425 protein-coding genes, 5 tRNA genes, 2 other RNA genes, 7 pseudogenes and 1 riboswitch (1 of these 440 cut by a window edge) are annotated in these 461,373 nt (G+C 59.2%); of the genes and pseudogenes, 188 read left to right on the plus strand and 251 right to left on the minus strand.

Features of this window, described 5'->3' with window-relative positions; genetic code table 11:
• The first annotated feature begins 591 nt into the window (after nt 1–591).
• From P2T68_RS27035 to P2T68_RS27050, 4 genes are all read left to right on the plus strand, one after another.
• Entirely contained in the window at nt 592–1,611 is a 1,020-nt protein-coding gene (locus P2T68_RS27035; protein WP_277378525.1) for an IS30 family transposase, read from the plus strand.
• A 940-nt stretch (nt 1,612–2,551) separates the two neighbouring features.
• The gene (locus P2T68_RS27040) at nt 2,552–3,988 is read left to right on the plus strand and encodes a site-specific integrase (protein WP_277378526.1); all 1,437 of its coding nucleotides are present in this window, start codon (nt 2,552–2,554) and stop codon (nt 3,986–3,988) included.
• Nucleotides 3,985–5,931, plus strand: a complete 1,947-nt coding sequence (locus P2T68_RS27045; protein ID WP_277378527.1) for a hypothetical protein — start codon at nt 3,985–3,987, stop codon at nt 5,929–5,931. Before P2T68_RS27040 ends, P2T68_RS27045 begins: the two co-directional genes overlap by 4 nt.
• Nucleotides 5,928–7,628, plus strand: coding sequence for a hypothetical protein (locus P2T68_RS27050; RefSeq protein WP_277378528.1), 1,701 nt, complete (start codon nt 5,928–5,930; stop codon nt 7,626–7,628). Before P2T68_RS27045 ends, P2T68_RS27050 begins: the two co-directional genes overlap by 4 nt.
• 11 nt (nt 7,629–7,639) lie before the next feature.
• Here the strand turns inward: P2T68_RS27050 and P2T68_RS27055 are convergent, their stop codons facing one another.
• The gene (locus tag P2T68_RS27055) at nt 7,640–8,668 is read right to left on the minus strand and encodes an IS30 family transposase (protein WP_019818564.1); all 1,029 of its coding nucleotides are present in this window, start codon (nt 8,666–8,668) and stop codon (nt 7,640–7,642) included.
• Nucleotides 8,669–8,696: 28 nt separating this feature from the next.
• Between P2T68_RS27055 and P2T68_RS27060 the strand changes: the two genes are divergently transcribed.
• Both P2T68_RS27060 and P2T68_RS27065 read left to right on the plus strand, forming a co-directional pair.
• Complete coding sequence (locus tag P2T68_RS27060; protein WP_277378529.1) at nt 8,697–9,038, plus strand: hypothetical protein; 342 nt, start codon at nt 8,697–8,699, stop codon at nt 9,036–9,038.
• Nucleotides 9,031–9,399, plus strand: a complete 369-nt coding sequence (locus P2T68_RS27065) for a hypothetical protein (protein ID WP_277378530.1) — start codon at nt 9,031–9,033, stop codon at nt 9,397–9,399. The genes P2T68_RS27060 and P2T68_RS27065 overlap by 8 nt, the downstream gene beginning before the upstream one ends.
• 417 nt (nt 9,400–9,816) lie before the next feature.
• Here P2T68_RS27065 and P2T68_RS27070 read toward each other — a convergent pair whose 3' ends face one another.
• The 7 genes from P2T68_RS27070 to P2T68_RS27100 form a co-directional block, all read right to left on the minus strand.
• Nucleotides 9,817–10,398 carry a hypothetical protein gene (locus tag P2T68_RS27070; RefSeq protein ID WP_277378531.1) on the minus strand — a complete coding sequence of 194 codons (582 nt, stop codon included), beginning with the start codon at nt 10,396–10,398 and terminating at the stop codon, nt 9,817–9,819.
• A 792-nt stretch (nt 10,399–11,190) separates the two neighbouring features.
• Entirely contained in the window at nt 11,191–11,652 is a 462-nt protein-coding gene (locus tag P2T68_RS27075; RefSeq protein ID WP_277378532.1) for an NUDIX domain-containing protein, read from the minus strand.
• Between the two features lie 21 nt (nt 11,653–11,673).
• Nucleotides 11,674–12,324 carry a hypothetical protein gene (locus P2T68_RS27080; protein WP_277378533.1) on the minus strand — a complete coding sequence of 217 codons (651 nt, stop codon included), beginning with the start codon at nt 12,322–12,324 and terminating at the stop codon, nt 11,674–11,676.
• Nucleotides 12,325–12,327: 3 nt separating this feature from the next.
• Nucleotides 12,328–14,007: an adenylosuccinate synthetase gene (locus P2T68_RS27085; protein WP_277378534.1), complete on the minus strand. Its 1,680-nt coding sequence runs from the start codon at nt 14,005–14,007 to the stop codon at nt 12,328–12,330.
• 3 nt (nt 14,008–14,010) lie between these two features.
• Entirely contained in the window at nt 14,011–14,550 is a 540-nt protein-coding gene (locus tag P2T68_RS27090) for an AAA family ATPase (RefSeq protein ID WP_277378535.1), read from the minus strand.
• 221 nt (nt 14,551–14,771) lie between these two features.
• Entirely contained in the window at nt 14,772–15,350 is a 579-nt protein-coding gene (locus P2T68_RS27095; RefSeq protein WP_277378536.1) for a hypothetical protein, read from the minus strand.
• Nucleotides 15,351–15,474: 124 nt separating this feature from the next.
• Nucleotides 15,475–16,974, minus strand: coding sequence for a hypothetical protein (locus P2T68_RS27100; RefSeq protein ID WP_277378537.1), 1,500 nt, complete (start codon nt 16,972–16,974; stop codon nt 15,475–15,477).
• A gap of 389 nt (nt 16,975–17,363) precedes the next feature.
• On the opposite strand from P2T68_RS27100, the gene P2T68_RS27105 reads away from it, so the two are divergent.
• The 6 genes from P2T68_RS27105 (at nt 17,364) to P2T68_RS27130 (ending at nt 24,977) form a co-directional block, all read left to right on the plus strand.
• Nucleotides 17,364–17,555 carry an MbcA/ParS/Xre antitoxin family protein gene (locus tag P2T68_RS27105; protein ID WP_277378538.1) on the plus strand — a complete coding sequence of 64 codons (192 nt, stop codon included), beginning with the start codon at nt 17,364–17,366 and terminating at the stop codon, nt 17,553–17,555.
• Between the two features lie 466 nt (nt 17,556–18,021).
• On the plus strand, nt 18,022–19,575 hold the full coding sequence (locus tag P2T68_RS27110; protein WP_277378539.1) for a tetratricopeptide repeat protein: 1,554 nt from the start codon (nt 18,022–18,024) through the stop codon (nt 19,573–19,575).
• Complete coding sequence (locus P2T68_RS27115; protein WP_277378540.1) at nt 19,572–19,841, plus strand: hypothetical protein; 270 nt, start codon at nt 19,572–19,574, stop codon at nt 19,839–19,841. The genes P2T68_RS27110 and P2T68_RS27115 overlap by 4 nt, the downstream gene beginning before the upstream one ends.
• A gap of 483 nt (nt 19,842–20,324) precedes the next feature.
• Nucleotides 20,325–22,979 carry a TrlF family AAA-like ATPase gene (locus P2T68_RS27120; protein ID WP_277378541.1) on the plus strand — a complete coding sequence of 885 codons (2,655 nt, stop codon included), beginning with the start codon at nt 20,325–20,327 and terminating at the stop codon, nt 22,977–22,979.
• Nucleotides 22,980–23,133: 154 nt separating this feature from the next.
• Nucleotides 23,134–23,778 (plus strand): hypothetical protein, encoded by a 645-nt coding sequence (locus P2T68_RS27125; RefSeq protein WP_277378542.1) that lies wholly within the window; start codon nt 23,134–23,136, stop codon nt 23,776–23,778.
• Nucleotides 23,775–24,977: an XRE family transcriptional regulator gene (locus P2T68_RS27130; protein ID WP_277378543.1), complete on the plus strand. Its 1,203-nt coding sequence runs from the start codon at nt 23,775–23,777 to the stop codon at nt 24,975–24,977. The genes P2T68_RS27125 and P2T68_RS27130 overlap by 4 nt, the downstream gene beginning before the upstream one ends.
• A gap of 612 nt (nt 24,978–25,589) precedes the next feature.
• Here the strand turns inward: P2T68_RS27130 and P2T68_RS27135 are convergent.
• From P2T68_RS27135 to P2T68_RS27150, 4 genes and pseudogenes are all read right to left on the minus strand, one after another.
• Complete coding sequence (locus P2T68_RS27135) at nt 25,590–26,183, minus strand: hypothetical protein (protein ID WP_277378544.1); 594 nt, start codon at nt 26,181–26,183, stop codon at nt 25,590–25,592.
• Nucleotides 26,147–26,489 (minus strand): annotated as a pseudogene (locus P2T68_RS27140) (histone-like nucleoid-structuring protein, MvaT/MvaU family). Before P2T68_RS27140 ends, P2T68_RS27135 begins: the two are co-directional and overlap by 37 nt.
• A gap of 208 nt (nt 26,490–26,697) precedes the next feature.
• Nucleotides 26,698–27,660, minus strand: a complete 963-nt coding sequence (locus tag P2T68_RS27145; protein WP_277378545.1) for a hypothetical protein — start codon at nt 27,658–27,660, stop codon at nt 26,698–26,700.
• Entirely contained in the window at nt 27,657–29,900 is a 2,244-nt protein-coding gene (locus tag P2T68_RS27150; RefSeq protein WP_277378546.1) for an AAA family ATPase, read from the minus strand. Before P2T68_RS27150 ends, P2T68_RS27145 begins: the two co-directional genes overlap by 4 nt.
• 1,158 nt (nt 29,901–31,058) lie before the next feature.
• Here P2T68_RS27150 and P2T68_RS27155 point away from each other — a divergent pair.
• Nucleotides 31,059–32,246, plus strand: coding sequence for a hypothetical protein (locus tag P2T68_RS27155; protein ID WP_277378547.1), 1,188 nt, complete (start codon nt 31,059–31,061; stop codon nt 32,244–32,246).
• Nucleotides 32,247–32,680: 434 nt separating this feature from the next.
• Here the strand turns inward: P2T68_RS27155 and P2T68_RS27160 are convergent, their stop codons facing one another.
• The 3 genes from P2T68_RS27160 to P2T68_RS27170 all read right to left on the minus strand — a co-directional run bounded on the left by P2T68_RS27160 (nt 32,681) and on the right by P2T68_RS27170 (nt 36,138).
• Entirely contained in the window at nt 32,681–34,003 is a 1,323-nt protein-coding gene (locus P2T68_RS27160) for a HipA domain-containing protein (RefSeq protein ID WP_277378548.1), read from the minus strand.
• Nucleotides 34,004–34,180: 177 nt separating this feature from the next.
• Nucleotides 34,181–34,627, minus strand: coding sequence for a hypothetical protein (locus tag P2T68_RS27165; RefSeq protein ID WP_277378549.1), 447 nt, complete (start codon nt 34,625–34,627; stop codon nt 34,181–34,183).
• 782 nt (nt 34,628–35,409) lie between these two features.
• On the minus strand, nt 35,410–36,138 hold the full coding sequence (locus P2T68_RS27170) for a metallophosphoesterase family protein (protein WP_277378550.1): 729 nt from the start codon (nt 36,136–36,138) through the stop codon (nt 35,410–35,412).
• Between the two features lie 354 nt (nt 36,139–36,492).
• Here P2T68_RS27170 and P2T68_RS27175 point away from each other — a divergent pair, with 354 nt between their 5' ends.
• Both P2T68_RS27175 and P2T68_RS27180 read left to right on the plus strand, forming a co-directional pair.
• Nucleotides 36,493–36,942, plus strand: a complete 450-nt coding sequence (locus P2T68_RS27175; protein WP_277378551.1) for a helix-turn-helix domain-containing protein — start codon at nt 36,493–36,495, stop codon at nt 36,940–36,942.
• Nucleotides 36,943–37,463: 521 nt separating this feature from the next.
• A pseudogene (locus P2T68_RS27180) lies at nt 37,464–38,198 on the plus strand (mechanosensitive ion channel family protein); the annotation flags it as partial.
• 301 nt (nt 38,199–38,499) lie between these two features.
• Here the strand turns inward: P2T68_RS27180 and P2T68_RS27185 are convergent.
• From P2T68_RS27185 to P2T68_RS27195, 3 genes are all read right to left on the minus strand, one after another.
• Entirely contained in the window at nt 38,500–39,366 is an 867-nt protein-coding gene (locus P2T68_RS27185) for a carboxylate/amino acid/amine transporter (RefSeq protein ID WP_277378552.1), read from the minus strand.
• Between the two features lie 202 nt (nt 39,367–39,568).
• A complete protein-coding gene (locus P2T68_RS27190) occupies nt 39,569–40,168 on the minus strand; it encodes an FMN-dependent NADH-azoreductase (protein ID WP_168232625.1) in 600 nt (199 codons plus the stop codon).
• A gap of 151 nt (nt 40,169–40,319) precedes the next feature.
• Entirely contained in the window at nt 40,320–40,634 is a 315-nt protein-coding gene (locus P2T68_RS27195) for a 3-phosphoglycerate kinase (RefSeq protein ID WP_024076806.1), read from the minus strand.
• A gap of 49 nt (nt 40,635–40,683) precedes the next feature.
• Between P2T68_RS27195 and P2T68_RS27200 the strand changes: the two genes are divergently transcribed.
• From P2T68_RS27200 to aqpZ, 5 genes are all read left to right on the plus strand, one after another.
• On the plus strand, nt 40,684–41,607 hold the full coding sequence (locus tag P2T68_RS27200) for a LysR family transcriptional regulator (RefSeq protein ID WP_024076807.1): 924 nt from the start codon (nt 40,684–40,686) through the stop codon (nt 41,605–41,607).
• Nucleotides 41,608–41,621: 14 nt separating this feature from the next.
• Nucleotides 41,622–42,425: an alpha/beta hydrolase gene (locus P2T68_RS27205; protein ID WP_069076804.1), complete on the plus strand. Its 804-nt coding sequence runs from the start codon at nt 41,622–41,624 to the stop codon at nt 42,423–42,425.
• A gap of 3 nt (nt 42,426–42,428) precedes the next feature.
• Entirely contained in the window at nt 42,429–42,992 is a 564-nt protein-coding gene (locus P2T68_RS27210; RefSeq protein ID WP_003210708.1) for a peptidylprolyl isomerase A, read from the plus strand.
• 83 nt (nt 42,993–43,075) lie between these two features.
• A complete protein-coding gene (locus tag P2T68_RS27215) occupies nt 43,076–44,908 on the plus strand; it encodes an ABC transporter ATP-binding protein (protein ID WP_024076809.1) in 1,833 nt (610 codons plus the stop codon).
• Nucleotides 44,909–45,096: 188 nt separating this feature from the next.
• A complete protein-coding gene (gene aqpZ, locus P2T68_RS27220) occupies nt 45,097–45,798 on the plus strand; it encodes an aquaporin Z (protein WP_024076810.1) in 702 nt (233 codons plus the stop codon).
• A 12-nt stretch (nt 45,799–45,810) separates the two neighbouring features.
• On the opposite strand, the gene P2T68_RS27225 is transcribed toward aqpZ, so the two are convergent.
• Nucleotides 45,811–46,935, minus strand: a complete 1,125-nt coding sequence (locus tag P2T68_RS27225) for a GNAT family N-acetyltransferase (protein WP_024076811.1) — start codon at nt 46,933–46,935, stop codon at nt 45,811–45,813.
• A gap of 283 nt (nt 46,936–47,218) precedes the next feature.
• On the opposite strand from P2T68_RS27225, the gene P2T68_RS27230 reads away from it, so the two are divergent.
• A complete protein-coding gene (locus P2T68_RS27230) occupies nt 47,219–48,541 on the plus strand; it encodes a putative porin (protein WP_024076812.1) in 1,323 nt (440 codons plus the stop codon).
• 120 nt (nt 48,542–48,661) lie between these two features.
• On the opposite strand, the gene P2T68_RS27235 is transcribed toward P2T68_RS27230, so the two are convergent.
• The 5 genes from P2T68_RS27235 to aceK form a co-directional block, all read right to left on the minus strand.
• On the minus strand, nt 48,662–48,898 hold the full coding sequence (locus P2T68_RS27235) for a zf-HC2 domain-containing protein (protein ID WP_024076813.1): 237 nt from the start codon (nt 48,896–48,898) through the stop codon (nt 48,662–48,664).
• Nucleotides 48,892–49,506 (minus strand): RNA polymerase sigma factor, encoded by a 615-nt coding sequence (locus P2T68_RS27240; RefSeq protein ID WP_069076803.1) that lies wholly within the window; start codon nt 49,504–49,506, stop codon nt 48,892–48,894. The genes P2T68_RS27235 and P2T68_RS27240 overlap by 7 nt, the downstream gene beginning before the upstream one ends.
• A gap of 127 nt (nt 49,507–49,633) precedes the next feature.
• Entirely contained in the window at nt 49,634–50,755 is a 1,122-nt protein-coding gene (locus tag P2T68_RS27245; RefSeq protein ID WP_024076815.1) for a beta-ketoacyl-ACP synthase III, read from the minus strand.
• A 351-nt stretch (nt 50,756–51,106) separates the two neighbouring features.
• Nucleotides 51,107–55,018, minus strand: coding sequence for an ATP-dependent RNA helicase HrpA (gene hrpA / locus P2T68_RS27250; protein ID WP_193689644.1), 3,912 nt, complete (start codon nt 55,016–55,018; stop codon nt 51,107–51,109).
• 70 nt (nt 55,019–55,088) lie between these two features.
• A complete protein-coding gene (aceK, locus tag P2T68_RS27255; protein WP_024076817.1) occupies nt 55,089–56,810 on the minus strand; it encodes a bifunctional isocitrate dehydrogenase kinase/phosphatase in 1,722 nt (573 codons plus the stop codon).
• Nucleotides 56,811–57,212: 402 nt separating this feature from the next.
• On the opposite strand from aceK, the gene P2T68_RS27260 reads away from it, so the two are divergent.
• The 3 genes from P2T68_RS27260 to P2T68_RS27270 all read left to right on the plus strand — a co-directional run bounded on the left by P2T68_RS27260 (nt 57,213) and on the right by P2T68_RS27270 (nt 60,694).
• On the plus strand, nt 57,213–58,838 hold the full coding sequence (locus P2T68_RS27260; protein WP_168232623.1) for a methyl-accepting chemotaxis protein: 1,626 nt from the start codon (nt 57,213–57,215) through the stop codon (nt 58,836–58,838).
• A gap of 52 nt (nt 58,839–58,890) precedes the next feature.
• A complete protein-coding gene (locus P2T68_RS27265) occupies nt 58,891–59,775 on the plus strand; it encodes a DMT family transporter (RefSeq protein ID WP_277378553.1) in 885 nt (294 codons plus the stop codon).
• Nucleotides 59,776–59,947: 172 nt separating this feature from the next.
• Nucleotides 59,948–60,694 (plus strand): methyltransferase domain-containing protein, encoded by a 747-nt coding sequence (locus P2T68_RS27270; protein WP_069076799.1) that lies wholly within the window; start codon nt 59,948–59,950, stop codon nt 60,692–60,694.
• Between the two features lie 162 nt (nt 60,695–60,856).
• On the opposite strand, the gene P2T68_RS27275 is transcribed toward P2T68_RS27270, so the two are convergent.
• The 4 genes and pseudogenes from P2T68_RS27275 to P2T68_RS27290 form a co-directional block, all read right to left on the minus strand.
• Nucleotides 60,857–61,045 carry a DUF6429 family protein gene (locus P2T68_RS27275; protein WP_069077445.1) on the minus strand — a complete coding sequence of 63 codons (189 nt, stop codon included), beginning with the start codon at nt 61,043–61,045 and terminating at the stop codon, nt 60,857–60,859.
• Nucleotides 61,046–61,155: 110 nt separating this feature from the next.
• Nucleotides 61,156–62,358, minus strand: a pseudogene (locus tag P2T68_RS27280) (IS66 family transposase).
• A 244-nt stretch (nt 62,359–62,602) separates the two neighbouring features.
• Nucleotides 62,603–63,775 (minus strand): hypothetical protein, encoded by a 1,173-nt coding sequence (locus P2T68_RS27285; protein WP_193689646.1) that lies wholly within the window; start codon nt 63,773–63,775, stop codon nt 62,603–62,605.
• 9 nt (nt 63,776–63,784) lie between these two features.
• Nucleotides 63,785–65,221, minus strand: coding sequence for an MBOAT family protein (locus P2T68_RS27290; protein ID WP_069076795.1), 1,437 nt, complete (start codon nt 65,219–65,221; stop codon nt 63,785–63,787).
• A 460-nt stretch (nt 65,222–65,681) separates the two neighbouring features.
• On the opposite strand from P2T68_RS27290, the gene P2T68_RS27295 reads away from it, so the two are divergent.
• The 4 genes from P2T68_RS27295 (at nt 65,682) to P2T68_RS27310 (ending at nt 69,205) form a co-directional block, all read left to right on the plus strand.
• Nucleotides 65,682–66,434: a hypothetical protein gene (locus P2T68_RS27295; protein WP_069077444.1), complete on the plus strand. Its 753-nt coding sequence runs from the start codon at nt 65,682–65,684 to the stop codon at nt 66,432–66,434.
• 17 nt (nt 66,435–66,451) lie between these two features.
• Complete coding sequence (locus P2T68_RS27300) at nt 66,452–67,222, plus strand: PIG-L family deacetylase (protein ID WP_081329235.1); 771 nt, start codon at nt 66,452–66,454, stop codon at nt 67,220–67,222.
• A 649-nt stretch (nt 67,223–67,871) separates the two neighbouring features.
• Nucleotides 67,872–68,870 (plus strand): glycosyltransferase family 2 protein, encoded by a 999-nt coding sequence (locus P2T68_RS27305; protein WP_069076794.1) that lies wholly within the window; start codon nt 67,872–67,874, stop codon nt 68,868–68,870.
• Nucleotides 68,867–69,205, plus strand: coding sequence for an EamA family transporter (locus P2T68_RS27310; RefSeq protein WP_069076793.1), 339 nt, complete (start codon nt 68,867–68,869; stop codon nt 69,203–69,205). Before P2T68_RS27305 ends, P2T68_RS27310 begins: the two co-directional genes overlap by 4 nt.
• Nucleotides 69,206–69,222: 17 nt before the next feature.
• Here the strand turns inward: P2T68_RS27310 and cysC are convergent, their stop codons facing one another.
• From cysC to P2T68_RS27350, 8 genes are all read right to left on the minus strand, one after another.
• Entirely contained in the window at nt 69,223–69,816 is a 594-nt protein-coding gene (gene cysC, locus P2T68_RS27315) for an adenylyl-sulfate kinase (protein ID WP_069076792.1), read from the minus strand.
• Between the two features lie 35 nt (nt 69,817–69,851).
• Nucleotides 69,852–71,216, minus strand: a complete 1,365-nt coding sequence (locus P2T68_RS27320) for an ABC transporter ATP-binding protein (protein WP_069076791.1) — start codon at nt 71,214–71,216, stop codon at nt 69,852–69,854.
• Nucleotides 71,206–72,045 (minus strand): ABC transporter permease, encoded by an 840-nt coding sequence (locus tag P2T68_RS27325; protein ID WP_069076790.1) that lies wholly within the window; start codon nt 72,043–72,045, stop codon nt 71,206–71,208. Before P2T68_RS27325 ends, P2T68_RS27320 begins: the two co-directional genes overlap by 11 nt.
• Before the next feature lie 237 nt (nt 72,046–72,282).
• Nucleotides 72,283–73,782: a hypothetical protein gene (locus P2T68_RS27330; RefSeq protein ID WP_193689647.1), complete on the minus strand. Its 1,500-nt coding sequence runs from the start codon at nt 73,780–73,782 to the stop codon at nt 72,283–72,285.
• 28 nt (nt 73,783–73,810) lie between these two features.
• Nucleotides 73,811–75,079 (minus strand): glycosyl transferase, encoded by a 1,269-nt coding sequence (locus tag P2T68_RS27335; protein WP_069076788.1) that lies wholly within the window; start codon nt 75,077–75,079, stop codon nt 73,811–73,813.
• Complete coding sequence (locus P2T68_RS27340; protein WP_277378554.1) at nt 75,076–76,725, minus strand: glycosyltransferase; 1,650 nt, start codon at nt 76,723–76,725, stop codon at nt 75,076–75,078. Before P2T68_RS27340 ends, P2T68_RS27335 begins: the two co-directional genes overlap by 4 nt.
• 64 nt (nt 76,726–76,789) lie before the next feature.
• Nucleotides 76,790–78,421, minus strand: a complete 1,632-nt coding sequence (locus P2T68_RS27345) for a hypothetical protein (protein ID WP_069076787.1) — start codon at nt 78,419–78,421, stop codon at nt 76,790–76,792.
• Between the two features lie 213 nt (nt 78,422–78,634).
• Nucleotides 78,635–79,576 (minus strand): glycosyltransferase family 2 protein, encoded by a 942-nt coding sequence (locus tag P2T68_RS27350; RefSeq protein ID WP_257785229.1) that lies wholly within the window; start codon nt 79,574–79,576, stop codon nt 78,635–78,637.
• A gap of 143 nt (nt 79,577–79,719) precedes the next feature.
• On the opposite strand from P2T68_RS27350, the gene P2T68_RS27355 reads away from it, so the two are divergent.
• Together P2T68_RS27355 and P2T68_RS27360 are read left to right on the plus strand one after the other, a co-directional pair.
• Nucleotides 79,720–80,748 carry an IS30 family transposase gene (locus P2T68_RS27355; protein WP_019818564.1) on the plus strand — a complete coding sequence of 343 codons (1,029 nt, stop codon included), beginning with the start codon at nt 79,720–79,722 and terminating at the stop codon, nt 80,746–80,748.
• A 598-nt stretch (nt 80,749–81,346) separates the two neighbouring features.
• Nucleotides 81,347–82,753 carry an FAD/NAD(P)-binding protein gene (locus tag P2T68_RS27360; RefSeq protein WP_277378555.1) on the plus strand — a complete coding sequence of 469 codons (1,407 nt, stop codon included), beginning with the start codon at nt 81,347–81,349 and terminating at the stop codon, nt 82,751–82,753.
• A 58-nt stretch (nt 82,754–82,811) separates the two neighbouring features.
• Here the strand turns inward: P2T68_RS27360 and P2T68_RS27365 are convergent, their stop codons facing one another.
• Entirely contained in the window at nt 82,812–83,672 is an 861-nt protein-coding gene (locus P2T68_RS27365) for a DMT family transporter (RefSeq protein WP_024076820.1), read from the minus strand.
• Between the two features lie 419 nt (nt 83,673–84,091).
• On the opposite strand from P2T68_RS27365, the gene P2T68_RS27370 reads away from it, so the two are divergent.
• Together P2T68_RS27370 and P2T68_RS27375 are read left to right on the plus strand one after the other, a co-directional pair.
• The gene (locus tag P2T68_RS27370; RefSeq protein WP_069076784.1) at nt 84,092–84,883 is read left to right on the plus strand and encodes a CPBP family intramembrane glutamic endopeptidase; all 792 of its coding nucleotides are present in this window, start codon (nt 84,092–84,094) and stop codon (nt 84,881–84,883) included.
• Nucleotides 84,884–84,986: 103 nt separating this feature from the next.
• A complete protein-coding gene (locus P2T68_RS27375; RefSeq protein ID WP_024076822.1) occupies nt 84,987–86,552 on the plus strand; it encodes a PAS domain-containing methyl-accepting chemotaxis protein in 1,566 nt (521 codons plus the stop codon).
• 93 nt (nt 86,553–86,645) lie between these two features.
• On the opposite strand, the gene P2T68_RS27380 is transcribed toward P2T68_RS27375, so the two are convergent.
• Nucleotides 86,646–87,338: an alpha/beta family hydrolase gene (locus P2T68_RS27380; protein ID WP_069076782.1), complete on the minus strand. Its 693-nt coding sequence runs from the start codon at nt 87,336–87,338 to the stop codon at nt 86,646–86,648.
• Between the two features lie 79 nt (nt 87,339–87,417).
• Here P2T68_RS27380 and ccoN (P2T68_RS27385) point away from each other — a divergent pair, with 79 nt between their 5' ends.
• The 14 genes from ccoN (P2T68_RS27385) (at nt 87,418) to hemN (ending at nt 101,619) form a co-directional block, all read left to right on the plus strand.
• Complete coding sequence (gene ccoN / locus P2T68_RS27385) at nt 87,418–88,842, plus strand: cytochrome-c oxidase, cbb3-type subunit I (RefSeq protein WP_024076824.1); 1,425 nt, start codon at nt 87,418–87,420, stop codon at nt 88,840–88,842.
• 10 nt (nt 88,843–88,852) lie between these two features.
• Complete coding sequence (ccoO, locus tag P2T68_RS27390; protein WP_017735321.1) at nt 88,853–89,461, plus strand: cytochrome-c oxidase, cbb3-type subunit II; 609 nt, start codon at nt 88,853–88,855, stop codon at nt 89,459–89,461.
• Between the two features lie 3 nt (nt 89,462–89,464).
• Complete coding sequence (locus tag P2T68_RS27395; protein WP_024076825.1) at nt 89,465–89,665, plus strand: cbb3-type cytochrome c oxidase subunit 3; 201 nt, start codon at nt 89,465–89,467, stop codon at nt 89,663–89,665.
• Entirely contained in the window at nt 89,662–90,609 is a 948-nt protein-coding gene (gene ccoP, locus P2T68_RS27400) for a cytochrome-c oxidase, cbb3-type subunit III (RefSeq protein ID WP_024076826.1), read from the plus strand. Before P2T68_RS27395 ends, ccoP (P2T68_RS27400) begins: the two co-directional genes overlap by 4 nt.
• 472 nt (nt 90,610–91,081) lie before the next feature.
• Entirely contained in the window at nt 91,082–92,524 is a 1,443-nt protein-coding gene (gene ccoN / locus P2T68_RS27405; protein WP_024076827.1) for a cytochrome-c oxidase, cbb3-type subunit I, read from the plus strand.
• Nucleotides 92,524–93,132, plus strand: coding sequence for a cytochrome-c oxidase, cbb3-type subunit II (gene ccoO, locus P2T68_RS27410; protein WP_003193167.1), 609 nt, complete (start codon nt 92,524–92,526; stop codon nt 93,130–93,132). Before ccoN (P2T68_RS27405) ends, ccoO (P2T68_RS27410) begins: the two co-directional genes overlap by 1 nt.
• 6 nt (nt 93,133–93,138) lie before the next feature.
• Nucleotides 93,139–93,324 (plus strand): CcoQ/FixQ family Cbb3-type cytochrome c oxidase assembly chaperone, encoded by a 186-nt coding sequence (locus P2T68_RS27415; RefSeq protein WP_003193169.1) that lies wholly within the window; start codon nt 93,139–93,141, stop codon nt 93,322–93,324.
• Nucleotides 93,321–94,298: a cytochrome-c oxidase, cbb3-type subunit III gene (gene ccoP / locus P2T68_RS27420; protein ID WP_024076828.1), complete on the plus strand. Its 978-nt coding sequence runs from the start codon at nt 93,321–93,323 to the stop codon at nt 94,296–94,298. The genes P2T68_RS27415 and ccoP (P2T68_RS27420) overlap by 4 nt, the downstream gene beginning before the upstream one ends.
• A 365-nt stretch (nt 94,299–94,663) precedes the next feature.
• On the plus strand, nt 94,664–96,079 hold the full coding sequence (gene ccoG / locus P2T68_RS27425) for a cytochrome c oxidase accessory protein CcoG (protein WP_024076829.1): 1,416 nt from the start codon (nt 94,664–94,666) through the stop codon (nt 96,077–96,079).
• A 32-nt stretch (nt 96,080–96,111) separates the two neighbouring features.
• Nucleotides 96,112–96,651 carry a FixH family protein gene (locus P2T68_RS27430; protein WP_024076830.1) on the plus strand — a complete coding sequence of 180 codons (540 nt, stop codon included), beginning with the start codon at nt 96,112–96,114 and terminating at the stop codon, nt 96,649–96,651.
• Between the two features lie 114 nt (nt 96,652–96,765).
• Entirely contained in the window at nt 96,766–99,216 is a 2,451-nt protein-coding gene (locus P2T68_RS27435; protein ID WP_277378556.1) for a heavy metal translocating P-type ATPase, read from the plus strand.
• 22 nt (nt 99,217–99,238) lie between these two features.
• Nucleotides 99,239–99,457 carry a cbb3-type cytochrome oxidase assembly protein CcoS gene (gene ccoS, locus P2T68_RS27440; RefSeq protein WP_024076832.1) on the plus strand — a complete coding sequence of 73 codons (219 nt, stop codon included), beginning with the start codon at nt 99,239–99,241 and terminating at the stop codon, nt 99,455–99,457.
• Nucleotides 99,450–100,133, plus strand: a complete 684-nt coding sequence (locus P2T68_RS27445) for a sulfite exporter TauE/SafE family protein (RefSeq protein WP_277378557.1) — start codon at nt 99,450–99,452, stop codon at nt 100,131–100,133. The genes ccoS and P2T68_RS27445 overlap by 8 nt, the downstream gene beginning before the upstream one ends.
• A 103-nt stretch (nt 100,134–100,236) precedes the next feature.
• Nucleotides 100,237–101,619 carry an oxygen-independent coproporphyrinogen III oxidase gene (gene hemN / locus P2T68_RS27450; RefSeq protein WP_069076780.1) on the plus strand — a complete coding sequence of 461 codons (1,383 nt, stop codon included), beginning with the start codon at nt 100,237–100,239 and terminating at the stop codon, nt 101,617–101,619.
• Between the two features lie 7 nt (nt 101,620–101,626).
• On the opposite strand, the gene P2T68_RS27455 is transcribed toward hemN, so the two are convergent.
• The gene (locus P2T68_RS27455) at nt 101,627–102,124 is read right to left on the minus strand and encodes a hypothetical protein (protein ID WP_024076835.1); all 498 of its coding nucleotides are present in this window, start codon (nt 102,122–102,124) and stop codon (nt 101,627–101,629) included.
• 155 nt (nt 102,125–102,279) lie between these two features.
• On the opposite strand from P2T68_RS27455, the gene fnr reads away from it, so the two are divergent.
• The gene (fnr, locus tag P2T68_RS27460; protein WP_016979302.1) at nt 102,280–103,014 is read left to right on the plus strand and encodes a fumarate/nitrate reduction transcriptional regulator Fnr; all 735 of its coding nucleotides are present in this window, start codon (nt 102,280–102,282) and stop codon (nt 103,012–103,014) included.
• Nucleotides 103,015–103,109: 95 nt separating this feature from the next.
• Nucleotides 103,110–103,658 carry an adenine phosphoribosyltransferase gene (locus P2T68_RS27465; RefSeq protein WP_024076836.1) on the plus strand — a complete coding sequence of 183 codons (549 nt, stop codon included), beginning with the start codon at nt 103,110–103,112 and terminating at the stop codon, nt 103,656–103,658.
• 43 nt (nt 103,659–103,701) lie between these two features.
• Here the strand turns inward: P2T68_RS27465 and P2T68_RS27470 are convergent, their stop codons facing one another.
• The 5 genes from P2T68_RS27470 to dnaX all read right to left on the minus strand — a co-directional run bounded on the left by P2T68_RS27470 (nt 103,702) and on the right by dnaX (nt 109,304).
• On the minus strand, nt 103,702–104,850 hold the full coding sequence (locus tag P2T68_RS27470) for an acyl-CoA dehydrogenase family protein (protein ID WP_277378558.1): 1,149 nt from the start codon (nt 104,848–104,850) through the stop codon (nt 103,702–103,704).
• Nucleotides 104,851–105,031: 181 nt separating this feature from the next.
• Nucleotides 105,032–105,634, minus strand: a complete 603-nt coding sequence (recR, locus tag P2T68_RS27475; RefSeq protein ID WP_017845247.1) for a recombination mediator RecR — start codon at nt 105,632–105,634, stop codon at nt 105,032–105,034.
• 66 nt (nt 105,635–105,700) lie between these two features.
• Entirely contained in the window at nt 105,701–106,735 is a 1,035-nt protein-coding gene (locus tag P2T68_RS27480) for an NADP-dependent oxidoreductase (protein WP_024076838.1), read from the minus strand.
• A gap of 132 nt (nt 106,736–106,867) precedes the next feature.
• Nucleotides 106,868–107,206 carry a YbaB/EbfC family nucleoid-associated protein gene (locus tag P2T68_RS27485; protein ID WP_017527493.1) on the minus strand — a complete coding sequence of 113 codons (339 nt, stop codon included), beginning with the start codon at nt 107,204–107,206 and terminating at the stop codon, nt 106,868–106,870.
• Between the two features lie 43 nt (nt 107,207–107,249).
• Nucleotides 107,250–109,304 carry a DNA polymerase III subunit gamma/tau gene (dnaX, locus tag P2T68_RS27490; RefSeq protein WP_024076839.1) on the minus strand — a complete coding sequence of 685 codons (2,055 nt, stop codon included), beginning with the start codon at nt 109,302–109,304 and terminating at the stop codon, nt 107,250–107,252.
• A 255-nt stretch (nt 109,305–109,559) separates the two neighbouring features.
• Here dnaX and P2T68_RS27495 point away from each other — a divergent pair, with 255 nt between their 5' ends.
• Complete coding sequence (locus P2T68_RS27495) at nt 109,560–109,931, plus strand: VOC family protein (protein ID WP_024076840.1); 372 nt, start codon at nt 109,560–109,562, stop codon at nt 109,929–109,931.
• On the opposite strand, the gene P2T68_RS27500 is transcribed toward P2T68_RS27495, so the two are convergent.
• On the minus strand, nt 109,845–110,804 hold the full coding sequence (locus tag P2T68_RS27500) for a DMT family transporter (protein WP_277378559.1): 960 nt from the start codon (nt 110,802–110,804) through the stop codon (nt 109,845–109,847). The two genes, P2T68_RS27495 and P2T68_RS27500, sit on opposite strands and share 87 nt — an antisense overlap.
• A 102-nt stretch (nt 110,805–110,906) precedes the next feature.
• On the opposite strand from P2T68_RS27500, the gene P2T68_RS27505 reads away from it, so the two are divergent.
• Nucleotides 110,907–111,770: a LysR substrate-binding domain-containing protein gene (locus P2T68_RS27505; protein WP_102623529.1), complete on the plus strand. Its 864-nt coding sequence runs from the start codon at nt 110,907–110,909 to the stop codon at nt 111,768–111,770.
• A gap of 61 nt (nt 111,771–111,831) precedes the next feature.
• Complete coding sequence (locus P2T68_RS27510) at nt 111,832–112,734, plus strand: DUF2167 domain-containing protein (RefSeq protein ID WP_168232617.1); 903 nt, start codon at nt 111,832–111,834, stop codon at nt 112,732–112,734.
• A 58-nt stretch (nt 112,735–112,792) separates the two neighbouring features.
• Here P2T68_RS27510 and P2T68_RS27515 read toward each other — a convergent pair whose 3' ends face one another.
• Both P2T68_RS27515 and P2T68_RS27520 read right to left on the minus strand, forming a co-directional pair.
• Entirely contained in the window at nt 112,793–113,380 is a 588-nt protein-coding gene (locus P2T68_RS27515) for a hypothetical protein (protein ID WP_024076844.1), read from the minus strand.
• 1 nt (nt 113,381) lies between these two features.
• Entirely contained in the window at nt 113,382–114,428 is a 1,047-nt protein-coding gene (locus P2T68_RS27520) for an N-acetylmuramidase family protein (protein WP_024076845.1), read from the minus strand.
• Nucleotides 114,429–114,686: 258 nt separating this feature from the next.
• Here P2T68_RS27520 and P2T68_RS27525 point away from each other — a divergent pair, with 258 nt between their 5' ends.
• Nucleotides 114,687–115,253 carry a hypothetical protein gene (locus tag P2T68_RS27525; protein WP_024076846.1) on the plus strand — a complete coding sequence of 189 codons (567 nt, stop codon included), beginning with the start codon at nt 114,687–114,689 and terminating at the stop codon, nt 115,251–115,253.
• Between the two features lie 105 nt (nt 115,254–115,358).
• On the opposite strand, the gene ffs (P2T68_RS27530) is transcribed toward P2T68_RS27525, so the two are convergent.
• The 11 genes from ffs (P2T68_RS27530) to P2T68_RS27580 all read right to left on the minus strand — a co-directional run bounded on the left by ffs (P2T68_RS27530) (nt 115,359) and on the right by P2T68_RS27580 (nt 129,803).
• Nucleotides 115,359–115,455, minus strand: an RNA gene (gene ffs / locus P2T68_RS27530) — signal recognition particle sRNA small type.
• A gap of 203 nt (nt 115,456–115,658) precedes the next feature.
• A complete protein-coding gene (locus tag P2T68_RS27535) occupies nt 115,659–116,189 on the minus strand; it encodes a UDP-N-acetylglucosamine acyltransferase (protein WP_277378560.1) in 531 nt (176 codons plus the stop codon).
• 537 nt (nt 116,190–116,726) lie between these two features.
• The gene (locus tag P2T68_RS27540) at nt 116,727–118,688 is read right to left on the minus strand and encodes a hypothetical protein (RefSeq protein WP_277378561.1); all 1,962 of its coding nucleotides are present in this window, start codon (nt 118,686–118,688) and stop codon (nt 116,727–116,729) included.
• A 40-nt stretch (nt 118,689–118,728) separates the two neighbouring features.
• On the minus strand, nt 118,729–119,109 hold the full coding sequence (locus P2T68_RS27545; protein WP_277378562.1) for a hypothetical protein: 381 nt from the start codon (nt 119,107–119,109) through the stop codon (nt 118,729–118,731).
• Nucleotides 119,110–120,135: 1,026 nt separating this feature from the next.
• Nucleotides 120,136–120,336: a DUF6538 domain-containing protein gene (locus P2T68_RS27550; protein ID WP_277378564.1), complete on the minus strand. Its 201-nt coding sequence runs from the start codon at nt 120,334–120,336 to the stop codon at nt 120,136–120,138.
• 80 nt (nt 120,337–120,416) lie between these two features.
• Nucleotides 120,417–120,513: signal recognition particle sRNA small type (ffs, locus tag P2T68_RS27555), an RNA gene on the minus strand.
• 236 nt (nt 120,514–120,749) lie between these two features.
• Nucleotides 120,750–121,916 carry a putative zinc-binding metallopeptidase gene (locus P2T68_RS27560; RefSeq protein ID WP_277378565.1) on the minus strand — a complete coding sequence of 389 codons (1,167 nt, stop codon included), beginning with the start codon at nt 121,914–121,916 and terminating at the stop codon, nt 120,750–120,752.
• A gap of 160 nt (nt 121,917–122,076) precedes the next feature.
• On the minus strand, nt 122,077–124,443 hold the full coding sequence (gene ligA / locus P2T68_RS27565; RefSeq protein WP_277378566.1) for an NAD-dependent DNA ligase LigA: 2,367 nt from the start codon (nt 124,441–124,443) through the stop codon (nt 122,077–122,079).
• 86 nt (nt 124,444–124,529) lie between these two features.
• A complete protein-coding gene (gene zipA / locus P2T68_RS27570; protein ID WP_024076849.1) occupies nt 124,530–125,393 on the minus strand; it encodes a cell division protein ZipA in 864 nt (287 codons plus the stop codon).
• Nucleotides 125,394–125,652: 259 nt separating this feature from the next.
• Nucleotides 125,653–129,141 (minus strand): chromosome segregation protein SMC, encoded by a 3,489-nt coding sequence (gene smc / locus P2T68_RS27575; protein WP_277378567.1) that lies wholly within the window; start codon nt 129,139–129,141, stop codon nt 125,653–125,655.
• Nucleotides 129,142–129,143: 2 nt separating this feature from the next.
• Nucleotides 129,144–129,803, minus strand: a complete 660-nt coding sequence (locus P2T68_RS27580; RefSeq protein ID WP_024076851.1) for a GntR family transcriptional regulator — start codon at nt 129,801–129,803, stop codon at nt 129,144–129,146.
• Between the two features lie 281 nt (nt 129,804–130,084).
• Here P2T68_RS27580 and xdhA point away from each other — a divergent pair, with 281 nt between their 5' ends.
• From xdhA to guaD, 4 genes are all read left to right on the plus strand, one after another.
• Nucleotides 130,085–131,533, plus strand: coding sequence for a xanthine dehydrogenase small subunit (gene xdhA / locus P2T68_RS27585; protein WP_277378568.1), 1,449 nt, complete (start codon nt 130,085–130,087; stop codon nt 131,531–131,533).
• Nucleotides 131,526–133,925, plus strand: coding sequence for a xanthine dehydrogenase molybdopterin binding subunit (gene xdhB / locus P2T68_RS27590; protein ID WP_024076853.1), 2,400 nt, complete (start codon nt 131,526–131,528; stop codon nt 133,923–133,925). The genes xdhA and xdhB overlap by 8 nt, the downstream gene beginning before the upstream one ends.
• A gap of 117 nt (nt 133,926–134,042) precedes the next feature.
• Nucleotides 134,043–134,885, plus strand: a complete 843-nt coding sequence (gene xdhC, locus P2T68_RS27595) for a xanthine dehydrogenase accessory protein XdhC (RefSeq protein ID WP_024076854.1) — start codon at nt 134,043–134,045, stop codon at nt 134,883–134,885.
• A 7-nt stretch (nt 134,886–134,892) separates the two neighbouring features.
• A complete protein-coding gene (gene guaD, locus P2T68_RS27600) occupies nt 134,893–136,197 on the plus strand; it encodes a guanine deaminase (RefSeq protein WP_102623535.1) in 1,305 nt (434 codons plus the stop codon).
• A gap of 80 nt (nt 136,198–136,277) precedes the next feature.
• On the opposite strand, the gene P2T68_RS27605 is transcribed toward guaD, so the two are convergent.
• Nucleotides 136,278–137,042, minus strand: coding sequence for a GntR family transcriptional regulator (locus tag P2T68_RS27605; RefSeq protein ID WP_024076856.1), 765 nt, complete (start codon nt 137,040–137,042; stop codon nt 136,278–136,280).
• A gap of 360 nt (nt 137,043–137,402) precedes the next feature.
• Between P2T68_RS27605 and P2T68_RS27610 the strand changes: the two genes are divergently transcribed.
• Nucleotides 137,403–138,593, plus strand: coding sequence for a benzoate/H(+) symporter BenE family transporter (locus P2T68_RS27610; protein WP_277378569.1), 1,191 nt, complete (start codon nt 137,403–137,405; stop codon nt 138,591–138,593).
• Between the two features lie 36 nt (nt 138,594–138,629).
• On the opposite strand, the gene P2T68_RS27615 is transcribed toward P2T68_RS27610, so the two are convergent.
• Nucleotides 138,630–138,974 (minus strand): YggL family protein, encoded by a 345-nt coding sequence (locus P2T68_RS27615; RefSeq protein ID WP_003193255.1) that lies wholly within the window; start codon nt 138,972–138,974, stop codon nt 138,630–138,632.
• Nucleotides 138,975–139,210: 236 nt separating this feature from the next.
• Between P2T68_RS27615 and dacB the strand changes: the two genes are divergently transcribed.
• Complete coding sequence (gene dacB, locus P2T68_RS27620; protein WP_277378570.1) at nt 139,211–140,671, plus strand: D-alanyl-D-alanine carboxypeptidase/D-alanyl-D-alanine-endopeptidase; 1,461 nt, start codon at nt 139,211–139,213, stop codon at nt 140,669–140,671.
• Between the two features lie 64 nt (nt 140,672–140,735).
• On the opposite strand, the gene P2T68_RS27625 is transcribed toward dacB, so the two are convergent.
• Both P2T68_RS27625 and rlmKL read right to left on the minus strand, forming a co-directional pair.
• The gene (locus P2T68_RS27625) at nt 140,736–143,120 is read right to left on the minus strand and encodes a diguanylate cyclase (protein ID WP_069076767.1); all 2,385 of its coding nucleotides are present in this window, start codon (nt 143,118–143,120) and stop codon (nt 140,736–140,738) included.
• Nucleotides 143,121–143,261: 141 nt separating this feature from the next.
• Nucleotides 143,262–145,532, minus strand: a complete 2,271-nt coding sequence (gene rlmKL, locus P2T68_RS27630; protein ID WP_277378571.1) for a bifunctional 23S rRNA (guanine(2069)-N(7))-methyltransferase RlmK/23S rRNA (guanine(2445)-N(2))-methyltransferase RlmL — start codon at nt 145,530–145,532, stop codon at nt 143,262–143,264.
• A 531-nt stretch (nt 145,533–146,063) separates the two neighbouring features.
• On the opposite strand from rlmKL, the gene P2T68_RS27635 reads away from it, so the two are divergent.
• Entirely contained in the window at nt 146,064–146,279 is a 216-nt protein-coding gene (locus P2T68_RS27635; RefSeq protein WP_002553055.1) for a ribosome modulation factor, read from the plus strand.
• 122 nt (nt 146,280–146,401) lie between these two features.
• Here the strand turns inward: P2T68_RS27635 and P2T68_RS27640 are convergent, their stop codons facing one another.
• From P2T68_RS27640 to sctC, 4 genes are all read right to left on the minus strand, one after another.
• On the minus strand, nt 146,402–147,427 hold the full coding sequence (locus tag P2T68_RS27640) for a quinone-dependent dihydroorotate dehydrogenase (RefSeq protein WP_069076766.1): 1,026 nt from the start codon (nt 147,425–147,427) through the stop codon (nt 146,402–146,404).
• 86 nt (nt 147,428–147,513) lie between these two features.
• Nucleotides 147,514–147,975, minus strand: a complete 462-nt coding sequence (locus P2T68_RS27645) for a transglycosylase SLT domain-containing protein (RefSeq protein ID WP_102623538.1) — start codon at nt 147,973–147,975, stop codon at nt 147,514–147,516.
• A complete protein-coding gene (locus P2T68_RS27650; RefSeq protein ID WP_024076863.1) occupies nt 147,968–148,372 on the minus strand; it encodes a winged helix-turn-helix domain-containing protein in 405 nt (134 codons plus the stop codon). Before P2T68_RS27650 ends, P2T68_RS27645 begins: the two co-directional genes overlap by 8 nt.
• Before the next feature lie 167 nt (nt 148,373–148,539).
• Nucleotides 148,540–150,030, minus strand: coding sequence for a type III secretion system outer membrane ring subunit SctC (gene sctC / locus P2T68_RS27655; protein WP_069076765.1), 1,491 nt, complete (start codon nt 150,028–150,030; stop codon nt 148,540–148,542).
• 317 nt (nt 150,031–150,347) lie between these two features.
• On the opposite strand from sctC, the gene P2T68_RS27660 reads away from it, so the two are divergent.
• From P2T68_RS27660 to cobA, 8 genes are all read left to right on the plus strand, one after another.
• Nucleotides 150,348–151,574: a CmpA/NrtA family ABC transporter substrate-binding protein gene (locus tag P2T68_RS27660; RefSeq protein ID WP_024076865.1), complete on the plus strand. Its 1,227-nt coding sequence runs from the start codon at nt 150,348–150,350 to the stop codon at nt 151,572–151,574.
• 13 nt (nt 151,575–151,587) lie between these two features.
• Nucleotides 151,588–152,163, plus strand: coding sequence for an ANTAR domain-containing protein (locus tag P2T68_RS27665; RefSeq protein WP_024076866.1), 576 nt, complete (start codon nt 151,588–151,590; stop codon nt 152,161–152,163).
• A 210-nt stretch (nt 152,164–152,373) separates the two neighbouring features.
• Nucleotides 152,374–153,585, plus strand: a complete 1,212-nt coding sequence (locus tag P2T68_RS27670) for a nitrate/nitrite transporter (RefSeq protein ID WP_041160996.1) — start codon at nt 152,374–152,376, stop codon at nt 153,583–153,585.
• On the plus strand, nt 153,585–155,252 hold the full coding sequence (locus P2T68_RS27675; RefSeq protein WP_024076868.1) for a bifunctional protein-serine/threonine kinase/phosphatase: 1,668 nt from the start codon (nt 153,585–153,587) through the stop codon (nt 155,250–155,252). Before P2T68_RS27670 ends, P2T68_RS27675 begins: the two co-directional genes overlap by 1 nt.
• Before the next feature lie 298 nt (nt 155,253–155,550).
• Entirely contained in the window at nt 155,551–158,004 is a 2,454-nt protein-coding gene (gene nirB / locus P2T68_RS27680) for a nitrite reductase large subunit NirB (protein ID WP_168232611.1), read from the plus strand.
• The gene (gene nirD / locus P2T68_RS27685; protein ID WP_024076870.1) at nt 158,001–158,318 is read left to right on the plus strand and encodes a nitrite reductase small subunit NirD; all 318 of its coding nucleotides are present in this window, start codon (nt 158,001–158,003) and stop codon (nt 158,316–158,318) included. Before nirB ends, nirD begins: the two co-directional genes overlap by 4 nt.
• The gene (locus tag P2T68_RS27690; protein WP_277378572.1) at nt 158,318–161,026 is read left to right on the plus strand and encodes a nitrate reductase; all 2,709 of its coding nucleotides are present in this window, start codon (nt 158,318–158,320) and stop codon (nt 161,024–161,026) included. Before nirD ends, P2T68_RS27690 begins: the two co-directional genes overlap by 1 nt.
• Nucleotides 161,027–161,036: 10 nt before the next feature.
• Entirely contained in the window at nt 161,037–161,780 is a 744-nt protein-coding gene (cobA, locus tag P2T68_RS27695) for a uroporphyrinogen-III C-methyltransferase (RefSeq protein WP_024076872.1), read from the plus strand.
• Between the two features lie 279 nt (nt 161,781–162,059).
• Here the strand turns inward: cobA and P2T68_RS27700 are convergent, their stop codons facing one another.
• From P2T68_RS27700 to ppsA, 9 genes are all read right to left on the minus strand, one after another.
• Nucleotides 162,060–163,085 (minus strand): IS110 family transposase, encoded by a 1,026-nt coding sequence (locus P2T68_RS27700; protein WP_024074122.1) that lies wholly within the window; start codon nt 163,083–163,085, stop codon nt 162,060–162,062.
• 116 nt (nt 163,086–163,201) lie between these two features.
• A complete protein-coding gene (locus P2T68_RS27705; protein WP_024076873.1) occupies nt 163,202–164,182 on the minus strand; it encodes an OmpA family protein in 981 nt (326 codons plus the stop codon).
• A 107-nt stretch (nt 164,183–164,289) separates the two neighbouring features.
• Nucleotides 164,290–164,880 carry an RNA polymerase sigma factor SigX gene (sigX, locus tag P2T68_RS27710; protein WP_017845210.1) on the minus strand — a complete coding sequence of 197 codons (591 nt, stop codon included), beginning with the start codon at nt 164,878–164,880 and terminating at the stop codon, nt 164,290–164,292.
• 87 nt (nt 164,881–164,967) lie between these two features.
• On the minus strand, nt 164,968–165,792 hold the full coding sequence (locus P2T68_RS27715) for a mechanosensitive ion channel domain-containing protein (RefSeq protein ID WP_003175519.1): 825 nt from the start codon (nt 165,790–165,792) through the stop codon (nt 164,968–164,970).
• Between the two features lie 2 nt (nt 165,793–165,794).
• Complete coding sequence (locus P2T68_RS27720) at nt 165,795–166,040, minus strand: hypothetical protein (RefSeq protein WP_005790375.1); 246 nt, start codon at nt 166,038–166,040, stop codon at nt 165,795–165,797.
• Nucleotides 166,041–166,126: 86 nt separating this feature from the next.
• A complete protein-coding gene (locus P2T68_RS27725; protein WP_024076874.1) occupies nt 166,127–167,122 on the minus strand; it encodes a zinc transporter ZntB in 996 nt (331 codons plus the stop codon).
• 24 nt (nt 167,123–167,146) lie between these two features.
• A complete protein-coding gene (gene rraA / locus P2T68_RS27730) occupies nt 167,147–167,638 on the minus strand; it encodes a ribonuclease E activity regulator RraA (RefSeq protein ID WP_024076875.1) in 492 nt (163 codons plus the stop codon).
• A gap of 189 nt (nt 167,639–167,827) precedes the next feature.
• Nucleotides 167,828–168,817, minus strand: coding sequence for an alpha/beta fold hydrolase (locus P2T68_RS27735; RefSeq protein ID WP_024076876.1), 990 nt, complete (start codon nt 168,815–168,817; stop codon nt 167,828–167,830).
• A gap of 105 nt (nt 168,818–168,922) precedes the next feature.
• The gene (ppsA, locus tag P2T68_RS27740) at nt 168,923–171,298 is read right to left on the minus strand and encodes a phosphoenolpyruvate synthase (RefSeq protein ID WP_024076877.1); all 2,376 of its coding nucleotides are present in this window, start codon (nt 171,296–171,298) and stop codon (nt 168,923–168,925) included.
• A 178-nt stretch (nt 171,299–171,476) separates the two neighbouring features.
• Here ppsA and P2T68_RS27745 point away from each other — a divergent pair, with 178 nt between their 5' ends.
• Nucleotides 171,477–172,295: a pyruvate, water dikinase regulatory protein gene (locus tag P2T68_RS27745; RefSeq protein ID WP_024076878.1), complete on the plus strand. Its 819-nt coding sequence runs from the start codon at nt 171,477–171,479 to the stop codon at nt 172,293–172,295.
• Nucleotides 172,296–172,538: 243 nt separating this feature from the next.
• Here P2T68_RS27745 and P2T68_RS27750 read toward each other — a convergent pair whose 3' ends face one another.
• Nucleotides 172,539–173,963 (minus strand): PLP-dependent aminotransferase family protein, encoded by a 1,425-nt coding sequence (locus P2T68_RS27750; protein ID WP_024076879.1) that lies wholly within the window; start codon nt 173,961–173,963, stop codon nt 172,539–172,541.
• Between the two features lie 160 nt (nt 173,964–174,123).
• On the opposite strand from P2T68_RS27750, the gene P2T68_RS27755 reads away from it, so the two are divergent.
• From P2T68_RS27755 to P2T68_RS27785, 7 genes and pseudogenes are all read left to right on the plus strand, one after another.
• Nucleotides 174,124–175,017 (plus strand): EamA family transporter, encoded by an 894-nt coding sequence (locus P2T68_RS27755; RefSeq protein ID WP_162163613.1) that lies wholly within the window; start codon nt 174,124–174,126, stop codon nt 175,015–175,017.
• Nucleotides 175,018–175,052: 35 nt separating this feature from the next.
• The gene (gene moeB, locus P2T68_RS27760) at nt 175,053–176,915 is read left to right on the plus strand and encodes a molybdopterin-synthase adenylyltransferase MoeB (RefSeq protein ID WP_277378573.1); all 1,863 of its coding nucleotides are present in this window, start codon (nt 175,053–175,055) and stop codon (nt 176,913–176,915) included.
• A 24-nt stretch (nt 176,916–176,939) separates the two neighbouring features.
• Complete coding sequence (locus P2T68_RS27765) at nt 176,940–177,854, plus strand: PLP-dependent cysteine synthase family protein (protein WP_024076882.1); 915 nt, start codon at nt 176,940–176,942, stop codon at nt 177,852–177,854.
• A 37-nt stretch (nt 177,855–177,891) separates the two neighbouring features.
• Nucleotides 177,892–178,883, plus strand: a pseudogene (locus tag P2T68_RS27770) (serine O-acetyltransferase).
• A gap of 2 nt (nt 178,884–178,885) precedes the next feature.
• Nucleotides 178,886–179,614 (plus strand): alanyl-tRNA editing protein, encoded by a 729-nt coding sequence (locus P2T68_RS27775; RefSeq protein WP_069076762.1) that lies wholly within the window; start codon nt 178,886–178,888, stop codon nt 179,612–179,614.
• A gap of 226 nt (nt 179,615–179,840) precedes the next feature.
• Entirely contained in the window at nt 179,841–181,586 is a 1,746-nt protein-coding gene (locus tag P2T68_RS27780; protein WP_150056265.1) for an ABC transporter permease subunit, read from the plus strand.
• A gap of 14 nt (nt 181,587–181,600) precedes the next feature.
• Complete coding sequence (locus tag P2T68_RS27785; RefSeq protein WP_041161281.1) at nt 181,601–182,923, plus strand: nitrate/sulfonate/bicarbonate ABC transporter ATP-binding protein; 1,323 nt, start codon at nt 181,601–181,603, stop codon at nt 182,921–182,923.
• A gap of 198 nt (nt 182,924–183,121) precedes the next feature.
• Here the strand turns inward: P2T68_RS27785 and prpD are convergent, their stop codons facing one another.
• The 6 genes from prpD to P2T68_RS27815 all read right to left on the minus strand — a co-directional run bounded on the left by prpD (nt 183,122) and on the right by P2T68_RS27815 (nt 191,634).
• Nucleotides 183,122–184,606, minus strand: a complete 1,485-nt coding sequence (prpD, locus tag P2T68_RS27790) for a 2-methylcitrate dehydratase (protein WP_024076887.1) — start codon at nt 184,604–184,606, stop codon at nt 183,122–183,124.
• Nucleotides 184,607–184,875: 269 nt separating this feature from the next.
• A complete protein-coding gene (gene prpF, locus P2T68_RS27795; RefSeq protein ID WP_102625421.1) occupies nt 184,876–186,066 on the minus strand; it encodes a 2-methylaconitate cis-trans isomerase PrpF in 1,191 nt (396 codons plus the stop codon).
• Between the two features lie 11 nt (nt 186,067–186,077).
• Nucleotides 186,078–188,672, minus strand: a complete 2,595-nt coding sequence (gene acnD, locus P2T68_RS27800; protein ID WP_102625420.1) for a Fe/S-dependent 2-methylisocitrate dehydratase AcnD — start codon at nt 188,670–188,672, stop codon at nt 186,078–186,080.
• Nucleotides 188,673–188,841: 169 nt separating this feature from the next.
• Entirely contained in the window at nt 188,842–189,969 is a 1,128-nt protein-coding gene (gene prpC / locus P2T68_RS27805) for a 2-methylcitrate synthase (protein WP_024076890.1), read from the minus strand.
• Nucleotides 189,970–190,021: 52 nt separating this feature from the next.
• The gene (prpB, locus tag P2T68_RS27810; RefSeq protein ID WP_024076891.1) at nt 190,022–190,915 is read right to left on the minus strand and encodes a methylisocitrate lyase; all 894 of its coding nucleotides are present in this window, start codon (nt 190,913–190,915) and stop codon (nt 190,022–190,024) included.
• Nucleotides 190,912–191,634 carry a GntR family transcriptional regulator gene (locus tag P2T68_RS27815; protein WP_024076892.1) on the minus strand — a complete coding sequence of 241 codons (723 nt, stop codon included), beginning with the start codon at nt 191,632–191,634 and terminating at the stop codon, nt 190,912–190,914. Before P2T68_RS27815 ends, prpB begins: the two co-directional genes overlap by 4 nt.
• Before the next feature lie 272 nt (nt 191,635–191,906).
• Between P2T68_RS27815 and P2T68_RS27820 the strand changes: the two genes are divergently transcribed.
• From P2T68_RS27820 to P2T68_RS27845, 6 genes are all read left to right on the plus strand, one after another.
• Nucleotides 191,907–192,452, plus strand: coding sequence for an ATP-dependent zinc protease (locus tag P2T68_RS27820; protein ID WP_024076893.1), 546 nt, complete (start codon nt 191,907–191,909; stop codon nt 192,450–192,452).
• 5 nt (nt 192,453–192,457) lie between these two features.
• Complete coding sequence (locus P2T68_RS27825; RefSeq protein ID WP_024076894.1) at nt 192,458–193,990, plus strand: inactive transglutaminase family protein; 1,533 nt, start codon at nt 192,458–192,460, stop codon at nt 193,988–193,990.
• Nucleotides 193,990–194,976, plus strand: a complete 987-nt coding sequence (locus tag P2T68_RS27830; protein WP_024076895.1) for an alpha-L-glutamate ligase-like protein — start codon at nt 193,990–193,992, stop codon at nt 194,974–194,976. The genes P2T68_RS27825 and P2T68_RS27830 overlap by 1 nt, the downstream gene beginning before the upstream one ends.
• Nucleotides 194,977–195,076: 100 nt before the next feature.
• Nucleotides 195,077–196,420: an aminodeoxychorismate synthase component I gene (gene pabB / locus P2T68_RS27835; protein WP_024076896.1), complete on the plus strand. Its 1,344-nt coding sequence runs from the start codon at nt 195,077–195,079 to the stop codon at nt 196,418–196,420.
• Between the two features lie 229 nt (nt 196,421–196,649).
• On the plus strand, nt 196,650–196,952 hold the full coding sequence (locus P2T68_RS27840) for a type II toxin-antitoxin system HigB family toxin (protein WP_024076897.1): 303 nt from the start codon (nt 196,650–196,652) through the stop codon (nt 196,950–196,952).
• Nucleotides 196,952–197,308: a transcriptional regulator gene (locus P2T68_RS27845; protein WP_069077441.1), complete on the plus strand. Its 357-nt coding sequence runs from the start codon at nt 196,952–196,954 to the stop codon at nt 197,306–197,308. The genes P2T68_RS27840 and P2T68_RS27845 overlap by 1 nt, the downstream gene beginning before the upstream one ends.
• Before the next feature lie 50 nt (nt 197,309–197,358).
• Here P2T68_RS27845 and thrH read toward each other — a convergent pair whose 3' ends face one another.
• The gene (gene thrH, locus P2T68_RS27850) at nt 197,359–197,976 is read right to left on the minus strand and encodes a bifunctional phosphoserine phosphatase/homoserine phosphotransferase ThrH (protein ID WP_024076899.1); all 618 of its coding nucleotides are present in this window, start codon (nt 197,974–197,976) and stop codon (nt 197,359–197,361) included.
• Between the two features lie 152 nt (nt 197,977–198,128).
• Between thrH and P2T68_RS27855 the strand changes: the two genes are divergently transcribed.
• From P2T68_RS27855 to P2T68_RS27865, 3 genes are all read left to right on the plus strand, one after another.
• Complete coding sequence (locus tag P2T68_RS27855) at nt 198,129–198,863, plus strand: phosphoadenylyl-sulfate reductase (protein ID WP_024076900.1); 735 nt, start codon at nt 198,129–198,131, stop codon at nt 198,861–198,863.
• A 483-nt stretch (nt 198,864–199,346) separates the two neighbouring features.
• Complete coding sequence (locus P2T68_RS27860; RefSeq protein ID WP_024076901.1) at nt 199,347–200,876, plus strand: NCS1 family nucleobase:cation symporter-1; 1,530 nt, start codon at nt 199,347–199,349, stop codon at nt 200,874–200,876.
• Nucleotides 200,877–200,889: 13 nt separating this feature from the next.
• The gene (locus P2T68_RS27865; RefSeq protein WP_024076902.1) at nt 200,890–201,618 is read left to right on the plus strand and encodes an aspartate/glutamate racemase family protein; all 729 of its coding nucleotides are present in this window, start codon (nt 200,890–200,892) and stop codon (nt 201,616–201,618) included.
• Between the two features lie 31 nt (nt 201,619–201,649).
• Here the strand turns inward: P2T68_RS27865 and P2T68_RS27870 are convergent, their stop codons facing one another.
• Complete coding sequence (locus tag P2T68_RS27870; RefSeq protein WP_024076903.1) at nt 201,650–202,573, minus strand: LysR family transcriptional regulator; 924 nt, start codon at nt 202,571–202,573, stop codon at nt 201,650–201,652.
• 125 nt (nt 202,574–202,698) lie between these two features.
• On the opposite strand from P2T68_RS27870, the gene P2T68_RS27875 reads away from it, so the two are divergent.
• Complete coding sequence (locus P2T68_RS27875) at nt 202,699–203,445, plus strand: 3-oxoacyl-ACP reductase family protein (protein WP_024076904.1); 747 nt, start codon at nt 202,699–202,701, stop codon at nt 203,443–203,445.
• A 365-nt stretch (nt 203,446–203,810) separates the two neighbouring features.
• On the opposite strand, the gene P2T68_RS27880 is transcribed toward P2T68_RS27875, so the two are convergent.
• Nucleotides 203,811–204,497: an HAD-IA family hydrolase gene (locus P2T68_RS27880; RefSeq protein WP_024076905.1), complete on the minus strand. Its 687-nt coding sequence runs from the start codon at nt 204,495–204,497 to the stop codon at nt 203,811–203,813.
• 109 nt (nt 204,498–204,606) lie between these two features.
• Here P2T68_RS27880 and P2T68_RS27885 point away from each other — a divergent pair, with 109 nt between their 5' ends.
• Nucleotides 204,607–204,963 carry a DUF2784 domain-containing protein gene (locus P2T68_RS27885; protein ID WP_024076906.1) on the plus strand — a complete coding sequence of 119 codons (357 nt, stop codon included), beginning with the start codon at nt 204,607–204,609 and terminating at the stop codon, nt 204,961–204,963.
• Here the strand turns inward: P2T68_RS27885 and P2T68_RS27890 are convergent.
• Nucleotides 204,923–205,918 carry an NAD-dependent epimerase/dehydratase family protein gene (locus tag P2T68_RS27890; RefSeq protein ID WP_069076757.1) on the minus strand — a complete coding sequence of 332 codons (996 nt, stop codon included), beginning with the start codon at nt 205,916–205,918 and terminating at the stop codon, nt 204,923–204,925. The two genes, P2T68_RS27885 and P2T68_RS27890, sit on opposite strands and share 41 nt — an antisense overlap.
• Nucleotides 205,919–206,011: 93 nt before the next feature.
• On the opposite strand from P2T68_RS27890, the gene P2T68_RS27895 reads away from it, so the two are divergent.
• From P2T68_RS27895 to P2T68_RS27950, 12 genes are all read left to right on the plus strand, one after another.
• Nucleotides 206,012–206,896 carry a LysR family transcriptional regulator gene (locus P2T68_RS27895; protein WP_277378574.1) on the plus strand — a complete coding sequence of 295 codons (885 nt, stop codon included), beginning with the start codon at nt 206,012–206,014 and terminating at the stop codon, nt 206,894–206,896.
• 54 nt (nt 206,897–206,950) lie between these two features.
• Nucleotides 206,951–207,529 carry a DUF4337 domain-containing protein gene (locus P2T68_RS27900; protein ID WP_024076909.1) on the plus strand — a complete coding sequence of 193 codons (579 nt, stop codon included), beginning with the start codon at nt 206,951–206,953 and terminating at the stop codon, nt 207,527–207,529.
• 419 nt (nt 207,530–207,948) lie between these two features.
• Nucleotides 207,949–208,608 (plus strand): M24 family metallopeptidase, encoded by a 660-nt coding sequence (locus tag P2T68_RS27905; RefSeq protein WP_069076755.1) that lies wholly within the window; start codon nt 207,949–207,951, stop codon nt 208,606–208,608.
• Nucleotides 208,609–208,625: 17 nt separating this feature from the next.
• On the plus strand, nt 208,626–208,979 hold the full coding sequence (locus P2T68_RS27910; RefSeq protein WP_024076911.1) for a gamma-glutamylcyclotransferase family protein: 354 nt from the start codon (nt 208,626–208,628) through the stop codon (nt 208,977–208,979).
• A gap of 91 nt (nt 208,980–209,070) precedes the next feature.
• On the plus strand, nt 209,071–209,406 hold the full coding sequence (locus P2T68_RS27915; protein ID WP_024076912.1) for a hypothetical protein: 336 nt from the start codon (nt 209,071–209,073) through the stop codon (nt 209,404–209,406).
• A 77-nt stretch (nt 209,407–209,483) separates the two neighbouring features.
• Entirely contained in the window at nt 209,484–210,524 is a 1,041-nt protein-coding gene (locus P2T68_RS27920; RefSeq protein ID WP_277378576.1) for a DMT family transporter, read from the plus strand.
• Nucleotides 210,525–211,250: 726 nt separating this feature from the next.
• A complete protein-coding gene (locus P2T68_RS27925) occupies nt 211,251–211,466 on the plus strand; it encodes a hypothetical protein (RefSeq protein ID WP_277378577.1) in 216 nt (71 codons plus the stop codon).
• Nucleotides 211,467–211,984: 518 nt separating this feature from the next.
• On the plus strand, nt 211,985–212,968 hold the full coding sequence (locus P2T68_RS27930; RefSeq protein WP_277378578.1) for a HipA domain-containing protein: 984 nt from the start codon (nt 211,985–211,987) through the stop codon (nt 212,966–212,968).
• Nucleotides 212,961–213,713: a hypothetical protein gene (locus tag P2T68_RS27935; protein ID WP_277378579.1), complete on the plus strand. Its 753-nt coding sequence runs from the start codon at nt 212,961–212,963 to the stop codon at nt 213,711–213,713. Before P2T68_RS27930 ends, P2T68_RS27935 begins: the two co-directional genes overlap by 8 nt.
• 157 nt (nt 213,714–213,870) lie before the next feature.
• The gene (locus P2T68_RS27940; protein WP_277378580.1) at nt 213,871–214,854 is read left to right on the plus strand and encodes a hypothetical protein; all 984 of its coding nucleotides are present in this window, start codon (nt 213,871–213,873) and stop codon (nt 214,852–214,854) included.
• Nucleotides 214,855–214,878: 24 nt separating this feature from the next.
• Nucleotides 214,879–215,907, plus strand: a complete 1,029-nt coding sequence (locus P2T68_RS27945; protein WP_019818564.1) for an IS30 family transposase — start codon at nt 214,879–214,881, stop codon at nt 215,905–215,907.
• A 216-nt stretch (nt 215,908–216,123) separates the two neighbouring features.
• Nucleotides 216,124–216,396 carry a hypothetical protein gene (locus P2T68_RS27950; RefSeq protein ID WP_277378581.1) on the plus strand — a complete coding sequence of 91 codons (273 nt, stop codon included), beginning with the start codon at nt 216,124–216,126 and terminating at the stop codon, nt 216,394–216,396.
• A 133-nt stretch (nt 216,397–216,529) separates the two neighbouring features.
• Here P2T68_RS27950 and P2T68_RS27955 read toward each other — a convergent pair whose 3' ends face one another.
• The 24 genes from P2T68_RS27955 to P2T68_RS28070 all read right to left on the minus strand — a co-directional run bounded on the left by P2T68_RS27955 (nt 216,530) and on the right by P2T68_RS28070 (nt 233,750).
• Nucleotides 216,530–217,501, minus strand: coding sequence for a hypothetical protein (locus tag P2T68_RS27955; protein ID WP_277378582.1), 972 nt, complete (start codon nt 217,499–217,501; stop codon nt 216,530–216,532).
• Complete coding sequence (locus tag P2T68_RS27960; RefSeq protein WP_277378583.1) at nt 217,474–218,178, minus strand: hypothetical protein; 705 nt, start codon at nt 218,176–218,178, stop codon at nt 217,474–217,476. The genes P2T68_RS27955 and P2T68_RS27960 overlap by 28 nt, the downstream gene beginning before the upstream one ends.
• Nucleotides 218,175–218,717 (minus strand): DNA-binding protein, encoded by a 543-nt coding sequence (locus P2T68_RS27965; RefSeq protein ID WP_277378584.1) that lies wholly within the window; start codon nt 218,715–218,717, stop codon nt 218,175–218,177. The genes P2T68_RS27960 and P2T68_RS27965 overlap by 4 nt, the downstream gene beginning before the upstream one ends.
• A complete protein-coding gene (locus P2T68_RS27970; protein WP_277378585.1) occupies nt 218,714–219,637 on the minus strand; it encodes a hypothetical protein in 924 nt (307 codons plus the stop codon). The genes P2T68_RS27965 and P2T68_RS27970 overlap by 4 nt, the downstream gene beginning before the upstream one ends.
• Nucleotides 219,634–220,053 (minus strand): phage tail assembly chaperone, encoded by a 420-nt coding sequence (locus P2T68_RS27975; RefSeq protein WP_277378586.1) that lies wholly within the window; start codon nt 220,051–220,053, stop codon nt 219,634–219,636. Before P2T68_RS27975 ends, P2T68_RS27970 begins: the two co-directional genes overlap by 4 nt.
• A gap of 12 nt (nt 220,054–220,065) precedes the next feature.
• Nucleotides 220,066–221,850, minus strand: coding sequence for a phage tail protein (locus P2T68_RS27980; RefSeq protein ID WP_277378587.1), 1,785 nt, complete (start codon nt 221,848–221,850; stop codon nt 220,066–220,068).
• A gap of 8 nt (nt 221,851–221,858) precedes the next feature.
• Nucleotides 221,859–222,383 (minus strand): phage tail protein, encoded by a 525-nt coding sequence (locus P2T68_RS27985; protein WP_277378588.1) that lies wholly within the window; start codon nt 222,381–222,383, stop codon nt 221,859–221,861.
• A complete protein-coding gene (locus tag P2T68_RS27990) occupies nt 222,376–223,551 on the minus strand; it encodes a baseplate J/gp47 family protein (protein WP_277378589.1) in 1,176 nt (391 codons plus the stop codon). The genes P2T68_RS27985 and P2T68_RS27990 overlap by 8 nt, the downstream gene beginning before the upstream one ends.
• Nucleotides 223,548–223,865 carry a DUF2590 family protein gene (locus tag P2T68_RS27995; RefSeq protein WP_021491335.1) on the minus strand — a complete coding sequence of 106 codons (318 nt, stop codon included), beginning with the start codon at nt 223,863–223,865 and terminating at the stop codon, nt 223,548–223,550. Before P2T68_RS27995 ends, P2T68_RS27990 begins: the two co-directional genes overlap by 4 nt.
• On the minus strand, nt 223,862–225,844 hold the full coding sequence (locus tag P2T68_RS28000; protein ID WP_277378590.1) for a phage tail tape measure protein: 1,983 nt from the start codon (nt 225,842–225,844) through the stop codon (nt 223,862–223,864). Before P2T68_RS28000 ends, P2T68_RS27995 begins: the two co-directional genes overlap by 4 nt.
• Before the next feature lie 7 nt (nt 225,845–225,851).
• Complete coding sequence (locus tag P2T68_RS28005; protein ID WP_177060941.1) at nt 225,852–226,004, minus strand: hypothetical protein; 153 nt, start codon at nt 226,002–226,004, stop codon at nt 225,852–225,854.
• Nucleotides 226,005–226,015: 11 nt separating this feature from the next.
• Nucleotides 226,016–226,303 (minus strand): putative phage tail assembly chaperone, encoded by a 288-nt coding sequence (locus P2T68_RS28010; RefSeq protein WP_177060958.1) that lies wholly within the window; start codon nt 226,301–226,303, stop codon nt 226,016–226,018.
• Nucleotides 226,304–226,343: 40 nt separating this feature from the next.
• A complete protein-coding gene (locus P2T68_RS28015; protein WP_277378592.1) occupies nt 226,344–226,796 on the minus strand; it encodes a lysis system i-spanin subunit Rz in 453 nt (150 codons plus the stop codon).
• Nucleotides 226,796–227,329 carry a lysozyme gene (locus P2T68_RS28020; protein WP_277378593.1) on the minus strand — a complete coding sequence of 178 codons (534 nt, stop codon included), beginning with the start codon at nt 227,327–227,329 and terminating at the stop codon, nt 226,796–226,798. Before P2T68_RS28020 ends, P2T68_RS28015 begins: the two co-directional genes overlap by 1 nt.
• Nucleotides 227,326–227,622 (minus strand): hypothetical protein, encoded by a 297-nt coding sequence (locus P2T68_RS28025; protein WP_021491342.1) that lies wholly within the window; start codon nt 227,620–227,622, stop codon nt 227,326–227,328. Before P2T68_RS28025 ends, P2T68_RS28020 begins: the two co-directional genes overlap by 4 nt.
• Entirely contained in the window at nt 227,619–227,831 is a 213-nt protein-coding gene (locus tag P2T68_RS28030) for a TraR/DksA C4-type zinc finger protein (RefSeq protein ID WP_277378594.1), read from the minus strand. Before P2T68_RS28030 ends, P2T68_RS28025 begins: the two co-directional genes overlap by 4 nt.
• A complete protein-coding gene (locus tag P2T68_RS28035) occupies nt 227,831–228,280 on the minus strand; it encodes a DUF2597 family protein (protein WP_021491344.1) in 450 nt (149 codons plus the stop codon). Before P2T68_RS28035 ends, P2T68_RS28030 begins: the two co-directional genes overlap by 1 nt.
• Nucleotides 228,281–228,286: 6 nt before the next feature.
• Nucleotides 228,287–229,402 carry a DUF2586 domain-containing protein gene (locus P2T68_RS28040; protein WP_277378595.1) on the minus strand — a complete coding sequence of 372 codons (1,116 nt, stop codon included), beginning with the start codon at nt 229,400–229,402 and terminating at the stop codon, nt 228,287–228,289.
• 11 nt (nt 229,403–229,413) lie between these two features.
• A complete protein-coding gene (locus P2T68_RS28045) occupies nt 229,414–230,094 on the minus strand; it encodes a phage virion morphogenesis protein (protein WP_277378596.1) in 681 nt (226 codons plus the stop codon).
• Nucleotides 230,084–230,530: a phage tail protein gene (locus P2T68_RS28050; RefSeq protein WP_277378597.1), complete on the minus strand. Its 447-nt coding sequence runs from the start codon at nt 230,528–230,530 to the stop codon at nt 230,084–230,086. The genes P2T68_RS28045 and P2T68_RS28050 overlap by 11 nt, the downstream gene beginning before the upstream one ends.
• Nucleotides 230,527–230,988, minus strand: a complete 462-nt coding sequence (locus P2T68_RS28055; protein ID WP_277378598.1) for a head completion/stabilization protein — start codon at nt 230,986–230,988, stop codon at nt 230,527–230,529. Before P2T68_RS28055 ends, P2T68_RS28050 begins: the two co-directional genes overlap by 4 nt.
• A gap of 98 nt (nt 230,989–231,086) precedes the next feature.
• Nucleotides 231,087–231,812: a phage terminase small subunit gene (gene gpM / locus P2T68_RS28060; RefSeq protein WP_277378599.1), complete on the minus strand. Its 726-nt coding sequence runs from the start codon at nt 231,810–231,812 to the stop codon at nt 231,087–231,089.
• Nucleotides 231,809–232,828: a phage major capsid protein, P2 family gene (locus tag P2T68_RS28065; protein WP_277378600.1), complete on the minus strand. Its 1,020-nt coding sequence runs from the start codon at nt 232,826–232,828 to the stop codon at nt 231,809–231,811. Before P2T68_RS28065 ends, gpM begins: the two co-directional genes overlap by 4 nt.
• A 1-nt stretch (nt 232,829) precedes the next feature.
• Entirely contained in the window at nt 232,830–233,750 is a 921-nt protein-coding gene (locus P2T68_RS28070; RefSeq protein WP_277378601.1) for a GPO family capsid scaffolding protein, read from the minus strand.
• A gap of 161 nt (nt 233,751–233,911) precedes the next feature.
• Here P2T68_RS28070 and P2T68_RS28075 point away from each other — a divergent pair, with 161 nt between their 5' ends.
• The 3 genes from P2T68_RS28075 to P2T68_RS28085 all read left to right on the plus strand — a co-directional run bounded on the left by P2T68_RS28075 (nt 233,912) and on the right by P2T68_RS28085 (nt 237,082).
• Nucleotides 233,912–235,969: a terminase family protein gene (locus tag P2T68_RS28075; protein ID WP_277378602.1), complete on the plus strand. Its 2,058-nt coding sequence runs from the start codon at nt 233,912–233,914 to the stop codon at nt 235,967–235,969.
• A complete protein-coding gene (locus tag P2T68_RS28080) occupies nt 235,881–236,750 on the plus strand; it encodes a phage portal protein (RefSeq protein ID WP_277379775.1) in 870 nt (289 codons plus the stop codon). The genes P2T68_RS28075 and P2T68_RS28080 overlap by 89 nt, the downstream gene beginning before the upstream one ends.
• A gap of 74 nt (nt 236,751–236,824) precedes the next feature.
• Complete coding sequence (locus tag P2T68_RS28085) at nt 236,825–237,082, plus strand: ogr/Delta-like zinc finger family protein (protein ID WP_083221499.1); 258 nt, start codon at nt 236,825–236,827, stop codon at nt 237,080–237,082.
• Between the two features lie 38 nt (nt 237,083–237,120).
• On the opposite strand, the gene P2T68_RS28090 is transcribed toward P2T68_RS28085, so the two are convergent.
• Nucleotides 237,121–237,306 carry a hypothetical protein gene (locus tag P2T68_RS28090; protein WP_065909405.1) on the minus strand — a complete coding sequence of 62 codons (186 nt, stop codon included), beginning with the start codon at nt 237,304–237,306 and terminating at the stop codon, nt 237,121–237,123.
• A 75-nt stretch (nt 237,307–237,381) separates the two neighbouring features.
• Complete coding sequence (locus tag P2T68_RS28095) at nt 237,382–237,732, minus strand: helix-turn-helix transcriptional regulator (RefSeq protein ID WP_277378603.1); 351 nt, start codon at nt 237,730–237,732, stop codon at nt 237,382–237,384.
• Nucleotides 237,733–237,816: 84 nt separating this feature from the next.
• On the opposite strand from P2T68_RS28095, the gene P2T68_RS28100 reads away from it, so the two are divergent.
• From P2T68_RS28100 to P2T68_RS28135, 8 genes are all read left to right on the plus strand, one after another.
• Nucleotides 237,817–238,029 carry a hypothetical protein gene (locus P2T68_RS28100; protein ID WP_068932236.1) on the plus strand — a complete coding sequence of 71 codons (213 nt, stop codon included), beginning with the start codon at nt 237,817–237,819 and terminating at the stop codon, nt 238,027–238,029.
• 29 nt (nt 238,030–238,058) lie between these two features.
• Nucleotides 238,059–238,538 (plus strand): YmfL family putative regulatory protein, encoded by a 480-nt coding sequence (locus P2T68_RS28105; RefSeq protein ID WP_277379776.1) that lies wholly within the window; start codon nt 238,059–238,061, stop codon nt 238,536–238,538.
• Nucleotides 238,535–238,900: a hypothetical protein gene (locus tag P2T68_RS28110; RefSeq protein WP_277378604.1), complete on the plus strand. Its 366-nt coding sequence runs from the start codon at nt 238,535–238,537 to the stop codon at nt 238,898–238,900. The genes P2T68_RS28105 and P2T68_RS28110 overlap by 4 nt, the downstream gene beginning before the upstream one ends.
• A gap of 73 nt (nt 238,901–238,973) precedes the next feature.
• On the plus strand, nt 238,974–239,207 hold the full coding sequence (locus tag P2T68_RS28115; protein ID WP_065909399.1) for a hypothetical protein: 234 nt from the start codon (nt 238,974–238,976) through the stop codon (nt 239,205–239,207).
• 3 nt (nt 239,208–239,210) lie between these two features.
• Nucleotides 239,211–242,009: a toprim domain-containing protein gene (locus tag P2T68_RS28120; protein ID WP_277378605.1), complete on the plus strand. Its 2,799-nt coding sequence runs from the start codon at nt 239,211–239,213 to the stop codon at nt 242,007–242,009.
• Nucleotides 242,010–242,024: 15 nt separating this feature from the next.
• The gene (locus tag P2T68_RS28125) at nt 242,025–242,318 is read left to right on the plus strand and encodes a hypothetical protein (RefSeq protein ID WP_277378606.1); all 294 of its coding nucleotides are present in this window, start codon (nt 242,025–242,027) and stop codon (nt 242,316–242,318) included.
• 66 nt (nt 242,319–242,384) lie between these two features.
• A complete protein-coding gene (locus P2T68_RS28130; protein ID WP_277378607.1) occupies nt 242,385–242,633 on the plus strand; it encodes a hypothetical protein in 249 nt (82 codons plus the stop codon).
• Nucleotides 242,634–242,902: 269 nt separating this feature from the next.
• Nucleotides 242,903–244,087 (plus strand): DUF3596 domain-containing protein, encoded by a 1,185-nt coding sequence (locus P2T68_RS28135; RefSeq protein WP_277378608.1) that lies wholly within the window; start codon nt 242,903–242,905, stop codon nt 244,085–244,087.
• Here P2T68_RS28135 and P2T68_RS28140 read toward each other — a convergent pair.
• The 5 genes from P2T68_RS28140 to P2T68_RS28160 all read right to left on the minus strand — a co-directional run bounded on the left by P2T68_RS28140 (nt 244,071) and on the right by P2T68_RS28160 (nt 246,079).
• Entirely contained in the window at nt 244,071–244,322 is a 252-nt protein-coding gene (locus tag P2T68_RS28140; protein ID WP_277378609.1) for a hypothetical protein, read from the minus strand. The two genes, P2T68_RS28135 and P2T68_RS28140, sit on opposite strands and share 17 nt — an antisense overlap.
• Entirely contained in the window at nt 244,319–244,531 is a 213-nt protein-coding gene (locus P2T68_RS28145) for a hypothetical protein (protein ID WP_277378610.1), read from the minus strand. The genes P2T68_RS28140 and P2T68_RS28145 overlap by 4 nt, the downstream gene beginning before the upstream one ends.
• Before the next feature lie 239 nt (nt 244,532–244,770).
• Entirely contained in the window at nt 244,771–244,962 is a 192-nt protein-coding gene (locus P2T68_RS28150; protein WP_277378611.1) for a hypothetical protein, read from the minus strand.
• 101 nt (nt 244,963–245,063) lie between these two features.
• A complete protein-coding gene (locus P2T68_RS28155) occupies nt 245,064–245,258 on the minus strand; it encodes a hypothetical protein (RefSeq protein ID WP_277378612.1) in 195 nt (64 codons plus the stop codon).
• 731 nt (nt 245,259–245,989) lie between these two features.
• A tRNA-Ser gene (locus P2T68_RS28160) sits at nt 245,990–246,079 on the minus strand.
• Nucleotides 246,080–246,398: 319 nt separating this feature from the next.
• Here P2T68_RS28160 and P2T68_RS28165 point away from each other — a divergent pair.
• The 3 genes from P2T68_RS28165 to P2T68_RS28175 all read left to right on the plus strand — a co-directional run bounded on the left by P2T68_RS28165 (nt 246,399) and on the right by P2T68_RS28175 (nt 249,065).
• Nucleotides 246,399–247,091, plus strand: coding sequence for a crotonase/enoyl-CoA hydratase family protein (locus P2T68_RS28165; RefSeq protein WP_024076915.1), 693 nt, complete (start codon nt 246,399–246,401; stop codon nt 247,089–247,091).
• A 213-nt stretch (nt 247,092–247,304) separates the two neighbouring features.
• The gene (locus P2T68_RS28170; RefSeq protein ID WP_168232596.1) at nt 247,305–248,051 is read left to right on the plus strand and encodes a 1-acylglycerol-3-phosphate O-acyltransferase; all 747 of its coding nucleotides are present in this window, start codon (nt 247,305–247,307) and stop codon (nt 248,049–248,051) included.
• 42 nt (nt 248,052–248,093) lie between these two features.
• Nucleotides 248,094–249,065 (plus strand): magnesium and cobalt transport protein CorA, encoded by a 972-nt coding sequence (locus P2T68_RS28175; protein ID WP_041161284.1) that lies wholly within the window; start codon nt 248,094–248,096, stop codon nt 249,063–249,065.
• Here the strand turns inward: P2T68_RS28175 and P2T68_RS28180 are convergent.
• The 3 genes from P2T68_RS28180 to P2T68_RS28190 all read right to left on the minus strand — a co-directional run bounded on the left by P2T68_RS28180 (nt 249,043) and on the right by P2T68_RS28190 (nt 253,343).
• The gene (locus tag P2T68_RS28180) at nt 249,043–249,786 is read right to left on the minus strand and encodes an amidotransferase (protein WP_277378613.1); all 744 of its coding nucleotides are present in this window, start codon (nt 249,784–249,786) and stop codon (nt 249,043–249,045) included. The two genes, P2T68_RS28175 and P2T68_RS28180, sit on opposite strands and share 23 nt — an antisense overlap.
• Nucleotides 249,787–249,974: 188 nt before the next feature.
• Nucleotides 249,975–252,122 carry a 3-hydroxyacyl-CoA dehydrogenase NAD-binding domain-containing protein gene (locus P2T68_RS28185; protein WP_277378614.1) on the minus strand — a complete coding sequence of 716 codons (2,148 nt, stop codon included), beginning with the start codon at nt 252,120–252,122 and terminating at the stop codon, nt 249,975–249,977.
• Between the two features lie 15 nt (nt 252,123–252,137).
• Nucleotides 252,138–253,343 (minus strand): acetyl-CoA C-acetyltransferase, encoded by a 1,206-nt coding sequence (locus tag P2T68_RS28190; RefSeq protein WP_024076920.1) that lies wholly within the window; start codon nt 253,341–253,343, stop codon nt 252,138–252,140.
• Between the two features lie 638 nt (nt 253,344–253,981).
• Here P2T68_RS28190 and P2T68_RS28195 point away from each other — a divergent pair.
• Nucleotides 253,982–254,788, plus strand: a complete 807-nt coding sequence (locus P2T68_RS28195) for a cytochrome c (protein WP_102625468.1) — start codon at nt 253,982–253,984, stop codon at nt 254,786–254,788.
• 280 nt (nt 254,789–255,068) lie between these two features.
• On the opposite strand, the gene P2T68_RS28200 is transcribed toward P2T68_RS28195, so the two are convergent.
• The 15 genes from P2T68_RS28200 to P2T68_RS28270 all read right to left on the minus strand — a co-directional run bounded on the left by P2T68_RS28200 (nt 255,069) and on the right by P2T68_RS28270 (nt 266,797).
• Nucleotides 255,069–255,872, minus strand: a complete 804-nt coding sequence (locus P2T68_RS28200) for a transglutaminase family protein (protein ID WP_024076923.1) — start codon at nt 255,870–255,872, stop codon at nt 255,069–255,071.
• Entirely contained in the window at nt 255,869–256,819 is a 951-nt protein-coding gene (locus tag P2T68_RS28205; protein ID WP_010563770.1) for an alpha-E domain-containing protein, read from the minus strand. Before P2T68_RS28205 ends, P2T68_RS28200 begins: the two co-directional genes overlap by 4 nt.
• 4 nt (nt 256,820–256,823) lie before the next feature.
• On the minus strand, nt 256,824–258,233 hold the full coding sequence (locus tag P2T68_RS28210) for a circularly permuted type 2 ATP-grasp protein (RefSeq protein WP_024076924.1): 1,410 nt from the start codon (nt 258,231–258,233) through the stop codon (nt 256,824–256,826).
• 70 nt (nt 258,234–258,303) lie between these two features.
• Nucleotides 258,304–258,639: a hypothetical protein gene (locus P2T68_RS28215; protein WP_144113513.1), complete on the minus strand. Its 336-nt coding sequence runs from the start codon at nt 258,637–258,639 to the stop codon at nt 258,304–258,306.
• A gap of 24 nt (nt 258,640–258,663) precedes the next feature.
• Nucleotides 258,664–259,005: a ribonuclease E inhibitor RraB gene (locus tag P2T68_RS28220; protein WP_015885395.1), complete on the minus strand. Its 342-nt coding sequence runs from the start codon at nt 259,003–259,005 to the stop codon at nt 258,664–258,666.
• 230 nt (nt 259,006–259,235) lie between these two features.
• Nucleotides 259,236–259,472, minus strand: a complete 237-nt coding sequence (locus P2T68_RS28225) for a hypothetical protein (protein ID WP_041161285.1) — start codon at nt 259,470–259,472, stop codon at nt 259,236–259,238.
• A gap of 103 nt (nt 259,473–259,575) precedes the next feature.
• A complete protein-coding gene (locus P2T68_RS28230) occupies nt 259,576–260,181 on the minus strand; it encodes an START domain-containing protein (protein WP_024076926.1) in 606 nt (201 codons plus the stop codon).
• Nucleotides 260,182–260,222: 41 nt separating this feature from the next.
• Complete coding sequence (locus P2T68_RS28235) at nt 260,223–260,477, minus strand: YkgJ family cysteine cluster protein (RefSeq protein WP_024076927.1); 255 nt, start codon at nt 260,475–260,477, stop codon at nt 260,223–260,225.
• A gap of 161 nt (nt 260,478–260,638) precedes the next feature.
• Nucleotides 260,639–261,130 (minus strand): translation initiation factor 2, encoded by a 492-nt coding sequence (locus tag P2T68_RS28240; protein ID WP_277378615.1) that lies wholly within the window; start codon nt 261,128–261,130, stop codon nt 260,639–260,641.
• 103 nt (nt 261,131–261,233) lie between these two features.
• Nucleotides 261,234–262,673: a PLP-dependent aminotransferase family protein gene (locus P2T68_RS28245; protein ID WP_024076929.1), complete on the minus strand. Its 1,440-nt coding sequence runs from the start codon at nt 262,671–262,673 to the stop codon at nt 261,234–261,236.
• A gap of 251 nt (nt 262,674–262,924) precedes the next feature.
• Nucleotides 262,925–263,740, minus strand: coding sequence for an OmpA family protein (locus P2T68_RS28250; protein WP_024076930.1), 816 nt, complete (start codon nt 263,738–263,740; stop codon nt 262,925–262,927).
• Nucleotides 263,737–264,099, minus strand: coding sequence for a DUF4398 domain-containing protein (locus tag P2T68_RS28255; protein ID WP_024076931.1), 363 nt, complete (start codon nt 264,097–264,099; stop codon nt 263,737–263,739). Before P2T68_RS28255 ends, P2T68_RS28250 begins: the two co-directional genes overlap by 4 nt.
• A gap of 9 nt (nt 264,100–264,108) precedes the next feature.
• Nucleotides 264,109–264,924: a transporter substrate-binding domain-containing protein gene (locus tag P2T68_RS28260; protein WP_277378617.1), complete on the minus strand. Its 816-nt coding sequence runs from the start codon at nt 264,922–264,924 to the stop codon at nt 264,109–264,111.
• Between the two features lie 191 nt (nt 264,925–265,115).
• On the minus strand, nt 265,116–266,045 hold the full coding sequence (locus P2T68_RS28265; RefSeq protein ID WP_024076933.1) for an FAD-binding protein: 930 nt from the start codon (nt 266,043–266,045) through the stop codon (nt 265,116–265,118).
• 2 nt (nt 266,046–266,047) lie between these two features.
• The gene (locus P2T68_RS28270) at nt 266,048–266,797 is read right to left on the minus strand and encodes an electron transfer flavoprotein subunit beta/FixA family protein (protein WP_024076934.1); all 750 of its coding nucleotides are present in this window, start codon (nt 266,795–266,797) and stop codon (nt 266,048–266,050) included.
• A gap of 533 nt (nt 266,798–267,330) precedes the next feature.
• Between P2T68_RS28270 and P2T68_RS28275 the strand changes: the two genes are divergently transcribed.
• Entirely contained in the window at nt 267,331–268,995 is a 1,665-nt protein-coding gene (locus tag P2T68_RS28275; protein WP_024076935.1) for an electron transfer flavoprotein-ubiquinone oxidoreductase, read from the plus strand.
• 107 nt (nt 268,996–269,102) lie between these two features.
• On the opposite strand, the gene P2T68_RS28280 is transcribed toward P2T68_RS28275, so the two are convergent.
• A complete protein-coding gene (locus P2T68_RS28280) occupies nt 269,103–269,996 on the minus strand; it encodes an AraC family transcriptional regulator (protein ID WP_102625743.1) in 894 nt (297 codons plus the stop codon).
• A gap of 182 nt (nt 269,997–270,178) precedes the next feature.
• Between P2T68_RS28280 and P2T68_RS28285 the strand changes: the two genes are divergently transcribed.
• Nucleotides 270,179–271,231 (plus strand): NAD(P)-dependent alcohol dehydrogenase, encoded by a 1,053-nt coding sequence (locus tag P2T68_RS28285; RefSeq protein WP_024076937.1) that lies wholly within the window; start codon nt 270,179–270,181, stop codon nt 271,229–271,231.
• Here P2T68_RS28285 and P2T68_RS28290 read toward each other — a convergent pair whose 3' ends face one another.
• From P2T68_RS28290 to P2T68_RS28315, 6 genes are all read right to left on the minus strand, one after another.
• A complete protein-coding gene (locus tag P2T68_RS28290) occupies nt 271,232–272,035 on the minus strand; it encodes an IclR family transcriptional regulator (protein ID WP_024076938.1) in 804 nt (267 codons plus the stop codon).
• 289 nt (nt 272,036–272,324) lie between these two features.
• A complete protein-coding gene (gene araH, locus P2T68_RS28295) occupies nt 272,325–273,290 on the minus strand; it encodes an L-arabinose ABC transporter permease AraH (RefSeq protein ID WP_024076939.1) in 966 nt (321 codons plus the stop codon).
• A gap of 19 nt (nt 273,291–273,309) precedes the next feature.
• Nucleotides 273,310–274,809, minus strand: coding sequence for an L-arabinose ABC transporter ATP-binding protein AraG (gene araG, locus P2T68_RS28300; protein ID WP_024076940.1), 1,500 nt, complete (start codon nt 274,807–274,809; stop codon nt 273,310–273,312).
• Nucleotides 274,806–275,792 carry a substrate-binding domain-containing protein gene (locus P2T68_RS28305; RefSeq protein ID WP_024076941.1) on the minus strand — a complete coding sequence of 329 codons (987 nt, stop codon included), beginning with the start codon at nt 275,790–275,792 and terminating at the stop codon, nt 274,806–274,808. The genes araG and P2T68_RS28305 overlap by 4 nt, the downstream gene beginning before the upstream one ends.
• A 36-nt stretch (nt 275,793–275,828) precedes the next feature.
• Nucleotides 275,829–276,650 (minus strand): SDR family oxidoreductase, encoded by an 822-nt coding sequence (locus P2T68_RS28310; RefSeq protein WP_024076942.1) that lies wholly within the window; start codon nt 276,648–276,650, stop codon nt 275,829–275,831.
• A gap of 148 nt (nt 276,651–276,798) precedes the next feature.
• Nucleotides 276,799–277,278 carry a GNAT family N-acetyltransferase gene (locus P2T68_RS28315; RefSeq protein WP_041161286.1) on the minus strand — a complete coding sequence of 160 codons (480 nt, stop codon included), beginning with the start codon at nt 277,276–277,278 and terminating at the stop codon, nt 276,799–276,801.
• A gap of 112 nt (nt 277,279–277,390) precedes the next feature.
• On the opposite strand from P2T68_RS28315, the gene P2T68_RS28320 reads away from it, so the two are divergent.
• The 4 genes from P2T68_RS28320 (at nt 277,391) to P2T68_RS28335 (ending at nt 280,091) form a co-directional block, all read left to right on the plus strand.
• Nucleotides 277,391–278,035: an HD domain-containing protein gene (locus P2T68_RS28320; protein WP_024076944.1), complete on the plus strand. Its 645-nt coding sequence runs from the start codon at nt 277,391–277,393 to the stop codon at nt 278,033–278,035.
• Nucleotides 278,036–278,146: 111 nt separating this feature from the next.
• Nucleotides 278,147–279,343 carry an MFS transporter gene (locus tag P2T68_RS28325; protein ID WP_277378618.1) on the plus strand — a complete coding sequence of 399 codons (1,197 nt, stop codon included), beginning with the start codon at nt 278,147–278,149 and terminating at the stop codon, nt 279,341–279,343.
• Between the two features lie 85 nt (nt 279,344–279,428).
• Nucleotides 279,429–279,773 (plus strand): hypothetical protein, encoded by a 345-nt coding sequence (locus tag P2T68_RS28330; RefSeq protein ID WP_069076842.1) that lies wholly within the window; start codon nt 279,429–279,431, stop codon nt 279,771–279,773.
• 51 nt (nt 279,774–279,824) lie between these two features.
• Nucleotides 279,825–280,091 carry a hypothetical protein gene (locus P2T68_RS28335; RefSeq protein ID WP_024076947.1) on the plus strand — a complete coding sequence of 89 codons (267 nt, stop codon included), beginning with the start codon at nt 279,825–279,827 and terminating at the stop codon, nt 280,089–280,091.
• 426 nt (nt 280,092–280,517) lie between these two features.
• Here P2T68_RS28335 and P2T68_RS28340 read toward each other — a convergent pair whose 3' ends face one another.
• The 20 genes from P2T68_RS28340 to P2T68_RS28435 form a co-directional block, all read right to left on the minus strand.
• Nucleotides 280,518–281,435, minus strand: coding sequence for a PfkB family carbohydrate kinase (locus tag P2T68_RS28340; protein WP_069076843.1), 918 nt, complete (start codon nt 281,433–281,435; stop codon nt 280,518–280,520).
• Nucleotides 281,428–282,894 (minus strand): cytosine permease, encoded by a 1,467-nt coding sequence (locus tag P2T68_RS28345; protein WP_024076949.1) that lies wholly within the window; start codon nt 282,892–282,894, stop codon nt 281,428–281,430. The genes P2T68_RS28340 and P2T68_RS28345 overlap by 8 nt, the downstream gene beginning before the upstream one ends.
• Before the next feature lie 175 nt (nt 282,895–283,069).
• Nucleotides 283,070–284,071, minus strand: a complete 1,002-nt coding sequence (locus P2T68_RS28350) for an ADP-ribosylglycohydrolase family protein (protein WP_024076950.1) — start codon at nt 284,069–284,071, stop codon at nt 283,070–283,072.
• Nucleotides 284,068–284,781, minus strand: coding sequence for a GntR family transcriptional regulator (locus P2T68_RS28355; protein ID WP_277378619.1), 714 nt, complete (start codon nt 284,779–284,781; stop codon nt 284,068–284,070). The genes P2T68_RS28350 and P2T68_RS28355 overlap by 4 nt, the downstream gene beginning before the upstream one ends.
• Nucleotides 284,782–284,851: 70 nt before the next feature.
• Entirely contained in the window at nt 284,852–285,412 is a 561-nt protein-coding gene (locus tag P2T68_RS28360) for a DUF1285 domain-containing protein (protein WP_024076952.1), read from the minus strand.
• Between the two features lie 28 nt (nt 285,413–285,440).
• Complete coding sequence (locus P2T68_RS28365) at nt 285,441–286,046, minus strand: DUF4823 domain-containing protein (protein ID WP_024076953.1); 606 nt, start codon at nt 286,044–286,046, stop codon at nt 285,441–285,443.
• 118 nt (nt 286,047–286,164) lie between these two features.
• A complete protein-coding gene (locus tag P2T68_RS28370; protein WP_024076954.1) occupies nt 286,165–287,133 on the minus strand; it encodes a radical SAM protein in 969 nt (322 codons plus the stop codon).
• 115 nt (nt 287,134–287,248) lie between these two features.
• Nucleotides 287,249–287,908, minus strand: a complete 660-nt coding sequence (locus P2T68_RS28375) for a TetR/AcrR family transcriptional regulator (RefSeq protein WP_024076955.1) — start codon at nt 287,906–287,908, stop codon at nt 287,249–287,251.
• A 451-nt stretch (nt 287,909–288,359) separates the two neighbouring features.
• On the minus strand, nt 288,360–289,145 hold the full coding sequence (locus tag P2T68_RS28380; protein WP_069076845.1) for a TatD family hydrolase: 786 nt from the start codon (nt 289,143–289,145) through the stop codon (nt 288,360–288,362).
• Between the two features lie 63 nt (nt 289,146–289,208).
• Complete coding sequence (locus tag P2T68_RS28385) at nt 289,209–290,198, minus strand: DNA polymerase III subunit delta' (protein ID WP_150296035.1); 990 nt, start codon at nt 290,196–290,198, stop codon at nt 289,209–289,211.
• Nucleotides 290,191–290,823 carry a dTMP kinase gene (tmk, locus tag P2T68_RS28390; protein ID WP_024076958.1) on the minus strand — a complete coding sequence of 211 codons (633 nt, stop codon included), beginning with the start codon at nt 290,821–290,823 and terminating at the stop codon, nt 290,191–290,193. Before tmk ends, P2T68_RS28385 begins: the two co-directional genes overlap by 8 nt.
• A gap of 19 nt (nt 290,824–290,842) precedes the next feature.
• Entirely contained in the window at nt 290,843–291,976 is a 1,134-nt protein-coding gene (gene mltG / locus P2T68_RS28395; protein WP_024076959.1) for an endolytic transglycosylase MltG, read from the minus strand.
• A gap of 1 nt (nt 291,977) precedes the next feature.
• Nucleotides 291,978–292,793, minus strand: coding sequence for an aminodeoxychorismate lyase (gene pabC, locus P2T68_RS28400; RefSeq protein WP_102624085.1), 816 nt, complete (start codon nt 292,791–292,793; stop codon nt 291,978–291,980).
• Nucleotides 292,793–294,037 carry a beta-ketoacyl-ACP synthase II gene (gene fabF, locus P2T68_RS28405; protein WP_024076961.1) on the minus strand — a complete coding sequence of 415 codons (1,245 nt, stop codon included), beginning with the start codon at nt 294,035–294,037 and terminating at the stop codon, nt 292,793–292,795. Before fabF ends, pabC begins: the two co-directional genes overlap by 1 nt.
• Nucleotides 294,038–294,164: 127 nt before the next feature.
• Nucleotides 294,165–294,401, minus strand: a complete 237-nt coding sequence (gene acpP / locus P2T68_RS28410) for an acyl carrier protein (protein WP_024076962.1) — start codon at nt 294,399–294,401, stop codon at nt 294,165–294,167.
• A 191-nt stretch (nt 294,402–294,592) separates the two neighbouring features.
• Nucleotides 294,593–295,336: a 3-oxoacyl-ACP reductase FabG gene (fabG, locus tag P2T68_RS28415; protein WP_015885432.1), complete on the minus strand. Its 744-nt coding sequence runs from the start codon at nt 295,334–295,336 to the stop codon at nt 294,593–294,595.
• Between the two features lie 31 nt (nt 295,337–295,367).
• Nucleotides 295,368–296,306: an ACP S-malonyltransferase gene (gene fabD / locus P2T68_RS28420; RefSeq protein ID WP_024076963.1), complete on the minus strand. Its 939-nt coding sequence runs from the start codon at nt 296,304–296,306 to the stop codon at nt 295,368–295,370.
• A gap of 140 nt (nt 296,307–296,446) precedes the next feature.
• Entirely contained in the window at nt 296,447–297,457 is a 1,011-nt protein-coding gene (gene plsX / locus P2T68_RS28425; protein ID WP_024076964.1) for a phosphate acyltransferase PlsX, read from the minus strand.
• A gap of 4 nt (nt 297,458–297,461) precedes the next feature.
• Nucleotides 297,462–297,644, minus strand: coding sequence for a 50S ribosomal protein L32 (gene rpmF / locus P2T68_RS28430; protein WP_003179396.1), 183 nt, complete (start codon nt 297,642–297,644; stop codon nt 297,462–297,464).
• Nucleotides 297,645–297,657: 13 nt separating this feature from the next.
• The gene (locus tag P2T68_RS28435) at nt 297,658–298,188 is read right to left on the minus strand and encodes a YceD family protein (protein WP_010566563.1); all 531 of its coding nucleotides are present in this window, start codon (nt 298,186–298,188) and stop codon (nt 297,658–297,660) included.
• Nucleotides 298,189–298,293: 105 nt separating this feature from the next.
• On the opposite strand from P2T68_RS28435, the gene P2T68_RS28440 reads away from it, so the two are divergent.
• Complete coding sequence (locus tag P2T68_RS28440; protein ID WP_024076965.1) at nt 298,294–298,872, plus strand: nucleoside triphosphate pyrophosphatase; 579 nt, start codon at nt 298,294–298,296, stop codon at nt 298,870–298,872.
• Nucleotides 298,873–299,006: 134 nt separating this feature from the next.
• On the opposite strand, the gene P2T68_RS28445 is transcribed toward P2T68_RS28440, so the two are convergent.
• Genes P2T68_RS28445 through rluC form a run of 3 tightly spaced genes read right to left on the minus strand, consistent with a single transcriptional unit; the run spans nt 299,007 to nt 301,626 of the window.
• Entirely contained in the window at nt 299,007–299,996 is a 990-nt protein-coding gene (locus P2T68_RS28445; RefSeq protein WP_168232590.1) for a S49 family peptidase, read from the minus strand.
• A gap of 21 nt (nt 299,997–300,017) precedes the next feature.
• Nucleotides 300,018–300,680, minus strand: a complete 663-nt coding sequence (locus tag P2T68_RS28450) for an HAD-IA family hydrolase (protein ID WP_024076967.1) — start codon at nt 300,678–300,680, stop codon at nt 300,018–300,020.
• The gene (gene rluC, locus P2T68_RS28455) at nt 300,667–301,626 is read right to left on the minus strand and encodes a 23S rRNA pseudouridine(955/2504/2580) synthase RluC (protein ID WP_024076968.1); all 960 of its coding nucleotides are present in this window, start codon (nt 301,624–301,626) and stop codon (nt 300,667–300,669) included. The genes P2T68_RS28450 and rluC overlap by 14 nt, the downstream gene beginning before the upstream one ends.
• A gap of 768 nt (nt 301,627–302,394) precedes the next feature.
• Between rluC and rne the strand changes: the two genes are divergently transcribed.
• On the plus strand, nt 302,395–305,625 hold the full coding sequence (gene rne, locus P2T68_RS28460) for a ribonuclease E (protein WP_277378622.1): 3,231 nt from the start codon (nt 302,395–302,397) through the stop codon (nt 305,623–305,625).
• A 99-nt stretch (nt 305,626–305,724) separates the two neighbouring features.
• Here the strand turns inward: rne and P2T68_RS28465 are convergent, their stop codons facing one another.
• From P2T68_RS28465 to P2T68_RS28485, 5 genes are all read right to left on the minus strand, one after another.
• Nucleotides 305,725–306,309: a nucleotidyltransferase family protein gene (locus tag P2T68_RS28465; protein ID WP_277378623.1), complete on the minus strand. Its 585-nt coding sequence runs from the start codon at nt 306,307–306,309 to the stop codon at nt 305,725–305,727.
• The gene (locus P2T68_RS28470; RefSeq protein ID WP_069076850.1) at nt 306,306–307,292 is read right to left on the minus strand and encodes an XdhC family protein; all 987 of its coding nucleotides are present in this window, start codon (nt 307,290–307,292) and stop codon (nt 306,306–306,308) included. Before P2T68_RS28470 ends, P2T68_RS28465 begins: the two co-directional genes overlap by 4 nt.
• Entirely contained in the window at nt 307,292–309,613 is a 2,322-nt protein-coding gene (locus P2T68_RS28475; RefSeq protein WP_277378624.1) for a xanthine dehydrogenase family protein molybdopterin-binding subunit, read from the minus strand. Before P2T68_RS28475 ends, P2T68_RS28470 begins: the two co-directional genes overlap by 1 nt.
• Complete coding sequence (locus P2T68_RS28480) at nt 309,610–310,080, minus strand: (2Fe-2S)-binding protein (protein ID WP_024076973.1); 471 nt, start codon at nt 310,078–310,080, stop codon at nt 309,610–309,612. The genes P2T68_RS28475 and P2T68_RS28480 overlap by 4 nt, the downstream gene beginning before the upstream one ends.
• A gap of 296 nt (nt 310,081–310,376) precedes the next feature.
• On the minus strand, nt 310,377–311,708 hold the full coding sequence (locus P2T68_RS28485) for a dicarboxylate/amino acid:cation symporter (protein WP_024076974.1): 1,332 nt from the start codon (nt 311,706–311,708) through the stop codon (nt 310,377–310,379).
• A 339-nt stretch (nt 311,709–312,047) separates the two neighbouring features.
• On the opposite strand from P2T68_RS28485, the gene P2T68_RS28490 reads away from it, so the two are divergent.
• Nucleotides 312,048–313,046, plus strand: coding sequence for an AraC family transcriptional regulator (locus P2T68_RS28490; RefSeq protein ID WP_277378625.1), 999 nt, complete (start codon nt 312,048–312,050; stop codon nt 313,044–313,046).
• Nucleotides 313,047–313,341: 295 nt separating this feature from the next.
• On the opposite strand, the gene P2T68_RS28495 is transcribed toward P2T68_RS28490, so the two are convergent.
• From P2T68_RS28495 to P2T68_RS28505, 3 genes are read right to left on the minus strand one after another with little or no spacing between them, the layout of a single operon-like run.
• Nucleotides 313,342–314,688 carry an ATP-binding protein gene (locus tag P2T68_RS28495; RefSeq protein ID WP_024076976.1) on the minus strand — a complete coding sequence of 449 codons (1,347 nt, stop codon included), beginning with the start codon at nt 314,686–314,688 and terminating at the stop codon, nt 313,342–313,344.
• Nucleotides 314,685–315,362, minus strand: coding sequence for a response regulator (locus P2T68_RS28500; RefSeq protein WP_024076977.1), 678 nt, complete (start codon nt 315,360–315,362; stop codon nt 314,685–314,687). Before P2T68_RS28500 ends, P2T68_RS28495 begins: the two co-directional genes overlap by 4 nt.
• A gap of 18 nt (nt 315,363–315,380) precedes the next feature.
• On the minus strand, nt 315,381–315,689 hold the full coding sequence (locus tag P2T68_RS28505; RefSeq protein ID WP_102624088.1) for a hypothetical protein: 309 nt from the start codon (nt 315,687–315,689) through the stop codon (nt 315,381–315,383).
• Between the two features lie 137 nt (nt 315,690–315,826).
• Between P2T68_RS28505 and P2T68_RS28510 the strand changes: the two genes are divergently transcribed.
• Entirely contained in the window at nt 315,827–316,543 is a 717-nt protein-coding gene (locus tag P2T68_RS28510; protein WP_069077447.1) for a 4'-phosphopantetheinyl transferase superfamily protein, read from the plus strand.
• Nucleotides 316,544–316,639: 96 nt separating this feature from the next.
• Here P2T68_RS28510 and P2T68_RS28515 read toward each other — a convergent pair whose 3' ends face one another.
• Nucleotides 316,640–318,250 (minus strand): ATP-binding protein, encoded by a 1,611-nt coding sequence (locus tag P2T68_RS28515; protein ID WP_069076854.1) that lies wholly within the window; start codon nt 318,248–318,250, stop codon nt 316,640–316,642.
• Complete coding sequence (locus tag P2T68_RS28520; protein WP_024076981.1) at nt 318,247–318,972, minus strand: response regulator; 726 nt, start codon at nt 318,970–318,972, stop codon at nt 318,247–318,249. The genes P2T68_RS28515 and P2T68_RS28520 overlap by 4 nt, the downstream gene beginning before the upstream one ends.
• Nucleotides 318,973–319,753: 781 nt before the next feature.
• Here P2T68_RS28520 and P2T68_RS28525 point away from each other — a divergent pair.
• Nucleotides 319,754–322,651 (plus strand): ribonucleoside-diphosphate reductase subunit alpha, encoded by a 2,898-nt coding sequence (locus tag P2T68_RS28525; protein ID WP_024076982.1) that lies wholly within the window; start codon nt 319,754–319,756, stop codon nt 322,649–322,651.
• A gap of 304 nt (nt 322,652–322,955) precedes the next feature.
• On the opposite strand, the gene flgE is transcribed toward P2T68_RS28525, so the two are convergent.
• From flgE to P2T68_RS28555, 6 genes are all read right to left on the minus strand, one after another.
• Nucleotides 322,956–324,272, minus strand: coding sequence for a flagellar hook protein FlgE (gene flgE / locus P2T68_RS28530; protein ID WP_069076855.1), 1,317 nt, complete (start codon nt 324,270–324,272; stop codon nt 322,956–322,958).
• Nucleotides 324,273–324,303: 31 nt separating this feature from the next.
• Nucleotides 324,304–325,029: a flagellar hook assembly protein FlgD gene (gene flgD, locus P2T68_RS28535; protein ID WP_024076984.1), complete on the minus strand. Its 726-nt coding sequence runs from the start codon at nt 325,027–325,029 to the stop codon at nt 324,304–324,306.
• A gap of 16 nt (nt 325,030–325,045) precedes the next feature.
• Entirely contained in the window at nt 325,046–325,489 is a 444-nt protein-coding gene (gene flgC / locus P2T68_RS28540) for a flagellar basal body rod protein FlgC (RefSeq protein ID WP_024076985.1), read from the minus strand.
• Nucleotides 325,490–325,492: 3 nt separating this feature from the next.
• Complete coding sequence (flgB, locus tag P2T68_RS28545) at nt 325,493–325,900, minus strand: flagellar basal body rod protein FlgB (protein ID WP_003175633.1); 408 nt, start codon at nt 325,898–325,900, stop codon at nt 325,493–325,495.
• A gap of 297 nt (nt 325,901–326,197) precedes the next feature.
• On the minus strand, nt 326,198–327,025 hold the full coding sequence (gene cheR / locus P2T68_RS28550) for a protein-glutamate O-methyltransferase CheR (protein ID WP_102624090.1): 828 nt from the start codon (nt 327,023–327,025) through the stop codon (nt 326,198–326,200).
• Nucleotides 327,026–327,068: 43 nt separating this feature from the next.
• A complete protein-coding gene (locus tag P2T68_RS28555) occupies nt 327,069–328,001 on the minus strand; it encodes a chemotaxis protein CheV (RefSeq protein ID WP_024076987.1) in 933 nt (310 codons plus the stop codon).
• An 81-nt stretch (nt 328,002–328,082) separates the two neighbouring features.
• On the opposite strand from P2T68_RS28555, the gene flgA reads away from it, so the two are divergent.
• The 4 genes from flgA (at nt 328,083) to P2T68_RS28575 (ending at nt 330,678) form a co-directional block, all read left to right on the plus strand.
• Nucleotides 328,083–328,847, plus strand: a complete 765-nt coding sequence (flgA, locus tag P2T68_RS28560) for a flagellar basal body P-ring formation chaperone FlgA (RefSeq protein ID WP_024076988.1) — start codon at nt 328,083–328,085, stop codon at nt 328,845–328,847.
• 143 nt (nt 328,848–328,990) lie between these two features.
• Nucleotides 328,991–329,314 (plus strand): flagellar biosynthesis anti-sigma factor FlgM, encoded by a 324-nt coding sequence (flgM, locus tag P2T68_RS28565; protein WP_024076989.1) that lies wholly within the window; start codon nt 328,991–328,993, stop codon nt 329,312–329,314.
• A 47-nt stretch (nt 329,315–329,361) separates the two neighbouring features.
• Nucleotides 329,362–329,832, plus strand: coding sequence for a flagellar protein FlgN (locus tag P2T68_RS28570; protein WP_024076990.1), 471 nt, complete (start codon nt 329,362–329,364; stop codon nt 329,830–329,832).
• Nucleotides 329,833–329,928: 96 nt separating this feature from the next.
• Complete coding sequence (locus P2T68_RS28575; protein WP_024076991.1) at nt 329,929–330,678, plus strand: flagellar brake protein; 750 nt, start codon at nt 329,929–329,931, stop codon at nt 330,676–330,678.
• 59 nt (nt 330,679–330,737) lie between these two features.
• On the opposite strand, the gene P2T68_RS28580 is transcribed toward P2T68_RS28575, so the two are convergent.
• Nucleotides 330,738–332,129: an MFS transporter gene (locus tag P2T68_RS28580; RefSeq protein WP_277378627.1), complete on the minus strand. Its 1,392-nt coding sequence runs from the start codon at nt 332,127–332,129 to the stop codon at nt 330,738–330,740.
• Between the two features lie 286 nt (nt 332,130–332,415).
• Nucleotides 332,416–332,492, minus strand: a tRNA-Arg gene (locus P2T68_RS28585).
• 328 nt (nt 332,493–332,820) lie between these two features.
• Between P2T68_RS28585 and P2T68_RS28590 the strand changes: the two genes are divergently transcribed.
• On the plus strand, nt 332,821–333,051 hold the full coding sequence (locus P2T68_RS28590; RefSeq protein ID WP_024076994.1) for a hypothetical protein: 231 nt from the start codon (nt 332,821–332,823) through the stop codon (nt 333,049–333,051).
• A gap of 10 nt (nt 333,052–333,061) precedes the next feature.
• Nucleotides 333,062–333,241, plus strand: a complete 180-nt coding sequence (locus tag P2T68_RS28595) for a PA3371 family protein (RefSeq protein WP_069076859.1) — start codon at nt 333,062–333,064, stop codon at nt 333,239–333,241.
• Between the two features lie 99 nt (nt 333,242–333,340).
• Here P2T68_RS28595 and P2T68_RS28600 read toward each other — a convergent pair whose 3' ends face one another.
• Nucleotides 333,341–333,526 (minus strand): hypothetical protein, encoded by a 186-nt coding sequence (locus P2T68_RS28600; protein WP_081329241.1) that lies wholly within the window; start codon nt 333,524–333,526, stop codon nt 333,341–333,343.
• A gap of 109 nt (nt 333,527–333,635) precedes the next feature.
• Here P2T68_RS28600 and P2T68_RS28605 point away from each other — a divergent pair, with 109 nt between their 5' ends.
• A complete protein-coding gene (locus P2T68_RS28605) occupies nt 333,636–333,962 on the plus strand; it encodes an Arc family DNA-binding protein (protein ID WP_024076996.1) in 327 nt (108 codons plus the stop codon).
• Between the two features lie 143 nt (nt 333,963–334,105).
• Here P2T68_RS28605 and mgtE read toward each other — a convergent pair whose 3' ends face one another.
• From mgtE to ltaE, 8 genes are all read right to left on the minus strand, one after another.
• The gene (gene mgtE / locus P2T68_RS28610; protein ID WP_069076860.1) at nt 334,106–335,548 is read right to left on the minus strand and encodes a magnesium transporter; all 1,443 of its coding nucleotides are present in this window, start codon (nt 335,546–335,548) and stop codon (nt 334,106–334,108) included.
• A 339-nt stretch (nt 335,549–335,887) separates the two neighbouring features.
• Nucleotides 335,888–335,964 (minus strand) — tRNA-Arg (locus tag P2T68_RS28615).
• Nucleotides 335,965–336,036: 72 nt separating this feature from the next.
• Nucleotides 336,037–336,113, minus strand: a tRNA-Arg gene (locus P2T68_RS28620).
• Between the two features lie 108 nt (nt 336,114–336,221).
• Nucleotides 336,222–336,312: transfer RNA gene (locus tag P2T68_RS28625), tRNA-Ser, on the minus strand.
• Between the two features lie 62 nt (nt 336,313–336,374).
• Nucleotides 336,375–336,563, minus strand: coding sequence for a carbon storage regulator CsrA (gene csrA, locus P2T68_RS28630; protein WP_003175645.1), 189 nt, complete (start codon nt 336,561–336,563; stop codon nt 336,375–336,377).
• Nucleotides 336,564–336,738: 175 nt separating this feature from the next.
• The gene (locus P2T68_RS28635; RefSeq protein WP_024076998.1) at nt 336,739–337,980 is read right to left on the minus strand and encodes an aspartate kinase; all 1,242 of its coding nucleotides are present in this window, start codon (nt 337,978–337,980) and stop codon (nt 336,739–336,741) included.
• Nucleotides 337,981–338,077: 97 nt separating this feature from the next.
• A complete protein-coding gene (alaS, locus tag P2T68_RS28640) occupies nt 338,078–340,696 on the minus strand; it encodes an alanine--tRNA ligase (RefSeq protein WP_277378628.1) in 2,619 nt (872 codons plus the stop codon).
• A gap of 146 nt (nt 340,697–340,842) precedes the next feature.
• Nucleotides 340,843–341,847 (minus strand): low-specificity L-threonine aldolase, encoded by a 1,005-nt coding sequence (gene ltaE / locus P2T68_RS28645; RefSeq protein WP_277378629.1) that lies wholly within the window; start codon nt 341,845–341,847, stop codon nt 340,843–340,845.
• 190 nt (nt 341,848–342,037) lie between these two features.
• Nucleotides 342,038–342,207, plus strand: a riboswitch (FMN riboswitch).
• Between the two features lie 113 nt (nt 342,208–342,320).
• Here ltaE and P2T68_RS28650 point away from each other — a divergent pair.
• The gene (locus tag P2T68_RS28650; RefSeq protein WP_024077001.1) at nt 342,321–342,830 is read left to right on the plus strand and encodes a 6,7-dimethyl-8-ribityllumazine synthase; all 510 of its coding nucleotides are present in this window, start codon (nt 342,321–342,323) and stop codon (nt 342,828–342,830) included.
• A 61-nt stretch (nt 342,831–342,891) separates the two neighbouring features.
• On the opposite strand, the gene astE is transcribed toward P2T68_RS28650, so the two are convergent.
• The 7 genes from astE to P2T68_RS28685 all read right to left on the minus strand — a co-directional run bounded on the left by astE (nt 342,892) and on the right by P2T68_RS28685 (nt 350,718).
• Nucleotides 342,892–343,896 (minus strand): succinylglutamate desuccinylase, encoded by a 1,005-nt coding sequence (astE, locus tag P2T68_RS28655; protein ID WP_102624091.1) that lies wholly within the window; start codon nt 343,894–343,896, stop codon nt 342,892–342,894.
• An 11-nt stretch (nt 343,897–343,907) separates the two neighbouring features.
• Complete coding sequence (locus P2T68_RS28660; RefSeq protein ID WP_024077003.1) at nt 343,908–344,198, minus strand: hypothetical protein; 291 nt, start codon at nt 344,196–344,198, stop codon at nt 343,908–343,910.
• A gap of 23 nt (nt 344,199–344,221) precedes the next feature.
• Nucleotides 344,222–345,568, minus strand: coding sequence for an N-succinylarginine dihydrolase (gene astB / locus P2T68_RS28665; protein ID WP_024077004.1), 1,347 nt, complete (start codon nt 345,566–345,568; stop codon nt 344,222–344,224).
• A 156-nt stretch (nt 345,569–345,724) separates the two neighbouring features.
• Nucleotides 345,725–347,194 (minus strand): succinylglutamate-semialdehyde dehydrogenase, encoded by a 1,470-nt coding sequence (astD, locus tag P2T68_RS28670; protein WP_277379777.1) that lies wholly within the window; start codon nt 347,192–347,194, stop codon nt 345,725–345,727.
• Complete coding sequence (astA, locus tag P2T68_RS28675) at nt 347,191–348,216, minus strand: arginine N-succinyltransferase (RefSeq protein WP_024077006.1); 1,026 nt, start codon at nt 348,214–348,216, stop codon at nt 347,191–347,193. Before astA ends, astD begins: the two co-directional genes overlap by 4 nt.
• A gap of 47 nt (nt 348,217–348,263) precedes the next feature.
• Nucleotides 348,264–349,283, minus strand: coding sequence for an arginine/ornithine succinyltransferase subunit alpha (gene aruF, locus P2T68_RS28680; protein WP_024077007.1), 1,020 nt, complete (start codon nt 349,281–349,283; stop codon nt 348,264–348,266).
• Between the two features lie 214 nt (nt 349,284–349,497).
• A complete protein-coding gene (locus tag P2T68_RS28685) occupies nt 349,498–350,718 on the minus strand; it encodes an aspartate aminotransferase family protein (RefSeq protein WP_150055114.1) in 1,221 nt (406 codons plus the stop codon).
• A gap of 312 nt (nt 350,719–351,030) precedes the next feature.
• Between P2T68_RS28685 and P2T68_RS28690 the strand changes: the two genes are divergently transcribed.
• Nucleotides 351,031–356,949 carry a DUF6543 domain-containing protein gene (locus P2T68_RS28690; RefSeq protein WP_277378630.1) on the plus strand — a complete coding sequence of 1,973 codons (5,919 nt, stop codon included), beginning with the start codon at nt 351,031–351,033 and terminating at the stop codon, nt 356,947–356,949.
• Between the two features lie 11 nt (nt 356,950–356,960).
• On the opposite strand, the gene P2T68_RS28695 is transcribed toward P2T68_RS28690, so the two are convergent.
• From P2T68_RS28695 to acs, 8 genes and pseudogenes are all read right to left on the minus strand, one after another.
• A complete protein-coding gene (locus tag P2T68_RS28695) occupies nt 356,961–357,941 on the minus strand; it encodes a GlxA family transcriptional regulator (RefSeq protein ID WP_024077010.1) in 981 nt (326 codons plus the stop codon).
• A 97-nt stretch (nt 357,942–358,038) separates the two neighbouring features.
• Nucleotides 358,039–358,149: pseudogene (locus P2T68_RS28700) on the minus strand (outer membrane lipoprotein carrier protein LolA); the annotation flags it as partial.
• A gap of 9 nt (nt 358,150–358,158) precedes the next feature.
• Complete coding sequence (locus P2T68_RS28705; protein WP_003214336.1) at nt 358,159–358,923, minus strand: ATP-binding cassette domain-containing protein; 765 nt, start codon at nt 358,921–358,923, stop codon at nt 358,159–358,161.
• 27 nt (nt 358,924–358,950) lie between these two features.
• Nucleotides 358,951–360,063 (minus strand): succinylglutamate desuccinylase/aspartoacylase family protein, encoded by a 1,113-nt coding sequence (locus tag P2T68_RS28710; protein WP_102624095.1) that lies wholly within the window; start codon nt 360,061–360,063, stop codon nt 358,951–358,953.
• A 1-nt stretch (nt 360,064) separates the two neighbouring features.
• The gene (locus tag P2T68_RS28715) at nt 360,065–360,763 is read right to left on the minus strand and encodes an ABC transporter permease (protein ID WP_024077012.1); all 699 of its coding nucleotides are present in this window, start codon (nt 360,761–360,763) and stop codon (nt 360,065–360,067) included.
• A complete protein-coding gene (locus P2T68_RS28720; protein ID WP_024077013.1) occupies nt 360,760–361,449 on the minus strand; it encodes an ABC transporter permease in 690 nt (229 codons plus the stop codon). The genes P2T68_RS28715 and P2T68_RS28720 overlap by 4 nt, the downstream gene beginning before the upstream one ends.
• Before the next feature lie 91 nt (nt 361,450–361,540).
• Complete coding sequence (locus P2T68_RS28725) at nt 361,541–362,326, minus strand: ABC transporter substrate-binding protein (protein ID WP_024077014.1); 786 nt, start codon at nt 362,324–362,326, stop codon at nt 361,541–361,543.
• A gap of 649 nt (nt 362,327–362,975) precedes the next feature.
• A complete protein-coding gene (gene acs, locus P2T68_RS28730) occupies nt 362,976–364,931 on the minus strand; it encodes an acetate--CoA ligase (RefSeq protein WP_024077015.1) in 1,956 nt (651 codons plus the stop codon).
• 395 nt (nt 364,932–365,326) lie between these two features.
• Between acs and P2T68_RS28735 the strand changes: the two genes are divergently transcribed.
• The 4 genes and pseudogenes from P2T68_RS28735 to P2T68_RS28750 all read left to right on the plus strand — a co-directional run bounded on the left by P2T68_RS28735 (nt 365,327) and on the right by P2T68_RS28750 (nt 368,501).
• Entirely contained in the window at nt 365,327–365,596 is a 270-nt protein-coding gene (locus tag P2T68_RS28735) for a DUF2790 domain-containing protein (protein WP_069076866.1), read from the plus strand.
• 583 nt (nt 365,597–366,179) lie between these two features.
• Entirely contained in the window at nt 366,180–367,430 is a 1,251-nt protein-coding gene (locus P2T68_RS28740) for a ribonucleotide-diphosphate reductase subunit beta (RefSeq protein WP_024077017.1), read from the plus strand.
• A 95-nt stretch (nt 367,431–367,525) separates the two neighbouring features.
• A pseudogene (locus P2T68_RS28745) lies at nt 367,526–367,780 on the plus strand (HNH endonuclease signature motif containing protein); the annotation flags it as partial.
• A gap of 73 nt (nt 367,781–367,853) precedes the next feature.
• The gene (locus P2T68_RS28750) at nt 367,854–368,501 is read left to right on the plus strand and encodes an HAD-IB family hydrolase (RefSeq protein WP_069076867.1); all 648 of its coding nucleotides are present in this window, start codon (nt 367,854–367,856) and stop codon (nt 368,499–368,501) included.
• A gap of 116 nt (nt 368,502–368,617) precedes the next feature.
• Here the strand turns inward: P2T68_RS28750 and P2T68_RS28755 are convergent, their stop codons facing one another.
• A complete protein-coding gene (locus tag P2T68_RS28755; RefSeq protein ID WP_069076868.1) occupies nt 368,618–369,577 on the minus strand; it encodes a LysR family transcriptional regulator in 960 nt (319 codons plus the stop codon).
• A 193-nt stretch (nt 369,578–369,770) separates the two neighbouring features.
• Between P2T68_RS28755 and argH the strand changes: the two genes are divergently transcribed.
• The gene (gene argH / locus P2T68_RS28760; RefSeq protein WP_069076869.1) at nt 369,771–371,198 is read left to right on the plus strand and encodes an argininosuccinate lyase; all 1,428 of its coding nucleotides are present in this window, start codon (nt 369,771–369,773) and stop codon (nt 371,196–371,198) included.
• A 12-nt stretch (nt 371,199–371,210) separates the two neighbouring features.
• Here the strand turns inward: argH and P2T68_RS28765 are convergent.
• Nucleotides 371,211–371,297: pseudogene (locus tag P2T68_RS28765) on the minus strand (outer membrane lipoprotein carrier protein LolA); the annotation flags it as partial.
• Between the two features lie 47 nt (nt 371,298–371,344).
• Here P2T68_RS28765 and P2T68_RS28770 point away from each other — a divergent pair.
• The 6 genes from P2T68_RS28770 to P2T68_RS28800 all read left to right on the plus strand — a co-directional run bounded on the left by P2T68_RS28770 (nt 371,345) and on the right by P2T68_RS28800 (nt 376,680).
• Nucleotides 371,345–372,223, plus strand: coding sequence for an amino acid ABC transporter permease (locus P2T68_RS28770; RefSeq protein WP_024077022.1), 879 nt, complete (start codon nt 371,345–371,347; stop codon nt 372,221–372,223).
• Nucleotides 372,224–372,247: 24 nt separating this feature from the next.
• Nucleotides 372,248–373,012: an amino acid ABC transporter ATP-binding protein gene (locus tag P2T68_RS28775; RefSeq protein ID WP_024077023.1), complete on the plus strand. Its 765-nt coding sequence runs from the start codon at nt 372,248–372,250 to the stop codon at nt 373,010–373,012.
• A 25-nt stretch (nt 373,013–373,037) separates the two neighbouring features.
• On the plus strand, nt 373,038–373,859 hold the full coding sequence (locus P2T68_RS28780; protein WP_024077024.1) for an ABC transporter substrate-binding protein: 822 nt from the start codon (nt 373,038–373,040) through the stop codon (nt 373,857–373,859).
• A 148-nt stretch (nt 373,860–374,007) separates the two neighbouring features.
• On the plus strand, nt 374,008–375,198 hold the full coding sequence (locus tag P2T68_RS28790) for an MFS transporter (RefSeq protein ID WP_069076871.1): 1,191 nt from the start codon (nt 374,008–374,010) through the stop codon (nt 375,196–375,198).
• Between the two features lie 60 nt (nt 375,199–375,258).
• A complete protein-coding gene (locus P2T68_RS28795) occupies nt 375,259–376,206 on the plus strand; it encodes a hypothetical protein (RefSeq protein ID WP_193689740.1) in 948 nt (315 codons plus the stop codon).
• Nucleotides 376,207–376,299: 93 nt separating this feature from the next.
• The gene (locus P2T68_RS28800; protein WP_024077027.1) at nt 376,300–376,680 is read left to right on the plus strand and encodes a helix-turn-helix transcriptional regulator; all 381 of its coding nucleotides are present in this window, start codon (nt 376,300–376,302) and stop codon (nt 376,678–376,680) included.
• A 175-nt stretch (nt 376,681–376,855) separates the two neighbouring features.
• On the opposite strand, the gene P2T68_RS28805 is transcribed toward P2T68_RS28800, so the two are convergent.
• From P2T68_RS28805 to P2T68_RS28815, 3 genes are all read right to left on the minus strand, one after another.
• Complete coding sequence (locus P2T68_RS28805) at nt 376,856–378,244, minus strand: amidase family protein (RefSeq protein ID WP_277378631.1); 1,389 nt, start codon at nt 378,242–378,244, stop codon at nt 376,856–376,858.
• A 260-nt stretch (nt 378,245–378,504) separates the two neighbouring features.
• A complete protein-coding gene (locus P2T68_RS28810) occupies nt 378,505–379,047 on the minus strand; it encodes a hypothetical protein (RefSeq protein WP_236645993.1) in 543 nt (180 codons plus the stop codon).
• A 322-nt stretch (nt 379,048–379,369) separates the two neighbouring features.
• The gene (locus tag P2T68_RS28815) at nt 379,370–380,428 is read right to left on the minus strand and encodes an MBL fold metallo-hydrolase (protein ID WP_024077030.1); all 1,059 of its coding nucleotides are present in this window, start codon (nt 380,426–380,428) and stop codon (nt 379,370–379,372) included.
• Nucleotides 380,429–380,551: 123 nt separating this feature from the next.
• Here P2T68_RS28815 and P2T68_RS28820 point away from each other — a divergent pair, with 123 nt between their 5' ends.
• The 4 genes from P2T68_RS28820 (at nt 380,552) to P2T68_RS28835 (ending at nt 384,622) form a co-directional block, all read left to right on the plus strand.
• On the plus strand, nt 380,552–381,172 hold the full coding sequence (locus P2T68_RS28820) for a TetR/AcrR family transcriptional regulator (RefSeq protein ID WP_024077031.1): 621 nt from the start codon (nt 380,552–380,554) through the stop codon (nt 381,170–381,172).
• A 206-nt stretch (nt 381,173–381,378) separates the two neighbouring features.
• Nucleotides 381,379–382,437, plus strand: a complete 1,059-nt coding sequence (locus P2T68_RS28825) for a diguanylate cyclase (protein ID WP_277378632.1) — start codon at nt 381,379–381,381, stop codon at nt 382,435–382,437.
• A gap of 262 nt (nt 382,438–382,699) precedes the next feature.
• A complete protein-coding gene (locus P2T68_RS28830; RefSeq protein WP_277378633.1) occupies nt 382,700–384,019 on the plus strand; it encodes a PAS domain-containing methyl-accepting chemotaxis protein in 1,320 nt (439 codons plus the stop codon).
• An 84-nt stretch (nt 384,020–384,103) separates the two neighbouring features.
• Nucleotides 384,104–384,622: a DUF1003 domain-containing protein gene (locus P2T68_RS28835; RefSeq protein WP_024077034.1), complete on the plus strand. Its 519-nt coding sequence runs from the start codon at nt 384,104–384,106 to the stop codon at nt 384,620–384,622.
• On the opposite strand, the gene P2T68_RS28840 is transcribed toward P2T68_RS28835, so the two are convergent.
• Nucleotides 384,619–385,503, minus strand: coding sequence for a LysR family transcriptional regulator (locus P2T68_RS28840; RefSeq protein ID WP_277378634.1), 885 nt, complete (start codon nt 385,501–385,503; stop codon nt 384,619–384,621). The genes P2T68_RS28835 and P2T68_RS28840 overlap by 4 nt on opposite strands.
• Nucleotides 385,504–385,583: 80 nt before the next feature.
• On the opposite strand from P2T68_RS28840, the gene P2T68_RS28845 reads away from it, so the two are divergent.
• Both P2T68_RS28845 and P2T68_RS28850 read left to right on the plus strand, forming a co-directional pair.
• Nucleotides 385,584–386,291, plus strand: coding sequence for a CTP synthase (locus P2T68_RS28845; protein WP_041161004.1), 708 nt, complete (start codon nt 385,584–385,586; stop codon nt 386,289–386,291).
• Nucleotides 386,288–386,611 carry an antibiotic biosynthesis monooxygenase gene (locus P2T68_RS28850; RefSeq protein ID WP_277378635.1) on the plus strand — a complete coding sequence of 108 codons (324 nt, stop codon included), beginning with the start codon at nt 386,288–386,290 and terminating at the stop codon, nt 386,609–386,611. The genes P2T68_RS28845 and P2T68_RS28850 overlap by 4 nt, the downstream gene beginning before the upstream one ends.
• Before the next feature lie 123 nt (nt 386,612–386,734).
• On the opposite strand, the gene P2T68_RS28855 is transcribed toward P2T68_RS28850, so the two are convergent.
• Nucleotides 386,735–387,058, minus strand: a complete 324-nt coding sequence (locus P2T68_RS28855; protein ID WP_024077038.1) for a DUF2025 family protein — start codon at nt 387,056–387,058, stop codon at nt 386,735–386,737.
• A gap of 232 nt (nt 387,059–387,290) precedes the next feature.
• Here P2T68_RS28855 and P2T68_RS28860 point away from each other — a divergent pair, with 232 nt between their 5' ends.
• Both P2T68_RS28860 and P2T68_RS28865 read left to right on the plus strand, forming a co-directional pair.
• Nucleotides 387,291–388,439, plus strand: coding sequence for a glycerophosphodiester phosphodiesterase family protein (locus P2T68_RS28860; protein WP_150056157.1), 1,149 nt, complete (start codon nt 387,291–387,293; stop codon nt 388,437–388,439).
• Nucleotides 388,440–388,526: 87 nt separating this feature from the next.
• Complete coding sequence (locus tag P2T68_RS28865; RefSeq protein WP_024077040.1) at nt 388,527–388,835, plus strand: PepSY domain-containing protein; 309 nt, start codon at nt 388,527–388,529, stop codon at nt 388,833–388,835.
• 153 nt (nt 388,836–388,988) lie between these two features.
• Here P2T68_RS28865 and P2T68_RS28870 read toward each other — a convergent pair whose 3' ends face one another.
• The gene (locus P2T68_RS28870; RefSeq protein WP_277378636.1) at nt 388,989–390,617 is read right to left on the minus strand and encodes a methyl-accepting chemotaxis protein; all 1,629 of its coding nucleotides are present in this window, start codon (nt 390,615–390,617) and stop codon (nt 388,989–388,991) included.
• A gap of 263 nt (nt 390,618–390,880) precedes the next feature.
• Between P2T68_RS28870 and P2T68_RS28875 the strand changes: the two genes are divergently transcribed.
• Nucleotides 390,881–391,900: a transporter gene (locus tag P2T68_RS28875; RefSeq protein ID WP_024077042.1), complete on the plus strand. Its 1,020-nt coding sequence runs from the start codon at nt 390,881–390,883 to the stop codon at nt 391,898–391,900.
• Between the two features lie 519 nt (nt 391,901–392,419).
• Nucleotides 392,420–394,036: an inorganic phosphate transporter gene (locus P2T68_RS28880; protein ID WP_024077043.1), complete on the plus strand. Its 1,617-nt coding sequence runs from the start codon at nt 392,420–392,422 to the stop codon at nt 394,034–394,036.
• A 78-nt stretch (nt 394,037–394,114) separates the two neighbouring features.
• Here P2T68_RS28880 and P2T68_RS28885 read toward each other — a convergent pair whose 3' ends face one another.
• The 3 genes from P2T68_RS28885 to P2T68_RS28895 all read right to left on the minus strand — a co-directional run bounded on the left by P2T68_RS28885 (nt 394,115) and on the right by P2T68_RS28895 (nt 397,180).
• Entirely contained in the window at nt 394,115–395,089 is a 975-nt protein-coding gene (locus P2T68_RS28885; protein ID WP_277378637.1) for a biotin-dependent carboxyltransferase family protein, read from the minus strand.
• Nucleotides 395,086–395,964 (minus strand): allophanate hydrolase subunit 1, encoded by an 879-nt coding sequence (locus P2T68_RS28890; protein WP_024077045.1) that lies wholly within the window; start codon nt 395,962–395,964, stop codon nt 395,086–395,088. The genes P2T68_RS28885 and P2T68_RS28890 overlap by 4 nt, the downstream gene beginning before the upstream one ends.
• A gap of 433 nt (nt 395,965–396,397) precedes the next feature.
• Nucleotides 396,398–397,180, minus strand: coding sequence for a 5-oxoprolinase subunit PxpA (locus tag P2T68_RS28895; RefSeq protein WP_277378638.1), 783 nt, complete (start codon nt 397,178–397,180; stop codon nt 396,398–396,400).
• A 104-nt stretch (nt 397,181–397,284) separates the two neighbouring features.
• On the opposite strand from P2T68_RS28895, the gene P2T68_RS28900 reads away from it, so the two are divergent.
• Nucleotides 397,285–398,202, plus strand: coding sequence for a LysR family transcriptional regulator (locus tag P2T68_RS28900; protein ID WP_024077047.1), 918 nt, complete (start codon nt 397,285–397,287; stop codon nt 398,200–398,202).
• Here P2T68_RS28900 and P2T68_RS28905 read toward each other — a convergent pair.
• Nucleotides 398,199–399,095 carry a LysR family transcriptional regulator gene (locus P2T68_RS28905; protein WP_277378639.1) on the minus strand — a complete coding sequence of 299 codons (897 nt, stop codon included), beginning with the start codon at nt 399,093–399,095 and terminating at the stop codon, nt 398,199–398,201. The two genes, P2T68_RS28900 and P2T68_RS28905, sit on opposite strands and share 4 nt — an antisense overlap.
• A gap of 106 nt (nt 399,096–399,201) precedes the next feature.
• On the opposite strand from P2T68_RS28905, the gene P2T68_RS28910 reads away from it, so the two are divergent.
• Nucleotides 399,202–399,960, plus strand: a complete 759-nt coding sequence (locus tag P2T68_RS28910) for an SDR family oxidoreductase (protein ID WP_024077049.1) — start codon at nt 399,202–399,204, stop codon at nt 399,958–399,960.
• Here the strand turns inward: P2T68_RS28910 and P2T68_RS28915 are convergent.
• Nucleotides 399,859–400,371 carry a multidrug/biocide efflux PACE transporter gene (locus P2T68_RS28915; RefSeq protein WP_277378640.1) on the minus strand — a complete coding sequence of 171 codons (513 nt, stop codon included), beginning with the start codon at nt 400,369–400,371 and terminating at the stop codon, nt 399,859–399,861. The two genes, P2T68_RS28910 and P2T68_RS28915, sit on opposite strands and share 102 nt — an antisense overlap.
• Before the next feature lie 88 nt (nt 400,372–400,459).
• Here P2T68_RS28915 and P2T68_RS28920 point away from each other — a divergent pair, with 88 nt between their 5' ends.
• On the plus strand, nt 400,460–401,314 hold the full coding sequence (locus P2T68_RS28920) for a LysR family transcriptional regulator (RefSeq protein WP_024077051.1): 855 nt from the start codon (nt 400,460–400,462) through the stop codon (nt 401,312–401,314).
• A gap of 124 nt (nt 401,315–401,438) precedes the next feature.
• Here P2T68_RS28920 and P2T68_RS28925 read toward each other — a convergent pair whose 3' ends face one another.
• The 4 genes from P2T68_RS28925 to P2T68_RS28940 are packed head-to-tail and all read right to left on the minus strand — an operon-like array spanning nt 401,439 to nt 403,977.
• On the minus strand, nt 401,439–402,662 hold the full coding sequence (locus P2T68_RS28925; protein WP_277378642.1) for an RNA polymerase sigma factor: 1,224 nt from the start codon (nt 402,660–402,662) through the stop codon (nt 401,439–401,441).
• A complete protein-coding gene (locus P2T68_RS28930; protein ID WP_102625297.1) occupies nt 402,659–403,135 on the minus strand; it encodes an SRPBCC family protein in 477 nt (158 codons plus the stop codon). The genes P2T68_RS28925 and P2T68_RS28930 overlap by 4 nt, the downstream gene beginning before the upstream one ends.
• Before the next feature lie 34 nt (nt 403,136–403,169).
• Nucleotides 403,170–403,514: a YciI family protein gene (locus P2T68_RS28935; protein ID WP_024077054.1), complete on the minus strand. Its 345-nt coding sequence runs from the start codon at nt 403,512–403,514 to the stop codon at nt 403,170–403,172.
• 43 nt (nt 403,515–403,557) lie between these two features.
• Nucleotides 403,558–403,977 carry a nuclear transport factor 2 family protein gene (locus P2T68_RS28940; RefSeq protein WP_024077055.1) on the minus strand — a complete coding sequence of 140 codons (420 nt, stop codon included), beginning with the start codon at nt 403,975–403,977 and terminating at the stop codon, nt 403,558–403,560.
• Nucleotides 403,978–404,122: 145 nt separating this feature from the next.
• Here P2T68_RS28940 and P2T68_RS28945 point away from each other — a divergent pair, with 145 nt between their 5' ends.
• Nucleotides 404,123–404,632, plus strand: coding sequence for a GNAT family N-acetyltransferase (locus P2T68_RS28945; RefSeq protein ID WP_277378643.1), 510 nt, complete (start codon nt 404,123–404,125; stop codon nt 404,630–404,632).
• Between the two features lie 255 nt (nt 404,633–404,887).
• On the opposite strand, the gene P2T68_RS28950 is transcribed toward P2T68_RS28945, so the two are convergent.
• The gene (locus P2T68_RS28950) at nt 404,888–405,367 is read right to left on the minus strand and encodes a GyrI-like domain-containing protein (protein ID WP_193689752.1); all 480 of its coding nucleotides are present in this window, start codon (nt 405,365–405,367) and stop codon (nt 404,888–404,890) included.
• Nucleotides 405,368–405,562: 195 nt separating this feature from the next.
• On the opposite strand from P2T68_RS28950, the gene alaC reads away from it, so the two are divergent.
• Nucleotides 405,563–406,780, plus strand: a complete 1,218-nt coding sequence (gene alaC / locus P2T68_RS28955) for an alanine transaminase (RefSeq protein ID WP_102625299.1) — start codon at nt 405,563–405,565, stop codon at nt 406,778–406,780.
• A gap of 138 nt (nt 406,781–406,918) precedes the next feature.
• On the opposite strand, the gene P2T68_RS28960 is transcribed toward alaC, so the two are convergent.
• Together P2T68_RS28960 and P2T68_RS28965 are read right to left on the minus strand one after the other, a co-directional pair.
• Complete coding sequence (locus P2T68_RS28960) at nt 406,919–408,271, minus strand: GntP family permease (RefSeq protein WP_024077059.1); 1,353 nt, start codon at nt 408,269–408,271, stop codon at nt 406,919–406,921.
• 84 nt (nt 408,272–408,355) lie between these two features.
• Nucleotides 408,356–408,889, minus strand: coding sequence for a gluconokinase (locus tag P2T68_RS28965; protein WP_024077060.1), 534 nt, complete (start codon nt 408,887–408,889; stop codon nt 408,356–408,358).
• A 212-nt stretch (nt 408,890–409,101) separates the two neighbouring features.
• Between P2T68_RS28965 and P2T68_RS28970 the strand changes: the two genes are divergently transcribed.
• The 6 genes from P2T68_RS28970 to P2T68_RS28995 all read left to right on the plus strand — a co-directional run bounded on the left by P2T68_RS28970 (nt 409,102) and on the right by P2T68_RS28995 (nt 414,435).
• Entirely contained in the window at nt 409,102–410,133 is a 1,032-nt protein-coding gene (locus tag P2T68_RS28970) for a LacI family DNA-binding transcriptional regulator (protein WP_277379778.1), read from the plus strand.
• A gap of 310 nt (nt 410,134–410,443) precedes the next feature.
• The gene (locus P2T68_RS28975) at nt 410,444–410,677 is read left to right on the plus strand and encodes a DUF6124 family protein (RefSeq protein ID WP_024077062.1); all 234 of its coding nucleotides are present in this window, start codon (nt 410,444–410,446) and stop codon (nt 410,675–410,677) included.
• Between the two features lie 170 nt (nt 410,678–410,847).
• Nucleotides 410,848–411,480: a glutathione S-transferase gene (locus tag P2T68_RS28980; RefSeq protein ID WP_277378644.1), complete on the plus strand. Its 633-nt coding sequence runs from the start codon at nt 410,848–410,850 to the stop codon at nt 411,478–411,480.
• A gap of 16 nt (nt 411,481–411,496) precedes the next feature.
• Nucleotides 411,497–412,234, plus strand: a complete 738-nt coding sequence (locus tag P2T68_RS28985) for an NAD(P)-dependent oxidoreductase (protein WP_277378645.1) — start codon at nt 411,497–411,499, stop codon at nt 412,232–412,234.
• A gap of 139 nt (nt 412,235–412,373) precedes the next feature.
• Entirely contained in the window at nt 412,374–413,789 is a 1,416-nt protein-coding gene (locus P2T68_RS28990) for an MFS transporter (RefSeq protein WP_277378646.1), read from the plus strand.
• Between the two features lie 133 nt (nt 413,790–413,922).
• Entirely contained in the window at nt 413,923–414,435 is a 513-nt protein-coding gene (locus P2T68_RS28995; RefSeq protein WP_024077066.1) for a hypothetical protein, read from the plus strand.
• 149 nt (nt 414,436–414,584) lie between these two features.
• On the opposite strand, the gene P2T68_RS29000 is transcribed toward P2T68_RS28995, so the two are convergent.
• A complete protein-coding gene (locus P2T68_RS29000) occupies nt 414,585–415,457 on the minus strand; it encodes a LysR family transcriptional regulator (RefSeq protein WP_277378647.1) in 873 nt (290 codons plus the stop codon).
• A 96-nt stretch (nt 415,458–415,553) separates the two neighbouring features.
• Between P2T68_RS29000 and gstA the strand changes: the two genes are divergently transcribed.
• From gstA to P2T68_RS29015, 3 genes are all read left to right on the plus strand, one after another.
• A complete protein-coding gene (gstA, locus tag P2T68_RS29005; protein WP_024077068.1) occupies nt 415,554–416,156 on the plus strand; it encodes a glutathione transferase GstA in 603 nt (200 codons plus the stop codon).
• A gap of 399 nt (nt 416,157–416,555) precedes the next feature.
• Nucleotides 416,556–416,993, plus strand: coding sequence for a GNAT family N-acetyltransferase (locus tag P2T68_RS29010; protein WP_277378648.1), 438 nt, complete (start codon nt 416,556–416,558; stop codon nt 416,991–416,993).
• Nucleotides 416,994–417,052: 59 nt separating this feature from the next.
• Nucleotides 417,053–417,871, plus strand: a complete 819-nt coding sequence (locus P2T68_RS29015; RefSeq protein ID WP_150056020.1) for a class I SAM-dependent methyltransferase — start codon at nt 417,053–417,055, stop codon at nt 417,869–417,871.
• Between the two features lie 74 nt (nt 417,872–417,945).
• On the opposite strand, the gene def is transcribed toward P2T68_RS29015, so the two are convergent.
• The 3 genes from def to P2T68_RS29030 all read right to left on the minus strand — a co-directional run bounded on the left by def (nt 417,946) and on the right by P2T68_RS29030 (nt 419,806).
• The gene (gene def / locus P2T68_RS29020; RefSeq protein WP_024077072.1) at nt 417,946–418,485 is read right to left on the minus strand and encodes a peptide deformylase; all 540 of its coding nucleotides are present in this window, start codon (nt 418,483–418,485) and stop codon (nt 417,946–417,948) included.
• Nucleotides 418,486–418,488: 3 nt separating this feature from the next.
• The gene (locus P2T68_RS29025; RefSeq protein ID WP_024077073.1) at nt 418,489–419,439 is read right to left on the minus strand and encodes a YihY/virulence factor BrkB family protein; all 951 of its coding nucleotides are present in this window, start codon (nt 419,437–419,439) and stop codon (nt 418,489–418,491) included.
• 181 nt (nt 419,440–419,620) lie between these two features.
• Nucleotides 419,621–419,806, minus strand: coding sequence for a CsbD family protein (locus tag P2T68_RS29030; protein ID WP_150056018.1), 186 nt, complete (start codon nt 419,804–419,806; stop codon nt 419,621–419,623).
• 200 nt (nt 419,807–420,006) lie between these two features.
• Between P2T68_RS29030 and P2T68_RS29035 the strand changes: the two genes are divergently transcribed.
• On the plus strand, nt 420,007–420,384 hold the full coding sequence (locus P2T68_RS29035) for a hypothetical protein (protein WP_024077075.1): 378 nt from the start codon (nt 420,007–420,009) through the stop codon (nt 420,382–420,384).
• Nucleotides 420,385–420,503: 119 nt separating this feature from the next.
• Here the strand turns inward: P2T68_RS29035 and fadD1 are convergent, their stop codons facing one another.
• Both fadD1 and fadD2 read right to left on the minus strand, forming a co-directional pair.
• Nucleotides 420,504–422,195 (minus strand): long-chain-fatty-acid--CoA ligase FadD1, encoded by a 1,692-nt coding sequence (gene fadD1, locus P2T68_RS29040; RefSeq protein WP_024077076.1) that lies wholly within the window; start codon nt 422,193–422,195, stop codon nt 420,504–420,506.
• Between the two features lie 383 nt (nt 422,196–422,578).
• Nucleotides 422,579–424,267, minus strand: coding sequence for a long-chain-fatty-acid--CoA ligase FadD2 (gene fadD2 / locus P2T68_RS29045; RefSeq protein ID WP_277378649.1), 1,689 nt, complete (start codon nt 424,265–424,267; stop codon nt 422,579–422,581).
• Between the two features lie 221 nt (nt 424,268–424,488).
• Between fadD2 and P2T68_RS29050 the strand changes: the two genes are divergently transcribed.
• Nucleotides 424,489–425,433, plus strand: coding sequence for an alpha/beta hydrolase (locus tag P2T68_RS29050; RefSeq protein WP_102625434.1), 945 nt, complete (start codon nt 424,489–424,491; stop codon nt 425,431–425,433).
• Nucleotides 425,434–425,490: 57 nt separating this feature from the next.
• Complete coding sequence (locus tag P2T68_RS29055) at nt 425,491–425,961, plus strand: MaoC family dehydratase (RefSeq protein ID WP_024077080.1); 471 nt, start codon at nt 425,491–425,493, stop codon at nt 425,959–425,961.
• Between the two features lie 136 nt (nt 425,962–426,097).
• Here P2T68_RS29055 and P2T68_RS29060 read toward each other — a convergent pair whose 3' ends face one another.
• A complete protein-coding gene (locus tag P2T68_RS29060) occupies nt 426,098–426,565 on the minus strand; it encodes a PA2169 family four-helix-bundle protein (RefSeq protein ID WP_024077081.1) in 468 nt (155 codons plus the stop codon).
• Nucleotides 426,566–426,772: 207 nt separating this feature from the next.
• Here P2T68_RS29060 and P2T68_RS29065 point away from each other — a divergent pair, with 207 nt between their 5' ends.
• Nucleotides 426,773–427,009: a DUF3820 family protein gene (locus tag P2T68_RS29065; protein ID WP_003213031.1), complete on the plus strand. Its 237-nt coding sequence runs from the start codon at nt 426,773–426,775 to the stop codon at nt 427,007–427,009.
• Between the two features lie 11 nt (nt 427,010–427,020).
• Nucleotides 427,021–428,196 (plus strand): aminotransferase class V-fold PLP-dependent enzyme, encoded by a 1,176-nt coding sequence (locus P2T68_RS29070; protein ID WP_277378650.1) that lies wholly within the window; start codon nt 427,021–427,023, stop codon nt 428,194–428,196.
• Between the two features lie 106 nt (nt 428,197–428,302).
• On the opposite strand, the gene P2T68_RS29075 is transcribed toward P2T68_RS29070, so the two are convergent.
• Genes P2T68_RS29075 through zwf form a run of 3 tightly spaced genes read right to left on the minus strand, consistent with a single transcriptional unit; the run spans nt 428,303 to nt 431,152 of the window.
• A complete protein-coding gene (locus P2T68_RS29075; RefSeq protein WP_025858441.1) occupies nt 428,303–428,968 on the minus strand; it encodes a bifunctional 4-hydroxy-2-oxoglutarate aldolase/2-dehydro-3-deoxy-phosphogluconate aldolase in 666 nt (221 codons plus the stop codon).
• A gap of 17 nt (nt 428,969–428,985) precedes the next feature.
• The gene (pgl, locus tag P2T68_RS29080; RefSeq protein ID WP_069076883.1) at nt 428,986–429,699 is read right to left on the minus strand and encodes a 6-phosphogluconolactonase; all 714 of its coding nucleotides are present in this window, start codon (nt 429,697–429,699) and stop codon (nt 428,986–428,988) included.
• On the minus strand, nt 429,686–431,152 hold the full coding sequence (gene zwf, locus P2T68_RS29085) for a glucose-6-phosphate dehydrogenase (protein WP_024077084.1): 1,467 nt from the start codon (nt 431,150–431,152) through the stop codon (nt 429,686–429,688). The genes pgl and zwf overlap by 14 nt, the downstream gene beginning before the upstream one ends.
• Nucleotides 431,153–431,371: 219 nt before the next feature.
• On the opposite strand from zwf, the gene P2T68_RS29090 reads away from it, so the two are divergent.
• The gene (locus P2T68_RS29090) at nt 431,372–432,232 is read left to right on the plus strand and encodes a MurR/RpiR family transcriptional regulator (protein ID WP_172831385.1); all 861 of its coding nucleotides are present in this window, start codon (nt 431,372–431,374) and stop codon (nt 432,230–432,232) included.
• 131 nt (nt 432,233–432,363) lie between these two features.
• Here the strand turns inward: P2T68_RS29090 and P2T68_RS29095 are convergent, their stop codons facing one another.
• From P2T68_RS29095 to P2T68_RS29140, 10 genes are all read right to left on the minus strand, one after another.
• Nucleotides 432,364–433,209, minus strand: a complete 846-nt coding sequence (locus P2T68_RS29095; protein ID WP_024077086.1) for a D-hexose-6-phosphate mutarotase — start codon at nt 433,207–433,209, stop codon at nt 432,364–432,366.
• Nucleotides 433,210–433,312: 103 nt separating this feature from the next.
• Entirely contained in the window at nt 433,313–434,659 is a 1,347-nt protein-coding gene (locus P2T68_RS29100; RefSeq protein ID WP_024077087.1) for a carbohydrate porin, read from the minus strand.
• 86 nt (nt 434,660–434,745) lie between these two features.
• The gene (gene ugpC, locus P2T68_RS29105; protein WP_277378651.1) at nt 434,746–435,906 is read right to left on the minus strand and encodes a sn-glycerol-3-phosphate ABC transporter ATP-binding protein UgpC; all 1,161 of its coding nucleotides are present in this window, start codon (nt 435,904–435,906) and stop codon (nt 434,746–434,748) included.
• A gap of 2 nt (nt 435,907–435,908) precedes the next feature.
• The gene (locus P2T68_RS29110) at nt 435,909–436,754 is read right to left on the minus strand and encodes a carbohydrate ABC transporter permease (RefSeq protein WP_024077089.1); all 846 of its coding nucleotides are present in this window, start codon (nt 436,752–436,754) and stop codon (nt 435,909–435,911) included.
• Nucleotides 436,747–437,655 carry a sugar ABC transporter permease gene (locus tag P2T68_RS29115; protein ID WP_024077090.1) on the minus strand — a complete coding sequence of 303 codons (909 nt, stop codon included), beginning with the start codon at nt 437,653–437,655 and terminating at the stop codon, nt 436,747–436,749. Before P2T68_RS29115 ends, P2T68_RS29110 begins: the two co-directional genes overlap by 8 nt.
• Before the next feature lie 80 nt (nt 437,656–437,735).
• The gene (locus P2T68_RS29120; protein ID WP_024077091.1) at nt 437,736–439,022 is read right to left on the minus strand and encodes an ABC transporter substrate-binding protein; all 1,287 of its coding nucleotides are present in this window, start codon (nt 439,020–439,022) and stop codon (nt 437,736–437,738) included.
• A gap of 105 nt (nt 439,023–439,127) precedes the next feature.
• On the minus strand, nt 439,128–440,387 hold the full coding sequence (locus P2T68_RS29125; protein ID WP_168233481.1) for an AGE family epimerase/isomerase: 1,260 nt from the start codon (nt 440,385–440,387) through the stop codon (nt 439,128–439,130).
• Between the two features lie 421 nt (nt 440,388–440,808).
• Nucleotides 440,809–441,654 (minus strand): ATPase, encoded by an 846-nt coding sequence (locus P2T68_RS29130; protein ID WP_069076946.1) that lies wholly within the window; start codon nt 441,652–441,654, stop codon nt 440,809–440,811.
• A 127-nt stretch (nt 441,655–441,781) separates the two neighbouring features.
• Nucleotides 441,782–442,780, minus strand: coding sequence for an NAD(P)-dependent oxidoreductase (locus P2T68_RS29135; protein WP_069076945.1), 999 nt, complete (start codon nt 442,778–442,780; stop codon nt 441,782–441,784).
• Between the two features lie 52 nt (nt 442,781–442,832).
• Nucleotides 442,833–443,726: a LysR family transcriptional regulator ArgP gene (locus P2T68_RS29140; RefSeq protein ID WP_277378652.1), complete on the minus strand. Its 894-nt coding sequence runs from the start codon at nt 443,724–443,726 to the stop codon at nt 442,833–442,835.
• Nucleotides 443,727–443,824: 98 nt separating this feature from the next.
• Here P2T68_RS29140 and P2T68_RS29145 point away from each other — a divergent pair, with 98 nt between their 5' ends.
• The 8 genes from P2T68_RS29145 to P2T68_RS29180 all read left to right on the plus strand — a co-directional run bounded on the left by P2T68_RS29145 (nt 443,825) and on the right by P2T68_RS29180 (nt 452,747).
• Nucleotides 443,825–444,226, plus strand: coding sequence for an ACT domain-containing protein (locus P2T68_RS29145; RefSeq protein WP_024077096.1), 402 nt, complete (start codon nt 443,825–443,827; stop codon nt 444,224–444,226).
• 5 nt (nt 444,227–444,231) lie between these two features.
• Nucleotides 444,232–444,831, plus strand: a complete 600-nt coding sequence (locus P2T68_RS29150; protein ID WP_069076944.1) for a LysE/ArgO family amino acid transporter — start codon at nt 444,232–444,234, stop codon at nt 444,829–444,831.
• Nucleotides 444,832–445,009: 178 nt separating this feature from the next.
• Nucleotides 445,010–445,606: a superoxide dismutase [Fe] gene (sodB, locus tag P2T68_RS29155; protein ID WP_024077098.1), complete on the plus strand. Its 597-nt coding sequence runs from the start codon at nt 445,010–445,012 to the stop codon at nt 445,604–445,606.
• A gap of 113 nt (nt 445,607–445,719) precedes the next feature.
• Nucleotides 445,720–446,745, plus strand: a complete 1,026-nt coding sequence (locus tag P2T68_RS29160) for an IS110 family transposase (protein ID WP_024074122.1) — start codon at nt 445,720–445,722, stop codon at nt 446,743–446,745.
• A gap of 366 nt (nt 446,746–447,111) precedes the next feature.
• Nucleotides 447,112–447,285: a hypothetical protein gene (locus P2T68_RS29165; protein ID WP_158244156.1), complete on the plus strand. Its 174-nt coding sequence runs from the start codon at nt 447,112–447,114 to the stop codon at nt 447,283–447,285.
• A 238-nt stretch (nt 447,286–447,523) separates the two neighbouring features.
• Nucleotides 447,524–449,575 carry a bifunctional diguanylate cyclase/phosphodiesterase gene (locus tag P2T68_RS29170; RefSeq protein ID WP_024077100.1) on the plus strand — a complete coding sequence of 684 codons (2,052 nt, stop codon included), beginning with the start codon at nt 447,524–447,526 and terminating at the stop codon, nt 449,573–449,575.
• 126 nt (nt 449,576–449,701) lie between these two features.
• The gene (locus P2T68_RS29175; RefSeq protein ID WP_024077101.1) at nt 449,702–451,045 is read left to right on the plus strand and encodes an imelysin family protein; all 1,344 of its coding nucleotides are present in this window, start codon (nt 449,702–449,704) and stop codon (nt 451,043–451,045) included.
• 247 nt (nt 451,046–451,292) lie between these two features.
• Entirely contained in the window at nt 451,293–452,747 is a 1,455-nt protein-coding gene (locus P2T68_RS29180) for a TrkH family potassium uptake protein (protein WP_024077102.1), read from the plus strand.
• Here P2T68_RS29180 and P2T68_RS29185 read toward each other — a convergent pair.
• Entirely contained in the window at nt 452,704–453,762 is a 1,059-nt protein-coding gene (locus P2T68_RS29185; RefSeq protein ID WP_024077103.1) for an AraC family transcriptional regulator, read from the minus strand. The genes P2T68_RS29180 and P2T68_RS29185 overlap by 44 nt on opposite strands.
• 160 nt (nt 453,763–453,922) lie before the next feature.
• On the opposite strand from P2T68_RS29185, the gene P2T68_RS29190 reads away from it, so the two are divergent.
• From P2T68_RS29190 to P2T68_RS29200, 3 genes are all read left to right on the plus strand, one after another.
• Nucleotides 453,923–454,234 carry a DUF962 domain-containing protein gene (locus tag P2T68_RS29190; RefSeq protein WP_024077104.1) on the plus strand — a complete coding sequence of 104 codons (312 nt, stop codon included), beginning with the start codon at nt 453,923–453,925 and terminating at the stop codon, nt 454,232–454,234.
• Nucleotides 454,235–454,597: 363 nt separating this feature from the next.
• The gene (locus tag P2T68_RS29195) at nt 454,598–454,780 is read left to right on the plus strand and encodes a hypothetical protein (RefSeq protein WP_024077106.1); all 183 of its coding nucleotides are present in this window, start codon (nt 454,598–454,600) and stop codon (nt 454,778–454,780) included.
• A gap of 104 nt (nt 454,781–454,884) precedes the next feature.
• Nucleotides 454,885–456,081: an MFS transporter gene (locus P2T68_RS29200; protein ID WP_024077107.1), complete on the plus strand. Its 1,197-nt coding sequence runs from the start codon at nt 454,885–454,887 to the stop codon at nt 456,079–456,081.
• Here the strand turns inward: P2T68_RS29200 and arfB are convergent.
• Nucleotides 456,078–456,491, minus strand: a complete 414-nt coding sequence (arfB, locus tag P2T68_RS29205; protein ID WP_024077108.1) for an alternative ribosome rescue aminoacyl-tRNA hydrolase ArfB — start codon at nt 456,489–456,491, stop codon at nt 456,078–456,080. The genes P2T68_RS29200 and arfB overlap by 4 nt on opposite strands.
• Nucleotides 456,492–456,560: 69 nt before the next feature.
• Between arfB and P2T68_RS29210 the strand changes: the two genes are divergently transcribed.
• Entirely contained in the window at nt 456,561–456,935 is a 375-nt protein-coding gene (locus P2T68_RS29210; protein WP_024077109.1) for a cytochrome c, read from the plus strand.
• Nucleotides 456,936–457,019: 84 nt separating this feature from the next.
• On the opposite strand, the gene P2T68_RS29215 is transcribed toward P2T68_RS29210, so the two are convergent.
• Nucleotides 457,020–458,441 carry an amino acid permease gene (locus P2T68_RS29215; protein ID WP_102623785.1) on the minus strand — a complete coding sequence of 474 codons (1,422 nt, stop codon included), beginning with the start codon at nt 458,439–458,441 and terminating at the stop codon, nt 457,020–457,022.
• A gap of 646 nt (nt 458,442–459,087) precedes the next feature.
• Here P2T68_RS29215 and P2T68_RS29220 point away from each other — a divergent pair.
• On the plus strand, nt 459,088–459,225 hold the full coding sequence (locus P2T68_RS29220; protein ID WP_003237751.1) for a hypothetical protein: 138 nt from the start codon (nt 459,088–459,090) through the stop codon (nt 459,223–459,225).
• A 73-nt stretch (nt 459,226–459,298) separates the two neighbouring features.
• Nucleotides 459,299–460,258 carry a leucyl aminopeptidase gene (locus P2T68_RS29225; RefSeq protein ID WP_277378653.1) on the plus strand — a complete coding sequence of 320 codons (960 nt, stop codon included), beginning with the start codon at nt 459,299–459,301 and terminating at the stop codon, nt 460,256–460,258.
• 191 nt (nt 460,259–460,449) lie between these two features.
• Here the strand turns inward: P2T68_RS29225 and rluB are convergent, their stop codons facing one another.
• Nucleotides 460,450–461,373: the 3' portion of a 23S rRNA pseudouridine(2605) synthase RluB gene (gene rluB, locus P2T68_RS29230; RefSeq protein WP_024077112.1), read on the minus strand. The gene runs 321 nt beyond the window's last position; only the last 924 of its 1,245 coding nucleotides appear in the window; its start codon lies off the right edge, out of view; the stop codon is at nt 460,450–460,452.

The raw sequence follows: 461,373 nt of genomic DNA on the forward strand, positions 1-461,373 counted from the left end.
CCCCTAGTCGCCTAATCTCGTTAGGGCTGGCATCCCCATTGATGACGAGTATGAGAGCGACCTCGAACCGCGTGTCTGCCTTGATCCATATGAGAAGCTGGAGGAAACACCTGGAACGAGTTCAAGAATCACCTCATTTTGGTGGCCAAAGTTTCGGACTACGTCGTAAATGACAACGTTCTTCGCAACCGTATTCACCCCCTCCATGATGGTGGCGATGCACAGTAGAAAACGAAGGTCGTCGGCATTGATGTACTGCTGGAGCGCCCATGGGAGGCCGCCGAAATGCGGGCCGATTCCATTCCTGAGGGCATAGGTGTAGTCCCATTCAGGGTCGAGCTCCTCGGCTACCCAGCCAATATGCTGACACTGGAACGGTTGGCCGTACCCAAGCCGTACGAGCTCACAGGCAACCTTACCGGCCACGCCAGACGACTTGCAGTAGATGATTGTGGCTCCTTCGCACTTGGGTACGATGGTTGCCAACATAAAGGCAGGGACTTAGGCGGGTTAAGGTATCGAAGGAGTTGGGGCTTCCCAGGACTAGGCGGTCTCAAGGAGCAAGCGCAACACCTGATGTAAGGTGTTGCCATGTCTACCCAATACAACCACCTGAGTACCGAGGAGCGCGTCACCATTATGGTGATGCTCTTTCAACGACAGACGCTGCGAGCTATTGCTACTTTACTAGGCCGGCATCCCAGCACCATTAGTCGTGAGATCAGACGCAACTCCCAGCAGCCCAACTACAACGCAATCCAAGCCACAAGCAGAGCTCAACGCCTTCGGCATGTGCCTCGCCGTCAGAAACGTTTATTTCCAGACGCAGAGCTGTTTCAGGTGGTCGTCGAAATGCTCCGCATTGGCTGGTCACCGCAACAAATTGCCAGCAGACTACGCAGCATCTGGCCCGGCCAACCTGAGCGACATGTGAGTCACGAAACTATCTACCTCGCTATCTATGCCTACCCACGCGGAGAGCTAAAGCGTCAGCTGATCAGTTATTTGCGTCAGGCTGACGGCAAACGTCGGAAGCGAACCCAGAGCAATGTGCGTCGGGAACGCTACCCTGCGCAGTTGAGTATTCACCTACGCCCCCCGGAAGTTGCAGACCGTCTGGTCCCAGGGCATTGGGAGAGTGATCTGATCATGGGCGCCAATAATCGCTCTGCGGTTGCCACAATGGTCGAGCGCACTAGTCGTTATGTGATTCTCGCCAAACTCGAAGCGCCCACCGCTGAGGCGGCGGCGCAAGCCATTGTGCGGGAGATGTCGCGGATGGCGCCCTCGCTGCTAAAAACCATGACGCATGATCAAGGCAGCGAAATGGCCCGTCATGGCGAAATCACTGCGCATACTGGAATGAAGATTTATTTCGCCGATCCACACTCGCCTTGGCAGCGTGGTAGCAATGAAAACACGAACGGGTTGTTACGCCAGTATCTCCCCAAGGGCACTGATCTCTCGCTGGTGACGCAGGCGCGACTGGATGAAATAGCCGATTTGCTCAACACCCGCCCCCGCCAGACATTGGGCTGGAAATTTCCAGTCGAGGTGCTGGTGGATTATCTTCAGCTCTGCGCGACCAACAAGCTCGAAACCATTAACTGACCGTTAAGAGAAAGGCCCACCTGAACGCCGACCAGCTACCTGGTGGAGGCGTCTAATGGGTGTTTCTATCGTGTCATTCCAAGCCGCCAAGTCAGCGATGGAGGGGGGTTGTGTATAGCCATTGTTTAAGCGATGGAGGGGGGGTTCTGTATAGCCACTGTTTCAGCGACCGAAAAGCTTGGTCATGACGTAAGCCCTCGGCGTTGGAAATCGTGTTTTGTCAGGCAGGCTAGGCTCGTTCAGGCGCCCATGGATACGATATTTCGAAGACGGGATTGCGTTCAGTTTCGTGATTAGCAAGCTCAAATCATTAACTGACTGTTGCACTTGCTCCTTGAGACCGCCCTACCGTTCAGCGGCATTGGAACTAAATCTGCCCTCGGATCGAGCCTCAAGGGCTTCGGTAATTAAAATTGTACGGTCAGCTTGATGAGCTGGGGCTGGATCAAACTGACTCTTCACCCCGAGACGGGTGACCAGCATAGAACCCTTTGCAACGCCTTCCGAGGCAATAGTAGAGCAGTCCTCCACAGGCGGCAGCGTATGACTCTCTATTGCAGAATGACGTCATACGATCACATACAGCCACCCCCAAGTTTCTTGGGAGTGGATACTCCAGTGCCTAGTAGTTTTTTCAAGTCGAGCGGCACGCTTTTGTAATAAATTGAAGTTGATTATCCGAAATTTAGCTCAAAGATAAATCCTTACAAAAACAAAAATTTAGCGCGACAAGCTTGGATAACCAGAATAAATATTCCACCCCATTAAAACAATATATAGCCAAATACACCAATAAAACAAAAGCAGAAATAAATCATAAACTAAAAAACGCTTTTCACATATATTGCAATCTCGCCTTATGCACATATTGAAATTGTAAAAAAGTTCTCGACGCACTCAATAAAATACGATAGGCTCCAAAAAAATCTTTGATTAAAGTTTGAACATTTTGGAAAATACAGCCACTACCACTCCCAACAAACACACAAAAGCCAAAGTTATAAAAATTGAAAAATTTCAAATACTAAAGCCAACTTACCAAGCACTTACCAGCACTGAACATCAGCTTATAAATCCGGAAATAGAGCTGCACGCAACCAGTGACGATATCTACTATAACTACCCAGTAATCCTTGATAAGGACGGCGAACCGTGGGACATCGCCAACCTATACCTAATTAACAAGTTAAACCATAATCTTACTTACAACCATAGAACTTATGCATCTACCGCCGACCACCTCCTACACTACCGCCGCTTCTTAGACAAAGAAGGCATAGACTATCTTCACTTCCCAAAACTGAAACAATCAAAAGCAACATATCGATACAAAAAACACATTGAAGATGAAATCGACAGCGGCCGAATGACTTTGCAGACAGGTAAAAAAAGAGTTAATGCCGTCTCTAGATTTTACAAGGACGTTATAAATTTCAACCTTATAAACCCTTCACTTCTTACTGAGTCCCCTTACGAAGAGGTTGTGAAATATATAGAAACGACAACAGACTTTGGCATAAAGAAATTCATCAAAGTTTCGTCGACCGATCTGGCCATCAAAGGCTCGAAGCCATTGCCGGATCCTGACTATATCTATGATGACGGGCAAACCAAGCCGCTTACCACCGAAGATCAAATAGCACTGCTGGAGGTACTGAAAGGATACGACAGAGTCTATCAGCTACTGTTCTATTTCGCCCTATTCACTGGCGTCCGTCTGCTAACTGTAGCCACCATTAGAATCAAGGATCTCGACAGGCCACTCGACCACGAGGGAAATATTCGACTTCCCATTGGCGCAGGAACAACCATCGATAACAAAAACAAATCAAGAATGACAATCGTAATCCCCGCTTGGCTTGTTCAAGATCTGAAGGTTTATATAAATTGCGCCGTAGCGACAGCTCGACGAGAACACTCTTTTTATGGGAACAGTGACTACAACTATATTTTCCTATCAAGCAAGGGAACTCCATTCTATACGAGCAAGCTTGAAATGCGTGAACGGCTCACGACTGACCGTAGGAACCAAAACTATGGACTGCCTTACGCGCACGCTGAGGGACAAGCGGTTCGAGAATTCATAAAAACCCTAACTAAAAAGATACGGTGCAAGTATCCAGAATATGAAAATTTTAAATTTCACGACTTGAGGGCAACTTTCGGCATGAACCTGCTTGAAGAGGAACTTGATAAACCGAGCCGTAAAAGCATCACAGCCATATTGGAATATGTTCAGCAACGCATGGGACATCGAAACAAAGAAACCACCTTGCAATATTTGAACTATAGATCAAGGATTGAGTGGAAAAACCATGTGCAAGATAAATTCGAATCCAAGCTGTTTTCCCACGTAGTGCGGAGTCTGGGTGCATGAGTCGTCAGTGCGACACTAATCTAGTGCTGAGAAAATTGACGTTAATTGATCTTTCCGATGTCACCACTACGATCCTAAACCCAGACACTTTAGTATTTCGACATGAGAATAAATCCACGCTCCAACTTAACACTCTGGACGTCTCATCTTTTTGCTACAAAAAAAGGGCTCACAGCCCAAGAGGAAAGATCGGTGACTTGGTAGACCCTGCAAGTCTAGATATTCGTCGATTAAAAATTGCCACGTTTGTCATAGAACACATTCGCGGCCAGAACTTTGAGACAGCCAGGCTCCACAAGCAACGCTTTTCATTGTTCCTTGACTGGGTAGACTCTAACCATAGCGACATTAAGCTTGACGACAAAAGCGACATGAAGCTGGCTTACGTAGGCTATACGGCCTACTTATTGCAAAGGCAAAACTCAGCACCTGCTAATAACGATCGGCTTTCAGCATCCGTTGCAACCAACTATCAGAAAGGAGCCTGCAAACTAATATCACTTGCTACAGGAGAAGATCAACGGGTAATAAAGCAGTGGGCAACCAAGCTGAGAAAAAGCAAGCCTGGCATTGTCAGGGCTGGAATGCGCTCATCGTCAGAGCAGGATATCTGCTTCGCCGCCCATATTAATTTTTTGGATGAAGTTCATCGCGTCATCGTCAACAACGAAAACTTTCCGCTTGTTCTAACGCCACAATTGGGTAACACCTACTATCTTTATGACGAGATTGGGTTTCGAAAACCACACAACCTACGGCTTATGTACACAGCACTCAGGAAACATCCTACGCTCCCGCCTGTAGACATCCTGATTGAGGGCAACGAAGAGCTCAACAGCCTCACAGGTAAACAAAAAAGTGCCACATACGCAATTCTAGAAGGCAAAATCCTTGATTCCAACTCAAACAACCGCAACGCCTATCGAGTAAGAAAACTGGTGGTCATGGCGATTACCGCAGGCTTGATGAGTTTCATTGCGGCTACTAGTGGAAATCTTTCAGTCGTAGCAGGTATAAAACCCGATGATTTCAAACCAATTCCTGGATCAAAGGGAAAACGACTGATAGGCCTAAAAGGTAGAGCCAACGGCAAGTTGATCTCCCCAGAGTTTGGCGCGCAATATAGCAGTACTTACAACAAGATCCTCGCGCTGCGACAATGGCTTTTGGGCACGGAAGACAGCCCTCTACTTTTCCCATTTCTTCGGAGAAGCGGACAGTATGGGCAAGTAAACGCTACTCATATTCAGTCCTATAAAAAACTTTTAAACAAGCTTATGCCCGCCGTGGCTTGGATCAAACCTACGGATTATAGAAAGAACGTAAGCTATCAGTACTTAAAAATGAGTGGTGGTGATACCTTACTCACCGCTCAAAAACTAGGCAATACTGTAGGCACTATTGAAAGTCATTATGGGCGCCCGTCGCTAGAAGATTTCGCTGAAGAGTTCTCGAAATTTTTCGATTCAATGCAAAATGCTGCCATCAAACGAGGTCGCACTCAAGATCGTATCCCAGTGAGAATTCTTGAGGATGACTCCCAGTCAGTCAAGATCCCAGGGGGATCATGTACATCTGCCTTAGCAGTGCCCACCCCCGCTACAGGCTTCACTAGCCTATCCCCTGCACCAGCATGCCGAGAACCAGAATACTGCGTATTCTGTAAATACTACGCCATCCATGCCGACGAAACGGATCTAAAACGCCTGCTGTCAATCAAACTTCTAATAGGGGTTAGCCAATCACATTACGACCCTGACAGATGGACTGAGCAACTCTATCCGCTTCAATATCGAATAGATGAGGTCATCGCAGCGGTGACTGAAAAGATATCGGACATATCACTCGTGAGTAAAATCCAAGATGAAGTTGAGAGTGGTGACCTCGACCCGTTCTGGGCCTCTCATCTCGATACACTTGTATACATGGGTTATGCATCGTGAACATTGAAGAAAAACTTATCCTTACTGCCGCTCAAAAAACGTACGCCCCACAGAACTATGTTCCGGCCGGGTCAAAACTCAGCATCCCGGGAGACTTCATAATCTCTCGCGACATAAATGGCGAACCGCTAAGCTTATACGATCACGATGTCTGGAGAATGGGAGCATACTCTTCAGCCAATATCTCATTTAACTTCTGCTCATGGCACAAAGGGAAACCAACGCCGCTATATGAAGCTATTGCAAGCGAGATGAAAAAAACTCAATTCTCGCGCCTTTATCTTTTCCCCAAGCCTAGAAAAGTTCAGAGCGTTAGGATGCATGCACTACGCTCACTAGCAGTATTAGCACTCACTAACGGGATCACCTTAAAAGAACTACTGTCAAACCCAAAATCTGAAGCAAAAATTCTGAGGGCCATTTCTTCGCTATCCAAAAAAAACACCGCTGATGAGATTGTCAGACTGCTTGTAGACATCCACACAATCAGTAAAATTTCGCCGCATTCAGATCTTACGATTTGGGATGGTCTTCCTATGCGAGCGAATAGCATCGTTACAGCCACCTTTGGTGAGGGTGACCGTAGAGAGCAGACATGGTTGATCCCTTCTCGAATCTACGCTGCGATGATCACTGAGCTCGCCAAAAACCTTGATGATTTTAATTCAATAAGCAAATCAATCACTGAGTTTTACCGCCGGCGTAAAAACGAGCCCGATTATGGATACGCTCTTAGCAATACGCCAAAAGATAAAAGCGCTCCTGATTGGGAAACTGCAATTGTCAGCTTGGGAATTCATGCACCTCTCTCGAACATGGGAATCACCAGCGTGAAACAATTGAACGCTTACCTTAACGAGGTGATGGCTGTCGCCAAATATTGGATTCACATATTTTCAGGAATGCGAGATGGCGAAGTCAACAAATTGCCATCCAATGCGTTGCAATCAATACGAATTAACGGCAAAGAAATCCCGGTTATTATTGGGTTTACCTACAAAGGCTCTAGCGAGAGTTTCACCCCCACGACTTGGATTACGTCGAGCGCAGCCGAGAAAGCTTTCAGTGCCGCAATCGCTGTAGGAAACATTGCTCGAATTAAAAATGATTACCCCCAACTGGATAGCTCTGAATATCCACTGTTTCCGATGGTGTCGCACACTAAAACCGAAACGCGACCGTTCCACTTCAAAGTACCTTTGAGAACTTCATTCAAGATACCAACCGTACTGAATAAAAATCCTTTGTTCAGAATCACAGAAGAAGATATTCGAGAGCTTGAAATTTTTGATGGATTTACTGATTGGAGGAGCGTCCCAAGCCTTAGCATTGGCACGTCATGGCCACTGAAAACTCATCAATGCCGCAGGTCTCTGGCGGTGTATGGAGCACGCTCGGGGGAGATCTCATTGGGCTCCATGTCCCTTCAGTACAAGCACCTTACAGAGAACATGGGCTCCTACTACCGACATGGGAGTATCTTCGCTGTCAACTTCATAAACGATACTGATCAGATGCTGTTTATTGATGACTTCGAAACAAACATAAAGCTAAGTCAGTACGAGCTTTACGAGGCCAACGTGATTAACTCCACCTCCAGTTTGTGGGGAGGAGAGGGCAGCCGTATCAAGGCCGCAGCGGACAGGGGCGCGCCATTGATCATTACAACCGATAGAGAGGGCGGTTGCAGAAGCTGAGTGCAACACGGTTATTGATTTGAAGCTGGAGCATGATGCCGCATAGCCATGGCTTCCTGCATCACCTCGCCCATGACTTCGATCGGGCACTTGAAATCGAAGCGTTTACGGGGGCGCATATTCAGCTCCAAGGCGATGGCATTCAATTGCTCTTGACTGTGTACCGACAAGTCAGTCCCCTTGGGCAGGTACTGGCGGATCAGGCCGTTGATGTTTTCGTTGCTACCGCGCTGCCAGGGGCTGTGCGGGTCGCAGAAGTAAATAGCGACCCCTGTCTGCTGGGTGATTTCAGCATGCCGCGCCATCTCCCGGCCCTGGTCGTAGGTCATGCTCTTGCGCATCGCCAGCGGCATGCTGTTGAGCGCTGCACTGAAGCCCTCCATCGCCGAGGTCGCCGTTGCGTCGTTCATCTTCATCAGCATCAGGTAGCCACTGGTGCGCTCCACCAACGTGCCTACCGACGAGGCGTTGGCCTTACCCTTGATCAGGTCGCCCTCCCAATGCCCCGGCATCAGCCGGTCTTCGATCTCTGGCGGGCGAACATGAATGCTGACCATCTCAGGGATCTGGCCGCGCCGATCCACGCCACCAGAGCGCGGCCGGCGCGTCGTCTTGCCTTGGCGCAGGCAGACGATCAGCTCCTTGCGCAACTCGCCGACCGGCAAGGCATAGATCGCGTTATAGATCGTCTCACGACAGACGTAGGCATCTCTGAGGTTGGGTATGGTCATGCTGCGCAGCTTGCCGGCAATCTGCTCGGGAGACAAACGCTTACGCAGCATGTGGGCCACCAGTTCGAAGCGCTCGCTGCCCGGCACAAGCTTGCGCTTGGGGCGACAAACCTGGCGCCGAATGTTCATCTGTTGCTGGGCGCAGCGGGCCGAGTAAGCACCACTACTGCCTCGATTGCGCTTCAGCTCTCGGCTGATGGTCGAGGGCGACCTGTCAATCAGGCGAGCAATGCCGCGCAGGCTGAAGCCTTGAGCTTGACTGAGTTGAATGATGGCGCGCTCTTCGACGCTGAGTTCGGAATAGGACATAGGGGCAGCACCGTACCGGAAAGGTCAGGTGTTGCACTCAGTTTTCGCGGCCGCCGAGCTAACTAAAAATATGTTCGAAAATGGCGAGATGGTTTATAAGCAAGGGCCATTGGGTGGATGCACTAACCTAAATAAATGCGAACTTATCAAGTTTACCAACCTGATCCCATGCACTGGCTGTAGCTATTCCATCCTGGACGCTGAAACCATGCCCAAGGTAAACAAAGCCATCAAGAACCTTAAGCAATCCATAGCGTTCCTCCCTGAAAACAGCCCATACCGCCTACAAGTGCTAATGGAGACTCAAAGCATCATCACCGCTGTTAATAAAGCGGGATACGCCGACCTGCTGGAGATAAAAATTGAGTAACAACAGCCATTACATCGAAGCAATTGATCAGCTGGTGCTTGAACGAGCTGAGATCAATCTCGACACAGTAGCACTTCGGGCTGGGAGGAAACGCGGCTCAATCAAACGGGGCAGACTAAGCCAAGCTTCATTGGTTAAGTTGATCGATGATACTGCTGCGCAACAACGCCAATCCCCGGCAGCACCATTGGTCAAACCCAAGAAGCAGGCCGCCAAAACCAAATCAAAAAAATCCGATGACTCAATCGTAGCGAAAAGCGAAATCTATCAGAAAGCACTTCAGAAGATGGTTTCCATTCAGTTCGAAAATCACCGTTTGAGAATGATGGTGGCTAAATTAGAAACCCAAACAACAGACTAGGGGACATGCACCGGGGCAGAATTTGGTTTTCTGCCCAGTGCTTCAGACCAGTCAACTTCGATGACTTAATCGATACGCCGATATCTAATTATCAAGATGGCTGGTGGTATCCGATAAGCACTTGGACGAGTTTTCACTCGTCCATGACCATGTTCTGGAACGTCCATTCCTAAGGATGTGTATGATGATTCAATTACAACGATCCAGGCGCGGGCCAAGGACAACAAGGATGCTCAGCATTGACTCTCCCCGATTGCTGCTTCCCCAGTCCCCCACCACAGCAACAGGTTAAAACAAACGCGCACTCACATACATCACGAGAGCCCAAAATGAATTACGTTGAGCTGATCCAACGCCAAGCCGAGCTCGTATTTGGCAACAAAACCAAAGCAAAAGCCAACAATCTACTAATGCCGCTCACTCAACAACTTCATACTTAATGCCACCGATGGTATCTACTTCTTTTTTCAATGCACGCGCATTGTGCATCCAGAGCATATCTAGCTCTGTTGCTACCTCCTCAAATGCCTCCGCCGCCTCAATTGAAGAATGCGAGAGAATCGTTTTGTTACTTTCCGGAACTGGTAACAGCCTTTCAAAATAACCCTCGTCTACCACATGCTCCTTCGAAACCCTCTGGGGCTTAGCATGGGCCAACGCGTTACGGAAGGTTTTCATCTTATTCAGGGTCTGCCAAGGCTCCTTGGAAAAGTCTACGGTGAGGCCCAGAAACTCAGAGATCATTGTGATTTTACCGATAAAGGTAGTCGATTCGAAATGATCCCAATGCGGGAAAAGCTGCCGGCCGTAAATATTACATAGAGCCTCAATTCTGAAGACCGAAAAAGCCATCGAGGGAACGATCCATCTGAATCGATGACCATCTTGCTCCCTCTTTGCCTGCGCAAGTTGATTCAGCGCAATTGATCCGAGGTAGCCGTGCTCAAAAATCTCTCGGGTGACTTTGACTTTTATTTTCTTCTTCTCTGGATCGGCCATACCAATGAATCTCCCTCGTCGCGGTAGAGTTATGCTCGCTTTTACGCAGGATGTCATGATAGCAAAAAGCAATCATCACTTCACAACCCATGCACAGAACCACTCTCAACTCATCGCATCAAGCGCCCCCATCACATCGGCTCGAAGTAATTGAGCACCGCGTTACGCTAGCGATTGCAGGTCATAGAAGAAATACCAAGGACGGGGGGGGCGAATGGCTCCCCCCTTAAAAGCTCGTTCAACCACCCCCTCAACCCAGCGCAAGAATGGGGAGTAAAGCTCTGAAGCCACTAAACCGCTGGCGAAATCGTATTCACTACATACAATTAGGCGTAATCCAAGGACTGGAGGAATGCCATAAATCTCTATGCACACAAACTCTGGCCAGCATTCAGAGAACAGCTCACCCTCGATGATGGGAGATGTGTAGAGTGCGTGCGATCAAGGGACGATGATGTTGTCCTGCAGGTTCACCATAAACGCTACATCAACACCCGCAACCCAGGGAATACGAAACGTTCGATTACGAAACGTTGTCGAGGTTGCCATGCAAGACACCATGCCTAAATACGACCGGATACAGGCTAGGAGTACGTCGGCGAAGAAGACCTAGGCGACCTGACTGTCAACTGCGAACTTTGCGACAACGCCATTCGCTACGTGCACTACATACAACATGAGCACTTGGAGCAGATGGGGGGTGGAATGCATTGCTACGACAACCTCACAGCGCCTTACGAGCGCCGGCCGGTGACCTGAGGCAAATCGACTGATCGAGGTGATTCACTGGGTTCACCCACTGCCGGTGAGCAATGCCTCGGCGAACAGACTCGTCAGATCCGGCGGGTAAATATCCTCGTCACACCTCGACAGTTCGGTTTGCGACCACCACCTCACTTCACACACGACGCTGCGCTCCTGATCACTCCATGCGGCAGAAGAGCACTTCTCGGCGCCGGCATACACCACGAAGTAGTTCTCGATCGCGAGCACAGGCTCCCCATCGGGCATTTGCCATAGGAACTCTCTGCGTGCGATGCATGGGCCAACGGATTGGACATCAACACCGGTCTCTTCCTGGAGCTCGCGCACTGCCGCCTCCTCAAAAGACTCATCCCGTCTGAGTTGTCCGCCAGGTGTCGCCCAGTAGCTCATCCCCGCCAAAGCACCGGTCTTGTAATTGATCTTGAAAAGCAGCAGTCGATGATCCGGGCTGATCAACAATATGCGAGAGGCTAAACGGCGTCGCGGCATGAGTCCCCCGATTGATGAGCACTAACCAATGACCTCCAAGACCTCACTACCCCGCATTCGCCGAACTTCCACCACATACTCAGCAATGTTGGGGACGGAGTAATCAACAACCAACTCGACCACCGTTTTGATCGGTTTGCCTGAACGCCTCACAGGATAATCCGGAATTCTACGGAAGATCTCTGTATCGCGACGATGCGGCATAGGCCAGGTATTGCCCGAGTTCATATGGCACAGCCAAATGGCTTCGGCATATGCCGGAATGAAAGTCGCCGAATCCAGCGTCAGAACATCGTGTTCGAGCCTGCGGTAATCGCGAGCGCCGAGCAGACGATGCAGCCTTTGTTCCTCGGCCCAAAAGAAGACCTTGTGGTTGATCAACTCATACCACTGTCGTGGTGTTGTGCCATGCGTGAGGGCCTGTATCAATCTGCCCTCAGGCATGGGCTTCTGATCACGAAGCACAATGTTGGAAGGGTGCCCTGCCCTCACATCCATTTTCTGATTGCGGTGCTCGCTCTCGAACCGGGCGCGGTCGCCCCCTTCGATGGCGAGATGATCAAGGACTGCCGTTGCGCTCATCAGCCCATGGGTACGAATACTATCCCAAGCTCCGTGCTCAGCCATATGGTAAACCCGAGGGTAAAGCTCGATCAGCTTGTTCAGATCCATCTGTTATCTCCTGCCAGAGCGTGCCGTCCAGTTGCGCCGATCGATCAGCGAACGTAAATCGCTGGGATCCGGGTCTCTGGTAAAGCGAGTGTTAATCAGCGAGACAGGCGCTTGAGACACCCGCTCAAGTTCCTCCACGAATTTGATCGTGTCAGAATCAAGCTGTTCGAACCGACGAGCATTACGATTCGTCGACTGGAGGTAATCTGCAAAAGTCAGGACGATGTCGGTCGGGGCATTCAGCGCGCAGGCCTTGCGAAACTGATCCCATTCAAACCAGCCAACTTTACGGTCACGGTGAGTGGTGGAGGTTTTCTCGGCAGCGTTCAAAGCGTCCGCTTCGAGATCTGCAAACTTTGCAATCTCGTCGAAAGTCGTCGGATGCTTGAGCAGCCCGGAAGTGTGTCCCTGATCCCCATCCGGATCGCCAACGCGGATAGGCATAGGTCGAATTACCATAAGGATCTTGCGGATCCTGCTGGGTGATATCCCCGCTTCAGCGAGGCATCCTGCAACATTCGTGTCCCTGGACGTCACATGGGGATAGTCACCGTGGAAAATACTCAGCCCGCTCCCCTGGGTTCCTTCCAGCAGAATGGAGTTACCGTTGCGGTAGGCCTCCTCCAGTCTGTCTGATGTGCATCCGTGATATTTTCCTGGAATCCCCACGTAAGGGCGAAGCTCATCAACATCCCGCGCGAGCCTTATCGCTTTACCTCTACTCATAATACGCCGCGCAGCCGCTGCCCCACTTCCGCTTCCAGTAGAGGCGATGGTTGACACCAGATGCCCCTCCTTCTCCGTCTCGATGTCTTCATCTTCAATAATGGTTGCTTGAGGATCGATGAACAACCGGTCTGCGCCGATACCGCAAGCTTCAATCTCCTTAAAAAGCCCCGGCAACCTGATAGTCATGCCAGGGCCAAGAAGTAGCCGTGCAGTAACTTCACGCGACCCTGAGGGAAGATGATGATAGGTAAACGTACCGACGGCACTCGCCACGGTGTGTCCAGCGTTGGGGCCGCCGACGCGAACCATGACATCGTACTCGCGGGCCAGGTAAGCGACGATATTGCCTTTGCCCTCGCTTCCGTACTGTCCGCCAATGAGAACATCCACACATCGAATTTCAGGCGGTGTGAAGAGGTGCAAGCGAGCGGCGACCCGCACCAATGTGTCCTCGGAATCTGAGCGTTCGGTGTAGATGCGAACGTCTGCATCCTGCTTGAGCGCTTCGATCTCACCCGGATCCTTGAGCTGATTTACGTCCTCATAGGCTGGAGGGCTGGTTTGCCCTTCAACACGCTTCGCGTAACGCCCCTGAAGCGTGGGATCGCTAGCGTAGAGGTGCACATGTACCAGGTTGGCACCGAAAGCCTGTCGAAACTGCAGCACCTCGGCCAGCGTATCCAGGTGATCGACGACTAATGGTCGGTCATCGTTCTCACTTGCGCACATCGCCTGGGTTTCCAGAAGCATCCACTGCTCATGCGCTGCCGTATCCAAATCACGTCGCCGATCAAGAATGTCCGGCTGATCCACTCGAAGGCGCCACTCGGCATCTTCAATGGCTCGACGATCACAAACCACGGCGAAGCCAAACTGCTTTTCCAACAGACTGGCTAATCCACTCTTGCCGCTACAGGTCTTGCCACTGATCACTACAATCTGCCGAGTTTCCATGCGCTACTTCTCCCAGATGCCCATTATCTGATCTGCAATTTCCCATGAGGTGTGCTGTTGAGTGTCTAGAACTTTGTCCGCAAAACCTGCAAGCGACCGAGCGCTCTGCTCGTTAGGGTGCTGTACGCTCACTTGATACTCATCAAGAAGACTTGCGCCACGTGCAGCGTATCTCTGCTCCAGAACAGACTCTGGCGCGACGATGTGCACGTGCCTCACCACATCCCCGAAACGGAGCTTGAACAACTCCACTTGCCGTGGTTTTCGGACTGCATCCAGGAGCCAGTTATCAACATTTGGTCGGGCTTCGATGGCCGGACTTGCGACAGACTCTATGAGCCAGGAAAAGTCAGTTGCCCTGTCGAGGGAGTCACCGAGTTCTTGGAGGCTATGACGATCAAGTGGCTCATTCCGGGAAGCCAACTGAACCCGCAGAAAGGAGCCACTACTGATCGGAACAAACCCATGGCGTTCTTGCAGCGAGGCTGAAACTGACGTCTTGCCACTGGCCATCGGGCCGCTCAAAAGAAGTAGTCGCTTCATGTGATGACAATCCCTGTCTTGCGAATTCAATTTCACGCTAAAGCGTAGCTGGCCCGGCTACGTTGATATGCTTTTTTTCCACACAGACCAGGTCATAGCCCATCCGGTGAATTCACGCATCTGGAAAACAATCCTTTGTCACCCCAGGCTCAGCTTTTTCATCGCTAACAATGGGGTTATATCTCAGTAATTGCTCCTGCATCACTTCAACTTCAGAATCGCTATAGTTGCTGGAGCCGGGATGTAGCGGGCAAGAGCACACGACTCCCCAAGTCCATAGGTATCTCGGTGATGCCCAGACGAATGCGATTTTGGGTGTAGTTATGATTTAGAAACTTTGCCTTCAACCAATTCTGTTGCGCCGGCTTGCTCTTCTTACGCTTCGAAGGAAAGGCTGCCTCGATTGAGGGCACCACGAGCTCAAAAATGTCTCCTCTAACCAACTCCTGCTTGGTTAAAAAACCGGATGCAGTGTAAAGGAGTTGCTCAATCTGTTGCTTGCCGAGCGATCGCGTTAGGAATTTGCACTGAAGGTATCGAGTGGCGGTCTCGCGAGTAGCGATCAGGTCGATACCTTGATCAGACCAGCCAAGCGAAAGCCCCCTATAGTCGATTTCCCAACCCTCGCGCTCCAGCTCCAGACCAACCCAACGCTCGTAGACGATGCCCCAGTCGGACGCGGCGATCGTCTCAGGTGCGATTTGATCGATTACGGCACCAATCTCATCGGTGATTGCAACTCCTGTCGCGAAGCTGACAGACAAACGTCCAGCCCTCAGTCTTTTGGTCAGTCCCTGCATCGACTACCCTCATCTACGATTACGATTCAGCTCAAACTCAATCCCTGCATATCCCCTAGGAGAGTGAGCGGTTCCAAGAAACCTGTGGCCGCAATACGGAACCTAGAAGCTAACGGTGTGCACACTATTCAAGTTCAATTTGGGGGCCATAAGTCATAATGTCCGCTAGCCGAAGCGCCTTCCTTGCTGCGGTTTTTGCGGCAGCCAAATCGCCGTTTCGCAGGATATCGATTAGCATCTGCCGGTCTTCGATCTCTGTGGAGGCTTCAGCGAGGCGTTTAGACCAGTATAAGCGGGCAACGCCTGAACCAATTTCAAGCACAGCTCCAAATGCCTGACCAGGATTGACTTCACGCTCCCATACCCGCATCAAAGCCGTAATTGCCTGCTCCTCAGGTTCCCGCTCAGTTCCCTCAGAACGTTCTATTGCCGCAGGGAGATCATTGCGAGCTTGATCAGCCTGCCGGAATTGGGCGATTGTGAAAATCGTCAATTCAGCGTCAGGGCGTAACGGGCGCTCGCGCCTCCTTGCCTCAAGAGCATCGATTGCAGCCAAGGTTTTCTGCTTGAAGTGTTCTTGGGTTGACACCCGAGCGGCTTGGCGCAATTGTCCAATCAGACGGCCGATATCGTCGACCAAAGAAACGAGGAACCAGTAAGGGCGCTCAGTTCCCTGTTGAATCAAAGCTGTAGCTACGAAAGGCCATACCTCCTGTACGGTGAGATTTGGTCGTCCCAGAATATGAGGTATTTGTTCGGGGCCAAGAAGGCACAAATCAAGGAGAAAGGATTCCGGGGGTAGATCCAATCTACCTTCATTTAACCGACCATTTGCAATTCCAACATCTGCCGCGAATTGGTCTGGAATGTCGGCGAAGGCTCGACGCAAATGTTGTGGGGCAATTGCTAGAGCGTTGGGATCATTCGGCCGCACCACAACATTAAGACCCTGGCCTCCGGGATTGATGCGTTGAAATCTAATGGGAGCGGCATTTTGCAGCGTCCCTAGTAGCAACGCGATGTCTGCGGGTGTCGGCGAGACAACCGATCGGTCAAATGCATCAAGCCATTCTGGTGCTTCAGGGGGAACCTCGGGAAGTACCAGAAAAAGAGACCTCAAAGCAGTCACACGCTCTGCGGGGGCCTGAGCGTGTTGGAATTTTTGTATGAGATCGTCTACGAGTACATTCTGATCAATTACATCTTCCAATGGTGTGGGGAGACGATCCAGATAAGGTCGAACGCGTGTAGAACTCGCAAGAAGCACCAGGAAATCGTGAACCCTGAGCGCTTGCAGCAGTGTTACGGCTCGGGATACTCCCAACCCGGCATGAAGCCCTGCTGCCCTTTGTGTGAATAGGAGTGAAAATCCCTGGGTTGCTTCATTTACCAGTCCTCTATGCGCCACTGCGTCTTGGACGCCAGCTGTTACGAACGAGGCTGCAGGCACAGGGGCTCGAAGAAGGTCTCGCACATCAGCCAGAATTTGCCGTGCACTTTTGAACTGAGTCGGGGAAAGCATCATCGCTTGTTCCCCCCGAACTTGAACAATAATTGCGGCCAAAGCCTGTTCCGCTGCAGCTCCAACAAGACCAATAGCTGGCGAATATCGGGCGCTTTCCACTCGAAGCTCTCCGCGACTGGGTGTACCGAGGCACACTAGGGCCAAGGCGAGTGATTCCTGACTCGCTTCTAGTAGGCGCACCGCGTTGTTACTTAGCAGTCTGGGCATCGCTTTATCCTGGCAGCCATCAGTCCTGAAGAGCAGTGTCGACCGGCCTAAGCATTGCAGCAAGTTGCCAATGAATTTTTACCACAAGCTTTGGGTTATTCAGACTTTTTACTGAATCAGTCCAACGACTTTTCAAGAGCATGCTAAACGGACAGTAAGCAGATCGGACACGGCACTCAATCAACTGCCGCAGGCAATGTTGAAATAGTAAAAAACCACTGGCCACCTCACCTCTGACTAGCTTTAATGCCACCAACGCCTGAACCTTGCGAGAGCCAGCGATGAATTATGTAGAGCTGATCCGACGCCAAGCCGAACAGGCTTTTGGCAGCAAAGTAAAAGCCGACAACTGGCTGACCCAACCGAAAACCGCTTTCGGAGGTAGCACACCATTGGAACTCGCCAACGCTGAAGCGGGATACGAACTCGTAAAAGCTGAACTCGAAAGACTCTACCAAGGATTCGCCTGCTGACGTCCTCTCCTCTAAAGCCCCAGACTCAACATGATTTTTTTGATCTCAACAGAAACGATGCCGAAGCCTTGTTCAGGCCGAGAAGAACTTGACGTCGTGTCCGAGATTAGTTGACCACTACACAGAGCCCCTCTCAAGGGCCCGCATACCCATAACAGTCAAACGTGAATGTGTTATTGGGTTCAGGCTCATCGACCCACGATGACTTCAAGCCAAACCTCTTCCATTGCTCAGAGCAGCGCAGCCGGCAAAAATACACAGCTCGCTCCCGCTTGATTCAACTCCCCAGTCTCCGTTAACCTACGCTCACAGGCTATGCAGCTCGAAGAGCTTATAGGTGAGCCTGGGTACCCCCTTACCGAATCTCCTTACCCGCTCCAGCATTTTGTGGGTCTCTGCGCCCATGCCTGCTTAGGCTTTACTCGATATTAATGAAGGGGGGAATGGTTAATATCAGAGGACAGCCATGTTAGACCAACATCAATTCAACCCCCTCGTCCGCGCGATTCAGCTGTACCTGAAGCGCGAGTACCCGTATATCGAAGTGAAGCTCAGCAAAGTCCGAGAGATTCTCGCGCGAGCTATGTCCGGCCTGCCCAGCGATCGGTTTGTCGAAATACTTGAGCACATGCCCCTACCTGTTGATAGCGTAACGTTTCAATCCATCGCTCCAGCAATCAAGTCCGCTTTTGGCGTCGAACTACCCACGGAGTTTTGGCGTTGGCCGCTGCCAGATTCGTTCAGGCTGGAACCGTCAGAGCGCACCTATATCTGGCAGCTCGTGTTTAAAGACGCACTCAGCAAGCACGACATTGACGGTATGTGGCGCGACTCGTTTTTCGACTTAGAGCCTTTTATAAAACCTCTCGGCGACGGATGCTGGGGGGTTTGCCATCGCTCCCCCGTACCTTTCGCGGTATGTCGGGATGTGTTTGGGCCAGAGTGGGTGACGAAGCGACACGCTGACAACTCGATTGCAGACCACGTCACTGGACGAAAATCAGAAGATCGCTTGTTCCATCTCGGCCTGACAGCCATCTGGAAAAAGGACTATCCGATGGCGTTTGACAGTTTCGAGGAAGCGCGTCGGCTGGGTCATCCGATGGCAACCTTCAATCTTGCTTGGATGCTAAGTGAAGGACTGGGTCGTGATCAGGACTTCCCTCGGGCTTCAAGCATCTACCAGGATGCAGCTAATTTTGGCGTAAAGCTTTCCCACCACAACCTCGGTCGCATGTACCTGGAAGGCGCTAATAACTTCCCCAAAAGCGTTCCTGATGCCATTCGACATTTTGAGCTCGCGGTGAAAGCCGGCGTCGCTGCATCATTCGGCTGCCTTGGGTTGATCTACAGCCGTGGCAATGGCGTTCCGGCTGACCGTGAACGGGCGATCGATTTGCTCATGCGCGCTTTTGAACTCGGTGACATCCATAGCATGACCGAGCTCGCAGTCATCATGGACGCGGATAATGATGGGGTGTCGACATCCCACACCTTTGAAATGTATCGACTGGCTGCGAAGTCTGCGCGTGAACTGGATTTTCCTAATCCAATCTTCCACTTGGCCACCTGCTTCCTGCACGGCAATGGCGTAGAGAAGAACCTGGTGAAAGCCCGTCGCCTGTTCCGGATTGCAGCGAAAGCAGGGGAATCCAGTGCGGCGATGAACCTCGGGCTGATGTATCTGAATGGGGAAGGCACCGCTGCAGATCCACATGAGGCTAGACGCTGGTTTGAGTTGGCTGCTGCTGACGAAAACGCAGATGCAATTAACGCCTTGGGCTCAATTGAGTATAGAGGTCTCTGCGGCTTACCCAATCACCGATTGGCATGGTTTCTCTTTTCGGAGGCTGCCGAGCTTGGCTGCCCCTTAGGGTTAGCTAACCAGGCTCGTTGTTTGGCCTCCGGCTTAGGAACGGAACAAGATATGCAGCTTGCCTGTAAGCTTCTTGAGCATGCCGAAGCGCTAGGCCATCCAACTGCTCGGGAAATGCGCATTCAGTGGGAGGCTCAGTTATGAACTACTTCACTCAAAACACCGACCTCAATAGTTCCGAGGAATCGGGTGAAGACCTCACCTGCATTGAGTGCGGCTGCTATTTCTCAGTAACTGGCTTCGAATTCGTTGACGCCGAGCTCGATGAAGTCGAATGCCGCTGTCCACATTGCCAGCTCAGCCATGACGTGCTCGGGCATCCGTGCGATTACTGCGAAGAGCCCGCTGTCCATTCAGTGGGATCGACCTTCTACTGCGAAGAGCATTTTGAAGATCTGGTGGGCGACTGACCGTTGAGGGATCGCCCAGCCAGCCCGGGACACTTGCTCAGTCCACGCGCGGGGTTAGGTAGCCTTCTGGTAAAGCGCGTCCAATGGCCTCAAGCAATAGACTAGGCACTCCCATCGAGTGCCTATCCTTCCAAGGCCAGACCACATGGTTGGCCGGGACAAACAGTAACCTCAGCCATTCCTCATCGCTGATCCACATTGCTAGTTTCCATGATCGACTCGGCGTGATCGTATCTCTCGCTGCTACCGCTTCAGGCTTCGGGAATGAAAGCCTCGAATTACCTCATTGCCTACCCCTGACCAGAAGCAATACGTAGCCGACGTAAGTCATCTAAAGTCTCGATATTCAGAGATTAAAAAAAATAAAAATGGCTCCTCGGCTAGTGCCATGCGCAGCTGCAGCATTGGTGTACAGTCAGCGGCAGTGGCAATGCCTCTCGGGGCCTGTGCCCACTCACCATGCTCTCTAATGAAGGTACCATCATGGACGATCACTTCACCTACGCTCGGTTCTGGCGCTGCGCCCTGCAGGTCAACCCGTTTTCGTACCATGGTGCATACCGAGGTGCCGATCACCAGTTGGACGAATCCGCCTACAACCAAGCACTGCTTCAGAAATGCTTGGAACTCGATATTAGGGTACTCGGGGTCGCCGACCATGGAAGCGTCGCGGCGGTAGATGCTTTGCGCCAGGCCCTGACCCCTCATGGGATAGTGGTGTTTCCGGGCTTTGAGATTGCGGCGAGTGACAAGACCCATTTCGTCTGCCTGTTCCCCGAAGACACCTCGGTGCAGTCTCTTGAGCGTTACCTGGGAAACCTTGAGCTGCTGGATCCTCAAGAGCGCATTCTTCCCTCTCAGTTGAGCTCCATCAAGCTGATCGACAAGATCGAGCAACTGGGTGGTTTTATCTATGCCGCCCACTGCACGCACGACAGCGGGCTTCTGAAAAATCGACTGAGCCACGTCTGGAAGCACCCTAAGCTCAGGGCAGCCCAGATCCCCTACTCCATCGAGGATCTAGCTGGTGAAGAAAGCGATTTCTACCGTCGCGCGCTCCTGGGCAGGGATGAAGCGTATCGGCGGGAAAAACCCATCGCGGTCATCAACGCAAAAGATGTCGCGAAGCCTGAAGACCTTGAGAAGCCCAATGCAACGTGCCTGATCAAGATGACGCGCCCGACCTTTGCGGCTTTCAAGGTGGCATTTCTCGATCCCGAGTCACGCATACGCCTGAACTCGACTGAGACCAAAAGCCCAATTGGCCGACTGATCAGCATGAGTGTGGCCGGTGGTTACCTTGACGGAGTGCATGTCAATTTTTCTGACCATCTGAACACCGTCATTGGAGGCCGGGGTACTGGCAAGTCGACTCTCCTCGAATGTGTGCGCTTTGCTCTCGATTGCAAGCCAAAAGGAAAACAGGCGCAAAAGCTACACACCGAGATCATCAAGGAAAACATTGGGCTCGAAGGCGGGCGCGTAGAGTTGACCTTAGTTTCGTCGTCACAAAATGGCCGGCGGTACACCATCAGTCGCCGCTTTGGCGAACCGCCAATGGTTAGAGACGAAAACGGCGCAGTTTCCACCATGACGCCTGGCGACGTAATGCCTGGGATCGATATCTATGGTCAAAACGAGATCTATGAGCTCGCTCAGGACGAATCCAGCCGCATACAACTACTCGAACGATTTCTGCCCGAAGAAGGTGATTACAACCACAAGCGAGCTGACGCCCAACGCCGGTTGAAAGCAAACCAGCAAAGCATTTCTGAATCGCTGGGAGACATCGATGATCTAGCGACACAAGTCAATCGCCTCCCCAACTTGGAAGAACAGTTACGCGGATTCGACGATTTGGGCGTAAAGGAAAAGCTGGCCAAGACTTCTTTACTTGTCCGCGAGCGTGAGATAGCCAGGAGCTCCAAAGAAGCGATAAGCAACGTCGAGACAGCAGTACCGACTTTCGGCGAGCACTTTTCAGACCTCTCATTCGTCAGTGACGAAGCGCTTCAGGACGTCCCCGACATCGATGCTCTTGTCGCCATGCGGGGTACGTTGGAAAAACTCACAGCGGACTGTGCCGTCCATCTCCAGGCGATGCAGACACTCGTGGACGCGGCAGTGCAGACGTTCAATGCCCAGCATTACGCCTGGGAGCAACAGGTCAAACAGCACGACGCCGAGCTTGAGAAAGAGCTTCGCGCCCTCCCCAACGCCGCCGGAAAAACAGGTCAGGCGATCGGTGCGGCGTACCAACGAGTTCAAGAAGAGATTGAGCGTATCAAGCCACTGAATACCAAGCTTCCCACCCACCAAGCGCAACTTGAGGAGCTAGAACAGGAGCGCCGAAACGTCTTAGCTGAGCTATCGGATCTGCGGGCCGAGCGTATTGGCGCACTGGTTAAAGCTGCGAAGAAAATGAGCAAGCGGCTCCAAGGCAAGCTCAAGATTGAGATCATTCCGGATGCGGATAGATCCCCTATCGTCCAATTCCTCCTGGCGTGCAAGCTCGACAACATCGGTGAAAAGCGCCTCGGCTGGATTGGCTCCGCTGAATCAATCACACCCATGGCTTTGGTCAAATCCATAAGACAAGGCTCTGCCGTTATCTACCTCGACTGGGCCACACCCCAGATGGTCGCCGATGCGCTTTCCAAACTGCAGCCCTCTCAAATCATGGAGCTTGAGGCTCTGGAGCTGGCACACAGAGTCGACATTTCTTTGAACGTCGCTCATGGTGATGCCGAGCCGGTTTTCAGGCCGTTAAGCAAGCTCTCGACGGGACAGCAATGCACTGCGATCCTTCACATGCTGCTGCTCGACAACCCCGACCCACTTCTCATGGATCAACCTGAAGACAACCTGGACAACGCGTTCATTGCTGAAAGGATCGTGGCCGAATTGAGGGATGCGAAGACCTCTAGGCAGTTCTTATTCGCCACCCATAACGCAAACATCCCGGTTTTCGGTGATGCTGAATGGATTGGGGTCTTCACTGCTGAGGATAAGCGCGGATCGCTGACCTTAGAAGCTCAAGGGTCGATTGATGTGCCAGCGATCCGAGACCAGGTGGCGAAGATCTTGGAAGGTGGCCGGGCCGCCTTCATTCAGCGTAAAGAAAAATACGAGTTCTAGGTAACACTCACCCATCGCAGCAGCGCTGACCAGACGGGAAATCTGAATATCTATGAAAGAAACCTGTCCACGGTTAACAGTTACCAACAATTCAATAGCCACACGAAATATTTTGAGACTATAATCTCGCAATCCGAAACCAGAGCTATCCTCTATGCAAAATACCCGCCCCCCTTCCATTCCAGAATTGCTGATCCAACATGTCCCTCGAAACATCGTGATGGGTGCCGAGGACGCCAGCGAAGCAGGCGCACTCCGGGCTCACCTAGTGACCAAGGATATGGACGACAAACATCGGAAGAATGCGTTGGGCACGATGCGGGCTTTTCATATGAACGAAGCGTTCGACGAAATGCTGCGCGCTGCGGATGCCGTCCACACCCCGCTGAAAGGGAACGGTGTGGTGGTAGGCCAGGCGGGCATCTTCAAGTTCAGTCGTGTGAACATGTCCTCGGCCATGTGGAACAACTGCCGGCGTAGCGCTATCCGCCGCCAGTTGGCCGAAGCAAACCAGTCAATGACTCAATTGATCCAGCCATCGCTGTTTGCTCCGGAACCTATCAACACAGGCACGTTCTTCTTTGTGGCGTGCTTCAGTGGTTCCTTGACGAACCAGCCTGAACGGCCATTGGAAATTCATATCGCTGTGCCGGATTCGCAAATGAAGGGTTGGCTCTTTCGCGAGCCTGTCCAGCGCTTCCTGGCTCGTTACGATGAGGCACCACAGCAACAGATTGACTTGGCGAAGCCGAAGCTCAAAACAGGTCTAATCGAAACAGGACAAAACACAGCACCATGAGTCGCGGAATCACAGGGTTTGAGCCGGGTCGGCTTATCCAAGCACTCGCAGCGCGCGGCCTTTCTCAGGTCGCCCTGGCTAGTATGGTGGGCGTATCGCCCGCCACCATCAGTAAGTGGAAAAGCGGCCAGCAGTCTCCGGAGGCCGAGGCCCTGGTCAGCCTTGCCCAAGTCATAAACGTGACGCCGGAGTGGTTTACTCGCCCCTTGCCCGAGAAATGTTCACTGCCTCTTTTCCGAAGCAACGCATCGGCGCATGCCAATGCCCGGACAATGCTCGAAGCACGCCTCGAATGGTCACAGGACATCGCTCTAGCGCTGAGTGAGTTCGTTGATTTTCCAGACGTGAACTTGCCCAAACGCGCGTTCACAGATCCAGAACAGATCACGAACGCAGACATCGAGGAGGCAGCCGACGAGTGCCGCGAACTCTGGGGGCTTGGCCGGCGTGCCATCCCTGACCTAGCAATGGCGGTCGAAGGCGCTGGTGTGATCTTGGTGCGAGAAGAAACAGGTGTAGCGACAATCGAAGGTCTGTCGGCATGGAGCCAGGTCTTGAATCGACCGCTAGTCCTACTCTCATCGGATAAGCAAAACGGCTTTCGCAGCCGTTTCGACTTGGCCCATGAGCTTGGTCATTTAATCTTGCACAAGGGCATCAATCGATCGACGGATCCCGTCCGGCACAAAATCATGGAAGACCAAGCACACCGGTTCGCAGGTGCTTTTCTGCTTCCGGCAGAGACATTCGCGGCAGAGGTAAAAAGCCCAGTCACGCTGGATAGCCTCTTGCTCATGAAACAACGCTGGGGCGTCTCCGTTGCGGCCATGGTTATGCGCTTGTGGGCTTTGGAAGTTATCGATGATGATACCAAGGGCTTGCTTTTCAAACGTCGCTCAGCCCGATGGGGTGTCAAGGCGGAACCGGGCGATGACGGACGTGCACCAGAGCAAACACGGCTTCTCAAGCGTACCGTCGAACTGTTGGCATCCTCTGGGATCATGCCCGTCGAGGCGGTTTCTGCCTACATCGGCTTGGCTGCAAATGACATTGAGATGCTGACGGGACTGCCTGAAAACTATCTCTCGGGGAAAGCGGCGGTGCTTCATTTAGCCAAGCTTAAAACCATGTTGAGCAGTCCTCCGGCGATCAAGACTAACGATACTGCCGTGGTGTTACCCTTCAAGCGCGGTACCTGATTCTTGCTAGATCCTTTTGACGGACGTCGTCGCTACGACAATGGACTCACCGTCCGAGATTCTGATCTGGTGTCCAATGCGAGGTTGGTCAGGGAGGCGCCAGACTGGGCGCTGGTGAAGACAATGAGGTTTTCCTGAAGCTGATCGCGTACGCCGCTTTCAGCCCTCCCCACCTCTGGCAGCCCGGAATATAGCAAATCTAAAAGCCCCCGCGCTTGCTCTAGCGTTGATACCGCGAGACCATTGCGCACTCCTCAGGTGTATTGATCCCGGAAGCGAATCCTCACCTTTTGCCCGCTGCCCACTCAGACAGGGTTTTATGATGACTACCAACTCTCGTCCCCTACTGACCTCCCAACATCAAGATCTCTGGCGCAAGCTTGTACCAGCCTTTGACTCTCTAGTGACGCAAGACGATATCCTTCAGCACGAGAGTTTTGTTAAAGCTACCTGCTTACCACGCTCGATGCTGGCCCAGAACCTTCGACTTTGAACGACTGACCAAGGCCATGGAAAACTGCGCACAAACAACCGAACAATCTGCGCGCCCAGAAACATAGACGTTCTGGGAATACATCCTCCGAAGCCCTCCCTTCCCCCACCATCGCTCTACTAGAGATCGGCGATGTCGTCTAAAACGTCATCCGGTAATGGCAACACATCTTTAAATCCACCATCAGTGAACTCATCGTGACGTGCCAATGCACCCAGCAAAGTTGGGCGCCAGTGATTGCGATAGAATTGGCGCCTTTCGTAGCGAGCCTGCAATTCCAGAAAGGATATGACGAAATCTCGCCCACCGACGTTGTGCTGGAGGTGAAGTGCGACGGCATGGCTGGAGATGTAGCTGTTTACTTCCCGCACGTACCGATCATTTAGTTTTAACGAGGTGATCTGTAGACTCAGGCGATTGGCATAGCCTTCAGGCAGCTTTGCATCAACTGAAATGTTGAACGTTACGATCAGCGCGCCGTGTTGAATATCAACGTCAGCCTCAAGAAATTGCTCGTCCGGAATGATGTCGAAATACGCATGAAGAAACCGTGCTGCTTCGTCATCTTGATCTCCAAATCCCGCCAACTTCGTATGATTACAGGCATGGCAAAGAGGGACAAGGTTGCGAGGATATATTGCAAGCGGCTTGAATTTCGAGCGTGGTAAGAAATGGTCTAACTCAACGGGGGGCGTGATACCGCAGATTTCCACTCTTCCAAGGTCTTGTGGTTGCCGCCTTTAGTTTCGACGACTTCACCTGTTTTCGGTTTTTTGTAGATTTTCACCTGATGTGGCTTACGGCTGCTGGACTTGGATTCGGCTGCTGGAGCGCGACGACCAGACTGAGGATCAAGCAGCGCTATCACGTTCGGTAGGCTGTACCCGTACTCAGCGAGCAGAACGCGCAATTTGGTCTCAAATTCGATTTCTTGCTTCAGTCCAGCATCCCCCCTTCAAAGCCTCAAGAGCTTGAAGCTGCTCGGCCAAGTGTTTTTCGAGCTGGCGAAATTTTCGCAAGTTTAGAAATAGATTGCTCCATGTAAAAATTCATACGGGTCAATTTTCTAAGAAAAATCTAATGGAATGTAGCAACTAATTTAAAAAATCATAGAAAATTGACGTAGAAATAAATTCTTCCTTATATTTTTTCGACACCATCGAAACCAATATACCGAAACGCATATCCGATCTCGCTCATCCGATCACAATAGGAAAAAGCCAATTTTCATATACTCAGCAACTGCTGCAAGTCGATACGAGCACGGACTACATCATCCAGTTCTCCTGACTCCAACTGCCTTCGCAGACAATCACGCACCATCCCCAAATAGGGCGCGTCACGTTTGAACATCATGCCTATGCTAAGTATCAGGATACGCAGTTGATTCTGCTTTTCAGAAATATCATCCGCGTTTTTTTTGTTTACCGCTCTTGCCATTTCAACGGACAACAAACTTAGCAACTGTAACTTTAGAGTCAAATCATTAAGTACACGCTTTCGATCTTTAACTAATCCACCTCGCTGTAATGCGTATACCACAATTGACGTTTCAGCTCTCGCATCACCCTGGACTCTAGGAAATATTAGAGCTTCTTCGTCATAGGTGAAATGGATTTCTGGTTGGTCGATACAAGGGTTTAAAAGAAGCCGATAAGGTTCCTCATCGAGAATGTTTCGACCGTGATGACGGACGCGCTCGCGCTCGTCCTGGAGAGGAAACTGAGTATGTTTACCACGTTTGAGGAGCTCTGATTGACCAGGCAATTGATGCTCACGACCTCGATTACAATCCGGACATGAAACCAAAAGATTATGCCAATCACCTGCCAACCAGTAGTACCCAGGCTGTAACTTATCTAAAGTTGGTGTATCGACTTCCGACTTAGGACGAAAATGTTCTATATCCTTTGGAGTGACGTGCCCAAAGTAGCTATCACAATACGCGCACTTGTTCCCAAAGACATCGTGAAGAGCGCCCTTTAGCGCCTTATCCTTATAGACATTGAAGCCAAATGATGACCTGCACAGCTTTTCATTATTTAAATAATTTTCTGGATCTGTAAAGTGTTTAATAGCATCTTCAAGCTCCCGAGCGGCTCTGGTTTTTTTTGCTTCTTTTGGGCCTACGGTCGCTTTATTGTAAACCGCAATAGAGGGCAAAGCCGCATCTCGATTTATATGGATCATTTTTGACCCCTTATATCTGCAATGGCTTCTTCCCAAATTTTACTAATTTCGGAAGTTACCTCCCCTTTTAACTCTGGAATGCGTACCCTTCCCTCTTCCCGGCTTCGAGCAATTACCCTATCAACTGCCTCAAACATCAATTGCTCACGTGCGGTATCTCCAACATACCGGCGCGCCTGCAACTCGCTCTTTAAGGCCTTCAGACGAACATCTTGCTCCTTTGTTCGCTGCGTTAACGCTAACAGGGCATAGTATTCATCGAAAAGCAGCTCAACCTCTGGGTCAACAGTGCTACTAAGTCCAAAAAACTCAGATGTCAAAAGTTGATCAATTCGAAAATCTGATGGCGAAGGTAGACCTGTTACGGGATAGATATGATTAGATTCATCACGCCTCATCACTACTACTTCACCTTTATCCAGTCCACGTAAACAAAGAGGCTCATGGGTAGTAGCAATAAATTGCATGCCTGGGAAGGCTCTACGTAGACTCGCTACAATCTTCATCTTCCATGTAGGGTGAAGGTGCGTGCCAAGTTCGTCGATCAGCACAATACCCTCTGCGTGTTCTGCACGTCCCCACAATCTAGTAGCCACCTCAAGCATATCAACACTCATGGCAACAACGGATTGAAAACCTTCACTCAGGCGTTTGATTGGAACCTTCTCCCCGTGCACTTTTACTACAACTTCACCTCTTTCTCTACCTAGAACTGCCTCATCTTCCAGTGCCAGCAAATCCTTCATCGTGAGTGCAACGGCATCGAACAAAGGTTTCTTAACTTCTTTAAGCCATGTATTGGCATCAAATAGTGGAAGAAAAGGATCAAACAAATTATCGATTCGAGCAAAGCGTTGGCCGTAGTTAATGTCGCTTGAACGTGGGAGCAATCGTGTCGCGCCATAGGCGAGTAGGACAGTTGAGGGCTCCTTACCTGCTTGGTCGCCTACGACTGCACCACCGTCATCAGCCAGAACATCCGTTTCATCATTATGACGATGGAACGTCACCTTTTTGTCAGTAACCGTCATTTTGTGTGGCTGTTGGAATCCCGACAGTTTAATCTCGACGACCGACTTTTTAGCTCTAAAATAAATTAACTCAGAAAGTTGTAACTTTTTCTCCTTCAGAAGGGTAGCCGTATAATTCGCCCCAGCCAGACACAATGTAATTGCTTGAAGGACGGAGCTTTTCCCCGTGCTATTCTCCCCGAGAAGCATCAGCCATCCTGCGTTGGCTCCCTCAGCATCTAAGTCGATAAAAAGCTCTCGTACACCTTTGAAATTCCGAATATAAATTGACTGAATATGTCTTCGCTGAAACTTTGATTTAAATTGACCCTCTTCACTACTTAGAACATATATTGATTGCTGCTCCTCAAAATCCTTAAACTCCTTTTTAACTCTTGCCTTATAAGCCTCACTAAATTTTTCTCCTTGAAAAAACCACTTCCTCATCTCTACTGTAAGTCTTCCATCAAATATCCGATCTAGCTCATTTGCAAGTAACTGACGAACCATGCCGGCATACGCTGAATCTCCATCAGCAAGCCTCCTTATATTTCTGAGCACTTGCTCTGTACTACTTTTTATTGCCTGAGAACCGAGACCTGCCTTTAGAAGTTCAGAAAGATATTCTGTTAAATTTTTTAATTCGCGAGCCGTATTTGCTCGCGCACTTACAAGCTCCATTCTATTAAGCGAGAGAATTGCTATAGTCGCTTGACCTCTATCTGTTCGACTTGCAACCGTTCCCGCCCAATCAAATATCAGGTGTTTATCTGGATCATCATCACAAGGATTAAGAAGCAAAGGACGCTCGCACAATTCTTCACCTGGTGCAAACCCCCGACTCTCCTCATCAATTAATGGAAAGCGATTACTCTTTCCACTAAAATTTGCGCATCTGTCGCAGGCTAATAAGAAATTCTCCCAGTTAGTTGTTAACCACCAATAACCAGGATGATTCGGATTCTCCTTTACTGCACCTTTTGGCCTGTACATTTCAACCTGTGGATGCCCGACAACCCCGAGAGGCGACTCACAATATGCGCACTTGTTTGCAAACAACCTTCCAAGCGCTTCTCGCATCTCAGAATGCCTGTAAACTTTGAACAGGAAACGTTTCTGACTACGCCCACCATCAGCGATGAAGCTTTGAGCCTGCTCTTTTTCTTGGAGTGCAGCTCGCGAGTCTAATATTTTTGGACGCTGCACACTTGAGCGATCTACGTGTATCACTATCAATCACCTTAAATAAATTTTCGAGAAAGATAACGTTTATTTTTGCAGGCGTGCTCAATTCATTCTTTAGCATGCAACTGCGTCGAGATTGATTACCCTGATACACGGCTTTCGACACCCGTTCGCGGAAAGTTTTGCCAAACGGCTCAGAGCTGGTGTAGCGGTAACACCACTACAATCAGCCTCCGATTCACCTCGCCAAGGAACCATCAACCGAGCGCTACAAGATAACCTGACAAAAACGCGAAATCTGCAAACGCATCAAATAGGTCGACAAGATTGCCACAAGGCCTTTTTGCGTGTATCGGTGCGCGATCTGAAGGTACTGATCAGCGATCCCTACAACCCCAAATCGCGGCTCAACTGATCATCTTTCATTTCACCAGTCGCAAGCCCCCGCCTCATAATGTGCAGTTGCAAGTGGTTAAGCAAATGCATGCTCAGACGAGATCTGAGCTCGGCATAACCTGCAGATGGGCCTGCATAGATATCATGACGATTCATCACGTCACGTAGCACCTAACGCCCTCCACGCCAATCACTGATGCCTGCAACCGCACGGTAGGATCGAACCAAGGATATCTTTTGAAACTGACAACCGCCTCTTCAAGCAGTCGCACAAACTCCACCGTGGTACACGTCCGCTGCACCAAGCGCCAAACCTTCAATTCAAGTTCCTTCTTCCATATGCTCATCCATTTCCCATGCGGGCCTCACCAAAATTTAGTTTGTCCGACAAGGGTATTTTTCAAAAAATGACTCGTTGTTTTGAAATCAAACTGGAAAGCAGCGGCTTACGCCGCACTGAGGGCGATTTTGCTATGCCTGTAGGGCTGTCACACATGAGCGTCAGCAGGATACATTGCAAGAAAAGGCCAGAAGCATGAGCACTGCAAAAGCAAAAATCACATCGTTTTGCCAGAAGAATCGGTGAAAGGTGGAGCGCCGACATCGCTGCTTTTCTGTTGCTCTCAAATAATAAAGATCCGTCGCTGAAAAAATTTTTCAAGGGGGGCGAGACGAAATATATTTTCTTCAAGCAAAACCAATCGAAGACGATAAAGCACCTATCAGACTTGCACGCCCGCTGCTTTAGACTTCGAGAATGAAAGCCTCGAACTACCTCATCGCCTACCCCCCGCAAGGAAGCAATACGTGATCAACGTAAACCATCCAACCTTTCGACAGTCAGCAATTAAAGAATTAAAACGGCTCCTGCGCTATTCGCCTAAAATCGCTGCATTTTTGAGTATCGTTGGCGCGGTTTTCACTGTCCTGGGTAAAATTTTGCTGATTTATACAATCCAGGCTTACACAGATGCCATCGGCCGATCTGACCTGATGTCGGAAGCGCTTGTAGCGTCATCGGATCAATTTACGTGGCTGGTCACGCTGGCGGTCGTGGCTGGCGCATATTTCTTTATCCTCATGACAACCAGTATTTTGTTTGGGCTGTCTGTGTCGCTTCTCAAAGACAGCCCAACGACCCAGCCTTACATGGTAAAGCTGTTGTTCTGGCCGGTTTTGCTCGGTATAGCGGCGTTGATGATCGTGATTTTTCAAGGGCCCCGGCTGAGCGACTTTGAAAAACTGGGATGCGTGATGCTCTACATCGCTGTCACAATTTGGGTGCTGCGCAGAAACTCCAAGTTCAGGCTGGCCGTGGACTTATGCGCTACAGCAGCGACGCCTGGAAAAGCAAAAAGCAAGGCAACGCGAGCATTCCTTTTGCTAATGCTGGTGTTCGTTTTGGTATCCAGCGTTGTGTCGGCGGTATATCCCGTGAGCCTCATCCTCAAAGCTTACACAGGTGAAGATTCACCAGAGGCTGTAATCAAGCTAATGATCATATCGATCTTTTCTGCGGGTATGACGCTGATTCCTGTGGTCGTTCTATACGCGAGCAAGGCCGATACGTTCAAAAGGATAATGCAATGCGCATCGGCGGCGGTGGTGACACTGGTAATCGTCATTGGAGTTTCACCCGGAGGCTCATTAACCATCGTCAATGCAGCCGCATCCATTATGAAAGTCCGCGACCCATCCGAAGCAAAGTTTCGGCTGACTGAAAATTACACAAAGGAAATCTTCAATGCCGAAATGTGGGGCCCGATAGAGCTCTTACACGATGAACCAATCATCTCAGCATTTCCGCTTTTTTCTTTTGGGGATGTGCTGCTGCTTTGTCCGATCAAGCTCATAAAAACGGAGCTTAAGGACTGGCCTGAAAAGTCGGCATACTGTGTTGTTACCAAAAAAAGCACGGCGATTCGCATGCCGCGAAAACCTGAAGTGGCAGCGCAACAGTCGAATGAGATCGAGCAGCAAAAACCTAGCGCTTAAGGAGGGCAACACGAGATACCCTCGTAAATGAGCCCAACCCACCGTGCAAGCCGACAGGCATAACTGTCTTTTCACTTGCAGACCGTCTTTCCTGTCGTCTGGCGAGCCGAAACGAAATTCGCTTTTGGGTCGATTGCTGTCCATCGCAAGCACCTATCGGCCAGAAGCGGATGATCATCTCAGGCCATTATTCAGTTGTGTATAGCTCCGTAGCTACCCGGCTATGGCACCGTGTGCCAAACAGCAGAAGAACCTTCGGTATGCTTCAAAGGAAGAGGCAGCCAACTTACGCGTGGAGTGGCGGAAAGTGACCCCAATTGAGTGACTGGTCTGCCGGAAGCAAAATCCGATACAAATGGCTGATCAAGTCTAGTGCAAACGAGTGAGCCAATCTTTGCAACTCCCAGCTGCTAGCGTACCTGGAAGTAGATCAATCACATCAACTTCCAACGACGAAACGTATCTTCCAGACGACTCAACGGAATCATTGGCGAGCGCAAAGCTACCTGGGGGATCCCTAGATCCAGTAGCAAATCCGGCAACGCCAGCAGCAACCGAGCATCCGTCTGTAAGCGATCGAACAACCATTGCGGATCTGCCCTATGCGCGAAGCGAGCACACACAGCCTCCCAATCGACCGAACCTAATCGTTCTATCTGTGCTGACCACCGGGTGATCCGCACTATGCCTTCAACATCCAGCAACATGGGTGCAAGATCGTAAACCGGTGCAAAGCTCACTCGCTCCTTGCCCCGAAGGATCGAGAGATTTCCGCCGTGATTGTCGGTGTTCCCGACGATCTGATTGATCAAATCCCGACGCAAGTATTCGCTAAGCATGTCCGGTATTTCAGACTCTTGGCCGGCAGCAATCCATGTTTCCGCTAGCCGATCCACGACGTCGAAATGATTCAAAAAACCACCTCGATTGCTGACGCCACATAATGAGTACATCGACTCCACTGCGATGCGCTCCACCCCGTCCGGAGTGACTGTACGATCGAATCTTTGCATCCAAATGCTCGGCATCTTCGCTGCTTCGTGGGACAGGCCATCGGCGGCGATCGTGTCGATCCCCAGCTCGCCCAGCGCGCGGTAAAAGCAGTATTCGCTATGCAGGATGTCGCGATCTAATTGAGTTGTGTTGTTACGCGGGAACTTAACAAACCAATGCCGACACACATCAGCGTCGCGTAGCGCCCCGTCAGGATAAAGCTGCCCCCAAGCATCTTCGACCATCAGCATTTTTGAAGCTTCGCCGCCGACGCCAAGGGCACCGCTTATCACCATTCCCGATTCCATGGCCTGGTCGAGAATGCCCATACCTTCCTGAATAACCTCGTCTCGGTTAAACCCACCAGTCAATTTCTGAGCGGAACACAGCGTTCCAGCGGCACTTTTTATACGCATATGACCAATGGGAGCAGTAGCGCATTGCTGCAGTAGAAAGAGATCAATCGACATCCCAGGTGGTACTACCACTCTCGACAACAAGTGCCGACGTCCGGCACCGGCCGGAATGATATCGTGCAGAAAAGCGGGAGCAGGCTCACGCCGAATGTCCCATTCCAGGGGTAAGTTCGCACTGACGGCAGGCGCTTTGACCGTACCCAATTGAAAGAACTGATCCACAAGGTATTCGGGCACATAGTTGATGTTGCACCGACTTCGCAGGCTATCTCTAGGTGAATCGAAGCTGACCACCAATGCATCGCGCCAGCAGCCATTCGAGTGAATTTGAAGAGTGATGGATTCCATACGTCTCGGCGAATTACCGAAGCCTCACTGTGCATTGATCAATCTGATTCCGAAGAGCTTCTGGGCTGTTGTCCGAGCAGCTGGACAGCGGGGAATAATTTCTCGATCAGCGTCGCTGAATCACTCCAACCGAGCAAAGCACTCCGCCCAACCATGAAGCTTTTCCCAATCTCGCAACTACCTGACGAGCCGTGACAAACTTTTATGCAACGCTGCGACAGCAGGCACACTCACGTGCTTTCTTGCACCACGGCCAGCCAGGATGTACAGCTTGTCTTTGCTTTCAAAAAAGCATCCGTGGAAGTCTTTCTGATAGCCAGTGACGAAACCATCGCTAGCGGGGACGCTGGCATCACTGTCGTACACAGCATGGCTGATGAAAAGTACAGTGGGCTGAAGTCCCTGCTTCCTCACTTCACGCTCCTGGGCCTCGGCGAGCATGACGTCGAGTAGCATCCAATTCCGGACAATGCAAAATGGCTGCCCCTCGAACTCCTCACGCGCCAGTTGAATGAGCTCACCGTCTTCAAGCTGAGAGCCACCGAGCATCTGGGTGGGGCCATACAGCACATCTTCAATCAAATCTGCTTGCACACTGTTGCCTTGTTTTCTAAAGACTTTCAAAGCGACACAGTTCCTGACATCTAGAAGCCGTGCATCGTGGGAGTTGGGTAGCCTTGGATGCCGATTGAAAAGCCTATAATTCGCTAGTGGATCATATTGATCTCGGGCATAGCGCCGTTCTCATGCCACCAGTGACAAACAACGTATCGGCTTCCGTTGTGAGTTTCACAAAGCTGATATCCCATAAGTTCGAACACCTTTACGAGCCTCGAAGTACGGATCGTTTTTCCATCCTCAAACCGCCCGCGTGTTTCAGAAAAAACCACTCCGATCATGCAGGGAGGCTGGAATTCGGCGCAGCACAGGTAGCCTGTCACTTGGCCGCCGAAATCAATTCTCTTGGCGTCCAAAACGCATGCTGGTAGAGCCATTTCTTTCTTTTCCTAAGCCTCTTTTATCGACCACGAGAAACCCACAAAGCACCTCAATGAACTCGATCGAAACGATCTAAAGCACCGTTCTGAAAAAGCCAGTGGGCAACGACAAAAATCCCACCATCGATTGTCGTAAAAACGTCGTAGCCTGCACGCTGGCTTCGATCTACAACGGGTAGTGCATGTATGGGTAAACCTTCCGGGTACCTTTGCGCTGGGTCACAGAACAGAAGACCTGTAATTTTTGGAGGGCGCTCCAGAGCGCACAAAAGGTACCCAACAACGTCTGGATCCGCGATTGCAAGCCGTGCTCTCTCAATGACCGTTGGATACCTGTGAAACCTGAAGTCGGACAATTTTGCTCCGTACGTTTTGATCCAGTACATCCTGCCCCTCCTCCATCACCGATCAGATTTCTATCGTGAAACCCGAGATGAAGCCTGTTTCTTCTTGGGGATAACCACGCGGATTTGAGATGAGCCGGCATCCGCCTAACTCCGTATCCACGGCACGATGTGTATGTCCAAAAATCCAAACGTCCACCATCGGCAAAAGTGCATTCCACCGGTTTGTATAGGCCGCACTCAAATGGCCGTCATGCTTATCACCTGCGACTTCTGGAACCGGACAATGGTGCGTCACCACGACGGTTTTCCCTTCAAACGGTTCGGCGAGCTCGGCGACCAAAAAATCAAAAGCTTCATGGTTTCGCTCAATCACATCTGCGGGGCGTAGGCGGCAAAAACTCTCTTCCGCTCTGATCACCTGGAAGTCATTCATCCACAGGGCGCAGGTCACCATGGCTTCCACGGCGTCTCCGGTGGAGGAGAAATCCGTCCAGGACGTTGTGACCAAAAACCGCGTTTGGTTGCAAATCCAAACCTGATTTTCCAAAACGTGCACGTGCGGTGCAGCTGACTCTCGCATTTTGCGAAGCGTGTGGTCGAAGTGGCCTTTATAGAACTCGTGATTCCCGCATACGTAAATCACGGGGCAGTTGAAGGTTTCGTTGGCCCATTTCACGCCGCGCGCTTGGACGTCGATGTCACCTGCCAATACGACAATGTCGGCATCTGTGTCAGGCGGCTCGAACAGGGCGAACTCGTTGTGCAGGTCTGAGTAAATCTGGATTTTCATGATCAATCGCCGATTTGAATTGGCTGATACAGGGCGCCTCCCCAACCTTTTTAGAGCTGTAAATCGCACGGTAATCGCGACTATATGGATCAGCCATTAATCGAGAGGAAACGCCATGCCGCCAGCCTGAGCCGAAATCTGCAAACACCAGAAACCGAGTGAGTTTTCGATTTGGCCCTATATTGAATTCAGCATCCTATAGGTCAGGAACTACATTGGTTGGGCGCATAACGGTTGAACACCCCCGACTGAAGCAAGGATGCAAAAGCGATTAAATCCCGCATGAATGAGTATATACATTTGTACGGGACTAGGCAATCGCGGCATATCGTTCTGTTTGAAGGGACTTTCGGCATGACGCTTCGCCAAGCCTTTGCAGTTGCCTTAAAGTTCGTACGCGGGCGCCAAGGCCTATCGCAGCAAAAAATCTCTGGCTCGATGACTGCCTCATACGTCAGCCGATTGGAAGCCGCGCAGTGTTCAGTGACCATTGAGGCGAGCGATGAGCTCGCGAAGGGCTTGAAGTTGCATCCCCTTTCGCTCATAGCTCTAGTCTATGCGGCCGAACAAAATTCGACGGCAGATGAGGTGCTTCTGCGCGTAAGGAGCGAGCTGAAAAGTTTGCAAATGCTCGATGCGCACGTAATCAGTGATGAGATCGCTCATCCGCTTACGGCAAAAGGGAGTGAGACTACGCGCGATGTCCTTGAACTGAAGCAGCAAGGATTGAACCAGAGAGAGGTTGCTAGGAAGCTCGGGATATCCACTTCAACTGTTGGCAGGCACTGGAATAGATCTACGTGATAGAAAAGTATCTACTCCTTAACAGCCTAAAAACTGTTTGAAACGCTCTCATCGAGGAAACATTGAGTGCGCTTTCTAGGTGTCTGTGATCAAGGCCCAAGGTATGACCTGCTTAGAGATGTCCATTTTAGGTTCTAGCTCACACGTCAGAACAATGACAATGCGCTCTGCGTCCCCCCATAGCGTCGCAGTGAGACTGCTGATTGGCACGGTGATGTGCTGGGTTCCTTCTTCACTATGGGCTTCAGGGCGGGACGGGCCTTACTGAGCTCTGCATGAATTTTTCAGCTCACCCACTATGTACCTGGCCGCTAGGCCGTCTCCTAGTCAGCACCGACATCTACGAGCATGGCGTGTATGCGCCCTACTCCCCCGCTGGACTTATATGCTCACCGACGCAAGAAGTCGCACTGTCCATATAAGCCCCCTGTCCATATGGACACCCTCCCATTTTGGCAATCCCTAGCAAAACCAAGCATATCCGCGTTGTCCATACTCCCTCTACTTTGGATTCTCAAGGCACCCTGCTGTCGTTCGTCGCCAGCGTGCAGCTCACCAGCAACGACATGCTGCGGGTGGGCGACTGGATCGAAATGCCGCAGGTCGGTGCCGACGGCGATGTGGTCGATATCACCCTGCACACCGTCAAGGTGCAGAACTTCGACAAAACCATCGTCTCCATCCCCACCTGGCGCCTGATGTCCGAGTCGTTCAAGAACTGGCGCGGCATGCAGGCGTCGGGTGGGCGACGCATCAAGCGCAGCCTGTACATCGATGCCAGCGGTGTGCGGTTCCTGCGCGATGATGAAGAAACGCGCATGACCCAGGTGCATCTGCTCACCGACTACATCAGCCGCAAGCAGGCCGAACTCAAGGCCTGGAACGAAGCCCAGGGCCACAGCGCGCAACTGTCGGCCAACCGTCGCCGCATGACCAACCTCGGCACCTTCCGCGCATATGCCCTGGCCTACCTGAAAAGCCACCCGGACATCCAACCGAACATGACCTGCATGGTGCGCCAGATGCAAACCACCGCCCAGGGTGTGCCGTTGGAAATCTACTGCTTCACCCGCACCACCGCGTGGGCGGATTACGAGCGGATCCAGGGGGATATCTTCGATTACTTGCTGGCGGTGTTGCCGGAATTTGGATTGAGTCTCTATCAACAACCCAGCGGGAATGACTTGCGTGCCGGGGTGTTGCCGGCGGTGTTGGGGGCCAGTCATCTACCCGCCATCGAACAGCATTCGGGTTAACACCGTATCCTCCGCGGGAGTTTCTGACTTAGCGCTGCCGCGCAGCAAACTGCCCCACCACCCCCTGTGGCGAGCGGGCTTGTCCCGCGTTGGGCTGCGCAGCAGCCCCAATAAGAACGCTGCAGTGTGCCAGGCAGCTCCCCAGGGCTGTGTTTTGGGGCTGCTGCGCAGCCCAACGCGGGGCAAGCCCGCTCGCCACAACAAGCCCGCTCACCACAACAAGCCTGTTCGCCACAGTTACAGTTCTTCCTTAACTGACTGGCATTGCGGCTCTCCACAACAGCCCGCTCCCCTGAGGGGGTCAGCGTAGCGCTGGCACCTTGCGCGCCCCCAACCGACTGATCCACACCGCCCCCAGAATCACCAGGCCACCCAACGCCAACCGCCCCAGCGGCTCGTGCTGGTTCCAGATCAGCAGGTTCAGCAGCAGCCCCACCGGCACATGCAAATTGTTCATCACCGCCAAGGTGCCCCCGTTGACCAGGCAGGCCCCCTTGTTCCACCAATACATGCCCAAGGCGGTACTGACCAATCCGAGGAACACCAGCACGCCCCATTGCAATGGCGCTTCCGGCAGGAAGTTGGCTTTGCCGAACAACAGGAACGCCGGCAGCACCACCAACAACGCGCCCAGGTAGAAGTAACCGAAGCGTCGATAGTGCGGCAGGTCGCTGGGGTAGCGCGCCACCAGGTGCTTGTACATGACCTGCCCGGCGGCGTAGGTGAAGTTGGCCAGTTGCAGCAACAGGAAGCCCATGAGGAAGTGCGGGGTGATCTGGTCGAAACGGATCACCGCCGCTCCCGTCACCGCCACCAAGGCGGCGATCAGCGCCCAGGGATTGAAGCGGCGGTTGAGCGCGTCTTCGATCAGGGTAACATGCAACGGGGTGAGGATGGTGAATAGCAGCACCTCCGGCACCGTGAGCACACGAAAGCTCAGGTACAGGCACACGTAGGTCACGCCAAACTGCAGCGCGCCAATCACCAGCATGCCGCGCATGAAGGCCGGTTCTACCGCGCGCCAGCGGGTCAACGGGATAAAGACCAGCCCGGCCAGCAGCACACGCACCAGCACCGCGAAGTAGCTGTCGACGTGACCGGCGAGGTATTCGCCGATCAAGCTGAAGGAAAATGCCTGAATCAGGGTGACAACCAGTAGATAGCCCATGCGCGCCTCATTTCGAATGGGCGGGACATTAAAGGTTTTCGGCGTTTGACGAAACTCGGGGCAAAAAAAACCCGACCTCGCTATAGCGTCAGTCGGGCAGGAGCACTCAGGAGCAACAAGTGCAAAGGGAGGTTCTTACGCGTACTTGAAGGGTTTGCGTGGAGCGATATAAACACCGCGCGATTATCTGGCGATTAAAGGATCAAGCCACCTGCGCCAGCAGCGCCTTGGCGTGGTTGATGCCCTTTTCCTGGAAGTCACTGCTCAGGTTCACGCCTTCGGCATGAATGAAGGTGACGTCATGGATCCCGATAAAAGCCATGACCTGGCGCAGGTAGGGTTCCTGGTGATCGGAGCTGGCGCCGGCATGGATACCGCCGCGCGCGGTCAACACGATGGCGCGTTTACCGGTGAGCAGGCCTTGGGGCCCCGTGGCGGTGTACTTGAAGGTCACACCCGCACGCAACACGTGGTCCAGCCAGGCTTTGAGGGTGCTGGGGATGGCAAAGTTGTACATCGGTGCCGCCATCACCAGCACGTCGGCGGCAAGCAGTTCATCGGTCAATTCGTTGGAACGGTCGAGGGAGGCCTGTTCGCTGGGGTTGCGCTGGTCGGCAGGTTTCATCCAACCGCCGAGCAGGTTGGCGTCCAGGTGCGGCACCGGGTCAAGGGCGACGTCACGCACCGTGATCTGATCTGCCGGATGGGTGGCCTGCCATTGGCTGATGAACTGTTGGGTCAGTTGCCGGGAAATCGAATCCTGTTGGCGGGCGCTGCTTTCGATGATCAGAACATTGGACATGGCTTCGTAGGCTCCATCTGCATTTGCTGTAAGGCGATGGAGTGAAGAGTAGACAGAGCCAATTCGATAAAAAAGCGCAAAAAACTGCTATAAACCATCTAGAAATTTGTTTATAAGCGGAGTATTCCTGTCGGGACGCTCCGCTGCTGCTTTATTTCGGGGCGCAGGCCAGGGCGATCCGCATTTTGATGATCGCGCGGTTGAACTTGACGGTGGTGTTGGTGCTTTTACCCGCTGGTACCGTGACCGTGCGTCGACGGGGTGATTCCGGACCGTTGGTAAAGGTGACCGAACACACGGCGTCCTTCGTGCCGTAGTTATTCAATTGAATCGAGCTGATGTCGCCGTCCACATCGGAGGCGGTGTAATCGATGCTCACGCCGTCGATTTTTTTAGTCACGTCGATGGGGTAGGCAAAGGCACTCATCGGCAACAGCGCCAGCAACACACAACAGAATTTTCTCATTCGGCAGTCTCCAATAAGGACCGCCAGCTTAGGACAAGAGGAGCTCATCTTGAAAGCGCCCCGCGTTACCCTTGATCAATGGCGCACGCTGCAAGCCGTGGTCGACCATGGCGGCTTCGCCCAGGCGGCTGAAGCGCTGCACCGTTCGCAGTCCTCGGTGAGCTACACCGTGGCCCGCATGCAAGACCAACTCGGCGTTCCGATGTTGCGCATCGACGGGCGCAAGGCGGTGCTGACCGAGGCCGGTGAAGTGCTGTTGCGCCGCTCCCGGCAACTGGTGAAAAACGCCAGTCAACTGGAAGACCTGGCCCACCATATGGAACAGGGCTGGGAGGCCGAAGTGCGCCTGGTGGTCGATGCCGCCTACCCGAATGCGCGCCTGGTGCGTGCCTTGACGGCCTTTATGCCGCAAAGCCGCGGTTGTCGCGTGCGCTTGCGTGAGGAGGTGCTGTCGGGTGTCGAAGAGCTGTTGATGGAAGGCGTGGCCGACCTGGCGATCAGCAGTTTCAGCATTCCCGGCTACCTGGGCACGGAAATGAGCGATGTGGAGTTCATCGCCGTGGCCCATCCCGAGCATGCCTTGCACCGCATGAACCGCGAGTTGAGCTTCCAGGACCTGGAAAGCCAGATGCAGGTGGTGATCCGCGATTCAGGTCGCCAGCAGCCGCGCGATGTGGGCTGGCTTGGCGCCGAGCAGCGCTGGACCGTCGGCAGCCTGGCCACCGCCGCCGCCTTTGTCGGCAGCGGCCTGGGCTTTGCCTGGCTGCCCCGGCACATGATCGAACGCGAACTCGCCGAAGGCGTGCTCAAGCAGCTACCCTTGGAACAGGGCGGCAGCCGCCATCCGACGTTCTACCTGTATTCAAACAAGGACAAACCCTTGGGCCCAGCCACGCAGATCCTGGTGGAGCTGCTGCGCACGTTCGACACGGCCCCCTTGGACGCCCCTTTCGCCGCCCCGCAGCAAGCCTGAAACGGAGTTCAAGCATGGCCTGGTTCGACCACGAAGGCTGCAACCTGCATTACGAGGAATACGGTCACGGCACGCCGCTGATCCTGATCCATGGCCTGGGCTCCAGCAGCCAGGATTGGGAGCTGCAGATCCCGGTGCTGGCCAGGCATTACCGCTTGATCGTGGTGGATGTACGCGGCCATGGGCGCTCCGACAAACCTCGAGAGCGCTACAGTATCCAGGGCTTTACCTTCGACCTGCTCGCCCTGATCGAACACCTGGACCTGCCGCCCGCCCATGTGGTGGGCTTGTCCATGGGGGGGATGATCGCCTTCCAGCTGGCGGTGGACGAGCCCGGCCTGGTCAAGAGCCTGTGCATCGTCAACAGCGCGCCCGAGGTCAAGGTTCGCAGTGCCGATGATTACTGGCAGTGGGCCAAGCGCTGGACCCTCGCGCGCGTGCTCAGCCTGGCCACGATCGGCAAAGCTCTCGGCGACCGACTGTTCCCCAAACCGCACCAGGCCGACCTGCGCCGCAAGATGGCCGAACGCTGGGCAAAAAACGACAAACGTGCTTATCTCGCCAGCTTCGACGCGATTGTGGGCTGGGGCGTACAGGAACGACTTTCGAGGATTACCTGTCCAACCCTGGTCATCAGCGCCGACCACGACTACACCCCCGTGGCGCAGAAAGAAATCTATGTAAAACTGCTGCCCGATGCGCGGCTGGTGGTGATCGAGGATTCCCGCCATGCCACGCCCTTGGACCAACCCGAAGTCTTTAACGCTACGTTGCTCGATTTTCTAAAGACAGTCGAAACCACTACCCAGGATCACTGACCCATGCTGAAAAAAATCGCCTTCTTCGCCGGTTCCGTATTGTTCGCTGCCAACCTGATGGCGGCCGAGCCTGCCAAGGCGCCGCACGTACTGATCACCACCACCAATGGCGACATTGAAATCGAACTGGACCCGGTCAAGGCGCCGATCAGTACCAAAAACTTCCTGGCCTACGTCGACAAGGGCTTCTACACCAACACGATTTTCCACCGCGTGATCCCGGGCTTCATGGTCCAGGGCGGCGGGTTCACCCAGCAGATGTCGCAAAAACCGACCGAAGCGCCGATCAAGAACGAAGCCAGCAATGGCTTGCACAACGTACGTGGCACCTTGTCCATGGCGCGCACCAACGATCCGAACTCGGCCACCAGCCAATTCTTCATCAACGTCGCCGACAATGCCTTCCTCGATCCAGGTCGCGACGCCGGTTATGCCGTGTTCGCCAAGGTAGTCAAGGGCATGGACGTGGTCGACATCATCGTCAACTCGCAGACCACCACCAAGCAAGGCATGCAGAACGTGCCTATCGATCCTGTCCTGATCAAGTCGGCCAAGCGCATCGACTGAGGTCTGCAGGTAGTTCCGTGCGGCGCCCACCAGGCACCGCACGCATTTGAACAGGAGAGCCCGCCAGGCGGGCGTCAACCCTAATGCTCTATCGTCGTTTTGAACAACTGATCGACATCTTCCGCGAAGCCCCCAGCGCGGCCCCTCCCGATAAAGTCCTGCCCTTCTATCTCTATTACCTGCGCCAGGTGTGGCCGAGTTTTGCCGCGCTGCTGGTGGTGGGCCTGATCGGTGCGCTGATCGAGGTCGCGCTGTTCAGCTACCTGAGCCGCATTATCGACCTGGCCCAGGGGACGCCCCCGGCGAACTTCTTCCAGTTGCACAGCACCGAACTGATCTGGATGGCCGTGGTGGCCCTGCTGCTGCGCCCGATCTTCGGTGCCCTGCATGACCTGCTGGTGCACCAGACCATCAGCCCCGGCATGACCAGCCTGATCCGCTGGCAGAACCACAGCTACGTGCTCAAGCAGAGCCTGAATTTCTTCCAGAACGACTTCGCCGGGCGTATTGCCCAGCGCATCATGCAGACCGGCAACTCCCTGCGCGACTCCGCTGTCGCGGCGGTGGATGCGATCTGGCACGTGGCGATCTATGCGATCAGCTCGCTGGTGTTGTTTGCCGAAGCCGACTGGCGCCTGATGATCCCGCTGGTGACCTGGATCGTCTGCTACAGCCTGGCGCTGCGCTACTTCGTGCCCAGGGTGAAAGAGCGCTCGGTGATTTCCTCCGAGGCGCGCTCCAAATTGATGGGCCGGATTGTCGACGGCTACACCAACATCACCACCTTGAAGCTGTTTGCTCACACCCATTACGAGCAGCAATACGCCAAGGAAGCGCTCATCGAGCAGACCGAAAAAACCCAACTGGCCAGCCGCGTGGTGACCAGCATGGACGTGGTGATCACCACCATGAATGGCCTGCTGATCGTCACCACCACTGGCCTGGCCCTGTGGTTGTGGACCCACTCGCTGATTTCCGTAGGCGCGATTGCGCTGGCGACCGGTCTGGTGATTCGTATCGTCAACATGTCCGGCTGGATCATGTGGGTGGTCAACGGCATCTTCGAAAACATCGGCATGGTGCAGGACGGCTTGAAAACCATCGCCCAGCCACTGGCGGTAATCGACCGCGAAAACGCCCCGCGCCTGAGCGTCCCCCATGGGGAAGTGCGCTTCGAGCAGGTGGATTTTCACTATGGCAAGAAGAGCGGGATCATTGGCGGCCTGAACCTGACCATCAAGGCCGGGGAAAAAATCGGCCTGATCGGCCCGTCCGGCGCGGGCAAATCGACCCTGGTCAACCTGCTGCTGCGCCTCTACGACCTGCAGGGCGGGCGCATCCTGATCGACGGCCAGGACATCGCCGAGGTTGCCCAGGAATCCCTGCGCGAACAGATCGGCATGATCACCCAGGACACCTCGCTGCTGCACCGCTCGATCCGCGACAACCTGCTGTATGGCAAACCGGATGCGACCGATGAAGAACTCTGGGCCGCCGTGCACAAGGCGCGCGCCGATGAGTTCATCCCGCTGCTGTCGGATGCCGAAGGACGTACCGGGCTGGATGCACACGTGGGTGAGCGCGGGGTCAAACTCTCCGGCGGCCAACGGCAACGGATTGCCATCGCCCGCGTACTGCTCAAGGACGCGCCGATCCTGATCATGGACGAAGCCACGTCGGCGCTGGACTCGGAAGTGGAAGCCGCCATCCAGGAAAGCCTGGAGACCCTGATGCAAGGCAAGACGGTGATTGCGATTGCGCACCGATTGTCGACCATCGCACGCATGGATCGCCTGGTGGTGCTGGAGAAGGGCCAGATCGCCGAGAGCGGCAGCCATGCCGAGCTGCTGGCCCATGGCGGGCTGTATGCGCGGTTGTGGCAACACCAGACTGGCGGGTTTGTCGGTATCGATTGAAAACTGCCGGGCCTACGCAACTCAAAATGTGAGAGGGAGGGAGCTTGCTCCCTCCCCCATGAGTACCCTGGATTTGTGCCGGAACCGTGCTGTACTCAGTGCAGTGCCCAGGCGGGCGCTGAAGTAAATCCGCAGGGAGCATCACTGATTTACTGATTCGGTAGAGCGATCTATCAAGGACGGGTTGCATGTCTTTGTTCAAGCGTTCAGTCACAGAAGGGTTGGGCACGTTTTGGCTGGTGTTGGGCGGTTGCGGGAGTGCGGTGTTGGCCGCGGCGTTTCCCGCCGTCGGCATCGGGTTGTTGGGTGTAGCCCTGGCGTTCGGGCTCACGGTGCTGACCATGGCCGTCGCCATCGGACACATCAGCGGTTGTCACCTGAACCCGGCGGTATCGGTGGGGCTGGTGGTGGGCGGGCGGTTTCCGGCCAGGGAGTTACCGGCCTATATCGTGGCCCAGGTAATTGGCGGCACGGTCGCTGCAGCGCTGCTGTACTTCATCGCCAGCGGCAAGCCAGGGTTTGAACTGGCGTCGGGCCTGGCCTCCAACGGCTATGCCGAACATTCGCCGGGGGGCTACTCATTGGCTGCGGGGTTTGTCTGTGAGTTAGTGATGACGACGATGTTCGTGCTGATCATCCTTGGCGCCACCGACCCTCGTGCCCCGAAGGGCCTCGCGCCGATCGCCATCGGCCTGGCCCTGACCTTGATCCACCTGATCTCCATCCCCGTGACCAACACCTCGGTCAACCCGGCCCGCAGTACGGGCCCGGCGCTGATCGTGGGCGGGTGGGCGATCCAGCAGTTGTGGATGTTCTGGCTCGCGCCGATTCTCGGCGCGGTGGTCGGCGGTTTTACCTATCGATGGCTGGGCAAAGAGGAGCCGGCCTGAGGCCGCGCGGGTTCAGCCCTGCCGGTAAGGCAGGGCTGCCCTCGCCTCTTCGGCATACGCCAGGATCCCCACCCGCTCGCGCGCCAGGAAATCCTCAACGGCTTTTTTCAACCCCGGATGACGCAAGTAATGCCATGACCGGGTAATCACCGGCTCAAACCCGCGAATCAACTTGTGCTCGCCCTGGGCGCCGGCGTCGAAACGTTGCAGGCCGTGGGCGATGGCGTAGTCCATGCCCTGGTAGAAACAGGTTTCGAAATGCAGGCGGTCAAACTCCGCCAGGCAGCCCCAGTAGCGGCCGTAGAAACTGTCGCCACCGACCAGGCTGAACGCCATGGCCACCGGGCGGGCGCCTTGCTTGGCCAGCACCACGCGGATAGCTTCGGGCATGCGCTCGGCGAGCAGGCTGAAAAACGCGCGGGTCAGGTACGGCGATTGGCGTCTGACGGCGTAGGTGTTGGCGTAGCAGGCATAGACAAAATCCCATTGCGCTTCGCTCAGTTCATGGCCTTGTAGCCACTCAAATTCAATGCCCTGCCCCGCCACCTGTTCGCGCTCCTTGCGCATCTGTTTGCGCTTGCGTGAACTCAGGGCATCGAGAAAGTCCTGAAAGTCGCGATAGCCACGGTTCTGCCAGTGAAACTGACAACCCAGGCGCTGCATCCAGCCCGGCTGCTGGGCCAGGGCGTCATCGGCCAACGCATCGGTGAAATTGATATGGGCGCCGGAGAGCCCCTCGATTTCCAGGTAGCCCGGCAGGCTTTGGAGCAGTTCAAAAGCGTCGGCGGCATTGGCCGCCAACACGCGCGGTCCGCTGACCGGACTGAACGGTACGGCCGTCAGCAGCTTGGGGTAATAGTCGATACCGGCACGCTCACAGGCATCCGCCCAGCCGTGATCGAACACGTACTCGCCGTAGGAGTGCCATTTGCGATAGCCGGGTAACGCCGCGACCAGCCGATCGCCCTCCCAGTGCAACAGATGCTCCGGTTGCCAGCCGGAATGGGGGCCGACGCTACCGCTGTCCTCCAGCGCACTCAGGAACGCATGACGCACGAACGGTTGGGCGTGCGGCACCAGGGCATCCCAGGTCTGAGGGGCGGTTTCGGACAGGCTTGGCAGGCGTTGCAACGGCATCGGCATCCTCACTACTTCAGGGCGTGAAAGCCTGGCGAGTATCGCTTATCGCCGGACCCAGTACACCCTCAAATCGCCGGACAAGGCTGCATGCCAATAGTTCCTTCTTAAATAATTTGTCATGTAGATGACATTACTTCGCCACTGCGCCGTCATAAACCATCGCGATACTGACGCCTGTTTTTAGAGCGCCTGGTTCTACCGGGCGGCTATTTTTTCCGTCCGTCCTCGGTCGGTTGTGTCCTGGATGGTTTGCCATCCCTCCTCACTTTCGGAGATTGATATGCGTCTTGCTTCCACTAAAACTGCGGCGGTCCTGTGCGGTGGCCTGTTACTGGCCCTGAGCGTTCCTGCCAGCGCCGCAGTCGACGCTAAATTGCTCGACATGCTCAAGGCCAACGGCCAGATCACCGCAGCGCAGTACACCGAACTGCAAGCTGAACTGGCCAAGGATCAGAAAGAAAAGCAGATCGCTCAGCAAGCTCAACAAGAGACCAACGAACAGATCGCGGCCACCGCGAAAAAAACCAACGACCTCAGCGTCTTCGATCAGAAGCTGGCATGGGCCGCGAAGACGCAGTTCAAGGGTGACGTACGTTTCCGCCAGGAGACCGTGAAGATCCAGGGCGAATCCAACAACGGTGGCCGTGACAAGGACCGTCAGCGCATTCGTGCCCGCCTGGGCGCCTACACCGAGATCAACTCCCAGGTCGACACCGGCATCCGTATCGCCACGGGCAGCAGCGACGACGCGCGGTCCACCAACCAGGACCAGGATAACTACTTCGACAAGAAGTCGATCTGGCTGGACCTTGGCTACATCGACTACCACCCCGAGCAGATCAAGAACCTGCACGTGATCGGCGGCAAAATGCTCCAGCCTTGGGTGAACATGGGCGACGTGATCTGGGATAGCGATATCAACCCGGAAGGCCTGGCATTGACCTACAAATACCCACTGGGTAGCAGCGCCGAGCTGTTCGGCAGCATCGGTAACTACAACCTCAAGGACAACGTCGACGGCGACGGCGTGCAATTTCGCCACGACCTGCGCCTGACTTCCGGCCAGTTGGGCACACGCTTCTCGGTGACCGACAACCTGAAAATGACCCTGGGCGGCAGCATCTACGCCTACCAGAACGACGAAAACAGTGCCTGTACCACCACCAGCACACCTTGCGCACTGGCGGTCAACGGCAACTCGCCAAACGAACAATTCCGCCTGTACGAAGGGTTTGCCCAGGCAGACATCGGCGGCCTGGCCGTGCCACTGGCGTTCTACGGCCAGTACGTGAAGAACAACGACGCCTCCAACGACCAGGACACTGCCTGGTTGCTGGGTGCCAAGTCCAAGGTGTTCGGCTTCAACCTGGACTACAACTACCGCGATACGCAACGTAACGCTGTTGTAGGCGCCTTCACCGATTCGGACTTCGGCAACGGCACCACCGGTTCGCGCGGCCACAAGATGAAGGTCAGCTACGACATCGACAAAAACTTCGCCGTCGGCGCCACGTACTTCCTGACCAAGGCTGACTACGCCAGCCGCACTCAGCGCGACGCCAACACCAACACCCTGCAGTTGGATGCTGAAGCCAAGTTCTGAATACCCGTGTGACAAGCCTTGGGCCAGGACGGCCCGAGGTGGCTGTAACAGCCTTGCGTGGGTGAATCGGTCCCCATCATCCGTTCGACTCACCCACGCGAGCCTGCTTTTGCTTCCCCGCTACTCCTGATCCTTGAGCCGCTCGGCAGCCAGCCGCTGTGCCAAGGCATCCGCATCGTCGACCGGCGGCTGCGGCAAGATCCGCAACGTCGCCTGCATCAGGCGCATCTGGCGGATAAACCGCCGACAGTTCGGGCAAAACATCAAGTGATGACGCACCAGCAGGCGCTCGCGAAAGGTCAATTGCCCATCGAGATAGTCACTGGAACGTGCCACTTGCTCTTTACAGGTCAACATTCGCCCGTTTCCTCAAAATGCTCCACCGTGGCGAAGACTTTAAGCCGCGCTCGATGCAGCAGCACACGAACGTTGGAGAGCGACAGCGTCAGAAGATTACAGATCTCTTCCAGTTCCAGGCCCTGGCGTTCGCGCAACACCAACACGCTGCCTTGCAACTCAGACAGACTCAGCAACGTATGCTCCAGGCACTTGCGCAGCTCTTCCTCGGTCAGCAGGGCTTCCGGCGTGTCCTGGTGCCAGGCATAGGGGGCGACGGCCCAGTGGCCATCTTCGGGCGAGAAACGCTCATCACCGATCGTCCCATGGGGCGAGGGCAAATCGTCGAGCAGCACTTCCCGGCGATTCTGTTTGTAACGGCTCTTGGCGGCGTTGGCAGTGATGGTCAGCAGCCAGGTCTTGAGACTGGAGCGTCCTTCGAACTTGGGCAGGTTGCGCACGACCGCCAGCCAGGCGTCCTGCACGATTTCATCGGCATGGCGCTGACCGACGATGGCATAGGCCACCGCGCGCATGGCGCTCTGGTATTGGGTGACCAATTCCTTGTAGGCCCGCTGCTCGCCCTTGAGCAAGCGTTCAAGCAGGTGCGCATCGTCCGCTGCCGCCATCGTCTACCTCGATTCCACCGTGGAAAACCCGATTCCCGTGTGAGCTGGCTTGCCTGCGATGCTGGCACCGCAGTGATGCAATCGCAGGCAAGCCAGCTCCCACATTGGATCGTGACCGACCGGTAGATCAGCGTTTGCGCAGGATCACGCTACCAATGGAGTACCCGGCGCCGAACGAGCTGAGCACCGCCACGGCGCCCTTGGGCAAGTCGTCCTGGTAGGTGTGGAACGCAATCACCGAACCTGCCGAACTGGTATTGGCGTAAGTGTCGAGGATCACCGGTGCTTCTTCCACCGTGGCTTCGCGGCCCAGCAGTTTCTTCACGATCAGGTGGTTCATGCTCAGGTTGGCCTGGTGCAGCCAGAAGCGCTTCACATCGGCCACATTCAGCTGGTTCTCTTCCAGGTGCACACCGATCAGCTCGGCGACCATCGGGCAGACATCGCGGAAGACTTTGCGGCCTTCCTGCACGAACAGCTTGTCGGGCGCTCCGATGCCCTCTTCCGCCGCACGGTTGAGGAAGCCGAAGTTGTTGCGGATGTTATTGGAGAACTTGGTCAACAGCTTGGTGCTCACCACCTCGAACTGGTGCTCGGAAGTTGCCAGGTCGGCGCGCTCCAGGATCACGGCCGTGGCGGCGTCACCGAAGATGAAATGGCTGTCGCGGTCACGGAAGTTCAAGTGGCCGGTGCAAACTTCGGGGTTGACCATCAGGATCGCCCGGGCCTGGCCCAGCTGGATGCTGTTGGCGGCATTCTGGATGCCGAAGGTGGCCGAGGAACACGCCACGTTCATATCGAAACCAAACCCCTCGATGCCCAGGGCTTCCTGGACTTCAATGGCGATGGCGGGGTACGCACGCTGCAGGTTGGAACAGGCAACGATCACGCCGTCGATATCGGCGGCGGTCTTGCCGGCGCGCTGCAGGGCTTGCTCGGCGGCACCAATAGCCATCTGGCACAGGACCGACCATTCATCGTTGCTGCGCTCGGGCAGGCGCGGGGCCATGCGTTGCGGGTCGAGAATGCCGTCCTTGTCCATGACAAAGCGGCTTTTGATACCGGAGGCCTTCTCGATAAAGGCTGCGCTGGACTCGGTCAGCGCCTGCACCTCGCCGCGCTCGATGGCAGCGGCGTTGTCGCTGTTGAACTGCTGCACGTAGGTATTGAAAGACTGCACCAGCTCTTCGTTGGAGATGCTGTTGGCCGGGGTGTACAAGCCAGTGCCGCTGATGACGACGTTATGCACGGTCGTTCCTCTAAATCTGTCAGGCAGAAGATATTGGTACCGTCGTACCAAACTGTAAGTAGTCCGATTCCCCACCGCGGGCACCAAACTGGCAACGCTTTATTCCATCGCGCCGCGGCTGCGCACCAGCCCATCACGACGATCCCGGCATTTATAACCGCGAAGTTTGCCACAAACCCAGGGATTTGGCGCCATATGCCACTGTTCAAAGCGCACCGATTTCTAATGTGGGAGGGGGCTACACCCCGATAGCGGTGTATCAGTCACAGAATCTTTGCCTGACACACCGCTATCGGGGGCAAGCCCCCTCCCACATTTGGACCTGCCCAGTCCTGGAGGCAGGGAGAGGCTTCAGGGTTCTACCTGGCTCCACTGCTTGCTCAGGCGCTTGTCGGAAATCGGTACCTTGGTGCCCAACTGCTGGGCAAACAACGACACGCGATACTCCTCCAACCACCAGCGATAGAGTTCCAACTGAGGGTCGCGCTTGCCTTCCTGGGCATGTTTGTTCAGGCGGTTCTGGTACTGCGCCCAAAGGCCGCCCAGCTCGGTGCTCCACACCCGGTCCTTTTGCACCTGGCTCGGCAGCTTCTCCAGGCGCAGCTCGATGGCCTTGAGGAAACGCGGCAGCTCCTTGAACCATTGCGCCGGGGTTTCCCGCACAAAACCGGGATAGACCAGATTGCTCAACTGTTGCTTGATATCGTTCAAGGCCACCGCCTGGGCCAGGTCGATCTTGCCTTTGAAGCGCTTTTGCAGGCCGTGCCAGAGCTTCAGCACCTCCAGGGTCAAGCGCGCCAGGCGTTCGGCGTGCTCGGTCCAGCTGCCACGCTTACGTTCGGCCAAGGCCGCCAGGCCGGCACCGTCGCGCGGCAGGCTGGCTTCGCCGTCCAGCACGCAACTGTCGAGGCTGGCCAGCAGGATGTCTTCCACCAAGGCATCGATACGCCCCAGTTCGCGGTACATCAGGCCCAATTCGGTCAGGCCGGGCAACTTGCCGCGCAGGAATTTCGCCGGTTCAGCCAGTTGCTGCATCAGCAAGCGTTGCAACGCGCGGCGGTGCTGGAATTCAGCCTCCGCGGCCGTTGAGAAACGCCCCTCCTTGACCGTGCCACCCTCCTCCACCAGCGCCGGGTACACCGTCATCGACAGCCCGGCGATCTTCTGCTGGGTCTTCTCGGCCACCGCCGCGAACGCCTTGGCTTGCACCGGTTGCTGGCTTTTCGCGGTCTGCGGCACGGCCAATGCGGCCTGGCTGGCTTCGGCAAAGCGCGCGGTCAGCTCGGCCAGGTCGCGGCCTTCGCCGAGGAACTTGCCCTGGCCGTCGACCACTTCCAGGTTCATCCTCAAGTGGCTGTCGACTTGCTGCGCGGCCTCGGCCCAGGCTTCATCACTGACCCGCGCGCCGGTCATGCGCAGCAGTTCGCGGCCCAATGCCTGGGGCAGCGAGCCCTGGCCAAATTCGATGCGTTGCAGCGCGGCCTTGACGAAATCCGGCACCGGCACGAAGTTTTTGCGCAGTGCCTTGGGCAGGTTACGCACCAGCGCGATGCACTTGGCTTCGATCACCCCCGGCACCAGCCATTCGAGACGCTCCGGCGGCAAGGCCGGCAGCAGCGGCGCCGGTACCCGCAGGGTCACGCCGTCGCGCGGATGGTTGGGCTCGAAGTGGTAACTCAGGGCCAGTTCCAGGTCGCCCAGGTGCAGGGTGTCGGGGTAATGTGCGGCAGTGACTTCGCTGGCTTCGCGGGCCAGCACGTCTTCTTCGCGCATGATCAGCAATTGCGGGTCTTTCTGGCTGTTGACCTTGTACCAGCTGTCGAAGGTGGCGGTCTGGTGGATCTCCGCCGGCAAGCGCGCATCGTAGAAGGCGTAGAGGGTTTCTTCGTCCGCCAGGATGTCGCGACGGCGCGCCTTGGCTTCCAGTTCGTCGAGCTGCTCCAGCAGTTGCTGGTTGGCCGCCAGGCACTTGGCGCGGGACTGAATCTCGCCGCGCACCAGGCCCTCGCGGATAAACAGCTCGCGGGACACCACCGGGTCGATGGGCCCGTAATGCACCGGCCGCCGACCGACCACAATCAGCCCGAACAAGGTGATCTGCTCGAACGCCACGACTTGGCCGCGCTTCTTCTCCCAATGGGGCTCGAAGTGGTTTTTCTTGATCAGGTGCCCGGCCAATGGCTCGATCCAGTCGGCATCGATCTTGGCCACCATGCGCGCATACAGCTTGGTGGTTTCCACCAGTTCGGCGGTCATCAACCATTGCGGGCGCTTCTTGCCGATGCCCGACGACGGATGAATCCAGAAGCGCCGCTGACGCGCGCCGAGGTAATCGCCGTCTTCGGTCTTCTGGCCGATCTGGCTGAGCAGGCCAGACAGCACCGCCTTGTGCAGTTTGGGGAAGTCCGCCGGTTCCTTATTGACCGTCAACTGCATGTCGCGACAGATCAAGCTCAACTGACGATGGGAGTCTCGCCACTCGCGCAGGCGCAAATAGTTGAGGAAGTTCTTGCGGCACCAGTTGCGCAGCGGGCTGGCGGTCAGTTCCTGGCGTTGTTCTTCAAAGCCGCGCCAGAGGTTGACCAACCCGGCGAAGTCCGAATCCGGGTCCTTCCATTGTGCGTGGGCCTGGTCGGCGGCCTGCTGGCGTTCCGGTGGGCGCTCGCGTGGGTCCTGGATCGACATGGCGCTGGCCACGATGAGTACTTCCTGCAAGCTGCCGAGCTTGGCGGCTTCCAGCAGCATGCGGCCCATGCGCGGGTCCACCGGCAGGCGCGCCAATTGGCGCCCCAGCGGCGTCAGCTGACTGTTGCGGTCGACGGCCGAGAGCTCCTGCAACAGGTTGAAACCGTCGCTGATCGCCTTGCCATCCGGCGGCTCGATAAACGGGAAGTCGGTGATTTCACCCAGGCGCAGGTGCAGCATCTGCAGGATCACGGCAGCCAGGTTGGTGCGCAGGATTTCCGGGTCGGTAAATTCCGGGCGCCCGATAAAGTCTTCTTCGCTGTACAAGCGAATGCAGATCCCCGGTTCAACCCGCCCGCAACGGCCTTTACGCTGGTTGGCGCTGGCCTGGGAAATCGCCTCGATCGGCAGGCGCTGCACCTTGGCGCGGTAGCTGTAGCGGCTGATGCGTGCGGTGCCGCTGTCGATCACATAGCGGATGCCCGGCACGGTCAGCGAGGTTTCGGCAACGTTGGTCGCCAGCACCACACGTCGTCCGGGATGGGACTGGAAGATACGCTGCTGTTCGGCCGGCGACAGGCGCGCGTACAGCGGCAGAATTTCAGTGTGCTTGAGCTGCGCCTTGCGCAGCATGTCGGCGGCGTCACGAATCTCGCGCTCGCCGGGCAAAAACACCAGCACATCGCCGGGGCTGCGCCGCTCGCTGCGCTCATAGGCGGCGATTTCATCGAGGGTGGCGAGGATGGCCTGGTCGACGGTCAAGTCATCTTCGACACGATTGCCCTCTTCGTCCTGTTCCAGGGTCAGTGGACGGTACCAAGTGTCCACCGGAAAGGTGCGGCCCGAAACCTCGACAATCGGCGCATCGTCGAAGTGCTTGGAGAAACGCTCCAGGTCGATGGTTGCCGAGGTGATGATCACCTTCAGGTCCGGACGACGCGGCAGCAGGGTCTTCAGGTAGCCGAGCAGGAAGTCGATGTTCAGGCTGCGTTCGTGGGCTTCGTCGACGATGATCGTGTCGTAGCGTTCGAGGTAGCGATCGTTCTGGGTTTCGGCCAGCAGGATGCCATCGGTCATCAGCTTGATCAGGGTGTTGGAGTCGCTTTGGTCTTCAAAGCGCACCTGATAGCCGACCAGCGCGCCCAGCGGCGTGGCCAACTCTTCGGCGACGCGACTGGCGACGCTGCGCGCGGCAATCCGGCGCGGCTGGGTATGACCGATCAGGCCGTGTTGGCCGCGGCCGATTTCCAGGCAGATTTTCGGCAGTTGGGTGGTTTTACCCGAGCCAGTTTCGCCCGCAATGATCAGCACCTGATGCTTGAGCAATGCTTCCTTGATCTCATCGCGCTTGGCGGCAATCGGCAGGCTGTCGTCGTAGCGAATCACCGGCAGGCTGGCACGCCGCGCCGTGACCTGGGCACAGGACGCCTGCATGCGCGTGACCCACTGCGCCAGCTTCTCCTCATCGGGCTTCTTGCGCAGCTCGAGCAACTGCCGCCGCAAGCGGTGGCGGTCGGCGAGCATGGCGTGGTCGAGGTTTTTCAGCAGTTGGTCGATAGCAGGCGCTTGGTCAGTCATCAGGTGCGTTTGGGTCGTCTATTTATGCAGGGGGCGGATTGTCGCAGAAAACCGCCGCCGCGCGCGCCCCTCATTCGTTATCGCGGTCCTTGCGCCGGTAAGGGAACACATCGATGACCTTGCCGGCCCGAATCGCGTCTTGCAGGCTTTTCCAGTAATCGGCGTTATACAGCTCGCCGTGCAGTTCATTGAACAGCTTGCGCTGGCCAGCGTCGGCAAACAGGAACGGCGGGAATTCTTCGGGGAACACATCCAGCGGGCCGATGGAGTACCAGGGCTCGGAGGCCATTTCATCCTCGGGGGTGCGGGGTGCGGGGATGTGGCGGAAATTGGCCTCGGTCAGGAAGCAGATTTCGTCATAGTCGTAGAACACCACACGGCCGTGGCGGGTGACGCCGAAGTTCTTCAGCAACATGTCACCGGGAAAGATATTCGCCGCCGCCAATTGCTTGATGGCCAGGCCGTAGTCTTCCAGGGCTTCGCGCACTTGAGCGTCGTTGGCGTTGTCGAGGTAGAGGTTGAGCGGGGTCATGCGCCGTTCGGTCCAGCAGTGGCGGATCAGCACGGTGTCGCCCTCCACTTCGACGGTGCCGGCGGCCACATCGAGCAATTCGGCCAGGCACTCGGGCTCGAACTTGCTCAAGGGGAAGCGAAAGTCGGCGAACTCCTGGGTATCGGCCATGCGCCCGACGCGGTCGACGCTTTTGACCAGGCGGTATTTCTCGATCACCGTGGCGCGGTTGACGTTTTTCGACGGCGAGAAGCGGTCCTTGATGATCTTGAACACGGTGTTGAAGCCCGGCAGCGTGAACACGCTCATGACCATGCCGCGCACGCCGGGGGCCATGATGAACTGGTCATCGGTGGTCGCCAGGTGGTTGATCAGCGCGCGGTAGAACTCCGACTTGCCGTGCTTGTAGAACCCGATGGAGGTGTACAGCTCGGCGATGTGCTTGCCCGGCAGGATGCGCTTGAGAAAGCCGATGAATTCCGCCGGTACCGGCACGTCGACCATGAAGTAAGAACGGGTGAACGAGAAGATGATCGACACATCGGCTTCATCGGTGATCAGCGCGTCGATCTGGATGCCGCGCCCTTCGCGGTGCAGCAGCGGGATGACCAGGGGCCACTGTTCTTCATGGGTGTAGATGCGTCCTACGAGGTAGGCGCCCTTGTTGCGGTAGAGCACCGAGGAAAACAGCTCGACCTTGAGCTCCGGGTCCTTGCAGACCCAATCCGGCAGGTTCTCGCGCAGTTGTGCTTCTAGGCGGCGCAGGTCGGCCGGCAAATCGGCATAGGGTTCGCTGAAGCGGTAGTCGGCGAAGATCTGCGCGAGCATATCGGTGATTTTGCCGGCCGGCGTGTAGATGCGGGTCTGCGCCGCTCGCGCCCGACGCAGGCTCGGCCGGGTCGTGTGGATGAACATGCAGCCGTCGCTGATCAGGTCATGGCTGAACAGGCCGCAGAAAATCGAGTTGTACCAAGTCTCGGACAGCTCATCGTCAAAGCGCAGGTCAATCAGGCCTATATAGGCGCTTTTCACCAGCGGCCAAACGTCGATATCCAGCAGCGTGGCCTCGTCGAAGGCAGCCCGCAGGCGCTCGGTCACTTCACTGACCTTCTCTTCATACAGGTTGATACGCGCCGCCGAGGCTGCCTGCCCCAGTTGCCACTGGGCTTTTTCGAAACGTTCGCGGGCGCCGTCGGTGATCTGGCGAAAGTGCTCGCGGTAATCGTCGAAGCCTTCAAGGATCATCCGCGCAATAGCGAGGGCGGGCGTGGATTGCGACATGCGGGAAACCTCGAACGGGCATCTGGAAGCCCTGAGCTTAGCCAGTGAAGAGTGACAGGAGAAGGATGATTTTTTCCGACGGGTTGTACAACTTCGCGCAGATCGTACATTTATTTTCAGTTTTTTTAATTCGACCATACGGTCAATAAACACCCCCTAAAGTCGCGTTTCGTACGTTAAACGTTTCATCTGAAAGCCTGTAACCACGTGGCCTGGCCGCAGCAGCCGAGGCAAACCCGCACGGCGACTGGTTTTCAGCATGTGTAAGCATTTCGATACAGCCTAAGGGAAACCCTGATTACCGCAGTGATGGCACTTTGATATATACCGCGCCCTCTCCCACCCTAACAAGGTCAGAAGACCGATCCGGGAACTGGTTTTAATCGCCCGAGGAGCACTGAGATGTCATTGAGGAACATGAGGATCGGGCTGCGCGCCAGTCTGAGTTTTGGGGTGTTGGCCAGCCTGCTGGTGATTGTCGGCCTGTTTGGTCTGGGTCAGATGGCCAAGCTGCGTGAAAGCGCCCTGGTGATCGAGGGGTCGTGGATGCCGAGCATCGAGAATATTCATGACAGCGCGGCCTACGTGGCCAGCATCCGTCTGGAAGCGTTGCGCCTGGCAACCACCGACGAGTCGCGCGTGCGTGACAACAGCAAAGGCCTGATCAGCCGCCAACGTACAGAATTGCAAACCCTGCTGGACCATCACGAAACCCTGCTCAGCAGCGACCAGGAGCGCGAACTGCTCAAGCAGGTCAAAGCCAACGTGAACACTTACCTCACCATCGTCGGGCAGATGATCGCCCTGGTGGATAAGGACCAGCAGCAGGACGCTATCGACCTGCTCAACAACCGCCTGGCGCCACAGGGTGGAATCCTCACCAAGAGCCTGGAGGACATGATCACCTTCAACCAGAACGGCGTGGAAGCCGCAACCGATGCAGCGGCACAGGTGTATACGCGCGCGCAGTGGATTGTCGGCCTGATCATCAGCGTTGCGCTGGTCGCCACCTTGCTGCTGGCCTGGCTGTTGACCCGCAGCATCACCGCGCCACTGGGCCAGGCCCTGAGCGTTGCGCGCACGATTGCCGCCGGAGACTTGAGCCAGCCCGTCGTGGTGCAGGGCCATGACGAACCGGCACAACTGCTGACAGCACTGGCAACCATGCAGGCGCAACTGCAAACCACCATCCGTGGCATCAGCGAATCGGCGCAGCAACTGGCATCGGCGGCTGAAGAAATGAGTTCGGTGATGGAACAGAGCACACGTGGCCTGCAAGCGCAGAACGACGAGATCGAACAGGCCGCGACCGCCGTGACCGAGATGAGCGCGGCGGTGGATGAAGTGGCGGGCAATGCGGTATCCAGCGCCGAAGCGTCCCAGGCGTCCGACGAAGACAGCAAGCACGGCCACTACCAGATCAGCGAAACCATCAGCTCGATCCAGAACCTGGTGGACGAAGTGCTCGGCGCTTCGAACAAAGCCGAGGGCCTGGCGATGCAGGCCCAGGACATCAGCAAGGTGCTGGAAGTGATCCGCGGCATTGCCGGGCAAACCAACCTGCTGGCGCTCAACGCCGCCATTGAAGCCGCCCGCGCGGGTGAGGCCGGGCGTGGCTTTGCGGTGGTCGCCGATGAAGTGCGCTCACTGGCCCAGCGTACCCAGGATTCCACCGAAGAAATCGAGCAGATGATCGCCGGCATTCAGCAAGGCACCCAGGACACCGTCAGTGCCTTGAACAGCAGCGCCGAGCACGCCGGCCAAACCTTGCAACGGGCCAACAACGCCGGCAGCGCCCTGGAAAAAATCACCGCTGCCATCTCGCAGATCAGCCAGCGCAACCTGGTGATCGCCAGCGCCGCCGAGCAACAAGCGTTGGTGGCCCGCGAAGTGGACCGCAGCCTGGTGAATATCCGGGACCTGTCGACCCAGACCGCCGCTGGCGCCACCCAGACCTCGGCCGCCAGCCAGGAACTGTCGCGCCTGGCGGTGGACCTGAATGGGCTGGTGACGCGGTTTGTTCTGTAATCCATAGAAAGGTCATGTAACACTCGCCGGCTTATTGAGGTAGGAGCGTTACGTGAGACCTGTCGACACCTTGTACTTGCTGGGGCTCGCCGCCATCTGGGGCGCGAGTTTCCTGTTCATGCGCATCATCGCGCCAGAGATTGGCACGGTGCCGACCGCGTTTTTCCGCGTGTCGATTGCCGCCGCAGGGTTGTTGGTGATCCTGGCGATGATGCGCGTGCGCTGGGACTTCCAGGGCAAGTTCAAGACCGTCCTGCTGCTGGGGGTGATCAACTCCGGGATTCCCGCGACGATGTATTCGGTGGCCGCCCAGGTGCTGCCAGCGGGTTACTCGGCGATCTTCAATGCCACCACGCCGTTGATGGGGGTGTTGATCGGCGGGCTGTTCTTCAGCGAGCGGCTGACCCCGTCGAAAATCGCCGGGGTGTGCCTGGGGCTTTTCGGTGTAGGCGTACTGACCCGCGCGGGCCCGGTGGCGTTTGACCTGGAATTATTGATGGGCGCGCTGGCCTGTTTGCTGGCGACTACGTGTTATGGCTTTGCCGGGTTCCTGGCGCGCCGCTGGCTGGACCAGCAGGGAGGATTGGACAGTCGTCTTTCCGCCCTGGGCAGCATGCTCGGCGCCACGTTGTTCCTGCTGCCGTTGTTTATCTACAGCGCCATCAGCCATCCGCCCGCGAGTTGGGGTGGGTGGCAGGTGTGGTTGTCGCTGCTGGGCCTGGGGCTGGTGTGTACGGCGTTTGCCTATGTGTTGTACTTCCGCTTGCTCACTGCGATTGGCCCCGTGAGATCGATGACCACCACTTTCCTGATCCCGCCGTTCGGCGTGCTGTGGGGGGCGTTGCTGCTCGACGAGCCGTTATCAATGGCGCATCTGTATGGCGGGGTGTTGATTGCGGGGGCGTTGTGGTTGGTGTTGCGGCCAAAAAAACTATAAATAAGCCAGCCTGGATGCTTTTATCCATAATTGTAAAAAACAGCAGCGACGGAAACCTGCAAGGAAAGGGATAAATCTTACCGCAGTCTTCCGCTAGGAGGCACGTCGTGTATTATCCTGAGCGTATTCGACTCAATGTCGAGTCGCGCCAAGTTGCGTAGAGGGGAACCACATGGGCTTTTTTGATAATTTCCCAAGATTTTATAAAACCAGCCAAACCAGCCCGTTTCCAGACCGCCTGAATTCGCGGTTTTGCGCAATAATGGAGCGGAATATCGAGTTAATAAAAGGCAAGCGCGTTCTTGATATAGCAAGTCACGACGGGCGTTGGTCATTTGCTGCCCTACAAGCAGGTGCGGCCCATGTTACGGGTATCGAACCCCGGCAAGAGTTGATTAACAACGCCATTGATACGTTTAACGAGTATGGTATCGAACCCTCACGTTTTAATTTTTTGTGCGGCGATGTATTCGACCACCTCAGCAACAAAGAATTTGATATCGTTTTTTGCCTCGGGTTTTATTACCACACTATTCGACATGCTGAATTATTTGACTTGATCGAACGTACCGGCGCAAAACTTGTGGTAATCGACACCGAAGTGACACCGGTAGTCGATGAGTTACCGGACATTGAAAACAGCGATCCTCGCGTTGTATTTGCCAACCCTCATGGCGTCCAGCTCCTGCTTGACCCAGTGGAAGACCAGCAAATGGCTTACTCCGACTCACTGACGCGAAACGGAAAAACCCTCGTCGGACGCCCGTCAAGAAGCGCCATACGCTTTATTGCTAAACACTTTGGATATGCGACAGAGACGTTCGACTGGAACACATTCATTTTAGAGAACCCTGAAATTGAAAGTGCAATGGTGGACTACAGCGAAGGCTGGAGAGATACGTTTTACTGTTCAAAATAAGAGTCAGTATGAATAATGTCTGAGCACAGGTAGTAAGTTAAAAACATTCAATCCATACCCCCCCTCTACCGTATGGCTCCGGTATTAAATCATATATCCGAATCGGATATATGCTCCACTTGAGTTTTTTACCCCAAACAAGCGGTTGGCTATCTGCCGACCTCACTCTAGCCCTTCAGCCGTGAACCGGATTGATTTGTTCTTGTTCACAGGACTACTGATGAAACCGTATTCATGCAATCGGCTCACGGTCTCGAAGTCGAGCTTTTTCCACGCATTGCCGTTATCAAAACTGAAGGTTACCAACAGGGGCAACACGGCTTCCTCAATCCGTTTATCATCGTATTCCATGATCGTTGCTCCGCCTGTATTCTTTAACCTCATCGTAAACCCCACCAGCCATGAAGATGGATAGAATATTAACTATACGATACTGGTGAGCATTTCCAGGACAGTAAAGCTTAAAGAGCCGCCGGCAGGCACTCAAGGGTGTGGTGTAACCACGTATAGGGCCCCACTGTAAAGTTGGGCACTAGCCGTCGTACCTTTGGGCGTGTCACTGAACAACCAGTTCTTTCTTAGGATCCCAAAGGGCCTGATAGCTCTTTCGTCAGGTTGTTGTCGATTGGCAGATGTACTCCTCGATGTACTGCTCAAGTTTGTTCCAGTTGCTCGCCAGGTAGTTGATGGCTTTGCCTGTTGATCAGGTCCTGTGTGATGTCGGCCGGCCCCCCTCGCCTTTGGGTTGCACTTTTTGCGCTTCGACAAATTTTCGCCGTGCATGCCCCCAGCAACCTAAACGCTCAACCCCTGCCTGCGTGCCCAGCGCTTTGTAACCAGCGTAATCGTCGGCCATCACGTAGCAGCGATAGCCATCAAGCAGGCGCGTCGGCACTTCCTGCGCCCCACTGATGGGGTAGTAGAAAAGGATCACTGGTTTGTAGAGCGGGCCGCCGGTTTGCGCACACTACTTGTCTCTCGATCAGGCTCTTTCAACACCTGTACCCGAGTTTCATCGCAATGGATGATGCGGCTTTCCAGCAACTGGTCGCGCATTAAATTCAGCGCTGGCTGTAAGTGTTCGCCGCACTGGATAACCCAGCGGGCCAAGGTCTGACTCGGGATATCGATTCCATGGTAGCCCCGTAGCATTTCGAAACGGGGAAGCGGCAAACCGTCCACGTATTTGATGGTCTGCAGCATCGCTAGCACGCTTGGGCAGGCCATGCTTTTCTGAATCAGTTGAGCCGGCTTGTCCGCCGTGGCCGGTGCCGTTTCACAGGCACGGCAATGTAGACCTTACGAAAATGTTTGATCACTCGGATCTACATCGGCAGGGTTTCAAGCTGCTCGCTGACCTGCTCGCCGATAGCGTGTTTGCGGCAGCCGCACGCATAGGTCAGTTCATTCCCGGACAGTTCATGGATGACTTGATGCAAGGGAGATCGGCCGGCAGCAGTTTGCGCTTACCAATCCGCAGTGGTCGGCGCAACAGCTCCCTCTTCGGCGGCTTAATCGATGAGTTCTACGACGCTTTCCGCTTCATTGAACAAGGCTAGCTGCAGCGTTTCCGGGTCAGCCACTTGCTCAGACCTGCGTCCGAACAGGCGCTGACGCAACAGCGAATTTTCTCCTTTGATATCCACTTCGACCAGGCCATCAATGGATTTCGAAAGTCGACGAGCTTAGCGTAGAGATAGACTTTTTTACTTTTTACGTCGGGTCGCATCATGGCGGACCGGCTCATGAGGGAATCGGAAGCACAGCATCGGGGATTAGGTGGCCACTTTGAATGTCGAATGTCGGGTTAATGGAGCGCTTAGAAATCTGCAAGACACATTGGCTTGGCCCCCGTAATATGTCCTGCCTGCGCCAAACCAATGTGCGAAATTGCTGTGACAGATGTTGTCAATGGTCTTCTAAAGTGGGCATGACACTCATAGTGTGCCGGGTTCCCGTTTCAATAATGACAATTGCAACAGCGTCTGGTTTGAACTTCTCAATGAGGTCAGTACGAAAGAAACCGTCCTGCACATGCGCCATGACAATCGTATCAAAGTGCTCTTTCAGAAGTGGCAGCAACTCAGTTGAGAATGAGTCCCTCAGAAGGAGTAGCGTCTTTCCGGTTTTAGCGTCGGTATGAAGAACCTGCGGCCCAACCCAGCTATGGTTGTCACTCAGGAAGGTCGTTTTTTCAGGAGGATGGGTCACCATCCCCGCAAACGAGACCCGATCATGCGGGACGAAATCCGCTATCCCAAGCATCAATGACAAATCTCTGGGAATCCCTGCCTTTGAGAGCCCAACCGGTGTAAACGCAGTCAACGGCAACGGCTGCATGCCGGCAAAGTCTTTAGACAATCTGGTCATTAACTGTTTGTAAGCAATATAAGCGCCCAATCCCGTCCAATGCGTGTCGTACTCATCATAGAGCTTTTGATTGTGTCGCTCTTGGAAAATGGCTTCACGAGGATCTACGATTTGATCGAACCCTGCTTTTTTTGAAGCACTGATGATTTCATCAACTTCAGTATTAACTCTATGCCCAGGCATCCAACTAGGTCGATTTTCGGGATAGATATCCTCCTTCACAGGAGCTACCATGAAATAAAATTTCGCGCCTCTTTTGTTCAGGTAATCCACGCGTTGACGAAACCCACTTACCCAAGCATCAATATTTGGTTTATCCAGAATTAAATCACCTGACATAAGTACCAAGTGACTACCATCATCATAAAATAGCCAGCCGTTCTGGCCGACAATAATCCTTTTCGAACCCGAATATCCGAGTTTGTAACGAATAAAATTCAACGCCGCAATCATATGTGCACGCAGTGGAAACTGGTCGATTGCGAAGGCGTCCAACTTTGCCGGCAATATCGCCCAGTCAGCGAGACTTTTCGGAACCCCGGGTGCACTTGCGAGTACCCGGTTCTCAGACATACCTGGCTCAGCAACATTGAACAAAGGAAACAAGTGGATGACGAAAACGACCACCAGTACTCCAACAACCAAAGACCACCAATGATAAGTACGTCGGGTCTTTATAGACAGCTCACTACTTTCGGATGCATGGCTCATTTATGCGCCTCAGAATCGGAAATATAGAAATGGGTTAAGAGAGCTGCTTGCAAGTAGCACCACACAACAAACCAGCCCACCCACCAACAAAAAAACAGGCAGAGCATGAACATCCGCGGCATCTCGACCATGCATGCCGGGTTCCGTAGACCCATTGATTCTCGTTAGATTTAGCTGTGCGCAGACCCACGGAATAATAGGGAATGACAGAGCAATTCCTGCGGCCAGCGCAACTATTGTTTCAGGCGTCATCCAGACCATCATGGGTTGCCATTCATGCTGGGGACTGTCGAAACCCGCTAGCGCCTTGATAATGACCCATGCGTCATCAAAACTATCGGCCCTGAAATACACCCAGCCAACCATGACCACCAGTAACGTGTAGAAGCGCGCCAAAATAACAGGGACGGCCTCGAGTACTCTTTTCAAAAATACTCTCTCCAATACAACGAACACACCATGAAACATCCCCCAAAAAATAAATGTCCATGCTGCACCGTGCCAGAGCCCCGTCACAAAAAATACAATCAGCAGGTTTCGAATTGTCGAAACCTCTCCCCCCCGACTGCCACCCAGTGGTATATAAACATAATCTCTGAACCAAAAAGAAAGAGACATATGCCAACGCCGCCAAAACTCTGTGATCGACGTTGAGGAGTATGGATAGTCGAAATTTTTAGGAAATCTGAACCCCAACATAAAGGCGAGACCGATCGCCATATTAGAGTAGCCACAAAAATCAAAATATATCTGTATTGTATAGGCAACTGTACCAATCCAGGCAACTGTAGACGTCACTCCCGATGGATCAAGACTAAACAAATGATCAGCTGCCGGCGCGACCGAATTTGCGATCATTACCTTTTGACATAGCCCCACAATGAAATACTGAACACCCAGGCCGAACTTTTCTACACCCACTGTTCGATGATGCAATTCAGTCTCAATGTCGGTATATCGAACAATCGGGCCCGCGACTAAATGCGGAAACATCATCACATAAGTAGACAGCCGCACGATACTATTTTCAGGGCGGATCGTTCGTCTATATACCTCGACAAGGTAGGACACTAACTGAAAAATAAAAAATGAAATACCAAGTGGCAGATGCATGCCAAGGTGGGGAGACTCAACACCTAAAACCCCGAAGATGATATCAACCAAAAATTGGCTATACTTAAAAACGCCTAACACTAAAAGATTGACAATAACAAACACACCCAGCGCCCACCTACGAAGTGGTCCGACTGCTGAATCTATTATCTTTCCCGCACTAAAATTAATTATCAACATAGCCATCAACAGCAATAAATACAGCCCTTCCCCCCAAACATAAAATACTGCGCTGGCAGTAAGTAAAAATGCGTTTCTGACCCCCGTCAAATAGTAAAACAAAAGAAAAACAGGTAAGAAGTAAAAAATAAACACGACCGAGCTGAAAACCATTTCTTATTCGTCCATAGTAAATTTTTTGCGGAAATCTACCACAAAACTGCGACAACTCAACAAAATACGACAACCCAGCCCTAGATTTCTCGCCCCATCGTCAAGATAGTGACCATCCTCTGCCCAAGCGCGCTTCCCCCCTCTCAGCCAGGCCCTAAAATGACGGACACCGAGGACGAATTTTCCCGTGGAGCGCTGCCTGCTCTTCGCCAAGAGGGTAGAATTAAAACGGTTGGTAGGTTTAGCAGAATGCAAATAGCCCACCGATCAACTCTGAGCATTGGGAAAGAAGAAAACTGAATTTGATCAAACTATTTGTAGGTTTCTGCCCAACCATTTACAATTTCCCGGCCGACCACCCGCCTAATTGGCCAGGATGCTGACGCGCAAAAAAAAGCTTCTAGCTTGATCAGGTATGCGCAATAAAATCTACAGCTTTCACAGGGAGCGAAACTTAATAATGAGCAACTTATTGGATGATGGCATTCATATAGCCAAGCGCAGCGACTATAGCAGTGAATTCATCGAACAATGGACTCGTTTATTCCGAAGATGTTTCGGGAGCTCCGAGAAAAACGCGACTCTCGTGTTTCAAAAATACCTGCTGAATGAATCAAGAATCTGTTGCTCTATTAAAAATGGCACTATGGTGGCCGCGTACTGTGGCTTAAAATTAAGCCATGGAGACTCCGCAGTTTTCCTTTCTACGGACACCATGTCCGACGGGACTCAAAAGGGTTCTTCGATTATTCTTGGAAAGCGTTTGTATAAATCATTTGCCGAAGACGATATAGCTGTCGTGTGCGGCTACCCCAATAAAAACATAAGGAAAATACGCGAAAAAGGTTTGGGGTGGACACTGAAAGGAAATCTTCACCTGTATATAGGTGTGCCGTTTTTTTGGCGTTTCTTTAGAGACGAAATCAAAGACGATGGTTTATGGAAAGCGATAAGACCAACAGGTGGATGGTTCACAAGAAAAAAGCCATTATTTTTCAACCTTCTCGGCACAGATGGATTGTACTCGTCTAATTTGGGGCTGGTAATAACGTTATCGGCTTATCGACCCGGTTATTTTTTTATTAAGATACCCGGCTTCTTTTTCGAGCCGAGAAGTTTTGGTTACAAATATCTTACCGAAGATGTAGAAAAGAACGATGCTTTTTTGAAAAAAATCACACGACTCAATCTCGACACCATTGATATACCTTAATTTCGAGAGCCCCCCGCATGAAGTTAGCTTCTATATTTTTTATGCCTCATCAAGATGACGAGTTCGGCTTATTCCACCAGATTGAGCAAGCGTTAGCGGCTGGCCGATGGGTTCGCTGTATTTACGTAACCGATGGCTCCGCCACTGCTGACCCTGATCGTCGAGACCATGAGTCACGAACCGTTCTACAGAAGTTGGGAGTTGCCACGGACGATATTGTTTTTATCGGCCGACAATTGTCAATTATAGACGGTCAGCTGCATCGCCATATTGACGTATTTGTAGACTGGCTTGATTGCTTCCTTAATGACCATCCAACTCTTCATGCCTGTTTTGTGCCAGCCTGGGAAGGCGGTCACCCTGACCACGATCTGCTCCACGCCATTGTAGTTGAGTTATTAGCAGTCCGAACACATTCAGCGACCGTCTGGCAATACCCGCTCTACAACGCTCGGAATTGTTCAGGTCCGCTTTTCCGTGTGCTATCACCACTTCCAGAAAATGGCCCCATTGAGCAGCAGTCGATCACCTGGCGAGCTCGTTTTTTCTACATAAGACTTTGTCTTTCTTATCCATCACAATGGCGTAGCTGGTTAGGTTTATTCCCATTTGTAGGTGGCCATTATTTTTATTATGGCGTCCAATCGCTGCAAGGTGTGAATCGGCATCGACTAACACAGCCTCCACATCAACAACCTCTTTATTACGAAAAACGCGGCTTTCTCGATTGGCCAACAATGTGTAGTGCTATAGAGCAGTTACATAAAAAATTATCACGCCTGGGTTAGTCTCACTCACAAAAACCGTGCTCCCTCCCAAGAAAAAAACTCTTCTAGAGAGAGCAGGACCTTGAGCTTTCCATCTTTCAAAAATTCTGTTTATTTAGACTGTTGATACATCAACCTTGAATCAACAGTCCAAATAAAGGCCCGAAAACTGCGCAACTGCTTATTCACTAATTTAGAATTAATATCGTCGCAAACCATCAGTTTTTTGCTTATTTAATCCAATGATTTCACTGCGATCCTCAATGACAAAGACGATGGTGATCAACTACCAAATAATGGCAATGCCCCAAAAAACCTGCAAGGCTCACCCCGGACTCACCATCCCGTCAGTACACGACAGCCAATCCGCCCCCTAACAAAGGCCACGCCCCTCCAGCGCCTAGACTAAGACCTCTACTGATCAGTCGTCCAAAAATCTACCACCATCAACCACAGGAAACTCTGGCAAGAAGCATCATTTCCAGGTGATCAAGCTCACAAGCCAAGAATATCTACACGCCGTCAATTTAAAACGAACCAATATTATCCTCTTCGGTCGAAAGGCATTATCGACGAGGCGCTAATGAATTAATGCCACTCAACTGTTCTTCATTACAAATGAATATGCTAGTCTCACTCAAATTTTTTGCATGAGAGATGGAGCACTCACGTGTCTGATCAAGCGACGAAAATAGCGGTTCTGATCCCCTGCTATAAGGTGAGGAACCACATATTAGAAGTTATTCGGCAGATCGGGCCGGAAGTTTTTAAAATCTACGTCGTTGACGACTGCTGCCCAGAGGGCTCAGCTGACTTCGTCGTTGAACATTGCGTCGACGAACGCGTAATCGTGTTGCGCAATCCGGTCAATCTGGGCGTTGGCGGAGCGGTAATGACGGGGTACAGGGCCGCCATCGCGGATGGAATGGATATCATCGTCAAAATTGATGGCGATGGGCAGATGGACCCGAGCCTCATCAGCGACTTTGTATCGCCCATCATCGCAGGGAATGCTGATTACACTAAAGGTAATCGCTTTTTCAATTTAGAAAAAATATCCGAAATGCCAAAAATTCGGCTTTTCGGAAACGCTGTACTTTCGTTCATGACAAAGCTTTCTTCTGGATACTGGGAGTTGTTCGATCCAACCAATGGTTATACAGCCATACACAGTGAAATAGCCAAGCACCTTCCTCTTAACAAAATAAGCCAACGCTATTTCTTTGAAACCGACATGCTTTTTCGTCTTAACACATTGAATGCTGTTGTGATTGATATCCCTATGGATGCCAAGTATGAAGACGAAGTCAGCAACCTTAAAGTGTCCAAGGTAATTGGCGAATTTTTAATTAAACACATCCGAAACTTTGGAAAACGCATCTTCTATAATTACTATCTTCGAGGCATGTCTTTAGCGTCGATAGAGCTACCGCTCGGGCTAATATTATTGACGGCAGGATCAACTTTTGGGATTAGCCACTGGATTGACTCTCTGCATGCAAATATGCCAACCCCAGCAGGCACTGTCATGCTGTCAGCACTACCGGTCATTATCGGCATCCAACTTTTACTGGCATTTCTTGGCCATGATATTGCTTCTTCACCGCGTCAAGCTTTCCATGTATTACGCAAGAAACACATACTGACTAAAAAGGCCCCCCGCTCATGACCTATCTGATAGCGTTTGCTTGTGTTCTTGGTATTGCCACCGGGCAAATTCTATTTAAGCTGAGCGCTGTTTCTTTGCATGAAAGTGACAGTTGGTTTGATACCAAAACACTGATCACTTTATTTTCAGCTTTTGCATTATACGGAATCACTACGATAGCCTGGATATGGGTACTGCAAAAAATCGAGCTAGGTAAAGCATACCCATTGATGGCCCTTGCCTTTGTACTGGTCCCCTTAGGAAGTCACTTTGTCTTTGGAGAGCGCTTTCAACCACAATACTTCATTGGCGTTGCCATTATCATGCTTGGTATTATGGTTACCGTGAAGGCCTGAAGCGGTTATCGTAATACCTATACCAACGTGCGCTCGTCCAGATAGTCCATAACGTTCGAAACCACTGTCAATACATCGTCCTCCAATGTATTGAGATGAATATCTGGTGCCTGCGGGGCTTCGTAGATGGAGTCTATACCCGTAAATTTTTTGATCAATCCCTTACGAGCTTTGACATACAACCCCTTAGGATCTCGGCGCTCGCATTCAGAAAGCGGCGCATCAATAAAGACCTCTATGAATGTCTCAGCGCCGATGACGTCGCGAGCAAGCGCTCGGTCTCGCTCGAATGGCGAGATAAACGAGGTGATCACAATAAGACCTGCATCAACGAACAAACGCGACACTTCTGCAACGCGCCTAATATTTTCCTCACGATCAGCGTCACTGAAACCCAAGTCTCGACACAAGCCCATGCGAACATTGTCGCCGTCAATCAGGTAGGTGTGTCGACCTCGCTCAACCAGAGCAACTTCAATCGCATTAGCAACAGTGGTTTTCCCCGCGCCGCTAAGCCCGGTCAACCACAACACAAATGGTTTTTGCCCTTTCATAGAGGCCCTGGCGTTAGCACTTACGCTAGAAATTTGAAATACCAGATTATTATTCATTACACAGAGTCCATTGAAGGTTGGTTATTCGAGTGTTAAATGTTTTCACCGCTGAATATTAAAACATCGGGCACACACTTAAAATCTACAACTCCTGTTGCCAACTGTTCAGTCATCGGTAGTACGCGGAATAAGCATGCATCCAATAGCCGATGAAGGTATGTTTCTTCCTCGCCAACTGCCCCCAGTACTCCTGCATTCAAAAAGTATGTACCTGGATTTAGATTGCACTCAAAGGCAAACTCAACCTGAATTATAGTGCCGGGGGCCACATAACTGATCGTATCTAAAGGGCTCATGGCGGTAGCGGCCCCGCCCAATTCGACGCCAGTCAGAGTTTTAATCATCATACCAAAGCGGACACTCATGGCAGCAAGCGTGAAGTTGACTTTATAGGTGTAACGGTATGTCCGCCCGCGTATCAAACAATTAACAGATTCGCCGGCAAGATTGACAATCTGGGGGAATTGAATGGTTGCGCCTTGGGGTTCATAGGATAGTTCACTTTGGGTTTTCAAATGTGGATCGTAGAACTCGAAAATTTCATCAATAGCATTCTTCGAGGAAGTATGCTGAACCGACTCTACAATTGAATTCAGTGTCGACAAAGTTACATCACCCTCCGCACTAACCGCTGCGCGGATATCCTTAGCCTTCTCGGCAGGAGCATAAAGTAATTTTTGATATTTTCCGATGACATTTTTGGGGGCGCCTTCCGTGAGCTTATCGCCACCGTCCAAAAGAATGGCACGATCACACAGCTCTACAATTGCGCTCCCTGAGTGAGATACAAAAAGAATTGTTGCACCATTGGCTTTAATCGCTTCAATGCGTGCAAAACACTTACGCTGGAATAGCTCATCCCCCACCGACAACGCTTCGTCGATAATAAGAATTTGCGGATCCACATGAATCGCTACAGCAAAAGCCAGACGTACCATCATACCGCTGGAATAATTTTTGACGGGTTGATCAATAAAGCTACCTATTTCTGCGAACGCCTCGATATCGGAAAACCGGGAATCTGTTTCTTCTCGAGACAGTCCAAGTACCGCTGCATTCATATATACGTTTTCACGCCCACTGAAATCCGGATTAAACCCTGATCCCAACTCAAGCAGTGCGGCCACCCGTCCAGACGTATAAACATCTCCCGAGGAGGGCGTTAGCGTCCCGCAAATAATCTGCAACAAAGTAGATTTTCCACTGCCATTGCGCCCGACAATACCAACGGTCTCGCCTTTCCTTACAGCAAAAGATATTTCGCGTAGTGCCCAAAATTCTCTGAAATATTGTTTACGCCGACCATTAAACATCTGAAAGAAGCGATCGCGCGGCGTGTCGTAAACATGGAAACATTTACTGACGGCGCTTACCCTTATTGCAAAATCAGAGCACATCGGAAAACCCTTTTCGCATCTTCTGGAACCAGAAAAACCCTCCCCAAAATACGACCAATGCAATAAGAGAATAATAAAACAATCCGACAAAATCGGGCATTACACCCCAAATCAATATATCGCGAGCTTGTTCGATTATAAACGTCAAAGGATTAGCCATGATAAGTGGTTGAAACTCTAGCGGCAAATTTTTAACGGGAAAAAAGACCGGTGCTAAAAACATCATCATGGTGGTGATAATAGTCACGGTTTGCCCTACATCTCGCAGAAAAACACCTAGGGATGCGAGAAACCACGCCAACCCCAGCGCAAGGAGTAATAACGGAAAAAGCACCAAAGGAAGAAACAACACATGCCAATGAGGAACACCGATGAGCAGGGTGTATGCCAATAGCCAAACGGTCAGGCTGACCAGCGCGTGAAATAGCGCCGCACCTGCAGCCACGACAGGCAAAATTTCGAGAGGGAAAACTACTTTTTTTACATAGTTGACGTTCCCTACAATCAGGCTGGGAGCTCGATTAAGAATCTCCGCAAACAGGCCATATACGATCATACCGATGAATAGCACAACGGCGAACATGGCCTTACTTTCTTCTACCCCGTTCTCAGCTATTCCCCAGCGAGAACGGAATACTACAGAAAAAACAAAGGTATATACCGCAAGCATCAGTAACGGGTTGAGAAAGGACCAACCCAGACCAAGAAACGATCCCTTATAGCGACCAACTACTTCGCGCCTCGTCATTCGACCAATCAACTGGCGATTCAACCACAAACTACGTAACAGAGCCCACATGGATATCGGTTGAGGGGCATGCGGATTCATCGCCTGCCCTCTGTATTTTCCAGCGTACCCAGTTGAATATAAATATTGATATCCGTTCTCCTCAAGTCCGACCTATACCGCTTCCAAATATAAAATAGATAAGCAGTCGAGGCATCACCATCTCTAAATTCACCAAAAGCCCTCTAAAACACCCAGTGGCGCCACCGAAAAGAAGGAACCACTAGGAGAACTGCCATGATGTAATGTGATCCTTAGAAACCCGGCTTACTCTTCATCTTATGCTGATTCAGCAGCACAGACGGGTGAAACCTGCCACTCTTTTTCACCACACTCCGTGTCACTCTTCTTTTCGACACCGAACAGAAGAATCAAGCCCAACACCATCACTAATGGTATCGTTGCAAATAAATATCGAAAATCCGAAGCGATGCTGGTCGGTAGGAAAGAGCCATACATCAGGAGTGTCGCCAGAGCAATAACTCCACCTATGGTTTTAACAGGCCCTGGGGAGATTCTGCGTGCACCGATGGCAACAATCACTATAAGCGCCGCCATCCAAAAAACATGACGGTAAATTGGCCAACTGAAAAAAGACACGGCCATATCATATATTCTTTGAGCCCTTGGGGTAGTTCCCTGCCTGACTCCCGATGCAGCCAGATACTCTGGATTACCTTCCACACCAACAAAGACGGGCAGCGTGCCATTAAGCCCTCGCAGCCCCAGCAATGTCGCATAGGTTGTAAAACGGTGCTCCATATAAGCACTCGGGTTCTGCTTCACCATCTCCCACCACTCATGCCGAAGCGTTTCGCTTGGTATGGCGGCGAACCAAGCACGAACAACTGGGTTCAGATCAAGAAAGTCAATTCTACTTGGATCGTAAACAGACTTGATGGCAGCAAGCTGCTCTTGAGTCACAGGGTTAGCAAGTTGGTTAGGGGGTAACTTTGAATTGCTGATGATACCCGCAAGGTCAAACTGAATGATGCTGCGAAACCCCACAGAACTGGCGCGATCCCCAGCTCCCGTCACGGTCGAGTTGGCCTGATGCTGAATTCCCAAGACAGCACTTGCGAACAAAACAATGATCAGCGAAGCACCTAGGATTTTTTTAGTCGATTTGAAGGAATAAAGAGCAACAATCAGCGATAGCAACAGGACGGGCGCCATGAACACCCCTTGCTGGCGAGTCTGATATCCGGCGCTTAGAAAAATTATCGACAAGCCAATACACCAATACCGACGCAAAGGTGAGCCCACCGTTGCGGCAATAGCGCATGCGCTAGAAGCTGTTAATAACGATGCGAAGAGTACGTCTTTCCATACAATGCCTGAATAAATGAAAACGATGGGATTCATTATCAGGAGGAACGCAGCGAGCACTCGCCACGTTGGAACATCACGAAGTCCCTGAGCGGCGCGCATCTGCAACATCGTTAATACAACAACTGCAAAGGCTCCATACAAAAGTATTGAATTGATCATTACGAACATCGCAGCAGATAGCTCTCCCCCACCTAGCCACCTGAGCAGCGCCGACATGAAGGGGGGGCCCCAACTCACAGATCGGCCTATATGGGCCTCGTAGAGCTGTATGCTCGTGTCCATCGACATCTGCCCAGGCGCATGCATCGCAATCGCTGCACATGCAAGTACGAAGGTGAGCAAAATAATGAGCCGGCTGACACTGCTCGAATTAATAGCAAGCAACGCATGCAAAGTCTTGCTTTGAAGTATACCCGGTCGCTGTTGTTTAACATCCATTACTGACATTTCAACAAGTCCTGTTCAGCGATAAAAATCATCGGGAGATGCGCTTCATAACACCGGGAACACCTTCCGTACGAAGAACTTCCCATGCGCGCTTGGCCAACAATACACCGTGACGTGGGTCGTCCAGTACCTGTCCCAAATGTGCGCGAACACGGCTAGAACTGAAGACCATCGGAACGCCACCCGCCTGATAACCTGGCGTCAAAGCAGACGTCACCCGAAGTATTTCCGCTGCCGAAGATTCAGAATCAAAAAGGGCCGGAAACTCCACGCGCCCCTGGGATTCCCACCAGGCCAGGTAACCACCACCTTCAGTTGCAAAAGGATCAGGAAAGGCTTGTTGCAGATCCAATCGCTCGCGATAAATGAGTCGTGCGGCCTTGGGAATGACAGTGCCGTCGGCAAAACGTGAAAATGCCCAAGGTACTTGGCTTAAAGGGTCCTTGCCCAAATCAGCAATCGTATCCGCGTACCATTTGATCAGCGCGTGTGCAGTCGGTTGGTTCGCAGCGTTTTTCCAAGCCATGGTCCGATGCGCACCGCTGTCAAAACCAGTGAAGTGATAGAAGCCAAGAGGCTGGCCGTCCACCATCACGCTATCTGGCAACTCACCAGTAATCTGCCGAGTAGTAATGTTCCATGGAGCTACGTTTAGACGCGACGTTCGAAGGATGCACACGCCCTCGAAAAATGCTGGTACCAGATCGATCCAACGTTGATCGGTGAACAATCCATTGTGAATTTCAGCGCGACAGAAATAATAGAGACGGTCCGACCACCACTGAGCAAACTGCTTGCCTGTTTCCGTAGGCGCAACGGCGAGGAAACCCAGGTTGTAAATGCCGTGCTTCAGGCTGGAGATCTCGTTATCCATGATGGCGGCTAATGTCGGCTCTGGGGTGACCTGGTGAGGCGTCAGCGCAATATTTGAATGCTGGAGGGCCTCCAGTACATCATTCAAAGGTGAAAACAATACGGTGTCCGGGTCAAGGTAGATGACACCGGAGCAATCTTTACGATCAAGCAGACGAGCGAGGAGGAACGGCTTGATGGCCGTCGATAACTCAACGATGGTGTGACAAAACGCCCAGCCGTTCACATCCGGTATGTCGAGGCTGCTGATAGGATGAATTTCATCAAACGGCTCTGCAGAAAGGTCCAGACCGGCGGGTACTTCATCCGACAACGCCAAGTGCACGACCCAGTCAGGATGGTATTTTTTAATCGATTCGACCAAAGCCCGGACTTTTGGAATGTAATTACAGGCCGCGCTGGTATAGACATGTATTTTTTTCAAGAAATAACCTTAAGACTTAAAGGGTGAAGAAAGCGATCAAAAGCCAGGATATCTTCAAGCAAACCCGGGCCATCCTGTCGCTTTGCGATGTAACCGGTATCCAGACTCCGCACTAAATCAGCTTGAGCGCCCAAGTCCAGACAGATCAATGGCAACTTCATCGATAGGATTTCGTGGGCGACAAAGGAAAATGTTTCAGGGCAAATTGATGGCAAAAACGCAATACTGATCCCATATTTTTCAACAATTTTGGGTAAATCATCCTGTGCGTAAGGCCCCGTTTCCTTCACCACCGGCGCAGGACAAGGTGCATCCAGATTTCCAATAACCACGATTCGAACTGGCGCGTCCGTCTGACAAATTGCCTCAGCCAGACTTTCCAGGACGCCCGCTCCTTTATGATGGGAAATGGAACCTATCACCCCAATCGTCAGATATTTTTGCGGCTTTTTCGGAAGGCTGACTTCGCGAAGCGGCTTCACATAGTGAGGACACAGTTTAGCCCTGGCTCCCATGCCGGGATAAGCCCGCTCAAGCAGGGCAAGAGACGACGTTGAAAAGCAACGAACTTCATCCGCGCACCTCAGCAACTCCCCCCACATTTCGCGCCAACGTACAATTGACCGCTCACCAGCGAGGGACACAAATCCATCGGGATGGTTATTCAAACAAGAATGACAGCGTGTTATCGAAGGTATGCCGCAGTACTGCCCCTTATCGTCCAGTAGGAAGTGCGACGGGCAGACAAGAAAATACTCATGTATCGCCACGACCAGGCTAGCCTTGGTTCGCTGCTTCAAGACCAGCATAAACTCTCTAAGATTTTGCGGCTGGGGGAAAGAAACCGCACAGTTGAAAAAGACCTCTCTTAGATCTGCACGCACCAACAGTTCAACCAAGCTGTTCAAGTTCGACAGCTTGCACGAATAGGACCCGTTGTGGTCGCGTACTTCGACAAACGTCTGCATGGACGACACGCGGAAGCTAAGCAATATCACGGTATCGTCGGCTGCACTCCAGGCAGACGCCACACGCTCGCGAAAGAGATTGGCCCCTCCACCCATTGAATGATCAATCAACAAGCGGCAAGGCCGATTCTTCAGACGTGCTGCGAGAGCGACTTCGTCCTGGCTCATTAACGTTGGATTTCGCCCACGATACCGGAGGAACTTTTTGATCAGTGTCCTGATGTTTCCCCGGCGTAAGTAAGCCCAGGCGCGCTTGGCGAGATATATGCTCTCTGCCACTTCTGCTCCGAATGCTGTGTCGAGCGCAGACAGAGCGAGTTCGTGGCGACCTGTCACTGCATCCTGCATCTCGAAAACCAACTCGACTTTTTCCGGAGGCTCACCTCCCCAGCCAGCGATAACCATGAAGCCCGAATTTCCCGCTTGGTCATTATCCGGAAACGCCGACGCAACATCTTCGCGCACCCTGCCCAGCGACACGGCAACACGCTCGACCCGCCCATCAGCGAAGAGCATATTCAGGTGCGACTGAACGATCTTATGTTCATGATCCAGCGCCCATCCGAAGCCGAACAGACCATGGGGATGACGAACGAAATGATCGATTTGGCAGATCAAGGTCGTTGACCGTACTTCTGCTTGATTGAGACGCGGCACGTCAGAACCCACTACATCCATGTGTATCTGTTCCAATATCGAGTTACCATCACAAAAATTCTTTGACATTCGCCAAAGTCACCGGTTAGACCTTCAAATCCAGCTTTGGCGCATCTTGCAGAGACTCCGAGGCAGGCACTGGGGCCTCATCAGAACTTGACGCCTGAAAATTTGCGTGCGCTAACGCTTCCTGCTGTTCCATCACGATCTTTTCGGCATAAGCCAAAGCGTCGCTGGTCAGAAGGAGCTGAGCATCAAGCTTTTGCATCTGTGCCAGGCGCTCAATTGCAAGCAACTGAGTTTCCTCAAAAAGTGCCAGCAGCTCATCCTTTCGTTTGAATGCATCCTGTTGCTCACTCACGACCCGCTCGGCGAGCGCGAGCGCGGCACTCGTCTCAATTAGTTGAGCATCCAATTTTTGCATGTGTTCCAGACGCTCAATCGCTAACAACTCAATCTCACGAAATCGAGCCAACTCAGTTTCCCGGAATCGAGCGTACTCCTCGTTTTGAGACATGAGAACGCCCTGCTGCTCCAATACGATTTGCTCAGCGTGCGCGAGCTCAGCACTCATCTGACTCAATTGGCCATCAAGCTTTTGCACTTGCTTCAAACGCTCAACTGCCAGGGACTCGAATTCGTTAGGACGAGAACGCGCATCCCCCCTAAGCTTTAGCTCTTCCTGCTGACGCAGCACAATTTGCTCGGCGCGAGCCAGAGCATCGCTGGTCTCTATAAGTTGAGTGTCGAGTTTTTGCATCTCCTCCAGACGATCGAGTGCCAATTTCTCGGCAGACGCCAACCCCTTGCTCAACGCGCTGATACGCAACTCCATGACCGAAAGTTGGCGATCATTCTGGAAAAATCTTTGAACTGAAGTCAGTGTCGGAATGATATCACGCCGATATTCGCTGATTATGCCCTGCCACTCGAAACTCTCGCGTAAAGCGCGCGGCGTGAGTCCTCTCTCGATCGCACTCCGTACGCTTTCATAGGCTTGCAACACAAGCGACGGAAGAGCCGCTTGCCTGGTGCCCGCACCATGCGAGAGTGCTGGAGCGATGAAGTCCCGCGCGAAGTGAGCAATCGTTTCGGACGCAGGTTTTAAATTCAGCCAACCCGCAACATCGGATAAAAATGTGGCTGGCTGGCTAAGCATATGGTCAAACGCGAAAAATCTGATGTCATCGGCAACATCAAGATATTCCATAGCTCCGAGAAGATGCGTCATCCATAGCCACGCTGCACGATCCGAGGAAATACCATCGCGCCGGGCCAGCGAATGCACAACCTCAGCTGGATCACGCACCACTATCATCAACCGTGGCTTGATACCCAATTGTGAGAAAACCTGCCCCCAAAAAGGTGCCAGCTGGCACATTCTCGGATCCTTGAATCCCCACGCAGGTACTTCGTCAAACAGGACTCGAACCAAACTCATCGCTTCGTCAATACAGGCGTCCCACCGATGATCGCGCTCAAGCAGTGGAGGCAACGGCGAGTCCCATCGGCAGTCGTACAAGGCAAGCAATCTATCGTTGAATTGGACAATCTCGCGCTCTTCGAAATAGCCCTTGGGATTCCATTCGTCGCCTTTAAATAAGGAACTCCCCATCACCAGCCCCAACTGCTCAAGGCCTGCGGCAATGGCGCTGGTGCCACTACGATGCATACCCAGCACGATTACCACATTTTCATTCGCGTCAACTGGATACATTATCAAAAACTCTATTTTGTTGATATTTTGACAAAAGTCAGACCAAAAGGCCCTTTTACTGACTTAAATGAGCTGCTGTAGATCCTGAATATTCATAATTATGCCTGAGGGACGCACTGTGCCCGCGAAGCGAAATGCGGTGGTGCGCTGGTGAAGGTATGAATGATCCCCTCCGCGCCCCAACAAACCCAATGCCCCTGAACACACACAGATTCAGATCTTTTTCATGACGGTAGCAAGCACGAGACCTAAATTCCCCAGCAGAGTTTGCCGGTACAGCCCTGCCAGCCAGATTCCCGAAATCCTGCGAAGAACTTTTTGCTCGCGCGCCCACTTGAAGTGAGTAAGCGTCACCTGGCTATCGGGGGACAGCCGATGATGCATGGCATCCAGCGCCTGTATATTTTGTTCATTCCATTCGTGAAAACGTCCCTGAAACACCATCCGCAAGCGAATCAGCCTGGCAAGCCAGCCGGAATTACTGCCAACCACGTTCTCCGCATGTTGCCGATATTTCATTTTGGGTTCGGGATCGTAGTGAATAACCCCCCCCACACCGGAGATCAGTTGATATAACCACCAGTCGTGAGCAGGTACCTGCAGCTCAGGGCCGGCTTCGCACAGCAGCGTGCGGGCAGCCCGGTTGAAGACCATCGTATTGCCCCCTGCGATGCTTTGAACCAACGCATTACTAAAACCTGGCGAGAGTCTAAAATGAGGCGAGTACCCAAGATGAACGCCAGTTTCACCAATTAATTGGGTGCGACCACAATAAAGCGCAGGCCTATGAGCGGGTACTGTCTGCAGCCAAGCCAGAGCCACTTCTAACTTGTCATCATTCCAAATATCGTCCTGGTCCGACCATGCAAAAAAGTCGGCATCAATATCTGCTCGAGACGTCAGCGAGAGAAAATTGGCGGCGAACCCTTTTTTTGGTCCCTCCAGCATCAGCAGTCGGTCCTGCTCCCAACGATTACGATACCCCTCCAAAACCGCAAGAGTGCCGTCCATGGACCCATCATCAGACACCACCAGGGACCAATTGGAATGAGTCTGCCGCTCAAACGAGTCGAGCTGCTCAGCCAGAAATGACTCGCCGTTGTAGGTGCACATCAACACCACAACTCTTGCTCCGCGAGGATCACGCGATTGCAGGCGAGAAGGACTACACACTGTAAGAATAGACACTAATATCCCATCGCGAAGAACTGAACACCCTGTAGGGAACAGGGGATATACGCCCGGCGGCCGCGAAAACTGAGTGCAACACCTGACCTTTCCGGTACGGTGCTGCCCCTATGTCCTATTCCGAACTCAGCGTCGAAGAGCGCGCCATCATTCAACTCAGTCAAGCTCAAGGCTTCAGCCTGCGCGGCATTGCTCGCCTGATTGACAGGTCGCCCTCGACCATCAGCCGAGAGCTGAAGCGCAATCGAGGCAGTAGTGGTGCTTACTCGGCCCGCTGCGCCCAGCAACAGATGAACATTCGGCGCCAGGTTTGTCGCCCCAAGCGCAAGCTTGTGCCGGGCAGCGAGCGCTTCGAACTGGTGGCCCACATGCTGCGTAAGCGTTTGTCTCCCGAGCAGATTGCCGGCAAGCTGCGCAGCATGACCATACCCAACCTCAGAGATGCCTACGTCTGTCGTGAGACGATCTATAACGCGATCTATGCCTTGCCGGTCGGCGAGTTGCGCAAGGAGCTGATCGTCTGCCTGCGCCAAGGCAAGACGACGCGCCGGCCGCGCTCTGGTGGCGTGGATCGGCGCGGCCAGATCCCTGAGATGGTCAGCATTCATGTTCGCCCGCCAGAGATCGAAGACCGGCTGATGCCGGGGCATTGGGAGGGCGACCTGATCAAGGGTAAGGCCAACGCCTCGTCGGTAGGCACGTTGGTGGAGCGCACCAGTGGCTACCTGATGCTGATGAAGATGAACGACGCAACGGCGACCTCGGCGATGGAGGGCTTCAGTGCAGCGCTCAACAGCATGCCGCTGGCGATGCGCAAGAGCATGACCTACGACCAGGGCCGGGAGATGGCGCGGCATGCTGAAATCACCCAGCAGACAGGGGTCGCTATTTACTTCTGCGACCCGCACAGCCCCTGGCAGCGCGGTAGCAACGAAAACATCAACGGCCTGATCCGCCAGTACCTGCCCAAGGGGACTGACTTGTCGGTACACAGTCAAGAGCAATTGAATGCCATCGCCTTGGAGCTGAATATGCGCCCCCGTAAACGCTTCGATTTCAAGTGCCCGATCGAAGTCATGGGCGAGGTGATGCAGGAAGCCATGGCTATGCGGCATCATGCTCCAGCTTCAAATCAATAACCGTGTTGCACTCAGCTTCTGCAACCGCCCCCTTATAAAGCAATAAGTATTACAGCTATTTTCCGTGGGTACAATCCAACTCAGTGACCAATGATCAGTTTCGTAACAGAGAGCGCATGCCTTGAAGCCAAGCGCGCGGCCGCACTGACGCTAAAGCCTACAAAGAAAGCTGAAATTTCCTAATAACTGCAGGGAAAAATCTTGAATCTCGGCGGCGACAAGCCACTACCAAGCGATTTTTTTGACATAGTCATGAGATTGACATAAAGCAAAGCAACAAATACTGCCCCCTCTGAATTTCGCCTTATAAGAAAGTTCATTATTTTTATAGAGGAAAACATTACTTAAACCCGTATTACTTATTCGATGCACGAATAGCAGTAATACTTAATTGCCATCAGTCCTTGGGACCAAGTGACTCACATCAACAATCCTGAAAGCACCCAATCAGGCATTGGAGTAACATCCAAATCCACTCCAATATGAGGCCCGTTTTCCGGCTTCTTGATTTGCGCCTTACTCAACGCACACGCCACCAAATTTGACTGCGACTGATTGTCAAAATGGAATGAAACGCCCTATCCAAGCAGGAGCAAGGATGAAGATCAAAACCATCGCAATCATTGGCGCAGGTTTCTGCGGCTCTACGTTAGCTGTTCATTTATTGCGCAGCTCATTGGCCGCCCCCGTTAGAATCTTGCTGATCAGCCCGCCCGGCGCCATGGCTCGTGGCGTCGCTTATGGTACGCGTACCTCATCACACGTACTGAACGTACCGGCAGGCAGGATGAATGCCCTGACCAACGATGAGAGCGACGGCTTTTATGAATTCGCCAAGCGCTATGCTCCCGAGGTCACCCCAGGGTCTTTTGTTCAGAGGCAACTCTATGGCGACTACCTTGAAACCTTATTGAACGATGCGTCGAAGAATGCAGCTCCAGGAAGCGAGCTACGCAATGTCACAGGCGAGGTCGTGGAAGTTTCATATGACACCGAACGCCATAGGGCTCACCTGCTGATGAAAAACGGTGACTCTCTTTACGCTGACCATATCGTCCTGAGCACCGGCAGTTGCGCTCGTCAACAACCATCAAGTGCAGCGGCACACAGATTATTTTACGAAGACCCTCGGTATCTGCACGATCCATGGCAACCCGACGCCTTAGCTAGTATTGACGCCAATGCTGCCGTACTGCTTATTGGCAGCGGACTGACCATGCTGGACGTAGTACTTGACCTACGCGACCGCGGGCATCAGGGGATGATTTATGTGATTTCTCGTCGTGGCCTCGCTCCTCAACCCCATCGAATATTGAACTCACACCCCCACTATGATGGGCAACTTACCCAGCAAATGCTCACGAACTGCACAACTCGTCATTATGTCAGGGCAGTTCGCAATGCGATAAAGCTGCAGACCTGCAAGGGAGATGACTGGAGAGACGTGATTGGCGGGCTACGATCAGCAACAGCACAGTTGTGGCACGCACTGCCCATTGTTGAACGTCAGCGCTTCCTTCGTCACGTTCGCCCATACTGGGACACCCATCGTCACCGCTGCGCCCCGCAGCCAGGCGCCCGCATGCTGGCTGAGATTCAACGTGGCAAGCTCAAGCTCTTCGCCGGACGCGTGACAGGCTACGAGTCCGGATCAGAAAGTGTCAGCGTTCATCTGCGGCGCCGTGGCGCAAAGAACGAGGACACTATTGAGGTTAAGGCCGTGATCAATTGCACGACTCCAGCATTCGATATTCGACAACTGGACGACCCATTGCTTGCGTCGCTGCGAACTAGGGGCCAGTTGAAACCCGATGCACTCGGAATAGGCATGGAGATCGCGCCCTCCGGAGCACTGGTGGATCACAATGGAGTGGAATCACGATGGTTGTATTATGTTGGCCCTCTCCTCCAAGCCCGTGACTGGGAGGCGACAGCCGTGCCTGAACTACGCGAATATGTGAAACGTATGGCGGACACCCTTGCAACCGCTCTCTCTCAGCAATAACCCTTTGCGCAGCCCGCCCTCCTCCGTTGGCAGCCACGAAGGAGGGCAGTGCCATCACCTAGCCTTTACGGAACACAAACACCAACCCAACGATGATCAACCCCATCCCCAGCAGGCTCAACAACGCCAGCCGATTGCCGAAGATCAGGTAATCCATCACCGCCGTCACCGCCGGCACCAGGTAGAACAGGCTGGTGACGTTGACCAGGTTGCCCCGCGCGATCAGGCGGTACAGCAGCAACGTCGCCAGCACCGACACCACCAGCCCCATCCACAATACCGGCAGGTAAAAGCCGGCATTCTGTTCGAAGTGGAACGGCTGGAACGGCACGAATACCGCGCACAACAGCAGCCCGGCCAGGTACTGCAGCGGCAGCGTGCCCAAAGGGTTGTCGGTAATGCGTTTTTGCATGATTGAGCCGAAGGTCATGCTCGCCAGGGCCAGCAGGCCGAAGAGCATCCCGGCCAGGGACATCCCCGCCAGCCCGATACCCTGGTACACCACCATGATCAACCCCGCCAACCCGAGGCCAAGGCCGAACAGGCGGCGCCCGGAACGCTGGCGCTCCGTCAGCGCCACGGTCAGGATCGGCTGCACGCCCATGAGGGTCGCCATCACGCCGGGGGTGACGTTGAGGTCCAGGGCCAGCAGATAGAAAATCTGGTAGGCCCCCAACAACACCAGGCCGGTCGCCGCTGCATACCACAGCGGTTTGCCGGGGCGCGGCAGTTGCAGCTTGAGCATCGGTACGAGGATCACCAGACCGAGCAGGGCGATGGCAAAACGGATCAATAAGAAGGCGAAGGGCGACGCATGGGCCAGGCCCAGCTTGGAGAAGATCGCCCCGCTGCTCCACAGCAGGACAAACAGGCTCGTCGAGGCCGCCGCGGCCACGGATTGTTTCGAAAGAACAGACATGGTTACCACCTGTAATCAGGCAAAAAAAGCCGACTCAGCAAAGGCTGAAGTTCTGGAGTTTTTTCAGGCGTGCAGACGGGGACAGCGAGTCGCTGATCAGCCCGAAATGCCAACACCCGGCGGTGATACGACTGCGTACACCGGCGTGCGACTGACAGGTGGGGGGTAGTGACTGATCTGCGCAGGCTGCTTGTTCCCGCACGGTACGACCACAGCGTTGACCGCTGAATCGACTACCGCTATGCGCTGGAGAGCTGGCATGGACTGATCTTGTATGGAGGGATGAAGAAGGCCTGACTATAACCAGCCGTTGATACGTTTTGCAATCACTTCACCAACGCCCTTGCGTGGCACAGTTTTCATGTGGCCCGCAGGGGACGATCGCTATAATGCCGTCCAGTTTTTTCCAAGGACTCCCCATGCTCGCATTGCCCTGGCTGTACCTGGCGCTTCTTTCCATCGGCTATGTGCTGGCCTTGGCCTATGGGCAACTGGGCGTGCTGGCGCTGGTGTCCGTCGCCCTGCTGCTGATTGCCGGTTATGCCGTGCGCCAGCAGCGCACGCCTTGGGCACGCTACATCGGCCATGGTTTGTTCATTGTGCTGGCCCTGAGCCTGGCGATGCACTGGCTACCGGGCTTCTACAACGGGCGCGCCATCGAGCCGCAACGCTTTACCCCCGACGCGGTGCCCTTCTCGATGTACCTGAACCAGGACAAACCGCTGATCGGCTTCTGGCTGTTACTGGCCTGCCCGTGGGTGGTGGCGCGACGCTCCTTGCGCCTGTCGATCTGCGTCACGGCCCTGGCCTTGGCCCTGACCGCGATTGCCGCCCTCGGCGGCGCAGCCTTGCTGGGCGTCATCAGTTGGGCGCCGAAATGGCCGGTGCAGGCGTGGTTGTGGGTATTGAATAACCTGTTGTTGGTGACCTTGGTGGAAGAGGCGTTGTTTCGCGGCTACATTCAGGGCGGCCTGCAACAGCGCTTCAAGCACCTGCCCTACGGCGAGAACCTGGCACTGCTGCTGGCCTCGCTGCTGTTCGGGCTGGTGCACCTGGGCGCGGGCTGGCAATGGGTGTTGCTGGCAAGCATTGCCGGTGTGGGTTACGGCCTGGCTTATCGCTTTGGTGGGCTGGGTGCGGCGATTGCCACGCACTTTGGGCTGAACCTGCTTCACTTCGGGTTGTTTACTTATCCGATGCTGGCTGGCTGATGTCTACCGGAGGCAAGGCGTTCCTGCGGATTGTTGCAAAAATAAGTTAAATAAGCGCCCGCTCCTGCCGATACTCCCTGAAAGCCTTGCGGATTGAACAATCATGCGTAATAACCAACCCGTTACCCAGCGCGAACGTACCTTCCCCGCTCAGCAACGGTTGATCTCCACCACAGATGCCAAGGGCGTGATCACCTACTGCAACGACGCTTTCGTCGAAATCAGTGGGTTCTCCCGCGATGAACTGGTGCGTGCCCCGCACAACCTGGTTCGTCACCCGGACGTTCCGGCGGCCGTATTCGGGCACATGTGGTCAACGCTCAAACAAGGCTTGCCATGGATGGGCATTGTCAAGAATCGCTGCAAGACCGGTGATCACTACTGGGTTAACGCCTATGTGACGCCGGTTTTCGACGGCAACCAGGTGGTCGGCTACGAGTCGGTGCGCATCAAGCCCACCGCCGAGCAGATCCGCCGGGCCGAAGCGCTCTATCAACGCATCAACCAGGGCAAGTCTGCCGTTCCCCAGCGGGACAAATGGCTGCCGGTGTTGCAGGACTGGCTGCCGTTTATCCTGATCAGCCAGTTGAGCTTCATGATCGGTGCGTCGCTGAATTCCCACTGGGGCTTTGCCCTGGCGGCGGGGCTGTCGGTGCCCTTGGGCCTGCTGGGCCTGAGTTGGCAACAGCGTGGCCTCAAGCGCCTGCTGCGCCTGGCCGAGCAGACCACCTCAGACCCGCTGATCGCGCAGATGTACACCGACAGCCGTGGCGCCCAGGCGCGACTGGAAATGTCGATCCTCAGCCAGGAAGCCCGCCTGAAAACCTGCCTCACGCGTCTGCAGGACACGGCTGAACACCTCAACGACCAGGCGGCGCAGTCCAACACCCTGGCGCATAACAGCTCCAGCGGCCTGGAACGCCAGCGCGTGGAAACCGAACAGGTGGCCACCGCGGTCAACCAGATGGCGGCGACCACCCAGGAAGTTGCCAGCCATGTGCAGCGCACGGCGGATGCGACCCAGGAAGCCAATCGCCTGACCGGTCGTGGCCGCGATATCGCCGGGGAAACCCGCGAGGCCATTCAGCGTCTGTCGCTGGCCGTGGGCGAAACCGGGGTGACCGTTACCCAACTGGCCAAGGACAGCGATGAAATCGGCGGTGTCGTCGATGTGATCAAAGGCATCGCCGATCAGACCAACTTGCTGGCGCTGAACGCGGCAATCGAAGCCGCGCGTGCCGGGGAGATGGGCCGTGGCTTCGCAGTCGTGGCCGACGAGGTCCGTCAACTGGCCCAGCGCACCGCCGAGTCGACCGGGCAGATCCATGCCTTGATCGCCAAGCTGCAACAAACCGCTGCCGCCGCCGTGCAAACCATGGACGCCGGGCATCGCCAGGCCGAAGAAGGGGTGGCGCGGGTGATGGAAGCGGATCAGGCGTTGGTCGGCATCAGCGAAGCAGTGGCCAACATCACCGACATGACCACCCAGATTGCGGCCGCCACCGAAGAGCAAAGCTCGGTAGCCGAAGAGATCAGCCGCAACATCAGCACCATTGCGCTGTTGGCGGACCAGACTTCGGAACAGGCGTTGAACTCGGCGCAGTTGAGTGAGGAATTGACGCATACCGCCAATACCCAGTACTCGCTGGTCGAGCGGTTTAACCGCTAGACCGCTATCGGGGGCAAGCCCCCTCCCACATTTACCGCGTACACCCCTTGGAACGCAGTCGAGTGTGGGAGGGGGCTTGCCCCCGATAGGGCCCTAGAGGGCTCCGAGAAACCGGGCAACCTGCACCGCCGCAGCCTCCAGATGCTGCTCATGACTGAACCCCGAAGCCTTCAACGGCTTCAAGTCATGGTCCCCCGCCACCAGCCACATTACCTCGATGCTCGGCGACAAATCATAGCCTTCTACCGCCACTCGATTACCCAAGGCATCGCGCTCGCCCTGCACGATCAACGTCGGCGTCTGCAGCCCGGCCAGATGCTCGACCCGGGGCTTCTCCGGCTTGCCCACCGCATAGAACGGATACCCCAGGCATACCAACCCATCGACGCCCAGTTCATCGGCCACCAGACTGGCCATGCGCCCGCCCATGGACTTGCCACCGATGGCCAGTGTTCCAGCGACATGGCGTCGCACCTCGGCATGCACCTCACGCCATGCCTGCAACAGTTTGGCGGCCGGGTTCGGCGGGCGTTTGCCGCCCTCTACGCGCCGCTGGGCCATATAGGGAAACTCGAAGCGCAACACGTTCACCCCATGCAGGGCAAGGCGTGCAGCCATGTCGGTCATGAACGTCGAGTCCATCGGTGCGCCGGCGCCGTGGGCCAGAATCAGGGTGACAGGCTCACGCCGATCTCCCTCTGCCGCGGCGTCCCACAACCAGCCGTGTTCCCGCACACACTGCGCCCATTGATCCCCGTCAATACTGGCCTTGTGCTCTTTGCTCATGCTTGCCTCGCTATTCAGTCTGCCTATAACTCCAGCCCAAGTGCCGCATTCGCTTGGGTTGAACCGTGGATGGGGAACCATGAACACTACATTAAGTACCGCCTATAACTACAAGGTGGTCCGCCAATTCGCCATTATGACGGTGGTGTGGGGCATCGTCGGCATGGGGCTCGGGGTTTTTCTCGCCGCCCAATTGGTATGGCCTGCGCTCAACTTCGACTTACCCTGGACCAGCTTCGGCCGCTTGCGCCCGTTGCACACCAACGCGGTGATCTTTGCCTTCGGTGGCTGCGCGTTGTTCGCCAGTTCCTTCTACTCCGTGCAGCGCACCTGCCAGACCCAGCTGTTCGCGCCGAAAATCGCCGCGTTCTGCTTCTGGGGCTGGCAACTGGTGATCCTGCTCGCCGCGATCTCCTTGCCGCTGGGCTACACCAGCTCCAAGGAATACGCTGAGCTGGAATGGCCGATCGACATCCTGATCACCATTGTCTGGGTGGCCTACGCCATTGTGTTCTTCGGCACCGTGGCCAAGCGCAACACCAAGCACATCTACGTCGGCAACTGGTTCTTCGGTGCGTTCATCATCACCGTCGCGATCCTGCATATCGTCAACAACCTGGAAATCCCGGTCAGCCTGACCAAGTCCTACTCGCTGTACGGCGGTGCGACGGATGCCATGGTGCAGTGGTGGTATGGGCATAACGCGGTAGGCTTCTTCCTGACCGCTGGCTTCCTGGGGATGATGTATTACTTCGTACCCAAGCAAGCCGAGCGTCCGGTGTATTCCTATCGCCTGTCGATCGTGCACTTCTGGGCACTGATCACCCTGTACATCTGGGCCGGTCCTCACCACCTGCACTACACCGCGCTGCCGGACTGGGCACAGTCGTTGGGCATGGTGATGTCGCTGGTCCTGCTGGCGCCAAGCTGGGGCGGCATGATCAACGGCATGATGACCCTGTCGGGCGCCTGGCATAAGCTGCGCAGCGACCCGATCCTGCGCTTCCTCGTGGTTTCGCTGGCGTTCTACGGCATGTCGACCTTCGAAGGTCCGATGATGGCGATCAAGACGGTCAACGCCCTCTCCCACTACACCGACTGGACCATTGGCCACGTACACGCCGGCGCCCTCGGCTGGGTAGCGATGATCTCCATCGGCGCGCTGTACCACATGATCCCGAAAATCTTCGGTCGCGAGCAGATGTACAGCCTCGGCCTGATCAACGCGCACTTCTGGCTGGCCACCATCGGCACCGTGCTCTACATCGCCTCGATGTGGGTCAACGGCATCGCCCAGGGCCTGATGTGGCGTGCGGTCAACGAAGACGGCACCTTGACCTACTCCTTCGTCGAAACCCTGGTGGCCAGCCACCCAGGCTTCATCGTGCGGTTGGTCGGCGGCGCCATCTTCCTCAGCGGCATGTTCCTGATGGCTTACAACACTTGGCGCACCGTGCGTTCGGCACAACCTGCCGAAGTCGCCGCTGCGGCGCAGATGGCCTGAGGAGTCGATGATGAAACACGAAACGATTGAAAAGAACGTCGGCCTGCTGATGCTGCTCATGGTACTGGCCGTGAGTATCGGCGGCCTGACCCAGATCGTCCCGCTGTTCTTCCAGGACGTCACCAACAAACCGGTGGAAGGCATGAAGCCCTATACCGCGCTGCAACTGGAAGGTCGCGACATCTACATCCGCGAAGGCTGCGTACAGTGCCACTCGCAAATGATCCGCCCATTCCGCGCCGAGACCGAACGCTACGGCCACTACTCGGTCGCCGGTGAAAGCGTGTGGGACCACCCGTTCCTGTGGGGCTCCAAGCGCACCGGGCCGGACCTGGCCCGCGTCGGCGCGCGCTACTCGGACGACTGGCACCGCGCGCATTTGTACAACCCGCGCAACGTCGTGCCCGAGTCGAAAATGCCGGCCTACCCATGGCTGGTGACCGCCGCTGTCGACAGCAGCCACACCGAGACCAAGTTGAAAGTGATGCGCACCCTCGGCGTGCCCTACACCGACGACGACATCAGTGGCGCCGTGGCCAGCCTCAAGGGCAAGACCGAGATGGATGCACTGGTTTCGTACCTGCAAGTGCTCGGCACTGCCATCAAGAGCAAGAGGTGAGCCATGGGATTTGAATTCGATGCGGGCACCATCCGCGGCCTCGGCACGCTGGTCGTCGCTATCGCGTTTATCGGCTTGTCGCTGTGGGTGTTCAACAACCGGCGCAATGAGGAATTCGAGCAGGCGCGCCTGCTGCCGTTTGCCGACGAACCCTCTCCATCCGACGCTCAAGAAGAGCCTGTAACAAGGAGCAACCGGCCATGACTACCTTTTGGAGTACATGGATCTGCGTACTGACCCTCGGCAGCCTGATCGGCCTGACCTGGCTGTTGTTCGGCACCCGCAAGGGCGAGACCAAGGGCAGTGTCGACCAGACCATGGGCCACGCCTTCGACGGCATTGAGGAATACGACAACCCGCTGCCCCAGTGGTGGTTCATGCTGTTCGCCGGCACCTTGGTGTTTGCCGTCGGCTACCTGATCCTCTACCCGGGCCTGGGCAACTGGAAAGGCGTGCTGCCAGGCTATGAAGGCGGCTGGACATCGGCCAAGGAGTGGGACAAGGAAATGGCTAAGGCCGACACCAAGTTCGGGCCGATCTTCGCCAAATTCTCGGCCATGCCGGTGGAAGCCGTCGCAAAAGATCCACAAGCGCTGAAAATGGGCGGACGCCTGTTCGCGTCCAACTGCGCGGTGTGCCACGGCTCGGATGCCAAGGGCGCGTTTGGCTTCCCGAACCTGGCGGACAACATCTGGCGCTGGGGCGGTTCGGCCGAAGCAATCAAGACCACCATCATGAACGGTCGCCATGCGGCGATGCCGGCCTGGGGTGACATGCTGGGTGACGAGGGGGTGAAAAACGTCGCCGCCTATGTACGCCATGAACTGGCCAAGCTGCCACTGCCGGCCGACAGCGCTGCCGACCTGGCCGCCGGCCAAGCCACGTTCAGCACCACCTGTGTTGCCTGCCACGGTCCGCAAGGCCAGGGCATGGAAGCCATGGGCGCGCCCAACCTGACCCTGCCAAGTGGCTATATCTACGGCACCAGCCTGGCGCAGTTGCAGCAAACTATTCGCCACGGCCGCCAAGGCCAGATGCCGGCCCAGGAAGTGCTGCAAGGTAATGACAAGGTGCACCTGCTCGCCGCCTACGTTTACAGCCTGTCCCATAACGCTGATGGCGCCAAGCCAGAAAGCCAAGCTCAATAACCGTTAACTGCCGCCCCGCCCTGGGGCGGCAGCCCTACCCCGTTACGCGACCAAGTGTCGCACCCTTCCAAAGCACAACTTTCCCCTCCTGCCATTCGGGTCTACGCTTGTCCCCACAGTGGATCGGTATTGACCGGTCGACGGCTGACTTGCACTCGTTGGGTTGAACATTTCTACAGGGCGACAGGCGCAAAGGCTGGCAGCGACCGGCTGTCGTGCCACTGACCACTCGTCAGCCGGGCAGCGTGTTCATACACACCCAGTAACAAGTCTCCACGACCTGATAAAATTCCTGTCCATTTGATCAGCTTTCCATTTCGGATTTTGTCCTTACATCAAACATGGAAAGGGCGCAGAATCTGGCGTGGAACGCATTGACACAGGTCACCCTTGCGTTGCAATGGCACCTCGGTTTCTCCATACTTGCGACCGATTTTTACCTATAAAAAAACCTAAACCGTGGAACCTTAGAATGAGCACAGCAATCAGTCCGACTGCTTATAACTATAAGGTAGTCCGCCAGTTCGCCATCATGACGGTGGTCTGGGGGATCCTTGGCATGGGGCTCGGGGTGTTCATCGCCTCGCAACTGGTCTGGCCGGAATTGAACTTCGGCTTGCCCTGGACGACCTTTGGCCGCCTGCGCCCGCTGCACACCAACCTGGTGATTTTCGCCTTCGGCGGATGTGCCCTGTTTGCCACCTCCTACTATGTCGTGCAGCGAACCTGCCAGACGCGACTGATTTCCGATGGCCTCGCCGCGTTCACCTTCTGGGGATGGCAAGCGGTGATCGTCGGGGCCGGCATCACGTTGCCGCTGGGCTACACCACCACCAAGGAGTACGCCGAGCTGGAATGGCCCATCGCCATTTTGCTCGCGATCGTGTGGGTGACCTACGCGGTGGTGTTCTTCGGCACCATCACCAAGCGCAAGACCAAGCACATCTATGTGGGTAACTGGTTCTACGGTGCCTTCATCCTGGTGACGGCGATGCTGCACATCGTCAACCACGCGTCGCTGCCGGTCAGCCTGTTCAAGTCCTACTCGGCCTACGCCGGGGCGACGGATGCGATGATCCAGTGGTGGTACGGCCACAACGCCGTGGGTTTCTTCCTCACCACCGGTTTCCTGGGGATGATGTACTACTTCGTGCCGAAACAGGCCGAACGTCCTATTTACTCGTATCGCCTGTCCATCGTGCACTTCTGGGCGCTGATCACCCTGTACATCTGGGCCGGCCCGCACCACTTGCACTACACCGCGTTGCCGGATTGGGCGCAGTCCCTGGGCATGGCGATGTCGATCATCCTGCTGGCACCGAGCTGGGGCGGCATGATCAACGGCATGATGACCCTGTCGGGCGCCTGGCATAAGCTGCGCACCGACCCGATCCTGCGCTTCCTGGTGGTATCGCTGGCGTTCTACGGCATGTCGACCTTCGAAGGGCCGATGATGGCCATCAAGACCGTCAACTCGCTCTCCCACTACACCGACTGGACCATCGGCCACGTACACGCCGGCGCCCTGGGTTGGGTGGCGATGATCTCCATCGGCGCGCTGTACCACATGATCCCGAAAATCTTCGGCCGTGCGCAGATGCACAGCGTCGGGCTGATCAACACGCACTTCTGGCTGGCCACCATCGGCACCGTGCTCTACATCGCCTCGATGTGGGTCAACGGCATCACCCAGGGCCTGATGTGGCGTGCGATCAACGATGACGGCACCCTCACCTACTCCTTCGTCGAAGCGCTGCAAGCCAGCCACCCGGGCTACATCGTCCGTGCCCTGGGCGGCGCGTTCTTTGCCACCGGCATGCTGTTCATGGCCTACAACGTCTGGCGCACCGTGCGTGCTTCCGACCCTGCAGAAGCCGAAGCCGCCGCCAAGATCGTCGTTGTGGGAGCCCACTGATGAAGCATGAAGTAGTCGAGAAGAATATCGGCCTGCTGGCCTTCTTCATGGTCATCGCCGTGAGTATCGGCGGCCTGACCCAGATCGTTCCGCTGTTTTTCCAGGACGTGACCAACAAGCCGGTCGAAGGCATGAAGCCCCGCACCGCCCTTGAACTGGAAGGCCGCGACGTCTACATCGCCAACGGTTGTGTCGGCTGCCACTCGCAGATGATCCGACCGTTCCGCGCCGAAACCGAACGCTACGGCCACTACTCGGTCGCCGGTGAAAGTGTCTGGGACCACCCGTTCCTGTGGGGTTCCAAGCGTACCGGCCCGGACCTGGCCCGTGTCGGCGGGCGTTACTCCGACGACTGGCAGCGTGCGCACTTGTACAACCCGCGCAACGTGGTGCCTGAGTCGAAAATGCCGGCGTACCCGTTCCTCGTGGAAAACAAGCTCGACGGCAAGGACACCGCGAAGAAGATGGAAGTCTTGCGCACCCTGGGCGTGCCCTACACCGACGAAGACATCGCCGGTGCAGCCGCAGCCGTGAAGGGCAAGACCGAAATGGACGCATTGGTGGCCTACCTGCAAGGCCTTGGCACCATCATCAAAAGCAAACGGTGATTCTTCATGGATATCGGGATGATTCGTGGCCTGGGCACCGTGGTGGTGATGGTGGCCTTTATCGGCCTGGCGTTGTGGGTGTTCAGCCCGCGGCGCAAGTCGGAGTTTGACGACGCGACCATGCTGCCTTTTGCGGATGATCCCGAAGCCATCAAGCACGTCGAGCAAGCTTCTAGGAGTAACAAAGAATGACTACGTTCTGGAGTCTGTACGTCACAGTCCTCAGTCTGGGTACCATCTTCGCCCTGACCTGGCTGCTGCTGTCGACCCGTAAGGGCCAGCGCGCCGAGCAAACGGACGAAACCGTTGGCCACTCGTTCGACGGCATCGAGGAGTACGACAACCCGCTGCCGAAGTGGTGGTTCATGCTGTTCGTCGGCACCATCGTCTTCGCCCTTGGCTACCTGGTGCTGTACCCCGGCCTGGGCAATTGGAAAGGCCTGCTGCCGGGCTACAACTACCTCGACAACGACAAGCAAACCCCGTTCGCCAACGGCCAGACCGGCTGGACCGGCGTTCATGAATGGGAAAAGGAAATGGCCAAGTCGGACGCCAAGTTCGGGCCGATCTTTGCCAAATTCGCCTCGATGCCGATTGAAGAAGTGGCCAAGGACCCGCAAGCCTTGAAGATGGGCGGCCGCCTGTTCGCCTCCAACTGCTCCGTGTGCCACGGTTCCGACGCCAAGGGCGCCTACGGTTTCCCCAACCTGACCGACGCCGATTGGCGCTGGGGTGGCGAACCGGCGACCATCAAGGAAACCATCATGAAAGGTCGCCATGCCGTCATGCCGGCCTGGCTGGATATCCTCAAGGAACAAGGCGTCAGCGATGTGGCCGCGTTCGTCATCACCAACCTCGACGGCCGCAAGCTGCCGGAAGGCGTGAAAGCCGACGCGGCCAACGGCGAGAAACTCTTCGCCGCCAACTGCGTGGCCTGCCACGGCCCGGCCGGTAAAGGCACCCCAGCCATGGGCGCACCCGACCTGACCCACCCGGGTGCATTCATCTACGGTTCGAGCTTCGCCCAACTGCAGCAGACCATCCGTTGGGGCCGTCAGGGCCAGATGCCTGCGCAGGAGCAACTGCAGGGCAACGACAAGGTGCACTTGCTCGCGGCGTATGTTTACAGCTTGTCCCATGGGGATAAAAAGGCTGAAGGGCAGTAAGACCGGCCGCTATTTAGAAACACAGAAAAACCAATGTGGGAGGGGGCTTGCCCCCGATAGCGGTGGATCAGTCAGACCTTTATTGACTGACACTCCGCTATCGGGGGCAAGTCGAATCGTCGCACCGCCCCTCCCACATTGGATCGTCGGTGTTTTGAAGGCCGGCCCCGCAAAAACCGTCCATACTTCCCAAGTCAATTGATCCAGGTCACGTACACCATCAATTGATTTCCCCCAACGCGACCAAAGGTCGCACCCTTGGAGTACCATCGGGGGCGTATCATTACGCCACTGCAACACCCTTCATTTGACCCCGGTTGGCACGTACTGGCCGAGGCAAATCTCCACCGCCGTGGGATGCAATGATGAGCAACCAAATACCGGTACATGACGTTACCCCGCCTGCCAAAAACTCGAATCAACCTGTCGATCTCTACGCATCGCGAGAGAAAATCTACACCCGTGCCTTCACCGGCCTGTTTCGCAACTTGCGTATGCTCGGTGGCGCCGGTTTGTTCCTCCTCTACTTCGGCACCGTGTGGCTGAATTGGGGGGGTCACCAGGCCGTGTGGTGGAACCTTCCGGAGCGTAAATTCTTCATTTTTGGTGCGACCTTCTGGCCCCAGGATTTCATCCTGCTCTCGGGCATTCTCATCGTTGCAGCGTTCGGCCTGTTCTTTATCACCGTGTACGCCGGGCGCATATGGTGCGGGTATACCTGCCCGCAAAGCGTGTGGACGTGGATCTTCATGTGGTGCGAAAAGGTCACCGAAGGCGACCGTAACCAGCGCATCAAGCTGGACAAGGCGCCGATGGGGGCCAACAAGTTCCTGCGCAAATTCAGCAAGCACACCCTGTGGCTGCTGATCGGCTTTGTCACCGGTATGACCTTCGTCGGTTACTTCTCGCCGATTCGCGAACTGGTGTTCGACTTCTTCACCGGCCAGGCCGATGGCTGGTCGTATTTCTGGGTGGGTTTCTTCACCCTCGCCACCTATGGCAACGCCGGCTGGCTGCGCGAACAGGTGTGCATCTATATGTGCCCGTACGCGCGGTTCCAGAGCGTGATGTTCGACAAAGACACCCTGATCGTCTCCTACGACCCACGCCGTGGCGAAGTGCGTGGCCCGCGTAAAAAGGGTGCCGACTACAAGGCCCAGGGCCTGGGCGATTGCATCGACTGCACGATGTGCGTGCAAGTCTGCCCCACCGGTATCGACATCCGCGATGGCCTGCAGATCGAATGCATCGGCTGTGCTGCGTGCATCGACGCCTGCGACAACATCATGGACAAGATGGACTACCCGCGCGGCCTGATCAGCTACACCACCGAGCACAACCTGTCCGGGCAGAAGACCCACAAACTGCGCCCGCGCCTGATCGGCTATGCGCTGGTGCTGCTGGCGATGATGAGCCTGTTGGCCACGGCATTCTTCATGCGTTCGCTGGTAGGTTTCGACGTCAGCAAGGACCGCGTGCTCTACCGCGAAAACGCCGAAGGCCGGATCGAAAACGTCTACAGCCTGAAGATCATGAACAAGGACCAGCGCGACCACACCTACGTGCTCGACGCCGCCGGCCTGCCGGACCTCAAGCTGCAAGGCCGACGCGAAATCAAGGTGGCCGCCGGCGATATCGTCAGCATGCCGGTCGAACTGTCGAGCGCACCGGAGCAGTTACCGTCGAGCACCAATGAGGTGACCTTCATCCTCAAGGATGCCGATGACGCCAACGTGCATATTGAAGCCAAGAGCCGGTTCATCGGCCCTCAGGTTCGTTAACCACACTATTTCGTTAACCAGAGAGCAGAACAATGCCCGCAGCTACTGCCACAAGCCCTTGGTACAAGCACCTCTGGCCCTGGATCATCATTGGGATCCTGGCCTGCTCGGTGACCTTGACCTTGTCCATGGTGACCATCGCAGTCAAGAACCCGGACAACCTGGTCAACGACAACTACTACGAGGCCGGCAAAGGCATCAACCGCTCCCTGGACCGCGAACTGCTGGCCCAGACCCTGCAACTGCGCGCCAAGGTGCACCTGGACGAACTGACCGGCGAAGTCGAGGTATATCTGACCGGCAACAGCGGCCCGTCGACCCTGGAACTGAACCTGATCTCCCCGACCCAGCCAGAGAAGGATCGCAAGATCAACCTGACCCGCAGCGCCAGCGAACCCGGACGCTATATCGGCCAGGTCACCGACAAGGTCGAAGGCCGCCGTTTCGTGGAACTGCTCGGTGTGGAAGGTGACCGGACCTGGCGCCTGTTCGAAGAAGAACAGGTCAGCCACGACAAGGACTTGCTGTTGGGTGATGAGCCGTTGCAAGGTGCTGAAGACCTGAAGAAGTAAACGCCTGCGCTTCGCGCATCGCGAGCAAGCCCGCTCACACCTCAGGAACGAGCGCCCCTGTGGGCGCGGGCCTGCCCGCGATGAGGCCCTCCCTGCCACCCAAGATCTCACGCCATGACCAGCCCCACTCCCTGCTACCACTGCGCCCTGCCCGTGCCACCCGGCAGCCGGTTCACCGCCGAGATCCTCGGCGAGCGCCGCGAGCTGTGCTGCCCGGGTTGCCAGGCGGTGGCCGAGGCAATCGTGGCCGGCGGGCTGGAAAGCTATTACCAGCACCGCAGCGAAGCCTCGGCCAACCCCGAGGCCCTGCCGGTGCAACTGGTGGACGAACTGGCACTGTACGACCGCGCCGACGTGCAAAAACCCTTCGTACGCCACGAAGGCGACCTTGCCGAAGCCACCCTGTTGATGGAAGGCATCAGTTGCGCCGCGTGTGGCTGGCTGATCGAAAAACACCTGCGCAGCCTGCCCGCCGTGGCCGAGGCGCGTCTCAACCTGTCCAACCATCGCCTGCATGTACGTTGGGCCGACGGGCAATTGCCGTTGAGCCAACTGCTCAGTGAGTTGCGCCATATCGGCTACGCCGCCCACCCTTACCAGGCGGACCGCGCCGCCGAACAACTGGCCGACGAAAACCGGCGGGCCCTGCGCCAACTGGGGGTCGCCGGACTGCTGTGGTTCCAGGCGATGATGGCAACCATGGCCACCTGGCCGGAATTCAATATCGACCTGAGCCCGGAGTTGCACGTGATCCTGCGCTGGGTCGCGATGTTTCTCACGACCCCCATCGTGTTCTACAGCTGCGCACCGTTTTTCAAGGGCGCCATGCGCGACTTGCGCACCCGCCACCTGACCATGGATGTGTCGGTGTCCCTGGCGATTGGCGGCGCGTACCTGGCCGGCATCTGGACCGCGATCACCGGGGTCGGCGAATTGTATTTCGACGCGGTGGGCATGTTCGCCCTGTTCCTGCTGGCCGGGCGTTACCTGGAGCGGCGTGCCCGGGAACGCACGGCGGCGGCGACCGCGCAATTGGTCAACCTGCTGCCCGCCTCATGCCTGCGCATGAAAAGTGATGGGCAGAGCGAACGTATCCTGCTCAGCGAACTGGCGTTGGGCGACCGCGTGTTGGTGCACCCCGGCGCGGTATTGCCGGCAGATGGGGTGATCCTCGACGGCCAGTCCAGCATCGACGAATCCCTGCTGACCGGCGAGTACCTGCCGCAGCCGCGCCAGGTCGGCGACGCTGTGACGGCGGGCACCCTCAACGTCGAAGGCGCACTGACGGTCGAGGTCCGCGCCCTGGGGCATGACACGCGCTTGTCGGCCATCGTGCGCCTGCTGGAACGGGCCCAGGCCGACAAACCGCGCCTGGCCCAGATTGCCGACCGCGCCGCACAATGGTTCCTGCTCTGCTCACTGGTCGCTGCCGTGCTGATCGGCCTGCTCTGGTGGGAGCTGGATTCGTCGCGGGCGTTCTGGATCGTATTGGCGATGCTGGTGGCGACCTGCCCGTGCGCCCTCTCGCTGGCCACGCCAACCGCCCTGACTGCCGCCACCGGCACCCTGCACAAACTCGGCTTGTTGCTCACCCGAGGCCATGTGCTGGAAGGCTTGAACCAGATCGACACGGTGATTTTCGACAAGACCGGCACCCTCACCGAAGGGCGCCTGGCGCTGCGCGCGATCCGGCCGCTGGGCGCCCTGGACAGCGACCAGTGCCTGGGCCTCGCCGCCGCCCTCGAAAATCGCTCTGAACATCCGATCGCACGGGCCTTCGGCCGTGCCCCCCTGGCCGCTGACGAAGTGCTCAGCACCCCCGGCCTGGGCCTGGAAGGTCGCGTCGGCGAACGCCTGCTGCGGATCGGCCAGCCGGGGTTCGTGTGCGCACTGAGCGGTTGCCCGATCCCCGCCTCACCGGACGAAGCCGGACAATGGCTGCTGCTGGGCGACCGCGACGGCGCCCTCGCCTGGTTCGTACTGGATGACCGCCTGCGCAGCGACGCGCCGGCCCTGCTGGCTGCGTGCAAGGCACGGGGCTGGCGCACGCTGCTGCTGTCGGGGGACAGTTCACCGATGGTCGCCAGCGTGGCCGCCGAACTGGGCATCGACGAAGCCCACGGCGGCCTGCGCCCCGACGACAAGCTGCAGGTGCTGCAACAGTTGCATCAGCAAGGCCGTAAGGTGTTGATGCTGGGTGACGGTGTCAATGATGTCCCCGTACTCGCCGCCGCCGATATCAGCGTGGCCATGGGTTCGGCCACAGACCTGGCGAAAACCAGCGCGGACGCGGTATTGCTGTCCAACCGCCTGGATGCCTTGGTGCAAGCCTTCACCTTGGCGCGACGCACTCGTCGGGTCATCATTGAAAACCTGCTTTGGGCCGGGCTGTACAATGGCCTGATGCTGCCGTTTGCCGCCCTCGGCTGGATCACGCCGATCTGGGCGGCGATCGGCATGTCCCTCAGTTCGTTGACCGTGGTGCTCAACGCCCTGCGCCTGACTCGCCTGCCGAGTGCGCAGGCCAAAAGCGCCCCCTTGGTAAATCGCCCGCTGCCGGCTTGAGCCGCGCGGGCATGGAGTGCAGATGCCAGCTCTATACGTGATGATTCCAGCGGCGCTGCTGTTAGTGGGCGTCGCCATCTACATCTTCTTCTGGGCCGTGGACAGTGGTCAGTACGACGACCTCGACGGCCCGGCCCACAGCGTGCTGTTCGACGACCAGGACCCGAACCACCTGGCCGCCGTTGACAAGGCCAACGGCCCCGAACAGCCGGCCCAACCCAAAGACCCTCCCCATGCTTGAACTCCTGCCGCTGCTGGTCTCCGCCTTGATCCTCGGGCTTTTGGGCGGCGGCCATTGCCTGGGCATGTGCGGCGGGCTGATGGGCGCGCTGACCCTGGCGATCCCCAAGGAACAACGCAGCCGCAGGTTTCGCCTGCTGCTGGCGTATAACCTCGGCCGCATCCTCAGCTATGCCACGGCGGGCCTGTTGATCGGCCTGGCCGGTTGGGCCGTGGCCAACAGCCCGGCGGCGATGTTCATGCGCGTGCTCGCCGGGTTGCTGCTGATCTGCATGGGCCTATACCTGGCCGGCTGGTGGAGCGGGCTGACCCGTATCGAAAGCCTTGGGCGCGGCCCGTGGCGCTACATCCAGCCGGTCGCGAACCGTTTGCTGCCAGTGTCCAGCCTGCCCCGCGCCCTGCTGCTGGGCGCGCTGTGGGGCTGGTTGCCGTGCGGCCTGGTCTACAGCACCCTGCTGTGGGCCGCCAGCCAGGGCAATGCGCTGGACAGTGCGCTGCTGATGCTGGCGTTCGGCCTCGGCACCTGGCCAGTGCTGCTGGCGACGGGGCTGGCCGCCGAACGCGTCACGGCGTTATTGCGCAAACGTAGCGTGCGTGTGGCGGGGGGCGTGCTGGTGATGCTGTTCGGTATCTGGACCTTGCCAGGGCCCCATCAGCACTGGCTAATGGGCCACTAAAAGGCCATGTGGCATAGCGCCGCTCCCCGTTGACGCAAATCAAGATGCCTTTTCAGCCACGCCCCTAGACTCGGCCCACTAGCCTATCCGGGGGAACGCCCGCATGCTCGACGCCATTCGTTGGGACAGCAATCTGATTCACCGCTACGACTTGGCGGGGCCGCGCTACACGTCCTACCCCACCGCCGTACAATTCGACAGTCAGGTCGGTACCTTCGACCTGCTCCACGCCCTGCGCGACAGCCGTAAGGCCGTGCGACCGTTATCGCTGTATGTGCATGTGCCATTCTGCGCGAACATTTGCTACTACTGCGCCTGTAACAAGGTGATCACCAAGGACCGGGGCCGCGCCCAGGCTTACCTGCAACGCCTGGAGCAGGAAATCCAATTGGTCGCCTGCCATCTCGACCCCAAGCAATCGGTGGAACAACTGCACTTCGGCGGCGGCACCCCAACGTTTCTCAGCCATGACGAACTGCGCCAGGTGATGGCCTGCCTGCGCAAACACTTCAATCTGCTCGACGATGATTCCGGCGACTACGGCATCGAGATCGACCCGCGTGAGGCCGATTGGGCGACCATGGGCCTGTTGCGCGAACTGGGCTTCAACCGTGTCAGCATCGGCGTGCAAGACCTCGACCCGGACGTGCAGCGGGCGGTCAATCGCCTGCAAAGCCTGGAAGAAACCCGAGCGGTGATCGACGCGGCGCGCACCCTGCAGTTTCGCTCGATCAATATCGACCTGATCTACGGCCTGCCCAAGCAAACCCCCATCAACTTCGCACGCACCGTGGAAGAAGTGATCAAGCTGCAACCGGACCGCTTGTCGGTGTTCAACTACGCACACCTGCCGGAGCGTTTCATGCCCCAGCGGCGGATCAACAGCGACGACCTGCCCGCACCGGCGCAAAAGCTACTGATGCTGCAAACCACTATTGAACAACTGACCGAGGCCGGCTACCGCTACATCGGCATGGACCACTTCGCCCTGCCGGACGACGAACTGGCCATCGCCCAGGAAGAAGGCACGCTGCAACGCAACTTCCAGGGCTATACCACCCATGGCCATTGCGACTTGATCGGGCTCGGGGTATCGGCAATCAGCCAGATTGGCGACCTGTATTGCCAGAACACCAGCGACCTCAGCGGCTATCAGAACGCACTGGCCGGCGCACAATTGGCCACCAGCCGTGGCTTGTTGTGTACCACGGACGATCGATTACGGCGGGAAGTGATTCAGCAGTTGATCTGCAATTTCAGCCTGGACTTCGAACAGATCGAACAGGCATTCAACATTGATTTTCGCGGGTACTTCGACGAAGTCTGGCCGCAACTGGAGGCGATGGCAGAAGACGGCCTGATCGAGCTCGACGCCCAGGGTATTCGGGTGCTGCCGGCCGGACGCCTGCTGGTGCGCTCGGTGTGCATGGTGTTCGATGCCTATCTGGACCACCAGAACCGGCATCGATTTTCACGGGTGATCTGAGACCGTCCTACGCCATTGCCAGGGAACCGGCCTTGAGTGCATCTGGGCCACTCAAGCCTTTCATCGACTTGGCCAGGGACGTTTGCGCGGTCACCAGGCTAGCTTGCAGGGTGCTCAGCGCCCCTTGCAGATTGCTGATCTTGATCCGCGCCTCTTCCGGGCTAAGGCTCTTGTCCGCCATCACCGCTTGCAGTTCCTGCTGTTTCTCGGCGATCTGCTCCTTGATCTTGCGGATCATCTTGAGGGCCTGCTGAATGTTATCCGGCAGGCCGCTCTCCTCGATATCACTGTTGGACTTCTTCGCGGCACTGGCAGCAAGCAAGGCGGCACCGGAAATGGTCACCTTCACGCCTTCAGGTTCCTTGGTTTGCCGCAGCGGCGTGGCCGTTGCGTCCTTGAGTGCCTTGGCGGCGGCGGCAGCCTTGGTCTCCGCCACCAGGTCTTTCGACGGCGGCGAATCCATCAAGGCCGTATTGACCGGGATATTCGCACTAATGGAGATCATGATTCGAGCCTCCGAGCTCAAGCATTCGTCCCTTTGTATCGGCCTGGACACATAAAGCTTTATGCCGATGCTGGTTTTTTGTACACGCTGGCCTCAACGCCTCCCAGTGCGGTACCCTTACGTCTTATGTGTGTTCTCCCACAAGGATTTAAGAAATGTCCGAGCCAGTCAAACTGCGCGCTCACAGCCAGGCTCACTGCAAGGATTGCAGCCTGGCGCCCCTCTGCCTGCCACTTTCGTTGAATCTGGAAGACATGGATGCGCTGGACGATATCGTTAAACGCGGTCGCCCGCTGAAAAAAGGCGAGTTTCTGTTTCGCCAGGGCGACAAGTTCGATTCCGTCTATGCAGTACGGTCGGGCGCGTTGAAGACATTCAGCCTGAGCGACAGCGGCGAAGAACAGATCACCGGCTTCCACCTGCCGAGCGAGCTGGTCGGGCTGTCGGGCATGGACACCGAGATTCACCCTGTGTCGGCCCAGGCCCTGGAGACCACATCGGTGTGCGAAATTCCTTTCGAACGCCTGGACGAATTGGCCCTGCAACTGCCGCAACTGCGCCGTCAGCTGATGCGCGTGATGAGTCGCGAAATTCGTGATGACCAGCAAATGATGCTGCTGTTGTCGAAAAAAACCGCCGACGAGCGCATTGCGACGTTCCTGGTCAACTTGTCGGCGCGGTTCCGTGCCCGTGGTTTCTCGGCCAACCAGTTCCGCCTGAGCATGTCGCGCAACGAAATTGGTAACTACCTTGGCCTGGCCGTGGAAACCGTGTCGCGGGTGTTCACCCGTTTCCAACAGAACGAGCTGATCGCCGCCGAAGGCAAGGAAGTGCATATCCTCGACCCGATCCAGCTGTGTGCATTGGCCGGCGGTTCGCTGGAAGGTTGATGCTCAAAGGTTGATCCAGACACCTGGGGCCGCGCCAACCCGCGAGGCCGCGGGTATACTTCGAGTCCGCTTCCCTGCCCCAGGACTCTTCGACGATGATCTTCGATTCGTTCGACATCAAATCCCTGATTCGCCCTGTCATCGACTTCCCCAAGCCTGGGGTGATCTTTCGCGATATCACGCCACTGTTCCAATCGCCCCGCGCCCTGCGCCTGGTGGCCGATAGCTTTGCCCACCGCTACGTCGAAGCCGACTTCACCCATATCGGCGCGATGGACGCCCGAGGCTTCCTGATCGGCTCGATCCTCGCCTACCAATTGAACAAACCGCTGATCCTGTTCCGCAAGCAAGGCAAGCTGCCGGCCGATGTGCTGACCGAGGGTTACCAGACCGAATACGGCGAAGCCTTCCTCGAAGTGCACGCCGACAGCCTGTGCGAAGGTGACTCGGTGCTGATGTTCGATGACCTGATCGCCACCGGCGGCACCCTGATCGCCGCGGCGAACCTGGTACGGCGCATGGGCGCGAGGCTTTTTGAAGCGGCGGCGATCATCGACCTGCCGGAGCTGGGTGGCTCGCAGCGCTTGGAAGACATGGGGATTCCGACCTTTTGCCTGACGCAGTTTGCCCTGACTGAACGGTAACGGTGACCTGGGCTCCCGATGAAGCCATTAAGGACAACACACCTCACAACCCCATCTGCTTGCTGATGATTTCATTCATCACTTCGCGGGTGCCCCCGCCGATGGACAGGATGCGGTTGTCGCGATAAAGCCGCTCCACCAGGCTGCCACGCATATACCCCTGGCCGCCGAGTATCTGCACGGCGTCATAAGTGACGCGGTCAGCGGTGTCGGTGGCCAGGTTTTTAGCCATGGAAATTTCCTTGATCACACTGACGCCAGCGGCCATTTTCGCGGCCTGGCGGTAGGTGAACTCCCTTGAGACTTTCACTGCGGTGGCCATTTCTGCCAGGCGATGCTTGAGCACCTGGAACTTGCCAATGGGTTTGCCGAACGCTTCACGCTGGGCGGCCCATTTGAGGCTTTCCTCCAGCGCAAGCTGTGCAGTCATATTGGCCATGAGGGCCAAGGCCAGGCGTTCGCTCTGGAAGTTGCCCATGATGCAGGCAAATCCCAGGTTCTCGGCGCCGATCAGGTTAGCGACAGGCACCCGGCAATCATCGAAGAACAATTCAGCGGTGTCGGACGCCCACCAGCCCATCTTCTTGAGTGGCTGGCCCACGGTAAAACCGGCAGTGCCCTTTTCAATCAGCAACAGGCTGATGCCGCCAAAGCCAGGCCCACCGGTACGCACCGCCACGGTGTAGAAGTCGGCACGAATACCGCTGGTGATAAAGGTCTTGCTGCCGCTGACCCGGTAATGATCGCCGTCACGAATGGCGCGGGTTTGCAGGTTGGCCACATCGGAACCGCCACCGGGCTCGGTGACGGCCAGGGCGATGATCTTCTCGCCCGACAACACCTGCGGTGCCACACGCTCGCGCAACTCGGGCCGCGCCCATTTGACCACCGGCGGCAAACCGATATCCAGCGAGCCCAAGCCCGCCACCACACCACCGGAACCACAGCGCATCAACTCCTCGCTGGCGGCGACCTTGGCGAACAGATCACCCTCATGGCTACCGCCCAGGGCTTCGGGATAACCGATGCCGAGGATCCCCGCCGCGCCTGCCTTGCGGTACAACTCCCGGGGAAAGCTTTCCGCCTCCTCCCACTGCTCAATGTCCGGCAGCATTTCGCGCTCGACGAAACGGCGCACGCTGTCACGAACCAATTGGTGGCTGGGGTCGAAGTAGTCCTGGAAGGCAGGCATCGGCAAGCTCCACGGTAAGGTGGAGCGAAATTACCAAGCGCTTGCTTGGTTATCAAGCCGTATGCACATCCTAAATGAGAGGGGGCCTGCTCCCGATATAGTGTGTCAGTCAACAGATTCATTGGCTGATCCACCGCTATCGGGGGCAAGCCCCCTCCCACATTTGAGCCTGCGGTGATCGTTAGAGCGCGATCGGTTTTCGACCGGCAAACGAATGCGCCAACGTGCCGCCGTCCACCAACTCCAACTCGCCCCCCAACGGCACGCCATGGGCGATGCGCGAAGTGACCAGGCCTTTGTTGCTCAGCAGTTGGGCGATGTAATGCGCGGTGGCTTCACCTTCCACGGTCGGGTTGGTGGCCAGGATCACTTCGGTAAACGTGCCCTGCGCTTCTATACGCGCCACCAGCTGTGGAATACCGATCGCTTCCGGCCCCAGGCCGTCCAGGGGCGACAGGTGGCCCTTGAGCACGAAGTAGCGCCCGCGATAACCGGTCTGCTCCACCGCATACACATCCATCGGCCCCTCCACCACACACAGCAGCGTGTCATCGCGGCGTGGGTCGGCGCATTGCGGGCAGAGCTCTTCTTCGGTGAGGGTGCGGCACTGCCGGCAGTGGCCAACCCCTTCCATGGCCTGGCTCAGGGCCTGGGCCAGCCGGGTGCCGCCGCTGCGATCACGCTCCAGCAGTTGCAGCGCCATACGCTGGGCGGTTTTCTGACCCACACCGGGCAAGGTGCGCAAGGCGTCGATCAGTTGGCGAATCAGGGGGCTGAAGCTCATGGGGGAATGGTCCGACAAAACAACGAGACGCGGTTTATACCCGCGCCTCGGATTAGCGTCAAATGCTCAATCCTGCGCGACACGCACCACCAACTTGCCGAAGTTGCGCCCTTCGAGCAAACCGATAAAGGCCTCGGGTGCCTGCTCCAAGCCGTCGACCACGTCTTCGCGGAACTTGATCTTGCCGTCGCGCACCCACGGCGCCATGGCGCTGAGGAACTCCGGCTGGCGATCACCGTAGTCATCAAACACGATAAAACCCTGGATACGCACGCGCTTGGTCAGCAAGGTACGTTGCAGCGCCGGCAAACGATCAGGCCCGCTGGGCGCTTCATGGGCGTTATAGCCAGCAATCAGGCCACACAGGGGAATCCGTGCCTTGGGGTTGAGCAGCGGCATGACGGCATCGAAAACCTTGCCACCGACGTTCTCAAAGTAGATATCCACGCCCTTGAAGCAGGCCTGGGCCAGCTCATCGACGAAGTGCTCGCTCTTGTGGTCGATACAGGCATCAAAGCCCAGCTCGTCCACAACGTAGCGGCACTTGTCGGGGCCGCCCGCGATACCGACCACTCGCAAGCCCTTGAGCTTGGCCACTTGCCCCACCACCGAGCCCACGGCGCCGGACGCTGCCGCCACCACCAGGGTTTCCCCGGCCTTGGGCTGGCCGATATCCATCAAGCCCATGTAGGCGGTCATCCCCGGCATGCCCAACACGCCCAGGGCCATGGATGGACTGGCCAAGCCCTTGGGCACCGGGATCAGGTTGCGACCGTCGGAAATGCTGTGGCTCTGCCAGCCGGTAGCCCCGACCACCAGCTCGCCCACTTCGAATTTCGGATGGCGCGACTGCTCGACACGGCTGACAGCGCCACCGGTCATCACTTCGTCGATTTCCACCGGCGCCGCGTAGGACGGGGCGTCGCTCATGCGCCCGCGCATGTATGGGTCGAGCGACAGGTACAGCGTCTTCAGCAGTACCTGGCCGTCCGCCAGTTCCGGCAGGGTTACCCGCTCAAGGCGGAAGTTCTCTGGCGTGGGGGCGCCGTGAGGGCGCGAAACCAGGACAATGCGCTGGTTAAGAGTCGGTTCTTGAGGCATCAGGGGGCTCCTTATCGAATCCATCGGTATAGGGTGCAGACCATGAGTGCCGGGCCAGGGTTCGATCGGATCGGCACAAACAAAAATGCCAGGCGCAATGCCTGGCATTTCAGTCTAGCCAAGGCTGGCCGATCAGAACGGCAGCTTCATACCCGGCGGCAGTTGCATGCCAGCGGTCACGCCGGACATTTTGTCCTGGCTGTTGGCTTCGATCTTGCGCACGGCGTCGTTGACGGCGGCGGCGAACAGATCTTCGAGCACTTCACGGTCGTCATCGCTGACGCCTTCGAGCAGGCTCGGGTCGATGCTCACGCGCTTGATGTCGTGACGGCCAGTCATCACCACGCTGACCATATCGCCACCGGCTTTACCGGTGACTTCGGCGTTGGCCAGTTCTTCCTGCATCTTGGCCATCTTTTCCTGCATCTGCTGCGCCTGCTTCATCAGGCCGGCCATGCCACCTTTCATCATGGGAATCACCTCAAAAGTACGTGGATCAATAAGTAGCCCGGTGTCATGACGCCTGGGGCACCGGGGCTTCGACAGGTTCAATAGTATCGTGACGGACGACCGCACCGAACTGTTCCATCATTTGCTGGATGAGCGGATCAGCGTGGATCGACTCTTCGGCTTCGCGCTGGCGGTTCAGGCGCCGGCGAGTCGCGGCCTGGGCCGGGGTTTCCTGCTCGGGCTTGATCAACTCGATGGCAATGGTCAGCGTGCGCTCATGGTACTGGTTAAGGGCATCGTTGAGTCGGCGCTGCTGGGTCGCGTTGAACAAGGCGCTGTGGGCCGGGTCCAGGTGCAACAGCCAGTGGTCGCCCTCGATCGCGATCAGGGTGCAGTTGGCGGCGATGCTGCCGGTCATGCCGGAAATCGGCAGTTTCGGGAACAGCTCCAGCCATTGCAGGGCCAGGCCGGTAGCAGGTGCTGCGGCGGGTTCGGCCTCGGGCTCGGGGGCCGGCTCGGCCGCATGTTCGCTGGCCAGTTCGTCCAGGTAGCTGTAGGCCGAATCGATGTCCGGTTCGATGTAGTCTTCGTCCAGCGGTGGTTCGTCGTCGAGGTCGATACCTGGGACTGCGGCATCCACCTGGGCCACAGTGGGCTCAGGCACGGGCGCGCTGACCCATTCCGGCGCGTCCGGCACCACGCTGTCCGGGGTCGGCGTAGGCATCGGCGTCAGCTCGGGCTGCTCGCCAGCGGTTTCCAGCACCGGCTCCACGGCGGGCTGCAACTCGACTTCAGCGTCAGCCTCCAGCGGGTCATTCCAGGGCAGGTCAACCACTGGGGCCGGCTCGGGCTCGATCAGCGGCTCCGGCGCGACTTCCGGCGCAACAACTACAGGCTCTGGCGCCGGGGCAACCGGCGCAGGCGCAGCAACCACTGGCGCGACAACCGCCGCGCCAGCCACTGGTTTGGCGGAATCAACTGTGGCTTGGCTGATCCCCACTGGCTTTAGCGGCTGTCTCGGGGCGTCCGTGGAGTCGGCAGGCCGGAAGGCCAGCATTCGTAACAGGACCATTTCGAAACCACCGCGCGGATCCGGCGCCAACGGCAGGTCCCGACGGCCGATCAGGCCCATCTGGTAGTAGAACTGCACATCTTCGGCCGGCAACGCCTGGGCCAGGGCCAGCACGCGGTCGCGGTCGCCATGGCCATTGTCGACACCTTCAGGCAGCGCCTGGGCAATGGCGACGCGGTGCAGCACGTTGAGGATCTCCGAAAGCACGCCGTTCCAGTCCGGGCCTTGTTCCGACAAGTGGCGCACGGCTTCGAGCAACTTCTTGGCGTCGCCCTCGATCAATGCGTGCAGCACATCGAACACCTGGCCGTGATCCAGGGTGCCGAGCATGGCACGCACATCGGCGGCCATGACCTTGCCTTCACCAAAGGCAATGGCCTGGTCAGTGAGGCTCATGGCATCGCGCATCGAGCCATCGGCAGCGCGGCCGAGCAGCCACAGGGCGTCGTCTTCGAACGGTACGTTCTCGACACCCAGCACATGGGTCAAGTGCTCGACCACGCGCTCAGGGGTCATGTTTTTCAGGGAAAACTGCAGGCACCGCGACAAAATAGTTGCAGGAAGCTTCTGCGGGTCGGTGGTGGCCAGAATGAATTTGACGTAGGGCGGTGGCTCTTCCAGGGTCTTCAACAATGCGTTGAACGAGTGGCTGGACAGCATGTGTACTTCGTCGATCAGGTAGACCTTGAAGCGGCCGCGACTCGGCGCGTACTGCACGTTATCCAGCAGTTCCCGCGTGTCTTCGACCTTGGTGCGGCTGGCGGCGTCGATCTCGATCAGGTCGACAAAACGCCCTTCGTCGATCTCGCGGCACACCGAACAGGTGCCACAGGGCGTCGATGTGATCCCCGTCTCACAGTTCAGGCATTTGGCAATAATTCGGGCAATGGTGGTCTTGCCGACACCCCGGGTACCGGTAAACAGGTAGGCGTGATGCAGCCGTTGGCTGTCCAAGGCATTGATCAGAGCCTTGAGCACATGGGTCTGGCCGACCATTTCGCGGAACGAGCGCGGACGCCATTTACGTGCAAGAACCTGATAACTCATCGAAAACCGTCGCAACTGGGAAGCGGAAGCCGGTAATGCTAGCGGAGCAAGGGGGAAATTGCATCCGGCACGCTCGCCTAATCTGACCAAGCTCGCCTGACTGGCGTTTTAATGGCCTGAACCGGAGAGTGTCTGTGCGTAGTCCTGGGCGCTTTATGGATGATTGCTGCGACCAGCCTGCGCACTCCTGACAAGAACTGACAGGGCGGCCTTATAGACTGGGCTCACATAACCGCCCGTACTCAAGGAGCCTGCATGAACACCCTCGCCCATTACTTCCTGCTGTATGTCGACAGCCCGGCCACCAGCGCCAATTTCTACAGCCGCCTGCTGGACAAGCCACCGGTCGAATTGAACCCGACCTTTGCCCTGTTCATTCTCGACCATGGCGTGAAGCTCGGCCTGTGGTCACGCCATACCGTGGAACCTGCGGCCCAGGCCACGGGCGGCGGCGGTGAAGTCTGTTTTTCGCTGGCCGATACCGCCGCCGTCGATGCCCTGCATGAACAATGGCTAGAACGGGGCGCCACGATCCTTCAGTCACCGACCACGCTGGACTTTGGCTACACCTTCGTCGCCCAGGACCTCGACGGCCACCGCTTGCGTGCGTTCAGCCTGAGCGCCTGACCGCCAGCGCCCTTCCAGGCTGATGGCCGCCACACTCGCCAGCACGATCACCCCGCCGAGCACCACCTGCAAGGCCACGTGCTCGCCCAGCAGCGTGGCCGCCATCACCATGGCCACTGGCGGGATCAGGTACATCGCCACCGACGCGCGGCTGACGTCGACGTGCTTTAACACGAACCCCCACGCCAGGTAGGCCAACGCACTGGGGAAAACCCCCAGCACCAGCACTGCGAGGTTCTCCACCAACGGCGCTCGCGCCACGGCGGTGGGCAGGCCAGGCAGGTTCACGCAGAGCATCAGGGTGCCCGACCACACCATGTAGCACGCCAGGGTCAGTAGGCTGTAGCGATGCGCACAGTGCTTCTGGATGACGAAGTACACACTCCATGAGGCCGCCGCCAGCAGGATCAACAGGCCGCGCGGGTCCATCTCGCCGAGGCCCTGGTCGCCCCAGATCACCACCAGCACGCCCAGCAACCCCAACAGCACACAGCCCCACCGCCAAAGGCTGACTCGCTCCTTCAAACAGAACGCCGCGATCAGCACACTGAACAACGGCGCTGATTGCGCCAGTACGCTGGACGCCGCCGCTGTCACCCATTGCTGCCCATAATTGAGGCTGGTGTGGTGCAGGAACACCCCGAAAAAACCCAGCACGAGCAACCACGGCATGTCCCGCAGACGTGGCCGACCAATCCCGAGCACCAGCGCCACCGCGCCCATCAGTACCGAAGCGATCAGAAATCGCAGCAACGCCAGCTGGCCCGGACTGTAGCTGTGCAGGCCGATGTGCACGCCAATCGGCGAATAGGCCCAACAGAGAATCACGCTGGCGATGACTAGCGTAAGCTTTACGGGTGACGGGGCATTCATCAACGGCATCCAGAAACAGGGAAGGAATGCCGTCAGTCTTGGCCTGGGCACATCGCAGGACAATTAACCGTTTCTGACTTCTGAAATCAGTGGAACTGAGCAATGGAACTGGCCCAACTGAAGATGGTGAGAGCCGTGGCGCAAACCGGCAGCGTGGCCCAGGCCGCACTGCAATTGCATTGCGTGCCGTCGAACATCACCACGCGCATCAAGCAGCTGGAAAGCGAGCTGGGCACACCGTTATTCATCCGTGCCGGGCGTGGGCTGGCCATCAGTGCCGCCGGAGAAATTTTCCTGGACTACTGCGAGCGCATCCTCGCGCTGGTGGATGAATCCAAACGCGCCGTAGACGCCAACGCCATTCCCCGTGGCACCTTGCGCATCGGCGCGGTGGAGTCCAGCGCCAGCGGCCGCCTGCCGCCGTTGCTGGCGGAATACCATCGACGCTACCCCGACGTCAGCCTGGAGCTGGTGACCGGTGCCTGGGGGCAACTGCTGGACGATCTGCAACACCATCGCCTCGACGTGGCGCTGGTGGCCGCCGGCAACCAACGCACCAAGCTCGAACACAGCGTGGTCTACAGCGAACGGCTGGTGCTGATCGCCAGTGTGTCCAGCGCACCGATCAACAGTGCGGCCGACCTGGCCGGCCGTACCCTGCTGGTCTGGCCACCCGGCTGCCCCTACCGCGCGGCACTGGAGAACTGGGTCAAGCCCCACGACTTCAAGCCGGCTATCGCCAGCTATGCCAGTTGGGGCACGATTATCGGCTGTGTGAGTGCCGGCATTGGCGTAGCGCTGGCGCCGGAAGGCATCCTGGCGCGCTATGAGCAGGCCAATCAGCTGGCGTCGTATCGATTTGAAGAACTGGCGGCCGTGGATAACCTGCTGTTCTGGCACAAGGACACCCAACGCCACCTGGCACGGGACGCATTCGCCGGGCTGTTGCGGGAAACTTTCGGCTAACTCGCAACATGTCGTTTCGGTTATCCTCTCGCGAAATTAATTCAAAATGTAAGGGACTACCATGAATTACTTCCGCCTGTTGTTGGCGGCGGCCGCGCTGAGCCTGCCTGCCGCACCTGCCGTTGCTGATACCTCGCCTGCCCCCGTTGAAGCCAGTGCCCCCGCCGAAACAGCCGAGCACTTTCTGGCCTCACTCAAGCAAAAGACCGGCACGGTCACCCTGCCCAGCGGCATCGCCACCCTCAAGCTCACCGACGAGTTCTACTACCTCGACCCCGCCGATACCGAGCGCTTGCTGACCGATGGCTGGGGCAACCCGCCGGGCTTCAAGACCCTTGGCATGATCGTGCCCAAAGCCGTCAGCCCATTGTCGCAACGCGGCTGGGGCGTGATTGTCAGCTACAAGGCCGACGGGCACATCTCCGACGAAGATGCGGCAAAAATCGACTACGCCGACCTGCTCAAGCAAATGCAGGAAGAAGATGAAGCAGAGAACCAGGAACGCCAGAAACAAGGCTACGCGGGCCTGCACCTGCTGGGCTGGGCGGAGCCGCCGCACTACGACGACACCACCCACAAGATGTACTGGGCCCGCGAACTGAAGGCCGACGACGCCGACCAGACGACCCTCAACTACAGCATTCGCGTGCTGGGCCGTGAAGGCGTGCTGGAACTCAACGCCGTCGCCGCCATGGCCGACCTGGCCACCATCCAGCAAGAATTGCCCAAGGTGCTGGCCTTTACCAACTTCACCGACGGCAACCTCTATACCGACTTCAACCCGAACACCGACAAGCTCGCCACTTACGGCCTCGCCGCGTTGGTTGCCGGCGGGATTGCCGCCAAGGCCGGGCTCTTTGCCAAGATCGGTATCTTCCTGCTGGCCGCGAAGAAGTTCCTGGTAATCGGTGTAGTGGCGCTGCTCGCAGTGATTCGCAAGCTGTTCAACCGCAACAAAGCCTGAACCCCGGACGCAAAAACGCCGCAGTATGCCTGGCACACTGCGGCGTTTTGGGGATGTCTTAGTGAGGCGCCGCTAGACGAGTGTATTGATCCTGGCTGATCCAGCCGCTGAACGAGCGGTCGTCGGCATTGATGAACTCGACCTGGGCCCAGCCGTCCTTGAAGGCCAGCACACCGACCACATCGCGCTTGACGATATACGGACGCTTGGCGGTCTTGGCGCCTGGGGTCTTCAGCAGGTAAGCCTTGTCGGCGGATACCGTCACCAGGCCGATCCATTTTTTACTGGCGGTCTGGGTCAGGTCCAGGCCGGTGGCAATCTCCGGCATCAGCACGTTCATGCACCCAGGGTGCTGGCGGCCCTCTTCCACCGTCAGGGTCACGCCATCGGACGAAGGCGCCAGGCTGCCGGGATGAGCCTCATCGAGCCAAGTGGTGAGCGCCTCAGGTTTGCCTTGCAGGTAAAACGCGCAACTGCGGGTAACGCCCTCGCCCATTGCTTCCGAATAGAACCCTTCGACCTGATGCTCCGGCGTCACTGCCAGCATCAGCCCTTCGTACTTGCCCGAATGCAACGCAGCCGAACCGGCCAAGGCAGGGCCCACGGCGCACAACGACAACACACCTATCGCTAGAAAACGGATCATCCTATTTTTTCCCTTCAAGTTTTTCGTAGGCTTTTTGCATAAGGACGTCGTAGTTGCCGTAGTCCTCGCCGTTATAGTTACGCGCCATGCCGGTAAAATCCTTGGCTTTCATGGCCTTCATCAATGCCGGGCTCTTGCTGCAAAAACCGAGGAACGCTTTTAGTTGGTTGCCGGCATTCACCTTTAATGCTGCCGAAAACTCAAACACCGTCTTGTAACCGCACGAGGCAAAGTTGAAGCCCATGATCTGGAACATGCCCCACGAAGCCGACATGAGTGCCGCTTCCTGATCCAGGGCAAACGCGGTGGCCATGGTTTCCCAAGCCTTGGCCTGGTCCTTGTTATTGGCCTGCCACTGCGGCCCGGCTTTTTTCTTGTAGGGGTAGGACAGCAGCGGGTGCGCCTGGTCGTAGATGTGCTTGGTGTACTTGCGAAACAAGTGCCCTTCAAACGCGATCACCGGCAACTTGGCCGGGCCGAACCCCGAACGCCCACCTGATTCCACAGTGGCGAAGGCCTTGATGATATTTACCGAAATACCGCTACCCAACTGTGTGGCGGCGTTCTGGAAGTCCGTTTCGCTGAGAGTCATGCCCCCGTCGCACGTGGCCTGGAGCATCAATTGGCGGTTACGCCGCTCGGCCTCGATCGTCGCGCGCACGCGGTCCAGGTACACGTTGACCGTGGCCTGCACCGCATCGCCATTGTTGTTGCCAAACACATTGAGAAAGCTGGGGATACGCATCGTCGGGAAGGCTTTGACGGGCACCTTCACCGCCTCTTCGATCAGGCTGTTGAACGTGCGACCGGTGGGGTCGATCACGCCATCGGGGTGGGCATATTTGAGATGGCGAAACTGATACTGGCTGATGCACTGCACCAACTGGCCATCACACTTGCCATTCTCGGCCAGCGGAAAACCCATCTTGGGAATGATCAAATTGAATAAATACTGGATGCACTGCACATCGGCGGGCAAGTTTCGGGCTTTGCCGGGAGCGCCTACTGAAGCACTGATAAGACGAGGCAACCCTTGCAGGCTTTTCATGACAGACATCCTTGTTAGTTAAAGAAGTGATGGCACTTCAATATCAATTACAAACACTTGTCATACTCTGAAACAAGTGGCTGGCGGAAACTAACAAGGTGGTTTGAGGTTGTCCAGAGTGAGCATTAAAAGCTGTGAAAGAGCCCTCACGAATAAACCCTTAAAACGCTGGTGCTTCATAATCGGGGCGCTTGCCTATTCATTGCGCTACTGTCACCGGCGCATAACGCCAGTATCTGAAAACCTTCAAGGATTGAAATGAAAGCCCCTCTGCTGATCTTGTCGATCATGGCCCTGCTGTCAGGCTGTGCCTCGACGCCCGCTCCAGACCTCTCACGCCCCTCCATTGCCGAAACAAAGTCGGTGGTGTTCGCGGGTAAGACATTTGTCCTGAAATTCCAGAAAAACGGCTTGTGGGAATACTTTCCGGAAAACCAAAGCGTCGACGCCTGGACTGAAATGGTGGACTTTACGGTTGTCCCTCCCGATGACCGCTTCGAGCCGCTGGACCTGGGAAAGCGCACGGTGCAGTTGCACCAACAGGAAAACCCGGACATGCCAGCGGTCCTGGCAACAGACAACCGAACCGGGATCCTCTACCTGATGCTGTTTTATCCCTCGGCGCTGCGCAAAGACGGGCATTTCTCTGAATTCAGCTTCTTCAAGTACTACCGCGACGCCGGCACGGGCGCGATCGTCATCTTTCACTTCGCCAGGAACGTCCCGGCCAAGTCCCAGACCAGGGACGAGCGATGGGAAAGCGCCAAGACCCTGGGCGACGAAATAGTGCCGGTGATAAAGGCATTCCCCCTGTACCGCCCGTAAGCCTGTGGAGCGCACAGCAGAAATCGATTCGCAGGCAGTAATTGCCAGCAAAGCGTTTTAGAAATAAGGATTTTTGAAGATTCAGGAAGAGCGTTATGGAGGCAACCCCACCAGCCACACCCCGGCACACAATGTTCCCGCTGTGGCTGCTTCCTTCCGGATCTGACCAGGTTCACGGGTAATCGTTGCGGGGGGACCGATGGGGTCACCATCCTAGAGCTTCCAAGCGATGCTCTGTACGACTCCTCACCATCACGCGCTGACACCCTGGCCTGCCGGCGAGCTAATAGCGCGCGCGTTTATGAACTGACCATGGCTAGCGCTACAACCTAAGAAACAGAAAGGGGGATGGGCGTGGATGTCCTTCCCCACTGTCGTTTTTCTCTTACCGGCCAGCCGGTTGGCTTACAGCTTCACAGCCGACAGCGACTGAAGGAATTGGGCGATGTTCGCCTGTACCGACCTATTGAGCGATTCCTTGAGCCGAACCAGCCCGGAAAACGCGTAGCCAGGCGGAACAGTCCCCTCCGTGTAGATTTCTTTTTCAAACAGAGTTTTCCCTGTGCGGCGACTCACAATGGTATAGCGCGCACGCGCGGGCGTGACCATGGTAATGCCACCGACTGGAGGATCTAGCTCCAGCACCTTTACGAAGATGTTGACCTTGTCCGGGGCGTCGTCACTGAACACCCCAGCCTTGTCTATCGCTTCTACCAGCGACTTCTCCCACAGGATGGGGAAACTTTCGCCGTAGGTTGGAATGTCGCCCTTGACTTCGCTGGGAAGGCCATAGGAAACGGAAACGGCCTTGAGTTCTACTGCTTGCTGAGTAGTGGCCCGCTGGACGCCTGGAACTGAGAAGTTGGTCGGCGGCGCTGTGACGCAACCAGTTAGTGTCGCTCCCAGTACGGCGAGTAGTGTGATTCTCTTGAGCATGTCGAAGTCCCTTTCATAGTTGCGCGGATGATACCGATACATTTCGGGCGCGTCCTAACATCAATGGATAGGGCGCTGACGACATCGAGCGGGTTCACAAAAGCATTGCCTGGGCCTCCACGTCACCTCCTCCCTGGAGGTGCTGATTTACATGCAGCAACTCATGCGCCGTCTACACGTCTCCCGCCCTGTGCTGGAGGCGTCGGCACGAACCAGGTGTAAACATTTAGCTTTCGCGGGCAATAGATGCTTGGCAGCTCTTCCAACTATTGGCGAAGCAAGGCTGCCCCTCCCTTGCGGTTGCCTTGTCGAGGCAATTTTTTGAGGCAACCCTGGGGCAGCTATCGCGGTCATTTCCCACAGTCAGTAAGTCCTCAAAGGGTTATGGAATGACTACTAGGTTGGAAGTCTAGGGGCTTGAACTTCCGGGGTTTCATTGCCCGCACCGTCGAAGGCATCCTGAAGGGTTTCACTAACGCCATCCAACAGATTGCGAATTTGTCATGAGCAAACCGAGGAGGCCTAAGATGAATTCAATCAGTAGCCATGTGACTCACGGAATCCCTGATAATGGTGATACTGGATCCATTCCACAACGTCATAAGGAACGTAAAGCTGCTGCTTTGCCCGGGATATTGCAATGTACACGGCACAGATCCTCTGATCGAACTCATAGGCATCCTTGAACTTCACGTTGGTGAGCAACTCAGGTGTCAGCAGCACTCGGTTGAACTCCATCCCCCCCGCTTCTTCTGCCATCATCAAGATGCAGCGTTTACCAGAGCGGCCGACCATCCTGTTTAATCGGGTCAAATCAGCAACCTTAAAGCCTTTTTCCAGCTCCGCCTCCACCCATAGGAACGACTCATCGAATAGGTTGGCATCTCGCACCTGCTGCCAGTCGGGCATATCGCTGAAGTACGGGTGCGGTCCCATTTCACTATGCTCGGGATTGTAGAAATCCGGCTTGAACAATGCGATAGCAGTGCTCATGAAATGCCTGAGATCGTCTTGTGCCTTTTTGTCCGACAAACTAAACGCGCAGTTGGAGTCGTGCAAATGGATGGCCCACTTTACCGTATCCCAAGGGGACGCCGTCAGCACCACACAACCTTCAGGCGGCACGAAGCCTTCGGGATACATTTCGATACCAACATCAGCATTACGAGCGCCTTCGAAGGGAACCTTACTCTTCTGAGAATGCAGGAATATCAAAGGATTGAGCAGTCGCTCGACATTGCGTCCTGAGCGCACGGAGTAGCTGACATTACTTTGCCGAACCTCACGCTTTCTTTGAACCTGCACACCGCCTGCTTGCTGGTACTCATCCCCCAGGGTTATCAGCACCTGACGCCCACGTTCGATAATCTGCAATAGCGACTCGGGAACATCCTGACTTTCGTCAATGAGTACATGTGTATAGCGAGCAGGCACCATGCAGCCCGCGAGGCTCGCCCGTTTTATCATTAGTAATGCCTCGAACCCGGTCTGGCTGCCCCAACCTGGGTTTGCCTCAAGGTAACCCCACAGCCGGCTCGAATACTCAAGAAGCACCTTGGCATCTAGGCTGGACAAGGGTTGCTTGAAATGAGGCAGATGCTTGGCCGACAGACTATGTCCCCTGGAGCGACAAAAGTTTTCTATTACCTTGAGGCAAACATCAACGGTCGCTTGCGAATCGTGGCTATGAAAACCGAGGATATTCAGTTCCTGCGCCACCGTCTGCTTGCCGGGGATTCTGGCGGGCGTAGTTGCGGGTTGAGTCCTGGGGAAGTGCAGTAGCCTCTGCGCAAAGTTCCCGAACGTCCAACCTGCTTTCCTATCACGCGCTCCTCCCATGCGCTCACGAAGGGCTTCCAGCTTTCCAGGAGTGTGTGCCAGTAATAACGTTTTTTCTGGCCGCAGATACTCCATCAAGGCACCGAGCATGTGACTCTTGCCTATCCCCGCGTACCCCTGAACATGCAGGTCTTCGTCCAAATTTGCGCGAAAAATCCTGACCAACTTGTCTTGCGCAGCGCTCAGCCAACGCTCGCGGTGTATGGGTGTAACCACCTGCTCGCTGAATGGGTCGTTACTTCTACGATGGCGGACCTTGTACGCTACATCCCACTTACCATCTGGCAGCAGGTAATCTTCCGCCGATACTTCATCAGCTAGAAGAAAGCGCAGATTCAAGCCTTTGACGGCGTTCAGACCGAAGTACAGCTTCCGTGGATCGAACAACCGCTGCGCTTCTGATAACAACCCTGAAGCCGCTGACTGTCGGGAATCGACCGCCCACGCAATCAGTTTGGACAAAACGGTCTCAGCCGCACCAGAGTTGAGGTCTTTCTCTGCTGCCTGAGCTAGATTCTGGATGACCAACACCGCCGCCAGTTCCGGATCAGTCAAGGCGCTAAGTGCGTTTACACCCTCGATAGCCAACAAGCCAGCGCAGGTTTCCTCTGTGATGGGCAAAAACACAGGGCCAGATAAATCAAAATGTTCCGGGAGCATAAAACCTCATAGATAAGAAAGAACCGGACGCATCACAAGATCAATCCCCGTCATGCTCTTCGCTCATATCAGGGTCATCCTGTTCATCCTCCTCATCGGAATCCAGGGCCCACGGCGCAAGTCTTTCAACTACTATCCTGACATTATTCTGAATGGGCAAAGCACTACGGACGTCGTTAAGCCAGCCCAACTCAATCAACCTGGAGCGCACCAAAGAGATAGGCGCACCGAGATTGATACTTAAATCCACGAGTAACTGATGCGCAGTGGAGATGTTGCAATGCTGATGGTCGATATAGATGATTCCATGCCCGCGCCATTTGACATCGTGATGCTTAAGCAGCGGAACCAAATGGTCCGCCAAGGTTTCGGCCGCCATCCATTGCAGTTGCGTAACCTTTTCTTCGCTTGCCTCACCCATTACTGGGCCCTCCCCTAAAATCGAGCTGGAAGCAATAGCTATCCAATGCGCCCGACACGCCTACGAAGTCGATCCTATGTTCGCCCATCAACGCAGCTCCCCCATCACATCGACTTGTCTCTGAAACCCGCTGGCTGTCACTTCGAACAGTCCATGCTTGCTCCCTCAACACTATACGCCAAGTTCAAGATCATCCTGTTCGACGGGATGTTCAACCGGAAGGTGTACCTCAACGTCGTCGCTCTGCAAGCTAGTCGATGACCGCAACGGCATCTGACAGAACACACAAGCACATTTGAGCAGTGTCCAACCAAAAGTGCTTTAGAACGACTCAAGGGTCACTAACTCAATTACAGGCGCCAATACATCAGGCCCGAAGCCATTAACATAGCGACCAAACGTGATGCCCCCAGGCTGACGCCCCAGTAGCCACCGACAAGTGACTCAGCGCCCCCTTTTGTTTCGGGTGGTCAGCCAAAGTGTGACGGAAGCTATGAAAGTCCTTCTTGGCAGTGTCAGCGCGGAAACCCAACTGTCCACGCCCCCGAGTAAACCACCTCGACGGAGCGGCACTGTAACCGTGCTTTTTATGGCAAGTCAGCTCCGGGAACACACGCTCTTTCCCCGCTCCTTCACCTTCGTCATGTACTCCAGGAAACCCAACGCCAAAAGCTTGGAACGGATTGGCACAAGTCGTTCGGATGACGCCGTCTTGAGCTTCTGGTCCGGCCTCGTAGCCCGTAGGTGGATGCAGGCAATACCATCGATGGTCACCACGTCGTCAGAGAGCTGGCACAGTTCGTTGAGCCTGGCCCCCGTGTAGAGCCCCAGGAGGCCCCTTTGCTATCACGGAGGGCCGTGCAATGGAGGCCTGTACGGCGACTGAGGGTGTTTCCCGTGAGCCTTCAAGCAAAGCATGGCGACGCCAACCAACTGCTGCTGACGCAGCCACGACGCCCAACACGCGAGGCGCTTACCACCAGGCTCCCAGGCACCGCGCAGCAACTCAACAGAGGGTCTACTCTCCTAGAACGCTTGCGTGAACAGCCCCTGGACCTGGGCCAGAATGTCACGCCCATGAATCAGCGCCTCCCGCTTGCAACGAGTTTGCAGGGAGCGACGAATTTCTCTTTGGGGGAATAACGGGCGAATGACATCCGGCACCACGATTCGGAAGTAGTAGACCGAGTGGCGGGACAGCAAAAGGTAGGACGGGATGGTCGACACGGATGTATCACTCCTTGTACCACCGCGTGGCAAAGGGTGAAAAACCGTTAAGAATCAATCACTTGGATGATTGGAGGCAACCCCACCAGCCACACCCCGGCACACAATGTTCCCGCTGTGGCTGCTTCCTTCCGGATCTGACCAGGTTCACGGGTAATCGTTGCGGGGGGACCGATGGGGTCACCATAACGACGCTGGCCTCTCGGCAAGCCGCGCCATTGTACCGATCTCATCGGAAGTTACAACCGTTGGTGCCGGATTAAAATATGAAGGGGTTCAAGTACTTGCCATGGCCGTCAGCATCCCCGCCATCCCCTGTGGGAGGGGGCTTGCTCCCGATAGCGGTCTGCCAGCCAATAAATCAGTGACTGACACACTGCTTTCGGGAGCAAGCGCCCTCCCACATTAATTCATCATGGTGTCTGCAACACCTCGTCCGCCCGGCCGCCCTCTTCCTGGATGACCAGGTGAATGAAGTGCAGCTTGGCGATCACCGCCGGTGGCAGTACGAAGGGATAGAAATCCGGCTGCCCCATGGCACGGGACAGTTCGTTGAGCATGCCGGCCAGTTCGATCCAGGCGTTGACGAAAGACAGGAACGCCGCACCGCCAGGGTGCTCGGGGTCGTAGAGGGTGCTCAGGGGAAATGGCTGGTAATCCAGGTCCAGTTCCCGCGCACTCATGCCAAACCCCAGGGCGGTGTCGACCGCGTCCATCATGTGCAGGTAGTGGGCCCAGGTTTCGGCCCAGTCTTCCCACGGGTGCATGGTGGCGTAGGCACTGACGCAGGTATGTTGCCAATCCGGGCGCGGGCCATTCTGGTAGTACTGGTCGAGGGCGTCGGTGTAACTGGCGCTTTCGTCGCCGAACAGGTCGCGAAAAGGCGTCTGCCAATGGCTGTTGGCGATCAGGCGATCCCAGTAATAGTGACCGACCTCGTGGCGAAAATGCCCGAGCAGCGTGCGATAGGGTTCGCGCATCTGCACCCGGACTTTTTCGCGGTGGGTGTCGTCGGCCTCCTTGATGTCGAGGGTAACCAGGCCGTTGGCATGCCCGGTGGTCGGCGCATTGCCTTCCAGGTCGATGCCGACGAAGTCGAAGGCCAGGCCGTTGTCTTCGTCGATGCTCTTGGGCACGACGCGCAGGCCCAGACTGATCAGTTGTGCCACCAGTCGGCGCTTGGCGGTTTCCACCTTGCGCCAGCGCTCGTGGTTCTCGGTGATCGACAGGTCGGGAATGGTGCGGTTCAGGCTGCAGGCCACGCACAGCGGTGCGGTGCTGTGGGCGGGAATCAGCCAGTTGCAGGCGGCGGGCGTGTCGAGGTTGGCACAGCGGCGAAAGGCGCCTGCATCGAGGTTGTCGTCTTGCAGCCAGGTGTCCACGACAGGCCCCGGCTGCAGGGAGGACAATCGGCTTTGTTGGGGTTGATAGCCCAGCACCGCCGAGCAGGCCAGGCATTGGCTGTTGCGAAAGAACAGCGGCTGACCGCACCGGCATTGCCAGACCTTGCTGTTGCGCGAGGATTCGGCCATGAACGGTGCGGCGATGCGCGAACTGAGTTGCTCGAAATAGCGAAACATGGCGATCTCTCCCTGGGTGACAGAGACTAGATCATTTCTCGCTCGGGATCGTTCCACTTTGCTGCCCGACGCGGGGCGAGCCCTAATGCCTGTCGGTTAAGAATGGAACGAGCAAACAGTAACCTGTGGTGAGCCGGCTCGCCACCAGAAGCGCACGCTATCAGACGGTGATGTGATGCCCGGCGAGGAAGGCCACGAAAGCGTCTTCGTCCAGCACCTTCAGGCCCAGTTCGCTGGCCTTGGCCAACTTCGAACCAGCACCCGGCCCGGCCACCACGCAATGGGTTTTCGCCGACACCGAACCGGCCACCTTGGCGCCGAGGCTTTCGAGCTTGTCCTTGGCGACATCGCGGCTCATCCGCTCCAGGGAGCCGGTCAGCACCCAGGTATGCCCTGCTTCCGGCAAGCCTTCGATCACTTTCTTCTCGCTCTGCCAGTGCATGCCGAATTCCTCGAGCTGCCGCTCGATGGCCAGGGCATGGTTGGCATGGTCGGGGTTATCGAAGAACTCGCGCACAGCCTTGGCCTGCTTCTCGGGCAGCGCCTGGCGCATATCGAGCCAGTCAGCCTTGATCACGCCTTCGAGGGAGCCGAACTTGTCCGCCAGTTTCTGCGCGGCGCCGGGACCGACGCTGGGCACATTGAGTTTGTCGAGCAAACCGCCGAGGGTGGTGCTGGCGGCGAATTCGGCGGCCAGGGCGCCTTCGTCTTGCAATTGCAGGCCGCATTTGTCCGGCGCCAACAGTGCGCCGATCACGTCCTGGTTGTGGCAGTCATCAAAGAAGCTGCGGATCTCGTGCGCGACTTCCAGGCCCACGTCCGGCAGGTACGTCAGCACCTCCGGCAACGCGCGCTGCACGCGCTCCAAGGCCCCCAGGGAACGCGCCAGCACCTTGGCGGTCTCCTCGCCCACGTCGGGAATGCCTAAGGCGTAGATGAAGCGCGCCAGGGTCGGGCTCTTGCTGTTCTCGATGGCGGCGATCAGCTTCTTGCTGGAGATATCGGCGAAGCCTTCCAGGCCGATGATCTGTTCGTACTTGAGCGTGTAGAGGTCAGCCGGCGAACCAATGAGTTTTTCATCCACCAACTGCTCGATGGTCTTGTCGCCCAGGCCATCGATGTCCATCGCCCGGCGCGAGACGAAATGGATGATCGCCTGCTTGAGCTGCGCGCCACAGGCCAGGCGGCCGACACAGCGGTACACCGCGCCTTCGCTGACGGTTTCCTTGCCCTTGCTGCGCTTGACCAGTTGCGTGCGCTCGACGTGGGAGCCGCACACCGGGCAACTCTCGGGGATCTGCACGGCGCGGGCATTTTCCGGACGGCGCTCGGTGACCACCGATACCACCTGCGGGATCACGTCTCCGGCACGGCGGATGATCACGGTGTCGCCGATCATGAGGCCCAGGCGCGCCACTTCGTCCATGTTGTGCAAGGTGGCATTGGACACGGTCACACCCGCGACCTTGACCGGTTTCAGTCGTGCCACCGGCGTGACGGCACCGGTGCGGCCAACCTGGAATTCCACGTCGAGCAGCTCGGTCAGTTCTTCCATGGCCGGGAATTTGTGCGCGATCGCCCAACGCGGCTCACGGGCACGGAAACCCAGTTCGCGCTGGGAGGCAATACTGTTGACCTTGAACACCACGCCGTCGATTTCATAGGGCAGGCTGTTACGTCGCTCGCCGATATCGCGGTAGTAGTCCAGGCATGCCTGGATGCCCTTGGCCAACTTCAGCTCATGGCTGATCGGCAGGCCCCACTTCTGCAACTGCTTCAAATTGCCGATGTGGGTGTCACTGATGTCTGCGGTGACCTGGCCAATGCCGTAGCAGCAGAACTCCAGCGGGCGGCTGGCGGTGATCTTCGAGTCCAGCTGGCGCAGGCTGCCGGCGGCGGCGTTACGCGGGTTGGCGAAGGTCTTGCCGCCGACTTCCAGTTGCGAGGCGTTCAGTCGCTCGAAACCGGCCTTGGACATGAACACTTCGCCGCGCACTTCCAGGGTGGCCGGCCAGCCGGTGCCGTGCAGTTTCAACGGGATATTGCGCACGGTGCGCACATTGACGCTGATGTCTTCGCCCGTAGTGCCGTCGCCGCGGGTGGCGCCGCGCACCAGTTCGCCGTCCTGGTACAAAAGGCTGACCGCCAGGCCATCCAGCTTTGGTTCACAGCTGTACTCCACCGCGGCACCACCGCCAAACAGATCGCCCACCGGCAGGTCGAGCCCCTCGGTGACGCGGCGATCGAACTCGAGCATGGTGGTTTCATCGAACGCGTTGCCCAGGCTGAGCATCGGGATCTCATGACGCACCTGGGTAAAGGCCGACAAGGCCGCACTGCCGACCCGCTGCGTCGGCGAATCACGCGTCACCAGTTCCGGGTGCTCGGCTTCCAGGGCCTTGAGCTCATTGAACAAGCGGTCGTACTCGGCGTCCGGAATGCTCGGCTCGTCGAGCACGTGGTAACGGTAATTGTGCTGATCCAGTTCAGCGCGCAGTTCAAGGATGCGGGTGTGGGCGGCGGTCATGGGTGTTCTCTCATAAAGCAAAAGAGCAGCCGAAGCTGCTCAAATGTTGGTGCGCTTATTCTATCGACAACGCTTGAGGCCAATCCTCAGCGTTTCTGTGTCAGGGCGCGACGCTCGAATTCGACGATGCGCTGACGGTAGTGTTCGATGGTCTGGGCGGTGAGGACGCTGCGCTGATCGTCCTTCAATTCGCCATTCAGTTCCTGGGACAGCTTGCGCGCTGCCGCCACCATCACGTCGAACGCTTGTTTCGGGTGACGCGGGCCTGGCAAGCCAAGGAAGAAGCTGACGGCCGGCGTGCTGAACAGGTCAATATCGTCCAGGTCGAAGGTGCCCGGCTTGACCGCGTTGGCCATGGAGAACAGCACTTCGCCATTACCGGCCATGCTTTCGTGGCGGTGGAAGATGTCCATTTCGCCAAAACGCAGGCCGCTTTCGAGGATGTTCTGCAACAGCGCCGGGCCTTTGAAGCCCGCGGCGTCGCGGCAAATCACGCTGATCACCAGCACTTCTTCGGCGGCCGGCTGATCGCTGACCGATTGGCGCGGCGGGCTCTTGGTCGCATTCTCATCAGGGAAGTCATCATCGCGGCTGCTGAAACTCGGGCCTTCGTCGACGTCAAGGTTCAGGTCGCCCTGGTGCGGCTCGGCAACTGCAGCACTGCCGCGCTTGCCACGTTTGGAAGACGGCTCGCGGGCTTCACGCACAGGCGCACTCATGGACGGCAGGTCATGCTCATCCAGCTGCGGTTCCTTATGGGTATCCAACACACGGGGCGGCCCCAGCAGCTCGGCGCTGCCGTCGTCGTCGGGCAAGTTGGACAGGTTACGGTCCAGACGGAATTTGAGCTTGCCCTTGCCACCGCGCATGCGGCGCCAGCCATCAAAAAGAATACCGGCAATGACAATAATGCCGATGACGATCAGCCACTCGCGCAGACCGATTTCCATGTAATCCCGTGCCTCTAATAAAAAATGCTGAAAAATAAGGGGTTTAGCACCGTGCAAACCGCTTTAAAACGTGGCGCCAACTCTATGTTCTGACTGACGTTTTGCCCACGCATACGAAAAATTGACATTAAACTAGCACGACCAAAGATAACTTTACACCGTCTGTCAAAATGCCTTGAACAAATATGTCCATTTGCCACTTTCGCCAGGGCGGTAAACCGTCTTACATCGCGCTGAAAATCTTCTCTCCTGGCGTGGCTCAGGATTCCACCATCGCCATCGCTTCTTCGACATCCACCGCGACCAATCGCGAACAGCCCGGCTCGTGCATCGTCACCCCCATCAACTGATCAGCCATTTCCATGGCGATCTTGTTGTGGGTGATATAGATGAACTGCACAGTCTGGGACATCTCCTTGACCAGGCGTGCGTACCGTCCCACGTTAGCGTCATCCAGCGGTGCGTCAACTTCGTCGAGCATGCAGAACGGCGCCGGGTTCAACTTGAAGATGGCAAACACCAGGGCCAATGCGGTCAGGGCTTTTTCGCCGCCGGACAACAAATGGATGGTGCTGTTCTTCTTGCCCGGAGGCCGCGCCATGATCGTTACCCCTGTATCGAGTAGATCTTCGCCCGTCAGTTCCAAGTAAGCGCTGCCACCACCGAAAACTTTTGGGAATAACGCCTGTAAACCGCCATTAATCTGATCAAAGGTATCCTTGAAGCGGTTGCGGGTTTCCTTGTCGATCTTGCGGATCACGTTTTCCAGGGTATCCAGGGCTTCGACCAGGTCGGCGTCCTGGGCGTCCAGGTAGCGTTTGCGCTCGGACTGCTGCTGGTACTCATCGATGGCGGCCAGGTTGATTGCCCCCAGGCGCTGAATCCGCGCGGCTATGCGTTCGAGTTCTTCTTCGGCGTCTTTTTCGTTAGCCTCGGCGGTCAAGGTGTCAAGCACGCCGTGCAGGTCGTAGCCATCCTCGAGCAACTGGTCCTGGAGGGTTTTGCGGCGCACGGTCAGGGCTTGCCATTCCATGCGCTGTTGTTCGAGCTGGCCGCGGATCAGTTGGGATTGCTGCTCGGCCTGGGTCCGGCGCTTTTCTGCGTCACGCAGTTCGCGGTCGGCATCTTCGAGGGCGATTTGCGCGGTCTTGAGTTCTTCGTCGACGGTCATGCGCTTGTCGAGCAGCTCTTCAAGCTTGAGCCGCAGCTCTTCCAGGGGCGCTTCGCCCTCCTCCAGGTTGAGGCTCAGTTGCTCGCGCTTCTCGGTCAGGCGTTCGGACTGCATCTCCAGGCGCTCAAGGGCCTGGCGCGTGGAGTCGTGCTGCGCACGCAGCGAGCCGAGGCGCACCGCCAACTGGTGAGCGTGGTCTTTGTGCTGGCGAGCTTCCTGGCGCACACGGTCAAGGCGTTCACGCAGGCTGTCCCGCTGGGCCAGCAGCAGTTCGCGTTGCTCGGTGTCCTGGGCCATGCTGTCGAGGGCTTCCTGCAATTGCAGGCGTGCTTCGCCGATTTGTTCGTGCTCGAGCGCGCGTTGCTCGCCCATCTCGGCTACTTCTTCATCGAGACGGGTACGGCGCAGGGTCAGTTGCTCGACCTTGGCTTTGCTCGCGGAAAGCTGGGCTTTCAATTCGCCTTGCTGACGCGCCTCATCCTGCAACAGGCGACGCAGGTGTTCGCGGCCGGTCTCTTGCTGGCGCTGGGTGGCGCGCAGGGTTTGCAGCTCGGTTTCCAGGCTTTCCAGGGTCGCTTCGCGCTCTTCACGCTCGGCGATCAGATTGACGATTTCCTGGCCACGGGCCAAAACCCCGCTTTCTGCTTCACTGGCGCGGCGTACCCGCAGGAAGTGGCGGCCGACCCAGTAGCCATCACGGCTGATCAGGCTTTCGCCGGCAGCCAACTGACCGCGCTGGGCCAGCGCCTGCTCAAGTGATTCAACCGGTTTGACCTGGCCCAGCCACGGCGACAAGTCAATCGCCGACTCGACCTTGTCCAGCAAACTGCCCGGCACGCGGGTGCCGTCGGCGGCCGGGCTGAGCAGGCGCAAATCGCCCTGGGCAAAACCGGCCAGGTCGAAGCCCCCAAAATCGTCCACCAGTACCGCTTGCAGGTCGGCACCCAATACGGTTTCCACCGCCAACTCCCAACCGGCTTCGACTTTCAAGCCTTCGGCCAGGCGCGGACGCTCGGCCAGATGCTGGTCGCGCAGCCATTCGGCGGTACCGGTGCCAGGGTCCAGAGCGGCTTGCTGCAGGGCTTCCAGGGAGGCCAAACGACCGTTGAGCCGCTGCAGATCGCCCTGGGCCTGCTGCTGGGCCTGGGTCGCCTGTTGCAGTTGCTGGCGCAATTGCTCCAGGCGCTCGACTTGCTGTTCTTCGCTGGCCTCCAGCTCTTCGAGGGTCATCTCGCTTTCGGCCAGTTGCTCGCTGAGCTCCATGATCGCCGCGTCTTCCGGGTCGGCAGCGAGCAACACGCGTTCTTCCTGCAAGCGACGCTGGCGTTCGGCCAGACGCTCCATGCTGGTTTCCAGCTGCTGGATGCGTGACTGTTGCACTTCGGCCTGGCGCCGAGGCTCGGCGGATTTCAGGTTGAAGGTGTCCCACTGCTCCTGCCAGCCGTGCATGGTGGCTTCGGATTCTTCCAGGGCGGCAGCGGCTTCTTCGGCCGCCGCGCTGGTGATCTCCTGCTCGGGAGTGAGCAGGTCCAGCTCTTCGCCAAGGGTCAGCAGCAAGGTGCGGTCATGGCCCAGGTGAGATTCGGTCTCCAGGCGCGCGCGCTCGGCTTCCTTCAAATCCTCCTGCAACTGACGCAAGCGCTGCTGGCCGTGCTGGATGCTCTGCTCGACCCGGGCGATGTCCCCCCCCACCGAGTAGAAACGGCCCTGCACCAGATTGAAGCGCTCGGACAGGTCATGGTGACCGTCGCGCAGGCGCTCGATGCTGGCGTCGGCATTGCGTTGCTCGGCTACCAGGGCTTCGAAGCTGATTTCCTGGGTGCCGATGATCGCTTCACGCTGGCCCACCTGGTCATTCAGCGCCTGCCAGCGCAGGGCCGACAGTTGCGCCTTGAGCTGGCGCTCCTCGCCCTTGTATTCCTGGTACTTTTCGGCGGCCTGGGCCTGGCGGTGCAGGCGTTCCAATTGGCGTTCCAGCTCTTCACGCAGGTCGGTGAGGCGGGCAAGGTTTTCGTGGGTGCGGCGGATACGGTTTTCAGTTTCGCGGCGGCGCTCCTTGTACTTGGAGATGCCGGCCGCTTCTTCGATAAAGTTGCGCAGGTCTTCCGGCTTGGCTTCGATCAGCTTGGAGATCATGCCTTGCTCGATGATCGAGTAGCTGCGCGGGCCCAGGCCGGTACCGAGGAAGATATCGGTGATATCCCGGCGCCGGCACTTGGTGCCGTTGAGGAAGTAGCTGTTCTGGCTGTCGCGGGTCACTTTACGGCGGATGGAGATTTCCGCGTAGGCCGCATATTCGCCGACCAGGGTGCCGTCGGAGTTATCGAACACCAGTTCGATGCTGGCCTGGCTGACGGGTTTGCGGCTGGTGGAGCCGTTGAAGATGACGTCGGTCATCGACTCGCCGCGCAGGTTTTTTGCCGAGCTCTCGCCCATCACCCAGCGTACGGCGTCGATGATGTTCGACTTGCCGCAGCCATTGGGCCCCACCACTGCCGCCATGTTACTGGGGAAGTTCACCGTGGTCGGGTCGACGAAGGATTTGAACCCCGCCAGTTTGATGCACTTGAGCCGCACGCTTAGGCGTCCGCCAACGCAGCGATGACCAGCGAGCAACTACGCTGGCCATAGGCCGACAACACCTGGCGAATCTGCGGCAGGTCGCGGGCAAGCACGGCGGCGAGCAATTGCTCGAACAACGCCAGGTACTCGCTCATGGAGGCCTTGCGCTGATCGAGGGCCAGGTAATAGGCACGGTTCATCGCCGGCTGCAGGTTTTCGACGGTTTCCTGCAAATACGGGTTGTTGGCGAAGGGGTACGCGGCGCGCATCACGCTGAAGCATTCTTCGACAAAGGCGCGGATGTCCTGGCGCTCGAAACTGCCGACCAGGCGCTGCTGGATCTGCAGGAACGGCGCCATGTCAGCCTGGGTCTGCCAGCCCTGGGCCACCGCATTGCCGAGCAGGATATACAGCTCACTCATCAACGTGCACAGGCTCTGCACCTTGTGTGCGGTGAGCTCGGTGACGTGGGCGCCACGGCGCGGCAGGATCGCGATCAGGTGGCGACGTTCGAGGATCAATAAGGCTTCACGCACGGAACCACGGCTGACATTGAGCGCCAGCGTGACTTTCTGTTCCTGGATCCGCTCCCCAGGCTTGAGATCGCCGCGAATGATACGTTCGGCGAGGTGGTGAGCAATTTGCTCGGCGAGACTGTCCGGCGCCTTGAACGTCATGTTTTCCCTTCAAAATCTTCTATCGATACAAGCGCGGCAGTGTAGCGCAAATGCCTGGCTGATGGCGCTAGGCCCACCTTGCTGAATTTGGCACGGAATAAGCAGCGCTGAAACCCAGAAGCCCCCCAAAAACAGCGGTTCCAGAAGACTGGACCATAATTGAAAGTGTTGTGATCGCAATTTCTTGACCTCACAGTCAGAAAATCATTGACCGAAAAGTCAGACATGACTAGATTCGGCGCAAAGCGGTTAACAACAATAATGAGTCTGCGAGGCCTTCCGTGATCCAGTTTCTACTTAACCAGGAGCTCCGTAGCGAGCACGCCCTGGACCCCAACCTGACCGTGCTCAACTATTTGCGTGAGCACCTGGGCAAATCCGGTACCAAGGAAGGCTGCGCCAGCGGCGATTGCGGTGCATGCACCGTGGTGGTCGGCGAGCTGCACAGCGACGAGCCAGGCGCTGAGCGGATTCGCTACCGCAGCCTCAATGCCTGCCTGACGTTTGTCTCATCGTTGCATGGCAAACAATTGATCAGCGTCGAAGACCTGAAGCACCAGGGTCAACTGCACAGCGTGCAACAGGCCATGGTCGAATGCCACGGGTCGCAATGCGGCTTTTGCACCCCCGGTTTTGTGATGTCACTGTTTGCCCTGCAAAAGAACAGCGACGCGCCAGATAGCCAGAAAGCCCATGAAGCCCTGGCCGGCAACTTGTGCCGTTGCACCGGCTACCGCCCGATCCTGGCCGCCGCCGAGCAGGCCTGCTGTAACAAACCCCAGGACCAGTTCGACAGCCGGCAAGTCGAAACCATCGCACGCCTCAAGGCCATCGCACCGACGCAAACCGGTGAACTCAACAGCGGCGACAAACGCTGCCTGGTCCCCCTGACCGTCGCCGACCTCGCCGACCTCTACGATGCCTACCCGCAAGCCCGGCTGCTGGCTGGCGGCACTGACCTGGCGCTGGAAGTCACCCAGTTCCACCGCACGCTGCCGGTGATGATCTACGTCGGCAACATCGACGAAATGAAGCGCATTGAATCCTTCGACGATCGCCTGGAAATCGGCGCCGCCGCCCCTCTTTCCGACTGCTACACCGCGCTGCACCAGGCCTACCCGGACTTCGGTGAGCTGCTGCACCGTTTCGCGTCCCTGCAAATCCGCAACCAAGGCACCCTGGGCGGCAATATCGGCAACGCCTCGCCGATTGGCGATTCGCCACCACTGCTGATCGCCCTCGGCGCGCAGATCGTGCTGTGCAAGGGCAACACCCATCGTACGTTGGCGCTGGAAGATTACTTCATCGACTACCGCGTCACCGCACGCCAGGACAGCGAGTTCATCGAGAAAATCATCGTGCCCAAGGGCCACGCGCTATTCCGGGCGTACAAAGTGTCCAAGCGCCTGGACGACGATATTTCCGCGGTGTGCGCGGCTTTCAACCTCAAGATCGACAACGGTGTGATCAGCGATGCGCGTGTTGCCTTCGGGGGCATGGCCGCCACCCCGAAACGCGCAAAACATTGCGAGAGCGTACTGATCGGCGCCACCTGGAATGCCGCCACCGTCGAGAAAGCCTGCACTGCCCTGGCCGAGGATTTCACCCCGTTGTCGGACTTCCGCGCCAGCAAGGAATACCGCCTGCTCAGCGCGCAGAACCTGCTGCGCAAATACTTTATCGAGCTGCAAACGCCGCACATCGAGACTCGGGTGACCGCTTATGTCTAACCATCACGCCGTGGTAAAAACCCAGGCCGAACTGGCCGAGCTGTTTGCCCAGGACCTGACCTCCGGGGTCGGCCGCAGCGTCAAGCATGACAGCGCCGCCAAGCACGTCAGCGGTGAAGCGCAGTACATCGATGACCGCCTGGAATTCCCCAACCAGTTGCACCTGTATGCGCGCATGTCCGACCGCGCCCACGCGAAGATCCTCAGCATCGACACCGCGCCCTGCTACGCCTTCGACGGTGTGCGTATCGTCATCACCCATGAAGACGTGCCAGGCCTGAAAGACATCGGCCCGCTGATGCCCGGCGACCCGCTGCTGGCCATCGACACCGTGCAGTTTGTCGGCCAAGTGGTATTGGCCGTGGCTGCCCGCGATCTGGAAACCGCACGCAAGGCCGCGATGGCGGCCGTGATCGAATACGAAGACCTCGAACCCGTATTGGATGTGGTCGAGGCCTTTCGCAATAAGCATTTCGTGCTCGACAGCCACACCCACCAACGCGGTGATTCGGCCGGCGCACTGGCGACCGCAAAAAACCGCCTCCAGGGCACCCTGCATATCGGCGGCCAGGAACACTTCTACCTGGAAACCCAGATCTCGTCAGTGATGCCCACCGAAGACGGCGGCATGATCGTCTACTGCTCCACCCAGAACCCCACCGAAATACAGAAGCTGGTGGCCGAAGTACTTGACGTGTCGATGAACAAGATCGTCGTCGATATGCGTCGCATGGGCGGTGGTTTCGGCGGCAAGGAAACCCAGGCGGCCAGCCCGGCGTGCCTGTGCGCGGTGGTCGCGCGCCTGACCGGGCAGCCGACCAAGATGCGCCTGCCCCGGGTCGAAGACATGCTGATGACCGGCAAGCGCCACCCCTTCTATATCGAATACGACGTGGGCTTCGACGACAGCGGTCGCCTGCAGGGTATCAATCTGGAACTGGCGGGTAACTGCGGTTGCTCGCCGGACCTGTCGAACTCGATTGTCGACCGCGCAATGTTCCACGCCGACAACGCGTATTACCTGGGCGACGCCACGGTCAACGGCCACCGCTGCAAGACCAACACCGCGTCCAACACCGCCTACCGGGGCTTTGGCGGCCCCCAAGGCATGGTCGCCATCGAGGAAGTGATGGACGCCATCGCCCGCCACTTAGGCCAGGATCCGCTGGCCGTGCGCAAGGCCAACTACTACGGCAAGACCGAGCGCAACGTCACTCACTACTACCAGACCGTCGAGCACAACATGCTCGAGGAAATGACCGCTGAGCTTGAAGCCAGCAGCCAATACGCCGAGCGCCGTGAAGCGATCCGCCTGTACAACGCCCACAGCCCGATCCTGAAAAAAGGCCTGGCGCTGACCCCGGTGAAATTCGGTATTTCCTTTACCGCCAGTTTCCTGAACCAGGCCGGTGCGCTGATCCATATCTACACCGACGGCAGCATCCACCTGAACCACGGTGGTACCGAAATGGGCCAGGGGTTGAACACCAAGGTCGCACAGGTGGTGGCCGAAGTGTTCCAGGTGGAAATCGACCGCGTGCAGATCACCGCCACCAATACCGACAAGGTGCCCAACACCTCGCCGACCGCCGCCTCCAGCGGTGCCGACCTGAACGGCAAGGCCGCGCAGAACGCCGCCGAAACCATCAAGCAACGCCTGGTGGAATTCGCCGCGCGCAAGTACGACGTGAGTGAGGCCGACGTGGCATTCCACAACGGCCATGTGCGCGTGCGCGATCATATCCTGACCTTTGAAGCGCTGATCCAGCAGGCGTACTTCGCCCAGGTGTCGCTGTCGAGCACTGGCTTCTACAAGACCCCGAAAATCTTCTACGACCGCAGCCAGGCGCGGGGGCGGCCGTTCTACTACTACGCCTTTGGCGCGGCCTGTTGCGAGGTGATCGTCGACACCCTGACCGGCGAATACAAGATGCTGCGCACCGACATCCTCCACGACGTGGGCGCCTCGTTGAACCCGGCGATCGACATCGGCCAAGTGGAAGGCGGCTTCATCCAGGGCATGGGCTGGCTGACCATGGAAGAGCTGGTGTGGAACAACAAGGGCAAGCTGATGACCAACGGCCCGGCCAGCTACAAGATCCCGGCGGTGGCCGACATGCCGCTGGACCTGCGCGTGAAGCTGGTGGAGAACCGCAAGAACCCGGAAGACACGGTGTTTCATTCCAAGGCCGTGGGCGAGCCACCGTTCATGCTCGGCATTGCCTCGTGGTGTGCGATCAAGGATGCAGTGGCGAGCCTGGGTGACTATCGCCATCAGCCGAAGATCGATGCACCGGCGACACCGGAGCGGGTGTTGTGGGGGTGCGAGCAGATGCGCAAGTTGCAGGCGGCTGTGCCTGTTGAAACCGAAACCGAGATGGCTTCGCTCTAGACCGAGGCGCTGCCATCGGGGGCGAGCCCCCTCCCACATTTGAAGGCCTTCACAGATCAAAGTGTGGGAGGGGGCTTGCCCCCGATGACGGCCTGACAGACACCACAAGAGGTGACTATGAACAACTGGATCAGCGCCCTCGCCAACCTGCAGAACCAAGGCGAACCCTGCGTACTGGTGACCATCATCGAAGAGCTCGGCTCCACGCCGCGCAATGCCGGTTCGAAGATGGTGATCAGCGCCACGCAAACCTTCGACACCATCGGTGGCGGACACCTGGAATACAAGGCGATGCAGATCGCCCGTGACATGCTCGCGCGCGGCCAGCAGAACACCCACCTGGAGCGCTTCAGCCTCGGCGCGAGCTTGGGCCAGTGCTGCGGTGGCGTAACCGTATTGCTGTTCGAACCCATGGGCCAGGTGCAGGCGCAGATCGCGGTGTTCGGCGCCGGTCACGTCGGCCGCGCGTTGGTGCCGTTGCTGGCGAGCCTGCCGTGCCGGGTGCGCTGGATCGATTCGCGCGAGCAGGAATTCCCGGAACATATCCCCCAGGGCGTGCGTAAAATCGTCAGCGAAGAGCCGGTGGACGAAATTGCCGACCTGCCCGCGGGTAGTTATTGCATCGTCATGACCCACAATCACGCGCTGGACCTGGAACTGACCGCCGCCCTGCTCAAGCGTAATGACTTTGCCTACTTCGGCCTGATCGGCTCGAAGACCAAACGCGTCAAGTTCGAACACCGCCTGCGTGATCGCGGCTTCGACGCCGCGCAGTTGCAACGCATGCGCTGCCCCATGGGCCTCACCGAGGTAAAGGGCAAATTGCCGGTAGAGATCGCCATCTCCATCGCCGGCGAAATCATCGCCACCTATAACGCCCATTTCGGCCAGCACACCGCGAGCGCCGAACCTATTGCCAAACTGCTGCCGGTGTCACGCCGCAGCCAAGCTATCAATTGAGACGACCATGCCTTTGACTCGCAAAGCCTACCGTGCCGCCCTCCTGCACAGCATCGCCGACCCCGCTGAAGTGGGCATCGAAGCCTCCTATGAGTATTTCGAAGACGGCCTGCTGGTGATCGAAAACGGCAAGATCAGTGCCCTGGGCCACGCCAGTGACCTGCTGCCGAAGCTGCCCGCCGATATCGACATCACCCACTACCAGGATGCGCTGATTACCCCAGGCCTGATCGACACCCATATCCACCTGCCGCAAACCGGCATGGTCGGCGCCTATGGCGAGCAGTTACTGGACTGGCTCAACACTTACACCTTCCCGTGCGAACGCCAGTTCGCCGACAAGGCCCACGCCGAAGAAGTGGCCGACATTTTCATCAAGGAATTGCTGCGCAATGGCACCACAACCGCCCTGGTGTTCGGCAGCGTGCATCCGCAGTCGGTGAACGCGTTCTTTGAAGCGGCCGCAAAACTCGACCTGCGTATGATCGCCGGCAAAGTGATGATGGACCGCAACGCCCCGGATTACCTCACCGACACCGCCGAATCCGGCTACCAGGAAAGCAAGACGTTGATCGAACGCTGGCACGGCAAGGGCCGCCTGCACTATGCGGTCACGCCCCGCTTCGCCCCCACCAGCACGCCGGAACAATTGGCGTTGGCCGGTCAACTGCTGGGCGAGTACCCGGACCTGTACATGCAGACGCACATCAGTGAGAACAAGCAGGAAGTCGAGTGGGTGAAGGCGTTATTTCCAGAGCGCAACGGCTACCTGGATGTGTACGACCATTACAAACTGCTGGGTGAGCGCTCGGTGTTCGCCCACGGTGTGCACCTGTGTGATGACGAATGCGCGCGGCTGGCGGAGACGGGGTCGGCGGTGGCGTTCTGCCCGACGTCGAACCTGTTCCTCGGCAGCGGCCTGTTCAACCTGCCGATGGCCGAGAAACACAAGCTCAACGTTGGCCTGGGCACGGATGTGGGCGGCGGCACCAGCTTCTCACTGCTGCAAACCTTGAACGAAGCCTATAAGGTCATGCAACTGCAGGGCGCGCGGTTGAGCCCATTCAAGTCGTTGTACCTGGCCACCCTCGGGGGTGCGCGGGCGCTGCGCCTGGAAGACAAGATCGGCACGTTGCAGCCAGGCACCGATGCAGACTTTCTGGTGCTGGATTACAACGCCACGCCACTGCTGAGCTATCGCTTGAAGCAGGCCAACAACATAGCCGAGACGTTGTTCGTGTTGATGACGCTGGGGGATGATCGGACGGTGCTGCAGACCTATGCGGCCGGCCAACGGGTGCACCAACGCTGATCTGCGCCACAACACAAAACAAATGTGGGAGGGGCGGTGCGACGATTCGACTTGCCCCCTCCCACATTCTTTAATCGGGTTTACAACTTTACAGGCGAACGCCCCGGCTTCTTGGTCTGCAACAAATGCGAGAACACCGCATGCAAATCATCCGACGCACTTTCCTCGTCGAGGTTGAGCTTGCTGTCGATGTGATCCATGTGGTGCATCATCAAGTCAACTGCCAGCGCCGCGTCGCGGGCCTCGATCGCATCGATCAACTGGGTGTGTTCATCGTAGGAACAGTGCGAGCGATTGCCGCTTTCGTACTGCGCAATGATCAACGAGGTCTGGGACACCAGGCTGCGCTGGAAGCTGATCAGCGGCGCGTTCTTCGCCGCCTCGGCCAGCTTGAGGTGGAACTCGCCAGAGAGGCGGATACCGGCACCGCGATCGCCACGGGAGAAGCTGTCGCGCTCGTCGTTGACCATCTGGCGTAGTTCGGCCAGTTGCTCGGCGGTGGCGTGCTGCACGGCCAACTCGGTGATCGCTCGCTCTACCAGGCGCCGGGCGAGGAACACCTGGCGTGCTTCCTCGACGCTCGGGCTGGCCACCACCGCGCCGCGATTGGGCCGCAGCAACACCACGCCTTCATGGGCCAGGCGCGACAGGGCGCGGCGAATGATGGTACGGCTGACGCCGAAGATTTCGCCCAGTGCCTCTTCACTCAATTTGGTACCGGGTGCCAGGCGTTGTTCGAGGATCGCCTCGAAGATATGCGCGTAGACGATATCGTCCTGGGTTCCGCTGCGACCGGCCTTGCCGGCTCGCGGTTGTTTCTTGAGAGGTTGCAACTGTTCGTTCATGGGCACTCGGGTCGGGAGAACGGCGGCGAATTAACGGTAATACGGCGACTTTAAGGTAATACGGCAACAATGGGTCGCTGGCAAGTATCAGCTAAAAACACGGCACATTGTACACAACCCACTGCGCCAACACACTGTACGGCTGTTTGCGGCGCCGGCTGTATTGCAATGAGTAGTTACGTTTGAGTTTAGGCTTGAATCCAAGATTTCCCACGAACGACACCCCACTGTAGAAGCGAGCTTGCTCGCGAAGAATCCGAGCGCGTCGCGAACATCCAGGGCGCCCGCGTTATCGTTGACGCTTTTCGCGAGCACGCTCGTTCCTACAAGGAGGGGGTCAGGTAAAAGGAACACCTATCCATGACCGACGCCACCCAAGCGCCCTTGCGCCCGCTGGCCGACACTTCCGCGTCCGCCGTCGTCGCCGGCTTTATCGCCATGATGACCGGCTACACCAGCTCCCTGGTGCTGATGTTCCAGGCTGGACAAGCCGCCGGCCTGACCACGGCGCAGATTTCTTCATGGATCTGGGCGATCTCCATCGGCATGGCGGTGTGCAGCATCGGCCTGTCCCTGCGTTATCGCACGCCGATCACCATTGCCTGGTCGACACCGGGCGCAGCGCTATTGATCACCAGCCTGGGCGGCGTCAGTTATGGCGAAGCGATCGGTGCCTATATCACCTGTGCAGTGCTGGTGACCCTGTGCGGGCTGACCGGCAGCTTCGAAAAACTGGTCAAGCGTATTCCGGCTTCACTGGCGGCGGCCTTGCTGGCGGGCATTCTGTTCAAGATCGGCAGCGAAATATTTGTCGCCGCGCAACATCGTACCGGCCTGGTGCTGGGGATGTTTTTCACCTACCTGATCATCAAGCGCCTTTCGCCGCGCTATGCGGTGCTGGCCGCGCTGGTGATCGGTACCCTGCTGTCTGGCTTGATGGGCCTGCTGGACTTCAGCGGCTTCCACCTGGAAGTGGCGACCCCGGTGTGGACCACTCCGCACTTCTCGCTGGCAGCGACTATCAGCATTGGCATTCCGCTGTTCGTGGTGGCAATGACTTCGCAGAATATGCCCGGCGTCGCCGTGCTGCGCGCCGACGGCTATAACGTGCCGGCCTCGCCGTTGATCACCATTACCGGCCTGGCCTCGCTGGTGCTGGCGCCGTTCGGCTCCCACGGGATCAACCTGGCAGCGATCAGCGCAGCCATCTGCACCGGGCCACACGCCCACGAAGACCGCAACAAGCGCTACACAGCGGCGGTCTGGTGTGGTGTGTTCTACGCAATTGCCGGCGTATTTGGCGCCACACTGGCAGCGTTGTTCGCAGCGTTACCCAAGGAACTGGTGCTATCGATTGCAGCGCTGGCCTTGTTTGGCTCGATCATCAATGGCCTGAGCATTGCCATGAATGAGCCAAAGGAACGGGAAGCGGCGCTGATCACCTTTATGGTCACGGCGTCAGGGCTGACGTTGTTTTCCATCGGTTCAGCGTTCTGGGGGATTGTGGCGGGGGTGTTGACGCTGCTGATTCTGAACGGGCGCAAGGCATAAAAAAACGGCGACCCTCGGGTCGCCGTTTTTTCAGTATCACTTAGCCGCGTTGATCGGCTTTTCCGGATACCACACGTCCAGCAGCGGGCTGACTTCAGCCTTGGTCAGCTCGGAGCGGGTTTTCAGCCAGGCTTCAACAGCAGCACGCTGCTCTTCGGAGACCGAGCCACGCTTCTGCAGGCAAACCAGACCGTAGTCGTCGCCGCCAACATAACCCAGGCCGTTGGCTTCCATGGCTTCTTTGATGAATGCTTCGAGGAAAGCGTCGATAGCTTCTTCACTCAGGCCTTCGTTGAAGTCCAGGTTCAGTTCGAAACCCAGCTCTTGAAATTCATCAACGCACAGTTTTTTGCGCAGACGCTGGGAACGGTTAGTCGCCATTGGAACAATCCTCATAAGTAATAACGGGCGGCACTTTAGCAGTTTAAGGTGGCGATTGCCCGACTCTCTGGTACAGGCGGCCAGCCACACGCAAAAAAAACGCCGATTAGCAGCTATCGTTCAGCTACAACGGGCTCCACCTTGGGGCATAATGCCGACACTTTCATGACCAATGAGGGATTTTCTTACATACCCCTCGCCTTTTCCCCCTCGTCAGCAGCAGGGTCTTATTCCTTATGATCAACTCTTTGCGTCCATTACTGCTTGCCGGTTTTCTCCTGCCACTGAGTTTTTCCATTACCGCCGCGCCGATCAACAACACCCTGCCGCCCAGCGTCGCGCAGGCCCTTCAGAAAGCCAAGCTGCAAAACACCGCGCTGTCACTGGTGATGATTCCCCTGAACGGCCCCGGTACCCCCACTGTATTCAATGCCGACGTCTCGGTGAACCCGGCCTCGACCATGAAGCTGGTCACCACCTATGCGGCCCTGGAAATGCTCGGGCCCAACCACCAGTGGAAGACCGAGTTCTACACCGACGGCACCCTCAGTGGCGGCGTCTTGCACGGCAACCTCTACCTCAAGGGCGGCGGCGACCCCAAGCTGAACATGGAAAAGCTCTGGCTGTTGATGCGTGACCTGCGCGCCAATGGCGTGCAACAAGTCACCGGCGACCTGGTGCTGGACCGCAGCTTCTTTACCCAGCCGCAACTGCCGGAGTTCAATGACGACGGCAACGACGAAAACAAGCCCTTCCTGGTCAAGCCCGACGCTCTGCTGGTCAACCTCAAGGCCCTGCGCTTCGTGACGCGCAACGATTCGGGGCGGGTGCTCGTATCGGTCGAGCCGCCGATCGCCAGCATTCGTATCGATAACCAGGTCAAGGTCTCCAACGCCAAGCAATGCACCGGCGATGTGCGCTACAACCCGGTCACCGCCGCGGACGGCAGTGTCACCGTCACCGTCAGCGGCCAACTGGCTGAAGGTTGCAGCTCACAAACCTATTTGTCGTTGCTGGACCACGCGACCTACACCGCGGGTGCCGTTCGGGCAATCTGGCAGGAGCTGGGCGGCACGATCCAGGGCCGCGATATCCAGGCGCCGGTGCCCAAGGATGCCAAGGTGCTGGCCCGTGCGTTTTCACCAGACCTGGCGGAAATCATCCGCGACATCAACAAATACAGTAACAACACCATGGCCCAGCAGCTGTTCCTGAGCCTGGGCGCGCAGTTCCGCAACGACGCGGACGGCGACGACGCCAAGGCTGCCCAGCGAGTGGTACGCCAGTGGCTGGCAAAGAAAGGCATCACCTCGCCGCACCTGGTGATGGAGAACGGTTCCGGCCTGTCCCGTGCCGAACGGGTCAGCGCCCGTGAGATGGCTGAGATGCTGCAAGCGGCCTGGAGAAGCCCTTACGCGGCGGAATACATCAGCTCGCTGCCGATTGCCGGCACCGACGGCACCATGCGCAAACGCCTGAAGACCACGGCGATGCGTGGCGAAGCCCATGTCAAGACCGGAACCCTGAACACCGTGCGCGCGATCGCCGGGTTCAGCCGCGATAACAATGGCAATACCTGGGCCGTGGTGGCGATCCTCAACGATACGAAGCCATGGGGTGCGTCGTCGGTACTGGACCAGGTGCTGCTGGACCTGTATCGCCAGCCGAAACTGGCGGCGGCAGCGCCCGTTCTCTAGGCCACACCGCCGTCCTCCTGTGGGAGAGGCTCGTGCCCTCCCACGGGTGCTCCGGCGTCGGTCCTCAAGCCTGTACTTCCTCTGCGGCCACTCGGTCCCTGCCCGCCTGCTTGGCCACATACACCGCCGAGTCAGCACGCAACAGCAAACCGTCAACGCCTTCATCCACCCGCCAGCTCGCCACCCCGAAGCTGGCAGTCACGATGCCCACCGGTTCCATTGGCGCACTGCGCAACGACTGCCATAACTCCATCGCCAGGCGGTAGGCCTGCTCGCCATCAGTGTTGGGGCACAGCACCATGAACTCCTCGCCACCCAGGCGGCAGAACACATCCGTACGGCGCAGACGCTGGCCGATGCGTTTGCACAGCTCCTGCAACACGCCGTCGCCGACCCCGTGCCCATGCAGGTCGTTGATTCGCTTGAAGTGATCGATATCCAGCATGATCACCGACAGCGCTCCGGCCGTGCGGTTGAGGCGGAGCATCTCGGTCTTGAGGCGATCCTGGAAATACCGACGGTTATGGATGCCGGTCAGGGAGTCGGTGATGGACAACGTACGCAGCTCTTCTTCCACGCGCTTGAGGTCGGTGATATCCGACACATAACCGTGCCACAACGTACCGCCTGCCGGCAGTTCTTCCGGTGTGGCTTCGCCTCGAATCCAGCGCAGGCCTCGTTGTGGCAATTGCACACGGTACTCTTCGCGCCAATGGCTCAATTGCAGCGCCGACAAACGAATCGACGCGCGTACCCGCTCCACATCCAGGGGATGAATGCGCTCGAAGACTTTCTTCGCATCCTGCTGCAACATCCCGGTCTCGATTTCATAAATATCGCGCATGCCATCGCTGGCGTAGATAAAGCGCCAGTTATCCTGGGGCTCCAGGGTGAACTGGAAAATCCCGCCAGGCACATGGGCGCTGAGTTTTTTCAGCAAGCGATCCCGCGCCGCCAATGCCTCGTAAGCGCGCTTTTGCTCAGTCACATCCAGGTAGATCGCCAGGTATCCCACCCATAAACCGTGGTCATCCAGCAACACCGTGCCGAGCATGTTGACCGTCAGCTGGCTGCCGTTCTCGCGAACCAAGGTCCATTCACTGGCCTCATGCTGGCTGTCCGGGCTTTCCACCAGCATCGCCTGGCTCGGCGGGATCCGTTTGCCCAGCGCCACGCTCAAACTGGTGGCCCGCGCTTCCAGTTCTGCGGGCACATGCAGGCTTTCAAGCGTCGAGCGCCCCAACACCTGCTCGGCCTTGAAGCCAAGCATCTGCTCGGCGCCGGCGTTAAATGTATTGATCACCCCACGCAGATCGGTGGCAATGATCGCCACCTGGGTGGCGGCATTCAATACGCTGCGCAACTGGCCATGGGCGCCGCGCAATTCCTGTTCACGGGCGCGTAACTGCATGGTGCGTTGTTGCACCAGTTTCAACGCACGTTGGCGCTGGCTGACAAGGACGTAGAGCAAGGCGCTGAGTAACAGGCTAAGCAGCCCGCCCATGGCCAGGATCAACGCCAATGATGAGTAATTGGCCTGCTCGAACATCTCGCTGGGGCGCAAGCTAAGCGCGTAGACATGGTCGCCCAGGGTCAGGCGGCGCACGGCGCTGAGGTCGCTGTCGACCCGTGCGCTACCGGACTCGTACAACAGCCGCTGTTGCAGGTCGGATGTGTCGACAATCTGCATCGCCAGGTTATCGCGGTCGGGTCTGGGCAGGCCCTCGGCCACCAGTTGGCGCATGCTGATCACAGCCATTACAAAGCCGTGGGGCTCAGTCGCTCCATGGGCCGTGACCGGCGCCACCAACAACACCCCGGTGGCGTAGGCGGGTTCCACACCCACCAATTGCATGGGTTGCGACACCGCCAGCTTGCCGCTCTTTTGCGCACGCTCAAGGGCCGAGCGGCGCAGGGGTTGGGCCAGCAGGTCAAAGCCCAGGGGCGAGACGAGCAGGCTCAGGGTCTGGCTGTACAGCACCGGTACGTATTCATCACGCTCGGCGGCGGGTGCCAGTTCGCCGTTTGCATTCAGCTCGCGAATGTTGAAGGGCGTACCGCGCTGGCGAGACACCTGCTGCTCAAACAGCTTGCGCTGATCACGCGACACCCGTGGTGCCCACGCATAGGCGCGGGCGCGCTGCAGCAAGGGCTGGGCGAAACCCTCGAATTCTTCGCGGGACACTTCATCGGAGTTGACGAAGAAACGCCGCAGGCTTCCCAGGCGCTGCTCCTGGTCCTCGAAACGCTCTTGCAAGCGGCTGAATCGCTCGTTGACCAGCAACTGGAAACGCTGGCGCTCCTGTTGTTGGTCGAGATCGGACGCCGCCCAGGCGACGATGGTTGTCAACGTACAACCCGCCAGTAATACCACCAACGCCACCAGCCAAGCCGACGCCTGCTCACTGATAAAGCCTAGGATTTTCGGGCGAACGGCTTGCAACGACATAGGCAACACTCACAACGCCAGCGTGCGGGGGGGTGTCACTTTGGCTAGGTTTTAGTTATAGCCATCGGTCCAGGGTTTGACCAGCGCAAAAAAAGCCGCAAGCCCGGAAAAATCCAGGCTTGCGGCTCATGAGCCGGACAATCAACGCGCGGTGATTTTCCAGGCCCGGTGGATCTTGGCATTGCGAGCAAAATCCGGGTCGATGGTCTTGTCGCTGATTTCCTCCACCGCATAGCGTGCGCTGAGGTTGTCCTCCAGTTGGAACTTGCGGAAGTTGTTCGAGAAATACAGCACGCCGCCCGGTGCCAGGCGGGCCATGGCCAGGTCGAGCAACTGCACGTGGTCACGCTGCACGTCGAAGATACCTTCCATGCGCTTGGAGTTGGAGAAGGTCGGTGGGTCGATGAAGATCAGGTCGAACTCATCGCGGCTGGCTTCCAGCCACGCCATCACATCACCCTGCTCCAGGCGGTTCTTATCGGAAAAACCGTTGAGCGAAAGGTTGCGACGTGCCCAGTCCAGGTAGGTCTTGGACAGGTCGACGCTGGTGGTGCTGCGCGCACCGCCCTTGGCCGCATGCACACTCGCCGTGGCGGTGTAGCAATACAGGTTGAGGAAGCGCTTGCCGGCCGCCTCTTTCTGGATGCGCATGCGCATCGGGCGATGGTCGAGGAACAGCCCGGTGTCGAGGTAGTCGGTCAGGTTGACCAGCAACTTCACGCCGCCTTCGCTGACTTCGGTGAACTTGCCCTGGGCGCTCTGGCGTTCGTACTGCTTGGTGCCGCTCTGGCGCTCGCGACGCTTGACCCCCACGCGGCTCTTGTCGATGTTCAACGCCTGGGGAATGGCCGCCAGGGCATCGAACATGCGCGCCGAAGCTTTCTCCGGGTCGATGGACTTCGGCGCAACGTATTCCTGCACATGCACCCAATCGTGGTACAGGTCGATGGCCATGGAGTATTCCGGCATGTCGGCATCGTACACACGGTAGCAGTCCACACCTTCACGCTTGGCCCACTTGCCCAGTTGCTTGAGGTTCTTTTGCAGGCGGTTGGCAAACATCTGCCCGCCTTCGCTCAAGCGCGCCTGCTCAACCACAGGGGCCGGCGCGGGCGCAGGTTTGATCGGGTTGCCGTTCTTGTTGTACTGGCGCTCTTGCGGCTCAGTCGGGGCCTGGTCATAAGCCGCTTGCTCACGTTCGGCCTGGCGCTGTTCCGGGGTACGGCGTTCGCCGGTGACGAACTGGTCCGGGTTGACCTTGATCAGCAACAGTTTGCACGGCAAGGCGCCGTTCCAGAACGCATATTGCTTGTGGCTGCGGATACCCATGCGCTTGCCCAGGTCCGGGGCACCGGTGAACACCGCGGCTTCCCAACCCATGCACGCCTGGCGCAGGCGCTCGCCGAGGTTCTGGTAGAGGTACAACAGGCTGGCTTCGTCACCCAGGCGTTCGCCGTAGGGTGGGTTGCAGATCACCAGGCCTTTCTGGTTCTGGTCCGGGCGCGGCTCGAAGGTGCCGACTTCGCCCTGATAGATCTTGATCCAGTGGCTGAGACCGGCACGCTCGACATTGTTACGCGCGGGCTGGATCAGGCGCGGGTCCGCCTCGTAGCCACGAATCCACAGCGGTGGCTTGTTCATGCCGATGGCGGCACGTTCGCTGGCTTCGGTGTGAAGCTTTTTCCACAGCGCCGGCACGTGACCGAGCCAGGCGGTGAAGCCCCACTGCTCGCGATTCAGGTTGGGCGCCATGTCGGCAGCGATCATCGCGCCTTCCACCAGGAAGGTACCGACACCGCACATCGGGTCAGTCAGCGCGCCGCCTTCAGCCGCAATGCGCGGCCAGCCGGCGCGGATCAGGATCGCGGCCGCCAGGTTTTCCTTCAATGGTGCAGCACCCTGCTGCAGGCGGTAACCGCGCTGGTGCAGGCTGTGGCCGGAGAGGTCCAGGGACAGGATCGCTTCGCCACGGTCCAGCCGCAGGTGGATGCGCAGGTCCGGGTTGATCTTGTCGATGGACGGACGTTCGCCGGTTGGGGTGCGCAACTTGTCGACGATCGCATCCTTGACCTTCAGCGCACCGAAGTGGGTGTTATCGATGCCTGAACCATGCCCGCTGAATTCCACGGCCAGGGTGCCGTCGGCGACCATATGGTCTTGCCACTCGATATCCAGCACGCCGTGGTAGAGGTCTTCGGCGTCCTTCATCGGGAAGCGCTTGAGCACCAGCAATACACGGTTGGCCAGGCGCGACCAGAGGCACAGGCGGTAGGCGGTTTCCATGTCGGCCATGCCGCGTACGGCCGAGGTGTGCTCGCGGGCTTCCTCAAGGCCAAGCCCGACGGCTTCCTCGATCAGCAGGCCTTCGAGGCCCTTGGGGCAAGTGAGGAAGAGTTCAAAACGGTCCGACATGGGCAATCCAGGCTTTTCAGCAATAAATGAACGGGCAACGCATCGCCGGTTCGGTTTTCAATCAGGCACTTTTCTTGAAGAGTGCCCGCGTGGCACGAATGTGCCGTCCCACCCCGCCTGCCGGGCCTTTTGGCCTTGATTGACGGGGCAGATAGATCATCTGATGAAACAAAAAGAAATATTCCGACCCTTCGTCGAATAATAACCGACTGCAACAGGCGGTCTTTCTCACTAAGGGACTGAACCAATCCTCTTCGCAGGGCACATCATAGCTGGCTTTACCCCATAAATGGGGCGAAAAGCCAGCCCAGCTTATGGCTATAGCATCGTTATCGTTACGTGCTTATGACAAAACGATCATTGAATCCATGTGACCTATTGGTTAGAACTCAACACAGGTTGGCGCCGTAACGGTGTCGACACTTTGGCTCGCCACGCCGGCAGCGAGCCCACCAACGGCAGAAAAACTCTGCCCGGCCTCGGACGAGGCCGAAGGATATCTAGACAGTCAACAAGTGAGGGAAACACCCTATGAGAAGACTTAAGCGTGATCCGTTGGAAAGAGCATTTTTACGCGGATATCAATATGGCGTTCATGGCAAATCCCGTGAGCTTTGCCCATTTACTCTACCGTCGGTACGCCAAGCCTGGATCAACGGCTGGCGAGAAGGACGCGGCGACAACTGGGACGGTATGACAGGCACTGCGGGCATCCACAGACTCAACGAACTTCACGCCGTCGGCTAATCAAGGGCATTTAATTCCGACACCACCACGAATATGTAACGACTTAACCACGCACGCCTTATCCAGGCGGCGGGCTTCGGCCCAGGGGCTCCTCTTAAGGAGCCCTTTTTATTGCGCGCCTCTCAGGCCTTGGGCAAGGCTGCAATGGCATCCACCGACTGACGAATCAACGCCGGGCCCTTGTAGATAAAGCCGGAATACAACTGCACCAGGCTCGCGCCCGCGGCGATTTTTTCGGCTGCGTGCTTGCCTTCGGTGATACCGCCCACCGCGATGATCGGCAAACGCCCCGCCAGCTCGGCTGCCAGTACCTTGACGATGTGCGTGCTCTTATCCCGAACCGGCGCGCCTGACAGGCCGCCCGCCTCGTCACCATGGGCCAGGCCTTCGACACCCACGCGGCTGAGGGTGGTATTGGTGGCAATCACCGCGTCCATCCCCGACTCCACCAGGGCCTGGGCCACCAGCACGGTCTCTTCATCACTCATGTCCGGGGCGATCTTGATCGCCAGGGGCACACGCTTGCCGTGGCGTACCGCCAGGTCTTCCTGGCGCTGGCGCAAGGCTTCGAGCAATTGCTTGAGGGAGTCGCCGAACTGCAGGCTGCGCAAGCCCGGGGTGTTGGGCGAGCTGACGTTGACCGTGACATAACTGGCGTGGGCGTAGACCTTGTCCAGGCAGATCAGATAGTCATCCACAGCACGCTCGACCGGCGTGTCGAAATTCTTGCCGATATTGATCCCAAGGATGCCCTTGTACTTCGCCGCCTGAACCCGCGCCAACAGATGATCAACCCCCAGGTTGTTGAACCCCATGCGGTTGATGATCGCCTCGGCTTCCGGCAAGCGGAAAATCCGTGGCTTGGGGTTGCCCGGTTGTGGGCGTGGGGTCACCGTACCGATTTCAACAAAACCGAAACCCAACTGCGCAAAACCGTCGATTGCCGCGCCGTTCTTGTCCAGGCCGGCAGCCAGCCCCACCGGGTTGGGAAAGTCGAGCCCCATCACCGACACCGGCATTTTCGCGGGTGCCTTGCATACCAGGCCATTGAGCCCCAGGCGGCCACCCGCACCGATCAGGTCCAGGGACAGATCGTGGGAGGTTTCCGGAGAAAGTTTGAACAACAGCTGGCGGGCCAGGGTATACATGGGCGGGCTAGACTCGGATGGCGGCGAAAGGTGGCGGCGATTATAGCCGGGGTGATGGGCTGCATGCGAGGCGTGCCGCCCAATCGTCAGTTGCGCAACGCCACCAGCTCCTCATAGCGCGCCCAGATCTTTTCGGCATAGCGCATGCGCAACGCTTCCCGCTCGGGCCCCATCCCCGCCCCCACATTGTAGGAACCCACGGCCGTCCAGTTGTAGCCAAAGCGCTCGATGAACTGCGCAAGAATGGACGCACCCACCTCCACCGAAAGGCAAGGTTCACTCAACAGGCGCTCTTCGGTAATGCCTTGCTTGAGCAGGCGCGGCAAATGAATACTGTTGATCTGCATCAAACCGATATCGCGGGTGCCATTGCTGTTGCTGTAATTCATCGCATGCGCGCGGTACCCCGACTCCACCGCTGCAATGGCCTGCAGCAATTCAGCTTCGATGTCATAGCGGGCTGCCACCTCTTCCCAGCAGTAAGCCAGTGCCTCATTGCTCCACACCAGCACCGCCAGCAACAGGCCGGTGTACCAGGGTTTACCCATGACTCACCTGGCCGCAGGCCGAACATATGCGGCCCGCGCGCCCCTGCCCGGCCCGGCGCGGCTCATGCTCCTCGATACTCACGGCACAGGTGAAACGATAGCCCCTGCCATAGATCGTCTTGATGAAGCCCTTGTCCGCCCTGAGGTGCTTACGCAAGGAATAGATGCAACGGGTCAACGACTCCTCCGCAACTTCCCCATGGGGCCATGCCAGCTCCAGAAGCCGATCCTTGGTCATTAGTTCGCCGCCGGAAACCAGCAGCAGCCGCAGCACGTGCCATTCCTTGGGCGGCAATTGAATATCCACGCCGTCACCGGTCAACCGGCCATCACCGTGAAGGGTCCAACGCGCAAAAAACAGGGTTGCCGTCGTCATTCGCTCACTCAAGACGGTCATACATACCTCTGCATCCGACTACTGACATTGACGGTCCTCATTGCCAGTGCCGGCCAAACCACGAGAGACATGACTATAGAAATCTGGCGGTCGAACCACGCTAGGAAAAACCCCATACATCCGAGGCTTTGTGGGAGACCATGCGTAAGACGTTTCTTCATCACCCCTCACTGAGCATCACTGTCGAGATAAACCTCATGCCGCTCCCCTTCGATCGATCCGCCTGTGGGCTGACGATCATTGAAGGGCTTTGCGACAGGCCGAACGAACGCACGTTGCACGCGCTCGTATTGAGCCTGGGTCAGGAGGGGCGGCCCCACGGCGCCGTTGAGTGTTCTCGGCTCATGACCTACCGCCCGAGCCTGGATCACGAATAGGCGCACCTCGCCTCCACGGCTTGCCACCTTGCCCCGCGCCAAGGACTCGGCATCACGCTGAAAGCCCCCTATCCACAGGCGCCGGCCCTGAGGTACCCGAATCACCGTGCTGATGCCCACATTCCCCACCACAGGCGATTGTTTACGGTTCCGGCCCTTGCCCAGTTGCTGACCATCGACAGCGTTGATCTGCATCTCGATTTCATTGCCATGGGTGAAGCGCGGCAACACGCTGACCTGGGTGCCGTACCGAACGGGCTGCCAGTCGCCACCGTCTTCTCCAGGTCGTGGCAGGTAAAAAGTCTGGTTGTCCTGGAATACGGCGGGAACATTTTCCTGGGCCAATATCACGGGCAGTGTCACCACCCTGGCCCGCCGTCGACGCTCCAGCGCAGTGACCAACGCCATGAAGCGATTATCTTCCGAAGGCTCCAGCACTCGCGTCGCCGCGGCTGAAGGGTTGGCCTCGTCAGGCCAGCCCATCTCCATCTTCCTGAGTTCCTCGCTGTCCACGTCCACCAGCCACAACGACACCTCGATGGCCCGCTTGGGCATATCCAGTTCCGCGACGAGTCGTTCGATAAAACGCACCTGGGCAGGGGTGCCCTTGATCAACAGGCTGTTGGTATCCGGGTACGCAAATACCGAAAGGCTCTTGTCAGCCAGCATGTCATTCGCTGGTTGCGGGTTACGCCTGCGCTCGTTGGCCAACAGGGTCTCGATCATCGACGCCACCCCCGGCACATTCACGTGGTCATCGCCCATGGCGTACCGACGGTCAGCCACGTGGGTGTTGAACACCTGCACCACACCGAATGTGTGGGGGCCCACGCGCAAATCAGCCTGCGGCCGGTCCAGCGTTTGCGCGAGCCGCAACACCTGGTCCACATAGTTCGACGGCCCGGTCACATAGAACATCCGCTCCCCGCTCTGTCGCAGGGGGTGACGCGAATCATCCAGGCCCGAACGGCGCATGAGCCCAGTCAACTTTTCAACGGAAATATGCCGCAGCGCCACTGCCGAACTTTTCGCCTCGCCGGCGTCGTAGAGGTGCAGCACCTGGCCATCGCTGTGCCAGATCAGGCCGTATTGCCGGGCAACCGCCTCCAGGACCTGCCGCGCGTTGCCGAAGTCGTAGGTGCCGCTGATGCGTCGGCGGGCGGCCTCCCGGCTGACGACGATAGGCAGGCCGAAGGGCACGGACAACGCGGTAAAAAACGTGTGCAGGCTTTCATCCTGTGCCTGGTAGGTCTCCCCCCACGCAGACGCGCAGCCCAGCATCAGTACAGCGCATAGCAGCCAGCGGCAAGGCCAATGAACGGTCGTGGTTGCGGATAAGTCAGCGTACACCGTGGGATTCCTGGGCGGTCTGGCGTAAAGAGTCAGCCATACTGAAAGCCGGCCGGGTTTCAATCTTGATGAAAAGTTGACGGCGAACGGCGCCTGTCGCCCCGTGGCATGTGCCTTGCTTTGCACTCTGCATCAGAGCACGCGCCAACGACGGAGCGGGCTTACGGACAAAGGCGTCGTTACCTGCAATGGCCTACACCGCCATCTGAAGGGACGACGTTTTTTTTTGAACGAAAAGGTAGGCACTGATGAACGATTCGGTAGGCAGCAGCCCGATAAAAGACCCTCTGGCCTGGGTCAGCGGCAGTGACGCCCCGGAAAAGAGCAGCCTCGACCTGGGCTTCATGGCCTTGACCGACTGCGCCTCGCTGGTGGTTGCGGCAACCCAGGGGTTCGCCCAACCCTATGGTTTGACGCTGAACCTCAAGCGCCAGTCGTCATGGGCCAGCCTGCGCGACAAACTGGTCAGCGGCGAACTGGATGCCGCCCACGGCCTGTATGGCCTGATCTATGCCGTGCACCTGGGCATTGGCGGCACCGCCCCGACCGACATGGCGGTGCTGATGGGGCTGAACCAGAATGGCCAGAGCATCAACCTGTCCCACGGCCTGCAACAGCAAGGCGTGGTCACTCCTGAGGCGCTGGATCGCCACGTGCACCAAAGCCGAACACCGTTGACCTTCGCCCAGACCTTTCCCACCGGTACCCATGCGATGTGGCTGTATTACTGGCTGGCGAGCCAAGGCATTCACCCGTTGCAGGATGTGGAGAGCGTGGTGGTACCGCCACCGCAAATGGTCGCGCACCTGCAGGCCGGGCGTATCGACGGCTTCTGTGTCGGCGAACCCTGGAGCGCCAGCGCAGTCAAGCAAAACCAAGGCTTCACCCTGGCGACCAGCCAGGCAATCTGGCCCAATCATCCGGAAAAAGTCCTCGGCTGCACCCAAGCCTTTGTCGACCAATACCCCAATACCGCCCGCGTGCTGGTCATGGCGATCCTTGAAGCCAGTCGTTTTATCGAGCAAAGCACCGAGAACCGTCGCTCCACCGCTCAGTTGCTCAGCGCCCGCGAGTACCTCGACGCCCCGCTCGACTGCATCGAGCCGCGCCTGCTGGGTCACTATGACGATGGCCTCGGTAACCAGTGGCAAGACCCCCATGCGCTGCGGTTCTTTGCCGATGGAGCAGTGAACCTGCCGTATCTGTCCGACGGCATGTGGTTCATGACCCAATTTCGTCGCTGGGGCCTGTTGCGCGAAGACCCGGACTACCTCGGCGTGGCGCGGCAGGTGCAGCAACTGGCGCTTTATCGCCAGGCCGCCGCGGCACTTGGGTTGCCTGCCAGGGACCAGGACATGCGCAGCAGCCAATTGATCGACGGCAAGATCTGGGACGGCGCCGACCCCGTCGCCTATGCCCGCAGCTTCCGCCTGCATGCCATGGCCGACCACGCCAGCCGCCAAGCCCTGCGCTGACAGGAGGACTGATATGTTGCGAATCCTGTTGATCAACGACACCCCGCGCAAGGTCGGGCGCCTCAAGGCGGCACTGATAGAGGCCGGTTTCGAGGTGATCGACGAGTCCGGCCTGACCATCGACCTGCCCGCGCGCGTCGAAACGGTGCGTCCGGATGTGATCCTGATCGATACCGAGTCACCCGGCCGTGATGTCATGGAGCAAGTGGTGCTGGTCAGCCGCGACCAACCCCGGCCCATCGTCATGTTTACCGACGAGCACGACCCCAGTGTGATGCGCCAGGCGATCAAATCCGGCGTCAGTGCGTACATCGTTGAAGGCATCCAGGCCCAGCGCCTGCAGCCCATCCTCGACGTGGCCATGGCACGCTTCGAAAGCGACCAGGCCCTGCGCGCCCAGTTGCACGCCCGCGACCAGCAGTTGGCCGAGCGCAAGCGCATCGAACTGGCCAAGGGCCTGCTGATGAAAATGAAGGCCTGCAACGAGGAAGAGGCCTACACCCTGATGCGCCGCCAGGCCATGAGCCGCCAGCAGAAACTGATCCAGGTGGCGGAGCAGATCATCGCCATGAGCGAGCTGCTCGGCTGACCTGGCTCAGCTCTTGCTAAAGAATCTTCACAGGTAACCAACGGCGGTTGCCCCTCCACGACAAAGACGTCGCACATCCGGTTTGCCCTCGCGAACCCGGTGGCGGCGTTTTTTCGTTTTGGCCCCAGTGCATGGGGCCGGTGGGGCGGCCTTAGCCGGCTGTTCCATCACCAGGCCTTCTTACAAGACTCCCAACCGTTGAGGTGCGTGATGAAATCAAGCTTCTGGAAATCCGGGCACACCCCGACCCTGTTTGCCGCGTTCCTGTATTTCGACCTGAGCTTCATGGTCTGGTACCTGCTGGGCCCCCTGGCGGTGCAGATTGCCGCCGACCTGCACCTGACCACCCAACAGCGCGGCCTGGTAGTCGCGACGCCGATCCTGGCGGGCGCGGTGCTGCGCTTCCTGATGGGCATGCTGGCCGACAAGCTGTCGCCCAAGACCGCCGGGCTGATCGGCCAGGTGATTGTGATCGCGGCGTTGTTCATCGCCTGGAAAGTGGGAATCCACAGCTACGAACAAGCGTTGCTGCTGGGGCTGTTCCTCGGTATGGCCGGTGCGTCCTTTGCCGTCGCCCTGCCCCTGGCCTCCCAGTGGTATCCGGCCGAACACCAGGGCAAAGCGATGGGCATCGCGGGAGCCGGCAACTCCGGTACCGTGTTTGCAGCCCTGCTGGCACCGGTACTGGCCGCCGCGTTTGGCTGGAGCAATGTGTTCGGCTTCGCCCTGATCCCGTTGATCCTGACCCTGATCGTCTTCGCCTGGCTCGCGCGCAATGCGCCTGAACGCCCGAAAGCCAAGTCCATGAGTGACTACTTCAAGGCCCTGGGTGACCGCGACAGTTGGTGGTTCATGTTCTTCTACAGTGTGACCTTCGGCGGCTTTATCGGCCTGGCCAGCGCCCTGCCCGGCTACTTCAACGACCAGTACGGCCTGAGCCCGGTGACCGCCGGTTACTACACCGCTGCCTGCGTGTTTGGCGGCAGCCTGATGCGCCCGCTGGGCGGCGCGCTGGCAGACCGTTTCGGCGGGATTCGCACCCTGCTGGGCATGTACAGCGTGGCGGCAATCTGCATCGCGGCAGTGGGTTTCAACCTGCCCAGCTCCTACGCGGCACTGGCCTTGTTCGTCTGCACCATGCTCGGCCTGGGCGCCGGCAATGGCGCAGTGTTCCAACTGGTGCCCCAGCGCTTCCGGCGTGAAATTGGCGTGATGACCGGCCTGATCGGCATGGCCGGCGGTATCGGCGGCTTCGCGCTGGCGGCGGGCATGGGCGCCATCAAGCAGAGCACCGGCAGCTATCAACTGGCCTTGTGGTTGTTCGCCAGCCTGGGCGTGCTGGCCTGGTTCGGCCTGCACGGCGTCAAGCGGCGTTGGAGAACCACCTGGGGTTCGGCCGCCGTGACCGCCGCACGCGTCTGATGAGCCTGCAACTGAGCGTCGCCCAGGCCAGCGCCATCGGCCCCCGCGCCGAAAACCAGGATGCCCTGCGCGTGGTCACCCCCGTGGCGGAACTGGCCGCGAGCAAGGGCTACCTGTGCGCGCTGGCCGACGGTGTCAGCCAGTGCGCCGACGGTGGCCTGGCCGCGCGCTCGACCTTGCAGGCCCTGGCCCTGGACTACTACGCCACGCCGCAAACCTGGGGCGTGGCCCAGGCACTCGAACGTTTATTGCTCGCACAGAATCGCTGGCTGCAAGCCAATGGCGGCGGCCAGCCGCTGCTGACCACCCTCAGCGCCCTGGTGTTTCGCGGCCAGCGCTTTACGCTGGCGCATGTCGGCGATTGCCGGGTATATCGCTGGCTGGACGATGAACTGCTGCGCATCAGCGCGGACCACGTGTGGGAACAACCGGGCATGCAGCACGTGCTCAAGCGCGCCCTCGGCCTGGATCAACACCTGGTGCTGGACTTCCTCGATGGCGAACTGCGTGAGGGCGAATGTTTCCTGCTGCTCAGCGATGGCGTATGGGCCACCCTAGGCGACCACAGCATCCGTGCGATCCTGCGCGAGCAGACCGACCTCGACCTCGCGGTGACCACCCTGGTCAACGCCGCACACCTGGCGGGTAGCCAGGACAATGCCAGCGCCCTGCTGGTGCGCATCGATCAACGGGGCGCAGCCACCCTCGGCGACGCCCTGGTGCAGTTGCAGCAATGGCCACTGCCGCCGCCGCTCAAGGTTGGCCAACACTTTGAAGGCTGGCAGGTGGAATGCGTGCTGGCGCAGAGCCGTCAGTCCTTACTGTACCGGGTCCGCGATGCCCAGCAGCAACCCTGGCTGCTCAAGACCCTGCCCCTGAGCCGCGACGACGACAGCGACGCCGGCCAAGCCCTGCTCTCGGAGGAGTGGTTTCTACGCCGAGTGGCCGGGCGCGCGTTTCCTGAAGTCCACCCCGCCAGCGGGCGTCAGCATTTGTACTACGTGATGCGTGAATACCCAGGGCAAACCCTCGCCGAACTGTTCCAGCACCAAGGCCCATTACCCTTGGCGCAATGGCAGTCCATCGCTGAACGGTTGTTGCGCGCGGTGGGCCTGCTGCACCGCCGACAAATCCTGCACCGCGACATCAAGCCGGAAAACCTGCTGCTGGGCGACGACGCCGAGTTGCGTGTGCTGGATTTCGGCCTGGCCTACTGTCCGGGCCTGTCCGAAGACCGCGCCCACCTGCTGCCCGGTACCCCGAGCTTTATTGCACCCGAGGCATTTAATGGCGAACGTCCTACGGCGCAACAAGATTTGTACAGTGTTGGCGTCAGCCTGTATTACCTGCTGACCGGGCATTATCCCTACGGCGAAATCGAAGCCTTCCAACGGCCAAGGTTCAACTTGCCGGTCAGCGCCAGTCGCTATCGTCCCGATTTGCCGGACTGGCTGCCCCACAGCCTGGAACGGGCCGTGGCCGCCGATCCCACCCAGCGCTACGAAACCGCCGAAGAATGGTTGCTGGTGCTGGAACAGGCCGACCGCCACGAACTCAGCGTGCGACCACGCCCGCTGCTGGAGCGCGAACCCCTGAAGGTCTGGCGGACCCTGGCGCTGGTCTCACTGCTGATCAACCTGGTGCTGCTCTACACGCTGTACCTGTAGGAACGAGCGTGCTCGCGCCTACAGCCTGGCCATGCGCCAGATGTGGGCAGCGCGCGTTCAAATGGTGCGAAAAAACAGGGAATGAAGAGCGATTGGGCCAATAAATGCGAGGGTCATGCAACTTGGCACAACCACTGCATTAGCTTTCCCAACACCCAACATATAGCCGCACCTTCAACGTCGAAGGGTCGAGCTTCCCGAGAGAACGGGACCAGGACAAAGGCGTCCTCGCTAGGTAACTAGCGGGGACGCCTTTTTTTGTTTGCGCGTGATGGGTCGAACCCATGCGGAGAACGATATGAAAAAACTCAAATTAGTGATGATCGGCAACGGCATGGCCGGGGTCCGCACCCTGGAAGAACTGCTCAAGCTGAGCAACGAGCTGTACGACATCACCGTGTTCGGCGCCGAGCCCCACACCAACTACAACCGCATCCTGCTGTCGCCGGTGCTGGCCGGTGAGCAAACCTTCGAAGAGATCGTACTCAACGACCTCGACTGGTACCTGGACAACCACGTCAAGCTGCTGCTCAACCGCAAAGTGGTGCAAATCGACCGGGTCAAACGCAAGGTCATTGCCGAAGACGGGACCGAGGCCGAGTATGATCGCCTGCTGATCGCCACCGGTTCCACACCGTTTATCCTGCCCATTCCGGGCAACACCCTGCAGGGTGTGATCGGCTACCGCGACATCGCCGACACCCAGGCGATGATCGACACCGCCAAGACCCACAAGCACGCCGTGGTGATCGGCGGCGGCCTGCTCGGCCTGGAAGCCGCCAACGGCCTGATGCTGCGCGGCATGCACGTGACCGTGGTGCACCTCGGCGAATGGCTGCTGGAACGCCAGTTGGACAAGACCAGCGGCCAACTGCTGCAAACCGAATTGGAAAGCCGTGGCCTGGTATTTCGCCTGTGCGAACAGACCCAGGCCCTGCACGACGCCGGCAATGGCCGGGTCGGCTCGGTGCAATTCAAGAATGGCGACATCATCCCCGCCGACCTGGTGGTGATGGCCGCCGGCATCCGGCCCAATACCGAACTCGCGGAAAAATCCGGCATCCCCTGCAACCGTGGGATTCTGGTCAACGACACGATGCAAACCTACGACCCACGCATCTACGCGATCGGCGAATGCGCCAGCCATCGCGGGATTGCCTATGGCCTGGTAGCGCCACTGTTCGAGCAGGCCAAGGTGTGTGCCAACCATCTGGCCCAACTGGGCTTTGCCACCTACAAGGGCTCGGTGACTTCGACCAAGCTGAAGGTCACCGGCATCGACCTGTTCTCCGCTGGCGACTTCATGGGCGGCGAAGGCACCGAGACCATCACCCTCTCCGATCCGATTGGCGGCGTTTACAAGAAGCTGGTGATCAAGGACGACATCCTCGTCGGCGCCTGCCTGTACGGCGACACCGCCGACGGCGGTTGGTATTTCCGACAAATCCGTGAGAACCACGCAATTGGCGAGATCCGCGACCACCTGATGTTCGGCGAAAACGCCCTGGGTGACGTCGGCCATCAAGGCCAGGACAAAGCCATGAGCATGGCCGACAACGCCGAAGTCTGCGGCTGCAATGGCGTGTGCAAGGGCACCATCGTCAAGGCTATCCAGGAACACGGGCTGTTCAGCGTCGACGAGGTGAAAAAACACACCAAGGCCGCCAGCTCCTGCGGTTCCTGCGCCGGGTTGGTGGAACAGATCCTGATCAACACCGTGGGCGGTGCCGCCGATGTCAAACCCAAGAGCGAAAAAGCCATCTGCGGTTGCAGCGACCTCAACCACGGGCAAATCCGCCAGGCCATCCGCGAACAGCACTTGCTGACCATCGCCGGCACCATGGGCTACCTGAACTGGCGCACCCCGAACGGCTGCGCCACCTGCCGCCCGGCGCTGAACTACTACCTGATTTCCACCTGGCCGGGTGAAGCCAAGGACGATCCGCAATCGCGCCTGATCAACGAACGGGCCCACGCCAATATTCAGAAAGACGGCACCTACTCCGTCGTCCCACGGATGTGGGGCGGTGTGACCAATCCTTCGGAACTGCGGCGCATCGCCGACGTGGCCGACAAGTACAACGTGCCGATGGTCAAGGTCACCGGCGGCCAGCGCATCGACCTGCTGGGCATCAAGAAGCAGGACTTGCCCGGCGTGTGGAAGGACCTCGACATGCCGTCCGGCCACGCCTACGGCAAATCCATCCGCACCGTGAAGACCTGCGTCGGCAGCGAGTTCTGCCGCTTCGGCACGCAGAACTCCACACAGCTGGGAATCGAACTGGAGCATGACCTGTTCAACATGTGGTCGCCGCATAAGGTGAAGCTGGCGGTGTCCGGTTGCCCACGCAATTGCTCGGAAGCCGGTATCAAGGACGTCGGCATTATCGGTGTGGACTCCGGCTGGGAGATGTACATCGGTGGCAACGGCGGGATCAAGACCGAAGTCGCCGAGTTCTTCGTCAAGCTCAAGACCGCCGAGGAAGTGCGCGAATACAACGGCGCGTTCCTGCAGCTGTACCGCGAAGAGGCCTTTTACCTGGAACGCACCGTGCACTACCTGCAACGGGTGGGCATGGACCACATCAAGAAAGCCGTACTGGAAGACCCGGCCCGGCGCAAGGCCCTCAATGAGCGCCTGCAATTCTCCCTGTCGTTCGAACAGGACCCGTGGAAAGAACGCCTGGAACAGCCGCTGCTGAAAAAGGAGTTCGAGGTCATCCCCGTCAAACAACTGGAGGTGCCGGCATGAACTGGTTGGATATCTGTGCCCTCGACGAGATCAACACCCTGGGCTCGCGCATCATCAATGGGCCCAAAGGCGACATCGCGATTTTTCGTACCAGCGACGACGAAGTCTTTGCCCTCGACGACCGCTGCCCGCACAAGGGCGGCCCGCTGTCCCAAGGCCTGATCTACGGCAAACGCGTGGCCTGCCCGCTGCACAACTGGCAGATTGACCTGGCGTCCGGCGAAGCCCTGGCGCCGGATATCGGCTGCGCCCATCATCATCCCGCCCGTGTGGAAAACGGCCGGGTGATGCTGGCCCTGCGGGACGCCGGTTGATGAACCGCCAGACCACCGCGTCCACCTGCTGTTACTGCGGGGTGGGGTGCGGCGTGCTGATCGAGCATGACGGCGAACAGATCCTCGGCGTGCAAGGCGACCCCAACCACCCGGCCAACTTCGGCAAGCTGTGCAGTAAAGGCGCCAGCCTGCATTTGACCGGCGACCTCAGCGCCCGCGCCTTGTACCCGGAGTTGCGCCTGGGCAAGGGCCTGGCCCGCACCCGCACCAGTTGGGACACCGCCCTGGAACATGCGGCCAACGTATTCGCCGAGACCATCGCCGAACACGGGCCCGACAGCGTGGCCTTCTACATCTCCGGGCAGTTGCTGACCGAGGATTACTACAGCTTCAACAAGCTGGCCCGGGCCCTGGTCGGCACCAACAATATCGATAGCAACTCGCGGCTGTGCATGTCCTCGGCGGTGGTCGGCTACAAGCGCAGCCTGGGCGCCGATGCGCCGCCATGCAGCTATGAAGACCTCGAATGCAGCGACTGCGTGATGATCGTCGGCAGCAATATGGCCTACGCCCACCCGGTACTGTTCCGACGCCTGGAAGAGGCCAAGGCACGGCGGCCGCAGATGAAAGTCGTGGTGATCGACCCGCGCCGCACAGATACCTGTGATTTGGCTGACCTGCACCTGGCGATCCTGCCGGGCACAGACGTGGCGCTCTTCCACGGGATTTTGCACCTGCTGCTGTGGGAAGACTGGATCGACCGTGATTTTATCCAGGCCCACACCGACGGCCTGGCCGCACTCAAACGCCTGGTGCACGACTACACGCCACAGATGGTCACGCAGTTGTGCGGCATCAGCGTCGAGCAATTACGCCTGTGTGCCGAATGGGTAGGCACCTCCAGCAGCTTTTTATCGCTGTGGTGCATGGGGCTCAACCAGTCCACCGCCGGCAGTGCGAAAAACAGCGCGCTGATCAATCTGCACCTGGCGACCGGAACCCTCGGCCGCCCAGGTTGCGGGCCGTTCTCGTTGACCGGCCAGCCAAACGCCATGGGCGGCCGCGAGACGGGCAGCTTGTCCAACCTGCTGCCCGGGCATCGGGAGGCCGCCAACCCCGAGCATCGGGCTGAAGTGGCCGCGTATTGGGGCGTGGAGCAATTACCGGCTACCCCTGGCCTCACTGCCATCGAACTGTTTGAACAGGTGCAGGCGGGCAAGATCAAGGCCCTGTGGATTGCCTGTACCAACCCTGCGCAATCGCTGCCAGACCAGAACAACGTGCGCGAGGCCCTGGCAGCCTGCCCGTTTGTAGTGTTGCAGGAGGCGTTTCGTACCACCGAAACCGCCGCCTATGCCGACCTGCTGTTACCCGCCGCCAGTTGGGGCGAAAAAGAAGGCACGGTGACCAATTCCGAACGGCGTATTTCCCATGTGCGCCAGGCCATTGCCCCTCCGGGTGAAGCTCGTGCGGACTGGGCGATTACCGTGGATTTCGCACAGCGTCTGGAGCGTCGTCTGCGCCCTGGCTTGAACAGCCTGTTCGCGTTCGAGCAACCGGCGCAGCTCTTTGACGAGTACAAGCTGCTGACCCGCGACCGTGACTTGGACCTGTCGGGTATCAGCCATGCCCTGCTCGACCAGATCGGCCCGCAGCAGTGGCCATTTCCCCCGGGCGCCCAGGCTGGAACACCGCGCCTGTACACCGATGGGCTCTTCCCGACCGACAATGGCCGCGCACACTTTATCGCCGATCCTTATCGAGCAGCCAAGGAGCAGCGTGACGCACGCTTCCCCCTGACCCTGATCACCGGACGCCTGCGCGACCAATGGCATGGCATGAGCCGCACCGGCACCGCCGCGCAATTGTTCGGCCACGTCAGTGAGGCGCGGCTCAGCCTGCACCCGGACGAACTGCGCCGGCATCGTTTCAAGGACGGTGACCTGGTCAACCTGAAAAGCCGTCGTGGCCACCTGATCGTCGCGGTCAGCAGCGATGACAGTGTGCGTCCCGGCCAAGCCTTCCTGCCCATGCACTGGGGCGATCGTTTTCTCAAGGGCGGCGTCAATGGCCTCACCCAGCCAGCATTCGATCCGTTATCCAAACAGCCGGAACTCAAGCACAGCGGCGTACGCCTGGAAGCCGTGCAACTGCCGTGGCAGTTGTTTGCACTGATCGAAGGCGATGTTCAGCAACACTTCGAGGCCTTGCGCCCACTGTGCGAGGGCTTTGCCTACGTCAGCCTGAGCCTGGCCGGTCGTGAGCGGCCAGCGTTGCTGGTACGCGCGGCACATACTGAGGCACCCGACCTGCAACTGTTGACCCGTATCGACCAACTGCTGGGCCTGCATGACGGGCCGGTGATGGCCTACGACGACCCGCGTCGCTCCATCGGCAAGCGGGTAAAAATCGAGAAAGGCCGTATTACGGCGGTGCGCCTGGCGGGTGAAACCCTGGCCCGCCACTGGCTGCAAAGCCTGTGGCTGGAAGGTCGCACCGACGATCAGTTGCGGCGCTGGCTGTTGGCGCCCTTAAGCGCAGCACCCGGCGGCGCGGCGGCGAGCAGCAAGATCCTGTGCAACTGCAAGAACGTCAGCGAAAACGCGGTGTGTGCCGGCATTGCCCGGGGCCTGGCCCTGGAGGGGCTCAAACAGGAACTGGGCTGCGGCACGCAATGTGGTTCCTGTGTACCGGAAATCAAACGTCTATTGGCCAGCAACCCGCAGCCAATCGCAATCAGTGTGTGAGGGCAACAAAATGAGCGCAAAAGTCTGGCTGGTGGGCGCAGGCCCCGGTGATCCGGAGTTGCTGACCCTCAAGGCGGTACGGGCGATGCACGCCGCCGATGTGGTGCTGATCGATGACCTGGTCAACCCGGCGGTGCTGGAGCATTGCGGCGATGCGCGAGTGATTACCGTCGGCAAACGCGGCGGCTGTCGCTCGACGCCGCAGGATTTTATCCACCGCCTGATGCTGCGCTATGCGCGCCAGGGCAAATGCGTGGTGCGCCTCAAGGGCGGCGACCCCTGCATTTTCGGCCGGGGTGGCGAAGAGGCCACCTGGCTGCGCGAGCGTGGGGTTGAGGTGGAGTTGGTCAACGGAATCACAGCAGGGCTGGCAGGGGCGACGAATTGCGATATTCCCCTGACGTTGCGAGGGGTCAGTCGCGGTGTAACGCTGGTCACCGCACATACCCAGGACGACAGCCGCCTGAACTGGCGAGCCTTGGCCGAGGGCGGCACGACGCTGGTGGTTTACATGGGCGTGGCGAAGCTGGAGGAGATTCGCGAGCAATTGCTTGAAGGCGGCATGGCGGCGGATACGCCAGTGGCGATGATCGAAAATGCCTCGCTGGCGCAGCAACGCGAGTGCCGCAGCGAGCTGTGGCGCATGCACGAGGATGCGCAGGCGTTCGCCCTGAAGAGCCCGGCAATCCTGGTGATTGGCCAGGTGGCCGGCATGGCACAGGTCGCCCAGCTGACAGAAGCCGCCAGCGCCTGAGGCAAATTCCAGGCGAAAAAAATCTATGGTCCCCCCCATTTTTGCAATACTGATTAACGGGCGATGTGGTTGGCTTGCTTAAATCTATCCGGCGTCTGTTTGGGGCTTGCCCCAGCGCCACGATGAGAGTCGCGCCTGACGATCCTTAAAAGCCCGTCGGCTTCTGAAGCCGATTTTTATGTCAGGATCTTCGCCAGGCCGGTAGGCCGTTCACGTCATCCGTTGTTCAGCTATCGCAAAACCTGAAGGGTGAATTGTGGTACTGCAACAACCGCAGGGTCAGGCGTTCAAGGCGTCTGGCCCTGCTTCATATTGCGCATGGTGAGCCGCTATCGCCCAAGCGATACGCGCCAGTTTGTTGGCCAGGGCACAGGCCACCACATTCGAGTGTCGTCGGCGCAGCAGCGCTCGCACCCAGTCGGCCAAAGCCCCCTTCTGATGATCCAGCCTCTGCATGTAAACCCTGGAGCATTGCACCAGCAGTTGCCGCAGGTGCTTGTCACCCCGCTTGCTGATCCCCAACAAATTGGCTTTGCCGCCCGTGCTGTACTGTCGCGGCACCAAGCCCACTGAAGCCGCAAAATCGCGACTGCATCGGTATTGCTTGCCATCGCCCATTTCTACAGCCAGAAGGCTGGCGGTGATCGGACCGACACACGGCATGCTAAGCAAACGGCTCCCCAGATCATCGTCGGCCAGCTGGCAAGCCAGTTGTTTGTCCAGTTCCTTGATCTGTTCATCCAGGTAAACGAAGTGATCGTGCAGGCGTTGCAACAGCACTGTCAGCCGCACAGGCAGCTCATGCTCGGCCAAAACAGCTGCCAAACGCTTCATGATGGCTGAGCCTTTGGGCAGGCTGATGCCAAATTCCAGCAGGAAACCGTGCATCTGATTGGCTGTCTTGGTGCGGTCATGCACCAACGACTCGCGCATGCGATGCAGGACAGACAGGGTTTGCTGAGACTCGGTTTTAGGCGTAACGAAGCGCATGGACGGACGGGAAGCCGCCTCGCAAATGGCCTCTGCGTCGATAAAGTCATTTTTGTTGCCCTTGACGAAAGGGCGGACAAACTGCGGTGAAATCAACTTGGTCGTATGCCCCATCGCCGCAAGCTGACGGGCGATGAAGTGAGAGCCGGCACAGGCTTCCGTTACCACGACGCAGCTCGGCAAGTTGCCGAAGAACCGCATCATCTGCGCTCGCGAGAGCTTTTTGCGAAACACCTCGCGGCCCGATTTGTCTTGGCCCAGAAGGTGGAAATTATGTTTGCCGAGATCGATCCCGATCAGTGCTGACTCGCTCATGATGATGGCCTCCAAAAACAAAACACCCTGCGAAAGCGTAGCCCTCGCAGGGTGTGGGGGGGACCATCTCATTAGCCCGGCCTAAGCCGGGCTTTTTTCTACCACTCAGTAATTACTTACTTAGCGGTAGCTTCTACCGACGCTTCTACGCGACGGTTGATGGCACGACCAGCTTCAGTTGCGTTGTCAGCAACTGGGCGGGATTCGCCGTAACCTACTGCGGTGATACGGCTAGGAGCAACGCCGTCTTTAACCAGGACTTGCTTAACAGCGTCAGCACGACGCTGGGACAGCTTCTGGTTGTAAGCGTCTGGACCTACGGAGTCAGTGTGACCAGCAACTTCTACGTTGGTAGCTGGGTACTGAGCCATGAAGTCGGCCAGGTTTTTCACGTCGCCGTAGCTGTTAGGCTTAACAACGGCCTTGTCGAAGTCGAACTTGACGTCCAGCTCAACACGAACAACCTGAGCAACCGGAGCTTCTGGCTCTGGAACTGGCTCTGGAGCTGGTGCTGGGGTAGGAGCTGGAGCAGCTGCGCCAGCGTTACCGCCGAAGTTCACGCCCAGGCCAACCAGTGCGGAGTAGTCCCACTTGCCGTTGTCCAGGTTGTAGTCAGACTCAACGCCAGCACGAGCGAACAGGTTGTTGGTGAAGTAGTACTTCACACCAGCGCCAGCGATAGCCAGGGTCGACTGGTCGCGACCGCTGTGGCCGTCAGCCTGTACGTTGGTACGGCTCTGGTGACCGAAACCACCTTCTACGTATGGACGCAGGGAGTCAACACCGGCCTGACCAAAGTGGTACTGAGCAGTCACGCTGCCAGTGTCACCTTTGATCTTCTGGTTGCCAGTACCGTCGTTCGAACGGGTGTGGTTGGTGGTGTCGTAGTTCAGGTTAACCGACACGTCGTCGGTAATGAAGTAACCGATGCTAGCGCCAGGGTTATAGCCGTCTTCGATGTGCTTGACGCTATCGTTGAACTGCTTTTTGTAGAACAGCTGGCCTTCAACTGCGCCTTGGCCTTGTGCCAGCGCGCCGAAAGAAGTAGCGGCAATAAGAGTACCAATGGCCAAGCCCAAGGTGTTTTTCAGTTTCATCCGTTAAATCCCCATCTGGTGATTGTAAAGCAGTCCCACAAACCGGGGGACAACTCGGCGACAAGTCTAACAGAACTTGCCTACACGTAAGAGATATTTGCCACGCACTAAGTTTCAGTCTCGCCCGCAAATTTCTCACGTAATTTATCAAGAGCACGTTTGTAACGCATTTTTGTAGCACTCAAACCCATGTGCATGATGTCGGCGATTTCCTGAAACTCCAGCTCTGCGACAAATCGTAGCACCAGAATTTCCCGGTCAATCGGGTTCACATGCACCAACCAGCGATCAAGTCCACCCTTCTCCTCGGGTGCCGGCGTCTTTTCTTCAGACGCCTCCTCAAGGGGGTCGAGACTCAAGGCGTCCATCAAGCGACGCTTTCGCCGTTCCTTCCGATACTGCGTGATGCACTCGTTGTACGTGATGCTGTAGAGCCAGGTCTTGAACTTCGATTTGCCCTCGAAGTTCTTCAGGCCGTACAGCACCTTGAGCATCACTTCCTGACAGACATCATCCGCATCTCTATCGTTCCCTAAATACCTTGAACAAACGTTGAACAGAGTGCGTTGATATCTGCGCATCAATTCTTCGTACGCGCGAGTTACGTGAAACAGCTCCGTGTGCGCGCGCGCGACCAACTCCTCATCAGAGAGCTCACGGGGGTCATAGCGCGTGGACAGCGTTTGGGCTTTATTCAAAACAAGTCGTGCCGACAGTCAGGTCAATGTCCGCTGCAATCCGGTCACCCAGGTTCGCGGCGGCGTACATTAGCAGGGTTTGCCGCGTTAGCGGCTACTGACCTGCTGCTCCAGGAGAATCCGATTGGACAGCGACACCAGGTCGCCGTCATCGGTCAGCACCGTTGTCTTGACCGTGCCGATCTCCTCGATTTGCCCTTCGACCTCGCCCACACGCACTTGCTGCCCCACCTGATACAACTCACGCACGTAGATTCCCGCAAGAATCTGGCCGGCAATTTCCCGGCTTCCCAACCCCATGGCCAGCGCAACGGCCAGACCAACGGTAATCAAAACAATCACAATCACATGGTTGAGCAGGTCAGTCTTGACCTCCAACTGGCTGATCGCGACGGAAATACTGATGATGATCACCAGCCCCTGGGCAATTCGCCCCAGGCCTGCCGCATAGTCCAGCCCTACCCCTTCGGCAGCCCCGCGCACCAGCCCATTGGCCAGTTGCGCCAGCAAAACGCCGACAAGCAGCACCAGCGCCCCACCGAAAACCTTCGGTAAATACAGCGCAAGCATGTCGAGCGTAGCTGAAACTCGCTCAAGTCCAAGGGATTGAGCCGCGGAAACCAGAAAAATCAGCAATACGAACCAATAGACGATCTTGCCGATCAAGGTCGAAATCGGCACTTGCAGACCGGCGCGGCCGAGCAGCTTGGTCAGCCCGGTACCTGCCATCAGGCGATCAAGGCCCAGTTTCGCGAGCAATTTGGACAGCAGGGTGTCGAGCAGCTTGGCCACGACAAAGCCCAGCAGCACCAGGACCAGCGCCCCAAACAGGTTGGGAATGAAATTCGCCACCTTGGTCCACAATGCGGTCATCGCGGTGACCAGGCTCTGGGTCCAGAGATCAAGTTCCATATTCAATCAGCCTTATCAGCAGTGCGAGCAAGAGGTTTACGACGGGAAACCGGCGATACATGGGCTGAACCGTTGTTCAGGGCCATCATCAACGCCGGTAACCACCGACCGAGCAGGCCGAACAGGTCCCCCGCACCCACCTGACGGTTGGCGGTTTTCAACACGCGACCCAGGCAAGCATCGTCGTCGCGGTTGGACGGCGAGGCATTGAGCATGTCACGCAAAGACTGTTCGAACGGATCGTGCATAAAGACCTCTCGCAAGTGTTTTAAAAGACGAGGGTAAAATTCTTGAGGTCACATGGGACCCTTCCTACGTTCAGCTCATATTCAGGTCAAACCCAGCGCAATCGTCGAAATAGCCACCATTGTCCGAGCGCCACCGAGACCATCAGCAGGCAGGCAATCACAAATCCGTAGGGGCTGGAAGAGAACGGAATCCCCCCCACATTGATCCCCAGCAGGCCGGTCAGAAAGCTCATCGGCAGGAAGATCCCGGTGATGATCCCAAAGCGGTACATGGTGCGGTTCATGCGCACGCTCAAGCGCCGGTCTTCGGTCTCAAGCACAAGCCCCACGCGCTCCCGGGTCAATTCGAGCTCTTCCAGGTAGCGGGTCAGGCTGTTGTTCAATTCGTTCCAGTAGTCGGCATCGTCATCACAAAACCACGGCAATTTGATCCGCGTCAGCTGGGCAAAAATATCCCGCTGCGGGAACAGGAAACGCTTGAGCCCGGCCGCTCGCCGACGGATCTGCAAAACGCTGCCATGCTCCGGAGTATACCGTTCGTCGGCATCCAGTTTTTCTTCCTCGATATCGACGATTTCAGACAGGTCCGAGACCAGGTCCTGCACTTTATGGGTGAGGTACTGCGCCATATAAAGGATGAGTTCGGATGCGGTCTTGGGCCCGGTGCCCTCCTCCAGTTGCACCAGCAATTCATCGGTGGCACGCAGCGGGCGCAAACGCAGGGAGATCACACGGCTGGCTGCGGCAAAAATACGCACCGAGACCATGTCCTCAGGCTCCGCGCCCGGGTTGAGGTTGACCCCACGCAGGAACAGCAGCAATTCGGCGTCCGGCAGCGGCAACAGGCGCGGACGGGTGTTCTCTTCCAACAGCAGGTCACAGGCGAATTCGCTCAAGCCGCTGGAGGTGCGCAACCAGGTCTGGGTCTGGGGATGGCTGCGGTCCCAATGCAGCCACAGGCTTTCCTGGGGCTGCATGTGCAAATCGTCGAGCTCAGTCCGGGCAATCGAACGCGCACCGCCTTTACCGTCCAGCACCAGGGCATGCACCAGCCCCCATTGCGCGTTTTCTTCCTCGAACATCCTCACCCCGTTGGCTATTGCGGTTTATTCAGGCATTTTCAGCGGGCTGGGCGACACGATCACGCCATTATTGTCGGCGTAGATGTATTCACCCGGGCGAAACGTCACACCCGCAAAGGTGACCGCCACGTTCAAGTCGCCAATACCGCGCTTGTCGGTCTTCATCGGATGGCTGGCCAGGGCCTGCACCCCCAGGTCGGTCTGGGCGATCACGTCGACATCCCGGATGCAGCCGTAGATCACCAGGCCTTCCCAACCGTTTTTCGCGGCTTTTTCGGCGATCATGTCGCCCAGCAGCGCACGGCGCAGCGAACCACCACCGTCGACCACCAATACCTTGCCGGTACCTGGCTGGTCGGCCTGTTCCTTGACCAGAGAGTTATCTTCGAAGCATTTAATGGTGACAATCTCGCCGCCAAAGGAGTCTCGACCGCCGAAGTTGCTGAACATCGGCTCGACCACCTGCACCAGTTCCGGGTAGGCGTCGCACAAGTCGGGGGTCACGTAATGGTTCATTGAAAAAATTCCTTTCTGTCAAAGAAGAGTCTTTCGAAAGAAGCGCCAGCCTGGGCCGGTGCGCAACATCCCATCCGCTTCGTCGCAACGCAATAACCACTGCGCGACTGAATATGACCAGAAGCGATTAACGCGTCATATCTTAGCCGCAACCACACACGAGCGAAACGCCCTTGGCAGAGCGCTGCGTCAAACTACGACCAAAGCCTCAGGCCTGGCACCCAGCGAGGGTGTCAGCGGATCTTTCAACCATTGCTCCACCAGCGGCCACACCTCGATCTGGGCGGGTTTGCTGACCAGCATTTCCACATGCCCGAAGTCCCCGGTAAAACCTTGCTGGCGTCCCAGGCACAGGTATTGGCGGTGCTCGGAGCCGACTTGTTCGAACAGCTTGCGGCACGCCCAATCCGGGTCCTGCCGGTCGCCTGCGGCACTGACGGCCAGCAGCGGTACGTCCACATCGGCCAGGCCTTTCCACCAGTCCTGCTTGCCATCGCCAAAGCGTCCAAACAGGCCATTCCAGCGCATGGCCTCAATCATCACACCAGCCGGTTCATCCTCCGGGCCACGCTTGAGCCGAGCGCCAGAGACCTGGCCAAAACGTTTCAAGAACAAGCGGCCGGTCCACTCCACCGGTGGAATTTTCAATGGCCAGTGGGTGCGACTCACCTGGCAGCCAAACAAGGCCACCGAGGCCACTGCCGGCGCTCCCAGGTGCTTCCCCCCCAAGGCCGCTGCCAGGGTAGTGGCGCCGAGGGAATGGCCGACCCAGTGCGGAACCTGCGCACTTTGCTCGCGCACAAACGCGCCGATCGCCGGCAAATCGTAGCGGGCATAGTCGGCAACGCGGTTGCGGGCGTACTGTTGGTTGCGCCGGGACAGCCCATGCCCGCGCATTTCCGGGATCCACACGTCGAATCCCTGGCGCGCCAAATAGGCCCCCAGGCCAATGCCCTTGGGTGAATACCAAAAGCGTCGATTGGAAAAACTGCCATGCAACAAGATAACCGGAATGCCCCGGTTTTCCGGGACATCGGCCAGGCCCAACCGGGTGACGGCCAGCTCGACGGTGCCGTCGGGACTGTTACCGGGTTTGAGTCGATACACATCTTCACTCAGGTCGCCACGACGTTCAGCGCTGATCAGGGCGACGGGAAACAGGTTGCTGCTGCTTTGCATAATGCTCTTGCACAAAAAAGGGCGGCGTCCGGAAGGAGTTCCGCCCTGTACAGATAAGAATGCCGGCCAACCTGACGATTGACCGGCACTTTTGACGCGTCGACCTTAGGCGGACGCTTGGCCTTCCGCCAGGAAGAACCAGGTTTCCAGCACCGAATCGGGGTTCAGCGAGACGCTTTCGATGCCCTGTTCCATCAACCATTTGGCCAGGTCAGGGTGGTCGGAAGGGCCTTGGCCGCAGATACCGATGTACTTGCCAGCCTTGTTACAGGCCTGGATGGCGTTGGCCAGCAGCTTCTTGACCGCCGGGTTACGCTCGTCGAACAGGTGCGCGATGATCCCGGAGTCGCGGTCCAGGCCCAAGGTCAGCTGGGTCAGGTCGTTGGAGCCGATGGAGAAGCCGTCGAAGAACTCGAGGAACTCTTCGGCCAGGATGGCGTTGGACGGCAGTTCGCACATCATGATGACGCGCAGGCCGTTCTCACCACGGGACAGGCCGTTTTCGGCCAGCAAATCCACAACCTGGCTCGCTTCACCCAGGGTGCGTACGAACGGCACCATGATTTCAACGTTGGTCAGACCCATCTCGTTGCGCACGCGCTTGAGGGCGCGGCATTCAAGCTCGAAGCAATCACGGAACGCTTCGCTGATGTAACGCGAGGCACCGCGGAAGCCCAGCATCGGGTTTTCTTCTTCCGGCTCGTAGAGCTTGCCGCCGATCAGGTTGGCGTATTCGTTGGACTTGAAGTCCGAGAGGCGCACGATGACCTTTTTCGGGTAGAACGCAGCCGCCAGGGTGCTGATGCCTTCCACCAGCTTCTCGACATAGAAGCCCACCGGGTCGTTGTAGCCGGCGATGCGTTTGTCGACGCTGTCCTTGATGTCCTGTGGCAGGCCGTCGTAGTTCAGCAGGGCCTTGGGGTGCACGCCGATCATGCGGTTGATGATGAACTCCAGGCGGGCCAGACCTACTCCGGCGTTCGGCAGTTGCGCGAAGTCGAAGGCACGGTCCGGGTTACCGACGTTCATCATGATCTTGAACGGCAGGTCCGGCATGGCGTCGATGGAGTTTTGCTTGATGTCGAAGCCCAACTCGCCTTCGAAGATGAAGCCGGTGTCGCCTTCGGCGCAGGAAACGGTCACGCCCTGGCCATCTTTGAGCAACTGGGTCGCATTGCCGCAGCCCACGACCGCCGGGATCCCCAGTTCACGGGCGATGATCGCCGCGTGGCAGGTACGCCCGCCACGGTTGGTGACGATAGCGCTAGCGCGCTTCATCACCGGCTCCCAGTCCGGGTCGGTCATGTCGGATACCAGCACGTCGCCGGGCTGGACTTTGTCCATTTCGGACACGTCCTTGATGATCCGCACCTTGCCGGCGCCAATGCGCTGGCCAATGGCTCGGCCTTCCACCAGCACGGTGCCGGTTTCCTTGAGCAGGTAGCGCTCCATGACATTGGCCGAAGTGCGGCTCTTCACGGTCTCGGGACGCGCCTGCACGATATACAGCTTGCCGTCATCACCGTCCTTGGCCCACTCGATGTCCATCGGGCACTGGTAGTGCTTCTCGATGATCATCGCCTGCTTGGCCAGTTCGCTGACTTCAGCGTCGGTCAGGCAGAAACGCGCGCGCTCGGCCTTGTCCACATCAACGGTTTTCACCGAGCGACCGGCCTTGGCCTCGTCGCCGTAGATCATCTTGATGGCCTTGCTGCCCAGGTTGCGGCGCAGGATGGCCGGGCGACCCGCTTCGAGGGTGCCCTTGTGTACGTAGAATTCATCGGGGTTGACCGCACCTTGTACGACGGTTTCACCCAGGCCGTAGGCGCCGGTGATAAACACCACGTCACGGAAGCCCGACTCGGTATCGAGGGTGAACATCACGCCGGCGGTGCCGGTTTCAGAACGCACCATGCGCTGCACACCGGCAGACAGGGCCACCAGCTTGTGGTCGAAACCCTGGTGGACCCGGTAGGAAATGGCACGGTCGTTGAACAGCGAGGCAAACACTTCCTTGGCCGCGCGGATCACGTTTTCCACGCCGCGGATGTTGAGGAAGGTTTCCTGCTGGCCGGCGAAGGAGGCGTCGGGCAAGTCTTCGGCGGTGGCCGAGGAACGCACGGCGACGGCCATGTCCGGGTTGCCGGCCGACAGGGTGGCGAAGGCCGTACGGATTTCTTCGTTGAGCTTCTCGGGGAACTCGGCTTCCATGATCCATTGACGGATCTGGGCGCCGGTCTTGGCCAGGGCGTTGACGTCATCGACGTCCAGGGCATCCAGCGCGGCGTGGATCTGGGCGTTGAGACCGCTCAGTTCGAGGAAATCGCGGTAAGCCTGGGCAGTGGTGGCAAAACCACCGGGCACCGAGACACCAGCGCCTGCAAGATTACTGATCATCTCGCCGAGGGATGCGTTCTTGCCCCCTACGTGCTCTACATCATGGACGCCGAGCTTATCGAGGGAAACTACGTACTCTACCAAGGTGATCTCTCCACTTTCTGTGTTGGAAAAGCTCAGGACGCCGGCTGCTCAGTAGGAGCATTCGCCAGCGCTTGTGGCCTGGACCTGGAAAATAAGTGAGAATGCGGCCCACTGCGGGACGGCAAAATCGCGCCTATCATATCCAAGATTCGCCATCAGCTTAAGGCCCAGGGCTCAAATGAAACGATCTGCTTTCTTTATTTCCGACGGCACCGGCATTACAGCCGAAACCCTGGGTCAGAGCCTGCTCGCGCAGTTCGAAAACATTACCTTCGCCAAATTCACGCGGCCCTATATCGACAACGTGGATAAAGCGCGGGCCATGGTACAACAAATCAATCTGGCGGCAGAAAAAGACGGCTTTCGGCCGATCATTTTCGACACCATCGTCAATCAAGACATCCGTGAGATCCTCGCAACCTCCAATGGTTTCATGATCGATATTTTCTCGACCTTCCTGGCGCCGCTGGAACAGGAGTTGAGCGAACACTCCTCTTATTCGGTCGGAAAGTCCCATTCCATTGGGCATAACTCCAATTACATGGAGCGTATCGAGGCGGTGAACTTCGCCCTCGACAACGATGACGGCGCCCGTACCCACTACTACGACAAGGCCGATCTGATTCTGGTCGGCGTGTCCCGCTGCGGCAAAACGCCCACCTGTCTGTACATGGCGATGCAATTCGGTATCCGTGCGGCCAACTACCCGTTGACCGAAGACGACATGGAGCACCTGACGTTGCCGGCCGCCCTGCGCGCGCATTCACATAAGCTCTTCGGCCTGACCATCGACCCGGACCGCCTCACGGCCATTCGCAACGAGCGCAAGCCCAACAGCCGCTACTCCAGCTATGCCCAGTGCGAATTCGAAGTGCGTGAAGTGGAAAATCTGTTCCGTCGCGAGAATATTGCGCATATCAATTCCACGCATTTTTCGGTGGAGGAGATTTCGGCGAAGATTCTGGTGGAGAAAGGCGTCGAGCGACGCTTCAAATAATGCCTTGAGACGCTGCTTAACGGTGGTGAACGGGCTTGTTGTGGTGAACGGGCTTCTTTGTGGCGAGCGGGCTTGCCCCGCGTTGGGCTGCGCAGCAGCCCCAAAACCATTCACAGAGAACTGACTGACACACCGCATTCATCTTGATTGGGGCTGCTGCGCAGCCCAACGCGGGGCAAGCCCGCTCGCCACAACAAGCACGCTCGCCACAAAGAAGCCCGCTCCCCCCAACAACGCCCCTCGCTACAGGTGGAACCGCCCACCACCCTGCCCCAACGCCGTCGCCAACGCATCGAACCCGGCCCGCAACAACTGATCATCGCCGGACGTATTGCAGATACTCGCTCGAATAAACTGCGGCACAGCCGTTTGCCCGACGGCGAACGCTTCGGCGGTGGCGATCAGGTAATTGTTCTGCTTGAGCTCTGCCTCGATTTCCGACGCGCGCCAGGGCTCTGGGACTTCAATCCAGAAATGCGGGCTATTGAGATGGGTGCGGTATTCCAGCCCGGCCAACAGGTCGCGCACCAGCGCTTTGCGCCGGCTGATCTCGTTGATCTGCTGGCGCAGCAGGTATTCCGCCGTGCCGTTTTCGATCCATTGGGTGGCCAGTTCCAGGGTCACGGGGGTGGCCATCCAGCAGGTCGAGCGCAAGGCCGCCGAGATACGGCTGACCAGCGCCGGTGGCGCGTGCACGTAACCCACGCGTAAACCGGCCGATACCGCCTTGCTCAGGCTGCTGATCAAAATCGTACGCTCAGGCGCGAAATAGCTGAGAGGCGGCGGCCGATCTTCTACCAGCACGCCGTGGGCTTCATCTTCAAGAATCAGCAGGTTGTGCTCGCGGCACACTTTGACCAAAGCCTCGCGACGTGCGACCGACAAGACCGCCGTCGTAGGATTCTGGATGGTCGGCGTGCAATACAACGCCGAAACCCGGTGATTACGACAGACTTCATCCAGCGCTCCCGGCAGCACGCCCTCTTCATCCATCTCCAGGCCGATCAGACGCACACCCAGCATGCGCGCGGCGGTGATCAGGCCAGGGTAGGTCAACTGTTCGGTGACCACCGTATCGCCTGCACGCAACAGCGCCATCATCGCGCACAACAACCCATGCTGGCCGCCGTTGACGCAGATGACCTGTTCGGGAATCGGATGGAAATCGCGCTGCACCAGCCATTGCGCACCGGCTTCACGGTAACGCGGCAGGCCGGCGTCAGGGGTGTAGGCGCTGATGTCCTGGAGGAACTTGGCATTGGTCGACAGGGTTTGGAAGCTCTGGGCCAGGAATAACGTCTCCTGCCCCGGGATATGCATGTTGCGGCTCATATCAAAGTACTGCCGCGGCTCTTCGCTGAAGTTACGAAAGCCTTCATCACGCTGTCGCTCCATCCCACGCTTGCGCACGAACGTGCCGTCACCGACTCGCGCCACCACCAGGCCGAGGCGTTCGAGTTCGCCGTAGGCCCGGCTGATAGTGCCGATAGTCACGCCCAGATTGTCGGAAAGCACCCGGTGGGGCGGTAGTTTTCGTCCCGGTTCAATCAAGCCTTCGAGGATACCCCGTTCCATGACATCGGACAGGCGCTTGTACTTGACGCCCTGCCCGTTGGATAACCCCTCACGCATAATTGACACCATGTCAATATTTGTTTTGACAGTCATCTTTCGCCCTAATAGTGTGCTTTTACGGGTTCAATCAGCCAAAAAAATAACTCATTACAAGTTCAATATAGAGTTCAATTCCGGCTCAGGGAAGCAATAAACGATGCCAATGTCCGCCGTTCTCGAAAACACTGCAAAAACAAAAACTCAAAAACAGTGGTTGGCCGGCCTGGTGACCAGTGTGATGTTTCTCATCGTGTGCCTGAGTTGGGGCACTACCTGGCTGGGCATCAAGATCGCGGTGGAGAGCGTGCCGCCGCTGACCTCCGCCGGCCTGCGCTTCCTTATCGCCTTCCCGCTGTTCCTGTGTTTCGCCATGGTGCGCCGTGAGCCGATCCTGTTCCCCAGGGAAAGCCGCTGGTTCTTCGTGTTCGTGACCCTGTCCTACTTCAGCGTGCCCTATTACCTGCTCAACTACGGTGAGATGCATGTGTCGTCCGGCCTCACCGCCCTGCTGTTCAGTTGCATGCCGGTGTTCATCCTGATTTTTTCCGCACTGTTCCTGCGCGAGCGCATCTATTTTTCCCAAGTGGTCGGCATCGGTATCGGCTTCGGCAGCCTGTACATGATCATCAAGAGCCAGGGCCTGCACCTGGACCACGCCGAGTTCTTCGGGGTGCTGGCGATTCTGAGCGCCGCGATCATGCATGCCCTGTGCTACGTCATTACCAAGCAGAAAGGCAGCGCCATCAGCGTGATCACCTACAACACGCTGCCCATCGGGATTGCCGGGCTGATGCTGTTCGTCGCCGGGCTGTGGTTTGAAGCGCCGACCTTCGAAGCCATCACCCTGCGCTCCTGGAGCGCCCTGTTCTACCTGGGGCTGGTTGCCTCGGTGGGTGGGTTCATCGTGTATTTCATGCTGCTCAAGCGCCTGAGCCCGATCATCCTGTCATTCGTGTTCATCATCTTCCCGGTGTTCGCGGTGATCATCGGCGCCTGGTACGAAGGCGTGACGATTTCCCGCGACTTGATGCTGTACTCGGCCATCCTGCTGGCCGGCTTTGCGATCACCAAGTTGCCCATTGAAAAACTCATGGCCAAGAAAAATTGATCCTCCCGGCCCTCACACAGAAACGCGAGAGAAACATGGCCGTCCTTCGCCCAGAAGCCCTCGAACAGATCTACGCCCACGCCAGCCGCAGCTACCCCGAGGAATGCTGTGGGTTCGTCTTCGCCGATGGCAGCGTGTACCTGGGCAGCAATATCCAGAATGAGCTGCACCGCAAGAACCCCGAGATGTATCCGCGCAACGCGGCCAACGGCTACACGTTCTCGGTAGCCGACACCCTGCTGATGAACAAGGCGTTTCGCAGCGACAACCCGGTGGTGGTGATCTACCACTCCCACCCGGACGTCGGCGCCTACTTCAGTGACGAAGACCAGGACAAGGCGCTGTTCCTGGGCGAGCCGATCTACCCCGTCAGCTACCTGGTGGTGGATGTTCGCCGAGGCCAGGCCCTGGGATCAAAGCTGTTTGCCTGGGATGGCAAGCATTTCGCCCTTCAACCCTTCAACGACCTGCACACGGAGTTGTCCATGAACGCTGTCTCTTTCCCCGACATTCTGGTTCGCGTGGCCAAGCTGCCGGAATCGACCCTCGAGGGCGCCGGATCGACATTGCGCGAAGTCATTGAAAGCCTCTGCGACAGCCACCCCCAGCTGCGCACGCACCTGTTTCACGAAAAGAACAACCAGCTCAAGGAGCACTTCCTGTTCACCGCCGAGGAAGCGCTGATCGACGCCGATGACCGGCTGCCGGAAAAGGCCAGGATCGAAGTCCTGCTCGCCACGTCCGGCGGCATGGATGTCGACACCCTGAGTAATGAGGAAGTACAGCGCTACGTGCGCCATATCACCTTGCCCGGCGTTGGACGCGAAGGCCAGTTGAACCTGAAGAAAGCCAAGGTGCTGATCATCGGCACCGGTGGCCTGGGCTCGCCCATCAGCCTGTACCTGGCGGCGGCCGGCGTCGGCACCCTGGGCCTGGTGGATTTCGATGTGGTGGAAAGCAGCAACCTGCAACGCCAGATCGTGCATGGCAACAGCACCCTCGGCATGCCCAAGGTCGAATCTGCCAAGCAGCGCTTGCAGGACCTCAACCGCCATATCCAGATCAACGCCCACGACACCGCGCTGAATGCCGATAACGCCCTGGAACTGGTGGGTGCCTACGACCTGGTCATTGATGGCACCGACAACTTCGACACCCGCTACCTGGTCAACGATGCCTGCGTGCAACTGGGCAAACCCTTGGTATACGGGGCGATCTACCGTTTCGACGGGCAGATCAGCGTGCTCAACTATAAAGGAGGCCCGTGCTACCGCTGCCTGTTCCCCAAGGCTCCGCCGGCGGAACTGGCGCCCAACTGCAGCGCCGGCGGGGTTATCGGCGTACTGCCGGGCGTGGTTGGGATGATCCAGGCCACCGAGGCCATCAAGCTCTTGATCGGCCTGGGCGAGCCCTTGTCTGGCCGCTTGATGCGCTTCGACGCGCTGGCGATGAAATTCAGCGAAATCCGTTTCAAGCGCCGCGCCGACTGCCCGTGCTGCTCCGACCTGCGCCACAGCGAAACCCAGGCACCGACCGTGTGCGCAGATGCCGTGCCCAGCCAACCGTCCCTGGCGGAAGAGCGCTACATCAAGCCGCGCGTACTCAAGCAGGTACTCGAACACCACAGCAGCGCCGACGTGCTGCTGGATGTGCGCGATGCCAGCGAACTCGAGGTGTGCAAATTACCGGGGGTGGTGCATATCCCCCTGGCCGAGCTGGATGGCCAACTCGGGCGCCTCAGCCGGAACAACACCCATTACCTGATCTGCTACGCCGGCACCCGCGCCGAACAAGCGGCCAGCACACTGCTGGCGGCTGGCTTTGCCAACACCAAAGTCCTGCAAGGCGGCATGAAGCACTGGGTTCGCGACGTCGAACCCGACATGCCCTTGTACTGACCGTCGATTTGGGATGATGAGCTGATGTTGCATAACTCCATACTCGACGCCATCGGCCATACGCCGATCGTGCGCCTGGCGCAGTTTTCCGAAGACCTCGGCATCGAGGTCTACGCCAAGCTGGAATCGCTCAACCCCGGCGGCAGCCACAAGGCGCGCATCGCCCTGGGCATGATCCTCGACGCCGAACGCCGGGGCGTGCTGATCCGCGACTCCGGGCAAACCATCATCGAACCCAGCGGTGGCAACACCGGCATCGGCCTGGTGATGGCGGGCAACGTGCTGGGCTACAAAGTAGTGCTGGTGATCCCGGATAACTACAGCCCCGAAAAACAGAAACTGCTACGCCTCTACGGCGCCAAGGTGGTGCTGTCGGACAGTCGCCTGGGCAACAATTCCCACGGTGAAAAGTGCATGGAACTGCAGCTGGAAAACCCCAGCTACGTGATGCTCAACCAGCAACGCAACGGCGCCAACCCGCAGACCCACCGCGACACCACCGCCCCGGAAATCCTGCGTGCCTTCGCTGACCGGCGTGTCGATTATTTTGTCAGCGGCATCGGTACCGGCGGCCATATCACCGGCATCGGTGAAACCCTCAAGGCCGCCTGGCCGGCCCTGCGCGTGATGGGCGTGGAGCCGGAGGAATGCGACCTGCTGAAAAACCAGCACGCGCCGCACCATATCCAGGGCCTGTCGATCGGGTTGATCCCGAGCATCCTCAACCTGGACGTGATCGACGGCATGCTCAAGGTCTCGCGCCAGGCATGCATCGACATGATGAAACGCATCATGCGCACCGACGCCATCAGCCTGGGCCTGTCCTCAGCCGCCAATATGGTGGCCATCGCCCAACTCGCCCCCGAACTACCGCCCGAAACGGTGGTGTTGACCATGGTCTACGACAATGCCGACAGCTACCTGCCCAGTTTCGAATAACCGGTTTTCCAACCATCCAGAATGCGGGGGTGCCTCCATGAGCGGCTTTATCGACATGCAACAGCTGCACGATGAGTTACTCACCCACCTCATCAAAACCCTCACGCCCACGCAGATGAAGCAGCTGGAACCGCACCTGGCACCGCTGATCCAGAACGCCGCACAGGCGGTAGCCGAGGACCTGATCGCCTATGCCTACCGCGACCCGGCGTCGCGCGGGCGGGGCGAACTGATCCTGGAGTCCTATGCCTCGTTCAAGGCCGTGCTGTTTTATCGGCTTGCCCACCTGGTATGGAATTTCCCCGACCGGACCAACGGCGTGTTTTCGCGCATTGCCCTCAAGCTCAGCAACCAGGGCAAGATCCTTTCCGGCGCGGAGATTCACCCGGCTGCGCGCATCGGCCGGCGCTTTGTGCTGGACCACGGCTACGGCACGGTGATCGGCGAAACCTGCGAAATCGGCAACGACTGCTACATCCTCTGCGGCGTGACCCTGGGCGCCCGCGGCATCGCCAACAACCCGGACGGCAAGCGCCACCCGCGCCTGGGCAACAACGTCGAAGTCGGCTCCGGCGCCCGCGTACTGGGTTATGTGACGATCGGCGACAACGTGTTTATCAGCCCCTCGTGCGTGATTACCCAGGACGTGCCCGCCGGTACCAAGGTCAAAGTGGTGAACCAGATCCAGTTGCAAAAAAACGATGAATCGGACCACAGCAACTACCTCGGTGCCTTCGCCCTCGATGAGCGCCTGCACGTGGTCGGTGAGATCAGTACCAGCCACAAGGTCACCGTACTCGACGCCGACTTCCACCCCCTGCAAGGGCTGATGCTCGAACCCACGGTGAAGGAACGCCATCACCTGCAATTTCGCCTGCATCGCGTCGAAACGGCCGACCACCTGCCGCGCCTGCCATTGAACCTCAAAGTCTGCGGCCCGGAATTCGAAATCACTTTGCTCTCCCCCCTGGCTTGAGCGCAATGGTGCGCCACTTGCTGCAAGCCAGCCCACTGATCGTCGGAGGATGAACATGTCCGTGCACACCATGGAAACCCTGGCGCTGTTTGACAGCGCGCCCTACCAGAACGCATTCAACGCCCGGGTGATTGCCGTCAGCGAGCACGGCATCGCCCTGGAGCACACGCTGTTCTACCCAACCGGCGGCGGGCAACCGGGTGACACTGGCCACTTCACCCTGGCGGATGGCACGCGCGTCGACATCACCGGTACCGTGCGCGACGCCGAAGCGCGCTCGATCATCTGGCACCAGGTGGAACACTGCCCCGAGCCATTGGTTGCCGGGGTGCAGGTGGAGGCCAACCTCGATTGGGAACGGCGCTACCAGCACATGAAGATGCACACCTGCCTGCACCTGCTGTGCTCGCTCATCGATGCCCCTGTGACCGGGTGCAGCATCAGTGCCGACAAGGGCCGCCTGGATTTCGACCTGCCGGAGATGACGCTGGACAAGGACAGCATCACCCGCGACCTCAACGCGCTGATCGCCCAGGCCCATGAGGTCAAGACCCTCTCGATGCCCGCCACGGAGTACGCCACCCTGCTGCAGATCACCCGCACCCAGGCGGTCGCGCCGCCGGTGATCCAGGGCTCGGTACGCGTGATTGAAATTGGCGGGATCGATATCCAACCGTGCGGCGGCACCCATGTGGCCAACACCGAGGAAATCGGCCGGGTGTTCTGCGAAAAGATCGAGAAGAAGAGCAAACACAACCGCCGCGTGATCCTGCGGTTTGAATAACAGCTGAGCGGCTGGGGTGCTCGCGCCCCAGTCTCAGTTCGTACAGGAAACTGACAGCAAAATTGACGCGCTTGTAACATTCAGAAACGTACAATTCCTCCAGCATCTTCTTGATGCCCCTGACTCATGAACAGCACCCGTGCTGTTCGGTAGGTCATTCGTGCAGCGGCTACGCTCACTCCCATTACGCCCACTCTGAACCTGAACGCTGCAGGACTGACTGCCTATGAACAAAGTGTTCCGTCACTACATCCCGGCGTCCACGCTACGTCTGCTCCCCAATCGCTGGGACCTGGTCGCCCTGCCGTTGGTCATCGGCTTTTTACTGTTTTTTTCCATCACCGCCCGGGAAACCTGGGCCCCCATCGCCACCCTACAAAGCGAAGTCATTTCCCTCGACCCGGCCAACCTGCCGGAATACGCCATGCGCACCACGCTGCGCATGCTCGCGGCAATGGCGGCGGCGCTGGTGTTCACCCTGCTGTACGGCACCCTCGCGGCCAAAAGCCGACGTGCCGAAAAGCTGCTGGTGCCGGTGCTGGACATCCTGCAATCGGTGCCGGTGCTCGGCTATATCTCGTTTACGGTGACGTTCTTCCTGCTGCTGTTTCCCGGGCGCGTGCTCGGCGCGGAGTTCGCCGCGATCTTTGCGATCTTCACCAGCCAGGCCTGGAACATGACGTTCAGTTTCTATCAGTCCCTGCGCATGCTTCCTCATGACCTGGTCGAAGTGTCCACCAACCTGCGGCTGTCCGGCTGGCAGAAGTTCTGGAAACTCGACGTGCCTTTCGCCATGCCGGGGATGGTCTGGAACATGATGATGAGCATGTCAGGCGGCTGGTTCTTCGTGGTTGCCTCCGAGGCCATCACGGTCGGCGACAAGACCATCACCCTGCCAGGCGTGGGGTCGTACCTGGCCCTGGCCATCGCCCAGAAAGACCTGCACGCCGTAGGCTATGTGATCCTGGCGATGATCGCGGTAATCCTGATCTACGACCAGTTCCTGTTTCGCCCGCTGGTGGCCTGGGCCGACAAGTTCCGGATGGAAACCACCGCCTCACAAGGCGTCGCCCCGCAATCCTGGGTGTTGAACCTGATCCAGCGCACACGCGTGGTCCAACGTATCCTGCGCCCGATAACCCGTACGATCAGCCGCCTGGGCAACAAACGCTTCGCCTTGCCGCGCGGCACGCTCAAGGCCATGCCCGCGGCCAGTGCCACGAGGTCCAAGGTGATCGACTGGGTATGGGGCTCACTGATCGCCCTGCTGACGGCCTACGCGCTGTACCACATCGTGCGCTATGTCGGCACCGAGGTGACCCTCGCCGAAGTCGGGCATGTGGTGGTACTGGGGCTGATTACCCTGCTGCGTGTCGTGGGGCTGATCCTGATCGCCTCGCTCATCTGGGTACCGCTGGGGGTGATGATCGGCCTACGACCAAAGCTGGCGGAAAAAATCCAGCCACTGGCGCAGTTCCTCGCGGCGTTCCCGGCCAACCTGCTGTTTCCGGTCTTTGTCATTGTGATCCTGCACTTCCACCTCAACCCGGACATCTGGCTGAGCCCACTGATCGTGCTCGGCACCCAGTGGTACATCCTGTTCAACGTGATCGCCGGCGCCAGTGCCTTTCCCAATGACTATAAGGAAGCCGCCGCCAACTTCCGCATTCGCGGCTGGCTGTGGTGGCGCAAGGTAATGTTGCCGGGCATCTTCCCGTACTACGTCACCGGCGCCATTACCGCCTCGGGCGGGGCATGGAACGCCAGCATCGTTTCCGAGTACGTATCCTGGGGCCAGGACAACGTGGTCGCCCATGGCCTGGGCGCCTATATCGCACAGACCACCGCGGCCGGCGACTTCCCGAAGATCGCCCTGGGCGTGGTGGTGATGTCGATCTTTGTGGTGGCTTTCAACCGCGCGGTCTGGCGACCGATGTACGCCATGGCTGAAAACAAACTCCGCTTGAACTGATGGGATTCGCTGTGATGACTACCCGCCCCGAACATGCTGCCGACACCCCGGAAATCTACTCGCTGAAAAACGTGAACCGGGTGTTCGGCAAAGGTAAGGATGAACTGCAAGTCCTCAGCGGTGTGGACCTGAGCCTGCACGAAGGCGAAATCGTCGGCATGCTCGGCCGCTCCGGCTCCGGCAAATCCACGCTGCTGCGCATCATCGCCGGGCTGATCCAGCCGTCATCGGGTGAAGTGCGCTACCACGGCGTACCGCTGACCGGCCCGGCCGAAGGCGTGGCCATGGTGTTCCAGACGTTTGCGCTGTTCCCCTGGCTGACCGTGCTGGAAAACGTGGAGGCCGGCCTGCAAGCCTTGCAAGTCGAACGCAAGGAAAGCCGCAGGCGCGCGCTGGCGGCGATTGACCTGATCGGCCTGGACGGTTTTGAAAACGCCTACCCACGCGAGTTGTCCGGCGGTATGCGCCAGCGCGTGGGCTTCGCCCGTGGCCTGGTGGTCAACCCGACCTTGTTGCTGATGGACGAACCGTTCTCGGCGCTGGATGTGCTCACCGCCGAAACCCTGCGCAACGACCTGCTGGATTTGTGGAGCGGCAAACAACTGCCGATCAAGTCAATCCTGATCGTGACGCACAACATCGAAGAGGCGGTGCTGATGTGCGACCGCATCCTGGTGCTGTCGTCCAACCCCGGCCGCGTGGTCGCCGAGATCAAAGTGCCGTTCGCGCACCCGCGCAATCGGCTGGACCCCACCTTCCGCCAAATGGTCGACGACATCTACGCCCTGATGACCGACAGGCGCAGCGCCGATGCGAGCCGGGGCATACCCGAGCTGAAAATGGGTAGCCTGCTGCCGGAAGTGTCCACCAACCTGATGGCCGGCCTGATCGAAACCCTGGCCGCCGAACCCTACAACGGTCATGCCGGTTTGCCGACCGTCGCCGAACGGCGCTTGCTGGAAGTGGACGACCTGTTCCCGGTGGCGGAGATGCTTGAACATTTGGGTTTCGCCGAACTCAAGGGCGCCGACATCACGCTTACCGATGCTGGCAAGCTGTTCGCCAACTACGGCACCCAGGAACGCAAAACCCTGTTCGCCGAGCATTTGATTCAACACGTGCCGTTGGCCGCGCGCATTCACCAGGTGCTGCTGGAGCGCAGCGGGCATCGGGCGCCACGGGTGCGCTTCGAACAGGAGTTGGAAGACTCGATGACGGAAGCGTTCGTGGAGAAAACCCTGGAAAGCGTGGTGGCCTGGGGGCGGTATGCGGAGATTTTCTCCTATGACGACCATACCGAGACGTTCAGCCTGGATGATGTCGAAGGCAGTATGTAACTTTCAACTCCAGCACAATTCCAAATGTGGGAGGGGCGGTGCGACGATTCGACTTGCCCCCGATGGCGGTATGTCAGCACCCGATGTATTGGCTGACACACTGCTATCGGGGGCAAGTCGAATCGTCGCACCGCCCCTCCCACATTTGATCTCCTGTGTTAGTGGGATCTCCTGTGTGACTGGGATCTCCTGTGTTTTTTAGATCACAAACAGGTCCACGAACCGATTGACCGGCGTCGCTTCAAGCAGCGCCTGGTCTTTGCACAATGCAAAAATCTCCGCGCTGCGCTGCGCGGTAAACCGCGTGGCCAGGTTGGCCTTGAACTTGTCTTCCAGCAACGGAATGCCGTCTGCGCGGCGACGGCGATGGCCAATCGGGTACTCCACCGCCACCTGCTCGGTGTGGGTGCCATCCGTGAAGAACACCTGCACCGCATTGGCAATGGAGCGCTTGTCGGCCTCCAGGTATTCGCGGCTGTAGCGCGGGTCTTCGACGATGACCATTTTGTCGCGCAGTTCGTCGATGATCGGGTGGGCTGCGTGGAACTCATCTTCGTACTGCTCGGCCACCAGGTTGCCGAACGCCAGGGGCACCGCGGTCATGTATTGCAGGCAATGGTCGCGGTCGGCGGCGTTGGCCAGTGGGCCCACCTTGGAGATGATGCGAATCGCCGACTCATGGGTGGTGATCACGATGCGCTCGATCTGATGCAGGCGATCCTTGACCTGCGGGTGCAAGGTCACCGCCGCTTCGCAGGCGGTTTGCGCATGGAACTCGGCAGGGAAGCTGATCTTGAACAGCACGTTTTCCATCACATAAGTGCCGTAGGGCTGCGACAGGCTGAAGACGCGCTTGTCTTCGGGCTTGAGCGCCAGGTCCTTGTTGGTGTGGCTGAACAACACGTCGTAGAACCCCCACTGCGGCGCGCTCAGCACCCCGGGAATGCCCATCTCACCGCGCATGGCGATGTCGGCCAGGCGTACACCACGACTCGACGCATCTCCCGCCGCCCAGGATTTACGCGAACCGGCGTTGGGCGCATGGCGGTAAGTGCGCAAGGCCTGGCCGTCGACGAAGGCGTGGGACAGCGCTGCCAGCAGTTGTTCACGGTTGGCCCCCATCAGCTTGGCGGTGACCGCCGTGGAGGCGACTTTCACCAGCAGCACATGGTCGAGGCCGACGCGGTTGAAGGAGTTTTCCAAGGCAATCACGCCCTGGATTTCGTGGGCCATGATCATTGCGTCCAGCACCGCGCGCAGGGTCAGCGGTGCCTCACCATTGGCCACGCGCTTTTGCGAAAGATGATCGGCCACGGCGAGGATGCCGCCGAGGTTATCCGAGGGGTGCCCCCATTCGGCGGCGAGCCAGGTGTCGTTGTAGTCGAGCCAGCGCACGAGGCAACCGATGTCCCAGGCGGCCTTGACCGGATCCAGGCGGAACGACGTGCCCGGTACCCGCGCGCCGAACGGCACCACCGTGCCTTCGACGATGGGCCCCAGGTGCTTGGTGCACTCCGGGAAACGCAAGGCCAGCAGACCGCAGCCGAGGGTGTCCATCAGGCAATTGCGCGCGGTGTCCAGGGCGGCCGGGGAGTCGATGCGGTAGTTGAGGACGTAGTCGGCAATGTCCTGCAAAACCTGGTCGTAATCGGGGCGGTTGTTCTGGTCGACGTTGGTGCTCATGGCAGTACTCCGAAAATGGGTTGGGGTCAGTCCTCGGGCTTAAGGTTATTGAAAGCAGGTCTTGGATGCCTGCCTTTTGGAATAGAGATCCTCTGTGGGAAGGGCTTACCCTAATGCCAGTTCACATCGCCTCTTGTAGGAGCGAGCTTGCTCGCGAAAAACGTCAACGATAACGCGTGCTTCCTGAATGAACGCGGCGCCTGTGAGTTTTTCGCGAGCAAGCTCGCTCCTACAAAAAGCCTCCTCCCACATTGGATCTGTGCAGGGTTTTAGAAGGCGTCGCCGGGTACGCGGACGAAACCTTCCATCAACACCCGCGCACTGCGGCTCATGATGGCTTTCTTCACCACCCACTCACCGTCCACCTGGGTGGCTTCAGCCCCCACGCGCAACGTGCCGGACGGATGCCCGAAGCGCACGGCATTACGCTCGATGCCGCCCGCGGCGAGGTTGACCAAGGTCCCGGAAATCGCCGCAGCCGTGCCAATCGCCACCGCTGCGGTGCCCATCATGGCGTGGTGCAGCTTGCCCATGGACAGGGCGCGCACCAACAGGTCCACATCGCCGGCCTTGATCGCCTTGCCGCTGGACGCCACGTAATCGGCAGGCTTAGCCACAAACGCCACCTTCGGCGTGTGCTGGCGCTGGGCGGCTTCGTCCAGGTGCTTGATCAGGCCCATGCGCAACGCGCCGTAGGCGCGCACCGTCTCGAACATCGCCAGGGCCTTGGGGTCGCTGTTGATCGCGCCCTGCAGCTCGGTGCCGGTGTAGCCAAGGTCTTCGGCGTTGATGAAAATCGTCGGGATGCCCGCGTTGATCAGCGTCGCCTTGAAGGTGCCGACACCCGGTACCTCCAGTTCGTCGACCAGGTTGCCGGTGGGAAACATCGAACCGCCACCGCCCTCTTCTTCCGCCGCCGGGTCCATGAACTCCAGCTGCACTTCGGCGGCCGGGAAGGTCACGCCATCGAGCTCGAAATCACCGGTCTCCTGCACCGCGCCGTCGGTGATCGGCACATGGGCAATGATGGTCTTGCCGATATTGGCCTGCCACACCCGCACCACGGCAATGCCGTTGTGCGGTATGCGCGCCGGGTCGACCAGCCCGGCGCTGATAGCGAACGAGCCCACCGCCGCCGACAGGTTGCCGCAGTTGCCGCTCCAGTCGACAAAGGGCTTGTCGATGGAGACCTGGCCAAACAGGTAGTCCACGTCGTGATCGGCACGGGTGCTCTTGGCGAGAATCACGGTCTTGCTGGTGCTCGACGTGGCACCGCCCATGCCATCGATCTGCTTGTCATAGGGGTCGGGGCTGCCGATCACCCGCAACAGCAAGGCATCGCGGGCGGCACCCGGCACCTGCGCCGATTCGGGCAGGTCCTGGAGCCTGAAAAACACGCCCTTGCTGGTACCGCCACGCATATAGGTGGCGGGGATCTTGATTTGCGCTACGTGTGCCATGGTTATCCTCTTCAGACGGTCGCCGCCGATTCCAGGAAGTCTTGGGCAAAACGTTGCAACACGCCGCCCGCCTCGTAGATCGACACTTCTTCGGCGGTGTCCAGGCGGCAGGTCACCGGCACTTCGACACGTTCGCCATTCTTGCGATTGATCACCAGGGTCAACTGCGCGCGCGGGGTGCGCTCGCCGACCACGTCATAGGTTTCGCTGCCGTCGATGTGCAGGGTGTGGCGGTCGGTGCCCGGCAGGAACTCCAGCGGCAACACGCCCATGCCCACCAGGTTGGTGCGGTGGATGCGCTCGAAGCCTTCAGCGGCAATCGCTTCCACGCCAGCCAGGCGTACGCCCTTGGCCGCCCAGTCGCGGGACGAGCCCTGGCCGTAGTCGGCGCCGGCAATGATGATCAGTGGCTGCTTGCGCTCCATGTAGGTTTCGATGGCTTCCCACATGCGCGTGACCTTGCCTTCCGGCTCGATGCGCGCCAGGGAACCCTGTTTGACCTTGCCGTTCTCGACGACCATCTCGTTGAACAGTTTCGGGTTGGCAAACGTGGCGCGCTGCGCGGTCAGGTGGTCGCCACGGTGGGTCGCGTAGGAGTTGAAGTCGACCTCCGGCAGGCCCATTTTCGCCAGGTATTCGCCCGCGGCGCTGTCGAGCATGATCGCGTTGGACGGCGACAGGTGGTCCGTGGTGATGTTGTCCGGCAGCACGGCCAGCGGGCGCATGCCCTTGAGTGGCCGCGCCCCGGCCAGTGCGCCTTCCCAGTACGGCGGACGGCGGATATAGGTGCTTTGCGGGCGCCAGTCATACAGCGGCGCGACTTTCGGGCCGGTGTCTTCGTGGATCGCGAACATCGGGATGTACACCGCGCGGAACTGCTCCGGCTTGACCGAGGCCTTGACCACTGCGTCGATCTCTTCGTCAGTCGGCCAGATGTCCTGCAGGCGGATTTCCTTGCCATTGGCATCGAGGCCCAGCACGTCCTTCTCGATATCGAAACGGATGGTGCCGGCAATCGCATAGGCCACCACCAGCGGCGGCGAAGCCAGGAACGCTTGCTTGGCGTACGGGTGGATACGCCCGTCGAAGTTGCGGTTGCCCGAGAGCACGGCGGTGGCGTACAGGTCGCGGTCGATGATTTCCTGCTGGATCACCGGGTCCAGTGCGCCAGACATGCCGTTGCAGGTGGTGCAGGCAAAGGCCACCACGCCGAAACCGAGTTTTTCCAGCTCATGGCCCAGGCCCGCTTCTTCGAGGTACATGGCCACGGTCTTCGAACCCGGTGCCAGGGACGACTTGACCCACGGCTTGCGTTTCAGCCCCAGCTTGTTGGCGTTGCGTGCCAGGAGGCCGGCGGCGATCACGTTGCGCGGGTTGCTGGTGTTGGTGCAGCTGGTAATGGCAGCGATGATCACCGCGCCGTCAGGCATTTGCCCCGGAACTTCATCCCACTGGCCGGAGATGCCCTTGGCGGCCAGGTCACGCGTGGCGACACGGGCGTGGGGGTTGCTCGGGCCGGCCATGTTGCGCACGACGCTGGACAGGTCGAAGGTCAGGCCGCGCTCGTATTTCGCGCTCTTGAGGTCGTCCGCCCACAGGCCGGTATGACGCGCGTACTGCTCGACCAGGGTGACCTGTTCGTCTTCGCGGCCGGTGAGTTTCAGGTAGGCGATGGTCTGCTGGTCGATGTAGAACATCGCCGCTGTCGCACCGTATTCCGGGGCCATGTTGGAGATGGTCGCGCGGTCGCCCAACGTCAGTTTCGATGCGCCTTCGCCGAAGAACTCCAACCAGGCACCGACCACTTTCTGTTGGCGCAGGAACTCGGTCAGCGCCAGCACCATGTCGGTGGCGGTGATGCCGGGTTGCAGCTTGCCCGTCAGCTCCACGCCGACGCTTTCCGGCAGGCGCATCCACGAGGCGCGGCCAAGCATGACGCTTTCGGCTTCGAGGCCGCCGACGCCGATGGCGATCACGCCCAGCGCATCCACATGCGGGGTGTGACTGTCGGTACCGACACAGGTATCCGGGAAGGCCACACCGTCACGCACCTGGATCACCGGGGACATTTTCTCCAGGTTGATCTGGTGCATGATGCCGTTGCCCGGCGGGATCACGTCGACGTTCTTGAAGGCTTTTTTGGTCCACTCGATAAAGTGGAAACGGTCTTCGTTGCGACGGTCTTCGATGGCGCGGTTTTTCTCGAACGCGTCCGGGTCGAAACCACCGGCTTCAACGGCCAGGGAGTGGTCGACGATCAGTTGCGTCGGCACCACCGGGTTGACCTGGGCCGGGTCGCCGCCTTGCAGGGCGATGGCATCGCGCAGGCCAGCGAGGTCGACCAGGGCGGTCTGGCCGAGGATGTCGTGGCATACCACGCGTGCCGGGAACCATGGGAAGTCGAGGTCGCGCTTGCGCTCGATCAGTTGGCTCAGGGACGCGTTGAGGGTGGCAGGGTCGCAGCGGCGCACCAGGTTTTCCGCGAGCACGCGTGAGGTGTAGGGCAAGGTGGCGTAGGCGCCTGGGCGGATGGCATCGACCGCCGCGCGGGCGTCGAAATAATCCAGGCGGCTGCCGGGGAGCGGTTTGCGGAATTCAGTGTTCATCGTCAGGACTCGGTCACGGTATAGGTTGCTGCGGGAACCTGCCTCCTGTAGGAGCGAGCTTGCTCGCGAAGGTCGTCAACGATAATGCGGGCATACTGAATGATCGCGATGCCTTGACGTTTTTCGCGAGCAAGCTCGCTCCTACAGAGAGCAGGATTACACCTGCAATTCAGCGACGTTCGATTGGCACGAACTTGCGCTGTTCAACGCCGATGTACTCGGCGCTTGGACGGATGATGCGGTTGTTGGCGCGCTGTTCGAACACGTGGGCGGCCCAGCCGGTCAGGCGCGAGCACACGAAGATCGGCGTGAACAGCTTGGTCGGGATGCCCATGAAGTGGTACGCCGAGGCATGGTAGAAGTCGGCGTTGGGGAACAGTTTCTTTTGTTCCCACATGGTCTTGTCGATGGCTTCGGACACCGGGAACAACACCGTGTCGCCCACTTCGTCAGCGAGCTTTTTCGACCAGCCCTTGATCACTTCATTGCGCGGGTCGCTGTCTTTGTAGATCGCGTGGCCGAAGCCCATGATCTTGTCCTTGCGCGCCAGCATGCCGAGGGTGCCTTCGACTGCTTCCTCTGCCGAGCCAAAACGCTCGATCATTTCCATCGCCGCTTCGTTGGCGCCGCCGTGCAGCGGGCCGCGCAGCGAGCCAATCGCAGCGGTGACGCAGGAATACAGGTCGGACAGGGTCGACGCACACACCCGCGCGGTAAAGGTCGAGGCATTGAATTCGTGTTCGGCGTAGAGGATCAGCGACACGTTCATCACCTTGACGTGCAGCTCGCTCGGTTTTTTGCCATGCAGCAGGTGCAGGAAGTGGCCGCCGATGCTGGGCTCGTCGGTCACGCAGTCGATGCGCTTGCCGTCGTGGCTGAAGCGGTACCAGTAGCACATGATCGCCGGGAAGGCGGCGAGCAGGCGGTCGGTGACGTCGCGTTGCACGCTGAAGTCTTGCTCGGGCTCGATATTGCCGAGGAACGAGCAACCGGTGCGCATCACGTCCATCGGGTGGGCGTCGGCGGGGATGCGCTCCAGGACTTCCTTGAGCGCTTGCGGCAGGTCGCGCAGCTTACTCAGCCTGGCGCTGTAGGCGGCCAGTTCGGTCTTGGTCGGCAGTTCGCCGTAGAGCAGCAGGTAGGCCACTTCTTCAAACTGCGCATCGGCCGCCAGTTCGCGCACGTCGTAGCCGCGATAGGTCAGGCCGGCACCGGCCTGCCCCACGGTGGACAACGCCGTCTGCCCGGCAACCTGGCCACGCAGGCCGGCGCCACTCAGTACTTTTGCTTCAGCCATGTCTGTTCTCCAATCTTGTATTTAATCTTGTATTTATAGAGAGGCGCGTTCGTTACTTCTTCGCGGCGAACAGCGCGTCGAGCTTCTGCTCGAAGGTGTGGTAGTCGATGCGATCGTAAAGCTCCATGCGGGTTTGCATGGTGTCGATCACGTTCTGTTGGGTGCCGTCGCGACGGATCGCGGTGTAGACGTTCTCGGCGGCCTTGTTCATGGCGCGGAAGGCCGAGAGCGGGTACAGCACGATGGAAACATCGGCAGATTTCAACTGTTCGACGGTGTACAGCGGCGTTGCGCCGAACTCGGTAATGTTAGCCAGGATCGGCGCTTTCACCCGGGACGCGAACAGCTTGTACATCTCCAGTTCAGTGATGGCTTCCGGGAACACCATGTCGGCGCCCGCCTCGATGCAGGCGGCGGCACGCTCCAGCGCCGACTCCAGGCCCTCGACCGCCAGGGCATCGGTACGCGCCATGATCACGAAGCTGTCATCGGTGCGCGCATCCACGGCGGCCTTGATGCGGTCGACCATTTCCTGCTGGGACACGATTTCTTTGTTCGGACGATGCCCGCAACGCTTGGCGCCGACCTGGTCCTCGATGTGGATGGCGGCAGCGCCGAACTTGATCATCGACTTGACGGTACGCGCCACGTTGAACGCCGAGGAGCCGAAGCCAGTGTCCACGTCCACCAGCAAGGGCAGGTCGCACACGTCGGTGATGCGGCGCACGTCGGTCAGCACGTCGTCCAGGCCGGTAATGCCCAGGTCCGGTACGCCCAGGGAGCCGGCAGCCACCCCGCCACCCGACAGGTAGATCGCCTTGAAGCCCGCGCGCTTGGCCAGCAGCGCGTGGTTGGCGTTGATTGCGCCGACCACTTGCAAGGGCTGTTCGCTGGCAACCGCGTCACGGAAACGCTGGCCTGGAGTGGTGTTGTTATTGGAACTCATGACTCACCTCGCTGAGTGGCTGTCTGGGGAGCGCCGTCGGGAAAATGACGGGCGATATTGCGTTTGGACGCACCGATATGGCGGCGCATCAACAGTTCGGCCAGTTCACCGTCGCGATCGGCAATCGCGTCAAGAATGCGGTGATGCTCGGCAAAAGCCTGGCGTGGACGATTGGGGGTGGCGGAGAACTGGATGCGGTACATGCGCACCAACTGGTACAGCTCGCCGCAGAGCATTTGGGTCAGGGTGCGGTTACCGGCACCTTGAATGATCCGGTAGTGAAAATCGAAGTCGCCTTCCTGCTGGTAGTAGCCCAGGCCGGCCTGGAACGCTTCGTCGCGTTCATGGGTGTGCAGCACCTGGCGCAGCTCTTCGATTTCCGCATCGGTCATGCGCTCGGCAGCCAGGCGGCAGGCCATGCCTTCGAGGGACTCGCGGATCTCATAGAGTTCGATCAGCTCGGCGTGGCTCAACGACACCACTCGCGCGCCCACATGGGGTACGCGCACCAGCAGGCGCTGGCCTTCCAGGCGGTGGATCGCCTCACGCAGCGGGCCGCGGCTGATGCCGTAGGTGCGCGCCAGCTCTGGCTCGGAGATCTTGCTGCCGGGGGCGATCTCGCCCTTGACGATGGCGGCCTGGATACGACGGAAGACGTTTTCCGACATCGTCTGGGATTCGTCCGAGGGCACCACCGGGGCTTCCGCTTGCTCGAGCATATTGTCGACACCTTTAAAAGCAATGTGGCAAAAACTAGCCAATCGGCCCCAGATAGTCAAAGAATAAATGCACATTGTCGACAATCGTCTAATAACCAGCCCCGCACGCGCTTGGGGCATGGCCGCCTGCCAGCGCTGGCGTCAGAAAAGCATCATGTTAGAATGCCCGCCGCTTTTGCCTGACATCACTGGATGAAACGGCGCACGAGGGAGCTTGCGCAGCAATGCCAGTCGCCTTGAATTGAACATCGCACTGCACCGCCTCAGGATCTATGAGACTCAAGCCCTTCCTTCTGATATGCCTATTGTTCGTACCGGGACTTATGCCGGGGCTAAGCGTTGCCGCCGAAAAGACCGTGTATGGCCTCAACGAATACGCCAAGCTCGCCGGTATCGACCTGGAAGTCGCGGCCAAGCTCGACACCGGCGCCAAGACCGCCTCGCTCAGCGCCCGCGATATCAAGCGTTTCAAGCGCAACGGTGAATCCTGGGTACGCTTCTACCTGGCGATCGACGCCGCCCATTCCCACCCCATCGAGCGCCCCCTGGCCCGCGTCAGCAAGATCAAGCGTCGCGCCGGTGACTACGATCCCGATGAGGACAAGAACTACACCGCCCGTCCGGTGATTGCCCTGGATATCTGCATGGGCAGCGCTTTACGCAGCATCGAAGTGAACTTGACTGACCGCAGCGCCTTCCAATACCCACTGCTGATCGGCTCCGAAGCCCTGAAACGCTTTGATGCGCTGGTCGACCCCAGTCTTAAATACGCAGCAGGCAAACCCGCCTGCGCCGCCGACGCTCATACCGCCGAGTAAACCGAATGCGCTCTCTCACCCTGCACCTGAAAATCCTCATCACCCTCTTGGTGGTGCTCGGTATTTCGGTCACCGCCTACCAGATCTTCGTGCTGGGCATTCCTGTTACCGAGGACGCCACCGACGACTTGTGGAACATCGACGCCAAGGTCGAGTTCGTCGCCAACCCGAAAGACCCGGTGAAGATCCAGATGTTCGTGCCGCCCCTGAGCCGCGACTTCGTCAGCCTCAATGAGAGTTTCATCTCGAACAACTACGGGGTGAGCGTCAACCGCATCGATGGCAACCGCAAGGTCACCTGGTCGGCACGCCGCGCCAAGGGCAACCAGACCCTGTATTACCGCCTGGTGCTGACCAAGCGCTACAGCGGCGAGAAGGTCAAGATCAAGGGCCCGACCTTCCGCGACAGCATTGCCGTGGAAGGCCCGGAGAAAATCGCCGCCGAAGCCCTGCTGGCGCCGATCCGCCAGCACTCGGCCGACGTCGAGACCTTTATTACCGAAGCGATCAAGCGCACCAACAACCTCAACGACGACAACGTCAAGCTGCTGCTGGGCGGCGACCCGTCGACGCCGCACAAGGCCAAGATCGTCGAGCTGCTGCTGTCCATCGCCCACGTACCGGTGGAAAAGGTCCACACCATCCGCCTGGTCGCCGACCAGCCGCAAACCCCGGAACTGTGGCTGCGCAGCTTCAATGGCAATGACTGGCTGTACTTCAACCCGGAGACCGGCGAACAGGGCCTGCCCGCCGACCGCCTGCTGTGGTGGACCGGCGATGAAAACCTGATCACCGTCGATGGCGGCAAGAAAGCCGTGGTCACCTTCAGCCTGAACAACAGCGAAATGAACGCGATTCGCCTGGCCAAGCTGACCGACGAAAATACCGACGCCAACTTCCTCGAATACTCGCTGTACGGCCTGCCGCTGCAAACCCAGCAAACCTTCATGATCATGGTGATGATCCCGATCGGCGTGCTGGTGATCCTGATCCTGCGCAACCTGATCGGCCTGCAGACCCTGGGCACGTTCACCCCGGTGCTGATCGCGCTGGCGTTCCGCGAGACGCAGCTGGGCTTCGGGATTGTGCTGTTCACGATTATCACGGCATTGGGCTTGTCCCTGAGGTCGTACCTGGAACACTTGAAGCTGCAAATGCTGCCCAGGTTGTCGGTGGTGCTGACCTTCGTGGTGGTGCTGATCGCCGCCATCAGCCTGTTCAGCCATAAACTGGGCCTGGAGCGCGGTTTGTCGGTGGCGCTGTTCCCGATGGTGATCCTGACCATGACCATCGAACGCCTGTCGATCACCTGGGAAGAACGCGGCGCCAGCCATGCGATGAAAGTCGCGATCGGCACGCTGTTCGCCGCCTCCCTGGCACACATCATCATGAGCGTGCCGGAGCTGATTTACTTCGTATTCACCTTCCCGGCGATCCTGTTGATCCTGGTGGGCTTCATGCTGGCCATGGGTCGCTATCGCGGCTACCGCCTGACCGAACTGGTGCGGTTCAAGGCCTTCCTCAAGGCTGATTCGTAATGTTCGGCTTCTGGAAGACCTGGAAGGCCCTGGAAGCGCGAGGGATCATGGGCATCAACCGGCGTAACGCCGACTACGTGCTCAAGTACAACAAGCGCAGCCTGTACCCGATCGTGGATGACAAGATCATCACCAAGGAACGGGCCATGGCGGCCGGCATCCATGTGCCGGAAATGTACGGAGTGATTTCCACCGAGAAGGAAATCGACAAGCTCGACGCGATCATCGGTGGGCGCAGCGACTTCGTGATCAAGCCGGCCCAGGGCGCCGGCGGCGACGGCATCCTGGTCGTCGCCGACCGTTTTGAAGGGCGCTACCGCACAGTGTCCGGCAAGATCATCAGCCATGAGGAAATCGAGCACCAGATTTCCAGCATCCTCACCGGCCTGTACTCCTTGGGTGGCCATCGTGACCGCGCGCTGATCGAGTACCGCGTGGTCCCCGACCAGATTTTCAAGAGCATCAGCTACGAAGGCGTGCCGGATATCCGCATCATCGTCTTGATGGGCTACCCGGTGATGGCCATGTTGCGCTTGCCGACGCGTCAGTCCGGCGGCAAGGCCAACCTGCACCAGGGCGCGATTGGCGTGGGTGTCGACCTCGCCACCGGCCTGACCCTGCGCGGTACCTGGCTGAACAACATCATCACCAAGCACCCCGACACCACCAACGCGGTGGACGGTGTGCAACTGCCCAACTGGGACGGCTTCATGAAGCTCGCGGCCGGCTGCTACGAGCTGTGCGGGCTGGGTTATATCGGCGTGGACATGGTGCTGGACCAGGAGAAAGGCCCGCTGATCCTCGAACTGAACGCACGGCCGGGGCTGAATATCCAGATCGCCAACGACTGCGGCCTGACCCTGCGCACCCATGCCGTGGAGGCGCGCCTGGAAGCGCTGAAAGCGGCCGGTGTGACGGAAACCCCGGAAGAGCGGGTGGCGTTCGTACAGGAAATGTTCGGGCATATTCCGCCCGTCGAAGGCTGACGCGGCCTTACATCTGTCTATCCCCGACATCCCCCCTAGGAGCAAATCCTACGGGGGACTACAATCCCCTCCCCCACGCCAACAGCTGATCCACCCCCGCATGTCGACCTGCTCCGTACACCCGCTGCCCTACCGGGCCAACCCCGCCGAGTATTTTGCGGCGATTCGCCATGCGCCAGGCGCAGTCCTGCTGGACAGCGGCAGGCCCGTGGCCGAGCGCGGGCGTTATGACCTGCTCAGCGCCTGGCCGCAAGTGACACTAACGGTATCGCCTGGTGAAAGCGGCGCAGACTTCCTGCAGCGCCTGCGGGAAAGCCTGACCCAACTGGGTGAAGCGAGCATACCCGCTGGCTTGGAACTCCCGTTTGCTGGCGGCCTGATCGGCTACTTGAGCTACGACTTCGGCCGCCACCTGGAACAGATGCCGCACCTGGCCGCAGACGATTTGCACCTGCCGGATGCGCGTTTTGGCCTGTATGCCTGGGCGCTGATCAGTGATCACCAGGCGCGGACCAGCCAGTTGGTGTTTCACCCGGCGCTGGCAGTCAGCGAGCGGCAACGCTTGATCGCGGTGTTCAGTCATGGCGTTGTCGACGGAGCAGCCACGTTCAAGCTCCTGGGCCCCATGGCCCCTGACCTGACCGCCGAGGCATATCGCCAGGCGATCGTACGCATCCAGGATTACATCCAGGCCGGTGACTGCTACCAGGTCAACTTTGCCCAACGCTTTCGCGCACCGTGCCTCGGCGATCCGTGGGCGGCCTATTGCGCCCTGCGCGAAGCCTGCCCGACGCCGTTTTCCGGGTTCCAGAGCCTGCCGGATGATGGCGCGGTGCTGAGCCTGTCGCCGGAGCGGTTCGTGCGTATCAGCCAGCGCCAGGTCGAAACCCGCCCGATAAAAGGCACGCGCCCTCGCGGCTTGACCCCCGAAGCAGACGCGGCGAATGCCGCCGAACTGCTGGCCAGCCCCAAGGACCGCGCCGAAAACCTGATGATCGTCGACCTGCTGCGCAACGACCTCGGCCGCACCTGCCGCACCGGCTCGGTGAGCGTGCCGGAGCTGTTCAGCCTGGAAAGCTACCCCAACGTGCACCATCTGGTCAGCAGCGTCATCGGTGAATTGGCCGACGACAAAGATGCCTTGGACCTGATCGCCGGCAGCTTCCCCGGTGGCTCCATCACCGGCGCACCGAAGATCCGCGCGATGCAGATCATCGACGAACTGGAGCCGACGCGGCGCGGCTTGTATTGCGGTTCGCTGGTGTACCTGGATGTGCGCGGCGAGATGGACAGCTCCATCGCCATTCGCAGCTTGCTGGTCAAGGATGGTCAGGTGTGCTGCTGGGGCGGCGGCGGGATCGTCGCGGATTCGCAGTGGCAGGCGGAGTATCAGGAGTCGCTGACCAAGGTGCGGGTGTTGTTACAAACACTGGAAAGCCTGTAGCGCGCAGTTCCTTTCTGGCTCTCAGACGCAGAGCCGGGCAGTAGAAAAAACCTGAATCAGACCCGCAGTAGACGCAGTTGAACGTCGGAGGATAGCGTCCGGCGTCAACCGTCCACCCGCCGTCTGTGAAGGATCACATGAAGCGACTGCCTACCCTTCAGGAAATATTTCCGAGATTGCATCTCCTCTCAATCGCACCTACCATCTCCCAAATTGGGAGGTTGCAGCGATGCGGATAATCGCTCTATCGACCTTACGAATATTCTGGGAAAACCAACCCGCCTATATCGATGCAAAAGCGCCGCTTATTGAATTGTATCGGCATATGGAAAAGGCAATTTACCCGACGCCACAAGCACTCAAGGCAGAGCTCAGGACCGCGAGCATTCTCAAAGGTGGCAGGGTTGTATTCAACGTGGGCGGCAACAAATATCGAGTGATCATGGCGATCGATTACCAGCGACAGCTTGGGTTCATACGGTTCGTAGGAACTCATGCGCAATACGATCAGATCAATGCGGAGACCGTATGATGAACATCAAACCGATACATTCCCGAGAGGACCTGACCGCTGCGCTTGCGCGCGTGGAGCAGATATGGGGAGCGCAACCAGGCTCGCCAGAGGGTGATGAGCTGGAAGTCCTCGCAATACTCATCGAAAAATACGAGGCGCAGCACTATCCCATCCCCCCGTCAGACCCGGTGGAAGCGATTAAATTTCGCATGGAACAGCTAGGTATGACCGCCCGGGATCTTGAGCCTTTCATCGGGACGAGCGGACGTGTATCCGAAGTGCTGAATCACAAGCGCAAGCTGAGCTTGTCGATGATCAAGCGACTGCATGAAGGCTTGAGTATTCCTTATGAGCGATTGCTTGCAGAGGGCTGACAGGAACATAGGCAGTGGCTTTACCCGTCCCATCAGCCCGGCCGAAAAAATTAAAGGCTCAACAGCCGATTCGACGCCTTGATGAACTCTTTCTTCAAATCTTCAAACGTATGCACCGCCGGGAATTGCGGGAATTCGCGGATCACATTCTCCGGCGCATGGAACAGAATCCCACGGTCGGCCTCACCCAGCATGCTGGTGTCGTTGTAGGAATCGCCGGCCGCGATCACGCGGTAGTACAGGCTCTTGAACGACAGTACCGACTGGCGCTTGGGGTCTTTCTGGCGCAGTTGGTAGCTGATCACACGGTCGCTGTCGTCGGTGATCAGGCGGTGGCACAGCAAGGTCGGAAAGCCCAACTGGCGCATCAACGGCTGGGAAAATTCGTAGAAGGTGTCGGACAGGATCACTACCTGGAAGCGCTCGCGCAGCCAGTTGACGAACTCGATGGCGCCTTCCAGCGGCTTGAGCGTGGCGATCACTTCCTGGATATCGGCCAGCTTGAGCCCGTGTTCATCGAGGATGCGCAGGCGTTGCTTCATCAGCACGTCGTAGTCGGGAATGTCCCGGGTGGTCGCCCGCAGGGATTCAATACCGGTTTTTTCAGCGAAGGCGATCCAGATTTCCGGAACCAGCACCCCTTCCAGGTCGAGACAGGCAATTTCCACAAGACACTCCTAGTTATATTGTTCAAGTCGAGCGAGCAAAAGGACTGCCGAACTCTAGCGATTCAAGCCCGCCGCCGCAACGCGGGACGGATTTTGATACCATCGCTCCCCTATAGAGCGCTCAGCGCCATTGACCTGTAGGAACCGTCCTGATGAACCAAGCCTTCGATGTCGTTGAACTCGCCGCGACTTATGCCAACAAGTCTGCCCAGGACATTCTCAAGCTGGCGTTCAGCCAGTTCGGTGATGACCTGTGGATTTCCTTCAGCGGTGCCGAGGATGTGGTGCTGGTGGACATGGCCTGGAAGCTGAACAAGAACGTCAAGGTGTTCAGCCTCGACACCGGCCGCCTGCACCCGGAGACCTACCGGTTTATCGAGCAGGTGCGCGAGTTCTACAAGATCGATATCGAACTGATCTCGCCGGACCAGAGCAAGCTGGAACCCTTCGTCAAAGAAAAAGGCCTGTTCAGCTTCTACAAGGACGGCCATGGCGAATGCTGCGGTGTCCGCAAGATCGAACCGCTACGCCGCAAACTCTCCGACGTGCGCGCCTGGGCCACCGGCCAGCGCCGCGACCAGAGCCCCGGCACCCGCAGCCAGGTGGCGGCGCTGGAAATCGACAGCGCCTTCTCCACCCCGGAACGCACCCTGTACAAGTTCAACCCGCTGGCGCAGATGACCAGTGAAGAGATCTGGGGGTACATCCGCATGCTGGAGCTGCCGTACAACAGCCTGCATGAGCGCGGGTTTATCAGCATCGGGTGTGAACCGTGCACCCGCCCTGTACTGCCGAACCAGCATGAGCGTGAAGGCCGCTGGTGGTGGGAGGAAGCCACGCAGAAGGAGTGCGGGCTGCACGCTGGGAATATCATCAGCAAGGCTTGAAGTTGATGCTGTAAAAAATGTGGGAGGGGCGGTGCGACGATTCGACTTGCCCCCGATGGCTGAGTATCAGGTACTGCATCAGTGACTGACACACCGCTATCGGGGGCAAGCCCCCTCCCACATTTGATTTGTGTTGAGTGTTAGAAATGTACACATACATGTAACCATTGGTGCCATTTATGTGTGCAATTTCTCTTCATGCGCACCATAACGTAACACCTCCCCCCTCCCCTCGGTTGGTCTGGCGAATCGCACGCTGACAACGCAAAAATAAATAGCTGTTCAATCGGTCAATTTATATTTCTTCAAATTCAGCCAGTTATTTAACCAACCTATAAAAACGAAATTAGCCAGGGCTTTCATAGATCCAAAACTGGCACGCATGTGGCTTAAGTGTAAATACGCTTTGTATACAATAAATACAAAACCTACATACACTTTGCAGTCTGCAGCTTCCCTGCAGATGTGCTGGAGCCTGCCGGAATGCGTACAAGTCTCTCGAACAACATCGCACTGGATCTGCCCTCCTCCGCCCTGAACCCCGAGGCTGCCGGCCCCGGCCCGCTGGTGCTCAGCCCGCGCCTGCACAACAAAGACCTGGCACCCACCAAGGTCGAAGGCCGACGCTGGGGGCGCTACAGCATCTTTGCGCTGTGGACCAACGACGTGCACAACATTGCCAACTATTCATTCGCCATCGGCTTATATGCGTTGGGCCTGGGTGGCTGGCAGATTTTGTTATCCCTGGGGATAGGCGCGGCGCTGGTGTACTTCTTCATGAACTTGTCGGGGTATATGGGCCAAAAGACCGGCGTGCCGTTTCCCGTGATCAGCCGCATCAGTTTCGGCATTCACGGGGCGCAGATTCCGGCGTTGATCCGGGCGGTGATCGCGATTGCCTGGTTTGGTATCCAGACCTACCTCGCATCGGTGGTTTTCCGCGTATTGCTGACGGCGATTCATCCGGGGTTCGGCGACTACGACCACAATTCGATCCTGGGTTTGTCGAGCCTGGGCTGGGTGTGCTTTGTGACCATCTGGTTCGTGCAACTGGTGATACTGGCCTACGGCATGGAAACGGTGCGTCGCTACGAAGGCTTCGCCGGGCCGGTCATTTTGCTGACCGTCGCGTCGCTGGCCGGGTGGATGTACTTCCAGGCCGACGGCCACATTGCATGGTCGATCCGCGAACCGCTGAGCGGCGGTGAGATGTGGCGCAATATCTTTGCCGGTGGTGCGCTGTGGCTGGCGATCTACGGCACGTTGATCCTCAACTTCTGCGACTTCGCGCGCTCGTCGCCGTGCCGCAAGACCATCCAGGTCGGCAACTTCTGGGGCTTGCCCGTGAATATCCTGGTGTTCGCCGCGATTACCGTGCTGCTCTGCGGCGGGCAGTTCCAGCTCAACGGCCAGGTGATCGAGAGCCCCACCGAAATCATCGCAGCCATCCCCAATACCTTCTTCCTGGTGCTGGGCTGCCTGGCGTTCCTGATCGTCACCGTGGCGGTGAACATCATGGCCAACTTCGTCGCGCCGGCTTTTGTGCTGAGCAACCTGGCGCCCAAGTACCTGAACTTCCGCCGCGCCGGTTTGATCAGCGCCGCCGTGGCGGTACTGATCCTGCCGTGGAATCTCTACAACAGCCCGTTGGTGATCGTGTATTTCCTTTCCGGCCTGGGCGCGCTGCTGGGGCCGTTGTACGGGGTGATCATGGTCGATTACTGGCTGATTCGGAAAAGCCAGGTGGACGTGCCGCAGCTGTATAGCGAAGACCCGAATGGCGTTTATTACTACAGCCGTGGCGTGAATATGCGCGCGGTAGCAGCGTTCATTCCTGCGGCGGTGATCGCCATCCTGCTGGCGCTGCTGCCGGGCTTTGCCAGCGTCTCGCCGTTTTCCTGGCTGTTTGGCGCCGGTATTGCAGGGTTGCTCTACCGGGTGATCGCCAAGCGCCAGCCGTTCTATGCCGATGTCAGCGGTGAAAGCATTGCAGTCGATAACGTCAGTCATTAAACAAGGACCTTCCATGCGCATCCTCGTGGTCAACGTCAACACCACCGAATCCATTACCGAAACCATCGCCCAACAAGCGCGGGCCGTGGCGTCGCCAGGCACCGAGATTGTCGGGCTCACCCCCTACTTCGGGGCTGAATCGGTGGAGGGCAATTTTGAAAGCTACCTGGCGGCCATCGCCGTCATGGACCGGGTGATGGCCTATGACCAGCCCTTCGATGCGGTAATCCAGGCCGGTTATGGCGAACATGGCCGCGAAGGCTTGCAGGAGTTGCTCGACGTGCCGGTGGTGGACATCACTGAAGCGGCGGCCAGCACGGCGATGTTCCTCGGCCATGCCTACTCCGTGGTGACCACCCTGGACCGTACAGTGCCGCTGATCGAGGACCGCCTGAAGCTGGCCGGGCTGTACCAGCGCTGCGCCTCGGTGCGCGCCAGTGGCATGGCGGTGCTGGAGCTGGAAGAAGACCCATTGGCCGCCATGGAAGCCATCGTGCGTCAGGCAGAGCTGGCGATCCGCGAGGACAAGGCCGAAGTGATCTGCCTGGGCTGCGGCGGCATGGCCGGGCTGGATGAGCAGATTCGCCAACGCACCGGGGTGCCGGTGGTGGACGGGGTAACGGCAGCGGTGACCATTGCCGAATCCCTGGTGCGGTTGGGGTTGTCGACATCGAAGATCAGGACTTACGCGACACCACGGCCGAAGAAAGTCATTGGCTGGCCGACCCGGTTCGGCCACTGAAGATTAAAAGTGGGAGGGGCGCTGCTCCGTTTCAGATTGCGCTGAACTGCAGGCCCAGGCCCTGCCCCACAAACTGCTCGAGGATGAAATCCACAAACGCCCGGGTCTTGCCCGGCAGCAGTTTGTGTTCGGCGTAGTAGATGGAGATGTTGCCGTCATCGACGTACCAGTCGGGCAACACCCGCACCACCTCGCCACTGTGCAGAAACGGCACCGCCATCGGCATGCTTACCAGCGCGATACCCAGGCCTTGGGCGCTGGCACAGCAGGCGGCTTCGGAGTCACTCATGGTCATGCCGGGCTTGAGCTGCAGCGGGCGCTGTTCGCGGGCCAGGCTGGTCAGTTGCCAGGAGCGCACGCGGCCGGTTTGCGGTGAGCGGATGAGAATGCCGCTGCACCGCGACAAGTCTTCGGGCAGCAAAACCGCTGGGCGTTGCGCCAGGTAATCCGGCGATGCCACCAGCACCCGATGGGCGGGGGCCAACTTGCGCGCCACCACGCCCTGGGGCAGTTCAAAACCACCGCCGATGGCGGCATCGAAGCCCTGGCCGATCAGGTCGACCTGGCGATTATCGAAATGCCAGTCCGGGCGGATATCCGGAAAGCGCTGCATAAACGCCCCCAGCAGCGGCACCACATAGCGGTTGCCAAATACCGTGCCCATGCTGACCTTGAGCGTGCCCACCGGCCGCCCTTCGGCGCTGGCCAGGTTGGCCACGGCGTTCTGGATGGTGGTGAGGCTGCCGCTGACCTCTTCGAGGAACAGCTTGCCGGCTTCGGTCAAGGCCAGGCGGCGGGTGCTGCGCTGGAACAGACGCACACCGAGGCGCACTTCCAGTTTGGCGACGCTTTTTCCTACCGCTGCCGGGGTCAGGCTCAAGTGCCGGGCCGCTTCGGCAAAGCTGCCGCCTTCGGCGCTGCGCACAAAGCATTCGATACTTCCAAAGCTCTCCATATCGCCCACTCTAAACTTTTGGTTTACACAGACTATAGCAATCACCGTCTACCGGCATGGGCAGGCGAGGTCGATACTCGGTCCCATCAACAAGGCATACCGCCTTGGACCCTTTGGAGATCGACATGACCACCCACAACCTCAGCGGCAAAGTTGCCTTGATTCAAGGCGGTTCCCGTGGCATCGGCGCTGCCATCGTCAAGCGCCTGGCGGCGCAGGGCGCAGCCGTCGCGTTTACCTACGTCAGCTCGGCCGCCAAGGCTGAGGAACTGCAAAACGATGTGCTCAGCACAGGCGGCAAGGCCCTGGCGATCCACGCCGACAGTGCCGATGCGGCAGCGATTCGCAATGCCGTGAATGCCACCGTCAAAGCGTTTGGCCGCCTGGATATCCTGGTGAACAACGCTGGCGTACTGGCCATCGCACCGCTGGAAGACTTCAAGCTGGAAGACTTCGACCAGACGTTGGCGATCAACGTGCGCAGTGTGTTTATCGCGACCCAGGAAGCCGCCAAGCATATGGGCGAAGGTGGCCGGGTGATCAACATCGGCAGCACCAACGCCGAGCGCATGCCGTTTGGCGGAGGTGGGCCATACGCGATGAGCAAGGCCGCGCTGGTCGGTTTGACCAAAGGGTTGGCGCGAGACCTGGGGCCACGTGGGATCACCATCAATAATGTGCAACCGGGGCCGGTGGACACCGATATGAACCCGGCGAACAGCGAATTTGCCGAGAGCCTGATCGGGTTGATGGCAGTCGGGCGTTATGGGCATGTGGAAGAGATTGCCAGCTTTGTGGCGTATCTGGCCGGGCCTGAAGCCGGGTATATCACCGGTGCCAGCCTGACTATCGACGGTGGGTTCAGCGCCTGATTTTCTGAAGCCCTGCAAAACCAAATGAGGGAGAGGGAGCGACGATTCGACGTGTTCCCTCTTCTCAATAAAGTAACTTATTGATTTTTAAGTATTAAATCTTTCACTAAGCGACCGTTTTTTTGTGGTGAGCGGGCTTGTTGTGGCGAGCGGGCTTGCCCCGCGTTGGGCTGCGAAGCAGCCCCAAAACCTGGCGATTCAATATGCCTGGATAAACGCGGTAGCCTTATTGGGGCCGCTTCGCAGCCCAACGCGGGGCAAGCCCGCTCGCCACAACAAGCCCGTTCACCACAACAAGCCCGCTCGCCACAATAGCCCGCTCGCCACAGAGGCAGCGGGGCCTCCCACCGTTTGATCGTGGTGAATCAGGACATTGGCGGCAAGCCATAGGCCGCCAGGTCAAAGTCCGCGAGTTTGCGGATGATCTGGTCGGCGTGGTGGTACTTGCTGTCGGCCATGGCTTCATCAGGCACGGCGATGGCGGTCATGCGCGCGGCTTTTGCAGCGGTGACGCCGAACGGTGAGTCTTCGAACACCAGGCAGTCCTGTGGCGCGATACCCAGGCGGCGGGCGGCGGTGAGGAAGATGTCCGGCGCAGGTTTGGCGGCACCGACTTCCGGGTCGTCAGCGGTGACGATGGTGCCGAACAGGCTGAACCACTCGCGGTGCAGGGTGGTTTTATGGCCAAACGAATTGCGCGACGAACTGGTGCCCACGGCAATCGGAATATTGTGCGCCTTCAAGTGCCGCACCAACGCCTCGGCACCGGGCATGCCCAGGGCCCTGGGGAACCGCTCGCTCATCAGCGGTTCACGGATTTCGAGGAATTGCGCCGATGTGATCGGCAAGTCCAGCGCCTTGACCACATAGTCGGCCAGGTCCTGGGCGCCTCGCCCGATGATGTGCTGCTTGATCCCCCAGTCATAGGTACGGCCGTAGCGTTCGGCGATGATCTGCGTCACTTCGGTGTAGATGCCTTCTGTATCCAGCAGCAAACCGTCCATATCGAAAATGACGGCCTTGATCGGAGCGGCGGTACGCGGTGCATTCATCACTACAGATCCTTGGGGGGAAGGACTAAAAGGATTCAGCACAATAACGGCCCCCCTTGCCAGCAGGCAACCCTTTAGACTGTGGGGCCCTCCTTTTGAAGTGCCCGTGATGCTCTACCGTCTGGCCGCCGACAGCCTGGTGCTGTTCCATCTGTCCTTCATTGTGTTCGTGCTGTTCGGCGGGTTGCTCGCCCTCAAGTGGCGCGGGGTGCTGTGGCTGCATGGACCTGCGGTCGCCTGGGGCATTGCGGTGGAGGTGTTCCACCTGCCGTGTCCGCTGACCCGCTGGGAAAACCTGTTTCGCCACCTGGCCGGGCAAGACGGCTATGGCGGTGGCTTTATCGAGCATTACATCCTGACGCTGATCTACCCCGCCGGCCTGACGCCGAACATTCAACTGGTGTTGGGCGCCGTGGTGGTGCTGGTCAACCTTGCGGTGTATGTGCGCCTGACCAGGCGGGCGTAGGCAAGCAACCCAAGCCCTCCAATGTGGCCTCTACTGCCTGCTCCAGCGGGGTGTGGGGCTCGTGGCCGAGGGTCGCCAGCAAGCGCTGGTTATCCAGGCGCAACGGGGTGTGCCACAGGTAGCGCATCTCCTGCATCTCGCGCATGGTCACGACAAAGGGCATCGCCAACGTCAACAGCCACCAGGGGAACGCGCCGACCTGGGGTTGCTGGCCTGTCCGGCGCAACACCACGCGCTGGATCGCCTGGGTCATCTGCGTGCCATCCGTATCCACATGCCCGGCCATATGAAAACAGGCGAAGGCGTCGAGGGTCGCGCGGCGCTCGATCAACTCCAACACGGTACGCGCCACATCCGGCAGGTAGGCCCATTGATGGGCCACCCCAGGGGCACCGGGATAGCTGACGCGGCGTACGGGTTTGCCGGGTTTGACCAACCCTTGGGCAAACCAGTTATTGGCCAGCCGGGTACCGAAAAAGTCACCGGCGCGCACGATCAACACCCGGGCGCCCTGCTGGGACGCCTCCCGTAAACGTTGCTCCAGCTGGACCCGGATCGCGCCCTTGCGAGTCTGCGGGTGCTGGGGCGAGTCTTCGTGCAACACGGGAAACGCATCCGGCCCGAAGTTGTAGACCGTACCGGGCAGTACGATGGTGGCACCTTCGGCGATGGCGGCGGCGATGCTGTTGTCGATCATCGGCAGCACCTGCTCGGCCCAATGGCGGTAGCCCGGCGGGTTGACCCCGTGGACGATCACCGCGCAACCACGGGCGGCCGCGATCACCGCCGCGCGATCAAGGGCATCGCCCTTGAGCCAGGTAAGGGCGGGATTCTGGCGACGGGCCTTGTCGACATCCCGGGTCAACGCACACACCTCCCAGCCCGCCGCGCTCAACTGCCGCGCCACTTCGCCGCCAATGCCACCGGTGGCACCCAATACCAGAACCTTGCTCATCATCCTCTCCCACAGTGGTTGGTGAGGCCATTGTGTGCGCGGCCCTGCTATAGATAAATTGCCGAAGACCATCCAGTCGCTATACATTTATGCATGGTATCAAGCATTGGATGGGAGCTTTACCGGTCGTTCCTCGGGGTACTCAAGGAGGGGTCGCTGTCAGGGGCCGCGCGGCTGCTTGGCATTACACAGCCCACGGTCGGTCGGCACATCGCTGCGCTGGAAAGTGCCCTGGGCGTGGTGCTGTTCACCCGCTCCCCCACGGGCTTACTGCCCACCGCGGTAGCCCACACCTTGCGCGCCCATGCCGAAACCATGGAGCGCACCGCCGCCGCCCTTGAGCGCGCCGCGTCATCCCAGGGCGACGAAGTGCGCGGCGTGGTGCGCGTGTCGGCCAGCGAAGTGGTCGGCGTGGAAGTGCTGCCGTCGATCATCACGCACTTGCGCCGGCAGCACCCGCATCTCAAGGTCGAACTGGTACTGACCAACCGCCTCAGCGACCTGCTGCAACTGGAAGCCGACATCGCCGTGCGCATGGTGCGCCCGAGCCAGGAACAACTGCTGGCACAGCACATCGGCCTGATCGAAGTCGGCCTGCACGCCCGCGACGATTACCTGCAACAACACGGCATACCACAGGTATTGAAAGACCTCACCGACCATTCGGTGATCGGCTACGACCAGGCCAACGCGTTTATCCGCAGCGTGGCCATCACCGGCTTCGAACGCAGCGACTTTGCCTTCAGCAGCGACAGCGACCTGGCCCAACTGGCCCTGATCCGCGCCGGCGCCGGTATCGGTGGATGCCAGGTGCAATTGGCCAAACGAGACCCGCGCTTGCGGCGCGTATTGCCGCAGGCCTTCGCGCTGAAACTCGACACCTGGGTGACCATGCATGAAGACCTGCGCAACAGCCCGCGCTGCCGGGTCACATTCGATGCGCTCGTGCAGGGTTTGCAGCGTTACGTACAGGATTGAGACAGCTTCACTGGTAAAGAATCAGACTCCCTCAATCCCTTCATAGACGCCCCCATGTCCGAAGCCTTCGAAGTCCCCAGCCCCCACGAAAAACACATCGAACACACCACTGAACATGCCCACGGACGTGGCGACAGTTTCGCCAGCCGCATCGCCGTGATGACCGCCCTGATGGCCACCTTGGGTGCCATGCTCAGCTACCAGGCCGGCTCCACCGAAAGCGAAGCGGCGATGGACAAGAACAACGCCGCCATCATCAAGACCGAAGCCGCCAACCAATGGAACTACTACCAGGCCAAATCCAGCCGGCAAAACCTGGCGGAACTGGCCACCCATATTCCTGGTGTGGACGCCGCGCACTACAAGGATGAGATCGAGCGCTACAGGAACCAGAAGGAAGAAGTGCGCAAGCAGGCCGAGAAACTCGAAGCGACCTCGAAAGCCTGGGATGAAAAATCCGAACAGGCGCTGCACCAGCATCACCGCTGGGCCCAAGCGATGACCGCGATCCAGATCGCGATCTCGTTGGCGGCGATCACGTTGTTGACGAGGAAAGAGTGGTTGAAGCGGCTGTCGTATACGGCAGCGGGTGTGGCGATGCTGCTGGGGAGCCTGGCCTGGTTGCATGTCTGAGGGGCATAAAAACCTTGCGAGTGCTGTCGCCCCCCTGTGGCGAGCGGGCCTGTTGTGGCGAGCGGGCTTGCCCCGCGTTGGGCTGCGAAGCAGCCCCAATAAGGCCACCGCGTTTATCCAGGCATATTAAATCGCCAGGTTTTGGGGCCGCTTCGCAGCCCAACGCGGGGCAAGCCCGCTCGCCACAACAGGCCCGATCACCACAGTAAGCCCACTCACTACAACAGGCCCGCCACACAAATTCGGTCGTTTAATGCTTGAGAAGATTACGGCCTCGTTGACGCTTGACTCATCAACCCCAGCAGGTGATTTCGACAGAAAACGTCGTCGCACAGCCCCTTTGCGCTTTGGCTCTGCCTGCGAGTCGCTATATAGTTAAACGCATAACGCCTGATGCTATTCAACTCGAGGGAACACCGGTGTCCGCACAACCCAAAGAAGCCGTGGGCGCCGCCTACAGCATCGAATCCATGCGCTACGCCCAGGCCATGACCTGGCAAGCCATCGAACACCTTTCACAGCGCATCCGCCCCGGTATGCTCGAGTCCCAAGCGCGTGAACTGGGCAAGCAAGTGCTCGCCGACCTGAACATGCAACGCATCTGGCACCCGCTGCTGGTGCGCTTCGGCGCCAACACCCTCAAGACCTTCAAGCAACGCTCCGAAGGCGACCCGGTGCTGGGCGACAACGATATCTTCTTCATCGACATGGGCGCCGTGTGGCAAGGCCACGAAGGTGACGCCGGCGCGACATTCGCCACCGGCACCGACCCGGACATGATCGCCTGCGCCAGCGCCGCCAAGGAGCTGTTCGACCGCGTACAATCGCGCTGGAAAAACGACCAGGTGGTCGGCCTCGAACTCTACCGCTACGCCGAAGAACAAGCGCGCGCCATGGGCTGGCGGTTGAACCTGGACATCAAGGGCCACCGTGTCAGCGACTTTCCCCACGCCATTCATCGTGGCGGCGACCTGGGTGATTTCGAGCACTGTCCGAATGCCGGGTTGTGGATTCTCGAGATCCAGATCGCCCACCCGACCCAACCCTACGGCGCCTTCTACGAAGACCTGCTCGCCTGACCCTTCAAGGAACAGAAATGGAACGCTCAACCGAATTTCCCGTGCTGTTGTTTTCCTACGGCACCTTGCAGGACAAAGCCGTACAACTGGCTAACTTCGGCCGCGAACTGAGCGGCCATCACGACGCCATGCTGGGCTACTCGCAACGCTGGGTAGAAATCACCGACCCGCACGTCCTGGCCACCAGTGGCAAGACCCATCATCCGATCGTGGCGCCGACCCTCGAGCAAGGCGCCAGCGTCGACGGGATGGTGTTCCAGATCACCGAGCAGGAGCTGGCGGCGGCGGATGCTTACGAAGTGTCGGACTACAAGCGGGTATCGGTGGCGCTGGCCTCGGGCCTCACCGCATGGGTGTATGTGCAAGCCTGACGCAGGCGCTTTTATTTCAATCTGTTACAGGAGCGATTAAAGTGTCGCCCCCGAGAATTGAATCTCGGGATTCAGCCCATGGAGTTACTCAGTGAAGTACGTCAGTAAAGTGGTTGCAGCAGCTGTTCTCGGTTTCGCCCTCGCAGGTTGCACCGGCACCGCCATCAAATCCCCGCAGTACGACAGCAATCAATACACCGTGCTGGGCCACAGCGAAGCCAGCGCCACCGGCATCATGCTGTTCGGCGTCATCCCGATCGGCCAGAACAGCCGTTTCGTGCGCGCACAGGATGCTGCCATCAAGGCAAAAGGCGGCGACGCGCTGATCAACACACAAGTACAGGAAAAATGGTTCTGGGCTTGGGTGCTGAGCGGTTACACCACCAACATTTCCGGTGATGTGATCAAGCTGAAAAAAGCGCAATAAACCTCACGTTGCTGTATTCGCCCGGGATTTAACCCGAGTGAGCGACGTATCATGGGCCAACCTTCCGAGGATGGCCCATGAACCTCAGTATCGTCTACGCACTCGCCGCCGCCGCGCTGTTCGGCGCCAGCACCCCGCTCGCCAAAAGCCTCGGCCTGGGCCTCTCGCCCATCTTGCTCGCCGGCCTGCTCTACCTCGGCAGCGGTATTGGCCTGAGTGCCGCACGCCTCATCCGTGATCGCGGCTGGAAACCCACCGGCCTGACCGCACCTGAATGGCCCTGGCTGCTCGGTGCCATCGCATTCGGCGGCATCCTCGGCCCCGTGGCCCTGATGTTCGGCCTTACCCGCACCACCGGCTCGACGGCCTCCCTGATGCTCAACCTAGAATCGGTACTGACCGCCGTCATCGCCTGGCTGGTATTCCGGGAAAACGCGGATCGACGCATCGTCCTCGGCATGCTCGCCATCGTGCTGGGCGGCGTCGTGCTGTCATGGCCCGAAGGCGGCGGCGCAAGCCACGACTGGACCGGCCCGCTGGCGGTTGCCGTGGCCTGCCTGTGCTGGGGGATCGATAACAACCTGACGCGCAAGGTGTCGGCGTCGGACGCACTGTTTATCGCCGGCGCCAAGGGGTTGATGGCGGGCCTGGTCAATTGCAGCCTGGCGCTTTATCTCGGCGCGCAGCTACCCAGTGCCGCGCAACTGGGGCCGATCCTGTTGGTCGGCTTCCTGGGCTACGGCATCAGCCTGGTCCTGTTTGTACTGGCACTGCGCGGGCTCGGCAGCGCACGCACGGGGGCCTATTTCTCGACCGCGCCATTCCTGGGCGCCGCGATTGCGCTGCTGGCGTTGGGGGAGTCGGTGTCAGCGGCCTTCTGGATAGCGTCCGCGCTGATGGCCGTAGGGGTGTGGCTGCACCTGACGGAGCGGCACGCCCATGAGCATCAACATGAAGCGACTGAGCACGGGCATTGGCATGTGCACGATGAACATCACCAGCATGAGCATGGGTTTGAGTGGGATGCGAAGGTGCCACATAGTCATGTGCATATGCATGGTGCGATGAAGCATAGCCATGCACATTTTCCGGATGTGCATCATCGGCATAGGCATTGAAGAGGGGTTGGGGGGCGTGTGATCAGCAGTCTTTTAAATATGAGTCACGTACCTTTCCCAGCGCTGTCCCAGATGACTTTTTTCAGACGCCAAAAACCACAAACCCCCGACTTTCTCTAGGAAAATCAGGGGTTTGCGTTTTCAGAATGTGGCGATGAAGGAGAGATTCGAAACTACCCGCAAAGTCACTTTCATTATGCAAGTACCCGGTTTACGCGGGCTGCAGCGATGGTCTCACTCTGAAAAATCGGCTTTCTCAGTCCCATGGTAGTCCCATGGACTTTGCACCAAGTTAGTGCGCGAGGGTTGAGCGGGGGTAAAAAACGGCGTACTGCCCGGTTTATGTTGAGGCATGGGAAAAAGGTAATATTGGTAATACGCGTGATAAATCAGAATAAAACCCTTTGATTTCAATGACTTAATAGATATTTAGAAAGGTAATAATTTGGTAATTTATAGGTTAGGTCATTACCTTTTCATCGGGTAATTTCTGACAAGCTCAATCCCCAGCAAATCCGGGCACTTGGGCGAATATTACCTTTGCCATTACCAAATATTACCCCTCAAGGTAATGCGTCGACCCCTCGAAATACGTGGGCTGCAGCAGCTTTAGTACCTTCCCTAACCAAAATTACCTTTTTCCCAGCCCTGGTTCCAAAATAGAGGTCTGTGAGGCGAATCCTGCAGCTTGGGGCTAGTCTGAGAGTTCACGATAGGAACCTTCGTATGGCGCATGAATATTCGCTCTCAGATGTGCTTGAGAGGATGTATGAAAATCAGTTGGCAATTGAAGCCGCTGTGATGGAACTCACGCTACGCCTGGAACAACAAGGCTCAATAGAGGTAGGTGAAAACGTGCGTGGTGCCCTAGAGACCATCGGTGAGAACGCGGGGCATATCAAGCAAGGTTTGGCCCGATTGAGAAGGTCAGGCGCCAGTTAAGGAATCGAGACAAATTGTGAAGCCTTCTAGACTCGACGAGGCCCACACGTTTCGTGGCTTATGGCAGCTTTCGACCACTTCGAAGGAGGCCACGGACGGCGAGAAAAAAGATCTATCTCGTCTCGGAAAAAGCCCGTAAGTCCATGATTTCTTCTCTTCCGCTCAATGAACACGGGGCCTGCGGTCCTGCCCCGGTCATGGCCGCCTGCTACAGCGCTGTGCAATCGCCCTGCACTTCTCTTCAAAACTTTGCAATCTGTGAAACTGCCGGTCGCCCGTAGAACGCCCCGGCCCGCCTGGGCCGCCGGTTCGTTTGCACTACATCTGTATTTGCGCAAAAAAAGGACGCAAACCCCGTCGGCGGGAGGGGGATAAGTGCTTTCCAAATGATATTTTTCTTCAAAAAAAAAGATTTCAGGCATATCTTCATCAACGGTAATCGGGTTAAGTTTCTAATAAGACGTCGACCCGACTCCAATAACGCACAATAAAATATTTCTGACGAGCTCAAAAAATCTATGGTGTATCAAGTTTTTGATATTTCAGACTTCAAACATGAAGAATTTGAACCACTAGGTACCAAAGCAAAATACTGGTGCTCAGATAAACAAGGGAATGATTATTTATTCAAATCCATAGAAACCCATGACTCGCGAAATAACATCATATCAAGAGACGGTGAAGACTGGTCTGAGAAAGTCGCCTGCGAAATCGCTAAAAAATTACGCATCCCGTGCGCACAATACGAGCTTGCTTATAATACAGAAACAAGAGGAGTTATAACAAAAAGCTTTATAACTGGAGCCAATACTTACTTAGTGACCGCAAATGAAATTCTAACAAACTATAGCGCCCCCATTAATAATGAGATTGTAAAAAAAACCGAAAAGCAAAACATCATGCATGTTTACATTATTTTAAGAAGAATAATTAGAAATAAACCATTGAGCTTTAAAAGTCGCCCTAACATAAAAACAGCTGCAGATTTTTTCACTGGTTATCTTATGCTTGACGCGCTGTTATCAAATCAAGATCGCCATAGTGAGAATTGGGGGCTAATTGTTACTGGCAAAGGACGATTTCATCTCGCACCAACCTTTGACCATGCAGCCGGATTAGGTAGAAACGAGTCTGATGAAACAAAGGACAAACGACTCAAATCGCAAGATAGTGGTCAACAAGTTTCAACATATGTAAGAAGGGCAAAGTCATATTTCTACTTAAAGGAAAGCAGACTTAGAACTTTCAAAGCATTTGAATATTTCGGCATACTCAATCCAAGAGCCGCATTAAGTTGGCTCGAAGAGCTAGACGGATTGACTGAAGAGATGATGCGAGCTATTATCGACGCAGTCCCTACGGAAATAATGAGCGATGTATCTAAAATATTTGCCCTCGAAATGCTGTTATGCAACAAATCGAATATGATGGGCCTGGTACCTTTTTTTGAGGAAAACTTGGATCCATCATATAGAAAGCGGCAGATTAAAACATATGAATAGTGCATTCGTCATCTGGCGAGACCCTATTACCACGATGTGGCAACCAGTTGCAAAACTGACAGAGTCAAACGGAGTTTATACTTTTTCATACACTCGAGGCGCTCTTAACAAAAAGTTTATTCCATTCCCTCGAATGAGTATTCTTGAAAAAGAGTACGTATCTCATGAGCTACTACCTTTCTTTCAGAATCGTCTAATTCCGGAACGCAGACCCGAATACTATACTATGCTTTCTTGGCTCGACATGGCTCCAGGACCTAACGATCCTTTTGAAATTTTAAGTGCTTCGGGTGGAGCTCGAAAAACTGATAACTTTAGAATCGTTAAGGTACCTCAAAAGTCTGAAAAAGATGAATATCGTTTAAAGTTTTTTATTAGTGGCGTCGCTTATATTACAGACGAAGCAAAGCATGACCTTATTAATTTAGATAGTAAAGTGTTACTTCCATGCTTCAACGAAGATAAAAACCAGGCAGACTCTAATGCAGTTGCGATCATTAATCCTAAAACCGGAAGACGCCTCGGGTACTACCCACGATATCTGAATGAAGATCTGATTCGAGTTAATCGGATGCTAGGAGCAACTGGGAGTGAGTTAATTACTAAAATCCGGGTTCTAAAGGTTAACCTCAGCGCTCCTGAACAGTATCGGGTTTTCTGCGAGTCAGTGACATCGTGGCCGGCTGGCTTTTCACCCTTCCAGTCGGACAATTATAAACTTTTAGCCGATGAGGTTAGCCAGTAAATTAATTGATTGGAGCTCACAACCTATTAATGCATTTTATAGCTGATCCGCCAGTGGATAGAAACAAACTATCCACTGACAAGCTTAGCATTGATGGCCGGTAGACCTAATGATATCAAAATGATAGCCTGTGAAATCCTGCAATGGAGTTCAGGCAATGACTATAAACGTAAGTTTTCCGCTCAACAGCGACACCTCAAGTAAAGAAGTTTTCCAAGAATGCATCAATTGGATTTTAGATTCTCCTTTTACGGATTTTTCTGAAGAGGATCTCAGAAAACTAAACAATGAAGAAGACTTCAAACACTCTTTAAACAATGAAATTGTTGAATTTTCTCGAGCTGAAACACCGAGCTTTTTCGTATCATCATTTAAATACACCAAGCATACAGCTAATGCTAGTTGGATTACTGAAATTTCAACGCGAATAGAGCCAGACCAGCATTGGATTAGAGTAAAGGCGAGCATAGTCACCAACACTGCATCAGATGCAACGCTCGAAATTAAAAAACCCCTAATCATCATAAGGCTTATTGATAGTTTTGGCGGTGGGTACGATGGAGATATTCCTATCACATTAACTCCCATCACTTTAGATGAAAGCGATTTTAGTTTAAAAATTGCAAAAACCGTTATCAACGGAGATAGTAACTGCACACTGCCAATCGTCTATGTAAGCGCCAACACAGCCGGTAAACACTCGATAATTCCAGAGCGTCTTGCTAGAAAACTATGTGGCATGGCGCATGTAGTTGTAGAACCTAGTCGTTCATTTTCCCATTCTTTAAGACCTGAGGTAGGATCACGAAACGTTTATGCGGGCGTAGTCGGAATATACTGGCCTAAAGGTTCAGGCGTTACTATTTTTAGAAGGGAATCCAAAGAAGTAAAAGTTTTTGAACAGGAAATTTTCTCTACAGTTTGTGAGGCACTATCGCTGCTCATTCCAGCTAAGGAATGTAGCTGGGATGAAGTTACACATGTAAAAAATCGTAATGCGATTGAATTAATGAAGCGCGAGGGCGTCAGCGCTGAGGAAGCCAATCAAATAGTGTCACTATATGAAAATGAAATCACACAAAATCGTGACCATATTGATGCTTTAAATAGGGCGGCCGCGAAAACTGAGTGCAACACCTGACCTTTCCGGTACGGTGCTGCCCCTATGTCCTATTCCGAACTCAGCGTCGAAGAGCGCGCCATCATTCAACTCAGTCAAGCTCAAGGCTTCAGCCTGCGCGGCATTGCTCGCCTGATTGACAGGTCGCCCTCGACCATCAGCCGAGAGCTGAAGCGCAATCGAGGCAGTAGTGGTGCTTACTCGGCCCGCTGCGCCCAGCAACAGATGAACATTCGGCGCCAGGTTTGTCGCCCCAAGCGCAAGCTTGTGCCGGGCAGCGAGCGCTTCGAACTGGTGGCCCACATGCTGCGTAAGCGTTTGTCTCCCGAGCAGATTGCCGGCAAGCTGCGCAGCATGACCATACCCAACCTCAGAGATGCCTACGTCTGTCGTGAGACGATCTATAACGCGATCTATGCCTTGCCGGTCGGCGAGTTGCGCAAGGAGCTGATCGTCTGCCTGCGCCAAGGCAAGACGACGCGCCGGCCGCGCTCTGGTGGCGTGGATCGGCGCGGCCAGATCCCTGAGATGGTCAGCATTCATGTTCGCCCGCCAGAGATCGAAGACCGGCTGATGCCGGGGCATTGGGAGGGCGACCTGATCAAGGGTAAGGCCAACGCCTCGTCGGTAGGCACGTTGGTGGAGCGCACCAGTGGCTACCTGATGCTGATGAAGATGAACGACGCAACGGCGACCTCGGCGATGGAGGGCTTCAGTGCAGCGCTCAACAGCATGCCGCTGGCGATGCGCAAGAGCATGACCTACGACCAGGGCCGGGAGATGGCGCGGCATGCTGAAATCACCCAGCAGACAGGGGTCGCTATTTACTTCTGCGACCCGCACAGCCCCTGGCAGCGCGGTAGCAACGAAAACATCAACGGCCTGATCCGCCAGTACCTGCCCAAGGGGACTGACTTGTCGGTACACAGTCAAGAGCAATTGAATGCCATCGCCTTGGAGCTGAATATGCGCCCCCGTAAACGCTTCGATTTCAAGTGCCCGATCGAAGTCATGGGCGAGGTGATGCAGGAAGCCATGGCTATGCGGCATCATGCTCCAGCTTCAAATCAATAACCGTGTTGCACTCAGCTTCTGCAACCGCCTAGAGAAATAGAAAGACTTAATACAATAGTAAGACACTTAGAATCAAAAACCCCCGTACAAGGTGGAATTATAATTAATACCGGCGACGAAGAAGACTTCTTCGACTCGGAAATTTTCGTCTTCGTTTTATCGGCATTAAGAGATTACATTGAAAAAAACACCTATGCGAACTCACGAAAAGAACATGTGTTAAGATCCGTTGTAAACAGCAACAATTTCATCGACCTCCACGAACAAAAATCAAAACTACTTAAAGAATCTCTACGTAGCTATCGTGAAATGTCAAAAGGCATTAAAGACACTCTTCAGGATCTCGGATTTACTGTTAAAGCCGACGGAAAGCACTGGAAGATCACGTACTTTGAAGATGAGCGTTATACTTATGTCCTGCCTAAGACCGGCAGCGACCACAGAGGCGGACTTAATGCATATGCAGATATCGCAAATATTGCGTTTTAGTCAAACATCCGCCTAAACACTTGCCCCTATAACGCACCATAGGTCCAGCCGCTCAACTTAAGGGCGGCCAGACTAATCCATAATACGTCACCAGACTCATGTAGCAAATTGCATACTGTTTAAAACTTAAATATTAGAAAGTAACCCCTCTCAACTTCACCGCCAGCTCTACAGATTTCATCGCATTATTCAAGAACTTTCCGGACGTCTGAGGTACGGGGCTCGCTCCATGCGTATGACTAGCCAGTTGTGCATTCATGATTTCTACTAATTCGAGCAAGTCACATACCACCTGCAGTACATTTACAGATTCGGATCCAAGCCAAGTTCGTGGTGCAACTAGGCGCTGACTAACTCCAACAACGCTTTTGCGCAGGCCGATTATCCTCTCCTCCATATCACCACCTACCGTAGCGTTATGCTTCTGTCCCACCACCAAGTTCAAATCTCGCCCAGTCGCTTGGTGCAGATCATCCACCGCAGCCAGGCTCGCAGATCCGCCCGACAACAGCTTGAGCGCGCCCAGCGCCTCGATCGTCTTGATCCCACCCACCGACTCAGTTGAATGGTCATCTACCGTCCTGGTGTGACTCTGGAAGCTCTCGGTGTTCTGCAGCGCCTCCACTTCCCGCTCGATCGCCTTGTCCTGGATCTTGCCGTCCGTTTGGCGCAGCCAGTTGCCGTCGGCGTCGACGCGCTGCTGGCAGGCTTCGCTGTGCTGCCACACCTGGTCGCCCTTCGGCACCCGGGGCAGGCTCAGGCCGTGCGGCAGGATCTGCGTGATAAAGGGCTTGTGTGGCAAGCCATAGGCAAAGCTTACCACCACGGTAGTGCCCTCCTCCGGGAAGCCAAACATGCCCGCCTCTTGCCCGCCCATCGGTGCCGGCAGTGGTAGGCCGGTCAGGATCGGCAGCGCGGGATCTGGCTCGCCATCGGGCAACAGCACTTCCACGTCGACGCCAAAGCGCGGTCGAAAGTCGTCGCACAGTCCAGGTGAGGCCGGCGCATCGGGCACGGCCACCACTCGGCCAAAGCGCGGCAGGTGGTAGCCGCCGGTGAGTTCGGGGAATTGCCGTTCTACGCTGCGACGGATTGCGTCGTCCATTTGATCGCCATTTGGTTGCCGGCAAGGGTCACTGTGGTGATCCTCTCGCCCTGGTTGATGGTTGCACCTGGTCGTAGTCCTGGAAGGGCCGCGATCATTGCGCTTTGATTTCCCTGGTAGCTTCCGAACAGTTCGACGGGGAGTTGTAGAGGCGCGCGGATGCCAAAGAAGCTGTCGGCCCAACTGCCCACGAACACTTCGCCGTCACCCTGCTGCTGCCAGATAAAGTCGGGGATGCTGAACACGCTGGCCAGGCTGTCCATGGCCAGGTAGCCGGCGGCCAAACTGTAGAAAAAAGGTGCTTTGACCTTGGCGTATGCCTTGTCCGGCACCCGGAAACGAAGGCCTGTCTTGTCGCTGATCTCCGCCAGGACGCCCTGCAGGTCAACGTGACGCAGGTTCAACGGCATAGGCTGAGACAAGATCGCCGCCAGTTCGCGACAAACCAGGATCTGCTGCACGCTGTTGATCGCCGTGGAGCGCTCAACAAAACCGATGAAGTGGCGCTGCAGCGGGTTGTCGTTGTAGCCGACATCAAGCGTCACCAGACCTTTAACCGGCCCGTCTGCCTGGATGGTGAAGGTCGCCCGGCCGGGGCTTTTGATCTCCAGCCGTACTTCGTCTTTGATCAACGAGTAAGGCGTGCCGCCGATGGTCAGTACCTTATGCAGTTTCATGGCGTCGGGGCCAGCCAGTCATCAACCTTTTTCAAGGTGCGTTCGAAGCCGCTCAGCTCCCCGGGTGTACCGCTGCCATCGCCAGCCGCCGCGCCGCCCACGGCCGAACCCGGGCCAGATTGCGAAGTAACGCCGTTGCCGGTGCGACGATTCTCGACACGCTCAGGGTTGGACAGCTTTTCAGACAGGGTGAACTGCACCAGCCAGGCGTTCAACGTGTCGTCTTCCCGGGCACTCACACCGTCGGAGAACTGCACTTCACGGATGCCGAACGCGGCGGCGGTATCGTTGACGATGCGGTACATCTTGAGTTGACCACCGCCGGCCGTGGCTTCGGCCAATCGCATCAGGCTGCGCAGTTGCACCTGGTCAACAAAAGGGATCATCAGGGAGACCGTCAGGGTTTTGGGTTTGAAGCCCTTGTGCGCAGTCTGGCTGTTGCTGGTTTGCCCCGATAGATCGTCGCTTTCAATACGCAGGTTAGCGGTGATTTTCAGGCGCTTGCCCAGGATCTGTTGGCCATCAAGTAATAGGGTCATAGGCCCACCAGCTCCCTAACAAAGCTCAAACCGTCCCGCGATCCCACCAACAGCACGCCGGCGCACAACACCCACTCATGACCAGGTGCATCGCCTTCGAGCAAGGCGCGGCGCAATTCGCTGGTATCACCAGGGCCGAGGATCCGCGCACGCATGCTGTGGTCGGCGTTGCCGCCGGCCAGCAGGGCTTTCAGGTCATTTAGCTGTTTGTCGCGGCCCTGCTGCTGGGCAGCTTTGCGGCCTGCCAGCGCTGCCAGGTCGCCCATGGGCGAGCTGTCGGCCGCGTAGCTCTCCAGGACGGCGATCTGGCCGGCCATGGATTGCTTGGCCGCCTTGACCACGGTGCATCGCTCCAGGGGCAGCGCGGACCAACGCGGCAACGGCCCAGCGCTGGGGATCTCCCACTTGTCGGTCTCCAGTCGCGACAGGTTCCGCGCACGGCGCTCAGCGCGCACCAGGTCAGGGATCGGCAATAGTGCATTGAAGCGCGCCAGGGTCTCGGCGAACTGGTCCAGCCGTATGCCCAGGAACATCAACGACAGCGCGTATTGAGGGCCAGCCGGTCGGCCGTTGTCGCTGGCGTCGACCAGTTTGGCGGCCAGCTGCTGCAGCAAGTTCGGCGCAGACAGAAACCGCTGGTGGCCACGGCCCTGGCCCACTCCACTTTGAAACGGCGTCACGGCCAGGCACGCCGGCGCTTCGCCCATCTGCCCAGCCAGTGCGGCGCGGCCGGCCTCGATCGCATCTTTGGCGGCGTCACCCACCGGCCCGGGGTTGGTGCTGGTCATGCCGTCCAGCCCTGCCAGGCGCTTCGCGGTGCTGGCCAGCTCGCCGCCGGCCAGATTCTTGGCCGCTGAGAGTTCACCCATCCACTGCGTGGCCTGCTCTGGCCAGCGCATGGTCACCGGTGCCCAGCTCATTCGTCAGCCATCCAGGCCGGCACCGAGGGACGCCCAGTGTGCGGAAAGCCTGATGATTGCGGCCAGTCGCGCAGTGTTTGCATGTACTGCAGCAACTCTTTGAATTGCTCGTCGCTCAGTGTCGTCGGCGCGTCGATCTCCAGTTGGTCGCGATGACGATCGCGCAGCCCGATAGCAACCGACAATGCCTGGTCGCGCCATGCACGCTCAGTGATTGCCAACTGTTCATCAGTTGGACCTGGTGCGGCCACAGCAACCGGCACGCCATCCGAGTTGAGTTGAATCAGCTGGCCGCTGTTTTGAGCAATCAGAAGATCCGCATAGACTTGGTCGGTGATCTTCACCGCGTCGACCGGGATGTTCTTGCCGTGAATTTTGGACGATAGAAAACCGTCGGTAGCAGAGAAATAGAACATGGCTTCAAGCTCCTAATAGCCGATGGCGATCCAGAAAAGACTGGCTGTCGGGCTGCCGTTAACGTAGTCACCGCCCAGGCCCATTAGGTACTTGGAGCGATCCGGCACAATCACCCAGGTACTGGCGCTATGGGCAAAGTTCGCCATGGCGACCATGGCCACGGCCGTCGTTGGGAACGCCATCGGGAAGAATCGAAAACCGGTATCGCTGTGGGTTTCGGTCCCGTAACCCCACTGCAAAACCAGCCCACCCAGCCAGCTTGGGAAGGCGATAAAACCCGTAATCCCCAAGGAAAAAGACACGCCCATGCGCAGTTTCTTGGGGGTGATAAAGGTTGTGTCGTCGGTGCCCGTATTGACCTGGGTTGCCGTTGCGACCTTGGCCGTTCCTTGGACGGTCTCAGTCGCCTGGACATTGTTCGCTTTACTGTCGGGGTTGAAATTCGCCTCGGTCCAGAAGCGATAACGCCTGTCACCCGCTGACCAGCCGCCGAAGGCAAATTGGTTGTCCGTGTCCAGACCAAAGAACGTGCCGTATGAACCACCACGGAGGAACGCAATAGCGGCTGGAGCTGCGGCCACACCCGCGTTGGAGACACAAATCGAGGCATGCGCCTGTTCATAGTTACCTGCGGCCGCCAACGTGGGCAGACTGCCTACCGCAAAGTAGGTGGCGTAGTTCCAGGTGCCGCCCATCCGGACAAAGCGCTCATCACTTTCAGGCTTGGTAAATACGTCGGCCTTACTGACTTTCTTGCCAATTTCCGTATTCAACTGCTGCTTTACCGCCGTCACCATCTTGGTGCTGGCCAACACGCTGCTGCTGTCGCTCGCGGGGTCATCCGTGATCGCATTGGGCAGATTGCCCAGGTCCACGTCTTCTTTGGTGGTGGCACGGGCGCGCAGATTCGCGTAATCCCCTTCCCGGGCGGCGAAGTGTTGTACCAGCGAGCCGGCGATGGGCTCGGCCGGGCGGCGATCGGTAATGGCGTTGGCGTTGGGCAGGTCCGCCAGGGGGATGCAGTAGTGCTTCACGCCAGCACTGTCGGTGTAGTCCGGGCGAGCGGCGCCGAACACCACCTGCCAGCTGGCCACCACATCGCTCAACTGCCGCTGCAGCGCAATATCCAACCAGGCCGTGGTCGGCAGTGCCGGCGGCACGATCGGCAGCGCGGTCGCCCGCTCCAGGCGAATGCCCTCGACATAGGCGGTGCCCGGTTTCACCTGGTACGCGCCGCCGACCTTTTCCACCTGCAGCGCGCTGCCAAAGAAACACGCACGGCCAAACACGTCTCGGTTGCTCAGGCGCTCGCGCTCATCAATACCGGCCAGGCGCACGGTGAAGTCGTGCTGCCAAGTCTTGGCGTCGATGGTGATACCGGTCAGGCCTTGGGCGCCGTCGAACGCCAACAGCATGTTGCGGGTCAGGTTGTTGCCGATCTGCTGCGGCGGGATGTTGCGGCGCTTTTGCTGGGCGGGCACGTAGGCCACCGCGAACAACACACCGTCGACGGTCTCCAGCCCGATCCAGTTAAAATCCCAGTCGCCAACGTCGGAACCGATCTGCGCGCTGTACACCACCTGGTTGGGGTTCACATACCCCGCATGGGCGGCCGGGATCTCGTGCACATAGACGATCTGCGCCGCCACCGGCTTTGGCGCCGCGCGGTCGACTGGATTGTTGGGGTTCAACCCGGGCACGTTGGCAAAAATGAACCGGCTGACTTTCAGCCCAGTGCCGGCGGCTTGTCGCTGGGCGATCAGGCTTTCACCTGCAAGGGTAATACTGGCTCCCATGAGGGCTCCTAAAGGCTGGCGACCAGCGTTTGCTGATCGTCGTGGAAGTGAACAAGGCCGATCTGCACCGGGACCGGTGTGATGGTGGAAAAGTCGTAGCGTCGGCAGGTGCGCCCGTATTGCTGGATCAGCACGCGCAGCAGCTCGGGGTTTTGCGACAGTTGCGAGTCCGAGAAACGCAGCAGCACCACATCCCAATCGCGACCGGCCTGGCGTTCCTCGATCTCGACGTAACCGACGCCCAGGCGTTCCAGGATGCGTTTCATGCCGGCGGTGCTGCCGGCGTCCACGGCATTGATAAAGGCGTACTTGACCCGCAGGCGATACAAGCTCTCGGGCTCGCCCTTAAAGCGGGTGATGTCTCGCTGCCAGGCCAGCAGGTCCAGCACGGAGATATGGCAGGTGTCCGCAGCCATCTGCAGCAGCGGCCAGCGCAGCCAACCCTCGACGTGCTCCCACCAGGACTGGGCGGCCGCTTTGAGCTTGGCCAGCTCGGTGCCATCGAGCCAGAACGGCAGATCGATCTTAATCATGCAGCACCACCTCCAGGCTCTGGATCCGCGGAATGTTCAGCTCGCTGATGATGTCGGCCGTGGCAAAGCGCAATGATTCGATGCCGGCGAACTGCTGGTGAAGCTCTTCGCCCAGGCGGCTGAATGAAAACCGCGACTGGGGATAGGTCAGCGTCGGCTGGAAGTCCGTAGCGGTGCTGTCACGAAACGCGGCACGTACGAACAGCACGGCATTGTCTTTGAGGGTTGCACGCTGTTCGGTGGTCAAGGTCGAGCGCGGCCAGATCTCCAACCTCACGGCGTGCTGGGTTTCAGGCATGACCATCACCAACAGGTCATCGCCGTGGCCATGGTTGCCCTGGTCGCGGATATGCGCGTTGATTTGCGCCAGGTACGTCGCCGCCGGCACGTCCGCGTCGAACAGTACAAAGGCATTGGCACTGCCCGGGCCACGTGGTGCGCCGTGCTGGAAGTAAACGCCATCCGGGCGCACTCCTGGGAACGCCGAAATCAGGGCGCGATACACCGCGTCGGTGTGCCACTGGTTGACCGCCGAGAACTGGTTACGGGTACGCAAACGCAGCTCGTCGTTGGGCTCAGGATCTGCACCAGGTGTGGTCAACCAACCGTCGCTGTTCACCACCTGGGCAATGCCCGGGACCGGAACCGGCAGGATCGCGTAGTAACCCGGGGCCAGGTTGAAGCCGGCGCCGGTGTCGACCGCCTCGACAGGGATCTGCAGCTGCATCAGCCCATCCGCGAACACACCCACGGCGGTGGTCACCACCTGGTAGATATGCCCATTGATGGATGCGGACTGCACCAGTGTCCCGGCCGGTACTTCCAGGGCGCCGCCGGCAGCTTCGCGGGTGAACAGCAAAAAGCCCTTGGCCTTGGTCGCACCCTTGCGCTCAACGTTGACCGCCCAAGCCAGCATATCGAGCCAGGCGTCGGCAGCGGTCTTGACGAAAAAGTTCGGCAGCACCGTGGCCACGAAAAAGTCCAGGATCCACAGCACCGGCTTGGTCACCAGGGCACGCACCACACGCCAGAACGGCGAATAGGCGCTGGTGTTGCTCAGCTTGCTGCCCTGGGCGGCTACTTCGCTCTCCCACGCCTGCAGCAGCCCCGCCTCGGTGGTGGGAATGCCGGCGTCGGCCAACGCCTGCTTGAAATCTACGTCACTCACAAAGTCACCTCGATGTTGCCGAATTTCAGGGTGGTCGCCGTGACCAGGTACTGGCCGGGCTGCAGCTGGGTGATCTGCGCGGTGCCCGGCACCAGGCGCTCGTCCGCCTCCACCAGCAGTTCCAGTTGCTGGATGCAGTCGCGTTGCTTGAGCCGATCGCGCTCGGCCACCAGGGTCACCAGCAAGCCGCTGTCGCGGATCATGTGGGCGATGTCCTGAGCGATGCTGGCCCGGTCATCGATCAACAGCGGCTGACGCGACGGGTCCAACACCAGATCGTTGCCGGCGATCAACAGGTCGATGTACTCGCTCATCCGCCCACCGACATGGCAACCATGTTTTCCATTTCCAGCGGGGTCATAGACTTGCTGGTGTGGATCTCGACCTTTTGCACCTGCATGCCCTTGTTCTGCGTCTGGTTGTTCTGGATGCTGGTCAGCAGCCCGCCCTGGGGCACGGCGTTAGGCCGCGCCGGCGACAGGCTTGGAATGGCTGCATTGATGGTCTGCTGGGCCTTCTGCGCTGCTGCAGTGGCGTCCACGGTGTTAACGCCGATGTCAGTACCGGGCACCTCGGGCATGGCGCCAAAGCGGGTTTCAATGTCGACGCCGGGGATCTTGTTCAGCATCTCGATCAGGTTGTTGATCGCCGTATGAAAGATCGCGACGATGCCGTCCCAGGCGGCCTTGGCCATCCCAGACCAACCGCCCATCGAGGCGAACCAGTCCGACAACGCGGTGAGTTGGTCGCTGACCCACTTGAACGCCTCGCTGTTCATCAGCGCGGCGGTCCACTCGTCCCAGTACACGACTGCAGCAATCACCGCCGCGACCAGGGCCAGCACACCGATGACGATCCAGGCGACCGGGTTGGCTAACAGCGCCGCGTTGACCAGCCAGATCGCGCCCTGCCACATGAGCATCACGCCACGCACCACGCCCAGGGCGGCCGTCAGGCCATACACCACAGTGATGTAGGTCAGCATGATCAGCTTCTGCAGCACGAACCCGGCAGCGGTGCGCAGGCTCATCAACTGCACCACCTTCCAGACGGTGAGCATGGCCAGCCAAACCATGCGGCCGGCGCCGACGGCGAACGTCAGCAGGGACATGGCCGCAATCAACGCCAGGATCGATAGCGTCACGATGCCGATCACCCGGGTGATGTTGGGGAACATCTGGGTCCAGCGCGTCATGGTCCCGGCGATGCCGGACAGCTTGGCCATCAACGGGGTCAGGATCGGGATCAGCGCCTGACCAAAGGCAATTCGCAGCGCCTCGACCGCTGCCGCGAACTGTTGCCACGGGTCGACCATGGCCATCGCCATGTTCTGTGCGTCCTCCAGGCCACGCACCTTGCCCAGCTTGTCCATGCCGTTGCGCAGGCGGTCGGTGTCCTTGGCCAGGGAGCCGATGACCTGAGCGCCCTCCCCGCCAAAGGCGTCCATCAGCTTGGCGCTGGCCGACGCGCTGGTCAGGTCGCCCAGCTTGCCCTGCAGCTTGTCCATGATCTGCAGCATGGGCAGCGCTTTACCGTTGGAGTCGGTGAACTTCAGGCCCATTTTTTCCGAGGCGGCGCCCAGGTTTTCAAAGAAAGCCTTGTAGCGCCCGCCGGCGTCGCCGCCTTCCATGGTGCTGCTCAGCGAGCCAATCACCGCGAACTGTTCAGCGATATCGACGCCGGCAGCGGTGGCGATCGAGCCGACTTCCTTAAAGGCGTCCTTGAGCTGGGCGCCATCGGTGCGGAACAACTGGACCGCCAGGGCAGTTTGCCCACCGAGCTTTTCCACCCATTCGCCCTTGCCCATGGCGTCGGCCTGGCCCTTGAACAGGTTGTACATGGTGCCTACGTAGGCGCCCATGGTATCGGCGTCGGATTTGGTGGCCTTGGCCAGCAGGTTGCTGGTGTTGGTGAAGGTGGCCAACTGGCTGCCCGTGAGACCCTTGATAGCGCCCTCGATGCTGTAGGCCGACGCCACAAAATCCCGGGCGTTCTCGCCGTAGTTCACCGAGAACTCCAGGGCCTTTTGATTCAGCGCAGTCAGCGCATCTTCGGCCACGCCCAGGGATTTGACCTCGCCCAGGGCGCGGTTCATCTCCAGCGCCGGCTGCAGCGACTGATTAATGCCGACGAACGCGCCCGTCACACCAGCCAGGCCCATGCCCATGGTCTTGATGTTCTTTTCGCTTTGCTCGGTCAGCTCGGAAAAGCCCATCTTCACCTTGCCCAGGGGCGCGGTGACCTTGTCGGTCAGGGCCAGGATGAAGTCCAGGCGGGCGCTACGATCGGCCATGTGGTTCCTATCCGTTCAACGCACGGGCAATGCCGCTTGCCACGGCAAATTCCATGCGTTTCCAGTGTTCGTCTTCCAGCCACTTGGCCGTGCCCATGTTCTCGATGCTGGGCTCGGCACCAGGTAGCCAACGATTGGTCAGGGCCAGCAACTGACCCAAACCGTCCTCGGTCAGGCGGTCAGCGTGCTCAAGGGCTTTTTTACGATGATCTCGACGTCGGGCGCGTACTCCTCGAGGAGCGCGCCGGCCACTTGCATGGTCATCACCGGATTGGCGAGCAGCTCGCGCAGACCAGCTTTTTCAGCGGGCAGCACGGTGCCGCTCAGCAGGTTGAAAGACGGCGCCACCTTGTTGTTGGCGGTCATGGCGTTGAAGTACTTGGTCACGTCCTGGGGCGTCAGGGTGAAAGTAAATTCCTTGGTGCCGATTTCCAGGGTGATTTCGCGGGCTTGGGTCATGTTCATATCCGTTGTGGTGGTGGTTTTAGGGTGTTGCAGGTCAGCGCAGGCAGACCTGGTGCACGTAGTCCTGCAGGCCCAGGATCATTTGCTTACTGAGGGCGAGCTGATCTCTGAGGGTGAAATAATCCGGTCTAGCGTTTGCTGTGAGTTCGGCGGTGGTTGCATCAGCCACGCCGCCGGTGCTGGCTTTTTCGGCGCCGGCAGCGCTGCAGGTGGCGTTGACGCGCAGCCGCTGACGGCGATCGTCAACAGACAGGCGCAGCTCAAGGTTTGAAGCGCGTTCATGGGCAAGCTCCAAGGTTCGTTTAAGGTCGATCGCGTCACGGTCGGCCAGCATCTCGCCGCTGATGCGCGCCGCTTCGCGCAGGCCTGCCGCTTCAAACAGGGCGCTGTCGCGCTCACGGCGGGCGGTATCGCGCTGGCCTTGCAAGAGGTCGAAGGCCACAAATGCGATCAGGCACAGCATCAGGGGAAACAGGACTTCCCGCATCACAAACCCGCCTCGCACAGCGCCACTTCGGCCAACCGGCGGGCGTGCAGCCCTGGAATAAATACCTTCTTGCCTTGGGCGGTGGTCACAAACGCCCAGACCGGGGTTTTGCCGTCAGCGGCCCAAGCCAGCGCTTTGCAACCGTCTTTGATACGGCCGGCATTGATCAGGCCGACGGCGCGACTGGCGCAGGTGCTGGCAGTGCCGAAGTTGTGGCCATGGCTGCTCAAGGCGTCGAAGGTGTTCTGGTCGACCTGCTGATTGGTGATGCAATCAGCGAGCTGCAGTTGCCCCTTACGGATCACCAACTGCTCCACCTCATTGCAGCGAGCGTCCGACCAGTAGTCACCGATCACCACCGGATACGGGCTGGTGTGACGGGTGATCCCTTTGCATACGGTCGGCAGGCCCTGGGCCAACTTGTCCGCATAGACGGTGTTCTGGCCGTTGCCTTCCCAGGTGCCCAGGAACACCACCAGCGTGGAGCTGCAAAGCGCAATGGCACCGGCGGCGATCTTGCCGCGCAGGCTCATGGGAACAGCACCCGCAGCAACGCCGGCCCGACCATCTGCGCGACCACGCCCAGCACAGTCAGTACTGCCAACATACGGGTGACCTTGGTCCCGATATCGGACACGGTGGCGGTCAGCTCGCGCTGGCCATCGTTCAGGTCCGAGAGCTGAACAGCCATATGTTCGAATTCGCCTTCCAACCGAGTGACACGGGTCGGTACGGTTTCATGGCGTTCTTCTAGGTCGCTGACGCGGTGTTCAAGCACTGCGTAGCGGCTTTCCAGGGTGCTTTTGGGCTTTGCGCGTGCGGTCATCGGCGCTGTCCTTGCTCAATAAGGGATTGGCACGGCACGCAGCGGGTCATACCGCCCAACGCCTGACGCTTTTCCGGGATTGGCTTATCGCAGTCTTTGCAGTGGGTCAGGCTCGGCCCGCCCGGGCGTGCGACGGCAAGCGCGGCCGCGATCGCAGCGTCACGCTGACGTTGTTCCAGGGCTTGGGCACGATCGAACGGGCACACCATCAGCGCAGGCCCTCGATCTCTGCAGCAGCCAGGTACGGCACGCCGTTGACGCGGATAAAGTCCGGGCTGGTGACCTCGAAAGGCACCTTATGCTTGGACTTCTCGCCGCCCTTGGGGTCGACACTCAGCAGGCTGGAGACCTTCAACTTGCAGCCGAAGGCCTCAATGCGCAGCTCTTCTTCGCCGGCCTTGGCAAAGAACACCGAATCGAACGGCTCCAACTGGCGGAAGCTGCCGGCAGTGCGGGCAGCCTCGATCAGCAAGTTGAAGTTGCTGGTGTCGAACTCGAATTCACCACTGGCGGCCACATCGCCGTCGACGTGCCCGTTGGGTACGCCCCGGGTTTGCGCCACGGCAGTGTTGTCGGTGATATCCAGGGTGCAGCTTTCGACATGCACCTGCAGGTCGCCCAGGTTGATGTCGAAGTTTTTACCGCCAATACGGGACATACGGGATTACTCCGAATCGTCGTTGGAAAGATCTAGGGCGATGTTCGCCGTCAGGTCCTTGGGGCAATTGAGGGGCTTGATCTTGATGTACACCTCCACCTTGGTTTTGGTGTGCCAGACCAGGACGATGTCGCCGTCTTTCGGGGACTCGATCTCGCCCGGGAACACCTGGCCGGCAAAGGTTGCGGACTTGGCCATCGCACGCAGCGGCTTCATAAACGCGCTGACGGCAGCAGCCATGCTGTTGGCCGTGTTGTTCAGGCGCCGATCGGCAACGCGCAGGATCAGCAGCGGACGCACCTGGCGAGCGGCCTTATCTGCCAGCCGCAGGTACTCGACCACCTGGAAGTCGCTCGCCGGCGCATCGAGCATGTTGCCGTCGCCCCAGAACACGCCCGGGTAGTCGGGGTAGGTTTGCGAGACCGAAAAGCGCGCCTTGTCGAGTTCCGCCCGGATCGCGGATGGCAGGGGCACGCCGTCTTTGTCGCTGGGCACGTTGCCCAGGGCCAACACCGGGCCACTGGCCACACGCATAGGGCTGTCGGCAATGCTCACGGCCGCGTTGGCTAAACGCCCGCCCAGCACGCCCAGGTCATTACCGTGCAACTGCGGCACGACCAGGACACGCGGTGCTGCCAGGTCGAGGGTGATTTTCTTTTGCTCGACCAGGTAGTCCGCCCAAGTCTGCTCTGCAGAGATGCCGGCGGTGCTGGCCATCACGAACATACGGCGACCGTAGGTGTTGCTGACGGCGATCGCGGCGTCATGCATGGCCGACAGTTCCGCTGCAGCGGTCACCGGCGCGGTGACCACCACGGCTTCCACAGAAAAGCCCTGCTGCTGGGCCTTTTCCAGGGCAACCCGCCAGTCGCCATCGGCAGCGATCGGCGCAGCCAGACAGGCCCAGCGGTCGCCTCCATTGGCCTTGGCTGCCGCGACTTGGGTTTTCAGGTCGCTGACGGGCTGGCCCAGCACCACGTCCAGGTCGCTGTCGGTGTTCAGCGCGATCAGGCTGCCGACGCTCTTTGCGCCGGGGCCGATAAACAGGAAATAGCGCTCGATCTCGGTCACGGCACCCTGGCCGAGGTTGAGATTGTTAACGCTGACTTTGCCAAGTGCCATGCAGTGCCTCGTTATTTGCGGGAGTTGAGGATTTGTTCCAACACCTGGTTAACCAGCAGGCTGGTATCGCGGTCGGTGCTGACGCCGAGGAACTGGCGCTTTGGCAGGGTGATTTCCCAGCTTTGCGCACCGGTGCCTTCGGCTTTTTCGTCGGACAGGATGCGTATCAGCAGGCCCGCCTTGGCGTAGTTCAGGTGTTCCTGAATCCATGCCACGGATGGCCGGGACAGGCTTTTCTTGCCCTTCTGGCGCACCTTGAAACCCAGGCGGCGCAGGCGCTTGGCCTGCTTGTCGGTCGCGGCCAGGCCCTCGGGCACCTTGTTCCAGCGGCGCATCTGCGCGGCGGTACGGCGCTCGGTCGCGCCATGGTGTTGCTGTGCAGCGACCCAGCCCGTCAGGGCGTTACGCCAACCCAGGGTTGCGGCATCCGGGCTCACATTGGTGACCTGGAGCAACTTGCCCAGGCCGGCTTCCATCTTCTTTTTGCCCTTGCCATCGCCCTTGCGCGCTTCGAAGGCCGAACCGTCCAGGTTGCGCTGCTCGCGGATCCGCTTACGGCTCATGGTCCGCACGCGCTTGGTAACGTTGTTGAGCAAACGCCGGCGCAGTTGCGGGGGCAGACTCAGCAGGGCCAACTGCTCGCGAACGCCGAGCTGGCCCCGAACGTCCAATTCAAACGTGCTACGCGCCACCGCCGCGGACCTCGCCGTGTTCAGCGGTCCACAGGTCAAAGGCGATCAGGCCCCACTTCTTGCCGAACGCCTCGATCAACCCGTTGGGGTCTTCGGACAGGTGTTGCGCCTCGACGAACTCCAGGGTCAGTTCCAAATCCGCTTCGTCCGGGGTCACCTGGTCGACGGCGAACGTCGGCGCCGGCAGATCGTCGTCCCGATCGGGATCGTTGGTTTCCAACCAGCCGCCCAGGAGCGCCATCAACAAGGCCGGGTTGCCGGCGAATCGCTCAATCACCACCACGGCGCGGTAACGCATATCGCCCATGTGCAGGCCTTGGGTCGTGTCCTTCCAGAGCAAATCCAAGTTGACCTGCTCGGCCCAGCTGTCGATCTGCTCGGGCAGCACCAGATTCAGGCCGATCAGGTAGGTGGTCAGAGCGCGCAGCTTGTTCATAGCAACGCCGCCGTGATACGGCCACGGCCCTGCAGCGAGCGGACAGCCTGTTGGCTGAATGCCAGAAAGGTTTCCGGGCGATCGGGCAATTCCTTCCCCAGGTTCTCCGCGCTGTCGCGGCGGATGATGGTCACGAACTGCGGCAACAAACTGGCTTTGGCCCTGCAGTAAACGGCGCGCTTGTACGTCGCTGCTTGAAATGTGCGCTCGGGCAGCACCATAGGGTCAGCAGATTCCAAGGTGGTGACGCCTTGGTTCTGCCAACGCGCTTTACACGTGGCCAAGTCGCGGTTGACCTCGGTCATGGCCGTGGTCAGTTCTTCGGTCAGCAGCTCCACCAGGTATTCCGCCGGCAGGCGATAGCCCTTCTGAAACTCGGCCACATCGAGGTTCGGCCAGAAGCCGTCATTCTCGATCGCCAGATCCACAAGGGTGGTGGGTTTACCTGAAAAGCTCATGCTGACCGCTCAAATAGGGCGGGGAGCCTGTTTTCAGTGGGACGGTCCATAAATGGGCGGCTCACTTCCACAGGTCCCCGCTGGGGGGGGGTAGTCGGTTATTCGGAAGCCGGGTTAGCGGCCGCTTGTTTTGCCAGGGCCTTGCGGACCTTTTCGATACGGGTGTCGTTGCCGGCCTGGGCGTACAGCTCGGTCGAACGCTCCAAGTGCTTGAGCGCGGTTTCCAGCTGCCCAGCCTCCAGGGCACGAATCCCAATCAACTTGTGGTACTTGCTGGGGATCTGCTCCGTCAGCTGCCACTTACCGTCAACCAGCGGCAGCAAGTCGGAGAGGTAAGGTTCCGGGCTGCGATTGGCTTTGTATTCGGCGTAGGCCCACTCGCACACGGCGTCGGCCACAAACGTCTGCAGGTCACGGCGCTTGAAGCGCTCCGGCATCTGCTGGCCCTGTTCGATCAGAAAGTCGGCCAGCTCCAGGGCGTCATCGAACTGGGCGGTGTCGAACAGCCAGACCATCACCTGCACCGCAACGCGGTTCGGAAAGTTCAGGCCCGATTCGCAATAGCGCTGGACGTACTCCTGGTACTTGGGCAGCAGCTCTTCGCGCTTGAGTGCCTGGCGTCCTGCTAGGCCGTTGATTGCGCTGATACGTGCCAGGTCCTGGTCCAAGGCCGCTTCCTGCAGCAGCAAGTGTTTGCGAGCATTGGCGGGGCTGCTCAGGGCTTCCGCCGGCGAGTAAGGAAGCGCTGCGGAGACGGCAGCCGCCGTAATGGCGGCGCCTCCCAGCGCGATAGTGCGGCGCTTGTGCGCAAGGGCCAGACTCACGCCACAAGCTCCACGTTTTCGGTCATGGCGAACTTTTCCAGCTGCTCGATCACATAACCTTCATTGCGGCTGTTGTAGTCCTCAACGCGGGAGCGCTTTGGATTGTCGACGGTCTGCTTGCGCCAGCTGGAGTCCTGGAAGTAGATCGACAGGTTGTCCCAACTGGTGACGACCACGCCGTTGACCGGGAAGAACGGCACGCTAAAGCTCGGCAGGCCGCCGTAGGTGGCGATTACCTGGGCTTCTTCGATGCGCTCTTTTTCGGTCGGGGTGTCGCCTTGCTTCGAATACAGCTTGGCCTTGTCGGCGGCCAGCAGGTCAGTACCGATGATTGCGATCAGGTCGCCGGCATCGCGCAGACGTTCGTCCACCAGTTGTTTGGTGTCGTGCACCAGGGCATCGAGGTTGGCATAGTCGCCACCGGCGCCGAGGGTTACCTTGCCGGCGACCTTGCCTTCCTTGAGGACCTGGGCCGGGATCTGTTCACGTGCCTGTTGCAGCCAGCCTTTGTTGACGTCCTGCAGCATCGGGTATTTTTCGATGTCGGTCTGCACGGCAGCATGGGTGCCATGGAAACCGACCATGATGCGGTCCAGCGCGATCTGTTTCTGCACAGCTGACGAGTAACGCTGATGGAAGTCCGGGAACTTGGCCCAGGCATCGATCTTGGCGTAAGGCAGGCCAACATCGGACTCGGTCGACGACAGCTCGTAGGTGTCCTGATCCAGCGACGACGCATCTTTGGCTTCGCGATCGGTGGTCTTGGTGTTGGTGCGGCCTGTGACCGGGCCCGACACACCAATGAAGACCTTCTGGCCTTTGATCTCGGTCACCGGAATGACGTTGATCCGCTCCAGGAAGTCCGACTTAGCCGTGATGGCGTCGTTCAGCTCCTGGGCAATGGTCGGGTCGACGCTAAAGTGCTTGCTGGCCAACTCCACACCGTAGCTTTCAGCGATAGCCAGCTGCAGTTCGGCGTACATCTTGGCGCCGTAGGCGCTCAGTGAATAAGCCATGTCAGAGCACCCGCTTTTTGACGGTGGTTACCGGGCCGGGATTGCGCGGCAACTGGCGACCGGTGGAGTTGTTCTGCAGGGCGCTGAACTGCTTCTGCAGCGCATCCAGCTTGGCAAGTACGGACTGGTTGCCCTTGCTCTGGCGGCGGAATTCACGCTCTTGCTCGGCGGTGGCCACGATGTCGTCCACGGCCGTGCTGACGTCATCGATCAGATCCTGATCAGGCTCAGGTGCGTCTGCGGCGGCGGGCTCAATGACGGCTTGGAGGCCGGCAGCGACAACCAGCAGCTGCGCCACCAGGGCCGTCAGAGCCGTTGCTGTAGCTTCATCCATTGGGGGTTTGCTCTCTGTTTGGGGTGGAGTGGTTTCGGTGGGCAGCGCACCTGCAGCGAAACGCTTGAAGAAGCCGGTCAGGGCATCGATCAGACCGGTTTCGCCGGTGCTTGGGCTGTCGTCCTGCAGGCGGCCGAGTTCGACCGAAGCGGCGTAGTAGGAGGCGCGATTGTTCTTGTGGGAGAAGTAGAGCTCCTGAGTGCCCACACTGGCAGGCTGGTCGGTAACGCCCAAACCAGTCAGGTAGGCTTTGCCCTTGCCACGGAAGTCGGGGGTAATTTCGATGCTGCTGAACAGCTTCTGGCCCTGGTCATTCAGATACAGCAGGCGGTCGTTGGGCTTCAATTGCGCTTCCAACGCCACTTCGCCGGGCTCCAGGTCTTCGGCTTCTTCCACCAGGCGCACCGCGTAGACGGTGCCGTGGGAGCCTGGCCAACGTTCGTGGTCGCACCAGATCACCGCCGTGTAGAAGGACGGTTTGTAGGTTTCAGCGATGTCGCGCAGTTCCTGGGGAAGGATTACGCGCCCATCAACGGTGGCTCCGCTGGTGGCGACACGTTTCCAGAACGAAACAAGGGAACGGGGCATGGGTTTAACTGCGCTCAATCGCTGAATGAGCCGCCAAGATAGGGAGCCGTCTGCCCTCAAACAAACGGTTCAAATGCGCGTTTCTCCTAGATTCGACATCTAGGAGAAACACGGAATTTAACCCCGCGTTTCCAGCGTTTTCGCCGCATAGACTGCGGCCCATGTACTACTCGACCGAAGTTAAAGAAGCCGCCAAACGCCTGTTTCTGCGCCGCTGTAAGGCCAAGGAAATTCAGGCGCAGCTCAACCTGCCCAACATCCGAATCGTCTACTACTGGATCCGCCAGGGCGGGTGGGAAGACATGCTGTCGGACGAAGAACCGCTGACCGCCGTCGGCCGGCGGATCACCCTGCTCCTGGACAAAGTCGGCAGCCTGTCCAAAGACGACCTGAACGAACTGGACCGACTGACCGTTGTTCGCGAACGACTGCTGAAACAAGCGGCCAAGCCCGCACCGGTGGCGGCATCGAACGGCGACGACCTGGGCGAGCCCCAGGAACCGCGCAGGCGCTCGCGTGGCGAACGCTCCAGCCGTGGAGAAGGCGGTGACAGGAAGAAGGAAAAGAAAGCCAAGAACGACATCAGCGGGCTGACCGAAGTCGACTTCCTGGATAAGTTCATCAGCAAGATGTATCGCTATCAGCAGGAGTTGTTCGCGGCCAAGCAAAACCCGCTGACGAGCCGGATCCGCAACATCCTCAAAAGCCGCCAGGTCGGTCTGACCTACTACTTCGCCGGCGAAGCGTTCATGGACGCGGTACTCACTGGCGATAACCAGGTGTTCCTGTCGGCCAGCCGCTCGCAGTCGGAGATTTTCCGTAGCTACATCATCCAGTTTGCCAAACAGTGGTTCGACATCGAGCTGACCGGCAACCCGATCACGCTCAGCAACGGCGCCGAACTGCGCTTCCTGTCGACCAACAGCAGCACCGCCCAGGGCTACCATGGCCATGTGTACGTGGATGAGTACTTCTGGATCCGCGACTTCGAAAAACTCAGCACCGTGGCCAGCGCCATGGGCACCCACAAGAAGTGGCGCAAAACCTACTTTTCGACGCCCAGCGCCGTATCACACCAAGCGTACCCGTTCTGGTCGGGCGAAGAATTCCGCAACAGCAAACGCGGCAAGAAAGCCGGCGGCACCTGGCCCGCCGAGGCGTCCTACACACAGGGCGCACTGTGCCCCGATGGCCAATGGCGCAAGACCATCACCATCCAGGACGCGATCGATGGCGGCTGCGATCTGTTCGACTTGGAGCAGCTGCAGCTGGAGTACGACGAAGACAAATTCCAGCAGCTGTTTTACTGCAAGTTCATCGACAGCAGCCAGAGCGCCTTCGGCCTTAAGGATCTGGAGCGTTGCTACTCCGACTTGTCGCTGTGGGAAGACTACAACCCGGAACTGGATCGGCCGTTCGGCAACAGTCCTGTCTGGCTGGGCTACGACCCAAGTCGCACCCGCGACGACGCCACCTGCGTGGTGGTCGCCCCACCGCTGGAACCCGGGGCGAAATTCCGCATCTTGGAAAAGCACAGCTGGCGGGGGCATTCGTTCAACTACCAGGCCGCCCAGGTCAAGAAGCTCACCGAGCGCTTCAACGTCCAGCACATCGGTATCGACATCACCGGCGTGGGCTATGGCGTGTTCGACCTGGTGCGCGACTTCTATCCTAAAGCCACGCCGATCCATTACAGCCTTGAGACCAAGAACCTGCTGGTACTCAAGGCCCAGGACACGATCCAGGGCAGCCGCATCGAGTGGGACGCCGGCTGGACGGACATCGCCCAGGCGTTCCTGACCATCAAGCGCGGCACCACTACCAGCGGCCAGGTCACCTACAGCGCTTCGCGCACCGACGCCACCGGCCACGCCGACATCGCCTGGTCAATCATGCACGCCCTGTTCAATGAACCCCTCAACACCAACAAGCGGCGCCGTAGCCGCTACGTCACGAGCGGAACCAATGCCCAAGCCACGACACAAAAAGCCCCAAACCACCCAGCAGGCGCGACAGCGGCAGCCCATGCGGGCGTTCACCTTCGGGGAACCCGAACAGGTGCTGTCCGGCAACATCGGCGAGTACCTGGGGGTGTTTCTCAGCGACGACGGCGAAATCTACAAGCCGCCAGTGTCGCGGGCGGGTCTGGCCAAGCTGCTGCGCGCCAACGCACACCATGGCGCCATTCCGAAGTTCAAGCGCAACCTGCTGCTGCGTGAATTCATCCCGTCCGAAGGCTGCAGCACGCAGACCATGGGCCGAGCCAGCCTCGACTACATGGTGTTTGGAGAGGCGTATTTCTATCGAGACACCAACGCCTTCGGCGAAGTACTGGAGATGCAGCACCTGCCGGCCATCAACATGCGCGTGAGGGTCGACGGCGGGTTCCGGATGCTGCTGCCCGACAGCAAGTACATGGACTTCGACCAGGACGAAATCGAACACGTCCTGGACTACGACGTAGAACAAAACATCTACGGCGTACCCGACTACTTGGGCGGCCTGCAGGCACTCTTGCTCAACGAAGCCGCGACCCTGTTCCGCCGGCGCTACTACAGCAATGGCGCGCACGCGGGCTACATCTTCTACACCAACGACCCGGACCTGACCGAGGAAGACGAAGACAACCTGCGCGCCCAGATCAGCGCCAGCAAGGGCGTGGGCAACTTCCGTTCGATGTTCGTCAACATCCCCAACGGCAAGGAAAACGCGATCCAGATCATTCCCGTGGGGGACTTCCAGGCCAAGGACGAGCTGGAGAAGGTTAAGAACATTACCCGCAACGATGTGATCGCCGCCTGGCGTATGAACCCTGCCCTGGCCGGAATCATCCCGGAAAACAACGGAGGGTTCGGCGACATCGAGAAAATCGATCGCGTGTACACCAGCAACGAGATCAGGCCGATTTGCCAGTTGTTCAACCAAGTAAATGACGCCCTTCGGAGAGACAGGCGCATCAACTGGAGAGAACCGACCTTAGCAGCGGAAAGCGCTAACTGACATTTCAAAAATAGAGAAAAATACTGCACTACATGCGAACATAGTGGCAATTTGCTGCACCCTGGGGAGGGAACATGAGAGTTACTTGTAAATGCGGACACAAAGGCCGAATTGCATCACGTGAGGTGCTATCTGCCGATTTCGCGAAACTCTATTGCCAGTGCCTCGACGCAAAGTGTGGGCACAGCTGGGTGGCAAATCTCACGTTCTCACACACGCTCAGCCCGTCAGCACAGACGTTCGACAGGCTGCTGATTGATCGGCTTCGAGACATGCCCAGGGCACAACAGCGGGAGCTGTTTGAAAAGCTTGGATCGCAAGCAGTCGCATGATGCAAACCGCCGACAACACTATGCCGGCGGCCGAGAAATCAATCGTCGTCGGACTGGTCCGGGTTGCTTATCAGCGCTTCGGTCAGCCGGCGCAATTGTTCCTGGTCACGAGGGCTCAACTGGCGATAGAAGCCGATCAGGCGACGTTCGATATGCGAAAGCTCATGACACGCAGAAGCTGCAATTTCGACGTAACCGGCTTCGGCGTTTGTGCGATCCAACATGCTTACCACTCCATAAAATGCATTGCTGATGCATTGATATGGGGGCGAACCAAAGGTATGGCTGAAAGAGCGTGTTCAAGACGACCCTTTAACCGCCTCATCCGCCATGGCTTTTACAAATCGCCGAATGGCTCGTTGATCGTCTGCAGGGATACTGCGGTACTGCTGAATAATGCTGTCCTCAACCTCCGACAAAGCATCGGCCTTCAACGTTGTGCGTGTTCCGCTCACGATGTAAAGCACGTCAAAACCCAGCACGCTTGCAGCCATGCTCAGGTAGGAAGCTGGGGCATCGCTGGAACCGGACTCGTAATTTCCTTGAGTTCGTTTCGAGACGCCAAGCTGTTCCGCAATTTGATCTTGTGTCAGCCCAGCCTGGGCACGTTGTTGGCGCAGCCTTGCGCCAATCTCTTCAGAGAGAGTCAATATTTTTCCATCCGCATATTTACAATGGCAGTTTTTTGCCACATCCTGCGCTTGTCATCACACGAAAACGCAAGGAATTGCACTATGCCCAACTCAACCATCACCGAGCAAGCGCGCCAGCAAGCGCGTGCGTCCTTGGAGAAGCGTGGTCAGACCGCGAAAAATTTTGCTGCTCTACACAACCTCAACCCCAGCACCGTCTATGCAGTACTGAATGGCCAAAGCCAGTGTCGCCGTGGGGAGGCCCATCGCGCCGCCGTACTGCTCGGCATCAAAGACGGCGTGATTGCACAGTAATGGCCGGCGCACTGAGGGAACAGCAGAAGATGGAAAGCCAGGTTCTAAAAACACGTCGCGAAGTTGTCAGTGCAATTATTTGCGCCTTCGAAGGTGGCCGAGAGTGCGCCGCTGCCCGCATCGGTCTACCACTCAAGAAGTTTGATAACCACGCCTATGAGAACAACAACTGCCGTCCATTAACCGATGTGCAGATCTGCCAGCTGGAGCAAGTCACCGGTACCCAGCACTTCGCCAACTACGTAGCGGCAATGTACGGCGGCATGTTCGTGCCGATGGCTCATCCCGAGAGCCTGGACAACGTGGAGATGTATGCACGGGCTATGCAAAGTTCGGCCAAACAGGGAACGGTCGATCAAGCCATTGCGCAGGCGCTTGAGGACGGTGTGATCACCGACGCCGAAGCCGAGCTGATACAGAACGCTCACATTCTGCACTTGGCGGCGCGGACCGCCGAAGTCTATGCCGCCATCGATCTCTACCGCGCCAAATCGAGGAAAGCTGAATGAACGCTCAGACCAACATCCAGGACTATCAGCAGTGCATGCAGAATGCTGCGCTGGCTTTCCTTGAGCGTCATCAGGCCGAGCACCTGGGCGACGTGTCGGCGCTTCTCAATCGTGCGGTCAACCACTTGGTTAGCAGCTTCGATGTTGCAGAACCGATTGCAATCAAACTGACTTCGCTTGCCCACGTCGAGCTGGTGGAAATCGCCTTCCGCCAGCGCCTTGACCTGGACTACAGCAGCGACACCGTTGTGGTGATCAAGGATCCAATCAAAGGATTTTGCTGGTCCGTACCCGTCAGCCTCATCTATGAACGCATCCTGAACGCCCCTGACAACGTGCGTTTGCGCTCCACCAACTCGTAACACCCAATCCAACCAATCGCCGGCCCCACGTCCGTGGGTTTGGGTGAGCTGCGCCTGAAATCGAGGTTTAACGATGACAAACGCCGTAATTGTCACCACCCAACTGCCGCCGGCCGAGGCCGAAGCGTTGCTGGCCAACCTGCGCGAACAGTATCGCTTGAGCCTCAACGAGCACTGGTATGACGACCAGTTCCGCTTTGTTGCGGATGGTCTGCGCCACGGCGCAATCCTCGCCCATGTCCCGGTAATGGCTGCGCAAAAACGCCTGATGGCAGCCCTGTCCCACAGCCTCAAGGCAGTGAAGTAACCCATGAAAGAAGATCTTCGCCACGACGTGTTGCAACGCCTCCAGTCCGACTTCGGGCTCAAGCACCGCGCGGGCACCGATTACATGCGCGGCGGCACCTGCCCGAAGTGCAAAAAGAAAGAGCTGTACTCCCGCTTTGACACGCCATGGATGGTGATTTGTGGTCGCCCTGAAAAGTGTGGCCACACCCTGCACGTGAAAGAGCTGTACGACGATCTGTTTGAAGATTGGAGCAAACGTGCACCGGCGACAGACCAACATCCCAACGCCACCGCACGCGCTTACTTGGAGTTCGCCCGAGGTTTTCGGTTTGAGCTGATCCAGGGATGGTTCACCCAGGAAACGTTCTATTCCGTTGAACACAACGCCGGCAGCGCCACTGTGCGGTTCGCCCTCGATAAAGGTGGCTGGTGGGAACGCCTGATCGATCAGCCGCACCGCTTCGGCAAGATGAAGGCCCGCTTCAAATCCAAGGACAGCTATCGCGGCGTCTGGTGGTGCCCGCCCTGCGTCGACCTGCTGGAAGCCAAGGAGATCTGGATTGTCGAAGGGATTTTCGACGCCATCGCCCTGGTGCACAACGACATCGCGGCCGTGTCAGCAATGTCCTCCAACGCATTCCCTGGGGACTCGCTCAAGACACTGATTAAAACCCGGGAAGGCGGGAAGCTGCCCAAACTGGTTTGGGCTCTGGACAACGAACCGAGCGCAAACGCCTACACCCGGCGCTGGGTCCGCGAAGCACGCGCCCTGGGCTTCGTCTGCGAGTCAGCGCAGATCCCGCAACGCGACGGTCGCAAGTCAGATTGGAACGACCTTCATCAGCGCTGGAGCTTCATCCAGGACGAAACCAAACGCGCCGACCAGATCGCGACCGACCTCAAGCAGGCCCGCCACCAGGGCGCCCTGCTGCTGGCCGAGAGCGCGGCGGAAAAGGCTTTGCTCATGTACGACTGGAACAAGCGCGGGGAATTTCACCTGGGCTTCGGGAGCCGCCTGTACTGGTTCAAGTTGGACATGGAGAAATTCAACCGAGCCATGTCCGACATCGAGGACAGCGAGAATCACGACGACCAGCTGCTGAACCAGGCGCAACAACGAGAAAAAGCGCTGCAGCAGTCCGGCAGTGTCGTGGAGATCGCCAACTGCTACCCCCAGGCGCTGTATTTCCAGCGAAACGAGGTAACAGACGAGTCCTGGTACTACATGCGTGTGGACTTCCCCCACGATTCCGAAAGTGTGAAAAACACCTTCACCAGCGGCCAGTTGTCGGCCGCGAGCGAGTTCAAAAAGCGACTGCTCGGCATGGCGGCAGGTGCCATGTTCACAGGCAGTGGCCAGCAGCTCGACAAGCTCATGAAGGACCAACTGTTCGGCATCAAAACCGTCTCAACGATCGACTACGTAGGCTACAGCAAGGAATACGCCTGCTACGTCTACGGTGATATCGCGATCAAGGACGGCACCACCTACAAGGTCAACAGCGAAGACTATTTCGAGTTCGGAAAGCTGCGCCTGAAGACCCTGCAGAAAGGCGTCCCTATCAAGCTGCAGCGCGAAGCAAAGGGCTTTGACGAGAAGTGGGTGCAGTTGCTGTGGAAATGCTTCGGCGCCCAGGGCTTCGTCGCGCTGGTGTTCTTCTTTGGCTCGCTGTTCTGCGAACAGATCCGCGCCCGCTATCAGTCCTTCCCTTTCCTGGAAGCCACAGGTGAGGCCGGCGCCGGCAAAACCACCCTCTTGAACCTCCTTTGGAAACTACTCGGCCGCGAAGGCTATGAAGGATTTGACCCTATGAAATCTACCAAGGCCGGGCGCTCTCGCCTGATGGGGCAGGTCTCCGGCATGCCGGTGGTATTCCTGGAAGCGGATCGCCACGGCGATGATCGGGCACACGCTAAAACCTTCGAATGGGACGAGCTGAAAGACTTCTACGGCGGCGGCACATTGGCCACCAAAGGCGTCAAGACGGCCGGCAACGAAACATATGAGCCTCCATTCAGGGGAACGATCGCCATCAGCCAGAACGCGGCGGTGGTCGCTCACGAAGCAATCATGACGCGGATTGTGAAGCTGCACTTCGTGCGCCCGACCGTCACACCTGAAAGCCGTGCTGCAGCGGATCAACTCAACGCCCTGGACGGCGGCACCCTCAGCCACTTCCTGTTAAGGGCTGTGGGCAAGGAGTCCGCGGTGCTTGAGCTGTTCGCCCAGCATATGCCCGAACACGAATCGAAGCTGCGCCGTTTGCACACCCATTGTTTCGCCTGCAGCACGGCCTATGCCAGTGACCAGGGCAATTGCACCAGCTGCGGCTATGACCTGCGCGGCTACATCCGCGTGGAGCGCATCAGCAAAAACCACGCGCAAATGCTCTCGCTGCTGGATGGCATTCGCCTGGTACTGAAATTGAGTGACCCCCAGGTCGCTGCTACGCAGCGCCAGATCGTGCGGATGGCCATCGAGCGCCAGGCTTCGATCAGCTCCGACCATGCGGCCGTAGCCGAGTTTTGGGAGGTCTACGACTACCTGGAATCCTTGAGCGAAGATCCGGTGGTTGACCACAGCACCGACCCGGCAGTGATTGCCATCAACCTCAACGAGTTTTGCGAGCGCGCTGCCGAACACAAACAGAAGCTGGCCGACGTGGCCACGTTGCGCGACCTGCTCAAAGAGTCCCGTTCCCGCAAGTTCCTGGACAGCAACAAGGCCGTACATAGCGCTGTACGTGCTGCGTTCAATGCCCGCAACCCGTGTTCACAACCCCGGCCGACCACAGTGAAGTGCTGGACATTCAAGGCGTAAAGGAGAGCAAGACCGATGCAGATCCAAGTGTTTATGGGAGATGCCGGCGACGGCAAGACAAGCAAGCTGCAGTCCGTGCAGGACCGCCTGAAATTCACCGGTGAGAGCGCGCCGATCATCCAGGCCGGTGCATATGGAGAAGATGGCTTGCTGGAGATTCTGGAAGTCCGGACAGTCGGTGGCCAGCGCGAAATCCTGGTGGACGACTGCAGCAGGCAACAGATTTTGAGGGTGTTGGAATGGCAATCATGCGTTGAGCATGAGCCTGATTTTGACGGCCTGGTGATCCACCTGGCCCGTAAGGACTGACCTTAAAAGAAGCAGTGTCGAGGAGTTGCAGCTCCCCGACACCTAACCGCAGCAGAGGGCTATACCATGCAAGCACAGAACCTAAGCAGCAGCGGCGTGAAGGCTACCACACCGGCACGTCACCTAGTGGCCACCGCGATCATCGGCGCGGCCGTCATTGGCTACCTGGTGCACAAAACCCCTGAATCACGCACCCGCCTCGAAAGCCTCAGCCAGATGGCCAGCACCTTGGGCGAACTGAGCGACACCGATGCCGCCGTCGTCGCTCAGTTGCTCGCCACTCCCCAAACCCGGGGGGCAGTGCGTCATGTCTAACGACTCCGATCAGACGCTGAAACCGCGCTTTCCCTGGAACATCGACTACACCAGCCTGTGCGACCAGTGCGGCAGGTGGCGCGCCCAGGGGAATCACCTGAAATGCAGCCAACGGCGACAGCTGCAGAACGCGCATCTGCGCAACCACACGCCAAAACGGTAAGCCGCGTCCACCAGAAGATGCGCTTCAAGATACTTGGCCCGGAAACGGGCCTTTTTGTTTCCGATCGTCAGACTGTCGTTACACGAGTACAGCGTTAGGGGTTTACATGAGTGGGGTCGAAGCTCGCGGCAATTCCGTGAGAATCTATTTTCAATACAACGGCGAAAAATGCCGTGAATCGATACCAGGAGGCAACAAACCGGCCACAGTGGCCCAGGCAAAACGCTTGCTCGCCATCATTGAATACGAGATTGACTCAGGCACCTTTGACTACGCGCGCCATTTTCCCAACTCCGCCAGGCTGGTGGAAAACACCTTCGGGCACTACCTGGACCTGTGGTTGCGGATCAAAGCCAACAGCGTTGCAGCGTCGAGTTACCGAGGTTACGCCAATAAGGCCGAAGTGCATGTACGGCCACGCTGGGGCAAGGTGCAGATCAACGCGATCGATCACTTGGACCTGCAGGAGTGGATCCAGGGAACACTGTCCAAGACCCTCAAAAACAAGACCATCCGCGACATCATCAGCAACGTACGCCAGGTGTTCCGGCTCTACCGAACTCGGATGAAAGTCGCCCACGATCCCACCGAGGGATTAATGGTGCGTCTGCCAGATCCCGAGGCCCCGGACCCGTTCACCCGGGCGGAAATCCAGCAAATCCTCGACACCCCCACCGACCGCACGCATGAGCTGTTGATGGTGCAATTCATGCTGTGGGCGGGTCCACGGGTGTCTGAAACCATCGCATTGGCGTGGGAAGACGTCGACCTGGAACAGGGCACGGTGACCTTTCGCCGATCGAAGGTACGCGGCGCCTACCGTGTTACCAAGACGCGGCGCTCGATGCGTAAGGTGCGTTTACTCGCCCCCGCTTGGGACGCCTTGCGCAAGGTCGATGCACTGACGCGAAAGCGCAAAGCGGATACCGTCGATATCGTAGAGCGCGATAACAAAACCGTACGCAAACACACGCTGCACTTTGTGTTCATCAACACCAAAAGCGGCCTGCCCCATGCCAACGATTTTGTCGTGCGTGACCGTTTTTTTAAGGCTCATCTGCTCGCTGCCGGCGTCCGCTACCGCGGGCCGGGACAGTGCCGGCACACCTATGCCAGCCAGTTGCTGACCACGGGGATTGCGTCAATCGATTGGATCGCCGAACAGATGGGGCATACCAATGGCAACATGATCCGCCAGCACTATGGGACGTGGATTAACGAGGATGGGCCGGACGTGGTGGGGATGCTGCAACTGGCCCTCAAGCTGTCGCCGGTCACAACTCTACCGTAAACCCGCGCAGCCCCACCGCGTCAGCGAATCGGCCCACGGCCGTCAGACTCGTCCAGGTGCGCAGCGGCTCCCGCCGCGAGCGCACTGGTACCAGGCGAGCGGTAGGTCCGCCCAGGCGTATAGACAACGTCCATTGGCTGCTATCACCAGCAACGCGTCCCACGACGGCCTCCCGGATCGCATGCTGACTGACCAGCGCTTTGAGGGTCTCGGACTGGATCGCCTCACCCTTCATGGCGTCAGCTCCCGGCGGCGGCATGCGGCGGCCTCTTCGACGGCGATAAACAACCCCTCAATGGTGGCCGAGGTTAGCGCACGTGCGGCTTCCACTCCCTCCACAAAACCTTCGGCACGCTCTTGGACCATTTCCAAGGTATGCACATCCCCGGCCCGGCCGATGCGCGCCAGGTAGTTGGCGAGTTTGGTGCGGACCAGATCGGGCATGCTGACACCGTTTCGCGAGAATACGACGCTCATTCTTTCACTCATTATTGTTGAGGTGCTGGATAGCGCCAGGTGGGCGTTTCCTGATCGAATCAGCGGTCACTGCGTAAAACCACCGCCGTGGGTGTTGGTCTACCAGTCCAGGGGGGCTGGTTTCCACCGATGCACAAAAAAGCCCCCGCACTGACTTCAAGTGTAGGGGGCTTTTGAACATAAGCGGCGTTACTGGTACTCGACGCTTACCATCCAGACTGCCAAGGTACATCAGCAGGCTCACCGGCTTTCTGCCAAGCGAGGGTGTAGCGACTCATCGACGAATCTTCAATCATGTAGTCAAACGTTCCAATCAGTGTCCAGCCCTTCGCAATATACGCATTCGCTTGCTGCAGGCTGCTTGTGACTTTCAGTTCTTTGGTATCTTCAATCGCCATCGGTACAGCTCCTTGTGAGTAACGGACTATTGTAGGCACAACGGCCGAAGCGGCGGGGTTCCTTTCTGTTCATGCCGCGCGTTATTGGTAAAGCGGCTGGCTTACGGCTGCTGGGCGTGTGCGCCTAGGGCAAACCCTTCCATCGCGTCTACCTTTTTCCCTCGGCGACCGAGGGTGTACGCCAGGCTCCCGCCAACTGCATTAATTGATAGCAGAATCCATCCTTTTTCCAGGTACTGGTTGGTCGAGACGTAGTCTTCGACGGTGACAATTACCTCGATGCCTTCAAAGCTCATCAGTGTTACTCCTTGCTGTGAATGATGGCCCATTGTAATCAAAGCGGCCGACTCAGCGGGGTGCATTTCTGATTTTAGGCGCGTTACTACTAGCCCTCACTTTTTCCATTGATTCACGTCGATTGCCTTTAGGCCGAAAGAGGTAATCGTAGGGTCATATTCAAGCCACTGATCAAGAGAGAACGTATAACTGCCTGGGGGGATGTTTCTAACACTGGCTGGCCAGTGCTCACTTGTAGAAACAGGCGAGTCCTGATTGTTGTAAGCAGTGATTTGGATTTGAATGCCCGTGGCCTCAGCGCAGCTGTTTACGAGCGTGGCTACGCCAGTCATATGAGTACAGTCAACACTCCCGCACGTATTTACAAACTTAGCTTTCAACGACGTTATTTTGATGTCAGACACCGAACAGTCTGCCTGAACCAATTGAGATACCGTCAAAAGGAACAACGCTACGACGTACTTCACTGGGGCGTGCACTCCTTGAATTAGTAATTCGCCCGAATCTTTCAGCGCGATTCAACCTTACGCATTTACCGCTTCAAGTAACGAAGCATTGCTTACCTAGACAACTGAAATGGGCGCCTACAGCAAGCAGTCAGGCGCCTTCCTTCTCGCACCAAATTAGCGCACCAGTCCCATGGTGGTCCCATGGGGGCATTTTTCGGATGCCAAAAACCACAAACCCCCGACTTTCTCTAGGAAAATCAGGGGCTTGCGTTTTCAGAATGTGGCGGTGAAGGAGAGATTCGAACTCTCGATACAATTTCTTGTATACACACTTTCCAGGCGTGCTCCTTAAGCCACTCGGACACTTCACCGTATCTCGTCAAACCAGTTCAGTCTGTCGAGGCGCGCTAATGTAGTCGAAAGCCTTTCTGATGGCAAAGGTTTTTTTCAGAATTTTCATGCGGTTAGGGGGTATGTCGGAGTGGGGGCGGCGCAGGAGGGTGATTGTGCCAATCTCAGGCACTGATCGCGAGGGTCTACCCTGGCTGCTGTGCCCTGCCCTAGGCCGTCTGCCGTCGGGTATACGGGAAAAGTCTGACTGGGTAGTCAGTCATGGTGCTTTACCAGGGCGGGCGTGGTGGGTAACGTCTGCTGCATACGTCTATAACAAATCCTACAAGGAACCGCGTCATGAGTGAGTTGATCTCCTACCACCTCGAAGACGGTATCGCCACACTGACCTTGAGCAACGGCAAGGTGAACGCCATTTCTCCAGCGGTGGTCAGCGCATTTAACGAAGCGCTGGATCAGGCAGAGAAAGACCGGGCGGTGGTGATCATCACCGGTACACCGGGGATTTTGTCGGGTGGCTACGATTTGAAGGTGATGACGGCCGGCCCTAAAGAGGCTATCAGCCTGGTGACGTCGGGCTCGACGCTGGCACGTCGTCTGTTGTCGCACCCGTTCCCGGTGATCGTCGCTTGCCCAGGCCATGCGGTGGCCAAGGGCGCGTTCCTGCTGTTGTCGGTGGATTATCGGATTGGTGTCGAGGGCCCGTTCAGTATCGGCCTGAATGAGGTGGCGATCGGCATGACCATGCACCATGCGGGTATCGAACTGGCGCGGGATCGTCTGCGTAAGTCGGCGTTTCATCGCTCGGTGATCAATGCCGAGATGTTTGACCCGCAGGGCGCGTTGCAGGCCGGCTTCCTCGATAAGGTGGTGGCGCCGGAGGAGTTGCACGCAGCGGCGCTGGAAGCCGCACGGCAGTTGAAGAAGCTCAATATGAACGCGCACAAGCACACCAAGTTGAAAGTGCGCAGTGGGCTGCTGGAAGCCTTGGACGATGCCATCATCCAGGATCAGGGCCATATCCTCAGCTAATCGCCTACACCTGCTGCACCAAAGCCCGACCTTGAGTCGGGCTTTTTCTTACAGGCATATCCGAATCATCCCTCACCGCTCTAGACAGGCTCTGTCAGCACTTGTTGAAACATGTACTTAAACATCGCCTATCTCCTTCCTATTTAGGCGCAATTGCCGAATTCAGTGCACATCCGTACACTGCGCCCACTTTTGTCTCGATGAGCCGTATCGATGCTTTTTCTGTTGCGTATGTTGTTGATGGGCCTGCACTTTATTGCCGCCGGTGGGCTGGGCGTGCTGGTGGGAATCTGCCGGCCGTTCAACCCGGACAACAGCCGCCTGTGTGCCCGCCTGTATGCACTGCCGGCCATGTGGATCTTGCGCCTAAACGTGAAGGCCGACGTGGACTCGTTGCGCAACAAGCCCGGTACGTGCGTGATCATCGCCAACCACCAGTCCAACTATGACTTGTTTGTGCTCGGCACCGTGGTGCCGCACCGCACGGTGTGTATCGCCAAGAAAAGCCTGAAATGGGTGCCGTTGTTCGGCCAGTTGTTCTGGCTGGCGGGCAATGTGCTGATCGACCGGGGCAATGCATACAAGGCACGCCGGGCGATGCTGACCACCACCCATACCTTGCAGCACAAGGACACGTCGATCTGGGTATTCCCGGAAGGCACGCGCAACCTGGGCAATGGCCTGATGCCGTTCAAGAAGGGCGCGTTTCATATGGCGGTGGCCGCGGGTGTGCCAATCGTGCAGGTGTGCGTGAGCAATTACGTCACCCATATGCGGCTGAACCGCTGGAACAGCGGTGATGTACTCATACGCTCATTGCCGCCGATTCCTACCATCGGCCTGACTTCGGATGACATCCCGGCGTTGATGCAGGCGTGTCATGCGCAGATGGATGAGTGCATCAAGGCAATGGACCTGGAACTGCAAAGTGCCGCAACAATAGAACTCGCTTCAAGCTAAGCTGCCCAACACCTGTCCTCCTAATAAGAAGTGATCAGCATCATGGGTAGAGTTGTTGCGGCCGCTGTCTACAGCGCCGGAAAGAAAGTTACTGATATCACCCTTGACGAAGGCGCGGCCTGGGCCGCCAAACCCGGTCACTTTGTGTGGATCGGCCTGGAAGAACCCAACGCCCAGGAGCTGGCCAACCTGCAACGCCAGTTCAACCTGCATGAGCTGGCCATCGAAGACGCCCTGGAAAAACACAGCCGCCCGAAGCTGGAAACGTTTGGCGACGCGCTGTTTATCGTCACTTACTCACCGGTGCGCGAGAACGGCAAGTTGGTGTTTATCGAGACCCATATCTTCGCCGGCAACGGCTATATCATCACCGCGCGCAATGGCCATTCAGCGTCCTACGGCTTTGTGCGCCAACGCTGTGAGGCGCGGCCGTTATTGCTGGAGCATGGGGAAGACTTTGTCCTCTATGCCCTGCTGGATTTCGTCACCGAAAACTACCAGCCCGTGAGCGAGGCGATCCACGCCGAGATCGATGAGCTGGAGCGCAACGTGCTGTGCAGCTCGCTGAGTGAGCGCGATATCCAGAACCTTCACGGCCTGCGTCGTGATGTGTTGCGGCTCAAGCGCTATGTGGCGCCGATGGTGGAGATCAGCCAGGAATTGCAGAAGTTGAGCTTCCCGTTTATCGACAAGAACATGCGCCCGTATTTCCGTGACGTGCAGATCCACGTGACGCGGCAGATGGAAGACCTCACCACCCTGCGCGACATTGCCAGCCAGACCATCGAGATCGGGGTGTTGCTGGAAGCGTCGCGCCAGAGTGTGGTGCAACGCAAGTTCGCCGCGTGGGCAGCGATCCTGGCGTTCCCCACGGCGGTCGCGGGGATCTATGGGATGAACTTCCAGAACATGCCCGAGCTGCAGTGGCACTACGGCTATTTCGGGGTGTTGGGGTTCATCGCTTTAGGCTGTACCGGACTGTGGGCCAGCTTCAAGCGCTCGGGTTGGCTTTGACCTTGGCCTCGGGCTTGTGTGCCACAAAGCGCATCATCCATTCCGCCACGGTGACGCCGTGGTGGTCGCGTTCGAGGCTGGCCACGCCGTTGGTGTAGACCTTTTCGCCCAAGGTTGTCTGAAGAATCTCCAGCAGTTCGCGGGAATAGTCGTGGACAAATTCCGGGTGTCCCTGGAAGCACAGCACCTGGTCGCCGATGTGATACGCGGCGAACGGGCAAAAATCGCTGGAGGCAATGACCGTGGCATTTTCCGGCAAGGTGGTGACCTGGTCCTGATGGCTGATCAATAGCGTCAGTTCGGGCACCTCCGGGCTCATCCACGAGGCCTTGGCGTCGAGCTTGTAGTCGTGGATGCCCATGCCCCAGCCCTGGCCGGCGCGCTCGGTCTTGCCGCCCAACAGCAGCGCCAGCAATTGGTGACCGAAGCAGATGCCCAGCAACTTGTCGCCGCGCTGGTAGCGTTCGAGCAGGTAGGTCTTGAGGGTCTGGATCCAAGGGTCGGTACCGAAGGAGTCGGCTTTGCTACCGGTCACCAGGTAGGCGTCGAACACTTCGTCGTCCGAGGGGTATTCACCCTGCACCACGTTGTACACGACAAACTCAGCGGGAATCGGCTGCTTGGAGAACAGGCGCTTGAACATCTGCCCGTAACCTTGGTACTGATCGATCAAGCCTGGACGCAGGATATCGGTTTCCAGGATGCAGACGCGTAGCGACATAAAAAATACCTGACACGGCGATGGGAATATTGAACACCCCAAGAGCCTGCCTTGAAATACCCCTCCAAGGCAAGCCCCGCAGGATGCTCTTTGTGGGAGAGGGGCTGGCTCCCGGCAGCGGTGATCCAGCCACTGTATTCTGTGACTGATGCTCCGCTATCGGGGGCAAGCCCCCTCCCACAGGTTGATCACCGAAATACTTCACCCCGCGCCGCTTTCTCCAGCAGCAACGCCGGCGGCGTAAAGCGTTCACCATACTGCTCGGCCAGGTAGCGCGACCGCGCGATGAAGTCGTTCAAGCCGTACTGATTGATAAACTGCAACGCGCCCCCGCTCCACGCCGCAAAGCCAATCCCGAAGATCGACCCCACGTTGGCGTCCGCGGTGGACATCAACACGCCCTCCTCCACGCATCGCACGGTCTCGATGGCCTGGATAAACAGCAAACGGTCGCGCACATCCTGCGCTGGAATCTGCTGGTCGGCTCGCTCAAAGCGCGCCTTCAACTCAGGCCACAAATGCTTCTGCCCGCCCGCCGGGTACTCGTAGAAACCGCCCCCCGCCGCCTTGCCCCCGCGTTTGTACTCGTTGACCAGCAGCTCAATCACCACCGTCGCCGGATGGGTCGGCACGGTTTTACCTTCGGCGTGCAGGTCCTTGGCGGTTTGCTGTCGGATATGGCTCATCAGGCTGAGGGATACCTCGTCGGACACCGCCAGTGGCCCTACCGGCATGCCCGCCTTGCGCGCTTCGGTCTCGATCATCGGCGCGGCCACGCCTTCGCCGAGCATGGCGATGCCTTCGTTGGTAAAGGTGCCGAACACCCGCGAGGTGAAGAAGCCGCGGCTGTCGTTGACCACAATCGGGGTTTTCTTGATTTGCAGGACGAAGTCGAAACCACGGGCCAGGGTTTCTTCCGAGGTATGGGCGCCCTTGATGATCTCCACCAACGGCATCTTGTCCACCGGGCTGAAGAAGTGCAGGCCGATAAACTTGCCTGGGTCGGGCACGGCCGTGGCCAGGCCGCTGATGGGCAAGGTCGAGGTGTTGGAAGCGATCACCGCGTCGCTGCCGACCACGCGGTGCGCAGCGGCGCTGACCTTGGCCTTGAGGTCGCGGTCTTCGAACACCGCTTCAATGATCAGGTCGCAACCGCCCAGGTCGGCGTCATCCTGGGTTGGATGAATGCGCGCCAAGATGCTTTCCCGCTGCCCGGCGGTCAATTGCCCACGGCTGACCTTCTTGTCCAACAACGCGGCCGTGTGCGCCTTGCCCTTTTCGGCAGCGGCCAGGCTGATGTCCTTGAGCACCACGTCAATGCCTGCACTGGCGCTGACGTAGGCGATCCCCGCCCCCATCATGCCGGCGCCAAGCACGCCGACCTTGCGTGTCACATAGGTAGCAAACCCTTGGGGTCGCGAACGGCCGGCGTTGATTTCATTGAGCTGGAACCAGAAGGTGCCGATCATGTTCTTCGCCACTTGCCCGGTGACCAGCTCGGTGAAGTAGCGGGTTTCGATCAGGTGCGCGGTGTCGAAATCCACCTGGGCACCCTCCACCGCGGCACTGAGAATGTTCTCCGGAGCCGGGAAGCAGCCGTTGGTTTTGCTGCGCAGGATCGACGGTGCGATGGCGAGCATTTGCGCGACTTTCGGGTTCGACGGCGTACCACCAGGGATCTGGAAAGTCTTGGTGTCCCAAGGCTGTTTCGCCTCAGGGTTGGCGAGAATCCAGGCGCGGGACTTGGCCAGCAGCTCATCGAGATCCGCCGCCAGTTCATCGATCAAGCCGGCTTGCAACGCCTGTTGCGGCCGCACTTTCTTGCCTTCGAGCAAATACGGCAGGGCCTTTTCCAACCCCAGCATGCGCACCATGCGCACCACCCCGCCGCCGCCCGGCAACAGGCCCAGGGTGACTTCCGGCAGCCCCAGTTGCACCGACGGGTTATCCAGCGCGACCCGATGATGGCAGGCCAGGCAGATCTCCCAGCCACCGCCAAGAGCCGCGCCGTTGATCGCGGCCACCACGGGTTTGCCGAGGGTTTCCAGACGGCGCAGTTGCGCCTTCAACACCAGGACGCTGTCGTAGAAATCCTTGGCGTGGGCCTTGTCGACCTTGATCAGCTCATTGAGGTCGCCACCGGCGAAGAATGTCTTCTTCGCCGACGTGACGATCACGCCGGCAAGCGTGTGCTTTTCCGCTTCCAGGCGCGTAACGGTGGCTGCCATGGCCTCACGGTACACGGCGTTCATGGTGTTGGCGCTCTGGCCGGGCATATCGAGGGTGAGCACCGCGATCTGGTCCTGGCCTTTTTCGTATCGGATAGCTTGGGTCATGACAATTCCTTGGGCTCAGAGGCGTTCGATAATGGTGGCGATGCCCATGCCACCGCCGACACACAGAGTGGCCAGGCCGTAACGTTGCTGGCGCACCTCCAGCTCGTCGAGCAGGGTGCCGAGGATCGCGCAGCCGGTGGCGCCCAGCGGGTGGCCCATGGCGATAGACCCGCCGTTGACATTGACCCGGGCGGCGTCGATGCGCATGTCCTTGATGAACTTGAGCACCACCGAGGCGAAGGCTTCATTGACCTCGAACAGGTCGATGTCCTCGACCCGCAAACCTGCCTTGGCCAAGGCCTTGCGCGTGGCCGGTGCAGGGCCGGTCAGCATGATCGTCGGGTCGGTGCTGGTGACCGCCGTCGCCACGATGCGCGCCCGCGGCCGCAGGCCCAGTTCACGGCCCTTGGCCTCGGAACCGATCAACATCAAGGCGGCGCCGTCGACAATGCCGGAGCTGTTGCCTGGGGTGTGCACATGGTGGATGCGCTCCACATGGCTGTAGACCCGCAGTGCGGTGGCATCAAACCCCATCTGCCCGATCATTTCGAAACTGGGCTTGAGTTTGCCCAGCCCCTCGAGGGTGGAGTCGCCACGGATAAACTCGTCATGGTCCAGCAACACAATGCCGTTCTGGTCCTGCACCGCGATCAGCGATTTGTTGAAAGAACCGTCTGCGCGCGCCCTGGCCGCTTTCTGCTGGGAGTGCAGGGCGAAGGCGTCGACATCCTCACGGCTGAAACCTTCCAGGGTGGCGATCAAATCCGCGCCAATGCCTTGGGGCGTGAAGTGACAGTGCATATTGGTGTGCGGGTCGAGCACCCAGGCGCCGCCGTCACTGCCCATGGGCACGCGGGACATGGACTCGACGCCGCCGACCACCACCAGGTCTTCAAAGCCGGAACGCACTTTCATCGCGCCGAGGTTCACCGCCTCCAGGCCCGAGGCGCAGAAGCGGTTGATTTGCACGCCGGCGACGCTGATGTCCCAGTCGGCCACGAGCGCGGCGGTCTTGGCGATGTCGGCGCCCTGGTCGCCCACCGGGGTGACGCAACCGAGGACGATGTCATCGACCTGATGCGTGTCGAGGTCACTGCGCCGGGCCAGCGCCTTGAGTAACCCCGCCACCAGGTTCACCGGCTTGACACTGTACAGGGCACCCTCGGCCTTGCCTTTGCCACGGGGCGTGCGTATCGCATCAAAGATCAAAGCTTGGGTCATGACGTCCTCGAACCATTGCGCAGTAGTGCCCTTACCTTAGGCCCGATTGACACGGTTTCAATGACGGATGCGCTCATAGGTTTTGACCCCCACGCTCGGACGAACGGTAGGTAGCTACAGGATTCGCCTGATTAATCGTTTTAGCGGTCTAGCCAAGGCATTGGCGCCAAGATGGCGATAGGCCTCATAGCGTTTTAATCAGTAATTGCGATTAGCTGATATGAAATGGATCTAAGCCATGCAGAACGAGGGCTCTAAGGTTCAATCAGTAAGACGTTGCTGCCGGGTTTTGCTGGAGCAACTGTAAGAAAAGCGACACGTCACGTTGCGATACTGACCTACACCGGCACGCATTTGACGCTCAGGAATAACAACAAAAGGCAGTCAGCCATGTTCAAGCACACGAAAGTACGTCAGGCGGGACTTATTCTGTTCGCCACCACACTGATTCTGATCCTGCCCAACCTCACCAAGGTTATTGGCTGACGAATCACATGCCCCATTCTGTACATCAGGATTGCAGTTTTTGGCAGCACCTGTCGGGACATTGCTTATAGCGGTCCTGTCAGGAGCTGCCGTTTTGCGTGCGCATTTTGCGCTATCGTAGGTTCCATCCCCCTTTCGTCCGGACCTCTCTCTTGAAACCGTCGCTAGCCTTCCTCGCGCTGCTCCTGGCCCTGCCCGCCTCGGCCGCGCAACTGACCATCGAACTGGACCACGCCAGCAGGACCTGGCAGACCGCCGAGCTGCTCAAGCTTCCCGAGGCGCAGACGGTGCAGATCGTTGATGACGTGTCCTACAAACGCAACATGACCTATCGCGCAGTGCCGCTGGCGGCGCTCCTACCGGGCCTCAAGCCGGAAAACCATCTGCAAGCCGTGGCCCTTGATGGATTCGCCGCTGAACTGACGGCCGCGCCGTTGTTGCAAAAAAGCGGCGCCCGCGCCTGGCTCGCGGTGGAAGACCCCGCTCACCCATGGCCCGCGCTGGCCGACGGCAAACCCAGCGCCGGACCGTTTTACCTGGTGTGGACCGACCCGCAGGCCGGGCCTATCAGCCCGGAACAGTGGCCGTTCCAGGTTTCCGCGATCAAGCAATTGAAGACCGTGGCCGAACGTTTTCCCGCGCTGTTACCCGACCCGAAACTGGCGGCCGATGACCCGGTGAACCAGGGCTTTGCGCTGTTCCAGAAAAACTGCCTGGCCTGTCACCGCCTCAATGGTGGCGGCGATGCGCAGGTAGGGCCGGACCTGAATATTCCCTACAACCCCACCGAGTATTTCAGCGGCGATTTCCTCAAGCGCTATATCCGCGACCCGCAGAGCCTGAGGCGCTGGCCGCAGGCAAAGATGCCAGCGTTCGCCGTCAGTGTGTTGCCTGACAGCGAGCTGGCGTTGCTGGTGGGGTATTTGAAGCATATGGCCGGGCGCAAGCAACAACCCTGAATCCACCCAATCTCTGTAGCAGCGGATTTGCTGTGGCGAGCGGGCTTGTTGTGGCAAGCGGGTACGTTGTGGCGAGCGGGCTTGCCCCGCGTTGGGCTGCGAAGCAGCCCCAATAAAGCAGAATGCGGTGTATCAGATATGGCCGGGGTGGCTGGTTTTAGGGCTGCTGCGCAGCCCAACGCGGGGCAAGCCCGCTCGCCACAACGTGCCCACTTGCCACAACGTGCCTGCTTGCCACGGCAAACCTGCTCGCCACAGGAGGTAGACCGGTGGAAGCGGACTACTGCTGCTGGACTGAGATCACCGGCGTCGGCGCCACGCTCACCTTGGCATGCATCTGCTCATGCCCACCGCCACGGCGCATGCCGCGCACCGGGCAGGCGTCGAGGTAGTCCAGGCCCACGGCCAGTTTCAAGTGCCGTTCGGGGCGGGCCAATTGGTTGGTCACGTCAAAGCTGTACCAGGCGTCATCCAGCCAGGCTTCGGCCCAGGCGTGGCTGGCCAGGTGGGTGCTGTCTTCGGTGTACAGATACCCCGACACATACCGCGCCGGAATCCCAAGGCTGCGTGCGCAGGCCAGGAACGCGTGGGTGTGGTCCTGGCACACGCCCGCCCGGCCCGCGAAGGCCTGGGCGGCGCTGGTGTCGACTTCGGTGGCGCCCGGCGTATAGACCATCGACTGGTTGAGCGCATGCATCAGGTCGATCAGCGCCGTACGGTCGCGACGCTGGTGGCAGTGCTGTTCGGCAAAGCGGCGCAGGGCGTCGTCGGGTTCGGTCAGGCGGGTACTGCGCAGGAACGGAAAGGCCGATTGGCTTTCGTGCTCGGCCTCGCGCAGTTCGTCGATATCCACCTGGCCACGGGCGCCAATGATGATGGCATCGTGGGGTTCGTCCAGGGTCAGCACATGCAGGATATTGCCGAACGGGTCGACCTGGGCACGCACCGGGCGTGGCAGTTCCAATTGCCAGCTGAGTACGTGCTGGCGCTCGCTATCGTGGGGCGTAAGGCGCAGGTACTGGATGCTCGCGCGAACCTGGTCGTCATAGTGGTAAGTGGTTTCGTGACTGATGGAGAGTCTCATGCCGCCTCCAGGTAAGAACTGTAGATGGCGTCGCCCAACTGGCGAACCAAGGGGATAAAGTCGGTCAGCCAGGCGTGCAGGCCTTCCTCGAGGATTTCATCGATGGCGGTAAAGCGCAGGCGCGCGTCCATCTCCGCGGCCAACCGCTGGGCCGGGCGACCATTGAGGCCGGGCAGGCTGGCAAGGATCTGGTCGATCTCTTCGCTGCAGGCCCGCAGTGAACGCGGCACATCGGCGCGCAGCAGCAACAACTCCGCCACTTGGCGCGCGCCGGGGGCGTCCCGGTAGATCTCGGTATAGGCCTCGAACGACGATAACGCGCGCAGCAAGGCACTCCACTGGTAGTACGCGTGGGCCGTGCCATCGGTGACTGCTTCGGCCTGGTCGCCGGCCATTTCATAGCGCGCATCCAGCAGGCGCAGGGTGTTGTCGGCGCGTTCGATAAAGGTGCCCAACCGGATAAAGCGAAAAGCGTCGTTGCGCATGATGGTGCCGTAGGTCGCGCCCCGGAACAGATGGGAACGCTCCTTGACCCATTCACAAAACCGGCTCATGCCGTAACGGCTCAAGCCCTGCTGGGCGATATCGCGAATATCCAGCCAGGTGGCGTTGATGTTTTCCCACATGTCGGCGGTAATGCGCCCACGCACCGCATGGGCACTGGCCCGCGCGGCGCCCAGGCAGCTGTAGATGCTCGCCGGGTTGGCGGCGTCCAGGGCAAAGAAGTGCAACAGGCGCTCGGCGTGTAATTCGCCGTGGCGTTCGTGGTAATCGTCCAAGGTGCCGGTGATCAACAACGGCATGGCCAACTCATGCAAGCCGTCGCCGCGCCCGTCCTGGGGCATCAGCGACAACGAATAGCTGACATCGAGCATGCGCGCGAGGTTTTCCGCGCGCTCCAGGTAGCGCGACATCCAGTACAAATCCGAGGCAGTTCTACTCAACATGGCATCAGTCCTCAACCACCCAGGTGTCTTTGGTGCCGCCGCCCTGGGACGAATTGACCACCAGCGACCCTTCGCGCAGGGCCACGCGGGTCAGGCCACCGGGCACTACGCGGGTCTCCTTGCCGGAGAGCACGAAGGGGCGCAGGTCGATATGGCGCGGCGCAATGCCGTTTTCGACAAACGTCGGGCAGGTGGATAAACACAGGGTCGGTTGCGCGATATAGGCGTGGGGCTTGGCCTTGATGCGCGCGCGGAAGGCTTCGATTTCCGCCGCCGTGGACGCCGGGCCGACAAGCATGCCGTAACCGCCGGAGCCTTGGGTTTCCTTGACCACCAGGTCCGGCAGGTTGGCCAGCACGTGGGACAGTTCGTCGGGCTTGCGGCATTGAAAGGTCGGAACGTTCTTCAGGATCGGTTCTTCATCCAGGTAAAAACGGATCATCTCGGTGACGAAGGGGTACACCGACTTGTCATCCGCTACCCCGGTGCCGATAGCATTCGCCAGCACCACATTGCCGGAGCGATAGGCCGCCAGCAGGCCGGGCACGCCGAGCATGGAGTCCGGGTTGAAAGCCAGCGGGTCGAGAAATGCATCATCGAGGCGTCGATAGATCACGTCTACCGCCTTGGGCCCGTCGGTGGTGCGCATGAACACGCGGTCATCGCGCACGAACAGGTCGGCGCCCTCCACCAGTTCCACCCCCATTTCCCGGGCTAAGAAAGCATGTTCGAAGAATGCGCTGTTGAAGCGCCCCGGCGTCAGTACCACCACACTGGGGTTATCCAGGGGGCTGGAGCTTTTCAGGGTGTCGAGCAGCAAGTTGGGGTAGTGATCGATTGGCGCAATGCGCTGGGCGGCGAACAGTTCAGGGAACAGGCGCATCATCATCTTGCGGTCTTCGAGCATGTAGCTGACACCGCTCGGTGTACGCAGGTTGTCTTCAAGCACGTAGTAGGTGCCGTCACCATCGCGTACGAGGTCGACCCCAGAGATGTGGGAATACAGATCGCGATGCAGGTCCAGGCCCTGCATGGCCAATTGGTATTGCTCGTTGGCCAGCACTTGTTCGGCGGGAATGATCCCGGCCTTGATGATGCGTTGATCGTGATACAGGTCGGCGAGAAACATGTTCAGCGCCTTGACCCGTTGAATACAGCCACGTTCGACAATCCGCCATTCACTGGCGGGAATACTGCGGGGAATGGTGTCGAAGGGGATCAGGCGCTCGGTCCCCTGCTCGTCCCCATAGAGGGTGAACGTGATCCCGGCGCGGTGAAACAGCAAATCGGCTTCGCGCCGGCGCTGGGCCAGCAGTTCAGCAGGGGTTTCAGCCAACCAACGGGCGAACTCGCGGTAGTGAGGGCGGACCTGCCCTGCCCCATCGTACATTTCGTCGTAATAAGTGCGGATCATGCCGAACTCCTTGTCACCCGGACGCAAGAAGCATCGCAAGGCCCGTGCCAGCGGCATAAACACTTATAAATCAAGCCGTTGAATTAATAGAAGCGCCATGTCGCACCTTCCTGGTGCGCAGAACGCCCGGCGTCATGCCCATTGCTTCATCACAAGGCGGGCTTTGACTATCAACAGCATAGCCAGAGTTGATTTCACTGCCCGGCCAAGCCTGCGGATAATCGTCCCCATCGGCTGAACAGGATGCGTCCTGCCACGTCAGCGAACCGCTCTTCCCTTTAGGCCACCTTGCTCGGGTGGCTTTTTTTTGGTGCCCAAAAAACACGCGCAAGTTCCGAATAGTTTTATTGGCGCCCAAACAAAATCGGCCGACCCAAAAGGTCAGCCGATACACTTCGCTGCTCATAAAACCTGACTACATGATGAAAATTTACATGGGTAAGCCACGCACCTCCTGCTTGACCCCCCATCCCTCGATGATCCCGCCCAAGGGCTCGACCACCGCCTCAAAGTCCTGCTCGAAGTCTCCTATGCCGTCGTAGGTTGCAAACATGATCTTGCTCAGTTCCAAGTACCAGGCACCATCGTCGCGCGCGCTGACCTGGGCATTCAGCGATTCGCCACGAAATTCACCCGCAGCCCTGCGCGCCCGCTCCTCATCCGGGAAAATGGCGTAGAACTCGATGGGGTGGAACCGTGAAAAATCGAACCCGCCTTCTTTCATACGGCGCAGAACGTTGGTGCTGATGTCTTCTTGATAGGCTGTGCTCATGAAACGTCCTCCTCAGACCGATGGATAGACTTTCCGTGCTTCCCCAAGCCCGCGCCCTACTGGCGCGGGGCTACGGCAATCACATCACCTGGGGCAATGACATCACCGCTGGAAAACAAGCATGTAGCTGACAAGACCAGACCTTAGCGATTCATTCGCTGATCTCGCTTGCAGAGTAGCGCGAAGCTATCACCTCCACCAGAGGCGCTTGAAAGGCATACAGGAAATGTTCAGACAGCAGGAGAGATGTCGAGGATCTGGATACTGTTCTGGTCTTTGAGGATCTTGACCGTGGGCTCGGGTTTACGACCTTCCAGGTCATTGAGGTTCAATTCGGCAGCCACTGGCACCAGCTTGTTACGAATCATGTGCGCAGCGTCTTCGAGGCTGGGCTTCTGTTCGCAGGTGAACTGCTCCACGGACTGCACGCCGTGATCATCAACGAAAGTAATCTGCCACTTTTGCATCGGTGCCTCCTCGATAAAACCCATGTGTGGGCTTACCTCTATCTGGACCTTGAGGGCCTGGCAAACGTTCCACTCAAGGTCGGAGGCACCGGATCAACTGCGCTTACTGCTCAGCGCGCTCCTTGAGGGCTTTCAAGGTGTTGAACGGGGCGTCGACCACGAACTTGTTGGCCAGCCACGAAGGCACGCTGCCGCCTGGCTCGGTGTGCACCTGGTAGGTGACTTCGGTTTCATTGGCGTTTTTGGGCACCAGCTTCCAGTAGCCTTCCACCTGGGCGACGCGTACGTAGCCCTTCACTTCCGGCTGGTAGGTCGGCACTTCCAGCAGCTTGCGGGTCACGCTACCGTCGGCGGCCGTGGAGGTGGTGATTTCCAGGATGGAATCGCGGTCGGTCACCGGGAACGGTGCCTTGAACTGGGTATAGGTCCAGCTCTTGTCGCCTTCCTTCTTGAGCAGTTTTTGCGATTTGCACTCATGAATCCATTTGCAGGCGCCAGCCACGTCTTCCTGCAATGCCACGATCTTGGCCACCGGCGCCTTGACTACGGTCACACCGCGATATGCCTTGTACTTGGAGCCGGCAATTTCGCTCAGCGACACCTTGATGCCGTCTTCGTCCTTGGCGACCTGCCAATCCTCAGCTTGAGCAGTAGCAGCAAACAACACCGTAAAACCGCACAACACAGCCATTCGTTTCAGCGAACCCATTGTTGTATTCCTTATTGTTGAAGTTCCGATAGTAAAGCCCATCAAGCCGCCGTCATCTGCTCCCACCAGCCGATCAACCGGATCGCATCGGCCTGGTCGGTGCCGCAGACCTCGATATCCGCCTTGAAATCACTGCACACCGCCGGCCGCTCCGGTCGGCCGAACAGCAGGCATAGCTGTTCGACCGACAGGTGCAGGCAGCGTTCGCCCGCGGGTTTGCCGTGGGGCATTCCTGGCAGCGGTGAACTGATGGAGGGGGCGATGCAACAGGCGCCACAGCCTTCACGGCATTTCATGACCAGCAGGTCCTCGACGACTCAATAGGGATGGCCGGGCTAGATTACGCCCTTAAACAGCCGTTTTAAAATGGTCTAACAGGGGTTTTTCGCAGAAAACAAAAGTGACCGACCAGTCTGCGACAGATGGTCGAGTGACGAAGTCACCTTTGACGGAAAGTCTACTGCTTGAACTCGAAATCCAGCGCGGCGCCTTCGACTTCGCGGCGCTCTTCGTTGCGCAGTTGCAGCCTCATCTCATTGCTGAGCAAGCGGCCGTTGATCTGGAACGCACTGTTATCGGATGGCTTTTCGCCAAACATCGGCGGCAGCAGAGGCACGTTCCTCGGCTGGGCCATGGTGCCAATGGGTTGCAAGTGCCTGACCATGTCCGAGGGTAAGGACAAGTCCAACTGTGCCGGTGGCAATTGGGTCTGAGCCACTTCGCGAGCCGACTTGGACTTGCTCGAGACCGGCGCACGTTTTTTCGTCGTGGCCGCTTTCTTCTTGGTCTGCGCGGTTTTTTTCGCAGGTGCCGGCTTTTTCGCAGGGGTCTTCTGCTCGGTGCTGACTGCGGGTGCGGCTCCCGGCACAGGGGTCGCCGCCAGTACAGTGCCGACGTTGCCAAGGCTTAAGAGGCTAATCACCAAAAAGGCACGAAAAATAGAGGTCATATCGCCAACAGCATTAACGGCAGAGGGCCATATGCTCGCTTGTTGTGCGCGGCATGACAAGCGCGGTGATCAGCCGGCGATCGGTACCGCCCCATTTGGGCGCCTAAAAACCGGCTGCGGTTTCCTGGCACAACTGGCTGGCCAACATCCCCAGGGTCATCAGTGCGCGCTCTGCCTCACGGTTCCACGGCGTGCCGCAATTCAAGCGAATACAGTGGTTGAACTGTTCGGTGTTACTGAAGATCAGCCCCGGGGCGATGCTGATGCCCTGTTGCAGGGCACGTACATGCAGTTCCTGGGTATTGACCCGCCCGGGCAAACTGACCCACAGGATAAAACCGCCGTTAGGCCGGGTCATCTGCGTGCCTTCGGGGAAATACTGCTGGACCGCCAGCTGGAAAGCGCTGAGGTTCTTGCGGTATTCCTGACGGATGTAGCGAAGGTGCCGGTCGTAGCCACCGTTCTCCAGGTACGCGGCGACGCCCATCTGGGTGACACTGCATGCCGAATGGGTGCTGAACATCTGCAGGCGCTGGATTTCCTGCTGGTATTTGCCGGCGATCATCCAACCGATGCGCACACCGGGGGACAAGGTCTTGGAAAAACTCGAGCAGTAGATCACCCGATCCAGACGGTCATAGGCTTTCAGGGCCTTGGTGCGCCCCAGTTCGAACATCAGCTCGCCGTAGATATCGTCCTCGACGATCTGGATATCGAAATCCGAGGCCAGGCGCAGCAACTGTTTCTGTCGCTCCTCAGGCATGGTGCCGCCCAGGGGGTTGCTCAGGCGCGTGGTCAGCACCAGGGCCTTGATCGACCATTGGTTGGCTGCCAGTTGCAGGGCTTCCAGGCTCATGCCAGTGGCCGGGTCGCTGGGGATCTCGATAACCTTGAGGCCGAGCAGGTCGGCCAGTTGCAACAAGCCGTAATAGGTCGGCGATTCGGCGGCGATCAGGTCGCCTGGACGGGTCAACACGCGCAACGACATCTGCAACGCGTCGACGCAACCGTGGGTGATCACCACTTCGGACGGGTCGACCACCACGCCGGCATCGCGCATGCGGATCGCCACCTGGCGACGCAACGGTTCGAAACCAGGGCTGAACATATAGCTGAACGCGCGAGGGCTCTGGAAGCGCGTGACCTTGGCCAACTGCTGGTGCAGCGCGCGCACGGGCAGGTAATCGACACTCGGCACGGCGGCGCCCAGCGGGAAGACGCCTTCGCGACGTGACTCCACCAACACCTGCTGGATGATGCTGCTACGGGTGACCAGCCCCGGGCGCTCGACCCGCGCGATATCCGGCGTCGGCGCCGTGAGCGCGGGCGTCTGGTGCACGTAATACCCGGACTGCGGGCGCGCGCGGATCAACCCCTGGTCTTCCAGGTTGGCGTAGGCCTGCAACACCGTGGCGTGGCTGACATTCAACTGGGAGCTCATCTTGCGCACCGAAGGCACGCGCTCGCCCGGCTGATAGACACCGCGCCGGATATCCTCAGCCAGTTGCTGGGCGATACGTTGGTAAAGCAACAGATTGGTCATGACGCAGCACTCGATTTCACGGGTATTTTATTTTTGTGTGAAACATACCGGCACAGTTTAGAAGTGTACGGGGACAGTTGCCACAATAGTCGAGCGCGGACCGCAGTGACAGCAAAAACTGTGAGGGTGTACCCCAAACAAATATGGGAGGGGGCTTACTCCCGATGACGGGGGTTCAGTCAACAGTTTCGCTGACTGACACGCCGTCATCGGGGCAAGCCCCCTCCCACATTTTTGAACGGCGCAACGCTTCAGCGAGCGGCGCCCAACTGGCCTTTAGCGTCGGAGAACACGATTTCCACCCGACGGTTCTGCGCGCGGCCTCGCTCGGAAGCGTTGGCTTCCACCGGGTACTGATCGCCGTAGCCTTCGACCTGGATGCGTTTTTCGTCGATGCCCAGGTCGACCAGCACGTCCGCCACCGATTGCGCCCGGTCGCGGGACAGTTTGAGGTTTTCCTGCTCGCCGCCCGTGCTGTCGGTGTAACCCTCGATGCGCACCACGCGCTTGGGGTTCAGTTGCAGGAACTGCACGATCTTCAACACCGTGCGGTTGGCCGAGTTTTTCAGCTCTGCTTCACCGGTGTCGAACAACACATCCCCCAGGGTCATCACCAGGCCCCGATCGGTCTGGGTGGTGGCCAGGCTGGCGATCTGTTCTTCGAGCCATTTGCCCTGTTGCTGCACGCTGATCAACTTGCTTTCACGCAGGGCCAGCTGCAAGCGCTGGCGTTCCAGTTCAAGCTTGGCGCCGCGCTCCTGGTTGAGCGCCTGCTCGGTGTGTTCGCGGGCGATCGCGCTGTAGCGCTGGCTAAGATAGGCGTAATGCACCACGTCGGCACCGCTGCCCCAATAGCTGGACAGGCGATCGGCACGGGCGAGGGATTCACCGGCGCGGATCACGTCTTTGGGCGCAAAGCGCAGCACATTCGCGTCTTCCTTGACCTTCTGGAAATCGCTGCCCGCCTGTTGCAGGGCCAGTTCGCCATTCGGGTGGCTGGCACAGCCGCCCAGCGCCGCGCTGCCCAGCAGCAATACACAGCTCAAACCACGGATCATCGGGCTCATTGGGCTTCTCCCAACTGCAATTGCTTGCGCAAGCGGGTGATGCGGGTATTGAGCACGTTGAGTTGTTCCTGGCTCTTGCGGGTCAGCACGTGTGCTTCGGCGAGGCGCGCATCCAGCTCGGCCTGTTCGGCCTGCATGCGCGCGTCCTTGTAGGATTGGTCGGCCATATCGGCCTTGGCCTGGGCGAATTTGTCTTCGGCCAGTTTCAGTTCGGGCGATTCATCGGTGTTGGCACCCACGGCGTTGGCTTGTTCCAACGCTTGCTGGGTGAGGCGTATTTGTTCATTCGGCGCAGGATCGGCTGCACATCCCGCCAGAGCAACGACGGCGAGGGCCGCTAAAAGAGGTCGAAAAATCACTGGAAATCCCTACTGTGTTGGGGTGCCGACGGGTTGTTGCAATTGCGCTTTCCAGCGCTCGAGGTTGCGCTGTAGCGCAGCTTGCGTCACACCAGACCCGGACAATTCTGTCATCTTTTTAGCCAGCTGTCCGCGCAGCCACGGATCATTGCAGGCCGAGTTGTGGGAAATCGCCAGGTACAGACCGGGCTGGTCGACGGGAACGTCGCGAGCGACCAGGTCATTGCTCATGCCCAAGGTCTGGGCCATGGCCATGCCCGAATAGCGTCCGGCCAATACATAGTCCACCTCCCCTAACAGCAGTTTCTGGAACGCCGGGGTCAACGTGGGCATGCGTTGCAGGCTCAGTTGCTGGCTGGCGAAGGTTTCAAAGTCGCGGCTCAATCGTGCCCGTTCCGACACTGCACCCTGGTGACCGTGCAGGTCGGCCGCAGTGGTATAGGCCAGCGTTGAGTCTTTGCGAGTCCAGACCAGGTAATCGGTCTGCACCAGCGCCGGGTGGATGTAATCGAGGTTCTCCAGCTCACCCAGGTTCAACGATGCGTCGGCAAGGAGGTCCATGCGCCCGCTGCGCACTTCATCCAGGGCCATGGAGCGCTTGCCGCCATAGAGCAGGTCGATTTTCAGCCCGAGGTCCTTGGCCACCTGTTGCAGCACATCGGCGGTGGCGCCGATCAGGTGCGTGGGGTCCTGGGGATCGCGCCAGAGCAAAGGCGGCGCATCCGGGCTGCCGGTGATCACCAGGCGCTCGCATTTACCGGCGGCAAGCGCCAGGCCTGGCAGCAGCGTGAAGCCCAGCAGTACGGCCCAGGGGCGCAGTTCCATGGCGAGGTTCTCCGTAGGATTATTGTAGGAGCGAGCTTGCTCGCGAAAAACGTTAACGATGACGCGCACATTCTGGATGAACGCGGTGCCTGTGAGTTTTTCGCGAGCAAGCTCGCTCCTACAGTGTTTTGGGGTATTCAAAAAAAAAGCCCGGTCCAAAGACCGGGCTCTTTATAAGTGAAGCGGCTGGATTAGACCAGCTTCTCCAACTCAGGTACGGCTTCGAACAAGTCCGCCACCAGGCCGTAATCGGCCACTTGGAAGATCGGTGCTTCTTCGTCCTTGTTGATCGCAACGATCACTTTGGAGTCTTTCATACCGGCCAAGTGCTGGATCGCGCCGGAGATACCGACGGCGATGTACAGCTGTGGCGCAACGATCTTGCCGGTCTGGCCGACCTGCATGTCGTTGGGTACGAAACCTGCGTCGACGGCTGCGCGGGAAGCGCCGACCGCCGCGCCCAGCTTGTCGGCCAGGGCGTACAGGTGCTTGAAGTTGTCACCGTTCTGCATGCCACGCCCGCCCGATACGACGATCTTGGCAGCGGTCAGCTCAGGGCGATCCGACTTGGCCAGCTCTTCGCCAACAAAGCTGGAAGTGCCAGCGTCGTGGGCAGCGGCGACGGCTTCAACGGCAGCCGAACCACCTTCGGCAGCCACTGGGTCGAAGCCGGTGGCGCGCACGGTGATGACCTTGACCGAAGCGTTGGACTGTACGGTTGCGATGGCGTTACCGGCGTAGATCGGGCGCTTGAAGGTGTCGGCGCTTTCAACCGAGATGATCTCGGAGATCTGGTCAACGTCCAACTGCGCAGCAACGCGCGGCAGGATGTTTTTGCCGTTGGAGGTGGCGGCGGCCAGGATGTGGCTGTAGCCGGCACCCAGCTCTGCGACCAGAGGGGCAACGTTTTCAGGCAACTGGTGCGCGTAGGCGGCGTTGTCAGCCAGCAAGACTTTGCTCACGCCAGCGATTTTCGCAGCGGCTTCAGCCACGGCGCCAGCGCCAAGGCCTGCAACCAGCACGTGAATGTCGCCACCGATTTTTGCGGCAGCAGCCACGGTGTTCAGGGTGGCCGGAGCCAGCACCTTGTTGTCGTGTTCAGCGATTACCAAGATAGTCATTGTTAGATTACCTTCGCTTCGTTTTTCAGTTTCTCGACCAGTTCAGCCACCGACTTGACCTTGATACCCGCGCTGCGTGCAGCCGGCGCTTCGACCTTGACGGTCTTGTTGGTGGAGGCAGTGGAAACGCCCAAAGCGTCCGGAGTCAGCACTTCGAGAGGCTTCTTCTTGGCTTTCATGATGTTTGGCAGGGACGCGTAGCGCGGCTCGTTCAAACGCAGGTCGGTGGTGACGATGGCGGGCAGTTTCAACGAAACTGTCTGCGCGCCGCCGTCGATTTCGCGGGTGACAGCCACGCTGTCGCCGCTCACTTCGACTTTGGAGGCGAAGGTGCCCTGGCCGTAACCGGTCAGCGCAGCCAGCATCTGGCCAGTCTGGTTGTTGTCGCTGTCGATGGCCTGTTTGCCAAGGATCACCAGTTGAGGCTGTTCCTTATCGACAACGGCCTTGAGCAACTTGGCCACGGCCAGGGAGGTCAGCTCTTCAGCGGACTCAACCAGGATGGCGCGGTCGGCACCCAGTGCCAGGGCGGTACGCAGCTGCTCTTGAGCAGTGGTCGGGCCGATGGAAACCACGACGATTTCAGTCGCAACGCCTTTCTCTTTCAGGCGTACAGCTTCTTCCACAGCGATTTCGCAGAAAGGGTTCATCGACATCTTGACGTTAGCGAGGTCGACGCCGGAATTGTCCGCCTTGACGCGAACTTTCACGTTGTAATCGACAACGCGTTTGACAGCTACAAGAACCTTCATGGATTCCTCGTTACTCTCCGGTGAAAAGAAAGTCGCCTAGGCGAACCTGGCGGTTGATGCTCATCGGCACACAAGGGCACCTCCAAAAACGTCGGCGAATGACACCGCGACAGGCCAGTGATGACCGTTCGTCAGTGGTGACTGGGAGGTCATTCTTTCTCGCGGCGTGTAAACTGCGCGCCATCTTTTGCACGCGCGTCACCCGTTTTGCCTTCGCCCTGCTTTTGGACGTGCTCTTGAAACCTACAGTCTGCCTACGCTAAGCGCAAAACCGACCGTATATTGACCGGAACACCTATTCTGGTCAATACGGCAAAATGGTCAGTCATAAGCCGCGTTGCTTTGATTTACCTAGCCTCCAAGCAATTCAAACAAACGTTTGTATTGGACGCTGGGAGTGGTGTAGATATAATGCGCCACCTAGAGAGAAAGGTGGGTCATACCCTGCTGTTTAAAGCAGCGATGACGGTTATGACACCTAACCTCCACCCATTAGAAAAAAAGCCTGTTGAGCCTTGAGTAGGAGATAGCCTGTGGAACGCGAATACATGGAATTCGACGTGGTCATCGTCGGCGCTGGCCCGGCGGGCCTGTCCGCCGCCTGCCGACTGAAGCAGAAGGCCGCCGAAGCCGGTAAGGAAATCAGCGTCTGCGTGGTCGAAAAAGGCTCCGAAGTCGGCGCTCATATCCTCTCCGGCGCCGTGTTCGAACCCCGCGCCCTGAACGAACTGTTCCCGGACTGGAAAGCACTCGGCGCCCCGCTCAACACCCCGGTGGTGCGCGATGACATCTATGTACTGCGCAGCGCCGACACCTCGACCAAAGTGCCTGACTTCTTTGTGCCCAAGACCATGCACAACGAAGGCAACTATATTATCTCCCTGGGCAACCTGTGCCGTTGGCTGGCCCAGCAGGCCGAGAACCTTGGCGTGGAAGTCTACCCAGGCTTCGCCGCCCAGGAAGCGCTGTTCGACGAAAACGGTGTGGTGCGCGGCATCATCACCGGCGACCTCGGCGTCGACCGCGAAGGCCATCCCAAAGAAGGCGTCTACACCCCAGGCATGGAACTGCGCGGCAAATACACGCTGTTCGCCGAAGGCTGCCGCGGCCATATCGGCAAGCAACTGATCCAGCGCTTCAAGCTGGACAGCGACGCCGACGCCCAGCACTACGGCATCGGCCTCAAGGAAATCTGGGAAATCGACCCGGCCAAACATCAGCCTGGCCTGGTGGTGCACACCGCCGGTTGGCCGCTGGACATCATGAGCAACGAGAACACCGGTGGCTCGTTCCTCTATCACCTGGAAAACAACCAGGTCGTTGTGGGCCTGATCGTCGATCTGTCCTACAGCAACACCTTCCTGTCGCCGTTCGATGAGTTCCAGCGCCTCAAGCACCACCCGGTGCTGGCCCAGTACCTCGAAGGCGGCAAGCGCATCAGCTACGGCGCCCGCGCCCTGGCCAAAGGCGGCATCAACTCGTTGCCAAAAATGGTGTTCAAGGGCGGCGCTCTCATCGGTTGCGACCTGGGTACCATGAACGTGGCCAAGATCAAGGGCAGCCACACCGCGATGAAGTCCGGCATGCTCGCTGCCGACGCCGTGGCCGAACGCCTGTTTGCCGAATCCGAAGGCGGCGACGAACTGACCAACTACGTCGACAGCTTCAAGGCCAGCTGGCTCTACGAAGAACTGTTCGCCAGCCGCAACTTCGGCCCGGCGATGCACAAGTTCGGCCCGATCATCGGCGCCGGCTTCAACTGGTTCGACCAGAACATCCTGGGTGGCAAGATGCCGTTCACCCTGCACGACACCAAGCCCGACTATGCGTGCCTCAAGCTGGCCAAGGACTGCCAGAAGATCGACTACCCCAAACCCGACGGCAAGTTGAGCTTCGACAAGCTGAGCTCGGTGTTCATCTCCGGTACCAACCACGAAGAAGAACAGCCGTGCCACTTGAAGCTCAAAGACCCCAGCATCCCGCTCGGCACCAACCTGCCGCTCTACGATGAACCGGCACAACGCTACTGCCCGGCTGGCGTGTATGAAGTCGTGACCAAGGAAGATGGCGAGAAGCGCTTCCAGATCAACGCCCAGAACTGCGTGCACTGCAAGACCTGTGACATCAAGGATCCTTCGCAGAACATCACCTGGGTCACGCCGGAAGGCTCGGGCGGGCCGACTTACCCGAATATGTAAGCCAAACGAGGCTCCCAAACGGGAGCCTTTTTTATGGAATCAAACTCGATCAACTGTAGGAGGGTTGCCCCCTTCCCACAGTTGGATTGTGCTGTTGCCTGACATGACTATGCAGCCCGCTCTTCGCCGGGGTTGCGCTCGAAGTAGCGTTTGTACTCGCGGCTGAACTGCGACGTACTCTGATACCCCACGCTATGCGCCGCCTGCGCCACCCCCATGCCTTCCACCAGCAATAATTGCTGGGCCTTGAGCAAGCGCAAGCGCTTGAGGTACTGCACCGGCGACAACAGCGTGCAACGTTTGAAATGCTCATGAAACGTCGACGCGCTCATGTGCGCATACCCCGCCAGCGTCTCGATATTCAGTGGCTCGGCGAAATGGGCATGCAGGTGATTCAACGAGGTGGCGATTCGCGAAAATTGCCCCTGCTGTTCCACCAACGCGCGCAGCACATCGGCCTGTGGCCCGCGCAGTGCGGTGAACAATAATTCCCGCACCCGCGCCGGCCCCATGATCCGGCTCTCCAGCGGATCATGCAGGCACAGCAACAGCCGTTCGACGCAGCCGCGCATCGCATCGTCGAGCACCACCGAACTCATCGACTCCAAGGTCTGCGCCGTCGGCGGCGGACCGGCCTGCATGCCCATTGCCATCACCAACTCCCCCAGCACCACCCGGTCAATCCCCACCGTCACACCCAGCAACGGCGCACCGGGCGCCAGGGCGAAGGTCTCGCACTCGAACGGCACCGGCATCGCCTGGATCAGGTAATGCCCGGCGCCGTACTCCAGGGTGCGCGGGCCCAGGTAGGCGACCTTGCTGCCTTGGGCCACGAACATCAGGCTCGGCTCATAGATCTGCGGGCCACGTGCCACATCGCAACTGGCGCGCAGCACTTGCACACCAGGCAGGTGGGTCGGGGAAAAACCGTCGCACGACGTCAGCCCCTCAATCAAGGAAACCAGCGTGGCATTGGCGTCGAGATGGCGGGTCAACAACATGGCAAAAAACTTCGCGAAAAAGGGATGGGAACATCATCGCAGGTCTGGCGACACATAGATCCAAACCCGGGGCACTCCCGGAGGAATAGGCATGAGACTCGGAGCAATCGCCATGGCCGCACCTGGGGGTGGCGCGGAGAATGGCCCGCCTCATCTGTCACTGCTTCTGCGAGGTTTTCTCCATGTATACCGCCATCGGTTATGCCGCCCAATCGGCCACCACTCCCCTCGCCCCCATGTCATTTGAACGCCGCAGCCCGCGCGCCGATGACGTGGCAATCGAGATTCTCTACTGTGGCGTATGCCATTCCGACATCCACCAGGCCCGCAACGAATGGGGCATTGCCGTCTACCCGCTGATGCCGGGCCATGAGATTGTCGGCAAAGTCACCGCCGTCGGCACCAGCGTCACCGCGCATAAAGTCGGCGACCTGGTCGGCGTCGGTTGCATGGTCGATTCGTGCCGCCACTGCGACGCGTGCCAGGCGGACCTGGAGCAATACTGCCTCGAAGGCCCGACCATGACCTATGCCACCCCGGATCGGGTCGATGGCAGCAACACCATGGGCGGCTACTCCGACAGCATCGTGGTCAGCGAGCATTTCGTGGTGAAGATCCCGGCCAAGCTCGACCTGGCCAGCGCCGCACCGATTCTCTGTGCCGGTATCACCACCTATTCACCGCTCAAGCACTACGGCGTGAAGGCCGGCGATAAAGTCGGCATCCTCGGCATGGGGGGGTTGGGCCACATGGGCATCAAGTTCGCCAAGGCCATGGGCGCTGAGGTGACCCTGTTCACCCGCTCCGCGAGCAAGGCCGAAGAAGGCCGTCGCCAGGGCGCCGACCATGTGATCGTGTCCACCGACGCCGCACAGATGAAAGCCGCCGCCGGGCACTTCGACTTCCTGCTGGACACCATTCCGGTGCAACACGACCTCAACCCCTACCTGGATGTACTGCGCTTTGACGGCGTGCACATCCTGGTCGGCTTGATCGAGCCGGTAGATCCGCCCGTCAACGCCGCCAAGCTGGTGCTGGGTCGTAAAGTCCTGGCCGGCTCGCTGATCGGTGGCATTGCCGAAACCCAGGAAGTCCTGGATTTCTGCGCCGAGCATGGCATTACCTGCGACATCGAAATGCTCGATATCCGCCAGATCAACGAGGCCTACACCCGCATGATCGCCGGTGACGTGAAGTACCGCTTTGTCATCGACATGGCGACCCTGAAAGCCTGATCAGGCTTTCGCGCCCAACTCCGCAGACAGCCGGGCTGCGACCTGTTTGATCACAGGGATCAGCTCGGCCATTTTCTCCAGTGGCATGTAGGGCACGGTACTGGCGATGCTGATGCCGGCGACGATACGCCGGCTGGCATCGCGCACCGGTGCCGCCACGCAACGGATCGACGGTTCGTTGTCTTCCAGATCGAACGCATACCCTCCCGCCACGTATTCACACATGCGCTGCTCGAACTGCGCCCAGGATTGCTCCGGGTGCTGCGGCCACTGCTGGCTCTTGCCGCCCTGGGGAAAACTGGCCTGGTACAGGCGCTGCCACTCCTCGGCGGTGTCATCCAGCAACATCGCCTTGCCGACCCCGGTCCGCGCCAACGGCATGCGATGGCCCACCCGCGAGCGCATTTCCGGGCCGTAGCGGCCAGGGTTCTTGTGCAGGTAGAGCACGTCGTCGTCTTCACGGATGGCCAAGTGAATGGTGTCACCGGTGAGGGCCGACAGTTCGTCCAGGTAAGGCACGGCCAGGCTGACCAACGGCAACTCTTCGCGCGCCTGGAACCCCAGCTCGATCAGCTTCGGCCCCAGCAGGTAACCCACTTGCGGCACCACGCGCAGGTAACGCTCGTCCACCAGGCAACTGGCCAGGCGGTGCGTGGTGCTGCGGGTGGTGCCGATGCGCTTGGCGATCTCCTTGAGATCCCGTGCACCCGCGGCCACCGCTTGCACGACGCCCAGGCCACGCAGCAGGGTCTGGGTGCCGGTGGGGGCGGCGTCTTTGACGGGGGTGTGGGCGGTTTCCTGCATATCGGGCCTATTGGGAAGTACGAAAACGGCGCCATTATGGCAAATGCTGAACGCGAACACAGCGTCGATCCAAGTGTGGGAGGGGACTTGCCCGAATGCCGTTCAGCTAAGCGTACATCGCCTTCTGTAGGAGCGAGCTTGCTCGCGAAAAACGTCAACGATCACGCGTGTTTCCTGAATCAACGCGGCGCCTGTGAGTTCTTCGCGAGCAAGCTCGCTCCTACAAAAAAGCCTTAACTGAACGGCATTCGGGCAAGCCCCCTCCCACAGGGGGCCTGAGGTATTCGGTCTAGCGCTGCTTCATGCGGTCGATGATGACCGCCAGCAACAGGATCGAACCGCGGATCACATACTGGTAGAAGGTATCGATATTCTTCAGGTTCATCGCATTCTCGATGATCGCCAGGATCAACACCCCGGCAATCACGTGGCGAATCATGCCGATGCCACCACTCAACGACACCCCACCCAGCACACACGCCGAAATCACCGTCAGCTCGAAGCCCTGGCCGATCATCGGCTGGCCCGAGGTCATGCGCGAGGCGAGGATCACCCCAGCCAACGCGCCGATCAAGCCGTGAACGGCAAAGATGATGATCTTGGTGCGGTCGACGTTGACCCCGGCGAGCAACGCCGCTTCCTGGTTACCGCCAATGGCCATGGTGTTGCGCCCATAGGTGGTGTAGTTGAGCAGCCAGCCGAAGAACACAAAGCACAGCACGGTGATAATGATCGGCACCGGCACGCCCAGCAATTGGCCGTTGCCGAACACGAAGAAGCGCTCGTCCATCACCCCCACGGCCTTGCCGTTCGAGAAGATATAGGCCAGGCCGCGCACGATCTGCATGGTCGCCAAGGTCGCGATCAATGCATTGATGCGCAGCTTGGCGATCACGATGCCGTTGATCAGCCCCACCACCAGGCCCATGGCCAACGCCGCGGACACGCCGAGCACCACGCTGTCGGTGTCGCGGATCACGATCCCCGCCACCACGCCGGCGCAAGCGATCACCGAGCCCACCGATAAGTCGAAGTGGCCCGAGGCCAGGCAGAACAGCATGGTGCACGCCGCAATACCCACGGTGGAAATCGCCAGGCCCAGACCGCGCATATTCAGCGGCGAAAGGAAATTGTCGATGAACAGCGCGCTGAGCACAAAGATGCTCAGGGCTGCCAACAGCATGACCCAATCATCGAGAAACTTGCGCTGGTTGAAACCCGGCCAGAAGCCCTTTGCAGTTTTTACCTGAGACATACCCAAACCCTCTTATTCTTCAAGCCCGCGAACGCGGGAGAGCCAGTTGCAGCAGCCGTGCTTCATCCGCTTGATCGCGGGTCAATTCGCCAGTGAGGGCGCCTTCGCTCATCACCAGGATGCGGTCGGAGATGCCCATTACTTCCATCAGGTCGCTGGACACCACGATCACCGCAATACCGCTGGCCGCCAGGTTATGGATGATCTGGTAGATCTCCGACTTGGCGCCGATATCGATGCCGCGCGTCGGTTCGTCCAGCAGCAGGACCTTCATCGGCATCGACAGCCAGCGACCCAGAATGGCCTTTTGCTGATTGCCGCCCGAGAGGAACATGATTTTCTGCTCCGCGTTCGGCGTCTTGACCTTCATCGCCTTGATCTGGTGGTCGGCGTTGCCGGTTTCCCACTCGTCACGCAACAACCAGCCGAACGATGCGTGGGCACCACGGGCGCTGATGTTGATGTTCTCCGCGACGCTGGACAGCGGAATAATGCCTTCCTTCTTACGGTCTTCAGGGCACAGCAACACGCCGCCGGCGATGGCATCGCGCGGTGAACGCAGTTGCAGCGGTTCACCGCACAATTGCAACTGCCCGGCGCTGCTGCGTTCCAGCCCGCTGAGCAGGCGCAACAGCTCGGTCCGCCCGGCGCCGACCAGCCCGAACAGGCCGAGGATCTCGCCCTTGTGCGCCGCGAAACTCACCGGTTCGCGCAGGCCAGGGCCGAGCAGGCCGTCGACCTTCAGCGCCACATCACCGCGCTCACGCGGGCGATAGTCGTAGATGTCCTGGATATCGCGACCGACCATGCACGTCACCAGTTGGTCGTGGGTCAGCGCACTCATGTCGTCGAAGGTGCGCACGTAGCGGCCGTCCTTGAACACCGTCACCGCGTTGCAGATGCGGAATACCTCTTCCATGCGGTGGGACACATAGAGCACCACTTTGCCCTCGTCCCGCAGGCGTCCGATGATGGTCATCAAGCGGTCGATTTCCCGGGCGGACAAGCTGCTGGTGGGCTCGTCGAACGCAATCACATGAGCGCCGCGGGACAGGGCCTTGGCGATCTCCACCAGTTGGCGCTGGCCCAGGGACAGGCGCCCGAGCTTCTCCTCGGGGTCGATTTCATCGGCCAGGCCCTTGAGGCAGGCCAGGGCCTGCTTGCGCAGCAGGCTACGATTGACCACGCCGAAGCGCGACGGCAAATGCCCGAGGAACAGGTTTTCCGCGACAGTCATTTCCGGTACCAGGTGCAGTTCCTGGTGAATCACCGCGACGCCGCTGGCGATGCTGTCGGCGGCGCATTTGAAATCCATGGCCTGCTCGCCGATATGCACCGTGCCGCTGCTGGGAATATAGGCCCCCCCGAGGATTTTCAGCAGGGTCGACTTACCCGCACCGTTCTCCCCCATCAGCGCATGCACCTGGTGCGGACGCGCTTCAAAGCTGATCTGCGCCAGCGCCTTGACCCCGGGAAATTCCTTGCCGATGCCGTCGAACCGCAGAGCCGCCCCGTTCATTTCCACAACCCTATTTTGCTCAGTTCAGCCTTGAAGTTGGCGCGGGTGATCAGCGTCACGTTATCCAGGGCGGTAAACTTGGCCGGCTCAGTCCCTTTGGTTACCCACTCGAACATCGCCGTGGCCGTTTTATAGCCGGAGGCATCCGGGCTCAACAGCATCGAGCCGTAGAAACCGGTGTCGGATTTTTTCAGTTCTTCGATGGCGTCGGTGCCGTTGATGCCCACGCCGATCACATTCGCCGCCTTGAAGCCGGCGCTTTCGGTGGCGCGCACGCCACCGAGCACGGTGCTGTCGTTCATACCGCCGATGATCAGGTTTTTCGCGCCACGGGGCAGTTTGACCAAGGCGGAGTTGGTGGAATCCATGCTACCGGGGACGTCGAGGGTTTTCTGTGCGCTGAACAGGATATGGTCGGCCGGCAACCCGGCGGCCTTGAGGCCCTCCACCGAACCGTCGGTGCGTTTCTTGCCGGTTTCCAACTCGTCAAAGGTGTTGATGACCGCGTAAGTGTCCTTCCAGTCCCAGTTGCGCTGCTTGGCTTGCGCAGCCATGGCTTCGCCCTGTTTCTGGCCGATCTTGTAGGCGTCCAGGCCGACGTAGGGCACGTCTTCCATGGGCTTGCCCTTGGCGTCGACAAAGCGGTCGTCCACCGCCAGCACTTTCAGGTTATTGAGCTTGGCCTTGGCCATGATTGCCGGGCCCAGGGACACATCCGGCGGGCAGATGACAAAGCCCTTGGCGCCATTGGCGGCCAGGGTGTCGATGGCCGAGAGGGTTTTCTCACCGTCCGGCACGGCGATCTTGATCACGGTAAAGCCCTGGTCCTTGCCGGCCTTTTCGGCAAAGGCCCATTCGGTCTGGAACCAGGGTTCCTCCGCCTGCTTGACCAGGAAGCCGATCTTCACTTCTTCGGCACAGGCCAATGCGCTGAAGCCGCTTAACGCAATAGCGGCGGCGAGAACGCGTATTCCTTTTTTCATGAATGGCACCTCTTGTTGTTATTGGGGCGGCGACGTCTAGTCGTGGTACATCACGGAGCGCCCGCCATCGATCATCAGGCAGGTGGCGTTGATAAAAGGCGCCTCGTCAGTGGCCAGGAACAGCGCGCTCATGGCCACCTCGATGGGCTGGCCGATACGCTTGGGCGGGTGCAGGTCGAACGCGCGCTGGCGCTCGGCATGCGGGTCGGGGAAGCCGTTCCAGTAGTCGACGTTGAGCTGGGTCTCGATATAGCCCGGCGCGATGGCATTCACGCGGATGCCCTTGGGCGCGTACTCGATACCGAGGGCGCGGGTCAGGCCGAGCAGGCCGTGCTTGGCGACGGGATAGGGAAAGCAGCCGGGAATGATGTGGCTGGAATGGGTGGAAGCGATGTTGATGATGTTGCCGAGGCCCTGCTCGATCATGTGCGGCAACACTGCGCGGCAGCCGTACCACGCGCCGTCGAGGTCGATGGCAAAGCAGCGGCGCCAGTCTTCGTCGGTCATTTCCAGAGGGTCGCGGAACACATTGACCCCGGCACAATTGACCAGCACATCCACGCGGCCAAAGCGCTCGATGGCCACATTGACCAACGCCTGCCACTGCTCCTTGGACGTGATGTCGACGGGCTGTGCATGGATTTCGGCGCCGCGTTCACGCCAATGGGCAGCGACAGCCTCGACCTTTGCGCCCTGGATATCCGCGATCACCAGGCGCGCCTGCTGGGCCTGGAAACAGGCAACGATCGCCTCGCCAATGCCTTGGGCGGCGCCAGTGACGATCACCACCTTGTTTTTCAGCCGATCGCCGTAAGTCGGCTCGGGTACGGCGGGGAGTGACAACGGTTGTGCCTGCATCGCTTCACCTGTTTTATTTTTGGTAGTGAGTGCTGATGCCGCCGACTATAAACCCGAAAGCCGAAATATCTCAATATATAAATTTGCATCCCACATAGTGAGCATAGATATAAAAAAACCGGCCTTGCTGGCCGGTTTACGAGGGGTATCAGCCCTGGGCGAAATCCCTCAGGGCATCACCTTCCATCCGATAGCGCACCCACTCCTCCTGCGGCTGGGCCCCGATGGACTTATAGAAGGCAATCGCCGGCTCGTTCCAATCCAGCACGCTCCACTCAAAGCGCCCGCACCCGTTGTCGCAGGCGATCTTCGCCAGGTGGCGCAGCAACTTCTTGCCCGCCCCGCCGCCGCGCTGCTCCGGGTTGATGTAGAGGTCTTCGAGGTACAGGCAATTGCTGCCCAACCAGGTGGAATAGCTGAAAAAGAACACCGCGAATCCGATTGGCAAGCCGTCCCGCGAGCAGATCAGGCCATGGGCAGTAGCGCCCTCGCTGAACAGGCTGCGCTCGATATCCACCACACTGGCAATCACTTCATGCCGGGCCTTTTCATACTCGGCAAGCTCGGTGATAAACGTCAGGATCTGTGCAGCATCGCTGGGCACGGCGGGGCGAATCTCAATGGTCATGGGCGAACCTTGGGCAAATTCAAAGGCCACATACTAAGACGGTTTCATGACCGATTGCAGTGCAATTTCAATCGCGACTACCCTGTTGGCCCACCGCCTGATGAGAAGCCCCATGCCCTTCGCGCCCCTGCCCGACCTCGCCGCCACCTTACTGCCCCATGCCCTCGGGCCTTCGGAAGATGGCGCCCACGATCTGTCGCACCTGCAGCGCGTATGGCACAACGCACGCTTGATCCAGGCGCAGGAAGGCGGTGATCTGGAGGTGTTGCTGGCGGCGGTATTGCTGCACGACTGCGTGGCCGTCGAGAAAAACTCACCGTTGCGCTCGAAAGCCTCGCAGTTGGCCGCCGACAAGGCGGCGCAGACGTTGCAGTTGCTCGGCTGGCCCGCCTCCAGGGTCGACGCCGTGACCCACGCCATCGCCACCCATAGTTTTTCCGCTGGCTTGGAGCCTCGGACCCTGGAGGCCGAGATCACGCAGGACGCCGATCGCCTCGACTCCCTGGGCATGATCGGCGTAGCCCGCACGTTCTACACCGCCGGGCGCATGGGCAGCGGTTTGTATGACCCGGCCGACCCCACGGCACGCCACCGCGAGTACGACGACAAACGTTTTTGCCTGGATCATTTCCAGACCAAATTATTGTCGTTGGCCGACGGATTTCAAACGCCGACCGGCCAGCGCCTGGCACAGGCCCGCCACCATCGGCTCAAGGGATTCATGGAGACGTTTATCGAGGAGATCGGCGCACTGTAAACCGGCCTTACTCCGTTGCCGGCTAACGCAAGCACCACCAACCACAGAACAATCCGCCTGGGCGTGCGTGGTAAAAATCGGCCATAACTCCAACGACCCCAAGGCTTGCCCATGCACTCCACCTCACCGGTGGGCGGAAAATTGTTCGCCCTGTTTTGCCTTGCCAGCTTCCTATTGTCGCTGTCCTACGGTTCAACCTTTTTGCTGTCGTTGCTGATTCATTCGCGCGGTGGGAACGAGCATGACGCGGGCAGTGTGATTTCCACGGCGATGCTCAGCACGTTCGTGGCGGTGGTGCTCTCCGGGCACTTGGCCGATGCGTGGGGAGCGGCACGGGCCATCGCGGGGATGGGCATGTTGCTGGTACTTGCCTGCCTGGGTTTTGCCCTGACGCCAGGGTTTGGCCAGGGCTTGATGCTGTTCGGGCTGGCCCTCGGATTGGGCTGGGGCGTCTTCTATACGCTGGGCCCGATCATCGTGACCTTGCTGGTAGAACCCAGCCAACGCGCCAAGTACTTTGCGCTGCTGTCGGGCAGCATGTTGAGTGGCATCGGCTCCGGCCCCTTGCTCGGACGCGCCACCGCGGCACTGGACCTGCCCCTGACGACCGCGTTCTATATTGCCGGGTTGGCCAGCCTCGCCGGGGTTCTTGTTTTCTGGCGATTGGGCGCCGCGCTCAAGCATCGGGAAAATGCCCCGGCTTCGCGGATTTCCCTGGCCGCCAGCCGCCGGGTGCTGTCTTCCAAGGCGGCGTTCGCGATCCTCATGGTCGGCCTGGGTGGCTGCGTGTTTGGCGGGCTCTCATCGTTCCAGACCAGCTATGCCGCCGCGCACGGGTTGGACTACTCGCTGTTCTTCGCGGGGTTCCTGAGTGCAGCGATCACCAGCCGCCTGTTGATCGCCGGCTTCGTGGTCAAGCTGGATGCCTATCGGGCTGCCTGTGTGTTATCCGGGATCATGCTCGGTTCGATCGCGCTGTTCGCCTTTGGCGTGAGCGGCAACCTCAGCTATCTGCTGGCGGCGGCCACGCTGGGAGTGGGGTACGGCCTGACGTATTCCGTCATCAACGGGCTGGTCGCCCACGAAGCGCCGCCCGGTACAACGTCCCAGGCATTGCTGCTGTTCAGCCTGGCCTACTTTGTCGGCGTGTTTGGCTTTCCCTGGCTGGCGGGCAAGATCATCGTCGAATTCGGGCTGTCGACACTGATGCTGGGCGTACTGATCATCGCCGCGCTGAACTGGCTGATCACCGTTGCACGCTTGATCGAGCGCCGTCTCTCGGCACATAAAATCTTACAGGTGAGCTGATACCGTTCGTCGCCACCGAGGCACGAACCCACAAACTGGGCGGACCAATCAAGGGTAAGGACATCAATCATATGGAGACACCCTCATGAAGAATTCCACGTTTGCCGCCCTCGCCCTCACCGGCCTGCTGTCCGCCGCTTCGCTGAGTGTATTGGCCGCCACCTCGTCCACCGGCAAGACCGATCCTGTGGGCAGCCCGCCCAGCCCTGCCACCCAGGAATCCCAGGACTCGATGGGCACCGGCCTCGACACCAACGGGGGTGCAATCATCGACAACGGCGCCGACCCGCGCACCAAAGGCAACGACACCCAGCGCCAGGCCCCGGCCGCCGTCGGTAACGGCAAAATGGGCCCATCGGTCAATCAGCCGACGATCAACAAAGGCGACGACTCCAACATCCCAGGCGCCCCGAAACAGCCTGCGCCTTGACGCATTGGTAGCAAGACCAACACCCGATCATTTCCCAGTGAAGAGGTATGCATGAACGTCGATAAAAACCTTGAACAAGAAGTCCTCACCCGCCTGCTGCACGCCCACCCGAACGGGTTGGGCAAGGAGGTGCTGGATAATTACCGCGGTGAAAAAGTGGTCGCCAGTGTCTTGGCGCTCCTGCAAGACCGCGGCTTTATCAAGGATGGGCATGTGACCACCGATGCTGCCGGTGACTATGCGTTGAACCTGCCGATCAAGCTGACCGCGTCGGGCGTGGAAGAAGCGCGAAAGCTGGAAAGCCAAACCCGGCAGTAATGGCTTTTATCTGGCCTGGCCCTGACCCAAGGGCCAGAAGGAATATCGCGATGCGTCGTGGAAGCAATGTTCACCGCTGAACAGAAGCGCTAAGCGGCGCATATCGAAGAATATCGGCCCGTCTGTGGCGAGCGGGCTTGCCCCGCGTTGGGCTGCGCAGCAGCCCCAGCAAATCCACCGCGATCCTACCCGCGGGATCTCGGTCGATGGGTTTAGGGGCCGCTTCGCGCCCCAACGCGGGGCAAGCCCGCTCGCCACAACAAGCCCGCTCGCCACAACAAGCTCGTTCGCCACAACAAGCCCGCTCACTACAACAAGCTCGTTCGCCACAAAAATCCGGGCGTTCAAGGGAAAGACTAATTCTTAAAAATCAATAAGTTACTTGATCATTGATCAGAGGGTGCTTGCCCATCTTTGAGTGCATGGTCATTCAGCGAGTAGCGCGTCAACCTCGGCAGTGCCTGGAGACGTCGCAGGTCCCCAGCGGGTAACCGCCAGTGCCGCCGCCGCGTTCGCGCGGCGTGCCGCCACTGCGGGCGCCAGGCCCATGGCCAGACCGGCCATGAACACGCCCGCGTGCGCATCCCCAGCGCCATTGCTGTCCACCGCCCGCACCTTGAAGCCCGGCACGTGCTCAACCTCACCCGCGCGCCCGACCCAGCAGCCATTCGGCCCGTCACGCACGACCAGCAACGTTTCGGCGGGCAGGTGCTGACTGAGCGCGGGCAACGCGGCGGTGATATCCGCCGCACCGGTAAACGCGAGCGCTTCGGGGCCATTGCTGGTCCAGATATCGATACGCGGCAACAATGCGCTCATCAAGGCCGAGCCCGGCGCCTTGACCAGAGGGCCCGGGTCGAACACCACCACGATTGCGCGTGGCAGTGCCAGCAGCCAGTCGATCAGCGGCTGTGCCTTGCCCTCAAGGAGCAGGCTGTAGCCACTGACATACACATAGTCGTCCGCCTGCGGCGTTACGGCGGCCAAGTCCTCGGCACTCAACTCGCCCTCAGCGCCGATATGGGAGATGAAGGTGCGTTCGGTGGTGGCTTCCGTGAGAGACACGCACAACCCGGTGTCTTTGCCACCGCTGGCCGCCAAGGCCATTTCAATACCTTCGGCCTGCATGGCGGCACGGGCCAGGTCGCCGAAGCGGCCGTTGCCATGACGCCCCAGGTACACCACCGGCAAGCCATTGCGTCGCGCCGCCGCCATCACATTGAACCCGCCGCCAGCCTCGAAGCTGGCCGAGTGCGCGAGCACGTCGCCACCGGTGGCCGGCAGTTTTTCCAGGGACATGACCAGGTCGACGATGACCTGGCCAGTGTGCAGCAATCTAGACATTGGGGCTCTCAACTAAAGCCGGACGACGGTCAGCCGCGCCGCCGAGTACCGCGTAAATGCCGCCGGCAACCAGGAAGGTGACGATCCAGCCCAGGCCGTTGTGGCCCAGCCAGGAGTCGGACAATGGCCCGGCGAACCAGATGTTTTGCGCAGTGGTACCGATCGTGGTGAAGCTGAAACCCAGCACGATCGCCACGGCCCAGGCGCCGAACGCCCGCCATTCCACGCCACCGCGATACCAGTAGGCGCTGCTTGGGCTCACGTCCAGCAAATCCTTGGGGCTGTAGTAGTGGCGATGGATCAGGTCGACCACAAAGATCCCGACCCAGGCGGTGATCGGCACCGCCAGCAACGAGATGAAGGTGATGAACGGGCCGTAGAAGCTGTCGGCGATCAGCATGAAGTAGATGGAGCCGGCGAAGATCGCCACGATGTCGACGATCACCGCATGCACGCGCTTGACCTTCAGACCGAGGGTCAAGGTGGTGAGGCCGGCCGAATACACCGACAGGTTATTCGACAGCAGCAACCCGCCAAACGCGGTGATCAGGTACGGCACGGCCATCCAGGTCGGCAGCATGTCGCGGATCGCGATGATCGGGTCGGTGGCCGAGGCCAGGTCATGGTTGCCCACCGACAGCAGGCCGCCGAGGGTGATCAGCAGCACCAGCGGAATGCCGGCACCAAACGCTGCGGACGCCACCAGGCGCACGGCCTTGACGCTGCGGTGCTGGTAGCGCGACATGTCGGCACCGGCGTTGGCCCAGCCGATACCGGTACCGGCAGCCATGGTGCCGATGCCAATCATCATCGCGCTCATCGGTGCCGGGGTAGCGTTGAACACCGCGCTCCAGTCGATGGTGGCGCAGAGGAAACCGCCGACCAGGATGTTCAAGGCACCGAATACATAGGTGGCCCACTTCTGGATCACCAGCAAGGTAGCGTGGCCCAGGCCGGAAACCGACAGGGTCAGCAACACGAAAATGGCGATGAAGATCAGGGTCAGCAGCGGCGCACTTTTCGCCTCCACCGGGGAGCCGAACAGGATCGAACACAACGAGAGCAGCACGAAGGCGGCGGTGGTGGTGTTGACCGTTTCCCAGCCCAGGCGTGACATCAGCGAGACCAGGGTCGGGCCGATATTGCCGCGTACGCCGAAGATCGCGCGGGACAGGGTCAGGCTGGGCGCACGCCCACGGCGGCCAGCGATGGAAATAATGCCCACCACCGCGAAGGAACCGGCTGCGCCAAGGATCGCAACGATGATCGCCTGCCAGATAGCCAGCCCACGAAACGCCACCAGGGTTGCGCCCAGCGGCAAGCCGAGAATGCTGATATTGGCGGCGAACCACACCCAGAACAGTTGCAGCGGATGACCGTTGCACTCGCCTTCAGGGACCGGTTCGATGCCGCGTGTTTCCAATTGCCCAGCGCTTTGGCTGGAAGAGATGCTGCTCATGAGGGGTGCTCCTGGTGCCTGTATTGTTGTGGTTGTGGCAGATGCTTAAGGTCGATCGACTCTCGGTCTTCCTGACTCGATGAGCTCACAGTGGGAGCGCGCTTTCTGTCAAAGCATCGGGGCGGATACACCGCTGACGCGAGCAGGCCCGCTCCCACCTGTTTGTTTGCGGGGCTTACCGAATGGTCAGCAGCCCCTGCACCAGCGCCTGTAGATCCAGGCCATTGACCCGCTTGACCTGTTCGATCATCGCTTCAGGCCAGCACTGCATGCCCAGGCACGCCCCCAACATGGCCCCGAGCATTGCGGCGATGGTGTCGGTATCGCCCCCCAGGCTGGCGGCCAGGCACAGGGCTTCAAATGCGTTCATTTCGCCCGACGCCACTTGCTGCGCGAGGGCGAACGACACCACCACCGACTCCTGGGACGCGACGGAGGTGCCGATCAATTCATAGAGCAGGTCGGCGAACAGCGCCTTGTCGCCACTGCCGACGCTCAAGGTCCGCGCCCAACTGATGCGCGTGGAAATACGCCCGCCCGCAATCCAGTGGCCATGGCTTTCGGCTTGCTGGGCGAGCTGGGTGCCGATGTTCAAGGCTTCGCCCAGGTCCACACCGTTGATGCCCGCCGATACCACGGCGGCCACCGCCGCCGCACTGGAGATGCCCAGGGTGGTGTTGTGGGTGACCTGGCACGCCTGGATCACCGCCTGGAGAAACTGCGCCGGGTCGCGCACATCGGCGGCGATGCCCACCGGCGTGATGCGCATCGCCGCGCCATTGGTGGTGCCGTAGCGTCCGGCTTCTTCCGGGGTGTGCCCGGCGAGGATCATGTCGATGGCGCGCTTGGTCGAAGGCCCGAGCAAATCCTGGGAGCCCTTGGCACGCATCACCGCTTCCCAGTCGATCAGGCGCTGGGCGAGCACAGTGGAGTCGATCTTGCCGTGGCCTTCCACCAGCAACTCGCCGACCAGAATCGCCTGTTCGGTGTCATCGGTGATGGAGCCAGCGGGCATGTTCGGCGCGATGGGCTGGTTGGCGTCAGCATCTTCCAGGGCAGTGATCGCACCGAAGCGCGCCTTGACCTGTTCACGGCTCAAGGATTGGGTGGGCATGCCCAAGGCATCGCCCAGGGCCAGGCCATAGAAAGCGCCAAGAGCGCGAAGCATCGGGGTCATTTCGACGTTCCAAACTGCAGGTGCAGGCGAAAGTGCAGAGGGTCGAGCAAGCTTTCGACGTGCTCCATGAAGCGCTCGCGACGGTCGTAGGTGGTACGCGACGCCTTGAGAAATACCGTGCCTGCCGGGCGACCGAGCAATTCGGCGTCTTCCTCGCTCAGCGGCTCGGCGCCGATCCACTGGTCGCCCTCGGCGCCGACATAACCGTAGGCGGCCAGGGTGATGGTCAGGGAGTTGTCGATCAGGCCCACACGGGGCAGGCTTTCCAGGCCACCGGTCGCCGGCATCAACGAGCGTTCCAGGGACACGGCGGTGCCGTCGGTGGTGCGCCGACGGCGGTCGAGGGCAATAAATTGATCGTTGCCGAAACGGCTGAACAGGTCCGCGCGGGTCACGGCTTCGAAGCGCAGGATATCGGTGGTCACCAGCGCGCCCGTGTCGGCCAGGGCCTGGGCCCAACCGCTGCGCTGGTCAAGCACCATGCCGTCAAAGGTGACGATGGAACCCACGCCACTCTGGGTGGCGATGTAATTACGGCGCTTGAGCTCGGCCAGGGCCTCACGCAAGGTGCCACGACTGACCGCAAACTCTTCGGCCAACTGGTGCTCGCCCGGTAGCAGGAAACCGTCGGCCATCACCCCACCCTCGATACGGCGGATGAGCTCGTCGACGACGCGTTTTTTCTTATCAAATCGAACATGTCTAATCATGTACAAATTGATAACCGAAAGCGCCCGATCACAGCAAGCGAATTATTTCAAAGGAATGAAAAAACCGCCCTCAGGGCTCCCGCCCGATACGGAAAAACTCCCCGCCGCTCCACACACCGAGCCAGTTCTGACCGTTGATCGGACGGCTCACGGCCAGCTCCACCAATTGGTAGAACACATTGCGGTGAATCAGCGCTTCGAGGTTGGTGCGCACACGCAGATAGGGGGACGGTTCTTGAGTGTCGGGGTCGATCACTACCCGCAGCGGGTGTTCGAGGCCAGCCTCGATTTGATCATCGACGTTGGTGGTAAAGCGCAACACCTGGCTTTCGCCCTGCCCTTCGACATCCAGGGTTACCGCGACAAAGGGCGCATCATCGACGCTGATGCCCACCTTTTCTACAGGGGTGACCAAGAAGTAATCGTCGCCATCACGGCGAAGGATGTTGGAGAACAACTTGACCATCGGCTTACGCCCGATGGGCGTGCCCTGGTAGAACCAGGTGCCATCACGGGCGATACGCATGTCGATATGGCCGCAGAAGTCCGGGTTCCACAGATGCACCGGCGCCGGCCCCTTGCCCTTGGGCAGTTGGGCCAACAGGTCATTGGCCTTGGCGGAATCGGTCATGGTGTTATCCCTCTTTTACGTGCTGGCCTTACTGGTCCCCCATGCCCAGCAGGCCTCGGGCGTACTGCGCCAGGGGCCGGGCAATCAGATCTTCGGGCTTGTTGTCGTGGAACGTCAGTAAACCGCCACGATTGCGAATACGTGCAGTATCAATCAAATACTGGGTGCTGGTCTCGATCAACATGATCTGGATCACACCGCTGTCCAGGCCGAGGCGGTCGAGGGCCTGCTGGTCGGTCCACTCATCGGCGTTGCCGATACGGTCATCCGCCGCGGCAAAACGGCAGTACAGCAAGTAATGGGCACCGGCCGCACGGGCTTCGGCCATGGCCTGCTCAAGCCCTTCGGGCTGACGGGCGCGGCGCACCATGGGGAAGTATTCGACGAAGCCGTTGAAGGCTTCCTCGGCTACCACGTTCGGACGCGGATAGGCACTGCCCGGTGGTACGAAAGCGCCTTGGGCGATAAACACAAAGGAGTCCGGCTGGATGCGAACCGAGGCGGTACGGCGAGTATCGCTATGGTCGAGCAACCCGGCATCGCTCATCTGATAGCGGGTGCCTTCGGCCATATCGCTGACGGTCATGCAACCACTCAACGTCAACGACGCCAGCAACAAAACCAGACTACGCATCCTAATCCTCCAGAAGCCGGTGACGGAAAACCGGCGAATGGGCTCAAGATGCAGGTTCTGCGCCAGCTTGAGGGCAGCTCAAATCAAATGTGGGTGATGTGTCATCTTCGGGATAGCGTTAGCCGCCGATGATCTTCATGACCGTCGCGCCGCCGGAGAACGCGACTTCCTGTTTATCGCCCAGCGCCTTGACCAACAGGCCCTGCAAGGCCGGCAGCGCCTGGTGACGCGGCTTGTCCAGCAGGTCGCCGACGTAGTGCCGGTTGCTCGACGACAGGCAGCCATGCAGCCAACCGGTCGACGACAGCCGCAGCCGCGAGCAGGTGCGGCAGAACGGCACGCTTTCGTTGGCGATCACGCCAAAAAAGCCTTTGCCCGGCACTTCGTAGCGAACGGCCGTGGCATCTACCGGTGCGTTGGCTTGCAGGTATTCATGGTGTTCGCCGATCAGACCAAGCAGTTGCTGCAAGCTGACGAATTGCTGCAGAAACGCATTGGAGTCCTTGGCCAGGTGGCCCATGCGCATCAACTCGATAAAGCGCAATTCATAGCCACGCTCCAGGCAATAGTCGAGCAGGGGCATCACCTGGTCGAGGTTCTGCCCGCGCAACGGCACCATATTGACCTTGATCTTGATCCCGGCCGCGCGGGCCTGGTCCATGCCATCGAGCACGGTGGCCAGGTCACCGCCACGGGCGATGCTGCGGAAGGCGTCGGCGTCCAGGGTGTCGAGGGAAACGTTGATACGCCGGATACCGGCGTCCACCAGCAGCGGCAGTTTGCGCGCAAGTAACTGGCCATTAGTGGTCAGGCTGATATCACTGAGGCCCATCCCACCCACGGCGCCCATGAAGGCTTCGAGTTTGGGGCTGACCAGCGGCTCGCCGCCGGTGATACGCAGGCGCTCGATACCCGCCGCTTCAATCAGATAGGCCACGCCACGGGCCATGGCCTCGGCCGAGAGTTCGTCCTGGGCAGCCACCAGCCGCTTGCCGTTTGGCACGCAGTAGGTACACGCGTAATTGCAGGCTGAGGTCAGGCTGATCCGCAAATTGCGAAAACGCCTGCCTTGACGATCAACGATCATGGATCACTCCGGCAGAGGATGATTCGGGGCGCGCTAAAAACTGACTGATAAATCAGCTTTTAGCAAGATCCTTGCCTGAGTATATTCCTGGGTTACTGCACCTGGCAGCAAATCATTACGTGGCAGGCGTTTCAGCGGGGGCGTGTGGCTGCTCGGTGCTGTGCTTGCGCTTGTTGCCCATGCGCACACCGATGTCCATCAGGAACTGGAAGAAACCTTCCTGATCTTCCAGCACATTGCTCCAGAACGGCGAGTGGTACAGCGCCACGGCGCCATGCACCAAGGCCCAGGCGGCACAGTAGTGGAAGTACGGCGGCACATCTTCAAGCTTGCCTTCACTGATGCGACCCTTGATCAGCAGGGTCAGGCGTTCGAAGTTCGAGGCGCGGATCTTGTGCAGTTCCTCGACCATTTCCGGCACCTGGTGGCCCTTGACCACTTTTTCTTCCAGGCGGTCGAACAGGCGATAGCGCTGCGGGTCACGCATGCGGAATTCGAAATAGGCCCGGGACAGGGCCTCCTTGTCCTTGTCGACATCGGCCGAGTGCAGCAACTCGTTCAAGTCGCGCTCGTAGTCGAGCATCAGGCGCAGGTAGATTTCGGCCTTGGATTTGAAATGCTTGTAGATCGTGCCTTTGCCGATACCCACGGCATCCGCAATCATCTCGACGGTGACGCTGTCTTCACCTTGTTCGAGGAACAACTTGAGTGCAGTGTCGAGAATTTCCTGCTCACGGCGGCGAAACTCACGGACCTTACGGGGTTCTTTGTGCATGAGGAAGAGGTCTGCAGAGGTCGGTATTAGGGAGGGTTGCGCAGGGCCACGGATACGTGGCGATACGATTTACCCGATGCGAGGGATTATCCCGACTGAACGGTCGTTGGGCAACGTCTATGTGAACCCGTTGCGCACTTTACTTTCAGTCCGCCAACGATTTCATGCTTATCAGTCAGAAATAATACGCAACAACTACAGCTGGGCACCGGCTCAATGAGAACTCAAGCGAAGCGCACGTATTCCAAATCTGTTTAAGAAACGACCAGCCGCGACTGGACTGAATCGGATACTGATCAATACTTCAACTGTCGGCGCGACATCTCCCCCAAGTGAAGCGTCGACCTGGGTACCAACGGACCGCGTGCCCTTGTTTTACTCCTAATGGTCTTAGCCCGGATTCGCCCCCCCAGAACCCGGGTTTTTTTTGCCTGCGATTTGTCCGGCCCCGTTACCCGGCCACATGGGCCTGCGGGAACAGGCGCTTGAAGTTCGCAGTGGTCTGTTCGGCAAAGCGCTCATATGACTCACCGCGCAGCATCGCCAGGTAATCCGCCACATCCCGCACATACTCCGGCAGGTTTGGCTTGCCGCGATGGGGTATGGGCGCCAGATACGGCGAGTCGGTTTCCACCAGCAGACGGTCGACCGGTACTTGGCGCGCCACATCCCGCAAGGCATCGGCATTGCGGAAAGTCACGATGCCCGACAGGGAGATATAGAACCCCAGGTCCAGGGCAGCCTTGGCCATGTCCCAGTCTTCGGTGAAACAATGCAGCACGCCTGCCTGGGGGAGCGCGGCTTCGCGCAGCAGGGCCAGGGTATCGGCGCGAGCACCGCGGGTGTGGACAATCACTGGTTTACCGGTCTGCCGGGCGGCTTGCAGGTGCAGGCGAAACGATGCCTGCTGCAACTCGGCGGCTTCGGGTTCGTAGTGGTAATCCAGGCCGGTCTCGCCAATGGCGACCACGCGCGGGTGGTTCAGCTCCCCCAACAGCCAGTCGAGGGCCGGGGCCTCACCGGGCTTGAGGTCCAACGGGTGGACACCCACCGAGCAATCCACATCGGCATAGCGATCGGCGAGGGCTTTGACGTCAGCGGCGTTGTCGGCACTGACGCCGATGCACAGGAAGTGTCCTACCCCGCGCTGGCGGGCGGCTTCGAGGGCGGCATCAAGGGAACCGCCATGCTGGGCAAGGTCAAGGCGATCAAGGTGGCAATGGGAATCTACGAGCATAGGAAATTACGACTTAAGTCACGGAAAGGGCCTGGCCAACGATACACCCGTCGGCCACGGAAATTAACGGCGGCCGAGCAAGCCGACCCACTGCACCAGCAGCGCTTCGAGCAACAGCACGCGGTTGAGGTTGGCCTTGCCGAGCACCTTCTGGCGCTGGGCGAGGATCCAGTCCTGGATATTGAGCACCTTGTCCTGGGCACTTTTCTGCGCCAGGTACTGCACCACCTTGCGCATGTCCGGCAGGCCCAGGCCCTGTTCATCCTGGGTCAACTGGTAGCGCAGGATCAGGCTCGACCAGTCGCAGAACCAGTCGAACAGCAGCAGCAAGGGGATGTCTTTCCAGGCGGCTTCGGCCAACTGAGTAGCGGACAGCTCCTGCTTGAGCAGTTTTTTCACGCCATCCACCACCAGCGCCCGTTGCTCGCGCACGCCCTGGGCGTGCAGCTTCACCGCTGCCAGGGGTGAACCGGCGGCCAGGGTCAGTAACTCGACCCGTTCGTCTTCGGCGCACTCCGGCAGCGCCTGTGCCAGCCACCGCAAGCTCATGGCCTCGCTCGGCAACGGGCACGCCTGCTGCACGCACCGGCTGCGAATGGTCGGCAACAAGCGGCTGGACTGGTGACTGACCAGCAACAGCACCGTATCGCCGGAAGGTTCTTCCAGGCTTTTGAGCAAGGCGTTGGCGGCATTGATGTTCATTGCTTCCACCGGCTCGATCAACACCACCTTGCGCCCGCCCATCTGTGCGGTTTGCACCACGAAACCGACAAGGTCGCGGACCTGGTCGACCTTGATCGCCTTGTCGGCTTCCTCGGGCTCCAGCAGATAGTTGTCCGGGTGGCTACCGGCCTTGAGCAACAGGCAGGATTTGCACTCGCCGCAGGCTTCCAGGTTGACCGGACGCTGGCACAACAGGCTGGCCATCAGGCGTTCGGCGAGGGCGCGCTTGCCGATCCCCGCCGGCCCGTGCAGCAAATAGGCGTGGGCGTGCTGGGCACGGCCGGCCAACTGCTGCCAGAGGCTATCCTGCCAGGGGTAGGCTTCAGCCACGGGCGCGCTCCAACAGTGTCGGCAACAAAGCGTCAATGGCCTGTTGCACCCGGGCCAGCGGCTGCGCGGCGTCCAGCAGGTAATAACGCGCCGGTTCAGCCTTGGCGCGCGCAAGGAATGCGCTGCGCACCGCCTCGAAAAACGCCTGGCCTTCCAGCTCGAAGCGATCGAGGCGACCACGGGCACTGGCACGCGCCAGGCCGACTTCCACCGGGAGGTCGAACACCAGGGTCAGGTCAGGGCGCAAATCGCCCTGCACAAAGGTTTCCAGGGTGGCAATGCGCTCCAGCGACAAACCCCGGCCACCGCCCTGGTAGGCATAGGTGGAATCGGTGAAGCGATCACAAATCACCACCGCACCACGGGCCAGGGCCGGGCGAATCACCTCGGCCAGGTGCTGGGCACGTGCGGCAAACACCAGCAACAGCTCGGTGTCCGGGTTCATCTGTTCGTCACCTGGGGTCAGCAGCACCTCGCGGATACGCTCGGCCAGCGGCGTGCCGCCCGGTTCACGGGTCAACACCACTTCGATACCCTCGGCGCGCAAGCACTCGGCCAGGTAATCGCGGTTGGTGCTTTTGCCGGCGCCTTCCGGGCCTTCCAGGGTAATAAACAAGCCAGTCACAGGCAGTCCTTAGTCAGAGTCATTGCGGGCTTTGCGGCGCGACGGTGTCCGGTGCAGGCTCCGCCGGCGCTTGAGCTGGAGTATCGGCGGGGGGCGTCGGGTCTTCCGGCGGTTTTACCACCGGCGCCGGGCTGGAGCGATAATCGGCGCGACGCTTGAGCTGGAACTCACGCACGGCGGCATTATGCGCATCCAGGTTATCGGAGAAAATATGGCTGCCATCGCCACGGGCGACGAAATACAGGCTGCTGCCCGGCACCGGGTTCAGCGCAGCATGAATCGCCTCGCGGCCGACCATGGCGATCGGCGTCGGCGGCAGACCGGCCACCATGTAGGTGTTGTAGGGGTTGGCTTCCTTGAGGTGGGCGCGGGTCAACTTGCCGTTGTAGCGCTCCCCCAGGCCGTAGATCACCGTCGGGTCGGTCTGCAGGAGCATGCCGATCTTCATGCGGCGCACGAACACCCCGGCGATCTGCCCACGTTCTTCCGGCACACCGGTCTCTTTCTCCACCAGGGAGGCCATGATCAGCGCTTGGTAAGGGTCGGTGTATGGCACATCAGCGGCGCGCTTGCTCCATTCCTGGGCGAGTACATCGTCCAGGCGGTTGTAGGCTTTTTTCAGGAATTCAACATCGGTCATGCCGCGCACGAAACGGTAGGTATCAGGAAAGAACCGACCTTCAGGGAACACGCCGGGATGGCCAAGCTTGTCCATCACCTCGCTGTCACTCAGGCCCGAGAGGGTCTGTACGATCTTTTCATGCTTGGCCAGGGCCGAACGAACCTGGCGAAAATTCCAGCCTTCCACCAGGGTCAGGCTGTATTGCACCACTTCGCCACGTTGCCACAGGCCAATCAGGCCCTGGGCGGTCATCCCAGGCGTCATGCGATATTCGCCGCTGTGCAGCGGCTGTCCATCGAGGTTGAAACGCCAGTACAGGCGCAGCCAGAAGGCACCTTCGAGCACACCCTCGGCCTCCAGGCGATTGAAGGTACCCGTGGGGGTGGCCCCTGCCGGCACATCAAGCAACTGCTCCTGCGTCAGGTTCAGCGGCTGCTTCAGGGAGGAATCGAGTTTCCAGGCGGAAAACCCCAACAGCAACGCCGCCGAGAACACACCGATCAGCAGCAGTACAACCAGTTTTCGTATCAACTCAAATATCCAATAGTGCGCGAACAATGCCCTGCAGTTTACGGGTGAGCGGGCCAACCGACCAGCTCATCGCAGCACAGTCGCGCACCGGCCAAATGCCATAAACGCTGTTGCACACAAAGACTTCATCAGCCTGTTGCAACTGCTCAAGGCTGATATCAGCCACGGCCACCGGGATGCCCAGCGCTTGTGCCTGGGCCAGGACCTCGGCGCGCATGACACCGGCAACCCCGCAACGCGCCAGATCGGCGGTTAGTAACAAGCCGTTGCAAACCAGGAACAAGTTGCTGAACACGCCCTCGATGACGCGTCCGGACCTATCCAGCATCAAGCCCTCGGCATGCTCGGCGTCTTGCCATTCGGCGCGGGCAAGCACTTGCTCCAGGCGGTTGAGGTGCTTGAGACCCGCCAATAGCGGTTGTTCGGACAAGCGGGTGGCACACGGAAACAGGCGGATACCGTCGGTTCCATAGGCCGGGGGATAAGTGGCGGGCGGACTGCCCAGCAAGATCCGACGCACGGGAGCGCCGGGGTTGATGCCATAACCGCGCAGGCTGTCGCCGCGGGTGAGCATCAACTTGAGAACACCGTCGCCGAGGGCGGCGGCATAAGCCAGCACTTCGCTGCGGATCAGCGCCGGATCCGCAACCAGTGCCAACCGCCTGCAGCCCTCGTCGAGGCGGTGCAGGTGGCGGTCGAGCAGCACGGGCTGCCCGGCCTTGACGGCAATCGTCTCAAACAAGCCGTCGCCATAAGCCAGGCCACGATCCTTCAGGGGCACGCTGTCCGCTGGCTGACCGTCGACCCAGCTGTGCATCACTCGGCGAACCGGCGGAACACCAGGGAACCGTTGGTGCCACCGAAACCGAACGAGTTGGAGATCACCACGTCGATCGGCATCGGCTGTGCTTCGTGAGGCACGAAGTTCAGGTCGCAACCTTCGTCCGGCTCATCGAGGTTGATGGTCGGCGGAGCGACCTGATCCTTGATGGCCATCACACTGAAGATCGCCTCGACCGCGCCCGCCGCACCCAACAGATGGCCGGTCATGGACTTGGTAGAGCTGACCGCCAGCTTGTAGGCATGGTCGCCGAACACCGACCTGATGGCTTCGGCTTCCGCCAGGTCGCCAGTCGGGGTCGAGGTGCCGTGGGCGTTGATGTACTGCACCTGGTCCGGGTTGACCTTCGCATCGCGCAGGGCGTTGGTAATGCAACGCGCAGCGCCAGCACCATCGGCCGGTGGCGAGGTCATGTGGTAGGCGTCGCCGCTCATGCCGAAGCCGATCAGCTCGGCGTAGATGGTGGCACCCCGCGCCTTGGCGTGTTCCAGTTCTTCGAGCACCAGGGCACCGGCACCGTCGGACAGTACGAAACCGTCACGGCCCTTGTCCCATGGACGGCTGGCACGGGTCGGTTCGTCATTGCGCGTCGACAGCGCACGGGATGCGCCGAAGCCGCCCATGCCCAGGCCACAGGCGGCCATTTCGGCGCCACCGGCGATCATCACATCCGCCTCGTCATAGGCGATATTGCGCGCCGCCATGCCGATGCAGTGAGTGCCCGTGGTGCACGCCGTGGCAATGGCGTAGTTAGGTCCCTGGGCACCCAAGTGGATGGACAGGAAACCGGAAATCATATTGATGATCGAGCCCGGAACGAAGAACGGTGAAATTCGACGGGGGCCGGAATCATGCAGCGTGCGACTGGTTTCTTCGATATTGGTCAGACCGCCAATACCCGATCCCATGGCGACGCCGATACGCTCACGGTTGGCGTCGGTCACTTCCAGGCCGGCGTTACGCACTGCCTGAAAACCGGCTGCCAGGCCGTATTGAATGAACAGGTCGAGTTTGCGGGACTCTTTGACCGAGAGATATTCCTCGACATTGAAACCCTTTACCGAGCCGCCAAAACGGGTGGAATAGGCAGAAAGGTCCGTGTGTTCGATCAGACCAATACCACTGCGGCCAGCCAGAATGCCCTGCCAACTGCTCGGCACATCCGTACCCAGTGGCGACAACATACCCATACCGGTGACTACGACGCGTCTACGCGACACAGCACTCTCCTTTTTCTTGATGACGACACTTTGCTTCAGAGCCACTTTTCATCAGAGCTAAAGAAAAAACCGCACGCCGTTACAGCAGTGCGGTTTTTCCCTGACAGCAAGCGACGACTACAAACTATTACGCCTGGTGGCTAGTAACGTAGTCGATAGCAGCTTGAACAGTAGTGATTTTTTCAGCTTCTTCGTCCGGGATTTCGGTCTCGAATTCCTCTTCCAGAGCCATCACCAGCTCAACGGTGTCAAGGGAATCGGCACCCAGGTCTTCTACGAAGGAAGCAGTGTTGATCACTTCTTCTTCTTTGACGCCCAGTTGCTCGGCAACGATTTTCTTGACGCGCTCTTCGATGGTGCTCATACCTTGTTTAACTCCTAATGGACAAATTCAGGCAGCTGGCCAGTGAGTAAGTGTATAGAAAGCCATTTCAGCTTTTCAACTGAAAGCTTCACCCTGTACCCCGTAGGCCACCTGCCTATAAATTAAGTTGCAGCTTTATAACGGATTTTAGACAGCTCGTATGACATTTTTTTGAAGCGATCCGTCACAATTTAACTCATGTACATCCCGCCGTTCACCGGGATTGTAGCCCCAGTCACGTATGCCGCACCGTCGGATGCCAGGAAAGTGACCACATTCGCGATCTCTTGAGCCTGGCCCAGACGGCCCAGCGGAATCTGCGTCAGCAAGGCTTCACGCTGTGCTTCCGGCAGTTCGCGGGTCATATCGGTATCGATGAACCCTGGGGCCACCGAGTTGACCGTAATCGACCGCGAGCCGACTTCACGCGCCAATGCACGGCTGAAACCTTCCAGACCGGCCTTGGCGGCTGCGTAGTTTACTTGGCCTGCGTTGCCCATGGCACCCACTACAGAGCCAATATTGATAATTCGGCCCCAGCGCGCCTTGGTCATGCCGCGCAAAACGCCCTTGGACAGGCGAAACAGACTGTTCAAGTTGGTGTCGACCACGTCGTACCACTCGTCGTCTTTCATGCGCATCATCAGGTTATCGCGGGTGATACCGGCGTTATTCACCAGAATTGCCGGCGCACCGAACTGTGCGGTGATCTCGGCCAGTACCGCAGCCACGGACTCATCGCTGGTCACATTCAGCTCAAGGCCAGTGCCTTGGACACCGTTTTCCTTCAAGGTCGCGGCGATACGCTCGGCGCCCGAAGCGGAAGTGGCGGTGCCAATGACAACGGCGCCCTGACGGCCCAGTTCCAGGGCGATGGCCTGGCCAATGCCACGGCTGGCGCCGGTAACCAGTGCAACTTTACCTTGCAGACTCATGCAGGCTTCTCCTAAGTTCGGGGATCAGGGGTCAGGCCAGTGCCGCGAGAGCGGCAGCGAAGGCATCCGGGGTATTGAGATTGGCGGTCGACACACCGTCGGCGCAACGCTTGTTCAGGCCAGCCAGGACCTTGCCCGGGCCGCATTCAACCAGCTCGGTGGCGCCATTGGCGGCCAGGGTCTGTACCGACTCAACCCAGCGTACCGGCTTGTAGAGCTGCTCCAACAGGTCGCGCTTGAGGGTCTCGAGATCAGGTGCAACCGCCGCGCTGACGTTCTGCACCAGCGGAATCTGCGGCGCCTGCCAGTTGATGGCGGCGATGGACTCGGCAAACCGCTCGGCTGCCGGACGCATCAACTCGCAATGGGACGGCACGCTCACCGGCAACGGCAGCGCACGCTTGGCGCCACGGGCCTTGCAGCCTTCGATGGCACGCTCGACCGCCGCCTTGGCACCGGCGATCACCACCTGGCCAGGGGAGTTGAAGTTCACTGCGCTGACCACTTCGCCCTGGGCGGCTTCGGCGCAGGCCTCAATCACGACCGCATCGTCCAGGCCGAGGATAGCGGCCATGCCGCCCTGCCCAGCCGGAACGGCTTCCTGCATCAGTTGGCCACGACGCTCGACCAGCTTGACCGCCTCGCCCAGGGTCAGGCTGCCCGCCGCCACCAGGGCGCTGTATTCGCCCAGGCTGTGACCGGCCACGAATGCCGGGCGTGCGCCGCCTTCAGCCAGCCACAGGCGCCACAGGGCAATCGAAGCGGTCAGGATCGCCGGTTGGGTTTTATCGGTTTGATTGAGTTGCTCTTCCGGCCCCTGCTGGGTCAACGCCCACAGGTCGTAACCCAGGGCATCGGAAGCTTCCTTGAAGGTTTCCAGGATCAGCGGATATTGCGCGCCCAGCTCGGCCAACATGCCGAGGGACTGCGAACCCTGCCCTGGAAAGACGAATGCGAGGGATGTAGACATGTAACAAGCCCCTAAATGATCGGGTCGTCGGAAATGGTCGCTCCCGATCTTAAAATGAATGGTGGGAGCGCACGAAACTGACAGATTGGATGGTCAATTGAACTGGTCGGTCACATTTAAGCATTCCCGAGCCGATTCGCCTAAGGCAACAGATCCTCTAGACGGCCGTGCAAACGTTGAGGCAGGTTTTCCTGGATCTCGATAAGCGCACGCGCAATAGCGCTTTGGAAGCCCTGCACCCCCGCCGAGCCGTGGCTTTTGACCACAATGCCCTGCAAGCCAAGAAAACTTGCGCCGTTATGCCGCGCTGGCGCCAGGTCAGCCTGCAGGCGGCGCATCAACGGCAGCGCCAGGGCGCCCACCATGCGTGACGCCAGGCTCTGCTTGAACAACGCTTCGATGCGCATCGCGATCATGGTGGCCAGGCCTTCGCTGGACTTGAGCAGGATATTGCCGACAAAACCGTCGCACACCACCACATCCGCTTCGCCACGGTACAAACCGTCGCCTTCGACAAAGCCGATGTAGTTCAAGCCCCGCGCGCCCTGCAAGAGGGTAGCGGCGAGCTTCACCTGCTGATTGCCCTTGATGTCCTCGGTACCGATGTTCAGCAAGGCCACTCTCGGCCGGACCACACCCAGCGCTTCGGCGGCCACCGAGCCCATCACGGCGAACTGAAACAGGTGCTCGGCACTGCAATCGACATTCGCGCCCAGGTCCAGCAGTTGGCAATAGCCTTTCTGCGTCGGAATCGCCGCCACCATCGCCGGCCGGTCAATCCCCGGCAGGGTCTTGAGCACATGCCGCGACAATGCCATCAATGCACCGGTATTGCCGGCGCTGACGCAGGCTTGCACCTTGCCGTCGTGCAACAACTCAAGGGCTACCCGCATCGAAGAATCGGGCTTGCCACGCAGGGCCGCCGCCGGCTTGTCATCCATGCTGATGGTTTCGCTGGCCGGCGTAATCGTCAGGCGCGCGCGATCCACCGCCGGATGGCTGGCAATCAGTTCTTCAAGGAGGGAGGGTTGACCGACAAGGGTCAGGTGCAGCGAGGGTGTGGCAGCCAGGCTGGCAATGCAGGCCTGAACAATGCTGCGGGGACCGAAGTCCCCGCCCATTGCGTCAATCGCGATGACTTGAGCAGACAAGTGATTACTCGTCAGCGCCCTTGTCGATCACTTTACGGCCACGGTATACGCCTTCTGGCGATACGTGGTGACGCAGGTGAACTTCACCGGTGGTCTTTTCTACGGACAGGGTGCTAGCCTCGAGAGCGTCGTGCGAACGACGCATGTCACGGGCAGAGCGGGATTTTTTGTTCTGCTGAACAGCCATAATTGATTAACTCCTAAACGTTTGGGTCACGCTTTAACTGCGCCAATACACTGAACGGGTTGGACCGCGTTACCTCGTCCTCGCTCGGTTCGGGCTCGTCATCGAGGCCCGCCGGCTGCTGGCATTCTTCCGGATGATGAGCAGGCACAATGGGCAAGGCGAGCAGAAGCTCCTCCTCGATCAGTGCATGCAGATCCAAAGGATCTTCGCCCAGTTCCAGCACGTCATAACCTTTCGGCAACGACTGGGTATTCGCACCCTCCTTCACCACAGCATAACTGCACTCGCTGTGGATCGGCAGGGTGACCAGCTCAAGACAACGCTGGCAAACCATTTTGACCTCGGTGTCGATAAAGCTGTGGATTACCACAGATTTACGTTCATCTCGTTCAAAAACGAATTTGGCCTGCACCGTACCGACAGTGTCGGAAAGCGGGTCGCAGAGTCTCTCCAAATCGGCCAGCAGCAACTCACCTTGAAGGGAAGTGCCACGATCAGCCAATTTGCGCGGGTCAACGTGAGGTGGAATCGGGTCATTCAACATAGGCGCAGCATTATAGGGATGCCCCCAGCCATGTCAAAGGAAATTCAGCCCTGTGCGTCGGCCGGTCGCGCCGCTAGAATCGGCGGCTGCCTTGAGGAGACGTCCATGCTGCCTTTATTACTCGCTTCCAGCTCGGTTTATCGCCGGGAATTGCTGAGCCGCCTGCACCTGCCGTTCACCTGCAGCTCGCCGGATATCGACGAAAGCCACGCTGCAAATGAGTCGGCCACGGATCTGGTCAAACGCCTGGCCGAACAGAAAGCCCGTGCCCTCGCCGCCAGCCATCCTGGACATTTGATCATCGGCTCCGACCAGGTCGCCGCGCTGGAAGGCCGCATCATCGGCAAGCCTCACACGTTCGAAAACGCGCGCGAGCAATTATTGGCTGCCAGTGGCAAACGTGTCAGCTTCCTCACCGGCCTGGCCCTGCTTAACAGCGAGACGGGGCACTGCCAGGTGGACTGCATACCCTTTACCGTGCACATGCGCGAGTTGGATGCAGCGCGCATCGAGCGCTACCTGCGGATCGAGCAGCCGTATGACTGCGCGGGCAGCTTCAAGGCTGAAGGGCTGGGCGTGAGCCTGTTCCAGAGCACCGAAGGGCCGGACGCGACCAGTCTTGTCGGCTTACCCCTGATTCGGCTGGTGGATATGCTACTCAGCGAAGGCGTGCAAATCCCTTAAGAACGCTGCAAAACCCAATGCGGGACGGGCGACGCGACGATTCGACTTGCTCCCGACAGCGGTAATTCAGTCAGCTTATCTGTAGCTGACCCACCGCTATCGGGGGCAAGCCCCCTCCCACCTCTATCGAAATCTCAGCGCAGCGCCGGGCCCTGGAAGCCCATGTACAGCGCCAGCTTCTCAGCCACGCTGGCACCGAGCTTCTTGGAAAAACGATCAAACGGCGATTCTTCAACGGTGAAATCCACCAGGTCCTTCTCGCCAATCACATCCCGCGCCACCGAACTGGCACTGCCCAAGCCATCGATCAGACCCAGTGGCAATGCTTGCTCGCCCGACCACACCAGACCGGAGAACAACTCCGGATGCTCTTTATCCTTCAGACGATCCCCACGCCCCTGCTTGACGCTAGCGATAAACTGGCGATGAGTGGTGTCGAGCACGCCTTGCCAGAACTGGGTTTCATCCGCCTTTTGCGGCTGGAACGGGTCAAGGAACGCCTTATGCTCGCCCGAGGTGTAGGTCCGACGCTCCACCCCCAGCTTCTCCATGGTGCCGACAAAGCCATAACCGGCCGCCGTCACACCAATGGAGCCGACCAGGCTGGCCTTGTCGGCATAAATCTGGTCAGCGGCGCTTGCAATGTAATAGGCACCCGAAGCGCCGAGATCGGAAATGACCGCATACAGCTTGATCTCCGGATGCAGCCCGCGCAGGCGACGAATCTCGTCATACACATAGCCCGACTGTACCGGGCTGCCACCGGGGCTGTTGATGCGCAGGATCACGCCCTTGACCTTGGGGTCTTCAAAGGCCGCGCGCAGGCTGCTGACAATATTGTCGGCGCTGGCGGCCTCCTTGTCGGCGATCACCCCACGCACCTCGATCAGGGCCGTGTAGTGGCTGCCACGGGTGGCGCTTTTTTCCATGTCCATCAGCGGGCTGAACAGCGCCAGCATGCCCAGCAGGTAAACAAAGGTCAGCAGCTTGAAGAAAATCCCCCAACGCCGCGAACGACGCTGTTCCTGCACGCTGGCCAGGAGAGTCTTCTCCAACAGCTTCCAGCTTTTGTCATCGGCCTTGTCGTCACTGGCCTTTTCCGGTGCTTTCCACTCATCACTCATGCCAACTACCCCAGCAAAGACTTATTGGGCCCGGCCGAGCCAGGCCTGCAATTCAGAAAAATGATCGATCGTCAGCCTGGGCTCATATGGCTGCAACGCCTCGGCAGCCTGGGCGCCATAACTGACCGCCACACTGTCCATGCCAGCGTTGCGCGCCATCATCAGGTCGAAGGAAGCGTCGCCCACCATCAGCGCCTGGCGCGGCGACACGCCGCAATGGGCCAGGATCTGCTCAAGCATCAGGGGATGGGGCTTGCTGGCGGTTTCGTCAGCGGCGCGGGTGATGTCGAAATAATCTTCCCAACCATACGCCTCGAGCACCCGGTCCAACCCGCGACGGGACTTACCGGTGGCGACGGCCAGGTGATAGCCCTCGGCGCGAAAAGCGTCCAGGGACTGCACCACCCCATCAAACAGCGGCGACGGCTCGGCCTCCAGGGCCATGTAGTGATCGACGTAGTGCCCACGGAAAGCGACCAACTCAGCGTCAGCGATGTGCGGGTACAAGGTACGAATCGCCTCCGGCAGGCCGAGGCCGATAATGCCCTTGACCGCGAGATCAGTGCACGGCTCGAAGCCCGAGCGGTTGGAGGCAATGTGAATGGATTCGACGATCCGGCCAATGGAGTTGGCCAGGGTGCCGTCCCAATCGAAAATCAGCAGCTTGTAATCAAGGTGCGACACTCAAACGCTCCACGGTCTTGGCCCACATGTCATCGACCGGCGCCTGCAGTTTCAATTCACCGCCATCGGGCAGCGGCACGGTGAGCATATAGGCGTGCAGGAACAGGCGTTTGCCGCCCAGCTCCCGGATTTCCTTGGAGAAATCCTCGTCGCCATATTTGGTATCGCCCGCAATGCAGTGGCCCGCATGCAGGGTGTGCACGCGAATCTGGTGGGTACGACCGGTGACGGGCTTGGCTTCGACCAGAGTGGCGAAGTCACCGAAGCGGCGCAGCACCTTGAACAGGGTCAGGGCCTCTTTGCCCTCCTCGTCCACTTCGACCATGCGCTCGCCGGAGCGCAGGTTGCTCTTCTGCAACGGCGCGCGGACGCTCTTGATCGAACTGGCCCAGTTGCCACGCACCAGCGCCATGTAGCGCTTGTCCACGCCATCGCCACGCAGGGCTGTGTGCAGATGGCGCAACATGCTGCGCTTCTTGGCGATCATGAGCAGGCCGGAGGTGTCACGGTCCAGGCGGTGGACCAGCTCCAGCTCCTTGGCATCCGGACGCAGCTGACGAAAGGCTTCGATCACGCCGAAGTTCAGGCCGCTGCCCCCGTGAACCGCAATGCCGCACGGCTTGTTGATCACGATCAGCTTGCTGTCTTCGAAGACAATCGAGGCCTCGAGGCGCTGCAACAGGCCCTGGGCCAATGGCACGGGCTCGTCACGCTCAGGCACGCGCACCGGCGGCACACGAACGATATCGCCCGCCTGCAGCTTGTACTCGGGCTTGATACGGCCCTTGTTCACACGCACTTCGCCTTTACGCAAGATGCGGTAAATCAAGGTCTTGGGCACGCCTTTGAGCCTGGCCAGGAGAAAATTGTCGATGCGTTGGCCGGCATATTCCGGCGAGACCTCAAGCAGCTGGACGCTGGGGGTCTGGGGGGCGGTAGTCGTCATGGCGGCGATGATAACAATTTTTTATGGAATTGAAGCACTTAATCATTGCTGCTATAGTCGCGAACGCCGCCAAAAGCGGCCTGGACAGAGGACTAGCGGCAAACTGCCGGCCCTGACCATCGCAATTCATCAGGACGCGAGGCCGTCCTACGGGGCTTTCACCACCTTGGAAGGCCCGAGATTGTAACAAGCGCAGGTGACATGAGGCCTGAAGCGAGTGCAGAAAGCAGAGTGAATACTCGTCTTCTGCGCCGATATTTACGGCCAGTTCACAAAGTGCAGTCAGTCTTGGGACACACCATGGCGAATGCTTCGGAAACAACGCCTGTTAAGAGCTGAGTGAGAGCGCAGTCGCCCACACCTAGTCTTGTTTAGCCATGAGCGTGGACTCCCCATTGGAGAACACGGTAAATGCCAACCCGCTGCGGATTCTGCGCGCGGCAGCACCCGAATTATCAGGGATACGTGTAGGGTGGAGATGCACAACCGTCGGACCGTGTAGCACTAGGCTTATATATAGACGCTTCATCTCGTCCACAGTCGCCGGTTGATTCCTCCTCCTGACCTTAGCTTTTGTTGAAGTGGTGCCTTTGTCACCACCGCTAACAAGCAGGACGCGTCCGTCGCGATACCAGCCCAATTGGCCGGTTATTGCTGGACACTGGAGTGGCCAACCACTCTTGACGCACCTGACACCGACCGTGAGAAGTCGTGTGTGCCGAACGCCGTTTCCGGCAGCCCGGAAACCGACGGTACAACATGAAAAGAATGCTGATTAACGCAACTCAACCCGAAGAGTTGCGTGTTGCACTGGTAGATGGCCAACGCCTCTACGACCTGGACATCGAATCCGGTGCACGCGAGCAAAAGAAGGCCAACATCTATAAAGGCCGTATTACTCGCATCGAACCGAGCCTTGAGGCTGCCTTTGTCGATTTCGGCTCCGAGCGCCACGGCTTCCTGCCCCTCAAAGAAATTTCCCGCGAATACTTCAAGAAATCCCCTGAAGGCCGCGTGAACATCAAGGACGTCCTGAGCGAAGGCCAGGAAGTCATCGTCCAGGTCGAAAAAGAAGAACGTGGCAACAAGGGCGCCGCCCTGACCACCTTCATCAGCCTGGCCGGCCGCTACCTGGTACTGATGCCGAACAACCCACGTGCCGGCGGCATTTCCCGTCGCATCGAAGGCGAAGAGCGCAACGAACTGCGCGAAGCGCTGAACGGCCTGGTTGCACCGGCCGACATGGGCCTGATCGTTCGCACTGCCGGCCTGGGCCGCAGCAGCGAGGAAATGCAGTGGGACCTCGACTACCTGCTGCAACTGTGGACCGCTATCAAAGAAGCGTCCCTGGATCGTTCCGCGCCGTTCCTGATCTACCAGGAAAGCAACGTCATCATCCGCGCTATCCGCGACTACCTGCGCCAGGACATCGGCGAAGTGCTGATCGACAGCGTTGAAGCCCAGGATGAAGCCCTGACCTTCATCCGCCAGGTGATGCCGCAGTACGCCAGCAAGATCAAGCTGTACGAAGACAGCGTTCCGCTGTTCAACCGTTTCCAGATCGAAAGCCAGATCGAGACCGCCTTCCAGCGCGTGGTCGAACTGCCTTCCGGTGGCTCCATCGTGATCGACCCGACCGAAGCCCTGGTGTCCATCGACATCAACTCGGCGCGTGCCACGAAAGGTAGCGACATCGAAGAAACCGCCCTGCAGACCAACCTGGAAGCGGCTGAAGAAATCGCCCGCCAACTGCGCCTGCGTGATATCGGCGGCCTGATCGTGATCGACTTCATCGACATGACCCCAGCCAAGAACCAGCGCGCCGTGGAAGAGAAAGTCCGCGAATGCCTGGAAGCTGACCGTGCCCGCGTGCAAGTCGGCCGCATCTCGCGCTTCGGCCTGCTGGAAATGTCCCGTCAGCGCCTGCGTCCATCCCTGGGCGAGAGCAGCGGCATCGTCTGCCCGCGTTGCAACGGCACCGGCATCATCCGTGACGTTGAATCGCTGTCCCTGGCGATCCTGCGCCTGATCGAAGAAGAAGCGCTGAAAGACCGCACCGCCGAAGTCCGCGCGCAAGTGCCGATCCCGGTGGCCGCGTTCCTGCTCAACGAAAAACGCAACTCGATCACCAAGATCGAACTGCGCACCCGTGCCCGTATCGTGATCCTGCCGAACGATCACCTCGAGACGCCGCACTTCGAAGTGCAGCGCCTGCGTGATGACAGCCCGGAAGCCCACAGCGGCCAGTCCAGCTACGAAATCGCGGCTGCCGCTGCCGAAGTGGAAGAAGTGCAGCCTGCCGCCGCGACCCGCACCCTGGTTCGCCAGGAAGCCGCCGTGAAGACCGCGCCAGCCCGTGCCAATGCACCGGTTCCGGTTGAAGCCGCCGCACCGGTTGCCGCGCCAGCCGCCCTGCCTGAACCAAGCCTGTTCAAGGGCCTGGTGAAGTCGCTGGTCAGCCTGTTCGCCACCAAGGAAGAGCCTGCTGCACCGGTAGTGGTTGAAAAACCAGCCACCGAACGCCCGGCTCGCAACGAAGAGCGTCGCAACGGTCGCCAGCAAAGCCGCAACCGCAATGGTCGTCGTGACGAAGAGCGCAAGCCGCGCGAAGAACGTGCCCCGCGTGAAGAGCGCGCACCACGTGAAGAGCGTGCGCCTCGCGAAGCCCGTGAAGACACTCCGGCCGTAGCCCGTGAAGAACGTGCACCGCGCGAAGAGCGCGCACCGCGTACCCCACGTGCTCCGCGTGAAGATCGCAAGCCACGTGGCGAACGTGAAGAACGTGTGCGCGAACTGCGCGAGCCACTGGACGCTGCGCCAGCCGTTGCCGGTGCTGCTGTTGCAGTTACTGCCTCGACTGAAGAACGCCCGGCTCGCCAACCGCGTGAAGAACGTGCGCCACGTGAAGAACGTCAACCACGTGCTCCGCGTGAAGAACGTCAACCTCGTGCCGAGCAAGCCCCTGCCGCCAGCGAAGAAGAAGTGCTGACCGGCGAAGAGCAACTGCAGGAAGACGGCCAGGACAACGCCGAAGGCGATCGTCCACGCCGCCGCTCCCGTGGCCAGCGTCGTCGCAGCAACCGTCGCGAGCGTCAACGTGATGCCAACGGCAATGTGATCGAAGGCTCGGAAGAGACCGGCGAGAACGCAGAAGCCGCCACCAGCGAACCCACTGGCACCGAACTGGCTGCCGGCCTGGCCGTAACCGCCGCTGTTGCCAGCTCGGTCATCAGCGCACCTGCTGAAGCCCAGGCTCACGAACAGGCTGAACGCGCCACTGCCGCCGTCGAAGAAACGCATGCGGTAGAAGCGCCTGTCGCTGAAACCCCAGTCGTTGAAGCACCGGTTGTCGAAGCCACCACCCCGATCGAAGCCCCCGTGGTTCCGGAAGTGGAGGTTGCACCGGTTCGTGAAGCCCAGCCGGAAGCCGAAGTTACCGCTACCGAGCCTGAAGCGGTTGCTGAGCCTCAGCCAGTGGTTGAAGCCCCGGTTGTCGAAGCAGCGGCCCCGGCTGTGCGTGAAGTTCGCGAAGAACAGACCGCCTTCCAGTGGACTGCCGAGCCTGCCGCTCCAGTTGAAGTGCCAGCCCCCGCCCCTGTGGTAGAAGAAGCGCCGGCCCCGGTCGCCGAAGTGGTTGAAGCCGCCCCGGTTGTGGTTGCCGAGCCTGCGCCAGTGGTTGAGACGCCAGTGGTTGCCGAAGTCGCCGCGCCGGTGGTTGAAGCTGCCCCAGTGGTCAGCGCACTGACCGAAAACGGCCGTGCGCCGAACGACCCACGTGAAGTGCGTCGTCGCCGCAAGGAAGCTGAAGCCGCCGCTGCTGCCGCAGCCGCTGCCGCACCGGCTGTAGCCGAAGTGGTCGAGGCGCCAGCCCCGGTCGCTGAAACTGTGGTGGAGCACACTGCCCCTATCGTCGACGAGAACCCAGGTTCTGCTGACGAAGTGGTAGAGCATCACCCAAAGGCCTTGGAAGAAGAACACGAGCCTAAACCCTTCGTCTGATTCCATAAGCCAATAAAAAGCCCCGCCTGATCACTCAGGCGGGGCTTTTTTTATGCGATCGGGTTGTGTCCTGTGTCCAGCGAGCCGGCTGCCAGAAGGTCAGGCAGGCACGAAACGTAATGCCGGTGGCACATCTACATCCCATAGCACGCCGGGGTCGTCCACGGGCACTTCCCGTACGCTGGCATGCGCAAACAGCGGTCGAGCCCCCCGGTCCCCCGTCAGCGCCATCAACGCTGGCCCGAGCGAACGCCCGAACATGACCGGATGCCCATACTGTCCAGCATGCACCGGCACACTGATACCCTCCGCGTGCGCCACCACCTGCTCAATACTGCTCGGCAGGATAAACGGCATATCCCCCAGCACCACCAACCAACCGTCGCTTGAACGGCTGGCCGCCACCGCCGCAGCAAGGCTGTCGCCCATGCCCGCCGAGCGCAGCAGCACCACTTCGCAGCCGTAGCGCTGTGCCAAACGAATGACTTCAAGCCGATCCGGCGAGGTCACCACACAGCGTTTTGCAACGCTATCAGGCACATTCACCAACACCTGCTCGAATACCGGCCGCGTCACGCCGTCCCGGCCAACGCACTGCGCCAGCAACTTGTCCTGATCAGCGCCGGCCGCAGCGCGAAAACGACTGCCCTGCCCCGCCGCCAGCACAATGGCAGTCACCATCACTCAACCACCGTCGACAGCGGCTTTTTTTGCACGGCCTCCACGCCGTTCTTGATCGCGACAATCTCTGCCATCAATGACAACGCGATCTCCGCCGGCGTGTGGCTGCCGATATGCAAACCGATCGGCCCGTGCAGACGCGCAATCGCATCGGCCGACAAACCAAGTGCCGCCAGGTTCTCACGGCGTTTCTGGCTATTGACCCGCGACCCCAGCGCGCCGATATAAAACGCACTGGAGTTCAGCGCCGTCAGCAGCGCCATGTCATCCAGGCGCGGGTCATGGGTCAGGCAGACGATGGCCGTGCGTTCGTCGGTCTGGATGTTCAGCACCGCTTCATCGGGCATACCTGGCACAAAGCGGCCGTGCTGTTCTTCCCAGCCATACACAAATTCATCCCGCGGGTCACAGATCAGCACTTCGAAATCCAGCAACCGCGCCATTTCCGCCACATAACGCGACAGTTGCCCGGCACCGATCAACAGGAGGCGCCAGCGCGGGCCGTAGATGGCGCGCAAACGCTCGCCATCAAAGCTCACCACGTCGGTCTTGTTCGCAGCACTCAGGCTCACAGCCCCCGTGGCCAGCTCCAGTTCGCGGGCGACAATTTCATGGGCCTCGCAGCGCGCCAGCAATTGGGCAACCCACTCCCACTCAATGACCCGCTCCTCGGTCAGGCGCAGGGTGCCGCCACATGGCAAGCCAAAGCGCGCTGCCTCATCCCGGGTCACGCCGTAAGTCACCAGTTGCACCGGCGGCCCGTCTTCGGCCAACCGCCCATCCTGCAAGCGCGCAATCAGGTCATCTTCGATGCACCCGCCAGATACCGAGCCAATCACCACGCCATCGCCGCGCAAAGCCAGCATGGCCCCCGGCGGGCGCGGCGCGCTGCCCCAGGTCTGGACCACGCTATACAACACCACCCGTTGCCCGGCGCGACGCCATTCGAGCACGCTACGCAGGACGTTCAGATCCACACTGTCCATCAGGCCTTCACCTCCTGCCAGCCTTGCAGTTGGTAACGCACCGGCAGTTCGCGGATACGCTTACCCGTCGCGGCAAAGATCGCATTGCACAGCGCCGGCGCAATCGGCGGCACGCCGGGCTCACCGACACCGCCTAATGGCACCTCGCCCTTTGGCGTGACCAGGTGCACGGCAACTTGCCTGGGCGCCAGGGACATGCGCGCCACTTCATACATATGGAAATTGTCCTGCTGGACCTTGCCATCCTTGAAGCTGATTTCACCCAGCACGGCATTCCCCAGGCCCATCACACAGGCGCCTTCGAACTGCGAGCGGATGCGCTCCGGGTTGATCTGCGGGCCACAGTCCACGGCAATATCGGCCTTGTGCACGATCAGGGTGCCATCACCCTGGACCTCTACCTCGATCACCGCGGCCACATAGGTGACGAAGCTGTAGTGCACCGCCAGCCCCAGACCTCGGCCCTTGGGCAAGGTGCGCCCCCAGCCCGCCGCCTTGGCTGCGGTTTCCAGCACACCACGCAGGCGGGCAGTGTCGATCGGGTAGCGCTCCGGGGATTCGCCGTAGTTCCACTCGTCACTCAGGGTTTTCGGATCGATCTGACGGTCTGGGCCAAGCAACTTGAGTTGGTATTGCAACGGGTCCTGGCCGGCCTTGTGCGCGAGTTCATCGACAAAGCATTGAATCGCAAAACCATGGGGGATGTTCGACACCGAACGGTACCAGCCAACCCGGGTATGGGCCGCCGCCTCTGGGTTTTCCAGGCGTACGTTAGGGATCGCGTAGGCCATGTTGGTAAAGCCCATGCCCAGCTCGAACGCTGCCTCATGGTTCATGCCCGGCGCAAACAGCGCGGTGATACTCGGGGCCACGGTGCGATGCAGCCAAGCGGACGGCAGGCCATCCTTGTTCAGGCCAGCCTTGAGGTATTCAACGGACACGGTGTGGAAATAAGCGTTATGGATGTCATCTTCACGGGTCCATTGCACACGCACGGCCTTGCCGGGGAATGCCTTGGCCAGGATGGCCGCCTCGACGACGAAGTCCGGCTTGGACTTGCGGCCAAAGCCACCGCCAAGCAATGTGACATTGACGGTGACGTTATCGAATGGCAGCCCCAGGCGCTCGGCGATTCGTTCACGGGTCACCTGGGGCGCCTGGCTGGGCGCCCAGGCTTCGCACTGGCCGTTGTCGAAACGAGCGATGGCGACCATCGGCTCCATCGGCGATTGGGCCAGATGGGGCAGGTAATAAGCGGCCTCCAGGGTACTGTCCGACTCGCCAAGGGCCTGGTCGAGATTGCCAGTATTGCGCACCACTTTGCCCGGCTTCTGCGCGGCGGCTTCCAGCGTCTTACGGTAGTCGACGGAGTTGTAGCCGGCGTTGACGCCATCGTCCCAGACAATGGTCAACGCTTCACGGCCCTTGATCGCCGCCCAGGTGTTGCTGGCGATAACGGCGATCCCACCAAGGGGCTGGAACTCCGAGGGCAGGGGCCGGCTTTCGATTTCCAGGACCTTGACCACGCCCGGCACCTTCAACGCCGCACTGGCATCGAAGGACTTGACCTTGCCGCCGTACACCTTCGGCCGTGCAACGGTGGCGTAGAGCATGCCGTCGAAATGCACGTCAGCGCCGTAGACCGCACGGCCATTGACGATATCGGCACCATCGATGGCCTTGACGCCCTCCTTGCCGATGTAGCGAAATTCCGACGGTTGCTTGAGGCGCAGGCTGTCTCGCGCCGGCACCGCCAATGCACCGGCAGTGGTGGCCAGCTCGCCATAACCCAATTCGCGAGCGCTCGGCTGGTGAATGACTTTGTGCAGTTGTGCCCGGCACTCGCCCACCGGAACGTTCCACTGCTCGGCAGCGGCCTGCTCCAGCATGGCCCGGACACTGGCGCCACAACGGCGCATCGGCTCATACCAATGGCGCATGCTGCGCGAGCCATCGGTGTCTTGGTTGCCGTAACGCACCTCATCACCGGGCGCCTGCTGGACCTTCACATGGGCCCAATCGGCGTCCAGCTCATCGGCAACCACCAGGCTCAGGCTGGTGCGCACGCCCTGGCCCATTTCCGAACGGTTGCAGATCACGGTCACCGTGCCGTCGGTGGCGATACTGACGTAGACCTTGGGATCGTCGATCAGCCCATGGGGCATGGCGTCGCCGCCGTACTTCTTCACCGCGTCGGCGGCGAAGGCATCGGGCAGGCCCCAACTGGCCGCCACCACCAACGCACCGGTAGCGCCGACCCCTTTGAGGAAGCCGCGACGACTGAGGTTATTGAGGACGAAATCAGCCGGTAATGCACTCATGCCTTGGCCTCCTGCAGGTGGGTGGCCGCCTGGCGGATCGCGGTCTTGATGCGGTTGTAGGTGCCGCAACGGCAGATATTGCCGACCATCGCTTCTTCAATTTGCGCATCGCTGGGGTTGGGATTGGTTTTCAGCAATGCAGTGGCCGACATGATCTGGCCGCCCTGGCAGTAACCGCACTGGGCCACGGCCGTGTCGAGCCAGGCTTGCTGGACCACCTGGCCGATGGGGTCGGTGTGCAGGTTGTCGATGGTGCTGATGGCCTGGCCCTTGACCGCGCCGATCGGGGTAATACAACTGCGGGCCGGCGCGCCGTCGATATGAATGGTGCACGCGCCGCACAGGCCCATGCCGCAGCCGAACTTGGTGCCGTTATAGCCGGCAACGTCGCGGATAGCCCACAACAGCGGCATATCCTCGGTGACGTCCAATGAATGGTCTTGACCGTTGAGTTTGAGGGTAATCATGGGCACGCCCGCATAGTGACTGGGTTATGGGGTCGAGCAATCTGCCCACTTGAAGAAAGCGGAGTCGGTTGACGCAGATGGCTCAGGCTAATCGGGCTCTCTTGTGAAGATAAATCCTCACCGGGCCTTTGATAAACGAGGTTTATGAACGGATAAAAAAACATCCTTAGGGTGCTAAGTTAACTCACCATTAACAAAAAAGCCCGGCTGAGCATTGATGAGCGCCACGCCTTGGGCCTGATCGCCAGGCACAAAAAAACCCATCCGAAGATGGGTTTTTCATACCGCGTGTCCGCTTACTTGATAACGGGAGCAGGGCCTTCAGCCACGCCCAGGTCGTCTTCTTCACGGGTGTCGGAGATACCGCGACCACCGGAAGCCAGTTCGACTTGCAGCTTGTCTTCGTCCAACTCCTTGACCCACTTGGCCACGACCAGGGTGGCAACGGCGTTACCGACCAGGTTGGTCAGGGCACGGGCTTCGGACATGAAGCGGTCGATACCCAGGATCAGCGCCAGGCCGGCAACCGGCAAGTGGCCCACGGCAGACAGGGTCGCTGCCAGTACGATGAAGCCGCTACCGGTCACGCCCGCAGCGCCTTTGGAGGACAGCAGCAGCACCAGCAACAGGGTGATCTGGTGGGTGATGTCCATGTGGGTGTCAGTCGCCTGGGCGATGAACACGGCAGCCATGGTCAGGTAGATCGAAGTACCGTCGAGGTTGAACGAGTAACCGGTCGGGATCACCAGGCCAACCACGGATTTCTTCGCGCCCAGGCGTTCCATCTTGATCAGCATGCGTGGCAGTGCGGACTCGGAGGACGAAGTACCCAGGACAATCAGCAGTTCTTCACGGATGTAGCGGATCAGTTTCAGCACGCTGAAACCGTGGGCGCGGCAGATGGCGCCAAGCACCACGACCACGAACAGGACGCAGGTGATATAGAAGCAGATCATCAGCTGGCCCAGTTGCACCAGCGAACCGACACCGTAGGCACCGATGGTGAACGCCATGGCGCCCAGGGCACCGATTGGCGCGAGCTTCATGATCATGTTGATGATGTTGAACATCACGTGGGCGAAGCGATCGATGAAGTCCAGCACCGGCTTGCCATAGGCACCCAGGCGATGCAGGGCGAAACCGAAGATCACCGAGAACATCAGCACTTGCAGGATGTCACCGGTCGCGAACGCGCCGACGATGGTGTTCGGGATCACGTTAAGCAGGAAGCCAACGATGCTCTGGTCTGCACCGGCAGTCACGTAGGCAGCGACTTTCGAAGCGTCCAGGGTGGCCACGTCGATGTGCATGCCGGCGCCCGGTTGCACAACGTTCACGACGACCAGGCCGATCAGCAGGGCGATGGTGGAAACGATTTCGAAGTACAGCAGCGCGTAGCCGCCGGTCTTGCCCACCGATTTCATGTTTTGCATGCCAGCGATACCGCTGACAACGGTGCAGAAGATGATCGGGGCGATGACCATTTTGATCAGCTTGATAAAGCCGTCACCCAGTGGCTTGAGGGCCACACCGGTCTGCGGGTAGAAGTGACCGAGCAAAATACCGATAACGATTGCAACGATCACCTGGAAATACAGGGATTTGTACAGTGGCTGACGAGTCGTCATTGCAAAGTTCCTCAATCGTCCCGTGTGGCAAATATCCGCCATTGCCCACGGCACTTGAATTGCGAACCCTCCTGCACTGGAGGGATTTGTTGTTTGCGAGGCCTGTAGGACCAAGCCTGCGCTGTCATCCTTATCGCAAACGCCGTGCCACTTTGCTGAAAATCCCCACAGGCCTTTAGACATCAGGGCCCGAGGGATTCCAGCGTAATCGGGGGCTGGGCCCGAGGTGGCGGATTTCCGCCCACCCGTCCAATCCCGTCCTACAATTTGGCGGATATCCGCCTTGTTGCTCCGTCAGGGGGTGGCTACCATCCGCCACTCCATGGACGAGGCCCCTTCATGCGTGAACGTACCATCGCCAGTCAATACGCCCGAGCCGCCCTCCGCGGTGCGCGTCGGGCCGGTTACGATTACACGGGCCTGTTGCTGCAGGTAGGCATTACCCCGGAACTGCTGAATGAACCTCGCGCCCGCATCGCGCCTGAGCAATTTACCCGGCTGTTGCAAATGCTCTGGCGCGAGCTGGATGACGAATACCTGGGGTTCGCCGAAGGCCCAAGCAAGCGCGGCACCTTCGCCATGATGTGCCATGCCCTGATCCACTGCCGCACCCTGGAGAAGGCTCTGGAACGCGGCTTATTATTTTATAGCCTATTCCCACAAGGTCCGCGTTGGCGGCTGACGCGTGATGGCGAAATGGCGCACTTGAGCCTGGATGATTCCCAGCTCTGGGACCCGGACCACTTCCTCAGCGAATGCCTGTTGGTCATCTGGCATCGCCTGGGCAGTTGGTTGATCGGTCAGCGTATCCGCCTGCACCAGGCCACGTTCAGCTACCCAATGCCGGACCATGCCAGCGAGTACGACCTGCTGTTTCCCTGCCCCCAGGTATTTGGCGCGCCAACCAGCAGCCTGGTATTCCCCGCACGCTATTTGAGCCTGCCGCTGTTGCAGGACGAACGCACGCTCAAGCTTTTCCTCGAGCGCTCCCCGGCTGATTTGCTGTCGCGGCCCGATGAAGGCGACAGTTTGAGCAGCCAGATCCGACGCCTGCTCAGCCGCGACCGCACACCCTGGCCGGATCTGGAAGCCGTCGCCCAGCACCTGCATATCAGCCCGCAGACCTTGCGTCGGCACCTGCGCGAAGAAGGCTGCAGCTTCCAGGCGCTCAAGGATGAGTTACGTCGGGATATCGCCATCTACCACCTGGGACGCGCGGACTTGTCATTGCAGGAGATCGCCGAGCAGCTGGGATTTTCCGAGCCGTCGGCGTTTCATCGGGCGTTCAAGAAGTGGACGGGATTGACACCTGGAGCCTATCGGGCCCAGGAAAGTTAGAAGATTGTTTGTTGTGACAAGCCCCAATGCCAGTCAGTTAAGGAGGAACACTGCAACGGTGGCGAGCGGGCTTGCCCTAATGCCGTTCAGTTAAGGCTTTTTTGTAGGAGCGAGGGGGACGCCTAGTTCTTGCTCGCGAAAAACTCACAGGCGCCGCGTTCATTCAGGAAACACGCGTTATCGTTGACGTTTTTCGCGAGCAAGCTCGCTCCTACAGAAGGCGATGTACGCTTAACTGAACGGCATTAGGGCAAGCCCGCCTGCCACAAAGGATGCCTTAACCACGGCTAGCCGATCACACGGCCGGAAAGTGAATCCTGAAGGCCGCCCCACCCAGTGTTGAATCCCCCAGGGTCAGGCGCGCGCCGTAGCTTTCGATGATGTCCTTGACCACCGCCAAGCCGATGCCCTGCCCCGGATGCTGACGGTCCAGGCGCTCGCCCCGTTGCAGAATCCGCGCACGCTGGTCCGGCGGTACGCCGGGGCCGTCATCTTCGATACACAACTCGGTGCCCTCCAGACTTTCCACCAAACTGATGCGCACCTCGCTCAGGCACAGGCGGTAGGCGTTTTCCAGCAGGTTGCCGAGTAATTCGAGCAACGCGCCCTTTTCAATCGGCACATCGCACTCTGGGGGTAAGTCGAAGGCCACCGTGACCCGCTTGTCGCGGTACACCTTGCCCAGGGTGTCGCACAAGCTTTGCACCACCGGTTCCAGGCGCACCTGATGGCGCACCAGGCCGCTTTTGCGCAGGCTGGCGCGCTGCAATTGGTAGCTGATCTGCTGGCTCATGCGCTCGATCTGCGATTGCAGGACCCTGGCCTGGTCGCGGTCCTCAGGGCGCTGGGCCATGTCTTCGCTCACGCCCTGCAACACTGCCAACGGGGTTTTCAGGCTGTGGGCCAGGTCGTCAAGGGAGTCGCGGTAGCGGGTGCGTTGTTCTCGTTCGCTGTGCAGCAGGCGGTTGAGGGAGCCCGTCAGGCGCAGCAGTTCGCGGGGGTGTTGTTCACTGAGGCTTTCGCGGGTACCGCCCTCGATCTGGTCCAGCTCCTGGCTCAGGCGCCGCAGGGCTTGCAGGCCCCAGGTCAAGCCCAGCCACAACAAGGTCAACAGCACCAGCAAGGCCGCGCCGAAGCCCAGGTAGAGGTTTTCGCGCAGGCCTTCGAGGGTCAGTTGGTATTCGCGCACAGGTTGCAGGGCGACGATACTGAACGCCGCGCTCTTGCCCCCCAGCAGCTTGACCTCCACGTCATAGACGAAGAACTCCTGGCCATTGGCTTCGCGAATCCGCGCAAATTCATTGCCGCGCCCGTCGTAGCGCGGCTTGTAGTTGATGTTTTCTTCACGGGTCGCGCGCGAGCGCCACACCAGGTGGCCTTCGCGGTCGTAGATATAGCCGAGCAGCCGGCTATCGGTCAGGTTGAAGCGTTCGTCCGGCAACTGCGCGGGCATCAGCAGGCGGTTGTTTTCAACCCGCGCCGCCGAAATCAAGGTGGTCACGTCCGAGGCCAGGCGCTGCTCGATGGAATCCTGCAGCGCCAGGCTGAAGGCGCCCTGCATGGCCGGCAACAACCCCAGCATAAACAGCACGGCCAAGGTCGCGGCCGCCAGCATCAAGCGCACACGTAGCGAGCGAATCAACGGCAACGCTCATTGAACAGGTAACCCAAGCCGCGCACGGTGTCGATCGGCTTGAACCCTGCCGTGCCTTCCAGCTTGCGGCGCAGGCGGCCAACCAGCACTTCGATGACGTTCGGGTCGCGCTCGTCGTCATCGGGGTAGAGCTGCTCCATCAAGCGGTCCTTGGCGACCACTTGTTGATGGTGACGCATCAGGTATTCAAGGATCCGATATTCATAGGCGGTCAGCGCCAACGGCTGCTCATCCAGGGACGCCTGCTTGCGATTGAGGTCCAGCAGCAACGGCCCGGCGACAATGGTCGACTGGGTAAAACCGCTGGAGCGGCGCAACAAGGCGTTCATGCGCGCCTCCAGTTCTTCGAACTGGAAAGGCTTGACCACATAGTCGTCGGCACCAGCCGCCAACCCCTCGACCTTGTCCTGCCAGTTGCCACGGGCGGTCAGGATCAGGATCGGGAAGGTCTTGGCCTGGCTGCGCAGTTGGCGGATCAAATCCAGGCCACCCATGCCAGGCAAGCCGAGGTCGATAATGGCCAGGTCATGGTTGAATTGCCCGGTCTGGTACAAGGCTTCTTCGGCATTGGCCACGGCCTCAACCACATGGCCGCTGTCGGTCAGGCGGGTAAACAGGTGATGACGCAGCAGCGCCTCATCTTCCACCACCAGCAATTTCATAAGGCTCTCCAAGGCAATTCAACTGTCCGACAGGGGGATATCATAGCGGCCCTGCAGGTCTTGCGGGCGCAGTTTAGTGCCATTGTACTCACCAGTCAGGCGACCATAGCCGACGCGATAAGCCGCCTGCGGGGTGGCAAGCCCCAGCGACCGGCCCCAAGGGGCGGCCTGAGTGCCTGCATCTTCGAAGCTGACACGATGAATCAGGTTGCTGGATTTCTTGGTTCGCTCGCTACCGAATGCTGCAAAGGCGCTATCAGAGGCCTGGACCCCGGCAGTGGCACTGAGCATGGTCAACGCCAACATCAGCTTCTTGATCGCAGTCATGGTGCTACCTCATACGCGTTTGGGCTGTGGGATCCAGACTACGCAGGCGCCCCTGAACTCCCCCTGAACAGGCTCTGAACCTCACCTGAACCACTGTGGGCTATCCACTGGCGCACCAACTCGGCAAAATACCGCACATGACGCCCCTACCCGCTTGCTGCACCCCACTCGACGCCCATTGGCCGCTGCCCGATCCTTTGCCGGGCACGGTGTTTCTCAGCACGCGCTTCGACCCTGCCTTGTTGGCGCCGGGTGATTTCCAGCGCAGCGCGGTACCCCCGCCGGCAAGCATCCAGCGCTCAGTGGCCAAGCGCCAGGCGGAGTTTCTCGCCGGCCGACTGTGCGCTCGCGCCGCGCTGCAACACCTTGACCAGCTGGATTGCGTCCCGGCCATCGGCGAAGACCGTGCGCCGGTCTGGCCAGGGCATATCAGTGGCTCCATCACCCACAGCACCGGGCATGCGGCGGCGATAGTCGGCCACAAGGCGCAGTGGCGCGGGCTGGGCATGGACCTGGAAAATATGCTGAGCCTGGAACGGGCAGAACGCCTGGCCGGGGAAATCCTCACCGTTGATGAGTTGCAGCGCATGGCCGTGCTGCCCCGCGAGCAACATGCGCAGCTGGTCACCTTGACGTTTTCGGCCAAGGAGAGCCTGTTCAAGGCGCTTTATCCGATCGTGCAGAAGCGCTTCTACTTTGAGCATGCCGAGGTGCTGGAGTGGTCGGAGGCCGGGGCTGTACGGTTGCGCCTGTTGACGGACCTGTCCAGTGAGTGGTGCCGCGGCAAGGACCTTACCGCGCAGTTCGTTGTGAATGAGGGGCAGTTGTTGAGCCTGGTTGCCATCGGCGCTTGATAGACCGCCATCGGGAGCAAGCTCCCTCCCACAGGGGAGCGCATTCCAAATGTGGGAGGGTCGATGCGACGATTCCACGGGCTCCCGATGGCGGGGTCAGGGTTTATCCTGATCCCTGGGCCAACTCAAGCTGAAACACGCCCCACCCAGGTTGTTGCTCTTGCTGATCAACGCCCGACCGCCGTGCCAGTAGATAATCCGCCGGACAATCGACAACCCCAGGCCATGCCCGCCCGATGCACGGGTGCGGCTGTCGTCCAAGCGCAGGAAGGGCGTGAAGATGCGCTCCCAGGCGCTTTCCGGCACGCCGGGGCCATCGTCTTCCACATCGATGCGGCAGCGCACCTGGCCGACCTGATAACTGATCAGCACCCGCCCCTGGGCATGCCGCATGGCGTTGCTCACCAGGTTTTGCAGCGCACGGTGTAAGTAGCGCGGTTCTGCATCGACCCAGGCGTCATCCCAATGTGCCGATGACAGGCAAATACCCCGAGCCACATTGACCTGCGGACGCAGTGGCGACAATTCGCCGATCACCTGATCGAGCAGCGCATCGAGGTCGACCCGCTGGAAATTCAGCTCCGGCGCGCCCTGCTCCAGGCGGGCGTAGGTGAGCATTTCGTCCACCAGGCCATCGAGGTCCTGGATATCGCTGTCCATGCCTTCCATATATTTGCGCCGGGCTTCGGGGCTGGCGGCTTCGCCAATCATCTCCAGGCCGAAGCGCAGGCGCGCCACTGGCGTGCGCAATTCGTGGGACACGGCGCGCACCAGTTCGCGCTGGATCGCCAGCAACTGCTGCAGGTGCTCGGCCATGCCATTGAACGCCGCAGCCAGGCGCCCGACCGAATCGGCACCGCGGGCGGGCACACGCACTTCCAGGTTGCCCTTGGCGATGCGCGTGGCCGCGGCTTCCAGGCCCTTGAGTCGTCGTTCGAGCTGGCGCACCAATAAATAGACAATCAGGCCGATCAGGGTCAGGCCGATCAGGGCAATCAGGATCAACCATTGTGCCGGGTACGGGTTCATTTGATACAACGGGCCGATTTCGAGCACCCAGGGCGTACCGACCATGCCGGCAAACACCCGGATCGAATCACCCCCTTTGCCCAGCGCCATGACCGTATCGCCTTCCGCGACCCGGCGACGCTGATCATCGTCCATATCGGCCTGGTCGAGGTTCATCAGGTGCATCTCAAAGCCAAAGCCCTTGGCTTCCTTTATAGCGGCCAAGCGTTGTGGCTGTTCGGCCACCGGGAAACGCACCAGTTCGTCGGCCAGCAGGTAAATCGTTGCGCGCGCCAGTTGCTCGCTGATCTGTTGCACTTCGCCGGTCAGTACGAGTGACTCTTGCTCACTGACCAGGCGCAGCACCCGCGCCGCATGCGGGCCGGTCTGCTCCACCAGTACCTGGCCGCGTTGCAGGCGGTTGCGTTGGCTCAAGTCCAGTTGCGCCTCGCTGAGGGTGCGCAGTTCCAGGGGGATGCCTAACAACCGCTCCCACACCGCCAGGGCGCGCTGGCGCTCGATCGGGCTCATGGGTTGCAGGTTGTCGCCCATCAAGGCAAAGGTGCCGTGGGCCAGGCGTTCGCGGTACTGGCCGCTGCGCACTTCATTGAGCAGGTGCAAGGCCAGCACGCCCAGCAGCGCCACCAGGATCAGCGCCGCGCACATGCCGCCATAGATACGCAGGAAGATCGAATTCACAGCGGCATATCGGCGGCGGCTTCAGGAACGAACAGGTAGCCCTTGCTGCGGATGGTCTTGATCAGGCGCGGGTGGATCGGGTCGTCGCCGATTTTCGGGCGAATGCGTGAAATGCGTACATCGATGGAACGGTCCTGGCCGTCATAGCCGATGCCGCGCAGGGCGATGAAGATCTCTTCGCGAGACAGGATACGCCCGGCGTTCGCCACCAGCAGCCAGAGCAAGTCGAACTCGGCGCTGGTTAGCTCGATGCCGCCGTCGTGCAACCAGGCTTCGCGCAGGGCGTTGTCCACCACCAGCGGGCCGAATTGCAGGCGACGCTGGTTTTCCACCACAGCCGGTTCGGCCGGTTCGCTGCGCCGCAGCAGGGCCTGGATGCGCGCGAGCAACAGGCGCGGACGCACGGGTTTACAGACATAGTCGTCGGCGCCCATGTCCAGGCCCATGACCTGGTCCATGTCGTCGGTGCGCGCGGTCAGCATGAGGATCACCCCGTCGTAGCGCTCGCGCACCTTGCGACAAATGCTCAGGCCGTCTTCGCCGGGCAACATCAGGTCGAGGATCACCAGGTCGGGTTGCTCGGCGATGATCCGTGCCGCAGCCTGGGCGCCGTCGCTTTCCACCGACACCCGCAAGCCGTTGCTCTCCAGATAATCGCGGGTCAACTCGGCGAGTCGCTCGTCATCCTCGACGATCAGTATTTGCCAGGCTTCGTGCTCCACGGGTAATCCTCGTTGTTATTAAGGGATTGATTGGCCTGTTCGATCAAAGGTGGGAGCAAGCCCCCTCCCACATGTTGATCTTCGCCAGCCACACCTTATTTGTAATGTTGTGAGGGCATAACAATGATCGATTGTAGCCATGCCCCAATCCTCAAACACAAGCCGGGAAATGCGTTCGGTGATCGAGTTTTTTTGTGATAGGGTTCGCGCCCTCAAAAATCCAATCGCATGTTTTTACCTTGGAATATTCAGTGACAAACGGCGTAATCCAGCAGTACTGCGGCCTACACGGGTGTTCCAAGTTTCATACACATTTTACTCACAGCGTTATCCACAGGTCTTGCGTTGCTAAGCCTCCAAAAACGCATTATCTTGTACCTCGGCGCCAAAAAAACCCTACATGTAGGGTTTTTAGCAAAAAGACCCAACACAAATCAGACGAGAAACTCAAGCCCTTTCTTGCTCCTGTTTGGTCTGACCCCTGGATTATTTGAAAGCCCAAACCGCTCAAGCGGATGGCAACCGTTTTCAAGCTCCAACAGCGCAAAACGGTACGGGTGTTGCAGTGCTTGAACCTGGCAACTGTCACCCACCAGGAATACGGCGAAGGGCCTTTGAGCCCCGAACCGAAGACTTCGGCATGGAAGCGGCGCAAACAGCTCCCTTCCTCCTGTCCCGAAGTTGTTATGCCAGGCCCAGGCCTGCTGTAAGTGCTTCAGGACGGAACGGTGGGCACCGTGATGGTGCCCAAATAAATATAGAAATGTGGAGACAACCCCCCATGCAAACCGACACAACTCGCGAGAACCCGCAGGGCTCCGTGCCGCAGGCCGCTGATTCGAATATGGATCTGTCCGCCACTGCACCTGGCCAACTGCGCGTGATCAAGCGTAACGGCACTGTCGTTCCTTACACCGATGACAAAATCACCGTCGCCATCACCAAAGCGTTTCTTGCAGTTGAAGGCGGCACCGCTGCTGCCTCGTCGCGCATCCATGACACCGTTGCCCGCCTGACCGAACAAGTCACCGCGACCTTCAAGCGTCGCATGCCGTCGGGCGGCACCATCCACATCGAAGAAATCCAGGACCAGGTCGAACTGGCCCTGATGCGTGCCGGCGAGCAGAAAGTGGCCCGCGACTACGTGATCTACCGTGACTCGCGCGCCAAGGAACGTGCCGTGCGCGCCCCTGCCGCCGACGCCGCCGTACAGGCGCACCCGTCGATCCGCATCACCCTGGCCGACGGTACCTTTGCACCGCTGGACCTGGGCCGCCTGAACACCATCGTCACCGAAGCCTGCGAAGGCCTGGAAGAAGTCGACGGTGACCTGATCCAGCGCGAAACCCTGAAGAACCTGTACGACGGCGTGGCCCTGACCGACGTCAACACCGCCCTGGTGATGACCGCCCGTACCCTGGTTGAACGCGAGCCAAACTACTCGTTCGTGACCGCGCGCCTGCTGATGGACACCCTGCGTGCCGAAGGCCTGGGCTTCCTCGGCGTGGCCGAGAGCGCCACCCACCACGAGATGGCCGACCTGTACGCCAAGGCCCTGCCGGCCTACATCGCCAAGGGTATCGAATACGAATTGCTGAACCCGGTCCTGGCCACCTTCGACCTGGAAAAACTCGGCAAGGCGATCAACCACGAACGCGACCAGCAGTTTACCTACCTGGGCCTGCAGACCCTGTACGACCGTTACTTTATCCACAAGGACGGTATCCGCTTCGAATTGCCGCAAGTGTTCTTCATGCGCGTGGCCATGGGCCTGGCGATCGAAGAAAAGCATAAAGAAGACCGTGCGATCGAGTTCTACAACCTGCTGTCGTCCTTCGACTACATGTCGTCGACCCCGACCCTGTTCAACGCCGGCACCCTGCGTCCACAGCTGTCGAGCTGCTACCTGACCACCGTGCCGGATGACCTGTCGGGCATCTACCATGCGATCCACGACAACGCCATGCTGTCCAAATTCGCTGGCGGCCTGGGCAACGACTGGACGCCAGTGCGTGCACTGGGTTCGTACATCAAGGGCACCAACGGCAAGTCCCAGGGCGTTGTACCGTTCCTGAAAGTGGTGAACGACACCGCCGTCGCCGTGAACCAGGGTGGCAAGCGCAAAGGCGCTGTGTGTGCCTACCTGGAAACCTGGCACATGGACATTGAAGAGTTCATCGAGCTGCGCAAGAACACGGGCGATGACCGTCGTCGTACCCACGACATGAACACCGCCAACTGGATCCCTGACCTGTTCATGAAGCGTGTCTTCGATGACGGCAAATGGACCCTGTTCTCGCCCTCCGAAGTGCCGGACCTGCACGACCTGACCGGCAAGGCCTTCGAAGAACGCTACGAGTACTACGAAGCCCTCACCGAGTACCCAGGCAAGGTCAAGCTGTTCAAGACCATCCAGGCCAAGGACCTGTGGCGCAAAATGCTGTCCATGCTGTTCGAAACCGGCCACCCATGGCTGACCTTCAAGGACCCATGCAACCTGCGCAGCCCGCAGCAGCACGTGGGCGTGGTCCACAGCTCGAACCTGTGCACCGAGATCACCTTGAACACCAACAAGGACGAGATCGCCGTTTGCAACCTGGGCTCGATCAACCTGCCGAACCACATCGTCAACGGCAAGCTGGACACCGCCAAGCTGGAGCGCACCGTCAACACCGCCGTACGCATGCTCGATAACGTTATCGACATCAACTACTACTCGGTGCCACAGGCGCAGAACTCCAACTTCAAGCACCGTCCAGTCGGCCTGGGCATCATGGGCTTCCAGGACGCGCTGTACCTGCAGCACATTCCTTACGGTTCGGATGCAGCGGTCGAGTTCGCCGACAAGTCCATGGAAGCGGTCAGCTACTACGCGATCCAGGCTTCCTGCGACCTGGCCGACGAGCGCGGCGCCTACGAGACGTTCCAGGGTTCGCTGTGGTCCAAGGGCATCCTGCCGCTGGATTCGCAACAGATCCTGATCGAGCAACGCGGCCAGAAGTACATCGACGTTGACCTGAACGAATCCCTGGACTGGGCGCCGGTACGTGCCCGTGTGCAGAAAGGTATTCGTAACTCCAACATCATGGCCATCGCACCGACCGCGACCATCGCCAACATTACTGGCGTATCGCAGTCGATCGAACCGACCTACCAGAACCTGTATGTGAAATCGAACCTGTCGGGCGAATTCACCGTGATCAACCCGTACCTGGTTCGCGACCTGAAAGCCCGTGGCCTGTGGGACTCGGTGATGATCAACGACCTGAAGTACTACGACGGTTCCGTGCAGCAGATCGAACGCATCCCGCAAGAACTCAAAGAGCTCTACGCGACCGCTTTCGAAGTGGACACCAAGTGGATCGTTGACGCCGCCAGCCGTCGTCAGAAGTGGATCGACCAGGCTCAGTCGCTGAACCTGTACATCGCCGGCGCATCGGGCAAGAAGCTGGACGTGACCTACCGCATGGCGTGGTACCGTGGCCTGAAAACCACTTACTACCTCCGTGCCCTGGCCGCGACCAGCACCGAGAAGTCGACCATCAACACCGGCAAGCTGAACGCGGTTTCCAGCGGCGGCAACCACGGTGATGACTCGGTGCTCGCAGCGCCAGCCGGCCCGGCCCCCGTGCCAAAGGCCTGCGCGATCGACGAGCCGGATTGCGAAGCCTGCCAATAAGCTGAGCCGCTCCTGGGCTTGAACGCCCCGGATTGAAAAAGCCCGATAGACCCCGACTGCATAGGGTTTATCGGGCTTTTTGGTTTCCTCATGTCCCCCCCCGCTGGGCACCTCCAGACGAACGCCACATACCCGCCCTGCACTTGACTGGTGAGCCCACCGGCCCCTGACCTGATCAGTGGCGAGGCGGATATGGTGCACGCCTCATACGCGTTTTACGCATCGTTACTTGCGTCACGGCATGTTTTCCTGCGCCCACAAAAAAGCCCCTCTTGCGAGGGGCTTCTTGTGGAGCATGACCGCATCAGGTCATCTGGATGATGGTCTGCATGATGGTGCTCTGGGTGGAGATGGTCTTGGCGTTCGCCTGATAGTTGCTCTGGGCCTTGATCAGGTCCACCAGCTCGTTGGTCAGGTTGACGTTGGAGTTCTCCAGGGAGTTGGCCACGATCGAACCCAGCGTACCGGATTGCGGTGCGTCGTAACCCGGCTGGCCCGAGGCGAACGTCTCTCTCCAGGCGGTGCCGCCGGATGGCTGCAGGCCCTGCTCGTTGTTGAAGCTGGCCAGAGAGATCTGGCCGATGGCCTTGCTCTGCTGGTTACTGAAGGTGGCGAACAGCACACCGCTGCCGTCGATCTTCAAGCCGGTGATCTGGCCAGTGGCATAACCGTCGGTGACCGGCGGGTTACGGTAGCTGGCCGAGTTGTACTGGGTGATGTTGGCCATGTTGACGGCAATACCGCCAGCGTTGGCCGCTGCACCGTTAGGCGTCCAGACACCATTGACCAGGCCGCCCGGCTTCCAGTTGGAAATAGTCAGGGTGGTATTGGACACGGTGGCTGGCGGGGTGACGATCCCGGTGAGCTTGCCGGCGGTGTCAAACGACAACGTCGAGGCTACGGGCGCCGTGGAACCGGTGCCGCTGATCGGGGTGCCGTCAGGGTTACGCCCGTCAATCAGGGTGTAGGAGTTCCAGGTGTTGGAACCGGTTTTCACCAGGTACTGCACCATAGGATGCGCATTGCCCTGCGTATCGTAGAGCGTGGTGGAGTATTGAGTGTTGAAGCTGTCCGTCTTGGTCGGATCAAAGGGGTGCAAAGTCTGATCGATCGGCAGCTCGGACGAGTTCAGGTTACTGGTGGAGTCCACCTTGCTCGAAGCCTTCGGCGGCAGGTTCGACAGGTTCAATTGCAGGTCGGTCAGGCCGCCCTTGATGATCTTGCCGTCAGCATCCGCCGCATAACCCTGCAGGCGCGAGGTACCGGTGTTGTTGGTGATGTAGCCGTCCTTGTCCGCACGGAAGGCGCCGCTGCGGGTGTACTCCAGCGAGCCGTCGGTACCCTTCTGCACGAAGAAGCCGCCGCCCTGGATCGCCATGTCCAGGATGCCGCCACTGTTGTTGACGTCGCCCTGGGTGAACTGCTGGGACACTGCCGCCAGGTTCACACCGTTGCCGATGCTGTTCTGGCCGGTACCCAGTTTGGAGGCCGCGTAGATATCCGCGAATTCCGCACGGGACGATTTGAAGCCAGTGGTCGCGACGTTGGCGATGTTGTTGCCGGTCACGTCCAGTTGTTTGTTGGCCGCATAGAGGCCGCTAAGGCCGATGTTAAAAGACATGTTTCTCTCCCTCTGCCGTATTTAGCCGGCTCTATGTACCGATAGTCTGAATTTGCGACAGCTTGATGCTGCCCATGCCGCCCGCCAGGTTCAGCAGCATTTCGCCGCCGGTCTGGCTCAGGGTCACGCTCGTTACCGTTGCCGGCAGCGACGTGGCCAGGGCAACCGCATCGCCCGCGTCGTTCTTGGTGGTGGCATTGAAGGTGTAGGTGCCGGCTGGGGCGACCGCGCCGTTGTCGTCCTTGCCATCCCAGATAAAGCTCTGGTTGCCGGCAGCCTGGGCGCCCATATCGAGGGTGCGCACCACGTTGCCGTCCTTGTCGGTGATCTTGACGGAGACGTTGCCCACCGCCGAAGTCACCGCCACCGAACCGGTCATGCTCTTGCTCGTGTCCACGGTGGACTTGTCGGTCTGGATGACCACCGAACGCCCTACCAGCGACGACGCTTGCAGTGCTTGCGACGAGCTGAAGTTGCTGGAGATCGCGTTGACCGAGTCGTTCAGGGTGTTGATGCCTTCCAGGCTGCTGAACTGAGCCAACTGCGCCACGAACGCACCATTGTCCTGAGGCGACAGCGGGTTCTGGTTTTTCAGCTGGGTCACCAGCAACTGCAGGAACGCATCCTTGCCCAGCGACTGGCTGCCTGTCGCCGCCTTGGTAGCGCTGTTAAGACTGCTGTTGTCCGTTGCGGTCTTGACCTTGGAATTGAAAAGGTCCTGGACTGCCGAGTTGTTTGACGTATCAACGATGGCCATTATTTGGCGCCCCTTATCACTGACCCAGGGTCAGGACCTTCTGCATCATGGTTTTGGCGGTGTTCATCATTTCCGCGTTGGTCTGGAACGAGCGGCTGGCGGAAATCATGTCGGCCATCTCCTCGACCACGTTGACGTTGGGGTAGTAGACATAACCCTTTTCGTTCGCGGCGGGATGGTTAGGCTCGTAACGTGCTTCGAGGTTGCTCTGGTCTTCGACCACGCCGAGCACCTGCACGCCCTGGCCGGCGGCGTCCTGGTTCTGGAACAGCGAATCGCTGCCGCCGCTCTGGCCGCCCTGGAACATGGTGGCAAATACCGGGTGGCGGGCGCGGTAGGTCTGGTCAATGCTCGAAGACACGGTCTCGGCGTTGGCGATGTTACTGGCGACGGTGTTGAGGCGCGTGGTTTGAGCGCTCATGCCACTACCGGCAATATTGAAAACACTGGACAGGGACATGGCTTACTCTCCACGCAGGGCTGACATCAGCCCTTTGAATTTGCTGTTGAGCAGGGTAAAGCTGGCCTGGAAGTTCACCGAGTTTTCGGCATAGGCCGATTGCTCCAGCTGGGCGTCGACGGTGTTCTGGTCGATGGATGGCTGCATCGGCGTGCGATACAGCAGCGACTCGTCACCACTGCTCAGGCCTTGCGCTTCAATATGACGGCTGTTGGTCATGTTCAAGGCGAAGGTGCCGTTCTTGGTCTTGTCCTGCTGTGCTGCGAGCACGGCGGAGAAGTCCAGGTCCCGAGCCTTGTAGTTCGGGGTATCGGCGTTGGCAATGTTGTTGGCCAGGACTTCGGCGCGCTGGGCGCGGAAGCCCAGGGCTTGTTCATGGATACCGAGCGCTTTATCGAAGCTGATGCTCATGGCGGAAACCTTTAGGCTGACCTGCTGTGCGTTAACAGGGTTATAGCAAGGTGCATGCCAATCTTGTGAAAGCCCGGATATCAAGGGGTTGCGGGGAGCTTGCCGACGGCAATGCCAGAAAAGCGGCAACCGTTTTCCGCGTGACGCCAGTAAAGCGGCAATGGGGAGTTGCCGCTTTCTTCAACTTTGCCGCAAAAAAAATGTAGGAGGGGGCTTGCCCCCGATAGCGGTGTATCAGTGATAGATACATCAACTGAACCACTGCTATCGGGGGCGAGCCCCCTCCCACATTCTTTATTACTTGGCCTGGTAGATGATCCCCGGGCTGCACTGCACCATCTGGAAATGATCGGGCAGGCCGTTCAACGCTTCGGATGCACCGAGGAACAGGTAACCGCCGCGCTTGAGGGTGCCGTGGATGCGCAGCAAGATGTCTTTCTTCACTTCGGCAGAGAAGTAGATCAGCACGTTGCGGCAGAACACTATGTCGAACTTGCCCAGGCTGGCGTAGCTGTCGAGCAGGTTGAACGAGCGAAACTCCACTCGGTTCTTGATCGGCGCCTTGACCGCCCAGCGCCCCGCCCCTTTCGGGTCGAAGTAACGTTGCAGGCGCTCCTGGGACAGGCCACGCCCCAGGGCCAGGCTGTCGTACTCGCCGGTCTTGCAGTTGGTGAGCATGGTGCCGGATAAATCCGTCGCCACAATTTGCGCACCGGCCTTCAACTGGCCCATGTTGGTCCGCTCGAACTCATCGATGGTCATCGAAATCGAGTACGGTTCCTGCCCCGAAGAACAGGCTGCCGACCAGATGCGCAAGCGCTGGCCCGGGCTGGCCTTGATCGCCTCCGGCAACACTTTGCTCTTGAGCACCTCGAAGGGGTATGTATCGCGAAACCACAGGGTTTCGTTGGTGGTCATGGCATCGACCACCATTTCCTTGAGCCCACTGCGCGGCTGGCTCTGGATCCGCTGGACCAACTCACCCAGGGACTTGATGCCCTGCTGTTCCATCAGCTTGTTGAGACGGCTGGATACCAGGTATTGCTTGTTTTCACCAAGCAATATGCCACAGGCTTTTTCCAGGAAGACCCGGAACTGTTCGAAATCCAAATTACCCGTAGACAAAGATACCGCCTCTTAAATCGTGTGACCGCCAGGGAAAAAGCCCCTAGCCGTGATCTGCTGCCTTGATCCGGTCGACTACCCGGGATGCCAGGTCATCAGGGCGGAATTTGGCCAGAAAGTCGTCGGCACCGACCTTCTTGACCATCGCCTGATTGAATACGCCCGACAACGAAGTATGCAGGATGATATGCAATTTTTGCATGCGTGGATCGTTACGTATCTCAGCCGTGAGGGTGTAGCCGTCCATTTCCGGCATCTCGATGTCGGAGATCATCATCAAGAATTCTTCTTCCGGCTTCTTGCCTTCATCGACCAGCTTGCGCAGGTAATCCAACGCCTGGCGACCATCATTGAGCGCCACCACGTCCACGCCGACGGTTTGCAGGCAACGGGTCACCTGCTTACGCGCCACCGAAGAATCGTCCACCGTCAGTACGCGCAAGGAAATCGCCTTGTGCGCGGTATCGGCGTCCACCACACCGACCGAAATCGATTCAGAGGTGGGCGCCACTTCGGCGAGGATTTTCTCCACGTCGATAATTTCTACAAGCTGGTTGTCCACCCGCGTCACTGCCGTGAGGTAGTGATCGCGACCGGTGCCCTTGGGTGGCGGATGAATTTCTTCCCAGTTCATGTTGACAATGCGTTCCACCGAGCGCACCAGGAAACCCTGGGTCTTGGTGTTGTATTCGGTAATGATCACAAACGGGTTCTCTCGATCCTGCAGACCGGACGACCCTGTCGCCAAGGCCAGGTCAAGAATCGGGATGGTCGCGCCACGGATGTTGGCCACGCCACACACCACCGGACTGGACTTGGGCATGATCGTCAGCTTGGGGCACTGCAGCACTTCCCGCACTTTGAACACATTGATGCCGTATAGCTGCTTGCCGTCCAGACGAAACAGCAACAACTCCAGGCGATTCTGCCCTACCAGCTGTGTGCGCTGGTTTACTGAATCCATTACACCTGCCATGCCCAGACTCCTACGCTAAAACCTTCGGGGGTACGACGCGTACCCAATACTAAACGGCACGAGCTTTGCTATTTATTGGCTATGGACATTAAAACGACAGTTTCCCGACGCCTTCGCCTCCCACGCAGCCGCAGATTGCTCTGCGTCTCGATGGCGTTGCTTGCCTTGAGCCTGGGAACCACGGCCCGCGCAGATAACGTCACCTTGCCTGATCTACTTATCGGCGTCACTCAAGGCTTTCTTGAGTTCACTGTAGAAGATTATCTGGCGACCACCCAGACACCTGGGCGCTATGAAATCCAGGTCAACCAGCTAGACCCGCGCTTGCGCATGCCAATGTGCGACAAGGAATTGACAGCGTCCCTGGAAAGCCCCGCACAGCCTATCGGCCGTGTGACGGTGAAGGTTCGCTGCGAGGGCGCCGCGCCCTGGACCGTGTTTGTGCCAGCGCAGGTCAAGTTGTTCCGCGATGTCGTGGTGGTGGTAAGACCGTTGAAACGCACTGGCATCATCGGTTTCGAGGACGTGGCCTTGCGTGAACGCGACATCAGTTTGATCAACCAGGGCTATCTGACGTCGGTCGATCAGGCCATCGGGCAGAAACTTACCCGACCAATGGTCACCGATCAGGTCATTACCCTGGTCCATCTGGAGCAGGCCGAGGTGGTTCGCAAGGGTGACCAGGTGGTAATTTCCGCGAGCAGCGGCGGCTTGAATGTGAAAATGCCGGGTGAAGCGCTGTCCAACGGAGGCATGAGTGAGCAGATACGTGTCAAGAACCTCAACTCCAATCGTGTCATCAAGGCACGGGTGACAGCCCCCGGACAAGTCGAGGTTGCTTTATAGATCACTGGAATAGGACGCCAGCTTTTCCTACACTGTGTGCCAGATGTTGCGCGTGCAGGTTTATTGTCAATCGAGCCTAAAGTTTGTCCGGGTATGGCCGAAAACATGGCAAGCGTCCAAATACCCAGAGGTTTTTAATTATCATGGTCATCGATTTCAGTCGTTTGAATAATTCCCCGGCATTGCCAGGCACTACGCGCACCAGCGGCACCAAGGACAGCGTAGAAGCCAAGGCCCAGCCTCTGCCTGCCAAGACAGAACAGGCCAGCGCCAGCCAAAGCGGGGAATCCGTACACCTGAGCAATGAGGCTCAACAGTTGCAGAAGGTCACTGACTCGCTGCGCGACCAACCTGTGGTCAATAAAGCCCGCGTGGCCGAATTGAAACAGGCTATCGCCGATGGCAGCTATAAAGTCGACAGCAACCGTGTAGCCAGCAAGCTGCTTAACTTCGAAGCCGAGCGCTAGGCAAAGGCCTGCGCAGGGCTTTTGGACGCTTAAAACCAAGGCCAGCCATGCACCACGACGAAACCTTGCTTCAACTGATCATTGATGATCTGGCGCCGACGCAACAATTGCTCGAGCTGCTGAAAGAAGAGACCCTGGCCCTCTACGGCCGGGATATGCCGCTGCTGGAAGATATCCTGGCGCGCAAACAGTCGCTGATTGTCCTGCTGGAACAGCATGGCAAGAAGCGCAGCCAGATTCTCACCAGCCTGGGCCTGCCGGCCGATCACGACGGCCTCGCCCAACTGGCCAGCCACTCCTCGGTCGGCGATCAACTGCTGGCCCAAAGCAAAGAACTCAACCAATTGCTCAGCCAGTGCCAGGAAGTCAACCTGCTCAACGGCCAGTCGATCCAGCTTCAGCAAGCTACGACCGCCAACCAGCTGCGTATACTCCACGGCGGTGAGCCACCGGCGCTGTACAACGCCCAAGGCTCTACCTCACGCTTGGTCAAACCAAGCACCCGCAGCCAAGCCTGACGCCCGTTTTCGGCACAGCCTATCCAAGGCCCGCCACATACTGGCAAAATGCCGGTTCTTGCGTGTAGTCGTATTTTGTCTGGAGATGGAAGAACCGTGTTCAACGCCCTTAATGCGGAAGATGCTCCGCAGCCACCCAAGGTGCTCACCACGCCTCTGGAAATCGCCGGCACCTTGCGAATGCTGCAAGAAAGCCATGATCCGCTGATCATCACCTTCCACGAACGCAGCCAGCGCTTCCAGAGCTACCTGGTCGATGTCGATCGGGACAGCAAGACCCTGGCCCTGGACGAAATGATCCCGCGTGATGGCGAACGCCACCTTGAGAATGGCGAACCCTTCCGCATCGAAGGCTTTCACGACGGCGTACGCGTCGCCTGGGAAAGCAATGGCACCCTGACCATCAGCGAAAAAGATGGCCATCGCATCTACACCGGCGCCATGCCGGGCGAGGTGGTCTACCACCAGCGCCGCAATGCCTTCCGCGCGGCACTGAAGCTGGCCCAACTGGTCAATATCGAGCTGGGCGGCGAGAAACTCAAGGCCCCGGTCAGCGGCAAGCTGCTGGATATTTCCGCCACCGGCTGCAAATTGCGCTTCGAAGGCGATATCTCCGAACGCCTGCAGTTGGGCCAGGTCTACGATCGCTTTATCGCTGCCCTGCCGTTCGGCAGCATGACCACCTCCGTCGAGCTGCGTTACCTGCATTTCGAAGAGAAGATCAACACCACCTTCGCAGGCGTGCGCTTCCACAACATGAGCGGCCTGGTACAGCGCCAGGTCGAACGATTTGTGTATCAACTGCAACGCGAAGCGCGACGCTTCGATAAGGACGACGACTTCTAAGTGTGAAGATCGCGACAAAAAAACGGGCAGACCCTTTCAGGATCTGCCCGTTTTTGCTTTCAGGGGCGTGCCCTGCTCAGGTCATGGGGGTGCTCATCCGGACCTATAGGTTCTGGCGGTCCTTCGAAAGGCGGCTCATCCGTCGGTGGTACCGAGTCGACTTCATGCTCAGGCTCAGGCTCAGCGACAGCTGTCTGCATCTGCTCTTGCACCACTTGCTCATCGACCCGCGGGTCAAGTGCAGCCACCAGCGGCGAACTGGACATGCTGTCAGGCATGGCCACGTGCTGCAGGGGCGCATCATCGACCTGATGCAGGTTGGTCACGGCTTTAGGACGGATACGCCACACCAGGATCAGCGCACACAGGCTGAAAAACGCGTACAGCATCTGACTGCCAAATAGTTTCATCACCACGCCAGCCAGCAACGGCCCGATACTGGCGCCGACCCCGTAGGTCACCAGCAACATGGCTGTCAGCGATACCCGCCGATCACCTTCAACGTGATCGTTGGAAAACGCCACCGCCAGCGGGTACAGACAGAACTGCACCAACGAACACAGGAACCCGGCCACGAACAGCACCTCCAACGGCACCTTGCTCAGGATGGCCAACGGTAATGCCGCAACCGCCAGGCACAGGGCGAAGCAGCGAATCAACAACGCACGATCATAGCGATCCGACAGCCAGCCCAACGGCCACTGCACCACCAAACCGGCAAAAATGCAGCTACCCATGAACAGACCCACCTGCTCGGTGGTCAGCCCCTGCTGGGACGCATACAGCGGCGCCAAGCCGTAGAACGAGCCAACGATCAGCCCCGCCCCCAGCACCGTACTCAACGACTGCGGTACCCGCTTGATAAAGAAGCGCGGCTCCATCGGCGCCGGATGCAGCGGCGCCGGGTGAATACGCCGGGTCATGGCCACGGGTACCAGGCACAGGGCAAAGCACAGCGCCACCAGCATCAATAGCTCAAGGCCCAGCTGGGGATGCATCACCAGGATCAGTTGGCCCAACACCAGGCCCAGGTAGGACGCGATCATATAGCCACTGAACACCACGCCACGCTGCCTGGCGTCCGCCTGCTCGTTAAGCCAGCTTTCGATAACCATGTACTGGCACATCATCCCCAAGCCCACGATGACCCGCAGCACGATCCAGGCCGGCAGCCAGTCGATCAGGCCATGGCCCAGCACGGCTGCACCGACAATGCCCGCACAGGTGGCGTAGGCACGAATATGCCCCACCCGGCCAATCAGGCGATGCCCGATCTTGCCGCCCAGCACCAGGCCGAAATAGTTGGCCGCCATCAAGGCACCCACCCATAGGCTGTCGACATGGTCAGCCGCCAGGCGCAACGCGAGGTAAGTACTGAGCAGGCCGGAGCCGATCAGCATCATCAAGGAGGCGAAATAAAGGGCTCGAAAAGATTTCCAGATCTGGCGCATCGGCGTTCCGAGCGGCTCCTTGCAGTGAGGGTCAGGGCTACCGGCATGATAGTCCTGGGTTGTTGGGTCCGGACAGGCGCTACGCGCTGTTTCCGAGGATTATTTTGTTTAAATTGATTGGCAACAGCTCTGACGTTGCCGGGGGGCGTGCGAGGTACACCGTTAGCAAAAATACACGACGCACCTGCTGTGAACCTCGATCAGCGGCAAGGTTCGACCTGAGTTTGAAAAGACTCTACGCGCACAAAAAAGCCCCGCCAGCGTTCACTGTGCGGGGCTTTGAATCTGGTGTCCCAGGGCCGGTTCGAACGGCCAACCTTCCCCTTAGGAGGGGGATGCTCTATCCAATTGAGCTACTGGGACAAATGACAGCCGTCGCAGCGATGGGCACTGCGACGGACGGCGTGCATGTTAACGGCCAAGGTCGGATTTGTCATGTCGTCCGTGGGCTTTTTGAGTGTAGGCGCATGCCTGCCAGAAAGAGCAGGGTTTCGCCTCGTAAAACCAGGGTTGCCGAAGCCATCGTGCAAAATGCACTACCCCAAAATGCCAGCATTGCAATTTGCAACCCTCAGCCCCCTAAAAATAGCCTCAAACCATTGATTTAATTGAAATAATAGTTTGGCACGGCATCTGCAATACTTCTTCGACAAAATCCAATTTGGCCCAGTCACCGACGGAGAACATGACCATGAACAGTGCCCTTCTGTTAGCCCTCAATACCGTGGCCCTGGCCGTATTGGTGATGTTCCACTTCCAGCAGTCGCCGACTACCGACGACGACGCCAAGGTGAGCCAGGCCATTCCACACCACCTGCAGCAACGCCCGCAATTGGCAGTGATGACGGCCAACCCGCAATCACCGGTTCGCCTGGCCCAGAGCACACAGGCAGCACCTGCATCCGAACACTGGGTATTCTGAGGAAGCCTTCATGTCCAAATCTGCCTGGCTGTTTCTGTGCCTGACCCTGGTAAGCGGGCTGCTTGGCCTGGAAACCTCCTCCCAAGACGGCCAAACCATCGCCTTCATCGCCAGCGCCATGTTCGCCGGATGCCTGGTTCTGACCCTGATTGTGGGCCGCCGGATCAAATTCGATCCCGTGCTGCGCTGAAGCATCGCTCGCCTGCGTTTCGCCCTACCTTATGTCGCCTCGCCTAGTAAATCGGCAAATTGCCACTAGTCTTAAGATTAGGGGCAAAAGGCCACATTGCTATAGGATGTGCGCCCTCAAACCCTGTTGCGGCCTAGGCCTGCGGGAAGATCGCCGAATCTGATCTTCTGCAGGAAAGTTTTCCAACCAGTCCGCAAAAATGCAAATCAGTGCTGGCATAAAGCCTTTAGTCAGTTCAATATTTGTCACAGAATTGACGCCAAGGAACTGGCAAATCTGAGGCATGATGCGGCCTCTTTGCAATTCAGGTTGAACTTTGGTCGTGAGCCTTGTCTTAACACTCATCTTGCGGCCAATTCCAAAAACCGCTCCCCTGAACTAACCGGTTAAATATATGCGCCCATTGAAACAGGCAATTTATTCCAGCCGTACGGCTGACAAGTTCGTCGTACGTCTGCCAGACGGAATGCGGGAACGCATTGCCGAGGTGGCTCGCAATCATCACCGCAGCATGAACTCCGAAATCATCGCGCGCCTGGAACAGAGCCTTATTCAGGAAGGTGCGTTGGGTGAAGAGTTGAGCATGCGCCTGGACAGCCCAGAGCTGTCACTGCACGAACGCGAACTGCTGCAGCGTTTCCGTCAGCTCTCCCACCGCCAGCAAAATGCTCTCGTCTCACTTATTGCACACGATGTCGAGGCGGCCGCAGAAGCCGACTGATCTACCCCTGAAAGCCGAAGCCAGCCTTGTGCTGGCTTTTTTTTGCCTTGAATTTGGGAAGGGGGATCATTGCTGGAGCAAACTGGCTTGCGCTGGAAGGGGAACAAGCCCCCTCACCACAACAAGCCAGCCCAGGAAGGCGATCAAAGCAGGAAGATGGTTGCCAACCCCAGGAAGATGAAGAAACCACCACTGTCAGTCATGGCGGTAATCATCACGCTGGCGCCCATGGCTGGATCGCGCCCAAGGCGTGCCAGGGTCATGGGGATCAACACGCCCATGAGGGCCGCCAACAACAGATTAAGGGTCATGGCGGCAGTCATCACCACCCCCAGGGACCAACTGCCATACAGCATGTAGGCCACAATACCAATCACCCCGCCCCACACCACGCCGTTGATCAGCGCTACCGCCAGTTCCTTGCGCATCAGGCGTGAGGTATTGCCGGTGTTCACCTGGTCCAGCGCCATGGCGCGCACGATCATGGTGATGGTCTGGTTGCCGGAGTTGCCGCCAATACCCGCTACGATCGGCATCAGTGCCGCCAAGGCCACCAATTTCTCGATAGAGCCTTCGAACAACCCGATCACCCTTGAAGCAATAAAAGCGGTAATCAGGTTGACGGCCAGCCAGGCCCAGCGGTTACGCAATGAACGCCAGACCGACGCAAAAATATCTTCCTCTTCACGCAGACCCGCCATGTTGAGGACTTCGGTTTCACTTTCCTCACGAATCAGGTCGACCATTTCATCGATGGTCAGACGACCGATCAGCTTGCCGTTCTTGTCGACCACCGGGGCAGAGATCAAGTCGTAGCGCTCGAACGCCTGGGCTGCATCGTAGGCATCTTCGTCCGGATGGAAACTCACCGGGTCGCTGGCCATGACATCGGCCACTTTCTTCTCTGGGTCGTTGACCAGCAGGCGCTTGATCGGCAGCACCCCCTTGAGAATGCCTTCGTAGTCGACCACGAAGAGCTTGTCGGTGTGGCCTGGCAGTTCTTTCAAGCGACGCAGATAACGCAATACCACTTCCAGGCTGACGTCTTCGCGGATGGTGACCATCTCGAAGTCCATCAGGGCGCCGACCTGATCCTCGTCATAGGACAACGCAGAGCGCACTCGCTCGCGTTGCTGGCCGTCGAGGGCCTCCATCAGCTCATGGACAACGTCACGGGGCAGCTCAGGCGCCAGGTCAGCCAGTTCGTCGGCGTCCATCTCCCTGGCTGCGGCCAGGAGCTCGTGATCGTCCATGTCGGCGATCAGGGTTTCGCGCACCGAATCGGATACTTCGAGGAGGATGTCGCCGTCGCGATCAGCCTTGACCAGTTGCCAGAGGGTCAGTCGATCGTCCAGCGGCAAGGCTTCAAGGATATAGGCGACGTCGGCAGAGTGCAGGTCATCGAGCTTGCGCTGCAATTCGACGAGGTTTTGCCGGTGAACCAGGTTTTCGACGCGGTCGTGATTCGGACCTTCCTGGCGGTGCGTGAGGTCTTCGACCACGCGCTGGCGCTGCAGCAGCTCGATGACTTGAGCCAGGCGATCCTGCAGGCTTTCTTGTGTTTTCTTTACTTCTACTTCGGTCATAGGCGAACTCCACTCCCAGCAGCGGGGCACGCCGGAAGGATCAATCAGTCAATTCATGATTGGTAAAACGGGATACTGAGTAACTACTGGGTAAGTCCATGGAGGTATTCCATAAGCCCCGGCGGGGCTGACGGGCGCAATGATACACCGCCCGGCCATTTTTAACGTCAAAAAACTGGAAAGAACAAGCGCTTGCGAGTCAAAGCTCAGCATTAGCCGCATCTATGAACTGCGACGACGCAGCCCGGGAGGAAAACACATGGGGCTGGAGAAAAAGAACACATTCCACATAAACCCCAGACGGCAAAAAGCCCGCACTAGGCGGGCTTTTTGTTTGTATGGTGCACTCGACAGGATTCGAACCTGTGACCGCTCGGTTCGTAGCCGAGTACTCTATCCAGCTGAGCTACGAGTGCAGATTGTGTTTTTAGACCAGATCACAACTGGTTGAAGCCGAACCACCTGCATTACTGCAACTGACTCTTAAATGGTGCACTCGACAGGATTCGAACCTGTGACCGCTCGGTTCGTAGCCGAGTACTCTATCCAGCTGAGCTACGAGTGCATTTGTTGCCGCGCATTATAGGCCGTTCAATCTCTATGTAAAGCGATTTTTTCGAGTAATTTCAACAACTTACCGATAAATCCAGATTGCAACGTACTAAGCAAATAATGGCGGAGAACGGGGGATTCGAACCCCCGACACCCTTTTGAGGTGTACTCCCTTAGCAGGGGAGCGCCTTCGGCCACTCGGCCAGCTCTCCGCAACACGGGGCGTATATTAACCACGTTCATCCCCGTTTGCAAACATAAAAAACGATAAAAATTAAAGGCTTGGTTCTTCGTCCTTCTCTTTCTTGATCCGCAGGTAGATTTCCTCGCGGTGGACCGCTACCTCTTTCGGAGCGTTAACCCCGATACGCACTTGATTGCCTTTGACGCCGAGCACGGTCACGGTGATTTCGCCATCACCAATAATCAGGCTTTCTGCGCAACGACGAGTCAGAATCAACATACCTTTCTCCTCACGCATTTCAGTTCAGGAACAACAGTCTGCAAAAAAAAGGCATTCGACCTACAACCAAAAGGCCGTAGCCCTACCTGCCTAAGTATTGTCGAGCACAGGTAAAAGAACATGGGCCCGACAAAAAAATGAAAGGCGCGGTAAACCGCGCCTTCCTGGCATTGCATCACTCGCCCTGTCGGGCCGGAGCGTCCAGCTCAAAAGCGGTATGCAGTGCGCGTACAGCCAGTTCCAGGTACTTCTCTTCAATCACCACCGAGACTTTGATTTCCGAGGTGGAGATCATCTGGATGTTGATGCTTTCCTTGGCCAGGGCCTCGAACATACGGCTGGCAACGCCGGCATGGGAACGCATGCCCACACCTACGATCGACACCTTGGCGATCTTGGTATCGCCGACCACTTCACGCGCGCCGATCTCGCTCGCGGTGTTCTGCAGGATACGTTCGGCCGCATCGTACTCGTTGCGGTGTACGGTGAAGGTGAAATCGGTGGTGTTATCGTGCGAAACGTTCTGCACGATCATATCGACTTCAATGTTCGCGCCGCTGATAGGCCCGAGGATCTTGAAAGCCACGCCCGGGGTGTCTGGCACGCCACGGATCGTCAGCTTGGCTTCATCGCGATTGAAGGCGATGCCGGAAATGATCGGCTGTTCCATGGATTCCTCTTCATCAATAGTAATAAGGGTGCCCGGACCCTCTTTGAAGCTGTGCAATACGCGCAGCGGAACGTTGTACTTGCCGGCGAATTCCACCGCGCGGATCTGCAACACCTTGGAACCGAGGCTGGCCATTTCCAGCATCTCTTCGAAGGTGATCTTGTCCAGGCGCTGGGCCACGGACACCACGCGCGGATCGGTGGTGTAGACGCCATCCACATCGGTGTAGATCTGGCATTCGTCAGCCTTCAGGGCTGCGGCCAGCGCTACGCCGGTGGTATCGGAACCGCCACGCCCGAGGGTGGTGATGTTGCCCTGCTCGTCAACGCCCTGGAAACCGGCGACAACCACGACACGCCCTTCCTTCAGATCAGCACGGATCTTCTGATCGTCGATCTGCAGGATACGCGCCTTGGTGTGCGCGCTGTCGGTGAGGATGCGCACCTGGCTACCAGTGTAGGACACCGCCGGCACGCCACGCTTGTTCAGCGCCATGGCCAGCAACGCAATGGTGACCTGCTCGCCGGTGGACACGATCACATCCAGCTCACGCGGCAGTGGTTGTTGATCGCCACTGATTGCCTTGGCCAGATCGATCAGGCGATTGGTCTCGCCGCTCATGGCGGACAGCACCACCACCAGGTCATCGCCGGCATCGCGGAATTTCTTAACCTTGTCGGCAACCTGCTCGATTCTTTCGACAGAACCGACCGAGGTACCTCCAAATTTCTGTACGATCAAAGCCATTTCTAAGCCGCCTCAGCCCGTAAAGGGGCGCCCAATAAACCAATCTTCCAGCAACCGAGCGAGCCCATGACTAGACCATGGGCCCGTTACCAGCGCCTTAAATACCTGCCTCGACAAACGGCACGGTCAGGGCCAGGGCCGCGTCCAGGGCACCAGCGTCTACACCACCGCCTTGCGCCATGTCCGGACGACCACCGCCCTTCCCGCCCACTGCCGCAGCGGCTTGCTTCATCAAATCACCGGCCTTGAGTTGACCGGTCAGGTCCTTGGTTACACCGGCAACCAGAACGACCTTATCCTCATGGACACTGCCGAGCAGGATCACTGCGCGGCCGAGCTTGTTCTTCAACTGATCGACCAAGGCCAACAACGCCTTGCCATCCTGACCGTCCAGGCGCGCTGCCAGGACTTTCACACCCTTGACGTCCAGGGCGGAAGCAGACAAATCGTCACCTGCCGCGCTGGCAGCCTTGGCTTGCAACTGCTCCAGCTGTTTCTCCAGCACGCGGTTGCGCTCGAGCACGGCCGACAGCTTGTCGATCAGATTGTCGCGGCTGCCCTTGACGAGCGTAGCCGCTTCCTTGAGTTGTTCTTCAGCCGCATTGAGATAGGCCAGGGCCGCAGCACCGGTCACCGCTTCGATACGACGTACGCCCGATGCCACACCGCCTTCGCTGATGATTTTCAGCAGGCCGATGTCGCCCGTACGGTTGGCGTGGATACCGCCACACAGTTCCACCGAGAAGCTGCCGCCCATGCTCAGTACACGCACGTTGTCGCCATACTTCTCGCCGAACAGCGCCATGGCCCCCTTGGCCTTGGCGGTCTCGATATCGGTCTCTTCGGTTTCCACCGGGGTGTTCTTGCGCACTTCGGCGTTGACGATGTCTTCCAGGGCCTTGATTTGCTCCGGCTTGATCGCTTCGAAGTGGCTGAAGTCGAAGCGCAGGCGCTGGCTGTCGACCAACGAGCCCTTCTGCTGGACGTGCTCGCCCAATACCTGGCGCAGTGCAGCATGCAGCAAGTGAGTGGCCGAGTGGTTCAGCGACGTGGCGTGACGCACATCGGCGTCTACCTGGGCGTCCACTGGCGAACCGACGATCAGGCTGCCCGACGCCAATACACCGTGGTGCAGGAAGGCGCCGCCGGTCTTGGTGGTATCGCGCACATCAAAACGACCGGAGGACGCCTTGAGGAAACCGCAGTCGCCAATCTGGCCACCGGACTCGGCGTAGAACGGCGTCCGGTCCAGGACCACCACGCCGTCGTCACCTTCGTTCAAGACGTCGACCGACTGGCCGTCCTTGTACAGCGCAACGACCTTGGCCGCACCGCTGGTGGCCTTGTAGCCGGTAAATTCGGTGGCCACGTCAACCTTGACCAGGCTGTTGTAGTCCATGCCGAACGAGCTGGCGGAACGCGCGCGCACACGCTGGGCCTCCATCTCACGCTCGAAGCCTGCCTCGTCCAGGGTCAGGTTACGCTCACGGGCGATGTCGCCGGTCAGGTCCATCGGGAAGCCGTAGGTGTCATAGAGCTTGAACACCACGTCGCCCGGCACCACGCTGCCTTGCAGGCCGGCGAGGTCTTGCTCGAGGATTTTCAGGCCCTGCTCCAGGGTCTTGGCGAACTGCTCTTCTTCAGCCTTGAGCACGCGCTCGATGTGCGCCTGGTTCTGCTTGAGTTCCGGGAATGCATCGCCCATCTCGGCAACCAGGGCCGCGACGATCTGGTAGAAGAAGCTACCGCTGGCGCCCAACTTGTTGCCGTGACGGCAAGCGCGACGAATGATACGGCGCAGCACGTAGCCACGGCCTTCGTTGGACGGCAGCACGCCGTCGGCAATCAGGAAGCCGCAGGAACGGATGTGGTCAGCCACCACTTTCAACGACGCCTGGTCTTCATTGGCGCAACCAATGGCCTTCGCAGCCGCGGCCAGCAGGCTCTGGAACAGGTCGATTTCGTAGTTGGAATGAACGTGCTGCATCACCGCACTGATCCGCTCCAGGCCCATGCCGGTATCTACCGACGGCGCTGGCAACGGATGCAACACACCATTGGCGGTGCGGTTGAACTGCATGAACACGTTGTTCCAGATTTCGATGTAACGGTCACCGTCTTCTTCCGGCGAACCCGGTGGGCCACCCCAGATATCGGCGCCGTGATCGTAGAAAATCTCGGTGCAAGGACCGCACGGGCCGGTATCGCCCATGGTCCAGAAGTTGTCGGAGGCGTACGGCGCGCCTTTGTTGTCGCCGATACGCACCATGCGCTCAGGCGGCACCCCGACTTGCTTGGTCCAGATGTCGTAAGCCTCGTCATCGCTGGCGTAGACGGTGACCCAGAGCTTTTCCTTCGGCAGTTTCAGTACGCCGGTCAGGAAGGTCCAGGCGAAGTTGATCGCATCCTGCTTGAAATAATCGCCAAAGCTGAAGTTGCCGAGCATTTCGAAAAAAGTGTGGTGACGGGCGGTGTAGCCGACGTTTTCCAGGTCGTTGTGCTTACCACCGGCGCGCACGCACTTCTGGCTGCTGACGGCACGGGTGTAGGCGCGTTTTTCCTGGCCCAGGAAGCAGTCCTTGAACTGGTTCATCCCCGCGTTGGTGAACAGCAGGGTGGGGTCGTTGCCTGGGATCAAGGAGCTGGAGGCGACACGGGTGTGACCTTGCTCTTCGAAGAAGCGAAGGAAGGCTTCACGGATTTCTGCGCTTTTCATTAGGTTCTTCCACGGAGTCTGCGGCCAAAGGCCAGTGCGCAACATCATCAGACGGAGCGACGGCAAAGGGCCGCATTATATCGGCCCTTTGCCGGTGGTACAGCGTGTTTATGTGATAGAAACAGTCAATTAGACGGTCTGCACGCTCATTTGCGCGAAAACTCGACGAATGTTTGCACGACCTGCTCGATTTGCGCCCGGCTGACATCCAGATGCGTGACCATGCGCAGACGCGGCGCGGCGCTCAATTTGACCCCGCGTTCAGCGGCAAAGGCTTTCAAGGCTTCGGCCTGCTCACCGATCTGTACGTAGACCATATTGGTCTGCACCGGCTCCACGGTATAACCGGCCTTGCGCAACTCCTCCCCCAGCCATTGCGCATTGGCGTGATCGTCGGCCAGGCGCTGCACCTGGTGGTCCAGCGCATACAGCCCCGCCGCCGCCAGGGAGCCGGCCTGGCGCATGCCACCGCCGACCATCTTGCGCAGGCGCCGCGCCTTGGCGATCAGCGCCGTGGAACCACACAACACCGAGCCAATCGGCGCGCCGAGGCCCTTGGACAGGCACACCGACACCGAATCGAAGTGCCGCGTGATCTCCCGCGCATCCACCTCCAGCTTGACCGCTGCGTTGTAGAGGCGCGCGCCGTCCAGGTGCAGGGCCAGGCCATGTTCACGGGTAAAGGCCCGGGCTTTCGCCAGGTATTCCAGTGGCAGCACCTTGCCCTGCATCGTGTTTTCCAGGGCCAGCAGGCGGGTGCGGGCGAAGTGGAAATCGTCGGGCTTGATCGCGGCCAGCACCTGGTCCAGGTCCAGGGAGCCGTCCGCCTGGACTTCCAGCGGTTGCGGCTGGATCGAACCCAGCACCGCCGCACCGCCGCCTTCATATTTATAGGTGTGGGCCTGTTGGCCGACGATGTATTCCTCGCCGCGTTCACAGTGCGCCATCAACGCCAGCAGGTTGCTCATGGTGCCGGTCGGGACGAACAACGCCGCAGGGAACCCCAGGCGCTTGGCCAGTTCGGCCTCCAGGCGGTTGACGCTGGGGTCTTCACCGTAGACATCATCGCCACTGACGGCGCTGGCCATCGCGTCGAGCATGCCGGGGGTGGGTTGGGTCACGGTGTCGCTGCGCAGGTCAATCACGGTCATGAAACAGGCCTCTGGCGGATTGGATAAGTCCCTTTGTGAGTGATTACTGCGGGCAAAGCCACGGAATATCAAGCCCCACTCGCATTCAATCGAATACCAACCAAACAAACCGATATAGGTTATCGATACAGCGATCGTGCAGTTTTTGAAAAACCATGTTAAAAACTCTCCGCCGCCAGGGTTCTGGTGGCAACGTTCTCAGGGCGGGGTGCAATTCCCCACCGGCGGTAATTGCGCGCAATGTGCATAGCCCGCGAGCGCTTGGCGCCTCGAACTGCTCACGCAGGACGGCGACAAGGTCAGCAGACCCGGTGTGATCCCGGGGCCGACGGTCATAGTCCGGATGAAGAGAGAACGGGATTGGCACCTAAGGGCCGCACGCTGACCGCATGCCTGCATGACTCAGCGGTTCGTACCCTTAAATCCCATTCGATTCATAACGCCCTGTTTTTTTCTTAAACAGGAGTCAGAACATGCAACCCACCGCAATCGACAGCAAAAGCAAAAACCACCACGGCGAGCGCGTCGCGTTTATCCAGGCCTGCTGGCACAAGGATATTGTCGACCAGTCCCGTAAAGGCTTCCTCGCCGAAATGATCGCCCTGGGCTACCAGGAATCGGACATCGACTTCTTCGAAGTCGGCGGCGCCTTTGAAATGCCCCTGCACGCCAAACTGCTGGCCAAGACCGGCCGTTACGCCGGTATCGTCGCCGCCGCGCTGGTGGTGGATGGCGGCATCTACCGTCACGAATTCGTCGCCCAGTCGGTGGTCAGTGGCCTGATGCAGGTACAGCTGGAAACCGAAGTGCCAGTGTTCTCGGTGTCCCTGACCCCGCATCACTTCCATGCCGGCAGTGAGCACCACACGTTCTTCTACGAGCACTTCGTACACAAAGGCCAGGAAGCTGCGCGCACTTGCGCCGACACCCTGCACAAGGTGCGTGCGATCCGTCGCAGTGAGCCGCGGGCACTAGCGGTCTAAGCAACAAATGTGGGAGGGGGCTTGCCCCCTCCCACATTTGGATCCGGATACGCCTTGAGACCTATGCCAGGCCCACGTCCGTGGTCGGCACAATCAATATCCCTGCCCGCAAGCCATTCTTCACCTTCGGGTTGGGGAAGATGATGCGTGCACCCTCCTCCTCGATCACCCAGCGGGTCTTGGCGACGTCTTCGGCCAGCAGATAACCCTTTTCCAGTTCCGAAAAGTTTTCCACGTCCGCCGGCAGGTGCAGCAGGAACGCATCGCTGTGCTTGATGACTTCCCGCGACACGGCGAACAGTTTCAAGCCGTCCAGGCTGTCAGTCTCAGGCTCGCTGCCTTCGATGATCTGCTTGAGGCGCAGCTCCAGGCGGGAAACATTGACGCCCTGGTTCTGCCCGAACGGCCGCGCCTTGCCCAGCTCCAGGGTGAAGGCTTCGGCACCGAGTTGTTCGTAGGTAAAGGCAGTGAAGGTGATCGAGGTCTTGTTCTGCAGCAGCACCGCCTGCATGCCGGCAGCGCTCAAGCGGGCCAGTTCGCGCCGCGAGTGCTGGCGCCCGTCCTTCCATGGGTAAAGGGCGAACTGCTCGATCTTCGAGCCGCGAATCGCAGTGTGCAGGTCGTAATGCAGGCGCGAACGGCCAGGCACGCTGAAAAAGCTGCGGGCCAGTTGCTCCAGCTCGGCGGCACGCATGGCCTCGGGGCCGATGTTTTGTTCATGACGGCCGTTGAACAGCCGGTTGACGTCCAGTTCGAGGTAACGTTCACCGCGGCGCATGGCCTCGGGGTTGCCGAACAGGAACAAAATACGGGTGCGGGGCTTGATCTGCCCACGGGCAATGCCATGCAACAGGCGGTCGAGCAATTCGATCGGCGCGGTTTCGTTGCCATGGATACCGGACGACAGCAGCAGGTCGCCGCCGTTGTCGCGGGCTTGCGGCGGGCGTACTTCGAGTGCGCCCTCGCTGAGCCAGCGCATCTGCACGCCGTCGACAGTCAGTTGAATTTTTTGCGCCGGTTCGCGACCGGCGAGGGTCAGTTCAAGCAGTTTGCCGAGGGCGAGCATACGCAGCTTCCTTAGTGGTTGCAGCCTGGGCCGTGGACGTGATCGTCATCATCACCTTCAACGTCGGCCGGTTCCATTTCCAGTTGCAGGCTCATCAGGTTGGTAGCCAGTGGGCGCATCAGCAGGTTGGCGTATTCGGAGTCGCCTTCTTCCACATCCACACCGATCAGCAGCTGGCCACGGCCGTCGTGCTGGATCCAGATTTCCTTACCCTGCCAGACCACGGCGACGCGGGTGCAGGAGGTTTCCAGCTGGGTGCCGTCGGTGTCTTCAAGGATCAGTTGCAGGGTGTCGGTGCTCATAAATAACTCTCAGCCGTACGGCGTTAATTGATCTGGAAAGGATAAACCGAGCCCAGTTTAAGGATTTGCGTCAGTTCATCCAGTGCCGTCCGGCACTCAAGCAGCAATTGCGGGTCAGCCAGGTCGGTTTCGCGCAGGCTGTCGCGGTAGTGCTTGTCGACCCATTGGGTCAGTGTGTCGTACAACGGCGCGGTCATGATAACCCCTGGGTTCACCGCTGCCAGCTCGGTTTCGTTCAACGCCACGCGCAAACGCAGGCACGCCGGCCCACCGCCATTCTGCATGCTTTGCTTGAGGTCGAAGACCTTGACTTCGCGAATCAACCCACCGGACGCCGTCAGGCCTTGCAAGTAGTGCCATACGCGCTCGTTGGCGCGGCATTCTTCGGGCACGATCAGCAACATCGAGCCATCGGCGCGGCTCAGCAGTTGGCTGTTGAACAGGTAGGAACGCACGGCGTCCTCGACACTGACCTGGGCGCGCGGCACGCAGATGGACTGGAAATTGCCGCCCAACCGGCCCAACTTGCCCTGCAACTCGGCAAGCATCTGTTCGGTATTGAGGAACGCATCCTCGTGGTAGAACAGCACTTCGCCGTTGCCCACCGCGATCACATCGTTGTGGAACACGCCGGCATCGATCACGGCCGGGTTCTGCTGGGCGTAGACCACGCCTTCATCTTTCAAACCGTGCAGCCGCGCAACGGCTTGCGACGCTTCCAGGGTTTGACGCGCCGGGTATTTCTGCGGGGCGGGGTAACGGCTGTCGAACGCGCTGCGGCCGTACACGAAAAACTCCACACCGGCCTGGCCATAGTCGCGGCAAAAACGCGTGTGGTTGGCTGCGCCTTCGTCACCGAACTGCGCCACCGCCGGCAGGGCCGCGTGGTGGGCAAAGTGTTTCTGGTCAGCAAACATCGCCCCCAGCACGCGGCTGGTCGTGGGGTGTTCGATGCTGCGGTGGTATTTGCAATTGAGGTTGGCGGCGGTGAAATGCACGCGGCCATCCGCGGTGTCGGCGCTCGGGCTGACGGTGGCGGCATTGGCCACCCACATGCTCGATGCCGAACAACTGGCCACCAGCAGCGGCATGGCGTGCTTGGCCGCCTGCTCGATCACTTGGGCGTCGCTGCCGCTGAAGCCGAGGTTGCGCAAGGCGGCCACGTCCGGACGTTCCTGAGGCGCGAGCACCCCTTGCACGAAGCCCATGTCCATCAGCGCTTTCATCTTCTGCAAGCCCTGCAACGCGGCTTCCTTGGGGTTGGAAGACTGCTGGCTGTTGCTCTGGGACGCGACGTTGCCGTAGGACAAACCGCCGTAGTTATGGGTCGGCCCCACTAGACCGTCAAAATTGACTTCATAGGATTTCATCGGCGAGGCTCCACGAACATCTGTTTTTATAGGCTTCAAAAGTCTTCAACACACCACAAATCCAGTGTGGGAGGAGGCTTGCCTCCGATAGCTGACTGTCAGTTGATAAATCAGATGACAGACACACCGCCATCGGGGGCAAGCTCCCTCCCACAGTCAGATCAGTGTGATGCCGGGGGTTAGCGTGGCAGGCACCACCAGGCTCGGGGTCTCCAGCGACGCCACCGGGTACGCGCAATAATCCGCCGCATAATAGGCACTGGCGCGATGGTTGCCCGACGCCCCTACCCCACCAAATGGCGCGGTACTGGCGGCGCCGGTCAGCTGTTTGTTCCAGTTGACGATCCCGGCACGGCTTTCCAGCCAGAATTGCTGGTAACGCGCTTCGGAATCGGACAACAAGCCAGCGGCCAGGCCGTACTGGGTGTTGTTGGCTTCGGCAATCGCCGCGGCGAAATCAGCGTAGCGGATCACCTGCAACAGTGGGCCGAACAGCTCTTCATCTTCGCGCTCGGTCACCCCGGTGACGTCGATGATGCCCGGCGTCAACAACGCGGCCTGCTCCTGGGGCTGGGTCATTTCCAGCAGGGCCACGGCACCATTGGCCAACATCAGTTCCTGGGCTTGCATCAAGGCTTTGGCCGCCGCCAGGGAAATCACCGAGCCCATGAACGGCGCGGGTTGCTGGTCGAAGGCACCGACGCTGATCGATGCACTGACCGCCACCAGGCGCGCCAGCAACGCATCGCCCCAGGCGCCTTCGGGCACCAGCAGGCGACGGGCACAGGTGCAGCGCTGGCCGGCGGAGATAAACGCCGACTGGATAATGGTGTAGACCGCTGCGTCCAAATCGGCCACTTCATCCACCACCAGCGGGTTATTGCCGCCCATTTCCAGGGCCAGGATCTTGTCCGGACGCCCGGAGAACTGCTGGTGCAGATGGTTGCCGGTGCGGCTGGAGCCGGTGAAGAACAACCCATCGATGCCTGGGTTGGCCGCCAACGCAATGCCAGTTTCCCGCGCGCCTTGCAGCAGGTTGAGTACGCCCGCCGGCAAACCGGCGTCGATCCAGCATTGCACGGTCAGCTCGGCGACTTTGGGGGTCAGCTCGCTCGGTTTGAACAATACGGTGTTACCCGCCAGCAGGGCTGGGACGATATGCCCGTTGGGCAAGTGACCCGGGAAGTTGTAAGGGCCGAACACCGCGACCACGCCGTGGGGCTTGTGGCGCAATACGGCGGTGGCGTCGCCCAGCGGGCCGCTCTTCTCGCCGGTACGCTCGCGGTAGCTTTGTACCGAGATGGCGATCTTGTTGGCCATGCTGGTGACTTCGGTGGCCGACTCCCACAGCGGCTTGCCGGTTTCTTCGCCGATGCAGCGGGCGATTTCATCGGCGCGGCTTTTCAGGGTATTGGCGAAGGCTTCCAGCACGCTGATGCGCTCCTCCAGCGGGCGCCGGGCCCAGCCCGGAAACGCCTGGCGCGCCGCCTGCACGGCGGACTCAACCTGTTCGACGCTGGCGCCATTGCCGGCCCACAGCACTTGCTGGGTCACCGGGTTGCGCGATTCGAACAGCTCACCCTGGCCTGCCAGCCAGCTACCTGCGATATACAGCGAATTCATTATTTCGACTCCCGAGCAGCAGACAACGGTACGGCACGCACTTGATCACCCACTACCAGTTGCAGGCGCTTGGCGGTCAACGGATCCACCACCAGGGTGCCCGCCGCCAGGCGCGCCGGTGCGGCGGTGATGCGGCAGTCTTCGCGCTTGCGGTTATGGATCAGGAACGGCGTGGCGTCGTCACCTGGCGTGCCAATGGCCAACACCAGGGACTGGCTGTCGCGCACCGCACGAATCTTGCTGGTTTCACACTCCACGGCCGGGCCGGCGTCGAAGATGTCGACATAGCCCTGGTAGCTGAAGCCTTCGCTCTTGAGCATGCTCAGGGCCGGCTCGGTGTCCGGGTGGACCTTGCCGATCACGTTGCGCGCGTCTTCGGAAAGGAAGCAGCTGTACAGCGGGAACTTGGGCATCAGCTCGGCGATAAAAGCCTTGTTGCCCACGCCAGTGAGGTAGTCGGCCTGGCTGAATTCCATCTTGAAGAAATGCCGGCCCAGGCTTTCCCAGAACGGCGAACGCCCGGCGTCGTTGGACACCCCGCGCATCTCGGCAATGATCTTGTTGCCAAACAGCTGCGGGAATTCAGCGATAAACAGCAGGCGCGCCTTGGCCAGCATGCGGCCATTGAGGCCAGTGCGGTAATCGGCATGCAGGAACAACGAGCACAGTTCGGAATTGCCGGTGAGGTCGTTGGCCAGGAACAGCGTCGGGATCTCACGGTAGATATTCAGTTCCTGGGAGGCGCTGACGGTCAGGCCTACACGGAAGTTGTACCAGGGCTCACGCAGGCCGACGGCGCCAGCGATGGCGGAAATCCCCACTACGCGGCCTTCGTCGTTTTCCAGCACGAACAGGTAGTCGGCATCGCCGCGCCCGGCTTCGCCGCGAAAGGTTTTTTCCGCCCAGCCGACCCGGTGGGTCAGGCGCTCTTCGTTGGCCGGCAAGGTGGTCAGGCCGGTGCCGGTGCTGCGCGCCAGATCAATCAGGGCCGGTAAATCGCTGCTGCGTACGGGACGAACGATCATGCTATCTCCTCAAACGGGCCGCTTTGCAGCCACCCGCGAAACTCTATTTATACCGCTACCAGGCGCACACTCGCGCCGTCGCCGACACCCAGGGCTTCGGCCGCGGCCAAGTCCAGGGTCACCGGTTTGCCGGGGGCGTAGTCCAGTTCCAGCATCACCGCGCGGTAGTCCTGCAACTGGCCGTTGCTCACCAGGTACTGGCGGCCGACGCCCTTGACCATTTCACCGATTTTCACCGGCACCACACGGCTCTGGGCGATCGAGCGAATCCCCGAGACCCGTGCGTGCAACGTCGGGCCACCGTCGAAGATGTCGATGTAATGGTCGGTCTCGAAGCCTTCGCGCATCAGGATGTCGAAGGTGATCTGCGCCCGCGGGTGCACCTGGCCCATGGCTTCCTGGGCTTCGTCCGGCAGCAGCGGTACATAGATCGGGTAATGCGGCATCAGCTCGGCGAGGAAGGTGCGGCTTTTCAGCCCGCACAGGCGCTCGGCGGCGGCATAGTTGAGGTCGAAGAAATTGCGCCCGATCGCATCCCAGAACGGCGAGTCTCCGTTCTCATCGCTGTAGCCGACAATCTCGGTCACCACCGAGTCGGCAAAGCGCTCGGGGTGGCTGGCAACGAACAACAGGCGGCCACGGGAATTGAGTTCCGACCACGGCGAACCGACCAGCTCGGGCACCACGTAGAAGCTGGTGAGCAGGCTGTTGCCGGTGAGGTCGTGACACTGGGAAAGCACGTGGATCTTGTTGTGAATCTTCAGCTCACGGGAGGCGTGCACGAAGGTTTCGTTGCGAAAGCTGTAGAACGGCTCCGAGTAGCCGGCCGAAGCGACGATGGCCGAGCAGCCCGCCAGCTTGCCGGTCTCGGTGTCTTCCAACACAAAGAAATAGCTCTCTTCACCGTTGAAACTGACCTCGGCCGCGAAAGACGCTTCGCTGGCCGCGATCTTGTCACTCAGGCGTTCGACATCATCCGGCAAGGAAGTGACACCAATCGGGCTGTCCGCAGCCAGACGCTGTACCTCGCCCAGATCAGCCATTTGCGCGGGGCGCATCACCAGCATGGTGTCACTCCTTAACTCGAAAACTCATAGGAAAAAAAATACCGGACAGGTCAGGAACACCACCTATCCTCTTGTGGGGCAAATTTCAATGTGGGAGGGGGCTTGCCCCCGATAGCCGTCTTCCAGTTGTTGCATCAGTGACTGATACACCGCTATCGGGGGCAAGCCCCCTCCCACATTTTTGACCCGGTTCAGCCAGCAAAATGTGTCGCTATCAGGCTTGGGTCAGGGTTTTTACCGCACGTTCGAAGCGATCCAGGCCTTCGTTGATGTCCGCCTCGTCCACCACCAGGCTCGGCGCGAAACGCACCACGTCGGGGCCGGCTTGCAGGATCATCAGGTTTTCTTTCTCGGCCGCGTTGAACACGTCCTTGGCCTTGCCTTTCCAGGCGTCGCTCAACACGCAACCCAGCAGCAGGCCGAGGCCGCGCACTTCGGTGAAGATGCCGTACTGCTTGCCGATCTGTTCCAGGCGCGCCTTGAACAGGTCGTGCTTGGCGTTGACGCCAGCCAGCACTTCAGGCGTGTTGATCACATCGATCACCGCCCCCGCCACCGCACACGCCAGCGGGTTGCCGCCGTAGGTGGTGCCGTGGGTGCCGACCACCAGGTGCTTGGCCAAAGCTTGCGTGGTGAGCATCGCGGCAATCGGGAAACCGCCGCCCAGGCTCTTGGCACTGGTGAGAATGTCCGGCACCACACCGTAATGCTGGTAGGCGAACAGGTGGCCGCTGCGGCCCATGCCGGTCTGCACTTCGTCGAAGACCAGCAGCGCGTCGTGGGCGTCGCACAGTTCGCGGGCGCCTTGCAGGTAGGCCAGCTCGGCCGGCAGCACGCCGCCCTCGCCTTGCACCGGCTCCAGCACCACGGCGCAGGTCTTGTCCGACACGGCGGCTTTCAGCGCGGCCAGGTCATTGAACGGCACATGGGTGATGCCGGTGATCTTCGGCCCGAAGCCGTCGGAATACTTCGACTGGCCACCGACGTTCACGGTGAACAGGGTACGGCCGTGGAAGCTGTTCAGCGCGGCGATGATCTCGTACTTCTCGCTGCCGAAACGGTCGAACGCGACACGACGGGCCAGCTTGAACGCGGCCTCGTTGGCTTCGGCGCCGGAGTTGCAGAAGAACACGCGCTCGGCAAAGGTGGCGTCGATCAGCTTGTGCGCCAGGCGCAGGGCCGGCTCATTGGTGAACACGTTGGAGACGTGCCACAGCTTGTTGGCCTGTTCGGTCAAGGCACCGACCAGCGCCGGGTGGGCGTGGCCCAATACGTTGACCGCGATGCCGCCGGCAAAGTCGATCAGCTCGCGACCCGCCTGGTCCCACACGCGGGAACCTTTGCCACGCACGGGGATGAAGGCAGCAGGTGCATAGTTGGGCACCATCACCTGGTCGAAATCGGCACGTTGCACCGGGGCTTGCTCAACGGACATCGGAGTCTCCTGAAGAGGAACGCCTGCCTGGAACTGGCGGGCGATGCAGGGATTGTAAGGACAGTTTTCAGTGCGGCCTTGTCGCCAAGCGACAACTTCTTATAGCGCCAACCCGCGATTTTCGCGGGTTTACGCCAATGCGACAAATAGCATCGCAATGGCGCAGTTTAAACGCTGGCGCGTCACAACGGCAGATGGTCAAGCCGGATAGCTGCAACGTAACGGGCGGCCGGTTATCTATCTACCCCCGATGGGCCCACCGAAATTGGTCTGCTCTCACGCCTGTTCATCACACCAAGGCGTCTCCCCCCCATGACCCAACCGACCTCATCCCTTCAACTCCCGGACCTGGCGGTTCATCGCGACCCGCACATGGACATCCTCACGCAGGCCGTTCCCGACTGGCTGCCCAACCTCTCCCCAGCCAGACGCACCGCGCTGAGCAACGTCCAGCCGGACCTCCCCGCGTGGTACAAAACCGCCACCCCTGAAGCCCATGACACCCTCAAAACCCTGGTGAGCGCTGCCTGGAAGGCGAAGACCGCGGTCGATCAGGCCATGGGCAACCTGAAGTCGCCGCAAGACTTCGCCGCCCCATTGCTCCAAGCGCGCCTCAAGCAACGCTTTGGCGTTGAGCCAGATGTCAGCGCCACCTACTTGCGCCTGTACATTCCCCAAACCATCCCCTGGTTCCCCGTTCGCTCGGGGGCGGCAAGAACCTGGACCGTTTCACTGGTAGACGCCGCCCTGCACAACTTTGAAGCGGGCGAAGTATTCGAAGCGTCATCCGGTTTCATCACCCAGCCCACCCGTACCGGTCAATTCGACAGCCTGCCTTCTCTCGACGCGCACATCGCGGTCGATCAGTTCACTGCCCTGTGCCGGGAACTGGACATCGGCGCCCAGTACCAGCGCTACCTTGAACAATTCTTTGATTTCAAAAACCCGGTGGCCGCAACCCGCCTGCGATTGAAGCTCAAGCAAAGCCAGGTGGCGGACTTGAGCGTCGCGTTGCAGATGGCCCGGATGAAAGGCGATCTGCCTGACGATCAGTCCTTCATACGCTTGCAACGCCTGCTCAACACCGACGACAGCCACAGCACCTGCTACCCGCTGCTGTGCTACAGCCTGAGCATCATGTCGACCACGCTGACCGGCATCGTGCTGTTTGCCGAAAACATTGGCAGTCGTCACCCGGTAGGTGTGATTGCCTATATCCCGGACGACCCCTACGCGCCGCTCAAACAGTACCCCACACTCGCCGACTTCATGAGCGCATTGGGCAACCACCTGCGCAACGCCGAGTACCAACAGTTCTTCAGCCGCTTCGTCAATCACGAAGAGCGCGGCCCCTTCTTCGCCGACCTCAACCGCCGGCTCTCCAAGGTCACCTGGCACCCGCACACCCACGGCGACCCGCTGCCGTCCTGGCGTGAGACCCCCATCGACCATCCACACCTGGCGTTCCGCGCCAGCGGCATCAGCGGGGACCTGTTCAGCCACCTGTTCCAGGCAACGCTCAGCAAGGTGTTCAACGATGCCCGCGCCATGGCCGTGTCCACGGCAAGCGTCGATCAGAAAGTACGCTGGGAGCGCTGGGCCATCGTGCAAAAAGTCGCGTCGGCGATCCTGCAAATCGCAGCGTTCATCGTCGCCCCATTTGTCCCTCCCGTGGGCCTGCTGATGCTCGGCTACAGCGCCTATCAAATGCTCGACGACGCCTTTGAATGGATCATCGACTGGGCGGTGGGCGACGTGACCGAGGCATTCGGGCACTTGTTATCGTTCGTGGAGCAAGGCGTGGAGCTGGGCTTGTTCATCGCCGGCGCGCCCATGGCCGCCAGCGCCCTACGCGCACTGCTGCCCTCCGAAGCGGTGAAGTTTTTCAACCGCCTCAAGCCCGTCATGCTGCCCAATGGCAAGGCACGGCTCTGGAAACCGGACCTCGCGCCCTACGCCCACGATATCCAACTGCCCAGCCACGCTTACCCCGGCCCAGAAGGGCTGCATCCCCATAACGGTAAAGATATCCTGCTGCTGTCGGACAAACCCTTCGTGGTACTGACGGATCCGAAGACCCAACAGCCCTACCTGAAACATCCCACCCGAACCAACGCCTACCGCCCGCCCCTGCTGACCAATGGCAAAGGCGCCTGGCTGAGCGAGCTGGATACCCCCTTGAGCTGGGACAGCGCCACGCTCATGAAACGCCAGGGGCCGAAAACGGCCGGGCTCAACGATGAACAACTGGCCATGGCTCGCCATATCAGCGCCATCGACGACGGCGCCTTGCGCAAGATGTACGTCAACCAGCACCGACCGCCCCCGCTGCTGACCGATACCCTTGAACGCCTCCAGATCGACCGGGCGCTGCAGGACTTCATCGACCAAATGAACAGCGATGACCCAGCGATTTACAAACGGGCCGATGCGCAAACCCAACTGCACCTGCTTGCCAACCTGAGCCTTTGGCCAAAAGCCAAGACGTTGCGCTTCCTCGATACCCAGGGCAAAACGCTCTGGGAACTGCCCGGTGAAAAAAACGCCAGCGTGGTGCAAGTACATGAAGCCCAATTGAAAAACGGCGACCTGCTGAAAACCTTGCTGGAAGCGCTGGACGAACCGCAACGCAAAACCTTGTTGGGGGAAGCGTTCGGTGATCCGGTCACCTCCATGTCCAATCGGGCGCTCAAACTCAGGAAAAAACTGGGCGCACTGGCCCAATCGCATCGCCGCGAGTTGTTCGAGACCCGCTACCTGCTGCTCGATAAACCGGGCAACCCGCGCCAGCAAACATTGATCGACAACACCCCAGGCCTGCCACTCAGCGCAGCCGACGCCCTGCTGGAGAGCGCCAGCAGCACAGAACTCAAAGACGTCGACCAAGGTACCGTCCCGGCGCGCTTGACCCAGCTGGCTCAAGCGCTGCGCGACGAGGCACAGGTCAACCATGCCTATGAGGGCCTGTATCTGGATTCGACGGACGACCTGGGCACCCATCGACTGGCCTTGCACTCCCTGGAGCGACTGCCTGGCTGGTCAAAAAAAATACGCCTCGAGATACACGACCAAACCGGCATCCTCATGGATGCCATCGGCCCACCGAAGGCACGGATCAAGCGCACCCTGGTACGTTCCCCCGAAGGGCGATACACCCCCCAAGACAGCCGCGGCCCACTGTCTGGCGAAACCGACCTGTACACCGCACTCCTCCAGGCCCTCCCGGATGCCAGGCGCGACGCCCTGGGCCTGCACATCGGCCAGGGCCCGGCACTCAAGCAGGCATTGCGCAAGCATGCCTTGGAACGCCAACCCTTGCGCAGGCTGCTCGGCGCCCAGCCGGCCCACCCGCCCACCGATAGCCGCACCCACCTGCGCTTGCTGGGCATGGATGCCTACCCACCAGCGCCTGCGGGGCCGGCCGCACAACCCGACCTGCGGGGCATGGCACGGGAACTGTTTCCCGCCCACACCGACGAACAAATCGCCGATCTGATCGAGGACCTCAACAGACGTCCGGGCGGGGCCATGCCGATCTTGACCGCGCTACGCCTGGAATACCTGCAGCTCGATCTCGACCTGGCCGCCTGGGTAGCCGACACCCCCAGGTACTCCGCAGACGCTGAGGTGAATATCAGCCACCAGGCACACAACGATGCGCGGCAAAATCGCCGCCTTTTCCGACAGGCGCTGCTACGTGGCTGGCGCCGGGAAACCGAGGTTGACGCATACTTCGCCCCTCCTGCCCGTAACGGCCAGATGCTCAAACTTCCCTACCCCCTTTCCGGGGAACTGCCGGCCTTGCGGGCAAACTTCGAACACATCTCCTACCTGGAACTCAAGGGCGATCAAACGGCCCTGAACGTCGATAGGTTTTTGCGCAGTTTCCCCAGGCTGCGTTACCTCAGCATCAGCAACGCTCAGTTGGGCGACCTACCGTTGGCCATCAACACCTCGCCCACCCTCAATACCTTGATTCTCAGCGAATGCAACATCACCCTGACGCCCGCGAGCCTGGCCAGGCTGACCGCCATGAACGCGCTTCGGACCCTGGACTTGTTCAATAATCCGCTGGAGCGGGTTCCCAGTGTCGAGAACATGGTTGACCTGCAGTTTCTGGACTTGTCCAGCACGGGCATATCCGCGATGCCTGCCGGCTTGCTCAGCCGACCGGCGCTGGAACTGGCGGTGCTCTCCAGCAACCAAATCACTCAAGTGCCGCCCGCGCTCTTTGAGCTGCCGGCCGATACCACCAAAACGTTCGACCTCTCCGACAACCCGCTGTCACGAGCGACCCTGGAGCAGGCCAAGACCTACTACCAACGCACGGGTATCTATTGGGGGATCGACGCTTCAGACGTGGATATCCGCCAAGTCAAATCGCTGTTCCCTGACTTCAGCGTGGATGAAGTCAACCGCTTTATCTTTGGCCTGCCCGGGAATCTGGAAATGGGCCAGATCGAATTGGCACGATTGGAAACTGAATACGCGGGCCTGTCCGACGGGCTCGACACATGGGTCAGGCAAACCACGCTGCCCGAGGAGCAAACCCGGCGACAAGCGTTCAAACAGACACTCCAAGCCTGCTGGCGTCGGGAGGGCGAATTGGATGAGCAGAGCCTGCAGGTCATCCCCACTTACGCCCTGGAAAACTCGCAACCCTTCGAGGGAGAATTCCCCCCTCTCAACAGCACGTTCAACCATGTATCGTCGTTGCGCCTGCAAGGGTCGGGGGCGCCGTTTCCGTTGCAGTCGCCACTGTTTTTCAAAGGGTTTCCTTCGCTCAACCATCTGGCTATCGAGCACTACGGGCTCAGTGATATCCCCGATGCGGTGTTCGATCTCCCCCAACTCTCGTCATTGCGCCTGCCCCACTGCCGCCTCACGCTGTCAGCCGAGAGCGCCGCATCACTCGCCACACTGGCCAACCTGGAGGAGCTGGACCTCAGTCATAACCCACTGGCTCGGTTCCCGGACTTTGCCCTGCCTCCCAGGCTTACCCGCCTCAACCTTCAAAAGACGGACCTGCCGCAAATCCCCTCAGGCCTGCTGACCTCCGTCGAACGCAAGCGCATCGACTTGAGCGACAACCTGATCACCCAGGTTCCCGAGGTAGCGTTCACCTTACCCGCAAACGTAACGGCGGCATTCGACCTCTCGCGCAACCCGCTGTCCAGGTCGACGCTGATGCAGATCAAACGCTATTGCCAGCGCACCGGCGAACATTTCCAGGCCGACGCGCCCACGCCAATGCGCGACAGGATCAAAGCGCTGTACCCCACCTTTGCCGAAGGTGAAGCCAATCGCTTTTTCTTTGAGCTGCCAGGCGGCCTGGACGAAGCCGCGCCGGCGCTTGAACGTCTTGAGGCCGAATATGAAAAACTGCGCGCCGATCTCCAGCAATGGGCGCTGGACACTCCCCAGCGACACCCGATTCTGGATGTGCCCCTGGATGAGCAAACACGAGCACAGGATCAACTCAATCGCATGGCCTTCAAGACATTACTTGAAGACGCCTGGCGCCGCGAAACCGAACTGGATGACAACAACGGCAGCCTTGAGGTCACCCACAGGCTGGGGTTCGACGCCCCGATCCTGGGCGAGCTGCCAGAACTGAGCGCACGCTTTGACCACATATCGTCCTTCGAGCTCGATGGAGAGGGCACGACGACCCGGGTCGATGGCCTCCTCAAGTGCTTTCCCAAACTCAAAAGCCTGACCCTCTGCAAGCTCAGCCTGGGCACGATTCCACCCACGGTGTTTACACTGACCGGGTTGAATACCCTGAGCCTGACCGAGTGCGCTATCGGATTAACCCCCATCAGCGTCGATGCGCTGTCAGGGGTCACGAACCTGGTGTATCTGGACTTGAGCGAGAACATCCTGGGCATCCCCCCCGATGTCAGTCACCTGACCCAACTGGAGTCGCTGTACTTGCAAGACACCGAGATCAGCGAACTACCACGAGGACTGTCCGCCTTGCCCGAGCTGCGCACCCTGGACTTGAGCGACAACCTGATCGAAGTGCTGCCCGCCGACTTTCTGGAACTGGCCTCGCCACTCGACCATACATCCGATTTGAGCGGCAACCCCTGGTCGGCGCAAAGCCTCAGCTACCTCAGGCAGTATTACCTGCAAACCGGCAACGACTTGGCAGTTGCACAGGCCCGCCTGGACACGCAGGGCAACCCGCTGGTCAGGCCCGCTTCGCCGGATAGCATGGAGGAATGAGGCGCACCTGATCAGCCGCGCTCAGACGGTACCGACGACAACTCGAAAGGGCTGCTGCTGCGCCGTTGGTTGCGGTCTTCGCGAGGGGTGGCGCCGAAGAAGTTGCGGTAGGCGCTGGAGAAATGCGGCCCCGAGGAGAAGCCGCAGGACAGGCCGATCTGGATGATCGACTTGCTGGTTTGCATCAACATCTGGCGGGCCTTGTTCAGGCGCAGTTCCAGGTAGTACTGGCTGGGGACGCGGTTGAGGTATTGCTTGAAGATCCGCTCCAGTTGTCGTCGCGACACGCACACATGCTGGGCAATTTCATCAGTGGTCAACGGCTCTTCGATATTGGCTTCCATCAGCAACACCGCCTGGGTCAGCTTCGGATGGCTGGAACCCAGGCGGTTTTGCAACGGGATACGCTGGCGCTCGCCACCTTCGCGAATGCGCTCCACCACCAGTTCTTCGGAGACCGCACCGGCCAGCTCGGCGCCGTGGTCGCGGGCCAGTACCGCCAGCAGCAGGTCAAGCACCGACATGCCACCGCAGGCGGTCAGGCGATCACGGTCCCAGTCGAACAGATGGCTGGTGGCGATGACCTTGGGGAAGCGCTCGGCGAAATCGTCCTGCCAGCGCCAGTGCACGGCGGCACGGTAGCCATCGAGCAGGCCCAGTTGCGCCAACGGGTAAACGCCGGCCGACAAGCCACCGATCACGCAACCGGCGCGAACGAGCTGCTTGAGCGCGGTGCTCAGTTGCGACGCGATCACGGTCGGCGGTTCGTCCGCCAGCAGGAACAGCTTCTGGAAGCCTTCGAGCTTGCCGGCCCACGGCTCGCCTGGCAATTGCCAGGCACCCTGGGTTGGCGGCTCGGCCAGCAGAAACGAGAGTTCGTAGACCACCTCCGGATGCACCCGTTGAGCAACGCGCAAAGCCTCCTCAGCCAGCGCAAGCGTGAGTGCTTTTGTGCTGGGCCAAATCAGGAAACCAATTTTGTGGGCGGTCATGGAGTGCTATCCGAAGCCTGTAACAGTAATAAAGACAAAGGCCAATGCTAGCCCGTAAACCAACACAAAGCTTAAAAACGATGAAGACCTGCTTTCCTGTAGGAGCGAGCTTGCTCGCGAAAAACCTGAGAACCCCACGGGGTATCAGGCTTCCCGCGTTACCGTTGACGATCTTCGCGAGCAAGCTCGCTCCTACAGGGGGGAGCAGCGGCCTTGATTATTTCAAGCTGCCGGACAAGAACTGCTGCAACCGCTCGGACTGCGGGTTGACCAGTACTTCCCGCGGGTTGCCGCGCTCTTCCACGATGCCTTTGTGCAAGAACACCAATTGGTTCGACACTTCACGGGCAAAGCCCATTTCGTGGGTGACCACCACCATGGTGCGGCCTTCCTGGGCCAGGTCCTGCATCACCTTGAGCACTTCGCCCACCAGTTCCGGGTCCAGCGCCGAGGTGGGTTCGTCGAACAGCATCACCTCCGGCTCCATCGCCAGGGCACGGGCAATCGCCACGCGCTGCTGCTCACCGCCAGACATATGGCCAGGGAACGCATCCTTACGATGGCCCACGCCCACCTTGGCCAGGTAGTGCTCGGCCTTTTCGCGGGCGTCTTTTTTCGACATGCCCAGCACATGCACCGGGGCTTCCATCACATTTTCAAGCGCTGTCATGTGCGACCACAGGTTGAAATGCTGGAACACCATCGACAGGCGCGAACGCATGCGTTGCAGTTGCTTGGGGTCGGCGGCCTTCATGGCGCCGTCCTTGTTGGCCACCAGTTTCAGCTCTTCGTTATTGAGCAGGATCTTGCCGGCGTGGGGTTGCTCCAGCAGGTTGATGCAGCGCAAAAAGGTACTTTTGCCCGAACCACTGGAACCGATGATGCTGATCACATCACCGGCCGCGGCGGCCAGGGACACGCCTTTGAGCACTTCATGACTGCCATAGCGTTTATGCAGGTCTTGGACTTCAAGTTTGTACATGCGGTCGGTTCTCACAAAAACAGGTGGTCAGTCGTTGAGCAAGCGCCCGTGACGCAGCGCTTCGCGCCCCGCCACCTTGGCCAGCCAGAAACCCGCTTGGGCATAACGTAGCCGTTCAACGGCAAACAACACCCCCGAGGTGCCCGCGCAGATCGTGCTCACGCGGTCTTCCAGGGGATCAATCACTTCAAAAATCGGCTCGCCCTTCTCGATCCAGTCCCCGGCTTTACGCAGGTAACTGATCACCCCGGCGTGGGGCGCGAACAGCAATTCGGTGCCTTCGAAGGGCACGCCTTCGCACGGTTCGTGTTGCGGCGCCGGCCATTCGCCCTGGATCAGGCCTTGTTCGGCGAGAAACGCGAGGATGCCTTCGGCGTGGAAGATCGCCTCGTCACGCCCCGTGTCCGCCTGACCGCCCAACTCCAGGGTGGTCGCCAGGCAGGCCAGCGGGATCTGCGCCTCGGGGAAGGCACGAGACAAGCGCAACCACGGCAACGAGCAGGCTTCATCAAACGAGCTGCCACCGGAATCTTCCGCGAGCAAACCGACTTTCACATTCAAGTGCGCCGACAACGAACGCCACTGCGGCCAGTGCTGGGGCAGCGCGTACATGTGCAGCGCGGCTTCGGCGTCGCAGTGCAGGTCGAGGACGATGTCGGCGGTGCAGGCGTGGCCGAGCAGGATGCGCTGCATGCCTTGCAACTGGCTGCTCGGCTCAGGCAAGGCGTTGAGCGCATCGGTCATCGCCTGGCGAATCATGCGCACATTGGCGTGAGGATCATCCCCCAGCCTACCTGTGAGCAACTCCGCCACCGGCTCGCTCAACTCAACGAAATCGCGGTTGAAATTCTTGCCGCTGCCCACCTCGAAACGGCCCTGGTGGCTGCCTTGCAACAGTTGGCCCAAGCCCATCGGGTTGGCCACCGGCACCAGCTCGATCACGCCGTTCAAGGCGCCTTGCCGTTCCAATTCGGTGAGGCGTTTTTTCAGCTCCCAGGCCGCACGCATGCCGGGCAACTCATCGGCGTGCAGGCTGGCCTGGATATAGGCCTTGCGCTCGCCGCTGCCGAAACGGAATACGCTCAGTTGGCGCTCGCAGCCCAGGTGACCCCAGGGCAACAGGTGATCGATGCGTTCCATATCAGTGCTTCCGTGGAGCCAGGTAGCTCAGCCAGCGGCGCTCGGCCAACTTGAACAGGCGCACCAGGATAAAGGTCAGGCACAGGTAGAACGCGCCAGCGGTGATATAGGCTTCGAACGGCAGGTAGTACTGCGCGTTCACCGTGCGTGCGGCACCGGTGATGTCGATCAGGGTGACGATGGATGCCAGGCTGGTGGTCTGCAGCATCATGATCACTTCGTTGCTGTACTGCGGCAGTGCGCGGCGCAGGGCCGATGGCAACAGGATGCGGCGGTACAGCTTGTAGCGCGACATGCCCATGGCCTTGGCCGCTTCAATCTCGCCATTCGGGGTGGCCTTGAGGCTACCGGCAATGATTTCGGCCGTGTAGGCACTGGTGTTGATTGCAAAGGCCAGGCACGCGCAGAAGGTGGCGCTGGACAGCAGCGGCCACAGGAAGCTCTCGCGTACGGCTTCGAATTGGGCCAGCCCGTAGTAGATCAAGAACAGCTGCACCAGCATCGGCGTGCCGCGGATCACGTAGGTGTAGAGCCAGGCAATGCCGTTGACAATCGGCTGCTTGGACACACGCATCAAGCCCAGGGGCAAGGCGGCGAGCAGGCCGAAGAACAGCGACAAAGCCAGCAATTTCAGGGTGGTCACCAGGCCGCCGAGGTACAGCGGCATGGCCTCCCAGATGACGTTGTAGTCGAAGATCATAGATCAGCCGCCCTTACGCCTACCGAGTAGCGCTTCTCAAGATGACGCAAGGCCAGCAACGACACGCTGGTGATCACCAGGTACATCGCCGCCACTGCGAGGAAGAAGGTAAAAGGCTCGCGGGTGGCATCTGCCGCCTGCTTGGCCTTGAACATCATGTCTTGCAGGCCCACCACCGAAATCAGCGCGGTGGCCTTGGTGAGTACCAGCCAGTTGTTGGTAAACCCGGGGATCGCCAGCCGGATCATCTGCGGCACCATCACCCGGAAAAACACCTGGAAGCTGCTCATGCCATACGCAAGGCCGGCTTCGGCCTGGCCCTTGGGGATGGCCATGAAGGCGCCACGGAAGGTTTCCGAGAGGTAGGCGCCAAAGATGAAACCCAGGGTGCCGATACCGGCGGCCAAGGGGTTCAAGTCGATATAGTCGTCATAGCCGAGCAACGGCGCGACGCGGTTAAGCAAGTCCTGGCCGCCGTAGAAAATCAGCAGGATCAGCACCAGGTCGGGGATCCCGCGGATCACCGTGGAGTACAAGTCACCCAGCCAGGCCAACCAGCGCACCGGCGACAGGCGTAACGCGACCCCGATCAGACCCAGAACAATGGCCAAGGCCATGGACGACAAGGCGAGCTGAAGCGTCAACCATGCGCCATCGAGGATGACGGCCCCGTAGCCTTTCAACATGATTCAGGTCCTCGAAAAGGGGGATGAAAAAATGGCGCAAACCGCAGGAATTCTGTTGCTTGCGCCATTTCGGACAGACAGCTGCGATGAATTACTTGGCGTCAGCGCCGTAAATATCGAAGTCGAAGTACTTGTCCTGGATTTGCTTGTACTTGCCATTGGCGCGGATCGCGGCAATAGCGGCGTTGATGCGCTCCAGGTTTTCCTTGTCACCCTTGCGTACGGCAATACCTACGCCGTCGCCGAAGTATTTGACGTCGGTGAAGGCTGGGCCCACGAACGCGTAGCCTTTGCCGGCGTCAGTCTTCAGGAAGCCGTCCTGCAGCAGGGTCGCGTCGGCCACGGTACCGTCGAGGCGACCGGCAGCCACGTCCAGGTAGATTTCGTTCTGGGTGCCGTAAGGAACGATGGTGGCGCCTTTAGGCTCCAGGACTTCCTTGGCGAAACGGTCATGGATCGAACCGCGCTGCACACCGATCTTCTTGCCTTTGAGTTCAACCAGGCTGTCGCTGACCGCAGTGCCTTCCTTCAACACCAGGCGCGCTGGGGTCAGGTAGTAGCGGTTGGTGAAGTCCACGGACTTCTTGCGGTCTTCGGTGATGGACATGGACGACAGGATCGCGTCGATCTTGCGCACTTTCAGCGCCGGGATCAGGCCGTCGAACTCCTGCTCGACCCAGGTGCACTTGACCTTCATCTCTTCGCACAGGGCGTTGCCGATGTCGTAGTCAAAACCGACGATGCTGCCATCCGGCGCCTTCGAGGCAAACGGAGGGTAAGCCGCTTCGATACCAATTTTCAGAGGCTTGCCTTCAGCGAAAGCCTGCATGGACAGCACGGACAGCGCCAGGGCGCCCAACAGCACGAGTTTCTTCATCTTGGGACTCCATCGGTATAGGGCAAAACAGCAGTATGAGCCATGGCCCACGATGCGACTGAGTGAAACCGAATAGCGGTGCTGCGTCCTACGCGGGCTACACCTGCGACGACGAGCGAGTGATCGGCATTCTAACGACAGGCCGGAAGCCGATATTTCCTCAATGCGACAACAATTTACAGAAGCACCGAGAAAGCGGTTCCAGCACATTGACAGCCTCTGAATTTTATGCAGAGGCAAAAGACATTAAACCTATTGATACTGCAAATTGCGGGCCTATTATTCGCAAACCCTTCTGGCACGGCAAGTCTGGCGTTTAATCTTATTTCTGGGGGTGTCTAAAACGCGGTTTTTCAGGGCATGAGCGTAGCCCTTTGCCTCATGTTCGAGCATAGGGTTACACATTTAGAGGTGACAGTAACATTCAGAAACGTCCTACCAGGGAAACCGATATTTATTTGACTGGTGGAGATCCAAATGTGGGAGGGGGCTTGCTCCCGATAGCGGTAGTCAGTCACTTATTTGTGAGCTGACCCGGCGCTATCGGGGCAAGCCCCCTCCCACATGGGATCCTCAGTGGTTTTGAGAGACCACAAAAAAAGCCCCACTCGGCATACACCGAATGGGGCTCTTTCCCACCTACCCCGCGTTACGCGGCGTTCATGGTCTTGTGCGTCTCGATCAAATGCGCCACCACACTCGGATCAGCCAAGGTGGAAATATCCCCCAGCCCGTCGTACTCGGCCGTGGCGATCTTGCGCAGGATACGCCGCATGATCTTGCCCGAGCGCGTCTTCGGCAAGCCCGGTGCCCACTGGATCACATCCGGCGAAGCGATCGGGCCGATTTCCTTGCGGACCCAGTTCTTCAGCTCCAGACGCAGCGCTTCGTTCGGCTCTTCGCCGTTTTTCAGCGTGACGTAGACATAGATGCCCTGGCCCTTGATGTCGTGCGGCACACCCACCACCGCCGCTTCCGCGACTTTCGGGTGGGCAACCATGGCACTTTCGATCTCGGCGGTGCCCATGCGGTGGCCAGACACGTTCAACACGTCATCCACACGGCCGGTGATCCACCAGTAACCATCTTCATCGCGACGGGCACCGTCACCCGTGAAGTACATGCCACGGAAGGTCTTGAAGTACGTGTCGACGAAACGGTCATGGTCGCCGTACAGGGTACGGGCCTGGCCTGGCCACGAGTCGAGAATCACCAGGTTGCCTTCGGCAGGACCTTCGATGATGTTGCCCAGGTTGTCCACCAAGGCCGGTACCACGCCGAAGAACGGCCGTGCCGCCGAACCCGGCTTGAGCGCATGGGCGCCTGGCAGCGGGCTCATCAGGGTGGCGCCGGTTTCGGTCTGCCACCAGGTATCGACGATCGGGCAACGGGATTGACCCACGTTCTTGTAGTACCAGTCCCACGCTTCCGGGTTAATCGGCTCACCCACCGAACCGAGCAGGCGCAGGCTGCTGCCATCGGCGCCTTCGCAGGCGGCGGTGCCGGAGGCCATCATTGCGCGGATCGCGGTCGGTGCGGTGTAGAGGATATTGACCTTGTGCTTGTCGACGATCTTCGCCACCCGGGTGATATCCGGGTAGTTCGGCACGCCTTCGAACAGCAGCGTGGTCGCGCCATTGGCCAACGGGCCGTAGACGATATAGGTGTGGCCAGTGACCCAGCCGACGTCGGCGGTGCACCAGAAGATTTCGCCTGGGCGATAGTCGAACACGCGCTCGTGGGTCAGGGCCGCGTACAACAGGTAGCCGCCGGTGGTGTGCTGCACGCCTTTAGGCTTGCCGGTGGAGCCGGAGGTATAAAGGATGAACAGCGCTTCTTCGGCGCCCATCTCTTTTGGCGCGCACACGGTGCCCGCAACTTTCATCAGGTCTTCGTACCAGATGTCGCGATGCTGGTTCCACTTGATGCTGCCATTGGTGCGCTTGCACACAATGACTTTCTGGATGCTGCTGGTTTCCGGGTTGGTCAGCGCGTCGTCGACGTTGGCCTTCAGCGGAATTTTCTTACCGGCGCGGATACCTTCGTCAGCAGTGATCACCACTTTCGACTTACAGTCGATGATGCGACCGGCCAGGGCCTCCGGTGAGAAGCCGCCAAATACCACCGAGTGGATCGCCCCGATGCGGGCACAAGCCAGCATGGCGACCACCGCTTCAGGGATCATTGGCATATAGATAGTCACCACGTCGCCGCGGTGCACATCCTGGCCACGCAGGGCGTTGGCGAACTTGCAGACTTCTTCATGCAGCTCGCGATAGGTGATGGTGCGGCTCTCGGCAGGGTCATCGCCCTCCCAGATGATCGCTGCCTGGTCGCCACGCTCGGCGAGGTGACGGTCCAGGCAGTTGTAGGAAACGTTCAGGGTGCCATCAGCGAACCACTTGATGTCGACATGGTGATCGTCAAAAGAGGTCTGCTTCACCGCGGTGAAAGGCTTGACCCAGTCAAGGCGCTTGGCTTGCTCACGCCAGAAACCATCGGGGTTGACCACCGACTGCTGGTACATGGCCTTGTAGGTCGCCTCGTCGGTCAGCGTGTTGGCGACTGTTTCGGGGCGAACGGGGTACAGGGAAGCCGCACTCATCTTTCTTACCTCGGTGACATAGTTGTTGTTGTATGGCCCAGTTGTAGCCGGGGTGGGCCTATAGAACCATTCGACGATGGTAGTAACAAGACCCTACAAATTGCCCTGCTATCCCTCTACGGGCCTCTGGCCCGCGGCCTGCGTGGCTTGGCTGCCTGATGAAAAAACCTTTACCACGGGATTGTTACAAAAACCGCCAATAGTGTTTATCAAAAGCACGGGTATATGAATATAACCTGCGGGCCTAAAATCAACTCCGCCAACAAGGCACTGTGATTAACAACGTAACAGCCCCCACGAAGGCACGTTAATCCGAACTTACCAACCCTAAGTTACACACGTGGCCTCACAAAGGCCCCGTGACCCCTTTCGCCCTGAAGAAGGTAAATAGAGAAATGAAAGCTTTATTAGTTATGGCCCTCAGCAGCTTGTGCGCCACCGCCGCCCTGGCCGATGAGGCCCCGACTGAGCTGGCCGGCCAGAAAGCCCCGATTGTCGAGGACTACACCTACAGCACCAAACTGGACGTGGCCAAAGTATTGTCCATGAGCACCATTCCAGAAGTTTGCGAAGTGGTACCGGTAAAAATGGAATATGAAGATTCCCAAGGTCAGCGCCACATTCTTAATTACAAGGTTATGGGCAATGGTTGCTCTAACGGATAAACACTTCGTTAGTTCAATTTGAACTTGATCTTGTTTGCCGCAAGAAATCGTTCTTGCGGCCAAGAACCGGCCTTTGACCCCCCGCAGACCAAATGTGGGAGGGGGCTTACCCCCGATAGCGTCAGCCGACGCACCTCTATTACGCTATTACCCCCTACGCCCCGCCCCCCCTGCATCCGCCCCGCAAAAAGCCACTCATCGCCCCTCAAAAAAAACCAACCCCAGCAAAGCCTTGCAAACACACGCTTTGGCCGAAAACCACGCCATTGCGGCCCTCCTCCGAGACCATCCGCCGCAACACAAAGTCGAATTTTTCCCTATAATGCGCGGGTAAATCGGGCCTGCAATATCCCTTTACACTGGGATGAAGAGCCAGACCTGAGCCTGCGCTGGAGCATGCACCTGTCGCTCCGCCTCTCAAGCCTCACGCAGAGCACCCGTGACCCTATTCCGTTTAATGCCTGCGCCAGCGGTTGCAACAAACGATTCCTTAAGATCCACCGCGGCCCGAGGGTCGTGTGAACACCCAACCATCCGGTTTCACACGGGCACCTTTGAGCCCTCACGCAGGAGACGACACGTCATGCTGAGCTGGGACGAATTCGACAAAGAAGAAGACGGCGAAGTAGCCACCAAAGGCGCCAACGCCGGCCACGCCACCGAAGCCAACATGGACCGCCTCGACGGTGCCGGCGCCGCTGCCGCCATCGAAGCCCGCGCCGTCACCGCCAGTGACTCCGCCGCCATCGTGCGCGCCAAGGCGGCCCTGGACAAACTCGACGTCGCCGAAGGCCTCGCCGAACTCGAAGGCGCTTCCGCCCGCGTCGCCGTTGACGAAAAACGCATGATCAACTGCCGCGCCGACCTCAACCAACTCGTGCCCTTCAAGTACGACTGGGCCTGGCAGAAGTACCTCGACGGCTGCGCCAACCACTGGATGCCGCAAGAGGTCAACATGACCGCCGACATCGCCCTGTGGAAAAACCCCGAAGGCCTGACCGACGACGAGCGCCGCATCGTCATGCGCAACCTGGGCTTCTTCTCCACCGCCGACTCCCTGGTTGCGAACAACCTGGTCCTGGCCGTGTACCGCCTGATCACCAACCCGGAGTGCCGCCAGTACATCCTGCGCCAGGCCTTCGAAGAAGCGATCCACACCCACGCCTACCAGTACTGCATCGAATCGTTGGCCATGGATGAAGGCGAGATCTTCAACATGTACCACGAGATCCCATCGGTGGCGAAAAAAGCCGCCTGGGGCCTGAAGTACACCCGTTCGATCTCCGATCCGAAGTTCGAAACCGGCACCGTCGACACCGACAAGGAACTGCTGCGCAACCTGGTCGCCTACTACTGCGTGCTGGAAGGCATCTTCTTCTACTGCGGCTTCACCCAGATCCTGTCCATGGGCCGCCGCAACAAAATGACCGGCGTCGCCGAGCAGTTCCAATACATCCTGCGCGACGAGTCGATGCACCTGAACTTCGGTATCGATGTGATCAACCAGATCAAAATCGAAAACCCACATTTGTGGGATGCCGAGATGAAGGAAGAAGCGACCCAGATGATCCTGCAAGGGACGCAGCTGGAGATCGAATATGCGCGCGATACCATGCCGCGCGGTGTGCTGGGTATGAACGCGGCGATGATGGAGGATTACCTCAAGTTCATCGCTAACCGTCGCCTGTCGCAGATTGGTTTGAAGGAAGAGTATCCAGGGACGACGAATCCGTTCCCGTGGATGAGCGAGATTATGGATTTGAAGAAAGAGAAGAACTTCTTTGAGACCCGGGTGATTGAGTATCAGACGGGTGGTGCGTTGAGCTGGGATTGATTCCTTAACACAGCAACACCAAGAAGCCCTGACTTGTTCGGGGCTTTTTTATGCGAGTTCACTGACGCGGAGCTTGCAGCTGCGGTCGAGCCCTAAAAGTCCGCGCCTGGGTACTGAAAGAAGCCAAGGGCATCTGCGAAGGCTGCGGCTCTAACGCGCCGTTCGAGGTCGACGGCTTGCCATTTCTTGAAGTACATCACGTCAAGCACCTCGCCCAGAAGGGTTCGGATCGCATCACCAATGCTGTAGCCTTGTGCCCCAATTGCCATCAGCGTTGTCACCGGTCGACTGACCGGGAGGCTTTCACCGAGGGGCTTTACGCCAAGGTCGGAAGATTGGCACGGGAGTAAACTCCTGCTGTCACACCTGATGCACACTCAAAAAAATACTAGATAGGACCGAGGCCAACCCGTGAACCCAGACATGCTCGAAGCCGGCCCCGCTGACGCCAAAGTACTTTCCGTCTTTGACTTCGACGGCACCCTGACCCACCACGACAGTTTCGTGCCCTTCCTCAAGTTTGCCTTTGGCCCTGGCGAGTTTTATGGCCGGATGGTCAAGCTGGCGGTGCCTGGGCTGCGTTTTTTGGTGCGGCAGATCAGCCGGGATGAGTTGAAGGCGCAGTTGATCCGCACCTTTATGACCGGGGTGGAGAAGGCGTGGGTGCAGCAGAAGGCCGAGGAGTATTGCCAACGCAATTGGGCGCGGTTGATGCGCCCGGCGGGGGTGTTGTCGGTGGAGCATGAGTTGGGCTCCGGGGCGGAGGTCACGTTGTGTTCAGCGTCGCCGGCGTTGGTGCTGCAGCCGTTTGCGAATCGGCTGGGGATCAAGTTGATCGGGACTGAGCTTGAGGTGGTCGACGGGGTGTTGACCGGCAAGCTCACCGGGAATAATTGCCGCTGTGAGAATAAGGTGCTGCGGCTCGAGGCGGTGTATGGGGACCTGGGGGAGTATCGGCTGCGGGCCTGGGGCGATACACGCGGGGATCGGGAGCTGCTGGCGGCGGCGCAGGATGCGCATTTTCGGCATTTTCATGCGAAGAAGAAAAAGCGGGCTCGGTTGCAGCGGTGATGCGGGTAATGGGGATCGGCTGGAACACCGAGTCGATGCCATCGGTGCCTCGCTAAAGCTCGAGACCTCCCACATTTGATTTCTGTGATCCGGTAGATCGGCGTTTGTCGTGAACGTTATGTCGTCGCTTTGAGGTCTACGCCCAGGGCGGTGGCAAAGGCTTTTACCAGCGGACTTCTTGGCGCGTTGTGGCGCAGGATCAGGTTGAAGACGGTGCTCAGGTGCACGTGTTCCGGGCACAGTGCGCGTAGGCGCCCTTCCCTTACCAATGGCGCGGCGTAGTGTTCCGGCAGGAAGCCGAGGAAACGACCGGTGAGGATCAGGATAGCGACGGCTTCGACTTGCGAGGCCGAGGCGGACTGGCTGTCGTAATTGACGAAGGTGGCCTTGTCGCGATGGATCGCATACCGATGGTTGACCACTTCATATTGGCGCAGCACCTCGGGCGTAATGTCGTTCGCGGTGAAGAGCGGATGTCCTACGGCACAGTAGGCGTGGGCCTTTTCTTCGTAGAGCGGGAAGTAGTCGAACTCTTCGCGGCGCTGGTACACGGGGACGATGCCGACAATCAAGCGCCCTTCCACCACACCGCGTTCAACTTCGTCCAATTGCGAGGCATGCAGGCGTAATCTTATTTTTGGTGATTGGCTATGTAAGTTGCCAAGCGCGGCAATCAGCGGTGAATTAACGTCGGAGACAGTGTTATCAATAACGCCCACACTAAGGTCGCCGATGAGTTCATTTTGCGCCGAACTAAGCTTGTCTCTGAAACTGTCTACCGAGGTAAATAACTCGATGGACGCTTGATACACCAACTTGCCTTCTTCGGTCAGCCCGAAGCCTTCTCGGCCCCGTGTGCACAGGCGCATGCCGATGCGGATTTCCAAGTCGGAGATCTGTTTGCTGATGGCCGCCAGGCCCACGTTCAGCTCGTTTTGCGCAGCGCTGAAGCCGCCAGCTTCGACCACGGCCATAAATACCCGCAGCAGTTTGAAATCCAAACCACTGAGTTGCAGGGGCGGTCTTGTGCCGGGTTTTGGCGGTAGGTTTCCAGAAGTGGAAAGTGGAGTTTCCATAATACGCGTTGACCTCAAGTGCCATATTCAACAGGCTTCAACCCAATCCTTGAACATAGCCAGGCGGCGATAATGAACATAAACATCCGCCCTTGGCAACCTTGAATACGGCGCGTCAGACGCCGGTTCAGTTTAGTTGAAAACCTTTTTTTACTGCCTCCGACTCTTCTAAAAACAAGCGTGAGGAATACCCATGTCCCAGCCCACCGACCGCCTTTGGGGCGCTCGTTTCAAGACCGGTCCGTCTGCTGCGTTGGCCGCATTGTCCCGTTGCCCTGAGCGCTATTTTCGCCTGACGCCCTACGACCTGGCCGGCTCCCGTGCCCATGCCCGTGAGTTGCAGCGCGCCGGTCTGCTGGATGAATCGGAGACCTTGCGCACCCTCGAGGCCCTGGACCGCATCGGTGAAGACTTCGCCGCCGGCCGCCTGCATCCCACCCTGGATGACGAGGACGTACACACCTTTATCGAACGCGTCTTGACCGAACGCCTGGGCGCATTGGGCGGCAAGCTGCGCGCCGGGCGTTCGCGTAATGATCAAACCGCCAACGATCTGCGCCTTTTCCTACGCGACCATGCGCGCACCATCACCACCGAGGTGTTGGGTCTGCAGCAGGCGTTGGTGGAACAGGCTGAGCAGCATGTCGAGAGCATCTGCCCAGGCTTTACCCATTTGCAGCAGGCGCAACCCATCGTGTTCGCCCATCACTTGCTGGCCCACGCGCAGTCGATGTTGCGCGATGTCCAGCGCCTGGTGGATTGGGATGCGCGTACGGCGTTGTCACCGTTGGGTGCGGCGGCGATGGCCGGCTCGGCGATTGCGCGACAGCCGGAACATTCAGCCAAGGAAATGGGCTACACCGGGCCGTGCGAAAACTCGATCGATGCCGTCGCCAGTCGCGACCATGTGGCGGAGTTCCTGTTTGTGGCGGGCATGCTCGGAGTGAATATTTCGCGGCTGTCGGAGGAGTTTTGCCTGTGGTCGTCGCGCCAGTTTCGTTGGGTGGTATTGGACGATGCCTACGCCACCGGCAGTTCGATCATGCCGCAGAAAAAGAACCCGGACATTGCTGAATTGGCCCGGGGCAAGGCTGGGCGGTTGATCGGCAACCTGACCGGGCTGATGTCGACGCTCAAATCCTTGCCGCTGTCGTACAACCGCGATTTGAGCGAGGACAAACACAGCGTGTTGGACAGTGTGGACACCTTGTTGCTGGTACTGCCGGCGATGGCCGGGATGGTCGCGACCATGAAGGTCCAGGTGGAGGAGCTGCGGCGCCAGGCACCGATGGGCTTTACCTTGGCGACGGAAGTGGCGGATTGGTTGGCCACCCGTGGCGTGCCGTTCAAGGAGGCCCATGAGATTACCGGCGCCTTGGTGCAGGCCTGCGAGAAGCATGAGATTGAGTTGTGGGAAGCCTCGCCGGCAATGCTGGCGGAGGTGGATGCGCGGTTGACGCCAGAGGTGCGCGATTGCCTGACCCTGGAAGCGGCGATTGCGGCACGCAGTGGATGGGGTGGGACGGCGCCAGAGCGGGTGCGGGAGCAGATTGGGCGGTTGAAAACGGCATTGGCTGCTCAGCAGCAATGGGCCGACACCTACACCGGTTTCAGAATTTGAACACCTTCACCTTGTAGGAGCGAGCTCGCTCACGAAGAACCCAGGAACACCGCGGGGCATCAGGTTTCCCGCGTTATCGTTGACGATCTTCGCGAGCAAGCTGGCTCCTACAGTGGAAGGCTGTGTACAGCATTTGGAGTAGAACCATGAACCAAACCCCGGCCGAGCGCTTGGAAGCTGAGCGTAAGTTGTCCGAGAACCAGTTCGATATCACGCAGTATGAGCACGTACCACGTCGCTATTACGGGCGGATGTTTTTTGCCACCTTGATCGTGATCGTGTTGGCCGCGCTGTTGCGCGCGTTTGCCAATGGCCAAATCGAATGGTCCTACATCGGTCAGTTCCTCACGTCTGAGGCCATCATTTGGGGCCTGGTGAATACCATCGTCATGTCGATCCTGGCGATGGCGCTGGGCGTGGTGATCGGGGTGATCACGGCGATCATGCGCATGTCGGCCAACCCGATCCTGCGTTACGTGGCCATCACCTACACCTGGCTGTTCCGCGGTACACCGCTGATTTTGCAGTTGCTGCTGTGGTTCAACCTGGCGTTGATCTTCCCGGTGATCGCGATCCCCGGCCTGTTCAGCATCGACACCGTCGACCTGATGACGCCATTCGTGGCCGCCCTGCTCGGCTTGAGCATCAACCAGGGCGCCTACACCGCCGAGGTGGTGCGCGCCGGCCTGCTGTCGGTGGATACCGGCCAGTACGAAGCGGCCAAGTCTATCGGCATGCCGAGCCTGCAGGCGCTGCGCAGGATCATTCTGCCGCAGGCCATGCGGGTGATCATTCCACCGGTAGGCAACGAGTTCATCAGCATGGTGAAAATGACCAGCCTGGCCAGCGTGATCCAGTACTCGGAGCTGCTGCACAACGCGCAAAACATCTACTACGCCAACGCCCGGGTCATGGAGCTGCTGATCGTCGCCGGCATCTGGTACCTGGCGGTGGTGACTGTTCTTTCATTTGGTCAAAGCCGCCTCGAGCGTCGTTTTGCCCGCGGCGCCGGCAAGCGTTCGTAAGTCTGGGTTGAGGAGATTTGCCCCATGAGAAGCATCGTCAAGGCCGTCAACCTGAACAAGTATTACGACCAGTATCACGCGTTGCGCGACATCAATATCGAGGTCGAGCAAGGCGAAGTCATGTGCATCATCGGCCCGTCGGGCTCGGGTAAAAGCACCCTGCTGCGCTGCGTCAACCAGCTGGAAAAAATCGACAAGGGCGGCCTGTGGGTCGACGGCGAACTGGTGGGTTACCGCGTGGTCGGCAACAAGCTGCATGAGATGAATGAAGTGCAGATCGCGCGCCAACGCCTGGCCACCGGCATGGTGTTCCAGCGCTTCAATTTGTTCCCGCACATGACCGTGTTGCAGAACATCGTCGAAGGCCCGTGCCAGGTGCTCAAGCGCTCGCCCAAGGAAGCCACGGAGGACGCCCTGGAGTTGCTCGCCCGCGTTGGCCTGGCGGACAAGCGCAATGCCTACCCGGTGGAATTGTCCGGTGGGCAACAGCAGCGTGTGGCGATTGCCCGCGCGTTGGCGATGCGCCCCAAGTTGATGTTGTTTGACGAACCCACCTCAGCCCTCGACCCGGAGCTGGTAGGAGAAGTGCTGTCGGTGATGCGCGATTTGGCCACCACCGGCATGACCATGATCGTGGTCACCCATGAGTTGGGCTTCGCCCGCGAAGTGTCCAACCGCATGGTGTTTATGGATGCAGGCCAGATTGTGGAAGCCGGCAGCCCTGAAGAAATTCTAATAAGCCCACAAAACCCGCGTACCCAAAGCTTTATTTCTGCCGTTCGCACTTAACTAAAAAACTAACGAGAACGCCCCCATGAAAAAATTGTTCATCCCAACGTTGCTCGCAGGCCTAATGGCCTCCACCGGTGTATTGGCGGCATTGCCGGCGGCAATCAAGGACAAGGGTGAGATCAGCGCGGCCATCGTGCCGAACTACCCGCCGATGGATTTCAAGGACCCGGCCACCAATAAGCTCACCGGCTTCGACTTCGACCTGGGCAACGCCCTGGCCGAGCGCCTGGGTGTGAAGATCAAGTGGCAGGAAACCGGCTTCGAGCAAATGCTCAGCGGCTTGACCACCAAGCGCGTGGACATCGTGCTGTCGGGCATGAGCGACACCGCCGAGCGCCAGAAATCCGTGACCTTCATCGACTACTTCACCAGCGGCCCGCAGCTGTACACCCTGGCCAAGCGTGAAGAGATCAAGGAACTGACCGACCTGTGCGGTAAAAAAGTCGGCACCAGCCGCCGCACCACCTGGCCGTCGGAAATTGCCGCGTGGAGCAAGGAAAACTGCGAAGCCGCGGGTAAACCCGCCATCGTGGTGATCGGCACTGAAGGCTCGGCGGATGCGCGGGCGCAGTTGCAGCAGAACCGCCTGGACGCGGCGATGCAGGGCAGCGAGACGATTCCTTATTTGATGTCGTTGGACAAGGGCAAGTACAAGCCGGTGGGCCTGGCGATTTCCAAGCAGTTCACCGGGCTGGGGATCGAGAAGAGCAACACCGGGCTGGTCACGGCGATCAGTGAGGCGTTGCAGGGCATGATCGATGACGGGACCTACGGCAAGATCCTGAAGAAGTGGGATCTGGAACAGGGTGCGGTCGAGAAGATCAGCATCAACGCCGGCCAGTAACCCGTCCCCACTGTAGGAGCGAGCTTGCTCGCGAAAAACCCGAGAGCACCGCGGGCAATCAGAAAGCCCGCGCTATCGTTGACGATCTTCGCGAGCAAGCTCGCTCCTACAGAACACCAAGGCACCTGACAAGGACATCCGCCCCACCGTGGCCACCTACTCCCTGGTAATCCGCCGCCTGATGATTTGCTCGGTGACCATCGTGGTCAGCCGCGCCATGACCAGCCCACTGCTGGCGCTGCTGCTGAGCACGCGCCTGGGCCTCAACCAGCAGGACATCGGCCTGCTGATGGGCATCGCGGTGTTTATCGCCACACTGCTGGGCCTGTATGGCGGCTATATCATCGACCGCCTGGAAAAGCGCAAGCTGCTGATCCTGGCCATGCTCTCCAGCGCCATCGGCTTTCTGTTACTGACGTTTGCCAGCAACCTCTACCTCACCACCCTGACCCTGGTCATCACCGAAGCAGCGTCAGCGCTGTTCCTGATCGGCTCCAAAGCCATCATCAGCGAGAACCTGCCGGTGGGCGATCGCGCCAAGGTGTTTTCCCTGCGCTATACCCTGACCAATGTCGGCTACGCCACCGGCCCGATGGTCGGCGTGGTGATTGCCGGCCACATGCAACTGGCGCCCTTCCTGATCGCCAGCGCGATTGCCTTTGGTAGCGTGTTCCTGATGATCGGTATCCCGCCGACGCAACGGGATGACAGCCACAGACCCTTGAGTTTTCTCAGTACCCTGCGCACCTTGCGCAGCGACCGCACGTTGATTCTGTTCACCAGCGGCAGCCTGCTGAGCACCATTGTCCACGGGCGCTATACGTTGTATCTGTCGCAGTTTCTGCTGGTGGCCTACAAGCCGGCCGAGGCGCTGAAGATTCTGTCGGCGGTGCTGGCGTGTAACGCCATGACCGTCATCGCGATGCAGTACCAGATCGGGCGGTTTCTCAAGCGTGAGCAATTGCGCTACTGGATCGTGCTGGGCACTTTGCTGTTCATGCTTGGGTTGATCGGCTTCAGCCTGGCCGACAGCTTGCTCACCTGGTGCCTGGCGATGTTTGTGTTCACCCTGGGCGAGATGATCATCTACCCGTCCGAGTTCCTGTTTATCGACACCATCGCCCCGGATGCCCTGCGCGGCAGTTACTACGGGGCACAGAACCTGGCCGCGTTTGGCGGGGCGATGAGCCCGGTGATTTGCGGGTATTTGCTGATCAACGCGGCGCCCACCAGCATGTTTTATGCCCTGGGCGCACTCACTGCCCTCGGCGGCACACTGTGCTTCCTGAGCGGACGCCGCGTGGCGGCTAGCCCCCCTTCGGCCAGCCCGCACATTTGATCGCTGCCACGGCTGATATTTGCGTAATATCCGGTTATCCCTCTCACGGACCCGAGCCTCATGAAATTCGACACGGCCTACAGCGTGAGTCTCGACGACAAGCTATCGATCTACGACGTACGAGAGCTGAACTTCGACGAAACCGCCGCGTACGACTCCGACAAGGACCGTTTCCTCTGCCCCAACGACGCCTGCCGCGCAGCCTTTGAAACGGGCAACGTGCTGGGCACGTACAACGCCAAGAACGTCAACTACCAGCGCACCCCGCATTTCAAGAACACGCCCAGCACCGAGCATATCGAGGGTTGCCGCTATGCCAGCAGCCACAAGCCAGCGGCAGGCGAAAGCGACGACGCGCGCGAGGACAACTTCCCATCGGAATTTGTCCTGACCCGGCGTACCTACGCGCGCATCACTCCGGTCGTCGACGCCGAGGGGCAAGCCCCGCAAGCACCCGCGCAAACACCTTCAGGCCGCCCCCCCGCAGCCGTCAGCGCCAGCGACAGCACCCCGGATAAAACCAGCGTGTTCGCCCACCCGGTGGAATGCTATGTGTCGAATATCGACCACAAGGATAAGCTCAAGGCGATGCCGCTGAAGATCGGCGAGCACAGCGCGACCTACTGGGCGTTTTTCAAGAAAATCGAGTACCTGCAGGACAACCACGGCCTGATCTACTGGGGCAAGATCAAAGCGATCAAGGACTACACCAGCAGTTTTCGCATCGACTTTGAAAAGAAGGTCTGGCTCGACAAGAAGCCCTATTCGGTCAACGTCTACCTGAGCAAGAAACTCATCGAGAACTACCGCAAGCGCAAGGCGTTCCTGGAGCAGATCAAGGCCGCGGCCAGCAGCGAACGGCCGCTGTATTGCTTCTTCTACGGGGTGACGCCGGCGCTCAAGCAAGTGCCGAGCAAGAAAAACCCGGAACAGACGTTCGGGGTATTCAGCGCCAATATCGAGAACCTGGACCACCTGATTATTCGGGAAGTGCCGATGCTGGAATAGCAGGTGGTTAAGAATCCAGTTGATGAGCGGTCGAAACAACTGTACAAAAACACAGTATAGTTTGCCTTCCCCGTCGAACCCTGGAGACAACCCATGTCCTCTCTGGCAATGAGCTCTTTCGTAGAACAGCAGATTGTCCTGCATCAATTCACCGCCAAGCACAGCGTCCAGGCCCGCGTGATGCTGGGTTGGAGCCGCGAAGACCTGTCCCGTCAGGCCGGCGTGTCGGTGGCGGCGATTCAACAATTCGAGAACAACGGCGACGTGGACGATGAAACCCGCCTGACCCTGGCGTTTCGCCTGGAGGCGGAGGGGCTGGTGTTTTTCCCTGGGTTTGCGCCGGGATGGGGGATGAGGGCGCGCAGGTTTGAAACCGCACCCGCCGAGCCGGCCTCTAAAGGCATTATGTCGCGGCTGATGGGCTCAACTGCGGCAGCAATCGAGCCACCAACGCCTCAACCGAATGGTGCGTAGAGTCCAGGCGGGTCAGCCATGGAGTCGCCCCAGTCACACAGCGATTTAGAGGCCGGCGGTTTGCTCTTGCAGCAGGCCGATACGCTCATCCCGTGGCCGGGCGACCGTGAACGCTGAATGCACCGGGCCTGCAATTGCAGCGCCCAATGCATCCTGTATCACGCGGGGGTCAGGTTCAGTGGTTGGCGGTCATCTCAACCCCGCCATCGGTCATCGGCGGTGCGGGAGAGAAAGGCGTACCGGGGGTGAAAGCCGGCTCCCTGATCGCCTGCGACACCTGCTCATAGCCATGGGCTACGGACAGTAAGGTGGCCTCGCTGTTGCCCGAACCATAGAAATACAGCGCCGTAGGCATGCCTTCATCATCCATGCCGCTAGGGACTGAAATGCCTGGGTAGCCCGCGGCAGCAGTGAAGTAATAGTTATGGGACAGGAAATTCGACACGATGGCGTCGAGCTTGTGTGCCTTCAACGGGTTATCAATCGTTTGCTGGAAAATCGGAGTAATGGCCTCCCACAGGCTGTCGAGCTCCTCCTGCGGCACCTCCAGGGTGTTGATGAGTTCCAGAAGGTTCTGGTCCGGCTCGCCCGGCAGCCCGTTGCGTTTATTGAATGCGATCAGCTCCGATAGTGATTTGACCGGCAGGCCTTGCCTTCCCGCCAAATAGTCCTCGAGCTGTTTTTTAACGTCGGTAAACAACGCTTCGTTGTAGTCCCGGTAGTTGTCATCAGATATGCCTTCGTCCATTGGCCCCACTGGCACCAGGGTAGCGCCCTCGGACTTGAGCCGTTCAATCGCGTCCTCGAAGTGTTTTCTATCCGCGCGCTTCGCGGGGTCCTTGGCCTCCTCCGGCGTCAGCTCAGGCAATGGTGTGTAGCCAATGCGCTTGCCTTTCAAGGCATCTGGCGTGAGGCCCTCGGTGTACACGGTGGTCTCAGTCATGGCGTTGAGTGCCTCCGCCGCATCACGCACATTACGTGTAAAAGTGCCCACCGAATCCAGGCGCGTACTGGTCATGACGCCCTCCGTGCTGACCAGGCCGGCAGTGGTTTTCATGCCGAAAACACCGTTATAGGCGGCCGGAGCAATAACCGAACCATTGGTCTCAAGCCCCAGCGCCAGCGGAACATGCCCTTGGGCCACCGCCACCGCCGAGCCAGAACTCGACCCTGCCACCGGGCCACCAAGCCGATGAGGGTTGAGCGTCTGCCCACCTCGGGAGCTCCACCCATCTGCCGGCGCTTCGGAGCGAAAGTTGGACAATTCGCTCATGTTGGTTTTACCCACAATGACCATGCCCGCTTTCAGCAGCTGGTCCACGACCTTGGCATTTTTAGTCGCCGGCGCGCCCACCAGGGCTTTTGAGCCAGCACTCGTCTGCATATTGCCTTGGGTTTCAAACACATCTTTGAGTGCCACGGGCACGCCATGCAGATAACTGCGCACCTGGCCGTTGGCACGCTCCTGATCGAGCGCCTTCGCCTCATTCCTGGCGTTGCGGTTGATTTCTAAAAACGCGTTTCCCCCTTGGAGCCCCTGGTCAATATTGGCGATCTGCTTCAACGAATCCTTCACCAACGACTCTGAAGTGCCCCCTGAGTGCTTGGCCATATCCGCTGACATTTCATGGGCGCTCTTGTATCCCTGCCCAGGCTGTGTAAATGCCCGGTAAAGGTCGGCAGCCCATCCCCCGGACGAAGAAGGTATGAACATAAATTCCCCTCGATTGGACGGAACGTGCGAGCTATCGATTGATAACCCGGTACCAGTCTAAAAAGGGCGGTGCTTTCGTCCCCCAGGGTAAATCTTGCAGTCTCGTCCGATTACTCCACCCAAGGTGTGGGCTGTAAGGTGGCCGGTTCCTGTAACAGCAGGCGGTAGCTCTGTGCCAACGCCCTCACGTGATCACGCATCCAGTGGGCGCTATAAAACCAAAGCCTGTTGCCTTCTTCCAGCGGCTCGAAAAGCCCCGGGTAGCCACTTCTGCACGCGGCATGAAACGCGGCACTTCGCCCCTCGGACACCAGGGCATCAAGGCGATTCTCCGTCACGTGTCGATCGATTTCGTTGTGCATGCTGAATTGAAGGCTGTCGTCCACCTGCTCCGCGTCCAGCGCCACCAGTTGCGCCCCCGCCTGGCGCAACTTATCCAAGGCGCGAGCGAAGGAGGCGCTGTGTTCAGCGGGTTCGTATGCATCACCCCGTACATAGCGCCCGGCATACCCTATGCGCCACCCGGTCAATGCCGGTGCCGGGGTAAAAGCACTGTTGTTCAGTACCAGGGGGACTTCCACCATCACCGGCCCCGATGGGTCGACGCCACTTAACGCACTGAGCGATAACGCCGGGTCGCGTACGGTTTTCATCAGCGGGCCCGGCACGTCAAACCGGGGAGTGGGGACGCCGGTTCCCGCTGGCTCAGGTGTGTGAGCAGCGGCACCGAACGTGATGCCGCCCGCGCTGCCGCTCGGTGCATCAGTGGGAGGAACGGAGGGCGGGCAGGTCGCGCCCGAGGGTAACGCTTGCCCCGTTGGGCATGGCACGCATGGGCGCCAGTACTTCCTACACTTGTCTTCCATCAGAACCTGCCCCGAGAAATGAAATTCCCAGGGATCATCGCACCGTCGTCCGGCGCTTGTCGCAACCTCGAAACACCCTGAAAATTCCTTTTTCCAAGTGCGCCGACGTTCAGCCCACGGCGTGTTCCTCAACCGCTTGCGTCTCGACATCCAGCCACCACGCATGACCGCGTTCAGGCATGCTCAAACTGAACGCCTGGCCCATCGGCGGCGTGGTAATCGACACATTGCGCTCCCATGCCAGCGCCATGATGCGGTCGAAGGGTTCGTGCCAGGCATGGAACGCCAGGTCGAAGGTGCCGTTGTGAATCGGCAATAACCAACGGCCCTTGAGGTCAATGTGCGCCTGCAAGGTTTGCTCGGGTTGCATGTGCACATGGGGCCAGTCGACGTTGTAAGCACCGGTTTCCATCAGGGTCAGGTCGAACGGGCCGTAATGTTCGCCGATGCGCTTGAAGCCGTCGAAATAGCCGGTGTCGCCACTGAAAAAGATCCGACGCGCGCCGTCGATCATCACCCAAGAGCACCACAGCGTCTGGTTACTATCAAACAGGCCCCGCCCGGAAAAATGCTGTGCAGGCGTGGCGACCAAATGAATGCCGCCGACCTCCGTGCCCTCCCACCAATCGAGCTGCCGCACTTTACGCGCGTCCACGCCCCATTTGACGAGGATATCGCCCACGCCCAGCGGCGCCAGGAAGGCAGCGGTCTTGTCGGCCAACTGGATGACAGCCTTACGGTCCAGGTGGTCGTAATGGTTGTGGGAAAGAATGACCGCTTCCAAATCAGGCAGTTCTTCAAGAGTGATAGGAGGCTGATGGAAACGCTTGGGACCAGCCCAACTGAAGGGTGACGCGCGCTCGGCGAACACCGGGTCGGTCAGCCAGAACTTGCCGCGCATTTTCAGCAGTACCGTGGAATGCCCCAGGCGAAATACGCTGTGGTCGGGGGCGGCGGACAGTTGCTCGCGGGTCAGCGGTTGCACCGGGATCTGCCCTACTGGCCGCGTGGTGCGCGGCTTGTGAAAGAGCATCTTCCAGAAAATACCCAAGGTTTTGGCAAAGCCGGCGTGCTGCACGGGGGCGCCGTTGCTGAAGCTTCCCGGAGCCTGTTCGGCAGGCTTGCGGGCGACGGGCGCGGGGTCGAGACGGGTTGAGATCGTGGCCATTCCAGAGTGACTCCTACAGACCGCTCATAAGTTACACTGCACAGTGTAGTTTCAAGATTGCAACAAAACCCGGAGCAAGTAAACTACCGAGTGTAATTTTCCTCCTAGAGCCGATCACTGCCCATGACTGCCCCCCAGCGCCTCACCGACCGCAAACGCGAAGCCATCGTGGCCGCCGCCATCGCCGAGTTTCGGGTCAACGGGTTCGAGGTCACCAGCATGGACAAGATCGCCGCCACCGCCGGCGTCTCCAAACGCACCGTATACAACCATTTCCCCAGCAAGGAAGAGTTGTTCGCCGAAATTCTCCACCAACTCTGGGCCAGTAGCGTCGCCCAGCTCGACGTCAGCTACGCCAGCGACCGTCCGTTGCGCGAACAATTGCGCGAGTTGCTCGAAGCCAAGATGAAGATGATGTCGGACGCCAATTTTCTCGACCTGGCCCGGGTTGCCATCGCCGCTACCATCCATTCACCGGAACGCGCCCAGGACATGGTCAACCGCCTGAGCAAACGCGAAGAAGGCTTTACCCAGTGGGTGCGCGCCGCCCAGCAAGACGGCCGACTCAGTTGCAGCGACCCGGCCTTCGCCGCCCACCAGATCCAGAGCCTGCTCAAGGCTTTCGCGTTCTGGCCACAGATCACGCTGGGCCAACCCACCCTTGATGCAGCCAGCCAGGCCAGGGTCATCGAGTCGGCCATCGATCTTTTCCTGGCCGGTTACGAAATCACTGCACAGCGCTGAAGCACTGGCCCCTCCCCACTGTTGCATAAGCGACATCCCTGGTCGTTTTTCAACGATTCCTGCACGGTCTCTCCACAAATGGCTTGGAAGGACACTGATTATTCCCACAGGAATAACTGACAATATTCACCGGACTTATCCGATCAACGGTTAATCGGGCAAACGTGCGCAGCCGTATCAGTGAAAAACAGCTGAACCAGGAATTTATGGAAAACAGACGAGGCAAGGGGCTTTCATTTGCCAAGCGAATCTACAAGCCAAGGATCATCGGCCTGGGCATCGGTTGCATCAGCGTCATCGGCGCGCTGTATCCACTCGCGATGCCGGGCTGGGTATGGGCGTTCCTGCTGTTCAATGGGTTTGCCTGGGCCCATGTGGCGTATCAGCTGTCGACCCGCTCCCAATTCCCCTACCAGGCCGAACAGCGCAACCTGCTGTATGACTCCCTATCGGGCGGCTTCTGGGCCGCGGCCACACAGTTCACGCCACTGACAGCCGTGACCATCCTGTCGATGATGACCATGAACAACGTCGCGGCCGGAGGCCTACGCCTGTTCCTGCGCGGCCTGCTGGCACAAGTGGCGGGGGCGTGTGTGGCCTGGGCGCTGTTCGGCATCCGGTTCAACCCCGATGTCAGCCTGCTGCAGGTCTACACCTGCCTGCCGATGCTGACCCTCTATCCCATGGCCATCGGCATGGTCTGTTATCAACTGGCGATCAAACTGGCGGAACACAAACGTGCCCTCAGTGCCTTGAGCCGCACCGACAAACTGACCGGCCTGCTCAACCACGGTTCATGGAAAGACCTGCTGCACCTCAAGTTCCATAAGTGCCAGTTGCAGCAAAGCCACGCCACCATCGCCCTGATCGATATCGATCACTTCAAGCAGATCAACGACACCCACGGGCATATCATCGGCGACGCCGTGTTGCGGCAATTGGGCCTGGAGCTGCGGCGCCACCTGCGCGAAAACGACCTGGCCGGCCGTTACGGTGGCGATGAGTTCTGTGTGATTCTTCCACAAATGTCGTTGAACGAAGCCGCGAAGGTCATGGAGCACATGCGCGAAACCTTCAGCCGTTATCAGAACCCGCTGATCCCCGAATTGCGCGTCAGCCTGAGCATCGGCCTGGCGGACTTCCAGCCGCTCTTCACCGATGCCGCCATGTGGCTGAATGCGGCGGACCGAGCGCTGTACACAGCCAAAGATACCGGGCGCAATCGCGTCAATGTCAGCAATTACTTGATCGCCCATTCCGCCTGAAGACCTGATGCGGCAGCCCGTCTGACTGCTGCGACACTCCCGAATAGATAGCACAATGCCGCCACCCGTCCGCTAACCCAAAAAAGGTCCTGCCCTGGGTCGAACTTCTGGTCAGGCTGATCACTCTGAACCGGTTGTTCCACCCCGCTGTCGGCACAAGGAAGCTGACAATGAGCACGTCAACCGTGAGGCGAAGCGCCCTACGGAGGCAGGCGCATATTCATGGATACCCCAAGACGCTTGCTTACCCGAGCACCCGAACATGCTATTCAACGCGCATAAAAAAACCATCGACCTCCTGCAACATACCGTCGCGCAACAGGCCTGCCTGCTGAACGCCATCGAGCGCTCCATGGCAGTGATCGAATTCGACCTGCAAGGCACCGTGTTGCGAGCCAACGAGAACTTCCTCAAGACCTTGGGCTATCGCGCCGAGCAGATCGAGGGCCAACCCCACCGCCTGTTCTGCACCCCGGCATACGTCCGCAGCGCCGAGTACAACCAGTTGTGGTCGGACTTGCGCAACGGTCGATTCCAATCCGGCACCTTTGAACGGGTGGGCAACGCCGGCCAGTCGGTGTGGTTGGAAGCCAGCTACAACCCGGTACGCGACGACGCCGGCAAAGTGATCAAGGTGGTGAAGTACGCGATGGATGTCACCCCGCGCCTGCAGGCCGAGAGCGAAGCGGATGCCAAACTGGGCGCTATCGACCGCTCCATGGCAGTGATCGAGTTCAACCTCGACGGCACTATCATCACCGCCAACGACAATTTCCTGCGCCGCATGGGTTACAGCCTGGCGCAGATCCAGGGCAAGCATCACCGCCTGTTCTGCAAACCGGAGTTGGTCAACAGTTCGGCCTACAGTGAATTCTGGCAGCGCCTGAACCAGGGCCAGTTGTTCAGCGGCCAGTTTGAGCGCGTCGATAAAAACGGCCAGACCGTCTGGCTGGAAGCCAACTACAACCCGGTACACGACGCCAGTGGGCGCCTGTGCAAAGTGGTGAAGTTCGCCTCCGACGTCACCGCCATGGTGCAACAGCACGCCGCCGACGCGGCCAGTGCAGCCCAGGCGTACCACATCTCCCTGAACACCCGGGACATCGCGGAAAAAGGCGCCGAAGTGATCCAGCAATCCGCCACTGGCATGCGTGAGATTGCCGCCGACATTGACGGCTCGTCGCAACTGATCGCCAAACTGGGCCAGCGTTCGCAGCAGATCACCGCCATCGTCAACACCATCCGAGGCATCGCTGACCAGACCAACCTGCTGGCGCTCAATGCGGCAATCGAGGCGGCGCGGGCGGGTGAACAAGGCCGTGGCTTCGCGGTGGTGGCCGACGAAGTACGGCAATTGGCGGCGCGCACCAGCGGCTCGACGACCGAGATCTCCAGCATGATCGCGATGATCCAGGACGAGACCCGCCAGGCTATCGACAGCATGGACGGCACGCGTGACCGCGCCGCCCAGGCTGTGGAGTTGGCCAACCGCGCCGGCACGGTGATCCTGCAAATTCGCGAAGGCACCAGTGAGGCGGTACAGGCAGTGAGCGCTTTTGCCAACGAACGCAGCGCCCACTGAATCGGCTCTGGGTTATTCATACGTCAGACAGGTCGCCAGGACTATAGTGAACGCCCGTCTTACCGTTGATGACCCGAGCCCACCATGACGCCAGATAAGCCTGAAACCACCCCCGTCGACCATCGACGTTTCCACCGGCGCCACGATCACCTGGCGCCGACCTTCGGCAACGACACCTTTGCGCTGAAGGCCGAAGCCTTCGCGCGCTTCTTTGGCACGCCGACCTTCCTCGGCGCGCAAACCGCGATCGTGATCTTGTGGGTGGCGCTCAACGTCAGCGGCATCACGCACTTTGACGTATACCCGTTCATCCTGCTCAACCTGGCGTTCAGCCTGCAATCGGCCTATGCCGCGCCGCTCATCCTGCTGGCCCAGACACGCCAGGCCGCCCGCGATAAAGCCCAGTCCGACGCCGACGCGCAGCACCGGGAAGCGCTGGCCGTGGCCAACGCCGAGCGCCAGGCCGAGGCCGCGCGGACCACCAAGCAACTGCTGGAACTGCTGGAGCAGAACACCCGCCTGACGGAAATGACCAAGCAACTGACCGAGCGTATCGAGACCCTGACCTGCGAAATGCATGAGCACTTTGTGCGGAAAACCTAGTGCCCCGGCAACCGCAGGTGCTTCCCCAGCTCATCAAACAGCGTCACCACCGAACGCAACGCCCGGCAATCGGGACGCGTGAGCAGCCATAGCGCCGTGTCGTGCCCTGCCAGCACAGGGCCCAGCGGTTGCAGGTCGCCACCCAGCAGAAAGTCCGGCAACGCCGCCACGCCCAACCCCGCCCGCACCAGCTCGGTGACCGACAACATGCTGTTACAGCGATAACTGGGGCGCACGCCTGGCAAGTGCGCGCGGCGCCAGGCGACGGTGGGGTGATCGGGCAAAAAGTCATCCGGTGCGATCCAGGCCAGGTCGGCCAGGTCACGTCCTGCATGTCGTCGTGCAAAATCGGCGCTGGCACACACCCGATACGTCACGCTGCCAAGGCAGCGTCCTACCAGGTGTTCGGGCGGGGTCTTGGTCAAGCGCAGGGCGATGTCGGCATCGCGGCGGCTGAGGTTGGCGAAATCGTTCGAGGTGCTCAGTTCCAGGGTCAGTGCCGGGTAGTCCGGCATGAACTGCGCCAGTGCCGGCAGCAACAGGCCTTGCAGCACTGAGTCGGTGCAGGTCAGGCGCACCGTGCCGCTGATCACCTCGCCGCCCTGTTCCACGCCAATCCGCGCCGCTTCCAGGGCCTGTTCGGCGCGCTCGGCCTGCTGCGCCAGGTGGCTGGCGAGGCTGGTGGGCAAGTAGCCGGCACGGCTTTTCTCGAACAAGGTCTGGCCCAGCGCGGCCTCCAGGCGCCGTACTGCGCGGAACACCGTCGACACATCCACCCGCAGCAACGCCGCCGCGCGCGCCAGCGTGGCGCCGCGCACCAAGGCAAGGATCAGCGACAGGTCGTTGTAGTCGAGTCGATAGTGCGTGGCTGCATTGAGCATATGGGGAAATGCCAATATTGATTGCGTGAGCGCCAATCTATAGTGCGCCTCAGGACACCACAAGCCATGGGATGCACCCGATGAAAACCACCGCCCTGCACCTCGCCCTGATCGGCGATTACAACCCCGACGTTATCGCCCACCAGGCGATTCCCCTCGCCTTGCAACAAGCCGCCGACACATTGGGCCTGAAGGTTCACGTGCAATGGCTGGAGACGGACACCCTTGGCCCCCATCAACCGTTGCAGGGTTTCGATGGTTTCTGGTGCGTGCCTGCCAGCCCCTACCGCGACACCGACGGTGCGCTACGGGCGATCCGGTTTGCCCGCGAGCAACGTCGGCCGTTCCTCGGTACCTGCGGCGGTTTTCAACACGCAGTGCTGGAATACGCCCGCAACGTGCTGGACTGGGCCGACGCCGAACACGGTGAACTGGCGCCGAAGGCCCGGCGCGCAGTGATCACGCCACTGAGTTGCGCTCTGGTCGAGGCCTCTGACACGGTGCGCCTGGCGCCCTACACGCGCATCGCCCAAGCCTACGACAGCCTCGATATCGAGGAAGGCTATCGCTGCCGCTACGGCATCAACCCCGAGTTCGCCGACGCGCTGCTGGAAGGCAACTTGATTGCCAGCGGGCATGATTCGGCGGGCGACCTGCGCGCGGTCGAGTTGCTGGATCATCCGTTCTTCGTCGCCACCCTGTTCCAGCCGGAACGCGCGGCGCTCAAGGGCATCACGCCGCCCTTGGCGATTGCGCTGCTGAAGGCTTGCCAGGAGGTCTCGGCATGATCGCCAACACCCCCGCCCCACCTTATTACGCCGTGATTTTCAGCTCACTGCGCACCGATGGTGATCACGGTTACGGCGAAGCCGCCGCCCGCATGCTGCAACTGGCGCGCGAGCAACCGGGTTTTCTCGGGGTGGAATCGGCCCGGGAGGATGGCCTGGGGATCACCGTGTCGTACTGGCGCAGCGAGGCCGACATCCTCGCCTGGAAGCAGCAGGCCGAGCACCGGGCAGTGCGTGAACAAGGACGCGCCACCTGGTACTCGGCGTTTCAGACAAGGGTGTGCAAGGTGGAACGGGCCTACGCATTCCAGGGCCAGTAACCTTCGTATCGCCTGGTTCTCTGTGGGGCAGGCTTGTTGTGGCAATCGGGGCCTTTTGTGGTGTGGAGGGCCTACTGTGGCGAGCGGGCTTGCCACAACAAGCTCGCTTACCGCTTATGCCGTCTAGCTCACCAGGCTGCGTAATGCGCTGATCTGCGGAATCTCCACGCGCCGCATATACACACGCAGCGGTTCGCTGATGTTGATGCGGTCGTCGATATTCTGGTCCAACAGCAACTGGATACGTTCGCGCGACAGCGTCATGGTCTGCTCAGGGGCCGGCAACCAGACGAATTCCGCGGTAGGAATGATGCCGTCATCGGCCACGTCCATGCCGAAGGAGTCTTCGCTGAAACGTACGATGTATTGGCCGGTCTTGCGGTTCAGGCCGACAAATCCGCGGAGTTGATCGGCAGCCTGGCAGATAAGCTCGGAGGTGATGCGCATGGTAAACCTCACTGAAAAGTCCCACAGGGACTGGAAAGATGGTTTACACGCGTGGCAGAAAGGACTGCCCTCTAACGGGGCAGTTCGCAGCAAGAGTACTGCAATGTATCGCAAAAAAACCGAGAAAATTGGCGCGTGCGCACGTTAATGTCGGTTTGGTGATAGCGCCGTTCGCAATCAATTGTTAAAAAGGAGGCCTTCTCAAAGCTACCTCCACGAAAGGATTTCGCATATGCCTGTCACGTTTACCAACGGCCCGGCGCCCGCCACCCTAGGGGGCGTGCTGCTCGCCCTGATGCTCGGCGTGGCCCCTGTACAGGCTGCCGACCCGATCAGCCCGGCTGAATTGGCAACTAACGAAGGCATTCCCCACCCTGCCGTGATCGCCCACCGTGGCGCCTCCTACGACGCCCCTGAATCCACCGCCGCGGCCTACAAGGTGGCGCGAGACCTGGGCGCCGACTACCTGGAAATGGACCTGCAGCGCAGCAAGGACGGCGTGCTGTTCGCCTTGCACGACAACAACCTGCAACGCACCACCGACGTGGCCACCAAATTTCCCGAGCGCAAGGACGCCCCGGCCAACGAGTTCACCTGGAAAGAACTGCAAACCCTCGACGCCGGCAGCTGGTTCAATGCCGCCTACCCGGATCGCGCCCGTCCCGGCTTCGTCGGCCTGAAAATCCAGAGCCTGGACGACATCATCAAGATCGCCGAAGGCAACCCGCAGCACAAACCCGGCCTGTACATCGAGACCAAGGAGCCCAAGCAATTCCCCGGTATCGAAGCCGACCTGAAGAACAAGCTGCTGGACAAAGGCTGGCTGAGCTCCGCCGGCTCCAAGCTGGGCAAGAGCAACACCGGCGTCGGCCAAGGCAAGGGCCGCGTGGTGTTGCAAACGTTCGAGACCGCCAGCCTCAAAGAGCTGCAGAAAGAAATGCCGAACACCCCGAAGATCCTGCTGTTGTGGGTGGGTGAAGGCAGCATCGAGCCTAAGTCCAAAGTCACCTTCGCCGAATCCGGCGAGCCGACCAAGGCGGCCTACTACGCCAAGCAAGAGCCGAAAGACTTTGCCGAGTTCGAAAAGTGGGTCGACGAAGCCAAGAGCCTGGGCGCCATCGGCACGGGCCCTTCGGCCGAACTGACGGCCCACGGCGACCAGAGTTACACCGACCTGGTCAAGCCTGAAATGAACAAGCTGACCCACGACAAGGGCCTGCTGGTGCACGTCTACACCGTGGATGAGCCCGTGGACTTCGAGAAAGTGATGAAAGCCGGTGTCGATGGCATCTTCACCAACCGCGCAGCCGAACTGCTGAAGTTCTACAAGCGCTGGCCGTCGTCCAGCGTGCAGGACCTGCTGAACGACTATAAGTACTGAGTGAGTCAGTTTGCCATTAAGGATGAGTTAAGTTGCGCTGGTTAATCTGGCGCCACTTAAACAGCTCAACAAAGAAGGACACACACGATGAAAACCCTGACTGCCCTGTTCGCCGCCACTGCCCTGACCCTGACCGCCGGCCTGGCCCAGGCGGATGTTCGCCCGGATCACATTGAAGGCCTGCTCAAGTCCGGTGCCGTGAAGCCTTTCGAGCAACTCAATGCCGCCGCGCTGGCCAAGCACGCAGGTGCCAGCATCACCGACACCGAGCTGGACCACAACAAAAGCGGTGTACTGGTCTACGAAGTCGACCTGACCGACACCGCCGGCAAGAAGTTCGAAGTGAAACTCGACGCCAAGACCGGCGCCGTGTTGGAAGACAAACTCGACACTTGAGTCAACCCTTGAAAAAACCGCGCCACCTTTAGGTGGCGCGGTTTTTTTATGGGCGTTCATCCATCTACCTGCTGGTCACTGCCCTTCATCGCCGCAACCATGACGGCCCGGAGCCGCTCAGCGCGCAGAGGGCGCAAGGCCGTTTCAGCCTGATCAGGCGCTCAGGCGCGCCGTCACCTCGTTCAACTCGCCGGACAAGCCGCGCAAGTTGTGGCTCGCCGCTTCGGTGCGCTTCACGTTGTCGAGGTTGGTCGTGGCCACGGTGGTGATCTGGGTGATATTGCGCGAAATGTCTTCGGCCACCGACGTCTGTTCCTCGGCCGCCGTGGCAATCTGACGGTTCATGTCGCGAATCGCTTCCACCGCCTGGGTGATGTGAGCGAGCATCGCGCCGGCCTGGGTGACTTTTTCCACGCTGTCATCACTGCACGACTGGCCCGTGACAATCGCCTCGGCCGCATCCACCGCACCGGTTTGCACGGCCTGGATAATCTGGTTGATCTCGATGATCGACGCCGCCGTGCGTTGCGCCAGGCTGCGCACTTCATCAGCCACCACCGCAAACCCACGCCCCGCCTCGCCCGCCCGTGCCGCTTCAATCGCCGCGTTAAGCGCCAGCAGGTTGGTCTGCTCAGCGATCCCGCGAATCACTTCCAGCACTTTGCCGATGCGCACACTGTCGGTTTCCAGGCGGCGAATGATCGTACCGGTGTTGAGGATTTCATCGCGCATCTGGCCGATGGTGGCGATGGTGACTTTCATCACTTCGCCGCCCTCGCGGGCTGAATGGTCGGCCTCATCGGCCGCGCGCGAAGCACTGGCGGCGTGGCGCGCCACTTCCTGCGCGGTGGCCGACATTTCGGTCATGGCCGTGGCCACCTGGTCGGTGCGATTGAATTGTTCATGGGTGCCGGTCGCCATCTGCCCGGCGATCGAGTTCAACTCGCCGCTGGCGTTGACCAGATCGGTGGCACTGCGTTGCAGGCGGCTGAAGGTTTCGGCCAAAAAGTCGCGCAAGGTATTCGCAGCAGCGGCCAGGTGCCCCAGTTCGTCTTGACGGCGGCTGGCGACGCGCTCGGCAAATCGACCATGGCTCAGTTGGGTCACGTAGTCGATCAGGCCACGGATCGGCAGGATCAGGTTGCGGTTGATCAACCACAGGCTGAACAAACCAATCAGTACACCGGACAGCAGCATGATCGCCAGGCCCACCAGTACCGTGCGTTCGGCATAGGCGCTGATGGCCTGGGATTGCTGGGTGCCTTGGGCCCGCAGGTCGCTGACCAGGGCGCTCATCTGCTCACTGGCGGAGCGGTCCACGCCCTTGACCGCCGTATCACCGGCGACCGGGTCGGCACCCGCGGCCACATAGGCATCACGGCCCTTCTGATAGGCGACGCCGAGTTGCTGGTGTTCCTGACGCAGGGTTTCAATACGCCGGCTAAGGGCCGGGTCGCTGTTGGTCTGGGTCACCAGCCGCGTCAGAATGCCTTGGACATCGTGCTGCCGGTCCTGGAATTGGCTCCAGTACTTCTCCAACTCCTGAGGCTGCTTGCCGCGCAACAGCACGTTTTTCCATTCCTGCACCTGCACCTTGAATTGCAGGTTGGCTTCATCGATCAACTGTGAGGTCAGCAACGGCCCTTCAAGCAAACTGCGATAGCTCTGTACCCCGCTGGAGAGGAAGTTGAAACAGGCCAGGGCAATCAAAAGCATCGCCAACAGGCTGCCACCGAGCAACGACAGGATTTGTGCTCTCAAGGAAGTTCGCAAAAGATTCATTGGGGGGAATTCTCGATACAAAGAAAATAGGGTGCATGCACGCCTCAACTTCCCTGTCATAAAAGGCACGCCTGGGCGTAGGGTGCTTATGTGCTGGATCGGCTGTCCTAGACGCTTCTTGAGCCTATCGGACCGATGGTCAAAAAAGTGTCTTAATTATGCTCGCCCCCTTCAAACGGTCACAAAACTGTCAAATATCCTTGCAATGATTCGCCCACGCGAACCTGTGAAACGTCCTACAGGCGCTTTCTTTGCGAGCCGCCATGAACCACAGCATCGACCACAGCCACCAGGATCCTGATCTGTTTGGCTTGCTTTACGGTTTTCGTTTTCGCCCCGGTGAAAAGGGTGAGCAGATTGATTCAGCCACGGCCTTGCAAGCATTACAGCAACCGGGCGACCCGGAAGAATTCCTCTGGCTGCACCTGAACCTGGCCCACGCCGCGTGCGAGCGCTGGATGCAGGCGCATCTGGATTTACCGGAAGAGTTCTTCGAAGCCTTGCACGAAGGCTCGCGCTCCACCCGTATCGAGCACGTCGACTCGGCCTTGCTGGCGGTGGTCAACGACGTGGTGTTCAACTTCAGCAGCATGGTCTCGTCGGATATTTCCACACTGTGGGTGTGCGCCCGCAGCCGGCTGTTGATCAGCGCACGTCTGCAACCCCTGCACTCGGTGGATAAACTGCGTTCTTCGGTGAAGGCCGGCGAACGCTTTCGCTCGCCCTCGGAGCTGCTGGTACACCTGCTGCGCGACCAGGGCGAAGTGCTGACGCAGATCGTGCGCAAGACCAGCATCAGCGTCGACCATATCGAAGATCAGCTACTGTCCTCGCGCCTGTCCACCAACCGCGCCGAACTGGGGGCCGCACGCCGGGTGCTGGTGCGCCTGCAACGCTTGCTGGCGCTGGAGCCCGGCTCGTTATTGCGCCTGCTCAACCGCCCACCGCAGTGGCTGCAAAAGGAAGACGTGAAGGAGCTGCGCAAGTCCACCGAGGAGTTCGCGCTGATCATCAACGACCTGACGGCCCTGGGTGAGCGGATCAAGCTGTTGCAGGAAGAGATCGCCGCCAACCTCAACGAACAAAGCAACCGCACGCTGTTCACCCTGACCGTGGTGACCGTGCTGGCGTTACCGATCAATATCATTGCCGGTTTTTTCGGCATGAACGTCGGCGGCGTGCCGCTTTCCCAGGACCCGGAGGGCTTCTGGATCCTGGTGGCGCTGGTCGCGACCTTCACGCTGATCGCCGGGCGCTGGGCGTTCCGCAAATTTTCAAACTGAAATGCTATCAATCACGCTGAACGCCCGGCATCTAGGGCTGTTGTGGCGAGCGGGCTTGTCCTAATGCCGTTCAGTTAAGCGTACATCGCCTTCTGTAGGAGCGAGCTTGCTCGCGAAAAACGTCAACGATAACGCGTGTTTCCTGAGTGAACGCGGCGCCTGTGAGTTCTTCGCGAGCAAGCTCGCTCCTACAAAAAAGCCTTAACTGAACGGCATTAGGGCTTGTCCCGCGTTGGGCTGCGTAGCTGCCACAGTCGAGAAGAACGCGGTGTATCAGCCACTCCGTGGCGGCTGGTTTTGGGGCTGCTTCGCAGCCCAACGCGGGGCAAGCCCGCTCGCCACAGGGCGATTTGTCAGGGGCTGAAAAGGTGCGTAGGTACCCATCCCTCCCACATTGGCTCCCCAGCGTTTTATAGACCAGCGGCACACCCGATTACCTAAACAATGACCTGCGGCAGCATCGCTGTAACATTCTGCAACGAACATGCACGACATCCTCACAACACTGGATGCTCCGGCATGGCCACCCCTTCCCTGACTGCCTCCACGCATACGTCATCGATTGATACCCAACCCCGGCTCGACAAGAAACCCGGCCTGCTGACGGTGATCATTTTCTTTGCCGTGCTCGCCATGGGCCTGTTGTTCACCGCCTACAGCCTGATGCGCGACATGCACGAACTGGGCACCGTCGTTACCACCTGGACCCCGTTTCTGCTGTTGGGCGTGGCACTGTTGATCGCCCTGGGTTTCGAGTTCGTCAACGGTTTCCACGACACCGCCAACGCCGTGGCCACGGTGATCTACACCAACTCGCTGCCGCCGCAATTTGCGGTGGTGTGGTCGGGCTTTTTCAACTTCCTCGGCGTGCTGCTCTCCAGCGGCGCGGTGGCGTTCGGCATCATTGCCCTGCTGCCGGTCGAGCTGATTTTGCAGGTGGGTTCCTCGGCCGGTTTCGCGATGATCTTCGCCCTGCTGATCGCGGCGATCCTGTGGAACCTCGGCACCTGGTGGCTGGGGTTGCCGGCGTCTTCATCCCACACCCTGATCGGCTCGATCATCGGTGTCGGCGTGGCCAACGCCCTGATGCACGGGCGTGACGGCACCAGCGGCGTGGATTGGAGCCAGGCGATCAAGATCGGTTATGCACTGCTGCTCTCGCCGTTGATCGGCTTCGTCTTTGCCGCACTCTTGCTGCTGGCCCTGCGTGTCTTCGTGAAAAACCGTGCACTGTACAAGGCGCCCAAAGGCGACACCCCGCCGCCCTGGTGGATTCGCAGCATGCTGATCGTCACCTGCACCGGTGTGTCGTTCGCCCACGGCTCCAACGATGGGCAAAAAGGCATGGGCCTGATCATGCTGATCCTGGTTGGCACCTTGCCGATGGCCTATGCGCTGAACCGCACCATGCCCGCCGAACAGTCGTTGCAATTTGCGGCGGTGGCCGAAGTGACCCAAGTGGCGCTGATGAAAAGCGCGCCGCAGGCGCTGGCCGGCGACCCGCGGCCGATCCTGTCGACCTATGTGACTACCAAGCAGGCCACGCCCGAGCTGATCCCGGCCCTCGCCGCCCTCGCCGGCCAGATCGGCGATGAAGTCAAAGGCTACGGCTCCCTGGCCAAAGTCCCCGCCGAAGCCGTCGGCAACGTGCGTAACGACATGTACCTGAGCAGTGAAACCATTCGCCTGATGGACAAGGACAAGGTCGGCCATTTCGACGCCGATACCCAGGGCAAGCTGCAACTGTTCAAGCAACAGATCGACAATTCCACCCGGTTTATTCCGCTGTGGGTGAAGATCGCCGTGGCCATCGCCCTGGGGCTTGGGACCATGGTCGGCTGGAAGCGCATCGTGGTGACCGTGGGTGAGAAAATCGGCAAGACCCACCTGACATACGCCCAGGGCGCCTCGGCCGAGACCGTGGCGATGCTGACCATCGGCGCCGCGGATATGTTCGGGTTGCCGGTGTCGACCACCCATGTGTTGTCGTCCGGTGTGGCGGGGACCATGGTGGCCAATGGCGGCGGTTTGCAGATGAAGACCATCCGCAATTTGCTGATGGCCTGGGTGTTGACGTTGCCCGCGGCGATTGTGCTATCCGGTAGCCTGTACTGGCTGTTCACCAAACTCTTCTGACACACCATCGATGCACAATGTGGGAGGGGCGGTGCGACGATTCGACGTGCTCCCTCCCACATTTGGACGTGTGCTGTGTCAGTTGTTGAAGAGCCCGGCCATCGCATTCAGCCGTTTCTTGTACACCCGCCGCGCCTCCAGCGCCTCTTCCAAGGTCACCGCCACAAACCCCGCCCGCTGGTTCGGCTGCATCTGCCCGATCAGGTCCAGGTCGGCACTGATCACCGTGCCGATCATCGCGTAACCACCGCCGGATACCGCATCGCGGTGCAGCACAATCGGCTCCAGACCGGCCGGTACCTGGATCGAGCCAATGGGGTAGCAACTGTCGACGATATTCGACGGGTCAGACCCGGCCCCGAACGGCTGCTCCCGTGGCTGGAAGCTCAAGGCACTGCCGCCCTTGAAGCGATAGCCGATGCGGTCCGCTTCGGAACCCACCGTCCACGGTTCGGCAAAAAAGCTGCTTTTTGCCCCATCGCTGAGGCGTTCGTAATACAGCCCCGGCACCACGCGCAAGGTCACATCGCCACCGACCGAACGACGCAACGCCATCGGCAAACTGTTGCCCGCCCGCCCCTGTCCGCTGGCTGGGCCGATGGGCAATTCATCGCCTGCCTGCAAGCGCCGCCCGTGAAACCCACCCAGCGCACCAAGGGTGTAAGTGGAACGGCTGCCGAGCACCACCGGCACGTCGATCCCCCCGGCGACCGCCAGGTAGGCCCGGGCGCCCGCCTTCGGAAATTCAAAGCGCAACACCTGCCCCGCGCGTACAAGGAAGGCGGTGTCCTGATGCACCACTTCGCCGTCCAGGCGTGGCGACATCAGGGCGCCGCTGATGGCCACCAGCGCGTCCTGTTGAAACGCCAGTTCGGGGCCGATCAACGTGCATTCCAGCCCCGCCGCGCCGACCGGATTGCCCACCAAGTGGTTGGCCGCGCTCAACGCGTACTGGTCCAGCGCGCCCGACGGCGGGATGCCCAGGTGGTAATAACCTTCACGGCCCAGGTCCTGTACGGAGGTGGCCAGGCCGGGTTTGAGGACCTTGATCATGCCAGCGCCTCCTGCAGGGTTTTCGGGTAGCCGATGGGGTCGGCGAGAAACGCATCGAGAGAAAACTCCACCGGGCGGATGCGCAGGTCGAAACGCCCAGCGTCCACCTCGGCGACGGCCAGGTCGTAGGCCGTGCGGTCGATGGGTTTGAACTGCACGATATCGCCGGGGCGGAAGAACACCATGTGTTCCTGAAGGTAAGCCAACTGCTGCGCCGGGTCGTAGATCGGCGCCGGGGTTACGCCGAACATCTGATAACCGCCGGCGCCGCGCACCGAGTAGATGCAACCGAAACAGCCACCGTGGCCAAGGGTCAGTTTTGGCGTGTCGGTACGCGGGCGCAGGTACTTGGGCACCTGCAATTGCCGCGCGCGCTCGACCATCTGGAACATGAACGGCAAGCCCGCGACAAAGCCGACCATCGACACAAACCACGGCGCGCCACTGTGGGCGGCGATAAATGCGTCGACATCCGCCAGGCCATTGATGCGCGCGGCGTACTCCAGGTCGGTGCCGCTGGGGTCCTGGTGGCGATCGCGAAAACGCATCAGGGTTTCATGGGTCCAGGGGTCGTTGTACAGCACCGGGATTTCGATGATGCGCGTGTGCAAGGTGCGTTCGGCCACCGCCTGGGCTTCGGCGCTTTGCACCGCGTCGAGCAGCACATGGGGCGCGATGCGGTCGGGGTCGAAGCGAATCTGGAACGAGGCATTGGCCAGGCATACATCCAGCACGCCATCCAGGGCCAGGCGCTCCACGGCGCGGGTCACGGCCATGCCCTTGAAAAAAGCCTCCAGGGACATGCTGTCGCTGACCTCGGCAAACAGGTGTTCATCCGCGCCGAAGCTGTAGCGGATTGGGGATGTTTCAGCCATGTCTGTTCCTCTTGGAATCATTGTAGAAAGGCAGGCAAAAAAAAATGATCTGTGGCGAGCGGGCTTGGTGTGTGAGCGAGTCAGTTGTGGCGAGCGGGCTTGCCCCGCGTTGGGCTGCGTAGCGGCCCCAATCCAAAGACACTGTGCAGTGTCAGGTAAAACTCGGCCGTCTGATCTCAGGGCCGCTACGCGCCCCAACGCGGGGCAAGCCCTAATGCCGTTCAGTTAAGCGTACATCGCCTTCTGTAGGAGCGAGCTTGCTCGCGAAAAACGTCAACGATAACGCGTGTTTCCTGAATGAACGCGGCGCCTGTGAGTTTTTCGCGAGCAAGCTCGCTCCTACAAAAAAGCCTTAACTGAACGGCATTAGGGCAAGCCCGCTCGCCACATCAAGCCCGTTCACACACCAAGCCAACTGCCACACCCAGCCTGCTCATACCTCAAGCCTGTTCACCACAGCAAGCCCGTTCACTACCGCTATGCCAGCCTGGTCCAACGCTTCACGGGTGGCTTCCACCAGTTCCAGGGCGCCGGGGGTGTCGCTGTGCAGGCAGATGGAGTCGAACTCAATAAACAGGTCTTCGCCTTCTACGGTCCGCACCAGCCCCGTCTGACACGCACGCAGGACGCGGGCTGCGACAGTGGCCGGGTCCAGCGCACGTACGTGGCGGGTAAACACAATGGAGCCCGTGAGGTCGTACTCACGGTCGGCATAAAACTCGCGCACCACCGGCTGCCCCAGCTCCTTGGCCACGCGCCAGATCACCGAATTGGGCATGCAATACAGCAGCAACGTTGGCTCGATGATTTGCAGGTTTTGTACCAGCAGCCGCGCGGCTTCTTCGTCGCGGGCCAGGTGCATGTAGAGCGCGCCGTGCGGCTTGATATGTTGCAGCGTCACACTCTGGGCACGGGCGATTTCACGCAGGGCGCCCAGTTGGTAGAGCATGTCGTCGACCAGCTCCTGGGCCGGCGCCTGGATATGCCGACGGCCGAAGCCCACCAGGTCACGAAAGCCGGGGTGCGCACCAATAGCCACCCCCAGTTGCTTGGCGCGCGCGACGGTGCGACGCATGGTGCCGGGGTCGCCGGCATGGAAGCCGGTGGCGATATTGGCCGAGCTGATGTAGGCCATCAGTTCCGCGTCAACGCCGTCGCCAATGGTCCAGGGGCCGAAGCCTTCGCCCATGTCTGAATTGAAATCCACTGCCTGCATCGAGGTCGCTCCGCCAAAAGGTGATGCTCGAAAGTAGGCTGCGGCTTGACCCCTTGGGAAGATCTATTATCAGATGATCTATCTTCTGAAAATCAGATAAAGCTATGTCCCTGACCTTGCGCCAAATTCGCTATTTCGTCGCCACCGCCGAAATCGGCCAGATTTCCCAGGCGGCGATTCACTTGAACATCTCCCAGTCTGCCGTGACCACGGCGATCAAGGAGCTCGAAGCCCTGCTCGGCGTGCAGTTGTTCGTACGCTCGGCCCAGGGCATGAGCCTCACTGACGCCGGGCGGCATTTTCTCAACCGTGCCTATGTGATTGTGCGCAGTGTCGACGACGCACTGAACAGCCCCCTGCCCGACTACCGCGCCAGCGGCGTATTGCGGGTGGCGGCCAGCTACACCGTGCTGGGATATTTCCTGCCGCACCACTTGCAACGCATGGAGCACTGGCACCCGGACGTGAGCATCGAGGTGTTCGAACAAGAGCGCCAGGCCATTGAGCAGGGCCTGCTCGACGGCCGGTTTGATATGGCCGTGGTCCTGACCGCCAACCTCACCCACCCGGATATCGTCTCGGAAATCCTCTTCAATTCGGAACGCCGCCTGTGGCTGCCCAGCCATCACCCATTGTGCGAACGTGGCGCCGTGAGCCTGGCAGATGTGGCCCGCGAGCCGTACATCCTGCTCACCGTCGACGAGGCCGAACACAGCGCCATGCGCTACTGGGAACAGGCCGGGCAAACGCCCCAGGTGCGGCTGCGCACCAGCTCGGTGGAGGCGGTGCGCAGCATGGTCGCCAACGGCAGCGGCGTGGCGATCCTGTCGGACCTGGTGCATCGGCCCTGGTCCCTGGAAGGCAAGCGCATCGAAACCCTGACCGTGACCGACCCGGTGACGCCCATGAGCGTCGGCCTGGCCTGGCACCGCGAACGGGCGTTTACCCCGGCGATGCAGGCGTTCCGCGATTACTTCCACGACGCGTTCCTGGCGCCGCAGCAGCTGTCGGCACGGCGTTAGAGTTGGCCTTGCAGGGTCGCGGCCAACCAGTCCATGAACACCCGCACCCGCAGCGGTAAATGGCGCTGCCCGGCATAGAGCAGAGACACGTCCAACGGCGGCGCCGGATAGTCCGGCAACACCGCCACCAACTCACCACTGGCCAACGCCTGCGCCATGCCCAGGGCCGGCACCTGGATGATCCCGAAGCCGCCCAGGCAGGCCGACGTGTAGGCATCGGTGCTGTTGACCGTGACCCGCCCGGCCATGGGCAGGCGGTGCACCTTGTTGCCCTGCTGGTATTCGAACCCCATCGAGCGCGAACCCAGCGGGCGCACGTAATGCACCAGGTGGTGATCGGCCAGGTCGGCCAAGGTCTTCGGCACGCCGTAGCGTTGCAGGTAGGTGGCGCTCGCACAGTTGATCATCGGCAGGCTGCACAACCGTCGCGCCACCACGGACTGGTCCGGCTGCGCGCCCACGCGCAGCACGCAATCGAAGCCCTCGGCGAGCAGGTCGACCTGACGGTCGGTGCAGCTGATTTCCAGCTCGATCAACGGGTGCGCGTCCATGAAGGGCGGCAGGCGCGGCAGGATCAGGTCACGCGCCATCACGTTGGGCAGGTCCAGCCGAATACGCCCGGCCAGTTGCGCTTCCTCCTGGCGAAACAGCCCTTCCAGTTCCTCCATGTGCGCGAGCAGATCCTTGCTGCGCTCATACAGCACACGCCCGTCCTGCGTGGCTTGCACCGTGCGCGTGGTGCGTTGCAGCAACCGCGCGCCGAGCAGTTCTTCCAGCGCCTGCACATGCTCGGACACCGTCGAACGCGGCAAGCCCAGGCTCTCGCCAGCGCCGGTGAAACTCGACAGCTCGGTGACGCGTACGAAGGTGCGCAACAGTTCGAGTTTGTTCATGGGATTGTTCGCCTGATCCGACCAGTGATTCCGATTCACTGCTGTTTATCACGTTATAGGCGCACAAATACACTGTGCGCCACCATCCCATCCAGAGGCATTCATCATGACCCGCAAAATCGCATTGATCACCGGCGCCAGCCGCGGCCTGGGTAAAAACGCCGCGCTGCACCTGGCGGCACAAGGCGTGGACATCATCGGCACTTACCACAGCAAAGCGGAGGAAGCGCAGGCTTTGGTCGCGCAGATCGAACAATTGGGTGGCCGCGCGGCCATGCTGCAACTGGATGTCAGCCAGAGCGCGAGCTTCAGTCAGTTTGTTGGCGAAGTGGCTGGCGTGCTCAAGGATGTGTTCGCACAGGAGCGCTTCGATTTTCTGATCAATAACGCGGGGATTGGCATTCACGCCAGCTTTGCCGAGACCACCGAAGCCCAGTTCGACCAACTGGTGGCGATCCAATTCAAGGGCCCGTTTTTCCTGACCCAGCAGCTGTTACCGTTAATCCGCGACGGCGGCCGCATCCTCAATGTGTCCAGCGGCCTGGCGCGCTTCAGCCTGCCGGGTTACGCCGCCTACGCGGCCATGAAAGGCGCGATGGAAGTGCTGACCCGCTACCAGGCCAAGGAGCTGGGCGCACGCGGCATCAGCGTCAACATCCTGGCCCCGGGCGCCATTGAGACCGACTTCGGCGGCGGCGCCGTGCGTGACAACGCCAGCCTCAATGCGATGGTCGCCAACAACACCGCCCTGGGCCGTGCGGGCCTACCGGATGACATCGGCGGGGCGATTGCCAGCCTGCTCGCCGACGGCAGCCACTGGATCACCGGCCAGCGCATCGAGGCGTCGGGCGGCATGTTTCTGTAGGAGCTTCTCGCGCAGCACGTCATAGCCCCAGTGATACACATAGGTGTACGGCAGGAAAAACAGCAGTACACCTATGTCGAGGATAAACGCCTGCACCAGGCTGATATTCAGCCAGGCGGCAATCAGCGGCACACACACCAGAATCAAGCCCCCTTCAAACATCAAGGCATGCAGCCCCCGGGTCCAGGCGTTGTTGGCCAGGTGCCAGCGCGTCTTGAGGCGGTCGAACAGGCCATTGAAAATCACGTTCCAGGTCAGCGCCAACAGGCTGATCGCCAGGGTGACCATGCCCATTTCCAGGGCCGGTTTATCCATGATCCACGCCAGCAACGGCGTGCAAATCAACAACGCCAGGGCCTCGAAACCAATGGCCTGGCACACACGTTCAGTAATCGACTTGGTAGGGTTCATAACCCGGCTCCGTGAGTGACGATGGTTGCCATCATTACCCCTTGGCTCGATACTTCATAACCAATAACCATCGATCAAGGCGATAGTCATGGCCTCTAACGAAGTGCTGCAGGCATTTGTCCAGGCGGCGACCCAAGGTTCGTTCTCGGCGGCGGCGCGCAAGCTCGGCAAGAGCCAGTCCACCGTCAGCGCAGCGGTGGCGAGCCTGGAGATTGATTTGGATGTGGTGCTGTTTGACCGCAGCAGCCGCAAGCCGACACTGACGCCCGCAGGCCATGTGTTGTTGCAACGCGCCGAGCAGGTGCTGGAGGCCAGCAGCCGGCTGGAGTTGGCGGCGAGTCAGTTGGCCCAGGGGTTGGAGCCGAAGCTGAGTATCGCCATGTCCGATACCTACCAGTCCGACCGTTTCGAGGTCGCCCTCAGCGCGTTTGAACAACGCTACCCGGACCTTGAGCTGGAATGCCTGATCGCCGAATGCGAAGACCTGATCGCCCTGGTCCAAAGCGGGCGGGCGCAGATCGCGTTTATTGAACAACAGGACGTGTATCCGCCGGACCTGACCCGCGCGCCGGTGGACGAGCGCACCGAGATTGCCCTGTTCGTGTCACCGAAGCATCCGCTGGCGGGCCTCGATACCCTCACGGCGCACGCCCTGCAACAGCACCGCGAATTGCGCCTGGCAAGCATCATCAACCCGAACGAAACCCGCGCCAACGGCCGCTTCTGGTCGGCCCCCAGTTATCTGATGCTGCTGGAGATGGCCCAGTTGGGTTTCGGCTGGGCGCCGATTCCCCGCTGGCTGGTGGAACGCTTCGGTGGCGGGCAACTGGTCGAACTCAAGGCACGCGGCTGGCCGCGTTCGGTGGCCGTGGATGCACTGTGGTCCCGTCACCATCCTCCGGGGCCGGCGGGGAGTTGGTTGTTGGGGAAGATGTTGGAGTGATATCTCCCAGACAATGAAAATCAAATGTGGGAGGGGGCTTGCCCGCGATAGCGGTGGGTCAGTCACCTAATACAGTGACTGACACCCTGTTATCGGGGGCAAGCCCCCTCCCACATTTGGATCTTCATTGTTGGGGGGAATCGAGTTCGGCCAGGCGGTGTTCGAGGAAGTGTTTTTCAGGGATCTGCTGGGTCAGTGACAGGGCTGTTTCATAGGCCCTGCGGGCCTCTTCCACCCGTCCCAACTGCCGGCAAAACTCGCCCCGCGCCGAATGCGCCAAGTGGTAATCCTGCAACTCCCCGCGCGCCAGAATCGCCTCCACCTGCTGCAAGCCCGCCAACGGTCCATCGCGCATGGCCACCGCCACGGCGCGGTTCAATTCAATGACTGGCGAAGGCACCGCCCTGAGCAATACATCGTAGAGCCCAATAATCTGCGGCCAATCCGTTTCCCCGGCGCTGCGTGCCTCGGCATGCACCGCCGCAATCGCCGCTTGCAGGCAATACGGGCCAAAACCCCGCTGGGTCAGTGCCTGTTCCACCAGCGCGCAACCTTCAGCCATCAAGGACGTATCCCACAACGAACGGTCCTGTTCATCCAACAGCACCAGTTCGCCGCTGGCCGAGGTGCGCGCGGCGCGGCGGGATTCGTGGAGCAGCATCAACGCCAGCAAGCCCAGGACTTCCGGTTCGGGCAGCAATTGGGTCAACAAGCGACCGAGGCGGATGGCCTCACGGGTCAGGTCTTCGCGGGTCAGGTCCGCGCCCATGGACGCCGAGTAGCCTTCGTTGAACACCAGGTAAATCACGCGCAGCACACTGTCCAGGCGTTCGGGTAATTCGGCCAGGGACGGCACCTGATAGGGAATCTTCGCCTCGCGGATCTTGCCCTTGGCCCGCACGATGCGTTGGGCGATGGTGGTGGGCGTGGCCAGGAAGGCGCGGGCGATTTCTTCGGTGGTGAGGTCGCAGACCTCACGCAAGGTCAGCGCCGTCTGGGCGTCGGCCGCCAACGCAGGGTGGCAGCAGGTGAAGATCAGGCGCAGACGGTCGTCTTCCACGTCTTCCTCACTCCAGTCAGCGGCTTCCAGTGCGTCAGCCTGCGCCTGCAACAACGGGGTAAACCGGGCCTGGCGGCGCAGACGATCGATGGCCTTGAAGCGTCCGGTCGATACCAGCCAGGCGCGTGGGTTGCTCGGCACACCGTCTTGCGGCCAGCGCTCGACCGCGACGAAGAACGCCTCGTGCAAGGCTTCTTCGGCGAGGTCGAAATCCCCCAGCAAACGGATCAGCGTGGCGAGGACGCGCCGGGACTCACTGCGGTAGATCGCCTCGATGGGAGGCGTCAATCGCGCATGCCCTGGGTCACCAGCGTCACCAGGCGGTCCAGGCTCTCGCCCCAGCCGTCGTGAAAGCCCATGGCTTCGTGGGCCTGTTTGTCTTCAGCGCTCCAGTGCATGGCGCGAGCGGTGTAGAGGGTCTTGCCGTCTTGCTCCTCAAAGGTGACTTCAGCGCTCATGAACGGCTTGCCCGAAGGTATCCAGCCCGGCATGAAGGCATCGGTGAACACCAGGCGGTTGGGCGCGTCGATCTCCAGGAACACGCCCTGGGTCGGGTACTCGCTGCCATCCGGTGCGCGCATCAGGGTGCGGAACAGGCCACCGACCCACAGGTTCATTTCACACTCGGGGGTGGTCATGCCGTGGGGCCCCCACCATTGTTGCAACAGGGCAGGTTCGGTCCAGGCGCGGAACACACGGCTGCGCGGCGCATCGATCACGCGGCTGATGGACAGCTCAAATTCGGCAGGTTGCTTGGGCATGGGATAAACCTCCTGAGTCTTAGGGTTGTTGGAGTCAGAGATTCAATTCGCGCACGGGGCGCACTTCCACACTGCCGACCCGAGCGGCCGGAATGCCACCGGCCACCTGGATCGCTTCATTCAAGTCCCGCGCCTCGATCAGGTAGAACCCGGCGAGCTGCTCCTTGGTTTCGGCAAACGGCCCGTCGGTAATCGACAGCTTGCCATTGCGCATGCGCACGGTGGTGGCCGTGCTCACCGACTCCAGCGGCTCGGCGGCGAGCATGCGCCCGCTGGCCTGTATCGACTGGGCGTAGGCGAGACACTCCGGGTCTTTGGGGCTGTCTGGCGAAGTGTGCAACAGCTGTTCATTGCTGTAGATCAGGCACAGGTATTTCATGACGTTCTCCGTTTTCGCAACGACTGACTATAGTTTGCGGCGCTCAAGGTTTCAGGTCGAACAGTGCCGTGCCGCTTGCCATGTCGAACGGCGCCGACCAATGCTCATGCACCACCTTCCAGTCGCCGTTAAAACGTTGATAGCCGGCCGTCACCCGCATCCAGCAGGCCTTCACTTCACCGTCCGGCCCGGCGCCGCCGCAGTGGGCCAGCCAGTGGGCGAACGCGCTGTCCTGGGACTCGACGATACGCAGTTCGTGGAACTCGAAAATGCCGGGGCCGGGGCAGTGTTCCATGCACGCTTCCCAGTGCGCACGGTAGGCCGCCTTGCCTTTGAACTGCAGGGCGCTCACGGCATCGAACGAGACGATATCGTCGGCGTAATAGCTGACAATCTTATCGATATTCCGGGAAAGTACGGCTTGCTTCCATTCTTCGATCAGGGTGTTGATTGCGGTACTCATGGCGATACTCCTTCGGGTTGGAAAATCAAGGAAGACACCCTTAGTCGAACGGCCTCCAGGCAAATCGACAGCCCGTTGAAAAATAATTTCGTGCCGCACAAAACCGCTAGACTGCGCCCTTCTTTGCAGCCGTTCGGACGCCCCGATGCAAACCCGCCTTGTCGCCTACGAGGCGCTGAATGCTGTGCAACAACTGCAAGTCGGCGCCCTCGAAGTTCATCCTGAGCAGTTGCCGTTTTGCGGCGACATGTATTGCGCACTCAACACCCTGCTAGTCAACCCAAGCCCAGGCGTCAAAGGCTTTGCGCTGCTGGCCGACGAGCGTCCGGTGGCGTTCCTCCTGCTCAAGCGCCCGCCCTGCCTGCCGCACTGGGCGGATGAACACAGCGCCACGCTGCATGCGCTACAGGTGGATCGGCAGCAGCAGGGCCGGGGCTTTGGCAAGGCGTGTTTGCAGGCGCTGCCGGCGGCGGCGATACAGGCGTGGCCGCAGATCAAGGCGCTGGAGTTGTCGGTGGACACGGACAATGTGGCGGCGATGGGGCTGTATCTGGGCGCCGGATGGGTGGACAGCGGGGAGGCGTATCAGGGGCGGGTTGGGTATGAGCGGAGGTTGAGGTGGGTGTTTGGTCGATACGGTGTTGGCCTGCTTTAAATGTCACGTATAGATAACTTACCCGATAAAAAATAATGAATATGCGACATGAATACTTCAGTTATCGCTCAGCAACCCGACAGCCAAGTTCGCGCCATGCGTCTTAACCATGGCTCTGCCGAGGGGCTGCGCAGCAGCCCTATTCAGCGCTGCCGCATTCTTCCGGGTGAACCGCAGCGGTAGGTTTTGGGGCCGCTGCGCTGCCCAACGCGGGGCGAGCCCGCTCGCCACAGAGGGACGTGTTCAGCCTGCCGGTTACCGGGGTTCCACGGGCAACCAGATCTCCACCGTCCCCGTGCCCTTGCGTACATCGAAATCCGCGCTGTAGCGCTCGAAATCCGCCCCCGCCACCTTGTAGCCCGAGTGCGGCAACCACTCGAACATGATGCGCTCGTAGGTCTGCTCCAGTGCCTGCACCGGGCCATAGTGCGGGAACACGGCGTAGTGGTGCGCAGGCAGTTCGACGAATTCGAAGTTGCTCGGCACATCGCCTTTGGACGGTACTTCCACCCCCGCCATGTAATCGAACTCACCGTGGCTGGGGTTATGGCAAACGCCGTAGGTCACACCGCCGACGCGTTTCTTGATGTGTTTTACGCTGTCGTCAAACACGCCCCACAGCTTGGGGATATCGCCCGCCGTGGCCTTCGAATAACGCCCTTGCACCCCCGCGATTACCAGGGCTTTGCCGTCTTTCATGCGCGGCTCTAACGGTTGTGTTATCTGCTGATCCATCTGAACAGTCTCCTTCTTATGAGGGAACAAACCCATATCGAGTATAGGGGTATATCCGCGCTGTATTCCATGCAGAAAATTTTCCTACGCATCTGGACAACTGGCCATCATCGACCGTATTGTCTGCCCCGCAGGCCACCGCAGTGGCCAACGTCGCTCGGACGGTTCCGGGCGCTTACGTACTCCGAGGCAACAATGGCCGACCAAGGTTCGCCGCGCCGCTTTGCGCGCATCGATCGACTCCCCCCTTACGTGTTCAATATCACTGCCGAGCTGAAGATGGCTGCGCGTCGGCGCGGCGAAGACATCATCGACTTGAGCATGGGTAACCCCGACGGCGCCACGCCTCCCCATATCGTGGAGAAAATGGTCACCGTCGCCCAGCGTGAAGATACCCACGGCTACTCCACCTCCAAAGGCATTCCACGTCTGCGCCGGGCGATTTCACGCTGGTACAAAGACCGCTACGACGTGGACATCGACCCCGAGTCGGAAGCCATCGTCACCATCGGTTCCAAGGAAGGCCTGGCGCACTTGATGCTGGCCACCCTGGACCAGGGCGACACCGTACTGGTGCCCAACCCGAGCTACCCGATTCATATCTACGGTGCCGTGATTGCCGGTGCCCAGGTGCGTTCGGTGCCGCTGGTGCCCGGCGTGGACTTCTTCGCCGAGCTGGAACGGGCGATTCGCGGCTCGATCCCCAAGCCGAAGATGATGATCCTGGGCTTCCCGTCCAACCCCACCGCGCAGTGTGTGGAGTTGGATTTCTTCGAACGGGTGATTGCGCTGGCCAAACAGTACGACGTACTGGTGGTGCATGACCTGGCGTACGCGGACATTGTCTACGACGGCTGGAAAGCCCCCTCGATCATGCAGGTGCCTGGGGCAAAGGATATTGCGGTGGAGTTTTTCACCCTGTCCAAGAGCTACAACATGGCCGGCTGGCGTATTGGTTTCATGGTCGGTAACCCGGAACTGGTCAACGCGCTGGCACGGATCAAGAGCTACCACGACTACGGCACCTTTACCCCGCTGCAAGTCGCCGCGATTGCGGCGCTGGAAGGCGACCAACAGTGCGTCAAGGACATCGCCGAGCAGTACCGCCAGCGCCGCAATGTGCTGGTCAAGGGCCTGCATGAACTGGGCTGGATGGTCGAGAACCCGAAGGCGTCGATGTACGTCTGGGCGAAGATTCCCGAAGCCTATGCCGCCATGGGCTCGCTGGAATTTGCCAAGAAACTGCTGCAGGAAGCCAAGGTGTGTGTGTCGCCGGGGATCGGCTTTGGTGAGTATGGCGATGACCATGTGCGCTTTGCACTGATCGAGAACCAGGACCGGATTCGCCAGGCGGTGCGGGGGATTCGCGGGATGTTCCGGGCGGATGGGTTAGTACCGAAAACCGGCGCCTGACTCGGTCAACATGTGGGAGGGGGCTTGCCCCCGATAGCGGTGGGTCAGTCACCAGATGCAGTGATTGACCCCCTATATCGGGGGCAAGCCCCCTCCCACATTTGATTGGGTTTTCACCCTGGCCTTGCGGTGTGTCTGTTAGACCACCAACGACAGCAACATGATAAAGATCAGCGCCACCACCGACAGGATGGTTTCCATCGCCGTCCAGGTCTTGAATGTCTCGGCCACGGTCATGTTGAAGTACTGCTTGACCAGCCAGAAGCCAGCATCGTTGACGTGAGACAGGATCAACGAGCCCGCCCCGGTCGCCAGTACCAGCAGCTCGCGGTTGACCCCTGGGATCATCCCCACCACCGGCACCACAATGCCAGCACCCGTAATGGTCGCTACGGTCGCCGAACCCGTCGCCACACGAATCACCGCCGCCACCAGCCACGCCAGCAAAATCGGGTTGATCTGCGCGTTGACCGCCATATGGCCGATCACGTCACCCACACCGCTGGTCACCAGCATCTGCTTGAAGCCACCACCGGCACCGATGATCAGGATGATCGCGGCGGTCGGCGCCAGGCTGGCGTCGAGCAGCTTGAGGATTTGTTTGGAATGGATACCCTGGCGATGGCCAAAGGTGTACAGCGACAGCAGCAAGGCCAGCAGCAAGGCGCTGATCGGGTGACCGATCATGTCCATCCAGTTGCGCACTACGTGGCCTTCGGCCAGGGCGATGTCGGCGAAGGTTTTCAGCAGCATCAGGAACACCGGCAGCAGCACGGTGATCAGGGTGATGCTGAAGCTCGGCAACGTCTTGTGCTCCGACTCGCGGGCCAATTGGTCGACCAACTCCTGGGACGGGTTGCCGGGAATGTACTTGGCAATGAACGTACCGAAGATCGGGCCGGCAATGATGGCCGTCGGCAGTGCGACGATCAGGCCATACAGGATGGTCTTGCCGATATCCGCGCCAAACACGCCGATGGCCAGCAGCGGCCCCGGGTGCGGTGGCACCAGGCCGTGCACCGCCGACAGGCCGGCCAGCAACGGGATACCGATCTTGATCAGCGACACGCCGGTACGGCGCGCAACGATAAACACCAACGGGATCAACAGCACAAAGCCGATCTCGAAGAACAGCGGAATGCCCACCAGGAACGCGGCGAACATCATGGCCCACTGGACCTTTTCCTTGCCGAAGGCGCGGATCAAGGTCTGGGCGATCTGATCGGCACCGCCGGATTCAGCCATCATCTTGCCGAGCATCGTACCCAGCGCGAGGATGATGCCGACAAAGCCAAGCACCCCGCCGAAACCGTCCTGGAATGCCTTGATGATCTTGTCCACGGGCATACCCGAGGTCAGGCCGAGGAAGCCGGCCGCGATGATCAGCGCAATGAACGGGTGAACCTTGAACCGGGTAATCAATACGATCAGCCCGATGATGGTAACGACTGCATCTAACAGCAGGTACGACTCGTGGGACATGCCAAACATGGGGGGTCTCTCCTGTTTGTTGTTGTTATTAAAACGGGTGTTGAATTTCCTGCCGGGGATAGCGCTATCTTGTCCGGCAAAAAATTATCGGGTTGGTTCAAAACCGTGTTGCAGCCACCAGGCGTTGGTCTGCTCGGCCAGCGCCTCGACGCTGTCTTCGCTGGCGTTTAGAGCCAGGGTCAGGGGCTCGCCCTTGGGCGATTCAAGGGTGGCGAACTGGCTGTCTATGAGGCTGGCCGGCATGAAATGGCCGGGGCGATGGGACACGCGGTCGGCGGCGACTTCACGGGTCAGTTCCAGGAATACAAAGCCCAGGCCAGGCGCGGCTTCGCGCAGGTGGTCGCGGTATTTCTTTTTCAGCGCGGAGCAGGTGAGTACCGGGTGTTCACCGGCTTTGAGCGAGCGGCGCAGTTCATCGCACAGGATGTCGAGCCAGCCGGCGCGGTCGTCGTCGTTGAGGGGGTGGCCGGCGCTCATCTTTTCGATGTTCGCGGCGGGGTGAAAGCTGTCGCCTTCAATGGCCGTGGCACCGTTCAGGCGGCACAGGGCCTCGCTGACGCTGGTCTTGCCACAGCCGGCAACACCCATGATGACCAGGGCGGTAACAGGTTGACTCATGGAACACCTCAGGACGCAGATAGCGCTACCTTTGCACGCTGTAAGGCGAGTGCAAAAACAGGCTTTTCCCGCGCCGTCTTGTCATTTTTATGGAGTGACGCGTGCATCCGCTCCAATCATTTGAACCGGATCAGGCAACCCAAAGTTCAATAATTTGCAGCCTTTTGGAGACAGCGCTACCTTAGTGCCTCGATTTTTGTTTGGCAAGCCGCCTGATGACCTCTAAGAACGATAAAAATACCCGCACCACCGGTCGCCCTACCCTCAATGAAGTCGCCCGCCTGGCCGGCGTCAGCCCGATTACCGCCTCGCGCGCGCTGCGCGGCATCAGCACCGTGGCCACCGAACTGGTGGAAAAAGTGCAGCGAGCCGCCGCCGAACTCAACTATGTGGTCAACCCCGCCGCCCGTGCCCTGGCTTCGGCCCAGAGCCATTCGGTGGTGGTGTTGGTGCCGTCGTTGTCCAACCTGCTGTTTATCGAAACCCTCGAAGCCATCCATCAGGTACTGCGGCCCAAGGGGTTCGAAGTACTGATCGGCAACTCCCATTACTCGCGCGATGAAGAAGAAAACCTGCTGCGCAACTACATGGCCTACCAGCCACGGGGGTTGCTGCTGACCGGGTTCGATCGCACCGAAAGCGCGCGACGGATGGTCGAGGCCAGCAATGTGCCCTGCGTGTACATGATGGATCTGGACCCGAATGCGGGCGTGAACTGCGTGGGTTTCTCGCAGTTGGCCGCAGGTGAAACGGCAGCGGCGCATTTGCTCTCCCGTGGGCGCAAGCGCCTGGCCTATATCGGCGCGCAACTGGACCAACGTACCCTGCTGCGCGGCGAGGGTTTCCGCCGGGCGTTGCAACAAGCGGGAATGTACGACCCGGCGCTGGAACTGCTGACACCGCGCCCTTCCTCGGTCGGCCTGGGTGGCGAGCTGTTCCTGCAATTGCTGGCGGCGCACCCGGATGTGGACGCAATCTTCTTCGGCAACGACGACCTGGCGCAAGGTGCGCTGCTGGAAGCCCTGCGCCATGGCATCAACGTGCCGGAGCGCGTGGCCGTGCTGGGCTTTAACGACCTGCCAGCGTCGTCTTTCATGGTGCCGCGCTTGAGCAGCATCAGCACCCCCAGGGAAGCGATCGGTCGACGTGCGGCGGAGCATTTGTTGACGATCATGGCGGGTAACAAGATCGCCAAGCCGGTAGTGGATATGGGGTTTGAATTGCAGGTGCGGGAAAGCACGTAGGACGCCTGTAGGATGAGGCTGACATTGCGGTAAGCGCCTTGCCCGGTTGCCTACGCTTACGTCAGAATCCGCCGGCTTGTGCGCTTGAGGGGTGATCTTTAAGGTTTGCCGGTCGCTGAATTTCTCGGTGATCGGGTTTAGTAGCCTGAAGCTCTCCACACATATGCATAAGCCAACCATGGTGGCTGTGCGTAGGGCGCCTTCGGGTGCGCCGGGTTTGTGTGGGATTACCGGTCTACTAACCTGCGTACAGCTGCCACCCATTCGTTTAGTAGCGATTAGGGTGTTGGCACAGCCAGGTACTTCAACCATGCAAAGCGTCAATCCCCCGACTACGCTGTTCACGCTCATCCCCGATGTCCCCACCGAAACCCTGCTGATCAACAGCTACGAAACCGTGTGCTCCGTCAGCACCTTGCTGCTCGACCTGTCTGATGACCTTACCGGCAAACACCGTGATGTTGCCCTGGCCATTCACCAATTGAGCGAACTAAGCGTGTTGCTGGTGGGCAAAGCCATGGACCAGCACGCACCACGCTGCTAAGGCCCTACTGGATAAAAATGTGGGAGGGGGCTTGCCCCCGATTTCAGTGGGTCAGCTACAGACAGGCTGACTGACTCACCGCTATCGAGGGCAAGCCCCCTCCCACATTTTTTAACCGTGCCTACTTGGCCCCTGCTAGATTAACCACTCTCCACCGCCAGGAAAGCACCATGGGACACTCACTGAAAATCTTGGGCCGTACCTCGTCGATCAACGTGCGCAAAGTCCTGTGGACCTGCCAGGAACTGGGCATAGACTACGTGCGCGAAGACTGGGGCATCGGTTTCAAACCCACCCAATCCGCCGAATTCCTGGCCCTGAACCCCAATGCCCAAATACCGGTACTGATCGATGACCACGGCGTGCTGTGGGAATCCAACACCATCTGCCGCTATTTGGTGAACCTCTACCAACGCCACGACCTGCTGCCCATCGAACCCGCACCGCGCGCGCGGGTCGAGCAGTGGATGGACTGGCAGGCGACCGAACTCAACCCGTCCTGGGGCTATGCCTTCCAGGCGCTGGTGCGCAATAGCCCCGACCATCAGGACCCGCAACGCATCGCAGCCGGCGTGCAGGCCTGGAACGACAAGATGGGGCTGCTGGAACAACGGTTGGCTAAAACCGGCGCCTACGTGGCCGGCGATGATTTCACCCTCGCCGACATCCTGATCGGCCTCTCGGTGCATCGCTGGCAGATGACGCCCATGCAGCGGCCGCCCTACCCCGCCATTGCGGCGTACTACCAGCGGCTCAGCCAGCACGCCGGCTTCAAGACCTTCGCCCTCGACGGTCACAATTAAGCACAAGGACAAGCACGTGAAAGGATTCAACGTACTGCTCACCGGCGCTTGCGGCAGAATCGGCAAGACCTTTTTCGAGGCTTCGAAAGACCGCTACCGTTTCACCCTCACTGACCGCGTCGCGCCGGATTTCGACCTGGGTGACCACCGCTTCGTACACGCCGACCTTAGCGACCGCTCCACCCTCACCGCCCTGCTCGAAGGCATCGACGTGATCGTGCACCTGTCGGGCATCCCCGACGCCAGCGCGTCGTTCGAGGAGTTGCTGCCCAACAATATCCTCGCCACCACCTACCTGTTCAAAGCCGCCGTGGCCGCAGGCGTGCAGCGCCTGGTATTTGCCAGCAGCGCCCAGACCATCGAAGGCTACCCGGTAGACCGCCAGATCACCCCCGGCATGCCCGTGCTGCCTGCCAACCTGTATGGCGTGAGCAAATGCTACGGCGAGGCGTTATGCGGTTATTACGCAGCGAAAACCCCGCTATCGACCATCGCCCTGCGCATCGGCGCCTTCGAATTCCCCGAGGCCCATGACCTGCGCAACGCCCGCGACCTCAGCGCCTGGCTTAGCCCCCGTGACGCGGTGCAATTGCTGCAACGTGCAGTGGAAACAGCCGGCGTCAAACACCTGATCGCCCATGGCATCTCCAACAACCGCTTCAAGCGCCTGGATTTGAGCGAAACCACGCGCGTGCTGGGCTATCAACCGGTGGATGACGCGTTCCAGGCCTTTGAAATTCCGATTACCTTCTGAGCACACGCCATAAAACCTTGAAACACAACGCCGACGCGCAATAAATCAGCGAATCGGCGTGCCATCGCGGGCAACTTCACAAGCGGCGATTTCCGTTAGCAGGCTAAGATTCCACTTCACTGCCCCTGGAATCTGCCCCATGTCGACACTCACTGCCTCTGCCACGGACGGCATCGACCCGGTCCGTGCCGCCCATATCAGCGCGCGCATCGACCGCCTGCCGGCTGTCGCCAGTATCTGGCGCCTGGTGGCGCTGCTGTCGATTGGCGGTTTTTTCGAGCTGTATGACCTGTTCCAGACCGCCTACATCAGCCCGGGCCTGATCAAGGACGGCATCTTTGCCACCGGCAGCGGCGGTGTATTCGGCTTCTCCGACCAGGCCGCGTTCGCCTCGGCGACCTTTCTTGGCCTGTTCCTCGGGGCCAGCCTGCTCAGCCCCATCGCCGACCGCTTCGGGCGCCGGGCGATCTTCACCTTCGCGTTGATCTGGTACACCGTCGCCACAGTGTTGATGGGCATCCAGACATCCGCCCTGGGCATCATCTGCATGCGCTTCCTGGTGGGCATCGGCCTGGGCATCGAGCTGGTCACCATCGACGCTTACCTGTCGGAACTGGTGCCCAAGCGCATGCGCAGTTCAGCGTTCGCCTTTGCGTTTTTCATCCAGTTCCTGTCGGTGCCAGCGGTGGCCTTGATGTCATGGTGGCTGGTGCCCCAGGCGCCGTTCGGCGTCGCCGGCTGGCGCTGGGTAGTGCTGTCGAGTGCGGTGTTTGCGCTATTTATCTGGCAACTGCGCAAGCGCCTGCCGGAATCACCGCGCTGGCTGGCGCAGAAAGGTCGTTTCGGCGAAGCCAGTGCAATCATGGACAACCTCGAAGCCCGCTGTCAGAAGGATTACGGCCAGCCGCTGGATAAGCCCGAACCGGAAACCGTCAGCGTGCAAGGCAGCGGCCGCTTTGCCGATATCTGGCAACCCCCGTACCGCCGCCGTGCGTTGATGCTGATCGTGTTCCATGTGTTCCAGGCCATCGGTTTTTTCGGCTTTGGCAACTGGCTGCCGGCGTTGCTCTCGGGCCAGGGTGTCAGCGTGACCCACAGCTTGCTGTACGCCTTTATCATCACGCTCGCCTACCCCTTGGGGCCGTTGTTGTTCGTGAAGGTGGCCAACCGCTTTGAAAACAAATGGCAAATTGTCGGCTCGGCCATGGGCGCGATGATCTTCGGTAGCCTGTTCGCCCTGCAGACCACAGCGGTAGGGTTGGTGATCTGCGGGGTGATGATCACGTTCTGCAATGCCTGGTTGAGCTTCAGTTATCACTCGTACCAGAGCGAACTGTTCCCGACCAATATCCGCGCGCGGGCGGTGGGGTTCTGTTATTCGTTCAGCCGTTTGTCCACGGTGTTCAGCAGCCTGTTGATCGGTTTTATCCTCGAACACCTGGGTACCCCGGGCGTGTTGGCGTTTATCGCCAGCAGCATGTTGATCGTGATGATCACCATCAGTTGGTTCGGACCGCGTACGCGCAATCTGGCGTTGGAAAATATCGCCCACTGACGGCAACGATTGGCCGTCGACGGGACAACTGTTGCCGCGACGGCCGCGCGCGCCCCAGTAAAACCGGGGTGATGCTGCCCGGCACGCTAATTGCTCCTCATGAGGCACCGTACATTTCCCCAGGTGAACCATCATGCTGGTTAACAACAACACTCAAGCCGTATCGACCGTCCAACAGCTCAAGCGCCCCGATATGGACCCCGCCAACGCCGCCGCCAGCACGCTATACAGCGGTGCCCTGCAAGCGGCGCAGCAAAGCGTGACCGTGCCAGTTGTACAGAAGGCACTGGACAAGGCCAACGATCGCATCGACGAAGCCTTCGCCAAGACACGTGTGCAGTTGCAAGCGAGCACGGCAGCCACTCCGGCGACCACGGATGTACCCGCCGCCGGTTCCACCACCAGCAGCGCACGCGCAGACTTCACCGATTACATGAGCAAAACCCCGGCCGAACGTATCCGCGAGCAGTTGCTCAAGGAGCAAGGGTTGACCGAGGAACAAGTGCAGGCCATGCCTCAGGAAAAACAGGATGCGATCGCCAAGCAGGTGGCTGAGCGCGTGAAAGTACAACAAGAGCAGCAGGTAGCGGCGAAGACCGCGGCGCCCCAGGCGCAGTCGGTGAAAGACACCCTCGCGGCGATCTAAGCAACCGCGCAAGGCAAACCCTGTCTGCGACTTGGCGCCGTCGTACAGCAAACCGGCCCCCTGATGGCGAGCGGGCCGGTTCCCGATCGCTGAGTGTCAGTCTCAACCTTGGGCGACTGATCCATCGCCCCCTGGTGGATTCAAGCGCATCAACGTTCAGCCAGCATCTTCAACAACGCGTCGGCGGCGGCCGAAGGTGGGCGGTTGGGTGAACCGACCAGGGCAAACTCGCGGTACCGCGGCGCTGTCAGCGGCATCACGCGTAAACCCTGGCGCTCGACCGGCAGGGCCATCTCCGGCACCAGCGTCACGCCAACGCCTTCGCGTACCAGGCTGAAGGCGCTGCTCCATTCGCGGACTTCCACGCGGATATCGCGCAGGGTCAGCCCTACCGCGGCGCCCAGGCTCCGGGCATTGGCGCTGCAACCACCGGTGGCAAGCACGAAGGCTTGTTCGAACAGTTCCTCAAGACTTACGCTTGCATCGGCCGGGCGTTGTGCCAGTGGATGGTTCGTCGACAGCACTGCCATCCAGCAGTCACGGCCCAATATGGTGGCCTGGCGCTCGGGCTTGGGGTTGAGCACCACGCCCAGGTCGATCAGGTCGGCCTCGAGCAGGGTCAGCACCTCGTTATCGGTAACATCCAGGGTGGTGACGTCGATACCGGGATATAACTGGCGGAAACGTTGCAAAAACGGCGTCAGAAAGGTCGCGAGCACCATGGGGAAACTAGCGATGCGAATCGTCCCCCGCAGCATGGGCCTGGCTTCATCCACAGTACTGCGAATCGCCTGCAAGGCCCCGAGCATCACCCGCGCCTGCTCGATCACACTCAGCCCCAGGGCGGTGGGCAAGGTCTTGCGCGGCTCGCGGGTAAACAACTGCGCACCCAGCGTCGCCTCCATGCCAGCCATGGCCTGGCTGGCGGCGGACTGGGTCATGCCGACATGTCCGGCGGCGGCGGTGATGCTGCCGTGATCGGCCACCGCCACCAGCAGGCGCCAGTGCATCAGGTTCATCATGACAGTCGCTGTCCTTATGGCAGGGATCCGAAGGTTTAATTTTACGCAAGGTGCCACGGCGGTGAGACTGGCGCAAATTCAACGGAGCTGTCACAGATGAAACTGTATTTCTTCCCCAATGCCTGTTCCCTCGCCCCCCATATCGTGCTGCGCGAATTGGCGCTTCCGTTCGACCTGGTGCGCGTGGATAACCAGGCCAAAACCACTGCCGATGGCCAGGACTTCCTGCAGATCAACCCCAAGGGCTATGTGGCAGCGCTGCAACTGGACAACGGCCAGGTGTTGACCGAAGCCAGCGCGATCCTGCAATACCTGGCCGACCTCAAACCCGACGCGGGCCTGGCCCCGGCCAATGGCAGCTGGGAGCGCGTGCGCTTGCAGGAGTGGCTGAATTTTATTGCGACTGAAATTCATGGTGGGTTGGCAGTGTTTTTCAACAATGCGATTCAGGGCGAGGTCAAAGCCTCGTTCCAGGCCACGCTGTTCAAGCGCTTCGCGGTGCTGGTGCAGACCCTGGAGCACCAGGATTACCTGTTAGGCGCGCACTATTCGGTAGCGGATGCCTACCTGTTCGTGGTGCTGCGCTGGGCGGGGTTTCACGCCATTGATCTGGGCAAGTGGCCGGCGCTGGCGGCGTTTCAACAGCGGGTGGGCGAGCGGCCAACGGTCATCGCCGCGCTGGCCGCCGAAAATTCATGATCTGAAATAGACGCCAGTGTGGCACCGGCTCGCCTGCAATGACTGGGGGGGCTGCATGCGGCACAGAGGCTGTGCGCTGTTCCGGTAGAGGGGGCGTGCGGCAGCTCAGAGCAGGTGTTTCCTGCTCTGTGCAATGAGGCGGGAAAATCTGGCAGATCATTGGGTTATAAGCTTGTCACTCAGTGACCGAACAGACCAGTGTCGGTTTTCTTGGCTTTCTTGTCGGCGCGTTTTTCGTCGGCGGTTTTTGCCGGTTTCTTCTTCGCGGCTTTCTTTGAATCCATACCTTTGGCCATGATGCGTGCTCCACTTACAGGGGATGTAACACTGGGTATACCACCTATTGCCCTACAGAAGGCGCTTATAATCCCCGGCCCGTGATTACGCTGCCTGAAGACCATGCCCGAGTTGACCATCGATCTGCTGGCAGAGCCCCTGTGGCCGCTGCTGAACAAGTTTTATCGCAGCCACCAGTCGTCGATGAAGGCGCTCAAGGGCGGACGTCTGTGGGTGGCGCGCCGCCGCGAGATTGTCGCCGGCCTGTGCCTCACGCCCGTGGTTGGCGGGCAATGGTTGACGGGCGTGTTTGTCGACCCGGCGTATCGCGGCCAGGGTCTGGCAGCCCGCTTGATCGGTGCGGCGGTGGCAGATGTGGAAGGCACAGTGTGGCTGCTCTGTCATCCGGAGCTGGAAGGCGTTTATCAGCGCATGGGCTTTACCCCGGACACGCTGTTGCCGCAATCCCTCAGCGAACGACTGGTGCGCTACAAGCGTAACAAGCCGATGATTGCGATGGGCTTAGAACCTTTGGTGAGGTCGACCTCGGATAATGTGTGATCGGCCGACACTGGGCCCATGCTAGCCTCGACGGCACAGAAGCCCTCTACAGGATGATCATGAAAACGACGCTTGCAGCTCTGTCCCTCACCGCCCTCCTCGCGCCAACCTTCAGCCAGGCCGCCGACGCGCCGATTACCGCCAAGCAATACGCCAGTGTGCTGGCCGGCAGTTGGCGCGACCCGGCCAACAGCGCGCGTGACGTCTATCGCCATCCACAGCAGACACTTGAGTTCTTTGGCCTGGGCGCCCAGCAGAGGGTGATCGAAATCACCCCAGGTGGCGGCTGGTACAGCGAGATTCTCGCACCGCTGCTCAAGGACCACGGGCACTACATCGCCGCCGTGCAGGCCCCCAGTGTGAGTGCCTACGCGCGCACGTCGGAAGAAAACCTGAAAAAGAAATTCGCCGCCGACCCGGCGCGCTATGCCAATGCTGAAGTGGTCGAGTTCGATCCCAAGGCCCCGGTGTTCGGCAAACCCGCTTCGGCGGATGCCGTGCTGACGTTCCGCAATGTGCATAACTGGGTGTTGGCCGATACCGCCGAGGCCACTTTCAGCGGGTTCTACAACGTGTTGAAACCGGGTGGCGTGCTGGGGGTGGAAGACCATCGCGCCAAGGACGGCGCAAACCTTGACGCCATCAAGGACAGTGGTTACCTGACCACGGCGCAGGTGGTGAAGCTGGCGACCGATGCTGGGTTCAAACTGGCCGGGCAGAGTGAGGTCAACGCCAACCCGAAGGACACCAAGGACTATGCCGGCGGCGTCTGGACCTTGCCGCCGACGTTGAAGCTGGGCGAGCAGGATAAGGCCAGGTATGTGGCGATTGGCGAATCGGACCGGATGACGTTGCGGTTCGTCAAACCAGCCAAATGATCTGACTCACCGCCGCCCCCATGTGGCGGGGGCAAACCAGCCCCTTCCACAGGGATTTGTGGGTATCGGCGAGGTTATTCGTCGGCCGTCGGATCCATGTCCGGGAACATCACTTCGATAAACCCGAACTTGCTGAAGTCGGTGATCCGCGACGGGTACAGCCGGCCGATCAGGTGGTCGCATTCATGCTGCACCACGCGCGCGTGGAAGCCTTCGGCGATACGTACGATCGGCTCGCCCTTGGGGTCGAAACCTTCGTAGCGAATCTGCTGGTAACGGTCTACCGCGCCACGCAGGCCGGGTACGGAAAGGCAACCTTCGTAGCCCTCTTCCAGTATCGGGCTCAGCGGTGTGATCAGCGGGTTGATCAGGATCGTCTGTGGTACGGCCGGAGCGTCCGGGTAGCGTTCACTGCTCTCGAAACCAAAGATCACCAGTTGCAGGTCGACGCCAATCTGCGGTGCGGCCAGGCCGACGCCGCCCACGTGCTCCATGGTCTGGAACATGTCGTCAATCAATTGCCACAGCTCGGGGCTGTCGAACATTTCCGGCGGGACCGGTGGCGCGATACGCAGCAGGCGTTCGTCGCCCATTTTCAGGATTTCACGGATCATCGATCAGACTTCGTCAGGGGTGGGCTTGGAATGGTCTCGGCCGAGGCCAGAGACGTGCTGTTTCTCACTCACGTGGGTGTGTGCATCGAATGCCTTTTCGCCGGGGTCCTTGCCTTCGGCGGACATGTGCTCGATCACGGCATTCATCTCCGCACCGAGCAACAACACGGCAGCAGAAATATAGAAGTACAGGAGCAGGACAATGATTGCACCGATACTGCCATACATGGCGTTGTAGTCGGCGAAGGTCTTGACGTAGTAGCCAAAGCCCAGGGACGCGACGATCCACACCACCACCGCCAGCACGGAACCTGGGGTAATAAAGCGGAATTTCTGCTCGACATCGGGCATCACGTAGTACATCAGGGCCACAGCGAACATCAGCAGGACCACGATCAGCGGCCAGCGCAGGATGGTCCACAAGGTGACCACGAATTCCTGCATACCGATTTGCCCCGCCAGCCACTCCATCACCTGCGGCCCGAGCACCATCAGCGCGGCGGCGGCCAGCAGCATGCCGGCGATGCCGACGGTGTAGAAAATCGACAACGGAAACCGCTTCCAGATCGGCCGCCCTTCGACCACGTCGTAGGCGGCGTTCATCGCGCTCATCATCAAGCGCACGCCGGCCGAGGCGGTCCATAGTGCAATCACGATACCCACCGACAGCAGGCCCCCCTTGGATTGCTGCAACTGGTCGATCACCGGGTTGACCTGCTCCAGGGCCTGGGGCGGCAACACCAGTTCCGACTGCAGGCGCAGCCAAGTGAAAAAGTCCGGCAGGTGCAGGAAACCGATCAAGGCAATGAGGAACAGCAGGAACGGAAACAAGGAAAACAGCATCTGGTAGGCCAATGCCGAGGCGTAAGTCGACATCTCGTCGTTGACGAATTCCTTGACCGTGCGCACCAGCACTGTGTGCAGCTTGAGGCCATCGAGTACCGGAAAAATCATAGCGTCTCCTTTCGCCGCAAAAAGGTTGAGTTCAGGGGCGACTCAGGGGGCGTTTTCTACATCAAAGTAGCCTATCTGGCGACTTTGAAACAATTTCAAGAATTTAGTTGCACCGCCGCACATAAAAACGGCCATCCGTGGATGGCCGTTGGGCTCAATGAACACAGCCAGCGATTCAGGTTTACCGGGTCGCTTTTTTCACGGCGTCCTTGGTGTCGCCGACGGCTTTCTGCACTTCGCCTTTCTTTTCCTGAATGACACCTTCAGCACGCAACTTATCGTTGCCGGTCACTTTGCCGACACCTTGCTTGATGTTGCCGACAGCTTCGTTCGCGACGCCTTTTACCTTATCCGATGTGCTGCTCATGGTATGCCTCCGAAAGAACAATCAAGGGTTTTGGTCATTACCTAAAGATTGACCCGGGGCTGTTCGGCAGAGTTTCAATTATTTTTCGGTGGGCATTTCATCGCCATGCGCAGGTTTGGCTTTATGTTTTGCGGCCAACCCACGAGAATGCGCGGCACATTCAGGCTATAACGCTGAATAACAGATCCCGTAGGAAGGTTATGAAACTCAATAAAGCACAGGCCATCGCCCGCAGAAACCAGGAACTGGGCGGTGCCGTTCTCGGCGTCAACAACTGCCATTTCACCGACCTGGACCGCAAACGCAATATCTGGTGGTTCGACTTGCCGGTGGCGCGGATTGCCGTGGGCCAGTACGAGTGGATTCACCTGTTGATGCACAACGCCGAGACCGACCAGTTGCTGCACCTGAAGGTGCCGACGGTATTCCTGCGTGAAAAGCTCGAAGGGCTGGTGGTGCGCAATGCGGGCAAGCGCAAGCCGGAGATTACCCTGGAGCTGAGCGCGGACAAGGATTCGTTCCTGAAGGATGTGCGTCCGGCGGGTGCCGGTGTCAACTTCGCGCAGTTCGCCCTGTAGGAACGCGGCAAAAAAAAAATGAGGGAGGGGGCCTGCCCGCGATAGCAGAGTGTCAGTCACTGAATCGGTTGACTTCACACCGCCATCGGGGGCAAGCCCCCTCCCACATTTGGGTTACGTTACTTTTTAAGACCGAGTTTCTTCAGCTCTTCATCGCGCAACTCACGACGCAGGATCTTGCCCACGTTGGTGGTCGGCAACGCATCGCGGAACTCCACGGCCTTGGGCACCTTGTAGCCGGTGACATTGGCGCGCATGTGCTCCATCACCTGGTCCTTGGTCAGGGTCGCCCCCGGCTTGACCACGATGAAGATCTTGATGTGCTCCCCGGATTTTTCGTCCGGCACGCCGATGGCCGCGCATTGCAGCACGCCCGGCAGGGTCGCCAGCACGTCTTCGAGTTCATTGGGGTAGACGTTGAAACCGGAGACCAGAATCATGTCCTTCTTGCGGTCGACAATGCGCATGTAGCCGTCCGGCTGGATGATCGCGATGTCACCGGTCTTCAGCCAGCCTTCGCTGTCGAGAATCTCCGCGGTGGCGTCTTCGCGCTGCCAGTAGCCCTTCATCACCTGCGGGCCCTTGACGCACAGTTCGCCGACTTCACCGAGGGCCAACTCGACGCCGTCATCGGTGATGACTTTGCACAGGGTCGACGGCACCGGAATGCCGATAGTGCCAATCTGGATGTTCTGGATCGGGTTGACCGTCGCCACCGGGCTGGTCTCGGTCATGCCGTAGCCTTCGCAGATGTTGCAACCGGTCACGGCCTTCCAACGCTCGGCCGCCGCCAGCTGTAGGGCCATTCCACCCGACAGGGTGACTTTCAGTGCAGAGAAGTCCAGCTTGCGGAAACCTTCGTTGTTGCACAGCGCCACGAACAACGTGTTCAAGCCGACAAAGCCGCTGAACTTCCACTTCGACAGTTCCTTGACCATCGCCGGCAGGTCGCGCGGGTTGCTGATCAGGATGTTGTGGTTGCCGATCAGCATCATCGCCATGCAATGAAAGGTGAACGCGTAGATGTGGTACAGCGGCAGCGGGGTGATGAGAATCTCGCACCCTTCGTTGAGGTTCGACCCCATCAGCGCCTTGCACTGCAGCATGTTGGCCACCAGGTTGCGGTGGGTAAGCATCGCACCCTTGGCCACGCCGGTGGTACCGCCAGTGTATTGCAGCACGGCCACATCGCTGCTGGCCGGGCTGGCATCGTTGACCGGCTGGCCGTGGCCCTTGGCGAGCACCTCGTTGAACTTGATCGCCTTGGGCAAGTGATAGGCCGGGACCATTTTCTTCACGTACTTGATGACGCTGTTGATCAGCAGGCGCTTGAACGGCGACAACAGGTCGGCAACTTCGGTGACGATCACATGCTTGACGGCGGTCTTGGGCACGACCTTTTCCGCCAGGTGAGCCATATTGGCCAGGCACACCAGGGCCTTGGCGCCGGAATCGTTGAATTGGTGTTCCATTTCCCGCGCGGTGTACAGCGGGTTGGTGTTGACCACGATCAGGCCGGCACGGATAGCGCCGAATACGGCGACCGGGTATTGCAGGACGTTGGGCAGTTGCACGGCGATACGATCGCCGGGCTTCAAGTCGGTATGCTGTTGCAGGTACGCGGCGAACGCGCCGGACAATTCGTACAATTCACCGTAGGTGATTGTCTTGCCCAGGTTGCTGAAAGCCGGTTTGTTGGCGAAGCGCTGGCAGGACTGTTTCAGTACCGCCTGAATATTTGGATACTCGTCTGGATTGATGTCTGCAGCAATCCCGGCGGGGTACTTATCCTTCCAAAAGTCTACGTTCATGGAAGCCCACTCCTCAGCGACGCGAATTCATCATCGCATTTGATGCGATTATTATTGGTGTATGTTTTTTTAGGTGAGTCTGGCGCGTTCAAGCAGGCCGAGAGGTCACAAAGCGCGCCGAGAGTAGCAGCTTTGCCAAGGGCCGACTAGATCCAAAAGAGGGCCCTACAGTCATAATCATGACTGTCCTACAATATTTGGTCACACTCTAAACAAGGGTGAAATCACCCAGCAAAAGGCTCTGGAATAGGCCCTTCAAGGCGATAGACAGCAATGTGGGAGGGGGCTTGCCCCCGATAGCAATGGTTCAGCCAACACATTTGGTGACTGATACATCGCCATCGGGGGCAAGCCCCCTCCCACATTGTCGAGCCCAATTCCAATCAGGCGATATCGCGCAACTCACGCCGCAAAATCTTGCCCACCGGTGTCATCGGCAACGACTCGCGCAGCACAATATGCTTGGGCACCTTGTACCCAGTGAAGTTGGTCTTGCAGTAGTTCTTCAACTCTTCAAGGCTCACGCCCTCGGCCCGCGCCACCACGAACAGTTTCACCGCCTCCCCCGTGCGATCGTCCGGCACGCCGATCACCGCGCAGTTGGCCACCGCCGGGTGGGCCATCACCACGTCTTCGATTTCGTTCGGATACACGTTGAAACCCGAGACAATGATCAGGTCCTTCTTGCGATCCACAATGCGGATGAAACCATCGGCGTCGATCACCGCGATGTCGCCGGTCTTGAGCCAACCCTCGGCGTCCAGGGTCTCGGCGGTGGCGACCGGTTGCTGCCAGTAGCCCTTCATCACTTGCGGACCTTTGATACATAGCTCGCCGCGCTCGCCCAGGGGCAACTCGACGCCCTCGTCATCAATCACCTTCATCGCCGTGGCCGGCACCGGGATACCTACGGTGCCCAGACGAGACTGCTTGCCATAGGGGTTGGTACTGGCAACGGGGGAGGTTTCAGTCAGGCCATAGCCCTCGCCGATTGTACAGCCCGTGATCTGCTGCCAGCGTTCGGCCGTGGCCTTGATCAGCGCGGTACCGCCGGAGTTGGTGAGCTTGAGGTGGGAGAAATCCAGGCTCTTGAAGTCCGGATGGTCCATCAGTGCCACGAACAGCGTGTTGAGCCCCAGCAACCCGGTAAAGCGCCAGTTCTTCAGCTCCTTGATAAAGCCGCCGATGTCGCGCGGGTTGGTGATCAGCACGTTGTGGTTGCCGGAGACCATCATGCACATGCAATTCGCGGTGAACGCATAGATGTGGTACAGCGGCAGCGGCGCGATCATCACCTCCTGCCCTTCCTTGATCAGCGGATGGCCATCTTCGCCAATCTGCGACATGCACGCGCGCACCTGCTGCATATTGGCCACCAGGTTGCCATGGGTGAGCATCGCGCCCTTGGCCAGGCCGGTGGTGCCGCCGGTGTATTGCAGCACGGCGATATCGTCGAGGCTCACCGGATGGCGGATCAGCCCCTGCCCCGCGCCCATGCGCAACGCGCGCTTGAACGACACCGCACGCGGCAGGTGATAGGCCGGCACCATCTTCTTCACTTTGTCGACTACGGTGTTGACCAACCAGCCCTTGGCGGCGGGCATGAAGTCGCCCATCCTGGCTTCGATCAGGTAGTCGATCTCGGTATCAACGCAGACCTCCTGCACCCGCGCCCCGAACAGGTTGAGGTAGACCAGGGCACGAATGCCGGCGTCCTTGAACTGGTGGCGCATCTCGCGCGGGGTGTACAACGGGTTGGTGTTGACCACAATCAGCCCGGCGCGCAGCGCACCGAACACCGCAACCGGGTAGTGCAGCACGTTGGGCATCTGCACCGCGATGCGATCGCCGGGCTTGAGGTCTGTGTGCTGTTGCAGGTAGCCGGCAAACGCCGCGCTCTGGCGTTCAAGTTCGGCGTAGGTCAGCGTGATCCCCATGTTGCTGAACGCCGGACGGTCGGCAAAAGCCTTGCAGGAACGCTCGAAGACTTCGATCACCGACTTGTAGCTGGTGAGGTCGATGTCATTGGGGACACCCGCCGCGCGTTTGTCATTCCAGAAATCAGGTTGCATTATTCTTGTCCTCTTACCTGAGTGTGTCCGGCCGCTGCAGCTATAAAAGCGTGCTGCTATAGAAAGCGGAGCTTTGGGGACGTTAGCAGTAATGGCCAAACAGGCAAATACAGAACTGAGCTTCATTAATTGCGTGAATCTTCCTACAAGGGCTTGCACAGATCAGCCGCAACCCTCGGGATGAGCTATACACTGCAACGACCCTGAGCAAAGGAACCGCCATGAACCACACCACCTTCTGGCTGACCGCGAATGACCGCAGCCGCCTGTACGTCAACCAGTGGCTGCCCGACGGCACGCCCAAGGCCCTGGTGATGCTGTCCCATGGCATGGCCGAGCACAGTGGTCGCTACGCGCGCCTGGCCCAGGCCTTGTGCGGCGCCGGCTACGGCCTGTATGCGCTGGACCAGCGCGGCCATGGCCGCACCGCTGACGAAGGTACGCTAGGGTTGTTCGCCGAGCAGGACGGCTGGAACAAGGTGGTGGGTGACCTGGCCAGTCTCAATCAGCATATCGGCCAGCAGCAGCCGGGCCTTCCGATCATTTTGCTGGGGCACAGCATGGGCAGCTACATCGCCCAGGCCTACCTGCTGCACCACAGCGCCAGCCTGGACGGTGCGATCCTCAGCGGTTCGAATTTCCAACCGGTGGCGCTGTATCGCGCAGCGCGAATCATCGCCCGCGCCGAACGCCTGCGCCAGGGCCCGCGCGGGCGCAGTGCATTGATTGAATTCCTGTCATTCGGATCGTTCAACAAGGCGTTCAAACCCAATCGCACCGGTTTCGACTGGCTCAGTCGCGACCCGGTTGAGGTCGACAAGTACATCCATGACCCACTCTGTGGTTTCCGCTGCACCAACCAACTGTGGATCGACCTGCTGGGTGGCTTGCAGCAAATCAGCAAAGCGTCCAATCTCGCGCAGATCGATCCCGGCCTGCCGATCCTGGTGATGGGCGGCGAATGTGATCCGGTGAGTGAAGGCAAGCGTCTCAAAAGCCTGGCCAACGCATTGCGCGAGGCCGGCTGCCGGAACCTGCAACTGACTATCTACCCACAGGCGCGTCACGAAGTGTTCAACGAAACCAATCGCGACGAAGTCACAGCGGATGTGCTGACGTGGCTCGACCAGGCCTTGAGTTTGCGCAGGCCAGCCCGCTGCGAATAATTTTTCCTTTAAAATCATCCGCTTAAATTATCGATTAGCCACAGGATGCACCTTTAGATGACCCAGGTAACCAACACCCCGTACGAAGCCCTCGAAGTTGGCCAGACCGCCAGCTACAGCAAGACCGTCGAAGAGCGCGACATCCAACTGTTCGCCGCGATGTCGGGCGACCACAACCCGGTGCACCTGGATGCCGAATACGCCAAGGCGACCATGTTCAAGGAGCGTATCGCTCACGGCATGTTCAGCGGAGCGCTGATCAGTGCGGCGGTGGCCTGCGAGCTGCCTGGGCCGGGCACGATCTATATCGGCCAGCAGATGACCTTCCAGAAGCCGGTGAAAATCGGCGATACCCTGACCGTGCGTCTGGAAATCCTCGAGAAGCTGCCTAAGTTCCGCGTACGCATTGCCACCCGCGTGTTCAACCAGCGTGATGAGCTGGTGGTGGATGGCGAAGCCGAAATCCTCGCACCGCGCAAGCAGCAGGTAGTCACCTTGACCGAACTGCCGCCGATCAGCATCGGCTGATAGCCATTTCAGAGTCAGCACAATGCAAATGTGGGAGAGGGCTTGCTCCCGATAGTGGAGGATCAGTCATTGAAATATCGACTGATCTTCCGCTATCGGGGGCAAGCCCCCTCCCACAATTGTTACAGCGCAGGGCTTACGACTGAGCGCGAGCCTGGTTACGCAGGGCTTTCACCTGGTCGTGGTTACGTTGCACGCCGTGGAACTGACGTTCAACCAAGTCACGAATGCCCAGCAAGTTGTGCTTGTTGATCTTCTCGATGGCTTCTTTGTAAGCCTTCAACGCGTGGTCTTCACCGCGCTCGGCTTCGTTCAGCACAGCCTCTTCATCTTTACCGGTCACCATCGACTTCACGTCGACCCAGCCACGGTGCAGGGCACCGGCTACGCTACCGGAATCTTCTGGGTCACCGCCCAGGGCACGCACGGCCGTCTTCAGTTCGGCGGCGGCGGTGGCGCAGTCAGCGGAGCGCTTGGCAAACAGAGCCTTGAGTTCTGGGTGCTTGATATCTTCAGCGCATTCCTTGAAGCCTTTCTGGCCGTCGATGCTGGTCTCGATCAGGTCGTTGAGTACGGAGATGGATTCTTTGTTGATGTCGGTCATTTTTCAATTCCTTAGGCAGGTGAAGAAGGGTTGCCTTAATGATTGCAGCGCCCGTGCCAGTTTTTTAGAAAATACTTTTATGTTTATTTTCAACAACTTAAAAATATTTGAACCATCTGTATGTACGTTATTTGCATGATCTGTCATTTGGCCTTCATGCAGAATGCCTGTATTTTCCAAGGTCTCGACGCAAACGCCTGAGCCTTCATGAATCCCGAAAAACTCGAACTGCTGATCACCCGCGAAATGCCCTTCGGCAAGTACAAGGGACGCATCATCGCGGACCTGCCTGGCCCTTACCTGAACTGGTTTGCCCGTGAAGGTTTCCCCCACGGCGAACTCGGCGGCCTGCTGGCCCTGATGCAGGAGATCGACCACAACGGCTTGTCCGAACTGCTGGAACCGCTGCGCGCCAAACACGGCAAACCCGCCCCTCGTCATTAGGAACCTATGCCATGCCATGGAATGCAGATAACGAAACCCACTGGCTGGCCATCGCCCAGCGCTATGCCCTGGAGCCAGGCCCGATCAACCTGGAAAACGGCTACTTCGGGCGCATGAGCCACGCGGTGCAAGCGCAGTACCTGGAGCACGTGGCGTTTATCAACCGCAGTAACGCGGTGCATGTGCGCCAGCGTTTCGAGCAGGGCGAGAACGAGACGATCCGCCGCCAACTGGCCGAGCTGATCGATGCCGCCCCCGAAGCCGTCACATTCACCCGCAATGCCACCGAAGCGTTGCAGTCGTTGATCCGCAACTACAACCGCCTGCAACCGGGCGATCAGGTGCTGATCAGCGATCTGGAGTACGACACAGTGAAAGGCGCCATGCGCTGGCTGGCCGGCTACAGAGGGGTGGAGGTGATCGAAATGTCCCACGCTCATCCGGCCAGTTTCGACAGCTTGGTGCAGACCTATCGTGATGCGTTCGAGCGCTACCCGCGCCTCAAGCTGATGGCGCTGACCCACGTGACCCATCGCACCGGCCTGGTGATGCCTGTCGAGGCCATCGCCAGGGCTGCACGTGAGCATGACATCGACGTGATCCTCGACGGCGCTCATGCACTGGGCCAGATCGAGTTCAACCTCGCCGAGCTGGGCATTCAGTTCGCCGGCTTCAACCTGCACAAATGGATCGGCGCGCCGCTGACCCTGGGGTTTCTCTATATCGCCCCCGAACGCCTGGCTGACATAGATCCGGACATGGGCGAGTTCCACTACCCCGCCACCGACGTTCGCGCACGTACGTCGTACAGCACGCCAAACTTTCCGGCACTGATGACCTTGCCCCTGGTGTTTGAAGAGCATCGCGCAATGGGCGGCGCGAAAGCCAAGGGCGCCCGGGTCAATTACCTTAGGGATTTGTGGGTGAGCCGGGTACGGCCGTTGCCGGGCATCGAGGTACTGACGCCGGACGATCCACGGCTGTATTGCGGGATTACGGCATTCAAGTTCGTTGGCCGGGATCAGCAGGTCATGGCGGACCGGTTGCTCAAGGACTTCAACCTGTTTACCACCACGCGTGTCGGAGCGTCGTTCGGTACCTGCATTCGGGTGACGCCAGGGTTGCTGACCTCAGCGGCGGACATCGATGTGCTGGTCAACGCCATTACCGAGCTAAGCAGCGATTAAACGTGGGAGAGGGCTCAGTTTTTTGCAGGCAAAAAAAAGCGGTACACCGACCAAGTGCACCGCAAAAATGCCGTCAAGCACAGCAACAACGATTCGGTAAATCAGATCAGTCCAGCAGCGCCAGCGCCTCGGCGGTGACTTCCTGGATACGCGCCCAGTCGCCGTTCTTGACCCACTCCGGGTCAAGCATCCAGCTACCGCCCACGCACATCACGTTTTTCAACGCCATGTAGTTCTTGATGTTGGCCGGGCCAACCCCGCCGGTCGGGCAGAATTTCACTTCGCCGAACGGGCCGCCCAGGGCCTTGATGGCCGCTACACCGCCACTGACTTCGGCCGGGAACAGCTTGAAGCGACGATAGCCCAGGCCATAGCCTTCCATGATGCCCGAGGCATTGCTGATGCCGGGCAGCAGCGGAATCGGGCTGTGCACCGAGGCTTCCAGCAGGTCGCGGGTAATGCCAGGGGTGACGATAAATTGCGAGCCTGCCACTTCGGCCGCTTCAAGCATGTGGCGGTCGAGTACGGTGCCGGCGCCGGTGCACAGCTCAGGGCGCTGCTCGCGCAGGACCTGGATGGCCTTGAGGCCGAACTCCGAACGCAGGGTCACTTCCAATGCGGTCAAACCACCGGCGGCCAGGGCATCGGCCAGGGGCAGGATGTCCTGTTCACGGGCAATGGTAATCACGGGCAGGATCCGCGCCTTGGCGCAGAGGCTGTCGATCAGGGCAACTTTATCCGCCATGGACACGGTCGGTTGAGGGCTTTTCATAGCGGCTGATCCTTGGCTCATGGGCACCAGTAAATCTCTAAAGTAGGTTGCAAAAACGCGCGAATCGGCATGGCAGCAACGTCGTCACTGGCCAGCGCGGCGCTCAAGGTGGTCAATTTCGAACTGCCGGAGATCGACAGCACGGTGTAGTTGGCCGTGGCCAGCAGCGCGCGACTCATGGTCAGGCGCTGGTGCGGCACGGTCGGCGCCAGCATCGGCCAGCAACGGCGGATACCGTCGGCCTGCAGGGCTTCGCTCAGGTTCGGGCTGTTGGGAAACAGCGATGCGGTGTGGCCGTCATCACCCATGCCCAATACCAGCACATCAATGGCTGGCAGTTCGGCCAGCAGGCGATCGGCCTGCCGGGCAGCGTCTTCAAGGTTGGCGGCAGCGCTGTACAGGCTGAGGAACTTGGCCTTGGCTGCCGGGCCTTGCAACAGGTGCTGCTTCAACAAACCGGCATTGCTGTCGGCATGTTCCACCGGCACCCAACGCTCGTCGGCCAGGGTGATGGTGACCTTGGACCAGTCCAGGCCCTGCTTGGCCAGGTTCTGGAAAAACGCCACGGGGCTACGGCCACCGGACACCACCAAGGTCGCTTCGCCACGGGCACTGATGGCCGCGCGCAGTTGTTCGGCCACGTCATTGGCCAGGCCGTCCGCCAGCAGCGCGGGCGTACGGTACTCATGGGCAGTGACGCCCTGAGGCAGTTTCAATTCAGATATCGCCATACCATGACCTCCCATCCCGCGTGATCAGTGCAATCGAGCTCATCGGCCCCCAGGACCCCGCCGCGTACGGCTTGGGCGCATCGCCGGACTTCTTCCACCCGGCGATCAACTGGTCACACCACTTCCACGCGGCTTCGATTTCATCTTTGCGAACAAACAGGTTCTGATTGCCGCGCATCACTTCCAGTAACAACCGCTCGTAGGCATCCGGGATACGGGCGCTGCGGTAAGTGTCGGAAAAATTCAGTTGCAGAGGGCCGCTGCGCAGTTGCATGCCCTTGTCCAGGCCCTGCTCCTTGGTCATCACCCGCAAGGAGATCCCTTCGTCCGGTTGCAGGCGAATGATCAGCTTGTTGCTGATCTGCAGGCGCTGCTCAGGGGCGAAGATATAGTGGGACGGTTCCTTGAAGTGGATCACGATCTGCGACAGCTTTTGCGGCATGCGCTTGCCGGTACGCAGGTAGAACGGCACCCCGGCCCACCGCCAGTTACGGATATCGGCGCGCAGGGCAACGAAGGTCTCGGTGTCGCTCTGGGTGTTGGAGTTCTCTTCTTCCAGGTAACCCGGCACCGGCTTGCCAGCGCTGTAGCCAGCGATGTACTGGCCGCGGACCACCTGGGTAGTCAGGCCATCCGGGCTGATCGGTGCCAGCGCCTTGAGCACCTTGACCTTCTCGTCGCGGATACTGTCGGCGGACAGGTCGGCGGGCGGGTCCATGGCAATCAGGCACAGCAGCTGCAACAGGTGGTTCTGGATCATGTCGCGCAGTTGGCCGGCCTTGTCGAAGTAACCCCAACGGCCTTCGATCCCGACCTGCTCGGCCACGGTGATTTCCACGTGGGAAATGTAGTTCTGGTTCCACTGGGTTTCGAACAGGCTGTTGGCGAAACGCAGGGCGATCAGGTTCTGGACAGTTTCCTTGCCCAGGTAGTGATCGATACGGTAGGTGCGGTTTTCCGGGAAAAACTGCGCCACGGCGTCGTTGACCTTACGCGAGGATTCCAGGTCCGAACCGATGGGTTTTTCCAGCACCACCCGGGTATTTTCCGCCAGGCCGACCTTGGACAGGTTCTCGCAAATCGCGCCGTACACTGCAGCCGGCGTGGCAAAGTAGGCAATCAGGCGTTGCTCGGTGCCGGCGATTTCAGCCAGGGCCACGTAATCGTCGGCTTTCATGAAGTCGACGTGAACATAGGTCAACCGCGCGAGGAAACGCTGGGCGACGCTCTCGTCCAGTTCCTTGCCGACGTACTTGCGCAGTTCTTTTTCGATATGGGCCAGGTGCTGTTGCTCGGAACCGGCTTCACGGGCCAGGGCCAGGATGCGCGTGTTGTCGTGCAGCAGCCCGGCGCCATCGAGTTGATAGAGGGCAGGAAATAACTTGCGCAGCGCCAGATCACCCAAGGCGCCAAACAGGGCAAAGGTGCAGGGTTCTACGGTTATCGAAGGCATGATGTTTGTTCTTTTATCAAGTTAAGCTACAAATACCTTTTTTCAAGGCATCACTCAAGGAAAAATGTAGTAATAACCACAACATTTTCCCGAAATACGCATTCCGAGTGGTGGTGTTCAGCTACCCTCAGTAGGATAGGCCACCGCAAAGGGCTACTCGTCGATGAGTTGCCGCCCTTTATTTGCATCGTCGCCCGAAGGAAAGACTGAATGGACCGCGTGCGAAATCTTCTGGAACAGATCCGGAACCGCCTCGAAGAACTGAACAAGGCTGAGAAAAAAGTCGCCGAGGTCATCCTGCTCAACCCGCAGCAGGCGACCCGCTTCTCGATCGCAGCCCTCGCCCAAGCCGCCTCGGTCAGTGAACCGACGGTCAACCGTTTCTGCCGTTCGTTCGGCGTCAGCGGTTACCCTGAACTTAAATTGCAGTTGGCGCAAAGCCTGGCCAGTGGCGCAGCGTACGTCAGCCGCGCCGTGGAGGCCGATGATAACCCTGAGGCCTATACACAGAAGATCTTTGGCAGCGCGATTGCCTCGCTGGACGCCGCCTGCCAGGCCCTGGACCCGGCCTTGATCAGCAAGGCCGTGGATTTGCTGATCCAGGCCCGGCAGATCCACTTCTTCGGCCTCGGCGCGTCGGCGCCGGTGGCGATGGATGCGCTGCACAAGTTCTTCCGCTTCAACCTGGCGGTGACCGCCCATGCCGACGTGCTGATGCAGCGCATGATCGCGTCAGTGGCGCATACGGGCGAGCTGTTTGTGATCATCTCCTACACCGGGCGCACCCGCGAATTGGTGGAAGTGGCGCGCATCGCCCGGGGAAATGGCGCGTCGGTGCTGGGTGTGACCGCCGAAAACTCGCCGCTGGCCAAGGCCAGTACGGTAAGCCTGAACATTCCGCTGCCGGAAGACACCGACATCTATATGCCGATGACCTCGCGGATCATCCAATTGACGGTACTGGATGTGCTGGCGACCGGCATGACCTTGCGCCGTGGCGTGGATTTCCAGCCGCATTTGCGCAAGATCAAAGAGAGCTTGAACGACAGCCGGTATCCGGTGGGGGATGAGTTCAACTAGGCCTGCCTTTGTGTTGGCTGTACTGGCCTTATCGGGGGCAAGCCCCCTCCCACATTCGACTGCATTCCCCTGTTGAAACCCGGTCAATTGTGGGAGGGGGCTTGCCCCCGATAAGGCCACCCGCAACACCGCTAAACGCCAGCCCTGGCCTGCAAACTCAAATGCGCCCTCTCCCCCGGCGCCAGGCTCGCCCCGGCCATCGCCGACTCCACACAGACAAACCCCGACGCCTCGTTGAAACTGACGCCCAATAGCGGCCGGCTGCCGGGATGCCATACGACGGTGTCGGCGCTGTCACCGGTGTCGATGCACAACTCGCGCTGCCAGGCGTGATCCTTGAGGTGCAATTCGCCCTCATGCTGGAACACCCGCTGGCATCCGCCATCTACCCGTAGTTCACCTTCCTGCTGGCAAACCTGGCGGTTGAGCTGGTCATAGCCTTGGGCCCCATCGAGTCCAGACAGCGCTATCTCACCGACGTTGCCGATACGCCAATAGGCATGCAACGCATGGCTCAGTTGGCACGGCAGTTCGTCCTGGTGCTCGGTGCTGAGGCGCAGTTCCAGGGCCTCGCCCAGGTGCGCATGCAGGTCGACCTGCCAGTCGCATAACTGCAACTGCCAATGCAGGCGTACGCCGTCGTCGTCGCTGGCGCTGTCGAGCAGCTTCCAGTCGATCAGCCGCGCCCAGCCATGGGAGGGCCAGGCGTTCTCGCTCGGGTGGCGTCCATACCACGGCCAGCACACGGGCACACCACCACGGATGGCGCCGACTTGTGGCCACTTGGCCGCGCACCACAGCCAGGGTTTCTGGCCGCGGGGTTGGAAATGCAGCAATTGCGCGCCCTGACGACTGAACACCGCCTGACACAGGGGATGGTCGATCACCAACACATCGCGCATCTGGAAGCGTTCCCAGGCAAACACCGGACGCTCGCGCAGGGATTTGAAAAAGCGTTGCAACGGATGCTCATGCATGTGCCACGGTCCTGAATATCGTCACAGTGCCACCCAAAAAAAAGCGGATAGCCATGGCTACCCGCAAAATGCGCACAGAGAGAAGGAGCTTATCGCAACAGCGTTAGAACGTAGACTGAATTTTCAGGCCAGCCACCAGCGCGTTGTCGACTTTATCCACGCCGCCCGGTTGGACAACGTATTGCAGGTTGGGACGCACGGTCAGCCAGTTGGTGACGTGGAAGCCGTAGTTGATTTCGAAGTTGTACTCGGTTTCGCGAATAGGCGTGTACAGCGGATTGTCGTAATCACTCACACCATTGGCGACGTTAAGCAGTTCGGCGTTTTTCTTCACGTCATTGTTGACGTGCAGACGTGCAGCGCCAATGCCGACGTCATCTTTTGGACGCGCGTCGAATGGGCCTTTGTACACCAGCATCAACGACTGGTAGTTATCGACGAGGTTGGTTTCCTTGTCGTGGAAGGTCGCGTTGGCTGCGATGTTCAAGCCACGGGAAGCGTCGCCGTTATGGGTGGTGAGTTGCTGTTGGGCAACGAACCAGTAGCCTTTCTTGCTGCTGCGGGTACGGAAGGCGGCGCCAGTGGTAGCAGCGTCGTTGCCGTTGACGTCTTCACGTACGTCCGCGGCATCGGCGGCGCTCTTGTAGTAACCCACACGGTATTCGCCCGGCAGGTTGTTAACCTTCGGCGACCAGACCAATTCCACCGGAATCACGGTACCTTTGGTGCCGCTGCCGCTGAGCTTGAAGCCGTTGCCGTGCTCCAGTTGCGATGGGTTCTGGTTGTAGGCACCGATTTGCGCATACAGCTCCGGCGTGATGTTGTACTTCACGCGGATCGCGGCCTGGGCAACCGGCCAGTTGTACCAGGTATTTACATAGTTACCCACTTGCGAGCCGCAGAACGACAGGTTCTGGAAGTCGCATGGGAAGGTGTTGAAGTCTTCGCCTTCACCGAAGTAACCCAGCTTCACGTCCAACTTGTTGTCGAACATCTGGTGCTGGATCCAGAACTGGGTCAGACGCACCATGTGGCCGCGACCGTAGACTTCCATCGACGAACTCAGCGTGCCGGCACGCGGGTCGCCAATGCGGTCGTTGGAGATGTTCTGGCCATTACGGTTAGTCAGCTGGATCTTGGCCTGGGTGTTATCCCAGCCCCACAGCTTTTGCAGGTCCAGCGCTACGCCCAGACCGAACTGGTCGGAGTAACGGCCGGTTTTGTCGTCGTTATAGCCGCCGTGCAGGTTGGCGCCCATTTCCCCTACGTAGTCAGCCTTGATGTCGATACCTTGCTCGATCAGCTTGGTACGCTCACCGCCCCAATCGCCGGTCATCCACTTGGAATCGGCGCTGAATGCATCGGCCGCCATCGCATTGGCGGACAGTACAAGGGCTGCTGCTGCTGACAGTTGGCAGATCAGCCGAGTGTTGTTGTGTTGCTTTTTCATCCCTACATCCTCGTCTTTATTGTTATTAAACTGTTTTTATCTAACGCGGGTTACTTTTTTTCATCTAAAACAACAACTTATCTACTTCAGCGACCTTTGAATTGGGCCACATTGTCCGCATGCCCCTGTGCGGGCAATGAAGAAGCAGTGCCGAGGCGCTCGCCAGTGTTGGCGTCGAACAGCAATACCTTGGATGGATCGAATTGCAGTGTCAGGGTCTCGCCCACCTGCGGCGCCACATCAGGCGCCAAACGGCAGCAGACCTTGGTGTCATTGAGCTGCACAAACACCAGTGTGTCCGGCCCGGTCGGCTCGGTGACCTGGACCTCGGCACGAATGCTCGATGAACCATTGCCCTCACCCGCCGCCAACACGATCTGCTCCGGACGCAGGCCCAGAATCACATCACGGTCTTCCAGACCGGCGTCGTTCATACCCAGCGGCAATTCGCAACGCGCCTGGCCGCTGTCGAGCAGCGCCACCAGCCCCCCGTCCTTGCGTTTTAGGCGCATAGGAACGAAGTTCATTGGTGGTGAACCGATAAAGCTTGCCACAAATAGGTTAGCAGGGTCGTTGTAAATTTCTTTCGGCGTGCCAAATTGTTGGATGATGCCGTCCTTCATCACCGCCACTTTATCGCCCAGGGTCATCGCTTCGATCTGATCGTGGGTGACGTAGACCGTGGTGGTTTTCAGGCGCTGGTGCATCAGCTTCATTTCGGTGCGCATCTCGACGCGTAGCTTGGCGTCGAGGTTGGACAGCGGTTCGTCGAACAGGTAGATCTTCGGGCGACGCGCCAGGGCACGGCCCATGGCCACCCGCTGTTGCTGGCCGCCGGACAATTGGCCCGGCTTGCGGTTGAGCAGGTGCTCGATCTGCAGCAGCTTGGCCACACGGGCCACTTCAGCGTCGATGTCGGACTGGACCATCTTGCGAATCTTCAGGCCGAACTCGATGTTCTCGCGCACGCTCATGGTCGGGTACAGCGCGTAAGACTGGAACACCATGGCGATGTCGCGATCCTTGGGGCTCATGCCGCTGACATCCTGGTCACCGATCATGATTGCGCCGCCGGTGATGGTCTCCAGGCCCGCGATGCAGTTCATCAGCGTGGATTTACCGCAGCCCGAGGGACCGACCAGGATCAGGAATTCGCCTTCCTTGATCGACAGTTCGATGTTCTTCAAGGTGTCGGGCAGGCCGGCGCCATAGGTCTTGTTTACATTGCGAAGTTCAAGCGTAGCCATGATTACCCCTTGACCGCGCCGGCCGTGAGGCCGCGCACGAAATACTTGCCTGCGATCACATAGACCAGCAGGGTCGGCAGCCCGGCGATCATCGCCGCCGCCATATCCACGTTATATTCCTTGGCCCCGGTGCTGGTGTTGACCAGGTTGTTCAGCGCCACCGTGATGGGCTGGGAGTCGCCGCTGGAGAACACCACGCCGAACAGGAAGTCGTTCCAGATCTGGGTGAACTGCCAGATCAGGCAGACCATGATGATCGGGGTCGACATCGGCAGGATGATCAGCCGGAAGATGGTGAAGAATCCTGCACCGTCCAGTCGCGCCGCCTTTATCAGCGCATCGGGAATGCTGACGTAGTAGTTACGGAAGAACAGCGTGGTGAACGCCAGGCCGTAGACCACGTGCACAAACACCAGGCCGGTGGTGGTGCTGGCCAGCCCCATCTTGCCGAGGGTGAACGACGCCGGCAGCAAAACGGTCTGGAACGGCAGGAAGCAGCCGAACAACAGCAAACCGAAGAACAACTGTGAACCACGGAAGCGCCAAAACGACAGCACATAGCCGTTCAACGCGCCGATGGCGGTAGAAATCAACACGGCCGGCACGGTGATCTTGATCGAGTTCCAGAAGTAACCGTCGACGGTGGCCCAGGCCTTGACCCAGCCGATGCCGGTGACCACGGTTGGCCAGCTCAGCAGGTTGCCGGTACTGATGTCTTCCGGGGTCTTGAAGCTGGTGAGCAGCATCACCACCAGCGGTACCAGGTACAGCAGAACCGCGAGGATCAGCACCGCATAGATCGCGATGCGACTCAGGCTGATGGCAGGTTTGGAGGCGAGACTAGTCATGACGCTTGGTCCTCAGCTCGGAATACAGGTACGGCACGATGATCGCGAGGATCGCACCGAGCATCAGGATTGCACTGGCCGAGCCCATGCCCATCTGGCCACGACTGAAGGTGAACGAGTACATGAACATCGCTGGCAGGTCGGAGGAGTAACCCGGGCCGCCAGCAGTCATCGCTGCCACCAGGTCGAAACTCTTGATTGCAATGTGTGCCAGGATCATCACCGCACTGAAGAACACCGGACGCAGGCTTGGCAGCACCACGCTCCAGTAGATGCGCGGCATGCTCGCGCCATCGATCTGCGCGGCACGGATGATCGACTGGTCCACGCCACGCAGGCCGGCCAGGAACATCGCCATGATAAAGCCAGAGGCTTGCCACACTGCGGCGATCACCAGGCAGTAGACCACGCGATCCGGGTCGATCAGCCAGTCGAGACGGAAGCCCTCCCAGCCCCAGTCACGCAGGAGTTTGTCCAGGCCCATGCCTGGGTTGAGCAGCCATTTCCACGCCGTACCGGTGACGATCATCGAGAGCGCCATCGGGTACAGGTAAATGGTGCGGATAAAGCCTTCGCGACGAATTTTCTGGTCGAGGAAAATCGCCAGTGTCACGCCGATCACCAAGGTGATACCGATAAACATCCCGCCGAAAAGGGCCAGGTTCTTGCTCGCGACCCACCAGCGATCGTTGTCGAACAACCGCTCGTATTGCGCAAGGCCCGCCCATTTGTAGCTCGGCAGGAACGTAGACGTCGTGAACGACAGTACAAACGTCCACAGGATGTAGCCGTAGAAGCCCACCAACACGATGAACATGCTGGGCGCCAGCACCAGTTTGGGGAGCCAGCGCTGCAGTGCATCGAACGGCGAGGCTTTGCTGAACACAGCAACAGAACTCATGGGGAAATCCAATACAGGAAAAAAGGACTACAGGAACAGGCCTTGTGAGGGGTCAGGGGCCCCCCTCACAAGGTCAACCGTTACTTGGCAGACTTGATCGCAGCGCCGAGTTTCTTGGCGGTGTCGGCCGGGTCGGCTTTCGGGTCGTTGATGTAGTTGGTCACGACATCAAAGAACGCACCTTGCACGGCCAGGGTGGTGGCCATGTTGTGCGCCATGCTTGGCTGCAGGCCGCCGGTCTTGGCGTCGGCCAGGAAGTCCTTGGCCGCGGTCTGGGCGCAGGAGTCGAAGCCGAGCTTGTCCATTTCATTGAGCATGTCGGTACGAACCGGGATCGAACCCTTGTTGATGCTGAACACCTTCTGGAAGTTTTCACCCAGCACGACCTTGGCGATGTCCTGCTGGCCAGCGGCAGTGCCTTTGTCTTTCTGCTTGAACACCGCCAGGGAGTCGATGTTGTAGGTGAAGGCCTTGTCGGTGCCTGGGAAGGCTACGCACTCGTAATCCTTACCGGCGACTTTCTTGGCAGCGGTCCATTCGGACTTGGCCCAGTCACCCATGATCTGCATACCGGCCTTGCCGTTGATGACCTTGCCGGCCTCGAGGTTCCAGTCCTGGCCTTTGCCGTCGACGTCCATATAGGTCGCGACTTTCTTCAGCTCGGTCAGGGCCTTGACCATCTGCGGACCGGTCAGCGCGCCGTTATCCAGGTCGACCAGGGCTTTCTTGTAGCCATCGGCCCCCATCACCGACAAGACGACGGCTTCGAACACCGTGCTGTCCTGCCAAGGCTGGCCACCGTGGGCGAGCGGGATGAAGCCCGCGGCCTTGAGCTTGTCGCCGGCTGCGTAGAATTCTTCGAGGGTGGTCGGGTTCTTGGTGATACCGGCTTTCTTGAAGACGGCCGGGTTGATCCACAGCCAGTTCACGCGGTGGATGTTGACCGGTACGGCGACGTAGTCACCGTCGAACTTCACGGTATCGGAGACTTTCTTGTCGAGCAGGGAGTCCCACTTTTCTTCTTTGGCGACGTCTTTGAGCACGTCAGTGTCGAGCAGCCCAGTAGACGCCCATTCCTGGATGTCCGGGCCTTTGATCTGGGCAACACCTGGTGGGTTGCCAGCCACCGCGCGGCTTTTCAGCACGGTCATGGCTGTGGCGCCACCGCCACCGGCAACGGCGCCGTCTTTCCAGGTGAAACCATCTTTCTCAACTTGGGCCTTCAGGACATCTACGGCCGCTTTCTCACCACCGGAGGTCCACCAATGCACAACTTCAACCGTCCCTTTCGAGTCGGCGGCAAAAGCACTGAGGGGAAACAACGAGGCGACGGAAATAGCGATGGCGAGGCGATTAATCGCGTTCATCTGAGTACCTTTTTTTTGTTGTTATGCATGCAAGTCTGGAGCTTGCGCTGCACGGAGTTTAAACAGGGATGTTGCAAGCGCAGGTAACAAAGGGATGCACAAATGTCACCATCTGGTGACATAGCACCCCTCTGCCAAGGCGCTGGCCATGCTTGGGGACAAGGGCAGTGCAGGCAGCACTACCGCTTGCCAGGCGTGATACAGGTCCGGTTTGCCACCCCATATCCGACTGCTGGGCTGGTTATGCGGGCTGAGTTCGTGGTGCCAACTGCCATGGGCTCGATCAATAAAATGGGTGTCACAAAACTCCCAGAAGCACCGGTACCAGGTTTCATACTGCAACTCGCCGGTACGCTTGAGCAAAGCCTGGGCGGCGGCGCTGGCTTCGGCGTGGGTCCAGTGCAGGCGCTCGCGCACTACCGGGCGGTGGTTCCAATCCAGGGTGTAGACGATGCCGGGGGCACCATCCACCGCCCATGCAGACTCGCAGGCACTGGCGAACAGGCCTTTGGCGGCGGTCAACAGCCAGCCCGGCGTGGCCAGGCCGGCTTGCAGGCGCGCGGCTTCCAGGTGCAACACCAGGCGAGCCCATTCGAAACCGTGGCCAGGGGTGATGCCGTAGGGGCGGAATCCGTCAGCGGGGTTGTCTTCGTTGTAGTCGAGCAAGGGTTGCCACTGGGCGTCGAAATGCTCGATCACCATGAATTGGTTGCCGGCGGCGTGGGTCTGGATCACACGCTCGACGATACGCAAAGCGCGGTCCAGCCAGCGGGTATCGGCGGTGACATCGGCCAGGGCGAGAAACGCTTCGGTGGCGTGCATGTTGCTGTTGGCGCCGCGATAGGCTTCGACGCTGCTCCAGTCCCGGGCAAAGGATTCGAGCATCACGCCCTCCTCCTCGCTCCAGAAGAACTGATCGATGATAGAGACGGCGTCGTTCAGCAAGGTTTGCCCACCGGGTGCCCTCACCGCCACCGCCGAGCTCGCGGCCAGGGCGACAAAGGCGTGCAGGTACGCGGCCTTACCGGTGTTGCCATCCAAGGCGCGAGGGGCGGCGAACCAGCCACCATGTTCGCTATCGCGCAGCGGGCCACTGAGCGCGGCGACCCCATGTGCGACCAGCTCGGCATAGCCCGGTACGCCCATGGCGTGGGCCATGGCGAAGCTGTGGGTCATGCGAGCGGTGTTCATGGTTTCGGCCTGGGCATTGGCTGGCAACTGGCCTTGATCGTCCAGGTTGCCAAAGCCTTCAGGCAGGCGGGCAGCCTTGGCGAATGACAGCAGGCGCTGGCCTTCGTTGGCGAGCCAGGCGTGATGGGCAGGTGCGTTCAGCCAACTGCTGGCGGGCAGTGGTTGCGTGGTCATGGGTAGCCCTTTTTATTTTTTGTTGGATGGGCCCGAGTCTAAACAAGGGCGGGACGAGGGCAAGTAACGAAGGGGATGGGAAATGTCACCGGATGGTGACATTCACACCACTGAGTTGGCTCTGGGGAGCGGGCTTGTCCTAATACCTGTCAGTTAAGGAGAAACACTGTAACCGTGGCGAGCGGGCTTGCCCTAATGCCGTTCAGTTAAGCGTACATCGCCTTCTGTAGGAGCGAGGGGGACGCCTAGTTCTTGCTCGCGAAAAACGTCAACGATAACGCGTGTTTCCTGAATGAACGCGGCGCCTGTGAGCTTTTCGCGAGCAAGCTCGTTCCTACAAAAAAGCCTTAACTGAACGGCATTAGGGCAAGCCCGCTCGCCACACGCAAGCCCTCGCCACAGGCACACTCAGGAGCGAGTGTTACTGGATGAGTGGCGTGACAGCCGCCGGCGCATTGAGGCGCTGATTCAGGTTTTGCACCTGGCTCTGTAAGGTCGTGATATTGCGGGTGGTCTGGATGCGGAACACGTCGAACTCTTTGTTGGTCGGCGCATCGCTATTGGCTGACTGGTTGTCCTGGGCGCTCTTGAGGACCATGACGTCCTGTTCCAGCCGGGCGACGGCGGCGCTTGGGTTGCCCTGTTTCTTCAAGGCCGCCACGTCGGCGGCCAGCTCCCTGATCTCGGTATCACGCTTGCCGGCATCGACCTGCGCCGCTTTGAGGGTCGCCACGGCATCGGTCAGGGCCTGCACCTGGCCTTGCAGCTTGGCGTTGGCGGTCGACAGGTCGGTGGTGCTGGCGGTCATTTGCGCCAGGCGCTTGTCCAACTCGGTGGCCTGGCCGGCCACGCCCACTTGCTGCTTGCTCTGCTCCAGCAACTGGGTTTCCAACTGCTTGATCTGCAGTTTCAGCGCTTCGCTGCCGTTGTTCACGCTGGCCTCGCTGGCCACCACCTTGCCGGAAATATCCTGCAGGCGCCCCGCCGCTTCTTCACTGATGCGCGCAAAGCTTTCCTGGGTGGCGACCAATTGCTGGCCCATCAGGGAAATCTGCTGGAAGCTCCACCAGGCCAGGCCGGCAAAGGCGATCAGCAGCGCACCGACCAGCGCCCACAATGGCCCGGTGCTGGCGCTCTTGACCTTGACCACGGGGGTACTGCGCGAGCGCACGGACGTGGCGGGAGTCGGCACGAAATCATCGTCATCCCCGATGTCGGCCCGCAGGCTGGGAACATTGTCAAAATCGTCATTAGCATCGTTACGCATGAATCAACCTTGAATCGGTGAGGGAGCTACCTGGAACGCCGAGCGACGGGAGTATAAACCGCAGTCCCGCTGCACTGATCGACCCGGAACCCGGAATTCGGTTCCCGATGTGTTGCTGGTTATGAGCTTACTTCAAGCCAGGGTCCTGGGCTTTCCACCAACTGCAGAACTCGTCGAGGGCCGCCCACAGGCTGACCTTGGGCTCGTAGTCCAGATAATGCCTGGCCCGGCTGATGTCGAGGGTGAAATTTTTGTTCATCACCTGCATGCCCAGGCGAGACAACGCCGGCTCGGGGCGCCCGGGCCACATCGCACAAAACGCCTCGTTCAACGCCGCTACGCTGTAGGACAAGCCATACGACCGGTAACGGGTAACCTGAGGCATCCCCATCTGGCGCATCACGTAGTTCACCACATCCCACACCGGCACCGGCGTACCGTTGCTGATGTTATAGGCCTTGCCCAGCGCCGAACCGGTGGCGAGCAAGCCGCTGAGCAGCGCTTCGTTGAGGTTGTGCACGCTGGTGAAATCGACCTTGTTCAGGCCGTCGCCGACGATGGCCAGGCGGTTCTTGCGCTGCATTCTCAGCAGGCGCGGGAAGATGCTCATGTCGCCGGCGCCGGTGACAAAACGCGGGCGCAGGGCCAGCACTTCGAGGCCGAACTCCTGGGCGCCGAACACCTTCTGCTCGGCGAGGTACTTGGTGGCGGCGTAGGGATGCTTGAAACGCTTGGGCACCTGCTCTTCGGTCAGCCCGAGGTGATCGCGCCCGTCGAAGTAGATCGACGGCGACGACAGGTGCACCAGGCGCCTGACCCGTTGCTTGAGGCAGGCTTCGACCACGTTCTCGGTCACCAGCACATTGCCTTGATGGAAATCCTGATAACGCCCCCACAACCCGACAGCGCCGGCGCAATGCACCACGGCTTCGACATCGCGGCACAGGTCGCGCACCAGGTCGGCGTCATTCAAATCACCCTGGATAAACTCGGCGCCGCGCCGTACCAGGTGTTCCACACCTTCGGCGCGCCGCCCGTTGACCCGCACGTCCAGGCCCTGCTCCAGGGCGAAACGCGCAAAGCGCCCGCCGATGAAGCCGCTTGCGCCGGTGACCAGAATTTTCATGTATTACCCCGTGTTCTTTCGTTTTTCATCGCTGCTGCCTTGACGCCTGCCATCACTCCAACGGCACCAACCATTGACCACAGGCCTGAGCCAGATGGTCGGTCAATAAGCCCAGCAGTTGCCCGCCACTGCGCCAATGATGCCAGTACAACGGTACATCGATGGGCTTATCTGGCAATAACTCGAGCAACACGCCCTTTTGCAACTGGTCGCGCACCTGCAACTCCGGCACCAGGCCCCAGCCGAGCCCGGCTTCAGTCAAGCGAATGAAGCCTTCGGATGATGGGCATAAATGATGTTCAAAACCGCCTTCTACCCCAAGGGAGGCCAGGTAACGGTGTTGCAGGAAGTCATCAGGGCCGAACACCAAGGCGGGCGTGCGCGCCAGTTCATCGGCACGCACGCCTGCCGGGAAATGCCGGGCAATAAAGGCCGGGCTGGCCAACGCCCGATAGCGCATGGCCCCCAGCAACAGGCTGCGTGCACCGGACACCGGGCGTTCGCTGGCACAAATGCAAGCCGCCACTTCGCCGGCGCGCATGCGTTTGAGGCCAACGGTCTGGTCTTCCACCACCAGGTCCAACAACAAATGCTGCTCGGCGCAAAACTCGCTGACGGCCTCGGCCCACCAAGTGGCGAGGCTGTCGGCATTCAGGGCGATACGCAGGCGCTCGGGCATGCCCTCTTCGTCCAGTGCCGGCACCTGGCTTTGCAGGTCACGCTCCAGCAACCGCACCTGCTGCACATGGTTGAGCAGGCGTCGGCCGATATCGGTGGGTGTCGGCGGCGTAACCCGCACCAGCACCGGCTGGCCGACCCGCGCTTCCAGCAATTTGATGCGCTGAGAGATTGCCGACTGCGACAGCCCCAGCACCTGTGCGCCGCGTTCGAACCCGGCCTGTTCCACCACCGCCGCCAGGGCGGAGAGCAATTTATAGTCGAACATCAGTTTCTCTAATGAGCGATCAGCAATATTGGTTTTTCTTATACAGCTCGTCCCATGAGAATAGCCAGCATTGCTTCTCTCTTTAAAAGGAACCTCACATGGCTGGCGAAACCGCTCTGGCGACCCTGCTGCGCAGCATGAGCCCGCAGTTGAACACGGGTGAGTATGTGTTCTGCACCCTGCCCGACCACCGTATCCCTGCGGGTTGCGAGGTGATTGGCAGCTTTCGCGAACCGCAAGGCCTGACGCTGATCCTGGAACGCCAGCAAGCCGAACTGGCCGGGCTGCCCTTCGACTATGTGGCGGCCTGGATCACCTTGAATGTGCATTCGGCCCTGGAGGCGGTGGGCCTGACCGCCGCCTTCGCCGGCGCGTTGGGCAAGGCCGGCATCAGTTGCAACGTGATTGCCGGGTATTACCACGATCACCTGTTTGTCGGCCATGCGGATGCCGAACGCGCCATGGACGTACTACGGCATTTGGCGGCGAACGCGGAGTAAACCCTATGTGGCAAAGCTATCTGAATGGCCTGTTGGTGGCCCTGGGCCTGATCATGGCGATCGGCACGCAAAACGCATTTGTATTGGCGCAGAGCCTGCGCCGTGAACATCACCTGCCAGTGGCGGCATTGTGTGTGGTGTGCGACGCGATTCTGGTCGCCGCCGGGGTTTTCGGCCTGGCGACGGTGTTGGCGCAGAACCCGCTGTTGCTGGCAATTGCCCGCTGGGGCGGGGCGGCGTTCCTGCTGTGGTACGGCACCCTGGCGTTGCGCCGGGCGTTTTCCAGACAAAGCCTGGAGCAAGGCGGCAACCTCAAGGTGCGTTCATTACGCGCGGTCATGCTCAGTGCCCTGGCGGTGACGCTGCTCAATCCCCATGTATACCTGGACACGGTGTTGCTGATTGGCTCGCTCGGCGCGCAGCAGACCGAACCCGGCGCCTACGTCGCCGGCGCAGCCAGCGCTTCGTTCCTGTGGTTCGCCACGCTGGCGCTCGGCGCGGCCTGGTTGGCACCCTGGCTGGCACGCCCGGCAACATGGCGCCTGCTGGACCTGCTGGTGGCCGCGATGATGTTCAGCGTCGCTTATCAATTGATTGCTGCATGACGAATATTCCAAAACGCTCTGGAACCTCTATCCCACACAGTTGTTGCGTGGTTTTGCCGTACCCCCGGTGCTATGATCCGGACCCTGCGCCGCAAAGAGTACAAACTCCCCGGCGCTTGTTTGGCCGCCCGTGATCGGCCTTGCGCTCACCGCAACTGACCTGATTAGGAGAATCATCATGGCTTTCGAATTGCCGCCGCTGCCCTACGCACACGATGCCCTGCAGCCGCACATCTCCAAGGAAACCTTGGAATATCACCACGACAAGCACCACAACACCTATGTCGTGAACCTGAACAACCTGGTGCCTGGCACCGAGTTCGAAGGCAAGACCCTGGAAGAGATCGTCAAATCCTCTTCGGGCGGTATCTTCAACAACGCCGCTCAGGTCTGGAACCACACCTTTTACTGGAACTGCCTGGCGCCAAACGCCGGTGGCCAACCGACCGGCGCACTGGCTGAAGCGATCAACGCTTCGTTCGGTTCGTTCGACAAGTTCAAGGAAGAGTTCACCAAGACGTCCGTCGGCACCTTCGGTTCCGGTTGGGGCTGGCTGGTGAAAAAGGCTGACGGTTCCCTGGCCCTGGCCAGCACCATCGGCGCCGGCAACCCGCTGACCAGCGGCGACACCCCGCTGCTGACCTGCGACGTCTGGGAACACGCTTACTACATCGACTACCGCAACGCCCGTCCAAAGTATGTGGAAGCGTTCTGGAACCTGGTCAACTGGAAGTTCGTGGCTGAGCAGTTCGAAGGCAAGACCTTCACTGCCTAAGCAACCCTTGCAGTAGAAAGAGCCCGGCAATTGCCGGGCTAATGAGATGGTCCCCCCCACACCCTGCGAGGGCTACGCTTTCGCAGGGTGTTTTGTTTTTGGAGGCCATCATCATGAGCGAGTCAGCACTGATCGGGATCGATCTCGGCAAACATAATTTCCACCTTCTGGGCCAAGACAAATCGGGCCGCGAGGTGTTTCGCAAAAAGCTCTCGCGAGCGCAGATGATGCGGTTCTTCGGCAACTTGCCGAGCTGCGTCGTGGTAACGGAAGCCTGTGCCGGCTCTCACTTCATCGCCCGTCAGCTTGCGGCGATGGGGCATACGACCAAGTTGATTTCACCGCAGTTTGTCCGCCCTTTCGTCAAGGGCAACAAAAATGACTTTATCGACGCAGAGGCCATTTGCGAGGCGGCTTCCCGTCCGTCCATGCGCTTCGTTACGCCTAAAACCGAGTCTCAGCAAACCCTGTCTGTCCTGCATCGCATGCGCGAGTCGTTGGTGCATGACCGCACCAAGACAGCCAATCAGATGCACGGTTTCCTGCTGGAATTTGGCATCAGCCTGCCCAAAGGCTCAGCCATCATGAAGCGTTTGGCAGCTGTTTTGGCCGAGCATGAGCTGCCTGTGCGGCTGACAGTGCTGTTGCAACGCCTGCACGATCACTTCGTTTACCTGGATGAACAGATCAAGGAACTGGACAAACAACTGGCTTGCCAGCTGGCCGACGATGATCTGGGGAGCCGTTTGCTTAGCATGCCGTGTGTCGGTCCGATCACCGCCAGCCTTCTGGCTGTAGAAATGGGCGATGGCAAGCAATACCGATGCAGTCGCGATTTTGCGGCTTCAGTGGGCTTGGTGCCGCGACAGTACAGCACGGGCGGCAAAGCCAATTTGTTGGGGATCAGCAAGCGGGGTGACAAGCACCTGCGGCAACTGCTGGTGCAATGCTCCAGGGTTTACATGCAGAGGCTGGATCATCAGAAGGGGGCTTTGGCCGACTGGGTGCGAGCGCTGCTGCGCCGACGACACTCGAATGTGGTGGCCTGTGCCCTGGCCAACAAACTGGCGCGTATCGCTTGGGCGATAGCGGCTCACCATGCGCAATATGAAGCAGGGCCAGACGCCTTGAACGCCTGACCCTGCGGTTGTTGCAGTACCACAATTCACCCTTCAGGTTTTGCGATAGCTGAACAACGGATGACGTGAACGGCCTACCGGCCTGGCGAAGATCCTGACATAAAAATCGGCTTCAGAAGCCGACGGGCTTTTAAGGATCGTCAGGCGCGACTCTCATCGTGGCGCTGGGGCAAGCCCCAAACAGACGCCGGATAGATTTAAGCAAGCCAACCACATCGCCCGTTAATCAGTATTGCAAAAATGGGGGGGACCATAGATTTTTACGGGCGCAGGATAGACAGGCCATAAGCACGGGAACCCAACAACAGCATTCGCCACACAAGCGATAGGAGGAATGAACCTCTTAATCAAGTGTGAGGAATGACGATGGATCCGATATCGGGAGCAGGTGCAATCTCAATGATAATGGGCCTTCTGGGGACGGGGATGGATCTGGCAAAAGACGCAATGGACATGGCCAATAAAGCAATGGACACAGCCGGCGACGGCGCGAAGATCGGCGGCGAAGAGCAACAGCCACAGGGTCCGATTAGTTTTTAAGACACTCTGCGAATAATAAAGGCGCAGCTCCTCCGCTTTTTTCCCAGTGGGGCTTGCAGCGCCCGCCCCTCTCCTCGCCCACTTCAGACAAGCCATGAGATAACCTGCCATCTCTCGCGTTTATCCAGCCAAAACGTCGATTGGGCTCTTGCTCTTAATGTCCCTTTGACTGCCCTCACCAGATTGCCAATACTCATGGCATATTGAAGGCCACCCGCATGGAACAAGGAATGACCCTTTGAAGCTGGAACTCAAAAACAGCTTGTCGGTGAAGTTGTTACGGGTTGTGCTGCTGTCGGCATTGATCGTGGGTGTGGCGCTGAGCGTCGCGCAGATCGTCTTCGATGCCTACAAGACACGCCAGGCCGTGGCCAGTGATGCCCAGCGCATCCTCGATATGTTTCGCGACCCCTCGACCCAGGCCGTCTATAGCCTGGACCGCGAGATGGGCATGCAGGTGATCGAGGGGCTGTTTCAGGACGACGCGGTGCGCATGGCCTCCATCGGCCATCCCAACGAAACCATGCTCGCGGAAAAAAGCCGCGCCATGCAGCAGTCCCCCAGCCGCTGGCTGACCGACTTGATCCTCGGCCAGGAACGCACATTCACCACCGCCCTGGTCGGCAAAGGCCCCTACAGCGAATATTACGGCGACCTGAGCATCACCCTCGACACAGCCACCTATGGCCAGGGGTTTATTGTCAATTCGGTGATCATCTTCATTTCCGGTGTGCTGCGCGCCCTGGCCATGGGCCTGGTGCTGTACCTGGTGTACCACTGGCTGCTGACCAAACCGTTGTCGCGGATTATCGAGCACCTGACGTCGATCAACCCCGACCGGCCCAGCGAACACAAGATCCCTCAGCTCAAGGGCCACGAACGCAACGAACTGGGGCTGTGGATCAACACCGCCAATCAGTTGCTCGAATCCATCGAACGCAATACCCACCTGCGCCACGAAGCTGAATCCAGCCTGCTGCGCATGGCCCAATACGACTTTCTCACCGGCCTGCCGAACCGCCAGAAACTGCAGGAGCAACTGGACAAGATCCTGATCGACGCCGGCCGCCGGCAGCGCCGCGTGGCCGTGTTGTGCGTGGGCCTGGACGACTTTAAAAGCGTCAACGAGCAGTTCACCTACCAGGCCGGCGACAAATTATTGCTCGCCCTGGCCGACCGCCTGCGCGCCCACAGTGGCCGCCTCGGTGCGCTTGCCCGCCTCGGCGGCGACCAGTTTGCCCTGGTGCAGGCCGATATCGACCAGCCGTACGAAGCCGCTGAACTGGCGCAAAGCATCCTCGATGACCTGGAAGCGGAATTCGCCCTCGACCATGAGCTGATCCGCCTGCGCGCCACCATTGGCATCACGTTGTTCCCGGAAGACGGCGACAGCACCGAAAAGCTGCTGCAAAAAGCCGAACAAACCATGACCTTGGCCAAGAGCCGCTCGCGCAACCGGTACCAGTTCTATATCGCCAGCGTCGACAGCGAAATGCGCCGTCGCCGCGAACTGGAAAAAGACCTGCGCGACGCCCTGAGCCGCGACCAGTTCCACCTGGTGTACCAGCCGCAGATCAGCTATCGCGACCACCGTGTGGTCGGCGTCGAGGCATTGATCCGCTGGCAGCACCCGGAGCATGGCCTGGTACCGCCAGACTTGTTTATCCCGCTGGCGGAACAGAACGGCACCATCATCCCCATTGGCGAATGGGTGCTCGACCAGGCCTGCCGGCAACTGCGCGAATGGCATGACCAGGGCTTCACCGGCCTGCGCATGGCGGTCAACTTGTCCACCGTGCAGTTGCACCACGCCGAGCTGCCGCGAGTGGTCAATAACCTCATGCAGATCTACCGCTTGCCGCCCCGCAGCCTGGAACTGGAAGTGACCGAGACCGGCTTGATGGAAGACATCAGCACCGCCGCCCAGCACCTGCTGAGCCTGCGCCGTTCCGGTGCGCTGATCGCCATCGATGACTTCGGGACCGGTTATTCATCCTTGAGCTACCTGAAAAGCCTGCCCCTGGACAAGATCAAGATCGACAAGAGCTTCGTTCAGGACCTGCTGGACGACGATGACGATGCAACCATCGTGCGCGCCATCATCCAGTTGGGCAAAAGCCTGGGCATGCAGGTGATCGCCGAGGGCGTGGAAACCGCGGAGCAAGAGGCCTATATCATCTCCGAAGGCTGCCATGAGGGTCAGGGCTATCACTACAGCAAACCGCTGCCAGCGCGGGAATTGGCAGCTTATTTGAAGCAGTCCGAGCGCAATAACGCAGCCATTCTTTGAGCCGATAAAACAATACTGAATATTTCCCTCGTTTAAGCCTTTACACAAAATGCAAATCTTTCGCATTATGTTGCAGTTTTGCGCGGCCCCGCGCGCCCTATTAACAACCGAAGCAGGATGTTCGCCATGATTCGTATGCCCCTGGCCACCGCCAGTCTGCTGGCCATTGCCATTTCTCTCGCCGGTTGCGGCGAAGGTAAAGACAAAGCCGCTGCGCCCCAGGCGCCGACCCCGGCTGCCAGCACTACCGCTCCAGCGGCTGCCACCCCTGCCGGCCAGGTCGACGAAGCAGCCGCCAAGGCTGTGGTCGCGCATTACGCCGACATGGTATTCGCGGTCTACAGCGACGCCGAATCCACCGCGAAAACCCTGCAGACCGCGATCGACACCTTCCTCGCCAATCCGAACGACCAGACCCTGAAAGCCGCCCGTGCCGCCTGGGTCGCTGCACGCGTACCGTACCTGCAGAGCGAAGTGTTCCGCTTCGGCAATACCATCATCGACGACTGGGAAGGCCAAGTGAACGCCTGGCCCCTGGACGAAGGCCTGATCGACTACACCGACAAATCCTACGAACACGCCCTGGGTAACCCAGGCGCCAACGCCAACATCATTGCCAATACCGAGATCCAGGTGGGCGAAGACAAGGTCGACGTGAAGGACATCACCCCGGAAAAACTCGCCAGCCTCAATGAGCTCGGCGGTTCCGAAGCCAACGTCGCCACCGGCTACCACGCCATCGAATTCCTGCTGTGGGGCCAAGACCTGAACGGCACCGGCCCAGGTGCCGGCAACCGCCCTGCATCGGACTACATGACGGGCGACGGCGCCACGGGCGGCCACAACGAGCGTCGCCGCACTTACCTGCGCGCCGTGACCCAACTGTTGGTCAGCGACCTGGAAGAAATGGTCGGCAACTGGAAACCCAACGTCGAAGACAACTACCGCGCCACCCTGGAGGCAGAACCTGCCACCGACGGCCTGCGCAAAATGCTGTTCGGCATGGGCAGCCTGTCCTTGGGCGAACTGGCTGGCGAGCGCATGAAGGTTTCCCTGGAGGCCAACTCGCCGGAAGACGAGCAGGACTGCTTCAGCGACAACACCCACAACTCGCACTTCTATGACGCCAAGGGCATCCGCAACGTCTACCTGGGCGAATACACCCGAGTCGACGGCACCAAGATGACGGGCGCCAGCCTGTCGTCGCTGGTGGCCAAGGTCGATCCGGCGGCCGATAGCGCCCTGAAGGCCGACCTGGCCGCGACCGAAGCGAAGATCCAGGTCATGGTTGATCATGCCAACAAGGGTGAACATTACGACCAGTTGATCGCTGCCGGTAACGACGCGGGCAACCAGATCGTGCGTGACGCCATCGCCGCGCTGGTCAAGCAGACCGGCTCGATCGAAGCCGCTGCAGGCAAGCTGGGCATCAGCGACCTGAACCCGGATAACGCTGATCACGAGTTCTGATCCGTGCCGTGTTGAATGAGGCGACCTTCGGGTCGCCTTTTTTTGCGCTATCTCTTCTACCACAGACCCCATGTGTGAGGGGCTTGCCCACGATGGCGGTGGGTCAGCAGGTACTTCCTTCACTGACAGGCCGCTATCGGGGGCAAGCCCCCTCCCACAGTTGACCTGCATCGTCTCGACGGCCCGGTTTACATGCCCTGCACCCCAGGTAGAATGGCGCCTCTCTCCTTTCACCCGAGTTCACTTCATGGCGTTGCCGACCCTACGCATCATCGGTTTCATCATCGGCATCTTCCTGATCACCCTCGCGATCGCCATGGTTGTGCCCATGGCCACCCTGGTGCTGTTCGAGCGCACCCAAGACCTGCCCTCGTTCCTGTGGGCCAGCCTGATCACCTTTGTCGCCGGCCTGGTGCTGGTAATCCCCGGGCGCCCGGAGCATGTGCACTTGCGGCCCCGAGACATGTACCTGCTGACCGTCAGCAGTTGGGTGGTGGTGTGCATCTTCGCCGCGCTGCCCTTTTTGCTGACCCAACACATCAGCTACACCGACTCCTTCTTCGAAAGCATGTCCGGTATCACCGCCACCGGTTCCACGGTCCTGAGCGGGCTGGACAGCATGTCGCCGGGCATCCTGATATGGCGCTCGCTGCTGCACTGGCTCGGCGGTATCGGCTTTATCGGCATGGCGGTGGCGATCCTGCCGCTGCTGCGCATCGGTGGCATGCGCCTGTTCCAGACCGAATCCTCGGACCGCTCGGAGAAGGTCATGCCGCGTTCGCACATGGTGGCGCGGCTGATCGTGGCGGCATACGTAGGCATCACCATCCTCGGCAGCCTGGCGTTCTGGTGGGCCGGGATGGGCTTGTTCGATGCGATCAACCATGCGATGTCGGCGATTTCCACCGGCGGTTTTTCCACCTCCGATGAGTCCCTGGCCCACTGGAAACAGCCGGCCGTGCACTGGGTGGCGGTGGTGGTGATGATCCTCGGCAGCCTGCCGTTCACCCTGTATGTCGCCACGTTGCGCGGCAACCGCCGGGCGTTGATCAAGGATCAGCAGGTGCAGGGGCTGCTCGCCTTGTTGTTGGTGACCTGGCTGGTGCTCGGCACCTGGTACTGGTGGACCACCAACCTGCATTGGCTGGATGCCCTGCGCCATGTGGCGCTGAACGTGACGTCAGTGGTTACGACGACGGGCTTTGCACTGGGGGACTACAGCCTGTGGGGCAACTTCTCACTGATGCTGTTTTTCTACCTGGGCTTTATCGGCGGCTGCTCGGGGTCCACGGCGGGCGGAATCAAGATCTTCCGTTTCCAGGTCGCCTATATCCTGCTCAAGGCCAACTTGAACCAACTGATTCACCCGCGCGCGGTGATCAAGCAGAAGTACAACGGCCACCGCCTCGACGAAGAAATCGTACGCTCGATCCTCACGTTCTCGTTCTTCTTCGCGATCACCATCTGCATGATCGCCCTGGCCTTGTCGCTGCTGGGCCTGGATTGGATGACCGCCCTGACCGGCGCCGCCAGCACCGTGTCCGGCGTAGGCCCGGGCCTGGGAGAAACCATCGGCCCGGCCGGCAACTTCGCCAGCCTGCCGGATGCGGCCAAGTGGATTTTGTCGCTGGGCATGTTACTGGGCCGGCTGGAGATCATTACAGTCTTTGTTCTGTGTATTCCTGCGTTCTGGCGTCACTGACCGTCGAGGTTTCCAACAGACGCGCCCGGTACTCGCCGGGCGTGCTATCGAACCAGCGGCGAAACGCGCGAAAGAAGTTGCTCGGGTCAGCAAACCCCAACAGGTAGGCAATTTCCAGCAGGGTCATGCTCGGCTGCGCCAGGTATTGCTCGGCCAGTTCGCGACGGGTGTCGTCGAGCAAGGTCTGGAAACTGGTGCCCTCCTCCTGCAAACGCCGTTGCAAGGTGCGCTGGGACAGGTGCAGGGTCTGGGCCACCACTTCGCGCTTGGGCTCACCCTGGGGCAACAGGCGGCACAGTACCTGCCGAGCCTTGTGGGTCACACGGCTTTCCGAGAAGCGCGCCAGGTATTCACCGGCAAACCGATCGTGCAACAGTGCCATGGCCTCGTTAGCGGTGGGCAGCGGCGCGTCCATGTCGGCGCGCTCGAAGATCAACGCGTCGTAGGGCGCGTCGAACTCCAGTGGGGCATGGAACGCTTGCCTGTAGGGCGCCAGGTTCGCGGGCTGCTCGCCTTGCAACAGCACCTTGCGCGGTTGCAGGGTGCGACCGGTCAGCCAGCCGCACAATGCCAATGCACAGGCCAGCGACGCTTCGGCGCTTTGCCGGGTCGGTGGCAGGTGATCGCCATGAACCGTGAGGATCAGCGCATAACCTTCGGGTAACAGGCGGAAACTCAGGTCGGCACTTTCGGCAATGATGCGCTGGTAACGCACCAGGCGCATAAAACCTTCGGCCAGGGTGTTACTGGACATCAGCGCATAGCCGGCCACATGGAACGACGCCGGGCGCACCACCTTGCCCATGTTCAGGCCGATCGCGGGGTTGCCCGATAACTCAACCGCGCGCTGCCAGAGCCGCGTCATGGAGTCTTGCGGAAAACGCGCATCGGGATCGTTGAGGGCGGCGTAGTCCAGGCCCAGTTGCTGGAACAAGGCATGGCAATCCAGGCCGTCCATTTCCAATGCCTTGACTATCCCCATCGCCCAGCTTGCAGAAGTTGTTCGTTCGCTCATGGCGTCTTCTTAAAAAAGCAGGCTCAACCAGCAGCCAGGAAGCCAAGGATACTAAAGTGGCATCTATTGTCACTGGCTGTTACCACTGATCACTCTAGACTCAAATAAGCTCCTCGCCGAACATCTGTTGGGCGGCATAACAATCAAAGGGCCGCCCGTCGTGCAAAACATCAAGCGATTCAACAGCTTTGCCGAGTTCTACCCCTATTACCTGGCGGAGCACGCCAACAGCACGTGCCGGCGCCTGCACTTCATCGGGACCACGCTGGTGATTGGCTTTTTGGCGTATGCGGTGGGCAAGGGCTCCCTGGGCCTGTTGCTGGCGGTGCCCATCGCCGGCTATGGCTTCGCCTGGGTGGGCCACTTCTTCTTCGAAAAGAATCGGCCGGCGACCTTCCAGCACCCGTTCTACAGCCTGCTGGGGGATTTCGTGATGTACCGCGACATGATCCTCGGCAAGGTGCCGTTCTAGCCGTGCGGCCTCTTGTCACTTGCGTAAAAAAATCAAGGCTCGCACATCCGTCGATATAAAAGTCTTTTTGTCATTTACAGTGCTGTATCCTGCCAAGGCTTTTTGAGAGCGCGGAATCACCTGCGATTGAAAACCACAGACCTTGCGAGGAGCGACGACGATGCACGAGATACCTAATCTCCCCTTCCCAAGCCTGCACGAAACTGAGCAGCCAACCCCGCAGCAGGCCAGCGCGAAGCAGCCTGAGGCCAAAGAAGCAAAACCAGTCGACAGCAAAAGCCAGGACTGACGCCGTACCAGACCGTGTGGAAAGCGCACCTTTGAGCGCTTTCCACACTGCCTGAATTGCCCGAGATCCCCACCATGACCGATACCCCTCCCGACAGCCGCGACACCGCCGTGCTTGATACGGCCTTGCAGATGGTCGACGTCTGGAACCGCCTCAGCGCGGACAAACAAGCCGTTTTGCTCAAGCGCTTCGGTACCCAGGAAAATGCGCTGGCCGCCCTGGTCACCACCCAATTGCTGGCCCCCGCTCGAGCCTGAGGTCTTTTTGATCTGAGGTTTTTGCGTTTTACCGCCCTGCGCGGACCAAAGCCCCGGTATCATTAGCAGCCTATCTTTACCTGCTGCGACAGTGGACCTCTCCCATGCCAGATACCCAGCGCCCCATGGCGGTCACGCTGCAAGTTGTTTCCATCGTGTTGTTCACCTTCATCGGCTACCTGAACATCGGCATCCCCCTCGCCGTATTGCCCGGCTATGTCCACAGTGAACTGGGCTATGGCGCGGTGATCGCCGGGCTGGTGATCAGCGTGCAATACCTGGCCACCTTACTGAGCCGCCCCTACGCCGGGCGCATCATCGACAACCTGGGCAGCAAGCGTGCGGTATTGATCGGGCTGGTGGGCTGCGGCCTGAGCGGCGTGTTCATGTTGCTCGCAGCCTGGTTTTCCAGCCTGCCGGCCTTGAGCCTGGGCAGCCTGCTGATCGGCCGCCTGGTCTTGGGCAGTGCTGAAAGCCTGGTCGGTTCGGGCGCCATCGGCTGGGGCATTGGCCGTGTGGGAGCGACAAATACCGCCAAGGTGATCTCATGGAACGGCATCGCCAGCTACGGCGCGCTGGCGGTCGGCGCACCGTTGGGGGTGCTGCTGGTCAGTCATCTCGGGTTGTGGAGCATGGGGGTCAGCATCATTCTGCTGGCGGTCATCGGCGTCGCCCTGGCCTGGCCCAAGGAAGCGGCGCCGATTGTGGCCGGGGTGCGCCTGCCGTTCATGAACGTGCTGGGTCGGGTCCTGCCCCACGGTTGCGCGCTGGCCCTGGGCTCCATCGGCTTTGGCACCATCGCCACCTTTATCACCCTGTACTACACCACTCAGCACTGGGATAACGCGGTGTGGGCCTTGAGCCTGTTTGGTGCCAGCTTTATCGGCGCCCGCCTGTTGTTCGGCAATTTGATCAACCGGATTGGCGGCTTTCGCGTGGCGATCGCCTGCCTGTCAGTGGAGATCCTTGGCCTGTTGTTGCTGTGGCTGGCGCCGGATGCCCACCTGGCCCTGGCTGGGGCGGCGTTGAGCGGCTTCGGCTTTTCCCTGGTGTTCCCGGCGCTCGGGGTGGAGGCGGTCAACCTGGTGCCCGCGTCCAGCCGGGGTTCGGCGGTAGGGGCTTACTCGTTGTTTATCGACTTGTCGCTGGGGATTACCGGCCCGCTGGCCGGGGCCGTGGCGGCAGGCTTCGGCTTCGCCTCGATCTTCCTGTTCGCCGCCCTTGCCGCCCTGGGAGGGTTGCTGCTGAGTGTCTACCTGTACCGGCAAGCGCCCAAGGCCCGTGAGTCGCGCGGCGCCTAGAAATCGACCTTGCCGCGCCCAGCCTTGATGCTGCCGCGCTTGGTCTTGGATTCCAGGCGGCGCTTCTTCGAACCCAGCGTGGGCTTGGTGGGGCGGCGCTTCTTCTCGACCTTGGTGGCGCTGAGGATCAACTCCACCAGGCGCTCCAGCGCATCGGCGCGGTTCTGCTCCTGGGTCCGATATTGCTGGGCCTTGAGCACCAGCACCCCTTCGCTGGTGATCCGACTGTCACGCAGCGCCAGCAACCGCTCCTTATAGAAATCCGGCAACGACGATGCTGGAATATCAAACCGCAGGTGCACCGCGCTCGACACCTTATTGACGTTCTGACCACCGGCGCCCTGGGCGCGGATGGCAGTCAGCTCGATCTCGGCATCGGGTAGCTGCACATTATTGGATATCACCAGCATCGATCAAAAACCTTAGGCAACGGACACGCCCAACTCGGACAACAACATCAACAACAAGGACGCATGAACATGAAAATACTATTGATCATTTTGCTCGGCACCTTATCACTCATTCAAACGCCACTGTCCCTTGCAGACAATACCAATGGCAAAAACCTCTATTCACAGCGATGCGCCATGTGCCACGGGCCAGACCTCAAGGCAACGGGGCCGTTGGCCAAGAAAAGCAACCCGCCCACACCTGACCTTACAACCCCGGCCTTCAAAAAACGGCTGGCGGCTTATCCGGGCGTTATTGTGTCTTCGGTCATACTCCGCCCGAATGGAGACCTGATCCCAAAAACGCTGCGCGAGAATGGGGTGAAGGTCGCGCCGCATGCCTGGAACGTCAAGGACTTGCGCGACTTGAACGAATACATGAGCGGTGTGATTTCAAAAAGTTGACGACTTCAACATTCAAAAACCCCGCGCCCTGAGTTCCCGACAGCGGAATACAGGGTGCGGGGTTTTCTTTAGACGTGCGCCTGTTTACTTCAGTGTCGCACTCGCTGCGCTCAACGCGGCTTCAGCACTGCGCTTGTTCTTGATCCCGTAACACACCGCCATGAACGCGACCCACACCGGGATCGCGTACACCGACACCTGGATCCCCGGAATCATCAGCATGATCACCAGGATAAACACCACGAACGCCAGGCAGACGTAGTTGCCATACGGGTACCACAACGCCTTGAACAGCGGCACCTGGCCGGTGCGGTTCATGTGCTGGCGGAACTTGAAGTGCGAGAAGCTGATCATCGCCCAGTTGATCACCAGCGTGGCCACCACCAGGGACATCAGCAGCTCCAACGCGTGTTGCGGGATCAAGTAGTTCATCAACACTGCCACCAGCGTGACCGCCGCCGAAGCGAGGATCGAACGCACTGGCACGCCGCGCTTGTCGATCTTCGCTAACACCTTGGGCGCATCGCCCTGCTCGGCCATGCCCAGCAGCATGCGGCTGTTGCAGTAGGTGCCGCTGTTGTACACCGACAGCGCCGCCGTCAGCACCACGAAATTGAGGATATGCGCGGCGGTGTTGCTGCCCAGCATCGAGAACACCTGCACGAACGGGCTGCCGCTGTAGGCATCGCCGGACGCGTTGAGGGTCGCCAGCAGGCTGTCCCACGGCGTCAGCGACAACAGCACCACCAGGGCGCCGATGTAGAAGATCAGGATGCGGTAGATCACCTGGTTGATGGCCTTGGGGATCACGGTGCGTGGCTGGTCGGCTTCTGCAGCGGTGAAGCCGAGCATTTCCAGGCCGCCGAAGGAGAACATGATAATCGCCATGGCCATCACCAACCCGCCGACGCCATGGGGGAAGAAGCCGCCATGTTCCCACAGGTTGCTCACCGAGGCTTGTGGGCCGCCGCTGCCGCTGACCAGCAAGTAACTGCCCAGGGCGATCATGCCGACGATGGCCACCACCTTGATGATGGCAAACCAGAACTCGGCCTCACCGAAGACTTTGACGTTGGCCAGGTTGATCAAATTGATCAGCACGAAAAACGCTGCCGCCGACACCCAGGTCGGGATCTCCGGCCACCAGTAATGCACGTACTTACCGACAGCCGTCAGCTCCGACATGCCCACCAGAATGTATAGGATCCAACAGTTCCAGCCCGACAGGAAGCCGGCGAAACCGCCCCAGTACTTGTGGGCAAAGTGGCTGAAAGAACCGGCGACCGGCTCTTCGACAATCATTTCGCCGAGCTGGCGCATGATCATGAACGCGATAAAGCCGCAGATGGCATAGCCGAGGATCATCGACGGGCCGGCGGATTTGAGCACCCCGGCCGAGCCCAGGAACAGGCCGGTACCGATGGCACCACCGAGGGCGATCAACTGGATATGCCGATTTTTCAGGCCGCGTTTCAGCTCGCCTGAAGAAGAATGGGGTCCACTCATGAAAAGGGTCTCACGCAAGGTTTGATGATGTTGAATGCACGTTGCTGGCTTGAATTACCGACTCAAGCAGCACCGCTCAAACCCCAGCGCAGGCACCAGGAGTACAGCGTCGTTCTAACGGTCATGCGTCACCTGTTTGTTTTTATCTGTGACGAAATAGAACCCGACTGGCTCGTGGCCAGGCGGAATGATCAGGGCGAGTCACCCTGAGGTCTTGGCCATTTGCGTGGTTACGCAAGGGGGTCACAGTAAAACGCGGCGCATTGTACACCGCTCGACAGCTTCGGGAGGCCGTCGCAGAGCGTGCGCGACAATCTGTCAGGTATTCCTTACAGCTTGGCGAGGCTGAGAAATGCCCGGCCAATATCGTAAATTTATTGTTACACCGCGGAAACCCAGCGTTACAGGCACGCTTATCCGTCATTCAGCAGAAAATTGTCGCCAGGAAATTGCTGACCTGTCGTGTCAGCTAGCCAACTGTTTTTTCTGAATAAATCGACGCCCTGAAAAAACAGAACAAAAAATGCAAATGAAACCGTGTCAATAAATTTTTTGCATTACCAAACACTCTCACCTAGGTTCTTTCACTTGCCCAGCGAAGCCGCTGGCAAGCCGTTCTCAAACAACGTCCTCTAGGAGATACACCATGCAAGCACTGGAAAAAGACCTGGAAACCGAACTGCAACTTGACGATTGGTTTGAAGCACCGACCCACGAGGCAGCCGTTGAAATGATGCAAGCCGACGCCGTTGTGCCCTTTGGCACCGCGATGTGGCCTTTCTAACACGCGGCAGGCATCCGGCAGGTGCTGTGCACGGCACCTGCCCCCTTACCCAAGGCACAGAAGGACATACGTCATGGACAAGGCCCGCGCCGTCGAACACTTTCTCTACTACCTCGCGCATCACCCGGCCCTTATCGGCCTGAGCCGCCCGACCGTGTTACTGGGCCATACCGAACGCTACGACGCCATTGCCCAGGCCATCACCCACGGCAGTGCCGCCCGTTTTAACTTCCAGCTACAACGCCTGGACCTGGCGCCCAGCCACCACCTGGCCCAGGCCATCGAAGCCTGCGACCTGTACCTGTTTCTGTACGACTCCTCGACCTTGCCCAACCCACGCGCCGAAGGCCCGGACTTTATTCGTGCCTTGCATGAGGTCATGGCTGAACACTGGAAGAAATCCCTGCTGTTCAAGGATTACGGCGACTATTTCTACGACACCTTCAGCGTCGAACCGCAGCGTATCGCCGACCTCAATGCCACGCTGATCCGGCGCATGTCCCAGGCCACGGTGCTGAGCTTTACCGACGAACACGGCTCGCGCCTGGAAGCGCCGCTGAGCAGCATCAAGAAGTGGACCAATATCAACGGTATCGGCAACCACGACCTGGCCCCCGGCGAGATCGCTACCCACAGCGAGGCGATCAATGGCCAAGTGCGGTTCATGGGGACCTTCCTCAGCACCATCCCCTTTGCGCGCAAATACGGTGTACTGCAATCACCCTTGGAGTTGTGGATCGAGAACTCGACCATCTGCAGCGTGGCCAGTGACGTGCCGGGGCTCGCGGAGGATTTCAACAAATACCTGAATGCCAACCCCTCCAACCGCCGGGTGGAAGAGCTGGGGATCGGCACCAATGAGGGGGTCAAGGATCTGTACGCCCGCAATGCCGGGTTCGAGGAGCGTCATTGCGGCTTGCACCTGGGCTTGGGCGGCGGGCAGAAAGGCAGCCATCACCTGGATCTGATCTTTGCCAGTGGGGTCTTGGCCCTGGATGACAAACCGGTGTTTGACGGCACGTTCGCGTTCTGAGCATCGATCTTGAAAAGGATGAAGATCCAAATGTGGGAGGGGGCTTGCCCCCGATAGCGGTGCATCAGTCGCCGGATTGGCAAGCTGATACACCACTATCGGGGGCAAGCCCCCTCCCACATTTTTTGCCTGTATTCCAAGGCAAAAAAAAACGCCAACCCTAGGGTTGGCGTTGGTGTGCAGCGCTTACATCACTGCGGCTTCTTGCGACCAAACCCCGGACGCTGACCGGAACCCGCAGGAGCGCCACGGCGCTTGCCCGACGGCTCGTCTGCGACCAGTTTCAGGCCCGGGCGCTTTTTCGGCGCTGGCTTGGCTGGGCGTTTGGTGTTGGCGCTGTCGGCCGGACGATCCGATGGCGCACCGCGACCGGCCTCACCGCGATTACTGCGACCACCAGCAGGTGCTTCACCACGGCCTGCCGGGCGCGGTGCGCGTGGTGCACGCTCGCCTTCCTGGCGCGACGGAGCCGTTGGGCGGCGCTCGCCTTCGATCTGCGGCTCACGGGAAATACGCCCGCCGGTTGCCGGTGCGTTCAGTGCCGGGCGCAGGGTGCGCGCAACGCGCTCGGTACGGGCCACAGGGCGCGACGATTTACGCTGCATACGCTCGAGCTTGTCTTTGCTCTTGGCGTTCATCTGCGGCATGGCGACCGGCGTCAGGCCAACTTCGGCGCTGAGGATGTCGACTTCGTACTGGCTCATTTCGCGCCAGCGGCCCATTGGCAGGTCGGAGTTGAGGAACACCGGGCCAAAACGCACGCGCTTCAGGCGGCTGACCACCAGGCCCTGGGATTCCCACAGGCGACGGACTTCACGGTTACGACCTTCCATCACCACGCAGTGGTACCAGTGGTTAAAGCCTTCGCCGCCTGGAGCCTGCTTGATGTCGGTGAACTTGGCCGGGCCGTCTTCCAGTACCACACCAGCCTTGAGGCGCTCGATCATCTCGTCGTCGACTTCACCGCGTACACGCACCGCGTATTCACGGTCCATCTCGTAAGACGGGTGCATCAGGCGGTTGGCGAGTTCACCGTCGGTGGTAAACATCAGCAAGCCGGTGGTGTTGATGTCGAGACGGCCGATATTGATCCAGCGGCCTTCTTTGGGCTTTGG

This window comes from Pseudomonas sp. G11, assembly GCF_029457515.1.
Lineage (GTDB): Bacteria > Pseudomonadota > Gammaproteobacteria > Pseudomonadales > Pseudomonadaceae > Aquipseudomonas > Aquipseudomonas gorinensis.

Excerpts from the sequence above, each read along its gene's own strand:
- P2T68_RS27035 (WP_277378525.1), top strand. The coding sequence starts at position 592 with ATGTCTACCCAATACAACCACCTGAGTACCGAGGAGCGCGTCACCATT.
- P2T68_RS27045 (WP_277378527.1), top strand. The coding sequence starts at position 3,985 with ATGAGTCGTCAGTGCGACACTAATCTAGTGCTGAGAAAATTGACGTTA.
- P2T68_RS27055 (WP_019818564.1), bottom strand. The coding sequence starts at position 8,668 with ATGTCCTATTCCGAACTCAGCGTCGAAGAGCGCGCCATCATTCAACTC.
- P2T68_RS27070 (WP_277378531.1), bottom strand. The coding sequence starts at position 10,398 with ATGGCCGATCCAGAGAAGAAGAAAATAAAAGTCAAAGTCACCCGAGAG.
- P2T68_RS27075 (WP_277378532.1), bottom strand. The coding sequence starts at position 11,652 with ATGCCGCGACGCCGTTTAGCCTCTCGCATATTGTTGATCAGCCCGGAT.
- P2T68_RS27080 (WP_277378533.1), bottom strand. The coding sequence starts at position 12,324 with ATGGATCTGAACAAGCTGATCGAGCTTTACCCTCGGGTTTACCATATG.
- P2T68_RS27085 (WP_277378534.1), bottom strand. The coding sequence starts at position 14,007 with ATGGAAACTCGGCAGATTGTAGTGATCAGTGGCAAGACCTGTAGCGGC.
- P2T68_RS27090 (WP_277378535.1), bottom strand. The coding sequence starts at position 14,550 with ATGAAGCGACTACTTCTTTTGAGCGGCCCGATGGCCAGTGGCAAGACG.
- P2T68_RS27095 (WP_277378536.1), bottom strand. The coding sequence starts at position 15,350 with ATGCAGGGACTGACCAAAAGACTGAGGGCTGGACGTTTGTCTGTCAGC.
- P2T68_RS27105 (WP_277378538.1), top strand. The coding sequence starts at position 17,364 with ATGAATTATGTAGAGCTGATCCGACGCCAAGCCGAACAGGCTTTTGGC.
- P2T68_RS27110 (WP_277378539.1), top strand. The coding sequence starts at position 18,022 with ATGTTAGACCAACATCAATTCAACCCCCTCGTCCGCGCGATTCAGCTG.
- P2T68_RS27115 (WP_277378540.1), top strand. The coding sequence starts at position 19,572 with ATGAACTACTTCACTCAAAACACCGACCTCAATAGTTCCGAGGAATCG.
- P2T68_RS27120 (WP_277378541.1), top strand. The coding sequence starts at position 20,325 with ATGGACGATCACTTCACCTACGCTCGGTTCTGGCGCTGCGCCCTGCAG.
- P2T68_RS27125 (WP_277378542.1), top strand. The coding sequence starts at position 23,134 with ATGCAAAATACCCGCCCCCCTTCCATTCCAGAATTGCTGATCCAACAT.
- P2T68_RS27130 (WP_277378543.1), top strand. The coding sequence starts at position 23,775 with ATGAGTCGCGGAATCACAGGGTTTGAGCCGGGTCGGCTTATCCAAGCA.
- P2T68_RS27145 (WP_277378545.1), bottom strand. The coding sequence starts at position 27,660 with ATGATCCATATAAATCGAGATGCGGCTTTGCCCTCTATTGCGGTTTAC.
- P2T68_RS27160 (WP_277378548.1), bottom strand. The coding sequence starts at position 34,003 with ATGGAATCCATCACTCTTCAAATTCACTCGAATGGCTGCTGGCGCGAT.
- P2T68_RS27170 (WP_277378550.1), bottom strand. The coding sequence starts at position 36,138 with ATGAAAATCCAGATTTACTCAGACCTGCACAACGAGTTCGCCCTGTTC.
- P2T68_RS27175 (WP_277378551.1), top strand. The coding sequence starts at position 36,493 with ATGACGCTTCGCCAAGCCTTTGCAGTTGCCTTAAAGTTCGTACGCGGG.
- P2T68_RS27185 (WP_277378552.1), bottom strand. The coding sequence starts at position 39,366 with ATGGGCTATCTACTGGTTGTCACCCTGATTCAGGCATTTTCCTTCAGC.
- P2T68_RS27190 (WP_168232625.1), bottom strand. The coding sequence starts at position 40,168 with ATGTCCAATGTTCTGATCATCGAAAGCAGCGCCCGCCAACAGGATTCG.
- P2T68_RS27195 (WP_024076806.1), bottom strand. The coding sequence starts at position 40,634 with ATGAGAAAATTCTGTTGTGTGTTGCTGGCGCTGTTGCCGATGAGTGCC.
- P2T68_RS27205 (WP_069076804.1), top strand. The coding sequence starts at position 41,622 with ATGGCCTGGTTCGACCACGAAGGCTGCAACCTGCATTACGAGGAATAC.
- P2T68_RS27210 (WP_003210708.1), top strand. The coding sequence starts at position 42,429 with ATGCTGAAAAAAATCGCCTTCTTCGCCGGTTCCGTATTGTTCGCTGCC.
- P2T68_RS27215 (WP_024076809.1), top strand. The coding sequence starts at position 43,076 with ATGCTCTATCGTCGTTTTGAACAACTGATCGACATCTTCCGCGAAGCC.
- aqpZ (WP_024076810.1), top strand. The coding sequence starts at position 45,097 with ATGTCTTTGTTCAAGCGTTCAGTCACAGAAGGGTTGGGCACGTTTTGG.
- P2T68_RS27225 (WP_024076811.1), bottom strand. The coding sequence starts at position 46,935 with ATGCCGTTGCAACGCCTGCCAAGCCTGTCCGAAACCGCCCCTCAGACC.
- P2T68_RS27230 (WP_024076812.1), top strand. The coding sequence starts at position 47,219 with ATGCGTCTTGCTTCCACTAAAACTGCGGCGGTCCTGTGCGGTGGCCTG.
- P2T68_RS27235 (WP_024076813.1), bottom strand. The coding sequence starts at position 48,898 with ATGTTGACCTGTAAAGAGCAAGTGGCACGTTCCAGTGACTATCTCGAT.
- P2T68_RS27240 (WP_069076803.1), bottom strand. The coding sequence starts at position 49,506 with ATGGCGGCAGCGGACGATGCGCACCTGCTTGAACGCTTGCTCAAGGGC.
- hrpA (WP_193689644.1), bottom strand. The coding sequence starts at position 55,018 with ATGACTGACCAAGCGCCTGCTATCGACCAACTGCTGAAAAACCTCGAC.
- aceK (WP_024076817.1), bottom strand. The coding sequence starts at position 56,810 with ATGTCGCAATCCACGCCCGCCCTCGCTATTGCGCGGATGATCCTTGAA.
- P2T68_RS27260 (WP_168232623.1), top strand. The coding sequence starts at position 57,213 with ATGTCATTGAGGAACATGAGGATCGGGCTGCGCGCCAGTCTGAGTTTT.
- P2T68_RS27270 (WP_069076799.1), top strand. The coding sequence starts at position 59,948 with ATGGGCTTTTTTGATAATTTCCCAAGATTTTATAAAACCAGCCAAACC.
- P2T68_RS27275 (WP_069077445.1), bottom strand. The coding sequence starts at position 61,045 with ATGGAATACGATGATAAACGGATTGAGGAAGCCGTGTTGCCCCTGTTG.
- P2T68_RS27285 (WP_193689646.1), bottom strand. The coding sequence starts at position 63,775 with ATGAGCCATGCATCCGAAAGTAGTGAGCTGTCTATAAAGACCCGACGT.
- P2T68_RS27290 (WP_069076795.1), bottom strand. The coding sequence starts at position 65,221 with ATGGTTTTCAGCTCGGTCGTGTTTATTTTTTACTTCTTACCTGTTTTT.
- P2T68_RS27295 (WP_069077444.1), top strand. The coding sequence starts at position 65,682 with ATGAGCAACTTATTGGATGATGGCATTCATATAGCCAAGCGCAGCGAC.
- P2T68_RS27300 (WP_081329235.1), top strand. The coding sequence starts at position 66,452 with ATGAAGTTAGCTTCTATATTTTTTATGCCTCATCAAGATGACGAGTTC.
- P2T68_RS27310 (WP_069076793.1), top strand. The coding sequence starts at position 68,867 with ATGACCTATCTGATAGCGTTTGCTTGTGTTCTTGGTATTGCCACCGGG.
- cysC (WP_069076792.1), bottom strand. The coding sequence starts at position 69,816 with ATGAATAATAATCTGGTATTTCAAATTTCTAGCGTAAGTGCTAACGCC.
- P2T68_RS27320 (WP_069076791.1), bottom strand. The coding sequence starts at position 71,216 with ATGTGCTCTGATTTTGCAATAAGGGTAAGCGCCGTCAGTAAATGTTTC.
- P2T68_RS27325 (WP_069076790.1), bottom strand. The coding sequence starts at position 72,045 with ATGAATCCGCATGCCCCTCAACCGATATCCATGTGGGCTCTGTTACGT.
- P2T68_RS27330 (WP_193689647.1), bottom strand. The coding sequence starts at position 73,782 with ATGTCAGTAATGGATGTTAAACAACAGCGACCGGGTATACTTCAAAGC.
- P2T68_RS27340 (WP_277378554.1), bottom strand. The coding sequence starts at position 76,725 with ATGGATGTAGTGGGTTCTGACGTGCCGCGTCTCAATCAAGCAGAAGTA.
- P2T68_RS27345 (WP_069076787.1), bottom strand. The coding sequence starts at position 78,421 with ATGTATCCAGTTGACGCGAATGAAAATGTGGTAATCGTGCTGGGTATG.
- P2T68_RS27355 (WP_019818564.1), top strand. The coding sequence starts at position 79,720 with ATGTCCTATTCCGAACTCAGCGTCGAAGAGCGCGCCATCATTCAACTC.
- P2T68_RS27360 (WP_277378555.1), top strand. The coding sequence starts at position 81,347 with ATGAAGATCAAAACCATCGCAATCATTGGCGCAGGTTTCTGCGGCTCT.
- P2T68_RS27365 (WP_024076820.1), bottom strand. The coding sequence starts at position 83,672 with ATGTCTGTTCTTTCGAAACAATCCGTGGCCGCGGCGGCCTCGACGAGC.
- P2T68_RS27370 (WP_069076784.1), top strand. The coding sequence starts at position 84,092 with ATGCTCGCATTGCCCTGGCTGTACCTGGCGCTTCTTTCCATCGGCTAT.
- P2T68_RS27375 (WP_024076822.1), top strand. The coding sequence starts at position 84,987 with ATGCGTAATAACCAACCCGTTACCCAGCGCGAACGTACCTTCCCCGCT.
- P2T68_RS27380 (WP_069076782.1), bottom strand. The coding sequence starts at position 87,338 with ATGAGCAAAGAGCACAAGGCCAGTATTGACGGGGATCAATGGGCGCAG.
- ccoN (WP_024076824.1), top strand. The coding sequence starts at position 87,418 with ATGAACACTACATTAAGTACCGCCTATAACTACAAGGTGGTCCGCCAA.
- ccoO (WP_017735321.1), top strand. The coding sequence starts at position 88,853 with ATGAAACACGAAACGATTGAAAAGAACGTCGGCCTGCTGATGCTGCTC.
- P2T68_RS27395 (WP_024076825.1), top strand. The coding sequence starts at position 89,465 with ATGGGATTTGAATTCGATGCGGGCACCATCCGCGGCCTCGGCACGCTG.
- ccoP (WP_024076826.1), top strand. The coding sequence starts at position 89,662 with ATGACTACCTTTTGGAGTACATGGATCTGCGTACTGACCCTCGGCAGC.
- ccoN (WP_024076827.1), top strand. The coding sequence starts at position 91,082 with ATGAGCACAGCAATCAGTCCGACTGCTTATAACTATAAGGTAGTCCGC.
- ccoO (WP_003193167.1), top strand. The coding sequence starts at position 92,524 with ATGAAGCATGAAGTAGTCGAGAAGAATATCGGCCTGCTGGCCTTCTTC.
- P2T68_RS27415 (WP_003193169.1), top strand. The coding sequence starts at position 93,139 with ATGGATATCGGGATGATTCGTGGCCTGGGCACCGTGGTGGTGATGGTG.
- ccoP (WP_024076828.1), top strand. The coding sequence starts at position 93,321 with ATGACTACGTTCTGGAGTCTGTACGTCACAGTCCTCAGTCTGGGTACC.
- ccoG (WP_024076829.1), top strand. The coding sequence starts at position 94,664 with ATGAGCAACCAAATACCGGTACATGACGTTACCCCGCCTGCCAAAAAC.
- P2T68_RS27430 (WP_024076830.1), top strand. The coding sequence starts at position 96,112 with ATGCCCGCAGCTACTGCCACAAGCCCTTGGTACAAGCACCTCTGGCCC.
- P2T68_RS27435 (WP_277378556.1), top strand. The coding sequence starts at position 96,766 with ATGACCAGCCCCACTCCCTGCTACCACTGCGCCCTGCCCGTGCCACCC.
- ccoS (WP_024076832.1), top strand. The coding sequence starts at position 99,239 with ATGCCAGCTCTATACGTGATGATTCCAGCGGCGCTGCTGTTAGTGGGC.
- P2T68_RS27445 (WP_277378557.1), top strand. The coding sequence starts at position 99,450 with ATGCTTGAACTCCTGCCGCTGCTGGTCTCCGCCTTGATCCTCGGGCTT.
- hemN (WP_069076780.1), top strand. The coding sequence starts at position 100,237 with ATGCTCGACGCCATTCGTTGGGACAGCAATCTGATTCACCGCTACGAC.
- P2T68_RS27455 (WP_024076835.1), bottom strand. The coding sequence starts at position 102,124 with ATGATCTCCATTAGTGCGAATATCCCGGTCAATACGGCCTTGATGGAT.
- fnr (WP_016979302.1), top strand. The coding sequence starts at position 102,280 with ATGTCCGAGCCAGTCAAACTGCGCGCTCACAGCCAGGCTCACTGCAAG.
- P2T68_RS27465 (WP_024076836.1), top strand. The coding sequence starts at position 103,110 with ATGATCTTCGATTCGTTCGACATCAAATCCCTGATTCGCCCTGTCATC.
- P2T68_RS27470 (WP_277378558.1), bottom strand. The coding sequence starts at position 104,850 with ATGCCTGCCTTCCAGGACTACTTCGACCCCAGCCACCAATTGGTTCGT.
- recR (WP_017845247.1), bottom strand. The coding sequence starts at position 105,634 with ATGAGCTTCAGCCCCCTGATTCGCCAACTGATCGACGCCTTGCGCACC.
- P2T68_RS27480 (WP_024076838.1), bottom strand. The coding sequence starts at position 106,735 with ATGCCTCAAGAACCGACTCTTAACCAGCGCATTGTCCTGGTTTCGCGC.
- P2T68_RS27485 (WP_017527493.1), bottom strand. The coding sequence starts at position 107,206 with ATGATGAAAGGTGGCATGGCCGGCCTGATGAAGCAGGCGCAGCAGATG.
- dnaX (WP_024076839.1), bottom strand. The coding sequence starts at position 109,304 with ATGAGTTATCAGGTTCTTGCACGTAAATGGCGTCCGCGCTCGTTCCGC.
- P2T68_RS27495 (WP_024076840.1), top strand. The coding sequence starts at position 109,560 with ATGAACACCCTCGCCCATTACTTCCTGCTGTATGTCGACAGCCCGGCC.
- P2T68_RS27500 (WP_277378559.1), bottom strand. The coding sequence starts at position 110,804 with ATGAATGCCCCGTCACCCGTAAAGCTTACGCTAGTCATCGCCAGCGTG.
- P2T68_RS27505 (WP_102623529.1), top strand. The coding sequence starts at position 110,907 with ATGGAACTGGCCCAACTGAAGATGGTGAGAGCCGTGGCGCAAACCGGC.
- P2T68_RS27510 (WP_168232617.1), top strand. The coding sequence starts at position 111,832 with ATGAATTACTTCCGCCTGTTGTTGGCGGCGGCCGCGCTGAGCCTGCCT.
- P2T68_RS27515 (WP_024076844.1), bottom strand. The coding sequence starts at position 113,380 with ATGATCCGTTTTCTAGCGATAGGTGTGTTGTCGTTGTGCGCCGTGGGC.
- P2T68_RS27520 (WP_024076845.1), bottom strand. The coding sequence starts at position 114,428 with ATGAAAAGCCTGCAAGGGTTGCCTCGTCTTATCAGTGCTTCAGTAGGC.
- P2T68_RS27525 (WP_024076846.1), top strand. The coding sequence starts at position 114,687 with ATGAAAGCCCCTCTGCTGATCTTGTCGATCATGGCCCTGCTGTCAGGC.
- P2T68_RS27535 (WP_277378560.1), bottom strand. The coding sequence starts at position 116,189 with ATGCTCAAGAGAATCACACTACTCGCCGTACTGGGAGCGACACTAACT.
- P2T68_RS27540 (WP_277378561.1), bottom strand. The coding sequence starts at position 118,688 with ATGCTCCCGGAACATTTTGATTTATCTGGCCCTGTGTTTTTGCCCATC.
- P2T68_RS27545 (WP_277378562.1), bottom strand. The coding sequence starts at position 119,109 with ATGGGTGAGGCAAGCGAAGAAAAGGTTACGCAACTGCAATGGATGGCG.
- P2T68_RS27560 (WP_277378565.1), bottom strand. The coding sequence starts at position 121,916 with ATGTTTCGCTATTTCGAGCAACTCAGTTCGCGCATCGCCGCACCGTTC.
- ligA (WP_277378566.1), bottom strand. The coding sequence starts at position 124,443 with ATGACCGCCGCCCACACCCGCATCCTTGAACTGCGCGCTGAACTGGAT.
- zipA (WP_024076849.1), bottom strand. The coding sequence starts at position 125,393 with ATGGAAATCGGTCTGCGCGAGTGGCTGATCGTCATCGGCATTATTGTC.
- P2T68_RS27580 (WP_024076851.1), bottom strand. The coding sequence starts at position 129,803 with ATGACGTTCAAGGCGCCGGACAGTCTCGCCGAGCAAATTGCTCACCAC.
- xdhB (WP_024076853.1), top strand. The coding sequence starts at position 131,526 with ATGTCTAACCATCACGCCGTGGTAAAAACCCAGGCCGAACTGGCCGAG.
- xdhC (WP_024076854.1), top strand. The coding sequence starts at position 134,043 with ATGAACAACTGGATCAGCGCCCTCGCCAACCTGCAGAACCAAGGCGAA.
- guaD (WP_102623535.1), top strand. The coding sequence starts at position 134,893 with ATGCCTTTGACTCGCAAAGCCTACCGTGCCGCCCTCCTGCACAGCATC.
- P2T68_RS27605 (WP_024076856.1), bottom strand. The coding sequence starts at position 137,042 with ATGAACGAACAGTTGCAACCTCTCAAGAAACAACCGCGAGCCGGCAAG.
- P2T68_RS27610 (WP_277378569.1), top strand. The coding sequence starts at position 137,403 with ATGACCGACGCCACCCAAGCGCCCTTGCGCCCGCTGGCCGACACTTCC.
- P2T68_RS27615 (WP_003193255.1), bottom strand. The coding sequence starts at position 138,974 with ATGGCGACTAACCGTTCCCAGCGTCTGCGCAAAAAACTGTGCGTTGAT.
- dacB (WP_277378570.1), top strand. The coding sequence starts at position 139,211 with ATGATCAACTCTTTGCGTCCATTACTGCTTGCCGGTTTTCTCCTGCCA.
- P2T68_RS27625 (WP_069076767.1), bottom strand. The coding sequence starts at position 143,120 with ATGTCGTTGCAAGCCGTTCGCCCGAAAATCCTAGGCTTTATCAGTGAG.
- rlmKL (WP_277378571.1), bottom strand. The coding sequence starts at position 145,532 with ATGTCGGACCGTTTTGAACTCTTCCTCACTTGCCCCAAGGGCCTCGAA.
- P2T68_RS27635 (WP_002553055.1), top strand. The coding sequence starts at position 146,064 with ATGAGAAGACTTAAGCGTGATCCGTTGGAAAGAGCATTTTTACGCGGA.
- P2T68_RS27640 (WP_069076766.1), bottom strand. The coding sequence starts at position 147,427 with ATGTATACCCTGGCCCGCCAGCTGTTGTTCAAACTTTCTCCGGAAACC.
- P2T68_RS27645 (WP_102623538.1), bottom strand. The coding sequence starts at position 147,975 with ATGGGTAAACCCTGGTACACCGGCCTGTTGCTGGCGGTGCTGGTGTGG.
- P2T68_RS27650 (WP_024076863.1), bottom strand. The coding sequence starts at position 148,372 with ATGACCGTCTTGAGTGAGCGAATGACGACGGCAACCCTGTTTTTTGCG.
- sctC (WP_069076765.1), bottom strand. The coding sequence starts at position 150,030 with ATGCTGGGCTGCGCGTCTGCGTGGGGGGAGACCTACCAGGCACAGGAT.
- P2T68_RS27660 (WP_024076865.1), top strand. The coding sequence starts at position 150,348 with ATGAACGATTCGGTAGGCAGCAGCCCGATAAAAGACCCTCTGGCCTGG.
- P2T68_RS27665 (WP_024076866.1), top strand. The coding sequence starts at position 151,588 with ATGTTGCGAATCCTGTTGATCAACGACACCCCGCGCAAGGTCGGGCGC.
- P2T68_RS27670 (WP_041160996.1), top strand. The coding sequence starts at position 152,374 with ATGAAATCAAGCTTCTGGAAATCCGGGCACACCCCGACCCTGTTTGCC.
- P2T68_RS27675 (WP_024076868.1), top strand. The coding sequence starts at position 153,585 with ATGAGCCTGCAACTGAGCGTCGCCCAGGCCAGCGCCATCGGCCCCCGC.
- nirB (WP_168232611.1), top strand. The coding sequence starts at position 155,551 with ATGAAAAAACTCAAATTAGTGATGATCGGCAACGGCATGGCCGGGGTC.
- nirD (WP_024076870.1), top strand. The coding sequence starts at position 158,001 with ATGAACTGGTTGGATATCTGTGCCCTCGACGAGATCAACACCCTGGGC.
- P2T68_RS27690 (WP_277378572.1), top strand. The coding sequence starts at position 158,318 with ATGAACCGCCAGACCACCGCGTCCACCTGCTGTTACTGCGGGGTGGGG.
- cobA (WP_024076872.1), top strand. The coding sequence starts at position 161,037 with ATGAGCGCAAAAGTCTGGCTGGTGGGCGCAGGCCCCGGTGATCCGGAG.
- P2T68_RS27700 (WP_024074122.1), bottom strand. The coding sequence starts at position 163,085 with ATGAGCGAGTCAGCACTGATCGGGATCGATCTCGGCAAACATAATTTC.
- P2T68_RS27705 (WP_024076873.1), bottom strand. The coding sequence starts at position 164,182 with ATGAAACTGAAAAACACCTTGGGCTTGGCCATTGGTACTCTTATTGCC.
- P2T68_RS27715 (WP_003175519.1), bottom strand. The coding sequence starts at position 165,792 with ATGGAACTTGATCTCTGGACCCAGAGCCTGGTCACCGCGATGACCGCA.
- P2T68_RS27720 (WP_005790375.1), bottom strand. The coding sequence starts at position 166,040 with ATGCACGATCCGTTCGAACAGTCTTTGCGTGACATGCTCAATGCCTCG.
- P2T68_RS27725 (WP_024076874.1), bottom strand. The coding sequence starts at position 167,122 with ATGTTCGAGGAAGAAAACGCGCAATGGGGGCTGGTGCATGCCCTGGTG.
- rraA (WP_024076875.1), bottom strand. The coding sequence starts at position 167,638 with ATGAACCATTACGTGACCCCCGACTTGTGCGACGCCTACCCGGAACTG.
- P2T68_RS27735 (WP_024076876.1), bottom strand. The coding sequence starts at position 168,817 with ATGCAAAGCAGCAGCAACCTGTTTCCCGTCGCCCTGATCAGCGCTGAA.
- P2T68_RS27745 (WP_024076878.1), top strand. The coding sequence starts at position 171,477 with ATGAAACGATCTGCTTTCTTTATTTCCGACGGCACCGGCATTACAGCC.
- P2T68_RS27750 (WP_024076879.1), bottom strand. The coding sequence starts at position 173,963 with ATGACTGTCAAAACAAATATTGACATGGTGTCAATTATGCGTGAGGGG.
- moeB (WP_277378573.1), top strand. The coding sequence starts at position 175,053 with ATGGCCGTCCTTCGCCCAGAAGCCCTCGAACAGATCTACGCCCACGCC.
- P2T68_RS27765 (WP_024076882.1), top strand. The coding sequence starts at position 176,940 with ATGTTGCATAACTCCATACTCGACGCCATCGGCCATACGCCGATCGTG.
- P2T68_RS27775 (WP_069076762.1), top strand. The coding sequence starts at position 178,886 with ATGTCCGTGCACACCATGGAAACCCTGGCGCTGTTTGACAGCGCGCCC.
- P2T68_RS27780 (WP_150056265.1), top strand. The coding sequence starts at position 179,841 with ATGAACAAAGTGTTCCGTCACTACATCCCGGCGTCCACGCTACGTCTG.
- P2T68_RS27785 (WP_041161281.1), top strand. The coding sequence starts at position 181,601 with ATGACTACCCGCCCCGAACATGCTGCCGACACCCCGGAAATCTACTCG.
- prpD (WP_024076887.1), bottom strand. The coding sequence starts at position 184,606 with ATGAGCACCAACGTCGACCAGAACAACCGCCCCGATTACGACCAGGTT.
- prpF (WP_102625421.1), bottom strand. The coding sequence starts at position 186,066 with ATGGCACACGTAGCGCAAATCAAGATCCCCGCCACCTATATGCGTGGC.
- acnD (WP_102625420.1), bottom strand. The coding sequence starts at position 188,672 with ATGAACACTGAATTCCGCAAACCGCTCCCCGGCAGCCGCCTGGATTAT.
- prpC (WP_024076890.1), bottom strand. The coding sequence starts at position 189,969 with ATGGCTGAAGCAAAAGTACTGAGTGGCGCCGGCCTGCGTGGCCAGGTT.
- prpB (WP_024076891.1), bottom strand. The coding sequence starts at position 190,915 with ATGAGTTCCAATAACAACACCACTCCAGGCCAGCGTTTCCGTGACGCG.
- P2T68_RS27815 (WP_024076892.1), bottom strand. The coding sequence starts at position 191,634 with ATGCTCGAGCAAGCGGAAGCCCCGGTGGTGCCCTCGGACGAATCCCAG.
- P2T68_RS27820 (WP_024076893.1), top strand. The coding sequence starts at position 191,907 with ATGAGACTCAAGCCCTTCCTTCTGATATGCCTATTGTTCGTACCGGGA.
- P2T68_RS27825 (WP_024076894.1), top strand. The coding sequence starts at position 192,458 with ATGCGCTCTCTCACCCTGCACCTGAAAATCCTCATCACCCTCTTGGTG.
- P2T68_RS27830 (WP_024076895.1), top strand. The coding sequence starts at position 193,990 with ATGTTCGGCTTCTGGAAGACCTGGAAGGCCCTGGAAGCGCGAGGGATC.
- pabB (WP_024076896.1), top strand. The coding sequence starts at position 195,077 with ATGTCGACCTGCTCCGTACACCCGCTGCCCTACCGGGCCAACCCCGCC.
- P2T68_RS27840 (WP_024076897.1), top strand. The coding sequence starts at position 196,650 with ATGCGGATAATCGCTCTATCGACCTTACGAATATTCTGGGAAAACCAA.
- P2T68_RS27845 (WP_069077441.1), top strand. The coding sequence starts at position 196,952 with ATGAACATCAAACCGATACATTCCCGAGAGGACCTGACCGCTGCGCTT.
- P2T68_RS27855 (WP_024076900.1), top strand. The coding sequence starts at position 198,129 with ATGAACCAAGCCTTCGATGTCGTTGAACTCGCCGCGACTTATGCCAAC.
- P2T68_RS27860 (WP_024076901.1), top strand. The coding sequence starts at position 199,347 with ATGCGTACAAGTCTCTCGAACAACATCGCACTGGATCTGCCCTCCTCC.
- P2T68_RS27865 (WP_024076902.1), top strand. The coding sequence starts at position 200,890 with ATGCGCATCCTCGTGGTCAACGTCAACACCACCGAATCCATTACCGAA.
- P2T68_RS27870 (WP_024076903.1), bottom strand. The coding sequence starts at position 202,573 with ATGGAGAGCTTTGGAAGTATCGAATGCTTTGTGCGCAGCGCCGAAGGC.
- P2T68_RS27875 (WP_024076904.1), top strand. The coding sequence starts at position 202,699 with ATGACCACCCACAACCTCAGCGGCAAAGTTGCCTTGATTCAAGGCGGT.
- P2T68_RS27880 (WP_024076905.1), bottom strand. The coding sequence starts at position 204,497 with ATGAATGCACCGCGTACCGCCGCTCCGATCAAGGCCGTCATTTTCGAT.
- P2T68_RS27885 (WP_024076906.1), top strand. The coding sequence starts at position 204,607 with ATGCTCTACCGTCTGGCCGCCGACAGCCTGGTGCTGTTCCATCTGTCC.
- P2T68_RS27890 (WP_069076757.1), bottom strand. The coding sequence starts at position 205,918 with ATGAGCAAGGTTCTGGTATTGGGTGCCACCGGTGGCATTGGCGGCGAA.
- P2T68_RS27895 (WP_277378574.1), top strand. The coding sequence starts at position 206,012 with ATGGTATCAAGCATTGGATGGGAGCTTTACCGGTCGTTCCTCGGGGTA.
- P2T68_RS27900 (WP_024076909.1), top strand. The coding sequence starts at position 206,951 with ATGTCCGAAGCCTTCGAAGTCCCCAGCCCCCACGAAAAACACATCGAA.
- P2T68_RS27910 (WP_024076911.1), top strand. The coding sequence starts at position 208,626 with ATGGAACGCTCAACCGAATTTCCCGTGCTGTTGTTTTCCTACGGCACC.
- P2T68_RS27920 (WP_277378576.1), top strand. The coding sequence starts at position 209,484 with ATGAACCTCAGTATCGTCTACGCACTCGCCGCCGCCGCGCTGTTCGGC.
- P2T68_RS27925 (WP_277378577.1), top strand. The coding sequence starts at position 211,251 with ATGGCGCATGAATATTCGCTCTCAGATGTGCTTGAGAGGATGTATGAA.
- P2T68_RS27930 (WP_277378578.1), top strand. The coding sequence starts at position 211,985 with ATGGTGTATCAAGTTTTTGATATTTCAGACTTCAAACATGAAGAATTT.
- P2T68_RS27935 (WP_277378579.1), top strand. The coding sequence starts at position 212,961 with ATGAATAGTGCATTCGTCATCTGGCGAGACCCTATTACCACGATGTGG.
- P2T68_RS27940 (WP_277378580.1), top strand. The coding sequence starts at position 213,871 with ATGACTATAAACGTAAGTTTTCCGCTCAACAGCGACACCTCAAGTAAA.
- P2T68_RS27945 (WP_019818564.1), top strand. The coding sequence starts at position 214,879 with ATGTCCTATTCCGAACTCAGCGTCGAAGAGCGCGCCATCATTCAACTC.
- P2T68_RS27955 (WP_277378582.1), bottom strand. The coding sequence starts at position 217,501 with ATGGACGACGCAATCCGTCGCAGCGTAGAACGGCAATTCCCCGAACTC.
- P2T68_RS27960 (WP_277378583.1), bottom strand. The coding sequence starts at position 218,178 with ATGAAACTGCATAAGGTACTGACCATCGGCGGCACGCCTTACTCGTTG.
- P2T68_RS27965 (WP_277378584.1), bottom strand. The coding sequence starts at position 218,717 with ATGACCCTATTACTTGATGGCCAACAGATCCTGGGCAAGCGCCTGAAA.
- P2T68_RS27970 (WP_277378585.1), bottom strand. The coding sequence starts at position 219,637 with ATGAGCTGGGCACCGGTGACCATGCGCTGGCCAGAGCAGGCCACGCAG.
- P2T68_RS27975 (WP_277378586.1), bottom strand. The coding sequence starts at position 220,053 with ATGTTCTATTTCTCTGCTACCGACGGTTTTCTATCGTCCAAAATTCAC.
- P2T68_RS27980 (WP_277378587.1), bottom strand. The coding sequence starts at position 221,850 with ATGGGAGCCAGTATTACCCTTGCAGGTGAAAGCCTGATCGCCCAGCGA.
- P2T68_RS27985 (WP_277378588.1), bottom strand. The coding sequence starts at position 222,383 with ATGATTAAGATCGATCTGCCGTTCTGGCTCGATGGCACCGAGCTGGCC.
- P2T68_RS27995 (WP_021491335.1), bottom strand. The coding sequence starts at position 223,865 with ATGAGCGAGTACATCGACCTGTTGATCGCCGGCAACGATCTGGTGTTG.
- P2T68_RS28000 (WP_277378590.1), bottom strand. The coding sequence starts at position 225,844 with ATGGCCGATCGTAGCGCCCGCCTGGACTTCATCCTGGCCCTGACCGAC.
- P2T68_RS28010 (WP_177060958.1), bottom strand. The coding sequence starts at position 226,303 with ATGACCCAAGCCCGCGAAATCACCCTGGAAATCGGCACCAAGGAATTT.
- P2T68_RS28015 (WP_277378592.1), bottom strand. The coding sequence starts at position 226,796 with ATGCGGGAAGTCCTGTTTCCCCTGATGCTGTGCCTGATCGCATTTGTG.
- P2T68_RS28020 (WP_277378593.1), bottom strand. The coding sequence starts at position 227,329 with ATGAGCCTGCGCGGCAAGATCGCCGCCGGTGCCATTGCGCTTTGCAGC.
- P2T68_RS28025 (WP_021491342.1), bottom strand. The coding sequence starts at position 227,622 with ATGACCGCACGCGCAAAGCCCAAAAGCACCCTGGAAAGCCGCTACGCA.
- P2T68_RS28030 (WP_277378594.1), bottom strand. The coding sequence starts at position 227,831 with ATGGTGTGCCCGTTCGATCGTGCCCAAGCCCTGGAACAACGTCAGCGT.
- P2T68_RS28035 (WP_021491344.1), bottom strand. The coding sequence starts at position 228,280 with ATGTCCCGTATTGGCGGTAAAAACTTCGACATCAACCTGGGCGACCTG.
- P2T68_RS28040 (WP_277378595.1), bottom strand. The coding sequence starts at position 229,402 with ATGGCACTTGGCAAAGTCAGCGTTAACAATCTCAACCTCGGCCAGGGT.
- P2T68_RS28050 (WP_277378597.1), bottom strand. The coding sequence starts at position 230,530 with ATGAACAAGCTGCGCGCTCTGACCACCTACCTGATCGGCCTGAATCTG.
- P2T68_RS28055 (WP_277378598.1), bottom strand. The coding sequence starts at position 230,988 with ATGAGCTTTTCAGGTAAACCCACCACCCTTGTGGATCTGGCGATCGAG.
- P2T68_RS28065 (WP_277378600.1), bottom strand. The coding sequence starts at position 232,828 with ATGGCTTATTCACTGAGCGCCTACGGCGCCAAGATGTACGCCGAACTG.
- P2T68_RS28070 (WP_277378601.1), bottom strand. The coding sequence starts at position 233,750 with ATGCCCCGTTCCCTTGTTTCGTTCTGGAAACGTGTCGCCACCAGCGGA.
- P2T68_RS28075 (WP_277378602.1), top strand. The coding sequence starts at position 233,912 with ATGTACTACTCGACCGAAGTTAAAGAAGCCGCCAAACGCCTGTTTCTG.
- P2T68_RS28085 (WP_083221499.1), top strand. The coding sequence starts at position 236,825 with ATGAGAGTTACTTGTAAATGCGGACACAAAGGCCGAATTGCATCACGT.
- P2T68_RS28090 (WP_065909405.1), bottom strand. The coding sequence starts at position 237,306 with ATGTTGGATCGCACAAACGCCGAAGCCGGTTACGTCGAAATTGCAGCT.
- P2T68_RS28100 (WP_068932236.1), top strand. The coding sequence starts at position 237,817 with ATGCCCAACTCAACCATCACCGAGCAAGCGCGCCAGCAAGCGCGTGCG.
- P2T68_RS28105 (WP_277379776.1), top strand. The coding sequence starts at position 238,059 with ATGGAAAGCCAGGTTCTAAAAACACGTCGCGAAGTTGTCAGTGCAATT.
- P2T68_RS28110 (WP_277378604.1), top strand. The coding sequence starts at position 238,535 with ATGAACGCTCAGACCAACATCCAGGACTATCAGCAGTGCATGCAGAAT.
- P2T68_RS28115 (WP_065909399.1), top strand. The coding sequence starts at position 238,974 with ATGACAAACGCCGTAATTGTCACCACCCAACTGCCGCCGGCCGAGGCC.
- P2T68_RS28120 (WP_277378605.1), top strand. The coding sequence starts at position 239,211 with ATGAAAGAAGATCTTCGCCACGACGTGTTGCAACGCCTCCAGTCCGAC.
- P2T68_RS28125 (WP_277378606.1), top strand. The coding sequence starts at position 242,025 with ATGCAGATCCAAGTGTTTATGGGAGATGCCGGCGACGGCAAGACAAGC.
- P2T68_RS28130 (WP_277378607.1), top strand. The coding sequence starts at position 242,385 with ATGCAAGCACAGAACCTAAGCAGCAGCGGCGTGAAGGCTACCACACCG.
- P2T68_RS28135 (WP_277378608.1), top strand. The coding sequence starts at position 242,903 with ATGAGTGGGGTCGAAGCTCGCGGCAATTCCGTGAGAATCTATTTTCAA.
- P2T68_RS28140 (WP_277378609.1), bottom strand. The coding sequence starts at position 244,322 with ATGAAGGGTGAGGCGATCCAGTCCGAGACCCTCAAAGCGCTGGTCAGT.
- P2T68_RS28145 (WP_277378610.1), bottom strand. The coding sequence starts at position 244,531 with ATGCCCGATCTGGTCCGCACCAAACTCGCCAACTACCTGGCGCGCATC.
- P2T68_RS28150 (WP_277378611.1), bottom strand. The coding sequence starts at position 244,962 with ATGGCGATTGAAGATACCAAAGAACTGAAAGTCACAAGCAGCCTGCAG.
- P2T68_RS28155 (WP_277378612.1), bottom strand. The coding sequence starts at position 245,258 with ATGAGCTTTGAAGGCATCGAGGTAATTGTCACCGTCGAAGACTACGTC.
- P2T68_RS28165 (WP_024076915.1), top strand. The coding sequence starts at position 246,399 with ATGAGTGAGTTGATCTCCTACCACCTCGAAGACGGTATCGCCACACTG.
- P2T68_RS28170 (WP_168232596.1), top strand. The coding sequence starts at position 247,305 with ATGCTTTTTCTGTTGCGTATGTTGTTGATGGGCCTGCACTTTATTGCC.
- P2T68_RS28175 (WP_041161284.1), top strand. The coding sequence starts at position 248,094 with ATGGGTAGAGTTGTTGCGGCCGCTGTCTACAGCGCCGGAAAGAAAGTT.
- P2T68_RS28180 (WP_277378613.1), bottom strand. The coding sequence starts at position 249,786 with ATGTCGCTACGCGTCTGCATCCTGGAAACCGATATCCTGCGTCCAGGC.
- P2T68_RS28185 (WP_277378614.1), bottom strand. The coding sequence starts at position 252,122 with ATGACCCAAGCTATCCGATACGAAAAAGGCCAGGACCAGATCGCGGTG.
- P2T68_RS28190 (WP_024076920.1), bottom strand. The coding sequence starts at position 253,343 with ATGACCCAAGCTTTGATCTTTGATGCGATACGCACGCCCCGTGGCAAA.
- P2T68_RS28200 (WP_024076923.1), bottom strand. The coding sequence starts at position 255,872 with ATGAGACTCTCCATCAGTCACGAAACCACTTACCACTATGACGACCAG.
- P2T68_RS28205 (WP_010563770.1), bottom strand. The coding sequence starts at position 256,819 with ATGTTGAGTAGAACTGCCTCGGATTTGTACTGGATGTCGCGCTACCTG.
- P2T68_RS28210 (WP_024076924.1), bottom strand. The coding sequence starts at position 258,233 with ATGATCCGCACTTATTACGACGAAATGTACGATGGGGCAGGGCAGGTC.
- P2T68_RS28215 (WP_144113513.1), bottom strand. The coding sequence starts at position 258,639 with ATGAGCAGCGAAGTGTATCGGCTGACCTTTTGGGTCGGCCGATTTTGT.
- P2T68_RS28220 (WP_015885395.1), bottom strand. The coding sequence starts at position 259,005 with ATGAGCACAGCCTATCAAGAAGACATCAGCACCAACGTTCTGCGCCGT.
- P2T68_RS28225 (WP_041161285.1), bottom strand. The coding sequence starts at position 259,472 with ATGCAAAAGTGGCAGATTACTTTCGTTGATGATCACGGCGTGCAGTCC.
- P2T68_RS28230 (WP_024076926.1), bottom strand. The coding sequence starts at position 260,181 with ATGGGTTCGCTGAAACGAATGGCTGTGTTGTGCGGTTTTACGGTGTTG.
- P2T68_RS28235 (WP_024076927.1), bottom strand. The coding sequence starts at position 260,477 with ATGAAATGCCGTGAAGGCTGTGGCGCCTGTTGCATCGCCCCCTCCATC.
- P2T68_RS28240 (WP_277378615.1), bottom strand. The coding sequence starts at position 261,130 with ATGACCTCTATTTTTCGTGCCTTTTTGGTGATTAGCCTCTTAAGCCTT.
- P2T68_RS28245 (WP_024076929.1), bottom strand. The coding sequence starts at position 262,673 with ATGACCAATCTGTTGCTTTACCAACGTATCGCCCAGCAACTGGCTGAG.
- P2T68_RS28250 (WP_024076930.1), bottom strand. The coding sequence starts at position 263,740 with ATGAGCCCGATGATCCGTGGTTTGAGCTGTGTATTGCTGCTGGGCAGC.
- P2T68_RS28260 (WP_277378617.1), bottom strand. The coding sequence starts at position 264,924 with ATGGAACTGCGCCCCTGGGCCGTACTGCTGGGCTTCACGCTGCTGCCA.
- P2T68_RS28265 (WP_024076933.1), bottom strand. The coding sequence starts at position 266,045 with ATGACTATCTTGGTAATCGCTGAACACGACAACAAGGTGCTGGCTCCG.
- P2T68_RS28270 (WP_024076934.1), bottom strand. The coding sequence starts at position 266,797 with ATGAAGGTTCTTGTAGCTGTCAAACGCGTTGTCGATTACAACGTGAAA.
- P2T68_RS28280 (WP_102625743.1), bottom strand. The coding sequence starts at position 269,996 with ATGTTGTTGACCCGCCATCTCGACGCCAATGCCACGCTGGTTTCCTTG.
- P2T68_RS28285 (WP_024076937.1), top strand. The coding sequence starts at position 270,179 with ATGTATACCGCCATCGGTTATGCCGCCCAATCGGCCACCACTCCCCTC.
- P2T68_RS28290 (WP_024076938.1), bottom strand. The coding sequence starts at position 272,035 with ATGCAGGAAACCGCCCACACCCCCGTCAAAGACGCCGCCCCCACCGGC.
- araH (WP_024076939.1), bottom strand. The coding sequence starts at position 273,290 with ATGTCTCAGGTAAAAACTGCAAAGGGCTTCTGGCCGGGTTTCAACCAG.
- araG (WP_024076940.1), bottom strand. The coding sequence starts at position 274,809 with ATGAACGGGGCGGCTCTGCGGTTCGACGGCATCGGCAAGGAATTTCCC.
- P2T68_RS28305 (WP_024076941.1), bottom strand. The coding sequence starts at position 275,792 with ATGAAAAAAGGAATACGCGTTCTCGCCGCCGCTATTGCGTTAAGCGGC.
- P2T68_RS28310 (WP_024076942.1), bottom strand. The coding sequence starts at position 276,650 with ATGCAGGCACAACCGTTGTCACTCCCCGCCGTACCCGAGCCGACTTAC.
- P2T68_RS28315 (WP_041161286.1), bottom strand. The coding sequence starts at position 277,278 with ATGACCATTGAGATTCGCCCCGCCGTGCCCAGCGATGCTGCACAGATC.
- P2T68_RS28320 (WP_024076944.1), top strand. The coding sequence starts at position 277,391 with ATGCCCTTCGCGCCCCTGCCCGACCTCGCCGCCACCTTACTGCCCCAT.
- P2T68_RS28325 (WP_277378618.1), top strand. The coding sequence starts at position 278,147 with ATGCACTCCACCTCACCGGTGGGCGGAAAATTGTTCGCCCTGTTTTGC.
- P2T68_RS28330 (WP_069076842.1), top strand. The coding sequence starts at position 279,429 with ATGAAGAATTCCACGTTTGCCGCCCTCGCCCTCACCGGCCTGCTGTCC.
- P2T68_RS28335 (WP_024076947.1), top strand. The coding sequence starts at position 279,825 with ATGAACGTCGATAAAAACCTTGAACAAGAAGTCCTCACCCGCCTGCTG.
- P2T68_RS28340 (WP_069076843.1), bottom strand. The coding sequence starts at position 281,435 with ATGTCTAGATTGCTGCACACTGGCCAGGTCATCGTCGACCTGGTCATG.
- P2T68_RS28345 (WP_024076949.1), bottom strand. The coding sequence starts at position 282,894 with ATGAGCAGCATCTCTTCCAGCCAAAGCGCTGGGCAATTGGAAACACGC.
- P2T68_RS28350 (WP_024076950.1), bottom strand. The coding sequence starts at position 284,071 with ATGACCCCGATGCTTCGCGCTCTTGGCGCTTTCTATGGCCTGGCCCTG.
- P2T68_RS28355 (WP_277378619.1), bottom strand. The coding sequence starts at position 284,781 with ATGATTAGACATGTTCGATTTGATAAGAAAAAACGCGTCGTCGACGAG.
- P2T68_RS28360 (WP_024076952.1), bottom strand. The coding sequence starts at position 285,412 with ATGACCGATTCCGCCAAGGCCAATGACCTGTTGGCCCAACTGCCCAAG.
- P2T68_RS28365 (WP_024076953.1), bottom strand. The coding sequence starts at position 286,046 with ATGCGTAGTCTGGTTTTGTTGCTGGCGTCGTTGACGTTGAGTGGTTGC.
- P2T68_RS28370 (WP_024076954.1), bottom strand. The coding sequence starts at position 287,133 with ATGATCGTTGATCGTCAAGGCAGGCGTTTTCGCAATTTGCGGATCAGC.
- P2T68_RS28375 (WP_024076955.1), bottom strand. The coding sequence starts at position 287,908 with ATGCACAAAGAACCCCGTAAGGTCCGTGAGTTTCGCCGCCGTGAGCAG.
- P2T68_RS28380 (WP_069076845.1), bottom strand. The coding sequence starts at position 289,145 with ATGCTCGTAGATTCCCATTGCCACCTTGATCGCCTTGACCTTGCCCAG.
- pabC (WP_102624085.1), bottom strand. The coding sequence starts at position 292,793 with ATGCACAGCTGGGTCGACGGTCAGCCAGCGGACAGCGTGCCCCTGAAG.
- acpP (WP_024076962.1), bottom strand. The coding sequence starts at position 294,401 with ATGAGCACCATCGAAGAGCGCGTCAAGAAAATCGTTGCCGAGCAACTG.
- fabG (WP_015885432.1), bottom strand. The coding sequence starts at position 295,336 with ATGAGTCTGCAAGGTAAAGTTGCACTGGTTACCGGCGCCAGCCGTGGC.
- fabD (WP_024076963.1), bottom strand. The coding sequence starts at position 296,306 with ATGTCTACATCCCTCGCATTCGTCTTTCCAGGGCAGGGTTCGCAGTCC.
- rpmF (WP_003179396.1), bottom strand. The coding sequence starts at position 297,644 with ATGGCTGTTCAGCAGAACAAAAAATCCCGCTCTGCCCGTGACATGCGT.
- P2T68_RS28435 (WP_010566563.1), bottom strand. The coding sequence starts at position 298,188 with ATGTTGAATGACCCGATTCCACCTCACGTTGACCCGCGCAAATTGGCT.
- P2T68_RS28440 (WP_024076965.1), top strand. The coding sequence starts at position 298,294 with ATGCTGCCTTTATTACTCGCTTCCAGCTCGGTTTATCGCCGGGAATTG.
- P2T68_RS28445 (WP_168232590.1), bottom strand. The coding sequence starts at position 299,996 with ATGAGTGATGAGTGGAAAGCACCGGAAAAGGCCAGTGACGACAAGGCC.
- rluC (WP_024076968.1), bottom strand. The coding sequence starts at position 301,626 with ATGACGACTACCGCCCCCCAGACCCCCAGCGTCCAGCTGCTTGAGGTC.
- rne (WP_277378622.1), top strand. The coding sequence starts at position 302,395 with ATGCTGATTAACGCAACTCAACCCGAAGAGTTGCGTGTTGCACTGGTA.
- P2T68_RS28470 (WP_069076850.1), bottom strand. The coding sequence starts at position 307,292 with ATGGACAGTGTGGATCTGAACGTCCTGCGTAGCGTGCTCGAATGGCGT.
- P2T68_RS28475 (WP_277378624.1), bottom strand. The coding sequence starts at position 309,613 with ATGAGTGCATTACCGGCTGATTTCGTCCTCAATAACCTCAGTCGTCGC.
- P2T68_RS28480 (WP_024076973.1), bottom strand. The coding sequence starts at position 310,080 with ATGATTACCCTCAAACTCAACGGTCAAGACCATTCATTGGACGTCACC.
- P2T68_RS28485 (WP_024076974.1), bottom strand. The coding sequence starts at position 311,708 with ATGACGACTCGTCAGCCACTGTACAAATCCCTGTATTTCCAGGTGATC.
- P2T68_RS28490 (WP_277378625.1), top strand. The coding sequence starts at position 312,048 with ATGCGTGAACGTACCATCGCCAGTCAATACGCCCGAGCCGCCCTCCGC.
- P2T68_RS28500 (WP_024076977.1), bottom strand. The coding sequence starts at position 315,362 with ATGAAATTGCTGGTGGTGGAAGATGAGGCGCTGCTGCGTCATCACCTG.
- P2T68_RS28505 (WP_102624088.1), bottom strand. The coding sequence starts at position 315,689 with ATGACTGCGATCAAGAAGCTGATGTTGGCGTTGACCATGCTCAGTGCC.
- P2T68_RS28510 (WP_069077447.1), top strand. The coding sequence starts at position 315,827 with ATGACGCCCCTACCCGCTTGCTGCACCCCACTCGACGCCCATTGGCCG.
- P2T68_RS28525 (WP_024076982.1), top strand. The coding sequence starts at position 319,754 with ATGCAAACCGACACAACTCGCGAGAACCCGCAGGGCTCCGTGCCGCAG.
- flgE (WP_069076855.1), bottom strand. The coding sequence starts at position 324,272 with ATGTCTTTTAACATCGGCCTTAGCGGCCTCTATGCGGCCAACAAACAA.
- flgD (WP_024076984.1), bottom strand. The coding sequence starts at position 325,029 with ATGGCCATCGTTGATACGTCAAACAACTCGGCAGTCCAGGACCTTTTC.
- flgC (WP_024076985.1), bottom strand. The coding sequence starts at position 325,489 with ATGTCCCTGTCCAGTGTTTTCAATATTGCCGGTAGTGGCATGAGCGCT.
- flgB (WP_003175633.1), bottom strand. The coding sequence starts at position 325,900 with ATGAGCATCAGCTTCGATAAAGCGCTCGGTATCCATGAACAAGCCCTG.
- P2T68_RS28555 (WP_024076987.1), bottom strand. The coding sequence starts at position 328,001 with ATGGCAGGTGTAATGGATTCAGTAAACCAGCGCACACAGCTGGTAGGG.
- flgA (WP_024076988.1), top strand. The coding sequence starts at position 328,083 with ATGGACATTAAAACGACAGTTTCCCGACGCCTTCGCCTCCCACGCAGC.
- flgM (WP_024076989.1), top strand. The coding sequence starts at position 328,991 with ATGGTCATCGATTTCAGTCGTTTGAATAATTCCCCGGCATTGCCAGGC.
- P2T68_RS28570 (WP_024076990.1), top strand. The coding sequence starts at position 329,362 with ATGCACCACGACGAAACCTTGCTTCAACTGATCATTGATGATCTGGCG.
- P2T68_RS28580 (WP_277378627.1), bottom strand. The coding sequence starts at position 332,129 with ATGCGCCAGATCTGGAAATCTTTTCGAGCCCTTTATTTCGCCTCCTTG.
- P2T68_RS28590 (WP_024076994.1), top strand. The coding sequence starts at position 332,821 with ATGAACAGTGCCCTTCTGTTAGCCCTCAATACCGTGGCCCTGGCCGTA.
- P2T68_RS28595 (WP_069076859.1), top strand. The coding sequence starts at position 333,062 with ATGTCCAAATCTGCCTGGCTGTTTCTGTGCCTGACCCTGGTAAGCGGG.
- P2T68_RS28600 (WP_081329241.1), bottom strand. The coding sequence starts at position 333,526 with ATGCCTCAGATTTGCCAGTTCCTTGGCGTCAATTCTGTGACAAATATT.
- P2T68_RS28605 (WP_024076996.1), top strand. The coding sequence starts at position 333,636 with ATGCGCCCATTGAAACAGGCAATTTATTCCAGCCGTACGGCTGACAAG.
- mgtE (WP_069076860.1), bottom strand. The coding sequence starts at position 335,548 with ATGACCGAAGTAGAAGTAAAGAAAACACAAGAAAGCCTGCAGGATCGC.
- csrA (WP_003175645.1), bottom strand. The coding sequence starts at position 336,563 with ATGTTGATTCTGACTCGTCGTTGCGCAGAAAGCCTGATTATTGGTGAT.
- P2T68_RS28635 (WP_024076998.1), bottom strand. The coding sequence starts at position 337,980 with ATGGCTTTGATCGTACAGAAATTTGGAGGTACCTCGGTCGGTTCTGTC.
- alaS (WP_277378628.1), bottom strand. The coding sequence starts at position 340,696 with ATGAAAAGCGCAGAAATCCGTGAAGCCTTCCTTCGCTTCTTCGAAGAG.
- ltaE (WP_277378629.1), bottom strand. The coding sequence starts at position 341,847 with ATGACCGTGATTGACCTGCGCAGCGACACCGTGACCCAACCCACCCCC.
- P2T68_RS28650 (WP_024077001.1), top strand. The coding sequence starts at position 342,321 with ATGCAACCCACCGCAATCGACAGCAAAAGCAAAAACCACCACGGCGAG.
- astE (WP_102624091.1), bottom strand. The coding sequence starts at position 343,896 with ATGCTCGCCCTCGGCAAACTGCTTGAACTGACCCTCGCCGGTCGCGAA.
- P2T68_RS28660 (WP_024077003.1), bottom strand. The coding sequence starts at position 344,198 with ATGAGCACCGACACCCTGCAACTGATCCTTGAAGACACCGACGGCACC.
- astB (WP_024077004.1), bottom strand. The coding sequence starts at position 345,568 with ATGAAATCCTATGAAGTCAATTTTGACGGTCTAGTGGGGCCGACCCAT.
- astA (WP_024077006.1), bottom strand. The coding sequence starts at position 348,216 with ATGATCGTTCGTCCCGTACGCAGCAGCGATTTACCGGCCCTGATTGAT.
- aruF (WP_024077007.1), bottom strand. The coding sequence starts at position 349,283 with ATGCTGGTGATGCGCCCCGCGCAAATGGCTGATCTGGGCGAGGTACAG.
- P2T68_RS28685 (WP_150055114.1), bottom strand. The coding sequence starts at position 350,718 with ATGTCCGTTGAGCAAGCCCCGGTGCAACGTGCCGATTTCGACCAGGTG.
- P2T68_RS28690 (WP_277378630.1), top strand. The coding sequence starts at position 351,031 with ATGACCCAACCGACCTCATCCCTTCAACTCCCGGACCTGGCGGTTCAT.
- P2T68_RS28695 (WP_024077010.1), bottom strand. The coding sequence starts at position 357,941 with ATGACCGCCCACAAAATTGGTTTCCTGATTTGGCCCAGCACAAAAGCA.
- P2T68_RS28705 (WP_003214336.1), bottom strand. The coding sequence starts at position 358,923 with ATGTACAAACTTGAAGTCCAAGACCTGCATAAACGCTATGGCAGTCAT.
- P2T68_RS28710 (WP_102624095.1), bottom strand. The coding sequence starts at position 360,063 with ATGGAACGCATCGATCACCTGTTGCCCTGGGGTCACCTGGGCTGCGAG.
- P2T68_RS28715 (WP_024077012.1), bottom strand. The coding sequence starts at position 360,763 with ATGATCTTCGACTACAACGTCATCTGGGAGGCCATGCCGCTGTACCTC.
- P2T68_RS28720 (WP_024077013.1), bottom strand. The coding sequence starts at position 361,449 with ATGTTGAAAGGCTACGGGGCCGTCATCCTCGATGGCGCATGGTTGACG.
- P2T68_RS28725 (WP_024077014.1), bottom strand. The coding sequence starts at position 362,326 with ATGAAGAAACTCGTGCTGTTGGGCGCCCTGGCGCTGTCCGTGCTGTCC.
- acs (WP_024077015.1), bottom strand. The coding sequence starts at position 364,931 with ATGAGTGCGGCTTCCCTGTACCCCGTTCGCCCCGAAACAGTCGCCAAC.
- P2T68_RS28735 (WP_069076866.1), top strand. The coding sequence starts at position 365,327 with ATGAAAGCTTTATTAGTTATGGCCCTCAGCAGCTTGTGCGCCACCGCC.
- P2T68_RS28740 (WP_024077017.1), top strand. The coding sequence starts at position 366,180 with ATGCTGAGCTGGGACGAATTCGACAAAGAAGAAGACGGCGAAGTAGCC.
- P2T68_RS28750 (WP_069076867.1), top strand. The coding sequence starts at position 367,854 with ATGCTCGAAGCCGGCCCCGCTGACGCCAAAGTACTTTCCGTCTTTGAC.
- P2T68_RS28755 (WP_069076868.1), bottom strand. The coding sequence starts at position 369,577 with ATGGAAACTCCACTTTCCACTTCTGGAAACCTACCGCCAAAACCCGGC.
- argH (WP_069076869.1), top strand. The coding sequence starts at position 369,771 with ATGTCCCAGCCCACCGACCGCCTTTGGGGCGCTCGTTTCAAGACCGGT.
- P2T68_RS28770 (WP_024077022.1), top strand. The coding sequence starts at position 371,345 with ATGAACCAAACCCCGGCCGAGCGCTTGGAAGCTGAGCGTAAGTTGTCC.
- P2T68_RS28775 (WP_024077023.1), top strand. The coding sequence starts at position 372,248 with ATGAGAAGCATCGTCAAGGCCGTCAACCTGAACAAGTATTACGACCAG.
- P2T68_RS28780 (WP_024077024.1), top strand. The coding sequence starts at position 373,038 with ATGAAAAAATTGTTCATCCCAACGTTGCTCGCAGGCCTAATGGCCTCC.
- P2T68_RS28795 (WP_193689740.1), top strand. The coding sequence starts at position 375,259 with ATGAAATTCGACACGGCCTACAGCGTGAGTCTCGACGACAAGCTATCG.
- P2T68_RS28800 (WP_024077027.1), top strand. The coding sequence starts at position 376,300 with ATGTCCTCTCTGGCAATGAGCTCTTTCGTAGAACAGCAGATTGTCCTG.
- P2T68_RS28810 (WP_236645993.1), bottom strand. The coding sequence starts at position 379,047 with ATGAAAACCGTACGCGACCCGGCGTTATCGCTCAGTGCGTTAAGTGGC.
- P2T68_RS28815 (WP_024077030.1), bottom strand. The coding sequence starts at position 380,428 with ATGGCCACGATCTCAACCCGTCTCGACCCCGCGCCCGTCGCCCGCAAG.
- P2T68_RS28820 (WP_024077031.1), top strand. The coding sequence starts at position 380,552 with ATGACTGCCCCCCAGCGCCTCACCGACCGCAAACGCGAAGCCATCGTG.
- P2T68_RS28825 (WP_277378632.1), top strand. The coding sequence starts at position 381,379 with ATGGAAAACAGACGAGGCAAGGGGCTTTCATTTGCCAAGCGAATCTAC.
- P2T68_RS28830 (WP_277378633.1), top strand. The coding sequence starts at position 382,700 with ATGCTATTCAACGCGCATAAAAAAACCATCGACCTCCTGCAACATACC.
- P2T68_RS28835 (WP_024077034.1), top strand. The coding sequence starts at position 384,104 with ATGACGCCAGATAAGCCTGAAACCACCCCCGTCGACCATCGACGTTTC.
- P2T68_RS28840 (WP_277378634.1), bottom strand. The coding sequence starts at position 385,503 with ATGCTCAATGCAGCCACGCACTATCGACTCGACTACAACGACCTGTCG.
- P2T68_RS28845 (WP_041161004.1), top strand. The coding sequence starts at position 385,584 with ATGAAAACCACCGCCCTGCACCTCGCCCTGATCGGCGATTACAACCCC.
- P2T68_RS28850 (WP_277378635.1), top strand. The coding sequence starts at position 386,288 with ATGATCGCCAACACCCCCGCCCCACCTTATTACGCCGTGATTTTCAGC.
- P2T68_RS28855 (WP_024077038.1), bottom strand. The coding sequence starts at position 387,058 with ATGCGCATCACCTCCGAGCTTATCTGCCAGGCTGCCGATCAACTCCGC.
- P2T68_RS28860 (WP_150056157.1), top strand. The coding sequence starts at position 387,291 with ATGCCTGTCACGTTTACCAACGGCCCGGCGCCCGCCACCCTAGGGGGC.
- P2T68_RS28865 (WP_024077040.1), top strand. The coding sequence starts at position 388,527 with ATGAAAACCCTGACTGCCCTGTTCGCCGCCACTGCCCTGACCCTGACC.
- P2T68_RS28870 (WP_277378636.1), bottom strand. The coding sequence starts at position 390,617 with ATGAATCTTTTGCGAACTTCCTTGAGAGCACAAATCCTGTCGTTGCTC.
- P2T68_RS28875 (WP_024077042.1), top strand. The coding sequence starts at position 390,881 with ATGAACCACAGCATCGACCACAGCCACCAGGATCCTGATCTGTTTGGC.
- P2T68_RS28880 (WP_024077043.1), top strand. The coding sequence starts at position 392,420 with ATGGCCACCCCTTCCCTGACTGCCTCCACGCATACGTCATCGATTGAT.
- P2T68_RS28885 (WP_277378637.1), bottom strand. The coding sequence starts at position 395,089 with ATGATCAAGGTCCTCAAACCCGGCCTGGCCACCTCCGTACAGGACCTG.
- P2T68_RS28890 (WP_024077045.1), bottom strand. The coding sequence starts at position 395,964 with ATGGCTGAAACATCCCCAATCCGCTACAGCTTCGGCGCGGATGAACAC.
- P2T68_RS28895 (WP_277378638.1), bottom strand. The coding sequence starts at position 397,180 with ATGCAGGCAGTGGATTTCAATTCAGACATGGGCGAAGGCTTCGGCCCC.
- P2T68_RS28900 (WP_024077047.1), top strand. The coding sequence starts at position 397,285 with ATGTCCCTGACCTTGCGCCAAATTCGCTATTTCGTCGCCACCGCCGAA.
- P2T68_RS28905 (WP_277378639.1), bottom strand. The coding sequence starts at position 399,095 with ATGAACAAACTCGAACTGTTGCGCACCTTCGTACGCGTCACCGAGCTG.
- P2T68_RS28910 (WP_024077049.1), top strand. The coding sequence starts at position 399,202 with ATGACCCGCAAAATCGCATTGATCACCGGCGCCAGCCGCGGCCTGGGT.
- P2T68_RS28915 (WP_277378640.1), bottom strand. The coding sequence starts at position 400,371 with ATGAACCCTACCAAGTCGATTACTGAACGTGTGTGCCAGGCCATTGGT.
- P2T68_RS28920 (WP_024077051.1), top strand. The coding sequence starts at position 400,460 with ATGGCCTCTAACGAAGTGCTGCAGGCATTTGTCCAGGCGGCGACCCAA.
- P2T68_RS28930 (WP_102625297.1), bottom strand. The coding sequence starts at position 403,135 with ATGCCCAAGCAACCTGCCGAATTTGAGCTGTCCATCAGCCGCGTGATC.
- P2T68_RS28935 (WP_024077054.1), bottom strand. The coding sequence starts at position 403,514 with ATGAAATACCTGTGCCTGATCTACAGCAATGAACAGCTGTTGCACACT.
- P2T68_RS28940 (WP_024077055.1), bottom strand. The coding sequence starts at position 403,977 with ATGAGTACCGCAATCAACACCCTGATCGAAGAATGGAAGCAAGCCGTA.
- P2T68_RS28945 (WP_277378643.1), top strand. The coding sequence starts at position 404,123 with ATGCAAACCCGCCTTGTCGCCTACGAGGCGCTGAATGCTGTGCAACAA.
- P2T68_RS28950 (WP_193689752.1), bottom strand. The coding sequence starts at position 405,367 with ATGGATCAGCAGATAACACAACCGTTAGAGCCGCGCATGAAAGACGGC.
- alaC (WP_102625299.1), top strand. The coding sequence starts at position 405,563 with ATGGCCGACCAAGGTTCGCCGCGCCGCTTTGCGCGCATCGATCGACTC.
- P2T68_RS28960 (WP_024077059.1), bottom strand. The coding sequence starts at position 408,271 with ATGTTTGGCATGTCCCACGAGTCGTACCTGCTGTTAGATGCAGTCGTT.
- P2T68_RS28965 (WP_024077060.1), bottom strand. The coding sequence starts at position 408,889 with ATGAGTCAACCTGTTACCGCCCTGGTCATCATGGGTGTTGCCGGCTGT.
- P2T68_RS28975 (WP_024077062.1), top strand. The coding sequence starts at position 410,444 with ATGCAAAGCGTCAATCCCCCGACTACGCTGTTCACGCTCATCCCCGAT.
- P2T68_RS28980 (WP_277378644.1), top strand. The coding sequence starts at position 410,848 with ATGGGACACTCACTGAAAATCTTGGGCCGTACCTCGTCGATCAACGTG.
- P2T68_RS28990 (WP_277378646.1), top strand. The coding sequence starts at position 412,374 with ATGTCGACACTCACTGCCTCTGCCACGGACGGCATCGACCCGGTCCGT.
- P2T68_RS28995 (WP_024077066.1), top strand. The coding sequence starts at position 413,923 with ATGCTGGTTAACAACAACACTCAAGCCGTATCGACCGTCCAACAGCTC.
- P2T68_RS29000 (WP_277378647.1), bottom strand. The coding sequence starts at position 415,457 with ATGATGAACCTGATGCACTGGCGCCTGCTGGTGGCGGTGGCCGATCAC.
- gstA (WP_024077068.1), top strand. The coding sequence starts at position 415,554 with ATGAAACTGTATTTCTTCCCCAATGCCTGTTCCCTCGCCCCCCATATC.
- P2T68_RS29010 (WP_277378648.1), top strand. The coding sequence starts at position 416,556 with ATGCCCGAGTTGACCATCGATCTGCTGGCAGAGCCCCTGTGGCCGCTG.
- P2T68_RS29015 (WP_150056020.1), top strand. The coding sequence starts at position 417,053 with ATGAAAACGACGCTTGCAGCTCTGTCCCTCACCGCCCTCCTCGCGCCA.
- def (WP_024077072.1), bottom strand. The coding sequence starts at position 418,485 with ATGATCCGTGAAATCCTGAAAATGGGCGACGAACGCCTGCTGCGTATC.
- P2T68_RS29025 (WP_024077073.1), bottom strand. The coding sequence starts at position 419,439 with ATGATTTTTCCGGTACTCGATGGCCTCAAGCTGCACACAGTGCTGGTG.
- P2T68_RS29030 (WP_150056018.1), bottom strand. The coding sequence starts at position 419,806 with ATGAGCAGCACATCGGATAAGGTAAAAGGCGTCGCGAACGAAGCTGTC.
- P2T68_RS29035 (WP_024077075.1), top strand. The coding sequence starts at position 420,007 with ATGAAACTCAATAAAGCACAGGCCATCGCCCGCAGAAACCAGGAACTG.
- fadD1 (WP_024077076.1), bottom strand. The coding sequence starts at position 422,195 with ATGAACGTAGACTTTTGGAAGGATAAGTACCCCGCCGGGATTGCTGCA.
- fadD2 (WP_277378649.1), bottom strand. The coding sequence starts at position 424,267 with ATGCAACCTGATTTCTGGAATGACAAACGCGCGGCGGGTGTCCCCAAT.
- P2T68_RS29050 (WP_102625434.1), top strand. The coding sequence starts at position 424,489 with ATGAACCACACCACCTTCTGGCTGACCGCGAATGACCGCAGCCGCCTG.
- P2T68_RS29055 (WP_024077080.1), top strand. The coding sequence starts at position 425,491 with ATGACCCAGGTAACCAACACCCCGTACGAAGCCCTCGAAGTTGGCCAG.
- P2T68_RS29060 (WP_024077081.1), bottom strand. The coding sequence starts at position 426,565 with ATGACCGACATCAACAAAGAATCCATCTCCGTACTCAACGACCTGATC.
- P2T68_RS29065 (WP_003213031.1), top strand. The coding sequence starts at position 426,773 with ATGAATCCCGAAAAACTCGAACTGCTGATCACCCGCGAAATGCCCTTC.
- P2T68_RS29070 (WP_277378650.1), top strand. The coding sequence starts at position 427,021 with ATGCCATGGAATGCAGATAACGAAACCCACTGGCTGGCCATCGCCCAG.
- P2T68_RS29075 (WP_025858441.1), bottom strand. The coding sequence starts at position 428,968 with ATGAAAAGCCCTCAACCGACCGTGTCCATGGCGGATAAAGTTGCCCTG.
- pgl (WP_069076883.1), bottom strand. The coding sequence starts at position 429,699 with ATGGCGATATCTGAATTGAAACTGCCTCAGGGCGTCACTGCCCATGAG.
- zwf (WP_024077084.1), bottom strand. The coding sequence starts at position 431,152 with ATGCCTTCGATAACCGTAGAACCCTGCACCTTTGCCCTGTTTGGCGCC.
- P2T68_RS29095 (WP_024077086.1), bottom strand. The coding sequence starts at position 433,209 with ATGCATGAGCATCCGTTGCAACGCTTTTTCAAATCCCTGCGCGAGCGT.
- P2T68_RS29100 (WP_024077087.1), bottom strand. The coding sequence starts at position 434,659 with ATGAAAAAGCAACACAACAACACTCGGCTGATCTGCCAACTGTCAGCA.
- ugpC (WP_277378651.1), bottom strand. The coding sequence starts at position 435,906 with ATGGCTACGCTTGAACTTCGCAATGTAAACAAGACCTATGGCGCCGGC.
- P2T68_RS29110 (WP_024077089.1), bottom strand. The coding sequence starts at position 436,754 with ATGACTAGTCTCGCCTCCAAACCTGCCATCAGCCTGAGTCGCATCGCG.
- P2T68_RS29115 (WP_024077090.1), bottom strand. The coding sequence starts at position 437,655 with ATGAGTTCTGTTGCTGTGTTCAGCAAAGCCTCGCCGTTCGATGCACTG.
- P2T68_RS29120 (WP_024077091.1), bottom strand. The coding sequence starts at position 439,022 with ATGAACGCGATTAATCGCCTCGCCATCGCTATTTCCGTCGCCTCGTTG.
- P2T68_RS29125 (WP_168233481.1), bottom strand. The coding sequence starts at position 440,387 with ATGACCACGCAACCACTGCCCGCCAGCAGTTGGCTGAACGCACCTGCC.
- P2T68_RS29130 (WP_069076946.1), bottom strand. The coding sequence starts at position 441,654 with ATGCGTAACGATGCTAATGACGATTTTGACAATGTTCCCAGCCTGCGG.
- P2T68_RS29135 (WP_069076945.1), bottom strand. The coding sequence starts at position 442,780 with ATGAAAATTCTGGTCACCGGCGCAAGCGGCTTCATCGGCGGGCGCTTT.
- P2T68_RS29140 (WP_277378652.1), bottom strand. The coding sequence starts at position 443,726 with ATGTTCGACTATAAATTGCTCTCCGCCCTGGCGGCGGTGGTGGAACAG.
- P2T68_RS29145 (WP_024077096.1), top strand. The coding sequence starts at position 443,825 with ATGGCTGGCGAAACCGCTCTGGCGACCCTGCTGCGCAGCATGAGCCCG.
- P2T68_RS29150 (WP_069076944.1), top strand. The coding sequence starts at position 444,232 with ATGTGGCAAAGCTATCTGAATGGCCTGTTGGTGGCCCTGGGCCTGATC.
- sodB (WP_024077098.1), top strand. The coding sequence starts at position 445,010 with ATGGCTTTCGAATTGCCGCCGCTGCCCTACGCACACGATGCCCTGCAG.
- P2T68_RS29160 (WP_024074122.1), top strand. The coding sequence starts at position 445,720 with ATGAGCGAGTCAGCACTGATCGGGATCGATCTCGGCAAACATAATTTC.
- P2T68_RS29165 (WP_158244156.1), top strand. The coding sequence starts at position 447,112 with ATGGATCCGATATCGGGAGCAGGTGCAATCTCAATGATAATGGGCCTT.
- P2T68_RS29175 (WP_024077101.1), top strand. The coding sequence starts at position 449,702 with ATGATTCGTATGCCCCTGGCCACCGCCAGTCTGCTGGCCATTGCCATT.
- P2T68_RS29180 (WP_024077102.1), top strand. The coding sequence starts at position 451,293 with ATGGCGTTGCCGACCCTACGCATCATCGGTTTCATCATCGGCATCTTC.
- P2T68_RS29185 (WP_024077103.1), bottom strand. The coding sequence starts at position 453,762 with ATGAGCGAACGAACAACTTCTGCAAGCTGGGCGATGGGGATAGTCAAG.
- P2T68_RS29195 (WP_024077106.1), top strand. The coding sequence starts at position 454,598 with ATGACCGATACCCCTCCCGACAGCCGCGACACCGCCGTGCTTGATACG.
- P2T68_RS29200 (WP_024077107.1), top strand. The coding sequence starts at position 454,885 with ATGCCAGATACCCAGCGCCCCATGGCGGTCACGCTGCAAGTTGTTTCC.
- arfB (WP_024077108.1), bottom strand. The coding sequence starts at position 456,491 with ATGCTGGTGATATCCAATAATGTGCAGCTACCCGATGCCGAGATCGAG.
- P2T68_RS29210 (WP_024077109.1), top strand. The coding sequence starts at position 456,561 with ATGAAAATACTATTGATCATTTTGCTCGGCACCTTATCACTCATTCAA.
- P2T68_RS29215 (WP_102623785.1), bottom strand. The coding sequence starts at position 458,441 with ATGAGTGGACCCCATTCTTCTTCAGGCGAGCTGAAACGCGGCCTGAAA.
- P2T68_RS29220 (WP_003237751.1), top strand. The coding sequence starts at position 459,088 with ATGCAAGCACTGGAAAAAGACCTGGAAACCGAACTGCAACTTGACGAT.
- P2T68_RS29225 (WP_277378653.1), top strand. The coding sequence starts at position 459,299 with ATGGACAAGGCCCGCGCCGTCGAACACTTTCTCTACTACCTCGCGCAT.